This window comes from Enterococcus faecium (assembly GCF_029023785.1).
GTDB classification, from domain to species: Bacteria; Bacillota; Bacilli; order Lactobacillales; family Enterococcaceae; genus Enterococcus_B; species Enterococcus_B faecium.
Genome location: NZ_CP118955.1, coordinates 432,501 through 893,873, shown reverse-complemented (window position 1 = coordinate 893,873; position 461,373 = coordinate 432,501). Strand labels below are relative to the sequence as shown.

At 38.2% G+C, this 461,373-nt stretch carries 422 protein-coding genes, 4 tRNA genes, 14 pseudogenes, 3 riboswitches and 5 other annotated features (1 of these 448 cut by a window edge); of the genes and pseudogenes, 90 read left to right on the top strand and 350 right to left on the bottom strand.

Annotated elements, in window-relative coordinates; genetic code table 11:
- The first annotated feature begins 118 nt into the window (after positions 1 to 118).
- Complete coding sequence (locus PYW34_RS04225; RefSeq protein WP_000222572.1) at positions 119 to 1,072, top strand: IS30 family transposase; 954 nt, start codon at positions 119 to 121, stop codon at positions 1,070 to 1,072.
- Between the two features lie 116 nt (positions 1,073 to 1,188).
- Here the strand turns inward: PYW34_RS04225 and rplS are convergent, their stop codons facing one another.
- The 6 genes from rplS to rpsP form a co-directional block, all read right to left on the bottom strand.
- On the bottom strand, positions 1,189 to 1,536 hold the full coding sequence (rplS, locus tag PYW34_RS04220; protein WP_002286913.1) for a 50S ribosomal protein L19: 348 nt from the start codon (positions 1,534 to 1,536) through the stop codon (positions 1,189 to 1,191).
- A 135-nt stretch (positions 1,537 to 1,671) separates the two neighbouring features.
- Positions 1,672 to 2,433 (bottom strand): tRNA (guanosine(37)-N1)-methyltransferase TrmD, encoded by a 762-nt coding sequence (gene trmD / locus PYW34_RS04215; RefSeq protein ID WP_002293717.1) that lies wholly within the window; start codon positions 2,431 to 2,433, stop codon positions 1,672 to 1,674.
- A complete protein-coding gene (rimM, locus tag PYW34_RS04210) occupies positions 2,423 to 2,944 on the bottom strand; it encodes a ribosome maturation factor RimM (RefSeq protein ID WP_002293716.1) in 522 nt (173 codons plus the stop codon). Before rimM ends, trmD begins: the two co-directional genes overlap by 11 nt.
- Before the next feature lie 169 nt (positions 2,945 to 3,113).
- Positions 3,114 to 3,905 (bottom strand): hypothetical protein, encoded by a 792-nt coding sequence (locus PYW34_RS04205; protein WP_002325027.1) that lies wholly within the window; start codon positions 3,903 to 3,905, stop codon positions 3,114 to 3,116.
- A 123-nt stretch (positions 3,906 to 4,028) separates the two neighbouring features.
- Positions 4,029 to 4,280 carry a KH domain-containing protein gene (locus tag PYW34_RS04200; protein WP_002290277.1) on the bottom strand — a complete coding sequence of 84 codons (252 nt, stop codon included), beginning with the start codon at positions 4,278 to 4,280 and terminating at the stop codon, positions 4,029 to 4,031.
- A gap of 11 nt (positions 4,281 to 4,291) precedes the next feature.
- Positions 4,292 to 4,567, bottom strand: a complete 276-nt coding sequence (gene rpsP / locus PYW34_RS04195) for a 30S ribosomal protein S16 (RefSeq protein ID WP_002290274.1) — start codon at positions 4,565 to 4,567, stop codon at positions 4,292 to 4,294.
- Between the two features lie 252 nt (positions 4,568 to 4,819).
- On the opposite strand from rpsP, the gene PYW34_RS04190 reads away from it, so the two are divergent.
- A complete protein-coding gene (locus PYW34_RS04190) occupies positions 4,820 to 5,374 on the top strand; it encodes an NADPH-dependent FMN reductase (protein WP_002293714.1) in 555 nt (184 codons plus the stop codon).
- A gap of 78 nt (positions 5,375 to 5,452) precedes the next feature.
- Here the strand turns inward: PYW34_RS04190 and PYW34_RS04185 are convergent, their stop codons facing one another.
- The 5 genes from PYW34_RS04185 to PYW34_RS04165 all read right to left on the bottom strand — a co-directional run bounded on the left by PYW34_RS04185 (position 5,453) and on the right by PYW34_RS04165 (position 8,907).
- Positions 5,453 to 6,025, bottom strand: a complete 573-nt coding sequence (locus tag PYW34_RS04185) for a dihydrofolate reductase family protein (protein ID WP_002293712.1) — start codon at positions 6,023 to 6,025, stop codon at positions 5,453 to 5,455.
- The gene (locus tag PYW34_RS04180) at positions 5,977 to 6,555 is read right to left on the bottom strand and encodes a DNA-3-methyladenine glycosylase I (protein WP_002293710.1); all 579 of its coding nucleotides are present in this window, start codon (positions 6,553 to 6,555) and stop codon (positions 5,977 to 5,979) included. Before PYW34_RS04180 ends, PYW34_RS04185 begins: the two co-directional genes overlap by 49 nt.
- Before the next feature lie 111 nt (positions 6,556 to 6,666).
- Positions 6,667 to 8,085, bottom strand: a complete 1,419-nt coding sequence (gene ffh / locus PYW34_RS04175; protein WP_002293709.1) for a signal recognition particle protein — start codon at positions 8,083 to 8,085, stop codon at positions 6,667 to 6,669.
- Between the two features lie 20 nt (positions 8,086 to 8,105).
- Positions 8,106 to 8,444, bottom strand: a complete 339-nt coding sequence (locus tag PYW34_RS04170) for a putative DNA-binding protein (RefSeq protein ID WP_002293708.1) — start codon at positions 8,442 to 8,444, stop codon at positions 8,106 to 8,108.
- Positions 8,404 to 8,907: a DUF523 domain-containing protein gene (locus PYW34_RS04165; protein WP_002297194.1), complete on the bottom strand. Its 504-nt coding sequence runs from the start codon at positions 8,905 to 8,907 to the stop codon at positions 8,404 to 8,406. Before PYW34_RS04165 ends, PYW34_RS04170 begins: the two co-directional genes overlap by 41 nt.
- Before the next feature lie 130 nt (positions 8,908 to 9,037).
- On the opposite strand from PYW34_RS04165, the gene PYW34_RS04160 reads away from it, so the two are divergent.
- Together PYW34_RS04160 and PYW34_RS04155 are read left to right on the top strand one after the other, a co-directional pair.
- The gene (locus PYW34_RS04160; RefSeq protein WP_002293705.1) at positions 9,038 to 9,742 is read left to right on the top strand and encodes a response regulator transcription factor; all 705 of its coding nucleotides are present in this window, start codon (positions 9,038 to 9,040) and stop codon (positions 9,740 to 9,742) included.
- Positions 9,739 to 11,475: an ATP-binding protein gene (locus tag PYW34_RS04155; RefSeq protein ID WP_002293703.1), complete on the top strand. Its 1,737-nt coding sequence runs from the start codon at positions 9,739 to 9,741 to the stop codon at positions 11,473 to 11,475. Before PYW34_RS04160 ends, PYW34_RS04155 begins: the two co-directional genes overlap by 4 nt.
- A 102-nt stretch (positions 11,476 to 11,577) precedes the next feature.
- On the opposite strand, the gene PYW34_RS04150 is transcribed toward PYW34_RS04155, so the two are convergent.
- The 3 genes from PYW34_RS04150 to PYW34_RS04140 all read right to left on the bottom strand — a co-directional run bounded on the left by PYW34_RS04150 (position 11,578) and on the right by PYW34_RS04140 (position 15,946).
- Complete coding sequence (locus tag PYW34_RS04150) at positions 11,578 to 14,052, bottom strand: cation-translocating P-type ATPase (protein ID WP_002334500.1); 2,475 nt, start codon at positions 14,050 to 14,052, stop codon at positions 11,578 to 11,580.
- Between the two features lie 324 nt (positions 14,053 to 14,376).
- Entirely contained in the window at positions 14,377 to 15,267 is an 891-nt protein-coding gene (locus tag PYW34_RS04145; RefSeq protein WP_002289807.1) for a phosphate ABC transporter substrate-binding protein PstS family protein, read from the bottom strand.
- A 196-nt stretch (positions 15,268 to 15,463) separates the two neighbouring features.
- Positions 15,464 to 15,946, bottom strand: a complete 483-nt coding sequence (locus tag PYW34_RS04140) for a hypothetical protein (RefSeq protein ID WP_002293699.1) — start codon at positions 15,944 to 15,946, stop codon at positions 15,464 to 15,466.
- 207 nt (positions 15,947 to 16,153) lie between these two features.
- Between PYW34_RS04140 and PYW34_RS04135 the strand changes: the two genes are divergently transcribed.
- Positions 16,154 to 16,519, top strand: a complete 366-nt coding sequence (locus PYW34_RS04135) for a hypothetical protein (protein ID WP_002289810.1) — start codon at positions 16,154 to 16,156, stop codon at positions 16,517 to 16,519.
- 90 nt (positions 16,520 to 16,609) lie between these two features.
- Here PYW34_RS04135 and PYW34_RS04130 read toward each other — a convergent pair whose 3' ends face one another.
- The gene (locus tag PYW34_RS04130) at positions 16,610 to 16,927 is read right to left on the bottom strand and encodes an SdpI family protein (protein WP_002322761.1); all 318 of its coding nucleotides are present in this window, start codon (positions 16,925 to 16,927) and stop codon (positions 16,610 to 16,612) included.
- A gap of 95 nt (positions 16,928 to 17,022) precedes the next feature.
- Here PYW34_RS04130 and PYW34_RS13105 point away from each other — a divergent pair.
- Positions 17,023 to 17,118 (top strand): annotated as a pseudogene (locus PYW34_RS13105) (DUF5960 family protein); the annotation flags it as partial.
- Positions 17,119 to 17,656: 538 nt separating this feature from the next.
- Here the strand turns inward: PYW34_RS13105 and bsh are convergent.
- Positions 17,657 to 18,631, bottom strand: coding sequence for a choloylglycine hydrolase (bsh, locus tag PYW34_RS04125; protein ID WP_002334499.1), 975 nt, complete (start codon positions 18,629 to 18,631; stop codon positions 17,657 to 17,659).
- 162 nt (positions 18,632 to 18,793) lie between these two features.
- Here bsh and PYW34_RS04120 point away from each other — a divergent pair, with 162 nt between their 5' ends.
- On the top strand, positions 18,794 to 19,051 hold the full coding sequence (locus PYW34_RS04120) for a hypothetical protein (RefSeq protein ID WP_002295273.1): 258 nt from the start codon (positions 18,794 to 18,796) through the stop codon (positions 19,049 to 19,051).
- A gap of 231 nt (positions 19,052 to 19,282) precedes the next feature.
- Here the strand turns inward: PYW34_RS04120 and PYW34_RS04115 are convergent, their stop codons facing one another.
- The 3 genes and pseudogenes from PYW34_RS04115 to PYW34_RS04105 all read right to left on the bottom strand — a co-directional run.
- Positions 19,283 to 19,714 carry a DUF4231 domain-containing protein gene (locus PYW34_RS04115; RefSeq protein ID WP_002305693.1) on the bottom strand — a complete coding sequence of 144 codons (432 nt, stop codon included), beginning with the start codon at positions 19,712 to 19,714 and terminating at the stop codon, positions 19,283 to 19,285.
- Positions 19,715 to 20,059: 345 nt separating this feature from the next.
- Positions 20,060 to 21,222, bottom strand: a protein-coding gene (locus PYW34_RS04110) for an IS3 family transposase (RefSeq protein WP_086956687.1) whose coding sequence is annotated in 2 segments (ribosomal slippage) — positions 20,060 to 20,946 and positions 20,946 to 21,222 — 1,164 coding nt in all. Because the reading frame shifts where the segments join, the coding sequence is not laid out codon by codon here.
- Positions 21,223 to 21,333: 111 nt separating this feature from the next.
- Positions 21,334 to 22,038 (bottom strand): annotated as a pseudogene (locus tag PYW34_RS04105) (N-acetylmuramoyl-L-alanine amidase); the annotation flags it as partial.
- 72 nt (positions 22,039 to 22,110) lie between these two features.
- On the opposite strand from PYW34_RS04105, the pseudogene PYW34_RS04100 reads away from it, so the two are divergent.
- A pseudogene (locus PYW34_RS04100) lies at positions 22,111 to 22,287 on the top strand (recombinase); the annotation flags it as partial.
- Positions 22,288 to 22,462: 175 nt separating this feature from the next.
- Here PYW34_RS04100 and PYW34_RS04095 read toward each other — a convergent pair.
- From PYW34_RS04095 to PYW34_RS04085, 3 genes are all read right to left on the bottom strand, one after another.
- A complete protein-coding gene (locus tag PYW34_RS04095) occupies positions 22,463 to 23,032 on the bottom strand; it encodes a prevent-host-death protein (RefSeq protein ID WP_002294835.1) in 570 nt (189 codons plus the stop codon).
- Between the two features lie 73 nt (positions 23,033 to 23,105).
- Positions 23,106 to 23,429 carry a hypothetical protein gene (locus PYW34_RS04090; RefSeq protein ID WP_002294837.1) on the bottom strand — a complete coding sequence of 108 codons (324 nt, stop codon included), beginning with the start codon at positions 23,427 to 23,429 and terminating at the stop codon, positions 23,106 to 23,108.
- A 153-nt stretch (positions 23,430 to 23,582) separates the two neighbouring features.
- Positions 23,583 to 24,395, bottom strand: coding sequence for a hypothetical protein (locus PYW34_RS04085; RefSeq protein WP_002294839.1), 813 nt, complete (start codon positions 24,393 to 24,395; stop codon positions 23,583 to 23,585).
- A gap of 326 nt (positions 24,396 to 24,721) precedes the next feature.
- Here PYW34_RS04085 and PYW34_RS04080 point away from each other — a divergent pair, with 326 nt between their 5' ends.
- From PYW34_RS04080 to PYW34_RS04065, 4 genes and pseudogenes are all read left to right on the top strand, one after another.
- Positions 24,722 to 25,597: a MoxR family ATPase gene (locus PYW34_RS04080; RefSeq protein ID WP_346814485.1), complete on the top strand. Its 876-nt coding sequence runs from the start codon at positions 24,722 to 24,724 to the stop codon at positions 25,595 to 25,597.
- A 13-nt stretch (positions 25,598 to 25,610) separates the two neighbouring features.
- Positions 25,611 to 25,934 carry a hypothetical protein gene (locus tag PYW34_RS04075; protein WP_002294843.1) on the top strand — a complete coding sequence of 108 codons (324 nt, stop codon included), beginning with the start codon at positions 25,611 to 25,613 and terminating at the stop codon, positions 25,932 to 25,934.
- Positions 25,931 to 26,683, top strand: coding sequence for a DUF58 domain-containing protein (locus PYW34_RS04070; RefSeq protein WP_002334171.1), 753 nt, complete (start codon positions 25,931 to 25,933; stop codon positions 26,681 to 26,683). Before PYW34_RS04075 ends, PYW34_RS04070 begins: the two co-directional genes overlap by 4 nt.
- Positions 26,673 to 28,844, top strand: a pseudogene (locus PYW34_RS04065) (transglutaminase domain-containing protein). The gene PYW34_RS04070 and the pseudogene PYW34_RS04065 overlap by 11 nt, the downstream one beginning before the upstream one ends.
- 111 nt (positions 28,845 to 28,955) lie before the next feature.
- Here the strand turns inward: PYW34_RS04065 and copB are convergent.
- From copB to PYW34_RS03975, 18 genes are all read right to left on the bottom strand, one after another.
- Positions 28,956 to 31,127, bottom strand: a complete 2,172-nt coding sequence (gene copB, locus PYW34_RS04060) for a copper/silver-translocating P-type ATPase CopB (protein ID WP_002296533.1) — start codon at positions 31,125 to 31,127, stop codon at positions 28,956 to 28,958.
- Between the two features lie 19 nt (positions 31,128 to 31,146).
- Positions 31,147 to 33,333, bottom strand: a complete 2,187-nt coding sequence (locus tag PYW34_RS04055; protein ID WP_002330083.1) for a heavy metal translocating P-type ATPase — start codon at positions 33,331 to 33,333, stop codon at positions 31,147 to 31,149.
- On the bottom strand, positions 33,333 to 33,542 hold the full coding sequence (copZ, locus tag PYW34_RS04050) for a copper chaperone CopZ (protein WP_002289040.1): 210 nt from the start codon (positions 33,540 to 33,542) through the stop codon (positions 33,333 to 33,335). Before copZ ends, PYW34_RS04055 begins: the two co-directional genes overlap by 1 nt.
- A 12-nt stretch (positions 33,543 to 33,554) precedes the next feature.
- Complete coding sequence (locus tag PYW34_RS04045; RefSeq protein WP_002294855.1) at positions 33,555 to 33,995, bottom strand: CopY/TcrY family copper transport repressor; 441 nt, start codon at positions 33,993 to 33,995, stop codon at positions 33,555 to 33,557.
- Between the two features lie 73 nt (positions 33,996 to 34,068).
- Positions 34,069 to 34,608, bottom strand: a complete 540-nt coding sequence (locus PYW34_RS04040) for a transcriptional regulator (RefSeq protein ID WP_002289037.1) — start codon at positions 34,606 to 34,608, stop codon at positions 34,069 to 34,071.
- Between the two features lie 614 nt (positions 34,609 to 35,222).
- The gene (locus PYW34_RS04035; RefSeq protein WP_002288779.1) at positions 35,223 to 36,689 is read right to left on the bottom strand and encodes an APC family permease; all 1,467 of its coding nucleotides are present in this window, start codon (positions 36,687 to 36,689) and stop codon (positions 35,223 to 35,225) included.
- A gap of 310 nt (positions 36,690 to 36,999) precedes the next feature.
- Complete coding sequence (locus tag PYW34_RS04030) at positions 37,000 to 39,081, bottom strand: heavy metal translocating P-type ATPase (protein WP_002301949.1); 2,082 nt, start codon at positions 39,079 to 39,081, stop codon at positions 37,000 to 37,002.
- Between the two features lie 141 nt (positions 39,082 to 39,222).
- Positions 39,223 to 39,345, bottom strand: a complete 123-nt coding sequence (locus tag PYW34_RS04025; protein WP_002288777.1) for a hypothetical protein — start codon at positions 39,343 to 39,345, stop codon at positions 39,223 to 39,225.
- 260 nt (positions 39,346 to 39,605) lie between these two features.
- Complete coding sequence (locus tag PYW34_RS04020) at positions 39,606 to 39,965, bottom strand: YccF domain-containing protein (RefSeq protein WP_002288776.1); 360 nt, start codon at positions 39,963 to 39,965, stop codon at positions 39,606 to 39,608.
- A 29-nt stretch (positions 39,966 to 39,994) separates the two neighbouring features.
- Positions 39,995 to 40,336, bottom strand: coding sequence for a hypothetical protein (locus tag PYW34_RS04015; RefSeq protein WP_002319756.1), 342 nt, complete (start codon positions 40,334 to 40,336; stop codon positions 39,995 to 39,997).
- A complete protein-coding gene (locus PYW34_RS04010; RefSeq protein WP_002301946.1) occupies positions 40,333 to 41,007 on the bottom strand; it encodes an SGNH/GDSL hydrolase family protein in 675 nt (224 codons plus the stop codon). Before PYW34_RS04010 ends, PYW34_RS04015 begins: the two co-directional genes overlap by 4 nt.
- Positions 41,008 to 42,058: 1,051 nt before the next feature.
- The gene (gene asnS / locus PYW34_RS04005; protein WP_002288767.1) at positions 42,059 to 43,357 is read right to left on the bottom strand and encodes an asparagine--tRNA ligase; all 1,299 of its coding nucleotides are present in this window, start codon (positions 43,355 to 43,357) and stop codon (positions 42,059 to 42,061) included.
- 39 nt (positions 43,358 to 43,396) lie between these two features.
- On the bottom strand, positions 43,397 to 44,587 hold the full coding sequence (locus PYW34_RS04000; protein WP_002296294.1) for a pyridoxal phosphate-dependent aminotransferase: 1,191 nt from the start codon (positions 44,585 to 44,587) through the stop codon (positions 43,397 to 43,399).
- 20 nt (positions 44,588 to 44,607) lie between these two features.
- Complete coding sequence (locus PYW34_RS03995) at positions 44,608 to 45,135, bottom strand: DUF5590 domain-containing protein (protein ID WP_016631404.1); 528 nt, start codon at positions 45,133 to 45,135, stop codon at positions 44,608 to 44,610.
- Between the two features lie 46 nt (positions 45,136 to 45,181).
- Positions 45,182 to 47,971 carry a helicase C-terminal domain-containing protein gene (locus PYW34_RS03990; protein WP_002333094.1) on the bottom strand — a complete coding sequence of 930 codons (2,790 nt, stop codon included), beginning with the start codon at positions 47,969 to 47,971 and terminating at the stop codon, positions 45,182 to 45,184.
- A 146-nt stretch (positions 47,972 to 48,117) separates the two neighbouring features.
- Positions 48,118 to 48,318 carry a cold-shock protein gene (locus PYW34_RS03985; protein ID WP_002288762.1) on the bottom strand — a complete coding sequence of 67 codons (201 nt, stop codon included), beginning with the start codon at positions 48,316 to 48,318 and terminating at the stop codon, positions 48,118 to 48,120.
- Between the two features lie 451 nt (positions 48,319 to 48,769).
- Positions 48,770 to 49,090 (bottom strand): hypothetical protein, encoded by a 321-nt coding sequence (locus PYW34_RS03980; RefSeq protein WP_002323868.1) that lies wholly within the window; start codon positions 49,088 to 49,090, stop codon positions 48,770 to 48,772.
- A gap of 502 nt (positions 49,091 to 49,592) precedes the next feature.
- Positions 49,593 to 50,711: a hypothetical protein gene (locus PYW34_RS03975; RefSeq protein WP_002294874.1), complete on the bottom strand. Its 1,119-nt coding sequence runs from the start codon at positions 50,709 to 50,711 to the stop codon at positions 49,593 to 49,595.
- A gap of 232 nt (positions 50,712 to 50,943) precedes the next feature.
- Between PYW34_RS03975 and PYW34_RS03970 the strand changes: the two genes are divergently transcribed.
- The 3 genes from PYW34_RS03970 to PYW34_RS03960 all read left to right on the top strand — a co-directional run bounded on the left by PYW34_RS03970 (position 50,944) and on the right by PYW34_RS03960 (position 53,807).
- On the top strand, positions 50,944 to 51,066 hold the full coding sequence (locus tag PYW34_RS03970; RefSeq protein WP_002296297.1) for a hypothetical protein: 123 nt from the start codon (positions 50,944 to 50,946) through the stop codon (positions 51,064 to 51,066).
- A 115-nt stretch (positions 51,067 to 51,181) separates the two neighbouring features.
- Positions 51,182 to 52,489: a serine hydrolase gene (locus PYW34_RS03965; RefSeq protein WP_002302201.1), complete on the top strand. Its 1,308-nt coding sequence runs from the start codon at positions 51,182 to 51,184 to the stop codon at positions 52,487 to 52,489.
- A 118-nt stretch (positions 52,490 to 52,607) separates the two neighbouring features.
- Positions 52,608 to 53,807: a YdcF family protein gene (locus tag PYW34_RS03960; RefSeq protein ID WP_002302199.1), complete on the top strand. Its 1,200-nt coding sequence runs from the start codon at positions 52,608 to 52,610 to the stop codon at positions 53,805 to 53,807.
- Positions 53,808 to 53,833: 26 nt separating this feature from the next.
- On the opposite strand, the gene PYW34_RS03955 is transcribed toward PYW34_RS03960, so the two are convergent.
- The 4 genes from PYW34_RS03955 to PYW34_RS03940 all read right to left on the bottom strand — a co-directional run bounded on the left by PYW34_RS03955 (position 53,834) and on the right by PYW34_RS03940 (position 57,710).
- Positions 53,834 to 55,102, bottom strand: coding sequence for a voltage-gated chloride channel family protein (locus tag PYW34_RS03955; protein WP_002334498.1), 1,269 nt, complete (start codon positions 55,100 to 55,102; stop codon positions 53,834 to 53,836).
- A 54-nt stretch (positions 55,103 to 55,156) separates the two neighbouring features.
- A riboswitch (Fluoride riboswitch) is annotated at positions 55,157 to 55,223 on the bottom strand.
- A 41-nt stretch (positions 55,224 to 55,264) separates the two neighbouring features.
- Positions 55,265 to 55,912 carry a FusB/FusC family EF-G-binding protein gene (locus tag PYW34_RS03950; protein WP_002334497.1) on the bottom strand — a complete coding sequence of 216 codons (648 nt, stop codon included), beginning with the start codon at positions 55,910 to 55,912 and terminating at the stop codon, positions 55,265 to 55,267.
- A 407-nt stretch (positions 55,913 to 56,319) separates the two neighbouring features.
- Positions 56,320 to 56,823, bottom strand: a complete 504-nt coding sequence (locus tag PYW34_RS03945; protein ID WP_002289559.1) for an HD domain-containing protein — start codon at positions 56,821 to 56,823, stop codon at positions 56,320 to 56,322.
- Positions 56,824 to 56,945: 122 nt separating this feature from the next.
- Complete coding sequence (locus PYW34_RS03940) at positions 56,946 to 57,710, bottom strand: TrmH family RNA methyltransferase (RefSeq protein ID WP_002334496.1); 765 nt, start codon at positions 57,708 to 57,710, stop codon at positions 56,946 to 56,948.
- Positions 57,711 to 57,817: 107 nt separating this feature from the next.
- Here PYW34_RS03940 and PYW34_RS03935 point away from each other — a divergent pair, with 107 nt between their 5' ends.
- Both PYW34_RS03935 and yidC read left to right on the top strand, forming a co-directional pair.
- Positions 57,818 to 58,093 (top strand): acylphosphatase, encoded by a 276-nt coding sequence (locus PYW34_RS03935; protein WP_002289551.1) that lies wholly within the window; start codon positions 57,818 to 57,820, stop codon positions 58,091 to 58,093.
- Positions 58,094 to 58,531: 438 nt separating this feature from the next.
- Entirely contained in the window at positions 58,532 to 59,482 is a 951-nt protein-coding gene (gene yidC / locus PYW34_RS03930; RefSeq protein WP_002306243.1) for a membrane protein insertase YidC, read from the top strand.
- Positions 59,483 to 59,660: 178 nt separating this feature from the next.
- Here the strand turns inward: yidC and lacD are convergent, their stop codons facing one another.
- Genes lacD through pfkB form a run of 4 tightly spaced genes read right to left on the bottom strand, consistent with a single transcriptional unit; the run spans position 59,661 to position 63,482 of the window.
- Positions 59,661 to 60,635 (bottom strand): tagatose-bisphosphate aldolase, encoded by a 975-nt coding sequence (gene lacD / locus PYW34_RS03925; RefSeq protein ID WP_002334495.1) that lies wholly within the window; start codon positions 60,633 to 60,635, stop codon positions 59,661 to 59,663.
- Positions 60,632 to 61,090, bottom strand: a complete 459-nt coding sequence (locus PYW34_RS03920; protein WP_002330075.1) for a fructose PTS transporter subunit IIA — start codon at positions 61,088 to 61,090, stop codon at positions 60,632 to 60,634. The genes lacD and PYW34_RS03920 overlap by 4 nt, the downstream gene beginning before the upstream one ends.
- Positions 61,087 to 62,550, bottom strand: coding sequence for a PTS fructose transporter subunit IIC (locus tag PYW34_RS03915; protein WP_002334494.1), 1,464 nt, complete (start codon positions 62,548 to 62,550; stop codon positions 61,087 to 61,089). The genes PYW34_RS03920 and PYW34_RS03915 overlap by 4 nt, the downstream gene beginning before the upstream one ends.
- On the bottom strand, positions 62,532 to 63,482 hold the full coding sequence (gene pfkB / locus PYW34_RS03910) for a 1-phosphofructokinase (RefSeq protein ID WP_002334493.1): 951 nt from the start codon (positions 63,480 to 63,482) through the stop codon (positions 62,532 to 62,534). Before pfkB ends, PYW34_RS03915 begins: the two co-directional genes overlap by 19 nt.
- Positions 63,483 to 63,624: 142 nt before the next feature.
- Between pfkB and PYW34_RS03905 the strand changes: the two genes are divergently transcribed.
- Positions 63,625 to 64,296, top strand: coding sequence for a MurR/RpiR family transcriptional regulator (locus PYW34_RS03905; RefSeq protein ID WP_002334492.1), 672 nt, complete (start codon positions 63,625 to 63,627; stop codon positions 64,294 to 64,296).
- A gap of 304 nt (positions 64,297 to 64,600) precedes the next feature.
- Here PYW34_RS03905 and PYW34_RS03900 read toward each other — a convergent pair whose 3' ends face one another.
- From PYW34_RS03900 to PYW34_RS03790, 23 genes are all read right to left on the bottom strand, one after another.
- The gene (locus PYW34_RS03900; protein ID WP_002311303.1) at positions 64,601 to 66,013 is read right to left on the bottom strand and encodes an oligosaccharide flippase family protein; all 1,413 of its coding nucleotides are present in this window, start codon (positions 66,011 to 66,013) and stop codon (positions 64,601 to 64,603) included.
- Between the two features lie 2 nt (positions 66,014 to 66,015).
- Entirely contained in the window at positions 66,016 to 67,182 is a 1,167-nt protein-coding gene (locus PYW34_RS03895) for a nucleotide sugar dehydrogenase (protein ID WP_002311302.1), read from the bottom strand.
- Position 67,183: 1 nt separating this feature from the next.
- Complete coding sequence (locus PYW34_RS03890) at positions 67,184 to 68,050, bottom strand: glycosyltransferase family 2 protein (protein WP_002334491.1); 867 nt, start codon at positions 68,048 to 68,050, stop codon at positions 67,184 to 67,186.
- Position 68,051: 1 nt separating this feature from the next.
- Positions 68,052 to 68,939: a glycosyltransferase family A protein gene (locus PYW34_RS03885; protein WP_002334490.1), complete on the bottom strand. Its 888-nt coding sequence runs from the start codon at positions 68,937 to 68,939 to the stop codon at positions 68,052 to 68,054.
- Positions 68,936 to 70,078 (bottom strand): hypothetical protein, encoded by a 1,143-nt coding sequence (locus PYW34_RS03880; protein ID WP_002334489.1) that lies wholly within the window; start codon positions 70,076 to 70,078, stop codon positions 68,936 to 68,938. Before PYW34_RS03880 ends, PYW34_RS03885 begins: the two co-directional genes overlap by 4 nt.
- A gap of 1 nt (position 70,079) precedes the next feature.
- Entirely contained in the window at positions 70,080 to 70,832 is a 753-nt protein-coding gene (locus tag PYW34_RS03875; RefSeq protein WP_002334488.1) for a glycosyltransferase family 32 protein, read from the bottom strand.
- Positions 70,833 to 70,859: 27 nt separating this feature from the next.
- Positions 70,860 to 71,351, bottom strand: a complete 492-nt coding sequence (pssE, locus tag PYW34_RS03870; RefSeq protein WP_002334487.1) for a PssE/Cps14G family polysaccharide biosynthesis glycosyltransferase — start codon at positions 71,349 to 71,351, stop codon at positions 70,860 to 70,862.
- On the bottom strand, positions 71,351 to 71,800 hold the full coding sequence (gene pssD, locus PYW34_RS03865; RefSeq protein ID WP_002311295.1) for a PssD/Cps14F family polysaccharide biosynthesis glycosyltransferase: 450 nt from the start codon (positions 71,798 to 71,800) through the stop codon (positions 71,351 to 71,353). The genes pssE and pssD overlap by 1 nt, the downstream gene beginning before the upstream one ends.
- Positions 71,801 to 71,813: 13 nt before the next feature.
- Positions 71,814 to 72,503 carry a sugar transferase gene (locus PYW34_RS03860; RefSeq protein WP_025478009.1) on the bottom strand — a complete coding sequence of 230 codons (690 nt, stop codon included), beginning with the start codon at positions 72,501 to 72,503 and terminating at the stop codon, positions 71,814 to 71,816.
- Between the two features lie 63 nt (positions 72,504 to 72,566).
- Positions 72,567 to 73,331 carry a tyrosine-protein phosphatase gene (locus PYW34_RS03855; RefSeq protein ID WP_002334485.1) on the bottom strand — a complete coding sequence of 255 codons (765 nt, stop codon included), beginning with the start codon at positions 73,329 to 73,331 and terminating at the stop codon, positions 72,567 to 72,569.
- A gap of 38 nt (positions 73,332 to 73,369) precedes the next feature.
- On the bottom strand, positions 73,370 to 74,068 hold the full coding sequence (locus PYW34_RS03850) for a CpsD/CapB family tyrosine-protein kinase (RefSeq protein ID WP_002334484.1): 699 nt from the start codon (positions 74,066 to 74,068) through the stop codon (positions 73,370 to 73,372).
- An 11-nt stretch (positions 74,069 to 74,079) separates the two neighbouring features.
- Positions 74,080 to 74,859: a YveK family protein gene (locus PYW34_RS03845; protein WP_002334483.1), complete on the bottom strand. Its 780-nt coding sequence runs from the start codon at positions 74,857 to 74,859 to the stop codon at positions 74,080 to 74,082.
- Positions 74,860 to 74,874: 15 nt separating this feature from the next.
- Positions 74,875 to 75,819, bottom strand: coding sequence for an LCP family protein (locus PYW34_RS03840; RefSeq protein ID WP_002334482.1), 945 nt, complete (start codon positions 75,817 to 75,819; stop codon positions 74,875 to 74,877).
- 36 nt (positions 75,820 to 75,855) lie between these two features.
- A complete protein-coding gene (locus PYW34_RS03835; RefSeq protein ID WP_002334481.1) occupies positions 75,856 to 76,632 on the bottom strand; it encodes a hypothetical protein in 777 nt (258 codons plus the stop codon).
- Between the two features lie 141 nt (positions 76,633 to 76,773).
- Entirely contained in the window at positions 76,774 to 77,952 is a 1,179-nt protein-coding gene (locus tag PYW34_RS03830; protein WP_002334480.1) for an IS256-like element ISEfm2 family transposase, read from the bottom strand.
- A 402-nt stretch (positions 77,953 to 78,354) separates the two neighbouring features.
- Positions 78,355 to 80,430: a glycine--tRNA ligase subunit beta gene (gene glyS, locus PYW34_RS03825; RefSeq protein WP_002301247.1), complete on the bottom strand. Its 2,076-nt coding sequence runs from the start codon at positions 80,428 to 80,430 to the stop codon at positions 78,355 to 78,357.
- A 1-nt stretch (position 80,431) separates the two neighbouring features.
- Positions 80,432 to 81,349: a glycine--tRNA ligase subunit alpha gene (glyQ, locus tag PYW34_RS03820; RefSeq protein ID WP_002291706.1), complete on the bottom strand. Its 918-nt coding sequence runs from the start codon at positions 81,347 to 81,349 to the stop codon at positions 80,432 to 80,434.
- 383 nt (positions 81,350 to 81,732) lie between these two features.
- Positions 81,733 to 82,545, bottom strand: coding sequence for a DNA repair protein RecO (gene recO, locus PYW34_RS03815; protein WP_002301248.1), 813 nt, complete (start codon positions 82,543 to 82,545; stop codon positions 81,733 to 81,735).
- Between the two features lie 142 nt (positions 82,546 to 82,687).
- Complete coding sequence (gene era / locus PYW34_RS03810) at positions 82,688 to 83,587, bottom strand: GTPase Era (protein WP_002288753.1); 900 nt, start codon at positions 83,585 to 83,587, stop codon at positions 82,688 to 82,690.
- 14 nt (positions 83,588 to 83,601) lie between these two features.
- On the bottom strand, positions 83,602 to 83,997 hold the full coding sequence (locus PYW34_RS03805; RefSeq protein WP_002301250.1) for a diacylglycerol kinase family protein: 396 nt from the start codon (positions 83,995 to 83,997) through the stop codon (positions 83,602 to 83,604).
- Positions 83,981 to 84,457 (bottom strand): rRNA maturation RNase YbeY, encoded by a 477-nt coding sequence (gene ybeY / locus PYW34_RS03800; protein WP_002288749.1) that lies wholly within the window; start codon positions 84,455 to 84,457, stop codon positions 83,981 to 83,983. The genes PYW34_RS03805 and ybeY overlap by 17 nt, the downstream gene beginning before the upstream one ends.
- A gap of 16 nt (positions 84,458 to 84,473) precedes the next feature.
- Positions 84,474 to 86,666 carry an HD family phosphohydrolase gene (locus tag PYW34_RS03795; protein ID WP_002327770.1) on the bottom strand — a complete coding sequence of 731 codons (2,193 nt, stop codon included), beginning with the start codon at positions 86,664 to 86,666 and terminating at the stop codon, positions 84,474 to 84,476.
- A 23-nt stretch (positions 86,667 to 86,689) separates the two neighbouring features.
- Complete coding sequence (locus PYW34_RS03790; RefSeq protein ID WP_002334479.1) at positions 86,690 to 87,661, bottom strand: PhoH family protein; 972 nt, start codon at positions 87,659 to 87,661, stop codon at positions 86,690 to 86,692.
- Between the two features lie 705 nt (positions 87,662 to 88,366).
- Between PYW34_RS03790 and brnQ the strand changes: the two genes are divergently transcribed.
- Positions 88,367 to 89,746 (top strand): branched-chain amino acid transport system II carrier protein, encoded by a 1,380-nt coding sequence (gene brnQ / locus PYW34_RS03785; protein WP_002288744.1) that lies wholly within the window; start codon positions 88,367 to 88,369, stop codon positions 89,744 to 89,746.
- Positions 89,747 to 89,899: 153 nt separating this feature from the next.
- Here brnQ and PYW34_RS03780 read toward each other — a convergent pair whose 3' ends face one another.
- The 3 genes from PYW34_RS03780 to PYW34_RS03770 form a co-directional block, all read right to left on the bottom strand.
- A complete protein-coding gene (locus tag PYW34_RS03780) occupies positions 89,900 to 90,346 on the bottom strand; it encodes a GatB/YqeY domain-containing protein (RefSeq protein WP_002334478.1) in 447 nt (148 codons plus the stop codon).
- 26 nt (positions 90,347 to 90,372) lie between these two features.
- Entirely contained in the window at positions 90,373 to 90,549 is a 177-nt protein-coding gene (rpsU, locus tag PYW34_RS03775) for a 30S ribosomal protein S21 (protein WP_002287321.1), read from the bottom strand.
- 161 nt (positions 90,550 to 90,710) lie between these two features.
- Positions 90,711 to 91,139, bottom strand: a complete 429-nt coding sequence (locus tag PYW34_RS03770) for a Fur family transcriptional regulator (protein WP_002287322.1) — start codon at positions 91,137 to 91,139, stop codon at positions 90,711 to 90,713.
- Between the two features lie 91 nt (positions 91,140 to 91,230).
- Between PYW34_RS03770 and PYW34_RS03765 the strand changes: the two genes are divergently transcribed.
- On the top strand, positions 91,231 to 92,091 hold the full coding sequence (locus PYW34_RS03765) for a pyruvate, water dikinase regulatory protein (protein WP_002330063.1): 861 nt from the start codon (positions 91,231 to 91,233) through the stop codon (positions 92,089 to 92,091).
- Positions 92,092 to 92,182: 91 nt separating this feature from the next.
- Here PYW34_RS03765 and PYW34_RS03760 read toward each other — a convergent pair whose 3' ends face one another.
- From PYW34_RS03760 to PYW34_RS03740, 5 genes are all read right to left on the bottom strand, one after another.
- Complete coding sequence (locus tag PYW34_RS03760) at positions 92,183 to 92,533, bottom strand: ArsR/SmtB family transcription factor (protein ID WP_002321425.1); 351 nt, start codon at positions 92,531 to 92,533, stop codon at positions 92,183 to 92,185.
- 14 nt (positions 92,534 to 92,547) lie between these two features.
- Complete coding sequence (locus tag PYW34_RS03755) at positions 92,548 to 94,275, bottom strand: phospho-sugar mutase (RefSeq protein ID WP_002327355.1); 1,728 nt, start codon at positions 94,273 to 94,275, stop codon at positions 92,548 to 92,550.
- Between the two features lie 213 nt (positions 94,276 to 94,488).
- Complete coding sequence (trxB, locus tag PYW34_RS03750) at positions 94,489 to 95,415, bottom strand: thioredoxin-disulfide reductase (protein ID WP_002334477.1); 927 nt, start codon at positions 95,413 to 95,415, stop codon at positions 94,489 to 94,491.
- Between the two features lie 144 nt (positions 95,416 to 95,559).
- The gene (locus tag PYW34_RS03745) at positions 95,560 to 96,993 is read right to left on the bottom strand and encodes a 6-phospho-beta-glucosidase (protein ID WP_002334476.1); all 1,434 of its coding nucleotides are present in this window, start codon (positions 96,991 to 96,993) and stop codon (positions 95,560 to 95,562) included.
- Positions 96,993 to 98,396 carry a 6-phospho-beta-glucosidase gene (locus PYW34_RS03740; RefSeq protein WP_002333124.1) on the bottom strand — a complete coding sequence of 468 codons (1,404 nt, stop codon included), beginning with the start codon at positions 98,394 to 98,396 and terminating at the stop codon, positions 96,993 to 96,995. Before PYW34_RS03740 ends, PYW34_RS03745 begins: the two co-directional genes overlap by 1 nt.
- Before the next feature lie 230 nt (positions 98,397 to 98,626).
- Between PYW34_RS03740 and PYW34_RS03735 the strand changes: the two genes are divergently transcribed.
- Entirely contained in the window at positions 98,627 to 99,529 is a 903-nt protein-coding gene (locus tag PYW34_RS03735; protein ID WP_002289172.1) for a MurR/RpiR family transcriptional regulator, read from the top strand.
- 39 nt (positions 99,530 to 99,568) lie between these two features.
- Here the strand turns inward: PYW34_RS03735 and PYW34_RS03730 are convergent, their stop codons facing one another.
- The 5 genes from PYW34_RS03730 to PYW34_RS03710 form a co-directional block, all read right to left on the bottom strand.
- Positions 99,569 to 101,449, bottom strand: a complete 1,881-nt coding sequence (locus tag PYW34_RS03730; protein WP_002334475.1) for a beta-glucoside-specific PTS transporter subunit IIABC — start codon at positions 101,447 to 101,449, stop codon at positions 99,569 to 99,571.
- Positions 101,450 to 101,544: 95 nt separating this feature from the next.
- On the bottom strand, positions 101,545 to 102,396 hold the full coding sequence (gene licT, locus PYW34_RS03725) for a BglG family transcription antiterminator LicT (protein WP_002327764.1): 852 nt from the start codon (positions 102,394 to 102,396) through the stop codon (positions 101,545 to 101,547).
- 325 nt (positions 102,397 to 102,721) lie between these two features.
- Positions 102,722 to 104,506, bottom strand: coding sequence for an ABC transporter ATP-binding protein (locus PYW34_RS03720; RefSeq protein WP_002332932.1), 1,785 nt, complete (start codon positions 104,504 to 104,506; stop codon positions 102,722 to 102,724).
- Positions 104,506 to 106,257, bottom strand: a complete 1,752-nt coding sequence (locus PYW34_RS03715; protein WP_002332931.1) for an ABC transporter ATP-binding protein — start codon at positions 106,255 to 106,257, stop codon at positions 104,506 to 104,508. Before PYW34_RS03715 ends, PYW34_RS03720 begins: the two co-directional genes overlap by 1 nt.
- Before the next feature lie 140 nt (positions 106,258 to 106,397).
- Positions 106,398 to 106,622: a YneF family protein gene (locus tag PYW34_RS03710; RefSeq protein WP_002294955.1), complete on the bottom strand. Its 225-nt coding sequence runs from the start codon at positions 106,620 to 106,622 to the stop codon at positions 106,398 to 106,400.
- A gap of 250 nt (positions 106,623 to 106,872) precedes the next feature.
- On the opposite strand from PYW34_RS03710, the gene PYW34_RS03705 reads away from it, so the two are divergent.
- Positions 106,873 to 108,459 carry an Nramp family divalent metal transporter gene (locus tag PYW34_RS03705; RefSeq protein WP_002294957.1) on the top strand — a complete coding sequence of 529 codons (1,587 nt, stop codon included), beginning with the start codon at positions 106,873 to 106,875 and terminating at the stop codon, positions 108,457 to 108,459.
- Positions 108,460 to 108,524: 65 nt separating this feature from the next.
- Here the strand turns inward: PYW34_RS03705 and PYW34_RS03700 are convergent, their stop codons facing one another.
- Entirely contained in the window at positions 108,525 to 110,300 is a 1,776-nt protein-coding gene (locus tag PYW34_RS03700) for a hypothetical protein (protein ID WP_002332930.1), read from the bottom strand.
- 212 nt (positions 110,301 to 110,512) lie between these two features.
- The gene (locus tag PYW34_RS03695) at positions 110,513 to 111,415 is read right to left on the bottom strand and encodes a deoxyribonuclease IV (RefSeq protein WP_002289444.1); all 903 of its coding nucleotides are present in this window, start codon (positions 111,413 to 111,415) and stop codon (positions 110,513 to 110,515) included.
- A gap of 278 nt (positions 111,416 to 111,693) precedes the next feature.
- On the opposite strand from PYW34_RS03695, the gene PYW34_RS03690 reads away from it, so the two are divergent.
- Positions 111,694 to 114,039: a transglycosylase domain-containing protein gene (locus tag PYW34_RS03690; protein ID WP_002289443.1), complete on the top strand. Its 2,346-nt coding sequence runs from the start codon at positions 111,694 to 111,696 to the stop codon at positions 114,037 to 114,039.
- A gap of 335 nt (positions 114,040 to 114,374) precedes the next feature.
- Here PYW34_RS03690 and ccpA read toward each other — a convergent pair whose 3' ends face one another.
- Positions 114,375 to 115,376 carry a catabolite control protein A gene (ccpA, locus tag PYW34_RS03685; RefSeq protein WP_002291653.1) on the bottom strand — a complete coding sequence of 334 codons (1,002 nt, stop codon included), beginning with the start codon at positions 115,374 to 115,376 and terminating at the stop codon, positions 114,375 to 114,377.
- A 209-nt stretch (positions 115,377 to 115,585) separates the two neighbouring features.
- Here ccpA and PYW34_RS03680 point away from each other — a divergent pair, with 209 nt between their 5' ends.
- On the top strand, positions 115,586 to 116,692 hold the full coding sequence (locus PYW34_RS03680) for an aminopeptidase P family protein (RefSeq protein ID WP_002296134.1): 1,107 nt from the start codon (positions 115,586 to 115,588) through the stop codon (positions 116,690 to 116,692).
- A 58-nt stretch (positions 116,693 to 116,750) separates the two neighbouring features.
- Here PYW34_RS03680 and PYW34_RS03675 read toward each other — a convergent pair whose 3' ends face one another.
- From PYW34_RS03675 to PYW34_RS03540, 28 genes and pseudogenes are all read right to left on the bottom strand, one after another.
- On the bottom strand, positions 116,751 to 117,353 hold the full coding sequence (locus PYW34_RS03675) for a YtxH domain-containing protein (protein WP_002294968.1): 603 nt from the start codon (positions 117,351 to 117,353) through the stop codon (positions 116,751 to 116,753).
- A gap of 2 nt (positions 117,354 to 117,355) precedes the next feature.
- Entirely contained in the window at positions 117,356 to 117,796 is a 441-nt protein-coding gene (locus PYW34_RS03670; RefSeq protein WP_002317874.1) for a DUF948 domain-containing protein, read from the bottom strand.
- 124 nt (positions 117,797 to 117,920) lie between these two features.
- Positions 117,921 to 118,859 carry a UTP--glucose-1-phosphate uridylyltransferase GalU gene (galU, locus tag PYW34_RS03665; RefSeq protein ID WP_002289574.1) on the bottom strand — a complete coding sequence of 313 codons (939 nt, stop codon included), beginning with the start codon at positions 118,857 to 118,859 and terminating at the stop codon, positions 117,921 to 117,923.
- A gap of 14 nt (positions 118,860 to 118,873) precedes the next feature.
- Complete coding sequence (locus PYW34_RS03660; RefSeq protein WP_002294970.1) at positions 118,874 to 119,899, bottom strand: NAD(P)H-dependent glycerol-3-phosphate dehydrogenase; 1,026 nt, start codon at positions 119,897 to 119,899, stop codon at positions 118,874 to 118,876.
- A gap of 43 nt (positions 119,900 to 119,942) precedes the next feature.
- Positions 119,943 to 120,773, bottom strand: coding sequence for a prolipoprotein diacylglyceryl transferase (gene lgt / locus PYW34_RS03655; protein WP_002334474.1), 831 nt, complete (start codon positions 120,771 to 120,773; stop codon positions 119,943 to 119,945).
- A 14-nt stretch (positions 120,774 to 120,787) separates the two neighbouring features.
- Positions 120,788 to 121,726 carry an HPr(Ser) kinase/phosphatase gene (gene hprK / locus PYW34_RS03650; RefSeq protein WP_002289568.1) on the bottom strand — a complete coding sequence of 313 codons (939 nt, stop codon included), beginning with the start codon at positions 121,724 to 121,726 and terminating at the stop codon, positions 120,788 to 120,790.
- A 166-nt stretch (positions 121,727 to 121,892) separates the two neighbouring features.
- Positions 121,893 to 122,243 carry a phage holin family protein gene (locus PYW34_RS03645; RefSeq protein ID WP_002289566.1) on the bottom strand — a complete coding sequence of 117 codons (351 nt, stop codon included), beginning with the start codon at positions 122,241 to 122,243 and terminating at the stop codon, positions 121,893 to 121,895.
- Positions 122,243 to 122,563: a PspC domain-containing protein gene (locus PYW34_RS03640; RefSeq protein ID WP_002294972.1), complete on the bottom strand. Its 321-nt coding sequence runs from the start codon at positions 122,561 to 122,563 to the stop codon at positions 122,243 to 122,245. Before PYW34_RS03640 ends, PYW34_RS03645 begins: the two co-directional genes overlap by 1 nt.
- 296 nt (positions 122,564 to 122,859) lie before the next feature.
- On the bottom strand, positions 122,860 to 124,428 hold the full coding sequence (gene liaX / locus PYW34_RS03635; RefSeq protein WP_002330768.1) for a daptomycin-sensing surface protein LiaX: 1,569 nt from the start codon (positions 124,426 to 124,428) through the stop codon (positions 122,860 to 122,862).
- Between the two features lie 99 nt (positions 124,429 to 124,527).
- Positions 124,528 to 125,294: pseudogene (locus PYW34_RS03630) on the bottom strand (YibE/F family protein).
- Positions 125,291 to 125,983 (bottom strand): YibE/F family protein, encoded by a 693-nt coding sequence (locus PYW34_RS03625; RefSeq protein ID WP_002334471.1) that lies wholly within the window; start codon positions 125,981 to 125,983, stop codon positions 125,291 to 125,293. Before PYW34_RS03625 ends, PYW34_RS03630 begins: the two are co-directional and overlap by 4 nt.
- Entirely contained in the window at positions 125,944 to 126,321 is a 378-nt protein-coding gene (locus PYW34_RS03620; RefSeq protein WP_002334470.1) for a hypothetical protein, read from the bottom strand. The genes PYW34_RS03625 and PYW34_RS03620 overlap by 40 nt, the downstream gene beginning before the upstream one ends.
- 222 nt (positions 126,322 to 126,543) lie before the next feature.
- The gene (gene phoU, locus PYW34_RS03615) at positions 126,544 to 127,221 is read right to left on the bottom strand and encodes a phosphate signaling complex protein PhoU (protein WP_002289490.1); all 678 of its coding nucleotides are present in this window, start codon (positions 127,219 to 127,221) and stop codon (positions 126,544 to 126,546) included.
- A 12-nt stretch (positions 127,222 to 127,233) separates the two neighbouring features.
- Entirely contained in the window at positions 127,234 to 127,992 is a 759-nt protein-coding gene (gene pstB, locus PYW34_RS03610) for a phosphate ABC transporter ATP-binding protein PstB (protein ID WP_002317877.1), read from the bottom strand.
- A gap of 15 nt (positions 127,993 to 128,007) precedes the next feature.
- Positions 128,008 to 128,814, bottom strand: a complete 807-nt coding sequence (pstB, locus tag PYW34_RS03605; protein ID WP_002289486.1) for a phosphate ABC transporter ATP-binding protein PstB — start codon at positions 128,812 to 128,814, stop codon at positions 128,008 to 128,010.
- A 14-nt stretch (positions 128,815 to 128,828) separates the two neighbouring features.
- Positions 128,829 to 129,713: a phosphate ABC transporter permease PstA gene (pstA, locus tag PYW34_RS03600; protein ID WP_002296590.1), complete on the bottom strand. Its 885-nt coding sequence runs from the start codon at positions 129,711 to 129,713 to the stop codon at positions 128,829 to 128,831.
- The gene (gene pstC / locus PYW34_RS03595; RefSeq protein ID WP_002292761.1) at positions 129,713 to 130,633 is read right to left on the bottom strand and encodes a phosphate ABC transporter permease subunit PstC; all 921 of its coding nucleotides are present in this window, start codon (positions 130,631 to 130,633) and stop codon (positions 129,713 to 129,715) included. Before pstC ends, pstA begins: the two co-directional genes overlap by 1 nt.
- Positions 130,634 to 130,747: 114 nt before the next feature.
- A complete protein-coding gene (locus PYW34_RS03590) occupies positions 130,748 to 131,605 on the bottom strand; it encodes a phosphate ABC transporter substrate-binding protein PstS (protein WP_002292763.1) in 858 nt (285 codons plus the stop codon).
- A 336-nt stretch (positions 131,606 to 131,941) separates the two neighbouring features.
- Positions 131,942 to 133,390 carry a cardiolipin synthase gene (cls, locus tag PYW34_RS03585; protein ID WP_002300487.1) on the bottom strand — a complete coding sequence of 483 codons (1,449 nt, stop codon included), beginning with the start codon at positions 133,388 to 133,390 and terminating at the stop codon, positions 131,942 to 131,944.
- Positions 133,391 to 133,541: 151 nt separating this feature from the next.
- Positions 133,542 to 134,426, bottom strand: coding sequence for a permease-like cell division protein FtsX (ftsX, locus tag PYW34_RS03580; RefSeq protein WP_002294981.1), 885 nt, complete (start codon positions 134,424 to 134,426; stop codon positions 133,542 to 133,544).
- Positions 134,419 to 135,105, bottom strand: a complete 687-nt coding sequence (gene ftsE / locus PYW34_RS03575; RefSeq protein ID WP_002292768.1) for a cell division ATP-binding protein FtsE — start codon at positions 135,103 to 135,105, stop codon at positions 134,419 to 134,421. The genes ftsX and ftsE overlap by 8 nt, the downstream gene beginning before the upstream one ends.
- A 104-nt stretch (positions 135,106 to 135,209) precedes the next feature.
- Positions 135,210 to 136,311 (bottom strand): peptide chain release factor 2 gene (prfB, locus tag PYW34_RS03570; RefSeq protein WP_096948712.1). Its coding sequence is split into 2 segments (ribosomal slippage): positions 135,210 to 136,238 and positions 136,240 to 136,311, totalling 1,101 coding nucleotides; the frame shifts between segments, so codons are not numbered across the junction.
- A gap of 125 nt (positions 136,312 to 136,436) precedes the next feature.
- Positions 136,437 to 138,971, bottom strand: a complete 2,535-nt coding sequence (secA, locus tag PYW34_RS03565; protein WP_002289770.1) for a preprotein translocase subunit SecA — start codon at positions 138,969 to 138,971, stop codon at positions 136,437 to 136,439.
- 221 nt (positions 138,972 to 139,192) lie between these two features.
- The gene (gene hpf / locus PYW34_RS03560) at positions 139,193 to 139,744 is read right to left on the bottom strand and encodes a ribosome hibernation-promoting factor, HPF/YfiA family (protein ID WP_002294985.1); all 552 of its coding nucleotides are present in this window, start codon (positions 139,742 to 139,744) and stop codon (positions 139,193 to 139,195) included.
- A gap of 127 nt (positions 139,745 to 139,871) precedes the next feature.
- Positions 139,872 to 140,591, bottom strand: a complete 720-nt coding sequence (locus tag PYW34_RS03555) for a ComF family protein (protein WP_002334469.1) — start codon at positions 140,589 to 140,591, stop codon at positions 139,872 to 139,874.
- Positions 140,588 to 141,901: a DEAD/DEAH box helicase family protein gene (locus PYW34_RS03550; protein ID WP_002334468.1), complete on the bottom strand. Its 1,314-nt coding sequence runs from the start codon at positions 141,899 to 141,901 to the stop codon at positions 140,588 to 140,590. Before PYW34_RS03550 ends, PYW34_RS03555 begins: the two co-directional genes overlap by 4 nt.
- Positions 141,902 to 141,981: 80 nt before the next feature.
- Positions 141,982 to 142,302 (bottom strand): PTS sugar transporter subunit IIB, encoded by a 321-nt coding sequence (locus PYW34_RS03545; RefSeq protein ID WP_002292778.1) that lies wholly within the window; start codon positions 142,300 to 142,302, stop codon positions 141,982 to 141,984.
- A gap of 107 nt (positions 142,303 to 142,409) precedes the next feature.
- The gene (locus tag PYW34_RS03540; protein WP_002294988.1) at positions 142,410 to 142,697 is read right to left on the bottom strand and encodes a DUF7662 domain-containing protein; all 288 of its coding nucleotides are present in this window, start codon (positions 142,695 to 142,697) and stop codon (positions 142,410 to 142,412) included.
- Between the two features lie 126 nt (positions 142,698 to 142,823).
- Between PYW34_RS03540 and PYW34_RS03535 the strand changes: the two genes are divergently transcribed.
- Positions 142,824 to 143,468 carry a YigZ family protein gene (locus tag PYW34_RS03535; RefSeq protein WP_002303217.1) on the top strand — a complete coding sequence of 215 codons (645 nt, stop codon included), beginning with the start codon at positions 142,824 to 142,826 and terminating at the stop codon, positions 143,466 to 143,468.
- A gap of 58 nt (positions 143,469 to 143,526) precedes the next feature.
- Here PYW34_RS03535 and PYW34_RS03530 read toward each other — a convergent pair whose 3' ends face one another.
- The 25 genes from PYW34_RS03530 to PYW34_RS03410 all read right to left on the bottom strand — a co-directional run bounded on the left by PYW34_RS03530 (position 143,527) and on the right by PYW34_RS03410 (position 161,772).
- The gene (locus tag PYW34_RS03530) at positions 143,527 to 144,234 is read right to left on the bottom strand and encodes a GntR family transcriptional regulator (RefSeq protein ID WP_002292782.1); all 708 of its coding nucleotides are present in this window, start codon (positions 144,232 to 144,234) and stop codon (positions 143,527 to 143,529) included.
- Between the two features lie 219 nt (positions 144,235 to 144,453).
- Positions 144,454 to 144,624: a hypothetical protein gene (locus tag PYW34_RS03525; RefSeq protein ID WP_002294990.1), complete on the bottom strand. Its 171-nt coding sequence runs from the start codon at positions 144,622 to 144,624 to the stop codon at positions 144,454 to 144,456.
- Between the two features lie 124 nt (positions 144,625 to 144,748).
- Positions 144,749 to 144,820 (bottom strand) — tRNA-Gln (locus PYW34_RS03520).
- Positions 144,821 to 144,826: 6 nt separating this feature from the next.
- Positions 144,827 to 144,907: transfer RNA gene (locus PYW34_RS03515), tRNA-Tyr, on the bottom strand.
- An 87-nt stretch (positions 144,908 to 144,994) separates the two neighbouring features.
- Positions 144,995 to 145,231 (bottom strand): DUF2969 domain-containing protein, encoded by a 237-nt coding sequence (locus tag PYW34_RS03510; protein WP_002316425.1) that lies wholly within the window; start codon positions 145,229 to 145,231, stop codon positions 144,995 to 144,997.
- Between the two features lie 113 nt (positions 145,232 to 145,344).
- On the bottom strand, positions 145,345 to 146,229 hold the full coding sequence (locus tag PYW34_RS03505; protein WP_002302918.1) for an ROK family protein: 885 nt from the start codon (positions 146,227 to 146,229) through the stop codon (positions 145,345 to 145,347).
- A gap of 84 nt (positions 146,230 to 146,313) precedes the next feature.
- Complete coding sequence (locus PYW34_RS03500; RefSeq protein ID WP_002317882.1) at positions 146,314 to 146,781, bottom strand: GNAT family N-acetyltransferase; 468 nt, start codon at positions 146,779 to 146,781, stop codon at positions 146,314 to 146,316.
- Positions 146,782 to 146,844: 63 nt separating this feature from the next.
- On the bottom strand, positions 146,845 to 147,141 hold the full coding sequence (gene yidD, locus PYW34_RS03495; protein WP_002289000.1) for a membrane protein insertion efficiency factor YidD: 297 nt from the start codon (positions 147,139 to 147,141) through the stop codon (positions 146,845 to 146,847).
- Positions 147,142 to 147,275: 134 nt separating this feature from the next.
- Positions 147,276 to 147,452, bottom strand: coding sequence for a DNA-directed RNA polymerase subunit beta (locus PYW34_RS03490; protein WP_002292789.1), 177 nt, complete (start codon positions 147,450 to 147,452; stop codon positions 147,276 to 147,278).
- Positions 147,453 to 147,464: 12 nt separating this feature from the next.
- Positions 147,465 to 148,766, bottom strand: coding sequence for a UDP-N-acetylglucosamine 1-carboxyvinyltransferase (gene murA / locus PYW34_RS03485; RefSeq protein WP_002289003.1), 1,302 nt, complete (start codon positions 148,764 to 148,766; stop codon positions 147,465 to 147,467).
- Between the two features lie 96 nt (positions 148,767 to 148,862).
- A complete protein-coding gene (locus PYW34_RS03480) occupies positions 148,863 to 149,093 on the bottom strand; it encodes a DUF1146 family protein (protein ID WP_002289004.1) in 231 nt (76 codons plus the stop codon).
- Between the two features lie 468 nt (positions 149,094 to 149,561).
- Positions 149,562 to 149,984 carry a F0F1 ATP synthase subunit epsilon gene (locus PYW34_RS03475; RefSeq protein ID WP_002289005.1) on the bottom strand — a complete coding sequence of 141 codons (423 nt, stop codon included), beginning with the start codon at positions 149,982 to 149,984 and terminating at the stop codon, positions 149,562 to 149,564.
- 13 nt (positions 149,985 to 149,997) lie between these two features.
- Complete coding sequence (atpD, locus tag PYW34_RS03470; RefSeq protein ID WP_002289006.1) at positions 149,998 to 151,404, bottom strand: F0F1 ATP synthase subunit beta; 1,407 nt, start codon at positions 151,402 to 151,404, stop codon at positions 149,998 to 150,000.
- Positions 151,405 to 151,426: 22 nt separating this feature from the next.
- Positions 151,427 to 152,329: a F0F1 ATP synthase subunit gamma gene (locus tag PYW34_RS03465; protein WP_002317883.1), complete on the bottom strand. Its 903-nt coding sequence runs from the start codon at positions 152,327 to 152,329 to the stop codon at positions 151,427 to 151,429.
- Positions 152,330 to 152,342: 13 nt separating this feature from the next.
- Positions 152,343 to 153,899, bottom strand: coding sequence for a F0F1 ATP synthase subunit alpha (gene atpA, locus PYW34_RS03460; protein ID WP_002317884.1), 1,557 nt, complete (start codon positions 153,897 to 153,899; stop codon positions 152,343 to 152,345).
- A gap of 22 nt (positions 153,900 to 153,921) precedes the next feature.
- Positions 153,922 to 154,464 (bottom strand): F0F1 ATP synthase subunit delta, encoded by a 543-nt coding sequence (locus tag PYW34_RS03455; RefSeq protein WP_002292794.1) that lies wholly within the window; start codon positions 154,462 to 154,464, stop codon positions 153,922 to 153,924.
- On the bottom strand, positions 154,451 to 154,975 hold the full coding sequence (atpF, locus tag PYW34_RS03450; RefSeq protein ID WP_002292796.1) for a F0F1 ATP synthase subunit B: 525 nt from the start codon (positions 154,973 to 154,975) through the stop codon (positions 154,451 to 154,453). Before atpF ends, PYW34_RS03455 begins: the two co-directional genes overlap by 14 nt.
- Positions 154,976 to 155,065: 90 nt before the next feature.
- Complete coding sequence (gene atpE / locus PYW34_RS03445) at positions 155,066 to 155,281, bottom strand: ATP synthase F0 subunit C (RefSeq protein WP_002292797.1); 216 nt, start codon at positions 155,279 to 155,281, stop codon at positions 155,066 to 155,068.
- 52 nt (positions 155,282 to 155,333) lie between these two features.
- Positions 155,334 to 156,053: a F0F1 ATP synthase subunit A gene (atpB, locus tag PYW34_RS03440; protein ID WP_002300474.1), complete on the bottom strand. Its 720-nt coding sequence runs from the start codon at positions 156,051 to 156,053 to the stop codon at positions 155,334 to 155,336.
- Positions 156,054 to 156,354: 301 nt separating this feature from the next.
- Positions 156,355 to 156,819 (bottom strand): SsrA-binding protein SmpB, encoded by a 465-nt coding sequence (smpB, locus tag PYW34_RS03435; protein ID WP_002292799.1) that lies wholly within the window; start codon positions 156,817 to 156,819, stop codon positions 156,355 to 156,357.
- 21 nt (positions 156,820 to 156,840) lie between these two features.
- Entirely contained in the window at positions 156,841 to 159,198 is a 2,358-nt protein-coding gene (gene rnr / locus PYW34_RS03430; RefSeq protein WP_002334467.1) for a ribonuclease R, read from the bottom strand.
- A gap of 2 nt (positions 159,199 to 159,200) precedes the next feature.
- Positions 159,201 to 159,956 (bottom strand): alpha/beta hydrolase, encoded by a 756-nt coding sequence (locus PYW34_RS03425; protein ID WP_002300470.1) that lies wholly within the window; start codon positions 159,954 to 159,956, stop codon positions 159,201 to 159,203.
- Positions 159,957 to 160,058: 102 nt separating this feature from the next.
- Entirely contained in the window at positions 160,059 to 160,295 is a 237-nt protein-coding gene (gene secG, locus PYW34_RS03420; RefSeq protein WP_002292802.1) for a preprotein translocase subunit SecG, read from the bottom strand.
- Between the two features lie 117 nt (positions 160,296 to 160,412).
- Positions 160,413 to 160,691, bottom strand: a complete 279-nt coding sequence (locus tag PYW34_RS03415) for a GNAT family N-acetyltransferase (RefSeq protein ID WP_002300467.1) — start codon at positions 160,689 to 160,691, stop codon at positions 160,413 to 160,415.
- Positions 160,692 to 160,803: 112 nt separating this feature from the next.
- On the bottom strand, positions 160,804 to 161,772 hold the full coding sequence (locus PYW34_RS03410; RefSeq protein WP_002334466.1) for an alpha/beta hydrolase: 969 nt from the start codon (positions 161,770 to 161,772) through the stop codon (positions 160,804 to 160,806).
- A 214-nt stretch (positions 161,773 to 161,986) separates the two neighbouring features.
- A riboswitch (PreQ1 riboswitch) is annotated at positions 161,987 to 162,031 on the top strand.
- 23 nt (positions 162,032 to 162,054) lie between these two features.
- Between PYW34_RS03410 and PYW34_RS03405 the strand changes: the two genes are divergently transcribed.
- Positions 162,055 to 163,029 carry a nucleoside hydrolase gene (locus PYW34_RS03405; protein ID WP_002300464.1) on the top strand — a complete coding sequence of 325 codons (975 nt, stop codon included), beginning with the start codon at positions 162,055 to 162,057 and terminating at the stop codon, positions 163,027 to 163,029.
- Positions 163,030 to 163,033: 4 nt separating this feature from the next.
- Positions 163,034 to 163,609, top strand: a complete 576-nt coding sequence (locus tag PYW34_RS03400; protein WP_002334465.1) for an ECF transporter S component — start codon at positions 163,034 to 163,036, stop codon at positions 163,607 to 163,609.
- Between the two features lie 66 nt (positions 163,610 to 163,675).
- On the opposite strand, the gene PYW34_RS03395 is transcribed toward PYW34_RS03400, so the two are convergent.
- From PYW34_RS03395 to rpoN, 7 genes are all read right to left on the bottom strand, one after another.
- The gene (locus PYW34_RS03395; RefSeq protein ID WP_002334464.1) at positions 163,676 to 164,815 is read right to left on the bottom strand and encodes an ArgE/DapE family deacylase; all 1,140 of its coding nucleotides are present in this window, start codon (positions 164,813 to 164,815) and stop codon (positions 163,676 to 163,678) included.
- 398 nt (positions 164,816 to 165,213) lie between these two features.
- A complete protein-coding gene (gene eno, locus PYW34_RS03390; RefSeq protein ID WP_002334463.1) occupies positions 165,214 to 166,512 on the bottom strand; it encodes a phosphopyruvate hydratase in 1,299 nt (432 codons plus the stop codon).
- Between the two features lie 115 nt (positions 166,513 to 166,627).
- Entirely contained in the window at positions 166,628 to 167,383 is a 756-nt protein-coding gene (gene tpiA / locus PYW34_RS03385) for a triose-phosphate isomerase (RefSeq protein ID WP_002292815.1), read from the bottom strand.
- A gap of 103 nt (positions 167,384 to 167,486) precedes the next feature.
- On the bottom strand, positions 167,487 to 168,677 hold the full coding sequence (locus PYW34_RS03380; RefSeq protein ID WP_002295135.1) for a phosphoglycerate kinase: 1,191 nt from the start codon (positions 168,675 to 168,677) through the stop codon (positions 167,487 to 167,489).
- Positions 168,678 to 168,786: 109 nt separating this feature from the next.
- Positions 168,787 to 169,788 carry a type I glyceraldehyde-3-phosphate dehydrogenase gene (gene gap / locus PYW34_RS03375; RefSeq protein ID WP_002292818.1) on the bottom strand — a complete coding sequence of 334 codons (1,002 nt, stop codon included), beginning with the start codon at positions 169,786 to 169,788 and terminating at the stop codon, positions 168,787 to 168,789.
- A gap of 40 nt (positions 169,789 to 169,828) precedes the next feature.
- A complete protein-coding gene (locus tag PYW34_RS03370) occupies positions 169,829 to 170,920 on the bottom strand; it encodes a sugar-binding transcriptional regulator (RefSeq protein ID WP_002321448.1) in 1,092 nt (363 codons plus the stop codon).
- A gap of 148 nt (positions 170,921 to 171,068) precedes the next feature.
- Complete coding sequence (gene rpoN / locus PYW34_RS03365; protein ID WP_002295132.1) at positions 171,069 to 172,403, bottom strand: RNA polymerase factor sigma-54; 1,335 nt, start codon at positions 172,401 to 172,403, stop codon at positions 171,069 to 171,071.
- Between the two features lie 59 nt (positions 172,404 to 172,462).
- Here rpoN and PYW34_RS03360 point away from each other — a divergent pair.
- Positions 172,463 to 172,534: transfer RNA gene (locus PYW34_RS03360), tRNA-Arg, on the top strand.
- Between the two features lie 191 nt (positions 172,535 to 172,725).
- Here the strand turns inward: PYW34_RS03360 and PYW34_RS03355 are convergent.
- The 5 genes from PYW34_RS03355 to PYW34_RS03335 form a co-directional block, all read right to left on the bottom strand.
- The gene (locus PYW34_RS03355) at positions 172,726 to 173,610 is read right to left on the bottom strand and encodes a polysaccharide deacetylase family protein (protein WP_002334462.1); all 885 of its coding nucleotides are present in this window, start codon (positions 173,608 to 173,610) and stop codon (positions 172,726 to 172,728) included.
- Positions 173,611 to 173,696: 86 nt separating this feature from the next.
- A complete protein-coding gene (locus PYW34_RS03350; protein ID WP_002304565.1) occupies positions 173,697 to 174,596 on the bottom strand; it encodes an RsiV family protein in 900 nt (299 codons plus the stop codon).
- A 16-nt stretch (positions 174,597 to 174,612) separates the two neighbouring features.
- Positions 174,613 to 175,119 (bottom strand): RNA polymerase sigma factor, encoded by a 507-nt coding sequence (locus tag PYW34_RS03345; RefSeq protein WP_002295126.1) that lies wholly within the window; start codon positions 175,117 to 175,119, stop codon positions 174,613 to 174,615.
- Positions 175,120 to 175,307: 188 nt separating this feature from the next.
- Complete coding sequence (gene rpoE, locus PYW34_RS03340) at positions 175,308 to 175,928, bottom strand: DNA-directed RNA polymerase subunit delta (RefSeq protein ID WP_002304561.1); 621 nt, start codon at positions 175,926 to 175,928, stop codon at positions 175,308 to 175,310.
- Between the two features lie 75 nt (positions 175,929 to 176,003).
- Positions 176,004 to 176,441: a DUF1934 domain-containing protein gene (locus PYW34_RS03335; RefSeq protein ID WP_002334461.1), complete on the bottom strand. Its 438-nt coding sequence runs from the start codon at positions 176,439 to 176,441 to the stop codon at positions 176,004 to 176,006.
- 162 nt (positions 176,442 to 176,603) lie between these two features.
- On the opposite strand from PYW34_RS03335, the gene PYW34_RS03330 reads away from it, so the two are divergent.
- Genes PYW34_RS03330 through yidA form a run of 3 tightly spaced genes read left to right on the top strand, consistent with a single transcriptional unit; the run spans position 176,604 to position 179,613 of the window.
- A complete protein-coding gene (locus PYW34_RS03330) occupies positions 176,604 to 177,434 on the top strand; it encodes a lipoate--protein ligase family protein (protein ID WP_002295123.1) in 831 nt (276 codons plus the stop codon).
- The gene (locus PYW34_RS03325) at positions 177,418 to 178,785 is read left to right on the top strand and encodes an HD domain-containing protein (protein WP_002295121.1); all 1,368 of its coding nucleotides are present in this window, start codon (positions 177,418 to 177,420) and stop codon (positions 178,783 to 178,785) included. The genes PYW34_RS03330 and PYW34_RS03325 overlap by 17 nt, the downstream gene beginning before the upstream one ends.
- Before the next feature lie 18 nt (positions 178,786 to 178,803).
- Positions 178,804 to 179,613, top strand: a complete 810-nt coding sequence (gene yidA, locus PYW34_RS03320) for a sugar-phosphatase (protein WP_002295119.1) — start codon at positions 178,804 to 178,806, stop codon at positions 179,611 to 179,613.
- 42 nt (positions 179,614 to 179,655) lie between these two features.
- On the opposite strand, the gene PYW34_RS03315 is transcribed toward yidA, so the two are convergent.
- Positions 179,656 to 180,099, bottom strand: coding sequence for an NUDIX domain-containing protein (locus tag PYW34_RS03315; RefSeq protein WP_002312217.1), 444 nt, complete (start codon positions 180,097 to 180,099; stop codon positions 179,656 to 179,658).
- 133 nt (positions 180,100 to 180,232) lie between these two features.
- Here PYW34_RS03315 and PYW34_RS03310 point away from each other — a divergent pair, with 133 nt between their 5' ends.
- On the top strand, positions 180,233 to 180,604 hold the full coding sequence (locus PYW34_RS03310; RefSeq protein ID WP_002327753.1) for a VOC family protein: 372 nt from the start codon (positions 180,233 to 180,235) through the stop codon (positions 180,602 to 180,604).
- A 168-nt stretch (positions 180,605 to 180,772) separates the two neighbouring features.
- Here PYW34_RS03310 and PYW34_RS03305 read toward each other — a convergent pair whose 3' ends face one another.
- Positions 180,773 to 181,555 (bottom strand): PhzF family phenazine biosynthesis protein, encoded by a 783-nt coding sequence (locus PYW34_RS03305; RefSeq protein ID WP_002334460.1) that lies wholly within the window; start codon positions 181,553 to 181,555, stop codon positions 180,773 to 180,775.
- Positions 181,552 to 182,523, bottom strand: a complete 972-nt coding sequence (locus PYW34_RS03300; RefSeq protein ID WP_002334459.1) for an ornithine cyclodeaminase family protein — start codon at positions 182,521 to 182,523, stop codon at positions 181,552 to 181,554. Before PYW34_RS03300 ends, PYW34_RS03305 begins: the two co-directional genes overlap by 4 nt.
- A 91-nt stretch (positions 182,524 to 182,614) precedes the next feature.
- Here PYW34_RS03300 and PYW34_RS03295 point away from each other — a divergent pair, with 91 nt between their 5' ends.
- Positions 182,615 to 184,009, top strand: a complete 1,395-nt coding sequence (locus tag PYW34_RS03295; protein ID WP_002304550.1) for a PLP-dependent aminotransferase family protein — start codon at positions 182,615 to 182,617, stop codon at positions 184,007 to 184,009.
- A gap of 191 nt (positions 184,010 to 184,200) precedes the next feature.
- Here PYW34_RS03295 and PYW34_RS03290 read toward each other — a convergent pair whose 3' ends face one another.
- The 10 genes from PYW34_RS03290 to PYW34_RS03245 are packed head-to-tail and all read right to left on the bottom strand — an operon-like array spanning position 184,201 to position 194,118.
- A complete protein-coding gene (locus tag PYW34_RS03290) occupies positions 184,201 to 185,556 on the bottom strand; it encodes a TrkH family potassium uptake protein (protein ID WP_002334458.1) in 1,356 nt (451 codons plus the stop codon).
- 29 nt (positions 185,557 to 185,585) lie between these two features.
- A complete protein-coding gene (locus PYW34_RS03285; protein ID WP_002295103.1) occupies positions 185,586 to 186,221 on the bottom strand; it encodes a V-type ATP synthase subunit D in 636 nt (211 codons plus the stop codon).
- 6 nt (positions 186,222 to 186,227) lie between these two features.
- The gene (locus tag PYW34_RS03280; protein ID WP_002292842.1) at positions 186,228 to 187,604 is read right to left on the bottom strand and encodes a V-type ATP synthase subunit B; all 1,377 of its coding nucleotides are present in this window, start codon (positions 187,602 to 187,604) and stop codon (positions 186,228 to 186,230) included.
- The gene (locus PYW34_RS03275; protein ID WP_002295101.1) at positions 187,597 to 189,378 is read right to left on the bottom strand and encodes a V-type ATP synthase subunit A; all 1,782 of its coding nucleotides are present in this window, start codon (positions 189,376 to 189,378) and stop codon (positions 187,597 to 187,599) included. Before PYW34_RS03275 ends, PYW34_RS03280 begins: the two co-directional genes overlap by 8 nt.
- A 21-nt stretch (positions 189,379 to 189,399) precedes the next feature.
- Complete coding sequence (locus PYW34_RS03270) at positions 189,400 to 189,711, bottom strand: V-type ATP synthase subunit F (protein ID WP_002292844.1); 312 nt, start codon at positions 189,709 to 189,711, stop codon at positions 189,400 to 189,402.
- Entirely contained in the window at positions 189,701 to 190,687 is a 987-nt protein-coding gene (locus PYW34_RS03265) for a V-type ATPase subunit (RefSeq protein WP_002306177.1), read from the bottom strand. Before PYW34_RS03265 ends, PYW34_RS03270 begins: the two co-directional genes overlap by 11 nt.
- 14 nt (positions 190,688 to 190,701) lie before the next feature.
- Entirely contained in the window at positions 190,702 to 191,286 is a 585-nt protein-coding gene (locus PYW34_RS03260) for a V-type ATP synthase subunit E (RefSeq protein ID WP_002334457.1), read from the bottom strand.
- Positions 191,287 to 191,306: 20 nt separating this feature from the next.
- The gene (locus tag PYW34_RS03255) at positions 191,307 to 191,777 is read right to left on the bottom strand and encodes a V-type ATP synthase subunit K (RefSeq protein WP_002292848.1); all 471 of its coding nucleotides are present in this window, start codon (positions 191,775 to 191,777) and stop codon (positions 191,307 to 191,309) included.
- Positions 191,778 to 191,795: 18 nt separating this feature from the next.
- Positions 191,796 to 193,799, bottom strand: a complete 2,004-nt coding sequence (locus tag PYW34_RS03250; RefSeq protein WP_002318568.1) for a V-type ATP synthase subunit I — start codon at positions 193,797 to 193,799, stop codon at positions 191,796 to 191,798.
- Positions 193,786 to 194,118, bottom strand: a complete 333-nt coding sequence (locus tag PYW34_RS03245) for a hypothetical protein (RefSeq protein WP_016925813.1) — start codon at positions 194,116 to 194,118, stop codon at positions 193,786 to 193,788. Before PYW34_RS03245 ends, PYW34_RS03250 begins: the two co-directional genes overlap by 14 nt.
- Positions 194,119 to 194,217: 99 nt before the next feature.
- Positions 194,218 to 194,265, bottom strand: a sequence feature (sodium ion sensor (DUF1646 type); this cis-regulatory element may regulate processes involved in with the transportation of sodium ions).
- Positions 194,266 to 194,454: 189 nt separating this feature from the next.
- Between PYW34_RS03245 and PYW34_RS03240 the strand changes: the two genes are divergently transcribed.
- The gene (locus tag PYW34_RS03240) at positions 194,455 to 195,174 is read left to right on the top strand and encodes a gamma-glutamyl-gamma-aminobutyrate hydrolase family protein (RefSeq protein WP_002318569.1); all 720 of its coding nucleotides are present in this window, start codon (positions 194,455 to 194,457) and stop codon (positions 195,172 to 195,174) included.
- Between the two features lie 326 nt (positions 195,175 to 195,500).
- On the opposite strand, the gene PYW34_RS03235 is transcribed toward PYW34_RS03240, so the two are convergent.
- The 8 genes from PYW34_RS03235 to zapA all read right to left on the bottom strand — a co-directional run bounded on the left by PYW34_RS03235 (position 195,501) and on the right by zapA (position 205,738).
- Complete coding sequence (locus PYW34_RS03235) at positions 195,501 to 197,399, bottom strand: fructose-bisphosphatase class III (RefSeq protein WP_002334455.1); 1,899 nt, start codon at positions 197,397 to 197,399, stop codon at positions 195,501 to 195,503.
- Between the two features lie 160 nt (positions 197,400 to 197,559).
- Positions 197,560 to 198,822: an ABC transporter permease gene (locus PYW34_RS03230; protein WP_002296456.1), complete on the bottom strand. Its 1,263-nt coding sequence runs from the start codon at positions 198,820 to 198,822 to the stop codon at positions 197,560 to 197,562.
- Complete coding sequence (locus PYW34_RS03225) at positions 198,815 to 199,714, bottom strand: ABC transporter ATP-binding protein (RefSeq protein ID WP_002295091.1); 900 nt, start codon at positions 199,712 to 199,714, stop codon at positions 198,815 to 198,817. Before PYW34_RS03225 ends, PYW34_RS03230 begins: the two co-directional genes overlap by 8 nt.
- A 144-nt stretch (positions 199,715 to 199,858) precedes the next feature.
- Positions 199,859 to 201,637 (bottom strand): excinuclease ABC subunit UvrC, encoded by a 1,779-nt coding sequence (gene uvrC, locus PYW34_RS03220; RefSeq protein WP_002334114.1) that lies wholly within the window; start codon positions 201,635 to 201,637, stop codon positions 199,859 to 199,861.
- A 181-nt stretch (positions 201,638 to 201,818) separates the two neighbouring features.
- Entirely contained in the window at positions 201,819 to 202,133 is a 315-nt protein-coding gene (trxA, locus tag PYW34_RS03215) for a thioredoxin (RefSeq protein WP_002290803.1), read from the bottom strand.
- 86 nt (positions 202,134 to 202,219) lie between these two features.
- Positions 202,220 to 204,580, bottom strand: a complete 2,361-nt coding sequence (locus PYW34_RS03210) for an endonuclease MutS2 (RefSeq protein ID WP_002296458.1) — start codon at positions 204,578 to 204,580, stop codon at positions 202,220 to 202,222.
- Positions 204,581 to 204,694: 114 nt separating this feature from the next.
- Positions 204,695 to 205,243, bottom strand: a complete 549-nt coding sequence (locus tag PYW34_RS03205; RefSeq protein WP_002295088.1) for a CvpA family protein — start codon at positions 205,241 to 205,243, stop codon at positions 204,695 to 204,697.
- Between the two features lie 57 nt (positions 205,244 to 205,300).
- Positions 205,301 to 205,738 carry a cell division protein ZapA gene (gene zapA / locus PYW34_RS03200; RefSeq protein ID WP_002295087.1) on the bottom strand — a complete coding sequence of 146 codons (438 nt, stop codon included), beginning with the start codon at positions 205,736 to 205,738 and terminating at the stop codon, positions 205,301 to 205,303.
- A gap of 201 nt (positions 205,739 to 205,939) precedes the next feature.
- Between zapA and rnhC the strand changes: the two genes are divergently transcribed.
- Entirely contained in the window at positions 205,940 to 206,857 is a 918-nt protein-coding gene (gene rnhC / locus PYW34_RS03195; RefSeq protein ID WP_002334112.1) for a ribonuclease HIII, read from the top strand.
- 132 nt (positions 206,858 to 206,989) lie between these two features.
- Here rnhC and PYW34_RS03190 read toward each other — a convergent pair whose 3' ends face one another.
- From PYW34_RS03190 to PYW34_RS03135, 12 genes and pseudogenes are all read right to left on the bottom strand, one after another.
- On the bottom strand, positions 206,990 to 207,901 hold the full coding sequence (locus PYW34_RS03190; RefSeq protein WP_002295084.1) for an N-acetylmuramoyl-L-alanine amidase family protein: 912 nt from the start codon (positions 207,899 to 207,901) through the stop codon (positions 206,990 to 206,992).
- Between the two features lie 400 nt (positions 207,902 to 208,301).
- Complete coding sequence (locus PYW34_RS03185) at positions 208,302 to 208,880, bottom strand: TetR/AcrR family transcriptional regulator (RefSeq protein ID WP_002334454.1); 579 nt, start codon at positions 208,878 to 208,880, stop codon at positions 208,302 to 208,304.
- A 19-nt stretch (positions 208,881 to 208,899) separates the two neighbouring features.
- Positions 208,900 to 209,568: an ABC transporter ATP-binding protein gene (locus tag PYW34_RS03180; RefSeq protein ID WP_002295078.1), complete on the bottom strand. Its 669-nt coding sequence runs from the start codon at positions 209,566 to 209,568 to the stop codon at positions 208,900 to 208,902.
- 14 nt (positions 209,569 to 209,582) lie between these two features.
- The gene (locus PYW34_RS03175; RefSeq protein ID WP_002334111.1) at positions 209,583 to 210,653 is read right to left on the bottom strand and encodes an ABC transporter permease; all 1,071 of its coding nucleotides are present in this window, start codon (positions 210,651 to 210,653) and stop codon (positions 209,583 to 209,585) included.
- Between the two features lie 170 nt (positions 210,654 to 210,823).
- Entirely contained in the window at positions 210,824 to 212,188 is a 1,365-nt protein-coding gene (locus PYW34_RS03170) for an NAD(P)/FAD-dependent oxidoreductase (RefSeq protein ID WP_002323810.1), read from the bottom strand.
- Positions 212,185 to 213,744 (bottom strand): helix-turn-helix domain-containing protein, encoded by a 1,560-nt coding sequence (locus PYW34_RS03165; RefSeq protein ID WP_016925810.1) that lies wholly within the window; start codon positions 213,742 to 213,744, stop codon positions 212,185 to 212,187. Before PYW34_RS03165 ends, PYW34_RS03170 begins: the two co-directional genes overlap by 4 nt.
- Positions 213,745 to 213,799: 55 nt before the next feature.
- Positions 213,800 to 216,280, bottom strand: a pseudogene (locus PYW34_RS03160) (hypothetical protein).
- Complete coding sequence (locus tag PYW34_RS03155) at positions 216,264 to 216,599, bottom strand: hypothetical protein (protein WP_002334107.1); 336 nt, start codon at positions 216,597 to 216,599, stop codon at positions 216,264 to 216,266. Before PYW34_RS03155 ends, PYW34_RS03160 begins: the two are co-directional and overlap by 17 nt.
- Before the next feature lie 13 nt (positions 216,600 to 216,612).
- Positions 216,613 to 217,629: a DUF916 and DUF3324 domain-containing protein gene (locus PYW34_RS03150; RefSeq protein ID WP_025478008.1), complete on the bottom strand. Its 1,017-nt coding sequence runs from the start codon at positions 217,627 to 217,629 to the stop codon at positions 216,613 to 216,615.
- A 107-nt stretch (positions 217,630 to 217,736) separates the two neighbouring features.
- The gene (locus PYW34_RS03145) at positions 217,737 to 218,417 is read right to left on the bottom strand and encodes a WxL domain-containing protein (protein ID WP_002334105.1); all 681 of its coding nucleotides are present in this window, start codon (positions 218,415 to 218,417) and stop codon (positions 217,737 to 217,739) included.
- Between the two features lie 284 nt (positions 218,418 to 218,701).
- Positions 218,702 to 219,805: an alpha-hydroxy-acid oxidizing protein gene (locus tag PYW34_RS03140; RefSeq protein WP_002334452.1), complete on the bottom strand. Its 1,104-nt coding sequence runs from the start codon at positions 219,803 to 219,805 to the stop codon at positions 218,702 to 218,704.
- Between the two features lie 382 nt (positions 219,806 to 220,187).
- Positions 220,188 to 220,647: pseudogene (locus PYW34_RS03135) on the bottom strand (DUF4809 family protein).
- Between the two features lie 329 nt (positions 220,648 to 220,976).
- Between PYW34_RS03135 and PYW34_RS03130 the strand changes: the two are divergent.
- Both PYW34_RS03130 and PYW34_RS03125 read left to right on the top strand, forming a co-directional pair.
- Positions 220,977 to 222,617, top strand: a complete 1,641-nt coding sequence (locus PYW34_RS03130) for a malolactic enzyme (RefSeq protein WP_002334102.1) — start codon at positions 220,977 to 220,979, stop codon at positions 222,615 to 222,617.
- Positions 222,618 to 222,770: 153 nt separating this feature from the next.
- Positions 222,771 to 224,093, top strand: a complete 1,323-nt coding sequence (locus PYW34_RS03125; RefSeq protein ID WP_002301062.1) for a 2-hydroxycarboxylate transporter family protein — start codon at positions 222,771 to 222,773, stop codon at positions 224,091 to 224,093.
- 67 nt (positions 224,094 to 224,160) lie between these two features.
- Here the strand turns inward: PYW34_RS03125 and PYW34_RS03120 are convergent, their stop codons facing one another.
- From PYW34_RS03120 to PYW34_RS03090, 7 genes are all read right to left on the bottom strand, one after another.
- Complete coding sequence (locus tag PYW34_RS03120; protein ID WP_002306155.1) at positions 224,161 to 224,595, bottom strand: GNAT family N-acetyltransferase; 435 nt, start codon at positions 224,593 to 224,595, stop codon at positions 224,161 to 224,163.
- 64 nt (positions 224,596 to 224,659) lie between these two features.
- Positions 224,660 to 225,496: a sulfite exporter TauE/SafE family protein gene (locus PYW34_RS03115; RefSeq protein ID WP_002325086.1), complete on the bottom strand. Its 837-nt coding sequence runs from the start codon at positions 225,494 to 225,496 to the stop codon at positions 224,660 to 224,662.
- Positions 225,497 to 226,196: 700 nt separating this feature from the next.
- Positions 226,197 to 226,502, bottom strand: a complete 306-nt coding sequence (locus tag PYW34_RS03110; protein ID WP_002290887.1) for a DUF1292 domain-containing protein — start codon at positions 226,500 to 226,502, stop codon at positions 226,197 to 226,199.
- A gap of 24 nt (positions 226,503 to 226,526) precedes the next feature.
- Complete coding sequence (ruvX, locus tag PYW34_RS03105; protein WP_002296503.1) at positions 226,527 to 226,958, bottom strand: Holliday junction resolvase RuvX; 432 nt, start codon at positions 226,956 to 226,958, stop codon at positions 226,527 to 226,529.
- Positions 226,955 to 227,221, bottom strand: a complete 267-nt coding sequence (locus PYW34_RS03100) for an IreB family regulatory phosphoprotein (protein ID WP_002290885.1) — start codon at positions 227,219 to 227,221, stop codon at positions 226,955 to 226,957. Before PYW34_RS03100 ends, ruvX begins: the two co-directional genes overlap by 4 nt.
- Positions 227,222 to 227,475: 254 nt before the next feature.
- Positions 227,476 to 228,201, bottom strand: a complete 726-nt coding sequence (locus PYW34_RS03095) for a DNA/RNA non-specific endonuclease (RefSeq protein WP_002334451.1) — start codon at positions 228,199 to 228,201, stop codon at positions 227,476 to 227,478.
- Between the two features lie 360 nt (positions 228,202 to 228,561).
- Positions 228,562 to 228,632, bottom strand: a tRNA-Gly gene (locus PYW34_RS03090).
- Between the two features lie 116 nt (positions 228,633 to 228,748).
- Here PYW34_RS03090 and PYW34_RS03085 point away from each other — a divergent pair.
- Both PYW34_RS03085 and PYW34_RS03080 read left to right on the top strand, forming a co-directional pair.
- Positions 228,749 to 229,501 carry a threonine/serine exporter family protein gene (locus tag PYW34_RS03085; protein WP_002289867.1) on the top strand — a complete coding sequence of 251 codons (753 nt, stop codon included), beginning with the start codon at positions 228,749 to 228,751 and terminating at the stop codon, positions 229,499 to 229,501.
- A 15-nt stretch (positions 229,502 to 229,516) separates the two neighbouring features.
- Positions 229,517 to 229,996 carry a threonine/serine exporter family protein gene (locus tag PYW34_RS03080; protein ID WP_002289868.1) on the top strand — a complete coding sequence of 160 codons (480 nt, stop codon included), beginning with the start codon at positions 229,517 to 229,519 and terminating at the stop codon, positions 229,994 to 229,996.
- Positions 229,997 to 230,246: 250 nt separating this feature from the next.
- Here PYW34_RS03080 and PYW34_RS03075 read toward each other — a convergent pair whose 3' ends face one another.
- From PYW34_RS03075 to PYW34_RS03055, 5 genes are all read right to left on the bottom strand, one after another.
- Positions 230,247 to 231,827: a hypothetical protein gene (locus PYW34_RS03075; protein ID WP_002323596.1), complete on the bottom strand. Its 1,581-nt coding sequence runs from the start codon at positions 231,825 to 231,827 to the stop codon at positions 230,247 to 230,249.
- Complete coding sequence (locus PYW34_RS03070; protein ID WP_002287741.1) at positions 231,820 to 232,563, bottom strand: ABC transporter ATP-binding protein; 744 nt, start codon at positions 232,561 to 232,563, stop codon at positions 231,820 to 231,822. Before PYW34_RS03070 ends, PYW34_RS03075 begins: the two co-directional genes overlap by 8 nt.
- A gap of 175 nt (positions 232,564 to 232,738) precedes the next feature.
- Positions 232,739 to 233,515 carry a LytR/AlgR family response regulator transcription factor gene (locus tag PYW34_RS03065; protein WP_002325087.1) on the bottom strand — a complete coding sequence of 259 codons (777 nt, stop codon included), beginning with the start codon at positions 233,513 to 233,515 and terminating at the stop codon, positions 232,739 to 232,741.
- Between the two features lie 247 nt (positions 233,516 to 233,762).
- Positions 233,763 to 234,599, bottom strand: coding sequence for a TIGR03943 family putative permease subunit (locus PYW34_RS03060; protein ID WP_002287743.1), 837 nt, complete (start codon positions 234,597 to 234,599; stop codon positions 233,763 to 233,765).
- Between the two features lie 10 nt (positions 234,600 to 234,609).
- Positions 234,610 to 235,539: a permease gene (locus PYW34_RS03055; protein ID WP_002287744.1), complete on the bottom strand. Its 930-nt coding sequence runs from the start codon at positions 235,537 to 235,539 to the stop codon at positions 234,610 to 234,612.
- A 192-nt stretch (positions 235,540 to 235,731) separates the two neighbouring features.
- Here PYW34_RS03055 and PYW34_RS03050 point away from each other — a divergent pair, with 192 nt between their 5' ends.
- Positions 235,732 to 236,085 (top strand): thioredoxin family protein, encoded by a 354-nt coding sequence (locus PYW34_RS03050; RefSeq protein WP_002323593.1) that lies wholly within the window; start codon positions 235,732 to 235,734, stop codon positions 236,083 to 236,085.
- Between the two features lie 73 nt (positions 236,086 to 236,158).
- On the opposite strand, the gene PYW34_RS03045 is transcribed toward PYW34_RS03050, so the two are convergent.
- Positions 236,159 to 236,815: a redox-sensing transcriptional repressor Rex gene (locus PYW34_RS03045; RefSeq protein WP_002287746.1), complete on the bottom strand. Its 657-nt coding sequence runs from the start codon at positions 236,813 to 236,815 to the stop codon at positions 236,159 to 236,161.
- 225 nt (positions 236,816 to 237,040) lie between these two features.
- Here PYW34_RS03045 and PYW34_RS03040 point away from each other — a divergent pair, with 225 nt between their 5' ends.
- Together PYW34_RS03040 and PYW34_RS03035 are read left to right on the top strand one after the other, a co-directional pair.
- Positions 237,041 to 238,975, top strand: coding sequence for an ABC-F family ATP-binding cassette domain-containing protein (locus tag PYW34_RS03040; protein ID WP_002323592.1), 1,935 nt, complete (start codon positions 237,041 to 237,043; stop codon positions 238,973 to 238,975).
- A 193-nt stretch (positions 238,976 to 239,168) separates the two neighbouring features.
- Positions 239,169 to 240,782 (top strand): FAD-dependent oxidoreductase, encoded by a 1,614-nt coding sequence (locus PYW34_RS03035; protein ID WP_002323591.1) that lies wholly within the window; start codon positions 239,169 to 239,171, stop codon positions 240,780 to 240,782.
- Between the two features lie 650 nt (positions 240,783 to 241,432).
- On the opposite strand, the gene PYW34_RS03030 is transcribed toward PYW34_RS03035, so the two are convergent.
- The 6 genes from PYW34_RS03030 to PYW34_RS03005 form a co-directional block, all read right to left on the bottom strand.
- Positions 241,433 to 242,563 carry a 5-methyltetrahydropteroyltriglutamate--homocysteine S-methyltransferase gene (locus PYW34_RS03030; RefSeq protein ID WP_002295032.1) on the bottom strand — a complete coding sequence of 377 codons (1,131 nt, stop codon included), beginning with the start codon at positions 242,561 to 242,563 and terminating at the stop codon, positions 241,433 to 241,435.
- A gap of 60 nt (positions 242,564 to 242,623) precedes the next feature.
- Positions 242,624 to 242,851: a binding site (T-box leader), on the bottom strand.
- 271 nt (positions 242,852 to 243,122) lie between these two features.
- Positions 243,123 to 244,196, bottom strand: coding sequence for an ABC transporter substrate-binding protein (locus tag PYW34_RS03025; RefSeq protein WP_002293464.1), 1,074 nt, complete (start codon positions 244,194 to 244,196; stop codon positions 243,123 to 243,125).
- A complete protein-coding gene (locus PYW34_RS03020; protein WP_002287036.1) occupies positions 244,193 to 245,020 on the bottom strand; it encodes an ABC transporter permease in 828 nt (275 codons plus the stop codon). The genes PYW34_RS03025 and PYW34_RS03020 overlap by 4 nt, the downstream gene beginning before the upstream one ends.
- Complete coding sequence (locus tag PYW34_RS03015; RefSeq protein WP_002287038.1) at positions 245,021 to 245,827, bottom strand: ABC transporter permease; 807 nt, start codon at positions 245,825 to 245,827, stop codon at positions 245,021 to 245,023.
- Between the two features lie 11 nt (positions 245,828 to 245,838).
- Positions 245,839 to 246,924, bottom strand: coding sequence for an ABC transporter ATP-binding protein (locus PYW34_RS03010; RefSeq protein ID WP_002287039.1), 1,086 nt, complete (start codon positions 246,922 to 246,924; stop codon positions 245,839 to 245,841).
- Positions 246,925 to 246,940: 16 nt separating this feature from the next.
- Positions 246,941 to 247,483 (bottom strand): helix-turn-helix domain-containing protein, encoded by a 543-nt coding sequence (locus tag PYW34_RS03005; RefSeq protein WP_002287040.1) that lies wholly within the window; start codon positions 247,481 to 247,483, stop codon positions 246,941 to 246,943.
- A gap of 257 nt (positions 247,484 to 247,740) precedes the next feature.
- On the opposite strand from PYW34_RS03005, the gene PYW34_RS03000 reads away from it, so the two are divergent.
- The 6 genes from PYW34_RS03000 to PYW34_RS02975 all read left to right on the top strand — a co-directional run bounded on the left by PYW34_RS03000 (position 247,741) and on the right by PYW34_RS02975 (position 252,380).
- Entirely contained in the window at positions 247,741 to 248,730 is a 990-nt protein-coding gene (locus tag PYW34_RS03000) for an oxidoreductase (RefSeq protein WP_002323323.1), read from the top strand.
- Positions 248,727 to 249,464, top strand: a complete 738-nt coding sequence (locus PYW34_RS02995; RefSeq protein WP_002293460.1) for a phosphopantothenate--cysteine ligase — start codon at positions 248,727 to 248,729, stop codon at positions 249,462 to 249,464. Before PYW34_RS03000 ends, PYW34_RS02995 begins: the two co-directional genes overlap by 4 nt.
- On the top strand, positions 249,461 to 250,012 hold the full coding sequence (coaC, locus tag PYW34_RS02990) for a phosphopantothenoylcysteine decarboxylase (RefSeq protein WP_002323324.1): 552 nt from the start codon (positions 249,461 to 249,463) through the stop codon (positions 250,010 to 250,012). The genes PYW34_RS02995 and coaC overlap by 4 nt, the downstream gene beginning before the upstream one ends.
- A gap of 15 nt (positions 250,013 to 250,027) precedes the next feature.
- Positions 250,028 to 250,660, top strand: coding sequence for an ECF transporter S component (locus PYW34_RS02985; protein ID WP_002287046.1), 633 nt, complete (start codon positions 250,028 to 250,030; stop codon positions 250,658 to 250,660).
- Positions 250,661 to 250,744: 84 nt separating this feature from the next.
- The gene (locus PYW34_RS02980) at positions 250,745 to 251,392 is read left to right on the top strand and encodes an NAD(P)-binding oxidoreductase (RefSeq protein ID WP_002323325.1); all 648 of its coding nucleotides are present in this window, start codon (positions 250,745 to 250,747) and stop codon (positions 251,390 to 251,392) included.
- A gap of 4 nt (positions 251,393 to 251,396) precedes the next feature.
- Positions 251,397 to 252,380 (top strand): NAD(P)H-quinone oxidoreductase, encoded by a 984-nt coding sequence (locus tag PYW34_RS02975; RefSeq protein ID WP_002323326.1) that lies wholly within the window; start codon positions 251,397 to 251,399, stop codon positions 252,378 to 252,380.
- 459 nt (positions 252,381 to 252,839) lie between these two features.
- Here the strand turns inward: PYW34_RS02975 and PYW34_RS02970 are convergent, their stop codons facing one another.
- A complete protein-coding gene (locus PYW34_RS02970; RefSeq protein ID WP_002287050.1) occupies positions 252,840 to 254,354 on the bottom strand; it encodes a flavocytochrome c in 1,515 nt (504 codons plus the stop codon).
- Between the two features lie 137 nt (positions 254,355 to 254,491).
- Here PYW34_RS02970 and PYW34_RS02965 point away from each other — a divergent pair, with 137 nt between their 5' ends.
- On the top strand, positions 254,492 to 255,298 hold the full coding sequence (locus PYW34_RS02965; protein ID WP_002323382.1) for a hypothetical protein: 807 nt from the start codon (positions 254,492 to 254,494) through the stop codon (positions 255,296 to 255,298).
- A gap of 174 nt (positions 255,299 to 255,472) precedes the next feature.
- On the opposite strand, the gene PYW34_RS02960 is transcribed toward PYW34_RS02965, so the two are convergent.
- The 5 genes from PYW34_RS02960 to PYW34_RS02940 all read right to left on the bottom strand — a co-directional run bounded on the left by PYW34_RS02960 (position 255,473) and on the right by PYW34_RS02940 (position 262,156).
- On the bottom strand, positions 255,473 to 256,042 hold the full coding sequence (locus PYW34_RS02960; RefSeq protein ID WP_002287055.1) for a GNAT family N-acetyltransferase: 570 nt from the start codon (positions 256,040 to 256,042) through the stop codon (positions 255,473 to 255,475).
- Between the two features lie 82 nt (positions 256,043 to 256,124).
- Positions 256,125 to 258,185, bottom strand: a complete 2,061-nt coding sequence (locus PYW34_RS02955) for a bacterial Ig-like domain-containing protein (protein ID WP_002334100.1) — start codon at positions 258,183 to 258,185, stop codon at positions 256,125 to 256,127.
- A gap of 266 nt (positions 258,186 to 258,451) precedes the next feature.
- Positions 258,452 to 259,930 (bottom strand): helix-turn-helix domain-containing protein, encoded by a 1,479-nt coding sequence (locus PYW34_RS02950; protein ID WP_002323384.1) that lies wholly within the window; start codon positions 259,928 to 259,930, stop codon positions 258,452 to 258,454.
- A gap of 297 nt (positions 259,931 to 260,227) precedes the next feature.
- Entirely contained in the window at positions 260,228 to 261,163 is a 936-nt protein-coding gene (gene murB / locus PYW34_RS02945) for a UDP-N-acetylmuramate dehydrogenase (RefSeq protein WP_002291437.1), read from the bottom strand.
- 72 nt (positions 261,164 to 261,235) lie between these two features.
- On the bottom strand, positions 261,236 to 262,156 hold the full coding sequence (locus tag PYW34_RS02940) for a Gfo/Idh/MocA family protein (protein ID WP_002323385.1): 921 nt from the start codon (positions 262,154 to 262,156) through the stop codon (positions 261,236 to 261,238).
- Between the two features lie 112 nt (positions 262,157 to 262,268).
- On the opposite strand from PYW34_RS02940, the gene PYW34_RS02935 reads away from it, so the two are divergent.
- Both PYW34_RS02935 and PYW34_RS02930 read left to right on the top strand, forming a co-directional pair.
- On the top strand, positions 262,269 to 263,021 hold the full coding sequence (locus tag PYW34_RS02935) for an exodeoxyribonuclease III (protein WP_002293820.1): 753 nt from the start codon (positions 262,269 to 262,271) through the stop codon (positions 263,019 to 263,021).
- A gap of 984 nt (positions 263,022 to 264,005) precedes the next feature.
- The gene (locus tag PYW34_RS02930) at positions 264,006 to 264,539 is read left to right on the top strand and encodes a 3'-5' exonuclease (RefSeq protein ID WP_002291442.1); all 534 of its coding nucleotides are present in this window, start codon (positions 264,006 to 264,008) and stop codon (positions 264,537 to 264,539) included.
- Positions 264,540 to 265,027: 488 nt separating this feature from the next.
- Here the strand turns inward: PYW34_RS02930 and PYW34_RS02925 are convergent, their stop codons facing one another.
- The 4 genes from PYW34_RS02925 to PYW34_RS02910 all read right to left on the bottom strand — a co-directional run bounded on the left by PYW34_RS02925 (position 265,028) and on the right by PYW34_RS02910 (position 267,954).
- Complete coding sequence (locus PYW34_RS02925) at positions 265,028 to 265,552, bottom strand: GNAT family N-acetyltransferase (protein WP_002287063.1); 525 nt, start codon at positions 265,550 to 265,552, stop codon at positions 265,028 to 265,030.
- The gene (gene tsaE / locus PYW34_RS02920) at positions 265,545 to 266,018 is read right to left on the bottom strand and encodes a tRNA (adenosine(37)-N6)-threonylcarbamoyltransferase complex ATPase subunit type 1 TsaE (protein ID WP_002287066.1); all 474 of its coding nucleotides are present in this window, start codon (positions 266,016 to 266,018) and stop codon (positions 265,545 to 265,547) included. The genes PYW34_RS02925 and tsaE overlap by 8 nt, the downstream gene beginning before the upstream one ends.
- A gap of 122 nt (positions 266,019 to 266,140) precedes the next feature.
- Positions 266,141 to 267,121: a phosphate acetyltransferase gene (gene pta, locus PYW34_RS02915; RefSeq protein ID WP_002291445.1), complete on the bottom strand. Its 981-nt coding sequence runs from the start codon at positions 267,119 to 267,121 to the stop codon at positions 266,141 to 266,143.
- A gap of 152 nt (positions 267,122 to 267,273) precedes the next feature.
- A complete protein-coding gene (locus PYW34_RS02910; protein WP_002287070.1) occupies positions 267,274 to 267,954 on the bottom strand; it encodes a uracil-DNA glycosylase in 681 nt (226 codons plus the stop codon).
- Between the two features lie 125 nt (positions 267,955 to 268,079).
- Here PYW34_RS02910 and PYW34_RS02905 point away from each other — a divergent pair, with 125 nt between their 5' ends.
- Both PYW34_RS02905 and PYW34_RS02900 read left to right on the top strand, forming a co-directional pair.
- Positions 268,080 to 268,949, top strand: a complete 870-nt coding sequence (locus PYW34_RS02905; protein WP_002287072.1) for a Cof-type HAD-IIB family hydrolase — start codon at positions 268,080 to 268,082, stop codon at positions 268,947 to 268,949.
- A gap of 25 nt (positions 268,950 to 268,974) precedes the next feature.
- A complete protein-coding gene (locus PYW34_RS02900; RefSeq protein ID WP_002287073.1) occupies positions 268,975 to 269,490 on the top strand; it encodes an LURP-one-related/scramblase family protein in 516 nt (171 codons plus the stop codon).
- Positions 269,491 to 269,536: 46 nt separating this feature from the next.
- Here the strand turns inward: PYW34_RS02900 and PYW34_RS02895 are convergent, their stop codons facing one another.
- From PYW34_RS02895 to PYW34_RS02880, 4 genes are all read right to left on the bottom strand, one after another.
- The gene (locus PYW34_RS02895; RefSeq protein ID WP_002293816.1) at positions 269,537 to 270,100 is read right to left on the bottom strand and encodes a GNAT family N-acetyltransferase; all 564 of its coding nucleotides are present in this window, start codon (positions 270,098 to 270,100) and stop codon (positions 269,537 to 269,539) included.
- 54 nt (positions 270,101 to 270,154) lie between these two features.
- On the bottom strand, positions 270,155 to 270,334 hold the full coding sequence (locus PYW34_RS02890; protein WP_002291570.1) for a hypothetical protein: 180 nt from the start codon (positions 270,332 to 270,334) through the stop codon (positions 270,155 to 270,157).
- A gap of 76 nt (positions 270,335 to 270,410) precedes the next feature.
- Positions 270,411 to 270,920 (bottom strand): hypothetical protein, encoded by a 510-nt coding sequence (locus PYW34_RS02885; RefSeq protein WP_002287075.1) that lies wholly within the window; start codon positions 270,918 to 270,920, stop codon positions 270,411 to 270,413.
- Positions 270,921 to 271,015: 95 nt separating this feature from the next.
- Positions 271,016 to 271,396 (bottom strand): VOC family protein, encoded by a 381-nt coding sequence (locus tag PYW34_RS02880; RefSeq protein WP_002287076.1) that lies wholly within the window; start codon positions 271,394 to 271,396, stop codon positions 271,016 to 271,018.
- 329 nt (positions 271,397 to 271,725) lie between these two features.
- On the opposite strand from PYW34_RS02880, the gene pnuC reads away from it, so the two are divergent.
- On the top strand, positions 271,726 to 272,475 hold the full coding sequence (gene pnuC, locus PYW34_RS02875; protein WP_002287078.1) for a nicotinamide riboside transporter PnuC: 750 nt from the start codon (positions 271,726 to 271,728) through the stop codon (positions 272,473 to 272,475).
- Positions 272,476 to 272,658: 183 nt separating this feature from the next.
- Here the strand turns inward: pnuC and PYW34_RS02870 are convergent, their stop codons facing one another.
- From PYW34_RS02870 to PYW34_RS02855, 4 genes are all read right to left on the bottom strand, one after another.
- Positions 272,659 to 273,936 (bottom strand): hypothetical protein, encoded by a 1,278-nt coding sequence (locus PYW34_RS02870; protein WP_002287080.1) that lies wholly within the window; start codon positions 273,934 to 273,936, stop codon positions 272,659 to 272,661.
- A gap of 78 nt (positions 273,937 to 274,014) precedes the next feature.
- A complete protein-coding gene (gene pcp, locus PYW34_RS02865) occupies positions 274,015 to 274,659 on the bottom strand; it encodes a pyroglutamyl-peptidase I (RefSeq protein WP_002287081.1) in 645 nt (214 codons plus the stop codon).
- 198 nt (positions 274,660 to 274,857) lie between these two features.
- Complete coding sequence (locus PYW34_RS02860; protein WP_002287082.1) at positions 274,858 to 275,802, bottom strand: DUF979 domain-containing protein; 945 nt, start codon at positions 275,800 to 275,802, stop codon at positions 274,858 to 274,860.
- 1 nt (position 275,803) lies between these two features.
- Positions 275,804 to 276,490: a DUF969 domain-containing protein gene (locus PYW34_RS02855; RefSeq protein WP_002287083.1), complete on the bottom strand. Its 687-nt coding sequence runs from the start codon at positions 276,488 to 276,490 to the stop codon at positions 275,804 to 275,806.
- 473 nt (positions 276,491 to 276,963) lie between these two features.
- On the opposite strand from PYW34_RS02855, the gene PYW34_RS02850 reads away from it, so the two are divergent.
- The 3 genes from PYW34_RS02850 (at position 276,964) to PYW34_RS02840 (ending at position 279,113) form a co-directional block, all read left to right on the top strand.
- Positions 276,964 to 277,284, top strand: coding sequence for a DMT family transporter (locus tag PYW34_RS02850; protein WP_002287086.1), 321 nt, complete (start codon positions 276,964 to 276,966; stop codon positions 277,282 to 277,284).
- A gap of 153 nt (positions 277,285 to 277,437) precedes the next feature.
- Complete coding sequence (locus PYW34_RS02845) at positions 277,438 to 278,343, top strand: ABC transporter ATP-binding protein (RefSeq protein WP_002287087.1); 906 nt, start codon at positions 277,438 to 277,440, stop codon at positions 278,341 to 278,343.
- The gene (locus tag PYW34_RS02840; protein ID WP_002287088.1) at positions 278,340 to 279,113 is read left to right on the top strand and encodes an ABC transporter permease subunit; all 774 of its coding nucleotides are present in this window, start codon (positions 278,340 to 278,342) and stop codon (positions 279,111 to 279,113) included. The genes PYW34_RS02845 and PYW34_RS02840 overlap by 4 nt, the downstream gene beginning before the upstream one ends.
- Positions 279,114 to 279,293: 180 nt before the next feature.
- Here the strand turns inward: PYW34_RS02840 and PYW34_RS02835 are convergent, their stop codons facing one another.
- Positions 279,294 to 280,718, bottom strand: a complete 1,425-nt coding sequence (locus tag PYW34_RS02835; protein WP_002328510.1) for a basic amino acid/polyamine antiporter — start codon at positions 280,716 to 280,718, stop codon at positions 279,294 to 279,296.
- A 210-nt stretch (positions 280,719 to 280,928) separates the two neighbouring features.
- Here PYW34_RS02835 and nrdI point away from each other — a divergent pair, with 210 nt between their 5' ends.
- On the top strand, positions 280,929 to 281,375 hold the full coding sequence (gene nrdI / locus PYW34_RS02830) for a class Ib ribonucleoside-diphosphate reductase assembly flavoprotein NrdI (RefSeq protein ID WP_002287091.1): 447 nt from the start codon (positions 280,929 to 280,931) through the stop codon (positions 281,373 to 281,375).
- A gap of 64 nt (positions 281,376 to 281,439) precedes the next feature.
- On the opposite strand, the gene PYW34_RS02825 is transcribed toward nrdI, so the two are convergent.
- From PYW34_RS02825 to PYW34_RS02800, 6 genes are all read right to left on the bottom strand, one after another.
- A complete protein-coding gene (locus PYW34_RS02825; RefSeq protein WP_002321137.1) occupies positions 281,440 to 283,422 on the bottom strand; it encodes a glucose PTS transporter subunit IIA in 1,983 nt (660 codons plus the stop codon).
- A 13-nt stretch (positions 283,423 to 283,435) separates the two neighbouring features.
- Positions 283,436 to 284,332, bottom strand: coding sequence for an N-acetylmuramic acid 6-phosphate etherase (gene murQ / locus PYW34_RS02820; RefSeq protein ID WP_002334450.1), 897 nt, complete (start codon positions 284,330 to 284,332; stop codon positions 283,436 to 283,438).
- A gap of 2 nt (positions 284,333 to 284,334) precedes the next feature.
- Positions 284,335 to 285,396, bottom strand: a complete 1,062-nt coding sequence (locus PYW34_RS02815) for a DUF871 domain-containing protein (protein WP_002321136.1) — start codon at positions 285,394 to 285,396, stop codon at positions 284,335 to 284,337.
- 210 nt (positions 285,397 to 285,606) lie between these two features.
- On the bottom strand, positions 285,607 to 286,134 hold the full coding sequence (locus PYW34_RS02810; protein WP_002296174.1) for a histidine phosphatase family protein: 528 nt from the start codon (positions 286,132 to 286,134) through the stop codon (positions 285,607 to 285,609).
- 66 nt (positions 286,135 to 286,200) lie between these two features.
- The gene (gene eat(A) / locus PYW34_RS02805; RefSeq protein ID WP_002296175.1) at positions 286,201 to 287,703 is read right to left on the bottom strand and encodes an ABC-F type ribosomal protection-like protein Eat(A); all 1,503 of its coding nucleotides are present in this window, start codon (positions 287,701 to 287,703) and stop codon (positions 286,201 to 286,203) included.
- Between the two features lie 257 nt (positions 287,704 to 287,960).
- Positions 287,961 to 289,082, bottom strand: coding sequence for a glycerate kinase (locus PYW34_RS02800; RefSeq protein ID WP_002289891.1), 1,122 nt, complete (start codon positions 289,080 to 289,082; stop codon positions 287,961 to 287,963).
- 125 nt (positions 289,083 to 289,207) lie between these two features.
- On the opposite strand from PYW34_RS02800, the gene PYW34_RS02795 reads away from it, so the two are divergent.
- Complete coding sequence (locus PYW34_RS02795) at positions 289,208 to 290,149, top strand: 2-dehydropantoate 2-reductase (RefSeq protein ID WP_002296177.1); 942 nt, start codon at positions 289,208 to 289,210, stop codon at positions 290,147 to 290,149.
- A 149-nt stretch (positions 290,150 to 290,298) separates the two neighbouring features.
- Here PYW34_RS02795 and PYW34_RS02790 read toward each other — a convergent pair whose 3' ends face one another.
- Entirely contained in the window at positions 290,299 to 291,195 is an 897-nt protein-coding gene (locus PYW34_RS02790) for a hypothetical protein (RefSeq protein WP_002290034.1), read from the bottom strand.
- 268 nt (positions 291,196 to 291,463) lie between these two features.
- Between PYW34_RS02790 and PYW34_RS02785 the strand changes: the two genes are divergently transcribed.
- Together PYW34_RS02785 and PYW34_RS02780 are read left to right on the top strand one after the other, a co-directional pair.
- Positions 291,464 to 292,804 (top strand): amino acid permease, encoded by a 1,341-nt coding sequence (locus PYW34_RS02785; RefSeq protein ID WP_002296179.1) that lies wholly within the window; start codon positions 291,464 to 291,466, stop codon positions 292,802 to 292,804.
- Positions 292,805 to 293,021: 217 nt separating this feature from the next.
- On the top strand, positions 293,022 to 293,465 hold the full coding sequence (locus PYW34_RS02780; protein WP_002296181.1) for a DUF305 domain-containing protein: 444 nt from the start codon (positions 293,022 to 293,024) through the stop codon (positions 293,463 to 293,465).
- Positions 293,466 to 293,968: 503 nt separating this feature from the next.
- Here PYW34_RS02780 and nhaC read toward each other — a convergent pair.
- The 7 genes from nhaC to mgtA form a co-directional block, all read right to left on the bottom strand.
- On the bottom strand, positions 293,969 to 295,387 hold the full coding sequence (nhaC, locus tag PYW34_RS02775) for a Na+/H+ antiporter NhaC (RefSeq protein ID WP_002296182.1): 1,419 nt from the start codon (positions 295,385 to 295,387) through the stop codon (positions 293,969 to 293,971).
- 402 nt (positions 295,388 to 295,789) lie between these two features.
- Positions 295,790 to 297,013: a M20 family metallopeptidase gene (locus tag PYW34_RS02770; protein WP_002293788.1), complete on the bottom strand. Its 1,224-nt coding sequence runs from the start codon at positions 297,011 to 297,013 to the stop codon at positions 295,790 to 295,792.
- 30 nt (positions 297,014 to 297,043) lie between these two features.
- Positions 297,044 to 297,883: a MetQ/NlpA family ABC transporter substrate-binding protein gene (locus PYW34_RS02765; RefSeq protein ID WP_002334098.1), complete on the bottom strand. Its 840-nt coding sequence runs from the start codon at positions 297,881 to 297,883 to the stop codon at positions 297,044 to 297,046.
- A 16-nt stretch (positions 297,884 to 297,899) separates the two neighbouring features.
- Complete coding sequence (locus PYW34_RS02760; protein WP_002293786.1) at positions 297,900 to 298,580, bottom strand: methionine ABC transporter permease; 681 nt, start codon at positions 298,578 to 298,580, stop codon at positions 297,900 to 297,902.
- Between the two features lies 1 nt (position 298,581).
- Complete coding sequence (locus tag PYW34_RS02755) at positions 298,582 to 299,655, bottom strand: methionine ABC transporter ATP-binding protein (protein WP_002293784.1); 1,074 nt, start codon at positions 299,653 to 299,655, stop codon at positions 298,582 to 298,584.
- 55 nt (positions 299,656 to 299,710) lie between these two features.
- Positions 299,711 to 299,949: a binding site (T-box leader), on the bottom strand.
- Between the two features lie 42 nt (positions 299,950 to 299,991).
- Positions 299,992 to 300,225: a binding site (T-box leader), on the bottom strand.
- 76 nt (positions 300,226 to 300,301) lie between these two features.
- The gene (locus PYW34_RS02750) at positions 300,302 to 300,973 is read right to left on the bottom strand and encodes an HAD family hydrolase (RefSeq protein WP_002293780.1); all 672 of its coding nucleotides are present in this window, start codon (positions 300,971 to 300,973) and stop codon (positions 300,302 to 300,304) included.
- Positions 300,974 to 301,059: 86 nt separating this feature from the next.
- Positions 301,060 to 303,708, bottom strand: a complete 2,649-nt coding sequence (gene mgtA / locus PYW34_RS02745; RefSeq protein ID WP_002296188.1) for a magnesium-translocating P-type ATPase — start codon at positions 303,706 to 303,708, stop codon at positions 301,060 to 301,062.
- 341 nt (positions 303,709 to 304,049) lie between these two features.
- A riboswitch (M-box (ykoK) riboswitch) is annotated at positions 304,050 to 304,224 on the bottom strand.
- A 172-nt stretch (positions 304,225 to 304,396) separates the two neighbouring features.
- Between mgtA and ndk the strand changes: the two genes are divergently transcribed.
- A complete protein-coding gene (ndk, locus tag PYW34_RS02740; RefSeq protein WP_002293327.1) occupies positions 304,397 to 304,834 on the top strand; it encodes a nucleoside-diphosphate kinase in 438 nt (145 codons plus the stop codon).
- Between the two features lie 39 nt (positions 304,835 to 304,873).
- On the opposite strand, the gene PYW34_RS02735 is transcribed toward ndk, so the two are convergent.
- The 5 genes from PYW34_RS02735 to PYW34_RS02715 form a co-directional block, all read right to left on the bottom strand.
- Entirely contained in the window at positions 304,874 to 305,722 is an 849-nt protein-coding gene (locus PYW34_RS02735; RefSeq protein ID WP_002334097.1) for an Rgg/GadR/MutR family transcriptional regulator, read from the bottom strand.
- 159 nt (positions 305,723 to 305,881) lie between these two features.
- The gene (locus PYW34_RS02730) at positions 305,882 to 307,975 is read right to left on the bottom strand and encodes an LTA synthase family protein (RefSeq protein ID WP_002293776.1); all 2,094 of its coding nucleotides are present in this window, start codon (positions 307,973 to 307,975) and stop codon (positions 305,882 to 305,884) included.
- Positions 307,976 to 308,723: 748 nt separating this feature from the next.
- Positions 308,724 to 309,347 carry a hypothetical protein gene (locus PYW34_RS02725; RefSeq protein WP_002293828.1) on the bottom strand — a complete coding sequence of 208 codons (624 nt, stop codon included), beginning with the start codon at positions 309,345 to 309,347 and terminating at the stop codon, positions 308,724 to 308,726.
- Positions 309,348 to 309,505: 158 nt separating this feature from the next.
- A complete protein-coding gene (locus PYW34_RS02720; RefSeq protein WP_002293829.1) occupies positions 309,506 to 310,903 on the bottom strand; it encodes a glycoside hydrolase family 1 protein in 1,398 nt (465 codons plus the stop codon).
- A 31-nt stretch (positions 310,904 to 310,934) separates the two neighbouring features.
- A complete protein-coding gene (locus PYW34_RS02715; protein ID WP_002293830.1) occupies positions 310,935 to 311,906 on the bottom strand; it encodes a LacI family DNA-binding transcriptional regulator in 972 nt (323 codons plus the stop codon).
- Between the two features lie 373 nt (positions 311,907 to 312,279).
- On the opposite strand from PYW34_RS02715, the gene PYW34_RS02710 reads away from it, so the two are divergent.
- The gene (locus tag PYW34_RS02710) at positions 312,280 to 312,705 is read left to right on the top strand and encodes a hypothetical protein (RefSeq protein ID WP_002293832.1); all 426 of its coding nucleotides are present in this window, start codon (positions 312,280 to 312,282) and stop codon (positions 312,703 to 312,705) included.
- Positions 312,706 to 313,192: 487 nt separating this feature from the next.
- On the opposite strand, the gene PYW34_RS02705 is transcribed toward PYW34_RS02710, so the two are convergent.
- The 3 genes from PYW34_RS02705 to PYW34_RS02695 are packed head-to-tail and all read right to left on the bottom strand — an operon-like array spanning position 313,193 to position 314,925.
- Entirely contained in the window at positions 313,193 to 313,894 is a 702-nt protein-coding gene (locus tag PYW34_RS02705; protein ID WP_002293834.1) for a deoxynucleoside kinase, read from the bottom strand.
- 15 nt (positions 313,895 to 313,909) lie between these two features.
- Positions 313,910 to 314,350 (bottom strand): nucleoside 2-deoxyribosyltransferase, encoded by a 441-nt coding sequence (locus PYW34_RS02700; protein WP_002293607.1) that lies wholly within the window; start codon positions 314,348 to 314,350, stop codon positions 313,910 to 313,912.
- Entirely contained in the window at positions 314,350 to 314,925 is a 576-nt protein-coding gene (locus tag PYW34_RS02695) for a TIGR00730 family Rossman fold protein (protein ID WP_002293608.1), read from the bottom strand. The genes PYW34_RS02700 and PYW34_RS02695 overlap by 1 nt, the downstream gene beginning before the upstream one ends.
- A gap of 240 nt (positions 314,926 to 315,165) precedes the next feature.
- On the opposite strand from PYW34_RS02695, the gene PYW34_RS13040 reads away from it, so the two are divergent.
- Positions 315,166 to 315,375 carry a phenylalanyl-tRNA synthetase subunit beta gene (locus tag PYW34_RS13040; protein WP_002296192.1) on the top strand — a complete coding sequence of 70 codons (210 nt, stop codon included), beginning with the start codon at positions 315,166 to 315,168 and terminating at the stop codon, positions 315,373 to 315,375.
- Positions 315,376 to 315,772: 397 nt separating this feature from the next.
- Here PYW34_RS13040 and PYW34_RS02690 read toward each other — a convergent pair.
- From PYW34_RS02690 to PYW34_RS02650, 9 genes and pseudogenes are all read right to left on the bottom strand, one after another.
- A pseudogene (locus PYW34_RS02690) lies at positions 315,773 to 316,249 on the bottom strand (PTS fructose transporter subunit IIC); the annotation flags it as partial.
- A gap of 161 nt (positions 316,250 to 316,410) precedes the next feature.
- On the bottom strand, positions 316,411 to 317,112 hold the full coding sequence (locus PYW34_RS02685) for a GntR family transcriptional regulator (protein ID WP_002293839.1): 702 nt from the start codon (positions 317,110 to 317,112) through the stop codon (positions 316,411 to 316,413).
- Positions 317,113 to 317,219: 107 nt separating this feature from the next.
- Positions 317,220 to 318,663: pseudogene (locus tag PYW34_RS02680) on the bottom strand (glycoside hydrolase family 1 protein).
- A 13-nt stretch (positions 318,664 to 318,676) separates the two neighbouring features.
- The gene (locus tag PYW34_RS02675) at positions 318,677 to 320,542 is read right to left on the bottom strand and encodes a beta-glucoside-specific PTS transporter subunit IIABC (protein WP_002296194.1); all 1,866 of its coding nucleotides are present in this window, start codon (positions 320,540 to 320,542) and stop codon (positions 318,677 to 318,679) included.
- Positions 320,543 to 320,662: 120 nt separating this feature from the next.
- On the bottom strand, positions 320,663 to 321,514 hold the full coding sequence (gene licT / locus PYW34_RS02670; protein ID WP_002291144.1) for a BglG family transcription antiterminator LicT: 852 nt from the start codon (positions 321,512 to 321,514) through the stop codon (positions 320,663 to 320,665).
- A gap of 309 nt (positions 321,515 to 321,823) precedes the next feature.
- On the bottom strand, positions 321,824 to 322,537 hold the full coding sequence (locus PYW34_RS02665; RefSeq protein WP_002293843.1) for a class A sortase: 714 nt from the start codon (positions 322,535 to 322,537) through the stop codon (positions 321,824 to 321,826).
- Positions 322,538 to 322,604: 67 nt separating this feature from the next.
- Positions 322,605 to 322,931 (bottom strand): nucleotide pyrophosphohydrolase, encoded by a 327-nt coding sequence (locus PYW34_RS02660; protein WP_002293844.1) that lies wholly within the window; start codon positions 322,929 to 322,931, stop codon positions 322,605 to 322,607.
- 122 nt (positions 322,932 to 323,053) lie between these two features.
- Positions 323,054 to 323,281 (bottom strand): winged helix-turn-helix transcriptional regulator, encoded by a 228-nt coding sequence (locus PYW34_RS02655; protein ID WP_002293846.1) that lies wholly within the window; start codon positions 323,279 to 323,281, stop codon positions 323,054 to 323,056.
- Positions 323,282 to 323,602: 321 nt separating this feature from the next.
- Positions 323,603 to 324,856 carry a GHKL domain-containing protein gene (locus PYW34_RS02650; RefSeq protein WP_002296197.1) on the bottom strand — a complete coding sequence of 418 codons (1,254 nt, stop codon included), beginning with the start codon at positions 324,854 to 324,856 and terminating at the stop codon, positions 323,603 to 323,605.
- Positions 324,857 to 324,916: 60 nt separating this feature from the next.
- Between PYW34_RS02650 and PYW34_RS02645 the strand changes: the two genes are divergently transcribed.
- A complete protein-coding gene (locus PYW34_RS02645) occupies positions 324,917 to 325,657 on the top strand; it encodes a LytR/AlgR family response regulator transcription factor (protein ID WP_002288561.1) in 741 nt (246 codons plus the stop codon).
- A gap of 85 nt (positions 325,658 to 325,742) precedes the next feature.
- On the opposite strand, the gene PYW34_RS02640 is transcribed toward PYW34_RS02645, so the two are convergent.
- From PYW34_RS02640 to PYW34_RS02605, 8 genes and pseudogenes are all read right to left on the bottom strand, one after another.
- Entirely contained in the window at positions 325,743 to 326,501 is a 759-nt protein-coding gene (locus PYW34_RS02640) for a WxL domain-containing protein (RefSeq protein WP_002333158.1), read from the bottom strand.
- Positions 326,498 to 327,526 carry a DUF916 and DUF3324 domain-containing protein gene (locus tag PYW34_RS02635; RefSeq protein WP_002327385.1) on the bottom strand — a complete coding sequence of 343 codons (1,029 nt, stop codon included), beginning with the start codon at positions 327,524 to 327,526 and terminating at the stop codon, positions 326,498 to 326,500. Before PYW34_RS02635 ends, PYW34_RS02640 begins: the two co-directional genes overlap by 4 nt.
- Before the next feature lie 19 nt (positions 327,527 to 327,545).
- Entirely contained in the window at positions 327,546 to 330,716 is a 3,171-nt protein-coding gene (locus tag PYW34_RS02630) for an Ig-like domain-containing protein (protein WP_002333159.1), read from the bottom strand.
- A 221-nt stretch (positions 330,717 to 330,937) separates the two neighbouring features.
- Positions 330,938 to 331,822 carry a diacylglycerol/lipid kinase family protein gene (locus PYW34_RS02625; protein ID WP_002333160.1) on the bottom strand — a complete coding sequence of 295 codons (885 nt, stop codon included), beginning with the start codon at positions 331,820 to 331,822 and terminating at the stop codon, positions 330,938 to 330,940.
- Between the two features lie 94 nt (positions 331,823 to 331,916).
- A complete protein-coding gene (locus tag PYW34_RS02620) occupies positions 331,917 to 332,354 on the bottom strand; it encodes a hypothetical protein (protein WP_002321308.1) in 438 nt (145 codons plus the stop codon).
- Between the two features lie 216 nt (positions 332,355 to 332,570).
- Positions 332,571 to 333,482 carry a peptidylprolyl isomerase gene (locus PYW34_RS02615; protein ID WP_002288548.1) on the bottom strand — a complete coding sequence of 304 codons (912 nt, stop codon included), beginning with the start codon at positions 333,480 to 333,482 and terminating at the stop codon, positions 332,571 to 332,573.
- Between the two features lie 375 nt (positions 333,483 to 333,857).
- Positions 333,858 to 334,496: an ABC transporter ATP-binding protein gene (locus PYW34_RS02610; RefSeq protein WP_002333161.1), complete on the bottom strand. Its 639-nt coding sequence runs from the start codon at positions 334,494 to 334,496 to the stop codon at positions 333,858 to 333,860.
- A 3-nt stretch (positions 334,497 to 334,499) separates the two neighbouring features.
- Positions 334,500 to 336,481, bottom strand: a pseudogene (locus tag PYW34_RS02605) (DUF1430 domain-containing protein).
- 178 nt (positions 336,482 to 336,659) lie between these two features.
- On the opposite strand from PYW34_RS02605, the gene PYW34_RS02600 reads away from it, so the two are divergent.
- Positions 336,660 to 337,325, top strand: coding sequence for a helix-turn-helix domain-containing protein (locus PYW34_RS02600; protein WP_002333165.1), 666 nt, complete (start codon positions 336,660 to 336,662; stop codon positions 337,323 to 337,325).
- Between the two features lie 2,366 nt (positions 337,326 to 339,691).
- Here PYW34_RS02600 and PYW34_RS02595 read toward each other — a convergent pair.
- The 4 genes from PYW34_RS02595 to PYW34_RS02580 form a co-directional block, all read right to left on the bottom strand.
- The gene (locus PYW34_RS02595) at positions 339,692 to 340,522 is read right to left on the bottom strand and encodes a class C sortase (protein ID WP_002333168.1); all 831 of its coding nucleotides are present in this window, start codon (positions 340,520 to 340,522) and stop codon (positions 339,692 to 339,694) included.
- Between the two features lie 91 nt (positions 340,523 to 340,613).
- A complete protein-coding gene (locus PYW34_RS02590; protein ID WP_002333012.1) occupies positions 340,614 to 342,491 on the bottom strand; it encodes a SpaH/EbpB family LPXTG-anchored major pilin in 1,878 nt (625 codons plus the stop codon).
- Complete coding sequence (locus tag PYW34_RS02585) at positions 342,488 to 343,909, bottom strand: SpaH/EbpB family LPXTG-anchored major pilin (protein ID WP_002334449.1); 1,422 nt, start codon at positions 343,907 to 343,909, stop codon at positions 342,488 to 342,490. The genes PYW34_RS02590 and PYW34_RS02585 overlap by 4 nt, the downstream gene beginning before the upstream one ends.
- A gap of 2 nt (positions 343,910 to 343,911) precedes the next feature.
- The gene (locus PYW34_RS02580; RefSeq protein WP_002334448.1) at positions 343,912 to 347,364 is read right to left on the bottom strand and encodes a SpaA isopeptide-forming pilin-related protein; all 3,453 of its coding nucleotides are present in this window, start codon (positions 347,362 to 347,364) and stop codon (positions 343,912 to 343,914) included.
- A 354-nt stretch (positions 347,365 to 347,718) separates the two neighbouring features.
- Here PYW34_RS02580 and PYW34_RS02575 point away from each other — a divergent pair, with 354 nt between their 5' ends.
- Positions 347,719 to 349,215: a helix-turn-helix domain-containing protein gene (locus PYW34_RS02575; protein ID WP_002325101.1), complete on the top strand. Its 1,497-nt coding sequence runs from the start codon at positions 347,719 to 347,721 to the stop codon at positions 349,213 to 349,215.
- Between the two features lie 609 nt (positions 349,216 to 349,824).
- On the opposite strand, the gene PYW34_RS02570 is transcribed toward PYW34_RS02575, so the two are convergent.
- The 3 genes from PYW34_RS02570 to PYW34_RS02560 form a co-directional block, all read right to left on the bottom strand.
- The gene (locus PYW34_RS02570; protein WP_224446531.1) at positions 349,825 to 350,133 is read right to left on the bottom strand and encodes a DNA methyltransferase; all 309 of its coding nucleotides are present in this window, start codon (positions 350,131 to 350,133) and stop codon (positions 349,825 to 349,827) included.
- 760 nt (positions 350,134 to 350,893) lie between these two features.
- Positions 350,894 to 351,172, bottom strand: coding sequence for a hypothetical protein (locus PYW34_RS02565; RefSeq protein ID WP_002333412.1), 279 nt, complete (start codon positions 351,170 to 351,172; stop codon positions 350,894 to 350,896).
- 75 nt (positions 351,173 to 351,247) lie between these two features.
- Positions 351,248 to 351,493, bottom strand: coding sequence for a helix-turn-helix domain-containing protein (locus PYW34_RS02560; protein WP_002313380.1), 246 nt, complete (start codon positions 351,491 to 351,493; stop codon positions 351,248 to 351,250).
- A gap of 104 nt (positions 351,494 to 351,597) precedes the next feature.
- On the opposite strand from PYW34_RS02560, the gene PYW34_RS02555 reads away from it, so the two are divergent.
- Together PYW34_RS02555 and PYW34_RS02550 are read left to right on the top strand one after the other, a co-directional pair.
- Complete coding sequence (locus PYW34_RS02555) at positions 351,598 to 352,038, top strand: hypothetical protein (protein WP_002325103.1); 441 nt, start codon at positions 351,598 to 351,600, stop codon at positions 352,036 to 352,038.
- A 507-nt stretch (positions 352,039 to 352,545) separates the two neighbouring features.
- Positions 352,546 to 352,827 (top strand): annotated as a pseudogene (locus PYW34_RS02550) (tyrosine-type recombinase/integrase); the annotation flags it as partial.
- A gap of 85 nt (positions 352,828 to 352,912) precedes the next feature.
- Here PYW34_RS02550 and sufB read toward each other — a convergent pair.
- The 12 genes from sufB to PYW34_RS02490 all read right to left on the bottom strand — a co-directional run bounded on the left by sufB (position 352,913) and on the right by PYW34_RS02490 (position 364,172).
- Complete coding sequence (gene sufB, locus PYW34_RS02545) at positions 352,913 to 354,304, bottom strand: Fe-S cluster assembly protein SufB (protein ID WP_002287686.1); 1,392 nt, start codon at positions 354,302 to 354,304, stop codon at positions 352,913 to 352,915.
- A 4-nt stretch (positions 354,305 to 354,308) separates the two neighbouring features.
- On the bottom strand, positions 354,309 to 354,779 hold the full coding sequence (gene sufU / locus PYW34_RS02540; RefSeq protein WP_002287684.1) for a Fe-S cluster assembly sulfur transfer protein SufU: 471 nt from the start codon (positions 354,777 to 354,779) through the stop codon (positions 354,309 to 354,311).
- Positions 354,766 to 356,001: a cysteine desulfurase gene (locus PYW34_RS02535; RefSeq protein WP_002330031.1), complete on the bottom strand. Its 1,236-nt coding sequence runs from the start codon at positions 355,999 to 356,001 to the stop codon at positions 354,766 to 354,768. The genes sufU and PYW34_RS02535 overlap by 14 nt, the downstream gene beginning before the upstream one ends.
- On the bottom strand, positions 355,998 to 357,284 hold the full coding sequence (sufD, locus tag PYW34_RS02530) for a Fe-S cluster assembly protein SufD (protein ID WP_002287681.1): 1,287 nt from the start codon (positions 357,282 to 357,284) through the stop codon (positions 355,998 to 356,000). The genes PYW34_RS02535 and sufD overlap by 4 nt, the downstream gene beginning before the upstream one ends.
- A 12-nt stretch (positions 357,285 to 357,296) precedes the next feature.
- Entirely contained in the window at positions 357,297 to 358,070 is a 774-nt protein-coding gene (sufC, locus tag PYW34_RS02525; RefSeq protein ID WP_002287679.1) for a Fe-S cluster assembly ATPase SufC, read from the bottom strand.
- A 196-nt stretch (positions 358,071 to 358,266) separates the two neighbouring features.
- Positions 358,267 to 359,115, bottom strand: coding sequence for a MetQ/NlpA family ABC transporter substrate-binding protein (locus PYW34_RS02520; RefSeq protein ID WP_002287678.1), 849 nt, complete (start codon positions 359,113 to 359,115; stop codon positions 358,267 to 358,269).
- A gap of 23 nt (positions 359,116 to 359,138) precedes the next feature.
- Positions 359,139 to 359,825: a methionine ABC transporter permease gene (locus PYW34_RS02515; protein WP_002287674.1), complete on the bottom strand. Its 687-nt coding sequence runs from the start codon at positions 359,823 to 359,825 to the stop codon at positions 359,139 to 359,141.
- The gene (locus tag PYW34_RS02510; RefSeq protein WP_002304234.1) at positions 359,818 to 360,852 is read right to left on the bottom strand and encodes a methionine ABC transporter ATP-binding protein; all 1,035 of its coding nucleotides are present in this window, start codon (positions 360,850 to 360,852) and stop codon (positions 359,818 to 359,820) included. The genes PYW34_RS02515 and PYW34_RS02510 overlap by 8 nt, the downstream gene beginning before the upstream one ends.
- Positions 360,853 to 360,914: 62 nt before the next feature.
- Positions 360,915 to 361,171: a binding site (T-box leader), on the bottom strand.
- Positions 361,172 to 361,246: 75 nt separating this feature from the next.
- Positions 361,247 to 361,585 carry a glycine cleavage system protein H gene (locus PYW34_RS02505; RefSeq protein ID WP_002291179.1) on the bottom strand — a complete coding sequence of 113 codons (339 nt, stop codon included), beginning with the start codon at positions 361,583 to 361,585 and terminating at the stop codon, positions 361,247 to 361,249.
- A 1-nt stretch (position 361,586) separates the two neighbouring features.
- Positions 361,587 to 361,943, bottom strand: a complete 357-nt coding sequence (locus PYW34_RS02500) for an arsenate reductase family protein (protein ID WP_002295166.1) — start codon at positions 361,941 to 361,943, stop codon at positions 361,587 to 361,589.
- A gap of 5 nt (positions 361,944 to 361,948) precedes the next feature.
- On the bottom strand, positions 361,949 to 363,136 hold the full coding sequence (locus tag PYW34_RS02495; RefSeq protein ID WP_002291183.1) for an FtsW/RodA/SpoVE family cell cycle protein: 1,188 nt from the start codon (positions 363,134 to 363,136) through the stop codon (positions 361,949 to 361,951).
- A 190-nt stretch (positions 363,137 to 363,326) separates the two neighbouring features.
- Positions 363,327 to 364,172: a LysR family transcriptional regulator gene (locus PYW34_RS02490; RefSeq protein ID WP_002291186.1), complete on the bottom strand. Its 846-nt coding sequence runs from the start codon at positions 364,170 to 364,172 to the stop codon at positions 363,327 to 363,329.
- Positions 364,173 to 364,405: 233 nt separating this feature from the next.
- Between PYW34_RS02490 and PYW34_RS02485 the strand changes: the two genes are divergently transcribed.
- Together PYW34_RS02485 and PYW34_RS02480 are read left to right on the top strand one after the other, a co-directional pair.
- Positions 364,406 to 365,371, top strand: coding sequence for a TDT family transporter (locus PYW34_RS02485; protein ID WP_002291188.1), 966 nt, complete (start codon positions 364,406 to 364,408; stop codon positions 365,369 to 365,371).
- A gap of 498 nt (positions 365,372 to 365,869) precedes the next feature.
- Complete coding sequence (locus PYW34_RS02480; protein WP_002289776.1) at positions 365,870 to 366,913, top strand: YeiH family protein; 1,044 nt, start codon at positions 365,870 to 365,872, stop codon at positions 366,911 to 366,913.
- Between the two features lie 61 nt (positions 366,914 to 366,974).
- Here PYW34_RS02480 and PYW34_RS02475 read toward each other — a convergent pair whose 3' ends face one another.
- Positions 366,975 to 367,439, bottom strand: coding sequence for a methylated-DNA--[protein]-cysteine S-methyltransferase (locus tag PYW34_RS02475; protein WP_002289775.1), 465 nt, complete (start codon positions 367,437 to 367,439; stop codon positions 366,975 to 366,977).
- Between the two features lie 245 nt (positions 367,440 to 367,684).
- Between PYW34_RS02475 and PYW34_RS02470 the strand changes: the two genes are divergently transcribed.
- The gene (locus PYW34_RS02470) at positions 367,685 to 368,632 is read left to right on the top strand and encodes a glycosyltransferase family 2 protein (protein WP_002289773.1); all 948 of its coding nucleotides are present in this window, start codon (positions 367,685 to 367,687) and stop codon (positions 368,630 to 368,632) included.
- Positions 368,633 to 368,842: 210 nt separating this feature from the next.
- Here the strand turns inward: PYW34_RS02470 and PYW34_RS02465 are convergent, their stop codons facing one another.
- The 3 genes from PYW34_RS02465 to PYW34_RS02455 all read right to left on the bottom strand — a co-directional run bounded on the left by PYW34_RS02465 (position 368,843) and on the right by PYW34_RS02455 (position 371,914).
- The gene (locus PYW34_RS02465; protein WP_033584975.1) at positions 368,843 to 370,915 is read right to left on the bottom strand and encodes a DNA topoisomerase III; all 2,073 of its coding nucleotides are present in this window, start codon (positions 370,913 to 370,915) and stop codon (positions 368,843 to 368,845) included.
- Positions 370,848 to 371,225 carry a DUF1033 family protein gene (locus tag PYW34_RS02460; protein ID WP_002286704.1) on the bottom strand — a complete coding sequence of 126 codons (378 nt, stop codon included), beginning with the start codon at positions 371,223 to 371,225 and terminating at the stop codon, positions 370,848 to 370,850. Before PYW34_RS02460 ends, PYW34_RS02465 begins: the two co-directional genes overlap by 68 nt.
- Before the next feature lie 128 nt (positions 371,226 to 371,353).
- Positions 371,354 to 371,914 carry a TetR/AcrR family transcriptional regulator gene (locus tag PYW34_RS02455; RefSeq protein ID WP_002323745.1) on the bottom strand — a complete coding sequence of 187 codons (561 nt, stop codon included), beginning with the start codon at positions 371,912 to 371,914 and terminating at the stop codon, positions 371,354 to 371,356.
- Positions 371,915 to 372,063: 149 nt separating this feature from the next.
- Between PYW34_RS02455 and PYW34_RS02450 the strand changes: the two genes are divergently transcribed.
- Complete coding sequence (locus PYW34_RS02450) at positions 372,064 to 373,356, top strand: multidrug efflux MFS transporter (RefSeq protein ID WP_002333413.1); 1,293 nt, start codon at positions 372,064 to 372,066, stop codon at positions 373,354 to 373,356.
- A gap of 59 nt (positions 373,357 to 373,415) precedes the next feature.
- Here PYW34_RS02450 and PYW34_RS02445 read toward each other — a convergent pair whose 3' ends face one another.
- The 3 genes from PYW34_RS02445 to mnmA all read right to left on the bottom strand — a co-directional run bounded on the left by PYW34_RS02445 (position 373,416) and on the right by mnmA (position 377,336).
- A complete protein-coding gene (locus PYW34_RS02445) occupies positions 373,416 to 374,534 on the bottom strand; it encodes an aminotransferase (protein WP_002295162.1) in 1,119 nt (372 codons plus the stop codon).
- 13 nt (positions 374,535 to 374,547) lie between these two features.
- Positions 374,548 to 375,969 carry an arginine-ornithine antiporter gene (arcD, locus tag PYW34_RS02440; protein ID WP_002286721.1) on the bottom strand — a complete coding sequence of 474 codons (1,422 nt, stop codon included), beginning with the start codon at positions 375,967 to 375,969 and terminating at the stop codon, positions 374,548 to 374,550.
- A 245-nt stretch (positions 375,970 to 376,214) separates the two neighbouring features.
- Positions 376,215 to 377,336, bottom strand: a complete 1,122-nt coding sequence (gene mnmA / locus PYW34_RS02435; RefSeq protein WP_002286726.1) for a tRNA 2-thiouridine(34) synthase MnmA — start codon at positions 377,334 to 377,336, stop codon at positions 376,215 to 376,217.
- Positions 377,337 to 377,739: 403 nt separating this feature from the next.
- Here mnmA and PYW34_RS02430 point away from each other — a divergent pair, with 403 nt between their 5' ends.
- The gene (locus PYW34_RS02430) at positions 377,740 to 378,339 is read left to right on the top strand and encodes a metallophosphoesterase (protein ID WP_002286728.1); all 600 of its coding nucleotides are present in this window, start codon (positions 377,740 to 377,742) and stop codon (positions 378,337 to 378,339) included.
- A gap of 137 nt (positions 378,340 to 378,476) precedes the next feature.
- Here the strand turns inward: PYW34_RS02430 and efmA are convergent, their stop codons facing one another.
- The 5 genes from efmA to PYW34_RS02405 form a co-directional block, all read right to left on the bottom strand.
- Complete coding sequence (efmA, locus tag PYW34_RS02425) at positions 378,477 to 379,763, bottom strand: multidrug efflux MFS transporter EfmA (RefSeq protein ID WP_002291207.1); 1,287 nt, start codon at positions 379,761 to 379,763, stop codon at positions 378,477 to 378,479.
- Positions 379,764 to 380,033: 270 nt separating this feature from the next.
- Positions 380,034 to 380,378: a DUF1831 domain-containing protein gene (locus tag PYW34_RS02420; protein ID WP_002333414.1), complete on the bottom strand. Its 345-nt coding sequence runs from the start codon at positions 380,376 to 380,378 to the stop codon at positions 380,034 to 380,036.
- A 136-nt stretch (positions 380,379 to 380,514) separates the two neighbouring features.
- Positions 380,515 to 381,660 (bottom strand): cysteine desulfurase family protein, encoded by a 1,146-nt coding sequence (locus PYW34_RS02415; protein WP_002295158.1) that lies wholly within the window; start codon positions 381,658 to 381,660, stop codon positions 380,515 to 380,517.
- 179 nt (positions 381,661 to 381,839) lie between these two features.
- Positions 381,840 to 382,814 carry a ribose-phosphate diphosphokinase gene (locus PYW34_RS02410; RefSeq protein WP_002286741.1) on the bottom strand — a complete coding sequence of 325 codons (975 nt, stop codon included), beginning with the start codon at positions 382,812 to 382,814 and terminating at the stop codon, positions 381,840 to 381,842.
- A 79-nt stretch (positions 382,815 to 382,893) separates the two neighbouring features.
- Positions 382,894 to 383,769, bottom strand: a complete 876-nt coding sequence (locus PYW34_RS02405; RefSeq protein WP_002286745.1) for a dihydrolipoamide dehydrogenase — start codon at positions 383,767 to 383,769, stop codon at positions 382,894 to 382,896.
- 129 nt (positions 383,770 to 383,898) lie between these two features.
- Here PYW34_RS02405 and PYW34_RS02400 point away from each other — a divergent pair, with 129 nt between their 5' ends.
- Positions 383,899 to 385,806 carry a M13 family metallopeptidase gene (locus tag PYW34_RS02400; RefSeq protein ID WP_002286747.1) on the top strand — a complete coding sequence of 636 codons (1,908 nt, stop codon included), beginning with the start codon at positions 383,899 to 383,901 and terminating at the stop codon, positions 385,804 to 385,806.
- 540 nt (positions 385,807 to 386,346) lie between these two features.
- Here the strand turns inward: PYW34_RS02400 and PYW34_RS02395 are convergent.
- The 5 genes from PYW34_RS02395 to PYW34_RS02375 all read right to left on the bottom strand — a co-directional run bounded on the left by PYW34_RS02395 (position 386,347) and on the right by PYW34_RS02375 (position 392,024).
- Positions 386,347 to 389,625 carry a right-handed parallel beta-helix repeat-containing protein gene (locus tag PYW34_RS02395; RefSeq protein ID WP_002334447.1) on the bottom strand — a complete coding sequence of 1,093 codons (3,279 nt, stop codon included), beginning with the start codon at positions 389,623 to 389,625 and terminating at the stop codon, positions 386,347 to 386,349.
- 270 nt (positions 389,626 to 389,895) lie between these two features.
- Entirely contained in the window at positions 389,896 to 390,441 is a 546-nt protein-coding gene (locus PYW34_RS02390) for a cysteine hydrolase family protein (RefSeq protein ID WP_002291217.1), read from the bottom strand.
- Positions 390,442 to 390,452: 11 nt separating this feature from the next.
- Positions 390,453 to 391,145, bottom strand: coding sequence for a 5'-methylthioadenosine/adenosylhomocysteine nucleosidase (locus PYW34_RS02385; RefSeq protein ID WP_002291218.1), 693 nt, complete (start codon positions 391,143 to 391,145; stop codon positions 390,453 to 390,455).
- Between the two features lie 18 nt (positions 391,146 to 391,163).
- Positions 391,164 to 391,448, bottom strand: coding sequence for a cell wall synthase accessory phosphoprotein MacP (gene macP, locus PYW34_RS02380; RefSeq protein ID WP_002286760.1), 285 nt, complete (start codon positions 391,446 to 391,448; stop codon positions 391,164 to 391,166).
- A 12-nt stretch (positions 391,449 to 391,460) separates the two neighbouring features.
- Positions 391,461 to 392,024, bottom strand: coding sequence for an NUDIX hydrolase (locus PYW34_RS02375; protein WP_002325125.1), 564 nt, complete (start codon positions 392,022 to 392,024; stop codon positions 391,461 to 391,463).
- Between the two features lie 227 nt (positions 392,025 to 392,251).
- Between PYW34_RS02375 and PYW34_RS02370 the strand changes: the two genes are divergently transcribed.
- Together PYW34_RS02370 and PYW34_RS02365 are read left to right on the top strand one after the other, a co-directional pair.
- Positions 392,252 to 392,914 (top strand): 5-bromo-4-chloroindolyl phosphate hydrolysis family protein, encoded by a 663-nt coding sequence (locus PYW34_RS02370; RefSeq protein ID WP_002286764.1) that lies wholly within the window; start codon positions 392,252 to 392,254, stop codon positions 392,912 to 392,914.
- A gap of 123 nt (positions 392,915 to 393,037) precedes the next feature.
- The gene (locus PYW34_RS02365; protein ID WP_002286766.1) at positions 393,038 to 394,234 is read left to right on the top strand and encodes a toxic anion resistance protein; all 1,197 of its coding nucleotides are present in this window, start codon (positions 393,038 to 393,040) and stop codon (positions 394,232 to 394,234) included.
- A gap of 100 nt (positions 394,235 to 394,334) precedes the next feature.
- On the opposite strand, the gene PYW34_RS02360 is transcribed toward PYW34_RS02365, so the two are convergent.
- The 13 genes from PYW34_RS02360 to PYW34_RS02300 all read right to left on the bottom strand — a co-directional run bounded on the left by PYW34_RS02360 (position 394,335) and on the right by PYW34_RS02300 (position 411,651).
- Positions 394,335 to 395,711 carry an amino acid permease gene (locus tag PYW34_RS02360; RefSeq protein WP_002286768.1) on the bottom strand — a complete coding sequence of 459 codons (1,377 nt, stop codon included), beginning with the start codon at positions 395,709 to 395,711 and terminating at the stop codon, positions 394,335 to 394,337.
- A 36-nt stretch (positions 395,712 to 395,747) separates the two neighbouring features.
- Positions 395,748 to 396,614, bottom strand: coding sequence for a GRP family sugar transporter (locus PYW34_RS02355; protein WP_002286769.1), 867 nt, complete (start codon positions 396,612 to 396,614; stop codon positions 395,748 to 395,750).
- Between the two features lie 88 nt (positions 396,615 to 396,702).
- Positions 396,703 to 397,728, bottom strand: a complete 1,026-nt coding sequence (gene sapS / locus PYW34_RS02350; RefSeq protein ID WP_002286770.1) for a two-component system sensor histidine kinase SapS — start codon at positions 397,726 to 397,728, stop codon at positions 396,703 to 396,705.
- 17 nt (positions 397,729 to 397,745) lie between these two features.
- Positions 397,746 to 398,420, bottom strand: coding sequence for a two-component system response regulator SapR (gene sapR, locus PYW34_RS02345; protein ID WP_002286771.1), 675 nt, complete (start codon positions 398,418 to 398,420; stop codon positions 397,746 to 397,748).
- 183 nt (positions 398,421 to 398,603) lie between these two features.
- Positions 398,604 to 399,497, bottom strand: a complete 894-nt coding sequence (locus PYW34_RS02340; protein ID WP_002286772.1) for a class C sortase — start codon at positions 399,495 to 399,497, stop codon at positions 398,604 to 398,606.
- Positions 399,498 to 399,570: 73 nt separating this feature from the next.
- Entirely contained in the window at positions 399,571 to 401,268 is a 1,698-nt protein-coding gene (locus tag PYW34_RS02335; protein ID WP_002334446.1) for a SpaH/EbpB family LPXTG-anchored major pilin, read from the bottom strand.
- Positions 401,261 to 402,574: a pilin N-terminal domain-containing protein gene (locus PYW34_RS02330; RefSeq protein WP_002333416.1), complete on the bottom strand. Its 1,314-nt coding sequence runs from the start codon at positions 402,572 to 402,574 to the stop codon at positions 401,261 to 401,263. The genes PYW34_RS02335 and PYW34_RS02330 overlap by 8 nt, the downstream gene beginning before the upstream one ends.
- A complete protein-coding gene (locus PYW34_RS02325) occupies positions 402,574 to 407,082 on the bottom strand; it encodes a VWA domain-containing protein (RefSeq protein ID WP_002334445.1) in 4,509 nt (1,502 codons plus the stop codon). Before PYW34_RS02325 ends, PYW34_RS02330 begins: the two co-directional genes overlap by 1 nt.
- Positions 407,083 to 407,379: 297 nt before the next feature.
- Positions 407,380 to 407,898, bottom strand: a complete 519-nt coding sequence (locus PYW34_RS02320) for a phosphatase PAP2 family protein (protein ID WP_002286782.1) — start codon at positions 407,896 to 407,898, stop codon at positions 407,380 to 407,382.
- Position 407,899: 1 nt separating this feature from the next.
- Positions 407,900 to 408,517 (bottom strand): YesL family protein, encoded by a 618-nt coding sequence (locus PYW34_RS02315; protein WP_002286784.1) that lies wholly within the window; start codon positions 408,515 to 408,517, stop codon positions 407,900 to 407,902.
- Positions 408,514 to 409,368, bottom strand: a complete 855-nt coding sequence (locus PYW34_RS02310; RefSeq protein ID WP_002286786.1) for a carbohydrate ABC transporter permease — start codon at positions 409,366 to 409,368, stop codon at positions 408,514 to 408,516. The genes PYW34_RS02315 and PYW34_RS02310 overlap by 4 nt, the downstream gene beginning before the upstream one ends.
- The gene (locus PYW34_RS02305) at positions 409,365 to 410,276 is read right to left on the bottom strand and encodes a carbohydrate ABC transporter permease (protein ID WP_002286787.1); all 912 of its coding nucleotides are present in this window, start codon (positions 410,274 to 410,276) and stop codon (positions 409,365 to 409,367) included. Before PYW34_RS02305 ends, PYW34_RS02310 begins: the two co-directional genes overlap by 4 nt.
- A gap of 40 nt (positions 410,277 to 410,316) precedes the next feature.
- Positions 410,317 to 411,651 (bottom strand): ABC transporter substrate-binding protein, encoded by a 1,335-nt coding sequence (locus PYW34_RS02300; protein WP_002333419.1) that lies wholly within the window; start codon positions 411,649 to 411,651, stop codon positions 410,317 to 410,319.
- Positions 411,652 to 411,858: 207 nt separating this feature from the next.
- On the opposite strand from PYW34_RS02300, the gene PYW34_RS02295 reads away from it, so the two are divergent.
- The gene (locus PYW34_RS02295) at positions 411,859 to 412,689 is read left to right on the top strand and encodes a manganese catalase family protein (protein WP_002286789.1); all 831 of its coding nucleotides are present in this window, start codon (positions 411,859 to 411,861) and stop codon (positions 412,687 to 412,689) included.
- A gap of 243 nt (positions 412,690 to 412,932) precedes the next feature.
- Here PYW34_RS02295 and PYW34_RS02290 read toward each other — a convergent pair.
- The 5 genes and pseudogenes from PYW34_RS02290 to mazE all read right to left on the bottom strand — a co-directional run bounded on the left by PYW34_RS02290 (position 412,933) and on the right by mazE (position 415,678).
- Positions 412,933 to 413,182, bottom strand: a pseudogene (locus PYW34_RS02290) (transposase).
- 190 nt (positions 413,183 to 413,372) lie between these two features.
- Positions 413,373 to 413,567: a hypothetical protein gene (locus PYW34_RS02285; protein WP_002295146.1), complete on the bottom strand. Its 195-nt coding sequence runs from the start codon at positions 413,565 to 413,567 to the stop codon at positions 413,373 to 413,375.
- Positions 413,568 to 414,071: 504 nt separating this feature from the next.
- Positions 414,072 to 414,257 (bottom strand): hypothetical protein, encoded by a 186-nt coding sequence (locus PYW34_RS02280; protein ID WP_002304207.1) that lies wholly within the window; start codon positions 414,255 to 414,257, stop codon positions 414,072 to 414,074.
- A gap of 849 nt (positions 414,258 to 415,106) precedes the next feature.
- Positions 415,107 to 415,448 (bottom strand): type II toxin-antitoxin system PemK/MazF family toxin, encoded by a 342-nt coding sequence (locus PYW34_RS02275; protein ID WP_002286801.1) that lies wholly within the window; start codon positions 415,446 to 415,448, stop codon positions 415,107 to 415,109.
- Complete coding sequence (gene mazE, locus PYW34_RS02270; protein WP_002323011.1) at positions 415,448 to 415,678, bottom strand: type II toxin-antitoxin system PemI/MazE family antitoxin; 231 nt, start codon at positions 415,676 to 415,678, stop codon at positions 415,448 to 415,450. Before mazE ends, PYW34_RS02275 begins: the two co-directional genes overlap by 1 nt.
- A gap of 286 nt (positions 415,679 to 415,964) precedes the next feature.
- On the opposite strand from mazE, the gene PYW34_RS02265 reads away from it, so the two are divergent.
- Positions 415,965 to 416,303: a hypothetical protein gene (locus PYW34_RS02265; RefSeq protein WP_002286804.1), complete on the top strand. Its 339-nt coding sequence runs from the start codon at positions 415,965 to 415,967 to the stop codon at positions 416,301 to 416,303.
- 204 nt (positions 416,304 to 416,507) lie between these two features.
- Here PYW34_RS02265 and PYW34_RS02260 read toward each other — a convergent pair whose 3' ends face one another.
- The 9 genes from PYW34_RS02260 to PYW34_RS02220 all read right to left on the bottom strand — a co-directional run bounded on the left by PYW34_RS02260 (position 416,508) and on the right by PYW34_RS02220 (position 424,068).
- Positions 416,508 to 417,083 carry an SOS response-associated peptidase gene (locus tag PYW34_RS02260; RefSeq protein WP_002293673.1) on the bottom strand — a complete coding sequence of 192 codons (576 nt, stop codon included), beginning with the start codon at positions 417,081 to 417,083 and terminating at the stop codon, positions 416,508 to 416,510.
- Positions 417,084 to 417,691: 608 nt separating this feature from the next.
- Positions 417,692 to 418,273, bottom strand: a complete 582-nt coding sequence (locus PYW34_RS02255; protein ID WP_002286813.1) for a TetR/AcrR family transcriptional regulator — start codon at positions 418,271 to 418,273, stop codon at positions 417,692 to 417,694.
- A gap of 182 nt (positions 418,274 to 418,455) precedes the next feature.
- Positions 418,456 to 419,082, bottom strand: a complete 627-nt coding sequence (locus tag PYW34_RS02250; protein ID WP_002333420.1) for a cysteine hydrolase — start codon at positions 419,080 to 419,082, stop codon at positions 418,456 to 418,458.
- Positions 419,083 to 419,103: 21 nt separating this feature from the next.
- Complete coding sequence (locus PYW34_RS02245; RefSeq protein WP_002286818.1) at positions 419,104 to 420,435, bottom strand: FAD-containing oxidoreductase; 1,332 nt, start codon at positions 420,433 to 420,435, stop codon at positions 419,104 to 419,106.
- Positions 420,436 to 420,589: 154 nt separating this feature from the next.
- Positions 420,590 to 420,991 carry an organic hydroperoxide resistance protein gene (locus PYW34_RS02240; protein ID WP_002286825.1) on the bottom strand — a complete coding sequence of 134 codons (402 nt, stop codon included), beginning with the start codon at positions 420,989 to 420,991 and terminating at the stop codon, positions 420,590 to 420,592.
- Between the two features lie 85 nt (positions 420,992 to 421,076).
- The gene (locus PYW34_RS02235; protein ID WP_002293677.1) at positions 421,077 to 421,283 is read right to left on the bottom strand and encodes a hypothetical protein; all 207 of its coding nucleotides are present in this window, start codon (positions 421,281 to 421,283) and stop codon (positions 421,077 to 421,079) included.
- Positions 421,284 to 421,377: 94 nt separating this feature from the next.
- Positions 421,378 to 422,880 (bottom strand): phosphomannomutase/phosphoglucomutase, encoded by a 1,503-nt coding sequence (locus tag PYW34_RS02230; RefSeq protein WP_002286827.1) that lies wholly within the window; start codon positions 422,878 to 422,880, stop codon positions 421,378 to 421,380.
- A gap of 17 nt (positions 422,881 to 422,897) precedes the next feature.
- Entirely contained in the window at positions 422,898 to 423,353 is a 456-nt protein-coding gene (argR, locus tag PYW34_RS02225) for an arginine repressor (RefSeq protein ID WP_002286829.1), read from the bottom strand.
- A gap of 97 nt (positions 423,354 to 423,450) precedes the next feature.
- Positions 423,451 to 424,068, bottom strand: coding sequence for a GyrI-like domain-containing protein (locus PYW34_RS02220; protein WP_002293679.1), 618 nt, complete (start codon positions 424,066 to 424,068; stop codon positions 423,451 to 423,453).
- Positions 424,069 to 424,288: 220 nt separating this feature from the next.
- Here PYW34_RS02220 and PYW34_RS02215 point away from each other — a divergent pair, with 220 nt between their 5' ends.
- Complete coding sequence (locus tag PYW34_RS02215) at positions 424,289 to 425,662, top strand: MFS transporter (protein WP_002293681.1); 1,374 nt, start codon at positions 424,289 to 424,291, stop codon at positions 425,660 to 425,662.
- Positions 425,663 to 425,736: 74 nt separating this feature from the next.
- Positions 425,737 to 426,849: an NAD(P)/FAD-dependent oxidoreductase gene (locus PYW34_RS02210; protein WP_002293683.1), complete on the top strand. Its 1,113-nt coding sequence runs from the start codon at positions 425,737 to 425,739 to the stop codon at positions 426,847 to 426,849.
- A gap of 71 nt (positions 426,850 to 426,920) precedes the next feature.
- Here the strand turns inward: PYW34_RS02210 and PYW34_RS02205 are convergent, their stop codons facing one another.
- The 7 genes from PYW34_RS02205 to PYW34_RS02175 all read right to left on the bottom strand — a co-directional run bounded on the left by PYW34_RS02205 (position 426,921) and on the right by PYW34_RS02175 (position 434,314).
- Positions 426,921 to 428,558 (bottom strand): phosphoenolpyruvate carboxykinase (ATP), encoded by a 1,638-nt coding sequence (locus PYW34_RS02205; protein ID WP_002333421.1) that lies wholly within the window; start codon positions 428,556 to 428,558, stop codon positions 426,921 to 426,923.
- Positions 428,559 to 428,725: 167 nt separating this feature from the next.
- Positions 428,726 to 429,334, bottom strand: a complete 609-nt coding sequence (locus PYW34_RS02200; RefSeq protein WP_002286836.1) for a LysM peptidoglycan-binding domain-containing protein — start codon at positions 429,332 to 429,334, stop codon at positions 428,726 to 428,728.
- Between the two features lie 383 nt (positions 429,335 to 429,717).
- A complete protein-coding gene (gene queG / locus PYW34_RS02195; RefSeq protein WP_002293684.1) occupies positions 429,718 to 430,869 on the bottom strand; it encodes a tRNA epoxyqueuosine(34) reductase QueG in 1,152 nt (383 codons plus the stop codon).
- An 18-nt stretch (positions 430,870 to 430,887) separates the two neighbouring features.
- Positions 430,888 to 431,640, bottom strand: a complete 753-nt coding sequence (locus PYW34_RS02190) for a hypothetical protein (protein ID WP_002286840.1) — start codon at positions 431,638 to 431,640, stop codon at positions 430,888 to 430,890.
- 140 nt (positions 431,641 to 431,780) lie between these two features.
- Positions 431,781 to 432,731 carry a metal ABC transporter substrate-binding protein gene (locus PYW34_RS02185; protein ID WP_002286843.1) on the bottom strand — a complete coding sequence of 317 codons (951 nt, stop codon included), beginning with the start codon at positions 432,729 to 432,731 and terminating at the stop codon, positions 431,781 to 431,783.
- Positions 432,732 to 433,571: a metal ABC transporter permease gene (locus PYW34_RS02180; protein ID WP_002286845.1), complete on the bottom strand. Its 840-nt coding sequence runs from the start codon at positions 433,569 to 433,571 to the stop codon at positions 432,732 to 432,734.
- Complete coding sequence (locus PYW34_RS02175; RefSeq protein ID WP_002293686.1) at positions 433,568 to 434,314, bottom strand: metal ABC transporter ATP-binding protein; 747 nt, start codon at positions 434,312 to 434,314, stop codon at positions 433,568 to 433,570. The genes PYW34_RS02180 and PYW34_RS02175 overlap by 4 nt, the downstream gene beginning before the upstream one ends.
- A gap of 237 nt (positions 434,315 to 434,551) precedes the next feature.
- On the opposite strand from PYW34_RS02175, the gene PYW34_RS02170 reads away from it, so the two are divergent.
- Positions 434,552 to 435,922: an amino acid permease gene (locus PYW34_RS02170; protein ID WP_002333422.1), complete on the top strand. Its 1,371-nt coding sequence runs from the start codon at positions 434,552 to 434,554 to the stop codon at positions 435,920 to 435,922.
- Positions 435,923 to 435,976: 54 nt separating this feature from the next.
- Here the strand turns inward: PYW34_RS02170 and PYW34_RS02165 are convergent, their stop codons facing one another.
- From PYW34_RS02165 to PYW34_RS02150, 4 genes are all read right to left on the bottom strand, one after another.
- A complete protein-coding gene (locus PYW34_RS02165; RefSeq protein ID WP_002286848.1) occupies positions 435,977 to 436,873 on the bottom strand; it encodes a LysM peptidoglycan-binding domain-containing protein in 897 nt (298 codons plus the stop codon).
- A 113-nt stretch (positions 436,874 to 436,986) separates the two neighbouring features.
- Positions 436,987 to 437,157 (bottom strand): hypothetical protein, encoded by a 171-nt coding sequence (locus PYW34_RS02160; protein WP_002286849.1) that lies wholly within the window; start codon positions 437,155 to 437,157, stop codon positions 436,987 to 436,989.
- A complete protein-coding gene (locus PYW34_RS02155; RefSeq protein WP_002286851.1) occupies positions 437,154 to 437,831 on the bottom strand; it encodes an NAD(P)H-dependent oxidoreductase in 678 nt (225 codons plus the stop codon). Before PYW34_RS02155 ends, PYW34_RS02160 begins: the two co-directional genes overlap by 4 nt.
- 90 nt (positions 437,832 to 437,921) lie before the next feature.
- Complete coding sequence (locus PYW34_RS02150; RefSeq protein ID WP_002286852.1) at positions 437,922 to 438,827, bottom strand: AraC family transcriptional regulator; 906 nt, start codon at positions 438,825 to 438,827, stop codon at positions 437,922 to 437,924.
- 174 nt (positions 438,828 to 439,001) lie between these two features.
- On the opposite strand from PYW34_RS02150, the gene PYW34_RS02145 reads away from it, so the two are divergent.
- The 5 genes from PYW34_RS02145 to PYW34_RS02125 all read left to right on the top strand — a co-directional run bounded on the left by PYW34_RS02145 (position 439,002) and on the right by PYW34_RS02125 (position 444,593).
- Positions 439,002 to 440,456 (top strand): glycoside-pentoside-hexuronide (GPH):cation symporter, encoded by a 1,455-nt coding sequence (locus tag PYW34_RS02145; RefSeq protein ID WP_002293689.1) that lies wholly within the window; start codon positions 439,002 to 439,004, stop codon positions 440,454 to 440,456.
- A gap of 15 nt (positions 440,457 to 440,471) precedes the next feature.
- Positions 440,472 to 441,503 carry an aldose epimerase family protein gene (locus tag PYW34_RS02140; RefSeq protein ID WP_002293690.1) on the top strand — a complete coding sequence of 344 codons (1,032 nt, stop codon included), beginning with the start codon at positions 440,472 to 440,474 and terminating at the stop codon, positions 441,501 to 441,503.
- A gap of 6 nt (positions 441,504 to 441,509) precedes the next feature.
- Positions 441,510 to 442,697: a galactokinase gene (locus PYW34_RS02135; RefSeq protein ID WP_002286858.1), complete on the top strand. Its 1,188-nt coding sequence runs from the start codon at positions 441,510 to 441,512 to the stop codon at positions 442,695 to 442,697.
- Positions 442,698 to 442,852: 155 nt separating this feature from the next.
- Positions 442,853 to 444,235 (top strand): Y-family DNA polymerase, encoded by a 1,383-nt coding sequence (locus PYW34_RS02130; protein ID WP_002286860.1) that lies wholly within the window; start codon positions 442,853 to 442,855, stop codon positions 444,233 to 444,235.
- Positions 444,207 to 444,593 (top strand): hypothetical protein, encoded by a 387-nt coding sequence (locus PYW34_RS02125; RefSeq protein WP_002293692.1) that lies wholly within the window; start codon positions 444,207 to 444,209, stop codon positions 444,591 to 444,593. Before PYW34_RS02130 ends, PYW34_RS02125 begins: the two co-directional genes overlap by 29 nt.
- 199 nt (positions 444,594 to 444,792) lie before the next feature.
- On the opposite strand, the pseudogene PYW34_RS02120 reads toward PYW34_RS02125, so the two are convergent.
- The 14 genes and pseudogenes from PYW34_RS02120 to efp form a co-directional block, all read right to left on the bottom strand.
- Positions 444,793 to 445,462 (bottom strand): annotated as a pseudogene (locus tag PYW34_RS02120) (DUF421 domain-containing protein).
- 188 nt (positions 445,463 to 445,650) lie between these two features.
- Positions 445,651 to 446,448 (bottom strand): annotated as a pseudogene (locus PYW34_RS02115) (IS3 family transposase); the annotation flags it as partial.
- A gap of 280 nt (positions 446,449 to 446,728) precedes the next feature.
- Positions 446,729 to 448,108 carry an FAD-dependent oxidoreductase gene (locus tag PYW34_RS02110; protein ID WP_002286868.1) on the bottom strand — a complete coding sequence of 460 codons (1,380 nt, stop codon included), beginning with the start codon at positions 448,106 to 448,108 and terminating at the stop codon, positions 446,729 to 446,731.
- 174 nt (positions 448,109 to 448,282) lie between these two features.
- Positions 448,283 to 449,452, bottom strand: a complete 1,170-nt coding sequence (locus tag PYW34_RS02105; protein ID WP_002286869.1) for a pyridoxal phosphate-dependent aminotransferase — start codon at positions 449,450 to 449,452, stop codon at positions 448,283 to 448,285.
- On the bottom strand, positions 449,427 to 450,578 hold the full coding sequence (locus PYW34_RS02100) for a M20 family metallopeptidase (protein WP_002294351.1): 1,152 nt from the start codon (positions 450,576 to 450,578) through the stop codon (positions 449,427 to 449,429). The genes PYW34_RS02105 and PYW34_RS02100 overlap by 26 nt, the downstream gene beginning before the upstream one ends.
- Positions 450,538 to 451,887 (bottom strand): aspartate kinase, encoded by a 1,350-nt coding sequence (locus PYW34_RS02095; RefSeq protein WP_002304192.1) that lies wholly within the window; start codon positions 451,885 to 451,887, stop codon positions 450,538 to 450,540. The genes PYW34_RS02100 and PYW34_RS02095 overlap by 41 nt, the downstream gene beginning before the upstream one ends.
- 8 nt (positions 451,888 to 451,895) lie before the next feature.
- Positions 451,896 to 452,897 (bottom strand): aspartate-semialdehyde dehydrogenase, encoded by a 1,002-nt coding sequence (locus PYW34_RS02090; RefSeq protein ID WP_002286873.1) that lies wholly within the window; start codon positions 452,895 to 452,897, stop codon positions 451,896 to 451,898.
- Positions 452,898 to 452,912: 15 nt separating this feature from the next.
- On the bottom strand, positions 452,913 to 453,608 hold the full coding sequence (gene dapD, locus PYW34_RS02085) for a 2,3,4,5-tetrahydropyridine-2,6-dicarboxylate N-acetyltransferase (protein WP_002286875.1): 696 nt from the start codon (positions 453,606 to 453,608) through the stop codon (positions 452,913 to 452,915).
- A 5-nt stretch (positions 453,609 to 453,613) separates the two neighbouring features.
- On the bottom strand, positions 453,614 to 454,330 hold the full coding sequence (dapB, locus tag PYW34_RS02080; RefSeq protein ID WP_002286877.1) for a 4-hydroxy-tetrahydrodipicolinate reductase: 717 nt from the start codon (positions 454,328 to 454,330) through the stop codon (positions 453,614 to 453,616).
- Positions 454,327 to 455,208, bottom strand: coding sequence for a 4-hydroxy-tetrahydrodipicolinate synthase (dapA, locus tag PYW34_RS02075; RefSeq protein ID WP_002286879.1), 882 nt, complete (start codon positions 455,206 to 455,208; stop codon positions 454,327 to 454,329). The genes dapB and dapA overlap by 4 nt, the downstream gene beginning before the upstream one ends.
- A gap of 2 nt (positions 455,209 to 455,210) precedes the next feature.
- Positions 455,211 to 456,011 carry a diaminopimelate epimerase gene (gene dapF / locus PYW34_RS02070; RefSeq protein WP_002294349.1) on the bottom strand — a complete coding sequence of 267 codons (801 nt, stop codon included), beginning with the start codon at positions 456,009 to 456,011 and terminating at the stop codon, positions 455,211 to 455,213.
- On the bottom strand, positions 455,998 to 457,257 hold the full coding sequence (gene lysA, locus PYW34_RS02065) for a diaminopimelate decarboxylase (protein ID WP_002286883.1): 1,260 nt from the start codon (positions 457,255 to 457,257) through the stop codon (positions 455,998 to 456,000). The genes dapF and lysA overlap by 14 nt, the downstream gene beginning before the upstream one ends.
- A 214-nt stretch (positions 457,258 to 457,471) precedes the next feature.
- Entirely contained in the window at positions 457,472 to 457,642 is a 171-nt protein-coding gene (locus PYW34_RS02060) for a hypothetical protein (protein WP_002294348.1), read from the bottom strand.
- Between the two features lie 100 nt (positions 457,643 to 457,742).
- Entirely contained in the window at positions 457,743 to 458,306 is a 564-nt protein-coding gene (efp, locus tag PYW34_RS02055; RefSeq protein WP_002289434.1) for an elongation factor P, read from the bottom strand.
- Between the two features lie 427 nt (positions 458,307 to 458,733).
- Here efp and PYW34_RS02050 point away from each other — a divergent pair, with 427 nt between their 5' ends.
- From PYW34_RS02050 to PYW34_RS02040, 3 genes are all read left to right on the top strand, one after another.
- Positions 458,734 to 459,651 (top strand): PLP-dependent cysteine synthase family protein, encoded by a 918-nt coding sequence (locus PYW34_RS02050; RefSeq protein ID WP_002289436.1) that lies wholly within the window; start codon positions 458,734 to 458,736, stop codon positions 459,649 to 459,651.
- Positions 459,652 to 459,663: 12 nt separating this feature from the next.
- Complete coding sequence (locus PYW34_RS02045) at positions 459,664 to 460,809, top strand: cystathionine gamma-synthase (RefSeq protein ID WP_002289438.1); 1,146 nt, start codon at positions 459,664 to 459,666, stop codon at positions 460,807 to 460,809.
- Positions 460,810 to 460,979: 170 nt separating this feature from the next.
- Positions 460,980 to 461,373, top strand: the 5' portion of a protein-coding gene (locus tag PYW34_RS02040) for an S-ribosylhomocysteine lyase (protein WP_002289439.1). It continues 65 nt past the right edge of the window; only the first 394 of its 459 coding nucleotides appear in the window; it begins with the start codon at positions 460,980 to 460,982; its stop codon lies beyond the right edge, outside the window.

Genomic DNA, 461,373 nt, shown 5'->3' with positions numbered 1-461,373 from the left:
CACCTACAATTAAATTTAATATCGCCGTTTGTATAATTAAGCGAGACAAATAAAAAAGCCATTTATGTTACACTCAAATTGTAATACCCGCTAAAGCATACAAGGAGAGTGAACATAAATGACTTATACCCATCTTACACCAAACGAGCTTGTAATGATAGAAGCATATTTTCATCAAGAAACTCCGGTTGCTATCGTTGCGAAGCAGCTTAAACGTGGACGCCAAACAATTTACAATGTCTATAACTTTCTCAAATGTGGTGGAACAGCACTTGAATACTTTGAACAATACAAAGAAAATAAGCGACGTTGTGGGAGAACCGAAATCATTTTTCCTGCTGAGGAAAAAGAATACATTGAAAAAAGATCAACTGAAGGTTGGACCCCAGACGTCATTATTGGCCGTGCAGAGCGAACCTTCTCTTGTTCAGTAAGTACCCTCTATCGCCGGTTTAAGACGGGAGAATTCAATGTTTTACATTTACCGATGCAAGGAAAACGAAAACCAAATGGTTATAAGGAAAAACGTGGAAAACAGGCATTCAAAAGAAATATTTCTGAACGTAAAAAAGATTATGTCGTTTTCGAAGAAGAATTTGGACATTTAGAGGGTGATACGATTGTCGGCATCCACCATAAAAGTGCCGTCATCACACTCGTTGAGCGACTTTCAAAAGCCATTATCGCCTTGAAACCAGAAGGCCGTAAGGCAGTTGATATTGAAAATTCGATTAATGAATGGCTTCAATCCGTACCCAAAAATCTTTTCAAATCAATTACCTTTGATTGTGGAAAAGAATTCTCTAATTGGAAAAGTATTAGTAATACGAATGATATTGATATTTATTTCGCAGACCCAGGAACGCCTTCCCAACGGGGATTAAATGAACATTCAAACGGACTCCTCCGAAAAGATGGACTACCAAAAGAAATGGAATTCAACCAAGTCAATCAAGGATTCATCTCATCCGTTGCGTCTAAAAGAAACCATATCCCTAGAAAATCACTAAATTACCAAACACCATTAGAAGTTTTTTTGAGTTACGTAAATGGAAAGTTTTGTCTCGCTTAATTTGACAAATAATATAATCAAAAATGTACCAAATCGAAATCGTTAATATAAAAAAACAGATAACAAAAAAAGAACCCTTGAATACCAAGGGTTATTTCTCAGTCTGATAACGATGATTAACGACGGATTTCTTTGATGCGAGCAGCTTTTCCGTGTAATGCACGTAGGTAGTACAATTTTGCACGACGTACTTTACCGTAGCGAACTACTTCGATTTTTGCAACACGTGGTGTATGCAATGGGAATGTACGTTCAACGCCCACTCCGTTAGAAACTTTACGTACTGTATAAGTTTCGCTGATTCCAGCACCGCGGCGTTTGATAACAACACCTTCAAATAACTGGATACGTTCACGAGTACCTTCAACAACTTTTGCGTGAACACGCACAGTGTCACCAGGGCGGAACGCTGGGATGTCAGAACGTAATTGTTCTTTTGTTAATTCTTCGATTAATGGATTCATGGTTTTCTTCTCCTTATTCCAAATATTCTTATGAGCTTTTCTCACAGCGGAATATCGTAATAGTTAAGTGCTTTTGCACTCACCATAAAATACTAACATATTATCAACCTACTGTAAAGAATATTTTAGAAAAAGTCACTTGGCTTCATCTGCTGTTTTTTCTTGTTCTTCTTTCTTGATTTCTTCTAAAAATTTCGTCATTTGAGGTGTCCATTCAAGTGTTTCCAAAAGATCAGGCCGACGTTGATAGGTCCTTCTTAGTGATTCTTTTAATTGCCATTCTTCAATCAATTTATGATTTCCATTTGTCAATACTTCTGGTACTTTCATCCCTTTATATTCTGCCGGGCGAGTATATTGGGGATGTTCCAATAAACCGGTTGAATAAGAATCCGTTTGAGCTGAAGTCTGATTCCCTAACACATCTGGCAAAAGCCGAACTGTTGCATCGATCATGACCATCGCACCTAATTCTCCCCCAGTAAGGACATAATCTCCTAAGGAAACTTCATCTGTCACTAATGTGCGGATACGTTCATCATATCCCTCATAATGACCACAAATGAATACTAAGTGTTCTTCTTGTGAAAATTCTTCTGCCATTTTCTGATCGAATCGTTTACCAGCTGGGTCAAGAAGAATTACTCTTTTTTTGACATCCGGTGCAGCTTTTTCAATGGCTTGGATGTTATCATAGATGGGCTGGACTTTGAGCAGCATACCTGCTCCACCGCCGTATGGATAATCATCTACTGTCTGATGTTTGTTATCTGAATAATCGCGGAAGTTAGAGATATTGATATCTAATAATCCTTTATCTACAGCCTTACCGATGATGGATTCCCCCATAGGACCTTCAAACATTCTTGGAAATAAAGTCAATACATCAATCTTCATCGTCAATCAGTCCTTCTGGAATTTCTACACGGACCACTCCAGCTTCTAAATCGACTTCTTTGACGACAGAAGCGATATATGGAAGCAATATATCAGCTTTTTTCGGACGTTGAACGACCCAAACATCATTGGCACCTGGTGACAAGATTTCTTTTACTTTACCTAACTCAGTTCCATCTTCTAATACATGCAGACCGATGATCTCATGGTAATAGAATTCATTTTCAGCTAGATCTACAGAGTTGTCTTTTGACACTTTTAATATGCCATCCCGATATTTTTCCACATCATTGATAGAAGGATGTCCTTCAAAACTCAATAAGTCAAAATTTTTATGTTTGCGATGACTTTTGACTGTTAATTCCACAGGTGCTTTTCCGTCTTGGAATAGTGTTAACACCGTTCCTTTTTTGTAACGTTCTTCTGGGAAATCCGTTGTTGAGATAACACGGACTTCGCCTTTGATACCTTGTGTGTTTACGATTTTTCCTACATTCAAGTATTCAGTCAACTTATATCCCCATTTCTTTTTTGTCTGTTTTATTTTAGCATGTGTGAAGAGGCAATTCTAGTTTTCTTTTAAGGTATTAAGCCAAAATTATGCAAAAATGCGGCGTGCTATTTTTGATTACTTCCTGTGACTTGGAGTTAAATGATGGGCTCAGATCAGCGCGCTGATTTCACAACCTCTTCATAGAAACTGCCATCTTCAACGCAGACATAGGATCTTGATGAGTGATCGTATAGGCATTTTTCGGTTCTTGCCAGCTTACTTCTACGGCTCGATTCGTCGTATCACCCATATCAACAGTAATTTTACCAAATTGTTCAGGTGCTGGTAGACTGTTTTCTTCCAAATAAGCTACGATTTCTTTAGCTAATAGTAAGGGATCTTGGCCTTCTATATTATTCCCACGGATTCGAATACGCCAGTTTCCTTCTTGCCATTCAAGAAAACTTGAATCTGCTGCACCTTGCTGATACCCTGTGATTCGAGAACCTAAGTCCACTTGCTGACCATTTGTGTCGATCTCAAAGGGCTGCAAAACTTGGATTGTTTCTTGACTAGAAGCAAACCCATATTGATATAGATAGGTTGCAATAGGCGTTTCTTGATTCAATTCGTCAGCATTCAACCCGAGGGGACGATCTGTTCTGTAATATAAAATAGAATAACCTTGCTTTGTATGTGTCGCTGCGATATTGAGATAGCCTGAAGAGACTGGTACATCTAGAGGCATGGGAACATTTGGCTGTTGTTCTTTCAACTGGTCTAAAGCAGTCTTTTTCTCATTATTTGAGGTAGCCATTGTTTGTTCAGTGGTGGTAGCCGTTTTGGTACTACTTTTTTCTGGACTGGTAACAGTTTCAGATATACTGCTTGATAGATGTGTATTGTCTGATTCTTGAGTAACCGAACTACAAGCGCTTAACAATAGAGCAAATGGAATAAATAACATTTTCTTTCTCATTGGCTGTTCACTCCCTCCTCCTATAAGGATACGCTTTCTTGCTTGTTTTGCCAAATAATCATTTCTTCAATTAATAAAAAAACAAAAAAGCTGCACTCGAAAATTCGAGTACAGCACGTTTATTTACTTTTCCTTATCATCGATGATATTCAAACGCACTTTTTTCGGTGCATTGATCCGAACACCGTAAACGATTGTGCGGATTGCTTTAGCAACACGCCCTTGTTTTCCAATGATACGGCCAATATCTTCAGGAGCCACTGTTAGATTGTACTCGTAAAAGTCTTTCGACTCTACGACGTCTAACTTGACTTGATCAGGATAAGTGACTAGCGGACGAACGATTGTTAAGACTAAGTCGCTTAAATCTTTCATATCCGGTCACCTTATTTCTTTGAGAATTTAGCTTCGTGGTGTTTTTGCATAACGCCTTCTTTTGAAAGGATGTTACGTACAGTGTCAGAAGGTTGTGCACCTTTTGATAACCAGTCAAGAACTAAGTCTTCTTTTAAAACTACTTCTGCAGGGTCTTTCAAAGGATTGTAAGTACCTACAGTTTCGATGAAACGTCCATCACGAGGAGAACGTGAATCAGCTACGACGATACGGTAAAACGGACTCTTTTTAGAACCCATACGTTTTAAACGGATTTTAACTGCCATTATTTATTTCCACCTCCATTGTTTTATTCACAAGATGTAGTGTAACAGTTTTTTTTTACCCTGTAAAGCTTTTTTTCTTTACAGCTTGATTAAATTCGATTTTTTTTAGGAAATAGAAGATTTTAGACTTCTTTTTTGTTAAAAATAAGTAATCTATCTTCTATGTAGCTTTTGTCAGTAAGTGTTTTTATTTGCTCCAGTTACTTATTTTTTGTAAGATTGTTATAGATAGTTTGAAGGAGGAAAAATCGTATGACAAAAAAAATTGGATTTTTTATTGGTAGTTTAAGAAAAGATTCTTACAACAAAAAAGTAGCAGAAGCTTTTGCGAAATTGCTTCCTGAAGGGTACGAAAGTGTATTTGTAAAAATCGATGATCTGCCATTTTACAATGAGGATCTTGAAACTCCAGAACAGGCTCCTGCTGAATGGACTCGTTTTCGTGAGGAAGTGAGGGGACTAGACGGTGTCGTTTTCGTTACTCCTGAATACAACCGTTCTGTGCCAGCAGTATTGAAAAATGCTTTAGATGTAGGCTCAAGACCTTATGGACACAGTGTTTGGGATCATAAACCAGGTTTAGTCGTTACTGCATCACCAGGTGGGATCGGCGGCTTTGGCGCAAACCACCATCTACGACAATCACTTGTCTTTTTGAATGTGCCAACCTTGCAGCAACCGGAAGCATATATCGGAAACGTTGCGAATCTAATTGATGAAAATGGTAATATCGTTGAAGGAACATTAAGTTTCTTCCAAACGATTTTAGATGCGTATCTAGATTTTTCTAACAAATTAACAGAGTAAAAAGCATAACGGTAATAAAAAAGGCAACTATGTACAGGACATTTCTGCATATAGTTGCCTTTTTTATTTTATTTACTTCTACTTTCGTACATAATGCAATTCGATAAATTCACCGAATCGTGTCGTGTCTAGCATTTCAAAACGCGCTTCATATGTTCCTTTTTGGAATAAAGGAATCCCGTCCCCTAATAATACAGGGGTAATCTGGATATACCATTCATCAATCATTTGATGTTCCAATAGCGGTTTGATCAATCGACCGCCACCCACAACCCAGATATCTTTTCCTTCTGTCATTTGTAGATTTTTTAGAAAAGCAACAGGATCTTCGTTTACGACCTCAGCATCTGGCAATTGTAATTGTGCGTGGGTGGAAAAAACGAAATTCTTTTTCTCTGGATAAATTGCTTCGGTCTCCAAATATTTTTTTGCTTCCTGATAAGTTTTTCTGCCCATGATGGTCGTATCGATTGTTTCATAAAAAGCTTCATAAGTGGTTTGCTTACCTGTTGGAGTGTCAAAAAGCCATTGAAGATCATCCGTTTTCGTTGCCAAATAGCCATCTAAACTTATAGCACCATAAAATATGATTTTCGCATGCTTTATTCGCCCTTTCTGCCGATACGTACGACCTCTTCTTTGCGGAAACAACTGTCAAGGTGATCATTGATGATCCCGACAGCTTCTAAAAAAGCATAGATTGTTGTGCTTCCGATAAATTTAAATCCTCTTTTCTTTAGATCTTTTGCTAATTCATCTGAAAGAGGACTTGTTGTTGGGACTTCTTCTTGTGAATGATAAGAAGAATCAACGATTTTTCCATTAGAAAACGACCAAAGATACTCTGAAAAACTGCCGATTTCTTCTTGAATTTTCAAGACTGCTTTGGCGTTTTGGACGGCTGCTTCGATTTTTCTTCGGTTACGAATAATTCCTTTGTTTTCCATTAGTTCACTGATTTTTGTTTCTCCATAATTTGCGACTTTTTTAATATCGAATCGATCATATGCTTCATCGAATGCTTCACTTTTATTTAAAATCGTCTGCCAGCTCAATCCGGCTTGATTAATATCAAGCATCAATTTTCGGAACAGCTTTTGGTCATCATATTCAGGAACACCCCAGACAGTATCATGATATTGCCGCATACTTTCTGTTTGTTCACTCCACGGACATCTCATCTGTGCCACCTCTTCGTTTAGAGTAATTGTATTAGTAAAGAATAAAAATTGCTGATAGAAAAGCTCCGGCAGTAGACATTTTCAGTCTGTACCGAAGCTGTTTTTTTCATCTTATTTCCGTTTTTTCTTTTTCTTCTTATTTTTCTTGATCATTCGATTCATCGCCATTTTGCCTAGTTTTCCTTTGACGCCTGAACCAAACATTTGGTCCATACCTGGGATATTCATATCCCCTTTGGACATTTGCTGCATCATTTTTCTTGATTCCTTGAATTGTTTGATCATTCGATTCACTTCAACAACACTGTTTCCAGAACCGGCAGCAATTCGGCGACGACGGCTTGGGTTCAACAGATCAGGATTTGCTCTTTCTGCTGGCGTCATAGAATAAACCATCGCTTTTTTGCGTTCAACATCTTTTGGATCTACCTTGACGTTTTCGATTCCAGGGACTTGATTCATTCCTGGGATCATTTTGATTAGATCTTCCAGTGGGCCCATACCCATCACTTGATCAAGCTGTTCAATAAAGTCATTGAAATCGAATGAATTTTCCCGCATTTTCTGTGCAAGTTCTTCCGCTTTTTTCTCGTCATAGTCTTGCTGCGCTTTTTCAATCAATGTCAGCATATCCCCCATACCAAGGATACGGCTAGCCATACGATCTGGGTGGAATACTTCTAAGTCAGTCAATTTTTCACCAGAACCGATGAATTTGATTGGTGCGCCTGTCACTGAGCGGATCGATAGTGCTGCCCCGCCTCGAGTATCCCCATCAAGTTTAGTGATGACGACCCCTGTAATACCTAATTGCTGGTTGAAGCTATCAGCTACGTTGACGGCATCTTGACCAGTCATGGCATCGACAACAAGCAAAATCTCATTTGGTTGCGTCAATTCTTTGATTTGTTTCAACTCATCCATCAATGTTTCATCGATATGCAGACGTCCTGCCGTATCGATCAATACATAGTCGTTTTTCTTTTCTTTTGCTAACTCCATCCCTTGACGGACGATCTCTACCGGGCTGACTTCAGTTCCCATATCAAATACAGGAACGTCTAGCTGTTGACCTAATACTTTCAATTGGTCGATCGCAGCTGGTCGATATACGTCCCCTGCGATTAGGAGCGGACGAGCATTTTCATTTTTCTTTAAATAATTGGCTAATTTACCAGTAAAGGTCGTTTTACCTGCCCCTTGAAGACCAGCCATCATGATAACAGTTGGTATTTTTGGTGATTTATTTAACTCTGCTGTTTCAGAACCAAGTGTGATCGTCAATTCTTCATCAACGATTTTTACGATTTGTTGTGCAGGTGATAAACTTTCCAGCACTTCTGCCCCTACAGCACGTTCGCGTACGCGCTTAGTAAAATCTTTGACTACTTGCAAGTTAACATCGGCTTCTAGTAAGGCAAGGCGGATTTCCCGCATCATTTCTTTTACGTCAGCTTCTGATACTTTTCCTTTTTTTCTTATTTTTCCCATCGCCTGCTGGAGACGTTCAGTTAAGCTTTCAAATGCCATATTTTCTTCATTCCTTTTATTTATTCTTCGATTGCTTGAATTTGCTGTACATATTCAAGTAGTTTTTTATCTTCCGGGTACTTATCTGTAATATATGCAGTCATATTTTCCAATACCTGTTCTCGAACAATATAATTAGAAAAAAGATGGAGTTTTTTTTCATAATCCTCCAAGATCTTGCTTGTCCGCTTGATATTGTCATATACTGCTTGTCGGCTTACTTCGTATTCTTCCGCGATCTCACCTAATGAAAAATCATCTGCATAATATAATTCCATGTAGTTCATTTGTTTTTCTGTCAATAAGGTCGAATAAAATTCAAAGAGCGCGTTCATTCGATTGGTCTTTTCGATTTCCATTCTGCTCACCTCTAGTTTTCAGCCATTCTTCATCAGAGAGCACAGTCATTTTTTGCTGAATAAAATAAGCAGTAGCCACTCCGGCACCATTTTTTTTTATTCCGGAAAAACTCCCGTCATAAATCGAATGGGTTCCGCATGAAGGGCTTTTTTCCTTCATGATGACTAGATCAATGTGTTTTTCCTGCAATTTTTGATAGGCTTTGATCGCGCCATTTTTGTACGCTTCCGTTACATCTTCGCCGCTTGTCGTCCATACTTTTGCTTGATCTTTCCACACATCGAATCCATTTCCACCAATGATTTCAGCGGGATCTCTAGGAATTGGTAATCCGCCGATCACTTCTGGACAGACCATGACAGCTTCTCCAGTTTCAACTAGTTCCATCAATTCTGGTACTTCTTTTTTCTGTCCATCATAGCGACAGGCCAGACCGCCTAAACATGCACTGATTCCAATCATTGACTGTTCTTCCTTTCTATTCAGCAAAGTGCCTTCCTATTATACCATTTATTTCTTTTGTAAAATAGCCCTTTGTACTGATTCTATGCTAAAATATAAACAGAATGAAACCTATTTAAAGGAGATTTGAATGAAAAAAATACTAGTTGTTGATGATGAACCTTCTATTGTAACGCTCTTGACGTTCAATTTGGAAAAAGAAGGCTACAAGGTAACCAGTGCCACAGATGGAGGCGAAGGATTAGAATTAGCATTAGAACAATCATTTGATTTCATCATTTTAGATGTGATGCTTCCAACGATGGATGGCATGGAGATCACTCAGCGGCTGCGTCAAGAAAAAAATGAAACACCGATTTTGATGCTGACGGCTAAAGATGACCAAGTGGATCGGATCATTGGCCTAGAAATAGGTGCTGACGACTATTTGACCAAACCATTTAGTCCTCGCGAAGTATTAGCCCGTATGAAAGCAATATTCAGACGGATTGAACCTCGTAAGCAATCAAAAGATGAAGCTGAGCCTGAATATCTATCGATTGGACAAATCACTGCTGATTTGACCAATTATCAAGTGACCGTAGACGACCATCTGATTGAACTAACACCGAAAGAATTTGAATTACTTGTTTATTTCATGAAACGAAAAGACCGTGTGATCGACCGAGACACATTGCTAGACCGCATTTGGAATTTTGACTTCGCAGGACAAAGCCGAATCGTAGATGTACACGTTAGTCATTTGCGAGAAAAAATCGAGCGAGATCCAAAACATCCAAAGTACTTGGTGACTATTAGAGGATTTGGCTATAAGTTTCAGGAACCAAAACGATGAAATGGAAAAAAATTTATGAACGTCTCTTCTTTCTTATTCTTTTAGTTAGTTTGTTTTTTGGTGGCTGGCAATTGATTTCCAATTATTTTCAACAGCAGATCGTGGAACAGCAAGAAAGCTACCTGACAAAAAAAGCACAACTGCTGATCCGGCAATTAGATGTCGAAAACCTCCAAGCAGCGCAAAACAAAACTGCTTTGGAAGAATTCGTCCATCAGTCGAACGAACGGATTACTTTAATGGATGCTACTGGAAAGATCTTATTTGACACAAACAATGAAACATTGAATGAACAGCGAAACTCCCGTCCCGAAATCAAAGCCGTATTGAATGGTGGGAACCTAGGTAGCGCTTTGCGCAAAAGTACTACTTTGAATGGGGATCTTTTATATGTCGCATTACCAGTCAAAAAAAGTGGCCAGTTAGAAGCCATTTTACGTATCGCAGAACCGACAAGCGGTTTTTTACCGAGAACTGAGAGTTTTCGCCGTTGGGTCTTTTTCTTCTTTCTGTCTTTCTTCCTTGTTCTTGCAGGAATGATCTATTATCTGATCTATCAAAAAAACCAGCCATTGAAAACCGTGCTGCCCGTACTAAAAAAAATGGTGCAAAATCCTAATCAGGCGGAAGTAATCATGCAAACACCCGATCAATGGGAAGAATTGTATCAGACGATCAATGCGTTGAGCGAACAAATGAGTAAGATGTATCGGGCGTATACTACCACAGAAGAGCAATTATATACGTTACTGAACGAACTGATGATTGGCGTATTCCTGATTGATGATGCTGATTCTCGTTTACTACTGCTTAATCCAAAGATGCAGCTACATTTAAACGTGGTAAGCTATCAACCTGAACAGCGGTACACAGAAGTCATTCAAGAGCCAAAACTCATTCAGCTGATTCATCAAGTGACTCCTGAGCATCCGCTGATCCATCAGGAGATCACCCTTACAGAAGGTCGGCAGACATTAGACTTGAGTTTGCGCTACTTTACTAATTCAGAAGGTACCGGACAGATTCTAGGGGTGGCGTATGACTTAACGAAAGTGCGACGTTTAGAAAAGCTACAAAAGGATTTCGTTGGCAACGTCTCTCACGAATTAAAAACTCCTGTGACTTCACTGATTGGTTTTACCGAGACTTTACTGGATGGTGCAAAAGATGACCCGCAAACTCTGACTTCTTTTCTTGAGATCATGCAAAAAGATGCGATCCGGTTAGATAAACTGATTCGGGAAATCATCCAGCTGTCAAAAGATGGCGAGAATTCTTACGAGATCCAGACAATTTATACAGAACCTTATTTCCAGCAAATCGTTCAAAATTATCAGCCAATCATCGAAAAGAAACGGTTGACGATTCGATTGATTGGAAAGAACGAACCATTTACTACTAAAACAGATATCCTTTATCCAATTATCAAAAATCTGATTGAAAATGCTGTCCAATATTCAAAAAGCGACAGCGAGATTATTATCCGCTATCAGGCAACAGATGATCTATCGTTTTCTGTCCAAGACTTTGGTATAGGTATCGACATTGAGGATCAGGAACGGATCTTTGAGCGTTTTTACCGCGTAGACAAGGCGCGAAGCCGGCATTCAGGCGGGACCGGATTAGGGTTAGCGATTGTAAAAGACTACGTGCAACTCCTTCATGGTACGATTACTGTAGACAGTCATCTTGGAACAGGTTCGACTTTCACCGTTACCATTCCGAAAATGTAAAAAAGAGCAACTGCTCGTGCGTTTTAAAGTTGGATGACTCATCCTGCTTCGAAAGATACACGAGTGGTTGTTCTTTTTTACTCTTTTTTGAGATACTTTTCGTCAATTTTCTCGTTTAAATATCGATAGAAATTTTTTAACTACGCGACTAAACGGCTTTTGCTCTTTTTCATTTTTACGTTCAAACAAATATTCTACCAATGTGGTCAAATGCCTAAAAATCGAATCTGCCGAGAAAAATAGAATGCTCAACAGCAAAAGTGATACAGCTGAGATACCGGTGATTGAAAACAGCTTATGCAAAAAGATGACCGAAAAAAAGTTACCGCTAGCACAGAAAAGAATGATCTGACTTCTGAATTTATTCAGCGGTGAACAGATTTTATAGAGAACGAGGAACCCTACTGCAATCAAAAGCATGGTAGATGCTGTAGAAACATCTGTTTTATTTAGATTCAAAGTCACCCCGCAGATCACCAACGCACCGACTACGATCATATCTGTTAGTCCACCTGGCACAGCTTTTTCCATCACATTCATGATGAATTTCCCTCTGATTCGCTTTTTGTTTTCTTCTAGAGCAAGCAAGAAAGATGGAAGTCCGATAGTAAACAAACTAATCAATGTGATTTGTGATGGTTCTAAAGGATAGGTCAGAGCAAAGATCACTGAAAACAGTGAGAGCAAAAAGGAGAAAATATTCTTCACTAAAAACAAGCTGGCTGATCGCTCAATATTGTTCACAACGCGCCGTCCTTCTGCAACAACTTCTGGCATGCGTGAAAAGTCAGAATCAAGTAAGACCACTTGTGAGGCCTGCATGGCGGCTTCATTTCCGGAAGCCATCGCTATACTGCAGTCTGCTTCTTTCATGGCTAGAATATCATTCACGCCATCACCTGTCATAGCTACTGTATTGTTACGACGCTTTAGCAATTGAACGAAGATTTTCTTTTGTTCTGGCTTGACGCGTCCAAAAACTGTATATTTTTCGACAGCTGCTTCATATTCTTCTTCTGATAATTTAGATGCATCAACGTACTGATCAGCATGTGAAATCCCTGCTTGGACAGCTACATTGGATACGGTGAGCGGATTATCTCCAGAAATCACTTTGATGGCTACTTGCTGTTTTTTGAAGTAATCAAATGTGGCTCTTGCTTCTTTTCTGATAGGATTAGCAATCAGAATATAGCCTAATGGTGTGACTGCTTCTGTCAATACTGGTTCTTCAAGAATCCCATCGTACACACCAAAGACCAACACGCGATAGCCTTTTTCAGCGAAAGAAACAAACTCTTCCGCATATTCCGGCAATTGATCGCGCAAAACCATTTCGGGCGCTCCTAAAACATACACCTTGTCTGCCAACGCTACACTGCTGAATTTTTGGACAGAAGAAAAAGGAATAACATGGTGATAGGATTGATCAGTGGTTTTTGTAAAATATGCTTTAAAAGCTTCCATTGTTGCATTGTCTCCTGCCATCGCTTTTGCATAGTCAGCAATGCATGCTTCCAATTGATCTGACTGACTGATTATTTCTTGTTTTTTAGAGACGATCACTTTTTGAACAGACATTTTATTTTCTGTGATCGTTCCTGTTTTATCTACACAAAGGACATTTACCCTTGCCAATGTCTCAATGCTTTTCATATTGTGTAAAAGAACTCTTTGCTTTGCTAGTTTAGTCGCACTTAATGCTAATGCAATCGTCGTCAGCAAGTACAGTCCTTCAGGTATCATACCGATCAATGCTGCTTCCATTGCAACGACACTTTCTTTGATCGTGTTTCCATTAAAAAAGTAACTTTGAGAAAAAAGCAGGATACCGATAGGAATAATGATGATCCCAATCCATTTGATCAATTGATTAAGAGAAGCAATCATCTCCGACTGTTCTCCTTCTCCCATTGTCTTGGCTTTGACTGTCAGCTGGGAAATATACGAATCTGCTCCAACTTTGTCTAATCGGGCGTAAGCTTTTCCGGAAACAATGAAACTGCCGGACATTAATGGATCGCCTATTTCTTTGGTTATTTCATCTGCTTCGCCTGTCAATAAAGCCTCATTAACTTGCAGTTTCCCTTCCACGACCTCTGCATCTGCTGGAATTTGATGTCCAGTCTCTAAAATAACAATGTCATCTATTACAAGGTCTTCTATATCTATTGTTTGTTCTATCCCGTCTCGTATGACATTGACTTTTGCTGTATTTAAAACATTTAGTTCGTCCAAGATCTTTTTGGATCGAATTTCCTGAAAAATGGCGATTCCTGTATTGGCTATGATAACTGGTAAAAAAGTCAAGTTCTTATAGGATTCTACTAAACAAAGCAAAATGGCTAAGATAAGAAAGATCAAATTGAAATACGTAAATATGTTTTCCAATACGATTTGCTGATTTGTTTTGAATGTGGGATCGACTGAATTATTTGCTGCACCTTTTTCTATTCGTTCCTTGACTTGATCTGCCGTTAATCCTTCTTTATACGATGGAAAAAGACGGATGACTTTATCTGATGATCTTTGTGTTACTTTCTTTTTTTTACTTCGATTTATCCATTTATTCTTCATGTGGCTACCTCGATTGATTTCGTTTTCTGGATATTTCCAAACTTCTCCTATCCAGTATAGAACAGATATGGAAAGTGTTCCTCACATTAAGCTTGCAAACACCTTTCATTCCTGTCATATAGCAAAAAAAAGCTACGACAGTTCTATGTCGTAGCTCTTTTTTTCGAATAAACGGTGTTCAATCAGCTGACCCTCGGTATTAGCTCAAAAAACGGCAAAATATGAGGAACTATTTTTCACAATTAAAGGAAAAATGTATATGTGGGGAAACATAGTTGATTTTTCCTTAATAGTAACGACTACCGTGGCATGTTTATCTGCTAGTTATTTGATATTTCCTTCGTGATCACGTTCTACTTCCATCATTGTGATTGGTAAATAGCCCAATTCTTTGACAGGTCCTTCTTGGATTTCTTCTGTCATCATGTAGTCTAAGAATTTTTGGACTTCAGGGGAAGGTTTTCCGTTCGTGTACATATGTTCATATGACCAGATTCCCCAGCTGTTATCTGCTACATTCTCTTCTTTTGGTTCTACACCGTCGATACTTAGTGCTTGTGTGGAATCATCGAGATATGAGAAAGCTAAATAGCTGATTGCTCCTGGTGTTTGACTTACCAGCTGCCGAACTGTTCCTGATGAATCTTGTTCTTGGGACTGCACAGGGGTAGCACCATCCAGTCCCCATTTTTCGAATGTCGCGCGGGTACCGCTGCCGTTTGCACGGTTCACGACGTTGATTTTTTGATCTTTCCCGCCAACTTCCTTCCAGTTAGTGATTTTTCCTGTAAAGATATCAATCAATTCCTGTTTGGTGATATCTTTGACATCTGTATCTTTATTGACGATTGGTGCCATCCCGACCACTGCTACTTTATGATCCACTAATTTTGAAGCATCAACTCCGTCTCTTTCTTCTGCAAATACATCAGAGTTTCCGATAGTAACTGCTCCAGCTTCGACTTGGCTCAAACCAGTTCCGCTTCCTCCTCCTTGTACAGAGATTTGATAATTTGGATTTTCTTGTACAAAGCTTTCTTGTGCTGCATCGACTAACGGCTGTAATGCTGTCGAACCTACCGCAACGATTTTTACTTGTTCATTTGAGTCACTTGAATTATTTTGTGTGGCAGAGCCATCTGTATTTCCTGATCCTGAGCCGCATCCGGCTAAAAGAATTCCCATCATACCTAGAGTAAACAATACTTTTTTCATTTTATTGCTCCTTTCTTATTTACAACTAAAGTTTATCAGTCGACTGTAAATCCCTCGTATGGTTGCTGTAAAAATATAGTTAAGTTATGTAAAAATCATGTAAACGTTTTTCGCATTCTTTACATAATAATAAAAAAAGCATATGAGAAACATGCATTTTACGCAGCTCATATGCTTTTTTACTGATGATCCACCATCAATAGTTATTTTTTATAGATACAGATCGTTCACTTTTTATCCTGATTTCTGTCCAGAAGTAAAAAAATGTTGCAAGAATAAATGAGGCAATTACTAAATAGAACCATGGTTTGATCGTCAAGAAATACATGGAGGAATAAGCTGAATCCTTCAATCCACTCTCGCTCAAACCATTAGGGCCGATAATCAAGCGAGGCAGCAAAGAAAACATAGATGTAAATACTAATAAGCAAGAAAAGTAAAGCAGCTGCCAATTGTAGTGATTGATCAGAGATTTTGGTAATAAGAGACCTACACTTATCACTAAATAGAAAACAGTCAAAGCTGGAAAATTCCTAGAAACCACTAATCCGCTTCCTTGGATCAGGCCTAATATCTCCGCACCTTGTACAACAGCATTTACCCATGTAAAAGGTAGCAAAACGATAGGAAAAAACCAAAAAAATAAATAAAGCCGATCGATTACTGCTTTTCTTCTCATTAACGTTCCCCCAAACTACTTTTTCTCTCATCATACTATACAATTTTCTATCTAAAAAAATTAGGGGGAAAAACTTTTTTTTTAGAGATAATGGCATGAGAGTTTATTCATTTAATCTAGAAATAATGAAAAAGTAATTGATTATTGCAGGATTCAATTTACAATAAAACTAACAAAATAATAACACTTGTTAGGTGGTGATGAAAGATGATAAAAACTTGCTGGAAAAACCTTCCGTTGCTTTTATCTTTTGTTCCTTATGTGCATTTCGCCTTACTGCTTGATTTTCGTTATCATTCCGTAAGCGGGTTCATCACATTGATATTTTTATCTCTTTTTGCTGGATATTATTTTCAAAGGAACAGGCGTATTATATCTTTATTCATTGCCAATATTATATCTACTGTCACTTCCTATTTATTTTGCGCCAATTTTACTGAATGGCGTTACTTCTATCATCCTTTAAAACCGACCCAGCTGATCTTGCTTCTTGCAGGTATTTACTTAGTTCCACAAATCCTTGGGTCGTTATGGGCGGTAGCCTTATCTTATAAAAAAGCTCGGCATCCATAAAAACAAACCATATATGTACAAAGAGAAGCTACTTTCTTCTTTTTATACATATATGTTTTTCTTATATCACCAAAACTATCACTAGTTTTTCTATTTTTTACTTCTTTTCTTCTCTCCAAACACTAAAAACAGTTGTGTAATAATTGCAGCAATAATGATTCCAATAATAGATATTGAATTTGAGGTGGAAACATCTATAATATTCAAAGAATAAAGTGTTGAAGAAAGTAAACTAATTAAAACAATTCCTCCATAAAAAATAGTTTGTGAGTATACCCAATTTTTTTTAGAAGACAGACTTCGTTTAGTTCTAAAACCTATACTTGCATTTCTACTCCTATCAAAAATCCATATATTCAGAAGTAATAATATCGCTACTATTAAGATAAAATTACTATAAAAAAGCAAAATATTACCTCCTAATTAAATATTAAATACCGAAAAAATTATGTTTAGATAATACCATAGTTAAGTTTTTCCTTGTGATGTTTTTCGTAAAAAGATATTTTAGCAGCATTATCGTTACAGTGCATAGTTACCATCGGCGTTATGACTATATAAAGTATACTTTCGTTGATCCAGAAAGGTATATAGATTAAAATAAGTTACCTAAAAAGGACAAATACAAATTTTATTATCTTATTCACAGTAAGAAGATAATTTTAAGATTGCGAAATACGATACTATTTGTAATCTATAATATCAGTCCTATAAAATAAACATCTAATTAATTACTCTAAATCCTAATTATAAGCCTTTTTTCTCACTTTTTTTCAAAAATATGGTATGCTTCTTAGTGAATTCAAATATAAAAGAGTTTAAAGCGTAATACACTTATGGGGAAGTGGTTTGGGGTGCGCTTTAAACTCTTCTTTATTATTATCTCACAGCAGGCTTAAAAGGTCTATGGATTAAGTTATGTAAAAAAGTGCCTCTTTAAACGTCCTAAAATCCAAACAAGGATAGCATAATATACACTATCGTTGATCCAGAAAACAGGTAAATAAATTTTGCAAAAGCAATAAGTTAAAAACATTACAAAAAAGACAAGGATATCACATCAAGAAAAAATGTTTTGAAAATATCTTTGCCTTTTTGTATTATATCTATATTAAATAATCAATCACAACACATTAACTAATTTATATATTTAATTTGTTGTTTTTCTATAATTGGATAACTAATTAACTTATGACTATCTAAGTCTTCTTTATTCATATCAATTGCAGTAATTTGACTGTCTTCATATGTTCGATAATAATAGATTCCTTTGTCAACATTGCAACAAGAAGAATAAATTGTATATTCATATTTTCCATCACCAACATCACACAAACCTTTTTGTTGTTCTACTGAACCTAAGATATGGAAAAATTGACTAATACTTTCTGACTCTGAATCTCCAGATACAGAATTCAGCTTCGTAAAAGTCGCTTTAACAAAACGAGATACTGAGGATAAATCTCCAGGCAAGCCTATCCCTCCCATACCGCGGCTATAGGCATTCAAACTTATTTGATTTGAAAAATTATTTTTAGGAGTTTCACTCGATAAGACACGATAATTGTTTAAATTAAATAATTGATAGTCAAATGAAGGATTATTGGTAAGAACGCCCACAGGGTTATCATATATATGAAGTCCATCTTTCATACTTTCAATGACAATTGATTTTTCTTTATCAGCTAATAGCCAATGTAAAGGGGATAAAGGAAGTTCGTCACTATAATTTATATTTGCTAAATTGATATTTTTTAACAATTTTTTAGCTTCTCCTACTGTTGAGCATTGTCCTAAAATCCAAGGAATAAATTCAAAAGGAGATACATTGTCTTTCTCTTCTTGTATTTCTTTATAATCAGCATACCCAGAAAAATTTAGTCCAGCCATACTCAATCCTTTTTCATTTGTCGCATCGTAATAAAGAGGGTAGTCAGCTATACCAGCGGCAATACCAATCATTGCATAATGAGTATCCAAATCATTTACCTTTCGAAAATTCAACTTATAATTTCTTGGAGTAATAGTGACTACTTCATTGTAAGATATTTCATAATCAAAATTCCTTCCAAAATAATGATCACTTGTTACATAAGTAATAGACGTACACATAGTTTATTCCTCCTAAATATTTTTCTGTCCACGTTCATATTACTCCAAAGTTTTCCTCATTCCAAAAGAAAAGCACAGAATACACAAAGAAGCGTTTTTATTTGTATAAACTATATCAAAGTTCTATACTTAAATTATCAAATAAAAAGGACGTGAAGATAAATGTCAAATTTAGAAAACAAAGAAGAAAAAGTTGTAAACAAAATTGTTTCTGTTGTCAATAAACTGGATAAAGAGTTAGACGAACTTGATACGTTATCTGAAAATCCAGAAAAAAAACATAACCTAAAAAAATGGTTAGTTGAACGAAAGGCTATTCATGAAATTAAAAAAGTTCTTCATGAAGCTGATAAATATGAAAAATATGATGAAAAAGAACTTGATAAAGAATTTAAAGAAATCAATGACTTATTACTATAATTGATTTATACGACTCATTTTTGAGTCGTCAGACTGCAAACAACACTCTAAATTTAGGAGTTTGTCTACAGTCTGAATAAATTTTAAATTTATTGTCCATAATGTTATTATGAATTTATAGCATTAAGAAAAGAGATAAGACTTTACATTTTTTTAGGAATGTAAAGTCTTATCTCTTTTCTTAATTGTACAATTAGTATTATCTGCACTACTTTCTAATTAAATAAATTTTTAGTTATTAACTTGATTAAAATCAGAGATAATATCATTTAATTCAGTTTGAAGGGTTGTAACGATTAAATGGAAATTTTCTTCATCTGTTTTATTATATGGGGATGTTTTCGTTATATATAACAACTTTTCTTTTTCAATTTTCATTAATAACTCTGTCGAAGTCTGTACTTTATCTTGATAATTAAATGCAGACATCCCACTTTGTATAATTGTAATTATTGCTGAAGCAATTGAAACAATCAATAGTAAAGACCTGTGTTCGGAAGCCTGATCAATTAATATTGGGATACTAGCTGATAAGACTATTTTTATAATATTTCCGATACCAATTACTCTATTATAAAATCGAATTTCTTTTTTTAATCTATCGATTGTAGAATCAATAGATTCGATAAACGCTTTTTGATCCATCATTTTCTCTCCAATCATTTTATTAAAATCATTAACAAAAATATTATAATAGGATTTAAGTAAGTTCTAACTAATCACATATAAAAATAAAAAAACATTTGTATTTTATCAAAGTTTTATTATACTTGTCAATTTGTGTACATCCTAAAATATAAGCTATTTGTTTACTTCTGTAGAATATATACTTTGTTGTTAGATAAGTTGCACATGTTTATAGAATCTAAATAATAAATTTTGGAATGGCAACAGTTTTTTTGACAAATTTTATAAGGTGCAGAACTTCTTTCCGTATGCTATTCCGATTGTCCTTGACAATGAGCCTCCTCGGATGTGACGATCTTCGGCAGGAGCTAACAGTTAAAGTTAGACTGCCTCGCTAGCGTTAGCACATCCGAGCTCATTATCAAGGATTCGCTGCGCCAATCTCTGGTTACGGTAACCAACCGGTGTCTCGTAGCCAAGTGTACCGTGCAACCGAAGGTGGTTCCACCAATTGACATAGTCAAATAACTCCAAATCCAATTGTTGTAAGGTTTCAAATGTGTATTGATAGACAAATTCTACCTTCAACGACTTATAAGTTGATTCAGCTACGGCATTATCAAAAGGACAGCCTTTATGACTCAATGATCGATTGATGTCAAAAGTTGTTAATAATTCATCAATAGCTTGGTTATCAAACTCTTTTCCACGATCAGTATGAAAAATCTCAACCTCTGTCAGAGGTTGTTTGATACGGCTAAATGCTTTTTTTACTAGAACGGCATCTTTATGTTCTCCACAAGAATAGCCGAGAATTTCTCGATTGAACAGATCCAAAATGAAACAGACATAATTCCATTTTTTCCCGACTCGTACATAAGTCAAGTCTGTTACGATCGCTTCTAATGGGTTGTCTCTTAAGAATTTACGATTCAATACGTTTGTCGTTTTGGCTTCATTGCAAGTAGAATGATGTACTTTAAAATAAGCAACAGTATAGCTCGATTTTAATCCTCTATTTTTCATGATTCTACTAATTTTTCGTCGGCTGATCTGAATGCCTCGTTTTGATAAGGCTTTTTTTATTTTTCTTGAGCCGTAGGCCTTTCGGCTGCGGATAAATTCTTCAGCGACTACTTCTTCAAGTTCTGATTCGTCTTTCTTTGGTTTTGATTGATAATAATAGGACTGACGTGATAGACCTAATATTCTGCACATCGCTGATATAGGGTAAAGATGCTTATTCGCATCGATTACTTGTCTCTTCGTCCGAATATCAGCGCTGCTTGCTTTAAAATATCATTTTCCATTTCTAATTGCTGGTTTCTTTTACGTAGTTCTAACAATTCTTTTTGTTCAGGCGTAAGATTATCTTTTTCTTTGAATGAACCACTCGTTTTAGATTGCTTTACCCATTTGTCAAATGCTGAAGCCGTTAGTTCATATTCTCGAATGATTTCTACACGTGGCTTTCCAGCTAAGTAAAGATTGACGATTTGTTGCTTGAATTCTTGTGAAAAAGTTCTTCGTGTTCTCTTAGACATAAAAATTCCTCCTGGTATGTTTTCTTCTAGTCTACACACCTTAATTTTTCTGTCTAGTTAATTGTAGCCTATCCATTTTTATGTACCGCCCCTCAAAGAGGGGGGGATTTTTTATCGTTGTGGAATATTTAAATACCAACGCTTGTCATGAAAATCTTGTGCTCCACCCTTAGTATTTCCTTCTGGATCGTTTGTCGCACGCATCATGACGTATACTTTCTTATTAGGGAAATCACGCATATTGAAAGATACATGATAGCCAACATTTCCTAAAGTATTATAAGCTTGATTTACGTCTGGTCTATAAATCCCATCAGCTCTTACTCTAGCTAGTTCTTTTCCAGTATTGTAGTCCATAATGAAAATATACTCGTATTTATAATTAGCAATGTGCCATCCAGCTACATGCAAGTTTGCGTTTTCGATTTCTCCGAACTGATCAATGTGGGCGTAATTTGTTCCATCTGTCAGCGTAGAATTTGCAGCACCTGCTCGAGTTGGATCAATTACTGGTTTATCCTCCGAAGTAGTTGGATTATCATCCGTAAAACCATGAGCCAAATCATAGGCTAGTTTTTCTTTACTTACACCCATTTCAGAAAGATAACCGTAAGGATCTGTATGATCGCCCCAAATATTTTGTGTTACCCATAAATGCGATTTGATTCCTGGTTGGTTATAAGGAGTGTCTAATGTTAATGGAATACCATATTTCATTGCTGAATCTCTTGCCAATTCAACGTATACTTTATAGTTCTTTTCAAAAGTTTCTTTATCATGTGTGTGTTGTAACTCGATTTGCACAGGACTTTTGGCTCACGAGGTTGTCCTACTCTACATCTTGCTGATAGATATGCTGAAAGGAAAACACCAACATTATGTTTTGCTTTTTCAGCTAGAACGAGACAAGCAGGAATACCTTTAGAAGATATCAAAGATTTTTTAGGTCATAAAGATGTTTCCACTACACAAGTCTATGCCCATATTTCTCCCGAAGTGAAAAAAAGATCAATGAATCAACTAGAAAACTATATAGAAGAGCAAATAAAAAAGCACTCAAATTGAGTGCTTTTTTAAGCTCACTATCACTAAAACTATCACTAATTTTATTTATAAGCGAACATGTTTCTATCACTGATTTTTTAAATCTAGCGAAAAACCCTTATCTTAAAGGCGTTCGTTCAATTCTTTGGCAAGGTCTTCAAAGCCTGGCTTGCCTAGAAGTGCGAACATGGTTTTCTTATAGCTCATGTAGAAAAATTTTCTTGATGATGATTTTATCCATCAATTGAGATTGACTGTTTTGCTCTCCTATGATTTCAGCTATGATTGTCCGATTTTGCGGTTTTCTTCTTAACTGGTAGTTGATTTTCCCAGTTTCCATCAACTCGCTAAGCATATCCACGACTCCGCCAAATCCGGTCTTTTTCGTAATAAAACCTAGTGCTACCATTCGTTCATCTAGATTTTTTGCTGTAATCGTCACACCAGTAATGAGCGAGTGCTGTAATGTTTGGGCCAGCTCTTCCATCCCTTCAGCATTGGATACGACGGAAGCTGTTTTGTTAATAGGTTCTTCGTTTATTTCTTTTGGTTCTTTCCTCTCCACTTTCACTGTTTGACGAAGGACATCTAGTTCTTGCAAGAGCGTTTCGTATTGTTCTTGGGTCAGCATCACGCCAGCTACTTTTTCACGATTAAATATATATACGCCAGTTCCCGCGTCTCTCGCTTGAGCAAATACATCCATCGGCGATCGTTTCACTTCTGTGATCGAAGATGTGGGAACTTCTAATTTCTTTAATTCCAATGGATTTCCTCCTTTACTAATCGCTTTTTATTATAGCACAGACTGACTTGTTTTGATCTTTTTTCCAAAGGTTTTATCGGTTTTTGCCTAACCAGTAATTGATATCGGTAAGAAGTCTTTCGATACCAAATGAAGGATGGTACAGATACGTTTTTTGATCTTCGTTATGGTCTAGTGGAAAAAAATGATCGGTGATCACTAGATCTGCATACCGAGGCGGCTTATTTCGAGTACATACATGTATAGAGATCCGTTTTCGATGTCTTAGCGTTTTGTTCAGTACCCCAGCAAGTCTTCTTGCTTCTTGGTGTTCATAGCGAAAAAAAAAGACGATTTTCACTTCAGGAGGGTGGACATCTAAATACCCTCGTTCCTGGAGTGTTTTCAGTAAAAGCATCCCCCACTCTACTGCGGGGTGTGCAAGTGCTTGTTGGATCGCTAGCCGAAATTGATATAGTTTATCTTTGGAATTGGGAAATTTTTCTAATGTTTCCTGATAATAACGAACTTCTTCTATCAGCCGGTCATGGATACCAATTACGTAACGAAGTCATTCTTGGTAAAGTACTTTTGTCAGCTTTGATTTGCTTTCGCTCTCAAATTCGCTATTCAGCCAAAACAGCGAATCAAGCTTTTCAGTCACAATCGTCAATTTCCGATAGTCTTGTGTCTCTTCTATCCGTTTCCACCGCTTTTCAGTAATCTGGTTACAGCTCAAGCGCAAAATTGCTAGATAATTTTTTTCTTTTATTGGCAAAATCTGCTCCTCTCTAAATAGCAATTCAGGAAACAATTCAAAGAATAGTGTTCGACTGTCTCCTAAAATCTCGATTTCTGCCGGATCCTTTCTTTGCTTCAATAATTGGATGAACATCTCAGAAAAGGACTGCTCTCCATCATCTGCAAAAAAATGCGGAAAATCTTTCAAAAAGCAAAACAGCAGATATCTTACTTTTCTTTCTGAACCAAAGATCTGTGCTTTTTTATAAGAAAAAGAAAGGTGGTACTCGCCAAACCACTTTCTCAATCGCTCTTGCGTAGAACGATCGTACTTCTGCTCGTAAGGTTCATTCAATAGCAGATTTTTCAGTAAACAAAACGGGGGTGATTGGATCAGAAAAACAAACAAGAGATAAGGTTCGCTATATCCTTGATCATAAACTAACTGAACGGTTTTCTTATGAAGAATCAGCTGAATGGGACAGTCGCTTTCCGCCAAACGTTTCAGATGCCGATCCACTGTTTTAACATCGATTTTCAGTTCTTCAGCTAAATCAGCTTTTCGCCAGATCAAATCTTTCATTAGATTGATTAGTGAAAATAAATTCTGTGCATTTTTTGATAATAGTTTTTGCCATCTCATCGATCATTTCTCACCTGATTTCTAAACATATTGTTTGATCAAAATGGGTTCACTCCTAAAAAGATAAAAAACTCCCTTTCTATTTATTTAAATACGCAAATCTTCCTCATTATTTTTTATTTTACTCAATTTAATCGTATTCTCATTTCAAAACGAATGTACTTTAAAAAAACATAATAAGATCACTTTGCTTGTAGGATGTATTCCCTTCCATTACAATGAAATAAATAGTGATTTTATGAGAAGGTGATGTGAAAATGGAAGAAAAAATAGAAGAATCCAAACAAAAAATCGATCAGTTGATATAAGAATTAGAAAAAGCGGTCATCGGCAAACGTTCAACTATCCAATTGATGATCGTGGCCCTATTAGCAGGTGGTCATGTCTTATTCGAAGATATTCCCGGTGTAGGTAAAACGTTACTGGTCAAAGCACTAGCAAAAGCTGTACAGGGAACCTTCAGCAGAGTCCAATGTACTCCTGATCTGCTGCCTAGTGATATTCTTGGTTTTTCCGTATACAATTCACAATCAAAAGAGTTTGAATTTCGTCCGAGACCGATCTTTACCACGATCTTGTTGGCAGATGAGATCAATCGTACGACTCCTCGTACTCAGTCAGCACTTTTAGAAGCAATGGCCGAGAATCATGCAACGATCGACAACAATACATACCCTCTAGACAATCATTTTTTTGTCTTAGCTACGCAAAATCCAATCGAGTACGAAGGAACATATCCTTTGCCGGAAGCACAGCTCGATCGTTTTTTATTCCGACTACAAATCGGTTATCCTTCTTTTGATGACGAACTTTTGCTACTTTTGGATAAATTCGAAAAAGTGTTGGATAACTTAAATGAAGTATTGAACAGTTATGAAATAGAAGAAATAAAAACAAATGTGGCGAATGTCTTTGTCAGTCCCGAAGTGGCATCTTATGCCTTGCAGTTAGTGTCAGCAACAAGAAGTCATGCTGCCATCCAGCTTGGCATCAGTCCACGAGGAAGCCTTTCCTTTATTCAGGCAGCAAAAGCTTATGCTTTAATCCATGGGAGAAATTACGTCACGCCCAAAGATTTGCAGGATTTAGTTCCTTACGTGTTTTCCCATCGCCTGATTTTTTACGATCGTTCATTGAAGGAAGACGAAAAGAAACAAATCATTCATACTCTTGTTGCACAAATTCCTATTCCTGTGAGGTAGATTGAGGTAGACAATGGAAAAAATCAAAGATTATTTCATTAATTTTGTGTTATTTCTGGTATATTTCATCATTGTGCTTTTTGCTCTTGTATTCAACAATTCTTTAGGCTGGTTCTTGTTGGCCTTTTTTACTCTTTATGTATCATGGAGCTTGATTTCATTAAGCAGCTTTCTAAAGAAACTTTCGGTTACTTGTACATTGCAGCCACTCGTTTATCGCAAAAAAAGTATGCAGGTTATTTTTTCCATAGCAAAAAAGAGAACTTTTTCTTTACTTCTCCCTCGTTTACAAATCGGCTTCCCAGCAATCTTTGCAGAAAAAAACAAGAGATTTTGATTCTTACAAATAAACCGCAAGAAGTCCAATTGCTTTGGCAGCCAAAAGAAAGAGGATGCCATGAAACATTAACTGTCATTTTTACAGCCTATGATAGTCTAGGACTTTTCAGAAAAAGTGCAAAAAGAGAGATCTCTTTTCCTGTGACTGTTCTGCCTGCTTTTTGTAAGATTCAAGCAGAAAAATTACAGAGAGTTCTGGAAAAAAAACAGCAGCTGAACGCGTACCAAAGAGGTCTTGATTTTCGGGAACATCGCGCTTATCGTCCAGGTGATTCTTTCAACCGAATCGATTGGAAATTGTCTGCTCATACTCAAGAGTGGTTATACCGTGAATACGATTATCAAGAAGAAGAATGTTCTCCTCTTTTTTGCTTTTGGGGTTCGCCCAGTCCAAAATTTGAACCTCTGCTAGACTTGTATTTTTCTTTATGGCATTTGAAAAAAGAAAAGCAGCCGGAACTTCTGATATTAGGCAACCGCGCCTTTCATGGCAAAGACCCCGGTCATACCTATTTTGCTTCTTTGGAAGCTGGCGATGAGAAAGCTTTTTTCACACACTTGAAAAAATATGCAAAAAAACAAATCGTCCTCTTTGTTCCTGAGAATTCTCCTGAAGTCTCAGAAGCTATTGAAACATTGTCAAAAGATCGAACGGTTTATCTTGTTTATTTCGTAGAAAAACAACTCATGGTCCAAGAAAAAGACAAGATATGTTCATTGCCAGGAGGTGAATGGATTGACGATTAAACGGGAAAAATGGCTGCGTGGCGTTTACTCCTTTGTGATACTAAGTGTAGGTGCTCCGATATTTGTAGTAGCTAATCAATTGCAAAACAGCTACCTTCTTATCCTAACTATTGGTGTCCTATGCCTTATTGTCTGCTGTATTCCTAAAAAATGGGTACGTTTGCTGCTTTCTTTGCCAGTAATGATAGGTTGTTTGTTTTTATATTTTCCTTCGAAGACATTTTCCATATTATGGATCTTACAGTTTTTTTCGTCAGTTACAGAGGAATTCTTCCATCTATCCCAAGGTAAACTTTATTATTTGCCAGAAAAGACAGCTTTTTTTCTCATAATGTTGCTGATCTATTTATTTATTACATTGACCGTGGATTACGACTATTGGTACGCACCCTTTCTTTCTTTGATGGCTTACTTCATGATGCTTACCGTTTTTCGGAAAAAAGATTTACTGTACGAAATGATTGCGGTAGTAACTGTTTTGTTCGTGTATCTGGCAGCAAGGCAATTTTTCTCCATCCGGTTGTTGTCGGGAAACACTCGATTCCAGTCATTGACTACAGTTCTGCTTATTTGTTTCTTAACTTTTAGCGCTATCTTGCCTTTATATCTTCCGAAAGTACACCAATCTCTCGAGGAAACGAGTGAACCGATCCGAGAATATCTTAATGATGAAGGGCTTTATGACACACTCCATGAGTATCAATTAACCGGAAGTGCAAGAACAGGCTTCAGTGAGAATGATGAACAGCTTGGTGGACCTTTATATGATAATGGCGAAGTTGTTTTTACAGCGAACCAAGAAGGAAATGGCTATTGGAAGATCGAAAATAAAAATCATTACACCGGTTCTGGATGGATAGAAGATCAGGACGCACCCATCCAACCAATCCAAGAATTCCCTGTTGACATCACGAGCTACCAAACCGTTATAGAAGACAAAGAAAACATTACATTGACCCTAAAAAAACAAGTTTTCTTACCTTATCCTTATGGAAATACTACCTTGACTGATTTTTCATTAGCTAGTGGACAAACGCTTTACTATTTGCCTGAAAGCCAGCGATTCATTCCTGTCCCGAATGAATCGACACGTTCTGCAACTTTACAAACAGAAAGGTTAGTTTTTACGAGAGAAGAATTAAAAATCAGTCAGTTAAAAGCTGATGATTTAGAAAATCAGCAGACAAATCTTCAATTGCCAAAAAGTTTGCCTAAACGTATTGAGGACTTGGCGGTCGAATTGACCAAAAATGAAGCAACTTTAATTCGTAAAGTCGAAGCTGTCTAACAGTATTTAAAAACAAGCGGAAATTTCCGCTATTCCAAAACGGATACCGGGCATACTCCAAAAGAACACGATTATGTGGATTATTTCCTCTTTGATTCAAAAGTCGGCTATTGTGACAACTTTTCAACTTCTATGGTCGTCCTTCTTCGAACACTTGGTATCCCAGCTCGCTGGACAAAAGGTTTTACAAATGGGCTCAGAACAGGCACAGATAATCAAGGGAATGAGGAATACAGCATTCTCAATAGTCATGCTCATTCTTGGCCAGAGGTATACTTTCCTGGATTTGGCTGGCTTCCATTTGAACCAACCCCTTCATTTGCCAATCCAATGGGTTCACAACCAGTTGCTGAAACAACCGAAACCGTCCAGCCTGCTATCGAACAACCAAATGAAAGCGAAAATATGGCAGAAACTATTTCCAGTGAGAGATCTGAGGTCATTCCATCAGAAGAAACAACACTCACACCAGCTTATAAAATCGTCTTATTCAGCCTTGGAGTGTGTTTATCCGTCTTGTTGTTCTTTCTATTGTTATTCAGAAAATCTCTGCGCTGGACAAGTTATCTTATCTATCTTCATTTTTTTGCTTCTACTAATACGATTGCATATCAAAAACTTCTTAACCCTTTGGAAACATTGGTACCGCGCAAACCCGCAGAATCTTTGCAGGAATATAGCCTGCGAATAGAACAAGAATTCAAGCTAGATCTGCGTTTCATTCGATTAACTACTCAATATGAAGCAGAAATATATGGACGACAAGCAGATCCGGTAAAATTCGATAAAAAAACCTATTTAGAAATAACGCATATAATAAGAAAAATGGTATACAAAAAAATTCTGACAAAAGGGAGCCGCTTCAAAAAATAAGATAAAATTTCTGGAGAATCTACTTCTGGAATGCCGAGAACCAGCTGATTGAGTATCGATTACTCGAAAAAAAGGTTGTGACACGTTTTTTGTCACAACCTTTTTTCATTATTATCTGATTTTCAATGTCAAAGCATTTAGAGCTACAACTACCGTACTTAACGACATCAAGACAGCACCAACTGCTGGACTTAATATGATACCAATTGGCGCAAGAATTCCGGCTGCTAGCGGAATTGCAAGAATATTGTAACCTGCCCCCCACCAGAGGTTCTGGATCATTTTCTTTCGCGTTTGCTTGGCTAGATCAAGAAAATGCAAAATATCTTTTGGATCGCTGTTTGTCAATACGACATCCGCAGAATCGATTGCGATATCTGTCCCTGCACCGATTGCCATCCCGATTGAAGCACGGGCTAAACTTGGCGCATCATTGATCCCATCACCCACCATGATTACTTTTTTCCCTTGGTCAAGGTATTTCTGGACAACAGCTTCTTTATCATCTGGTAATAAACCGCCATAATATTCTTCGATCCCTAAATAATCTGCTACTGCTTGGGCAGCGTTTTTATTGTCACCAGTAAGCATGACAGGAGTGATTTTTCTTTCTTTCAATGTTCGGATAAATTCTTTTGCTTCTGTTTTTACTACGTCACCTAAAGCAACGATTGCAGCTAGATGATTTTCTAAAATCAGGAAGCTGATGGTATTTCCTTGTTCTTGGTAAGGTTTCAATAATGCTTGTTCTACGTTTAATCCGAGACGCTCAACTTCTTTTTCATTAACTATTTTCACTTGTTGTTTTTTGACTGTTGCCTCTAGCCCGACTCCTGAAAGATTTTTTAGGTTTTCAGCTTGATAAGGCTTGATTTCATGTTCTTTCAAATAATTCATAATGCCAACAGCCAATGGATGATTGGCATTCGCTTCCAAGGCTCCTAGATATTGAAGGATTTCATTTTTATTGAACGCATCATCAAGTACTTCGACACCCGTTACAGTAAATTTTCCTTCTGTTAGTGTTCCTGTTTTGTCCAGCATGATCACATCTAGATCATTGGCTTGCTCCAGTGCATTGCGGTTTTTCAAAAGTAATCCGTTTTTAGCTGCTATTGATGTGGAACGAGCAACAACTAATGGGATAGCTAAACCTAGAGCATGAGGACAGGCGATGATAAAGACTGTTACCATACGTTCTAATGCATTAGGAAGATCTGTCAAGAACAACCAGGCGATGAATGCCAGGATACCCACAATTAATGCGACATAAAACAGCCATTTTGCCACTTTGTCAGATAATGACTCTAGCTTGGATTTTTCTCCTTGTGCTTTTCGCACCATTTCCATAACCTTCGCTAGATAACCATTTTCACCAGTTCCAGTTACTTCGATTTCGATCGTTCCATCCCCATTGATAGAACCGCCAATCACTTTGTCATTGGCTTGTTTTTTGATTCCTCTTGATTCGCCAGTCACAGCTGATTCGTCAACAATTGTTTCACCTTTCAAGATTACACCATCTGTTGGCATTTTATCACCAGACCGGACGATCAAACGATCACCTTCGTTTACTTCTTTCAATGAAACTGTCTCTTCTTTTCCATCTTTCGTCAAGCGTTTCACTGATTCTGGCAGTAATTCTGCTAGTTTTTGTAAAGCATTGCTGGCATTCGACACAGCATTCATTTCAATCCAGTGACCTAGTAGCATAATAACGATCAAAGTAGCCAATTCCCAGAAGAAATCCATGACGTGTGTATGTGGATTGAGCAGATTTGCGATAAACGAATAGACACTATAAATATATGCAACTGTAATCCCCATCGCGATCAGTGTCATCATAGCAGGACTTTTTTGTTTCAATTCCATCTTAGCTCCACTTAAAAATGGCTGACCGCCATAGATAAATAGTATAGTTGCTAAGATCAATACGAGCCAATCAGAACCAGGAAACGTTACTTGAAATGGAAATTCCATTCCCATCATTGGTGAAAAAAGAATGATTGGGATAGCTAGGATAAGCGATAGCCAAAATTTTTGTTTGAAATTCCCCATGTGCATGGAATGATCCATGCCGCCGTGTTCGTGATCCATGTGCATCGAATGGTCCATTTGTTTGCTGTTTGCTATATCTCCATGGTTATGTCCCATGTGCATGGAATGATCCATCTGACTATGGTCATGTTTCATCTCCATCTGTTTTTCATGAGATTCTGTACTTTCTTTGTTTACTACTTCTTTTTTATGCTCATGTTTTTTCTCCATATCGTTCCCATTCATTTTTACTCCATCCCTTCTCTTACTTTTTCATGTGTCGATTTAAGCTCAGGGAGTTCAACAATACACTGACGGAACTAAACGCCATCGCTCCTCCTGCAATGATTGGATTCAAAAAGCCTAGTGCGGCAAAAGGAATACCAATCGTATTATAGACAAAAGCCCAGAAAAGATTTTGTTTGATTTTTCTCAATGTCAACCTAGACAACTCGATTGTTTGTGCAATGGATGCCAAACTGCTATTCATCAGCGTCACATCGGCTGTTTCCATCGCAATGTCCGTTCCACTTCCCATTGCCATACCGACATCAGCTAATGCTAAGGCCGGTGCATCATTGATTCCATCGCCTGCCATACCGACTTTTTTGCCATCTTTCTGAAGTTTTTCTACGTAGGCTGCTTTATCCTCTGGAAGTACTTCAGCAAAGATATGCTTTGGATCAATACCAACTTGTTTACCAATCGTTTCGGCTGCCAGTTTGTTGTCTCCTGTCAGCATAAAAACATCTAATCCTTTATTCTGGAGCTGCTTGATTGCTTGTTTGACTTCTAGTTTGATTTGATCAGCCACGGCAATCAACCCGATCACTTGCTTTTCATCAGCTAAAAACATGACTGTTTTTCCCTGCTGTTCTAATTCTAACGCGTGTTCTTGGTATTCATCAAATGATAGGTTCAATTCAATTAATCGTTTACGTGTACCCGCAAAATAGCGTACTCCGTTAATCGTACCGCTGATTCCAGCACCTGGGTGGGCTGTAAAATCAATCATATCGTATGTTGCTGCTTCTTGCAGTTTTCCGTATTCCACGATTGCTTTACCTAGTGGATGTTCAGAAGCTTGTTCTAAAGTATAAAAAATAGATAGGACTTCTTTAGAACCGACTAGATCTGTAACTTTGGGCTTTCCTTCTGTAATCGTTCCAGTTTTATCCAAAACAATGCTGTCTAAGTGAGCAGCTGCTTCTAATGCTTCTCCGCCTTTAATTAAAATTCCATTTCGTGCACCAACACCCGTTCCTACCATAATAGCTGTTGGAGTCGCTAAACCTAATGCACATGGACACGCAATGACTAATACAGAGACACTATGGATCAATGCGAGTTGCCAATCACCAGTGATCAAACCTGTAGCTATGAGCGTGATAAACGCGATGACTAATACGATCGGAACAAAAATCCCTGAGATCCGATCTGCGATTTTTTGGATTGGGGCTTTGCTCCCTTGAGCATCTTCCACCATTTGAATGATTTGCGCTAATACTGTCTGCTTGCCGACTTGTGTAACTTCCATGTGAAGTAGACCATTCGTATTGATTGTCCCGCCAAAGAGCGTGTCATCCGGATTCTTTTCTACAGGAAGATTTTCACCAGTAAGCATACTTTCATCTATCGCACTGCTTCCTGAAATAATTCGACCATCTGCTGGAATCTGCTCACCAGGACGGATGACTAGTTGATCACCAACGACTACTTCTTCAATCGCTAACGTTTCTTCTTTCCCGTTTCTTATCACTTGGGCGGTTTTTGTTTGAAGAGACATCAATTGTTTGATTGCATTACCTGTTTTCGTTTTTGCTGTATGTTCCAAATATTTGCCGAGCAAAATCAGCGTGATGATCATACTGCTGCTTTCAAAATAAAGATCTTGGGGGTGTCCACGGAAAAATCCGTTGTAAATGCTCAATGCAAAGGCAGCCGATGTTCCAATTGCTACCAATACATCCATATTTGGTGCTTTCGTCTTGATTGCATGGTACGCACCTTTATAAAAACGAGCACCGACATAAAATTGGACAGGAGCAGACAGCACTAACTGGACGATTGGAAAATGAAAAAAGTGAACAATCGCCGCATGGCTTCCTAACATCATAGCAATCATTGACAACATCAACGGCAAAGTCAAAACCGTACTCAATATAAGATCGAATAGCATTTTTTTCAAATACGCTTGCTTTTCTTCTGCAATTTTTTGTTTGTGGGCTTCATCGTACAAAATTGCACCATAGCCGATGTTTTCTACGCTTTGGATTAATTTTTCAGTGGTCGTCCCTTCATATTTGACACTTGCTTTTTCAGTGGCCAAGTTGACTGTGGCATTGACCACACCAGGTTGTCCGTTCAGCTCTTTTTCGATCCTAGCAGAACAATTTGCACAAGTCATACCTGTAATGACGAACGTATCCATTTTGGTTTCTGCTGTTGCCATCAAATCACCTCTGCTTTATAACCCAATCCATTGATTGCTTGACAAATCTTTTCGGATTGAACTTTTGTTTCATCAAACTTGACCGTACCGTTTGCTTTTTTCAAATTTACTTTCACTTTTTGCACGCCGTCAAGTGCGCTTACTGTTTCTTCTACTCTTGCTGCACAATGATTGCAGCTCATACCTTCGATTGAAAATTGTTGTTTCATTTTTTCTTCCTCCTATTGATGTTGTTTACATTCACATTGACCTGGGATACAGTTACATTCGATCGTATCTACTGGTTGCTTTTGTTCCAGTTGTTTCAAAATCTCATTGATATCTTCTTGAGTCAAAGTGGCTTCTTCTACTAGATCCGCAATCGTCTCTCCAATCCTTTTTGCACAGATATGGGAAAAAAGATTTTCCGTCGCACTGCGAACTGTTTCCATCTCCGAGACAGCTGGATGATAAATGAATTTTTTTCCTTCTTGTTCTGTCCAGATCACTTCTTTTTTTACCAAACGACCCAGCAAAGTTTTGATCGTTGCTGGTTTCCAATCCATCGAATCAGCTAAGATCTGCGTGATTTCTTGGGCTGTCGTCTGTCCAAGTGTCCAAATAACACGCATGATCTCCCACTCTGAATCACTGATCTTTACTGGCGTTTTGACTTTTTCCATTTATTTCACACCTTTCGTTTACAAATGTAATCATTATCTTATGAATACAGATTACACTTGTAAACAAAAACTGTCAATTATTTTTGCTCTCTATTTTCAATTTAGTTAAAAATTCTTGTTTCTCTCGTCTTGTTTTAAGGATGATCAGTTTATTTCTTGCATTAGCTACTTGGATCAGCTGCTGTATTTTCGGTTCATTGTTTTCTTCAAAATGCCAGATAAAAGATAAAAATTCTAAGTATTCCCTGTTTAGTTTCTCCGAAAATGATTCAGGCATATCTGGCCGAGATTTTTTGTTTATCTTTCTTTTTAGAGAACGCCAAACTACTCGGTAGATGGCGAGATAACGCGGCACTTTAAGCCAAATGATCTTATCTGCTTCTTTAATCCTTTCCTCTAATGTAGAAGTATAATTTCCTTCAACGATCCATGACGGATTAGATACCATAAACAATTGCTGTTCTTGCAAAAACCACTTTTTTGCCTGAATACTGTAGTCTGTTGTATGCCATAAAAGGTCTAGCGGCAGTAGCGGAAAGTCGGTGATTTCTTTGATCTTCCTTGCGAGGGTCGATTTTCCCGACCCACTTTGTCCAATCACGATGATCTTCATTCTTCTCCCTCACTTCTCTTTGGAATTTGGTTCGATCATACCACTTATAACGCCGCAAAAAAACAAGGGACTGTGACAAAAGTCGTGTCAAAGTCCCTTGTTTCGAATAAATGGTGTTCAATCAGCTGACCTTCAGCATTAGCTCAAAAAGCGGCAAAATATGAGGAGCTATTTTTCCGTTTGTTTCTCTAATACTCAGGTCAAATCGCTGATTTTACAACCTCTTCCTTAAACGGTGTTCTCCTGCCAACACCTCGGTCACAAGTCACAATAGTCAACAAACATGAGAAGTTGTTTTTTGAAATTGCTCCTTGTGACTCGGAGTTAAACGGCAGGCTCACTACCTCTTTCTTAAACGGTGTTCCAAAGCTTGCATCTGCGGTAATAAGCCCAGCCAAACGAAAAATATGAGGGGCTATTTTTGTTTGGCTGTTCTTATTACTTGATGCAGGACAGCTTTTTCACAACCTCTGATTCACGGTGTTCCAGAAGTAGCTTCTTCGAAAAACAAGCCGAAACTTCACAAAAATTTGAGAAGCAATTTTCGTAAATTCCTTCTTATTTCTTGAAGCTGACCACTTCTGTCACAACCTCTTGTAACAAGTATTTCTATTTTAAGGCTGAACCACTGTTTCTGGTTCAGTGATTTCTTTGTTTTTGTCTCGACGAGCAATTGCTGGCAAGATCATACCTAATAAGATCAAGACGATTGGTGTGATGATATTCGTAAATAATTGGAACCACCATGCTTTAGGATCAGCAGTATAATCTACTTTTGGCACCATTCCTAGGATACATGCAAACGCAGTGAAGGCAAAGCACCAAGCACCAAAGATAAAACCGATTTTTGGATTTTTAACAAATTTATATTCAGAATTGAATTTCTTATAAGCTTTATTCAACATCATATATGCCAAGAACACCCATAGGTAACGCATTGGCATGACAACTGAGTTCAAGTTCGTCAACCATTTTACTAATTCATTCATATCTTTGATACCAAAAATCGGCAACAAAATAATGATTCCTACTAGTATACCTGTCAGAAGATAACCATTCACCAATGTACCTTTACGATTACGTTTACGTAGCCAGTTTGGTACAAATTCTGGATCCGCATCTGCTAACAAGATTTTTAGTGGTGCATCAATTGAAAAGGCTAATGCGGAGATTTGTCCAATCATGTTTGTCAATGCGTAAATGATCATCAATGAGTTACCGATACCATAGTAATTACCTAAAATTTGAAAAGCACTGTATGCCCCATTTGCCATCAAGTCTTTAGGAATATTATCACTAGCAAACAGCATACCCATTGCGACTGAGCCTAATACAGCACAAATCCCTACCATTGCTGCTAAGAAGATCATCCCTTTAGGAAATTCCTTTGCAGGATTTCTTGTAGAGTTGACATAAGGGGATATTTTTTCCGCCCCTCCAACTGCAAATACTAGCATCGAAACGGTTGTGAAATAACTGAAATCAAATGTTGGAATATATGTTTTCACTTGATTCATATGTGGTGTGGCAAATTCCATCGTTGGATTGATGAACGGTGCCGTTACAGCTAAAAGAATAAATAAGATCGACATGACGAACATCGCTGTTCCGGCCAGTCCGCCAATCACTTTCAAAGTAGAAAGTCCTTTTGTTGATAAATATAAAAAGGCAAGAAATATAATAAGTGAAATAACTGCTACCATTTGTACTGACATCGTATTTACGATATTTCCATTTCCTTGGACTGCCCAACCACCAGCAATCAGAATTGCTTGAGGCTTTTGTGCCAAATAAGGAATATGGACGACCCAGTAAGTCCAAGCGGCATAGTATGCCAGTCGTTTATTAGATGTCGTATTTTCGACCCATGAACTGACGCCTCCTTTACTATCCTTGAAGGCTGATCCTAATTGTCCAACGATCAATGCGTATGGAATAAAATAAATGGCCAAAATCAATAGCCAAGAGGTGACAACTGATACTCCTTGCTGAGCATAGTTATTAACTACATTCCCCATGCCCCAAACCATGTTAAATGCAATTAACGCAACAGTAAACCAGCGTAATTGTTTGTTGTTCATTCGTTCTCTCCTTTATGATAAAAATTTGTTATCCAGATGTAATCATATTCAATTTTTAACAAACTTACAAGACAGTGTTATTTTATGTGTGTATTCTTTTATTTAATACACATCGTTTTTTCATATTTTTTCCATCAAAAAAATAAGTTATTTTCTTTTATTTCATTGACCTTATTGAATTTCAAGCTATTTTGAATTTTCTGCAAAATTAAAAACATTAGTTATTTTATAATCCTATCTATTTTCTTTACATTTTTCATTAAGAAAAGGATATAAAAAAAAGAGGACGTTCATTCGTCCTCTTCATTGATCAACGTTTATTTTTTACATGCAAGCTTCGCATGGCATTCAAAACAGCTAATACTGTCACCCCAACATCTGCAAATACTGCATCTCCCATTGATGCAAAACCAAAAGCACCTAAGGCAAGTACCAAAATTTTTATCCCAATAGCAAAGACAATGTTTTGTTTGACGATTTTCAATGTTTTCTTTGCTAAATGGATTGCTTCTGCAATCTTCGATGGTTGATCATTCATGATGACTACATCTGCTGCTTCAATTGCAGCATCGCTTCCCAATCCACCCATTGCGATTCCTACATCTGCTCTTGCTAGCACCGGTGCATCGTTGATTCCATCTCCGACAAATGCGGTCTTTTTATTGTTTCTTTGTAAGATTTCCTCTAACCGCTGCACTTTATCTTCAGGAAGCAATTCGCTATATATCTTGTCCACGCCTACTTGCTTCCCGATATGATCAGCAATTTTTTTCGAGTCGCCCGTCAACATGACTGTGTTCTTCACACCAGCCTGTTTTAATTGAACCAATGCGTCTACGGCATCTTCTTTCAAGGTATCTGCAATAACAAGATAACCACTGTAACTTTGATCGATCGCTAGATAAAGCAATGTACCGATTTCTTGACTTAAAGGAAAAGAGATTTCAAATCTTTCCATCAATTTGTGATTACCTGCTAATACTTGTTTGCCATCAACTTCAGCTAAGATCCCTTCACCTGCAAATTCCTGGATATTAGTTGTTGGTAAAAGCGGACCTGCGTAGCCTTCTAAAACAGATTGAGCAATCGGATGTGTAGAAAACTGTTCTGCACTCGCAATATATTGCATGAATTTCTTTGGATCGATTTTTGTATCGATCGTCTGGATCGAAAAGTCACCTTTCGTTAATGTGCCGGTTTTATCGAATACCACTGTCTCGGTTTGCGCAAGCAACTCCAAGTAATTTGAACCTTTTACTAATACACCGATTTTACTTGCGCCTCCGATACCGCCAAAGAAACTAAGTGGCACGGAAATCACTAATGCACATGGACATGAGATCACTAAAAATGTCAATGCTCGATAGATCCATTCAGAAAACGCCGCTCCAGAAACAACAAGTGGAGGTAAAACAGCTAATAAAACGGCCAATCCTACAACGACTGGTGTGTAATAGCGCGCGAATTTAGTAATGAAATTTTCAGCTGGTGCTTTTTTACTGCTGGCATTTTCTACTAATTCTAATAATTTGCTGATAGTAGAATTTTCATAAGATTTTTCTACTTGAACTAAAAATGGTTTATTTTTATTGATAAATCCGCTTAATACTGTTTCACCAACATATACAGATTTAGGGACTGATTCTCCTGTAAGTGCTGACGTATCGACTAATGATTCTCCTTCGATGATCGTTCCATCTAACGGTACACGTTCACCAGGCTTCACAAGTACAAACTGACCGATCTGCACGTCTTCAGGGTTCACGGTCATCAATCCTTCCGTCGTCTGCACGTGAGCTGTTTCTGGACGGATCGCCATCAATTCGCGAATCGATTTTCTTGAATGACTGACTGCCAATCCTTGGAAATACTCGCCGATTTGATAAAATAGCATCACTGCTACGGCTTCTGGATATTCACCGATCAACATAGCGCCAATCGTAGCAACAGACATAAGAAAATTCTCATCAAAGATTTTTCCTTTGACGATATTCATCACTGCCTTCTTCACTACATCATATCCTATCAGCAGATAAATCAATAAATACCCTATCAAGCGAATTGGTTCATTAAAATCAAATAATAGCAATAAAGCGATACCTGCAAGGGAAAATAAAATCCGGAACAGCGTATTTCTCTCTTTTTCATTTCCATGTTCAGATACTTTTTCCTTATCTATTTCTGTTACTTTGACATCTGGTTCTAATTCCTTCACTACTTTTTTTGTTTCTTGTTCAATCGTAGCCAAATGATCTTCCTCTGCGTCAATCGTTAGTTTTCCAGAAGTGAAGTTTACCGTTGCTTCCTTGACTCCATTGATCTTCTGAACTCCTTTTTCGATTTTCATTGCACAGTTCGCACAATCTAAACCTTCTAATCTGTAACTTTTCATTTTAATGACCTCCTCGCCTCAACATATGAATATCTCTTCATAACTAATTATAAATGAATGGTTATTCATATGTCAAGGTATCCGAAAGAAAAAATGAAAAACATCTGCATCGGAAAATTTCTTCCATACAGATGTTTTGGCTTATTCTTTCTTTTTCTCTTCGATCATTGCCCCTGCTCTTATCCAACCCGCACTTGCCTTCTTGATCTTGACAGGATAGCAACTAAGTTTGAAGCCTGTTGCTGGCAATTTGTCTAAATTCATTAATTTTTCGATAGGACAATATCTTTTTTCAATCCCTGCAAAATGTCCTTCCCAGATATTCGAAGCTCCACTACGCTTTCAAAAATATAGAAAGAGTTCTTTAATGAAAATTATTTCAACTTTCCATAAACAGTAATCCCATATAAATAAAAGACGTAAAAGTCACATGGGAGAACTTATACAGGAAAACACATAGAGTCAGGTGAAATACATGTATCCCACCTGACTCTATGCGTTTTCTAACCTTTATTATTCTCTTTTTATACAATTTCTGCACCGAATGGCATCAACGCCAATCGAGCAAGTTTGAAAGATTGCTTGGCAAAAGGTATCCCTATGATCGTGATACATAGAAGGATGCCGCTGACGACATGTGCGAGAGCAATTGGTAGGCCTGAAACGATCAGCCAGATGATATTAACGATCAATGACATGCCAGACTGGTGATAAATTACTTCTTTGCCAAAAGGCGCAAAAGAAAGGGAGGCGATCTTAAAACATTGCATACCGATTGGGATACCTATGATCGTGATACACCAAAGTATCCCCGCTGCTAACCAGCTAAGACCACCGATTAGTCCGCCGAATATAAACCAGATGACATTTCCTAAACAACTCATTGTATTTCTCCTTCTATTACTGTTTTTGATTAAAACTGGGCAAAAATTGATTTTATTCTTCTTTTTTTAGCTTCCAGCATCAAGTATTCTGCAAATTTTTTTTGGATTTCTTCCGTATTTTCTTTTGTTACTAATGTGTGTTGGATTAGTTTTCCTGATGGTCGCTGATCCACCCGTTCTTCTGACTGTTGCACGTCCGCTTGCGCAAATCCGATAATCCGTTTTTCTTTTGTTACAGCAACGAGCAATAGTTTATTCTTATCATTTAGGTCAGCTGCCGTTTTTGCTTTTACGAATGATTCTGGATGATCAGTAATCAGCTGATTGATTTGAGGTAAATCTTCTTTTACTGCCCACCGTATTTCCATCATTTCTCACTTTTCTTTCGCTCATTTTTATCTCCACTAAAAAAATCGACTGCGGCAATTGCATCTATCCAGCTTTGTGCAATGATCTCATGTCCGCCAATCGTTGGGTGGACCCCATCTTCTCTTGTATATTTCGAAAAACCATAAGCAATCCCTAAAGCATTGAATATGCCATCTAAAGGAACCAGCAATGCGCCATATTCCTTAGCAAGTTTACGAACAATTTGGATTTTAGGGTCTAAGTCTTTACGCCAGCCATGACGGTCGTCGGTTATAGGAAGTACAAACGGCTCCATCAAGATGATGTTGCAGATTTCCGCTGTTTGAAGTTCATTTAGTAATTTTCGATAAACGGATTCAAATTGCTGCGCAGATTTCTCAGTTCCGAATATAGCCTGATCGCTAGTATTATGCCAGGTATCATTGATTCCGATCAAAATCGATACATAGTCAGGTTGTAAAGCTAAACAATCTTCTTGCCAGCGTACTTGCAGATCTGCAATTTTGTCTCCTCCTATCCCACGGTTCATGCATTCAAATTCCATCGTTGGATATTGGGAGATTAGTTTTCCGGCAATCAAAAGTGGATAACCTTTACCTAGATCAGTTGCTTCTGCTCGGTCTCTTCCTGCGTCTGTAATGCTGTCACCGATAAATAATATACGTTTTTTCATTTGTCAAAAACTCCTTTTTGAATAAAACGATGATTTTCTTCCTTATATTATCCCATAAGCCCTATCAAGACGAAAGAGAAAATATATGTATAAAAAATGACACCAGCCTAGTCCCTTCAATCAATTGAATGAACGCTCATCAAGTGTCTAGTTTTTTATACTTTTTTTCTTAACGTGCCGGATTCCCCTTGATTCCTTCGTTGTTTGGTCCAGAGAAATCGATCACACCTAAGCTTCCGTCAATCAGACCACTGATGACGCCATCAGAACATATATTTATAGGCTCATCTAAGACTTCCAGTAAATGTTCTTTTACTAATATCTCTTCTAGATTGCTTGGGATAGATTGGTCATAACTTTATCTGGTCCGATGATTTCAAGGATGAATTAAACTTACATATGGATCATTGCATGCTGAAAATACGGACCTACTCCATCTTCGAATGTTACTATTAGTTTGTTTTCAGGTACTAGATGCTGCTTTATTTCAACAGCAGAAGCATCATCAAATCAGATTTCCATTTGAATAACCTTCTTTGTATATGTTTGATTGATTGCGATTTCGTTATAGAACCTTGTGAATCAAATAGCAATTTCTTTTGCTTTCTTCTCTTGTCTGCTGGAAACTTCCTTTATCCCGTATTTTAAAAAAAGAACTGCGAGAGTTCGCAGTTCTTTTTTTTAAATAAACGTTGCTCTCCGGCCAACTCCTCGGTCACAAGTCACAATAGTCATCAAACATGAAAAACTGTTTTTTGAAATTACTCCTTGTGACTCGGAGCTGAACGGCAGGCGCACAACCTCTTGATATAAACGGTGTTCAATCAGCTGACCCTCGATATTAGCTAAAAAAACGGTAAAATATGAGAAGCTATTTTTCCGTTTTGTTTCTCTAATACTCAGGTCAAGGCACTGATTTCACAACCTCTTCCTTAAACGGTGTTCAAAAGCCAGTTTCTCGGTATTAAGCCAAATTTATGCAAAAATGTGGAAAGCCATTTCCACAAAATTTTTCTTAATACTCGAAACTAAACAGCTTTTTCATCACCTCTTATGGATAAATTCGGTTCAACAAACGTGGGAATGGAATAGCTTCACGTACATGGTCGATACCAGCAATCCAAGTGACTGTTCGTTCAAGGCCTAGACCAAAACCAGAGTGCGGAACAGAACCGTATTTACGTAGATCAAGATACCATGAATATTCTTTTTCATCCAAACCGTGATTACGGATTTGTTCTAGCAAGAAATCATAGTCTGTTGCCCGTTCGCTTCCGCCAATAATTTCACCGTAACCTTCTGGTGCGATCATATCTGCACAAATTACCACGTCTTCTCTTGTTGGATGTGGTTTCATGTAGAATGGCTTGATGGCTTTTGGATAGTTTAGGATAAAGACAGGCTGTTCGAATGAATTCGCAATGAACGTTTCATGAGGTGAACCAAAGTCTTCGCCCCATTCGATGTCATCAAATCCATTTTTCTTCAGTAATTCGATTGCATCATCGTAAGTAATACGAGGGAATGGCAATTTTGTATAAGTTTTTAAGACTTCTTTGTCTCGTCCTAGTACATCTAATGCATATTCGCAATGATCTAAAACATTTTGTACTAAGAATGCTACATATTGTTCCTGTACTTCTAAACTTTCTTCTTGATGAGTGAAAGCCATTTCTGGTTCGATCATCCAGAATTCGATCAAATGACGTCGTGTTTTTGATTTTTCAGCACGGAAAGTCGGACCGAATGAAAAGACTTTTCCGAAAGCCATAGCAGCAGCTTCCATGTATAATTGGCCACTTTGAGATAAATAAGCTTTTTGATCAAAGTAATTTGTTTCGAATAGATCCGTAGTGCCTTCTGGTGCAGAACCAGTCAAGATCGGCGGATCGATTTTGACAAAATGATGTTGATTAAAGAATTCATACGTTGCACGAATGATTTCATTTCTGATCTGCATAATCGCATGTTGTCTTGAAGAACGCAGCCATAAATGACGATGATCCATCAAGAAATCTGTTCCGTGTTCTTTTGGTGTGATCGGATAATCGTGGCTCTCGCTTACCACTTCCACATTTGTAATTCCGATTTCATAACCAAATTTTGAACGACTGTCTTCACGGATTTCTCCAGTTACTAACACGGATGTTTCTTGGTGTAGATTTTTAGCTGTTTGGAAAACTTCTTCCGACACTTCGCTTTTTACAACTACACCTTGGAAAAAGGCTGTTCCGTCTCTTAATTGTAAAAATGCGATTTTTCCGCTTGATCGCTTATTTGCGACCCAAGCGCCGATTGTTACTGTTTCTCCCACATGGTTTTTCGAATCGATGATTTGAATTTGTTCCACGTATGACTCTCCTTTTATATTCCTTGAATTTCTTCAGGATTAATTTTGACTTTTACTCTCAATAAATTGCTTGATTCTGCGTACCGCTTCTTCTAACGTAGCGCGATCAGTGGCATAACTCATGCGGACATTTTCTGGTGCCCCAAAGCCTTCGCCAGTCACAAGCGCTACCCCTGTTTCTTCTAAAAGATCTTCTACCCATTGTGTGACATTTTCATACTTACACATGCGTAGCGTTTCTTTTACATTAGGAAAAAGATAGAAAGCTCCTTGCGGCTTTTCAAGAGAAACACCCGGCAGTTCTGCCACAAGCGGATATAACGTATTCAGGCGTTCTTCAAAGGCGTTCCGCATTTCTTCTACTGTATCTTGCTCACCTTTCAATGCTTCAACAGCTGCATATTGACTGACTGCTGTCGGATTGCTAGTTGATTGGGAAGCAACAGCGATCATTCCATTGATGATCACAGGATTTCCCACCGCATAACCAATGCGCCAGCCTGTCATCGCATATGTTTTAGACACGCCGTTGATGATGATGGTCTGATTTTTGATTGCTTCTGAAATCGTTGCAATTGGAGTAAACTCATTGCCATTATAAACTAAACGGCCATAAATATCATCAGCAACTATCAAAATATCATTTTTTACTGCCCATTCACCGATTGCCTGCAGTTCATTCTTGCTATAAATCATTCCAGTCGGATTCGATGGAGAATTGATGATTACGGCTTTTGTTTTTTCTGAACGTGCTTGTTCTAGCTGTTCAACAGTAACTTTCCAGCTATTGGATTCTTCCCCTTTCACAAAGACAGGAAGTCCTTCTGCCAGTTTTACTTGCTCACCGTAACTGACCCAGTAAGGCACAGGAATGATGACTTCATCTTGCGGGTCAAGGATCGTTTGGAAAAGGGTATACAAAGCAAATTTCGCTCCGTCTGTTACGACTGTTTGTGAAGGTTCATAGACAAGTCCATAGTTTTTCTTCAGATAATCAACGATTGCCTGTCGAAGCTCTGGGATTCCTGCTGTTGGTGTATAATAGCTAGCTTTCCCATTGCGGATTGCTTCGATTGCTGCTTCTTGGATGTTTTCTGGTGTCGCAAAATCCGGTTCTCCCACAGTCAAACTCAGCACATCTCTGCCTTTTGCTTTTAATGCCTTGGCCTTTGCCGCAGCTGCCAAAGTGACAGACGGTTCTAATCGTTTTGTTCTTTTTGATAACTCCATCCCATTCATTCCTTTACCTTTTAAATTCCCTTGATTGTCTTGACTTCATCTCCAGATTCATAGCCAATCAGGTAATAATTCAGTTTCCCATTTGTTTCTTTTCCTACTACTTCCCACACAGGCTGATCATCATACATCCCTAAAGCAGCTTTTTCGATTTGGATTTCAGGATGGGCCGCAGCAATTGTCTGTTTTGCTTCATTTTCAGTCAGTCCCTTTGTTTGATCCAATACTTTTACTTTTTCACCAGATTTAGGAATGATAACGGCGATTTCTTTTCCTTTATCATTTGTACCTGTCAGTGAAAAGTATGTCTTCTTTCGAGTAAACCAATAAAAATGATCGGCTTCCTCAAGATTTGCATATTTCTTTGCGATTTCTACTGCTTCTTTCTTCGCCTGCACCGCCGGACGACTGGAACGCAAGTAAAAAATCGAGCTGATCACGATGACCGCTAATAAAAATACGATCAAGCCAAGTAACACGCGATTAATCGTTTTTTCCTTTGTCTGTTTTTTCTTCAAGGGTCGTCGCTCCTTTATCTTCATTCCTTTTCATTATAGCAGATTTTAATTATGAAAAAAGACAGCTCCTCTAACTTCCTTCTTCATTTTTCTTTAAGAATTCATGGATATCCTGATAGATTTCCTCCATAGCTAGCTCTTTGATCGGTACTTTTTTCGGTAATGCATGGATGATCCGTGCACCATATTTTGCAGTAACTAGTCTTCGATCCAAAATAAGCAATACGCCACGATCTGTCTCCGTCCTTATCAAGCGTCCTAATGCTTGGCGTAACTTCAAAGTTGCTTTAGGTACGGATTCCTGGTAAAAAGGATTGATCCCTTCTGATTCTAAATAAGCGTTCCTAGCTTTGACCATCGGGCGAAGCGGATTATCGAAGGGTAAACGTGTGACTACAACGATCTGCAAAGCATCTCCAGGCAAATCTACACCTTCCCAAAAACTGTCAGCGCCAAACAATACGCTTTTTTCTGACAAAATGAAGCGTTTCAAAAGCTTCTCCCGGCTTCCGCCAAACCCTTGAGCTAGTATTTCTCGTCCTTTTTCTAGCATAGACAGATGCATTTTCTGATAGACCTTCTGCAAAACATCATGAGAAGTGAATAACACAAGTATTGGCCGATCTTCTTGTTCGATCAGACCTGTAAGTGCTGTCTCTAAATAATCGATATATGCTTGATTGCTGACTTGATGGACGGCAGGTGCCTCTTTTGGCACATAGATCCTTGCCTGTTTCTCATAATCATAAGGAGAGGCAATCACTTTAAGAGGTGCTGCTTCAATGCCAAGCCTCTTAGAGAGATAGTGTCGATTAGGGCCGATCTTCAGCGTTCCTCCAATATAAAGAATACGATCATATCGAGGATACCAAACAGTCGACGGCAACATAGCCGCTTGAAAATCATGGAGATGAAAAATCATCTGCTGCGCTGTGTTCCCAGGAACGAACCAATGGATCAAATGATCTCGCCAGTCTTCCAGCCATTGATCCATCAGCAAGTACTGCTTGTCTAATTGATCAAATAGGCTATATAAACTTGCTAAATCGATCCGCATCTGGTTTGTCCAGCTTTCTTGGATAATCTCAAAAGTCAGACGCATTTGTGACTGTAGCTGCTGGATCTCCTGATAAAAAAGCTGCAGGTGATCAATGGCTGTCCCAGATTCCAGTGGCAGCTGATCCAACATCTCTTTTGTCATCATGACTTCTTCTGGATACTGTCCGTTGGGTTGCTTGCCGCTCACTAAACTCATTAATCCTTCTGCCATACAAATCTGTGCTTCGCATAGCGCAGAAAGTTCTTCTCGATAAATCGATAACCAGCGTAAGGCTTCATGTTCTTTCGGTAAATAGCTTTGTATTCGGTCAAACAGCTGATTTGGTTCTTCTAATTGCTGGATTTGTTTATGGAAATAGTTAATACTTAATCGTTTGTCATTTACTTTTTCAGCGATTTCCGGCAAATGATGTACTTCATCGATCAACAAAAATGGACTAGCTGGAAGCAATGGTTCTTTTCGCTGTGTTTCTTGTACTAAAAACGCATGATTGACAATCAAAAAATTACTTTGCCTGATTTTCTTTTGCAAGAAACGAACAAAGTCTTGTTCGTAAAATGACTGATTTCTTGCTAAAAATCCAATACCTCTGTGCGCGATATCTGCAAAGAATGAATGGTTCAAATTTGTTAAATGTAATTCATCCAAATCACCGGTCTTCGTTTGCGTCAGCCAAACTAAGACCGCCATTTGATACAAAGCATATTGTTTTTGTTCTGGCGGTTCCACAAGTGTTCCTTTAAATCGTTGCAGGTCGATATAGTGGCGATAGCTTTTGATAATTACAGGTTGTATGGGCTGATCTAGCAATTGATTCAGCAATGGAATGTCTTTTTCTATGATCTGCTGCTGCAAAACTAGCGAAACGGTACTGATGACAGCGGGTTTTTCAGGTGTAGCCAAATAACTCAATGGTAGCAGATAACCGATTGTTTTACCCATTCCTGTAGCTGCTTCGATCATCAAATCTTTTGATTCATCTTTTGTGAAATGGTCGTAGACCGCATTCATCAGTCTGTTCTGTTCTTTTCGATACATCAGTGTTTTACCAAACATTTTTTCTTTTGCTTGTTTTTTTCTTGGATATGTCCGCTCGCCATAATGGACGGATGTGAATAGTTCCACTTCTTTTTTCTGTAAAGCTAGCCCATCGACGATTTCTAACGAGGGATCAAGTGGCTCTGGTTTTTCTTTCATTTCTTCAATCACATGATAAATGAAACGACTCGTATCCATACCTGTGTGTCTACTTAATCGCGCAATCTGCTCTAACGTGATGATTGGCAATTTTCTCATCCGTTCTTCGATCAGCAAAAGAAGTTGACCTGTCACTTCGGCATCACTATCTGCCTGATGAGGATTCTCATGAATAAATCCAAGGCTTTCTGACAAATCAGCTAAGCGAAAGCTTGGTTCCGTCGGCAAGAAAATTTGTGCAAGTTCTACTGTATCGATGCCTGGTATCTTCAAACTAGGAAGTCCGCATCGCATGAGTTCATGGTTCAAAAAATTATAATCAAAATAAATATTATGCGCGACAAATATGGTGTCTGCCAAAAGATTGTAAATCGTTTGGGCGACATCTTCGAAATAAGGCGCTTTTTGGACGCGTTGATTCGTGATCCCTGTTAAATGCTGGATTTGTTTTGAAATCTTCCGCCCTGGATGAATATCGATCGAAAAACGTGAAGTGATCCGACCTGATTCAATCATGACGCAGCCAAATTGGATGATCCGATCTTCTTTTGGATTCGTCCCAGTCGTTTCGATATCAACGACTGCATAAGTTCTTGGTTTCAAAATATCTTCCTCTTCTCCTGCCTCTAATGTTCTTTTGAAATTATACTACAAAGTGCAGAAAAATACTCTCATCGCTTTTTAAAGAAAATAGACAAAAACGCCCAGACACGCAAATGTCTGGGCGTTTATTTTTTAGTATAGGTTAATTAAGCTTTAGTAACGTTTGTTGCTTGAGGTCCGCGTTGGCCTTCTTCAACATCGAAAGTTACTGCTTGGCCTTCTTCTAAAGTTTTGAATCCGTCGCCTTGGATAGCTGAGAAATGAACGAATACATCGTTTCCGTTTTCTGCAGTGATGAATCCAAATCCTTTTTCTGAGTTAAACCATTTTACTGTACCTGTTTCCATAATAAAAATCCTCCTTGTGTATCAACACATATTTTGCAATTACTTGAATGGTGTATATCTGGAAGATGTTTATTTGAAACAAGCTACCACAGATTACCGAACAAAAACTACTCCTCTAGTATATCATACCGTTTACAAAAAAGCTAGAGTTTTTCGACTTTTTTTATTAAAAAAAGTTTTCTCAGCGATTACATAAAGCGAAAAACCGAACTTTTTTTAAAATAAACGACATATTGTTCAGTTGGTGTTTTTTTGCTCTGATGTTCTTTTTTAAACTAAAAAAATTATTCTTTCTGACTACTTATCGGTTCTGTTTCAACGGTCGAGGCTGGGGAAGATTCTTTAGTAGGTCTGATGTTCTCATGGTATTTCTGATAGCCTATGACAGTTACCAGAAGAACAAGGCAAACCAATACGATCAACGAGATTAGTTTTTCTTTTTTGCTCATATCTATACCTCATAAATAACAGGATGATGTCCATCATATTTCTGAGTATGAGTAAAAGCAAAAGCTGCAGCTGTAGAATGTAAGAAATGCCAGCAACTTTCATAATCACAGGTCGGACAGTACCAAAAGTAACCAAATCTTGGCTGCAAAGACCGTTCTTCTGTTTCAGGAATCGCAGAATCAAGATCTGTTGTCTGTACATAAACATTTTTGTACAGACGTGTGCCTGTAATAGGAGACCGCTGTGTTTCTTCAGCAAAAACTGGCTGACTTGTTAAACTTAGGGATAGAAACAGCAAACACCATAACAGTCTTTTTTTCATAAAGACCTCCTTATCGATAAGTTTTTCCCAATTAAAATCATATCTCAAGAACGCCCGTTATTCACATTTTGTTCATAAATGATGTTTTTTGTATCATAATCGTCAAAAAGAGGTCGTGACCACGTCACAACCTCTTTTTTAAACGGTGTTCCAGAAGTAGCTTCTTCGGAAATAAGCCGAAATTTCACAAAAATTTGAGAAATAATTTTTGTCAATCTCTTCTTATTTCTTGAAGCTGACCACTTCTGTCACAACCTCTTCCTTAAACGGTGTTCAAAAGCTTGCATCTGCGGTAATAAGCCCACCAAACAAAAAATATGAAGAGCTATTTTTGCTTGCTGTTCTTATTACTTGATGCAGAACAGCTTTTTCACAACCTCTCATACACGGTGTTTAATCAGCTGACCTTCGGTATTAGCTCAACAAACGGCAAAATATGTGAAACTATTTTTCCGTTTGTTTCTCTAATACTCAGGTCAAAACACTGATTTCACAACCTCTTTTAATAACGAAGAATCGCTGTCAGACTCTTTTCATCTGGCGCATCTTTTTGATCCAAAATAAACACTTTCCCGCCATTAATGATCACATCATCTGCTAATGCATTCAACACTTGACGCCGATCATATTCTGTTTCAGGATCTTCACCGAAACCATCAGCTAAGTTTGACGTAGCGATAAATAGATGCGACACTTTTCCTTCTTTCGCAGCTGGAACGATATCAACTAACTGATCGATGAATTTCTTATCTAAGAGTTTATTGTATTCTTTTGATTCTTGAGCTGCGAGTTCACTTGACAGCTTCTTCGCCCCTTCTTCGATATCTCTAAAGGATAGCTGCGCAGGAGAAGCAGAAATCGCAACGTCTGCACAATAATAGGGATTTTTAGCAATTTTTTTGAACATCGTCTGATTTTCTGGTAGAGCGAATAAATAAATCGGCCATTGTTCTGGATTTTCGAAAGAATCCTTCAAGTACGTATCAACTGCTTGGTAATAGTTGACCCAATCGATCTCTACTTCTTCATCTTTTGGATTTACGCCATGGAAAGTTACTCCATCTCGGGCTCCGCCTCCTCCATTAGAAGAGAAGTTCAAACCGCCACCTGTCAGTTCAGATCCCAATGCAGTAACGACATCAACCGGTGCCCCTTCTGGTAGAGATACTTCTTTTACTTGTTTGTTGCTGACTTCATACAATTTCATGGAGTCGCGGTTCAATCCCAATAAATAATAAGAATAGTTGAACTGCCCATTTTTGATAATAGCCAGTAAATAAGGAAGATCACTTACATAGTATTGATCGTCTACCGGGATACTCAAACGATGGATATAGGTTTGGTCAGCAGTTATAATGACCGCTACACTCGTAGTTGCACTACGCCAAAACGAAGGATCTCCTAACAAATTTTCAATTTTTTCTTGGAACGGGGACCAGTCATGTTCGGAATATTTTTTCTCAAAACGTTTCTTTGCTTCTTTCGCAAAATTTTTGAATTTGATCTGATCTTTTTCCACATCTTGATGGGCGACATGCGTATTCAGCATGATCGTGACGAATGGTCCTTTAGCGCCTTCTGAAGTCAATTGTGACAATAATTCTTTATCCTTTTTTGCCATAAACGTACCCCTCCTAAAAAAATCATTCCTTTGTTTCTATCTAAAGTCTACCACAACACTATTTTTCCATACAATAAAACGTATCTAAAAAAATAAAACGGTTTCTACGGTTTTAAATTTAGCTATTTTTTTAAGTTATCTTCATAATTTCCTCAATTATTTAGCCCCAGTCTTCAACTATTCTTCATGAAATGCTGATAAACTAAGAAAAAGAATAAAAGAGGTGGATCTTATGCATTTGATTATGATTTTCAGTTTATTAAGTATTATCAGTTTATTTGCTTTCAGCGCTTCCCGCTTATTAGATGCGGAAACACAGCCTATTCCTGTAAAAGTACGTAAAAACGACCGCTAACCTTCCATAACGTGCGTTCTTATCCTAAAGTTTTTTCAGAAACATTGAAACTCTCTCCCCTCTCTGATAAAATTTTAATTTGTAGCGAAACAAATTAATTACAAGGAGATCGGATATGTCCATAAAAAAAACACGTCTAGTCCTATTATTGGCTAGTCTCATTCTTTGCCTTGCTTCTTTTCTACCAGCTGTTGCTGTGCAAGCTGAAGATACGTTCAAAGTAAATGCAAAAGCAGCTTTTGCTGTAGATGCGCAAAGCGGTAAGATTCTTTATGATCAAGATGGAGAAAAAACCATGGGGATCGCTTCAATCACAAAAATCATCGGTCTTTACATCGTTCTTGATCAAGTAAAAGAAGGAAAACTGTCATGGGATGATAAAGTTTCGATTTCAGATTATGCAGAAAATTTGAGTATCACCCCAGATTTATCGAATGTTCCTTTGCATAAAGAAAACACCTACACTGTCAAAGAATTATTCGACTCTGCAATCATCCAGTCAGCCAATGCTTCAATGGTGGCCTTGGCAGAAAAAATCTCTGGCAGCGAAGCTAAATTCACTGAACGAATGAAAGAACAATTGAAAGATTGGGGAATCAAAGATGCAACAATCGTTAATGCATCAGGACTGAATAACTCTTATCTTGGCGAAAACCGACCAGAAGGCACTGGAGAAAACGACGAAAATCAAATGTCTGCTCAAGATGTGGCCATCGTTGCCCGCCATTTGATCTTGGATTTCCCAGAAATACTGGATGTATCAAGTACTACGACCCAAATGTTTGGCGAAAATACGCAATCACCAGTGGAAATGGTCAACTGGAACTGGATGCTCCCAGGATTCGTTAATTACAAGGAAGGCGTGGACGGATTAAAAACTGGTACGACTGAGCTTGCAGGTGCTTGTTTCGTTGGTACGATCACTAAAAACGATCAACGGATCATCACTGTCGTATTGAATGCGGACGGCCATGCGGAAAACCCGAGTGCCCGCTTCAATGAAACAGACCGTTTGATGGACTACTGCTATGACAATTGGTCAGAAAAAGAGCTCGGAAAAGCTAACGCAAGTATTCCTAGCCTAAAAACCATTGATGTAAAAGACGGAAAAGAATCAACAGTTCCTGTTGTGCTTAAAAGCCCTGTAAAAGTATGGGTACGAAACGATATGGATACTGGCAAATTAACGATCACACCAACACTTGACAAGAAGCAAGTCACTGACAACGAGATCCAAGCACCTATGGATAAAGGTACAAAAATCGGTACCGCTACGATCACCTTGGCAGACGATAAATTAGGTTATTTAGAAGACAACAATGCGCCATCAACAGAGATCATTACGGATAAAACAGTGGAAAAAGCGAATATGTTCGTGATTGGCTGGCGACGCGTCGCAGAATTTTTCGGCAACTTGTTTTAATTGAACAATAAGAAAAGCATCTTTCCATCGGAAAGATGTTTTTTTGCTTTTTCTAGTTTAAATAACAGCTTTTTTCATCTATTTTCGTTATACTGTATAAGAAAAAGGAGTTGAATTTATGAATCTAACCAGAGATCTGATCTTTTTAGTTCTCTATCTTATTGGGGTATTCTCTATCGTTTATTGGCGAAAACAGAAGAAGGATCCTTCCTTGTTCTTTTACGGCAGTACGTGGACATTTACGGTAATCTTAACTTATTTTGTCGTGTTGGAAATTTTTTATTCGACCTTTTATTTTTTGATTCCATTGTTGTTCTTTAGTATCTTTGCTTTTTCTTATTTCACAGAAAAACGAAGGCTGCTGAATGGTCTTTTATTCAATGTTTTCCTCATCAGTTTCGGCATCTACTTGTTTGTCTTGCTGTATGAAACGCAAAATATTTTCCTTGGCGGACTGATCGCCTTGATCACGATTCCATTGCTACTTGTCCTTTTATTTGGTATTTATGGATTGATTGTTTTTCTTTTTTGGAACGGGGTCACAGTTTTACGTAGAGAATCGCATTCATTAGCTAATCTTTTAACGTTGATACTAGCCATTTTTCTTACACTGTTTCTTGTTTTTGACTTTTTCTTGTTAAAATATTTGCCGCAATGGATAAATGCTTTGTTTTTCTGCGTTCCCCTGATCTTGATCTATCTATTTATCGTATTCTACAACTTTTTGACTGTCTCATTCTTGTATCAGTTCAACCGACCTCGATACAATCAAGACTTCATCGTTGTGTTAGGCGCTGGGTTGATCAATGGAGAAACAGTGTCTCCTCTTCTAGCCAAGCGAATCAATAAGGCAATTGCTTTTTATCGGGCTCAAAGCCGTGCTACATTAAATCCGCCCATCTTATTGATGTCTGGCGGGCAAGGAGCAGACGAAAAAGTACCAGAGGCCATTGCGATGAAACAATATGCCATGGAACAAGGAATCCCTGAAAGAGACATTCTTGTCGAAACCAATTCGACAACCACTTTGGAGAACATGCTCTATTCAAAGGAAATCATGGATCAGCAAATGAAAGGGCCATACCGCGCGATCTTTAGTTCCAACAATTACCACATTTTTAGAGCCGGTCTTTATGCGCGGCAAGCCAAATTGAAAGCAAATGGTATTGGTGCAAAAACAGCTTTCTACTACTTGCCTAATGCGTTTTTAAGAGAATACATCGCCATCTTGATGATGAACAAAAAAAGACATATGATCATTTGCGGATTGCTTTTCGCAGGCTCCGCATTCTTATCGCTGATTACTTTACTTTTCTAAAAAAACAAGGTGTGACAAAACATATGTCACACCTTGTTTTTTTCTTTCATTCTCTTAACTATTGGCAAAAAGAGTATCCCTTTTTTGACCGCTACTTGCTGAGCAGAATAAATACCGCTGTTGCCTGAACACATAAAGCTGATCAAGCAGATCATAAAGAAGTATACTGCCGCTTGTGAACCGAACAATTCGATCCCCATCACAAAGCAGGCAATCGGTGTATTTGTCGCACCAGAAAATACTCCGATAAAGCCCAATCCTGCGAGAAAAGGAACAGAAACATGGAGCAAAGGCGCTAGTGCTGCACCAAGCGTTGCACCAATTTCAAACAATGGTGTCACTTCTCCCCCTTGATATCCCGCGCCTAAAGACAAAACTGTGAAGAATAACTTCCCAATAAAATCATAGACATGTGTCTGTCCATTAAATGATTCTTGAAGTAACGGAAGACTCAAACCGAGATAACGTTGTGTTTGCAAAATCAATGCTGCTGCCACAACTACAGCTCCACCTATCGTATTTCGCCAAACAGGATGAGGAATCCATTGTGCATATCGCGCTTTTAAAAAGACGATCGAACGGCTGAATACCCAACCAATCAAACCAAAAGCAATCCCAGCAACAAAAACTTTGAAGAACAGCAACATACTCCATTCAGGAATCACACCCATTTGGTAATGTAGATGAGAAACACCATAGCTTTCTGTCATGAAATTTGCAAACAGTGCAGCAAAGAAGCTAGGGAAGATCGCTTCTGTTCGGACTTTCCCGATTGCCAACACTTCTAATCCAAATAATGTTCCAGCTAAAGGTGTGCCAAATACAGAACTAAAACCCGCACTGATTCCACTGATAATCAAGATTTCCCGTTCTGATTTATCCAATCGGAACAAACGTGATATATTATCTGCTAACGCTCCCCCCATTTGGACTGCTGTTCCTTCACGGCCAACAGATCCCCCAAATAAATGGGTAGTTATGGTTCCAAACAGTGTAAGTGGAATAAGTCGCAACGGGATTTTTTCTTCTCCACCATTTCCTTGATCGATCACTAAGTTGTTTCCACGACTAGAAAGACCGCCGTGATACGCATAGAGATAAGCAAAAAGCGCACCACTAACTGGTAGTAGATAAAGGAGCCAAGGATGTGATAGTCGGATATCTGTCACAACTGTCAAGCTATTTAAGAAAAAAGCAGATAAGCTCCCCATGAATATACCGAGAATCGCTGTGATCACCAGCCACTTCAGCATGTACACTAAAATGCGTACTGGACTCGGTAATTGTTTTTCCATAAAAAATTCCTCCTCAATAAAAAAACGCCTACTAAAGAAAGGGGCTGTCCCCAGACTTTAGTAGGCGTCATTAGCTATCTTTCGTTAGCATTTAAAGGCGAACACCATCACCTATTCACTTCCATTAAAAGATAGCATATTTTTCTGTAAAAAACAATAAAATTATCGTTCTTTCTTTACACGTTCAGCAAATTCATAGAAAGGAGCCAATTTCGTTAACTGTTGATTACATTGGTCACTATCATGACAAATATAATTCCCCTTTTTCGTATACGTGCCATCAGAACCTGCTTTCGTTGTAGAAAGAAAAAGCGAAACATTCGATGTTTTCTGACAGATTGCACAGATTCCCTTATTTATCGTTGGTGATAAAGTACCGCTAATCCCTTTTAATTTTTCATCTTCGTAATAGACCATGAATTTTTTCTGCGTACCTGGATCATTCCAGCCGATGTACGTATGTTCTTGCAAGTCGATTTCATTCCAAGCTGGTTGTTTGAGTTTTTTCACTTTTCGGAATAATTTCTCGATTTGTGGTTTGCTAGGCTGCATAAACGGCTGGACGATTTGCTTCAGCTCCTCCAATGCTCTTTCTGCTTGCGCTTTTGTCAGTTTTACGTCTAAAACTGTCGTTAAAAATGTATCGATTTCTGGCAGTTCGTGTTCTAATATGTCTCGAATCTTTTCAGCTGCTAGTGCCTGAACTGTTTGTACCGTTTTTGGATCATTGACAGATGAGTACGCATTTAATAACTGTTCTACTTCTCTTTTTATAAAAAAATATTGGTATGGTTTTATTGTTTGTTCCATGATTTTAAAGTCCTTTCTTCTAACCAAAGTGCATACTTTGTAGAAAAAAGTGATCTTCTGCAAAGTATGTGTTACCTGAAGATCCCGGACTCTTTTAAATAAGATACGTTTTGCATCTTATCATCACCCCCTTTAATGCTTATTATTCTATGTACATGATTCATTCGATAAATAAAAGTAAACCGTATCTTGAACAGATAGTCAACTGCAAACAGAAAAAAGGACTGTGACAAAAGTCGTGTCAAAGTCCCTTGTTTCGAATGAATGGTGTTCAAAAGCTGGCATCTGCGGTAATAAGCCGAAACTTCACAAAAATTTGAGAAGCAATTTTCGTAAATTCCTTCTTATTTCTTGAAGCTGACCACTTCTGTCACAACCTCAATATGGTCTATTATTGGTTTTACCTATTAAATCGAGGATTCTTTCCCAAAGTAACGTTGCCATCTCTTACGCATACTTGCAGACATGGGCTGAGCCGCTTCTTTGACTGCGCAGTATTTGTCCACGAATGTCACGATATATCCTTCTTTGTACTTAGGCGGTGCGATCGTTGCACCCCACATGTGCTTCAAAATGATATCTCGCTCAAGATCCGACAAATCGGTGATTTTTTCTGCATTCTTTACAGCAATTCTTGGATGGATATACGCATGTGTCCCCTCGTCAAATTTCGTCGTACGCCAATCATAGTAGAACAGATCATGCAAAAGTCCAGCACGCGCTGTTGCTTTAGCATTGCCACCCCATTTTTTTGCGAGCAGATAACTATAGTAAGAAACACTGATGGAATGCTCCAAACGAGTGGAATGAACATGCTGTGTGTAATTCGCTAATTTTTTCACTGCTTCTGTTTCTAAAAGATCTTGTACATAAGACATATATTCTTCGTCTTCACGCCATTTTTCTGTCATAATTATCGATCTGCCACCTTTTTGAATTTCATTTTCTTCTGAAATTGATCTAAGTATACCACCAGTGTTCGGATTATTCTAGTCGCTCTAGATAAAATAGCTAAAGCTTAATAGTTCCTTAATCATAAAGAAAAATGATAAAGAACGATCCCTGCTGCGACTCCGACATTCAATGATTCCGCATTTCCTTTCATTGGGATATATACGTTCTGATCAGTCAAAGACAAGATTTCCTGACTTACTCCCTGACCTTCGTTTCCCATGATTATAGCGAAATCCTCTGTTTTTTCTACTTTGTCTAATGCATGTGCTTCTTCATTTAATTCTGTACCGTACACCGTAAACCCTTTGCCTTTCATTACAGGGATCACTTCTGCCAAATCTTTTTGTAACACAGGCAAATGATAATTGCTTCCCTGCATGCTTCGCAGCACCTTTGTACTATAAATATCTGCCGTTCCTTTACCTAATAAAACACCAGCCATACCAAACGCATCTGCCGTACGGATCATCGTTCCCACATTTCCAGGATCCTGTACATTATCTAGTAAAAGCCAGCCTCCTGAAAAATCTGGCGTATCTTTAGATGTTAACATCATCACTGCTAAGATCCCTTGCGGTGTAGGTAGATCTGACATAGCGGTCATGACCTCATCTGAAACTAGAAAAGTAGAAATCTCTTTGTTTACAGCCAGCCAGTCTCCCCATTCTTTCATACCTCTCTGTGTCACAAAAAGTTCTTTTATTTCTGCATCAGACGACGCAGCTTCTTCAATCAGATGGAACCCTTCCAAAAGATATTCTGCCTTTTCTTCTCTGTATTTCTTTTTATGTAGTTTTTTTAATTCTTTGATTCTTGGATTTTTTGCTGATTGGATCTCTTTCACATTCCTTCACCTCACCTGATTATATCATGGAATAGGTGCTTGAGCTTGTTTCATCCTAAAAAAATCGGTATCATTGATTTATAAAACAGGAAAGAAAGGTGACGAACATGCGCAAAGTTAAAATGAATGTCCAAGGACGTGTCCAGGGCGTGGGATTTCGCTATATGACCAAGATGGTTGCTGATCAGTTAGGCGTGACCGGAACGGTAAAAAACGAAGACGACGGCTCAGTCACAATCGAAGCAATCGGAAATGACGACATCATCCAAAAATTTATCGAAGAAGTCAAGAAGTCTCCGAGCCCAAGTGGACGAGTGCAGTATGTGGATGTCCAAGAAGATCCGATGATTGAGGAACGAAAGAAATTTGATGTGGTGGGATAAGGTTGTGAAAAGGTCGCTGAGTTTTGAGTATTAAGGAAAATTTTGTGAAAATGGCTTTCCACATTTTTGCATAAATTTGACTTAATACCAAGAAATTGACTTTTGAGCACCGTCGATCAGGTTGTTTTTGAGGCGCTTTGCCTCAAGTATTAAAGATAGGTAGTAAAAAAGCTGATCTATAACTTGCAATGAATTTGCTTAACCCATATTTTCCAGACAGAACAAAAAAGTTTTTAGTTTTTTAAATAAGAAAGAAACACTTGGAATTACTCTTTTCTTTCCAAGTATTTCTTTCTTGATTTTTTGTCTTTTTTTCAAAATTTTTCGCTACGAAAAAGAAAGAATATTTATATGAAATTTCTATGAAGTTGATTGAATTCCATGCGCTTTTTTAGTATAGTTAAGTTTGTGTAAAAATTATAGAAGAGGAAGTATTCTATGAATAAATGGAAAAACTGGTTATTGGGATCCGGACTTGTCAGTATCCTGCTCTTTTTATCTGGCTGTGTGCGGATGGATTCAAACGGAAACCCTGACACTTCAGGAATCGTTTATCGAGTACTCGTCCATCCTATGGGCCAAGCGATTACATATCTAGTTGAGAATTTCAATTGGTCTTACGGCTGGGCAGTTATTGCAATGACTGTGATCGTTCGTATCATCATCTTGCCACTAGGTATCAGTCAATCGAAAAAAACAATGATCCAATCTGAAAAAATGCAAGCGTTAAAACCACAAGTTGAAGCAGCACAACAAAAGCTAAAAGCTGCAACAACACGTGAAGAACAAATGGCAGCACAAGCAGAAATGCAGCAAGTATATCGCGAAAACGGATTGAGTATGACCGGCGGAATCGGCTGTCTGCCTCTATTGATCCAAATGCCGATCTTCTCTGCCTTGTATTTTACGGCTCGCTACACAGAAGGTATCCGTGAATCATCTTTTTACGGCATCGATCTAGGCTCACCAAGTATGGTGCTTGTTGCCATTGCAGGGGTCGCTTATCTGCTTCAAGGATATATTTCAACAATCGGTATTCCTGAAGAACAGAAAAAGACGATGCGTACGATGCTGATCGTCTCTCCTGCTATGATCGTCTTCATGTCGATCAGTGCGCCAGCCGGCGTTACACTTTACTGGGTAGTCGGTGGTGTGTTCAGCTGTCTGCAAACATTCATCACAAACGTTATGATGAAACCACGTTTGAAAGCACAAGTGGCAGAAGAGTTGAAACAAAACCCGCCAAAACAAGTCGTCACTCCAAGAAAAGACGTGACAGAATCAGCAAAGCCAGCTGACAACAAACAAGCAACAAAACAAATCAAACAACCAAAAAACAGTACAAATAACAAAGGCCGCAACGCAGGAAAGCAGCAGAAGCGGAAGTAGATAGTAAATAAGAGTGTAATAAAAATTCATTAACAGTTTTAGCAATTAAAAATATCGACCAAGATTTTTGAAAAAGAAATCTGGTCGATATTTTTATTTAAGTGAATGTATAATTTGAATCATCGATTGATCGCTATCTAATTGCAGCAGCATCTTTTTATGAAGAAACAACTTTTTCTTATCTATCAACGTAGACAGGTGTTGCTGTTTCTTTTAATAGTGTACTTAATTCCTTAATATTTTGTTTTCCTTCTTCTAACATCCAACTACTCGCTTTTTCTTCGCCTTCGGTAACAAAAGGTGCCACTCCCTTCGCCCATGTTGCTCGCCCACATAAGACACCATTGAATGTCGAACCTGATTGTTTTGCAAAACGTAATGTATCTTGAAATAGCGTAGCATTGACTCCCGCACTAAAAAAAATAAACGGTTGTTCAGTCACTTTCGATTGTTCATAGAAATACGCGGATGCCTCTGCTTGACTATAACAAGTCTCTTGCCCATATCCTTCCACAAATCTCATATTCACTGGCACTTCTACTTTCAATACATCCACTTGATAACGTTCTTTTGAAAATTCTCGCATGGCTTCAATAACTTTATGTGGTTTTACTTTTGCATAGGCAAGAGAAGACGGACCGCCAATAGTTGCATCATAAGAAAGGATCTCTAAAAAGAAAGGTATGCCTTCTGCTTCGCATTCTGAACCAATCCGTTCTATAACTATTTGTTTTTGCACATTAATCTCTGCTGGTTCATCAACGTCATAGTACAATAAAAATTTACAAGCATCCGCACCAGCTTCTTTTAACCTTTTCACCGACCAAATATTCAATAAATCAGGTAATCTTCCCGGCATTTTCGTATCATAGCCGGTTTTTTCATAAGCTAGCAGCAAGCCACATTCTTTCTCTCGAAGCGCTGCTGCAGGCAGGCCGTATTCTGGATCAAGTAAAATAGCTGAGGCATAGGGAGTCAGGTATTGAGAAACCATCTGTTTAAATTGGATGATGTCTTCTGATGTAGCTTCTTTATATTGGTTGATCATTTTCTTCAAAGCACCACGCTGGTCGATTGCTAACGCGCTAATAATTCCAGCTTCATCCGTCAATCGCTTCAAACGTTCCTGCTTTTCTATACTCATCTTCTTCATAGATCTTCACCTATTTCTTTAGTTAATATTGTGGCTATTTCTGTTTTTGATTTTGCTTTTCTCAACTGTTCTGTAACCTCTTTTCGCATCAATGATCGTGCAACAAGAGACAATAATTTCAAATGAGTCGTTCCTGCTTCTGAATCTGGAATAAATAACGCAAAAATAAAATCAACTGACTGTCTATCTAAACTGTTCCATTCAATTCCTTTGTTCAGTGTGACGATAATCATACTAGGTTCGTTGATTGTTTGAGACTTCGCATGAGGGATAGCAAAACCTGACATTATTCCTGTAGTACCTTCTTTTTCTCTTTCTAGAAGTTTTTGATATACTTCTTTTTCGTCATGAGCGATTCCTAAACAGAATGTTTGCTTTGCTAAAAACTTAAATGCTTCTTCTTGACTATCTAATGGCTGTTGTAAAAAAATGTTCTCTTCATGAATGATTGTCATGATAAGCCTCCTGCTCTTCCTTCTTCGATAACTGTACGATTTGCTGCTTTATTATCCATCTTCTTGTCTTCATCAGTTACTCTTTTCTTTTGGATTAATCCTAGTATCACTCCACCAACGATCGAACCAATAAGAATCGCTGTAACCCATTGGATTTTTCCCGTCACTACAGGTAACACTAAAAAACCACCATGTGGTGCTGGAACTTGGACGCCAAACAAATAAATTAAGACAGCAGCAATTGATGAGCCTAACATCATCGTGGGTAACACTCGGATCGGGTCTTTCGCAGCAAACGGAATAGCTCCTTCCGTAATATGAGTTGATCCTAAAATAAAATTAACCAAACCTGCATTACGATCATTGGTATCAAAATATTTACCAAACAATAAAGTAGCAAAACCAGTAATCAACGGTGGTGCAATACAAGCTGCTGACACACCAGCCATAAAAGTCGTGTTTCCTTGTGCCAAAAGAGCTGTTCCTGTTACATATGCCGCCTTATTAACCGGTCCTCCCATATCAAACGCACACATGCAGCCAACAATCACGCCAAGAACAAGTGGATTCGAATGTTCAAATCCAGCTAAAAAGCTCATCATTCCTTCATTTATAGCCTTCATTGGACCTGCCAGCAAAGACATCACGATGCCAATAAATGCTACACCAATAACTGGATATAAGAAGATTGCCTTCAAGCCATCTAGTTGTTTAGGTAAAATTGTCAGTAGCTTTTGCAAAAATAAGATAAAATAACCTGCTAAGAACCCAGCTAAAATGCCTCCTAAAAATCCAGTACCGCCATTCATGGACACGAGTCCACCAACAAATCCAACGACTAACCCTGGACGTTTCGCGATCCCTTCTGCAATATAAGCTGCTAAAACTGGAACCATCATTCCCATTGCTGCATCGCCAACTACTTTTACCATTGCCGCTGTAGCATTGTATTGTGCATGATCTGGATCAAAAGAATAGATTCCCCAAACGGCAAATGAAATAGCAATCAATACTCCGCCAGCTACCACGAAAGGCAACATATGAGAGACACCATTCATCAAATTTTTATAGATGCTACGACCAAAATTAGCACCACTCATCACTTCTGGTTCTAAAGTATCAACAGCTTCCTTATCTGCTAAGACAGTACCTTTTCCTGCCAATGCCTCGTCAATCAGCCGTTGTGCATCCTTGATTCCTGTACTGACAGAAACATCAATGACTCGTTTTCCCGCAAATCTTTCTGAATGGACATCTTTGTCTGCGGCAATAATGACAGCATCAGCCTGTTTGATTTCTTCAGCCGTTAATTCATTTTCGATCCCAATTTGTCCATGGGTCTCTACTTTGATCGTGATGCCTTTTTTCCTAGCTGCTTGTTCTAATGCCTCTTGCGCCATGTAGGTATGCGCAATTCCTGTCGGACAACCGGTTGCTGCAATTAGTTGATATTTTCCCATCTTTCGAACCTCTCTTCCCTGATTTTGATTTGTTTACTTAATCCCTCCACATCTAAAAAATCTGTTAATCCTTTGCGAAAAGCGGTTGAGCTGCCTGCTGCTATGCTTTTACGTAACGTTTCATCAAGCGGTCGTCGATTCATGTATCCTGATAAAAAAGCGCCTAACATGGTATCACCTGCACATGCTGTATTGACAACTTTTCCTTTGGGCGAGTTTCCTCGAAACACCCTGTCTTTCGTAAAAAGAATTGCTCCTTTCTCACCGAGGGATAACAAAACATTTTCTGCACCTAACTCTACTAGTCGTTGTCCATAAACAAAGTAATCTTCATCTGTAACCATTTTTCGTCCGAACCAAGAAGAAAGTTCTTCCTCGTTCGGTTTCAGCAAAAACGGTCGATAGGGTAAACAATCCATGACTTCTTGATCACTACTATCAATAATCAAATGAATCCCCTTTTCCTGACAAATCCGACTGATTTCTATTAAAACCTTTGGAGACAGCCCTCTTGGTAAACTCCCAGAAACACAAAGATAATCTTCTGCTTGTAATGCTCTTATTTGATTTAAAAAATTATGGACAGCTGTCTGCGGTATTTCAGGTCCTTGATTCACTAATTTGTATTCTTCTTTCGTTTGATTGACTTGTGTAAATACATTGATACGCGTCATAACAGGCACTTCAATAAACTCTGTTTGGATTTGTTTCTGCTGTAAATAGTCTTCTATATACTTTCCTGTGAACCCAGCAGAAAAACCTAATGCCGTACTTGGGAAATCTAGCATCTTTAATACTAGTGACACATTCACTCCTTTTCCGTTTGCCTGAATGTCATCCTCTTTTGTGCGGTTTACCATAAAAGGATGCATCTCATCTGTTTCAATAAATAGATCAATTGCCAAATTCATCGTGCATGTGTAGATAGACATAACCAATGACCTCCTTGACTCTATTATGAAATACGCGAAAGTGAAAATGTTTTCTTAATCGTCCCAACACAAAGAAAACCTTTACATTCATAAACTCGTCGTGCTATTTTTTAACTAACTTTTGGTGAAAGAAGGAAAGAATATGGATCACAAATTAAGTGAAACAGCAAATGTCTCAACAGCCACCATTGTGCGGACAATGAAAAAGAAAGGCTATGAAGGGTTTACTTCGTTTAAGCATCATCTAAAAGAAGGAGAAAACAAGAACATCAATTTTTCTTTCTTAGATAAAGTAGACAAAGGTATCCGCCGAGCCATTCTAAAAAATGAACAAGAAGTGGTACGTACGATCAATATGTTGGAAATCGGAAATATTGAGGATGCGATACAAAGAATCAAATTTGCTGACCGGGTTTTTGTCTTTGCCCGAGGATTTTCAGAAATGATTGGCCAAGAAATGCTGGTAAAACTTCAATTAACAGGAAAAAATTGTCAAATGCATACTGATCCAGAAATTATCAAAAGCATCAGTCAGAAACTGACTAAGAAAGACAGCGTTATTTTTGTTTCTTTGAACGGCGAGACAAAAGAACTCATCACCGCCGCAAAGAATTGCTATGATGCAGAGATTGGTTCGATTCTAGTTACAGCCAATCATTCCTCTACACTGAAAGACTATTGCGAGATCAATCTCGTAGGTTTCAAATCAGAAGGTTCTTATTTCCCTGATTATGAAGTACGGTCGCGTTTGCCTCTCCAGATCATCGCGAGAATCTTGCTTGACGCCTATGTATTGCGTATGGGGGAGAATTGAGGGTATTTGATTTACAATTGATAACAATTGCTAGAAAAACTGTAAAAAATGCCTTACGTATCTCGCTACTATAATTTATTAGTTTCATTTCCCATTTTAGATAAAAGCTATCGTGTACTTTAGCATGGCTAAAAATACTACAAAATAAATAAACAAAAGGAAATAATAAAAAAATCTGGAACAGAAGCTTGTGCTTTCTGTTCCAGATTAGGGATGATGAAAATTCACATTTTTCAATTCTTATAAGCTATTTAAATCACTTTTTTATTGAACAAAGTTCTAATTATCAACTTACTTGTAAAAACTATTTTTTCCTTAATAAATCAAGGAACGGATTTGCCTTAAATAGAGTAGTAATGGTTAAATAAATAGGCAAAGCAATAGCAAACTGTATCAAATTAGTCAAAATACTACTTGATAAATTACTTGTTAAAGAACGTGTTACTATGCACATAAGTATTCCGCCTAGCAAAAAGATTCCAATTTTACGATATTCAAATTTAAAATCTGTACTCTTTAAGAAAGATCTTGTCCTTACAAAAGTTACAAAGCATTCTGCTAAAATATTCGAAAAAACTACACCAAAAAAACCAATAGTTGGTAACAATATTAAATTGGCTACGATATTGATGATGGCCCCAACAATTACTGATTTGTTATATTCCTTGACGTGCCCTATCGGCATTAAATATTGTCTGGAAATTGACATACCTAACGGAATAATTATTATTAGAGCTGAAAAATAAGGAATAACATTATTAATGTATATAAATTTTTCTCCAAAAAACCACGGCACTAATTTGTCATAAACAGTTAGCATGCCAAACATAATAGGTATTGAAAAGTATAATTGTAAATGTATAGTTTTCTCCATCATTCGAACGATTCTAGTCACATTTTCTTTTGCAAAAAAGCCAGTCATATGAGGTAATAACACTAAGTCTAACGTAGTAATAATGGTTATAAAAACGGTATTCAATTGTAATGAGTTAGTGAAATATCCAACCGCCATGCTGCCCATAGTAAATCCTAAAAGCGTTTTATTCAAATTTGTATACAACATAATAGCTATTTGCGGTATAAAATATTCAAATGATCCCTTTAAGTGATTAAAGCTATTTCTTATACTTACTTTTACAAAATGAATATACTTAGGAATAAACAGCCAAACACTTATTTGCGAACATACTAAACCTAACGCTTGAATAAGTGTATATTTTAATGCATCTCCTTCATTTTTAATCAAGAAAACAATTAAAACAAACGTAACAATTTGTACCAATAAATTAGAAATACTAGTTTTTTTAAAATCTTCAATCCCCATAAAAAACCACGAAACATCAAAAAATACGGCTATAATCGTCAAGGATTGTATCAATAAATAAATTTTATTCTCTAAGAAGAAAGTTAAAGCAAAATAAAACATAAGAACAAAAATAGTTGTCATTGCTTTAAACATCAGTATTTCCCAAAATACTTTTGATAATTCTTCTTTATTTCTGTTAAGTATTAAAGTAATTTCTCTATTTCCATAAATTGCGACACCTAATCCAGCAACTAAAACAAAATATTGAGCAATTGAAAAAGTATAATTATAAATACCGATTCCACTTGGCCCTAGCGCATTCGATACTATTGGAATAGTAATTATAGGGATAATGATTTTAGTAATTTGAAACAAGCTCTGATAAAAAAAATTTCTAGCTAAATTTTTCATGGTTAATCCCGTCTAAAAATATCTCTCGTATAAACTTTTTCTTTTACTTCAGCTAAAGCTGGCTCCATACGATTTGATACAATCACATCTGACATATTCTTGAATTCGTCAAAATCTTTGATCACCCGTGAATGATAGAATGCTTCTTTATCTAGTGTTGGTTCATAAACTACGACTTCGATCCCTTTTGCTTTGATACGTTTCATTACACCTTGGATAGATGAATACCGAAAGTTGTCAGAATTTGCCTTCATTGTTAAACGATAGATTCCTACAGTTTTAGGTTTTTTCGCTAAAATTTGGTCTGCAATAAAATCTTTTCTTGTCGTATTTGCGTCTACAATTGCACTGATGATATTGCTTGGAACATTTTCATAGTTTGCTCTTAGCTGCTTTGTATCTTTAGGTAAACAATATCCTCCGTAACCAAATGAGGGATTATTGTAGTGAGAGCCAATTCGAGGATCTAACCCTACACCCTCAATGATTTGTTTTGTGTTCAATCCTCGAGACTCGGCATAAGTATCTAACTCATTAAAATATGCTACGCGTAAAGCAAGATAAGTGTTTGAAAACAATTTGATTGCTTCAGCTTCAGTAGGATGTGTCAAAAGAACTGGCACATCTTTATCTAAAGCGTTCCGTTCAAACATATCCGCTATTTCTTGCCCTCTATCAGAACACTCTCCTACAACAATTCGAGAAGGATACAAGTTATCATACAATGCCTTCCCTTCTCTTAAAAACTCTGGAGAAAAAACAATATTCTCTGTTTTAAATTTTGCTTTTAATTCTAATGTATATCCCACAGGAACAGTTGACTTAATAATAAAAGTTGCATCTGGTCGAATGATCAGGGCTTTTTCAATAACATCTTCAACTGTGGAAGTATTAAAGTAATTTTTCTTTTCGTCGTAATCTGTCGGTGTAGCGATGATCAAGTAATCACCAAAAAGTACAGCTTCCTCGAAATCTTTAGTAAATTCCACATTTAAATCATCCCGTTCGAGAAACTCGTGAACTTCTTTATCCTCTAAAGGTGATTGTCTGTTTCTTAGCATATCAATCTTTTCCTCAACGATATCATATGCTTTAACATTTTCGTGCTGGCCAAGTAATAAAGCGTTAGCTAAGCCAACGTAGCCGAGTCCAAAAAGTGCGATACGCATCTTACTTCATTCCTCCTCTAATAAAATCTTTCTTAATTAATTCATATCCCTTAAAAGGATTGTTTCTTACTATATTGAAAAGGTTTTGGCTAGCAGAAACGTATTTTTTCATTTTAATTTTATACTTAAATATTCTGTAATTGAAATTTAATTCGATCTCTTTTTGCTCCTGAATCGAGAATCTATCTTTTATTGATTTATATTTGTTAAAAAGATTGATTTCACCAATAAGTGTTTTTCCGCTTGTACTTATTCTAGTAAATTCGTGTTCAAAATAAACTGATAGAAACTCTTCTATACAAATAATCTCATTACCATTTTCAAGTAATTTACATGTTAGTATAGAATCTTGTTTTGCTGGTGTATTGTCAAATCCTCCGACCTCTATTAATGCTTTTCGAAGAATTATCCATTGTGATGTAGCAGCAATTGATCCTACCTTAAAAAGTTCAAATAGGGCATTTCCATTATATACATATTTCCATTCTTGGCCTAAATTTGATTTGACAAAAGAATAAGCCATTACTCCTTTTTTTTCTTCAAGAACTGAAATCATTTTTTTTAATTTTTCAGGCAAAAAAATATCATCATCATCTAAAAAGGCGATATATTTACCTTGTGCTTCTTTAATGCCAATGTTTCTTGCTTCAGCTCCTCCAAGGTTTTTTTCGTTATATATAAAGCGTATTTTGCTGTTTTGGATTTTATTTTCTAAATTTCTATTATTAATTCTATAAACATTTTCTCCTACATTATCATCAATGATTAAGATTTCATAATCAGTAAAATTTTGTTTGAAAACACTATTGATTGCTCTCTCCAAGAAATCATTACGTTGAAAAGTAGGTATTACTACGCTAACCATCATACTATTTTTTCCTCTCAAAACGTATCTTTTTAAACATAAAAAAAATTGGAACATAAAACCACTGTTTTATACTTTTTCCTTTAATATATTTTTTGAAACTTTTTTCATTTAACCATTCTAGACTATTTATATTCATAGATACTTTGATTAATTCTTTGGTTTTCTTTAATCCTTTTACATGTTTCTGTATATATTTTTTTCTCATTTTTAGGGAATACAGTGTACTTAAAGGATTTTCTTCCCAAATTCTAAATAAATTCTTTGTCCAACCATCCTCTAGATAACGATATCCATATACTTGATCTTTAAACGGCAAAAATTTACCATAGTCTGCTAAATAATAATATAGGCTTTCTTCGCTCATAAATTTTTCATCTTTAAATTTTGGAAATTGAAATTTTTTAATATATTTATTGTTTATAACAATGCAAGTTTCAATATTTAATCCAAACTTAAACTTGATATCAGGAATATTCATAGGGATTTTTTTTTCAATCCATGGAGAGATATAAATAGAATCTAAATTTTTCTTCGGAAAAATTAATCCTATCATATCATTTTCTATTTCTTGAATTCTCATTTCAAATATTTCTATTGATTTTTCAAATAAAATGTCATCACTATCAACTACAACATGCCATTCAGTTTTCATGTTTTTTATAGCTGTATTATAAGCTACATGTTTGCCACTATTTTCTTGGTAAATGTACCGTATTTTAAATGGTAATTGTTGTTTTTCTAATAATAAAAAAAACTCCTTAGTCTTATCAGTTGAACCGTCATCGACTATAAGCCATTCAAAGCCTTTGCTTGTTTGATTTAATAATGATTCGTATAACTTTTTTATTTCTTTTTTTCTATTATAAGTAGGAGTAAATATTGTTATCATAAATGCCCTCTCAATAACTTAATATTATTAGCTTTACGGCTTAATAAAAATAAAGGAAATAGATTAAGCCTAAAATCTATAGGATAAAGTTCACTAAAACTAATACATACTATGGATAAAAATATCAAAACTAATATAGTATCATCATACTTTATCGCCTCTTTAATACAAAAATATAACGTAAAAGAAAAAGTTATCAATGAGATAAAACCGTATTCCATCATCATTCTTCCAAAAGCATTATCTAAAATAATATGATTTTTTGATACATAAAAAACGGATTCTTTGGCTATTTGATTATCTAAACCTAAATATTGTCCTAAATACGTGAATCCATGTAATGCATGTGTCTTATATAAATAACCTAAGCGTCCACTAAATAACAAATCAAGTTTATCATTTGCTATGTGTATTGAAAAATAAATTGTTGCTCCTACTATAAATGATAAAACTACAGCATAAAAAAACAATAAATAATCAGATAATACGTATTTATTTATAAATGCATATATTAATATGAATATAAGCATTATTATTAAAGAGGTTCTACTATTTAAAATTGCTTGAGATAAAAAGATAAAAAGACAATTTATGATTAGTAATGTAAAATTTTTTTTTCTAAATAAGTACCAAGAGCAAAAGAATAAAATAGTAAGTATACTACCCAAATTATTAACGTGATTGAAGCCTAAAGCATATCGTAAAACAGAGCTTTCTTCTCTTATCATTATAAGATTTGGAATTATACCAATTAATGATGAAACTATAACTGCTGAAGTAGTAAAAGTAGCTGTATAGAAAAAGATTTTCACCAGACGATTAAAATAACAAAGACTAGAGCTCAAAACTAATATAATATTATATAAAAATAATGCCGATTTAGTAAAATAAAAAGAGGCTATTCCAAAAAATATTATAAGCAAAGCTAAAAATATATACTTCTTTTTTAAATTAAATAGAGACATTAATAGTAAACAGCTAAAACATACTCTCTGAATATTATTTATATTGAATTGTAAATTGGGAAATATAACGGAATATGTGCTCATACTTAAAATTAAACTAAAAACTATTATTACATAAAACACCATAAAAATTTTTTCACTTAAATCACTAATTATAGAATATCTATTTGTCATCTCAAAATCCCTTTAATATCTTTTTTATTTTTTCATAACTTCCAATACCAAAAGAACTATCAATTATTTTTCTTATTTTAATCTTTATAGGAATAGTTTTTTTTCTAATATTTTTAATGATATTTCCACCTTGATACCACGATGCAGAATAATGGTGTATAGAAATAGTATTACATGTAAGATTTGTAATACCTTTTTCAATGTCATAGGGACAAAAATATTCTGTTGAAAAAATTATCGTATCCTTGATAATTTGTATATTATCATCATTAGATAACCCGTGTTTCTTTAAAATATTAGTCGTTATATCCACACAAGTTGTAAGATTCATTCTACCCTTATAAAAAAAATGATTATGTTCATAATATTTCATGTTTTCATATAAGAAATTGTTGCCTTTGACAGCACCAAAACCTAATCCAGTATTGACTCTACCCGGTAACTCCATCCCCAAATAACAAGAATGATGTAAAAGATCATCTAATGGTCTAATCAATTCTACATCTGTATCTAAATATATGCCACCATTATTATAAATAATATCCAATCGAGCGTAATCAGAAACAAAAGCATATTTTTTTGCTTTGTAAGCCTCAGCCATATAATCAATTTTGAATACATCATAATTTTCTTCATTCCACTCAATAATCTCATAATCAGGACAAAACAACTTCCATGATTCTATACATTTTTTTACTTCGTTTGGAAGTGGATTTTTTCCAAACCAGCAATAATGAATCTTCTTAGGTATCATACTTTAAAATTCCTCCTTCTCTAAAAATTATTTGATATCCAAACTATTTACAATGCTTTCTAGTTTTTCACAAAACTTTAAATTATTACTATTTATCTTAATTTCTATATCATTTTTAGAATTATTTAATAAATTTAAAAGTTCATTAATCTCTTTAAGTACATAAATATCATAGCCTTTTTTTTTAACTGCTTCAGCAAACTCTAATTGATGATCATTTACATGTTCACTAAACCGTTTTTGTCTAGGAACAACTATAGGTTTTTTCCCCTTTTTTAAAACATTCATAAATGTAGAGGGGCCACCATGAGTGATTACTAAACGAGCTCTATCAATATATTCTTCCATCTGTTCATAAGATAAAAATTGTTGGAAATCACAAGTTTTAGGTATATAGTTGCAAAATCCAGTTTGCATGAAGATTTCTTCTGAAATCAATCTGCTTTCTTTTAATCTATCAATTTCTTTTATTAGACGATCAAATTGCTGTTCATGTGTTCCCACAGTCACAAATATCATTAAAATATACCTCCGAGATTAATTGCTTTTGGATACACTTTTTTCATCTCATCCCACTGTACAATAAATTTATCTGTCACAGGATATACTAATTTTCCAGTCAGGGTTGGCGCATCAATTCTATCAAAAACCTCAATGTAAATAGTTTTTGCTCCGATTAATTTACCTAAATAGAAAAACGGAACTGCTACAGCTGCACCGGAAGATATGATTAAATCTGGTTTTTCTTTTAATAGTATTCTAATAGCGAGAAAAGAATTACGGATTAAGTTTATTATATTACGATTTGTTGGATAATAGCATGGAAAAAATCGTTCATCTTTCAACATACTTCTCGAATCCTCTTTATCAAATGTTACCCAAAATCTTTCTTCTTTTTCCCAGAAATTTTTTAATAAATATAGATGAGTCAAATGTCCTCCACTTGAACCTACTAAACAAATTTTCAATAACTTACACTCCTTAATATGCCCCATTTGGTTTTATAACGATCCAAATTGTCTTGATAATTAGTTTAAAATCATTCAATAGGCTTCGATTAGTTATATATTCTAAATCTAAATCAACCATTTCATGAAAACTAACATCATTTCTACCACTAACTTGCCACAAACCTGAACATCCAGGTTTTACATACAAGCGTTGAAGATCATATCTCGTGTACTCAGCTACTTCCCTTTCCAAAGGTGGACGTGGGCCAATTAGACTCATATCTCCTTTTAAAACATTCCATAGCTGTGGCAATTCATCAATACTTTTAGCACGGATAATTTTACCTATTTGGGTAACACGTGGATCTTCTTTCATCTTGAACATTGCGCCTTCTATTTCATTTTGATCAAGTAACTCTTCCAATTTTTCTTCAGCATCTAAACACATAGAACGGAATTTATGCATTTTGAATGTTTTTCCATTTTTACCAACACGTGTATGGCTAAAAAATATTGGACTTCCTGGCTCTTCTTTTCTGATTCGATAAGCTACATAAAACATCAAAGGAGAAGCTAAAATCAAACCAATAATGCTTCCTATAATATCAATCATTCTTTTAAAAAATAAATAGATACATCGTTTTTCTACTTTTTCTTTATCCAACAAAACTTGATTAGGATGTACTTCACTAATACGAGATAATAAATCTTCACTTTCCATACTTTCAGTCCCTTTCACTATCCTCACTCTCTCCTCATTTCCTTTTTATCTACGAATAAAGAACTAAAATAAACCAAACTTCTTCTTTTTTACCTCTTCATAGATTGAATAACTGATTTCATCCCCATTGATCAGATCCTTTGCGACTTGTTTCATCTGTACTACTTTTTCCTTACCAAAGTCCTTGGCAATCTGTTCATAGCACTCTTTTAAGTAAAAGGTGCGCTTAGAGACCCCATGGGCATCAGAAGCAGCCATCTGCACAAGATTATGTTTGACCATCGTTTTGGCTGTTTTCTGGATATCTTTGCCAAATACACCAACATAACTTGGCGCAGTAAGTTGGGCCAAACATCCCATATCTAGGAACGGAATCAAATGATTCGGGTCCTCGCGAAAATGCGCATTACGTTCTGGATGGACGATCACTGGTGTCTTTCCTAGTTCTAACAACTCAAAAAAAAGCCGTTCCGCATATAACGGCACTTCCAGTGTCGGAAATTCGATCAGAAGATATGTATCATCTAAATCTGTAAATAAAATTTCATCTCGATGGATGTCTTCGATGAGCGTTCCGGTAATACGTACTTCTTGTCCTTCCAATAACGTCAAAGGCAATTGTCTTTTCTCTAATTCTGCTTGTAACGAAGCGACTAGAGAAATGACTTGTGATTTTTCATTGCTGTATTTTCCATTATTATGGTGTGGTGTGCATAAAATATGCGTGATGCCTTGCTGAATCGCTTTTTCAGCCATTGCAATACTTGCTTCTAAGTTTTCTGCCCCGTCATCGATTCCTGGTAGGATATGGCAATGTAGATCGATCATTTCCCTTGTCTCCTCTCTTCTTATTCCTTAATTTTTCCTTAATTTCCGTAGTAATAACCAGCATCTTTGCTATGTTCTGCTCCGTTGTATACAACACCTAAGACTCGTGCTTGTACCATCTCCAGCAGTTCTTTTGCTTTAGTCAAGGATTCTTTACGTGACATATTTTCACGTACGACCAATAAAGTGCCATCTGTTTTTGAAGACATGATCTGTGCATCTGTTACGGCTACTACTGGTGGCATATCGAATATCACCACGTCAAATATCTGTCTTGCTTCGGCTAGAATCTGATCCATTCTTGGCGAGCTTAACAATTCTGATGGGTTGGGTGGCTTAGGCCCACTAGGCAAAATCGACAAGTTCTCGACTGGCGTTCGTTGGATCACATCTGCTACACTTCCTGATGAACTAAGTGCTGTACTTAATCCACTAGCATTGCTCAACTGGAATGTTTTATAGACGACGGGTTTACGTAAATCTGCATCGACTAATAGAACCCGTTGACCGGATTTAGCAAAAACGACTGCAATGTTTGCTGCAGTGGTGGATTTTCCTTCTCCAGGACCTGATGAAGTCACGACAATCGTTTTGATTTGCTGACCAGCTGTGGAGGCAAATTGGATATTCGTCCGGATCGTACGATATTGTTCGGCGATTGGTGAAGATGGGTTTGTTAATGTGATCAAACTGACTGCATGAGTTTGTGCTGCTTTTTGTTTCTGTGTTCGTGCCATTTTTCTTCCTCCTAGACTCTTGAGCGGCTTCTGCGTGATGGGGCTGTTTTACCGTTTGTAGCTTTTGGTCGTGCAGGAGCTGATCCTTTTTTACGGATACCAGCGTTCAATTCTTTCGCTGACATTTCTGGAACTGTTCCTAAGATTGGAAATCCTAATGTATCCGTCACATATTTTTCATCTTTCACTGTCCGATCGAGTAATTCGAATAAGAATGCCAGACCTACGCCTACCATCATTCCTAATACTAAGCCAATCACTAGATTCAATTTATTATTTGGCGAAACAGGTGTCGTATTGGCAACTGCACCTGAAATAATCGAGATTTTATCGACATTCATCACGTCTTTTGCGTTCTCTTGGAAAACTTGTGAAGTTGTGTTAGCGATCTGTTGAGCAGTCACTGCATTCGTGCTTATTGCCTGGATCGAGAACATTTGTGAATTTTGTGACTGATTGACTGAGATGGCCTCTTTGATTTGTTCAGCAGTCATTTTCACATTGTCTTCTGTTTCTAAACGATCTTTGACTTCATTTAGCACTAAATCACTGACGATCATATCTTTATACGTATTGATCATTTGCAGGTTCGTATTGACATCATTGACATTTGCTGTGTCTGATTGTGGCAGTGTCACGATCAATTGTGCTTGTGAACTGTATTTTGGTGTCAAGATGAAAAATGTTACGATTCCTGAGATGGCCAAGCCAGCAAACATTGAGATGATGATTGTTACCAAGTGTTTGCGTAATGTTTCAAAAATTTCTTTCAAGTTGATTGTCTCTTCCATTTTTTCTCCACTTTCCTATTTATTCTCTAGATTCATTTGATCTTTTAATTCTTTTTTCACACGATCAAGTTCTTGATCGCTGACTTTTTGATAGGAGATATTATCTTGCATGAAGCCTTCTCCTTGCAGCTGATCTTGCTTGATCGTACCAAATGCCTCCCGATAATCTAAAGCGATTTTTTTCATTTCATCAAAGCTCATGTCTGTTTTCATATTCGACTCTAGAGCATTCAAAACGGATTGATAGTTGCTGACACCATTTAGACTCAATACTTTTTTTGCTACGCCTTCTACGATCTTTCTTTGGCGCCCTTGTCTACCGTAATCACCATTTGGGTCTTCATAACGCATACGAGAATAAGATAATGCCTGAACCCCGTTCAATGTAATTTTACCGATTGGAAAGTCATAGCCATCTTGTGAGAAAGTGAGGTCATTATTGACTTCGATACCACCAATTGCATCAACGAGTTCCTTTAGCCCTTTCATATTGATAGAGACATAGTGATCGATTGGGATGTCTACATATTTTTGTACGGTATCCATCGCCATGGCAGCTCCGCCGAATGCGTAAGCGTGGTTGATCTTGTCTTTTGTGTCACGACCTACGATGTCGACATACGTATCTCGAGGAATGCTGACGATCGTTGTCTGTTTGTCTTCAGGACTGACTGTGGCAACCATCATCGTATCTGATCTTCCTTGATCGACCCGACCTAAATCTCCAGTATCAATCCCCATCAATAGAACAGAGAAAGATTCTTGTTTGTTCAGATCAACTGGTTTCGTTCGTTCTCCTTGGGTTCGTTCCACTGACTCGTAAGTTTTCTCAATAGAATGTGAGAGATCCAGATATAATTTTGCTCCTACTCCTACAATTGCTAATACTAATACGATAAGAACTGCTAAAATAATCAGAAATATTTTTTTCCCTCTTGATTTTCTTCTTCGTCTTGCCATAGTTTCCTCCGTTTGCTAGCTTTGCTTTAATTGTTACTAACTTATATTGCTATAGCCCATTTGCTGAGCAACAGTTTGTGCTTTTGTTGCGTATGCTGCGCGTATTTTTTCATTCCGGATCTGCTCTATTTGACTGAGCACCGTCAAATATTGATCGTAAGTAGCGGTGGCAGTCACTTGACCATCCTTCAACATCGTATCGAATAACTGATCTAGTTGCGAGACTTGCGCGATCTGAGTATCAGCGAATCCTAGATATTGCATAACAACCGTTTTCCAAGGACTATCTTTAAAAAAGCTCATATTTTCACGTACACGAGCGACATCTGCACTTGTCACCTTTTCTTTGATGACGACATCGTCTACAGCTTGCTGCCAGTTTGATACATTTTTAGTAAATAAATCGTTGACAGCTGTCTGGATCTTCAGTTTTGATTCTGCACTATCTAACTGTGTCACGATTGCTTTCTTCTCATCTTGGATTGCAACAGCTTCTTTAGGCAATTCTGATTCTTTGATGTCGTAATCATCTGCTGAAAGTTTGACAGAGGATAGCTTATTTGACAAACTTGTGATTGTTTCTTCTGTTATTTCAGGGTTTAGAAAATTTTTTTCTTTTGTACTATACAGCTTGTCTACTTCTTTTGATAAAGAAGTCAAGGTGTCTTTTTGATTGGTGATGGCAGATTCTGCATAATTGATCCGTTGCTGATGTTGCCGCTGATTATTGATATGGTAACCAAACAAACAGATCGCAATAGCACCTGCACCTACCGCCACAACAGTCAATGATTTGACGAATGGCTTTTCCATAGATTCACTCCTAAGTATTGATGATAGATAAATTAAGATATAATTCACTTACATAAAAATGACAGCTTTTTATTTTAAAAAACATAATTGGGAGCGTCAATAATTTTGTGTAAATAACTCGTCCTTCTGCAAAATAATGGGTTACTCAGTAAACATTGAAGCTAATGTATCCGTCACTTGTTGGAAGCCTTTATGGCTTCTATTTAAGAATTTTTGATTGTATGTATCAAAGATGGATACTAGGAAACGCTCTAGTGATTCTTCATTTTGAAACTGATCTTTTCTGCGGCTGTATTTCTTGATTTGTTTATTGAAAGATTCGATTAAATTAGTTGAGTAAATGCTTCGGCGGATACCAGGCGGAAACTCATAAAAAGTCAATAAATCTTGATTTTTTATCAGTGACTGCGTCACTTTAGGATAAGTTTTCTGCCACTTCTCAATCATACTCCCTAAAAAGGTATTTGCCTCTTTCTTTGAGCTAGCTTGATAAACAGCCTTAAAATCATCACAGATTTCTTTTCGATCTTTGACACGTACTTTATGAGCAATATTACGGGAAACGTGAACACAGCAATGTTGGTATTTAGCTTTAGGATAAATCTGGTGAATCGTATCTTTCATGCCTTTTAAGCCATCGGTAATAAACAGTAAGACATCATGAACCCCTCTGGAGTAAATGTCCTGTAACAACTCATTCCAAACGTAGGTCGATTCAGTCGGAGCAATCGCATAACTTAGTACTTCTTTAGTGCCGTCTTCTCGTATACCAATGGCAATATAGATTGCTTCTTTGGAGACGGTTTGCCGTTTTAAAGGAATATAAGTAGCATCCATGAAAATAGCGACATACTTATCATTTAGAGTTCTAACTTTAAATGCATTTACTTCTTCAGTCAGCACTTTAGTCATGTTGGACATGGTTTGGGGCGTGTAGTGATGCCCATACATTTTCTCAATCAAGTCTGCGATTTCCGACATGGTAATACCTTTTCGGAAGAGGTGAATGACGGTCTCCTCTAAGGTATCATTCGTCCGTCTATAAGCAGGAACAGTCTGTTGCTTGAACTCGCCGTTGCGGTCGCGCGGAATCTGGAGATGAAGTTCCCCGTACTCGGTCTTGACCGTACGGTCATAGGAGCCGTTACGAGAATTACCCGTGTTAAAACCAATACGATCGTACTTTTCGTAATCGAGGAAAGCCGTTAACTCCGTTTTGAGAAGCGTATTGACAGCTTTTTCCAAATGGACACGGAATAATTCATTCAAATCGCCTTTGTTCGCTAGAGTCTTTAGAATTTCTGTAGTAAAATCGTTCATATGGAAGTCCTCTTTTCTGTGAATGTGTTGTGGTAACTCTATTCTACAGAAGGGACTTCCTTTTTTCTATTTACACAAAATATTTTACACTCTCACATAATTAAACTAATATATTCACAGAAATATTTGTAAACAAGTTTTCCCTATATAATCATACCACAAACTGTTTTCTTGACTAGGGCAATTTACGATTTAAAAGTAAATAAAACATTAATAAGATAACAATTAATCGATTTCATTTTTATTTCCTTAATTTTCATAGGTGTTTTTAAAAGTTACACAAAAAATAAAATAACAAAAAAATTAACATTGAATTAATAATAGTTATTTATATTTATAACAAATAAACCAGAGAAATAGCCTATTTTGTGCCTGTTCTCTGGTTTATTTACATATTAGAAATTATTTTGTGATGATTTGATCTAAACTTGCTAGTGACAAAGCCATGGCAGCAATTTGACTTAATTGCGTTAATCGGTTCTTACGTACTGCTGGTTCTTCTGCCATGACCATCGTCTGATCAAAATAATTTTCGATCAGTGGGCGAAGGCTTACAAGCTGATCATAATTTTCGTTGATCGTTTGGTCAGCAAAGCTTGTTTTCATTGCCTCTACTGCTTTGTGCAGTTCTTTCTCCGCTTCGTTTTCGAACAGTTCAGGGTCTACTTCTGATTGTTTTTCAAGCTCCGCTTTTTTCGCTAAGTTCACGACACGTGTCAAAGCTTCCATCGATGGTTTGAAGTCTTCATCTGCAAGATGCTGCTTGAACAATTGTGCTGCTGCAAATACTTTTGTCAGATCTTTTTGTTCTGCATTCAAAACAGCTTCGATGACATCATGACGGATATTCTTCGTTGTCAATAATTGGCGCAGACGGCCTTTGATAAAGTCGATCACCTGTTGTTGTCCCGCTGACAAGCCAATGCCAAAACGATCCGTATCTTTACTGATAACTTCACTAATCGTTTCTTGCAGAACAGACAAAGGAAAGGCCCATTTTTTCGATTCGATGATTCGAACGACACCATATGCTTGACGGCGCAAAGCATATGGATCGTTTGAGCCACTTGGGATCATCCCAACTGCAAAGAAAGAAAAGATACTATCTAATTTATCAGCAATCGCTAAAACAGAACCTACTGTAGTCTCAGGTAAATCTCCTTCACTGGATATAGGCATGTAATGTTCACGGATCGCTGTTGCTACGGCTGGTTTCTCGCCTTTAAGCAGAGCATATTTTTCTCCCATGATCCCTTGTAGTTCAGGGAATTCTCCTACCATGTTGGTTACTAGATCAAATTTATAGATTTCAGCAGCGCGTTGCAGATCCATCAATTCTTCCTCAGATAGTCCTACTTGTTCGCCTATGATGCGAGCGATGACTTGTACCCGTTGCATTTTCTCATAGATGCTACCGATTTTTTCATGGAAAGTAACAGTTTTTAATTTTTCAACGTATTGGTCGATTGAAGCTTTCTTGTCTTCATTATAAAAGAATTCCGCATCTTCTAAACGAGCAGTCAATACTTTTTGATTGCCTCGTACCACATTTTCCAATTTTACCCGATCGCCATTACGAGCAGAAATAAAATGAGGAAGCAACATACCTTGATCGTTCCGTACTTCGAAATAACGTTGATGTTCTTTCATAGAAGTGACTAGTACTTCTTCAGGAACAGATAGATATTTTTCTTCGAAGTCGCCAGAAAAGACAGTTGGATATTCGACTAGATTGTTGACTTCTTCTAGTAAATCTTCATCTAGATCAATGATCCAGTGATTTTTTTCTGCTAATTCGTTTGCTTGTGTGATGATCATTTCTTTTCTTTTTTGCGGTGAAGCAATAACAAATTGTTCATTTAATTTTTCTTCGTATTCTTTTGCATGCGTAAATGTCACATCTTCGCCTAAGAAACGATGACCTCTTGAAGCTCTGTCTGTTTTGACATCCAAGATCTCAAACGGGATTATTTCGTCATCTAACAATGCCACGATCCAGTGAATAGGGCGAATATATTCAAAATCGTATTCTGCCCAGTGCATCGTTACTGGGAAAGTGAGGCTTTTAATGACATCTGCTAAACCTGTCAATACTTCTTTTGCTTCTTTGCCGTGAGTGTATTTCGTTACATAGACATATTCCACGCCTTTTAATTCTCTAAAAGTGATAGCATCTGTCGTCAGACCTTGTCCGCGGACAAATCCTTCAGCTGCTTTCGTCCAGTTTCCATCTGCGTCCAAAGCAATTTTTTTGGCTGGTCCTTTGACTTCTTCTTCGCTGTCTGCTTGACGTTCTGGAATGTTTGTTACTTTGATTGCTAAGCGGCGCGGTGTAGAAAACGTTTCGATCGTATCATAAGTCAATTGGTTTTCATCTAAAAATTTTGCTGTTTTTTCTTCTAATTGTTTCATGCTTGGTGTGACTACATGAGCAGGCATTTCTTCCAGCCCGATTTCAAGTAATAAGTCTTTTGCCATCTTATTCAGCCTCCTTCACGTTTTCTGGATTTGCTGTGTTTTTATTCAATAAAGGGAATCCTAATTTTTCGCGTTCTGCCACAAAGATTTTGGCTACAGCACGAGCCATGTTGCGGATACGGGAAAGATAACCTGCTCGTTCTGTTACAGATACTGCACCGCGAGCATCTAATAAATTGAATGTATGGCTGCATTTCAAAATATAATCATACGCTGGATGAACAAGATTTTCATCGATACAGCGTTTAGCTTCTTTTTCAAAACGGTCAAAATTGCTTAGTAGTAAGTCTTGGTCGCTTACTTCAAAAGAATATTTGGAATGTTCATATTCTGGTTGTTTGAAGATCTCGCCATATTTCACGCCATCAGCCCATTCCAGATCATAGACACTTTCAACTTCTTGGATATAAGAAGCAAGACGTTCTAGTCCATAAGTGATCTCAGAAGTAACTGGTTTACAAGGTAGTCCTCCGACTTGCTGGAAGTACGTGAATTGTGTGATCTCCATCCCATCAAGCCATACTTCCCAACCCACACCGGCACACCCCATCGATGGGTTCTCCCAGTTGTCTTCAACAAAACGAATATCGTGTTCTAATGGATCAATTCCTAAAAGGCGCAAGCTTTCTAAATAAAGCTCTTGGATATTTTCAGGTGAAGGTTTCATTACGACTTGAAATTGATGATGCTGATACAAACGGTTTGGATTTTCTCCATAACGCCCGTCAGCTGGTCGGCGGGATGGCTCTACATAAGCAGCATTCCATGGTTCCGGTCCGATTGCCCGTAAGAATGTATATGGGCTCATCGTACCTGCTCCTTTTTCTGTATCATAAGCTTGCATCAGCATGCAGCCGTTTGATGACCAAAATTTTTGTAATGTTAAAATCATATCTTGGACGGTCAATTTTTTACTCATCTGTTTTGCCCCTTTCAATTTTTAAGCGTTGCTGTCAATAAGAATACAGGAAAGAAAACGACAAAAAGTCCCTATGTCTGATTACAGACATAGGGACGAATAATTTCGCGGTTCCACCCTACTTCCGAATAAAGATTCGGCAGCTTCATTTATCGTACTCGCAAGTGCCTCTTCAAAAATCGTTTGGGTCCGGCTTCCACTCTCCCGAACTCGCTAAACCACGTGTTTTTTACTGATCTTGGTCAATGTACGTATTCATTTTGCAGTTTTCTTGTTTGTATAATAGATCCTCTCAGTGAACGATCTATTTAATCTACGGTTAATAATAGACGGAAGTCCCTGTATTTGTCAAATAGTTTTGATTTTTTTGTTGTATCTTTCATTTATTCTTCTTTTTCAGGTATCTCTTTTTCAGGCATATTTTTCTCTGGCGTCTTTAATACGTGTGCCCAAGACTTCATTTGATCAATGAACTTTTTGCTTTTTAGATGAATACCGACATATTCATCATACAACTGGTCAATGAGGTCACGGATTGCCTGCTTCGTTTCTTCTTTCAAGTGGATTCCACTGATCTTATCATAAGAAATAGCCGAAAACATTCGAACGAAATAAACAGCGCGAGGATCTGCATGATAACGGTGTTCGTCCATTGGCCAGTGTTTCTCGCATATCACACCGCCATATTTGGAAGAATAGTCAAATTTTCCTTTTGTTTCCCCGCATACGACACAGTGCGTCCAAATTGGCGCGATTCCGAAGCGTTGCAGTATTTGCACTTCAAAGATATTCGTGATGATTTCTGCATCATCTCCTTGGTCCATCCGCTGCAGAGCTTGTTGCGTAAATTGGAATAAATGCGGGTCATATTGATGATCTTCGATTGCTGCATCTACTAGATTTAGCAAATACGTACCATAACCGCTCAAAAAGATATCTTCTTGGATGTTCCGAAACGCATGGACGTCTTTGACACTGCTTAAAAACGACAAACCTTCACTTCGAAAATTACCGATATAGACTGCTTCGGTAAAGGGGAGCAAAGCCGGAGCTAATGGCTGATTTTGCCGATGGATTCCTTTGATATAAAACATCATTTTGCCAGAAGATTCCGTAAATATTTTGACTAATTTATCTTTTTCTTTGTAATTACGGCTAGATAAAATCAAGCCTTTCGATTCTGCAAGCTGGCTCATATTCTCCCTCCTAAAAAATAAATCTGGAAAAGCAGATTCTGCCGATCCAGATTATTTATGTTTCGATCTTCCGCTGTTTTTCTCAACGTACGGATTTTTATCCAGTTTATTTCTATACCTAACCTATAAGAAGTCCAGAATATCAGTACTCGTCTTTTCGGTAGCCGAAGTCTTGCAGATAGACTTTTTTGTCTCGCCAGTCTTTTTGGACTTTGACCCAAAGTTCTAGAAATACTTTGTCTCCTAAAAGATTTTCGATATCCTTTCTTGCTTTCGTTCCTACTTGCTTCAGCATTTTTCCGCCTTTGCCGATAATGATTCCTTTTTGGCTATCTCTTTCGACGATGATCGTGGCCTGGATATGGATTTTATCATTCTCGTTTCGCTTCATCGAATCAACAACGACTGCGACAGAATGAGGCACTTCGTCTCGTGTTAAAAACAAGACTTTCTCACGGATCAATTCAGAAACGATGAAGTATTCAGGATGATCAGTCACTTGATCATCTGGAAAATATTGTGGGCCCTCTGGCATTTCACTGACTAATACATCCATTAAGCGTTCGACATTGTTTCCTTCTGTAGCAGAGATCGGAATCACTTGTGCAAAAGGCATCTGCGTCGAATAATCTTCGATGATTCCCAGCAACTCGTCTGGATGGATCTTATCGATTTTATTGATAATCAGATAAACAGGAGAATGCACGTTTTTTAGACGTTCAATAATAAAATCGTCTCCCCGGCCACGTTTTTGATCAGCACTGATCATAAATAAGACTGCATCCACTTCTTTCAACGCACTGTAAGCTGCTTCTACCATAAAATCTCCTAGACGATGCTTTGGTTTATGGATTCCTGGTGTATCGATAAAAATCAGCTGAGCTTCTGGTGTAGTATATACTCCTTGGATTTTATTTCTAGTTGTCTGTGCCTTGTCACTCATAATGGCAATTTTTTGACCCACGATTCGGTTCAATAATGTGGATTTTCCTACATTCGGGCGGCCGACGATTGCGACAAACCCTGATTTATGTTCTGGCATATACGTTCTCCTTTTTAATTAAACAACAAATGATATATTTTAGGGACAAATAAAATCAACCCAATGATGACAGCAAAACAAGCGGTCACTAAAACTGCTCCAGCTGCCATATCTTTGATTTTTTTTCCAATCGGATGAAAATGAAAATCCGTAAACATGTCCACTACATTTTCAAAAACAGTATTGATGATCTCTACTATCCAAACGAGAAAAACAGCTAAAAGCAGCCATAACCACTCTATCCGATCAAGCTGGAAAATCACGCCCATAAATAAAGCAAGGATACCGAACGCAACATGTTTCCTCATATTGCGTTCTTCCTCAAAAACGGTTTTGACTCCTTGGACAGCAAATTCCACAGACATCAGGAAATGTTTGTTTTTCTCTACGTTTTTATCTTTTGAGTCCATAGGCATCCAAGATCTCTTTCTGTAAACCAAACATTTCTTTCTCATCTTCTGGTGTCATATGGTCATACCCGTTGATATGCAAGAATCCATGTACCGCTAAAAAGCCAAGTTCCCGATCATATGAATGGCCGTAAGCTTCTGCTTGTTCAGCAGCACGTTCAATAGAGATCATGATGTCTCCTAGTACACGAGGTAATGGATTCTCTCCATCTTCAAAAATCACTGGGATTTCGTCTTCGCCTTCTTCTTCCAGAGCAAAACTGATGACGTCTGTCGGTGCATCTTTTCCACGGTAATCACGATTGATTACTTGGATTGCCGCATTGTCCATGAAAGTAACAGACATTTCTGTTTCCTCTGGCAGCTTTAAATAAGATGCTGCAAATTGCAGCAAGTCATCGATTTCTTTCATTTTCTCTTCTGAGACTTGGTTTGTTTCATCCATAAAGGTAATATCCATTATACATCGCTTCTTTCTATTCTTCTTGTTCTTCCTTTATCTTCTCAACTTCTGTTTTCATTTTAGGATATTTGATCCGAGAATGGAAGGTGCTACTTAAACCGCTGATTAATGATTTTTCCACTTTTCGGATTTCTTTCAAGGTCAGTCCACTATCGTCTAATTGACCATCGGAAATACGCTCTTCGATAAGATTATGGACAAAACTTTCGATTTTTTCGCTCGTCGGATGATCCATTGCCCGTACTGCAGCCTCACAACTGTCAGCAATATTGACGATCCCTGCTTCACGACTTTGCGGTTTTGGTCCAGGATAACGGAATTGCTCTTCTGTTACTTCCGGATTGCGTTCTTTCGCTTTGATGTAGAAATAACGCATTAGCGTGGTTCCATGATGCTGTTTGCAAATATCGATCACCATTTGCGGCATATTATAATCTTCCAATATTTTGGCTCCATCTGTCACATGTCCAAAGATAATATGTTTACTGTCTTCTGGCAATAAGAAATTGTGCGGGTTTTCCGCTCCTGAAGGCAAGTTTTCAACGAAAAAGCTAGCATGTTTGATCTTGCCGATATCATGATAATAGCAAGCTACTCGAGTTAGCAAAGAACGTCCGCCGATTTCTGCTACAGCGTTAGCACTTAGATTAGCTACCATCATACTATGATGATAAGTACCTGGCGCTTCTTCCAGCAACTGTTTCAATAAAGGATGATTTGGATTGCTGAGTTCATTTAATACAATTACACTGTCATCATTGACCATCAATTCAATATATGGGTGTAGACCGATCGTCAGCAAGAATGAGAAGAGTGCACCAGTGAACCCGCAGACGAGCATTAACCAAGTCGTTGCATCACCAAAGCTCATTCCTTGATAGACGATCAAAATGACATCCATCATCACAGGAAAAATAATGACCCACATGGCAGCAGATAATCCTTGTTCTGAGATCCGTTTGCGTCTGACAATCGTTGCCATGAGCCCAGAGAAAACATAAGACATCAAGATAATCGTTAGAAAGTTCGTGCCAATCGAATCATAAAAAATGAAAAGTGCGGATACTGCTTGGAAAATACCAGCCATGATCCCTGCTCTTCGATTCAAGAAAAAGCTTAAAACAAGTGGTGCAAAAGCAGCGGGATAAAACAGCGGGATATAAGTAGCTTGTTCCGTTTGGAATAATTGGAAAAATTTCATCAGCACTATGCTGACTGACATAGCTGTCACATAGAAAAGCACGTATTTTGTTCTTTCTCCTGCATTTTGGAATTGAAGTGAATTATAAATCAGTACGCCGATTTGAAGCAAAACAGCTAAAACCATGGCAATTAGCGGAAAAATCGAAGTTGTTTGATTAGTCAGTCCTAGTAATTCCAATTTTTTCATAGCTGAAGCATCGATTTGATTACCTTCACGAACAATGATTTCTCCTTGGAAGATCATCACTGGCTGTACAGCTTCTCGTGCGGATTGTTTCAATTCTTCTGTCTTTTTCTCATTCAATACGTCATTCACTACGATACCTTGATCCACTAAGTAGCGAATCATTTGTTGTTGTGCTGGTGTGACATTCAAATATTGGATTTGCTCTTCTGCTTCTTGTTTAAAAGCTTCCAATTCACTTTCACGAACTTGTTTGCTCATCTGTTCGTCAATGAGCTTCAGACTCTCATCCCTCACAGTATGAATCTCAGTTTCAGTCATTTCAAATATCGTCGAATAAAAATTGTTCGGTAGTTTTTGATAAAACACAACATTTTCTGCATTCACATTTTCAAAATTTTTCTTCAGCGCGGCGATCCGCTCTTCTGTAGTAGGCTTTGGGATATTTTCATCTTCCTTTGCCTTATCAATCTTTTCGTCATAAGATTTGTTGATGGCATCATTCGTCTTATCGATCAATTCAAATAGTTGCTTGATCCGATTGTTCTGGTCATCTGCAAGATCTTTTTGGTAAGTGTATTCTGGAGTGACTGCTTCTGCTGCCAGTTTTCTTTTTTGTTCGGTTTCTTCCGTGTTCTCGATCGTTTTGTTCGCACGGATACTTTCTTCTGCTACTTGGCCTTCTCTGAAATCATTGACCTTTTGTTTGACACTACTAAATGTAACGCCGCAGATAATGATAAAAAACAAGAACAGCAGGAAAGGCAATGCTGCCTTTCCAAGTTTTTCTTGTAGTTTCTGCAGTGTTTTATTCAACATGTGCTTATCCTCCTAAGCAAAGCTTATTCTTGATGGAGATCTGCCTTTTCATAAGCTTTGATGATTTCGGCAACTACAGGGTGCCGAACAACGTCACTTGCTTCAAAATTAACAAAATCGATTTTCTTGATTTGCTTTAATGTTCGTTCTGCATGAACAAGACCACTTGTCGTCCCTCGAGGCAAGTCTATCTGACTTGTATCCCCATTGACAATCATTTTTGATTGATAACCGAGACGGGTCAAGAACATTTTCATCTGAGCGACTGTCGTGTTTTGTGCTTCGTCCAAGATAACGAATGCATCATCCAATGTTCGCCCCCGCATGTAAGCTAAAGGTGCGATTTCGATTACGCCTCGTTCCATCAATCGGTTCGTATGATCCAATCCAAAAATTTGGTATAAAGCATCATAAACAGGCCGCAGATAAGGATCCACTTTTTCTTTTAGATCCCCGGGAAGAAAGCCTAGATTTTCACCTGCTTCCACAGCAGGCCGCGTCAAAATGATTTTTTGCACTTCACCTTTTTTCAAGGCAGCGATTGCTAATACTACTGCAAGAAAAGTTTTTCCTGTCCCGGCTGGTCCTACGCCAAATACGATATCATGTTTGGCTACCGATTCGACATATTTCTTTTGGCCGCTGTTTTTTACCCGTATAGGTTTTCCATTACGGTCTTTGACGATCTCTTCCTCATACATCTCAACAAAATAATCTAATGTACCTTTTTGCCCCATTTTCAATGCCGTCACAACATCGGGCGTACTTACGTGGATTCCTCGTTTGATCAATTCCTGTAATGTCCGAATGACTGAGGCAGCCAAGAAAATCTGGGATTGCTCACCAATGATCTGAATGATTTCTCCACGTGTATGGATGGTTGTTTCCGTTGTTTCCTCAATCAGTTTTATATGCTTGTCGTGTGCACCTAAAAGCATGCTGACATCATCAGCAGCCGTCAATCTAATCTCTAAAGAACTAGACTCTTCCGTCAAAAATAGACATCCCCTTTTTTTCGATTAATTCTTTCCTATTTTACCATACTCAGAAGAAACTATATAGCAAATAAGAAAAGGTTCTAAAAGAGTTGCTTAACCATAAGTACCAAGAAACGTTAAAAAACTAGCCGCTTCCATTCTCTAAAGGTCTCGTTTGAATAAAAAAAGCTGATCATGTAAGCTATGCATAAGATAGAGGACAAGTATTCCGTCTAACTTAGCAAGTATTCTCTGGGTATTTTTCTTGTTTCAAAAAAAGAAAACAAAATATTTGAAATATTCTTGCATTTCAAAAAAAACAGGTGTATTATAACGTCAACAAATAAATATACAGCAAAGCGTCGAGGAAAACAGTAGGCTATTCAGTGATTTATTCCCAGTGAGTCATGTAAGTGAGAAATGACAATAAATCGAATAGACGAACATCATTTCCGAGTCAATGTCGAAAACGTAGATCATTGTGGCTGCCTCCATTATCAGGCTAGCGGATAACTTTATCGAAAAGCGTCCGTGAATGAAGAAGCTTTTTTAAGCGAAAAAAGGTGGTACCGTTCTAGAATCTAGAGCCCTTTTCCCAAGTGGAAAAGGGCTTTTTTTATATTTTAAGGTGGTGGTTTTCATGGAATCTGATATTAGTGGTATTTCTAGTTTCTGCAACGTTTATTTTGTTACTCAAAATGATAATTATTGGAGGAAAAATTTATGGAAGAAACAAAAACTTATTCATGGAAGCAATTATTGATGGTCAGTTCACTTATCTTCGGGATGTTCTTCGGGTCAGGTAATCTGATCTTTCCTGTACACTTAGGTCAAATGGCTGGATCAAACTGGATCAGCGCTGGTGTAGGATTTGCCATCTCAGGCGCTCTTTTCCCATTATTAGCTATCTTAGCTGTAGTAGTGACAAAAAGTGATGGTCTGTATGACTTAGCTAAACCTGTCGGAAAATGGTATGCTGCCTTGTTCTTGATCCTTGTTCATTTAACGATCGGACCATTCTTTGGTACACCGCGGACAGCAGCAACTGCTTTTGAAATGGCTGCTAAACCCTTTTTGCCTGAAAAATATGATTCATTAGGTATGTTTTTATTCTCTGCTCTTTTCTTTTTACTTGCTTATTTCCTTACTGTACATCCAACACGTTTGGTCAAATATGTCGGAAAGTATTTAAACTCCTTGTTTCTTGCATTATTAGCTATCATTTTTGTCGTTTCTTTATTCCAACCCATGGGGAATCTAAACCAATCTGCTGCAGATTCTTATCAGACGAACGCTTTGACAAATGGCGTTTTAGAAGGATACAACACGGTTGATGCAGTAGCTTTACTTGCTTTAAGTGTCACTTTTGTCCATGCAGTTCGTGATCTTGGTTTTAAAGATAAAAAAGTCACAGAATTAACAGCAAAAGCTGGTAGCCTGAGCGTTGCGTTAGAAGTCATGATTTATTTTGGTCTGGTCCTTCTCGGTGCGATGAGTTTGAATAAGATGTCTTTATCAGAAAATGGCGGAACTGCACTTTCTCAGATCACTAATTTTTATTTAGGTAACTTCGGTGCTAGCTTCTTAGGGGTAATGGTCACATTAGGTGTCTTCACTACTGCTATGGGACTCGTTGTTTCTTTTGCACAAGATTTCCATAAACTGTTCCCTAAAGTCAGTTATATGACATGGCTGCGGTTAACGACTTTTGTCTCTTTTGTCGTTGCGAATGCCGGATTGGATAATATCATCCAATGGTCTTTACCAGTATTGATGCTTTTGTATCCATTGTCACTTGCGTTAATCTTACTTTCCTTAACAGCAAAATTCTTCCAAAAGAGTCCATTTGTCTATCAAGTAACGATGTTCTTTTCTGCCGTTCCAGCCGTATTGGATATGTTGGCAAATTCGCCTGCATTAGTGAGTCAGCAAACTGTCGTAGCAAGCTTACTAGGATTTTATCATCATTATGTTCCTTTTGCTGCATTAGGTCTTGGCTGGGTCGTCCCAACGTTGCTTGGTTACGCTGGCAGCTTGCTCTTTTATTATGTATATCGCGTATCAGGATATAAACAAGAAGCAAGTGAGTTACCAGAAGAATAACCAAATCAAACACAATTTAACATAAGAGATATTAAACAGGAAAAAAACAGCTAGAAGAAAGAATAAGATTCTTTCTTCTAGCTGTTTTTTAGTTCTTTTTTTACGAACACAAAAAACTGCGGATAATCACTGTCCGCAGTTTAAATGATAAAATTAAGATTGTAATAGTTCTTTCACAATCGCATTCACTTGGTTTCCATCTGCTTTTCCTTTGACTTTAGGCATAATTGCACCCATAACTTTGCCAAATTCTTTCATTGATGAAGCACCAGTTTGAGTGATTGCTTCTTGAACAAGTTGTCGAATTTCTTCGTTGGAAAGTTGTTCCGGCATATATTTTTCGACTATTACAATTTCACTTTTTACTTTTTCAGCTAAATCGTCACGTCCTGCTTCTTCAAACTCATGCAAAGAATCACGTCGCTGTTTCATTTCACGAGACAACACCGTTAGTTCTTCTTCTTCTGTCAAGTCGTGACCTTCTTTAATCTGCTCGTTTTGTATAGATGACTTGATCATTCGGATGACTTGTAAAGATTCCTTATCTTTCGCTTTCATCGCTGCTTTCATGTCATCGTTTAATCTACTTAGTAGTGACACACTACCAACTCCAATTCATCACAGAACTAGAATTTTTTGCGTTTTCTAGCTGCTTCAGATTTTTTCTTGCGTCTTACACTTGGTTTTTCGTAGAATTCACGTTTACGAGATTCTTGTAAAGTACCCGCTTTTGACACGGAACGTTTGAAGCGACGAAGAGCATCGTCAAGTGATTCGTTTTTGCGAACGACTGTTTTTGACATGTTAATTCCCTCCCTCCGAGCTTAAAAAGTAACCGTAATTGTTATTGAAATATATCTCAAAAAACAAGACTGTCCTGTAAATATTATATCTAATGCTGTTTTGACCGTCAAGGAAATCTTGCTTTTTTTTTAAATTATCAAATGTTATTTTATTTAAATCCTTATTGACAATTTTCACATCTTCCGAAAATCTCGAATCTATGCCCTTCGATCGTGCATCCACCTAGCTGTTCTTCGAAATAATTCATCGGACACATATGGATTTCTTTCGTTGTTCCGCACACTGTACAGATAAAATGATGGTGATGGCCGATTTCCCCCTGACAGCAATGAAAACGAAACTTCATTTCTCCATTTAAATCGGTTTCTTCCAGTAAATCGATCTCTGCAAAATCATGGAGATTCCGGTAAATCGTATCATAACTTACCCCTTTGAATTCCTGATTCATATAGTCAAAAACTTCTTTAGCAGATACGTAGCGGTTACGCTTCACTAAATAAGTTAACAATGCTTCTCTTTTTTTAGTATATTTAAAACCGTTATTTTTCAATGTTTCTAATGATTGTTCGATCAATGTCTGTTTTTTCATGACTTATTCCTCCAAATCAAAATGATTACGAAGTACGCATTCTAGAGTATGGTATAATAAACATAAAAAAAATGCAAGTGAGGTTTTATCCATGACTTCCGATTCTACAGAAATCGTTACTTTTTTTGTCATCTCCGACTCTGCTGGAGAAACTGCGACAAAACTAGCGCAAGCTACTATGGCTCAGTATCCTACCGTTGAGTTCAACCTATTCCGCAGAACGTTCGTGACAGATGAAAAAACATTAAGGCAGGCATTGCAAGATGCATTAGAAGAAAAAGCACTTGTCCTGCATACATTAATCAATCAAGAACTGATCGAGATAACACGTTCTTTTTGTGAAGAACATCAATTATTTAGTTTTGATGTGATGACGCCACCGATATCAGAAATTGAACGTTTAACTGGTATCAAGCCAATTCGGCAACCTGGTGCCCTCCATTTATTGAATGAGAACTATTTCAAACGGATCAAAGCAATGGAATTTGCTGTAAAATACGATGATGGGAAAGATCCTCGTGGTTTTTTAGAAGCAGATGTCGTTTTGCTAGGCGTATCCCGAACTTCCAAAACGCCTTTGAGCTTGTTTTTAGCTAACAAAAATTTAAAAGTTGCCAATTTACCTTTGATCCCACAAGCACATATTCCCAAACAGCTTTGGGAGATCGATCCTAAAAAAATCGTGGGACTAACGAATAACCCAGATATTTTAAATAATATCCGTAAAGAACGGATGCGCTCTTACGGATTAAACCCTGATACTGCTTATTCCGATATCGAAAAAATTAGAGCTGAACTCGATTTTGCGAATGATCTTTATGAAAAACTAGGATGTGTAGTGATCAATGTAGCATCTTTATCTATTGAAGAAACGGCTTCGCTTATTTTGAATGCTTTAGACCTAGAAGATCATAGTTATTATGGAACTGAAACAACAGAAAAAAGCGATTGATCATTTTTGTCTTTTTCTTAAAAAACACTGGAGTGTGACAACGAAGAAATTTCGTTGTCACACTCCAGTGTTTATCTATTTGCACCTATCGTTATTGATGTTCCACATGTTTGAGTGTCTGGTTCAAAATATCCAGTACATGAGAATCATCAAGACTATACAAAATCGCTTTTCCCTCGCGATGAGACTTGACGACATGATTTTCTCTTAATAAACGTAGTTGATGCGATACAGCAGACTGCTCCATTTCCACTGCTTGGGTGATTGCTGTCACATTTTGTTCCCCGTCTTTCAGATATAGCAGAATTTTAAGACGAGTGGGATCACTCAACATTTTGAATAATTGACTGACTTTCTCTACTTTTGATTTTTGCGTGTCTGGCAATCCATTCACCTCCAACTTGAAAAAAGACTGACTTCTAAAGTTTACCACTTTTTCCATCAGTCTCAAGTTTTTTATTCTTCTGTCATCTTTTTGATAATCGCTTCATAAGAGGCTACTTTTTCGGCTGCGTCTTCTGTAGAGCTTCCTTTTACACCAATATAAAACTTGATTTTCGGCTCAGTTCCTGAAGGGCGGATAGCAATCCAGCCATTTTCTTCCAATGTATATTTCAATACGTCGGATGGCGGTGTTGTGAGTTTTTCTACGTTTCCTTCACGGTCTGTTCTCGTCAATTCTTTAAAGTCTTCTGTTTGAATAACTTTTGCTCCGGCAAATTCTGTCGGTGCTTCTTTACGGAATTTTTCCATCAAAGCAGAGATTTTCGCAGAACCTTCTTGTCCGCTCATTGTCACAGAAATCGTTTTTTCTGCGAAATAGCCATAGGTTTCAAAAATCGTTTGCAAGCCGTCATACAACGTTTTGCCTTGTTTTTTATAGTAAGCTGCTACTTCTGCTAATAAAAGCAATGCTTGGATCGCGTCTTTATCGCGAACAAAAGGTTTAACTAAATAACCATAACTTTCTTCGAATCCAAACATAAAAGTATGTGAATGGTTTTCTTCGAATTGTTGGATTTTTTCAGCAATGAATTTAAACCCTGTCAACACATTGAACATGGTAGCACCGTAGTGTTCCGCAATTGCTGTAGGCAATTCGCTGGAAACGATTGATTTCAATACCGCTGCGTTTTCTGGTAAAGTGCCTCTTGATTGATGTGCTTCCAAAATATATTGAGCAAACAATGCTCCGATTTGGTTCCCAGTCAATACTTCATAAGAACCATCTGGCAAACGAACCGCTGCGCCTAAACGGTCTGCATCAGGATCTGTTGCAATCAGCAAGTCAGCTCCTTCTTTTTCTCCAAGTCGTATAGCATATTCAAAAGCTGAATGTTCTTCTGGATTTGGCGATTTGACCGTAGTGAAATCTGGATCTGCCACAGCTTGTTCGGGAACTAGTACGAATTGTTCGAATCCAGCTTGTTTCAACGCACGTTCGCCCAACATTTTCCCTGTTCCATGAAGTGGCGTGTACACAAGTTTCAAATCTTTCCCCATTGTTTCAACCAATTCACGATCAATCGTCACTGCTTTGATTTCTTCTAGATAAGCAGCGTCCACTTCTTCTCCGATGATCGTGATCAACCCGCTATGTTTAGCTTCTTCGTCAGATAATACTTCGACTTTTAGCGGATTGCTGACTTCACGGACATATTTCGTCAATGCATCTGCGTCTGCAGGAGGCATTTGTCCGCCATCTTCTCCGTAGACTTTATATCCATTGTAAGCCGCTGGGTTGTGAGATGCGGTTACCATGATTCCCGCAAACGTCTTCAAATGACGAACTGCAAAAGAAAGCTCTGGTGTTGGACGCAGACTTTCGAATACATAAGACGGGATATTGTGATGTGCCAGTGTTTTGGCTGCTTCCATTGCAAATTCTGGTGACTGATGGCGTGAGTCATAAGCGATAGCGACACCTCGGCGTTTTGTTTCTTCACCTTGTGTATCCATGAAACGTGCTAGTCCTTCTGTTGCTTGTCTTACCGTATAGATGTTCATTCGATTGATCCCAGGTCCTAAGATTCCCCGCATGCCTGCAGTACCGAATTCCAACGGTGCATAAAAAGCATCTTCAAGTTTTTCAGGATCTTCACCCAGATCATTTAATTGTTTTTTTAAGTTTTCTTCTAAATTTTCTTCATGTACCCATTGTTCATACACTTGTTCCCAAGACATGAAAATAACACCTCTTTCTGAAATATGGTTCTTAATAAGTATAGCATTCACTTATTAGATATGAAAGTATGAGGACCAAAAAACGCTTAAATCAAGAAAGGATTCTTTTATCAAGCATGATTGCAAGTATTCACATAAATCGGATTCAGTGGATTTCACGCGAAAAAAAAGAGTAAAAGAACAATTGAAACCGTTCTTTTACTCTTTTTAAACTTATGCTGTTGTTTCTTCTAAAGACTCCAAGTATTTATACACTTGTTGTCCAGCAATACCGCCGTCACCAACAGCTGTAGTGATTTGTCGCAAATCTTTTTCACGAACATCTCCGATGGCAAAAACGCCTGGCATATTCGTTTTCATTTCGTTGTCTGTTGGAATCCAGCCAGCTTCGTTCGTCAAACCTGCTTCTCTAAAAGGTGCAGTTAATGGATCCAGTCCAACATAGATGAATACTCCGTCTGCTGCTAAATCAAATTCATTGCCGGTTTTGACATTACGTGCTTTCACACCTGTCACTACCATTTCGTTTCCAACGATTTCGTCAACGACTGTATCCCACATAAAGGAAATTTTTTCATTTGCAAATGCACGGTCTTGGATGATCTTTTGTGCACGTAATTCATCTCTACGGTGGACGATCACTACTTCAGAAGCAAATTGTGTCAAATAGATGGCTTCTTCTACTGCTGAGTCCCCACCCCCGATGACTACTAGACGTTTGTTACGGAAAAACGCACCATCGCAGACTGCACAGTAAGAAACGCCTCGTCCAGCAAATTCTTCCTCGCCAGGTACGCCTAATTTACGGTGGATACAGCCTGTTGCGATAATGACTGTTTTTCCTTCGTAACTTTTATCTTCACAGATGGCTTCTTTATGGCTGCCGTGATCCTTGATATCTTGAACGATTCCATAAGCATTTTCTGTCCCAAATCTTGAGACACTTTCATACATCTTATAAGCTAGATCGGGGCCCATGATCGAATCGAATCCAGGATAATTTTCGATTTCTGCCGTATTGTTCATTTGGCCGCCAGGGGCACCTTGTTCGATCATCAATACGGATAAGTTTGAACGTGAAGCATATAAAGCAGCAGTCATCCCAGCAGGACCTGCGCCAATAACGATTACATCATACATATGTAGATTCTCCTTTACTTAATCAAGTAAGCATACTTTACAGCCAATGCGAAAAAAAGTCTATTGTTCTGCTTGCGTTTCTCGAATAGCTTTATTATACTCGAAAAATCCGCTGAAAAACAATAGACTTTTATAAATCATTGATCAATCGTTCGAAAGATTTTCTCCATTTGAATCAATTACTTTTTTATACCAGTTGAATGATTTTTTCTTTGAACGGGCTAATGTGCCATTTCCTTGGTTATCACGATCGACATAAATGAATCCGTACCTTTTCTTCATCTCACCGGTACCAGCTGATACTAAATCAATACATCCCCAAGTCGTATAGCCTAATAGATCGACTCCGTCTAGTTCTACTGCATCCTTCATCGCCTGGATATGCGCTGCCAGGTAATCGATTCGGTAATCATCTTCCACATAACCATTTTCATCTGGCGTATCGACTGCACCTAAGCCGTTTTCTACAATAAATAATGGTTTTTGATAACGATCATAAATATCATTCATCGTTATTCTCAAGCCTAATGGATCAATTTGCCACCCCCATTCACTTGCTTGCAGATATGGATTTTTGACAGAAGCAAAGATATTTCCTGCAGTCTGTTCCAAGAGTTCGTTGTCGGTAGTCGAAACTCGGGAAGAATAATAAGAAAAGGAGATAAAATCAACAGTATGTTCTTTCAGCAATGCGGCATCCCCTGGTTCCATTTCGATATGAATGCCATTTCGTTCCATTTCTTTCAATGCATAAGCTGGGTATTCTCCTCGTGACTGAACATCAATGAAGAAATAATTTTCTCGATCTGATTTTCTAGAAGCCCAAACATCTTCAGGATTGCAAGTGTATGGATAATATGCTCCTGCTGCCAGCATACAGCCTACTTTGTTCTCCGGATCTACTTCATGAGCAATCTTCGTTGCGATGGCACTTGCAACCAACTCATGATGTGCCGCTTGATATTTGATTTGTTCTTCATTTTCTCCTTTTTCAAAATACAGCCCTGCGCCCATGAATGGTGCATGAAGGATCATATTGATCTCATTGAATGTCAGCCAATATTTGACAAGTCCTTTATAGCGATTGAAGATGACTCGACACAGATTTTCATAAAAACCAACGAGTTCTCTGGAACGCCACGCACCATATTCTTTGATCAAATGCATTGGACAATCAAAATGCGTAATCGTCACAAGTGGCTCAATTCCGTGCTTTTGGCATTCTTTAAAGACATCCTCATAAAATTTCAAGCCAGCTTCATTCGGCTCTTTCTCATCCCCCATTGGAAAAATACGACTCCAGGCGATGGACATTCGATAAGTCTTGAACCCCATTTCTGCAAACAAAGCAATATCTTCTTTATAACGATGATACATATCGATTGCAATTTTTGCTGGATAAAAATGGTCCTCATCAAATTCAAACATTTTTTTCTTTCCGGTGATAACAGGAAAACGGTCTTTTCCGATTGGCACAACATCTACGTTTGCTAGTCCGCGTCCACCTTCATCATAACCGCCCTCACATTGATTGGCTGCTGTAGCACCGCCCCATAAAAAATCTTTTCTGAATCCCATTATACTTCCTCCATTATATGTGTATTACTTGATAATTCTCTTGCCAGTTCATCTTGAACTTCGATTCCTTCTTCTTTTAATCGGCCGATTGTTTCCTTGAATTGCGGTAAATACTGCTGGTGTGCAATAAACAACTCATCCATGATCCGTTTTGCTGTCTTTCCTGATCGTATAAGTGGATTGATCGTAAACGCCTGTAAGGCTGTCCCATAATCACCAGTCACAGCTGCTTCGATCGTCAGCAATTCCATATTCTTCATTACCTGCAACCAGCCTCTTTCAGCAGCAGGAAGAGAACCAAACGCTACATTTCTCGCTCCTTGTGCGCCAACATAGGCAGTGACTTCTACAACACAATCTGCCGACAGGTCAGGAACAGCTCCATCATTCTTTGTAGATACAACGATCTGTGTTTCTTTATTTCCATAGATTGAAGTAATCGTTTCACAGGCAGCGTCTGAATAATAAGCGCCACCTCGTTTTTGCAATTGTTCAGGTTTATGGTCTAATTCTGGATCTTTGTATAATTCAAACAGCTCTGCTTCTGTTTCTTTCACTTGCTGCGCTCTTGTACCAATCGTTTGATATTCTTCTAAAGCATGTTCCAGCATTTCTTCTTCACGATAGTAATAGCGGTGGTAGCCACAAGGGATCATGTTCATTTGTTTTAATTGTTCTTTGAAAAACGGGATATCAAAGATATTTTTCGGCAATCCATTGTCTTCATCGTATAAACGATCAATCAATTCTGCCGTGCGGTCATTTCCTTTATTATCTGCTACTTTGTGCCAATGGAAATGATTTAGACCGGCAAACTTGTAGATCAGCTCTTCTTTTTTCTTGCCAAGCATTGCTGGTTCTGTCATCATCGCCATTACTGGCACATTGCATAATCCAATCACTTTATCCCATTTGCCATATCTGATAACTGCTTCTGTCACCATCCCACTTGGGTTCGCGAAATTGATCAGCCAAGCATTTGGACATAAACGCTTCATGTCTTCAACGATTGCCAAGACCACTGGCACGGTACGAAAAGCTTTGAATATCCCGCCAGCACCATTTGTTTCTTGTCCGATCATCCCGTAATAACTAGGGATCCGCTCGTCTTTGATTCGTGCATCTAATTGACCGACACGAAACTGAGTCGTAACAAAATCCGCATCTTTCAATGCTTCTTCCCGATCCAGAGTTGCATAGATCTTGACTTCATACGGAGAAGCATCCCACATACGCTGAGACATCTGACTAACGATCTCAAGCTTTTCTTTTCCTTCTTCTACATCTACGAGCCAGATTTCTCGTATCGGTAATTCCTCATATCTTTTGATAAATCCTTCCATCAACTCGGGGGTGTAACTGCTGCCTCCACCAATCGTAGCGATTTTGATTCCTTTTGCCATGTTCTCACTCCTTTACTTTTTTACACTTTAATTATCTTTTTTGTAAACAAAACAAACAATAGAAATCCGTTTCTTTCCAGTAACATTTACAAAAGTTACTGTTTTCTAGTGGATTTTTGTAAATATCTTGTCAAAAAATGTCTATTTTAAGTTATATAGTATAAATCCGTTTACAAATCATTTTCAAAAAAGTTATAATTTACGTAAAAAAATAAGAAGAAGGTATCTACATGTTATTACGTGAAAAAATCAAAGAAATCTCCTTTTCTCCTTCAGAAAATGAAGTGATCCAGTTTCTCTTAAGCGATTCTCCAGCACTTGGCGAAATGACCATCCAAGAGATCGCTGAGCGATGTTATGTCCACCCGTCCACACTCATCCGTGTAGCAAAAAAAATGGGGTTTGATGGCTGGGTCAGTTTTCGTAATGCTTTTTTAGCTGAAACAGCCTATCTTGAAGGGAATTTTCAAGACGTAGATGCGAATCTTCCTTTTTCCACCACAGACGGTATTATGACGATCGCAAATAAAATGGCTTCTTTAGAACAGATGACGATTCAAGATACACTTTCTCTCATTCATCATGACCAACTGCAAAAAGCTAAGTATTTACTGCTCCAGGCAAAAAAAATCGTGATCTTCGCCAGTAACTCGAATACTTTGATTTCTCAAGATTTCATGCTGAAAATGAAGCGCATCAAAATGGATGTCACAATTGTCACCACTTTTGGTGAATCATTCTATGAAGCGTACAATTGCACGAGCGATATGTGCGGGATCCTGATTTCTTATACGGGTGAAAATAAAGTGATTCTTCGTACCGCAGAAATATTGAAACAAAATCATGTTCCAATTTTAGCTTTGACCAGTATCGGTGATTCAACGCTATCTGCAATGAGTACAGCCGCTTTGCGACTTACGACACGCGAGCGACTGTATTCAAAAATTGGTAATTTTACGATCAATACATCAATTTGTTATCTTCTAGACGTGTTATATAGTTGTGTTTTTGCAGAAAATTATCAACAGAATTTAGTCCATCTAATTTCTGTCGGTCAAAAATTCGATAAACGCCCTATCAGCTCAGCCATCATGAAAGAGCCTTTCAATTTTGAAAATAAAGAAGTGGAATAAAAAGAATAGCCAAGCCTAGTCCATTCTTCACCTAACCGTTCAGGTCAGTGCGGTGATAAGTGCATCGTCTGGCCCGACCGTCTCCCCTTGGTTTTCCAAAATATCCAAATAATCCGTGTAATTGGTGACGATCACAGGTGTTTCTAAACTGTATCCTTCCTTTTCGATTTTCTTTTTGTCGAAGCGTAGCAACAGGTCGCCTTGTTTCACTCTTTCTCCTTGCTGCACTAAGCTTTCAAAATATTTCCCTTCCAACTGCACAGTATCCAATCCGACATGAATCAGCAATTCCAGCCCTGTTTCAGAAACCATTCCGATTGCATGTTTCGTCGGGAACAGGGTCATAACTGTTCCGTCAAAAGGGGCACGTACTTCTCCTTTTTCAGGGTAGATTAAGATTCCTCGACCTAGTGTTCCTTGTGCAAAAGCTGCATCCTTCGCTGCATTTAGTGGAGCGATTTGTCCTTGTATCGGTGTTTTTACAATTTCTTTACCTGATTTTTTCTGTATAGCATCTGTTTCACCTGCTTCATCCTTCCAAAAGAAAAAAGTCAGCGAAAACCCGATTACCGAAGCAATAGCAATGCCGATAAACGCTTGAAACATACCACTGGCGTCTGTTTCCGTGATGTAGTTTACCACCCCAAAAATCCCTAATCCGCCCATTGTGTAGCTGATTGTTCCAGATGCCATCAAATAGATTCCTGAAACAGCACCACCAATCATCGAGTAAATAAATGGCTTCTTCTTCGGTAAGGTGATTCCATAAATAGCCGGTTCTGTTACGCCGAAGATTCCTGAAATCACAGCTGGCATGCAAAGCGCCTTCATTTTTTGATCCTTGAACTTGAAATACATCGCCAATACCACTGCTGTCTGTGCAAAACTCGCGCCATAAACGCCTACTAACATCTGACTCCACCCATTTTGCGCTAGCTGCATAATCGCAAGAGGGATAATACTCCAATGAAGTCCGAAAATCACCAGTACTTGCCAAAGAAACCCTAGAACTGCACCATACACAGCTGGAGAAAAGTCCATCAATGCTTGGAATCCCGTGCTTAATAGATCTGTCAGTATACTGACAATCGGACCGATAATCAAAAAGCCAGCAGGAAGTGCGATTAATAACACAGAAAAAGAAACCAAAAAGGTCTGGACGACTGCAGGAATCCATTTCTTGGCAATTTTTTGGACTTGTCCGGCAAATGCGATAATGAAGATAACAGGTACGACGCTACTAGTATAACTGCTGCCCACCCATGGGATACCCAAAAATGTTTCATAAGCCGGAAGACCCAGCAAGCTATAAGGCGCAGGACTGCCATCAGGGAAACCACTTTGTAGTGCTGCTCCTTGTACAGTCGGATAACAAAGTGCTGCACCAATCACGAGCCCCACCATCGGATTCAGATGAAATTTTTTCGCTGCTGTGTACCCTAAGATCACTGGCATGAAATAAAAAATTGCATCCCCTATCCCATTCAGCATGATGTACGTACCCGATCCTTCAGTATAAAATTTGAGAAACAAGAACAAAGCATTTAATCCTTTGACCATTCCCGCTGCAGCCAAAGCACCTAAAAAAGGCTGGAAACAGCCACTTAATATGTCGATTAATCGATTGAACAGATTACTACTTGAAGAAACCTCTTCTTCTGCTTCATCGGAAATCCCGGCTACTGTCAGTACTTCTGCATAGACATCTGGCACATGATTCCCGATTACAACTTGATATTGCCCGCCGCTTTTCATGATGGTGACTATCCCTTCCATCTTTTTCAAAACATCATCCTTTGCTTTATTTTCCTCCTTTAGTTTGAAACGAAGTCGCGTCACACAGTGTGTCAAGCTACGGATATTTTCTTTTCCTCCGATATTCTTTACGATGTTTTCTGCTAATTCCTGGTATTTTCCCATTTCTATTCCCTCCAATTAATTAGTGGAAGGTTTAGCCAACTGAATGTCACTACCCTTATTTCATACGTTCTTGTTAATTTGTCCTCCTTTTTTATTTATTTACAACGATTCTCATGCACTAAACGCGCAGTATGGATCGTTAAATACATTTTTTCATCCGTGGACATCTGGTAGTCGAAAGCCCCGGTTAAAAAGTCTGCTATTTTCTCAACGCAACCAAACGTATCCTTATATTTTTTTTGAATAACTTGGAACAATTCCTCAGAAACTTCTCCATCTTCTGATTTCGCTCCATCTAGGACACGTGTCAGAAAAAAACGCAGGTGTGTGACGAATCGAAAAAAGTGGACTGAATCTTCATCAAATGTAATCTTATAGTAATAGCGGACGATATTTAAAATATCCTGTATTGTTGTGGTAAACAGGTAGGTATTGTCTTGCTGGCTTTGAATGCCTTGTGCATTGACTAAATGCAATGCGATAAATCCGGCTTCGTCTTCTGATAACTTGATGTGGTATTTATCCGAGATTTTCTTCACTGTTTTTTTCCCAATGGCATACTCTTTAGGAAACAGTTGTTTGATATCATACAGCAATACATTTGGCACAAAGATCCCCATTTTTTGACGTTCGATAGCTGTATACAAGTGATCCGTCAATGAAATATACACAGAATCATTTAAATGGACTTGCAGAGCCTCTTTTGTATATTCAATGATTTCACAAGAAATTTCTAAGTACTCAAGAGGAATCGCTTGTGCCAATTCTTGGAACTGTTGTGAAAGTCCGTCATTTGTCAACTGAAATTTTTTGTCGATGCATGAGTCAAGAATCGGGTCACCCACCTTCTTTTTGAATGCCAATCCTTTTCCCATCACAATCATTTCCCGATCTCTTTCATCCCTTGTTATTACGACGTTGTTATTCAGTACTTTCTCAATCAGCATGTTTTGCTCCTTTCCATGATATATAGGGCTGTATCCAAAACAAAAAGAAAAACCCAAAAAGCCGTCCATGAAACCATGGGAGACTCATCAGGTTTAGCTTGCATCAGGCAATCACTATCCAAGTTGTATCGTTTTCTTTATATTATCGAAAGCAAACGATTTTGTCAACGCTTTCTTAGGGGCTATTAGGCACTTCTGACTAGCTGACGTCGTCTTTTTTAAATCTGGTAACTACGACACTAACTCTCACAGATGAAAAATATGGGAAGCTATGTTTTATTTTCACTCTAGTGCTTAGGTCAAAATGCTACTGTCACAACATCTTTTATATACCACTACTTTGCAGTTTGTACATATCTGCATACAAACCATTTTGCGCTAGAAGTGTTTCATGATTCCCGCGTTCTACTATATGACCTTTGTCTAAAACTAAAATCAATTCTGCATCTCGAATCGTTGACAGCCGATGGGCAATCGCAATCGTTGTCCGTCCTTGTCGCATTTTCGCCAATCCTTCTTGGATCAATCCTTCTGTTTCAGTATCGATATTTGCTGTTGCTTCATCCAATACTAGAATTTTAGGATCAGTCACGATTGTTCGCGCAAAAGTGATCAGCTGTCGTTGTCCACTAGAATAGCTGGCACCATGTTCGATCACTTTTGAGTGATATCCTTTTGGTAATTCATCGATGAATTTGTTTGCTTGAACAAACTCAGCCGCATGGCGTATCTGTTCGTCTGTGATAGCTGGATTCATCATCCGAATATTTCCTGCGATATCCCCATAAAACAAGAAAGCATCTTGCAAGACCAGCCCCATTTTCTTACGTAACTCTTCCATTGGATATTCTCGAATGTCATGATCATCAATCAATATCTGACCTTCATAAAATTCGTAAAACCGCATCAACACATTGATGATCGAGCTTTTCCCACTTCCGGTGTGTCCCACTAATGCAACGGTTTCTCCCGGATTAGCAACAAAAGAGATATTGTTTAATACATTGTGCTCTCCATCATAAGAAAAGCTTACATTGCGAAACTCAATCTTACCTGAAGTAATCATTTGATCTGCTCCAGGGTTTTGTTGTGGTGCATATTCTTCCGTATCCATAATCTTCAAGATACGACTACCAGCAACCATCCCATCTGTGAAGATGCTCAAAAAGTCCATCATTTGAGACATTGGATTAAAAAATCCCTGGACATAAGTCGTAAATGCATAGATCAGTCCAACTTCTACGGGAGAATGCAACGCATCGATCCCAAATAAAGTCAACGCCAACGCAATCGCCAATGCATATAGAAAATTGATGATCGGACTTAACAGAATCGAATTCGTTTTGATCATCGCATAGCGCGTGTCTAAATACTCATTGTTCACTTGTTCAAATTCTTTAGCTAAACGAGCTTCTTGGCGAAACTGCTGGATAATACGCATGCCGGAAATCGATTCATTCAATTTTGTATTCAGCTGACTTAATTTTTCCCGCATATTTCGGTAAATACGAGAACTAAATTTCTGGTAATACCAGATGACAATTCCTAAAATCGGCAAGAACACCAAAGTCCACAAGGCAATTTCTCCATTGATTTGAAACATGGCAATGAATGAAGAAACGACTGCAAAGATCCCAGTCAATACCATCAAAAAGACGTACCAAAATTCAAATAGCGTTTCTGTGTCATTCGTCACTCGAGAAACGGTTGATCCTGCCGGTGTCTGATCAAAATAACGCATACCTAGTGTATGCAGCTTTTCAAATAATTTTACCCTAATATACTGATAGGTCTTCAATGAAGCCATGGAATACAAATACCATTGGAAAAACCAAATGATACTTTTTACTAGGACTCCAAATAAGTACATACCAGCAAAAAACAAAATAACTTGTGTCGTAGCCGACTGTTTAGCCAGATGATCATCCATAAAAGTTTGGATGATCCTTGGCAATAGGACATTGATCACAGACAGAGCAAACGCAAATAAGATAGCAACGATGAACGTTGTTCTAAAAGGTTTGGCGAACTTCATCAGTCGTTTGATGATCTTTTTCTGTTCTTTAAGTGGAATCGATTTTGTCCATTCCGATTGATAATTTTCATCCATCAGGCCTCGCCTCCTTCTATCTTCGCTTCTAATTGCTGTTTCTCCCACATTTGTTCATACCAGCCGCCTAGTGCAAGCAGCTCATGATGGGTTCCTCGTTCAATGATTTTCCCTTGATCGACAACAATGATTTCTTTTGCATGCATCACGCTACTTAAACGGTGAGCTGCAATGATAGTTGTTTTCTCTTTTCTTATTTCTTTTAAATTATGCAAGATAGCTTCTTCTGTTTTGGCATCTACTGCAGAAAGTGCATCATCTAATATTAATAATTCAGGATTTTTGATCAATGCTCGAGCAATCGAAATCCTTTGTTTCTGTCCGCCAGATAAAGAGACTCCACGTTCTCCAACTAAGGTATCATAACCTTTTGGTAATTCCTTGATTTCATTGTTGATAAATGCTAAAGAAGCCGCATGCTCTACTTCTTCTTCTGAAAGTTTTGGATTAGAAAAACGGATATTATCTCGAATGGTCATCGAAAACAAGAAGTGATCCTGAGGCACATAGCCGATTGATCCTAATAAAGCATTCAATGAATATTCTTTGATCGAACGTCCGCCAAATTGGATTTTCCCTTGATAATCATCGTATTCACGCATCAGTAATTTGATGATCGTTGTTTTTCCCGCACCAGTTTTCCCAACAATACCTAATGTTTCTCCTTCTTGGATTGCAAACTTGATTTGTTCTAATGCTGGTGATTCTTCTTTCGGATAATTAAAAGAGGAAATAGCTACATTCAGCTCGCCTTTTGCCGGGGTCTGCACTGCACCCAGTTGTTCCACGATATGCGTTTTTTCATGCAAAAGTTCATTGACGCGATCATAAGAAGCATTTCCTCTTTCCAATACGTTGAACAATCGACCAATCGCAAACATCGGCCAAACAAGCATACCGATATAACTAATAAATGAGACCATCTGCCCGATCGAGATCGTGCCTTCCAAGACATACTTTCCACCTAAAATAATTGTTGCAACATAAGACAGACCGATAATCAAGGTAATGAATGGATCAAATAAGGAGTCTAGAAAATTGACTCGTTTGTTTTTAATAATTGCATCTTCAATCTTTTCTTCAAAATCCGCTAGATCTTCTTTTTCTTGTCCAAATGTTTTAATGACTTTGATCCCAGTGATACTTTCTTGTGTCTTATCATTGATACTAGAAAAAGCTTCTTGCGAATCACGAAAAGCATCATGGAGTTTCGACCCCAGCACTCGTGAAGTGACGGCCAGCAAAGGCAGAGGAATCAGCGCAATCAGTGTTAAGCGCCAATCAATAAACAAAATCATCGCAATGATCGTTGTTCCGCCCGTAATCACTGAATCTGCAAAGGTCAAGATACCAGCTCCTGCTACATTCTGGATCGCATTCAAATCATTCGTTGCATGAGCCATCAAATCCCCAGTCCGATATTTTTGGTAAAAGAGATTGTCCATTTTTGTAAAATGTTTGAATAACTGCTGCCGAAGTTCTTTCTCCAACCGAGCTGCACTTCCCCAAATATTCGTCCGCCAGATATAACGAAAAAGATATTGTAAGAAAGCAGCGATAATCAATAGGAAGATCCACCCGAAAATGATCTTTACTGATAAATTTTTATCGGCAATCTCATCAATGATGATCCCAATCACTTTTGGAGGAACTAACTGTACCAAGGCCACTGCGAATAGCGAGAAAACCCCAATTAAATAATGTTTCTTTTCCTGACGAAAAAACCAGCCTAACTTTCTAAAAATCGACATTTTACTCCTCCTTTGTCTTTATCAAGAGCCTAGGATTGTCTGTGCTTGTCTTTTTGCTGAATAATCTGAATAGTCTAACAAATTACAAAATAAAAAACGGACTGAAAAAATCAGCCCGTAAAAAGTCGTTGGGTCAGAACCTATTTTTTCCCTTGGTTCTTCATTTGCTGCATCATCTGGCGAATTTTCTTCTCAGATGGTTTTTGTCCCATTGACATCATCATTGATCGCAACATGTCCTCATTAACGGGAGGATTTTTTTCTAAATAGTCTTTCATATATTTACGCGCTAGGAAAAAGCCACCTACTGCGCCGATTAGCAAAGCAATAATAGCAATAAGTACGACAATACCTGTTGATAACATATAAATCTCTCCTTTCTATTTCCGAATTGCTCTCAATGACTTATTTTACTAAAGTTTATTGAAAAAAGAAAGGCGTATTCTTTAGTTTCATGCAAAAAATAGTGGTTTTTTTAGAGGAGAACAAAATTTCTTTCGTCATCTAGCAAGACGAGCCACAAAAAAAAATTAGGCATACCGAATATTTTTCTTTAATTTTTTCTTTTTGAGGTGTAGAATGTAATCGTAGATAAATAGGAAAGGTGGTTTTTTCTTGAATAATCAATCCAATAAACAATTTCATAAGCATCGACTTATTGAACATACAAATGGTTTATCTTTAGCTGAAGTAAATGGAACAGTTGATGTACCAAAGGGGAAAAGTTTTTTTAAAACACTTCTTGCTTACTCTGGACCAGGTGCATTAGTAGCAGTTGGTTATATGGATCCAGGTAACTGGTCCACTTCGATCACTGGTGGACAAAATTTCCAATATTTATTGATGTCAGTTATTTTGATGTCTAGTCTGATTGCTATGCTTTTACAGTATATGGCAGCAAAATTAGGAATCGTAACCCAAATGGATTTGGCCCAAGCAATCCGAGCACGGACAAGTAAGACATTGGGTGTCATTTTATGGATCTTGACTGAATTAGCCATTATGGCAACAGACATCGCAGAAGTCATTGGTGCAGCAATCGCCCTCTACCTGCTCTTTGATATTCCATTAGTGATTGCCGTCTTTATTACTGTATTAGATGTTTTCGTTCTCTTACTACTGACAAAAGTCGGGTTTCGTAAGATCGAAGCACTGGTTGTCTGCTTAATTTTCGTCATTTTATTCGTTTTTGTCTATCAAGTTGGCTTGTCTAACCCAGATTGGCACAGTTTATTTGCTGGCTTTATCCCTAACAGCCATACATTCTCCGACTCACCTGTCATTGGTGGCGAAACTCCGCTGACTGGAGCTTTAGGGATTATTGGTGCAACAGTCATGCCGCATAACTTATATCTTCATTCAGCAGTTTCACAAACTCGGAAGATCGATCACCAAGACGAAGAAGATGTAGCACAAGCTGTACGTTTTTCTACTTGGGACTCTAATATCCAATTGTCGATGGCTTTTCTAGTCAATGCGCTGCTATTGATTATGGGTGTCGCTGTCTTCAAAACCGGTTCTGTTCAAGATCCTTCCTTTTTTGGTCTGTATGAAGCTTTATCTGATCCATCAGCTATGAGCAATGGTATCTTGATTGCTGTAGCAAAATCTGGTATCTTGTCCACTTTATTTGCTGTAGCACTTCTTGCTTCTGGCCAGAACTCTACTATTACTGGTACGTTGACCGGTCAAGTCATCATGGAAGGATTCATCCATATGCGTATCCCGATTTGGCTAAGAAGACTGGTCACACGATTGCTTTCTGTGATTCCTGTATTGATTTGTGTTTTGTTTACAAGTACAAAAGGAACGATCGAAGAACATACCGCTTTGAATAACTTAATGAATGAATCCCAGGTGTTCTTGGCTTTTGCGTTGCCGTTTTCGATGATCCCTTTACTGATGATGACCAACAGCCAAGCGGAGATGGGTAGCCGATTTAAAAATTCATTCATCGTAAAACTTCTTGGCTGGTTCTCTGTGATTAGTCTAACTTACTTGAACTTACGAGGATTACCAGGACAGATCGAAAGTTTCTTCGGCGAGCAAGCCACTTCCGCTCAACTAGCATTGGCTGATCACATCGCTTATGTAATCATTGTTCTTGTCCTTCTCCTGTTGGCATGGACGATTGGTGATTTATATAAAGGAAACAAAAAATATGAACAGCGTTTGCAGGAAACGGTAGAAGAAATCGAATAAAAACTGATTTTTCCACACAAAGACCCTTGATAGTTAGGTTAAAAATCTAGCTACCAAGGGTCTTTTTATTTAGAAGATAAAGCTTTTTTCAGATTTAATTTACTGAAAACTAGCATGCTTGTTACTACGATGAATTGCGTTAACGGCACGCCTGCGCCAGTGTAGACACTTAAAAAATAATCCTTTTTTTCTGGCGCATAAGAACAAAACCACGAGACACCGAAAAGAAAAACCAATTGTGTCAGTATTAATCCGGTGACCACAATCAAAGAGGAACTATAATAGGCACGATCAGCTTTTGCAAATACGGTTCCTAGTATCATAAGTAATATCCCTGCTATTGAAGCAATCAGCACGGGAATAGCCAGAACTTGGTAAATTTTTATGATGACATTCGCGACTTTTGCTGATTTTGTTAATTGGAAATTAGGTGTTCTCGGTTCATTACTATCGATCCAATTCTCCATTAGCGGAAGGTTTAATAATTCTTGAGCCTGTTTGACTTGTTCTTGCGTTCCGAAACTATAATTTCCTCCTTGATGGAAATCTTTATATCGCCATGCATAAGCGTATCCTGATTGAAGGAAATCGAATACGATTGGCAGATCACTCATCGTCTTTCCATCTCCTGATCCCATCAGATAGAACTCTTTTTTCTTTTTGATGGTTCCCTTGTGATAGGCTTCTTCTAATTCTTGGTTGACTTTTTTCCAAAAATCATTGGTTTCTTTTGCATTGTTTTGGTAATAACCAGATTCGCTTACCACATCTCGCAATGCCCAAAAGATGATATCTCCGGGTAATTCTTTTACTTTTCCACCTTGAGTCCACGCGTGAGTCGTATATAATTCGTCAATACGGGTAGAAACAGTATGGAATGTAGGAGATGCGGCTAATGCTTTATTTAGTGCAGCATGTGAGACCCATATCTCACTGTTTTCTTTATTCAAGTTCGTTTCATCATCTATTCGGATCAGTTGTTTCATCAAACATCCAAATTCTCCACTGGAACGGTCATTGATGGTTGCAATACCGTATGTTGTCTCATTTTTATATTCGATCCACTGATAGACGATGGAAAAGCCAACTATAGGAAGTAAAAACAATGAAAGTTTCAGCCATTCCCGTTTCGAGAGAAGAAAGAGTCGTTTTTTTAACTTCTCTACTTCTTTGAAAGAAAAGTCTTGCCCTAGCAAGATCTGGACGAAACTGATACCCAAAGCTACTACAGTAAAAGGAAGAAGCCAGATAGAATCTTCGCGAATGAACCAAAAGAAAGGAAAAGCGACAGAAAGCCCTAAAAACCATGGCAGCAATTTTCTGCTAGAACCGTATTTGCGGTAATAAATAGCTAGTAAACAAGCGATAATGATCTCAACAGCCGGAATCACGAGGGCATTACGATACGTTCGAGTGGAATATTCATGTGTAAAACTAATCGGAGAAAACAAAAAATAAAAATAGAAACTTAAAAGAAGATACTTGTTCTTCACGATCGGTTTAAACGCGAGTGCAACCAATATACTGGCAAAAATACTGAACATGCCGAACAAAACTGCATAAGAAAGATGCAGTTTATGTGCAAGTACTAAAAATAAGCTGTAGGAGATTCCTTTGGAAAGTGTTGTAGTCGTATACTCCCCTAGCCATTTACCGTCCAAAATATTTTGAGCATAGCGAATCAGCAGCTGGTCATCATAGGTTGCCGACATGTCTGTTCCATAGATTGCTTTACTATATAAATACAAACGAATAATTGTAAATAATAGGGCTATGCCAAGAATAAAGTATGTATGTTTCTTTTTTAGTTGGTTGATCAAGGGTTTTAAAGTGTTCAGCATCTTTTCGTCCTTCCAATCACGTTTTGCCACTTGCTTGTGAAACTTTTCGTTTTTTTACTTTTCTACCAGTATACCCTGTTTGTCTAAATTTAAAAAGAGGGGGGAGAAGATGCATGATGAAAAAGACTGCAAAAAGCACTCCTTTGTTTCTTAAACAAAAAAGGACAAGGCAATGTGCCTGGTCCTTTTTTGCTGCTGTCAGATAGAAAATCTTAGAGTATCACTTCTTCTGCTAATAACTCAGGAAACACTTCTGGATCGAATATTTGTGCTTTGAACATGGCGATTTCTTTTCCATATGGTGCGTAAGCTTTCTTTTTATCTTTGCCGACATAGGGAGTTTCCAAGATTTTCGAAATATTGTCAAACATTGGATCATGGACGATCTTATTCAGCGTGTCGAATCCGATTGTTCCAAAACCAATATTGGCGTGCCGGTCTTTATGCGAACCTTGCGGATTTTTAGAATCATTGATATGGAGTACTTTAAGCCGATCTAACCCGATGATCTTATCAAACTCTTCCATTACACCTGAAAAGTCTTCTTTAATATTATAACCGGCATCATTCGTATGACAGGTGTCAAAAGTAACGGATAATTTTTCATTCAATTTTACTCCATCGATGATTTGCGCTAATTCCTCAAATGTTCGACCGATTTCCGTACCTTTACCTGCCATTGTCTCCAAAGCGATTTGTGCCGTCTGTTCTTTTGTCAAAACTTCATTCAAGCCTTCAATAATTCTAGCAATTCCGGCTTCTGTTCCTGCCCCTACATGAGCACCTGGGTGAAGTGTAATTTGAGTAGCGCCTAAAGCTTCCGCACGAACAATCTCTTCTCTCAGAAATTGGACGGCAAAAGGAAACATTTCTGGTTTGATCGTATTCCCCAAATTAATGATATAAGGGGCATGAACGACGATATTTGTTAGACCGTTTTCTGCCATGTACGCTTTTCCGGCATCAATATTCATCTCTTCGATGGCTTTTCTTCTAGTGTTTTGAGGGGCGCCTGTATAGATCATAAAAGTCGAAGATCCATAACTGGCTGCTTCTTCTGCTGCTCCTAACAGCATTTTCTTTCCGCTCATGCTGACGTGTGAGCCTAATAACATGGATGGATTCCTCCTTGAAAGGCAATTGTTACTAACAATTCCTATATATTGGTAAGATGATATACAAAGAAAATGATTGATTTTTCTTTGCCCTGTTCTCCATAGTAACTGAAATTTTCTCTAAAGAAAAGCTTAAGAACTCTTTTATAAAAAAGATCATTTTCTCACGTTTTAACTCCTTTAAAAAAGAAATTCCTGCCAAAAACAGCCTTGTCTGTTTTTTTGTTCTATTATTTGCTATAATTAGCGAAATAAAACCATTAGTTGAGGTGACCCTTTTGCCACGCAAAAATACTCGAAAAAAACAGAATAGAAGAAAAAAAGAAAAATGGTTTGTTCCTAAGATTATTTTTAGAGTTTTTCAATCATTGACTGTTTTTATTACTGTTCTTCTTTTGATGTTCGCAGCTCTAGGTATTGGAATAGGCGCTGGCTATTTTGCCTATCTCGTCGAAGACACACAATTGCCGACTAAAAAAGCACTGCAGACAGAACTAGGAAACATTACAGAAACGTCAAAGATTGTTTATGCAGATAATACAGAGATATCAAAAATCCAGACAGATCTGATGCGCACGACTATTTCATCTGATAAAATTTCACCTTTATTGAAAACTGCAATTATCAGCACAGAGGATGAATACTTCGATAAACACCAAGGTTACGTTCCTAAAGCTGTTTTACGAGCATTAGTATCTGAAGCTACTGGTATTGGCTCTTCTGGTGGATCAACTTTGACACAGCAATTAGTCAAACAGCAGATCCTTACAGATGAAACAACATTCAAACGTAAAGCAAATGAGATCATTCTTTCTGCACAAGTAGAAAAATACTTTTCAAAAGATGAGATCATTGCTACGTATTTGAATGTCTCACCATTTGGTCGTAATAATAAGGGACAAAACATTGCTGGAGTCCAGGAAGCTGCAAGAGGAATCTTTGGTGTAGATGCAAAAGATGTGACGCTGCCGCAAGCTGCTTATATCGCTGGATTACCCCAAAGCCCGATCACGTATAGTCCATACACGAACACAGGTGCGCTAAAAGAAGATCTTTCTGCCGGCCTTGCCAGAAAAGATTTTGTTTTATTCAGTATGTATCGTGAAGGCCAAATTACGAAAGAACAATACGAAGAAGCAAAAGCCTATGACCTTACAAAAGACTTTCTACCACAACAAATCGCAGAACAGACTGACAGAGAATTCTTGTATTATACTGTGATGAATGAAGCAACAAGAATCATTGCACAACAATTGGCTGAAAAAGACAACGCTGATATGTCTGATTCATCGGTCAGTGACGCTTATTATCAAAAGGCACAGCAAACGATCCAAAATAAAGGATATACAATCCATTCGACAATCGATAAAGATGTCTATGCTGCATTGCAAAATGGCGTAGAAAATTATGGATACATGTTAGATGATGGTGCTGGCAGTCAAGTAGAAACCGGAAATGTATTGATGGATAACAGAACTGGCCGCATCTACGGATTCGTTGGCGGACGGAATTACAGTCAGAATCAAAATAACCATGCCTTCGATACAGAACGTCAAGCTGGCTCATCAATCAAACCAGTTCTTGTTTATGGACCTGCAATCGACATGGGGCTTATCGGATCAGAATCCCGTGTATCAGATTATGCAACAACTTGGCAAGAAGGAGAAAATGCTGGCGAGAAAATCGTCAATGCTACTAACGAAGGATCGAACACCTTCCAAACCGTCCGTGAGTCACTAGAATGGTCCAACAATATCCCGGCTTATCACTTATATCAAGATGTGTTGAATTCCGGTGGATCGAAACAATATGCTTACGAGCACTACTTGGCAAAGATGAACTACCCGGCAAATGACAATTGGGGCGTTGAATCTGCTCCTTTAGGTACAGTAGATGTCACGACGCTTCAACAGACCAATGGATTTCAGGCTTTAGCAAACGGCGGCGTCTATGAAGAAGGCTATATCATCGATTCCATCACAGATAACGCAGGAAATGTAATTTATAAACACGAAAGCAACTCTGTCCGGATCTATTCGGAAGCAACGGCATCGATCATGAATGACATGATGCGCAGTGTGATCAATGCAAAAATCACTACACCATTCAAAGATGCCATCTCAAGCTTAAACGGAAATCTAGGAAAAGCAGATTGGGTCGGAAAAACTGGTTCTACCAATGAATACCGAGATTCATGGCTAATTGTCTCTACTCCGTCTATTACCATCAGTAGCTGGGCAGGGCACGATGACAATACCGGAATGGACAGCAAAGCAAGGATACGTTCGGCTAATTATCTTGCCAATCTGATCAATCAAGCTTACCAAGCAAAACCTGACATTTTTGGCACTGATGAGAAATTCGAATTATCATCTGATGTGATGAAGAAAAAAGTATCTGGATTTACTGGTCAAACACCTGGAAAAGTTACTGTCAATAAAAAATCCATCCAAACACCAGGAAAAACAGTTGAATCGCTATGGGCGAAAAATGGACCGAAGAAAAGCGCCTTTAAATTTGGCGTTGGCGGTACCGATGAAAACTATACAGATTACTGGAACACCGCTTCAGCTTATGCAAGAGCGAATCAAGCAACCAAAGAATCAGATGAGAAAGATGATTGATTTAATAGAATACACAGTAATAAGGGATTGTGACAATAGTATTGTCACAGTCCCTTATTTTTTTGATGGTGGTGAACATAATGCAGCATCTATACACGGATTGTTTTATATACGATAAATGTAATTTCAACCACTTTCTCTCTTTTTTAAGACAAAAAAAAGGATTATAACAAAATTTTGTCATAGCCCCTTTTCCCGAATAAACGGTGTTCTCCTGCCAACTCCGAATCACGAGTCACAATATTCATCAAACATGAAATGCTGTTTTTTGAAATTGCTCCTTGTAACGCAGAGTTAAACGGCAGGCTCACAACCTCTGAATGGTTGTCCTTTTATTATTTTGTAGATCCTTTTTCTTCGATTCCATAAGGCAAGATAATCGTTTTTTCTTCGACTTCTTCTTTATTCATCATTTTCGTCAATAGGCGCATAGATACCGCCCCTAAATCGTATAATGGTTGTGTGATACTTGTTAAACGAGGACGAGCTACTTCTGTCAGTAGTGAATTGTTACTTGTGATGATTTCGAATTCTTCCGGTACTTTCACGCCACGGTCTAATAAACCATCCAAAATACCGATGGCTAATTCATCATCTGAAACATAGACAGCTGTTGCACCGCTATTATGGATCCGATCGACTAGAGATAGACCATCTTTGAAGTTGTATTGTGCTTCAAAGATCAATCCTTCGCTATATGGTAGGTTATTTTCGCTTAATGCTTCTTTATAGCCTTTCAGACGATTTTGTCCATTGATAGGATCGATCAACGCACCACTGACAAAAGCAATTTTTTTATTGCCGCTTTTTGCCAATTTGTTTACTGCATCTTTTGTTGCTGATACATAATCAATGTTTACGCTACCTACTTGTTCATCTGGATCAATAGAGCCAGCTAATACAACAGGAGTTTTTGAACGTGAAAATTCTCCACGGATTTCGTCTGTGATATGGTGACCCATGAAGATCACGCCGTCCACTTGCTTAGCCAGTAAGTTATTCAATACATTGACTTCTTTTTGGTCGTTACCATCTGAATTTGCTAAGATAATATTGTATTTGTACATTGTTGCCACATCATCGATACCACGTGCTAAAGAAGCAAAGAACATATTGCTGACATCAGGGATGATTACCCCAACTGTTGTTGTTTTCTTACTTGCCAAGCCACGCGCAACTGCGTTTGGACGATAATCCAAGCGATCGATAACTTCCAAGACTTTTTTTCTTGTTGCTGGTTTGACGTTTGGATTGCCATTTACGACACGTGAAACAGTAGCCATCGAAACATTTGCCTCTCTCGCTACATCATAGATAGTGATTGTTTGCTTTTCCATTTGTGTTCTCCTATTCATATTTTATATGTTTTCTGAAAATACGTCTTACATTTCTAAAATAGAATATCAAATAATCTCAAGAATTGCAACCGTTTTATCTCTGTTTTCATGAAAATTTTTACTTTTTTCAGTTTTTAGAACGTTGGTCTTTTAATAAATCAGTGGTACAATTATTGAATACAAAATTAATTTAGAAAGTAGGTTGCCAAATGAATAACGTAAAAATCAATGAACTACGTCAATGGATGGCACAACACCAAGTCGAATTGGCTTATATCAGCGACCCTGGCCACATCGCTTACTTTTCCGGATACGAAAGTGATCCTCATGAGCGTGTACTAGCTCTTTTTATCCCTCTTGAACAAGATCCTTTCCTTTTCACTCCTGCTTTGGAAGTTGAAGATGCTCAAAACAGTAGTTGGGCGTATGATGTCCGTGGCTATTTAGACAGCGAAAACCCTTGGGAGATCATCGGAAAAGAACTTCGTGCTCGCTATGGTCAGCCTGGCAATGTAGGGATTGAAAAGAACGCCTTGACTGTCGAGCGCTTCGATGCTATCTCTGATATCTTGACGGGAACGGATTCTTACACTGATCTAACTTCCATCATCCAACGTCTACAACTGATCAAAACTCTAGAGGAAAAAGACAAACTGATCGAAGCTGGTAAATGGGCCGATGTTGCATTTGAGATTGGCTTTAAAGCAGTGAAAGAAGGCGTGACTGAACAAGCGATCATTGCAGAAATCGAATACCAATTGAAAAAACAAGGTGTTTCACAAATGTCTTTCGACACATTAGTCCTTGCAGGAGCAAATGCTGCAAGCCCTCATGGTACACCAGGAAACACGAAGATTTCACCGAATGAACTTGTGTTATTCGATCTTGGCGTTGTTTGGAATGGCTATTGCAGTGATGCTACTCGTACAATTGCTTATCAAAAACCAACCGACTTCCAAGAAAAAATATACAACATCACTCTTGAAGCACAGCTTGCCGCACAAGAAGCCGTCCGTCCAGGTGTGACAGCAGGTGAACTTGATCAAATCGCACGAAACGTGATCAACAGCTATGGCTACGGCGAATATTTCAATCACCGTTTAGGTCACGGGATCGGAACAACCGTCCACGAATTCCCTTCCCTTGTAGAAGGAAATGACTTAGTAATCGAAGAAGGGATGTGCTTCTCTCTTGAACCAGGAATCTATATTCCTGAAAAAGTAGGGGTACGTATCGAAGACTGTGTATATGTGACAAGCGATGGCTGTGTGCCATTCACGACTACACCAAAAGAATTACTTGTTTTAGAAAAATAAGAGTAAAAAAGGTGAGAGCTAGTCCGCTCCCACCTTTTTATTCTATAAATTTGTGATTTTAGTGATTTGTAGATGAATCTGTCATTGTATCTTTTATTTCTTTTTTAGCTTCTTTCGCATCTTCTTTTGCCATTTTCATCATTTCTTTTGTGTCATCTGCAACTGGTTTTGCTTCTGACATTCCTTCATTGACAGTATCTCCTGCTTTACCAGCAGCGTCTTTTACATCAATCATGATATCTTCTGAAGTATCTTTAGCAATACTTCCTAATTCATCTGCAGGTTTTTTCATATCTTCTGCCGTTTTTTTGAAACGATTAGATAAGTCAGCTGATTGTTCTTTAAGATTTAACAAGATATCGTCAGATTCACTTCCTGCTTCATCTGCTGATTCACTTACTTTTTGTTTGACACTACCTGCTAGATCACCTGCTTGTTGAGAAAGATCTTGCGCTTTTTCTTTTGCAATACCTGTTAACTCAGTCGATTTTTCTTTCGCCATATCTGTGTAATCTGAAGCCATATCCATCAAATCATCCGCTTGGGCAGCTAATTCATCCCGAAGTTCTTTACCAGATTTTGGTGCTAACAATAACGCGGCGATTGCTGCGGCTGTTCCTCCGACTACTGCACCTAATAAAAATCCACCTTTTTTAGCCATTTTTATTTTCCTCCTGTCGTTTCAGTATGTTTTTTGTTTTTAAAAAATTTCATCGCTGTCCCACCGACTTTTCCGGCAACCGTCGCTTTAGCTGTCGCTTTACCGATTCCGCCGACTTTCGTCGCGATGTTTTTACTAGAATGATTAAGTTCTGATACACTTTCACTTAAATCAGCAACTGCTGTGAACAATGGATCGATCGTTGCGACTTTTCCATTGATATCCAAGAGCAGTTCATTACTTTTGACCAGCAAGCCTTCTACTTGTCTAGACAAAAGATCTACGTCTTTTGTGACGATTTCGATCGTCGTATTTGCTTCTGCTACAGTCTGATCTACTTTTTCTAAAGTTTTAGAAACTTGCAACAACACACGAACGATAAAAACGACAAGTATCGCAAAGGCGATTGCTGCAATCAATCCTGCAATTTCTCCTCCTGACATGATCAAACTCCCTTCTTGTCTCTCTTTTCTATAAGGATAGCATTTTCGTGTTTTTTAAACAAATAAAAACGAGCTTCAACTACTTTTTATTCAATTAGCAGCTGAAGCTCGTTAGAAAAAAGGGTTATTTTTTCTTTTCTTCTTTGATTTCTGTTATTCCTTTTGGATTATGATCGATCTTGCTTCCTTCTGCTTCTAATGTTTTACCTAAAGACAGGATATACTCACGTAAAGGTGCACCTACTTCTGGATGTGTTAGACCATATTCAATACTTGTTTTCATAAAACCAAATTTGTCACCGACATCGTAACGTTTACCTGTGAATTTACGGGCAAATACGCGTTGTGTTTTATTCAATGTATCGATTGCGTCAGTTAGTTGGATTTCATTTCCGGCTCCTGGTTGTTGCTCGGACAATACATCAAAAATTTCTGGAGTCAATAAGTAACGTCCAATAATAGCTAAATCACTTGGTGCTTTGCTTGGATCTGGTTTTTCAACAAAGTTTTTGACATTGTATAACCCATCTTCCAATACTTCTCCTGGATTGATAATTCCGTATTTTGAAGTTTCATCATGAGGAACTTGCATAACGGCGATCGTAGAAGCATGAGTACGTTCGTAATCATCGATTAATTGCTGTGTCAATGGTACTTCATCTTCCATGATATCATCGCCTAGCATAACGACAAACGGTTCATTTCCAATAAAGGCTCTTGCTTGAAGAACGGCATGTCCTAAACCCTTTGGATGAGATTGACGGATGAAATGCAAGTTGACATCTGTCGTTTCTTCTACTAATTTCAATAATTCGGTCTTTCCTTTTTCACTTAGGTTTGTTTCTAATTCAATATTTGAATCAAAGTGATCTTCGATTGGTCGTTTAGCTTTTCCTGTAACGATCAAGATGTCTTCGATTCCTGATTTCAACGCTTCTTCAACGATGAACTGGATTGTTGGTTTATCAACAATTGGCAACATTTCCTTTGCCATAGCTTTTGTTGCTGGTAAAAATCTTGTTCCTAATCCTGCTGCTGGAATAACTGCTTTTTTGACTTTCATATACATTCGCTCCTTCAAAAAATTGTTAATGAGAATTCATTTTCTTTTTTCCCATCACGTAACATGATTTCTTTTGCGGCTGTTTTGATTTCTTTTTGTTCATACAGCACTTCATAGATTGTTTGAGTGATGGGCATTTCGATTTCCATTATTTGGGCTAGTTCCATCGCTGCTTGGGTAGTATTCACACCTTCAACGACCATTCCCATATTGGCTAGCACCTCTTCTAGGGGCTGCCCTTGTCCTAACAAGTTGCCTGCGCGCCAGTTCCTAGAATGAACACTTGTGCAAGTAACGACTAGATCGCCTACTCCGCTTAATCCGATAAAGGTCAGCGGGTTGGCACCCATTGCTACACCTAAACGGCTGATCTCAGCTAATCCGCGCGTCATGATTGCTGCCTTTGCATTATCGCCAAACCCTAAGCCGTGAATAGCGCCAGCACCAATAGCAATAATATTTTTCAAAGCTGCCCCCATCTCTACACCGATCACATCAGGATTGGTATAGATCCGAAAATAATTATTCATGAACAGCTCTTGTACATATTTTGCTGCTTTTGCATCTGTACTTGCAGCTGTGATCGTAGTGATGTCATGTTTCGCTACTTCTTCTGCATGGCTTGGTCCAGAAAGAACAACAACAGCTTTTCTTTTTTCTGCTGGGATTTCCTCTAACAAGATGTCAGAGATCCTTTTATGTGTTCCCTGTTCTAATCCTTTACTTGCATGGATGATCACTGGCTTTGTATTCAATTTAGGCACTAGTTCTTTTGCAACAGAACGTATTGCTTTCGTTGGAATGACGAATAGCACCGCATCTGCGTCTTTTACTGCATCTTCCATATTGGTGAATGCTTGGATGGAATCGGGTAGATAATGATCTGGTAAATAACGTTGATTCGTGTGTTGGGTGTTGATTTCTTCTACTTGTGAAGCACGATGTCCCCAAATCCGAACGTCATGTCCGTTTTCGGCGAGGACTTGTGCCAAAGCAGTACCCCAAGAGCCTGGTCCTAAAACCGCTACTCTATAATTCATTTTACCACTCCTGAAATTTTTTTCATTTTTAACGCTCTAAAAATCAGATAATTTGTTGATTTTTTCCTAATGAGCGGTCATAATCCGGTAAATTTCCTTTTTTTCTGCGCCAAATAAATAGAATCAATGTACCGACAAATAACACAGCAGATAATAATTGAGAAATACGGATCACACCTAAAAAGTAAAGACTGTCTGTACGTAATCCTTCAATAAAGAAACGCCCGAAACTATACCACATTAGATAACATACAAGGACTTCGCCTTTTTTCAAAAGGTGTGGTTTCTTTCGTAAAAACAAAAGCAAAATAAATCCAATCAAACTCCAAAGTGATTCATAAAGAAATGTTGGTTGACGATAGATCCCTTCGATATACATATTATCAATGATGAATTGCGGTAAATGCAGACTTTCTAAGAAGCTTCGCGTCGTGTCTGGTCCATATGCTTCGTGGTTCATGAAATTTCCCCAACGACCGATTGCCTGTGCTAATAATACACTTGGTGCAGCGATATCTAAAAAAGTCCACAAAGAAATAAAATGATATTTAGTAAAAAAATACAGCGTGATCGCGCCTGCAATCAGTCCGCCATAAATAGCTAAGCCTCCTGAACGGATATTGAATATTTGGATTGGATCAGCTATATACTGGGGAAGATCAAATAAAACATAATATAAGCGAGCGCCAATAATGGAGATAGGCAATCCCCACAACATAAAATCTGTCACATCATCTGCTTTTAATCCTACCCGAACAGCCTCTCTGCTGCTAAGCCACATGGCGATAATGATACCTGATACGATGATCAATGCATACCAGTAGATAGGAATCCCTACAAGCTCAAAAGCAACTCGATTGATTTGTGCTAACATATTGTCACTCCTTGCTAGTCGTTGCCTGAGTTTTCTTCAATCAAGCGACTTAATCTTTCTTCAAATGTTTTCGTTGCGTCAAAGCCCATTGTACGTGCACGGAAATTCATCGCGGCTACTTCAATGATGATTGCAACGTTTCGTCCTGTTTTGACAGGGATTTTTATTTGTGGAATGCCCACTTCCGCGATTTCAACGGTCGTGTCTTCAGAGCCCAGACGGTCGTATTTCTTATCTTTTGCCCATGCTTCCAGATAAACAGCCAACTGGACTTGCATAGAGCCACGTACCGCACTCGCACCAAAAAGATTCATTACATCAATGATCCCGATTCCTCGGATTTCAATTAGATGTTCCAGGATTTTAGGCGGTTCTCCGATCACCGTTAATTCATCTTGCTGATAAACATCTACTCGATCGTCTGCGATCAATCGATGACCGCGTTTGATCAACTCCAACGCTGTTTCACTTTTTCCTATCCCACTGTCACCTTGAATCAGTACACCTAATCCGTAAACATCCACTAAAACACCGTGGACACTTGTTCGAGGGGCAAGGCGACCATCTAAATAACTGGATAATTCTCCTAATAAACGAGAAGTTGAGATGGGAGAACGCAGTACAGCTATCCCATTTTCATTTGCTGCCTGGATCATTTCTTCTGGAGCCGGTAATCCTCTTGAAATAATAAATGCGGGCATATCTTCACTACATAATCTTCTCATGATGATCAAACGCTCTTCTGGGATCATCCGTTCCGCAAAACTGATTTCTTTACTGCCAAATAGCTGTAAACGATTATGGGAATAATAATTAAAATAACCAGTCAACTCTAGTCCTGGGCGTGAGATGTCCCCAGTTACGATGACACGGTCTAAGCTTTTCTCGTCGCCTGTCACGATTTCCAAAGATAATTTTTTCACTAATTGGCTAACTTTTACAACTTCTGACATTCATGCTACCTCATTTCTATTAGAGTGTTCTCTATCATTTTATCATTGTCTAGCCAAAAGTACTACCAATTAAAAAAAACGTTTTTATTTAATTACCAATGTAATAGAAAACGCATTCCTGATTCTAAATAAAAAAACTGCGCCGATAGTTCGGCACAGCTTTCTTTTATTTTCTACTGTTATGTTCGCTGACAATTACATTGACAAGCGACATCAAGATAGCTACTAACAACGCTGCACCGAATGAAGAAAAACTAAAATGTTCTGCTCCCACAAAAAAGGAGGTCATTTTAAGAATCGCTGCATTGATAACAAACGTAAACAATCCCAATGTGACTAATGTAAAGGGCAGGGACAGTATCGTCAAAATCGGTTTGACAAACATATTCAACACAGACAATACGAAGCTGGCAAGAACGGCCGTCCAAATACTGCTCACATGGACCATCGCAGGAAAAAGAACAGCCAATGATATGAATGTTAACGTATTAACTAAAATACGTTGAAAGTACGACATTAAAAGTCACTCCATTCGTCATCATCGATTTTTTCCGCTTCTTTGCGTTTTTTTGTTTGTTCACGAGTTTGTTCACGATAATTGTTTTTTTCATAATATGCATTGTTATGTCCATAGTTTGTTCGTGCAGAACGCGCAGATGGGATAATCAAAGCTAATAAAATGTATAAAATGATTGGACTTCCAAAAGCAACTAAGCTCAGGAATACATAAAGCACACGGATAACAGTCGGATCAATCCCGATGTATTCTCCTATTCCTGCTAAAGTCCCTGTCAAAACAACATTTTTATTGGATTTTGTCAACTTTTTTTTCATCATGTCTCACCTCTGTTCTACTATTTTAAATGAAGAAAATCGTTGTGACAACCTTCTTCTTAATCGGTGTCTTTCTGCAAAATTCTCGGTCACAAATTACCATATTCATAAAACGTGACGAGCTTTTTCTGAAATTATTCCTTGTGACTCGGCGATAATTGGCAGGTTCATAATCTCTTGGTAAACGGTGTTCAAGAGATAGCCTATCGGCAATAAGGCACAATTTTGTAAAATAGGGGAAGCTATTTTACAAAATCGCTTCTTATTGCTCAAGGCTGAACATCTCTTTCACAACCTCTTTATTTATCTGTATCTTTTAAATAGATACTTCCTGTTGTCGTTGAAAGTTGCACTTGCGTGATTTCACCATCTGAAACACGACGGAATTGCAACATTTGGTTTGTCCGTTCTTTTTTCTCACGAACTACTTCGTAATTGGACAGACGGCTGTTGATACTTCCAAGACTTGTTTTAGCATGTCCTTCCAAACCGATGCCATCTGGTAAAGCGACTTTGACATTTCCGTTCACTGAACTTGCTTCTACTTTTTTCAAATTATCTTCTTTAATCGTAAGACGTACATCACCATTTACCAAAGACACAGAAAGGTTTTCTGCTGTCGCACCAAATGTCACTGTACCATTTACTGTTTCGATAATAGAATCTAAGATGTTCCCGTTTCGAATATCGATATTGCCGTTTACACCTTCTACTTCCAGCATCGTTGCAGTTAATTGGTCCACGATGATGTTACCATTCGTAGATTTTGTATAAATATCTTTAGCTTCCAATGTTTCAATCATGATGTTGCCATTTAGAAGTTTAATAGCTGCGTGGTCGTATACTCGTTTAGGTAAGTAGAAAACAAGGTCTGCACGCACACGTTTATTTGGAATTTGGAAGGAGATATGATCTTCATTAACCTCAATCTGGCTCCGTTCAGAGAATGCTTCAAATGGTTCAGCACCCATTTTTCCGTAAAGTTTGATCTTAGCTTCAACTTTCACATCGTTGCTGTCCCACGTTTTTAACGTCACGTTTCCGTTTGCTGCCTTGATATCAAGGATACTTGCTGCAGGAGCTTCATAGTAAAATTCATGCTCAAATTTCGTTGTCGCAATCCCAGGGACACGTAAGCTGACATCTTTCCATTCCATGTTGTCATTCACTGTTTCTGAAACAGTTTGGAATGTTTTCTTCAAGAATTTGCCTAACTGTGATCCAGCTTCTGACATTTTTTCGCCTACTTGATTCAGTGTATCTGTTGCTTGATCTTTCCAATCATCTGGCAATTCAAACTTATCAGTAAACGTTTCTTTTTTCTCAGACCATTGATTCTTACGGATATCTTTTAATTCTGCTTCTAATTTCAATTGTTCTTCTAACAGTGTATCGCCACTAGCTTCTAATTCTTTGATTTCTGCTTCTAACGTCTGACGCTGTGCTAATTCTTCTTCTGTCAACTCGCCTAATTCTTCTTTTGTATTCAGCTGCATCAATGCTTCCTGTTTCTCATTGCGTGCTGCCTTATTGTCAGCGAATTGAGCATTTACTTCATCTAGACGCGCCGAAGTTTTATTCGCTTCAGTTGCTAGTTCATCTAAGATCTTTTCTAAGTTTTCTTGATCTTGTCTTTCTCTTTCCTTTGGATCAACTGGCTCAGAAATTTCTTCTTCGCCGTTTTCAAGTTTATCGATCAATTGACTTGCCTGATCTTTTTCTTTATGACTAGCAGTTACCTTGTCTGCTTCTTTTTTTATTTGCTTTTCGTCTTTTTCAGTTGCCATGCTTTCTAATAAATCTAAGCCTTCTTCAGTCGAAAGGATTCCTTTTTTCACTAAATCTAAAATACGTTCTCTTTCTTTCATGGAAATTGCCTCCTTAAGCAAAATTGTTTGCAAGCTTTTCCTTACATCCATATTATGCACTGATTCAGTAAAAATGTCATAGGACTTAAGTTGTAACTTTTACTCCATCTTGAGTTGTTCTTTCTTTTTTGTAAAGAGATATGCTGTAGTCACGCAGGTTAAAGGAAGAACAAGTAGTGCAGACAATGTGGTAAGAATAGCCATCGTATATTCTAGAACAAATGATTTTTCATTGATCACTTGCTGAAAAGGAATGTCTAAATCAATAAACCAGAGGATCAACGCTAAAGAACTTCCCATGAATGCAAAAAGAAGTGTCATTACTGTTGACGCCAATATTTTTTTAGCAATAGCGAAACTAGAATGGCGCAATTGGTAAAAAGATAATTGCGGATTTGCCTGATATACTTCGAATGTCCCACTAGAAATTGCTACACTAGCATCTAAAACAGCACCACTAAGACTAATCAGAAGCAACGATCTCGTAAGTAATCTAAAATCAATCGCTAAAGTCTTATCTAAGCCAGATAATTCTTCTAGTTCTACGATGTAAAACCTTGGATCGCTAAAAAATCAGTGATAGGAAGCAATAGTAGGAAACAAAATAAAAAGATCAGTATACTCACAAAAGCTGCACGCATTTTTAGATTATAACCGTTGATAAAAAATAAGATAACCACAGCAATCAATAAAAATCCTATGACCGACAATGCCAGTATCGGCCACTTCTGATGATAACCGAATAACAACAGGAAAAAGATCCCTAAATTGATGAATAAGCCTAAAAGAATATACATACCTTGCGTACCGCCAATAAGTAGCACGCTGATTGCTAAAATCCCAACAAGTATAATAAGTACATTCATCGTTTCAGCCTCCTTACAGTCAGAAAAAAGAGGACCGAGATAGGGATCGATAATACTATTCCTAAGCTGCCAGCAATGACGCGTAAAAATTCCAATGATAAATGCTGTTCTATCGTTTCTTTGAACGACCATTGATTTCCTAAATATAAAAGAAGCGATGGAACTGACCCACTGATATAGACGAACAAAAGGATATTGGTCATCGAGCCAATCACATCTCGACCCACTTGCCTTCCTGAAAGCCATAACTGTTTCGCTGTTATTTCTGGTTGTCGCTTAGTCAATTCTTCTAATGTCGCAATGACTGTGATAACGGTATCGAGTGTTCCTCCAGCTGTTCCAATCAGTACGCTAGAAAGAAAAACAGAACGATACGGTCGTGTCAGATAATTCAGTTCCTCATAGCGCAGTCCTTGGTCTTTCCAATGATTCATTGTCAAAAGACAAATAAAAAATGCTAAAAAAACACTCGTAACTGCAGCTGAAATTTTGATTATACTGCTTCTATTCCATCCATCTAAAGCCAATATGCTAATAATCATCCCTATAACGACGAACAGGATAGATATATTTAATAGAGAAATCCCTTCTGTTTTAGTAAAGATGAGCAACAAAAGTAAAAGTAAAACGATATTGATGATGAGACTTCCTAAAGCAAATAGACCCTGTTTTCCGCCAATAAGCAACATAGCGCCAATGAAGATACTTGTGAAGAAGAAAAGCCAGCCATCATTTTTTTTGCTACTAGCTGCCATTCATCTCCATGCATTTGGACTAGATACATTTGTCTCGCTTTTATATTTGCTGTTTCTATTTGATTTTTTTGATAAGGAACCGATAAATAAATCGATTCTCCTTTTTGATCCGTGTTCATCAGTTTTCCTGTAATCAATTGATGATCCTCTTTTATTCGTACTTTTTCGATCTCGATGACAGGTACTTCATATAAAGCGGCTTGATGCTGAATAACCCATGAAGTAAGCACACAAATAAAAAATATAGTGATGATGCTAATTTTTTTTTGCATTCTTTATCCTTTCTATGAAATGATGAAAAGGGTTTGTGACATGTTTTGTCACAAACCCTTTCCCGAATAAACGGTGTTCAAAAGCTTGCATCTGCGGTAATAAGTCCAGCCAAACGAAAAATATGAGGAGCTATTTTTTGTTTGACTGTTCTTATTACTTGATGTAGAACAGCTTTTTCACAACCTCTTTTCATAAACAAACGGCATAATCACAGCTTCAGTTTAGAAAATCTCATTGTGGTTCGTATTTAACTCAGTGATTTTCCCTGTAGCCAAGTAGACGATCCATTCACAGATGTTTGTCACATAGTCTCCGATCCGTTCTAGATAACTGGCAACATTCAAGTAGTCTGTTCCACTGATGACTGTCTCAGGATTTTCCTGCATATTTTTGATTGTTGCATTATAGATTCGATTGAAATAGTCATTGACTCTTTGATCCATATTGGCGATCGTACGTGCGTCTTTTTCGTCTGTTTTGACATAAGCTACTAGGACGTTGTCCACCATTTTTTTCACATAATCGGACATATCGGAGATCTCTTTTTCGATTTCCGGTATTCTCGTCTGCCCTTTTACGCGAATCGTGGATTTAGCAACAGACACCGCATGATCGGCCATACGTTCTAAATCCGAGCTAGCTTTCATGACCGTAATGATCATACGCAAATCAGTTGTAACTGGCTGTTGCAATGCGATCATTTCAAAACTTTTCTTCTCCAAGCGTGTTTCCATGTTATTGATATTTATATCGTTTTCGATAACTTCTTGGGCTAAGATTTTATCGTGTTTGATGTATGCACGAACTGACTTGTGCACGGCGCTGCTCACCATCATCCCCATTTCGTAGAACTGATTATGGAGATTCAGCAATTCTTCTTCAAATTGTGTACGTAGCATTCCGTTTCCTCCTTATCCAAATCGACCTGAAATATAATCTTCTGTCTCTTGTTTTTCTGGATTCATGAATATCTTCTTCGTATCGTTGTATTCGATCAAGTGACCATCTAAAAAGAATGCCGTCTTATCTGAAATACGTGAAGCTTGAGACATATTATGGGTCACGATGATCATCGTATACCGCTCTCTTAATTCTAACAGCATACTTTCGATTTTCCCAGTAGAAACAGGATCAAGCGCACTTGTTGGTTCATCCAATAAGATGATTTCCGGATTAACTGCCAAAACACGTGCGATACATACACGCTGCTGCTGCCCACCGGATAAAGATAAAGCACTTTTATGCAATTTGTCTTTCACATCATCCCAAACAGACGCTGCCTTCAGGCTTTCTTCAACTACTTGATCAAGGACTTTTTTATCTTTTTCCCCTTTTAATTTCAATCCATAGATGACATTTTCATAGATAGAAAAAGGAAATGGGTTTGGCTGCTGGAATACCATGCCGATTTCTTTTCTTAGTTCAACAACATCTGTTTTTGGACCATAGATGTCTTTGTCTTTATATAAAACACTTCCGGTGATCGTTACATTCGGAATCAGGTCATTCATCCGGTTCAAAGAACGCAGATAAGTGGATTTCCCGCAACCAGAAGGACCGATCATCGCAGTGATTTCCCCTTGATTGAAACTTAGATTGATCCCTTTTAGTGCTTCTTTCTTTCCATAATACAGATGAAGATCTTTAGATGAAATAATTTCTTTTGTCATGTTGAGGCCTCCGTCTTAACCAAAATGACCGGACACATAATCTTCGGTTGCCTGAATTTTTGGTCTGGTAAATATCTTGTTAGTTTTGTCATATTCCATTACTTTTCCTAGATAGAAAAAGGCAGTATAGTCGCTGATACGAGCTGCTTGTTGCATGTTATGCGTCACGATGATGATCGTATAGTCTTCTTTCAAGTTTACAAGTGTTTCTTCAACCGTTCCTGTCGAAATAGGGTCCAAAGCACTTGCCGGCTCGTCTAGCAGCAAGATATCAGGTTTCATCGCGATCGCACGAGCAATACATAAACGTTGCTGTTGCCCGCCAGATAAAGCCAAGGCACTTTTGTCCAAGCTGTCTTTTACTTGGTCCCACAAGGCAGCTTGTTTCAAGCTTGTTTCAACGATTTCATCTAATTTCTTTTTGTTTTTTTCGCCGTGCTGTTTCAAAGCAAATGTAATATTGTCATAAATCGACTTGCTGAACGGATTAGGACGTTGAAAAACCATGCCAATCCGTTTGCGCATCTCATAAACATCCACTTGAGGCGCATTAATATCTACGCCTTGATACATGATTTTCCCAGTGATTTTCGTATTAGCGATCCCATCATTCATTCGATTCAACGAACGAAGATACGTAGATTTTCCGCAGCCGGAAGGACCAATCAGTGCAGTGATCTTATTTTTTTCAAATTCCAGATCCACTCCTTTGATTGCTTCATTGTCGCCATACCAGACATGTAGATCATCCGTATATAGTGCTACTTCTTTCTCTTTTGGCATGGTGATGACATTTGTTTCATTCCAGTTATATTTTTTCATTTTGCTTCTTCTCCTTAGGCTGAAGTCATTTTTCGGTATAATCGTTTGCCAATCGCACGAGCGCCGAAGTTGAACAGTAAAACAGCAATGATCAACACGGCAGAAGCGCCAGCCGAAACAGAAACACCATCAGGCATCGTGCCTTCTGTATTGATCTTCCAAATATGGACAGCTAATGTTTCAGCTTGACGGAAAATGCTGATCGGGCTTGAAACACTTAATGGATTCCAGTTCGTAAAATCTAACGCAGGTGCACTTTGTCCAGCCGTATAGATCAATGCAGCTGCTTCACCAAAAATTCTTCCAGAACTTAGGATCACACCAGTCAAAATCCCTGGTGTCGCTTCTGGAACCACCACTTTTATCACTGTTTCCCAGCGTGACAAACCTAAGGCCAATCCTGCTTCTCGTTGTGTGTAATGGACCGCTTGTAAAGACTCCTCAACTGTTCTAGTCAAAAGAGGCAAGTTGAATACAGTCAAAGCCAATGCACCAGAAATAATCGAGAAACCATACTGGAATTGAATAACGAAAACCAAGAAACCGAATAAACCGACAACGACAGAAGGCAACGAGCTCAAGATTTCAATCGACGTGCGAATCACATCTGTTAGCCAGTTTTTTCCAGCATATTCTGAAAGATAGATACCCGCACCTAAAGAAATAGGAAAACTGATGATCATCGTGATCAAAAGCAAATAAATCGAGTTAAATAGCTGGATCCCGATTCCACCGCCTTCTTGGTAGGCTTTGGAAGGTTCGGTCAAGAAGGACCATGAAATATGCGGTATTCCCCGAACTAAGATATAAAGTAGTAAAGCTGCTAAAATCAATACGATGATCCCCGAAACTATATATAAAACACCTGTAGCAATTTTATCTGAGCGTTTTGCGTTCATTATTTCAGCTCTCCTTTCTTCCCAATCATACGGATCACGATATTAAAGAATAATGACATCAATAGCAAGATCAGCGCTAATGACCATAACACATTATTTTCAACTGTTCCCATGATTGTATTTCCGATTCCCATTGTTAAGATGGACGTCAATGTAGAAGCAGGAGTAGTAAGTCCTGTTGGCATCAATGCTGCATTACCGATGACCATTTGGATAGCTAAGGCTTCACCAAACGCACGAGCCATACCAAAAACGACTGCTGTTAAAATCCCGGGCACGGCTGCTCGTAGCACGACTTTGTAGATTGTTTGCCATCTTGTGGCACCAAGCGCTAATGAAGCTTCCCGATAGTGCCGTGGCACTGCCTTTAATGCATCAACAGTCATCGTTGTGACAGTCGGCAAGATCATAACGAACAACACAAATGTACCAGCTAAGATACCAAACCCTGTCCCGCCAAAAATACTTCTGACAAAAGGCACGATAACTGATAAACCGATAAAACCATAAACGACAGAAGGAATACCTACAAGCAGCTCGATGACCGGCTGTAAGATCTTCGTTCCGTTTTTAGGAGAGATCTCCGTCATGAATACTGCTGCACCAATGGCAAATGGCGTGGCAACGATAGCAGATAAAAAGGTCACAATAAACGAACCTGTGATCATAGGCAATGCCCCTACCATTGGTTTCCCATTTGCTCCGATTTGGCTTGGATTCCAATCTGTACCAAACAGAAAATCAAATACATTGATCTTATCAGTAAAAAAGGTGGCCAATCCTTTACTAGCTACAAAATAAAAAATAGATAATACAACCAACACGATCAGCGCGATACATAAAAAACTGATGAATTTTCCACGCTGTTCCATTTTTGAACGTTTTGATTTTGTTAATAATACTTTTTTCACATCTTCCACAGATGACTCCCCCTTAATCAGGTTTAACATACTCACTCAGTGTACAAATTGAACATCAATTTGGTTTTAATAACATGTAAAAGTTTAGCTAAGTTTGTAAATTTTGTGTAAAGATTACTCTTTAACGATATTTCCTTGCCAATCACGTTCGACTTTCATATGAGAAACAGGGATATAACCTAGTTCTCCAACGATGTTATCTTGTACTTCATCAGATAAGATATAGTCTAAAAATTCTTTTGTCAGTTTTTTTGGATGATCTCTTGTGTACATATGCTCATATGCCCAAATCGTCCATTTGTTCGTTGTCACATTTTCATCTGTCGGTTCTACACCGTTAACATTCAACGTATCTACATCATCGGAAACATAAGAAAAAGCAACATAGCTGATTGCACCGGGTGTGTCGGCAACGATCTGGCGCACCATTCCGCTTGAATCTTGTTCTTGTGCCTGAACAGCTGTTTCTCCGTCCAATACCCATTTTTCAAACGTGCTACGGGTTCCGCTTCCTGAAGCGCGGTTCAATATAACTACTGGCTGATCTTTTCCACCGACTTCACTCCAGTTTTTGATCTCGCCTGTAAATAGTTTTTTCAGGTTTTCCATACTGATGTCTTTTACGCCAATATCCTTGTTCACAATAGGAGTGATCCCAACAACTGCTACTCGATGATCGACTAATGCTGAGGCATCGATCCCCGATTTTTCTTCCGCAAACAAATCAGAGTTTCCGATGTCGACTGCTCCTGACTGTACTTGAGACAAACCAGTTCCGCTTCCGCCCCCTTGTACATTGATGAATTTTCCAGGATTTTCTGTCTGGTAAGTTTCAGCAACTGTTTCTACTAAAGGCTGTAAAGCAGAAGAGCCAACAGCCGTAATGGATTCTCCTCGATCAATCCACTTTGAACAGCCTGATAAAAGAATGGCTAATCCTATTATTGGTAAGAATAATTTAAGTTTTTTCATTAGAAATCTCCTTTAATCCTAAAGTATGTTTATTTTATCATTTTCATTACTTGATGAAAACGAATCAAAATCATTAAATAACAAAATAAATTCTCATAATTGTAAAAAAAACTATCTCATTAAAAGTTTCTATGCTATACTGGCTTTGAAATGTGTCTCTTTTAATAGCATATATTAGCTTATTTCTTGCTTTCCCCAAAAAACAAGAGATACCCCAAAGTTAATTTCGCTCATGCGAGACGCTTTCTCCATTTCTGACGTACTCTCAGAAATGGCCCCGTTAGAAAAGGACACGAGATCTCCATCTGTTGATGGTTCTCATGTCCTTTTTATGTTTTAAAGGAGCGGCGAAATCAATCTTGCTAATCCTTCTTTCATCTTGATGATTATTCCTCGGTTTTCATACATTTCTTTTGTGAGATGCGTAGAAATTTTCGAGTCTTCAAAAAAAGCTTTTCTTACACGTGAAGCCATTCGTTCATCATAAACCAGTGTATTGACCTCAAAGTCCAAGCGAAATGAACGAACATCGATATTTGCTGAGCCAACTGAAACAATGCCACCATCGATAATCATCGTCTTTGCATGAATAAATCCATTCTCATATGTTTCGATCCTTGCTCCATACTCGATCAGCTCTGCAGCGAAAGAATACGTTGCCCAGTAAACGAGAAGATGATCTGGTTTGTTAGGTATTTGGATATGAACTTTTACGCCTGAAAGAAGAGCCAACTTCAGTGCTTCATGAATCGATCCATCCGGTATGTAATAAGGCGTTTGGATCAATATCTCCCGTTTGGCTAACGAAATCATTTTCAAATAAGTCATTTTGATTTGTTCATGTTCGGTATCTGGTCCGCTTGTCACGATTTGAACAGCTATATCACCAGTAGTGTGAATGGACGGAAAAAATTTGGGAGAATAGCCTACTTCTTTTGTATGCTGAGAATTCCAGTCCATCAAAAAACGGTTTTGCAAGGTATACACCGCTTCTCCGTAAATACGCAAATGATTGTCTCGCCAATAACCAAATTTCTTTACCAATCCTAGATATTCATTTCCAACATTGAACCCACCTGTATATCCGATTTTCCCATCAATAACTACGATTTTACGATGATTGCGATAATTGATCCGAGGATTAATATACGGAACAAATAGAGGAAAGAAAAATGCGACTTCTCCGCCTGCTTTTTTCAAATTCTGAAAAAAGCTGGAAGAAACTTGTGTGGAACCCCATGCATCAAGAAGGACTCTGACTTTTACCCCTCGTCTTGCCGCCTCTGTCAATGCATCTCGAACTTCTTCACCTAATGCATCACTGCGATAAATATAATACTGGAAGTGGATATGGTCTTCTGCCTGCTTGATATCTTCAATCAGCGCATCGAATTTTTCACGACCATCTGTAAATAAAGTGATTTCATTTTTAGTCGTATAGAGCGTACTTTCAAATACCGTGAGCATATAGATCAATTGTTTCACATCTACTTGTCCAGTAGGCGGATGAGGATAAAGCCCTCGCATCAATGCCTGTTTGTCTTCTTCAATTTCCAGGTTCTTACCGATTTTCCCTTGGATCTTCAAATCAAAGATTTTCTCTTTGGAAATCCCTCTTCCTAAAAAAATATATAAAATAAATCCTACAACTGGAATGAACATCAAAACGAGCAGCCATGCCCATGTTTGAGCAGTTTCCTTTCTTTCTCGAAAAACGATGATAAAGGAAAGCAAAATATTCATAATCAAAAGGATCGTAAAAAAATTGTCAACGATAATTTTCACGGCTTCACCTCTTCTTCTACCAACTTAAGAATACCCAAGTTGTTTTTTAAAGTAAAGGGAAAAAAGCCGCTTCCTTCTATTCTCCTAGCCAATAAAAAAAGAAAGCTGGAACGAAACTGTCCAACTTTCTCATTTTATTTATATTGTGGTATTAGAATTTCAAGAAACGTCTCATAGAAATGATCGAGCCAAGTGAACCAATGATCACACCAATGCCGACCATTAAAAGATTGATTTTCCAAACGATATTTTGTGGATGAATCAATGAATAATGGGAACGTAATAATGATGGATTGATCAATTGGAAAAACCATGCATAACCAAATGTGATGATCAAAATCGGAAGAATCGCACCGATCAGACCGATCCAGCCACCTTCAAGGAAAAACGGCCAGCGAATATATCCATTTTTTGCACCGACTAAACGCATGATTTGAATTTCACGCTGTCTAGACAAAATCGTGATCCGAATCGTGTTCGAAATGAGAAACATCGCTACGAACAGCAGCAATGCCGCTGCAACTAATCCCCATGTCCGAACTGCACCAGCGATTTGGAAAATCCGATCTGAGGAAGCTCCACCGTAATCAGAACGAGAAACATTCTTCAAATCTGCTGCTTCTTCTGCTACTTGTTTTGTATAAGAAGGATCAGTAGCACTTACTACATACACATCATATAACGGGTTATTGTCACCTTCAAACAATTTCCAGGAATCACCCATTTCGTTTTGGATTTTTTTCAATTCCTGTTCTTTGCTTGAAAATTCAACTTTTTTAACATGATCTAAGTCATTCAATTCTTTTTCTAGCTTTTTCATCTCTTCGTCTTTTGTACCGATATCTACGAATACAGATACATCAACGTTTCCTTCTATATCCTGAGCTAATTTAGTTGCATTCATGATAACTGCCATGAATACACCGACTAAAGTCAACGTGATCGTTACCGCACTGACTGAAGCAACTGTCATCCAGCCGTTACGTTTCAAACTCTTGATACTTTCTAATAAATGGCGGAAAAAGGTTCTAATCATCGTATCCATATTCCCCTTCCGCTTGATCTCGAATAATGCGGCCGTTTTCGATAGCAATTACTCGGTGCCGAATCGTATTTACGATCGTACTGTTATGTGTAGCCATCACGACAGTAGTTCCTTGGGCATTGATCCGATCTAATAATTTCATGATTTCCCATGAGTTTTCTGGATCCAGATTTCCTGTCGGTTCATCCGCGATAAGTACTTTAGGCGTATTCACGATTGCCCGAGCAATAGAGACACGTTGCTGTTCCCCACCGGATAATTCGCTAGGAAAGACTCGAACTTTGTGTTTCAAACCAACAAGGTCCAGCACTTCCATTACTCGTTTTTTGATATCTCGAGGTTTTCTGCCGATAACTTGCATAGCGTACGCAACATTTTCATATACTGTTTTTCTTGGTAATAATTTATAGTCTTGGAACACCACGCCGATTTCTCTGCGTAGATAAGGAACTTCGCGGTTTTTGATTGCTATTAGATCATGACCTGCGACGTTCAAAGTTCCTTTTGAAGCTTTTTCTTCTCGATACATCAATTTGATGAATGTAGATTTACCGGCTCCAGACGGACCAACCACATAGACAAACTCTCCTTGTTCGATGACAATCGAGAGATTGCGGATAGCGGTCGTACCATTTGAGTACTTCTTCATTACATCCTTCATTTCAATCATGGCGTTCTCTCCATATCTTTTTCAGTCTTTAGCTATTATAGCATGGCAATGTTTCAACATGCTTGCAAAATCTTACAATTTTATTTCAATTTAACAATGGGTTCTTATTGTAGATGCATTTTTAAATAGCCGTCAATAAATAAATCAAGGTCACCGTCCATAACTGCTTGGACATTTCCTGTCTCTACGTTTGTCCGATGGTCTTTTACCATAGAATAGGGATGGAAAACATAAGAACGGATCTGTGAACCCCAGCCGATTTCTTTTTGTTCTCCTCGAAGTGCAGCTGCTTCTTGTTCTTTCTTTTCCACTTCTAATTGATAAAGCTTAGCTTTTAACATCCCCATCGCTTGCTCACGGTTTTTCAATTGTGAGCGTTGTGCCTGACTAGCTACTACTGTTCCTGTAGGCAAGTGAGTGATCCGTACAGCAGATTCTGTTTTATTGATGTGCTGACCACCTGCACCACTTGCTCGGTACGTATCGATTTTCAAATCATCTGGATTGATTTCTATATCGATCGTTTCATCAAGCTCTGGCATCACATCTACCGAACAAAAAGAAGTATGACGTCGTTTCGCTGAGTCAAAAGGCGAAATCCGTACAAGGCGATGAACACCTTTTTCTGATTTTAGATAACCAAAAGCGTTATGTCCTTTAATCAGCAGGGTCACACTCTTGATCCCTGCTTCATCACCTGCTTGATAATCTAGTGTTTCTACTTGATAGCCATGCTGCTCTGCCCAACGTGTATACATACGTAAAAGCATGCTGCCCCAGTCTTGGGACTCCGTTCCGCCAGCCCCTGGATGCAATTCGACGATCGCATTGTTTCGATCATAAGGTCCGTCTAACAGCATAGATAATTCATACGTCTTCATTTTTTCATCTAATGCATTGATACGTGTTTCTGCTTCTTCTTGCATTGCTGCATCAGGTTCTTCTTGCAGCATCTCCACCATCAATTCGATTTCTTCTAGTTCTTCGGCAAGAGAATGGAATTGGTCATAGGTTTCTTTATTAGCGTTATTTTCGCTGATCACTTTTTGTGCGGCTTCGCTGTCATCCCAAAAACCAGGTTCAGCCATTTTTGCTTCTGCTTCCGCGATGTCTTCTTCCAGCTGATCTAAGTCAAAGAGACCTCCTGAAACTTGTGACCTTTTCCTGCATTTCTGTCAGGAGATTTCGAATTTCGGATATTTCCATGTTTTTTCCTTCTTTCACTATACTTTTTTCATTATATCTAGTCTAACAGAATCAGCAAATAACAGAAAGAAGGTGAGACGAATTCTTAAAAAAAGAATTTGTCTCACCAATCCTGCTGTCAGAAATTAGTTTGCATTTTTTCCATGACAGTTCTTATATTTTTTCCCGCTTCCACAAGGACAAGGATCATTTCTTCCGACCTTATTCACATGGATTGGCTGTTTTTTCGCGCTAGTATTACTATTTTCTTTGGCATCTCCGTCTTCTGAGTGAGAAGCTGTTCCTTGAGAAACCTGTTCACGCTGTACGTTTTGACGGATCTCAGCTTTCATAAAGATTCGAGTGACTTCATACTCGATGGCGCCTACCATATCTTCAAACATCTTATAGCCTTCTGTTTGATATTCGACTAATGGATTGTTCTGTCCATAAGCACGTAAGCCGATTGACTGACGTAATTGATCCATTGCATCAATATGGTCTGTCCATTTAGAGTCCACAACACGCAAGATCACGACTTTTTCAAATTCCAACAGTTGCTCTGGACCATTTAGTTGAGCCGCTTTGGTATTAAATACTTCTTGTGCTCGTTCGTTTAGATACTCTTTGATCTCCTGAGCTGTTTTTCCTTCGATATCTGCAAGAGTAATGCTATCTTCATGGACAAGAGTACTGCCGGCAAAATCGATGATACTTTCCAAATTCCAATTTTCTTTCTCTAATTGTGTATGCGCATCTACTACACGACTGATTGTCCGTTTGACCATGTTCATTAGTGGCTTGGATAAGCTTTTTTCTTCCATGATTACTTCTTGTCGCTGTTTATAGATTACTTCACGTTGTTCACGCATCACATCATCGTATTGTAAGACGTTTTTACGTGTGTCATAGTTATTTCCTTCTACACGTTTTTGTGCAGATTCTACTTGTTTCGTCAGCATCTTGCTTTGGATAACAGCATCTTCCTCACCGATCTTCATCCGATCTAAGAAAGCTTTGATTCGTTCTGAACCGAATCGTTTCATCAAATCATCTTCCAATGACAAGTAGAACTGTGACATACCAGGGTCTCCTTGACGTCCTGCACGTCCTCGAAGCTGGTTATCGATACGACGAGATTCATGTCGTTCTGTCCCGATAACTGCTAGACCACCAAGTTCTCTTACCCCAAGTCCTAACTTGATATCTGTTCCCCGACCAGCCATGTTGGTAGCAATCGTCACAGCACCTTTTTGACCAGCATTCATGATGATCTCTGCTTCTTTAAAGTGATTTTTCGCATTCAGCACTTCATGAGGAATACGTTCTTGATTCAGCATATCTGATAATAACTCAGATGTTTCAACCGCAACAGTTCCGACTAACACAGGTTGACCTTTGCGGTAGCGATCTTTGATATCTTGCACGACAGCGTGGAACTTGCTTTGTAATGTTGGGTAAAGCAAATCTGGACGATCATCACGGATAACCGGACGATTTGTCGGAATTTGGTATACTTGGATGTTATAAATTTCTCTGAATTCTTCTTCTTCTGTTTTAGCTGTACCAGTCATTCCCGCAAGTTTCTTGTACATACGGAAATAGTTCTGGAAAGTGATCGTCGCCATGGTTTTCGTTTCGTCTTCGATCTCTACGCCTTCTTTAGCTTCGATTGCTTGGTGAAGTCCATCTGAATAACGGCGTCCATCCATGATCCGACCAGTGAACTGGTCAACAATCAGTACTTTTCCGTCTTGGACAACATAATCGATATCTAAAAGCATGATATAGTTGGCTCTCAATGCTTGATCCAAGTGATGGGTCAATGCAGTATTTTCAATGTCGTATAAGTTATCCAAACCGAATGTTTCTTCTGCTTTTTCGATCCCTGCTTCGGTTAAACTGATTGTTTTTGATTGTACATCGATTTTATAATCTTCTTCTTCTTTCAAACGTTTCACGAAGTTGTCTGCTCTTGTATATAAAGCTGTGGATTTTTCTGCTTGCCCTGAAATGATCAGCGGCGTTCTCGCTTCATCAATCAAGATTGAGTCAACTTCATCGACAATGGCATAATTCAGCGGACGTTGTACCATTTGATGGCGGTAAACGACCATATTGTCTCTCAAGTAGTCAAATCCTAATTCATTATTCGTACTATAAGTGATATCACAATTATAAGCCTCGCGTTTTTCATCCGAAGATTTTGAGTTGATATTCAACCCCACTGTTAATCCTAAGAAATTATAAAGTTCGCCCATTTCCGTCGAGTCACGGGTTGCTAAATATTCATTGACGGTAACTACGTGTACCCCTTCGCCAGTCAGAGCATTTAGATATACTGGCATCGTTGCGGTCAAGGTTTTACCTTCACCAGTACGCATTTCAGGGATATTTCCATCGTGAAGCACGATTCCACCCATCAATTGTACGTGGTATGGATATAAACCTAATACACGTTTTGCTGCTTCTCGGACGACTGCAAAAGCTTCCGGAAGTAATTGATCTAATGTTTCTCCTTTTTGGTATCTGCCCTTGAATTCAGCAGTTTTTGCCTGTAATTGTTCATCAGTTAATGCTGCCATTTGGTCAGCGTATGCTTCAACTTTTTTTGCAATGCTATCTAAACGTTTTAGTTCTTTCTTATCGTTTTCGATAAGTGAACGAATCAAATTGGCCATGCGTTGTGTAATCTCCTTTTCCTTCTGTGTATTATCCAGACTATGTAGACTTTACTTTTCATTTTATCATTAGTTATAGATAATTGAAATATCTTAAGCGTATTAAAGTAAGAACTTCATAATTTATTCATATTTCATCTAAAAGAGGAGGAAACTCAAAAAAACTTGCGGCAGCTGTCAGTAGCTGCTGCAAGTTTTCGTTGTTATTTAAGTAAGGCTGATCAGTCTGTTTCAATCAGTCCGTATTTTCCATCTTTACGGCGGTAAACGATACTTGTACCATTTGTTTCTGCATCTTCAAAAATAAAGAAGTTATGTCCCAGCATGTTCATTTGTAAGACTGCTTCTTCACTATCCATTGGTTTCAATGAAAGGCGTTTCGTACGTACGATATCTAATTCAGAATCATTTTCGTTTTCGTCCTCTTCATTGAATAAAGCAGCAGCATCTGCAGTATTCATGCCCGTTTCACGGGATTTACGATTAATTTTTGTTTTGAATTTGCGGATTTGGCGTTCCAATTTATCAACAACCAAATCGATACTTGCGTATAAATCTGGAGAAGTTTCTTCGGCACGTAATACAAGATAAGGTAATGGGATCGTTACTTCCACTTTTGCTGTTTTTTCTGTATAAACTTTTAAGTTCACATGCGCCGTTGCATCGGGTGCGTCACTGAAATAGCGTTCTAGTTTGCCTACTTTTTTCTCAACGTAGTCGCGAATCGCTTCAGTTACTTCGATATTTTCGCCGCGTACATTATATCTAAACATAAAAATTACCCCTTTCGTCTACCACAATCAAGAAGGAGAAGGACCACTCTTTCCCTCTTCTTAATTCTATTATATCGAACTCTAGGTTATTTGCAAATTAAATCGCTATCAAATTTCCACATCTAATTCATCTCGCCAAAGAAATGGTTCGGATGATTTTCGGCTGTGCGACCTGCAAACAATCTGCTGCGTGGAAAAGAGTCTGTCCTGTTGTATAGACATCATCAATAATCAATATTTTTTTATTTTGTATCTTAGAAAAGGTGACTGCAAGTTCAAAAGGTTGAGGCATCTCCAATCTTTCCTTTCGCGTGTTTTTTGCTTGAGCCAGCAGATGCTTCTCTCTTTTGAGTAGCATCTGAAAAGGAATTCTTGCTGCTTTCAACATCTCGCTTACTTGATTGAATCCTCTTTCTGTTCGCCTTTTTTCAGATAAAGGTATTGGACAATAGATGTATGTCGGGTATTCTTTTTTTATCTGCGTCCATCTATATGCAAAGGTGCCTGCTAGTCGGATATCTCCCATAAACTTGTATTGATTGAGCCAGGCCTTCATATTTTCATCGTACACAAAAAAGGCACGGTGCTGAAAATCATAGGTCGGATATTTCTTCTTCCATTCTTGACAGTCACTGCAGTAAACGGGAATAGACTTTACTTTCTTTTTCGTACTCTCTAGATTGAAATGGATTGGTTTTTGACAGCCAGAACAGCCTCTTGTTTCCAATAAATGAAATTGTGCGCGACAAACTGAACAAGTCTGAGGTAATCTGTATTTCGAAACACCAATAATCTCGCTGAATGTTAAATTTTGGAAGATATCTTTACTGCAGCAACTGCACCTCACAGCATCTTCTTCCCTTCTTCATTCATTTCTTTGATTTCCTGACAAACTTTTCGAATAGCTGCAGTTTTTTCTTCATAGAAAAAGTATACTTGACTGTTCGTATAAGGCCCTTTACGATCGGCTCTTCCTGCGATTTGTACCAAAGAAGATTTAGTAAAAACCGGATGATCCGCTCCTAAAACGATAACGGATATTCTTTCAAATGTGACTCCACGTTCAAGGATCATCGTGGTTAACAGTATGTCATATTTTGCTTCTCGCATTTTCTGGACTTTTTCCGCCCGCTGATTGTCTCTTGAAGAAACATCTGTGATCTCATATCTCGGAAGAGCCTCTTGAAGTGTGGCTTTCAAACGATGCATCATCGTGATACTTGGACAAAATAAAAGGATATGGTTTTCTTTAATTAATTGATGAATGATCCGCACCAAAGATTTTATCTTCTTCTTGTTCTTGCATTTTTGTCGCCAATTATTCATGAAAACCAAGACGGGTTCAGGAAGCAAACGCCGATGAAAGCGTAAAGCAAGTTTGTGGATGTCAAACGTCTGCTTGATTTCCTTTAGTAACTTTTTATCAGGTGTGGCACTTAAGTAGATGAATCGTCCGTCTGGTTTAATCGCTGTTTGCACAGCATGAGCTAATCCTGCATCCCCGTTATAAGGAAACGCATCGATCTCATCGATCACTATTAAATCAAAGGACCGATAAAAACGGTATAGCTGATGAATCGTACAGATAACAAAAGAAGTAAAGGTATAAGCCGTTGCTGTATTCCCATGGAGCAACGTGATTTTTTCTTCTGGAAAAACATAACGATAGCGTAAAAACAATTCATTACAAACATCGACTCGCGGTGTACAAATCGCTACTCTTCCTCCAGCTTTTAAAGTTTCCACTAAAATAGGATAAAGCATCTCTGTTTTCCCTGCACCTGTTACAGCCCAAATAAGATGATGTCTTTTTTCTGAATGGCAAAGTATTCTCTTTGAGATTTCCGTTTGTTTTTCAGTAAGCTGTCCTGTCCAAAAAAAGACGACTTCTCGAGGTTTTGCTTCAGGCTGATCAAACAAATATAAATCTTGTTGAGTGTCGCATCGCCCTAAATATAGACAATGTGTACAAAAATAACCGTAATCTGCAAGCTGTCCATCAATGACGGACGTCCTCATTCCACAGCGATGACAAAGAATCCAGTTGCCCAAACGTTCCACTGCTGCGATCTTCTCATAATTTGGTAAATTTACCTCCTCACAGTCTATTGCTTCAATATCTCTCGTCAGAAGCCTTCTACCCCAAAAATGATTCATATTCTTCGCCCTAAAAAAATATACGAAAAAACAAGCGATCTATTTTTTGGATCGCTTGTTCGATAGTTATACTGTTCTATTTATTCACCTATGAGCGTGATTGCTTGATCTAACACTTTTTCGCCATTCATCATACCATAATCAGCCATATTGATGACATCTAAAGGAATGCCTTTTGGTTCCAGACGTTTCTCAAAATCAGCTTTCATAAAGCGAACTTGTGGGCCTAATAACAACACATCCACGTCTTTATTTGCAAGATTGTTATCTGCGTCAGAAGCGGACACAGCGAAAATATCCGAGTCGATTCCTTTTGCTTCAGCAGCTTTTTGCATTTTTGTTACTAGTAAACTTGTGCTCATACCAGCCGAACATACAAGCATAATTGTTTTTTTAGCCATACTTTTCTCTCCTTTTTAAAACAAACTATGCAAACGTTTTCTTCGCGTCTGTTACTCTATTATATAAAAAGAAAGAAATTTGTCAACGTTTTCTAAACGCGGTTTATTTAATCAAATAGCCAACTAGATTTCACTAATTTATTGAACACGACATATTCTTTGTCCAAATTGATGACAACTACTTCATAGCCTGCATTTATCCAGCCATAGGCACCTTTTTCAGGGTGTTTATAATCATTTGCCCACCAATCTGTACTTTCCCTTGCTGTTTTGGGAAGCCCGTTACTGGGAAACAGCAGTTCGTCAAATTGGGTAAAGGTCAACGTTACTTGAGAGCCGCCATTGTTCTTCAAATAATGCGTAATTGCATCGTACTTTTTCATTCGTTCCTGCATCCCCAGATCCACCTGCCTTTGTCTTTATTATCGCATACTACAGCAATTGCGCAACCGTTACAGTGTTGAAACAACCTAGAACTTTATTTATACTGAATAAAGAAAATGAAAAAAAGAGGTGACAAGATGATCGAGCGCTATCGTACAATAAAAGAAAATGGACAAAGTGAGATTGAGATCAAAAAATCACGCTTTATCTGTTCTCTTAGACGAATAGAATCAGAGGACCAAGCAAAAAGTTTCATTCAAGAAATAAAAAAAGAACATTGGAAAGCGAACCATAACTGCAGCGCCTTCATCATTGGAGAAAAAAATGAAATCCAGCGAAGCAGCGATGATGGAGAACCAAGTGGAACGGCGGGCGTACCGATGTTGGAAGTCCTCAAAAAAAATCAACTGATCAATGTAGCTGCAGTAGTCACTCGATATTTTGGAGGAACGAAACTCGGCACAGGCGGATTAATACGAGCATACACTCATGCGGTCTCTCAAGCATTGTCTGACATTGGAATCGTAGAAGGTACCTTGCAACAGGAGATCTCTGTGATGATCACGTATCCGCAACTAGGAAAATTACAGAATTATCTTGAACTCCAACATTTTTTTATAAAAGAAATCCAATATACTGATCAAGTTAGCGTCATCTGTGCTGTAGATGAAAAAAGTGCTGACCACTTTAAAGAATCCATCATTGAGCTGCTGAACGGACAAGTCCAATTTGAAGAGGGTTCTGTTTCTTATCACGAGCAACTGATAACTGATCATATATAAAAACAGGTGATTCTGATTCTCTTTTATTTCTAATAAGGAATCAGGGATCACCTGTTTTTTATTTTTCCAAATAAAACTCAAAACGATTTCCTACGTATTGCGTACGCACATACTCAAACGGCGTACCGTCTTCAAAATAAGAAATCTGGCGCAAACGAAGAACTGCATCTCCTCGTTTTACCTCTAAATAGTCAGCAATTTTCTCAGAAGCCAACACAGCAGTAATCGTTTGATTCGCTGGACCGATCTTTTTCCCGCCTTTTTCTTCTAGCGTGCGATACAACGATTCAGTAATCTCTGCTTTGCTGTAGCCATCGATCAGCTTTTGTGGAACACTGGCAACTTCAAAACAAATAGGGACATCATCTGCGAAACGAATACGTTCCATTCGCAAGATCGTGTCATCTTTACTCAAGTTTAGTTTTTCCATTTCACTTGAGCTTGGCGAAGTCAAGAAATAAGAGATTGTCCGACTAGACGGTACTCGATTTTGTGATTCCATAATTTCTGTAAAACTTGTTGCACCAGACATTTTTTCTTGTACTTTTTCTCGCGCAACATACGTACCCGAACCGATCTTTCTTTCTAAGATTCCTTCATCTGCCAAGTTTTGAATTGCTTGTCTCAACGTCATACGGCTGACATTGAATTTCACTGCTAATTCTCTTTCTGAAGGAAGACGGTCTCCGACTTTCCATATACCTTGTTCGATTTCATTTTTTAATTGGTCATGAATCTGTATATATACAGGTAATTGATTCGACATAACGTACACCCGTCCTTTCGTTTCTTCTATTATAACTGGTATATACCTGATTCACAACTGAAAAAGATAAAGGTTTCTATCCATCAACAGAGGATTTAGACACACATCGTTCTCCCTACTCCTATTGTCAGAAACAATTTTTTAGATATGTTCAACCTAGAAAATAACAAAAGACCCTAAAATCGATGAAAATGCCGACTTATGGATCTTTTGTTATTATTAGCGGTTTTTAGCCATCCATTTTTTTGTATGATTCGTTGGGCGTTTTGATTTTACCTGGACCGCTTTTCCGCCTTTTTTCGGAATATTCACTTCAATATTGTATTTTTCTGATTTGACCAAATCATATAACTTTTCAGCTGCTTCGTCTACTTTTTCTTTCCATTTCATGTGGATCCCTCCAATTCTTGTAGTTAACTTAACTCTATCTTAATTCAGCAGAATCTTCAAGGAACAAGGTAGCAAAGCAAAAAAAAGAGCTCTCGAACTAACGAGAGCTTACGATTGTGGTATACTGGGGTAGCTGGATTCGAACCAACGCATGAGGGAGTCAAAGTCCCTTGCCTTACCGCTTGGCTATACCCCAATGAAATGGAGGAGAGTGGATTCGAACCACTGAACCCTAAGGAACGGATTTACAGTCCGTCGCGTTTAGCCACTTCGCTACTCCTCCGAAAGGTTTGTATCAACCTGACTTAGTTATAATACCTAATTTTCCAGATTTTTGCAACCCTTTATTGAAAGTTTTTTTGATATTTTTTTATTCGTGCAGATTCCAGTGTCGAATCACTGTTTCTATCGCATTTTCAAGACTTTTTTCTTTTCCAAAATCTTCTTCACCAAAGAAAATTTCATATTCTTTTGGCCCATAGGCTAAGATCTCACCAATCATTTTTTTCCCTATAAATAACTGAGTGACTTCATAATTCTTACCTTTGATATCTTTTTTCACTTCTTCTATACGCACTTCAATATCTTTATTTTTTTTTGACATCATTTTCACCTCTCAGATATTTTATCATACTGCAGCAAATAAAACATTCCTTAGGTAAAAATCTCCTATTCATTTCATTCTCTTCTTTTATGCAAGCTGCACCTTCTCTAAAGCTCTTAATTCTCTCCTTGACGTACAGCGAGATAGTTTGCTGCTGCACCTACAAGATTAGCATCGTTTCTGTACTCACATAATAAAATCTGCGGTTCGAAATCATGCAGATCGAATTGTTCTGTCAGCTTCTTCATTCGGCTTTTGATCTCATCAATGAGCCCTTCTTTTGCAGAAACCCCGCCGCCTAATACGATCACTTCTGGATCAAACGAAAATTGAATACTGAATAATCCCTTTGTAAGATACGTATAAAAACTCTCAACTTCTTCTTTTGCTATTGCATCTCCAGTTTCTGCTAATTCAAAGACATCTTTTCCGGTATAAGCATTTTTATCGAGACCTTTGCGTTCACAATAACGCCAAGCCATCTGTACCGCTGTACCAAGTTTACTGAATGTCTTATCGCCATCTAAGAACATCAACCCAAATTCTCCACCGTAAAGATGTGCCCCTTTATTTATTTGTCCTTTCGTGAACAACGCCCCGCCAATCCCAGTTCCTGCCACAACAAAAGCAACATCTTGATAATCACGGGCAGCACCTTCATAAAATTCAGCCATTCCGGCACAGTTGGCGTCATTTTCAATCGTTACTGGGAGTTGAAACAGAGTTTCCAAATCTCGGAAAATATTAAATCCATGAATATAAGGAATCGCACTGATTCCCTCAATCACCTGTTTCTCATTATTCACTACTCCAGGAGAGCTGATTCCAATTCCTTCGACTTCAAAAGAAACGAGTATTTTTTTATAAACTTGAAATAATTGCGTTTTCATTTCTTCCCAAGATTCAGGCGTTGCAAATTGTCCCTTACCTTTAATCTCTTTGCCATCCCAACAACCATATTTGACAGCCGATCCACCAAAATCAAAAACTAATATTCCCATAAAAATATTCTCCTTTTTGTTTGCTAAAGCTATTGTAATGTATCTATTTAGCATTTGAAAGCATTTTCTCGAATTGAAAGTTTATTAGTTAAAGCTATTTTTAGGTAAGTGAATTGCTAAAATCACTTGATCCCTTAATTGATCTCCATTTTCAAAAATGGGCTCAGAGTAATGATGGATAAAATAGTCTTTGACTCGACCAATCTCCACATAGCCCATTTTTTGATAGAGGTGTAACGCAGCGCTACTAGTAGTGCCAGTACGTATAATGATCCGAGTTTGGTTTGAAGCTAGCTGTGAAAGCTTCTGAAAAGCTGTCTCAAGTAATTTTCCGCCAATCCCCTTTCCTTGATACGTTGGGGTTACTGCTACATTGACGATTTCGTATTCTTTTTCCCTTGCCACATAGATCAGTACACCTATTGTTTTTTCTTTTTCTTTCCATATCCAGCCACTCCCTCTGGAAACATATACTTGAACTTTTTCTTTATCAGGATCTGCATCTAATAACAAGGACCATGGTAAATCTTTCTTGTTTAGTTCTTCGATCATTTTTTGTCCCCCATATAAGTAGTTGCGGAGTTGTTACTTTGACAATAAATTTCCTCTTTTTCTTTATCGCTCAGTGCTACCCGTATTTTTCACAACCTTTTTATAATCTGGTTCTTTTTTATCTTTCTTATTTCGCGTTAATCGGAATGTCAATGGTACATAATCGATACCGCCTTTGACAAAAGGATGACAGCGTAAGATCCGTGCAGTCCCCATTACCGTCCCTTTTAGCGCACCATGGGTTTGAATTGCTTTTATCATATAATTGGAACAGGTTGGGTAATAACGGCAGCTAGGTGGAAATGCAGGCGAAATAAAGCGCTGATATCCTCTAACTAAATAAATCAATATCTTCTTCATCAATTAGATTCCTTCTTTTCTTTTACTAAAAAAAGGGATCGCGACTAACGTCAACGTTCCCTTCTGTTTTCTTTTATCATGTTCTGCTTCATGGCTCACTTCATATCGACTAGAACCACTGTGATTCTTATTTATCAATGAAAAAAGTCTCGAATATGAATCCACAAACTTGGCTGGAATACTTTAAATGGATTGCCGCCACCGATGACACCATATCCGATCATCGTTCCGGCCACAAAAAGAAGGATAAGCAATAAGATCACCACTAAAATCTTTATCAAAGTTAATAAGATATATCGTTGGTTACTCATTCAGCCACTTCCTTAAGCAATCGTTTGTGCTGTTTTTTCAGCAGAAGTTTGATCCATGTCTACACGTTCGACGTCTGCACCTAATTGCTGTAGTTTGATATGGAAATTATAATATCCACGGTCTAGATAATTCAAGTTACGCACACGTGTGATTCCATTTGCTTTCAAGCCAGCTAAAACTAATGCTGCTGCTGCCCGCAAGTCTGTTGCATATACTTCTGCACCTTGCAATTCATGGTTTCCATCCATGATTGCTACATTTCCGTCGATTTTGACATGAGCGTTCATACGGCGCATCTCTTCTAAATGTTGGAAACGATTTTCAAACACTGTTTCAGTCACCACACTTGTACCTTCTGCAACTAATTGGATAGCTGTCATTTGAGCTTGCATATCTGTAGGGAAACCAGGATGAGGCATCGTTTTTACATCTGTAGGTAAGATATGTTTTGGTCCGATGACACGGACTCCGCCTTCTTCTTCAATGATTTCTGCACCCATTTCGATCAATTTAGAAATCAATGGGCGGTTATGTTCAGAGATAGCATCTGCAATCAGCACATTGCCTTGTGTCATTGCAGCAGCAACCATAAAGGTACCTGCTTCGATACGATCTTGTACGATTGAGTGGTTGACTGCATGTAAATGATCCACGCCTTCAATACGCATTGTTTCAGTACCAGCTCCATAGACTTGAGCGCCCATTTTATTCAAAATGTTTGCTAAATCAACGATTTCTGGTTCGCGAGCTACGTTTTCAATGATGGTTGTTCCTTTTGCTTTTACGGCAGCCATCATGATATTTTGAGTAGCACCTACACTAGGGAAATCTAAATAAATCGTGTTACCGATCAATTCATCCGCAATTGCTTCGATATAGCCGTTTTTTTGAATAATTTTTGCTCCTAAAGCTTGAAATCCTTTTAAATGCAAATCGATTGGTCGTTTACCAATCGCACATCCACCAGGCATAGCTACTTTTGCATGTCCATTTCTGGCAAGTAGCGGACCCATCACAACGATTGAAGCACGCATTTGACTAACATACTCATAAGGCGCTTCGATTTCTAATTGTCTTGAAGCGTCGATTGTTACTTGATTCTTTTGTTCATCAAAATCTACATCTACGTTTAAGTGACGAATCACTTGATTCATAGTGAAGACATCAGAAAGAATCGGAACGTTGTCTAATGTCGTAATACCTTCTTCTGCTAACAAACTAGCAGCTAAAATAGGCAAAACAGCATTTTTAGCTCCTTCAATTCTTACTGTTCCATTTAATTGATTGCCACCTCTTACGATGATCTCTTCCATGTTGTTCCCTCCAAAAAATTCCAATGAGCATACACTTACTCAAAATCTTTTCTATTATAACATCCTTGCTTTTAAAATAGTACCTTTTTTTAAAATTTACAGGCTAACGAAAAGATTTCGGCATAAAGCGATAACTTCTAAGAAAAAATTACTTGCAGTGTACCCTAAAAAAATTGAAAAAAGTACGATTGCCATTCTAATTTGCGTATTATGCATTGGTCTGAAAAAAGTTTCAATGCGTAACGAACGTAAAGACCAGAAGGCTAAGTAGATAAACGCCAAATGACTCACAATTCGAAGCACCGCATCAATTCCGTATACTTGCATAATGACGTCCTTTCTAACGATTGTTTTATAATAACTAATAAAATGATAATACCATAAAATGTATAAAAGGAAAAACAAGTATACTTAAAAATATAGGAATCCCCTTACATTTTTTAGGAAATAAATGCTAAAAATATGCAAAAAAAGGGACTGAGACAAAAGTCTTGTCGCAGTCCCTTTTTCCAAATAAACGGTGTTCAATCATCTGACCCTCGGTATTAGCTCAAAAAACGGCAAAATATGAGGAACTATTTTCCATTTGTTTCTCTAATACTCAGGACAAAACGCTGATTTCACAACCTCTGATATACGGTGTTCCAGAAGTAGCTTCTTCGAAAAATAAGCTGAGATTTCACAAAAATTTGAGAAGCAATTTTCGTAAATTCCTTCTTATGTCTTGAAGCTGACCACTTCTGTCATAACCTCTTTTTACTGTTCTTAAACACGGATAAACATCCGCATCTCATTTTATGAGTGCTTAGATACTTTGATACGATTGATTGCTCGGTGCAACGCAACAGTTGCCCGTTTCAATTCGTTCGTATCTTGTTTTGCTTTTGCTTCTTCGATTTGGCGTTCTGCGCGTTGTTTTGCACGTTCCGCACGAGATACATCGATATCACGTTCACGTTCCGCACTATCAGCAACGATTGAAACAACATTATCACGAACTTCCATGATTCCGCCATTAACAGCGATCCAATCGACGTGGGTATCTGAATCTGTTCGTTTTACACGAACTTCATCAATCGTCAATGGAACGATGATTGGTGCATGTTTAGGCAAAATCCCAAGCTCACCAGCTGTCGTACGTGCAACGACGATAGCTGCATGGTGATCATAGACCAAACCGGCAGGAGTTACCACATTTACTGTTAAATATTGATCCATGGGGCACCCCTTTCTAGTAGCCTAGTGTTTTCGCTTTTTCTACGACGTCTTCGATTCGGCCAACACTTCGGAAAGCTTCTTCAGGAAGATCATCGTATTTGCCTTCCAAGATTTCGCGGAATCCTTTCACTGTTTCTTCTACAGGGACATATGAACCTGGAAGACCAGTAAATTGTTCAGCCACGTTAAAGTTTTGTGACAAGAAGAATTGGACTCTGCGGGCACGAGAAACTAACACTTTTTCTTGATCGGATAATTCATCCATACCTAAGATAGCAATGATATCTTGTAATTCACGATATCGTTGCAATACGTGTTGGACTTCTGTTGCTACTTTATAATGTTCTTCTCCCACGATTTCAGGTGCTAAAGCACTTGAAGAAGAAGCCAATGGATCTACCGCTGGATAAATCCCTTGTTCTGTTAATTTACGTTCCAAGTTGGTTGTCGCATCCAAATGGGCGAATGCTGTTGCCGGCGCCGGGTCAGTGTAGTCATCGGCTGGCACATAGATTGCTTGGATCGATGTGATCGAACCTTTTTTCGTAGATGTGATACGTTCTTGCAATTGACCCATTTCTGTTGCCAATGTTGGTTGATAACCAACCGCAGAAGGCATCCGTCCTAACAAGGCTGATACTTCAGATCCAGCTTGAGTGAAACGGAAAATGTTGTCGATAAACAACAGTACATCTTGACCTTCTACATCACGGAAATATTCCGCAATCGTCAAACCAGTCAAAGCAACACGCATACGTGCACCTGGTGGTTCGTTCATTTGTCCGAACACCATGGCTGTTTTTTCGATAACTCCTGAATCTTTCATTTCATAATACAAGTCATTACCTTCACGAGTACGTTCACCTACACCGGTAAATACAGAAATACCACCATGTTCTTGGGCGATATTATGGATCAGTTCTTGGATCAGTACGGTTTTACCAACACCGGCACCACCGAATAGTCCGACTTTCCCACCTTTTAAATATGGGGCAAGCAAATCGATAACTTTGATCCCTGTTTCCAAAATTTCTGTACTTGTACTTAATTCGTCAAAGGCTGGTGCTTTTTTATGAATTTCGCTTCTTTCCGCATCTTCTGGGAAAGGTGTTTCTAAATCGATCGTATCTCCTAGTACGTTGAATACGCGACCTAATGTTTCTTTACCTACAGGAACAGAGATTGCTTTGCCTGTATCAATGACTTCCATTCCTCTTTGTAAACCATCTGTTGATTCCATCGCAATGGTCCGGATCACTCCGTCCCCTAATTCTAACGCTGCTTCAAGAACAACTTTTGATTTATTTTCGTCATTTTTATAAACAACTAATGCGTTGTTGATATCTGGTAAGGATTGGTCTAAAGAAAATTCCACGTCGACAACGGGACCGATTACTTGAACAATCTTGCCTGAACTCATCTTTTTTCCTCCAATCTCAATACTATTCTAGTGCCGAAGCTCCGGCAACAATTTCGGTAATTTCTTGGGTAATAGCCCCTTGTCTTGCACGGTTATAAGAAACCGTCAGCTCATCAATGATATTAGCAGCATTATCAGTTGCTGTTTTCATTGCTGTCATACCAGCAGCATGTTCTGCTGTTTTGGCGTCAACGATCGCACCGTAGATCAAACTTTCAGCATACTGAGGCAATAACTGAGACAAGATTTCTTCTTTTGAAGGTTCAAAAATATATTCTTGTTCGAAAGTAGTTGCTTCTTCTGGATCTAAGTCTGAGATTGGCAGCATTTTTTCTACACGAAACTGACTAGTTAGCGAATTGATATGATGGTTATAACATACGTATAATTCATCGAATACTTCGTTTTGGAACATAGTTGTTGCCATATTTACGATTTTGCGGACTTCATCAAAGCTTGGCTGATCAGATAGATTGCGCAGCTCATATGCTAGATTGATACCGCGTGCTTTAAAGAAGTCTGCACCAGTTCCGCCAATTGCGATCATCACGTAATCATCGGGTGATTGGTGGTCTTCTTCTAAAATAGACATCGTTTGTTTCAATATCGAGCTGTTATATCCACCGACTAAACCGCCATCTGCAGTGATGACGATATAACCAGTTTTCTTAACAGGACGGCTGAGCAGCATGCTGTTGTAATTGATATCCCCTCTAGGATTTTCTGAGGCAATATCATTTAACTGAGTAGCAGTCAAATGCGTAACGATTTCTCTTACTTTTGTTGCATAAACCTGAAACTTCTGTGAAGAAGCTTCAGATTTTGTCAACTTAGAAGCAGACACCATCTGCATTGCCCGCGTGATTTGGCTCGTTTTTTTCGTTGAAGCGATACGTGTCTTGATTTCATTTAATGAAGCACCCATTCATCTCACCTCACTATGCATTTTGAATGGATTTCAATTTATCTTCTGTAGAGGAATTACTTCCTTTTGTAGCTAAGAACATGTCTTTATATTCCTGAATCGCACTGTTCAACGCTTCTTCTTCTGGAAGATCTTTTGTTGTACGGATTGTTTCAAAGATATCTGAATGATTGGTATCCAGATATTCGAATAATTCATGTTCGAAGTCTAAAATACTGTCTACAGGGATACTATCTAAGAATCCATGTGTCAAAGCATACAAAATCACTACTTGTTTTTCAACAGCTAGCGGTGCATGCAATTTTTGTTTCAAGATTTCTACTGTACGGCGTCCACGATTTAGTTTTGCTTGTGTTGCTGCATCCAAGTCAGAACCGAATTGTGTAAATGCTTCTAATTCACGGTAACTTGCTAAGTCTAGGCGTAAAGTCCCAGCAACTTTTTTCATTGCTTTGATTTGCGCAGAACCCCCTACACGAGATACAGATAGTCCGGCATCAACCGCTGGACGAGTACCTGCGTAGAACAAGTCGCTTTCTAAGAAGATTTGTCCATCAGTGATCGAAATAACGTTTGTTGGGATATAAGCAGAGATATCTCCAGCTTGTGTTTCAACAAATGGTAAGGCAGTCATTGAACCGCCACCTAAATCATCACTTAATTTTGCTGCACGTTCCAATAAGCGTGAGTGTAAGTAGAAAACATCCCCTGGATAAGCTTCACGACCTGGTGGACGGCGAAGTAGCAAGGAAAGTTCACGATAAGCAACAGCTTGTTTTGAAAGATCATCAAAAATGATCAAGACATGTTTACCGTTGTACATGAACTCTTCACCCATTGCAGTACCAGCATATGGTGCGATATAAAGCAACGGCGCTGGTTGAGACGCACCGGCATTCACAACGATTGTGTAATCCATTGCGCCATATTTTTTCAATGTTTCAACTTGTGTACGAACTGTAGAATCTTTTTGTCCGATTGCTACATAGATACAGATCATATCTTGACCTTTTTGGTTGATGATCGTATCGATCGCAATAGAAGTTTTCCCTGTTTTACGGTCACCGATGACTAATTCACGTTGTCCGCGTCCGATTGGCACAAGGGCGTCGATCGCTTTTAGCCCTGTTTGCATTGGTTCGTTAACAGATTTACGTTGCATAACACCTGGTGCCATTGCTTCTACTGGACGAGCTTTGTCAGTAACGATTTCACCTAGTCCGTCGATTGGCTGACCTAGCGGATTAACTACCCGTCCGATCAAGGCCTCTCCAACTGGAACTTCCATGATCTTTCCTGTTCGTTTTACTTTATCTCCTTCACGAATGGACTCGAAATCGCCAAGGATAATGATACCTACATCATTTGATTCTAAGTTTTGCGCCATTCCGTATGAGCCATTTGAAAATTCAAGCAACTCACCACTCATCGCGTTTTCTAAACCATGTGCACGAGCGATCCCGTCACCTACATAAGTTACGGTACCGATTTCTTCGACTGAAAGCACGTTTTGATAATTTTCAATTTGTTCTTTAATCAAGGCACTAATTTCTTCTGCTTTGATGGCCATTCGATTCACCTACCTCTTTGTACTATCTGTTTAATTGATTACGCATTTTTTCTAATTGCGTGCGAATGCTTCCGTCGATTACTCGATGGTTGGCTTCAACAATCGCGCCACCAATAATAGAAGAATCAACGATTTGTTTTAATTCAACTGATTGATAGTCCATTGTTTTTGCAACATTCTTTTCTAATTGTATTCGTTGTTCGTCTGAAAGTGGGACTGCTGTTGTGACACTTCCCAATAGTAACCCTTGATGTTCATCATATCGACGTTCATATTCTTCAATCATGAACAAAAGGTCATCCATTCGGTTATACTCATAAACAACTTCTAAAAAGTTTTTAACGATTCCATCATAACCGCTGACAAGCTTGTCCATGATTTCTCGTTTTTCATGAGGTTCTAGACGAACATCACTTAACATATTCCCTAATCCAGGTACTTGTTCATAGATTTGACGTAAACTTACGAGATCTTGATAGATTTCTTCTGCTTGATTTGAATCGATCGCCAGTTCAAATAAAGCTTTCCCGTAACGTCTTCCTACTGTATATTTATCTAGTTTCATTTGAAGAACCTAGACCTTCAATGTATTGATTGATTAATGATTCATGCATTTCTGGAGATAATTCTTTGTTCAAGATTTTTTCCGCGATTTGAAGAGAGAGTTCTGCAACGTCGTCTTTTACAGAGTTCAGCGCTGAATCACGTTCTACAGTGATATCAGCTTGGGCTTTGCTTTTTAGACGAGCTGCTTCTTCTTGAGCATCCTTCAAAATATTTTGGCGGCTTAATTCTCCACTTTCTTTCGCATTTTTGATGATATCAGCTGCATCAGAACGAGAGGCTAACAATTGTTGTTCGCGTTCTTGTTCCATTTTCGCTGAGTTGATGCGAGATTGTTCTGCAGAATCTAAATCATTGGCGATCTTGTCTTCACGTTTTTTCAAAATATCGCTGATTGGTCCCCAAGCAAAGTGCTTCAAGAGAGCCAGTAGTATCAAAAATGAGCCGCTGACAACGATGATATTACCTAACATCGCATTGCCAACTTCTGCAATTGCCAATTGATTCAGCATAGGCGAGCCTTCCTTTCTTTGGAGTATTTCTAGTTTCCATGTAAAAAAGCAGTAACAAACGATGTTGTTTCTGCCTTAATACTGATTCAATTAAACGGCAAAAACTAGAATCAAGGCGATAACTACCCCTAAGATAGGAACAGCTTCAACTAGAGCTACCCCGATAAACATTGTTGTACGGAATTGACCAGACATTTCAGGTTGGCGAGCCATTGATTCGATTGTTTTAGAGATAACTTGACCGTTACCATAACCGGCTCCGATTGCTGCTCCCATGATTGCGATTGCTGCTGCGATATAATTCATAATTGTTTTCCTCCTAAAATAGATAAATAGTAGTTTGTTTTTTAACCGAGTATTATTCTTCTACTTCAATCTTATGGCTCATATAAACCATTGACAAAGTGACAAAGACAAATGCTTGGATGCTCCCAATAAACAAGGAGAACGCGATCCAGACCATCTCTAATGGAATTGCTAATGGTAATGAGAACCAGCCTAAGCTTGTCATCATTTTTGCAATCAAGGTTAGCAAAACTTCCCCCGCATAAATATTCCCATAAAGACGTAAAGCAAGTGTTAATAAGTTTGTAAATTCTTCAATCAGTTTCATCGGAAACATAAAACTATAGGGTTTCAAGAACGAATTTACGAAATATCCTTTGAAGCCTAACTTTTTCACCCCGAATAAGTGAGTAAGTAAGATCATTATAAATGCCAAAGTTAAAGTAACAAACGGGTCTGCTGTCGGGCTTTTCCAAAGTGTTGTTTCGTTAGGTAAGACGATTTTTGTTACTAAACCGATGTTGTTTGCAACAAAAACAAATAAAAACAATGTAAATGCCAACAAATGGAAATTGCTCAATTCTTTTCTAGGCAGATTATCTGTTACGATTCCTCGACTAAAATCAATGACCCATTCTATCGCATTTTGTTTGCCTGTTGGTTTCAACTTAAGATTTCTTGTAAAAAAGTAAGCTAAGAAGAAAACAATCAAACAGGTCAGTAACACCATTATACAAACTGTACCATCAAACCAAATTGGTCCAATGTGGAACGTTAGCGAGCGTTCATCCAATCCATTTCACCTCTTTTCCCCGAAATTCACATAAAATCAATTCATGTGCGTATCTGGTTTTTTCCAATCGGTTTCTAACCACACGGTATCATACCACCATGAAACGGAAAATTCAAAACATTTTCATGAAAATTAGACACTTTTTTATTTCAGTCAAAAACGAAGCGAATTTTTCCCCATGCACGGTGCTCCTGATCTAAGAAAAAACCTGTGATAATCATGTTTTGTCAGATTAAATGCTAACAAATTTTATCATTAAGTAAAAGCAAAAGCACCGAATATGCGAAAAAGGATAATGAAATTATCTAGAGAAATTTTTTAAAGTTCGATCAATTTGTCGATCGATATCTTTTCGTTTCAAATCTTCCCGTTTATCATACGATTTTTTCCCTTTTGCCAGACCAATCAATACCTTGGCATAGCCGTTACGAATATAGACTTTTAAAGGAACAACAGTGATTCCCGTGTTTTTCAATTCGTTTTCAAGACGAACGATTTGTTTCTTGTGCAATAATAGTTTTCTCGTGCGCAACGGATCATGATTAAAAATATTTCCTTGTTCATAAGGACTGATATGAACATTATGCAAGAAAGCTTCCCCGTTGCGGACGCGAATAAATCCATCTTTCAGATTGATCCGGCTGTTTCGTATCGACTTGATCTCCGTTCCTTGCAAGACCATCCCTGCTTCCATCGTGTCGATGATCGAATAATCATGGCGAGCTTTCTTGTTTTGTGCAATTAGTTTTCCCTCGCCTTTTGGCATAGCTGTTTCCTCCAACTCATTTTATTTTTTCTTTTTCTTCTTTTTGACACCTTTGTAAAATGGCTTTTTCCCTTTTTTCTTACCGAACGTTTGCTTACTATCACTATATCGTTTGTTCTTCTTGCCATTTTTTTCTGAGCGTTTGCCTGCTTGTTTTCCTTCTCGTTTTCCAGATTTTCCATTGCGTGCTTTTGGACGTTCCAACGCAGTGACCTCTTCTGCGGAAACGAGTTCAAAATCCACTGCTCGTTCATCTGGATCAGCTTTGACTACTTTTACGCGCACTTTTTGTCCGATTTTAAAAGTCAGTCCAGTTCTTTCACCTACAAGCGCTAAATGATTTTCAATAAAATGGAAGTAGTCTTGTTTCAATTCATTGATATGGATCAATCCTTCTACTGTATTCGGTAGTTCGATAAACAGTCCGAATTTCACAACAGAGCTGATGATCCCGTCGAATTCTTCTCCCACTTTGTCCATCATGAATTCTGCTTTCTTCATCGCATCTACTTCACGTTCTGTTTCTACTGCGCGACGCTCCATCTTAGAACTATGATCCGCGATTTCAGGAAGTTCCTCAGCCCATAAACTTTGATTGCTTTCACTTTTATCTTGGCTATAAGAACGGATCAGCCGATGGACGATCAGATCGGGATAGCGTCGAATAGGAGATGTAAAATGTGTGTAGTAATCTGCTGCTAAGCCATAATGCCCAAAATTGTCTTCTGAATAGCGTGCTTGTTGCATACTTCTTAGCAACATAGTATTGATAACTGCAGCTTCTGGTTTATCTTCTACTCCTTCGATCACATGCTGTAAATCTTTCGGTGTGATCGTTCCTTTCGTTCCTCGTACCAGAATGCCCAAAGCTGAAGCAAAATCAAAGAAGCGCTGCATTTTTTCTTCTTTTGGCTGTTCATGGATTCGATAAATAAACGGAAGATTTAATTTATTATAATGTTCAGCTACCGTTTCGTTGGCAGCAAGCATAAAGGATTCGATCAAGCGTTCACCTATCCCTCTGCTTCTTAGCTGGATATCATTTGGGTGTCCTTCAGCATCAACAAGGATCTTCGCTTCACGATCCTCAAAAGAAATCGCTCCACGTTTGATTCGCATCATTTCAAGGATTCGATGCAATTCACCCATTTCTTGGAACATAGGCACGAGCTGAGCATAACGTTGCATCGTTTCTTCATCTTGATCTTCTAAGATTTGATTGACAGCTGTGTAGGTCATCCGTTCTGTTGTTTGGATCACACTTGGAAAAATCTCATGAGAGACAACTTGTCCATTTGGATCGATCTCCATTTCACAACTCATGGTGAGTCGTGGAACATGGGGATTCAATGAACAGATACCATTGGATAAACGTTGTGGGATCATCGGAATCACTCGATCGGTCAAATAGACACTTGTTCCTCTTTCGTATGCTTCTCTGTCCAGTTGACTGCCTTGCGTCACATAGTAAGATACATCTGCAATGTGTACTCCAAGAAAATAATTACCATTTTCTAATTTTTTGACCGTCACTGCATCATCTAGATCTTTTGCATCTTCTCCATCAATCGTAACGATGAGCTGATCTCTTAAATCTCTGCGTCCAACAATATCCTTTTCGCTGATCTGGTCTGGAACTTCATCTGCCTCAGATAACACATCATCAGGAAATTTTGTAGGAATACCGTTAGCCACGACAATCGAGAGGATATCCATGCCAGGGTCATTCTTATGACCAATCACTTGCTTGATTATCCCTTCTAAACTAGTTGCATACCCTTTTTCAGGGTAATGGGTCAGTTCGATCAATACAATACTTCCGTCAACTGGACGAACTCCCTCTGCCGCTGCATACACTTTGAATTGGTTAAGCTTTCTATCTTTCGGGATGACCACACCATAAAGATCCGTTTCCTGTATCTCTTCGTCTGAATAAGCAACAAATTCTCCGGCTAACTGAGTAGTCGCTCGGTCTCGAATCTCCACTACTTTTCCCTCTGCTCCGCGATCCATATCTGTATTTGCTCGCTTCATGATATCAATTGCTACGGTATCCCCATCCATTGCAAAGCCAGTCGCTTCTTTCGGGATATAGATATCATCTTCTTCGGGATCAATCGTTACAAATCCAAATCCTCGTTCATTTGCCCGAAATGTCCCTTCGACCAAGATCGGTTTTAAAGGAAGTTTGACTTTTCCTTTTTTATTGAAAACGATACTCTGTTCTCTTTCCATTTGAGCAATCGTTTGTACTAGTAATTTAAAATCATCGCTTTTTTGAAAGCCTAGACCTTCAGCGATTTCTTCCATAGAAAAACTACGTTTGCGACTGCTTTCCATGAAAAAGAGAATTTTCTCTTTTATTGTTTCTTTTGTCATATTTATTCCTCATTCCAAGGTAATTTTTCTAAAAATTCCAACACGTCTTTTTCTAATTCGCGTCTTGCTGTGCCAACTGTAATCACATGACCGCTTTCAGGATACCATTGAAGTGTCACTCGTTGGCGGCTCAATTTGCGTGCCGTTTCAAATACACCATTTGGGTCGATCATTTCATCTTTCCCAGCTTGAGCTAAAAATATTGGCTGTTGGATATCTGATAGTCTACTTTCTGCGATTGCTGCTTGGTCTTGTATATCCATTAATTGATGTTCAGCTAACGAGCGGTAAGACACAGCTTTTTCATTGATTTCTTTTTCTGATTTGCCTGCTATCTTCAGCACTTGACGTACATATTTTTCAAAATTTTCAGGCACGTTTGTTTCTACAGGAGACAGGGGCGAACAGAAAAAACCGCCGCCAATTACTGATTCTTCTTCTAGTGCCCGTACAGCAAAGATGCCACCCATCGATAATCCCAATACGGCAATATCAGAAAACTGTTCAGACTGTAAAAAATGGATAGCTTTTTTAGTATCTGCCCACCAGCTTTCTGCTTTTTCTTGCAAGATATCATATGGCTCCATCGTTCCATGTCCTTTAAATAGCGGCGCATAGACTGTATAATCTGCTTTTTCTAAAAACCGTGCGAGCATCCGGACATCATTTGGACTTCCTGAGTACGCATGAAGCAGCAAAACTGCTCGTTTTCCATGTTTTGCATAAAGGGGTTTTGGTAATTGTTTCACTCGTTTCACCTCTTTCGCCTCATTTTACCATAGTTTCTTTCATAACTTCTTCTTAAGCGTTCTCTTTGCAATAAAAAAAGCCGCCCGCCGTTGTGCGAGAGGCTTATTCGACTACTTCGAAGATAAAAATGCTAGGACAAATAATAAGATCATCCAGACAGCTCCCATGACTGCAGTTGATCGCTGCATGACAGCTTCAAAGCCGCGAGCTTTTTGTTTGCCGAATAGTTGATCCGCACCGCCGGTAAATGCACTCGCTGCACTATTTTGCTTGCTTGGCTGCATCATAATCGCAATGACCATAACAATCGATAAAACGATCACGATTCCCAAAATTAAATTATACATATAGCAGCCTCCTTCCCAAAAGATATCGTCTCTTTAACTTTATCATAGATAAAACTCCGTGACAACTCTATATAAATGGAAAAACAGCTGAAAGTGCAAATCTTTCAGCTGTTATTATTATGATTGGCGTAAGACGTCATGATACTCTGGTTTCTTCTCAAACTCTTTTTTTGCGTAAGGGCATAAAGGGATAATCTTTTTCCCCTCTCGTCTTGCTAGTTCTACTCCAGTATACACTAGCTTTTCAGCTAATTTTTGACCACGATATGCTGGATCGACAAATGTATGGTCAATGATCATGATGTCTGGCCCCGCATCCGACCATGTCATTTCTCCGATTTCTTGTTGCTCATCATTGAATAAAGCAAGACGATTTTTTTCCTCTTTGATTTCCATATGCCGCACTCCTCAAATAACTGATATTTTTTTATTCCTACCTTATTTTAACAGTCTCATGGTCTATAAACAATTATTTATCCTCGTGTTGCTTACAAAAAGGAAGAGAAAATCAATCCATCGTTATTCTTTGTTCAATAAATGAAAAAATCACTGTCCAATAGGTTTTCGGATCTTTCATCGATGCTTCCAAATGTTCTGCTTCTGGAACAAGCAGTAATGCTTTATCCCCTGCCGTAGCGTTTTGAATCGTGTATGCTGCTTCTGTAGGAACAAAATGATCTCTTTCACCATGGATGACTAACAAAGGCAAATGGTTACTACCAAGCTGTCTTGTAGCTGATGCTTGCTTTAAAGAATAACCTGCGTATTTCTGAGCATAGTGATTCGCATATCTCATGATCATTTTTTTAGGAAAGACCGTGATTTTACTTAACATATACCGAAATTCCGCATAAACAGAAACATATCCGCTGTCTAAGATAAATCCTTTGACTGCAGATGGAAGCTTTTCACCACTTGCCATCATAATCGTAGAAGCGCCCATCGAACCGCCGTGCAAAATAATGGATGCATCTGGTTGTTCATCTAAGATGAGTTGGATCCATGCAATTAAATCTAGCCGGTCTAGCCATCCCATTCCGATGATTTCTCCTTCACTTTCTCCATGCGCACGTAAATCGGGTATAAGAACGTTGAATCCTTTCTCTGCATATCTTTTACCTATATGAGACATATCTCTTTTCCCTGTACTTCGATAATCATGTACACAAATGACCCATTTATTCTGCTGAGTTGGTTGGAGTAACATCTGTCCAGCTAGTTTCAACCCGTCATAACTTTTGATCGTTTTTGGTATTCCTTGTTCCCAGAAGCTTTCACACTCTTCTTCTAATTTTTGTCGCTTTTTTTCTACTGACGTGACTGCAGCAGGATCCATCAAGCGGTGCCCAGTTTCTTCATACCAGTCATAGCCTCTCTGTACCCCCGCTCTTACTAATTTCTTTGCATAAAAATAAGAAAGAAAATGGTAACTGATTCCTATAAATATCAGAATAAGAATGAAATAAAAAATAACCATCGTACACCCGCCGCTTTCTGCCAAACTATAATCTATTTATTATACAATATACCGATCAATAGGATTCTTTTTCTTCGGCACACGTAAATTCCATTTCTTTTTCATTGTATCATTTACTTAAAGTTCTTCTCAATAGATTTACTTGTAAGAGAGCATTTACATTCACAATAAAAGCCAGTATACTAATTTCGTGCATTATAAACAAGACACTCGTCTTGGACTGGTTCGGAAACTTCCCAGAATAAAAAACTAAGTATCTCTAAAGAAAGGAGATTGGAAATAATGCGTAAAGTAATTATTGATTGCGATCCAGGGATCGACGACACTTTAGCTTTATCACTAGCTGTCAAATCCCCTGATATCGAAGTAGTTGCTATTACCGTCGTTTGCGGGAATGTCCCTGTAGATATCGGTACGCAGAATGTGCTGAAATGTTTGGAGCGCTGTGATCGTTTAGATATCCCTGTTTATCAAGGAATGGAAAAACCTTTGAAGCAACCTTTCATTAGTGCGCAAGACACTCATGGGTTGGATGGATTAGGGGACACAAATTTCCCGATGGTCTTAGCCAAACAGGCAGAATCGCTCCATGCAGTTGATTTTCTGACTGATTATTTCAAAGAAAAAACAGATACATCAGTCATTGCTTTGGGGCCTTTGACCAATATCGCTTCTGCTTTGAAAAACAGCCCATCTGTTGGGAAACATATGGATCGTTTTGTCTCAATGGGCGGAACTTACAAAAGCCATGGTAACTGTTCACCAGTTGCTGAATACAATTACTGGTGTGATCCTGAAGCAGCTTCTTATGTATTCGAAAAGCTCAAACAACCGATAGAAATGGTTGGGTTAGATGTGACAAGAGAAATCGTCTTGACACCGACTATCCTTGAATATTGCTGCCAAATGAATCCTGAAGAGGGAGAGTATCTAAAAGCGATCACTCGTTTTTATTTTGACTTTCACTGGAAACAAGAAAGAATCTTAGGATGTGTCATCAATGATCCATTAGCTGTTGCTTATTTTATCGATGAGTCCATCTGTGAAGGCTTTAAAAGCTTCACTGCTGTAGAAACTCAAGGAATAAGTCGCGGACAAACATTGGTTGATCGTTATGAATTTTGGCAGAAATCTGCTAACAGTAAAATTATGACAAAAGTAGATACTCGTCTTTTTTTCCAAAAGTTTTTAACCGTTCTTTTAAATGCACAAGAAGAAACGATTATGAAAGATTTGGAAAGGTTAAAGATGGGCTAACAAAATGAATAAAAACAAGATGGCAACTCGCGTACTTACAATGATGGCTTTGTGTATTGGGATCAATTATGTTGGAGGAACGATTGCTTTATGGCTTCGTTTGCCAGTCTATCTAGACTCTATTGGAACGATTTTTGCTGGCGCGTTACTTGGTCCCATACCAGGAATGCTGACAGGATTGTCCAGCGGTATTTTAAGTGGAGTGACTACAGATATTTTTTCTCTGTATTATTCGCCAATCCAAATTCTCACAGGCTTGCTTGCTGGATTGATTTTGCCAAGATATCTCGGCAAAGATAAAAACAGCTTGAAACTGTTATTACTCGCTTTGATTTTGTCGGTACCTGGAACGATCGTTTCTTCGATCATTACCGTTCAGTTATTTGGCGGGATCACCTCCTCAGGATCCAGTATGATCGTTCAGCTATTACATGGGTTAGGTTTAAGTCAGACAACAAGTGTGATCTTGGTACAGGCGGGTACAGACTACCTTGATCGCTTTTTGTCTATCGTCGTTGTTTCATTAGTCATCACTATGTTGCCACAACGCTTGATATATTCAAAAAGAAAAATAGGCTGAATAAACAGAGCTGGATTAGCAAAATAATGCTAATCTGGCTCTGTTTTTTCATTTATTAAAAAAATCTTACGCTAAGTAGGATAAAATAATTCCTTGATATTTTTCGATCATATCCAAATAATTATCGATTTCAACATACTCATCTACTTGATGAGGCAAAGTAACGACACCAGGCCCAAAGACGACAAAGTCGAAGGAATGGTTAGCTTTCGTAAATTCGGCTGCATCCGTTGTTGCTGCCGCTCCAACTAAAGGTAATGGCTGGCTGAATTGTTGCTGAATGCAATGAATCAAAGGAGAATCTGGATCAGCTTTGACAGGTATTTTGTTGTAATCGATCATCAATTCCAAATGATAGTCTGTCTCTTGATTCAATTCATTGACGATTGATTGCAGCAATGCAATGATTTTATCATTTGGGTATTCTGGAATCGATCGAATGTTCCCTTGGAGCTGCGCATGGCTTGGGATGCTGTTGACTTGATTCCCGCCACTGATCAATGTAACATTATGGATTGTTTTTCCTAGGACAGGATTCTCGATTGTTTCAGCGAGGTGATTCATTTCAGCATTTGCTTTCGTAATGAATTCATTTAGGTGATTGATTGCATTATAACCTTGGTCTGGCATAGAGCTATGCGCTTCTTTTCCGTGCGAGGTGACTGTATAGTTGATTGATCCCATGTGCGTATACATCAAACTGTAATTGGTTGGCTCTCCGATGATCAAGGCATCTAAGTCATCTACATAGCCTGCTTTCGTGAGCTGTTCCCCACCTAGTTCACCCACTTCTTCTCCGACAGTGGCTAATAATTTGACTGTTCCGTTAAATGGTTTTCCTGACTCTTTCAGTTCGATCATGGCAATCACCATTGCTGCCAAGCCATTCTTCATATCTGTAGCACCACGTCCGTACAAACGGTTCCCATGGATTTCTGCTGCAAAGGGTGCATAGGTCCAAGACGATTCATCACCAGCCGCCACGACATCCATATGCCCAGATAGGCCTAACACTTTTCCTGATTGGCCCTTTTGGTAACGAGCAATCAAATTATCTCTACCATCTCTGTAAGAAACAATCTCTCCTGTTATGTCATGCTTTGCCAAAAGCTTATTCAAATAGGCTGCTACTTCACCTTCGTTTCCATTCACTGATTTAATTCGGATAATCTCTTGTAAAATCGCGATTTTTTCTTCTTTTTTCATCTAATCCTCTCCCTTGCCATTTCTTTTTATTGTATTTGAGTGTGCTCGAATTTTCAAATAGGAGCAACCAAAGTAAAAATGAAGAAAGAGAGCCACTTTATGAAAAATATGCTGCTACTTCCCTCCTATTTTATTTATACGAGAGGACTTGCCCATAGATTCCTATTCTACTGTTCTATCCTTAAAAGCTCTTATATGATGCTAGTTATTGTTAGCTTTCCTTTTTCAAGGATGATCTTTTCTTGTACCATTCTTTGTAAACATCATATACAGAAGCTAGTTGCAAAAAAACTCTCTACCTGCTGATATTTCAGCAAGTAGAGAGTTCGATTACTTAACTAAGTGATCATACTCGACTATCTTTCAATAGTCGATCATGTATCTTCATTAGAAAAGAATTATTTGTTTTTTAAGTTGTAGAAAGATTTCAAACCTTTGTATTCTGCAACTTCACCAAGTTGGTCTTCGATACGTAGTAATTGGTTGTATTTAGCAATACGGTCAGTACGTGATAGAGAACCAGTTTTGATTTGGCCAGCGTTTGTTGCAACAGCGATATCAGAGATTGTTGAATCTTCTGTTTCACCAGAACGGTGAGATACAACTGCTGTGTAGCCAGCTTCTTTAGCCATTTCGATAGCTTCGAAAGTTTCTGTTAATGTACCGATTTGGTTCACTTTGATAAGGATTGAGTTAGCAATTCCTTTTTCGATACCTTCAGATAATTTTTGAGTGTTTGTTACGAACAAGTCGTCACCAACTAATTGAACTTTGTCGCCTAATACGTCAGTTAATTTCTTGAATCCGTCCCAGTCGTTTTCGTCTAATCCATCTTCGATTGAGATGATTGGATATTTAGAAACTAATTCTTCGTAGAATTTGATCATTTCGTCAGTTGTTTTTTCGCCTTCGCCTGAGTCAGCTAGTACGTAAACACCTTTTTCTTTGTCGTAGAATTCTGAAGAAGCAGCATCCATAGCAAGAACAACGTCTTTACCAGGTACATAGCCAGCTTTTTCGATTGCTTCGATGATTACTTCAAAACCTTCTTCGTTTGAACCAAGGTTTGGAGCAAATCCACCTTCGTCACCAACAGAAGTTGCTAATCCGCGAGCTTTCAAGATTGAAGCTAATGCGTGGAATACTTCAGCACCCATACGTAGAGCTTCTTTGAATGTTGGAGCGCCAACAGGCATGATCATGAATTCTTGGAAGTCGATTGAGTTATCAGCATGTGATCCGCCGTTGATGATGTTCATCATTGGTGTTGGCAATACTTTTGTGTTGAATCCGCCTAGGTAGTGGTATAAAGGTACTTCTAGGTAGTCAGCAGCTGCACGTGCAACAGCGATAGAAACACCTAAAATAGCGTTCGCACCTAATTTACCTTTGTTAGGAGTTCCGTCTAAAGCGATCATAGCTTTGTCGATAGCCATTTGGTCACGAACATCGTAGCCAATGATTGCTTCAGCAATGATGTTATTTACGTTGTCGACAGCTTTAGTTACACCTTTACCGCCATAACGAGCTTTGTCTCCGTCACGTAATTCAACTGCTTCGTATTCACCAGTTGAAGCACCTGAAGGAACCATTCCGCGGCCAAAAGCTCCGCTTTCTGTGTATACTTCTACTTCGATTGTTGGGTTACCACGTGAGTCTAAGACCTCGCGAGCGTAAACATCAGTAATAATTGACATGTTTTGTCTCTCCTTTGAGTTTGTTTTTTCCTAAGGGATTTCCCTCATATACGATTTTAGTTAATTTTGCTCATTAGTGCAAACATTTCTTGCATTTTTCGCAAATTTTCAACAATTATTTTACAGCGTCTAACAATGACAAGAATGAATCTGCTTGCAAGCTTGCGCCACCGACTAAAGCACCGTCAACATTTTCTTTTGCCATGTATTCAGCAATATTTTCTGGTTTTACAGAACCGCCGTATTGGATACGAACTGCTTCTGATACTTCTTTTCCATAAAGTTTTTCAACTGTTTGACGTACAACTCCACAAATTTCGTCAGCGATTTGTGCGTCAGCTGATTTACCAGTACCGATTGCCCAGATTGGTTCATAAGCAATAACCATGTTTGACACTTGTTCAGCTGAAAGATCAGCTAAACCAGCTGTAATTTGTCCTTCGATCCATTCAGCAGTTTTGCCTGCTTCATAGGTTTCTAAAGATTCGCCGCAGCATAGGATTGGTGTCATACCATTTGCAAAGATAGCTTTTGCTTTTTTATTGATGTCTTCGTCTGTTTCATGGAAATATTCACGACGTTCTGAATGTCCGATGATCACATAATGAACACCTAGATCAGCAAGAGCTGCTGGTGAAGTTTCACCAGTGAACGCACCTGAGTTTTCCCAGTAGCAGTTTTGTGCTGAGATTTTTAGTTCTGTACCTTCAGCTGATGTCATTAATTCTTGTAAGAATAATGCAGGAGATCCGATGACTGAATCAACTTTATCATTTGAAGGGATTTTGTTTTTTACTGCTTCAGCAAATTCTTTTGCTTCTGATGCAGTTTTGTTCATTTTCCAGTTACCTGCGATAATAGGTTTACGCATTGAGGAACACACTCCTTAATTTATTGAAAAATGGCTAGGGAGTCATGAAAACTCCCTTCACCTTTTGATCGATTACTCGTCAGAATTGAGCAAACTTGGTCGTTTATTTATCGTTGATTGCTGCTAGTCCTGGTAATTCTTTACCTTCAAGCAATTCCAAGCTTGCGCCACCACCTGTTGAGATGTGTGTGAATTTGTCAGCAAATCCTAATTGTTCTGCTGCTGCAGCTGAGTCTCCGCCACCGATGATTGTTGTTGCGCCTTCTAAGTTAGCGATTGCTTCACAAACACCGATCGTACCTTTAGCAAAGTTACTCATTTCAAATACACCCATAGGTCCGTTCCAAACAACTGTTTTTGCACCTTGTAATGTATCAGCAAATAATTTTACTGATGCTGGGCCGATGTCTAAAGCCATCAAACCATCAGGAATGTCTCCTTCGATTACTTGTGTTTCAACATCATTTGAAAATTCTGGTGCACAGACATTGTCGATTGGCAAGACAAGTTTGTCGCCTGCTTTTTCGATTAATTCTTTTGCTAGTTCTACTTTATCAGCTTCTACTAGAGAGTTACCGATCTTGATTCCTTTTGCTTCGTAGAATGTGTAAGTCATTCCGCCACCGATTAAGATTTTATCTGCTTTAGGAATCAAGTTTTCGATTACGCCGATTTTATCAGAAACTTTTGCGCCACCAAGGATTGCAATCATTGGGCGTTTTGGTTCTTCTACTGCTTCACCGATGAACTTGATTTCTTTTTCCATCAAGAATCCAGCAACTGTTGGGATACCAGTTGAAGCGATACCTACGTTAGAAGCATGTGCACGGTGAGCTGTACCGAAAGCATCGTTAACAAATACATCGCCTAATGAAGCCCAGTATTTACCTAGTTCTGTATCATTTTTGCTTTCTTTTTTACCGTCAATATCTTCAAAACGTGTATTTTCGAATACGACAACGTCGCCGTCATTCATGTTGCGGATTGCTTCTTCTAATTGTTCTCCGCGAGTTTCAGGTACGAATGTTACTTCTTTACCTAATAATTCGCCTAGACGTTTTGCAACTGGAGCTAAAGATTTTCCTTCTTTATCTTCTTCTGTTTTTACACGTCCAAGGTGAGAGAAAAGGATTGCTTTTCCGCCTTGTTCTAGAACGTAGTTGATTGTTGGCAATGCTGCTTTGATACGAGTGTCGTCAGTGATCACGCCGTCTTTCAAAGGAACGTTGAAGTCAACACGGACAAGAACTTTTTTGTCTTTTAAATCGATATCTTTCACTGTTTTCTTAGCCATTTTATTTCCTCCTGAATAAACTTATTATCAAAAAAAGCGGAAGAAGCGCGATTGCTTCCCCGCTTTTAAATGTACATGTCTATAATTTACACTTGTACGTTTGTCTATCTTATAAGTTAGCGAAGTATTCTAAAGTACGTACTAATTGTGCAGTGTATGACATTTCGTTGTCGTACCAAGCAACAGTTTTAACTAATTGTTTGTCGCCAACTGTCATTACTTTAGTTTGTGTAGCATCAAATAATGAACCGTAAGTCATACCAACGATATCTGAAGAAACGATTTCGTCTGTGTTGTATCCGTAAGATTCGTTTGAAGCTTCTTTCATTGCTGCATTGATTTCGTCAACAGTTACTTCTTTTTCAAGAACTGTTACTAATTCTGTTAATGAACCTGTTGGTACAGGAACACGTTGAGCAGCTCCGTCTAATTTACCGTTCAATTCAGGAATTACTAAACCGATAGCTTTAGCAGCACCTGTTGAGTTAGGAACGATGTTTGCAGCAGCAGCGCGTGCACGGCGGAAGTCACCTTTAGGATGAGGTCCGTCTAGAGTCATTTGGTCACCTGTGTAAGCGTGGATAGTTGTCATTAATCCTTCAACAACACCAAATTTGTCGTTCAATGTTTTAGCCATAGGAGCTAAACAGTTAGTAGTACATGAAGCACCTGAGATAACTGTTTCTTTACCAGTTAATGTTTCGTGGTTTGTGTTATAAACGATTGTTGGAACATCGTTTCCGCCAGGAGCAGAGATAACAACGCGTTTAGCACCAGCTGTTAAATGTTTTTCAGCTGCTGATTTAGAAGTGAAGAAACCAGTACATTCTAGAACGATATCTACGCCTAGTTCGCCCCATGGTAATTCTTCTGGGTTGCGGTTAGCTAATACTTTAACTTCTTTTCCGTTTACGTTGAATGAACCTTCATGAACTTCAACTGTTCCGTTGAAACGTCCTTGAGTTGTGTCGTATTTTAACAAGTGTGCCAACATTTTAGCATCTGTCAAGTCGTTGATTGCTACTACTTCGATTCCATCTACATCTTGGATACGACGGAATGCTAGACGTCCAATACGTCCAAAACCATTAATACCTACTTTAACTGTCATTTAAGATTTCCTCCTTATGAAAATCAAAAAAATATTTATTTTAAAGGGTTACCCCTTTTAAAATCTCATTTGCAGCAGCTTCATCAGTGATGAGCCACGTTTGTTTTGGTGCATTTTTCATATAAGCTCGAATTGCTTTAGCTTTTGATTTTCCGCCCGCGATTGCCATGATGATCGGGACTTTTTCCAAATCTTGCAATTCTATGCCGATTCTAGGGACCTTATAAACGACTTCACCTTTTTCATTGAAAAAGTAGCCAAAAGATTCCGCAACAGCATTTGCTTGTTTCAGCATGACTAATTCTTTTTCAGTCATCTTACGACGTGCTGCCATGTGTAATGCACGCCCAATACTATGAATAACACAATTCGCTTCACTAATCAAGTTTAAGACTTCTTGGATAGATGGCTCATTGAGTAAAGAATTGTAAGTTGCCAGACTTAATTGTTCCGGAACATAAAGTGCGCGGTGGTTACCGTTTGCTTTAGCAGCCATTCTTGCACTGACAGAATTTGCCTGTACAGTTATCGCTTCACCAATCCCGCCTCTTGCAGGGACAAACAGGTTATGCCGTTTCTTATTTTCCAGATTAGACAATTGTTCGGCTACCACAGCCATAGTAGTTCCTCCCATCACAGCGATGATATTCTCGCCTTCTGGAAGTAGTCGGTCTAAGGCTTCGCTCAGCGCTTCGCCGAATGCATCAGCCACTTTGGTCTGCTCTTCGCTGTTTCCTGAAACAACGATACAGCGTTGGTTACCAAAATATTCTGCCAACTGTTGTTCGGTTTGATGCGTACCTAAAAGCTGATCCATGAAGTTTTCAAGGCTTTGATAAACTTCTTCGCCCTTAGTTGTCAGCGTCATACCGCTTTTTGAGGTGTCGATCAAATTCAGATTTTTCAAAAGGTCTGTTTCTGTTCGTAAGACTCGTTCTGTGATCCCCATACTTTCCGATAAACTTCGACGCCCAATCGGCTGCATCCAATAGATATTTCGTAAAATTTTATAGCGTTCTTGCAACACTTCGATAATATCTGGTGCAACAGATTCAATCATTTTTATTTCATCCAGCATAGCGATCTCCTTAGTTGGACACTTTACGTCCAATGTAGACTTAAAACGACCCATATACGATAAAAAAAGAAATTAACTATTCGAATTTCACATCAATAAAGGGAAATCTCAACCTCACGACTGTAAGTCTAACAGTTTTGCTCTCGTTTTTCAACTAAAAAGACTAGAAAAAGTGAAATACTTTTTCTAGTCTTTTGACTGATTAGTTATCATAACGTTTTCTTTTTGATGAACTCGGGATTCCTAATAAATCACGATATTTTGCTACTGTTCGTCTTGAGATCGCTATCTCATCTTTTTTCAGCAATTCAACCAATTTCTGGTCCGACAACGGCTTGTTTTTGTCTTCTTGATCGACTAATTCCTGCAGCTTTTTCTTCGCTGTATCTGCTGAAAGGTCTTCTGTCTGTTCTGTACTATTCGTAGGAATTCGTGTAGTGAAAAATTTTTTTAATTCAAATACACCGAAATCTGTTTCCAAATATTTCCCGTTGACTGCACGACTGACCGTGGATTCATGCACATCTATCTCAGTTGCAACTTCCTTTAACGTAAGAGGCTTGATTGGACGTTCCTTGTCGATAAAGAAAGCTTTTTGCCGGGAAACAATGACTTGAGCAACCCGCAAAATTGTATCCCCACGTTGGAGGATCGTTTTCTTCAACCATTCGAATTCCTGTTTCCGTTCTTTTAAATAATTTTCAGTTTCTTTATCTGCTTGTTGTGACATTTGTTTGAAGTAACTCTCTTGAAAGCGTATATTTGGCTGATTTTTTCGGTTTGAGATAACTTGTACATTTTTATCGTCGTCCACTAATACCCGGACATCAGGAATAATGTACAATTCGCTGCTACGGTCGAAAATCCGGCCAGGGCTTGGACTCAACGTTTGTAAATAGTCGAATATCTGCTGAACAGCATGTAGATCAACAGAAAAACGTTGTGCGATTTCTTTCCATTTTCGCTCCACCAGTTCCTCAAAACATTCTTCCAACACGATATAAGCTAATTCCGGCGCATAATCATCTCGTTCTGTTTGAAGCATGAGACATTCTTGCAAACTACGTGCACCTACTCCAGCTGGTTCTAATTGCTGAATCAGAGTCAACGCATCGAGCATTTGGATAGGCGTAGCTCCAATCTCTTTTCCGGCTTCTTCTAAACTAATCGTCAAAAATCCGTTCAAATCGATGTATTCTACAAGATAAAGAACGATTTTCCTCAAAAAAGTATCTCGGTAATTCAAATGGACTTGTTCGATCAATGAATCAAATAAAGACCCTTTTGTATCAGGAATCTGATTTAGGTAATTTGTCTCTTCTCCTTCATAAGAAGATGAAGAAGCTTTTATGTAATCTGGCTGCCATTCCGGCTCAACAACTTCCACCAATGGATTTTCCATTGCTTGATTCTCAACGAATGCCAACAGCTCCTCACTGTTATATTGTAAAACTTGGATGGACTGTTGCAACTGTTGCGTCATGGCTAGTTTCTGTGTCTGCTGCTGTTTTTGTGAAAAATTTTGCTCAAATTTCATTTTTTTGTCCAATCCCCTTGTAATTTTTTATCTGTTTAGTTACAATTATCCCAGTACTTGCGTCCTTAGTGTAGTGGATATCACGTAAGATTCCGGTTCTTGAGACGGGGGTTCGATTCCCTCAGGACGCGTTCTACTGCTATTTTAGCATAATTTACGAATAGTTGCTTCTTTATTTTTAAGTGAAAACTGTCCGCCAAAGAGAATTGGTGGACAGTTTTTTGTTGTATCTGTATAGATATTGTTAAGTCTTTGCAAGTAAGGTAGTTATGTGTTCAACTACTTATTAAAATGTGTTATTTATTAAAGATACTTGTCTCACTTACTGAACTGGCCGATGATCGTTTCTGCCATAATAGTTCTCGACAGCCGTTGGATGCCCTAATAAATCGCCAACTGTCGTGATGCGATAGCCTTGCTCTTTCAGATAATCGATCACTTGAGGAACGGAACGAATCGTTTCAGGATAGATATCATGGAATAAAATAATTGCCCCATCGTATACTGTTGCTTGGATCTTCTGCAAAATCAAATCAGGATTTCTTGTCTTCCAATCTTCTGAATCAACAGACCATTCGATGATCGGTCGCTGGATGATCGTTGCCCCTACATTCGTGACAGAACCATAGGGCGAACGAACAAAAGCGGGGGTTTTGCCAGTGACTTTTTTGATCTCAGTGTCTGCTTTCGTCACTTCCTCCGTCATCGACTGGGCAGAAAGAATGGCCAGATTCTGATGATCGTATGTGTGATTGCCAATCTCGTGCCCTGCTTCAGCTGTCTGCTTCACGATTTCAGGATGCTGCGCCGTATTTTCTCCTAAGACGAAAAAAGTGACATGCACGTTTTTTTCTTTTAAGATTCGCAGAAGCTGCGGCGTTGTGGTCGCTCCTGGTCCATCATCAAAGCTGATTGCGACGCTTTTGACAGTCGGGTCTTGGATTGCTTCTGTACTGTCTTGTGTTGATTGTGATGACTGACTTTGTACCTTTTCCGCTGATTCTTGAATGGCTTCTTTGACGTTAGCTGTTTCAGTTGATTGGCTTTTAATGGTTGATTGTTCTGATTGTTTGAAAGATTGTGACGAATGCTCCGAAGAGTGTGTTTGTCCTTTTACTTCGGTGATCAAGGAGGCCACCGAAGTAATTTCGAAAAACAAAAGCACGGATAAAGCAATAATACTGATAACTAAATAATTTCTTTTCACTATATCTCTTCTTTCTCTTTTTCTCTTCTTATTATTTACTTGTACTTACTTGAAAATTGAAACTGCTAGTCGCAACTACTTCTCGTCTAATGATCCAAATAATCTTCCGATGCCAAAATCGTTTTTGTCACGGACTTAGGAATGACAAATTCTGGTGTACCCATATAACCAGGAGCAATTTCGTATTGAGAAAAAGTCAAAACTAATTGATGCTCTTTGTTCAAATAAAAACTTCGTGTAGGCGTAACAAGTGTTGGTTTTTCTATCGTCCCTTCTTGAATATCTTGCTCAGTCCAATAGTACTTAGATGGATCTTCCTTGACTTGTTCGGCCATCTGCCGTTTGACTTCTTTTGTCAAAACAGATAGATAGGTGTCATCTTTGAATAAAAGTGGAAGTGAGAGCTGGACACTGTTTTTCTTGTCGATTGTGTCGTATCTTTTTTCAACATGGCTATCTGCTGCTGTTTGGGTGATCTGCCTTTCAATCACGAGAAACCGGTTATCGTCTACGATTTTCTGATAATCTCCCAAAACTTGGTAATGATCCGTTTCAAAATTTCCATATTCTTTTTCAGCTTTTTCAAAATCTGCTTGTCCTTCGCGAAAGTATTTTTGATTTAATCCATGAATTGTTTTATTTTCTTTCTCATTTTGTGTATTGATCTTCGGTACCTGAATATCGATTTTTTCAGATCGATCAGTAAAGCGTTCGCCTAAGATCAATTCAATGACTGATCCTAAGATGGGTAAATCTTCTGCAAAGCTTCGAACTTGACTATTAAAAAGAAGGCTACTTGTTGTAATCATTACGATAGCCAAAGATACTCCGAACCCTTGGAGACGTCTCTTTCTCCGCCTTGCTTTTATAAATGATTGCTCTTCGATAATAAAACGCTGGCGGATCTCCTCTTTAAGCCCTTTGGGAATTGCTTGTTCTTTATAAGTTTTCTTTAGTTTTTTTAAATTTTCTTTTTGGGAATACATGGCACTCTTCTCTCCTTCATTCTAGGATTTGACGTAAAGCATTCAATGAGCGGTACATTTTCGTTTTAACTGTGTTTTCATTCATATCCAAGATAGTTGCAATTTCTTTCAAACGAAATCCTTCAAAAAAGTAGAGGATCAGAATCTCTTTTTCCGGACTGTCTATTTTATCTAAAATCATATGGAGCTCTGCAACGGAAGTTTCTAAAGGTAACTGTTGGGGGATATCTTGAATTTCAAATAAGTCCACAGGCGTCCTTTTTTGTCTGCGCCAACTATCTAATGCCGTGCGGATCAATATCCGATAAAACCATGCACTAAAATGCTCGATCTCTTTTTCTTTTTCAAAATAGTTCAGGGCTTTATGAAAACTATCTTGCATCACATCTAAGGCCTCTTCTTTATCATGTACGTAATTCATCGTGATACGGAACATTTTTTGATAATCAGTTTCGATGAGTCCATTCAGCAGGTGACGGTATTTTTCGATCTGCCGTTTTTTCTTATATCCAGTAAAAATCATTCTCCACTCCTTTCTGCCTCACTTAATATGACGTACAAGGTGCGCTAAAAGTTTCAATTTTTTTATTTTTTATGTATTTACTTGGGATTTTTATATACAAAAAAGAAGGTGTGACAAAAATCGTGTCACACCTCCTTATTCTGATAGGCTGATCGTCTCTGTCACAACCTCTCGTAAGAAAATAATGTTTATTCTTTTTCAGAGTCAGAAAATTCTTCCTCTTCATAATCTTCATCATCATCGTCTTCGTCTATGATACTTAAATCTTCTTCAATATTTCCTGGCAAGTCTTCTTCATCATCTGTCGGGTCATCTGCTCCGATTTCTTGCAAGTCAGAATTATAAGCAGCGATTTCTTCATCTTCATCATCATCGTCATCAAACAGATCATCGTCATCTTCTTCTGTCAGATCTGTATCTTCTGGGTCATCGTCATTGTAATCGATCGCGTCTTCATCATCATTGATAAAGGCGTTGACTTTCTTGCGTTTACGGCGACGTGGAGTATCTTCATCCTCTTCGTCCATTCCATGGTTTACTTCTTCATCGATCGAATCGATAGCATACCATGAACGCAAGCCCCAACGATTATCCCCTAATGAGATAAAGCTGCCGTCAATATTCAAGTCAGTATAAAATTGTGCGAGTGAATCACGAATTTCACTGTCTGATTTCTCAAGATAGTTTTGGATCTGGTTAGCTAAATCAGAAAAATCCATGACATCGCCACGTTGTTCTAAGATCGCGTGTGCTACTTCGATCATTGATAATTCGCTTTTGTTTGCACCTTCAAATACACTAATTTCCAATCAGGACACGTCCTTTCACAGTCTACTCCTTATCATACAAAATCAGACACAAAAAATCAAACTTTTCTTTTATATTTACGCTGTAAAATCCAAGGTCAAATAATATTCGCCGATTTTTTCCGGTCCCATGAACAGATCATAATCGATTCGAACCTTCCCTGCTGTGGGACGGTCTTTCAAACTAACATGCAGTTCTTTCGTAAAAGTAGCAATCTGGATCATACCGTATGGTGTTCGATAGGATGTTTCTAACCGTTCTTTATAGCCAAATTTCAAACGCATCCGCATTTCTCCTGCACGGATCAGCTGTACATAACCATCTGGAACTAATTTGATCGTTACAGGAATCTCATCGCCCGTCTCCTCCTGAATATCTTTATAACGTATGTACAGCGTATCGCCAATTGTCACCATTTGCCCTTTCAAATCAAAATAAAAATCTTGCACTTCCCCTTGCTGTTTTACTTTTGTACGCAATTTGATTGAAATCGGTGTTCCTTGTGATAATTCCATTATTCATTCTCCTTTACTTCTCATAGCTACATTGTTCCTAGTTTCTTTTGTTTTGTCAACCAACTTGTCCATTTTTACAGAAAACCTTTTTTCCAAAACAACTCTTTGATTTTAGAGTATAATATTGTAGAAAATATGAATTTATACAAAGGAGCCGGTTGAATGAACCCTGCGATTCGACTAGATCAGCACATTTATCAAAAAAACGACTTTTCCCCTTTTGCATTAACAGATATATTAACGGAATATTCTAAAGAACACCAGCAAATCTTTTTACATTTCTGGCAATATGACTGCACAGTCATCTTAGGTATGAAGGATGTTCGAACTCCTTTTCTAAGTGACGGGATCCAAACACTGAAAGATGCAGGTTACGCTCCAGTGATCAGAAATTCAGGTGGATTAGGGATCGTATCAGATGAAGGAATTTTAAATATTTCTTTGATTTTCCCCCAAAGTGACACAAAAAAAATAACCATAGATGACGCTTACGAGCAAATGCTCCTATTGACTAAATACGCTTTTCCAAAGGCACCGATACAAGCATTCGAAATCACCCATTCTTATTGTCCTGGAACTTATGATTTAAGCATCCATGGCAAAAAATTTGCCGGTATCGCTCAGCGTCGGATCAAAAATGGGATTTCTGTTATGATGTACTTAAGTGTCAACGGTAATCAGGAAAAACGCGGGCAAGTCATGAAGCGATTTTATCAATCTGCTTTAAAAGAAGACTTTGGTACAAATGGCTATCCTGCAGTGGATCCTGCTACAATGGCAACACTTGAAGAACTGCTTGACCAACCCCTTTTTGTAAAAGAAGTCAAAGAAGCATTTGCAAAAGCTTTTGAAAAGCTGTATTCTGCAAGTGATTTACAGGATTCTACCGACTGGCTAAAAAAAGAAATCCAGCTGGAGCAATGGAACAACCAAATCCAGAGAATGGAACAACGTAATAACATAAAGGAGCTACATTATGACAACCCCTTATAAATATCAAATGCTGCCTATGGAAAAAGTTTTTCGTGATCCAGTCCATAACTATATCCATGTCCAGCATCAAGTAATCTTAGATTTGATCAATTCGAAAGAAGTCCAACGTTTACGACGCATTAAACAATTAGGCACTTCTTCTTTCACTTTTCACGGAGCAGAACATAGCCGTTTTACCCATTCATTAGGCGTTTATGAGATTTCAAGACGAATCTGCGATATCTTTTCTCGAAATTTTTCAAAAGAAAAAATAGGCAACGGAGGCTGGGATGATCAGGAACGGCTGGTGACTTTATGTGCGGCACTGTTGCATGATGTCGGTCATGGTCCTTACTCTCATACATTTGAACATATCTTCCATACGAATCATGAAGCCATCACTGTAGAGATCATCACTTCTCCAGAAACAGAAGTGTATCAGATTCTTAACCGAGTAGAAGAAGGTTTTCCTGAAAAGGTAGCTAGTGTGATCCAAAAAACTTACCCCAACCCACAAGTTGTCCAAATGATTTCTAGTCAGATCGATGCAGATCGAATGGACTATTTGCTTCGGGATGCTTATTTCACTGGAACAGAATATGGAACATTTGATCTTACCCGAATATTACGTGTGATTCGTCCTTATGAAGGCGGGATCGCTTTTTCCATGAGTGGCATGCATGCAGTGGAAGATTATATCGTTAGCCGATATCAAATGTATGTGCAAGTGTACTTCCATCCTGTTTCCCGTGGTATGGAAGTGATTTTGGAGCATCTGCTTCATCGCGCACACGAGTTGTATCAAGAAGATGCCAGCAGTTTTGAACTCCATTCTCAATTACTTCTGCCATTTCTTGACGGAAGCTTTACTTTAGAAGAATACCTCAAACTTGATGATGGGGTCTTGGGCACTTACTTTACTCAATGGTCTGAATCTGCTGATCCTATTTTAAATGATTTAGCTAAACGTTTTTTGAATCGTAAACCACTGAAATCTGCTACTTTTTCTGGCAACCGGGATTCAAAATTAGTCCAAGAACTCACTTTGTTAGTAGAAAAGGTTGGCTATAACCCTGTTTATTACACTGCTGTGAATTCTAGCTACGATCTGCCTTATGATTTTTATCGCCCAGAACAAGGCAGACATCGCACACAAATCGAGATTTTGCGAAATGACGGAACTTTGATAGAATTATCACAGGTTAGTCAGCTTGTTGCTGCATTAGCGGGACAAGAACAAGGAGATGAGCGATTTTTCTTTCCAAAAGAAATGGTTGATCCGTCCTTGCGTGATCATTATGATTTATTTGACGAAACTTATCAAGAATTTGCCAGCCATATCCGTAATGGCGCATTGATTGAAATAAATTAAAATATATTGGAGGAAATTATGTCTATCAAACTAGTCGCTATCGACATCGATGGTACTTTATTAAATGAGAAAAGAGAAGTAACAAAAGAAGTAAAAGAAGCGATTGCCGCTGCTGTTGCAAAAGGTGTTTCGATCGTTTTATGCACTGGCCGTCCCTTACCAGGTGTCCAGGAACAGTTAAACGAGTTGAACCTTTTTCAAGATAATGATTACGTTATTACTTATAACGGGGCACTCGTACAACAAACGAAATCAGGTAAAATCATCGCCCGTCACGGACTGACTCATGAAGATTTCCTAGAGATCGAAGTGATGGCACGCCGTGTCGGCAGTCATCTCCATTCGATCGATGACAAAGCGATCTACACGCCTAATCGAGATATCAGCGCTTATACGATCCACGAAGCAAGTTTAGTCAAGATGCCGCTAAAATATCGAACACCTGAAGAAATGACACCAGACATGAACATCGTCAAAATGATGATGATCGACGAACCAGAAATTTTAGATGCAGCAATTGCGCGTTTACCGCAAACTTTCCGTGATAAATACACAACGGTCAAAAGTGCGCCCTATTACTTCGAAGTACTAAATAAAGAAGCAAGTAAAGGTGCGGCAGTTGCGAATCTCGCACAGCACCTTGGTATTGATCAAGATGAAATCATGGCTATCGGAGATAACGAGAACGACTTATCCATGATTGAATATGCTGGTCTAGGAGTAGCAATGGGAAATGCCGTTTCTCTTGTCAAAGAAGCAGCAAATGTCATCACTTCATCAAACGACGAGCACGGTGTAGCTGAAGCAATCAAAAAATATGTACTGTAATAAATAAAAAAACTGAGAGAAAGCTGATCTACTCGCTTTCTTTCAGTTTTTATTTTTTTCGATCCATCTCTCGACTGCCCATCGGTGGCTACCACGTTTCAATTTCACAAGCGCTTCTTGAGGGCTCACCCACCAAATTTTATTGGTCTTTTCAGTTGGTTCTCCTATACGCTTCCAAGAATCAGCAACAAAGAAATATCCTGGATTATAATAATAAGTTGCACGATAATTCGAGTAAAAATACTCATCAGCTTCTCCCAGATAAGAAGAAATTTCTGCCACAATTCCCATTTCTTCTATCAGCTCACGGACAATCGCTTCTTCTTTCGTCTCTTCTCCTTCGATTTCCCCACCAGGAAGGAAAAAAGCACCATTTGGAGCCTCGATCACCGCAATCCGCTTGTCTCTTTCTATGACAATATATGCTGCATAACGGGTTTGATAATTAGCAGATTGCTTTTTTTCACCAAAAATTGGTTTATCCATGAATTGTTTCCACCTTAACAGTATTATTTTCTATCCATTTTACATGAGAAATTTCTCATGAACAAGCACAAATCAACTATTTCCTTACTTCTTTTTGTTATGATTGAGTAAAAGAAAAAGGAGAGATGAATTTATGAAAATGGCTCACACATGTGTTCGGGTGAAAGATCTTGAAGCATCAATCGAATTTTATCAAAAGGCATTTGGTTTTGAAGAAAGCCGCCGCCGTGATTTTCCAGAAAACAAATTTACACTTGTTTATTTGACACTTCCTGGAGATGACTATGAATTAGAGTTGACTTACAACTATGATCATGGTGCGTATGATCTAGGAGACGGCTATGGTCATATCGCTATTGCAGCTGATGATTTAGAAAAATTACACGAGCAACATAAAGCTGCAGGTCTTGAGATTACTGACTTAAAAGGATTACCTGGCACTACGCCTTCTTACTACTTTGTCATTGACCCTGATGGTTATAAAATCGAAGTCATCCGAGGATAGTTAGTATGGGGCATTTTACTCTTGATTGAATAAAAAACAAACACTAATAATTAAAAAAAGACGCAAACTTTTCATTAAATTGAAAAAGTTTGCGTCTTTTTTTAACAACCATTGTAGCTATAAGGCTGCCACTCTCCACCAATTTATTTTTAACTCATTTGAAAGAAATCAAATAAACGAGGTACCTTTAGAAAACAAAACTGCTTTTCCTCCTATTATCACACGATCTTCTTTTAATTCACATTCTAGATCCCCGCCCCTTGATGACATTTGATAAGCTGACAATTTTGTTTTATTCATTCTTTCTGCCCAATAAGGAATAAGATTAGAATGTGCTGATCCACATACTGGATCTTCATTGATTGTTAATTTTGGAAAGAAGGTTCTAGAAACAAAGTCTTTTTGCACACTTTCTGCTGTCACGATGACTCCTATTCCTAATTCAAAATTTTTGATAGCTGTAAAATCTGGCTGCAATTTAGCCACCGTTTTTTCATCTTCTAATACGAAAAATAAATCACGTGCTAAGTAGGCTTCTTTAATCTTAGCCCCAATTGCTTCTTCATATTCAGTCAATATCGGCACTTTTTTCGGCATAATACTAGGAAAATCCATGTAATAATAATCTTTAATTCTTGTCACAAATAGATTACCGCTTTGAGTAGAAAATTTAATCGTTTCATCAGGTATTTTGTAATAGTTAAATAAAACAAATGCTGTTGCTAATGTCGCGTGACCACAAAGATCGATTTCTCGATCTGGCGTAAACCATCTAAGCTCAAATTCTTGGTTTTTCTTCACTGTAAATGCTGTTTCAGATAAATTGTTTTCAATGGCAATTTTTTGCATCGTACTTTCTGGCAGCCATTCTTCTAGCACATAAACCGCTGCTGGATTTCCTTTGAACACCTCATCTGCAAATGCATCAACTACGTAATAATCTAAGTTCATTTTAAAGCCCCTTTCTCTAATTTGTTATAAATATATTCTGCACAACAAAGATCTTCAATAGCTAGACCAACTGCGTCGAAAATCGTCGTCCTCGATTCTCCTTTATAAAATGTTTTTTTCTCAGAAACTAATTCGCCTAATGTACCAACAATACAAGATTCCTCTAAATCTCCTTCTGCCATGGCTATAAGCAGGTCCCCGCTTTCTGTTAAGGCAGCTGAGTAATCATCTACATAGATTTGAGAAGTTTCCATCAACGATGTACTTATCTCTCTTGTATCAGGAGTAAATGTGCCCACAGCATTGATATGTGCGTCTTCCCTTACCCACTCTTTTTGAAGAAATGCCTCTTTACTAGAGGTCAACGTACAAATGATTTCCGCTGGACGTACTGCATCTTCTACTGATATTGCATTTATAAACGTTATTTTAGGATACTGTTTTTTAGCTTTAGCGATAAAAGTATTTCGTCTTTCTTCTAAAATATCGTAAACAAACACTGTAGTGATGGGACGAATGGTAGAAATCGCAGTCAAATGCGACAATGCTTGTTGACCAGCTCCAATTAAAGCAAGTGTTTCTGCATGCGGATTTGCTAAGTAATCTGTTGCCAGCGCAGATACAGCAGCTGTTCGAATCCAGGTGACTGCATTTGCGTTTATCAATGCTTTGGGTAGTCCGTTTTGAGCATCAAACAAGAAAATCTCTCCTAAATGAGAAGGTAAATGATACTGATGATTATCCGGAAAAGCGGTAATGACTTTTGTTCCAAAATATCTGTTCTCCCCCAAATAAGCAGGCATCATCGCAAACATATTTTTGTCTTTTCCGTCAGGTAAAATTTCCACCAATCGAGGATTTTGGCTGATTTTACCACTTTCATAATCAAAAAAACATTTTTTCATTACTTGAATCGCTTCTTCAAAACTAAAAGAAGCTACTACTTCCTCAAAATTAATAATTTTCATAGACAATTCCCTCCTCACAAAAGATTAACTTCTAAAATCAATACAATCAATGGTAAAATTGTATGGTATACAATTTTAAGGAGTGGAGAAAATGCCTATTAATTCTTATGACAATTACCCGTTAACTTGGCGACCAGACAAACAAAAATTGAAGCGTCCTTATTATCGATCGTTGATTCAACAATTAGAACAAGATATTTTAAAGAATAAATTACAGAAAAACACTCAGTTACCCTCCCAAAGAGAGCTAGCTGATTATTTAGATTTAAATTTTACTACCGTTGGCAAGGCTTATAAATATGGAATTGAGAAAGGTTTGCTGTATACGAATATTGGAAGTGGCACATTTATTTCTCCCAATGTCTTTGAGTCCATCACCATCTCTACCAATGAAGTAACCGAACATATCATTGATTTTGGTCTGGTTAGTTCTTTTGAAGAATGTAATAAATTCGTTGTCCCGTTTATTCAATCAACTAGTAATAACCCAAATCTTGTTGGTTTGCTTAATTACCAAGATCCCAAAGGCACAAATTTTCAATTGACTACTGCAGCAAATTGGTTAAAAACTCAAGGAGTCATTCCGTCCTTAGAATCTCTATCTATTGTTTCCGGTGTTCAAAATGGATTGGCTATCACACTTTCTGCACTTTTCTCTCCAGGTGATAGAATAGCAACAGACCGATATACATACGCTAATTTCATTGAATTGGCTCAGTTATATCATTTAGAGATCGTTCCAATTGATTTTGACGAGCAAGGAATGCGACCTGATATATTGATTCAGGAATGTAGAAAAAAGAAGATTCATGGTGTCTTTCTTATGCCTTCTTGTAATAATCCTATAGGGTTTCAAATCTCTCACAAAAGACGAGAGCAATTAGCCGAAGTGATTGAAAAAGAAGGTCTATGGGTTATTGAAGATGATATCCATTCATTTTTAACAACTTACTATCAACATACGATCATTCCTCCTTTCCAAAAATTATTACCTAACCAAACAATCTACTTAGCTGGAATGACAAAATTTATTTGTTCTGGATTGCGAGTTGCTTATCTTGTAGTTCCAGTACATGTCCAAAACAAGATAGAACAAGCAATTTTTAATATAAATGTGAAAACTTCTGGATTAGATGTGGAAGTCATCACTCAAATCCTCCATTCAAATGAAGCAAATAGGATCTTAGAAACTAAATTAAGTCTTACGAAAAGAGCCAATCAGCTTTTTGATTCTCTTTTCAAAGTAGAAAAACCAACGAATCGTGTCCCTTACTATCGAATTCTTCCAGTTGATCCTGAGATTGATCCTAAGATAATTGAGAATGACTTTCTTGCTAACGGTATCCGACTTTATCATTCCAGACGCTTTACTACACGTGCGCAACCAGATGCATTCGTTCGAATTTCCCTATCCTCTAATAACCTTGAAATTTTAGCTTCTGGACTAAGTATCGTAAAAGAAAAAATAAAAAAATATGAATTATAACCTATTGATAAATAAAGGAATCAAATCTTATTGATTCCTTTCAATAAAAAAGAGGCACTACCCGAGGTTCAACAACGGGTAGTGCCTCAAAAAATAAACGAACATTTTGCACTTAAAGTATCCAAGAAGCAAGAAAAATTATTTTATTTTCTTATTTTACTAAATCACTAGGTTTCTGTCAGAAGATGAAATTATCCAATCATGACACTTTCTTCTGGATATTTGTATTTTGATTGTGTTCTTTGTGCTTTTGTCATCAGAGAGAAGACCACAGTCAATACACCAACTCGTCCAATGTACATAAGCGCTATAATGATCAATTTCCCTATTGCAGTCAAGTCTGGCGTCAATCCCATCGTAAGACCTACTGTACCAAACGCAGAGAAGACCTCAAAAGCAATATATTCGATGCCAGAAGTTTTAGGTATCGTTTCAGTCACCGATAAAATCATGATGGCGACTACACACAACGTCAACGTAACAAAAAATAAAGTAAGTGCCCGCAACACTGCGCCTTGTCGGATGGTACGGCCAAATGCTTCCGCTCTCGTACGTCCTTTAAGCATCGAACGCATCTGGATCAGCAACACACCTAACGTAGTTGTTTTCAATCCGCCGGCCGTCGACCCAGATGTTCCGCCGATGTACATCAAAAACATCGTTAAAATCAGACCTGCATGGCTCATATGGAGGTAATCAACTGAATAATATCCAGCCGTTCTAGGTGTCACACTCATAAAAAAGGTGTTTGCCAATCGTTGAAACATATTCCCTTCCACTAGCGTTTCCCCATTGCGCTCTGTGAAAAAGAACACAACGAATCCGCCTAATAAAAGGGTACCTGTAACGGTTAATGCGATTTTTGAATGAATCGTTATCTTCTTTTTCTGATGATATTCCAGTAAATCACGCCATACGATGAAGCCTAACCCACCAGAAATGATCAAAGCAGATACCACCATGATCAAATAAACATTTTGCTGGTGATTGGCTAAACTGTCTCCTAACAAATCAAACCCTGCATTACAAAAACTAGAGATTGCATGGAACAAACTGTACCAGATACCTTTCAACCAGCCAAATTCAGGCACCAATACAAAAGATAAAGCAACCGTACCAATCAGTTGGATCACAAAGGCCAATTTCAGGATGTAAAGCATGAGCTTCATCACACCTGATACTTCTTCTAGATTCAGCGCTTCTTTTAATATAATACGTGTGCTGAGACTGACTTTCTTCTTTATCAATGCAAAGCATAGAATCGGAACCATCATAAAACCAAGACCGCCGATCTCAATCAAAAGCATGATCAAAAATTGACCAGCACTGTTCCAATGCTCTGCTGTATTCAATGTTGTCAATCCCGTCACACAGACAGCAGAAGTTGCAGTGAAAAGCGCATCGATAAAATTTGTCCCATGCCCACTATTACTAAAAAATGGTAGGGTAAGTAGGCCGCCGCCAACTAAAATCAGGAGAAAAAATCCTAATGCGAGAAGCTGAACAGCCGGCAAGCGTTTCTTTATTTGTTTGCTTTGTTTAATCATCGTTTTCCTCTTTTAAAAAAGGATACCACTTAGTCAGTGGTACCCATATTTTTTACTTTGATCAACCTTGTTACTTCTGCGCGCTCGTTTTCTTCCAGCTTCATACGAATATAATAGATCGTTTCTTCTAATTGAGGGATCGTCATATATTCTAATGCATTGACTCGCCGACGTGTCTTTTCGATTTCACTCGCCATCAGTTGACAAGTTTTTTCGATTTCTGTCAGTTCCAAAAGTTTTGGAAGCAGGGTAGTAAACCGATCGATTGACCGATCCAGTTCGGCACTGGAATTCAAATACCCGTATTCCAAAGGTGTGTCTGTCAGCTGTTCATCATATTCAAAATTCATCACAGGTACTTTTACACTCATGATATTTTTGTCTACGATAGACAAATCAACGTTTTCCGCCGGCAAAACAAATAATTCTTCGATGAAAGGCTCCGTGATCGAAGCATTTGCCAATACAAAATCAGACATTGCTTCTGTCATAGACTCTTCCATTTCTTGACGCAGCTGGTTGTTCTTTCGAATCAACAGGATGAATTGACGCATCAGTTCATCTTGCTTATCTTTTAATAATTTATGCCCTCTTGTGGCAGTTGTCAACTGTTTTTTCAATCGAGTCAATTCCATGCGGGTCGGATTCACATTCAATCGTGCCATCAGAACTCACTTCCCTTCTGGCAGATATTTGTCCAGCATGTCGTCTTTGATTCGTTTTAATTCGGTTCTTGGCAACATCGATAGCAGTTCCCACCCTAGATCAAGTGTTTCAGTAATCGAACGGTTCGTGTAGAATCCTTGATTGACATATTCTTTTTCAAACCGCTCAGCAAACTTCGCATAGATCTTGTCTACATCAGATAAAGCAGATTCACCTAAAACTACGGCTAATTCTTTTGCCTGTTTTCCTTGTGCATAGGCTGCAAAAAGCTGATTCATCGTAGCTGCATGGTCTTCTCTTGTCTTTCCGGGTCCAGTTCCCTTATCTTTTAACCGCGAAAGAGACGGGAGTACATCAATTGGTGGCTGAATCCCACTCTTGTAAAGCTCTCTAGTCAAGATGATCTGTCCTTCTGTAATATAACCAGTCAAGTCAGGGATTGGATGAGTTTTATCGTCTTCTGGCATTGTTAGAATCGGAATTTGAGTAACCGATCCTTTTAGTCCGCGGATTCTTCCTGCTCGTTCGAATAAAGTAGCTAAGTTCGTGTAAAGATACCCAGGATATCCTCTTCTTCCTGGAACTTCTCGCCGTGCTGCAGAAATCTCTCGCAATGCCTCTGCATAGTTGGTCATGTCTGTCATGATAACCAAAACATGCATTCCCTTTTCATAAGCAAGATATTCTGCAGCAGTCAAAGCCATACGAGGAGTAGCGATACGTTCGATTGCAGGGTCGTTTGCTAAATTCATAAACATGACAGAACGGTCGATTGCGCCCGTTTGACGAAAATCTTCCATGAAAAATTCTGCTTCTTCAAAAGTGATTCCAATAGCAGCAAAGACTACGGCGAAATCATCTGATGAATCGAGTACCGTTGCTTGTCGCGCGATCTGAGCAGCTAATTCTTTATGAGGAAGACCAGAGCCAGAAAATACTGGTAATTTTTGCCCACGAACTAATGTATTCAAATGATCGATTGCAGAGATACCTGTTTGGATAAACTCATCTGGATAATCCCGAGCTACTGGATTGATTACTTCTCCGTTAATATCCAAATGCTTTTCAGGCAGGATCTCTGGTCCGTTATCTTTCGGTCGTCCCAAACCATCGAATACTCGACCGATCATGTCTTCCGATACACCTAGTTCTAAAGGATGGCCTAAAAATCGTACAGAAGAGTCACGTAAATTGATACCACTTGTTCCTTCGAATATTTGGACCATTGCTTTATCTTCTTGGACTTCCAATACTTGTCCACGACGAATCTCGCCATTTTGCATACGGACTTCGATTAATTCTTCATATTTGACACCAGCAACTTTTTCAACCGCCATCAATGGACCGACGACTTCACCGATCGTACGATATTCTTTAATCATTGCTCATGCCTCCTTCTGAAACGATCGTTTGCATCGTTTGCTTGATTTCACCAATAATTTGATCTAGTTTTTCTAATTCTGTTTCCGGGATATATTTGCTTCGTCCGATCCTTTCACGAATCGATACGGTACCGTCCATGATCTCACTTAAATAAGCACCTAACGACAACGCACGGCGTCCTTCTTCACCAAAGGTCAAGATCATCTTCAACATTTTGAATTGTTTCTCTCTTGAAGTGAATGTATCGACATCATCAAAAGCATTTTGCTGCAAATAATCTTCACGAATGGATTTTGCCACTTCTAATGTCAGACGGTCATTATCTGAAAGGGAATCAATCCCTACCAAACGCACGATTTCATTCAGCTGCTGTTCTTCCTGCAAAATACGCATGCCCTCGGTGACCATGGATGCCCAGTCAGCTTGAAGGATATGATCCATATACTTCCCTACTTCTGTTGAATAAAGAGAATAGCTTTGTATCCAATCGATCGAAGGAAAATGTCTTTTTTGGGCTAAACTGGAATCAAGACCCCAGAATACTTTTACGACCCGCAATGTATTTTGTGTGACTGGTTCCGAAATATCCCCTCCAGACGGCGATACAGCACTGATTGCGGTTATACTTCCTTCGCGACCTTCTGATCCTAATGCAATGACTCTTCCAGATCGTTCATAGTATTCCGCAAGCCGTGAACCAAGATAAGCTGGATAACCTTCATCACCAGGCATTTCTTCCAAACGTCCGCTCATCTCACGAAGTGCTTCTGCCCATCGTGAAGTGGAGTCTGCCATGATAGCAACGTCATAACCCATGTCACGGAAATATTCCGCAATTGTGATTCCCGTATAGATAGAAGCTTCTCGAGCTGCTACTGGCATGTTTGATGTATTAGCAATCAATACCGTACGTTCCATCAACGATTCTCCTGTATTAGGGTCAATCAATTCAGGGAATTCATTTAAAACATCCGTCATCTCATTTCCACGCTCGCCACATCCCACATAGACAACCATGTCCACATCGGCCCATTTTGCAATTTGATGCTGAACGACTGTTTTCCCTGCACCAAAAGGACCAGGTACAGCTGCTGCTCCTCCTTTTGTCACTGGGAAGAATGTATCAATCACTCGCTGTCCAGTGATCATGGGTGCATCCGGGTTTAATTTTTCTTTGATTGGCCGACTACGTCTTACTGGCCATTTTTGAAGCATCGTCAAATTTTTGTCACCATTTTCGGTTTCAATGACACATACTGTTTCATCAATAGTGAATGAACCTTTTTCGATTGTTTTGATCGTACCTTTTATCCCATTTGGCACCATGATTTTATGTTTTATAACTTTTGTTTCTTCTACGATCCCGATAACATCTCCAGCACTCACCGTTTCTCCGGCTTCTACTGTTGGTTCGAACCACCATTTTTTCTCATGGTCCAATGCGGGCAATTGAACTCCGCGCCCTAAGAAATTACTTTGTGTGATTTCCATAAAGGTATCTAATGGCCGTTGGATTCCGTCAAACATTTGTGAAATGATCCCTGGTCCTAATTCAACAGATAAAGCTTCACCAGTAGAGCGAACCGGTTCGCCTGGACCAATTCCAGAAGTCTCTTCATATACTTGAATAGACGCCACATCGCCACGCATCTCGATAATTTCTCCGATAACTCCTAGATCTCCCACTAGACACATGTCTTGGATACTGGCATCAGACATGTTCTCAGCCATTACAAGAGGTCCGGAGACTTTTATGATTTTTCCAATTTGCAAAATTTCTATCTCCTTTTCATACTATAAGATATTTTGACCTACTGCTTTTTCTACGTTTTTTTGAATTTCTTCCAGCCCTATCCCTAATGATCCTTGATGATTGGGAATCAATACGATAGCAGGTATCATTTGTTCCTTGTAACGTTCGATCGTTTCTGGGCTCAATGCTGCACATTGCTCTGTGACATAAATCACGCCATACTCATTCTTTGCCATTTCTTCAATTGCCTGACGAACGGTTTGCTTGGTTGTACCATAACGAACATCAAAGCCAAACAATTTGAATGGCAAAACAGAATCTTTGTCGCCAACTACACCGATCTTATGCGTCATAGACTTGTCTCACCCGCTTTCTGATTGTTTCTGATTCGAAATGGCTTCTTTTGCCGATAACCAGTAAACGAAGGTTTTTGCTTTCTACCTCTTTTGCGTTCAAAAAGGCTAGTAGTGGCAGTGGTCCGAAAGCCTGGGTTTGTGCTTCTTGATACAATGAACTTAGATAATCATCTTTCAACTGTTCAAGCTTTACGAGATCAAGATTTCCCTCACGGATGACAGGGCGCAGAAAATCAGCATAATCTGTCTCTAATAGAAAATTCGTGTAATCTTCCATATCTTTATCTACAAAGTTCAAAAATACTTCTTTTTCGATACTTCCCGAGCTGGAAAGTACCGTCGTCATGAACCCATATGTTCTTTTCTGCAATATTCCTCGAGCCATCGTTGTGATATTGGTCAAGTCAATAAAAGCAATGACTTCTGTCAGCAATTCTTGATATCCTAGCTTATCGGCAAGCCGTCGCTGCTCTGTCAAAAACTGTCGATCATAAATCACGTCAATTCCCTGAAGAATGGTAGACTCTTCAAAATAATCACGTACTTCTCGTATACTGTCCATAATGCTTTCAGGGAGTTCATTTGAAACTTGCGTATGAATGGCATCCTTCAAGGTTTCTAATGAATAAAATCCATCGTCGATATACAAATGGTCCAGATTTTGATTTGTCATCTCGGCTTTTGTCAAAACCTTCAGATTATGGAAAGTATAGCGCATCGTATAGATCCAAACGATTTCAGGCTCCGGTGCTGATTCCTTTAACCAGCGAAATAGACGGCTCTGCTCCTTTAAAAGATTCTGTTCGAAGTCATATTCATATCCGTCATAAATATATGGACTGTAAATCGTGGATTTCAATATTTCACCAAGTGCTTCGACAGAATTTGTTTGAATCATCCGTTCAAATGTCTCATTGGACAAAAGTTCAAGCTCTCTTCCGCGAATCAAGGGATTTAGTTCGTGGTATTCCATACACTGATCCCTCCTTATTCGAATAATTGATTGGCAATCTCAAAACTCATCGTTCCTTGGATATCTTGTACAAGGCTGCTGAAAAGAAAATTATACTGAACTCCTTGATCGTTTATCAGAAAACCCGCTTGATCAGCAATAGTTTCATCACTTAAAACCATCATAAAGGGAAGTTCATTGTTCCATTCATCCAACAACGTCTGAGAAAGATAGGCTGCTGATTTTTCTCCAGCAATGAATGCTACTTTTCCTGTCAAAGGTAATGAATACAATGCATTTTTGATAAACTGGATTTGTTCAGATTCATCCCAATTTTCCATTTCAGTTACCGCATCTGCAAACAATCGTCTTAAAAATTCCTGCTTCGCATTCAAATTTTCTTGTCGTACTTCTACTTGCTGGCGATTCCTTAGCTGACGGTATTTTTTTTCGAGTAATTCGATTTGTTTTTCTTTTTGTTTTTGATGTTCTGTTTCAACTTGCGTACGTTTTTGTTCAAAGTTTTGATCGATCTTCATTCGCTCTTCTTGTTCTAACGCCGCTCTTTCCTGCTCTGCTGCTTCGTTCATCTGAGAGATGATTTTTTCAATGGCGTTCATCTGCTTTTCCTCCTTTATGCTTAGGCATTCAACACTAATAGGAAGGAAATAACGAAACCTAAAATCGCGTATGTTTCAACCATCGCAGCAAAAATGATTCCTTTTGTAGCATGTTCAGGTTTTTTCGCTAAAATTTGAATACCTGCCGCTGCGACTTTTCCTTGGGCAATACCTGAAAACAAGCCTGTAAAAGCAATCGGCAGAGAAGCACCTAGAAAGTTCAGTCCTTGTACAACTGACATATCATTTCCTAAGTTGATAAAAATCAAAAAGGCAATAACAAATCCATACAAACCTTGCGTACCTGGAAGCAATTGCAGAATCAGAGCCTGCCCGAATTTTTCGGGTTGACTTGTTGTCAATGCTGCTGCTGCCTCACCTGTCATTCCAACACCTTTAGCTGAACCGATCCCTGAAAAAATCGTCGCTGTTGCCATCGCTAATACCGCAAATACCATTCCACCATTTTGACTAATTAAGTAATCCATCATTGTATAAAAATCCTCCAATTATTTATTGTTTTTTTTCTTGTGATTGATGTTGACGTATTTTTCCGCCGTTTTCAGCGGATCAAAGGCACGTCCGCCTCCTGTATAAAACTTCCCAAAAAATTCGACATACTGCAATCGTGCGCCATGGACATAGGCACTTAGCAGTGTCAAAAACATATTCAGTGCGTGTAAAGCGATGATCAAAAGGATCCCTACACTGAATCGAGCAGCTGGCGGCATGAAAGCAACTAGCATATTGAATGCCGCTCCAATACTTCCGCCTGAAATACCCAATGCCATCAAACGTGTATAACTGACTAAATCACCGATATAGCCGGTCAGTCCGTAAAGATTATACGCACCTTTGGCAGCACCTTTGACTTTAGACGGCGTTTGGATAATCGGAACGATCAAGATACATAAGGCAGCAATGATCGATAGCCCAGCGCCAAGGTAAACAAATGCTGTATTTTTTATCAACATGGCACCAACCAACGCAATAACGATCCCAATTAGGATCCCTTGCCAGGCAAATCCATCACTGACAGCACTCAAGTAATCTTTTCTCCTGATATTTTCCTTTGCTGCCACAAATAATCCAACCAAAATCTGTATCAGACCGAAAATCACGGATAAAATCAAAATCGTATTGACGTCATCCGTCGTAGATAGGATTGGGAAAGGCAAGCGGATGCCAAACAGTTCTTTTGGTAATGCCTGTCCGAAAAATGAACTGTAGATCAATCCCCAGATGATCGATGGTATCGAGAGAATCTCAAAGAATTTTACGAAACGTTTCATCCCGCGTGGTAGAACAAGTAGTTTTTGAGCTAGTATTGTCCCAATGAGCATCAGCAATCCGTAACCAACATCTGCGACCATCATCCCGAAGAAGACAAGATAAAATGGTGTCATCCAAGGTGTTGGATCTACTTCTTCATATTTTGGCAGACTGTACATTTCAGTCAGCAATTCAAAAGGTTCGACAAGCGGATGGTTTTTCAATTTAGTAGGGACTTCCTGCTGAATCTCTTCTGAGTTTGGTGTTTCGAAACTGACGTATATATCTTCTTCTGATACGGTTTCGTTTAACACATGCAGCAAATTCTGTTTTTCTTCTGCATCTACCCAACCTTGCAAAACGATCAGATAAGTCGCATGGATAAACCGTTCTTTTATTTTTTCTCGTTCTGCAACGGCAAGTGTGACTTCTTCTACCCATTCAAATTCTTGGATATAGCCACTGCACTGACCTAACGCTGTCGTTATCTTCTTTTGCTGCTCGTGAACAATGGATAATTGCTGCTTGGTCTCTTGCAGTTTTTCTTTAGGATTTTGTTCATAAGGATACGTTTCTTTATTGAACCCGTATTTCCCAGCAATTTCTTCTATAACAGCAACTGATTTTTTTAAAGCAACATACGAAAGATAAACTTGTTTTGGCGTATAATCTATTTCTTCCATATAAACGTCATCAAGCTTACTCAGTTCTTCCTTGAAACTTTCAAAATTTGCTGCACTCACAGTCCCCATCTCAAAAATGGTCGTCTTACTTGCATACATACTTGGAGCAATATCCAGCTGTTGCCAATGAAGAAGCCATTCTTCCTCTTCTTCTAAACGATCACGTTCTTCAGTTAGTTGTTCCCACTTTTCTTTTAAATCAAGGACTTCTTTCAATTTATTTATGAAATTTTCTTCGGAATAATTGGCTTCCAAATCTTGTAAGGAAAGTTCTTGACGTTTTAAATGGAGTTTCTTTTGACGGCTATCGCCGTGGTGTTGTATGAATTGGATAGCTTCTTGGATATCTTTCAACCGATTACCTAAAGCGCTTAATTTTGCTTCTTTATCAATAATCGTGGTATCTGGAAAATACTTCTCCACCCACTGGTTGTTTGTTCTATTTTGATACAGATCCCGGATTTCAACGTTTTGGATTCCTTGTACTGCTTGTAAAATCCTCTCCTGATTTCTTTTATCTGAAATGAGGGTCACTTTTTCCATCTTAGTGACGGCCATAAGTTTCTTTCACCCTTTCAATGATCGCACCGATCGCTTGACTCTGATGCTTTTGATATTGATCTTTCAAAGTTGCTTGCACCTTGTCTGCTTCTGCTTTCAATTTCATTTTTTCTTTTTCTAATTCTTGTATTTCGAATTGTTCTCTTTCTTCCACCAACTGTTTTAGTTGTTGTCGATAGTTTGTTTGGATCGTTTCCAATTCCTGCTCTTTTTCTGTTGCATAGATCTTCAGCTGCTGCCGCAGTGTTTGAGCACGCTTTTCATTTTCTTCTTCTGCTTTTCGGATTTGTTCCAAAGCTTCTAACACTTGCTTCACTTCCTTTCGATTTAAAAAAGAGGTACATGCTTTCTTTTTTCATTGAAAGTATGTACCTCTAAAGATAACTTAGTATAGGCAGGCCCCTTCAATAAAATGTCCTTCTCACCCCTTGAAGAACTAGATCCTTGAAGCTTACGCCCAACCTTTTTATTTCTGCTTAATTTTTATTATAACAAATTAAGCAATATTTTCAACTATCGTCATGAATTTCACACGAAATTTCTCTTTACAGATAGTAACACAGCAAGAACAGATAAGTATAGGGGCAAGTCTTACATAGTTTAATTTTTTTATAATCCTTGTTACAATAGGTCTACTTTAGGGGGAATACAAATGAAACCAATCATCGGCATTGCCGGAAATCAACTGATTCGAGCAACAGATACTTTCCAAGGAAATCAAGTGAGCTATACACCGCAAGGATTCGTGGATGCAGTTTTAGATGCTCAAGGATTGCCTCTTATTCTGCCAGTCATGTCTCCAGATTCAGCTTCTCAACTGATTGGACAAATCGACAAACTCATTCTTGCAGGCGGTCAGGATGTTAGTCCGCAACTTTACATGGAAGACCCTCATCCAAAACTAACGGAAACAAATATTCAACGAGACCAATTTGAACAGGCACTGATCTTGGAAGCATTGAAACAAAGAAAACCAATTTTTGCAGTCTGCCGGGGACTCCAACTATTGAATGTCGTTTTGGAAGGTACACTTTATCAAGATCTTTCATTATATCCAAAGTGGTCAGTAAAACATGAACAACAGCCCACTGCCCCGCAATTTACGACTCACGAAGTCAAGATTGTTTCAGACAGTTTGTTAAGCAACCTTCTCCCCGATCCATATTTTGTGAATTCTTACCATCATCAGGCAGTCAAAGATCTTTCACCTTTATTAAAAGCCATCGCTTTTTCTAACGATGGACTCGTTGAAGCGGTTCAAAGCAAAGATGATATGCATAAAATCCTCGGTGTCCAATGGCATCCGGAACTTACCCACCGTGTACATCCATCTGAACAGCGCTTATTCGATTTCTTTGTGAATGAATTTTAATAGACTTTCTAAGGGGTTGTGAAAAAGCTGTTTAGTTTCGAGTATTAAGAAAAATTTTGTGAAAATGGCTTTCCACATTTTTGCATAAATTTGGCTTAATACCGAGAAACTGGCTTTTGAACACCGTTTATCGAGAGGTTGTGAAATCAGTGCCTTGACCTGAGTATTAGAGAAACAAAACGGAAAAATAGCTTCTCATATTTTACCGTTTTTTGAGCTAATATCGAGGGTCAGCTGATTGAACACCGTTTATCCGGAAAAAGAGACTGCGACACGACTTTTGTCTCAGTCTCCAGTCTATGGAACAATGTTCACTGGAATTCTTCTCAATCGTCCTTTCGATAGTCCAACAGCCTTTTGAGCTGGGTAATCTGCTGCTGCAGTTCCATACCTTTTGTTGTATCACGATTGAGTTTGCGTGGTAGTTGCTGTTCGATTACTTTTTTCACATTTGTTTGGTCGGATTTTTTTGCAAATTGTTGTTCAATAGGCAAAAACGGATAATGTGTCACGATTTGGAAACCATAAGAATTGCATAATAGTGAATAACCGGCAATTCCTGTCGTTTTTTGATAAGCTTTGGATAAACCTCCGTCAATGACAAATACTTTTCCATTTGCTTTGATCGGTGACTCCCCTTTTTTTACTTTTACTGGCGTGTGCCCATTAATAATTGCTGACCCTTCTTCTTTTGTGTCGAATTCTGCTAAAATTTTTTCACTGAACCACTCTTCATCTCGCAAGTGATAATAAGGATTGCTTTTCTCGATGTGTGTATGAGGCTCTGTGAGAAAATAACGTTCAAAAGTCGCCATTTTACTCTTACCGAATAAAGGCGAAAATGGCCCACTCCACGCATACCAAATCAAATCGGTTGCTAAATCTTCTTTTGCAGTCAGATCTTTTGCGCTTTCAGTTATCTGTTTTTCAAAAAAGCCCAGCAGTTCTTTTCCGCGATAAGATTCGTCTAATTCAAATGCTAAGAGCTGTCCCTTCTCGTCTACAGGTATACAGCCATGAAACAGCACATGCTGATTGTTCGTGAGATACATTCCCCCTTTTTCGATCAAAAACGTCATATGTTTTTGCATTCTCAAAGAGTGCTGGAATGAATACATCAAACTATCAATCACTTTTTGTTCCTCTTCCAAGATTTTTTTTGGATCATCTGGCTGGATCGTTTGAAAACAAGTTCCTTTCAACTCATAGAGCTGACCTTCTAAATCAACCGTTGATGCTTCATAGTCGATTTTTTCCAGCAATTTACGATCGTCCATTTTAAATTCAGGTCGACGATCCAATAACTGATGTTCTGATTTGAATTGAAGGATAGAAAGTGCCTGATGGATCTTTTCTAATTCTTCTTGCTCTCTTTCGGATAGATCTTTACTGTTTTTAGGCGCAAATACTGGATTCTTCTGATAAGTTTGATGAGCAAAAGAAAACAATGGACGTAAATTCAACCCATATTCTTTCTCTAATTCAAATAAATAATTATAGCGTGCTGCAATCCGTAAAAGTGTCAGTAAACATGCCTCAGAGCCGCAATACGCACCAATCCACAAAATATCATGATTTCCCCATTGGATATCTACAGAAGAAAAATCCATGATTCGATCCATCACTTTTGCTGCTTGAGTTCCTCGGTCAAAAATATCTCCAACGATATGCAAATGATCGATGACAGATTTTTGGATCGTCTGTGCAAGTTTCGTTAAAAATTTTTCTTCTTCCTTCATCAAAACAAGTTGTTCAATGATTTTTTTTACATAGTCTTTTTTTCCATTGATACGGTCATCGATATACAAGAGTTCCTCAATGATATAGCTATATTCTTTCGGCAATCCTTTTCGAACTTTTGACCGGGTATATTTGACTGTCGTAAACCGTAAAAGATCGATCAAATGATGGATCAGCTGCGATTTATCTTGTTCTTTGTACCAATCAGTCGTTAATGCATATTCTGGATAAGCCGTAAAAATAGTGAATTGGCTGATATCCGTTTCCGTCATTTGTTCAGAAAAAAGGTCTTTGATCTTTTCTTTAAGATTTCCTGAACCGATACGCAGAATATGATCAAAAGCAGGAAATTCGCCATGTATATCACTCAAAAATAACTCTGTTCCTTTTGGAAGCTGCAAAATTGCTTCGAGATTGATGATTTCCGTGATGACATCTTCCGTTGAGGGGAATTTTTCTGAAAGTAAATCTAAATAACGGTCCATTAAAACGCCTCCAAAAATTGGTATACTCAATATTATAAAGTTGTTATACACTATTTTCAATGAATATATATCCAATATAGTAAAATAAATAAAATAGGTCTATACAAAAAGAAGCTGGGAACAATAGATGTCCAGCTTCCTTCTGTATTTTAGGATTGTTTTATGCTTTTTTTCGTTCATTCCTCATAATTGAAATCGATTGTTTTAATGAACTCCATAATCCGCCTTCGCTATAAACGAGTACATTCGATTTGTACATGTTTGCAGACAAGATCATCAATAAGAATGTTACGGCTACAAGTACCAACAAGGAAATCAATGCTCCACCCATACCGACTGTCTCATTTGCTAAGCGAACCGGCATAATATATGAAGATAAGAATGGAATATACGAAGTGATCCGAATAACGATATTGTTTGGATCTGAAGCTCCTAGTATCAATCCAAGCATGTATCCGCCTAGAGATAGATAAGTCACTGGCAAAATTGCTTTTGCTGTATCTTCTGCTTTGTTGACCAAAGAGCCACATAAAGCTGCTAAAACAGAAAAAATCAAAATGCCAAAGATCATGAATAGAAGAGAATACCACAAGAATGGTCCAATCAAGTTATCCAATGAGATACCGTCTAATATATTTTTGACCATTTCCATATCTTTGAATTGACTGTATCCTATACCAAAAATAATACCGTATAATGCCATTTGCGTTAATGCAACAAGTAAAACACCTGTTAATTTTCCGTAAAAATGCTTTTGTGCAGTCGTACTGGACAGGATCACTTCCATGATCCGCGTGCCTTTTTCAGAAGCGATCTCTTGTGCAATGATCTGCGCATACGTCAAAATAATAATGAACAAGACAATCGTTGCTACATAACTTACGACATATTGGACTGTCGAGTTATCTTCTCCGACTGTCATTTTTCCTTTTGAATCAAAATTGACTTTTTGTCGAGTCAAACTTGCTTGTTGGCTCAAGCTAGCTACTTCTTCTGGTGAAATGCCTAATTGACTCGCTCGAAGCATCGATTGCAAGCCAGTCAGTTGTTGTTGTATCAGTAGTTGTGTACTTTGTCCTAATGAATTTTCGCTATAAAGCATCCCATTTATCTTATCATTCTCAGTTGAGACTACTAAATACGCATCGATTTTTTCTTCCGAAAGCTCTTTTTGTGCTTTTTCTTCAGAATCAACTGCTTTGAACTCAAAATCATCTGTTTTGACTTGGCTCATTTGCTGACTGATTTGCTCATTATCAGCCAATACGCCGATTTTATTGACATCACTATTTTGTTGAGCAAAGTTTCCTGCTACATAAATGATACCCAGCATGATAAAAGGGACTAATATCATGATCAAGAAAGAAATCGACTTAACATTTTTTAAATAGACATCTTTGGTAATAATCCAAAACTTACGCATCGATTTCACCTGCTTTCAATTTGAAAATCTCTTCCAAAGTTGGCGGTTGTTGGTTGAACATAGGAATGTAGCCGAATTGAGTCGCACGAGTAAAGATTTCTTTCCCAGCTTCAGGATCTTCTAAGGTAATCTCTAACGTATTGTCTTCATGAAGGATCACTTTTTTCACGCCTTCGATTTCTTCTACTTCCTGTTGGCTTAAACCAGATTCCAAGAATAACTTCGTACGGCCAAATGATTCACGAATCTCATGTACTTTTCCATTCAAAACCATTTTTCCGTTTCGCAACATGATCAAATGATCGCAGATTTTTTCTACATTATCCATATTGTGGCTAGAAAAAATGACACATGAACCATGTTTTTTCAATTCCAATATTCCATCTTTTAGCAATTCAGCATTTACCGGATCTAACCCGCTGAATGGCTCATCCAAAATGATCAATTTAGGTTCATGGATTAACGTGGCGATTAGCTGGACTTTTTGCTGATTTCCTTTAGACAAAGATTTTACTTTATCCGTCTTTTTCCCTTTTACCTGAAATTTTTCCATCCAAAAATCGATTTTTGGTTCAATCTCTTTTCTTGATTTCCCTCTAAGTTCTGCAAAATAAAGCAGTTGGTCTTGAATCGTTACTTTCGGATAAAGTCCCCGTTCCTCCGGAAGATAACCGATGACATCATAATCTTTCTCCCCAAGATGATGGCCATTCCATAACACTTCTCCTTGGTCTTGTGTCAAAAAATCCAAGATCAAACGAAAAGTCGTTGTCTTCCCAGCCCCGTTTTGGCCAATTAGCCCCATGATTTTTCCATCGGGGATTTGGAAAGAGACATGATCGACAGCTGTGTAGTTCCCAAAAGTTTTAACAAGATCCTTGACTTCTAACATTTCTTCACTCCTTCTTCAAGAAATCACATATATCCTTAGACACCAGACGTAAGCGATTTATTATTTACCAACAAAACGTAAACGCTCTTTTTGTTGTACATAAAATGATAGGACACTTTACTTTCTTTGTAAAGTGCCCTTTCCTCATTCCTGATGTAATTTATCAAATACGTTTTGTGCGACATTTTTCGGCAGTCCGATTTCTTGTAATTCTTCTGTCGTGGCTGCTGTGATATTTTTCAACGATTTGAACTCTTTAAGCAGCATTTTTTTTCTTTTTGGTCCTAACCCTTCAATTTCATCTAATCGGGAAGCAAAACTGTTTTTACTGCGTAGCTGCCGATGGAAAGTGATTGCGAATCGATGGACTTCATCTTGGATTCGCTGGAGTAAGAAAAACTCTGGTGAATTTCGCTCAAGCGGTACTACAGCCAAATCTGTACCGAATAGCAACTCATTTGTTTTATGTTTATCGTTTTTTGCCATGCCAGCAATAGGAATATCGATTCCTAATTGATTTTCTAAGACATCTTTTGCCACATCTACTTGTCCTTTTCCTCCATCGATCAAGATCAAATCAGGTAAAGGCAACCCTTCGCGAATCACTCGTGAATATCTGCGATAGATGACTTCTCTCATTGATGCATAATCATCCGGTCCGTTGACTGTTTTTATTTTATATTTCCGATATTCTTTTCTTGCCGGTTTTCCATCAATGAATACGACCATCGCAGCCACAGGATTCGTCCCCATGATATTAGAGTTATCAAAAGACTCGATACGTATTGGGGTCGGGATATTCATCGCGTTTCCTAAACGTTCAACTGCTCCGATCGTCCGTTCCTGTTTTCTGGCAATCAGATCAAACCGTTCATTCAAAGCAACTGAGGCATTCTTATTCGCCAATTCAACTAATTTTTTCTTTTCTCCTCGTTTTGGTTGCAGCACTTTCGTAGCTAACAAAGCTTCTACACTTGGCTTGTCGATCGTATCAGGAATCAAGACTTCTTTAGGAATGAAATGCTCATTTTCCTGATAAAACTGACCGATGTAAGTCAAGAAATCTTCTTCTGCTTCGTTATAGAAAGGAAACATTGAAACATCTCGTTCAATTAGCTTTCCTTGTCTTACGAAAAACACTTGGACACACATCCATCCTTTGTCAATCGCATAACCAAATACATCTCGATCCAGTAAATCAGTATTTGTCATTTTTTGGCGAGTCATGATTGTCTCAATGGCACGGATCTGGTCTCGGTACTCTGCAGCTTTTTCAAACTCCATATTTTCAGCAGCTTTTTCCATTTTCTGATGGATCTCTGACTCGATTTTTTCGTGTCCTCCGTTTAAAAAGTTTTTCACTTCATCAACGATTTTCGTATAGACTTTCGGATCTACGTCGAAATAATAAGGACACAGACATTGTCCCAAATGATAGTAAAGACAAGGCTCCTTCGTCTGACTAGGTTTGCATTTTCTTAGAGGAAATAATCGATCGAGGATCTTCTTTGTCTCATTCGCCGCACCGACATCAGGATATGGTCCAAAATACAGTGCTTTGTCTTTTAGTACCTTACGAGTAATCACCAAACGGGGATATTTTTCATTCGTTATCTTAAGGAAAGGATAGGTTTTATCATCCTTTAACATAATGTTGTATTTAGGATCATTTTTCTTTATCAGATTGATCTCTAAGAGCAATGCTTCGATATTCGATTCTGTAACGATGTATTCAAAGTCTTCGATTTCACTAACAAGCCGTTCCGTTTTCGTATTATGGCTGCCAGTAAAATATGAGCGGACACGATTTTTTAATATTTTGGCTTTGCCGACATAAATGATCGTTCCATTTTTATCTTTCATCAAGTAACAGCCGGGCTGATCAGGAAGTAAAGCTAATTTGTTTTTGATTCGTTCGTTCATCTGGTACTCCCCTTCATATTCAATTAAAGTTATTATAGCATGTCTGTCAAAAAAACAATCCAGCCTGACAACGTAATTATACTCAAAAAATATTAATTTGAATAACCTTAACTCAACCGCAAAAAAACCGAGGACGGAACTGGATTCAGTTCCACCCTCAGCTTATTTTTGCTGTAAGTTTTTATAAATATTGATCGATCATTTGACGTAGTTGTTCTTTTGAATGAACACCAACAGCTTTTTCTACTACTTGACCATCTTTTTTCAACATTAATGTTGGAATGCTCATGATACCGAATTGTTGAGGAGTTTCTGGATTTTCATCCACATCCATTTTAGCAATTCTGAATTCTTCTTCATCATATTCTTGTTCCAACTGATCCAAAATCGGTGCTTGCATACGACATGGACCACACCAAGTTGCCCAAAAATCAATCAATACAAGTCCTTTATCTGTTTCTTCATTAAATGTCTTATCTGTAATTACTTGTGACATATCAAAGACCTCCATTTTTAAAATCTATGACTAGTATAGCATTTCTATACTTGGATAGCGAACCATCTGCTTACCTTTAGTAAGTTTTACTTAAATTTAACAATTGTCGCACCATTTCCGCCTTGGTTTGCCGGTGCAAACTCAAAGCTTTTGACGCTCCGATGGTTTTTAAGATAATCAGTAATTCCCTTGCGAAGTGCGCCTGTTCCTTTTCCGTGGACAATAGTCACTTGAGGATAACCAGCTAGAATGGCAGAATCCAAATATTGATCTACCTCACTTAGCGCTTCTTCGTATCGTTTTCCTCGAAGGTCCAATTGATTCGGCACGTGACTACTAGATTCAGATCGTACAGCATGGATAACTCGTTGTGTCGGCTCTTTTTGAGGAGCAACAGGCGTCAGCTCGTCTTCGGACACATTCATTTTTAATATACCGATTTCTACTTGCCACTGATTCCCGTTTTTACGTAAAAGCGTCCCTCTTTGGCCGTAAGTCGTAACCAACACTTCGTCTCCCGGTTTCAACGTTTTTTGTTCTTTCGCCTTCTTCAATACTTTATTTTTCTTCAAAGTTTCTTCTTGATGTAGATTTGCTAATTGGGTCTTTGCATCGATCAACTGATGCTCTTTCACATTTCCTTGCCCAATCTGCTGTTGCATTTTACGAATATCAGCAATGATTTTTTCTGCTTTTTCTTCCGCCTCTGACACGACTTCATTTGCTTTTTTCTTTGCTTTTTCCATTTCTTTTTCACGTTCTTCAAAGAAATAGCTGTAAGCTTCTTTCAAATCATCGTGAAGTTCTTGTGCCTCAGAAACAAAATGACGCATTTCCAGATATTCGGTCTCTGCCATTTTCCGGCGATTCTCTAAATCTGTGATCATTTCGTTTAAATCTTGGCTCTCATCATTCATCAACTGCTTCGCTTCATCAATAACTTCTGTATCAAGACCTAATCGGCTAGAGATTTCAAACGCATTGCTTCGTCCAGGAACGCCAATCAGCAAACGATACGTTGGACTTAATGTATCCACATCAAACTCCATGCTGGCATTAATCGTATTTGCCCGATTATATCCATAAACTTTCAATTCAGGATAATGCGTTGTTGCCATCACATAAGCAGACTTTTTACCAAGATCATCTAAGATTGCGATTGCTAGAGCAGCACCTTCTTGCGGATCTGTTCCTGCACCGAGCTCGTCAAATAATACCAGACTTTTTTCATTGACTTTTGATAAAATATCTACAGTGTTCGTCATATGAGAAGAAAAGGTCGATAGACTTTGCTCAATCGACTGTTCGTCTCCTATATCCGCAAATACTTCCTCAAAAATACCGATTTGACTTTCTTCACCTGCAGGAATCGGTAATCCTGCTTGCCCCATCAGTTGTAACAGACCTAAAGTCTTCAACGTGATCGTTTTCCCACCTGTGTTAGGTCCTGTAATGACGATGGCTTGATAGTCTTTTCCGATTGTGATGTCATTAGAAACTACTTTTTCCTGATCGATCAGTGGATGTCTTGCTTGTTTCAAGACGACATGATTGTCTTCACTGATTCCCGGCACGATAGCTTTTACTTCTTTACCAAATCGTGCTTTTGCATTCATCAGATCCATTTTACCAATCACATAAGCATTGTGGATGATTTCTTGACGATGGGGAACAAGTTCAGCAGAAAGTTCACTTAAAATACGTTGAATCTCATTTCGTTCAGCGATTTGGTATTGACGCAAACGATTATTCAAATCCACCACTTGTTTTGGTTCAATAAATAAAGTCTGTCCTGAAGCACTTTGATCGTGGACTACACCGCCAAATACACCGCGGTATTCTTGTTTGACTGGGATAACGTAGCGGTCATTTCGCATGGTGATGATCGCATCACTTAAATACTTTGCATTTTTCCCACGGACGATCCCATCTAACTGTTCACGAACAGCTTGTTCACTTCGCCGAATGTTCTGTCTTATGCTCTTTAACTCAGGAGAAGCGTCATCAGTCACGCGTCCGTCTTCATCGATTGCTTCCTTTAAACGGCGGCTCAAAACAGGGATCGTGACTAACTGATCTGCCCACATATACAAACGTGCAAATTCGATTTCACTGTCAGAAAGATCATCAATGAAACGATTTAATTCGCTTGTCGTAGACAATACTCTGGAAACTTGTGCAAGCTCCACTCCATTCAAGTCTGCTCCGATCTCGATCCGTTTCATATGGGGACGGATATTTTCAAGTTTAGGTATAGGGATCCCGCCTCGCAGACGTTGCACTTTCAATCCATCCTCAGTTTCTTGAAGCCAGTTTGTGATCGTTTGTTTCTCACTCACTGGTACCAATTCTGCCAGTTCTTCTTTTCCTTGTGCAGTCACTACAAATTGTCTGACCATCTGTTTGACTTTTTCAAATTCCAATGTTTCAAGGATTCGGTTATTCATTTTATCACCTTATCTTTCACTATGAAAAAAGAGCTGTGCCGGACATACGCTACGCAGCCTTCTTAAATAAACTACTCTGTACAAAAAACGAAATATTTTCCAGCACTATTTTCCTTAATTCAAAATATTCGTTACCCAAAGCTCATACATCTTGTTGGTAAGAAATGGCGTTCTCTCAACGATAAAACGAGCGAAACTATGCTCGCCGAATTGATTTTGGACCACATCTAATGGAACAAAGGCAAGTAACTGCAAAATCAAAAATATAGTAACGTAAGCCATGATTAGTGACAGGATGCCTCCTGCAATCCAGTCTACCTGTCTCAAGATCGGCACATACGTCAACCCATGGACAAAAACCCCCACAAATCGGGTAAGCAGCCAGCCAATTAGCAAAATAATCAGAAAAGCAGTTCCTGCATAAAAAGCTTCATCTAGGTGAAAGGCAAATACCTGATCAAAAAATGCTAACTTTGATGTTGGGGTGACAGCTGGGTATGGAATGTATAATTCCAAATGACTTGCTAATGGTTTGTAAAAATGCTGGGCAGCAATAAATGACAATACATATCCAATCGCGAATATGATTTGCAAAGCAAACCCGCGACGTGCTCCAGAAAAAAACGCAATTAGCAATAAAAATAAAATCAGCAAACTCAGCATGCTACGTTCCTTTCTCTTCTAACTTTTTTAAATTTTTCTTATTTTGATAAAAGGATCTTAATTAGAAGATTTTTGTTTAATTTGTCCTTTTCGTTTCTCGTTTAAAATCTGTTGTGCTTCCACATGATTTTTAATGGTATGATCTGCTTGACCATTTTCTTTCAATACTTCCCGAGCTTCGTTCTCGATTGCTTCAATGCGTTTCACACGATTTTCAAGCTCTGTAAATTTGATCATTTTTTTCTTTAATTCTGCTGTTTCTTCTTCCAGCTCCAAGATTCTTTCTTGTTTCTTCAATTGATCCGAAAGCGCATTGACAGCCATCAAGATTGCTGCTTGTTCATTATCCATTTGTGGTGATAATTGTTTCAATTCTGCTAACTGTTCATTGATCAGCTTCGTTACGATATCCATATGATGCTTGGTTTCCCGTCCGATAATAGTATATGTTTGGTTGGCAATCACTGCTTTGTAGCGTGTTTTTTCGTGCGCCATACGAATCATTTCCTCCTATTTGATGAAAGTTTTATTTAGTGTACCATGAAGTTGGTTCTTTCACCGTTCTCCACAAATATTTTTCACATACTTAACTATTATATGATAAACTTTAAAAAAATGCTATGTCTCGCAATCTCTTAGAAAACGAAAAGTCGTGAGTTGCGGTATAGTTTTATGTATAAAAACGAGGAGAATTTTATGAGCAACGTCATTATCAAAGCAACAAACGACCAACTTAGTCAAATGAAAGCATACTATCGCTCTTATTTGTTAAATAAACAGATTCCTTATACTAGCTTTGCTGCAAAAAAAGACGGGACGACCATTACTGCTTATACATCCGGAAAAGTGATGTTTCAAGGTACGAATGCAGCAATAGAAGCTGATAAATGGGGGAAGGCACAGGATAAACAAGCCAAGCCAGCAAAAACAGCCTCTTCTTTGCCAAAAAATATCAGTCAATTATCCGTTTTAGGTAGTGATGAGGTCGGAAATGGCAGCTATTTCGGTCCGCTAACAGTATGTGCTGCTTATGTGAAACGTGATCAGCTTGCAGAATTACGTAAACTTGGTGTTAGAGATTCAAAAGAGTTAAAAGATAGCCAAATCATCCAGCTTGCTGACATCTTAAAAAAAACCATCCCCTATAAACTGCTTGTCTTATCTCCAGAAAAATACAATGAGATCCAACCAAAATACAATGCCGTTCGGATGAAAGTCGCTTTGCACAATCAAGCGATCCATTTGCTGCTAAAAAAAATCGAGCCAGAAAAACCAGAAGCGATTTTGATCGATCAGTTTACGCCAGAAGCAAATTTTAAAAAATATGCGCGTTTAGAAAAAAATCAATTACAAGAAAAACTGTACTTCGTTACTAAAGGAGAACAATATCATTTAGCTGTTGCTGCTGCTTCTATCATCAGTCGTGCCAGCTTTTTGGAAGAGTTACACAAAGCATCAGCTGAAGCTGGAATCACCCTTCCATCAGGAGCTGGAACGAAATCTGACCAAGTAGCGGCAAAACTATTGGAGAAAGGCGGCATGCCTATGCTTGAAAAATATGCCAAACTTCATTTTGCCAATACAGAAAAAGCTTTGAAGCTACTAAAAAAATAATGGAACTGTGACAAAAGTCATGTCACAGTCCCTTGTTCCGAATAAACGGTGTTCAAAAGCTTGCATCTGCGATAATAAGCCCGGCCAAACGAAAAATATGAAGAGCTATTTTTGTTTGGCTGGGCTTATTTATTACTGAAAATAAGTGGTCAATGCTTGTGTCAAACTTGCAGCAATCTGCTGCTGATAACTGTCTGTTACTAATTCCTTTAAATCACTATCATTATTCATATAACCCATCTCGATTAAAATAGAAGGTTGAAGATTTTCTCGAAGAACTTGATAGTTCCCAGTGGAGATTCCTCTTGAATCCAGAGGCAGATCAGTGAAGGAGTCAGCAATTGTCTGTGCTAATGTTTCCTCTTGTCCATAGTAATAATATGTCGTGATTCCAGTTGCTTCATTCGCATATTCCGTAGAGTCTGCGTGTAAACTGATAAAGACATCTGCCTTTTTTTCTTCACTGTAGTCGCATATATCTCCAAGCTGTACTAATTCATCTGTAGTATGGGTCAAATAAACCGTTGCTCCAGCATCCTCTAGCGCCTTTTTTACTTTTATGGCTGTACTTAATGTTATATCTTTTTCTTCTGTTTGTTCATCATTGCTTAATGCCCCAGTATCATTTCCGCCATGCCCAGGATCTAATACAATCACTGCATCAGATAGCTCTTCCGGTTTTGTTTGTATATTCTTTGTGACTTTGGTTCCATCTTCGAGGGCTAAATATCCAGTATAGCCATCATTTGTCTTGATTTGATAAGCATTTTTTGTTTCAGAAAGAAACTCCGCCAGCTCTCCGCCGTTTATAGTTGCAAGTGGGGTAGTTAGCGAGTCATCTGTATATAGTGTACGGTCATTTTTTCCGATTTTGATTAATGTCTCTTGTTCTGTATCATCAAATGATTCCTTTGTCTTTGTAACCGTACTGTTCGTACTGCTGACCGTTTGTCCAACTATCTTTTTTTGACCAAAAACATCTATTTGAAAACAGATAATAATGATAATGATTGCAAATACAAAAGCTCCAATTATTTTTTTCATTCTTGACTCTCACCTCGTAGATCCAGACTAAGGGCCAAAACTTAAAATCAGCTTAAGTAAGCAAAAAAGGGGCTGTAAAAGATATAACCGTAGAAAATAACATTACTGCTAAAATGATTTTTTTCATTTTTGGCATATCCTGAAATCTCCTTTTGACTATTCGTGGTGATTCATCTACCCAATAAATAGTTTCCTTCATTCTACAAACAATTAATTTCTACGTTATTAAATTAAAACACTTCCTGGAACACCGACATAATAAATAAAAATATACCCTGATAATCATGAGAGAATAACAAATTTGTATTTATGAAAAACTACCTATATAAAGAAGCAAGATATAACGATCTTCGTCATATCTTGCTTCTTCACCTAACTATTTTCTCCCTATATAACAGCTTTACGCTTCTCCTAATACACCATTCAAATATAAATCGATCAATTGCGCCACATTTAGCGGTTCTTCCACAGGTCTTTTCGACCGAGTGATGTAAGATGCTAACACTAAGAAAAAATGCCTTGCTGCGATTTCTTTTGAAATCCCATTTCTTAGCACAGATTGGTTTGCTGAAAAGATTTCTTCAAAAGGTTCACGATAATTTTTCTTCCATAGAAAGAAAAGATGATCTCTTGTTTCCTTTGAAAGATTGCTTTCAAGATCGTGAAGCATCAGAAACAAATCGACCAGATGTGTCTCAATCAAAAACTGCGCCATTTTTGTCAAGGTTACTTGAAATCCCGTTTCGCTTGTTTGAACGATTTCTCTCAAAGCTTTTCCAACATCTTTTAAGTGGTTTTCTAAAACTGCCGTATATAGTTTTTCTTTATCACCGAAATAATGATAGAGATTGGGCTGGGTGATCCCAACTTTTTGTGCGATTTCTCTTGTTGAAGTGCCGAGATATCCCTTGGACATAAACAAGTCAGTCGCTTCTTTCAAAATTTTTTGCTGTGTATCTTTGTTGTATCGATGGACCATTTTTCCACCTGCTTTTTGGTTATTCTTTTTCTTTCAATACACCATCTTCCATCATAAATATTCTATCGCATTTGTCAATCAGCCGTGTATCGTGAGTAACCATGATCGTTGCTTTATTTTTGTCTTTTGATTCTTTTGCCAAGATATCGACTACTTCTCGTGCCTTTTCTGAATCCAAACTAGCAGTTGGTTCATCTGCTAGAATAATGGACGGATCATTGTACAATGCACGAGCGATTGCGACCCTTTGCCGTTCTCCACCAGATAGTTCTTCTGGATACTTGTTGATCAACTTATCCACGCCAAGCTGCTCAAATAATTCGTTTGCTTCTTTTTGACGATGTTCATGTTTAATCTTATCTACTAATAATAACTGCTTTTTTACTGTCAGAAAAGGAACCAGATTGGAAGCTTGCAAAATAAAGCCAATTTCTTTAAAACGTAGTTTAACGCGTTCGCTTTCTTTTTGATTACTGAATTCTTGATCATTGATAAATACAGAGCCACTGCTAGGCGTCTGCAATCCGCCTGCCAAAGTCAAAAAAGTACTTTTACCTGAACCAGAAGGACCGATGATTGCAACAAATTCCCCTTTATCGATACTCATGGTTGTTTCTTTCAATGCTTTAACTACTTGGTCGCCATCTTGGAAACTTTTTTCTACTTCTTTAAATTCTATTGCTTTCATGTTCTTCCTCCTTCTTATCCAATTGCCTTCAACGGATCGATTTTTACGATTGTCCGAACAGAAAATAGTGCGCCTAACACAGCTACTACTAACATCAACAAGCTAATGACGCCAAAAAACAGCCAATTGCTTTGGAATGGAACCGCATCAGGTAGAACAAGGGATGTTCCCACTGTTCCTAATAGACCAAGAAGAATACCAACAAATGATAAAATGAATGTTTGTGCCACTACAGAACGCGCAATAAATCCTCCTGTGATCCCTTGTGCTTTCATTACACCAAAGATATTAATCTTTTGCATCGTCAGTACATAAATGAAAATCCCGATCACAATAGCCGCAATAACGATCAAAAATCCGATCATAAATCCAAAAGTCAATACTTGCGCATTATATCCAGGTAATTCATTGATGAATTTAGAAATTTTGATCTGTTCTAAATCTTCAGGTAAATTACTGATTTTACCTCTGACAACTATTGCGTTAATCCGTGCATTTTCACTTGTATCTTCTTTTTCGAAGCGGATTTCTTGGTAAGCATTGATGGTTGTATAGAGAACTGGTGAGACATTGAATTTGGCATGATCCGTAAAGCCAGTTAGTTTAAACGTCTTGTCACTACCAGATAACTTAACTGTATCTCCTATGGCTAGACCATATTCTTCTTTCAAACTAATATCGCCTACTGCCTCATCATCGTTATCAAAAGCTTTTCCTTCAACAAGATTGGGCATGATGAATTGATTTTTATCGATACCGAAGAAGCTAACATTGATTTTTCCTTCTTCTGTACTGTCTTTACTAGTCACGACTCCAGGTGTTTGGGCAAGATACGCCACTTTCCCACCTTCGACTTCTTCTACTATCTTCTTAGTAATCATGGACATCCCTAGATTTGAATTTGCATCTTTCGAAAGCACAATCGAATCTGCCTCCCACTTGTCGACTGCTGTTCGATTATCTTGAGCTAAGCCATAAGCTAACCCAGTCAAAAAAAATACCAGGTAGGCGATCAAAAACATCACCCCTGCAACTAACGCATAACGTAACTTTGAATGCATAATTTCATTTAATGCTAAAAACATTTAACTCCTCCTCCTGAAATAATCATTTTATACAACAATTTTATCACTTGATAAATTTTTGGCGAATATTATGCTCAAAAAATTCTTCCGCTATTTCATTATATGAATTTTTTATTCTCGATTGATTAATATTTATTATATCCCCACACAATAAAAGACCGTGATATTTCTCACAGTCTTTTATCTACTCTATTGCTATTTGCTCTCTTAGCTAGTACTTTAAAAGCTAACTCATTGAGGTAGTGAAAACGAGAGGTGTATTCAGACAGAAATCCAAAATCCTCAACTGCTAGCTGTGGAATCGTAGTTTTGTGTTTCACGATATCCGCAAGCAGGTTCAAATCTGATAATAAGAATTCTTGGCTTATCAGCTGTCCGCCAATTATTTCTAATGTATCCGGATGGTAGATCAGCTTTGCATTTACTGTTTTGTTTTCTTCGTCGTATTGTGGAAATAGATCAAATTCTCCTGAACACGAACCGGTATTTTGTTCCAAGAATGGCGCTTCATCTTCTGTCAGCCCTACAGTTCCTAAAAAGTAGTCTATAATGACTGCTGCTGTTATCTTTTGTCTGAGGTCGTAAGCGGTTGGCTGACCACTCAAAGTTAGCGCTACTGCTCTTGCCATATGTACAGCTCGAGTAACTAAAGGTAAAAAGAGATGCCGTTTATTTTTGTCAAAACTGACTGGGACGATATCTCCAATCGCATAGATGTCCGGATCACTTGTCTGCAGATATTCATTGACTATCACAGTCTCATCCTCATACAAAGCCACTTTTTCTTTTAACAATGTCGTATTAGGACGAGTTTGGGCAGAAAAAATGACCATATCTGCCTTTATTGTTTGAGACAGAAGTTGTACGGATACTACTTTCTCTTCTGATTTTTTCCAATCGATCAAGAATTCATTTGGATAAAAATTTATTTGCTTAGTTTGCAGCTGATTTTGAAAACTGTTGATCATATCCTTATCGAAATATCTTGATAAAACATTCGGCATATAATCAACTAGATGAATAATGTATCCTTTATTTCTCAAAGCATCTGCTAATTCCAATCCAATGTAACCAGCACCGAAGATCACTACTTCTTTTGCTTCTTTTAAAGCGGCAAGTACTTGCTTAGATTGCACTAGATTTTTATAGGTGTAGACATTTTCAGCTTCAATTTGTTTATACAAGGTGACAGGAGAGGAACCTGTCGCTACGATTAATTTATCATAGGTTATGGTCTCGTTTTTTCCTTCTTTGGATGCGAGGATGAGCTGATGTTTGTCTGGATCAAGTTCAGTTACTCTCCATTCGGTGATCAGTTTTGCCCCACTTTCTTGAAGAGTCCGCATGTTATGGGCAACTTCAGCTAAACTACGTATCTTTCCTTTTAAATAAAGGTTGATTCCATTTGAAACATAGCCTAGTCCATCTTTATGATCTTCATCGATCAGTAAAACTTCTGCTTTCGGTTGAAGTTTTCTTAGATTTAGGGCAGCTGTGATGCCTGCATGGGAAGCACCAATGATCACGATTTTCATGTTTTATTCATCCTTAAATTCAATTTTTCTAAATAACATTCTTTTAAAAATTGGTTCAAATAGGGGAAATCATAATTATATTCGTTGCTAGTGAATACAAAAACTTTAGCGGACTTCTGTGACGGGTACTCTTTCAATTGGCTAGTCAAAATGATATCATACTGCTTTTCTTTCTCGTATTCGACTAAATCATATTTGATCGTATTCAGCAATTGTTCCTGGATGATTTCTTTCACGATATCCGCCATTAGCCTTTCATAAGGAAGATCATAAGCAATTTGCAGACGTAATTCTAACTGCTTGATCAGCGTCCGTAAAATAGATGCATAGCGAGCAAATAATTCAAAGCGGGCATTTTCCTCGTCTACTTCAGTAAAATCAACAATAGCAAATGTTTGTCTGACCAATCTTTCACATAAAACCAGGAATTGTTTATCTTCTACTTCAGTTAACCGCTGTTTTAATCCTTCTTGGCCAAAAATATTCATCCATCCTCTAAAATAGGCAAAATGAGCGTGATTTTGCATCACTGTCAACGCAATCTTTTGCGAAATCTCTTCTGGAAAAACATAAAAAGAGAAATATTCTTCTATCGATTGTTTAAACGTTCGATTCAATTGAGCTACTACGTCGTCTTTGTATTTTTCGCTTATCAAAAACTCCTGGACATGCGAGTTATGTGTATCTAATGTAAAGTTACTGATCATGAAAAGATAAAAAACCAACGTTTCATTTTGATTCCAAGGAAAGGCATATTGAAAGAAGTAACGGGTCAAAAATGTATGGAGGTCCAATAAAAATTGTGTCGTTTGAAACAATCCAACAGGAAGATTGCTATAATCTGGTTTGGATTTTTTCGTACAGCGCATTCGCTTCTTCATAATGGAAAGCCATATTTCAAATTTCAATCGTCCTTCTTCTGTAATAGCAAAACTAAACTCTTTTTGCAGCAGATCTAAAAAAGTGTTTCCTGATAAATCACTGTATTCTTTTTTGTTTTCAAGATAGGGACGTCCAAACCAAAATAATTGGAAATAAAAATAACGAATTTGACTTTCTGGACCGGTCAGCCGCCCGCTTTTTATTTTCAGATGAAACTCATTTAAAGAATCATTTAATTCCTTCACTCTGCGAGACAAAGTAGCCGAACTGATATTAAGTTCCATGACAAGTTTCTGCCGATCAAATGAGCCATTTTCCAACAGATAAAGAAGTATCTGATATTTTGTAGAATAGCGCAAGTAACAATGATAATAAACATCGACTGCTGCTATATTTCCATGTCTGATTAATAAAATATTCCCTTCTTGGATAACAATTTCCAATTGTTTGATATTTTCCAAGTTAGCTTGTAAATAAAACAGATCTTCTTTCAAGGTAGCCCGATCAACTGATAAGCGGGTAAGTACGTTATTAACGGAAACCTCTCCTTTTTCCTCTAATAAAAGTTGGAAAAGTTTGATTTGCCGTTGTTCATTTTTTTCAAGCAAACTGAAAAGTTCCAAGTCCACTCCTCCAAGCATTTCTGATTTTAACAGCAGAAGTTTCCTTCTCATCCTTGAAAAAGAGGATCTGTGACAGTTATCACAGATCCATACAAATTCTAATCACTTAGCTGGTTGGCCCAGCTGTCAGTTCCCATGTGACCATGCCTTGATACGTTGCGCCAGGTTGAGCATTCGTACTGCTATTTACCTCTAAGAGTAAACCATCGGTATCGGGAAAGTCAACGAGAACCTCTCCTTTAGCTGTTCCATCACTCTCATAAATCAACGTGTTTTGACCTTGCTGAATCAATTGCTTTGATCCAGAATGATTGAAGTATAATTTTGTTCCGCTTAATTCTTGACCTTGATCATTCTTAAATAAAGAAGTCAATGTACCTGTCAGTTGCCAAGGAGACGTGCTTGGAAGCCGAGTATCCCGCACATCAAAAGAAAAATCGCCTTTTGCTTCATAATAACTTGTCTTCAACGGTTTGGGGAGATCGTTACCAAATGTAAAATCATCTGGTACATTAACTAATGTTAATTCTTGTTTGGGGACAAGAATTGTTTTAGCAGATGTTTGGACAACTGGGTTAGGAAGCTTAGCACCATCTGCTAATGTAATATTGCTGGAAAGTACAGCTGCCTTTGTCAGTATGCTGACGGATTGTACAGAAGTATCTACAGTATTTAATTGATAGTTGTAAGTAAGATGAATGGTATCTCCTATTTTGCTCAATAGATCTGCTGGGACAGAAACTCCTTGTTGAATGCCGGTATCTGCGATAGTTGTACCATTTAATTTTAAGGAACCATTGATATAAGTAGTATTTTCAGGAAGTGAGATCGTGATTTTTTTGTCGGTTATCGCATCCCCAGATTTTGTTAACGTGAATGTCACATTTTCTTGAATCGTATCTCCTGATAGAGCAGACAGGGGATCTCCTGTCTCAGGTTGTCTGCTAAGGTTTTTTAGCTGACTATCTGCACTCACAGATGGAAAATTAGCCACTGTTATTTGAGGAAGAGTGGTGATTCCAGCTTGTTCAGACTGCCATTTGTACGCAAAAGACGGATACATGTTAGTAAGTACATCGTCCACCAAGCGATAATCAAAATAATATTGCCCTGAAGCCAATGCAGGTAGTGTAGAAGTAGCTGTATTTACACCCCCGTTATTTGATTGGATCGTTTGGAAAAGTTGATCTGTCCATCCTGTCGCTAATTTTTGGGTTCCTTTCGAATAAAGCCTGTAATGGATCGAACCCTTTTTTAGTTCAGTTGCTGACCAATTGGCCGTGACTTGGTACGATGCAGAAGAAAGGAGCTTTCCCCACTAACTATCGGCTGTTAAGTTTGTTGGTAAAACCGTTCCGTCTAGCTTGTACTGCTCCAATACCTTTAAAGCAACAGGAGAAAGCAATCCGCCTTGCGCATCTTTCCCACTGTACACGATATTGGCTGTCTGATTCAATCCACTTGTGCTTGCTGGAGTATGAGTCAGTATTGCTCCTTGTGTAACGTTTTTTCCTGTAAAATAGTTGACTACGCGATCAAAGCGACTAAATGGCAACTGATCAAAACGTCCTTCAGTCAGCCCCATCGTCAATGTCCGACTATTGGTAGAGCCTGGAAGGTTCTGGTTATTTCCATCCACGTATTCTGTGGTATCAGCAAATGTATTATATTTTCCTGTTGAATCACTTGGTGAGATGTAACTATTCCACGTATTTATCTCTGCACTTGCAGAAAATGCATATGCTCCTGGATTCAAGTTTCCGCCAGTTAATTTAGGATAAAATCTACCTGCAGCTGGAGCTAAAATCGAATTGAACATACGATCTTGGATAATATTATTCGAATCATAAAAATCAACAGAAAAAACGGCCTTTTTAGACATAGAAGGTTGTAATTTACCCTTGGTCAAAATTTTGTTTGGACTCGTATCATATTTATCTCCGTTTTCTGTCATCTTCGCGACATTAGCTGTAACATCAAATTGAAGCGGGATATCATCCACGTTGAATTCGCCTCGCGTAATAATAGCAATAATATCTGCCAATAGAGTATTTGTATCCCACGACCCCATCCCAAAACGCAAGGTATGGCTTCCTGCTGATAATAAACTTCCGCTAGTAACCTTGATGGGGGCACCGGCAATATACAAGTAGGCGTTGTTCCAGTCAATTGCTTTTAATACATCACTGCTTGATACATGTTCCGGCAAATTGATGATCGCCACAAATGCAAATCCTTGTGCAGTGATATTCACCAAATCAAGTACATTTGTTAGTTTCACATGGCTTTCCCAATGAAAACGGACCGTGCCACCTTTCCAAGGATCATTTGAACCATCGTTCAAATAAGTAGCAGTCAATTTAGGCAATTGGTTAGCCCCAGTTAGTTGGACAAGCTTCCCGCCATTGACTGCACTACGTCCACCATTTGGAGGTACGATATTTTCATACGTGTATGGATCATAAGAAATGGCAGGAGGCGTTGCTCCAACAGCTTCTGCCGAAGGTGAAAAGGTAAATATACTTAAAACAAAAAACGAAGTAAAAAAGAAGGAGCAAAAAAATGAAAATTTATTTTGTAGCAACATGTTCATCCTCCTTTTCCTTTCTTCTCCATAACAACAACCACGCAAGAAGCCATAATTCTATACCAATGATCAAATAAAGAAAACGGATCTTTTGTTCATTCGTCTCCGGGAATACGCCATGTTGATTAGATTCTTTATAAATCGGTAGCTGTGTCTGCTGTTTTGATGCGCCATTGACTGAACCACTTGGATGCGGAACTGGACTTAGATCATAAAATGTAATCATACCTGAACTTTTGGTATCTGCTTGGACTGGCTCTTGCCAGCTGAAGAACAGCAAACTTGCAATAATCCCTCCCAATAAGATCGATGTTTTCAACGAAATCACCTCATCATGTTGTTTCTCCTTTTTTCTTTTTCTTGTGGACCCACAAAAACAGCAAAATCAACCATAACACTAGAACTGCAGCAACCAATCCTGCATAAAGCCATGGGAAAGATTGTTCTTGTACTGCAAAAACGGAATTTTCATTTACTTTTTGTGCTTTTTCTTTTTTGATCGTAAAGTTTTGTGTAAATCGCCATTCATTACTGTCGCCTGATTTTGCTATGATTTCTGCGCGGTAATCGCCGGCTTTTGCTTTATCACCAGCTAAATCAAGATTCAAGTGAAAATTCGAATTTGGTGCAACTAAAAATGCATTAGACGTATTTTCAATATAAAGCTGATTTTCATAAAAGATCTTGCTCGTAAATATCAAATTGCTGATAATCCTAGGCTGAGGATTTTGGAAACGAAGCTGAACAGTTGGCTTTGCGTTGACCTCGTCCAAATCTCCTGATAAAAGTTTCAGATCCGGTTCTATCGTCTCTTGACTTTCTTGTAAAACGACTGCGAGATTATAAGCAATACGATTTTTGATTTGTGCTCCTTCTGTAGCATTTTCTGTTTCAGCTTCTTCTTTAGGTGAAACATGAATACCCGCTAATACACGTCCCTTAAAGCTTTTTGCTGGGATTTTCACTTCTATAGGTACAGTTGTTTCTGCATGTGCTGATACATTGATTTCCTTTTTCGCAATGAGCAAAACGTCACGGACATCAAACGGCAATGTCTCATCTAACGTTGGTTTTTTTTGACTATAATCGATCGTTCCACCATCACTCGTTACCGCCGGATTGACAGAGACCTCAAATGTTCGTTCTTCATCTGAAGAATTGCTGATAATTACTTCTAGTGTCTGATTTTGTTCCGGTGCCACTAATAAATCAAAATAACCGATTGCTTTATCTATTTGGTTCTCTGGAAATACCGGTTTGATTCCAAAGTCTCCTGCTGAATCCTTTGCTTGGCTGATTGACGGAAAAATGAAAAATAGACTTAAAATAGAAAAAAACGAAACAAACAGTCATTTACTTTGATTCATTGTCCACCACATCCTTTCAACAACAACTGCGGTAAAAAATCCTTCACCTATAGTATTTTCACCGCAGTTTGTTGAATTTATTTCATACTCTATGCTACTGGGCCAGCCACGAGGTTCCAAGTCAAATCAGCCGTGAATGTTCCAGCTGCTGCTTTCGGCACTTTCAGTGTGATATTTGCTGGATCATAAACAGAAAGCCATGTTCCCAGACCTTGGTCTTTTGCTGCTGTAAATATTGGTGTCGCTGCACTTGCTTTACTCAACCCAGTTACAGTTTGACTAGTTGGTCCAGTGGATTCGTTATCTGACGTACTTTTAACAATGGATGTTCCAAAATCTAATTCAGCGCCTTGCAAAACTTGTGAACCGTTTACAAAATCTGAAACCGAAACTGTCACGTTCCACCCTTGTGCTTGGCCATCTGCACCTACACCTCGACGATCTGATACTTGGAGATAAGGTGTATCGTTTTTTGAAGCGTCTACTTGATACGTTTTTGTTCCGCTTTCAATCTCGTGTGTACCAAATGGCAATTCGGGAACTACATCCAGTGTTAAAGGACCTGTCTGGCCAGTTGCTGGATTTTCCGGATCTGCTGGCTCTACTGGTTTTGAAGGATCAGTAGGGTTAAGAGGCTCAACGGTATTTGTTGGTTCAGTAAAGGTAATATCTCCTTTTGAAGTCGCTTGACCCTCAGCAAAAGCTGGTGTTGCCAAGCCACCTAGAAGAAGTGTTGAAAGTAATAATGTCCCAATCATGTTCTTTTTCATAATAAATCACTCCTTTTTCTTAGTGACCTAAGTATAGTAGAGACAGTATGCAAAAAATCCTCATGAATTCATCCGCTTACTTGAAATTATGACCCTTTTTGTATAAAAGAGAAAAAAACAATAAAATCGTTTACATGAATATTCTTCCTTTTTTATTAAGTATGAAAAAATATTTCAATTTTATTTTTTCGTTTCAAATTATTCTATTAGTGACATCCTTGAACTATAAAAATAGGAGTACGGCATCATCTGCCGCACTCCTATTTTTTTTCGTCATTTATTTCTTAAATAAAACGATTCTCACGCAATTTTATTTTTTTGATATCTTCTACTGTTTGTGTTCCAGCTAATTGCATGACCATTTCCAATTCTGTTTTAAAGAAATCAAACACTTGATGGACTCCTGTACTTCCTCCTAAAGACAATCCATAAATAACGGGTCTGCCAATAGCAACAAGATCGGCACCTGATGCGATTGCTTTGAAAACATGTTGTCCACGTCGTACACCGCTGTCAAACACGATTGGTACACGTTTATCTACTGCTTCTGCCACATATTGCAACGAATCAAACGCAGCAGGCCCCCCATCTAATTGACGGCCACCATGGTTAGATACCCAAATTCCACCAGCACCAGATTCTAATGATCGATAGACATCTTCTTCTGATTGAACACCTTTCACGTAGACTGGCAAATCAGAATGAGCAGCGATAAATTCTACATCTTTTGGACTAAGTTTTTGTTTGGAAGATTTATATACAGCATCCATCGTTTGGCCTACTCCTGATTGATAAGCCTGAACGATCGGCATTGGCAGCGGGAAGGTAAACCCATTTCTGCGGTCTGTTTCACGGTTTCCGCCAACTGTTGCATCCGCTGTCAATACGATTGCTTTTGCTCCATTACGCTTGGCCACTTCAAGAATATCCAAATTGATTCCATTATCTTTGCTCATATAAAATTGAAACCATTGCGGTGCTTTCTCCCCGCCTGCTTCTCTTATCTCTTCTAAAGTACAAGAAGCGTAAGAACTTGCTGTATAGATCGTCCCAAAATCTGCTACACCTTTTGCAGAAGCTTTCTCCGCCTTCACATGAGCTAATCCATGAGCAGCAACTGGTGCCATGATGATTGGTGTAGTCAGCATTTCTTCGTCAAAATGTGTAGTTGTATCGGGTAATTCTACATCTCTTAATACATGAGGAATAATCAAACGATGATTGAATGCCCGTTCATTTTCTTGATAAGTAAATAAGTCGCCAGCACCACTGCTGATGTAACCATAACCACCAGCTGGAATCACTTGTGAAGCCGCGATTTCTAAATCTTCCATATTGATAAAATCTACTATTCCTTCATTTGTACCTGCTTGATATGTTTTTTCCATCTAAATGCCTTCTTTCTATAAAAATTGAATGACGAACAATATGATAGCGTTTACACTTTTTATATTACTCTTCGACATTGATACAGGCAAATAATCTGTTTACATTTCAGCCATTCCAGATGTCACTACTCTGGAAGAAATGATTGTAATAAAAATAGATAAAAAACCGATGGGACTCTGACAAAATTCGTGTCAAAGTCCCTTTTTTTGAATAAACGGTGTTCAAAAGCCATTTTCTCGGTATTAAGCCCAACCAAACGAAAAATAGGAGGAGCTATTTTTGTTTGGCTGTTCTTATTACTTGATGCAGGGCAGCTTTTTCACGACCTCTGATTCACGGTGTTTCTTTTTCATCAACATTTTTACGAAATACTGTGGAAGACTATTGAAATAAGTGTGGATTGTTTCTTTGTGTTTCAATCGTTTCTTGCCATTCTTCATTTAATTTTGGATTACCGTTTTCTTCCTTGAACTCATAAGGTCCTAATTCAAAAAGCCCAGACAGTATTTGATTCACGATTTCATATAGTTCAGTGTGATCAGACACATGATTCTTGAAGATCATCTCATTATCACCACGTTTGAACCTCACATTCGGGCTCTCATGATGAACCTCTATGCATTTTTCTCCTTTTTTTAACTGACGGACTTCTGAAAACATCTCATAAATATCTTCTCCAGTAAAACCTTCAGCAAGCGCCAGACTGTCCACAAGACCGCCTACTGTCAGTTCAGAGATTATTGCTTGATTGGAATGTATAGCTTGTCGCTTCTACTACGCCACATGCATTGCAACCGCCTTCTGATAGTTCGCTTTTTCTAATCAATTGAACTTCTTTCATTTTCTCTTCCTCCTCTTAATTTTCTACTTATGTATTTTTATCACCTGACATAGGTGACTCCTATCAACGCTATCATGTGCTTTTTTCCTCAGAAATCCTATTTATCCATTCCATCTATCCCTTATTCTTCTACTTTTCTTTCTCTAGCATATAAGAGATACGCATAGTATTCAAGCAAGGATTGTCGATATAAAAAGAACAAATACTGCTATTTTGATTTCTTTTGGCTATATTACATATAAATAAAATTTATCATACCTGCTCTTTTTGACTATATCATCATCTGACTTCTATACTTCGTTTGTATTAAAACTTAGGAGGAATCATTCATGCTTACAGGGTTAAACTTATTAAATAATCCTTTTCTAAATAAAGGAACAGCTTTTACAAAAGAAGAACGGGCAAAATATGGAATCACTGGTATGCTTCCAAGTACTGTCCAGACACTGGAACAACAATCTGTTCAAGCTTATGGTCAATACTTAAGCAAACAAACAGATTTGGAAAAACGTATCTTCTTAATGAATCTATTCAATACGAATCGGACATTGTTTTATAAATTGATGGGCGAACATTTAGTTGAATTCATGCCTGTCGTTTATGATCCTGTCGTCGCGGATTCAATCGAACAATACAACGAAATTTTCTTGAAACCGCAAGATGCTGCATTTCTTTCAATCAACGAACCAGAAAACATCAAAGCAAGTTTGAAGAACGCGGCAGATGGACGAGACATTCGTTTGATTGTTGTGACTGATGCAGAAGGAATCTTAGGTATGGGCGACTGGGGTGTGAACGGTGTTGACATCGCTATCGGCAAATTGATGGTCTATACTGCTGCTGCTGGTATTAATCCAGCACAAGTTTTGCCTGTATCGATCGACGCTGGTACTAATAATGAAGAATTATTGAATAATCCCTTATACTTAGGCAATCGTCATGCTCGTGTAGAAGGCGAAACTTACTATGAATTCATCGATCAATTCGTTCAATCAGCTACCGAATTATTCCCAGAATTGTTATTGCATTGGGAAGATTTTGGACGAGGAAATGCTGCAGCGATCTTAGAAAAATACGAAGATCAAATCACTACTTTCAACGACGATATCCAAGGTACAGGAATTGTTGTCCTAGCAGGTGTATTAGGCGGATTGAATATATCCGGTGAACAATTGAAAGACCAAATAATTTTGACATTTGGTGCTGGTACTGCTGGTGTGGGTATCGCAAACATCCTTTTAGATGAAATGATCCGTCAAGGTGTACCTGAAGAAGAAGCACGCCAACATTTCTATCAAGTAGATAAACAAGGTTTATTGTTTGAAGATACAGAAGGATTGACTCCTGGTCAAATCCCATTCGCTCGCAAACGCTCAGAATTCATTAATGCTGATGAATTGACAAACTTAGAAGCAGTTGTAAAAGCGATTCATCCGACAATCATGATTGGTACTTCTACCCAACCTGGAGCATTCACTGAAGAAATCGTGAAAGAAATGGCTGCTCATACACCACGTCCGATCATCATGCCTTTGTCTAATCCAACAAAATTGGCAGAAGCAAAAGCAAAAGATTTAATAGAATGGACGGACGGAAAAGCATTAGTTGGAACAGGTATCCCTGCTGCTGATGTTGAATATAATGGTGTAACTTACCAAATCGGTCAAGCAAATAATGCTTTGATGTACCCAGGTTTAGGACTTGGTTTGATTGCTTCAACAGCTACACGAGTAAATGCTGAAATCATTTCTCAAGCTAGTCGAGCATTAGGCGGAATCGTTGATGTAACAAAACCAGGAGCAGCTATCTTGCCTCCAGTAGCAAAAATCACTGAATTTTCTCAAACGATTGCTGAAACTGTCGCAAAATCAGTTGTCGCACAAAACTTGAATCGTGAAGAAATCACGGATATCAAAGAAGCAGTTGAATCTGCTAAATGGGTTCCTGAATATAAATCTTTAGAAGATTAAGATCGTTATAGTAAAAGAACATACAGAAACTTTGTATGACGTCTAAAAAGAAAAAAGCGACTGCGGCAAAACAGCGGCCAGCCAACTCCTGCTCTTTTGCCGCTTTTCTTTGGCTTTTTTCATATGATACAGAATAAGAAAGGATCTGTAAAAATGGCACAAAAAACAACAACTGCAACTGCAGTTGAGGAAAAGAAAAAAGAAGGTTTTTGGTCCACAAAAATCACCGGCGTAAGTTTGCCACTTTATTTGATCATGGTCCTTGTCCTGATCATTGCAATGGCTTTAGGGAAATTACCGACGAATATGATTGGACCAATCGCAGTTTTGGTTATTTTCGGTAATTTATTTCATTTTATCGGGACAAAAATCCCTATCGTCAAAAGTTATTTGGGTGGTGGTTCCGTTTTTGCGATCTTCGCTTCTGCTGCGATTGCTACATTTGGGATCTTACCTGAATATGTAGTGAAATCCACAGAAAACTTTGTCAGCAATATGGGCTTTTTGGACTTTTATATTGCTGCCTTGATTACTGGTAGCATCCTTGGTATGAACCGTAATCTATTGATGAAAGCTTCTGTTCGTTTTATTCCCGTTGCACTTATTTCAATGGTCGTCTCCTTTTTTGCCGTAGGACTCGTGGGCATGCTTATCGGAAATGGTTTTGCAAATTCCGTTTTATACATCTCATTACCTGCGATGGCTGGTGGTGTTGGAGCCGGAGCCGTTCCTTTATCAACGATTTATGCAAATGTTTTAGGTACGGATGCTTCTTCTATCATTTCCCGCCTGATTCCTGCTACAGCAATGACAAATGTCTTAGCTATCATCGGTGCAGCATTAGTTGCTCGTGCTGGACAATCAATGCCAAAATTCAACGGCAATGGTAAATTAATGGAAAAAGGCGATCTTGGCGATGGAAAACCTCGAACTGTGAAACCTTCCATTCCACAGTTAGGTGTTGGTTTGATGGTATCATTGACTTTCTTCATCTTAGGACAAATTGGTAACTATTTTGTTCCTAAAGTCCATGCATACGCATTTATGATTATTATCGTTGTCATCTGTAAAATCGCCAACCTATTACCAGAATATTATGAAGATGCAGCTATCATGTTCAATAACTTGATTGTCAAAAACTTGACAGCAGCTGTTCTTGCCGGTATCGGTATTGCGTTGCTGAATCTGAATGTATTAGCTTCTGCTTTGACATGGCAATTTGTTGTCTTATGTCTGACAAGTGTTATCGCGATTTCAGTTGTTTCAGGATTTGTCGGTCGTTTGTTTGGTTTATATCCAATTGAATCAACTATTACTGCTGGCTTATGCAACAACTCGATGGGCGGAACAGGAAATGTAGCCGTCTTATCTGCAGCTAATCGGATGGAACTTATTGCTTTTGCTCAAATGGGCAATCGACTTGGTGGTGCCATCGTTTTGATCATCTCTGGTTTCTTGATGCAATTACTTTCTTAGTCAAAAAAACAAAAATACCTGATCATCAAGTATCCGCTTGATGATCGGGTATTTTTTTGATAAAGATTTACAGGATTTTCAAAAATCTTTTTTGCATTTTATCGGAATGATAACCGATGTGTTCATAAAATTGGTGTGCTTCTACTCTGTATTCTGCAGAATTAAGCCTTATTGCCGTTATTCCTCGTTTTTTCGCTTCTTCTTCTACGCCAGTCATCAAAGCCTTTCCGATGCCTCTTTTTTCAGCATATTTAGACACAGCAAGTGCCATAATATTGAACATTGGATCGCTAAAAATCGATTCATAGGACTCCGCTTGTACATAGCCAGCTGCTTTTTTAGAAGTAGGATCTTCATAAACCAAGAAAAAATTTTTCTCTGGCTCCTTCAGCAGTTTCTTCATTTGTCTCACCGTAACGGTTAATGGTATATCATACCCTAATTGATCCGCATTGATTTCACGTAGTGCTTCTGCATCTTCTAAACGCATTTCCCGTAACATCCAAATCACCAGCCAATTTCTGATTTTTTAAAATGAATTTTTTTATCATAGTATACTTTTTTTTTCATTTAGAACAATATGTTTCAGTGATTTTGACTTGCGTTAGTCTAGATTCTCCTAATGTTTGTAAGATGACAAAGGCATTGTAACAATTGACCAAAAGAACCACGAGGACAATTACTTGAAAAATAAAGGTCACTTTTTTTGGAGACAAAATCCTGCTAAATTTTGCTCCCCACAAACCTCCAATAACAGCAGCGGGGATAATATAAAACAACATAGATAAATCAAAGCGCATAAAGCCACTTGTTAAAGCAATCGTTACCAATTTAGCCAGTTGAGAAAAGAAAATCGTAGATAGAGAATACAGCGTTGCTTCTTTTATTGGCAAAGCAAACATCAGCATCAGTAATGAAACATTGATGGGTCCACCACCGATACCTAAAAAGCTAGCTAAAAAGCCCAAGATCCCCCCACATATAAGATACCAAATCCATGACGTTAGATGAAATTTTGGCTGATGATGCTTGGTGTAGAAGAACGCAAAAACCAAGGTCAATACCGTCAAGAAAATTTGGATCAGCTGCACATGCTTTTCATTTTCAAACAACCGTAAAAAAACTTCGAATACAATGTTACCGGCTATTCCTCCAACTACAGCTCCACCAGATACCCAACCGACAATCTGCCAATTCAGCGATTTCCCACTTGATACTTGTCGCACTGTCGAAACAATAGACATCGTGAATACCGCAACCGTTGAGTAAAAAGAAATACCTGCAATAGAATGGGCACCGATAAGATCAAGAATCGGTTTGATCAACACGCCTCCGCCCATGCCGGAAATAGCGCCAACTGTATTTGCCAGAACGATCACCACAAAATAAATCAGACCAATCATATCATCTTGTATATCCTTTCTCTTATTTATATCTTTTAGCGATTTTTACTCTTTGCTTATATTATACAGTAAAAGAAACGAACGAGGCTTCGAAAGCTTTTCTACTTTTTAAGGAAATGTAGTACTAAACGAAAAGAGGTTGTGAAAAAGCTGTCCTGCATCAAGTAATAAGAACAGCCAAACAAAAATAGCTCCTCCTATTTTTCGTTTGGTTGAACTTATTACCGCAGATGCAAGCTTTTGAACACCGTTTAAGAAAGAGGTCGTGAGCCTGCCGTTCAGCTCCGAGTCACAAGGAACAATTTCAAAAAACAGCTTCTCATGTTTGTTGAATATTGTGACTTGTGACCGAGGAGTTGGCAGGAGAACACCGTTTAAGGAAGAGGTCGTGAGCCTGCCGTTCAGCTTTGAGTCACAAGGAACAATTTCAAAAAACAGCTTCTCATGTTTGTTGAATATTGTGACTTGTGACCGAGGAGTTGGCAGGAGAACACCGTTTAAGGAAGAGACTGTGAAGTCAACGTTTTGACCTGATTATTAGAGAAACAAATGGCAAAATAGTTCTTCATATTTCGCCGTTTTTCGAGCGAATGCCGAGGGGCAGCTGATTGAACATCGTTTATTTGGAAAAAGGGATTGTGACAAGACGTTTGTCACAATCCCTTTTTTTATATCTTATTAATTAATTCATTCTTTTGTTCTATTCTTCTTCTTCCGCCATGAATGTATTGAATACTTCTTCAATCATGTCCCATTCTGCGTCTGTTTCGATTTGTTCTAACTCGCCTTCTGTTCCATCTTCGTTTTCGATGTATGCATAAGCTTGTAATTCTACATCTTCATCTTCTGAAACACCAGCAGGATATAAAAGAACATAGTTACGTCCAAATTCTTCTTGTCCGTCAACTGTTAGTAGGATTTCATATAATGTTTCATTTCCTTGGTCATCCACCAATGTGATGTGTTCGTGTCCTTCATGGTCGTGGGAATGGTTATGTTCTGTCATAAGATTACCTCTTTTCTTTTATTATTAAAATAATTGCTTACCTGAGCCGTCTAAATAATTTTGTAAGATCATCACAGCTGCTAATTTATCGATGACTTTTTTTCGTTTGGCTCTTGAAGTATTTGCCTGCTCTACTAGCATACGTTCTGCCTGAACAGTGGTTAATCGTTCATCTTGATAATCAACTGGCAAGGAGAATAGTTCTTTGATCTTTTCTCCGTATGACATGGAAGCCTCTGCCCTTGGTCCGATGGAATTGTTCATATTTTTAGGTAATCCAACTACAAACCGGTCTACTTCATATTGTGCTACTAATTCCTTCAACCGATCAAAGCCAAACTCTTCTTCTGCTTCATTGATCCGAATGATCTCTACTCCTTGAGCTGTCCAGCCAAAGGGGTCACTGATAGCAACACCTACTGTCTTAGAACCGACATCCAAGCCCATTACTCTCATAAATTCACTCCATGATTTGAGAGGTAGTCCTTGACAATTACTTCCATGATCTCATCGCGTTCGTGACGGCGAATCAAATTTCGAGCATCACGATAACGAGGAATGTAGGCCGGGTCTCCAGAAAGCAAGTAGCCGACAATCTGATTGATTGGATTGTAGCCTTTTTCTTCCAAAGCCCGATAAACAATCGCTAATGTTTCGCTCACTTCTTTTTTGCGACTATCGTCAAAACCAAAACGTACGGTTTCATCTGTAAAACCCATGATTCTACACCTCTTTCCCGCAAGGTAATTCCAGCTTACCTTCTACAACCTTATTTTACTCGAAGAAAGGGAAAACTACAAACAAATATTCCAAACTTCCGAATAAATTAAGAAACACTATTTGTATGTTTTTTTCCTTTTTTCTGTAGTTTTATCAAAAGTACTCTTTTCATAAAGTATACGCTATATTTCTTTGAATGTATGTTTTTACACAATTTTTTCATAATATTCATAAAAAATTCGAATAGCTGCTACTAATTTTTTGTTTTTGTTGCTTGTCCTGTCTCATAATTGATCGTGTAGCCATCTTGAACATTGTAGATAAAGACATTGAATTCAATTTTTTTGTCTTCAATGCTTTCTGCTTCCAATTGCACTCCCCTGGCTACCAGTTCATCCCCCTCAAAATGAGGAGTGACACGGTAGCGTACATGATGATTTGTTTCTTTGATATATGCCGCAATATCATTTTCGTGAGCAAGCATGTATGGAGCATTCAACGAACGTGTCCCTGTCATCAAGTTTTTAATGTTGTTATTTTGACCAGTCAGCTGGAAACCAATTAAATGGCTGCGATTATATAACCATTGCCCGTCACTTAATTTCTTTTGTTTCCAACCTGTCGGGTCAATATACAAAGGCTCTCTCTTTTCAGTAGGGAACAAATCTTTTCCAAGCATAGCATTGGCTTGTCCTACTCTGTTCAATTTATCAATATTTGAATAGCTTTCCCATGTCTCTTTGGAAAGGCTAAGATCCTCTTTTGTAAATTCCGGCTGATTCCCATTGATTTCTATTTCTTGATGTTTTCCATCATATTCTGGCACATCCGCTACTTGAGAAGCTTGTGGTGTGGAATCAAAAATAGTTGTAATCTGCTGAAAGATATCTGAATCTTTTTGTGTGGTGGAAACACCGAATGCCCCTGCAATCACAGCAGCGACGATCCCCACGATCGCCTTGGTTGTTTTTTTGCTCATTTCTTTACTCCTTTACTAACAGCTCCCTAAATCTTAACATATGTTCCCCTATAAATAAATACTAGAAAGAAATAGAAACAGCAAAAAATAAAACCTGTTTTAAGATGGCTTAAAAATACAAAAAAGAGACGGATTCCTCGTCTCTAATCAGTCACCACTCTATCTGTAAGGTATTTATTATTATTCAAAAATTTTCTTCATACTCAAGACAATACACTGATTTCAAAACCGCTTGGTAAACGGTGCGCAAAAGCTTGCATCTGCGGTAATAAGTCCATCCAAGTTAAAAACATAAGAAGTTGTTTTTGCTTGGCTGTTCTTATTACTTGTTGCAGAGCAGCTTTTTCACAACCTATTTTAAGCGGGTGACGGGAATCGAACCCGCGACATCAGCTTGGGAAGCTGGGATTTTACCACTAAACTACACCCGCAATACAAAAACAGTATACGCCTCTTTTATTCCTTCCTCAAGTTTTTTTATTCTTTACGCTTCTGGTATGTTTTGTAGTAAAATAAAACTAATCAATCAATTATTGGAGAAGATGCTATGACGGGAAAAGAATTAGATCTGTTGCTGGACACTTGTTTACTCGCTGGGAAAATCATGATGGAAAGCAATGCGGAGATGTATCGGGTAGAAGATACGATGAGTCGAATTGCTTTAGCTTCTGGAAATTTCCGTTTGGTCAGCTATGTCACTCAAACCGGTCTCTTTATTGGTCTTGATCGTACCTCGACCATCCGAATGGAACAAATTACCAACCGTTCGATTAATTTAGAAAAAGTAGTAAAAGTAAATGATCTTTCACGTAAATATGTTGCTTCAGAGCTAACATTAGAAGAACTTTACTGCGAACTGCAAGCAATCGACCGAGACCGTTCTTTCTTTCCTGTCTGGTTGCAAATCGTTAGCGCGGCAGTGATCAGTGGAACAATTATGGTGTTATTTGGCGGAAAGATGACCGATTTACCTGTAACTTTAGTCATTGGAGGATTGGGATACGCAGCTTATCTATATAGTTTGAAATTTTTTAGAATCAAATTTTTATCGGAATTTTTATCTTCTTTATTGATTGGCATAGCCGCTATCTACAGCGTACGTTTTGGCTTAGGAAGCAATCAGGATCTAATCATTATCGGATGTGTGATGCCTTTAGTTCCTGGAGTTCAAATTACGAACGCTATCCGTGATTTGCTAGCTGGACATTATGTCTCAGGAGTTTCTCGCGGAACAGAAGCGATGATGACCGCTACGATGATCGGTTTTGCGATTGCTTTTATTTTCCAGCTTTTTTATTAGGAAAGGAACACAAGTATGGGGACGATATTTATTCAGTTTTCTTTTAGTTTTTTAGCGACTGCGGCATTTGCCGTTATTACAAATGTACCTAGGCGTTCATTGATTTGTTGTGGTCTTTCTGGTGCTTTTGGCTGGATGATCTACTGGATCTGTGTTCAAATAGGCGGATCTGCTGCTTTTGGTTCATTGCTTGGTTCTTTAGGAGTAGCATTCATCAGCGATCTTTTCTCTAAACGTTTGAAAATGCCCGTAACGATTTTCAATATTCCCGGGATGGTTCCTCTAGTCCCTGGTGGTTTAGCTTATCAAGCGGTTCGGAATCTCGTTACTGAATCCTATCGAGAAGCGGCTCATTATGCGGTCCAAGCAATTATGATTGCTGGAGCAATCGCTTTAGGTCTTGTATTATCAGAAGTCTTTAACCATAACATCCGTAATTTCAAAGTAAAGCGTGACGCAATCATGATGAAACGAAAAAAACGGCTTTTTAAATAAACGAAGTGTAACAAAGAAAAGGTTGTGAAAGAGACGTTCAGCCTTGAGCGATGACAAAATATCTCACAAACATTGCGACAAGTAACCGCAGGAGCAATAAGAAGTAATTATGAGTATTAAAAAAAGTTTTGTAAAAATAGCTTCTCACATTTTTACATAAAATTGACTTAATACTGAGAAACTGACTTTTGAACACCCTCTATCTGTAAAAAAGGGGCTGCGACATGATTTTTGTCACGGCCCCTCTTCTTTATTCAAATTTTTTCCAAAACGTTCGTTGATAATAAACGATCCATAGAGCGGAAAGTATTAGAACTAAACCGATCACAGGAATATTCACTAACCAAAATGGATAAAACAAAGCCAACATTCCGTATAAGACGATAAGAATAATACTGATGATCAATGAACCCATCATAGTTGCGACTAAACCCAAACTTCCTGAACCTCTGTTAAATAATTGGTTAATATTGGTCCAGTTCAGCAGCAGCAACCGATAATCTCTAGCGAAATAACGTAGTGACAATAAGTAGCAACCGAATAAAGAACCAAATAGCAAGCTAGGGATAAAAAACAAAGGCAGCTGAAAAGACAGTCCGCTTAATAATGCGATCCCACCAGTTAAAAAACTCTGCAATATCCATCCGAATCTGAACTTTTCTTTTAAATATTGGTTCATAGAGATTGGCAAAGAACGGATAAACAGAAAATTTTCTTGATCCAAAGAAATAAGATTACTGATAAAAGAAGTCTGATTAACTGTTAAGAAAGCCAATGCGATCCCTACCAGGAAAACAACACCGATTAACTTATTATCTAAATCAGTTAATTTTATTTCGCCTCCTAGGGCAAAAGCAAGAATAAAAATGATTGGAGTTAACAAGGAAGAAGAAAGAACTTGCATAATCAAATTAGGTTCTTTTACTAATTGAGCATTGTAACTAAATAAAAGCTGATGCACATTTTGGTTCTTTTTATGGGTTCTTTTTATTTTGAACTCACTGTTTGAATCAGTCAGTTGCTCTGTAAGCTTTGGTACTATCAGCTGTTTTACAGCAAGGAAAAATCCCAGAGCCGTGATAGCTAGTATTCCCCAACCCAATAAACCTTGTTGAGAAAGTGGCTGACTGGCAGCATCATAGAATGGCAATAATATCGAAATCGGATGCCGATCTGTTAACTCATTTTCAATAGTCCCCGTTTGATGATTCATCCACATGATTCCAGCAAATGCGATCAGCATCGAGCTGCCAAGCAAGATACTAGAAACTGTTTTTCTATGTTTTTTAAACACTGCTGTTCGAGCCAAACCAAAAACAATCAAACTAGCCAGACAAAAAAGAATAATCAAAAATAGAGAAAACAAAAGGATTGAGATAATGATAGTAAGCAAAATCCCTAGATCAGCTCGCCATCCGGTTAAAATAAACATGACTAGAAGCGGAAAAACAAAAGGGATGATGGTCAAAGCAACTACCAAAATCTTTGCTGAAAAAACCTGTCCTTGTCCAAAAGGCAGAGGCAAAAATACTTGCAGGTCATTTCCTTCAAAAAAGATATTATAAATGACTGATATACTTTGAGTTAAACCTAACATACCAAAAAGTGCCACGTAATAAGTAAAGAAACCTGGCAATTTAACAAAGTTCATAGCAAACATAGCAAATCCGTAAATCAGTAAAAAAATCAGCCCTGAAAAAAGATTTTGAGACAAAAGATAGATAGTTAATCGCTTTCCCTTTTTTCCTTTCTCTCTTGCTTTATTCGTGAGCTGTGGATTAACATATAAAAGATTAACTCGAATTAATTCTAATAATTGTCGCTTATACATACGGTCCATCTCCTGTCGCTTGCCTTCCAGCCATTTTCAAATAAATCTTTTCTAGCGTTTCATCAGGTGAGCCATTCAATAATTCACTAACTGCCCCCTGATAAATCAATTCACCTTTCTTCAAAATAGCCAGTTTATCGCATAACTGTTGTGCGGTATCCAATACATGTGTAGAAAAAATGACTGTTTTTCCTTTTGCGGCATGAGCCTTCATCATTTCTTTCAAATCAAATGCTGCTTGAGGATCAAGTCCTTGCAAAGGTTCATCCAATACCCAAATATCTGGATCTGGCAGCAACGTGCCGATCAAAATCGTTTTTTGACGCATTCCATGTGAAAAACTTGCGATTGTTTCATTTTGATGACTATACATATCAAAAAGCGCTGTCAATTCTGCTAAACGCTTTTCTTTTTTTTGTGTGTCTAATTCATAGGCAGCTGAAATCAAGTCCCAATATTCTCCAGCCGTCAATTGTAAAAAAATATCTGGGGAATCAGGCACATAACCGATTTTTTGTTTGATACTCAAGCGATTTTCCGTCAATTTCATTCCATCTACTAAAATCGTTCCCGATGATGGTTCAATAATACTAACTAAACTTTTAATCGTAGTTGATTTTCCGGCACCATTATGTCCTAAAAATCCAAAAATTTCCCCTTGTCTTATCGAGAGAGACAAGTCTTTTAATGCTTGTTTTTTCCCGTAACTTTTACTTACATTGATGAATTCAATCATTTCTGTACTCCTTTTGTTTGTTATTACTTTTTATTGTACCCTTCGTTATTGGTGGAGTAAATGTCAAAAAGAGTGCATAACAAAAAAGGATAGAAACGACTAGGCTGCTACTTGGGTTGTTCTCTTCTACAGGAAAACACTCTTCTAACAGGTAAGATATGAGTCTTTGTTTTCTTTAAAATGATTCATTTTCTATCTTTTCTTGCATAAAATTCTTTAATTTATCAATACTTCTCTTTCCCATCTCTAGTTGTTCTCCATTTGCAAATGTTACTATTTCGTTTACTCTGCTAATAGATGTGATGTTTTCAGTATTAATGATATAAGCTTTTAAATCTTTACATAAATACTCATATTCGAGTGATTTTTTATATTTTTTAATTGTGCCGTTTACGAGAATCTCTTCATCTTTCAATACTAGGCCTATTTTATTTTTATAACCTGGCATGCTCATTAGATAAAGGATTTCATCGTAATGGACATAGTGATCGCTATTACCATAACGGACAGTTGTCCACCTTTTTTTCGTAGCATGTTGAACAGGATAGTTTTCTTTTTCTTTCAATAAGTAACTTTGGATGCTTTTTTTATTTTTTTCATAAGTGAATTCTTTTATCAAATAACCACTAGGCGTAATCTTTCGATTAATAACAGTTATTGCTTTATTCGGATGAGACGTTAGATAAACAATTTTACACTTTTCATTCTTTTCTCTAAGCATTTCGCCTAGTTCGATACCGCTATAATAGGCGTTCAAATCGATGTCTAGGAAAAAAATATCTGAGGAATAGATTTCATTATTTTTAATGAATTCAACAAATTGTATAACGTTCAATCCCTGAACGATCTCAAATTTCCAAGGACTTAATAAAATTCTGGATTCTTCCAAAATTTCTACTAGCATTTTTTCAAAAACCAAACTATCATCCAAAATAAATATACGCGTTACCATAAAAAGTACCTCCACTCGATATTTTACTATCAAAATCATTTCATACAACTTTTCAACATACATGTTAGGAATAAATTGTAATTCTCTTCACAATCTTTTCCAACACCTTTGAAACCGATATCAAATACTTTCAGGATGCTGCTTCTAAAATAAATATCAAACAAATGAATACATCATGCAAAAAAAGCCAGACAACCGACGTCCTTGCGTGTCAGCTGTCTGAGCTATGTTTATTTATTTTGTTCTTTTAAAAAGAACGATACACATACTGATTTTTCGGAGCAGAGACTTTCTCAGCGTTTGTAACAACTACAGATGGGATTTCACGCTTGAATGGTTGATAATAGTCTGATTGGATGGTTCCTTCTATTTTATACCATTCATCATTTTTAACCGTTACTCCTTCCGGCATATGCGTCAACAAACCAAAGACTCCTGAATCTGCCACACAATGGATAATGCCGAATCGGAACAAGAAGATATCTGTATTGCTATCGTTCGGTGTTTGGTAAACAAATCCTTCATAGCTGATTTTTTTGCCAATGAATTCGCTAGGGTAATTATAAATTAGCTCCATAACTTCTAAATAGTTTTCATCTGTGATCTTGATAGTTTGCTTATCCCCATACTTTTCTTTCAACTCATTCATTTGGTCTAAGTAGTCTGATTTGTTGAAATAAATACTGGTATCCGGCTTTAAGTATTGTGTCTGCATCTCCGGATCCCCTACTGATTCTTTACTTACTGGGAAATTAAATCCTTTGGCTTCTACGATCGTAGTGTCGAGACTAACTGTTGGAAACAACGTCCCCACGATTACTGGCAAAGCTAGCAGTACATAAGCGATTCCACGTTGATAAGGTTTTGACAACCCATGGTCATGATCGTGCTCGTGTGCCTTTTCCTCTGCTTTTCCGTTTTTGACCCACAAATACAGCTGAACTAAAGCCAAAAGAGCAGATAAAATCATTGAAAGAATAGCTAAGTAGCGATAATGGACATTGATATATTGATCGAGTTTGCCAGAAACTTGCAAGTACATCATCAATTCGAAATACCCAGATAAAATCAAAAACCGCAGCATATTTTTCCTCCTAAATAAATAATGTGAATCCAATAACGCTAAGGGCAATCAGTCCGATCAGCGATAAAATAAAGCGTCCTGTAAAATATCGTTTCATCATCAGTAGATTTTTGATATCGACCATTGGGCCAAAGACCAAAAAGGCAGCTACAGGTGCTGTGCCGAACAGACTTAACAAAGAAGATCCTATAAACGCATCTGCTTCTGAGCAAAGAGACATCGTAAAGGCCAATAACAGCATGATGATAATGGCTAAAATCTTTGTTGAGCCGAGCGTTAGCATAATTCTAGTTGGTAAATAAGTCTGCATCGCAGCTGCGATTAATCCGCCAATGATCAAATAACGACCTGTATCAAAAAATTCGTCGATTGAATGTGTCAACACATGCCCAGTTTGATGGATCAGCTGATTTTTTGGTTCATTCTTCTCACTTTGTTCTTCTTCATGGACATGATGATGGTGATTTTCTGCTACTTTAGACGTGATTTTTTCTTTCAATACAGCGTCTTTTTGAAAATAGGCAAGCCAGACACCAATCACAAGGGCAACAAAAAAGCTGCCTATCACCCGCCAGCTTGCCATCTGCCAAGAATTGCCAAATGCGATAAAAGTGGAAAAAATCACGATTGGATTGATGATCGGAGCAGTCAGCATAAAAGCAAACGCTGTGTGAACTGGTACGCCTTTTTTAACAAATTGATGAACGATCGGTACGATGCCGCATTCACATGAAGGAAAGAAAAATCCTAAGATCGAACCAGTAAAAATAGAGAATATACGATTTTCAGGAAGCCATCTCTTCACACGTTCTGGGGTCAAAAATACTTGTAAGGCGCCTGAGATAAGACAGCCTAATAATACGAAAGGTAATGCTTCAATAACGATCGATAAGAAAATCGTACTCATCTGCAAAACCGAATTTGGAATAAAAGAAAACATGAGTTTCCTCCTTTTTATTTCTAGTTCATTCGCTTTGCAAATATACGCTTTTATTCAAAAAAAAACAAGTTGCTCTGTAAATTTTTACACAACTCTTATTTTTTACCAAAGCACTTCAATTGACTTTTTCTGTTATTCCCATTAAATTAAGGTCTCATACATATCACTTCTATCACAAAAGGGAGAATAAAAATGAAACAAACCACTAACTTGACTGAAGTTCAAGACATACTGCAACAATCATCCGTTGTCGTCGTTTATCTTTCGATGCCTAATTGCAGTGTTTGTCACGCTGTTCGTCCACGACTAGAAGAACTGCTCACACATTATGATATTCCGGCACTTCATTTGGATGCATTTGAAACACCAGAAGTAGCTAGTAAATTTGAAGTGCTGACTGCGCCAGTTGTCCTGATTTTTCATCAAGGAAAAGAAGTCTTTCGGCAAGCACGGTTCATCGACTTTAAAAAAATCCGTTATCTACTAGATGAACTGACAGCAGAAGATGATTCCCTTTCTTATGAAGAAATCTTCCGAACAAAATAATCGTTGTCCAAACAGAAAAAAGCGATTGAACAAGTGAAAGTTTTGCCTTCATTTGTTCAATCGCTTTTTATTTTTATTCTGCTGTATTTTCGGAATGCGCATTTGCGTCAGAATGCAAGAAATAGATCAAGGTTTGCAATTCATTCGTCAAATCAACATTTTGGATCAATACATCTGACGGAGCATTCAATCGAGCAGCGGTAAAGTTCAAGATTCCTTTGATTCCTGCTTCCGTTAACTGATTGACTACTTCTTGTGCTCTTTCAGCGGGTATCGTTAAAATTGCTACTTCGATTTGTTGGATCTTGATTTGTTCTGACATATCTTCCATTGGATAAACGGGGATACCGTCTACGATGCGCCCAACGATTTCCTCATTCACATCAAAAGCACAACTGATACGTATGCTATTACTTTGATGGAATTTGTATTTTAGTAAAGCACTTCCCAAGTTCCCTACACCGATCAGCGCAACATTTGTCAATTGATCGTCGTTTAATGTCTTTGCAAAAAAGTGCATAAGATCTTCTACATCATAACCATACCCACGTTTTCCTAATTCGCCAAAATAAGAAAAATCTCGACGGATCGTTGCACTATCTACTTGAACGGCTTCACTTAATTCAGTTGAAGACACTTTTTTCTTTCCAGCATTATTTAAAATCCTTAAATAGCGATAATACAAAGGCAGTCTTTTAGCTGTCGCCTTTGGAATAATATGATCTTTCACGAAATGACCTCCACGTATTGTCTAATTACATCTTTGATTTCTCCATCATAGCAGTATTTATAGGAAAAAATCAATTCCATTGCTCAGATATTGTGAAATTTTATTCTTTATTCATTTATTTATCATTTCTGCAAATCTCGCAGTATAATGGAATTTATGGTAGACTACTAATTGAAAAATAGTTTTTTATTTGAGGAGAATTCACAAAGTAGAAAAGAGGATTCCATGATATTATTACAAGCCAATCAGATTGCTCGCCATTTTGGTGCAGAAGTCTTATTTGAAAACATACATTTAGAAATCAGTACAGGCGCTCGTGTCGCTTTAGTTGGTAGAAATGGCGCTGGAAAATCGACTTTATTGAAGATCATTGCTGGAATTGAAGCACCTGATGAAGGAAAGATCGCTAAAAATAAAACAGCGACTCTCGGATACCTCGCTCAGGACACAGGACTTGATTCCAATGAAACAGTTTGGAACGAGATGCTGAAAGCTTTTGAACAAGTTAGACAAATGGAAGAGCGGATGCGCGAGCTAGAGATTTTCATTAGCGAAGGTACGCCAGACACACCTGCATATACTTCTTATTTAAAAGAATACGACCGGCTGCAACACGATTTTTCAGATCGAAACGGCTATGGTTATGAAAATGAAATTCGTTCCGTATTGCATGGGTTTAAATTCGATTCTTCATTTTATGATCAGAAAATCGATACTTTATCAGGCGGACAGCGCACTCGTTTAGCTTTAGCTCGCATGCTTTTGCAACACCCTGACATTTTGATTCTAGATGAACCAACGAACCATTTAGATATCGAGACGCTTTCCTGGCTTGAGAATTATCTGCAAAGCTATACTGGTGCATTATTGATTGTTTCCCATGACCGTTATTTTTTAGATAAAGTAGTCAATGAAGTCTATGAATTAAGCAGAAGAAAAATGCGCCATTACAAAGGTAACTATTCGAAATATCTAGATTTGAAAGCAGAACAGCTAGCAAGTGAATGGAAGGCTTATGAAAAGCAGCAAACAGAAATCCATAAATTAGAAGACTTCGTTGCTCGGAACCTTGTTCGCGCCTCTACCACAAAACGAGCGCAAAGCCGCAGAAAGACATTAGAAAAAATGGACCGGCTGGATCGTCCTCAAGGGGATGAAAAACAAGCAAACTTTCTATTCAGTATAGAAAAGCCTTCTGGAAATGTAGTCTTGCAAATCGAAGATGCCGCTATCGGATATGATAATGTCACCTTATCTGAACCAATCAATCTAGATATCCGTCGTCAAGAAGCGATTGCTCTAGTAGGTCCGAATGGTATCGGGAAATCGACATTGCTGAAATCAATCATTCACCAGATCCCTTTTATCCGTGGAAAAGAAACGCTAGGGACAAATGTCACCATCGGCTATTACGATCAAGGTCAAGCTGATCTGCATACAAACAAGACGATCCTAGCAGAATTGTGGGATGAGCATCCTACCACTCCAGAAAAAGAGATTCGAAGTGCTTTAGGTGCTTTCTTATTTTCTGGCGAAGATGTAGAAAAACCAATCCCTCTGCTAAGTGGCGGTGAAAAAGCACGGGTTGCTTTAGCCAAGTTAGCGATGAACAAAGAAAACTTTTTGATTTTGGATGAACCAACAAACCATTTAGATATTGACAACAAAGAAGTATTAGAAAATGCATTGATCGATTATGACGGCACACTGCTTTTTGTTTCCCATGACCGATATTTCATCAATCGGATCGCGACAAAAGTCGTCGAACTCTCTGAAAATGGCAGCAAAGTCTATCTAGGAGACTATGATTATTATTTAGAGAAAAAGCAGGAAGAAGAAGAAATCGCCGAATTGTTGGCACAAGATGAGCCAGAATCTGCTCCTGCTCCCACGAACAAATCTGATTATTACCAAAGCAAAGAACAGCAAAAGCTTATCCGTAGCCTTCAACGAAAAATTACTCAGGTTGAAGAAGAAATGGCGCGGATCGATGAATGGATCGATCAGTTGGAACAAGAAATGGTCGCGCCAGAAAACCTGGAAGATCACGTAAAACTCAATGAGCTGAACCAAGATTTAGAAGCTGCTAGACAAGATCAAGAAACAAAATTGACGGAATGGGAAGAACTAAGCTTGGAATTAGAAGAATACGAGAATTAAAAGCCAATGGAAAGAGGTTGTGACAGCACTGTTGTCATAGCCTCTTTCTTTTTTATGCAGAAACATAGCGAAACCTTTCTCTTTTTCTTACTATTTTTCTCTACTGACAAAATAAACAATAATTTTCCGGCACAATTATTTGCTGTTTTTTACCATAACATAGTACGATCAACGTAGAAAAGGAGATGTTTTTATGAAAGTTGTTGTCATTGGCGGTGTAGCTGGCGGTCCTTCATTTGCCACTCGTTTCCGTCGATTGAATGAAGCGCACGAAATCATTATCTATGAACGCGGAGAAAATATTTCTTATGCAAGTTGTGCTTTGCCTTATTATTTAGGAGGTGTGATCACTGACCGTGACTCGCTGATCGAACGTACACCAGAAATATTGAAAACAAAAAACAACATCGATGTCTTTACTAAACACGAAGTAACAGCAATCGATCCTTCTACTAAGCGATTAACAGTTAAAGACCTATCCACAAATGAAGAAACAAAAACAGATTACGATAAGTTGATCATCTCTTCTGGTGCTAGACCAGATTATCCGGATATTCCCGGAGTTTTTGAAGCAGAAAACGGCTTTGTCCTCCGTAGTGTGACGGATGCGGATCGAATCAAATCGTTCCTTGAAGAAAAAAATCCACAACATGTCGTCATTCTTGGTGCAGGTGTTATGGGTCTGGAATTAGCTGAGAATTTCAAGCATCGCGGCTTAGACGTGACTTTAATCGATCAATTGCCACAAGTCGCTTTCCCTTATGATCCAGAAATTGCTGATTTAGTTTATGACAAATTGCTGAAAGAAGGATTAGCCGTTCATTTAGAAACAAGAGTTACTGAGATCCGTGATAAAGGTCGAGAAATAGTATTATCAGATGGCTCCGTCCTTTCTGCTGATATGCTAATTTTTGCTGTTGGTGTTTCTCCGAATAATGAAGTGGTGAAAGCAACCGGCATACAATTATCAGATACAGGCCAGATCATTGTTGATGACCAGTTACAAACCAATCTGCCGGACATCTATGCGATTGGCGATATTATCGAAACGACTAGTGTAGTGACTGGTCAGCCGATCCAAAGTATGCTTTCCAGTGCGGCCAATCGTCAAGGACATATGTTGGCAGATATTTTAAATGGTACGCCTATGCGCTATCGCGGATATATTGGTGCAGGTGTCGCAAAAATCTTTGATCATACAGCAAGTTATGCGGGAATGACAGAACATGCATTAAAAGCATCAGGCATAACAAATTATAAAACTGTTTTTATCACTCCTTTTGACCATGCCTATTTCTATCCAGAAGCTACAAGATTAAATCTAAAGCTGATTTTTGATGCAGATAGCGGTCGTATTTTAGGTGGACAAGCATTTGGAGAAAAAGGTGTCGATAAACGGATGGGAGAACTTTCTGTAGCGATCACCGGAAACTTGACAGTCTTTGATTTGCCTGATTTGGAGTTGCCTTACTCTCCACCGTATTCTACTACCCGTGACCCGTTGAATATAGCTGGTTATGTCGCAATCAATCAAATGACGAATATCGTAGAAACGATCAAAGCAAGTGATATACCCGAAAACGATTTGAAAGAAGCGTTCTTTTTAGATATACGTGAACCTAATAAAGCACCTTCTGGCAGTATCTCGGCAACAAAAAATATTCCAATGAATGAGTTACGAGATCGAATCAATGAAATCCCAAAAGATAAAAAAGTTTACATTACTTTCAGAAGAGGATTGAATACTTATACTTCTGCCCGAATCTTGGCAGGTTTGGGTATCAAAGCGATTTTGATTGAAGAATAAAAAAACGACCGCGGTGGGTAGCCGCGGTCTAGGAGTTATTTTTACTTGAGGAGTAAAAATGAAAAAGTATATAGGGTTGTTGGTTGGTATGTATATAGAATAGAAGATAAATGTGAAGAAATTGTGCATTATTTCTTCACATTTATTAGGTTATAGTTTAAGAAAGTTTAAACATTGCGCAATTTAATTATTTTAGCTGTTTCTTTTCATAAAAAAACATGTTGTGACTCTGAGACAAATCATAGTCCATAGTGATGTCTCTAGAGTAACTACGCCTAATATTACGAGGCATAATATTAATTCATCAGCACTAGTACCTAAACTAGCATCCCTTTCGAATATTTTTTCTTATATAATAAAGTTTGCTTTCACTCCTCTAATCTCACCAAATCGACTGGCTTGCGTTGTGTGATACTAGGAACTGATTTGTTTAGAACGACTTTTCTATTGTAATCATATTTTTCGCCATCCTCGTTGTCTTCTAATCCTTCAATGAATGATCCCTAATGTGTGTATTAAGTAATTTAATTTTTTTGTTCCTATTTATTTAACAAATAAATAATATAAAAGGTAAATAAAAAAGAGTGGATTTCTCCACTCCATGAAAAGCCGACTTTTTGGGACGCTTTTTTTTGCCAAGCCTCACATTTTTATAGCCAAACTTCTTTTGCGACTTGCTGCAATAATTGGATTTTCTTCCATTGTTCTTCTTCTGTTAAATGGTTTCCTTCTTCTGTTGAAGCAAACCCACATTGAGGACTGATACTTAGATTTTCCAATGGTACAAATTGTTGTGCTTCTTTTATTCGTTCTTTTATTTTCTCCGTATCTTCCAAATCTGGAAACTTAGAAGTAACTAATCCTAAAACAACTTTACTTTCTTTGTTACTCCAATGTCTTAAAGGAGTAAAATCTCCTGCTCGGTCAGAATCGTATTCCAAAAAGAAACCATCATAATTTGTTGAAAACAACTCTTCTGCAATGGGTTCATATCCACCGGAAAACAGCCAAGAAGAAGCGTGATTCCCGCGGCAGATATGTGTTGTGATCGTCAAATCTTCTGGTTTGTCTTCCAGTGCATTATTGATAATCTCTGTACAAATATGGGCCATTTCTTTCGGATCAATTCCTTTTTGAAGAAGTGCTTCTCTTTTAGTTTGATCAGCTAGAAACGCCCAATTTGTATCATCGAATTGCAGGTAACGGCAACCTTTTTCATAAAAAGCATGAATCGCTGCTTTGTAAGTAGAGGACAAGTCCTCATAAAAATCAGCTAGATCAGGATAAATCTCCTTGATTTTTGAAGAACCATCATTAGATAGAATCTCTTGTCGTAAAATCATCGTGGGACTAGGGATCGTTGCTTTTGCAACAAAAGTATCATCTGTTTCCACTACTTCTTTCAGAAAAGCAAAATCTTTTAAAAATGGGTGATTTGGATTGAAAGATAATTTATCTACTACCCGAATATTATAAGCTGGAGCTGCTTTTCCGTGGAATGTTTGATTATATCCAGTTTCTGGAACATAGCCTTCGATACCATTTAGTTCTTCTAAAAAATCAAGATGCCAAAATCCACGCCGAAATTCACCATCTGTAATTCCTTTGATGCCGACTGCTTTTTGGTCTTCCACTAATTTTTTTATTTCCTGGTCTTCGATTGCACGAAGTTCTTCTTTTGAAAGTAAGCCTTCTTGAACTTTTTTTCTTGCTTCTTTGATCGATTGCGGGCGTAAGAAACTTCCGACATGATCTACTGTAAATGGTCTATTTTTGCTCATTTCACTCACTCTTTTCTTTGTTTTTTTGTAAAAAAAAATCCTTTTACTAGCAAATACTAGTAAAAGGACGATTATACTCGTGGTACCACCTTTTTTCAGAAAAAACATTCTTTCTCTCAGCCTGACAATAAAATCAGTGGTCTTGGTAACGAAAGACTGTTCGTTTTTGCCTACCTTTCGACAAAAAATCCTCTAAGGCCATTTTCGACAGTCAACTTCTAGCTTTTTACACCAACCAAAGCCTCTCTTGAACCATTTTCTGTCTACTTTCCTTCTCATCGGATACTATTAGAATAAAATTAGAATAGCATGTTTGAAAGAAAAGTCAATAGGGAATAAGAACAAACAAAAACTAATTTGTTATTCTTAGTAATTGGTTTGTGGAATACAATAAAGCTTTTCTAATATGATAATTGTTCAGTCGTCCTTTCATCTTAGATCACTTCCTTAAAATGATCATACCCGTTTCAACCACATAAAAAAGGACTTAATTTTGAAAAATTTCCCATCAAAACTAAGTCCTTTTTATTATAGTTATACAAATTTGCTTATTTTCTCGCTATTTCCGATACATCTTGAATTCTAAGAATAGGTCATTATAGATGCCTAGGTATTTCGATCCTAGATCTTCGTAGACTTCAAGATGGGAGATCGTGTCATCAGATGGATAGAATTGTTCGTCCGACGAAATGTCTTTTGGCAATAACGCTTTTGCTTTTTCATTTGGTGTAGAATAACCAATATACTCTGCATTTTGTGCCGCATTTTCCGGTTCTAGCATAAAGTTGATGAAATCATAGGCACCTTCTTTATTTTTCACGGTTTTTGGCATAACGATATTATCAAACCAAAGATTGGAACCTTCTGGTGGGATTACGTAATGTAAATGTTCATTTTCCCACATCATATCGGCAGCTTCGCCAGAAAATGTCACTGCCACGGAGGCTTCTTCATTGATCATATACATTTTGATCTCATCTGCCACGATTGCTTTGACATTTGGCGTTAAATGATTCAATTTATTTGCTGCTTCTGTCAGCTGTGCCATATTCTTACTATTCAAAGAATAGCCTAAACTATTCAAAGAAAGCCCCATAACTTCTCGTGCACCGTCAATCAGCATCAAACTGTCTTTTAATTCCGGCTTCCACAAATCATCCCAATGCTTAATTTGATCTGCATCAAAGAATTTATCGTTATATACGATCCCTAAAGTTCCCCAAAAATATGGAATCGAATACTGATTATCTGGATCAAAATCCAAGTCTAAAAATCGTGGATCAATATTATTTAATCCTTTGATCTTCGAATGATCTAATGGAAGTACTAGTTTTTCTTTGATCATTTTTTGGATCATATATTCACTTGGTATAGCGATGTCGTAGTTTGTCCCACCTTGCTGGATTTTTGTGAACATCGCTTCATTAGAATCAAATGTTTCATAATTCACTTTGTATCCATATTCTTTTTCAAATTTCGTGATCAGACTAGGATCGATATAATCTCCCCAGTTATAGATGGTAAGTACCTTTGCTCCACTCATGCCACTTGTTTTTTCAAGTTGACGAACACCAAGCAGCAGCACCGCAATAATGATGAGAATACCTAAAAACAGAGATTGTAATTTTTTCATCGCAGCCGTGCCACCCCCTCGCGTACTCTTCTGTTTTTCTTCAGCCGTTTTGGACGGTTTTCTTTACTAATGAAGTAGTATCCAATGACCAATATCATGGAGAACAAGAAAACTAACGCACTTAGCGCATTGATTTCTAAACTGATTCCTTGTCTTGCACGAGAATAAATCTCTACTGAGAGCGTCGTAAAGCCATTTCCTGTGACGAAAAACGTAACCGCAAAATCATCAAGAGAATAAGTAAATGCCATAAAATATCCAGCTATGATTCCTGGAGAAAGATAAGGCAAAATGATATTTTTGACTACTTGGAAATTATTAGCACCAAGGTCTCTAGCCGCATCGACCATTGAATCGTTCATTTCCTGCAATTTTGGCAAGACCATCAAGACGACGATTGGAATGCTGAAAGCAATATGGGAAAGCAATACACTCTGAAAACCTAATCCGAATCCTAGTAGTGTAAAGAAAATCAAGAAACTAGCACCGATAATAACATCAGGAGAGACTAATAAGATGTTATTCATGCTCAACAACGCTGTCCGTGCACGTCGTTTCTTCGTGTAATAGATTCCCATAGCCCCAAATGTCCCGATGATCGTGGCGATCAATGCAGATAAGAAAGCCAGCATGAACGTATTCAATACGATAATGATCAAACGAGTATCTTCAAAAACAGCTTCATAATTTTCCCAAGTAAACCCTGTAAAGCTGTTCATCGTTCCTCCTTCATTGAAGGAATAAAAAATCAGATAGAAGATCGGTGCATATAAGAATAAAAAAACAATCCCTAAATAAAGATACGACCATTTAAATTTTTTCATTTATGAGCGACCTCCTTTTTTCTTCTCGCCTGTCAGGAGCATCACGATGAACATAGCAATGATTAAAATCACACCGATTGTAGAACCCATCCCCCAGTTTTGTGTAACCAAGAAATGCTGTTCGATAGCCGTTCCTAAAGTGATCACCCGATTTCCGCCAATCAGACGAGTCAGCATGAATAAAGAAAGAGAAGGAATAAATACTGCTTGGACGCCGCTTTTCACACCATTTAATGATAACGGAAAAATCACTCGTCGGAAGGTCTCAAAGCTATTCGCGCCTAAATCTCTGCTGGCACTGATCAAAGAAGGATTCATCTCTTCCAATGCATTGAAAATTGGCATAATCATAAATGGAATCTCGATATACGTTGCCACGAACAGAAAACTGAAGTCTGTGAATAATATCTGTTTCGGCCCGATCCCGATAAAATCAAAGAAATGATTCACGCTGCCGTGCACACTGAAAATTCCAATAAATGCGTAAGCTTTAAGCAGCAGATTCACCCATGTAGGCAAAATAATCAGCATCAGCCATAATTGCTTGTGCTTCAGTTTTGTTAAAAAATAAGCAGTCGGGTAACTGATGATCAGCGTGAAAAACGTGATCAAAAATGCATACCATACAGAATTGATCGTCATAGAAAGCGATGTCCCCGACGTAAAATAAGATAGATAATTATTCAGCGTGAATTGCCCATTCATATCAAAAAAAGATTGATAAATGATCATTAATACAGGCGCGATCACGAATAAACCGAGCCACAAAATATAAGGGACGGAATAGATCCTGCGCATTGTTTTCATTCTTGTCCCCCCTATTCTTCGTAGCTGTCAAGACGTGCATCGAATTCTTCTTCAGACTCGTTGAAACGCATGACATGGATATCTTCTGGCTCAAAGGCCAATCCTACTTTGCTTCCTTCTTTAGCTTTTTTCGTTGAATGGACCATCCATTCATTTTGCTGTTCATCATAACAGATGATTTCATAATGGACACCACGAAACAGCTGAGTATCAACCGTTACGACTAGTTTTCCTTTATCTGGTGTCGTGATCGTCAAATCCTCTGGGCGTAAAACAACTTCAACTGGTTCATTTAGACGCATCCCGCCATCGACACATTCAAATTGCTTACCAACAAACTCAACTAGATTATCTTCGATCATTACACCGTCCACGATATTGCTCTCCCCAACAAAATCAGCAACGAAATGATTGATTGGCTCATCATAAATATCTACAGGTGTACCACTTTGGACGATTTTCCCTTTATTCATGACAAAAATCTCATCACTCATTGCCAACGCTTCTTCTTGGTCATGAGTAACAAAAATAAACGTGATTCCTAATCGTTGTTGCAGATCCCGCAGTTCATACTGCATATCTGTACGTAGTTTCAAATCAAGCGCCGATAACGGTTCATCTAGTAGCAATACTTTCGGTTCATTTACAATTGCTCGTGCAATCGCTACACGCTGTCTTTGACCACCAGACATTTCACTGATCTCCCGTTTTTCGTATCCAGGAAGCTGGACCATACGCAAAGCATCTTTTACCTTCTTTTCGATATCTGATTTGGACATTTTCTTGATCTTCAATCCAAAAGCAACGTTATCAAAAACATTCATATGAGGAAAAAGTGCATAATCTTGGAAGACGGTATTTACTTGTCGCTTATTAGCTGGCAAATCATTCAACCGTTTCCCTTCAAAATAGATGTCCCCTTCTGTAGCTTCGGTGAATCCAGCTATAATACGTAGGATCGTTGTTTTACCACAGCCGGAAGGACCAAGCAGTGTATAAAATTTTCCTTGTTCGATCTCAAAACTTACTTTTTTTAATACTGTTTCATCATCATAGCGTTTCACTACTTGATCAAATGAAATGATTGGTTTCCCCACGTTTTTACCCCCTATATTACAAATATGATTGCGTTGCAACAATCAATACTTTTGTTCGTTTTTTGAGATGATTCCTTAATTGATGTTGTTTTGTCGCTTGATAATAGATCGACTGTCCTGCTTTTGCCACATAGACCGTCTCTCCTAAGCTTAACTCTAATTCCCCTTCTAATACAAAAATAAACGTTTCAGATAATGAAGGTTCAAACGTCTTATATTCTCCTGCACCTTCAAAAGTCAGCAAGACAGGCTCCATTTCTTTTTCATTCGAATCAGCCACGAGCCATTCCAATTCATACCCGTTTTCTTCATCAAAATAAACCGTATGATCTTCTTTTGAATAAACCACTTGCAGATTCGCTGCTTCTTGATGAAAAAATTCTTCTGGAGTCACACCTAAGACTTCAAGAATAGAAAAGAATGTTTCCATTGATGGTGAACTTAAATCTCGTTCCAACTGGGAAATATACCCTTTTGACAAATCTGTGCGTTCGCCTAGTTCTTCTTGTGTCAAATTCTTTTGGATGCGCAAATTTCTTAACTTCTCACCAATTTCCATAATTTCCTCCGAATCGAAGTTTTCTAATAGTAAACTTCCTGTTTACTACCACTCGTATTAGTATACGAAATTTATTGAAAAAGGCAACCCTTTGTAAAATTTTTTTTGCTGAATATTTCTTTATCTTTTGGAATAAATTCTAGTTGTTTGATTCTTTATTTTTCACCTAATTTTTGTCTAAATTTACGGAAGAACAAGAATAAAAGAGTAGGCTTTATGGTATGATAAAAGAAAATTTTAAAAGGAGTGTCTCACGAATGAACGCTTTTCGATCTTTTCAGGTAATAAAGGAACCTGTTTTCCATACAGCAATCAGTGATCTGCCATTTACTGAATTGGCTGAAAATGAAGTCTTGGTAAAAATTGCCTATTCTGATGTCAATTATAAAGATGCATTGGCAATGAGCGAATCTGGTCAGGTGATACGAACATATCCGATGACTCCAGGGATTGATTTATCCGGAACTGTCGTCCAAAGTAACAATCCACGTTTTTCAAAAGAAGATCTTGTACTTGCTACTGGTTTTGGGCTTGGTGTCACCTATCCAGGCGGTTACAGCCAATACCAAAAAGTACCAGGAGACTGGTTAGTCCCTCTACCGAAAAATATGACACTGCGTCAAGCGATGATTTTTGGTACAGCAGGGTTTACTGCTATGTTGTGTGTGAACGCTTTAATCCGTCAAGGTATGACCTCCGATAAAAAAGTTGTCGTTACTGGTGCTTCTGGCGGTGTAGGCAGTACAGCGATAGCCCTGTTACATAAACTAGGATTCCAGTCAATCATTGCCTTTTCCAGAAAAGAAGAGTCTGTCACATGGCTAAAAAGTCTAGGTGCTTCTCAAGTCGTACGACCTGATGAATTTCTGCCAGAGACAACAAAAGCTTTAGGAAAACAGCAAATCGACTATGTCATCGACACAGTAGGTGGCGAGCAGCTAAGTAGTCTTCTTCCATTGATCTCTTATAACGGTGCAGTAGCTTTATGTGGCAATGCTGGGGGAATCAAACTAAACGCGACTGTCTTGCCTTTTATTCTGCGAAACATCCAGTTGATTGGAATTGATTCTGTCAATGTACCAATAGATCAACGTCTTTCTTTATGGCAACAGATGGCGGATTTGCAGATTGCAGATGAACTGGTCGTCCAAGAGATTACTCTGGATCAATTGCCTGAAACAGCATCTAAACTACTTGCTGGAACACACCAAGGAAGAACACTAGTAAATGTAGGTGACCATAAATGAAGATTCTAATCACAGCTGGAGGAACGACTGAAAAAATCGATCAAGTACGTGCTATTACAAATCATTCGACAGGACGATTAGGGCAAGCATTAGCTGATTATTTAGCTGCCAATCCGGATACCACAATCGATTACGTGACTACGAAACAAGCACTGAAACCGAAAAGACACTCCAATATAACGATTTATACGATCGAATCTGCACTGGACTTATTTTTACAATTAGAAGCACTAACGAAAAAAGAACACTACGACGCGATTATCCACAGTATGGCAGTCAGTGATTTTACTCCTGCTTTTAGTTTTTCAGAAGAACAGCTGGCAAAAAACCTACCCACTTCTTCAACGCAAGAAGAACTGGACAATTGGTTTGCGGAAAATGAACAGACAGATACCACTGTTTCAAAGATCTCTTCTGACACCGAGCATCTTGTGCTCGTTTTGAAGAAAACACCAAAAATCATTTCTTATCTACGTGAATGGCAGCCAAAAGCAAAAATCATTGGTTTCAAACTATTAGTAGATGTACCAAAGGAATCTCTTCTGGCAGTCGCAAAAAATAGTCTGATAAATAACAAAACTGATTTTATTTTCGCAAATGATTTGACGGAAATCCATGGCGAGACACACCACGGCTATCTCTTATCTAAAGATGGAACAGTGGAAGAAGCTCAAAGTAAATCTGAGATTGCTGCATTGATTACTGAGAAAATTAGACTGGAGGAATCAAAATGAAAAAGATCTTACTAGGCGTTACTGGAAGTATTTCTGCTTACAAAAGCGCTGATCTTACAAGTCAATTCGTCAAATTAGGTGCCCAGATAGATGTGATTATGTCTAAAAGCAGCACACATTTTATCACGCCATTAACCTTGCAATCTCTGTCGAAGCGCGCAGTCCATACAGACGTCATGCAAGAATCAAATCCGCAGGTAATCAATCATATCGAACTAGCAAAACAAGCTGACTTGTTTCTCATCGCGCCTGCTACAGCAAACATTATCGGCAAGCTAGCAAATGGCATTGCAGACGATCTTCTTTCAACAGTCGCAATGGCGCTTCCAGTGGGAACACCAAAATTGATTGCCCCTGCCATGAACACGAATATGTATCAAAACCCGATCACTCAGCGTAATCTGGAAACATTGAGATCTGTCGGCTATCAGGAAATTGAACCAAGAGAATCTCTTTTAGCTTGTGGAGATTTTGGAAAAGGTGCCTTAGCTGATATTCAGACGATCATCGAACAGGTCATGCTGACTCTTAATGAAAGAAATGCTTAGAAAAAAGGAGTACTTATGAAAAATACAAAAAACTTTACATTAACTGCGATGTTTTTAGCTATTTTGATTTTATTAGCTGTTACGCCTTTAGGTTTTATCCCTATCGGTCCAATCAATGCAACAACCATGCATATTCCTGTAATCATTGCTTCGATCGTTTTAGGACCAAGACTAGGTGCTTTTCTTGGCGGTACATTTGGACTGATCAGCATGATCCGTAGCACAGTTATCCAAACACCTTTGTCTTTTGTCTTTTCTCCGTTTATCCCAGTCATCGGAACAGAACATGGAAGCTGGAAAGCCTTGCTGATCGCGTTTATTCCTCGTATCTTGATTGGGGTGGTTCCTTATTTCGTTTATAAAGGTCTGCGCAAACTAATGAAACAAAAAGCAGATTCCGTTTCTTTATTCTTAGCTGGACTTTCCGGTTCATTGACCAATACGATTTTAGTGATGAATATGATCTACTTTTTATTCCAGCAAGATTATGCCAAAGTCATCGGAACAAATTTAAATGCTGTTTATTCAGCTATTCTAGCGGTTATTTTTACAAGTGGTATACCTGAAGGAATCGTCGCAGGTCTTGCGACTGCAGCAGTATGCAATGTCTTGTTAAGATACTTCAAGCACCCTTCTCTTACTAACTGATAGTCATCGTAGCCGATCTCTGATTTTTTTCTCTTTTGGTGTTACTATTGAATGGAAAGATTTGACGTCGAAAGGATGATCCAAATGAAAATTTTTGTTGTAGGTGCAAACGGACAAATTGGCCGACACCTGATAAAAGATTTAGCTCCAAGTTCCCATGAAATTTTTGCAGGGGTGAGAGATGTCGCTTCCCAAACATTAGTAAAAAAAGAGAATGTTTCGTATGTCTCTTTTGATTTAACTTGGTCCGTGGAAAAAATGACCGAAGCATTCAAAGGCATCGATGTATTAATTTTTGCTGCCGGCTCTCAAGGAAAGAATCTTCTGCAAGTAGACTTGGATGGCGCAATCAAAACAGTGATCGCAGCTGAAAATGCGCATGTCTCTCGCTATCTGATGGTCAGTGCTGTTTATGCAGATGAACCAGCAAAATGGCCTGAGTCCATGACAGATTATTATATTACTAAACATTATGCAGATGAATGGCTGAAACGAACTAACTTAGATTTTGTCATTCTTCAACCAGTCACATTGACTAACGATGAAGAAGTTACTTCCATTCAATTAACTAAGCCTAATGAGAAGGCATCAAAAACGATCACTCGCTCTACAGTTGCTGCTGTACTTGCCGCTCTAGTGGAAGAAACGGATATTTCTCGTACGACTCTAGTACTTTCTGAAGGTAGCAAAGAGTTGAATACAGCATTCCAAGAATGGGCAAAGGAGGGATAGATCCATGCGTGCCATTTCAATCAAGCATCCTGGTTCTGTAGATGTATTAGAACAAATTGAAGTGCCTGTTCCTAAACCAAAACAAGGCGAATTACTGATCAAAGTCCATACAGCAGCTGTCAATCGAACAGATATTATGAAAAGAGAATCAGTCTCTTTGAAACCTCCCTACCCTATTTTGGGAGTCGAAGTAGCTGGAGAGGTAGTTGAGAATAAAAGTGATATCTCCACTTTTACTCCTGGGACAAAAGTATACGGATTAGTCAATCTAGGTGGTTATGCCGAATATGCTGTGATGCCTGCCGATCGTGCAATCCTTCTCCCTGATACGCTAGACTATGTTTCTGCTGCTGGAATCTCAGAAGTTTTTTTGACTGCTTATCAAACACTTTACTGGCTTGGAAAATTACAAGAAGGCGAAACTGTCTTGATCCATGCAGGAGCAAGTGGTGTGGGAACAGCAGCGATCCAATTAGCTAGACAGCTTTCTCACGCGAAAATCATCGTTACTGCAGGATCAGAAGAAAAACTCGCCTTTTGTAAAGAACTTGGTGCAGATGAATTGATCAACTATAAAAAACAAGACTTTCAAGAAGAGGTACGAAAAATCACTGAAGGTCGGGGAATCGATGTTATTTTGGATTTCATCGGCGCTTCTTACTGGGAAAAGAATTTAGCTTCTATAGCCGTTGATGGACGTTGGGTCTTGATTGGTATGCTAGGTGGGACCATCGTGCCTGAGATAGACCTTGGTGTATTGATTGGGAAACGTGTCCAACTGCTTGGTACATTATTGACACCTAGAAGTGATCAGTATAAAGCAGAGCTCGCACAAACTTTTATGCAAAAAGCTGGGCCTTTTCTAGAAAATGGCAAGATTCGGCCAATCATTGACCGTACATTCCAATTCAGCGCAGTCAAACAAGCGCATGAATATATGGAAGCAAACAAAAACATCGGAAAAATCATTTTGAAGATAACTGAATAAAATCATGCTGATCAAAAAAGAGGCTGGGACAGAAGCGTTTAACTCCAAGAAATAAGAAGAAATTCACGAAAATTGCTTTTCAAATTTTTGTGAATTCCAGCTAATTTCCAAAGGAGTTGCTTCTGCTTCCGCCGTTTATACGTGTTTAGAGCGTGGGACAAAAGTAAAGAACACTTTTGTCTCACGCTCTTTTTCCGAACAAATGGTGTTCAAAAGCTTGCATCTGCGGTAATAAGTCCAACCAAGTTAAAAACATAAGAAGCTGTTTTTACTTGGCTGTTCTTATTACTTGATGCAGGGCAGCTTTTTCACAACCTCTTCACTAAACAGTGTTCAATCAGCTGACCCTCGGTATTAGCTCAAAAAACGGCAAAATATGAGGAACTATTTTGCCGTTTGTTTCTCTAATACTCAGGTCAAAACGCTGATTTCACAACCTCTTTTTATTTACGTTCTATTTCATTCATTTTCCGAAGCAAATCGAGCTGCTTGTATGCCCGCTTGTCGCCCAAAAATAATGATCTCCGCAACTGAATTTCCACCGATCCGGTTGTTTCCATGTAAGCCACCTGTGACTTCACCAGCAGCATATAACCCCCTAATTGGCTGGTTTTCTTTATCTAATACTTCAGTGTTCGTATTGATTTTCACACCGCCCATCGTGTAATGGATTCCTGGTGCGATTTTGATCGCATAATAATTCGGAGACGATAAGTCATGTTCCATGGCTGTGGCACGGTTGAATTGAGCATCTTTTTTCTCCGCAACATCCGTATTCCATCCATCAACTGTTTTTGCTAGTGTTTCTTTTGGTAAATCGATTTTTTCTGCTAATTCTTCCATTGTCTTTCCAGTTGTGACATATCCTTTTTGGTCATAAAATTCAATAGCTGTGGCACGATCACGCACGCCTTGGTCAAAAATCAAATAAGCTGATTTTTCAGGCAATGCTGTAATTGCTGCAGATACTTTATCCCTTGTATCCATTTCATTGACAAATCTTTTCCCCTCTTGATCGACCAAGATTGCTCCTTCTCCGCGAACAACCTCACCAATCAAGACCCCCTCATCCTGCTGCACAGTTGGATGAATTTGTATTTTATCCATATCAACGGTTTGTCCACCTAATTTTTCAATCATGGTGATACCATCTCCAGTTGATCCTTCTTGATTTGTCGTAATATAATCAGCTAAATCGGGACGATATTTTTCAATAAATTCTTTGCTGGCACCAAAACCGCCTGTGGTAACTACGATTGCTTTTCCGGTGACCTCTTTTGGTTCTTCTCCTTGAACATGTACAGTCACTTCATTGACCGTTTCCCCATTTTTCTTAATGTCTGTCACATCTGCGTTGACAAAAATAGGGATTTCCCGCTCATGGACGTTATTCAATAACCCCTCCACTAAGTATCCACCAATAGCCGAGCCATCAGACGGACGATGTGTCCTCTTTTCACTCATCCCTCCAGTGATCGTTAAGTTGTCCAGTTTGATACCGTTTTGATCTAGCCAATCGACCGCATCAGCAGAGTGATCGACAAAGTATCGAAGCATTTCTTTATCATTCGTTCCTCCACCACCTTTTAGCGTTTCTTCATAGAAGGCATCATTCGAGTCTTTGATTCCTTCTTCTTTTTGAAATTTTGTTTCTGAAGCATTCATACCGCTTGATGATTTAGATGTGTTTCCTCCGGCAACAGGCATCTTTTCCAAAATTACTGGATTCAACCCAGCATCTTTTGCTTCGATAGCTGCTGCCATCCCTGCACCACCAGCTCCAATAATCACGACATCATAAGATTCTTTCATTTCTTTTGGATCTGTATATACTTGTTCAGAAGCGCCTGATGATACTTCGGCAGATTCCTTCGTACTAGAACTTGTCTGCGCTGTATTTTTCTGATCTGCGCCGCATGCGCTCATAGCAAGAAGTGCAACGGCTGTTAATAAACCAGCAACTAATTTTTTCATTTGTATCCCCCTTTTCTCCTTATACTATATTAAGTGATTTTTTTCACAATATCAACTCTGTTTTTCTTTAAGTCATATAGCTTTGGTAAACACACGCTTCTTAGTATAATTAAGGATATACATGAAGGAGTTATTTTATGAATCATTTGAAAACCTTTTTTACGAACAGTACAAAAACTGCTGGCAGAATCACAAATGGAATCTATATTTTATTACGTATCATCGTTGTTATTATGTTGGCTGATCAGATTTGGAACCAACATTGGGGAAATACGATGCTTTTATTATTGACACTGATTTTGTTTGAAATTCCTTATTTCCTAGAAAAGATATTAAAGATACAGATTCCAAATATGCTAGAAATCATTTTGTTATCTTTTATTTTTAGTTCAACAGTTTTAGGAGAGTTAAGTGATTTTTATGGCTATTTTTCAATGTGGGATACTTTTCTACATGCATTCAGCGGATTTTTAGCTGGGGGTGTCGGCTTTTCCCTTGTTTATTTGCTCAATAAAAATACAAAAACCATGAACTTGACTCCTTTATTACTAGCAGTTGTTTCCTTCTGTTTTTCGATGACAGTTGGTGTTATGTGGGAGTTTGTGGAATTTTCAGCAGATAAATTACTGCAATTCGATATGCAAAAAGATACGATCATCCAGCAAATCAATAGTGTGGAGTTAAGTAAAGACGGAAACACTGTCTATCATGTTCCAGATATCACTCGGACAATCATTGAAAGTCAAAATGCAGATGGTAAAACAGATAAAACAATCATCCAAAATGGTTACTTAGACGTGGGAATCATGGATACTATGAAGGATTTATTTGTTAATTTTATTGGAGCAGTTGTTTTCAGTGTATTTGGTTACCTCTATAGTCGAAACGATTACCAAAAATTTACGTTCATCAAGAATTTTATTCCTAAAAAAATCAAACGATAAAACATGCTAAAAAACAAGAGAAGGGGCAGTGACAATACTTTTGTCACTGCCCCTTCTTTTTTGAATGTATGGCATGCCATTAGTTATCCGATAGTATTAACTCAAAAAAGTAAGATATGAGGAATGACTATTTCGTTTTTTATCCCAATACTGAGGACTTATTTCACCATTTCGTTATTTATCTAATTTACTTAAAACCTGCATAACTTTTTCATAATCTGGATTAGGTGTGCCGTCTAGATTTTCAGCAATAAAAGTAAAACCCATTTTTTTATAAAGAGCAATCGCCTGATGGCTCCATGTCTGTGTGTGAAGATAGATTGGTCCGTCCGTATGGAGGGTAGGAAATTCTTGCAAGACTCTGGCAGTCAATGCTTTTGCGAGCCCTTTTCCTTGGTAATCTGGTTTCACTGCTAACCAATGAAAAACAGGATACACTTGCTCTCTTGATTTTTTTCGCCAAGCGGTACAGGTTGCTACTTTTTCTCCTTTTTTTGTCTCTACAAAAAACATCCTTCTTTCAAGTTCTTCAGGATAAGGAGCAAAGTTTTGTTGAAAATACTCAAGTGCTTCATCTGTCGTTTGAAATTCCCCAACGGAAGTCTCAATCTCCGCCCAAGCAGATTCATCTTCTTTTTGATAAAATCGAAATTCAAAACCTTCCGCTAAAGGCGTGATTGGAACATTTTGTTGAAGTGGTCTTGTCATCCAGATTTCTGCGTAAGGTAACGTTTTATCTAACATTTTTCTATCCCTCCTCGTCTCCATTATGCCAAATAACATATGACTCAGCTACTTATTTGACTATAACAGATAGAGATATAAATCAGAACCAGTCATCTGCGCCAAATTCATTTCGATTAGCGTATACCCATGTTCCTGCCATACCTCGCATGAAATCTCCTAAAGCAGAAGAAGGAATACCTCCACCAGGTGCGGGTGTTCCCGGACTAGGAAGTGGTACTTGCGGCTGCAGATGCTCATCGGTGGAATCAATAGTTGACAAGCGTTTTTTCTTCGTTTCCTTCTGGTCATCTGATTCATTCTGATCTGCCGACTGTTTAGCAACAAATTCTTTTTCTGATTGTTGTTTTATTTTAGGCTCTAAAATTTCATTTTCCAATCCAGAAACTTGTGGGGCCAAATGAGCTTCTTGCCTTATCGTTTTATTAGATTCTGAGATTTTTCTAGATATTCTTGCTGGCTGTAAATTTCTTGTTTGCTTTGCTTCCCCTGTTGGAGAAACTGCATGAGCCATTTGTTGTTTTTTTTCTGACAAGTTTTCTTCTTGTTTTTTTTGTTCTTTTTGTCTTATCTGTTTTTTTAATGGTAAAACGTGTAAAAGCGACTGAGCATGGAGTTCTTGGAGTGAATACGGGTCATGATAACTATACATAATCGTAAAATCACCTGTTTGTTTGGTCAAATAACCATCCTCCAATGGTACTTCATTGATTGTAACCGATACATCCTTTAACGGTACGGGTTTATCTAAGGAATTTGTTGCTGATTGGATCAACTCTTCTTTGTTTATTTTTTCGTTTGGATGAACAATAAGATCATGGCCTTCTAATGAACGATTGTCTGGTATATAAACATAAGTAAAGGTAATTTCCCCTCCTGATTGCTTCCTGTTATTCATCAGTTCTGAGTGAAGTACTTCAAGGATCTCCGACCAGTGACTTTTTCTGTCTAATCCGTTTGCTTGCATCCAATCAGAAATAGAAGTGACTTTTCCGTCTTGTTCATAAGTCGATAAATCTATATTTGGCACTCGATCAGAAAATTCAGCAGGTAGGCGCAAATCAGGAATACGATTTACACTACTCATATGTGTTTCTGCTTGAAGTTCTTTATTTGTTTGACTATCTATAAAATGAGTGATGACAGTCGATGAAGCAGCAGATGCTTCTACATAAACTACAGCTGTTGTTTCTGCCACATTTGATGTTTTCGAGTCTATATAAGTTAATACAACGGGATATTCTCCCGGAGTTGTAGTATCTACTGTCCCGTTCATTTTGATTTCTTCTTTATTTCCTGAAGTTCCATCGCTTTTTGTTACATATTCAACAAGATCTTTAGGGGCGTAACTCTCTCCTGTTCTTAAGTGAAGATCTTTTCCTTTGATAGCTGTTTGATCAGCACGAACATGGATCACAGCAGATGCAGTCATTGTTTTTAAAGCAATTGGATCAAAATAGGACAAGGAAATAGTAGATGTTCCTGTATTAGTCGTATCCACGATATTCCCATTGTTTGAAATTACTTTGGACATATCTCCTTGTGTTCCATCTGCGTTCTTCAGCCTTTCTACCAGATCAGATATCGAAACTTTTGTCCCTGCCAGAACATCGATTTTCTTTCCTTCAAACTGTGAATAATCTTTTTCATATACATAAGAAACTTGTGCGCTTCCACCGTTCTTTATATCTGTCAAAGCATGATTCAAAATATCAGTGATCTGTTTTAACTGATCACCTTTTGTAGGATCAGTCATATCGGAAAAGATAGAAAGCGGCACACTGCTTCCGGTTTCCGATGTCCATAATGTTTTGTTAGGAATTAACCAGTAGTGGTTTATCGTTGGAGGATAACTGACTTTATTATAGGAAGTCAATGCAGGAAGTAGCTGTTTTCCATTTGCATCAGTGAAAGTATGAGTAATAGTGATAGGGGAATCAGTGGTCTCAGAAACAGAGGTACGTACGACCTTGATGGTTTGTGCCGTTGCCTGAACGGGTACATGCATATAGACACCTACAGATAAACTGATCAGCATCGTGCGCATCATAAACTTAACGTAGTGTTTTTCAGAACACGACCGTTCCTTATCTAAACGACAAGCGTGTTTATTTAGTTGTTTTGAACGTCTTTTTGAACACATTTATTCTTAGTCCTCCCTACTCTTGTCTAAACATGAAGTAGTAATTTTCATAAGATGATTTCATTATATAAATAAAATCAAAAGAAGATGGACTATTAGGAGAGTATTTTTTTTGATTTTTTATTGTTTCAAGAAAATCGGAATAATAACTTATGTAATTTTTAATTTTGTTAAGTAATATATCTAGTTATATCTAGTTACCTTTTCTTTGAAAAAAACATAAATCAGCTAATAAATATGTGAGACAAAGCTGCCATCCATAAATACTAGCTGATTTTTTCAGTTAAATGTCTATTTTTTTCTCTGATGATGATATTTCCAAAATATTCCCAGTCATCTGGAGTCGGTGGATTTTTCCAAATTATCTGTTCTTTATTAAATTTTTCAAGTAAACAATCAGATAAATAAATATTCGTACGAGAAGTGATTCGACTCTCAATCACAATATTGTAATTTTTAAATCCTTTCACTTGAGAAATAATGTAATCGGTATAAGCAGATCCTTGCGAAAAATCAATACAGACATGAATCGGTGCTTCAAAATATGATACCGGACAAATACCGACCAATAAAAAGAGATAATCATAAAATAAGCGAATCATGAAACGTTCATCTTTTCCCAAGAAATAGCGTTTATTCTCTTGTATGACCTTTTGGATTGCTGTACTGAATATTGGATACGTCTCGAAGAAAAACTGTAGCTGCTTTTTAGACGTAAAGCTAGTCATCTCAAAGTCGAATATCCAATTTTTTCGATTGACATGCATCATACCCATACGAAGTTCTTTTCGTATATATAGTCTTTCTTCTTCAGAGATTTCAATCGAAAATGGTAATTGATCAATCAATTCCACTGACATTTTTTGACTAATCATGTGGATATCATGAAAATGAGCTTCCGCAAGTCCAAATGCGCCATCTAATTCAAATTCTTCTTCCGTGATCAAAAACAACATGATATAAGAAATCTCATCAATGATCTGCTCTTTAGGGATATGAAAAAAAGAAATATGTGATAAATCCTTGATGATCTTCATTCCTTCTGAGCTCTTAAAGTATTCATCTGAAAAGAAACGTTTTCCGATTGGTTGATTCCCATAGGCCCTCAACAAACTAATAGTGGTTAGCAAATTGAATTTGATTCGTTTTGTTGCAGACAGTTTTAAATTGAACAGATATTCAAAATATTGCACGATACTCTTTGCTTCATTCATGACGCTTTCTCTAAATGGCATAGAAAAACCATTAAAGACCCCGAAATATACCCCAAATAATACGTTCCGTATGTTTATTTCTTCCCCAACTAATATGTTTTTCTTTAACTTTATTTGATGCTGTTCAAGAAAAGAGACTAATTCTCTTCTTTTTACATAGGCTCTTGATATGCTTAAAAAATGATTCTCTGCAAATTTTTCGATCGTTACTTTTGAATCCACGATCTCCGTTAACAGTCGAGCAATTTTTGATCGTTGAAAGTAGATTCTTCTTAAATTTTTGATATCCGTCAAATTCAGACGTTCGACATGGATCTCTGCTTCTTCTGAAATTTGGATCTCTGGCTTTGTTTTGAATTCAGTAAATTCTTTATTTAATTCTATGATATAATTTCTTGTTTTAAATTTAGACAAACCTAATGTTTCATATAACTTAGGTAGCACTACATAATTCTTTTTCTCAAATTCTAAATATCTAGCTAGCAGCAGTTTTTCTCTATCTTCCTCTTCTATAAGGTAATCCAACTTCATATCCTACACCTCAAAAAATGCCTCATACCAATTACTTGATATGCAGATGAAAGTTCATCTTTTCACCTATACTGATTTTATGATGGATTATGCTTGTTTTTTCATCAGTTATTCTCATTTTTTATCTTTTTTTTGAGAATATTGCAAAAAATGGAAAAATTTATGAGGAAATATTCTATATTTTTTGTTTTATTGTGTTAAAATGTACAAGATTTGCGCCATTTGCGTAAACAACCACAAAAAAGAGCAGGGCGGCCACCGTCCTGCTCTTTTACTTATTTTAAGTTCCATTACTTATTAATTGGCTAAACTTCTGCTTGTTTCTGATATTGCTTGTTTTTCTCCAATGATCCGCACTTCTGTTTCTAAAGACACATCAAATTTTTCTTTGATTACTTCTTGGATGTGCGCAATCAATTCAATATAATCTGTCGCTGTCGCATGATCAATATTGACGATGAATCCAGCATGTTTTTCAGAGACTTGTGCACCGCCCCATTTCAGGCCTTGCAATCCTGCTTGTTGGATCAGCTGACCTGTATAGTGTCCTACTGGGCGCTTAAAGACACTTCCGCATGAAGGGTATTCTAATGGCTGTTTTGATTGACGCAATTCGGTCAACTCATCCATTCTTGCTTTGATTGCTTCATAATCCCCTGTTTGCAAACTGAATCGAGCTTCCAATACGATAGCACGTAATTCTTGGACTTTACTGTGACGATAAGAAAATACCATTTCGTCTTTTGTCAAAGTTTTCAATGTTCCATCTTCAAGCAAAAGATCCACTTCAGCAAAAACATCTTTGATCTCTCCGCCATACGCACCTGCATTCATATAAACCGCTCCACCGACACTTCCCGGGATGCCGCAAGCAAATTCAAATCCAGTCAATGATTCTGCCAAAGCTGCATAAGTCGTATCAATCAGTGAGGCACCTGCTTCCGCAATGACCATCGTTCCTTTGACATGAATCTGTTTCATTTCAGTCAGCATGATGACTACACCGCGAATCCCGCCATCTTGAACGATCAGATTGCTTGCATTTCCTAATACCATCCAAGGTATATCATGGATTCGGCAATAATCGATGATTTGCTTTACTTCGTCTTGCTTTTTCGGGAATGCAAGGACATCAGCTGGTCCGCCTGTTTTCGTAAACGTATAGTTCATCAATGGTTCATCAAACAATAAAGTAATCGTGGCTAAGCTTTCAACTATTTCTTCTTTATTCACTGAGGATTTTCCTTTCTTTTCTCAAACGTCCTCATTATTCTATCACGCTTAATACAATCTTGCCAGTCTTGTTCAAAGTTGATGACGGTAGTGATCTTTAAGCACTTCCTCACATAATTCATGACTTCTTACAACTTCTTTTTGTTTAAGCATTTCTGTTTCCGATTTACCTAAACGGATCTGAGAAAAGAAGGCCTCTACCATTGGCTCAAACCCGCGTTTGACTAGCGTGTTTGTCCAGTCGCCAAATTCTTTCACTTTTTTTCCATCAGCATCTTGAATGACAAGCTGGGTCAGATCGTTTACTTCATAAGTACCATTTTTACTTGTTACTTGATATTTTTCTATATTAGCGCCACTTGCTAAATCCATCGTTAAAATAGCCGTTTGATTTTGTGTTTCTAATTGTAAAATGGCATATTCCAAAAATTCTTTTGTTTCTCTTATCTGGTATTTTGTTCTCAAAATGGGTTCATCCAATAAATACACCGCTGTATCAATAAGATGTAAAAACAAATCATAAAGGACGAATTCTGTCGTTTCTTTTGCCGCTATTCGATTTTTTTGCAGGTGGATCAACCGCTTATCTGGGATACATTTCAATTCTTCTACCATAGGAGCAAAGCGCCGGTTGAAACCGATCATCAAAATTTTTTGGTTCTTATCAGCTAATTCTTGCAATTCACGAACTTCATTTAGATGGACACTAAGTGGTTTGTCAATATAAACATGGATACCATTTTCTAGACATTTTTTGGCTAATTCATAATGTACTTTTGTTGCTGCGTGGATCATACATGCTTCGATTTTTTCTTCTAAAAGCTCATCGATCGTTTCATATAGATGTTGGAACCCGTACTCTTTTTGAATTCTTTCTTTTGTTTCTTTATTTCTTGTTGCAAAATAAAAATCAAGTGTTCCTTGTTTTTTCGCATAAGTTGGTAAATATGCTTTTTCTGCGATATTCCCTACACCGATTACACCAATCTTCATCGACTTTCCTCCTGGATCATTTAGTTACTTTCATCTTACACCATTTTTTACTAAAATGAGGTACAATAGTATCGCAAAGGTAAGGAAATTAATTCGAAGGAGTGTGCTTTTATTGAAATTTATCTCTTGGAACGTAAACGGGCTTCGTGCCATCGTAAATAAAAATTTTTTAGAAGTTTTTCATGAGTTAGACGCCGATTTTTTCTGTCTGCAGGAAACGAAACTCCAAGCAGGACAAATTGATTTAGATCTTCCAGGTTATTATCAATATTGGAATTACGCAGAACGAAAAGGCTATTCCGGCACAGCGATTTTTGCTAAAAAACCAGCATTGAATGCCACTTACGGAATGGGTATCGATATCCATGATACAGAAGGCCGTCTGATTACTTTGGAATATTCCGATTTCTTTCTTGTAACCTGTTACACGCCAAATTCTCAAAGCGAATTAAAACGTTTAGATTACCGATTAGAATGGGAAGAAGCCTTTTATAATTATTTGGAAAATCTAAAAAAACAAAAACCAGTCATCGTGTGTGGGGATCTAAATGTCGCTCATCAAAAGATTGATTTGAAAAACTGGAAAACGAATCAAAAAAATGCTGGATTCACTCCAGAAGAAAGAGCGGCTCTTTCTCGACTGTTGGATAACGGGTTTATCGATACATTCCGTTATTTTTATCCAACCCAGGAAGGTGTCTACTCTTGGTGGAACTACCGATTCAATTCAAGAAAAAACAATGCTGGTTGGCGGATCGATTACTTTTTGACGAGCAAAGATTTAGAGCCAAGACTAGCTGATGCAAAGATCCATACGGACATTATGGGCAGTGATCATTGTCCAGTAGAATTAGATTTGAAATAAAGAGGATGTGAAAAAGTCGTTTAGTTTCGAGTATTAAGAAAAATTTTGTGAAAATGGCTTTCCACATTTTGCATAAATTTGGCTTAATACCGAGAAACTGGCTTTTGAACACCGTTTATCGAGAGGTTGTGAAAAAGCTGTCCTGCATCAAGTAATAAGAACAGCCAAACAAAAATAGCTCTTCATATTTTTCGTTTGATTGGGCTTATTGCCGCAGATGCAAGCTTTTGAACACCGTTTATTAAGAGGTTGTGAAATCAGCGTTCTGACCTGAGTATTAGAGAAACAAATGGAAAAATAGTTCCTCATATTTTGCCATTTTTTGAGCTAATACCGAGGGCCAGCTGATTGAACACCGTTTAGTGGAGAGGTTGTGAAATCAGCGTTTTGACCTGAGTATTAGAGAAACAAACGGAAAAATAGTTCCTCATATTTTGTCGTTTTTTGAGCTAATACCGAGGGTCAGCTGATTGAACACCGTTTAGTGGAGAGGTTGTGAAATCAACGTTCTGACCTGAGTATTAGAGAAACAAACGGAAAAATAGTTCCTCATATTTTGCCATTTTTTGAGCTAATACCGAGGGTCAGCTGATTGAACACCGTTTAGTGGAGAGGTTGTAAAATCAGCGTTCTGACCTGAGTATTAGAGAAACAAATGGAAAAAATAGTTCCTCATATTTTGCCATTTTTTGAGCTAATACCGAGGGTCAGCTGATTGAACACCGTTTAGTGGAGAGGTTGTGAAAAAGTCGCCTACTTTCGAGTCGTAAGAAATTTTTTTGAAAATGGTTCCTCACAACTTTGCATAAATTTGGCTTAATACCGAGAATTCATGATCCCTATCTAACTCCAAATCACAAGGAATAAGTTCAAAAACTAGCTTTTTTCAACAAATATTACATAAAAAATTCTATGTTTTTTGTTAAATTTATTTGCTTTTTTCAAAAGTATGTTACAGTAATTTCCCAAGGAGGTTTTACAGAAATGAATTTTGTTGCCATGGATTTTGAAACTGCCAATCATCAGCCTTATAGTGCTTGTTCTCTTGCGCTAGTCATGGTAAAAAACAGCCAGATCGTTGATGAATTCTATACATTGATACAGCCTGAGACTCCTTTTTTCTGGCGAAATGTCCAAATTCACGGAATCCATCAAGAAGACGTACGCAATGCGCCGAAATTCCCAGAAGTCTGGCAAACTATCCAACCATATTTTCAAAAAAATCGTTTAGTCGTTGCACATAATGCTGCTTTTGATACAAAGGTCTTAGCGGGATGCTTAGATTATTATCATCTTGAACAGCCTAATTATCTTTCTTTATGTACAGTGAAAAGTAGCCGTCGCTTGTTTCCTGAATTTCCAAATCATCGATTGAACACTGTGTGCGAAAATTTGAACATCCAATTAGATCATCACCATGATGCATTGGAAGATAGTCGTGCATGTGCGGAAATCCTGCTTTATCAAGAAAAAAAATTCGGGACAGATCCATTGAAAAAACTTGTGACTATAAAGTAAAAGAATACTTATGAAACACACAAAGAGGTCGTGAGCCTGCCGTTTCACTCCGAGTCACAAGGAGCAATTTCAAAAAATAGCTCCTCATGTTTATTAAATATTGTGACTGGTAACCGAGGAGCTGGCAGGAGAACACCGTATAAGGAAGAGGTTGTGAAAAAGCTGTTCTGCATCAAGTAATAAGAACAGCCAAACAAAAATAGCTTCTGATATTTTTCATTTGGTTGGACTTATTACCGCAGATGCAAGCTTTTGAACACCGTTTACCAAGAGGTTGTGAAATCAGCGTTTTGATCTGAGTATTAGAGAAACAAACGGCAAAATAGTTCCTCATATTTTGCTGTTTTTTGAGCTAATACCGAAGGTTAGCTGATTGAACACCGTTTATTCAGAAAAAGGGACTGTGACACGTATTTTGTCATAGTCCCTTCGTGTGTTTTTCTGCCTTCTCAAAAGGATGACAGTTTCTCACTCTTTTCCTATTTCTTCTATTCAATCAAATAACTCATTTTATATACATCTAAAAATTCGCCTAGATCTGTTCTTGCCCCTCTAGGCATGACCGCTTCGATTTGGAAGCCCATTTTTCGGTAAAGGTGTACGGCTCTTTCATTACGAACTTGAACGTCAAGCTCCAATCGAAAAAGTACACCCATTTCCTTCGCCCAACTGATGATTTCTTCTAGCATAAGAGTGCCTAGTCCCATTCCCCAATATTCCTGCAGAATACTGATACCGACTTCTCCCACGTGAGACAAACGAAATTGACTGTCTGCCTTGACAGATGCTGTTCCAATAATCGTCCCTTCATAGATTGCAAGCAGCAATAAATTATTATTGCTTTCGTATATATAATCCAACTCTTCTTCTAAGGTTTCTGGTGGTAACAGGAGTTCTGCTTCATCCAAAACTAAAAATTCTGTCTCCTTATTGACTTGTCCCATCATCAAAAGAATGTCTTTTGCATCTCCTGGCACTGCTTCCCGCAAGATGATCCCAACTTCTTCACTCATGATTTTCAGCCCATTTTTCTAGAATTCGCTGTTTGAAGGTTTCACTTTGCTCCCCGTATGAGATTAGTTTCACATACCGTTTTTCTAAATCTGTATCACTTTTTTCTAAAATCAGTTCCAAATAATCCTCCGGCAGTGCTTCTTCTAATAGATTTCCCCATTCGACAACGGAAAGCCCATCACCTTCAAAATATTCATCTAACCCTAAATCTGCTCCGCTAGCTGCTACCCGATAAATATCCATATGATACAACGGAATCCGACCTTGACTATATTCTCTAATAATCGTGTATGTCGGACTTTTGATCATTTGCGTTATCCCTAATCCTTGGGCAATTCCTTTCGTCAACGTTGTTTTACCCGCACCTAGATCACCAGTCAATATCAGATTGTCACCTGGCATTGCGGAATGACCAATTGCCTCTGCGAATTGTTCTGTCATTGTTAATCCTGATAGTTCGATCATTTTTCATCTTCTCCCGCTCTTCTTTCTTTTTGCCAGTATATCGCGTAATGAAGTTTTTTTAAAGAAAAAATGAACTAGTCAAGAACAGCAGCTGCTGTTTTTGGCTAGTTCGCGTGTATTTGTTAATCAATCAATGTTTGTGCTGCTGTGATAATCGATAATTTATATACATCTTCTTCATTTGCTCCACGAGACAAATCAGAAACCGGTTTGTTCAAGCCTTGTAGAATTGGTCCGATTGCTTCAAAGTTACCGAAACGCTGAGCAATTTTATAGCCGATATTTCCTGACTGCAATTCTGGAAATACAAAGACTGTTGCTTGACCAGCTACTTCTGAATCTGGCGCTTTCAGTTGTGCAACTGAAGGAACATAAGAAGCATCAAATTGCAATTCGCCGTCGATCATGTATTGTGGCGCTAGTTTTTTAGCGATTTTAGTTGCTTCAACTACTTTGTCTACTTCTGGCGATTTCGCTGAGCCTTTTGTCGAGAAGCTCATCATTGCTACTTTTGGTTCGATATCGAACAATTCTGCTGTTTTTGCAGAATCTACGGCGATTTCAGCCAATTCTTGCGCAGTTGGATTCACGTTGATCGCACAATCCGAAAAGACATATTTTTCTTGATCTCTTCCACGTACCATGATCATCGCTCCGCTTGTCCGACTGATGCCAGGCTTTGTTTTGATGATCTGAAGTGCTGGGCGAACAGTGTCGCCAGTCGAATGGATCGCTCCAGAGACCATTCCGTCTGCAATCCCCATATACGTAAGCATCGTACCAAAGTAATTCACATCTTTTAAAATCTTTTCTGCTTGTTCTTTGGATGCCTTTCCATTTCTGCGTTCAACAAAAGCATCCACCATTTCATCCCACTTATCGTAATTATCAGGGCTGATGATCGTAAAGCTAGATGTTTTGATTCCTCTGGCATGCGCTGCATTTCTTATTTCTTCTTCGTTCCCTACTAAAATGGGTTCCACAAGTTCTTCTGCTTTCAACCGGGCAGCTGCGCCTAAAATACGAGCATCAGTAGCTTCCGGGAAAACGATTTTGATCCCACGGCGAACAATCTTAAATCTTAAACTATCAAACAATTCCACAAGATGACCTCCAGACGTTTTTATATGTATTATCATACACTATTCCAGAAAAAAAGAACAGTTTATTTTATCTGTATCAGTCAAAAATGCTGGAAAAATTAAGTTTTTCACATACATAGCGAACTGCGCTATAACAGGAAAGCGCTGTTTTATTACACTGTTTCAGGCAGTTGCCAATCAATCGGTTCTTCTCCTAACGCAAGGAGCGCATCATTCGTTTTCGAGAAGGGTTTGGAACCAAAAAAGCCACGACTTGCAGATAACGGACTGGGATGTGGAGATGTTATGATGATATGGCGACTCTTATCGATCATTTTGATTTTTTCTTGTGCCGGTTTTCCCCACAAGATAAACACGATTGGTTTTTCCCGTTCATTTAATTTTTCAATGATCGTGTCTGTTAATCTTTCCCAACCTTTCCCGCGATGAGAATACGCTTGCCCTTCCCGAACGGTAAGAACGGTGTTGAGTAAAAGGACTCCCTGTTTAGCCCATGACACTAGATTTCCATGTTGAACAGGTGCGATTCCAAGATCATCATAAAGCTCTTTATAGATATTTCTTAACGATGGCGGGATCTTTACGCCAGGTTGCACAGAAAAAGATAAGCCATGAGCTTGATTTTCTCCATGATAAGGATCTTGTCCTAAAATCACCACTTTAACTTCTTCATAAGGAGTCAATTCCAATGCTTCATAGATATGATACATATCTGGATGGATCTTTTGGGACGCATATTCTTTTTTTAAAAATTCTCTTAGATGCAGATAATAATCTTTTGAAAATTCTGAGGACAAAACTTCTTGCCAACTGTTATGAATGATTTCTTTCAAAAACTCCACCTCCTAATAAAAAGAATAACTCACATTTTCTTCAATCACAAGGGACAATCTTCACCCTCAGCACTTGATTAATATGGTAAACTAGGAACAAGAAGCAGAAAGGAACGATAATCATTATGATCAAATTAATTGCATCAGATATGGACGGCACATTATTAGATGCCCATATGAGTGTTTCTCCTGAAAATGCCGAGGCGATACGTTTTGCAAATGATGCCGGTGTTGAGTTCATGGTCGCTACTGGTCGAAACTATCAAGAAGCTCGCGCAGCTTTAGATGAGGTAGGAATCGATTGTGCGATGATCACTTTGAACGGGGCACAGGTATTTGATAAAGAAGGAAATTCATTGTTTACCGTGTCGATTCCAAATAATCAAGCAATCTCTGTTTTAGATATTCTAGATGCTAACGGTATTTACTATGAAGTAGCAACCAACGATGGTCTTTATTCTGAAAATCAAGCGAAACGAATTGAAAGTTTTGCTTCCATGGTGGCTACCCATTTACCTCACCTTACGTATAAAATGGCGATTGCCATGGCCTCAGCTAAGCTGGAGTTATTGCACATCACATACGTGGACAGTATTCGTGCTATTTTGGAAGAAAAGAATCTGGAAGTTTTAAAAATTATTTGTTTTCATACAGAAGGGCCAGCTGTATTAGGTCCAGTTGGAAAGCAGATTTCTCTTTTAGGCGATCTAGCCGTTACTTCCTCTGGTCAAAACAATATCGAAGTGAACCATAAAAACGCTCAAAAAGGAATTGCTGTTGCCCATGTCGCTCACGAGCGTGGGATTTCTTTAGAAGAAGTCATGACGATTGGCGATAACTTCAATGATGTCAGCATGCTGCAAGTAGCAGGAGTCAGTTTCGCAATGGGAAATGCAGAAATCGAAGTAAAAGATTATGCCAAATATACAACGGACACAAACCTTGAATCTGGCGTAGGAAAAGCCATATTGCGCGCGATTGCAGAAGACTTGTAGTTTTATCTAGAAAAGAGGGATATAGATGTCAGAATTTTTCATTCAGGAAAAGCAGCTTGGACGTGCAACTCGGACAATTGTCAAAAACGAAAAAGGACATTCCCTGTTTTTGATGGTTGGTCGCTGGGGAACAAAGGGCGATGCATTGTCTCTTTATGCCATGAATGGCGATCTCGTTGCTCACATCAAGCAGATAAGCCTGACATTCGGTACGCGTTTTGAGCTGTATAAAGAGTTCGAAAAGGTGGGAACCATGCAGAAAATATTCAATTGGCCCGGTGACTTTTATTATATTCGTAGACTTCACTGGACAGTCCAAGGTGATATCTATAATCATCAATATCAAATCCATCATTTCAATCAGCAAATCATGAAAATGGATAAAGCAACACTTTTTTCAGGAGATTACTATGTATTGGATGTCTCAAATGATGAAGATGCTCCAGTTTGTATTTGTATTGCTGCGGTTTTAGATTACTGGCTCTACCGTAAAGACAAAAGTCGCGATAAGCCTGTTTCTTACCGACTTAACTTAAGTTAAAAAGATGTACCTGAAATGCGGAAATACGCATTTCAGGTACATCTTTTTAGATATTCTTTTGCATATGATCATAAAGATGACCACTGATCATCCGCTGACCGACAACTTTGAAGTCATGGCGTTCGTATAATTTTTTAGCCTTTGGATTTTTTTCATCCACACTTAGACCGATGACGGAGCGATTAGCTTTCTTCGCCAATTTAGGTAATGCTTCTAATAATCGCGAACCGATGCCTTGTCCTCTAAAATCTTCTGATACACTGATAGAGTCCAAATACCATTCGTTGGGAAACGTTTCTTTATCAATGAACAAACGTGTAGACGCATCTAGCTGATATTTCTCTAAGATAGGTACCAGTGGCTGATCGATGATTGATTCTTCTTCATCTGTATAACCGTAAGCAACTCCTGCAACTTTACCGTCTATTTCTTCTACGATACCTCGTGAATAACTGTAACGATAATTTGGATCAGTGATTGCTTCTTCTAAAATCTCTAAAGTCTTTTGTTCCCCTGTCTGCTTCAAAAATGGCAGTTCCATATCTTTTAGAATCACTAAGATCAATGGGGCGATTTCTGGAGCATCTTCTTTTCTCGCAAAACGAATCATAGTTTCCTCTCCTTTTCTCCATTCTAACATGCAGAAAAAGAAATCGCAAAATCGTTATTTTAAAAAATCTTCAATCTTTTCAGTAATGAAATAACCATGAGTAACGATTCTTGCCGCTTCAGTTCGGCAATAAGGGCAGACGACTGGCATTTCTTTATCATTATGTTCGACTACATTATTGACTTCTTCGTATGCAAATTTTTTTCCGCAATTAGGGCATTTCATTTTTTCCATGTTATCTCAACTTCCTTTCATCTTTACTCTCTTAGCTTACTCTTATATTGTAAAAAAGAGAAGCAATATCCTTCTTCTATGCAGATATCCATACCTGACGGTCCTGTTCTCCATCTATTAATCGGACTTTATAATAAGGACGTTCATCTTTGACTAGAAGTGTCCACTCTTTCACTTTTGCTTTTTTCCCGTAGTAGCTGACTGCTTCCTTCATCGCTGCTTGCGGTTGTTTGAATTCTTCCGTTTTTTCTATATCAAAAAGATGTTCTGCGGCCTTTTCCGTGTCATTTCGTACGGTTGTTTTCCCAGTGGATGGATTGACTGCTATGACTTGTCCTTCACAAAAAAACTGGTATTCATATGTTGCATTCGTAGGATTCTCCAAATCTTTTTCAACTGCAAAATGAATAGCAGATATGTTATGTTCTTTTGTTTCGTTTTTTACGATTGCTGCTGCTTTTTTCAATGAGATCCGATATTCCTGGTCACTAATATCATCCATGTGAAAAGCGGCATTGAGCAGTCCCGTCATACCGGTAATCCCTATTACGATGAGGGCAGCAACACCAAACATCATTTTTTTCATTCTTCATTCTCCTGTTTCTTTTTTTTAAAGAATATCAAGAAATGAACGAATGAAAAATCGAATGAAACGAAAAAAAAGTGACAATTTTGTTATCTTTATTCGTGCAGTTCTAATGGCAATCCGTCTGGATCAAAGAAAAACGTCATTTTTTTTCCTGTAAAGGTATCTTCTCTAATCGGTTCTGATTCGATCCCTAAGGACTGCAATTCTGCAATTGTTTCTTCAATATCGTCTACTTTGAAAGCAAGATGACGCAAGCCACAAGCTTCTGGATAGTTTGGTCGTTGTGGCGCATTAGCAATTCCAAAAATCTCCAATTCAGCACTTCCTAGTTTCAGATCTAATTTATAGTCATCTCGTTCTTTGCGGTAATTTTCTCTGATTACTTCAAATCCTAATTTATTAACATAAAAATCACGTGATTTCTGATAATCTGAAACAATGATGGCTATATGATGGATCGTTGTAAGGTTCATATGAGCACTCCTATTCTTCGTTTAAGCTCGGATCTATATTAATCTCCAGTTCCATTGTAAATGTGTCAGATTGAAAAAAATAGCTGTTTTTCCTTTTTATAAGAAAAAAGGAAAAAAAAACAGAAAGTAGGTCCTCCAAGACACTCTTCCTGTTCCCAATATAATAAATGAAAGTAAGAAATTATATTTTCAAGAAAACAAACAGAAAATTATCATAACACAAATTATTTATAATTGAAAGACTAGTTTTTTTTCAAGAAAAGCATACAATAGATTGTGTTAGTAAATACAGAACACACTACATTTAGTGTCTTAAGGAGTCCTCATACATGAAGTCATATTTTCAGTTTTTAGCTCATCAGCTAAAAGGCTGGCCGCAACAAAATTATTATCTTTTCTTTTTCAGTCTTGGCTGCCAGGTCATGACTCTTGTCAATAGTCCCATCACTTGGCTGTCCGTTATTACATTTATCGGTACCACGCTTGGTGTATTGTGTATTTTATCCATCAATGCGGCAAAATCAGTCAACGGTATTTTAGGTATTTTGTCTGCGATTTGTTTTATTATCGTTGGGTTTTCAGCAAAGAACTATTTAAGTATCGGTGAACAGATTGCTTATATGATCACATTGGATATCCCCGTATTGTTAAGTAAAGAATGGAATCATAATATGGCTTCAAAAATCCGAAAATTCACTGGAAAAAGCTGGTTTATCGCAATCATCAGTACTTTCCTTGTCTATCTTGTTTCAGGATTCCTGATTGGTCGTTATACAGATGATCCTCGGCCGTGGGTAGATGCCATTGCTTTTTCTATTAGCTTGACTGCTGGTATCATCAGTTTCTTGCGTTACAACAACCAATATTACTGGTGGTTAGCTTCAGGGCTTGCTCAAATGGTCCTTTGGTATATTTCATTTACGCATGGATCTGCAAGTTTGGCGATGTTCGTGAACAGCTCTGTTTACTTGCTGAATGATGTCCTTGCATTTACCGTTTCACCTTGGTATAACCAAAAAGAACGTGAACGTATGCAAAAAATGGAAGAAGAATACTACAACGCACAACAACACGCATAAAAAAACTGAGCGTGGGACAAAAGTAAAGAACACTTTTGTCTCACGCTCTAAACACGTATAAACGGCGGAATCAGAAGCAACTCCTTCGGAAATAAGCTGAAATTCACAAAAATTTGAAAAGCAATTTTCGTGAATTTCTTCTTATTTCTTGGAGTTAAACTCTTCTGTCCCAGCCTCTATTTTTTATAGTAATTCCTTCAGATACTTTCTTGCCTCATCATTGAAACGCAGTGATTCTTCTAACTTCTGATAATATTCCAACGCTTGTTTCTGAGCTTCAGTAAAACGATAATGTTTTCCTTTCCATTTGTCGATTGTCTCTTGCACATTTCCAGATTGGATATCTTTCACTACTAGTTGCCATTTTTCTTTTGAGACTGTACGGTCTTTCTTATCAGCAGATTGTATAGCTTCTCGTTCTTTACGCAATACTTTTAAAAAACCATTTCTGACTATCCGAGGAATGCTGTCGAAGAACCCTTCTGTAAAACCATAGCGACAATATTGCTTCCAAATAAATAGATAGATTTTTGGTTGGATGAATCGTTGGTTTTTCGCAAAATATTCCATCTGAGCAGTGACTTCTGGTGTTCGTTGACGTTTTGTCTTTCTCAACACGGAAATAAATGTTTCAAAATAAGCATTAGGATGTACTGGCACTTCTTCATATACGATGGATTGCCAATCTTTACGTAAAAATGCGCGATAGTTGATCAAGAATTCTTCTACATCCTTTACTAATTCTTCTGCAAAGTCGTCAAATAGTTCTTTTTTTATCTGTCGCTTTTTTGACTGCCCATTGATGTGTTCACTTATTTTCTTGATTTCATTTTCCAATGCTTGATAATCCGCTATGTAAATCGGCATTTCTACTTGGCGAAATTCTGCGAGCCGCTGAGCTAATTTTATATCCGGTAAATATGGCTGTTTCATCCGACGATTTTGGTACAAGACAAAACAGTATTTTTGCCATAGTCCTTCAGGAAAATCGATATTCTTCTGCTTAAGCCATAATAATTCGTCTAAGGCCAGATCAACTTTTGTCATTCCCTGATGGATCGAAGCTGCCACTGTCGGAGAGACATGCAGGTGATCGGCAAAGTGGTTGATGCCTAGTTTTAGGATCTTTCCGGTTTTTGGCGATTTAACGATGTATTGCACTTTTAATTCTCTACCACACTCACAATACAATTTTTGCTGGCTTCGTTTTGTTCGAAAAAACGGATTGATCTTGAAGTCAGAAAACACCCAATCTGTTGCAGCTAAATAATGTTCTTCCATAAAACGAGAGCTGATTAGATATCGGCGGTGCTTATCGACTAGTTCCCGCTGTTTTTTCGTTAATTTTGCATAGATCTCCCAACGTTGACTGCTTGTGTATTGTTTAGAAATTTTGATGGGATAGCTTTTGCTGATTTCTTTTGGAAACCATTCTTCAAAGACGGATTGCCATTCTTCCACGGCTGTTTCTTTCCTTTCTAATTACAAAAAGCTGGCTACTAACATAACGTTAGCAACCAGCCAGTGTTTCTTGCTAAATTAGTGAGTTGTTCCGGCATTTCCGGAAATATCTTCTTTATTTTCTACTGCTGCTTCAACTGCATAAGTCAAAGAAGAAGCAATGTCTTCTAAAGACATAGAAGGCGTACCCACTGGACGATCGATCACTTGATCGGGTGAGAATGGCACGTGGATGAACCCACCTCGAATTGCCGGGAATTGTGTTTCGATCAAATGAAGCAAACGATACATGATATCATTGCAGACAAATGTTCCTGCTGTATAAGAGATGTACGCTGGTAGACCATGATCTTGTACATTTTTTGTCATTGCTTTGATTGGCAATGAGGTAAAGTAAGCGGCTGGACCGTTTTCTTCTAAAGCCGTATCGAATGGCTGATTTCCTTCATTATCAGGGATTCTTGCTTCTGCTAGATTGATTGCGACACGTTCGAACGAGACTGCTGACCGCCCACCTGCTTGTCCGACACAGATCACGACATCTGGTTGGTGCTGTTGGATGGCTTCTTTGACTACTTGACTGCTTTTTTCGAATACGGTCGGTACTTCCACTTTGATGATTTCAGCACCGCTGATTTCATCTGGCATTTTTTTTACTGCTTCATAGGCTGGATTCACTTTGTCCCCACCAAATGGATCAAAACCTGTTACTAGTACTTTCATCTGTTGTTCCTCCGTCCGATTGATTTAACATATGGTTATCTTTTATCATACCATTTTCCTTGAACAGCGTAAATAAAGGAAACAATAGTTTAAATAACATAACAGATCAAACTTAATATATTCTTATAAAAAAATAGTGTTCCACTACAATGTTAGAAGAGGTTGCGACAATTATTCTGTCACAACCCCTCTCTTCTATTATTTAAATAGAATCATATAAGCAATTTGGAAAACTAGCATAAATAACGCAATAAACAACTGGTTTTTGATCACTCCGTATTTGTCTTTCATCTCCAGCATCGCTACAGGCACGATATTGAAGTTAGCAGCCATCGGTGTCAGCAGGGTCCCACAAAAACCGCAAGTCAATGCAACCATTCCTATTAACGCTGGATTCGCTCCATGACTAAATACGAATGGTGCACCGATCCCAACCGTCATCACGGTGATGGCCGCAAATGCATTCCCCATGATTACCGTAAATATCACCATGCCAAGAGCGTAAATGATGATGCCGATGTTCACATTTCCTTCTGGAACGATCGTACCTACTGCATTGGAAATCACTGTCCCAACTCCAGCGCTTGTAAATACCGCACCTAGAGAAGCTAAAAGCATTGGCAACATGCTTAACGGCCCTACTGTGCCCAGCATATCTGCTGCATCATCTAAAAATGTACTTGGTCGATTATCTCGAGAAAAGAACATCAAGATTAGCATGGCTGCAAAAACACCGACGCCCACGCCGACTAAAGCACCTAAATTGGTAAATAGAGCAAACAAGATCGCAAAGACACCGATACTCAAAGCTGGAATAAAAATTTTCATTCCTAGTTTGTCTGACATTTTTTCCATATATTCTTTTGATGGAAGCCGGCTTTCTCCTTTGCTGACTTTCTTAGCAATTGCTGGTATGGTCATCGCAAAGATCAAGCCACCGTTCACGATTGCCGGAAGCCATCTTCCTCCTGCAATAACTACCCCTAAGACCGTCCAGAAAAAGGCTGACCCATAACGATGAGGATTGGTTTTATCTGTTAAATTTCTTACTCCAGTGTAAATCAATACGAGTCCCATCACGATATAAAGGATCTCCAGTAATTTATCGCCTAATAAAATATCAGGATTTGTAAAAAAGTCCATCTTATTGCCCCTTTCCTGGATAATATTTCTTCGCTAATTTCTTTTCTTTAAGATAGAAGTAGACACTTGCCACAACTAAAGCCGTGATAGCCACTGGAACTTCCACTAAAGCAAGCTGTCCCAATGTTACGTCATATCCTAGATCTTTCAGTGTTGATTGGACTAGCAACGCCCCTGCTCCTCCGATGAATAGTACTTGGCCAAAGAACCAGCAGACATTTTCCATAGCTGAAGCCATACCTTTTAGTTCTTCTTCATGCTTAGGATGGACTTCTAACCCTTTTGATTCGATGGTCCCCAATGCCATCGGTAAAATGATTGGACGAACAAATCCAGCAACTCCACCAAAACTCACGTTAAAAGCCGCAAAGATCATTCGAAAGATCCCATAAATATCTACAATCATACCAGCAGATACTTTCTTGAATCGCTTGATCAAGGAAGCCGCTGATTCTTTCAGACCATTTCTTTCAAGCGTTCCTGTTGCCAACATAATGATGATAAAAATCGCCATCCCGCGATTGTTTACAAAACTTGTACCTAAAAGTTCTAACATTCCTTGAATGCCAAGACCGCCAGTCAAAGCTGTAACAACTAAAGCAACCATTACGATCAATATCGAGTCTAATTTAAATGCAAACCCGAGAATAACAATCAAGACGCCTAAAAGGCTAAGATAATTTTCCATATATTTTCCTCCATAAAATGACAATATTTTTTTAATTATAAAGCAAAACACATAAAAAATATAGTTGTTTTCTCACGAAATAGACACTATTTTTAAATATTTTTCGTTATTTTTTTATCACAAAAATTATCTTACTTATTGTAAGGTAAAGCTTTTTTTAATTTATTGCCCGATAATATATAGAAATAAGGTCTAGTTACTGTTTTTTTTAAATGATTAATAAATAACAACTTCTTTCTATGAAATTGCAAAGCATTCATCTTCTTTTCCGCTAACGATATATCCGTCAGTGCTTGGTACACTTTACTAAAAAGTATGAGATTGCCGATATCTGGATAGGTGTGCTATACTACAGAAAAAGATATACGATCTGCCACCGGGTAGGATAAAGAGGATGATCATTCCATTAGGTCTTTGAAGGGATGATTTTCCTCTTTTTGTGTATTTTTTTATAGTTAAGGAGGAATGTAAGTATGGCATGGATGGAATTAATCATAGCAGGAATTTTGGAAGTATTCTGGTCAACGATGATGAAATGGAGTGATGGTTTTTCTAAAATCAATTATTCTTTTTACACAGTGATTGGCATGATTGCTAGTTTTTACTTTTTGTCAAAGGCAATCAAAAGTTTGCCGATGAGTCTCTCTTATCCTATCTGGACAGGGATTGGCGCAGTTGGTTCGGTCATAATTGGTGTGGTCTTGTTTCATGATAAGCTGAATCTTTCCACTTGGTTCTTTGTGGGGATGCTACTCATCAGTATCATTGGCATCAAGATTACTAGCGGCCACTAGACACTTGGAATAAGTACTGATCAGAAAAAATAAGCCTTTTTATTTAATATTCAATTTTTTTATGAAAAAATAAGAAATAAGTCCAATGACCTAGCGACTTCTCCACTCATCAGGTGTATGCTTGTACTATCTATAGAAAAGGAGTGAATATTTTTGAAAAGTCTTTCGGTCCAAGAATTATCCAAGAACTTTGGTCACAAACAAGCCCTCAGCGATGTCAGTTTTAGCTTATCCCCTGGCAAAATCGTTGGATTAGTAGGTCCTAATGGCGCTGGAAAAACAACGATCATGAAAGCTATTTTAGGACTGATCCATTACTCAGATGGAACAATCTGTATTGGTGAAAATGAGATTTCTCCCTCTAGTCATAAAGGGTTGGAACAAGTAGGAGCATTGATCGAATACCCGGGTATCTATCCATTCTTAACAGGCTATGATCATCTGAAGTTATTCTCTGAAACCAACGATGTATCTGCTATCGACACTATCGTGAATCAGCTCAAGATGGAAAAGTACATTCACAAAAAAGCGAAATCCTACTCGTTGGGAATGAAACAAAAATTGGGAATTGCTCTTGCCTTACTGAACCATCCGTCTATCGTTATTTTAGATGAGCCGATGAACGGTTTGGATCCACAAGCAACAAGAGATGTGCGAAAAATCATTACCGACTTGGCTACTCAGGGCACCTCTTTCTTGATCTCCAGTCACTTACTCAGCGAGCTTGAAAAAATGGTCGATGAGCTGATCCTGATCAATCAAGGAAAGATCATCAAACAATGTACAATGGCTGAATTGAACCAAACAGCGCAAGATTTCATCGTTATCTCTACAACAAATGATCTAGCTGCTCGAACGATCTTGACAGAAGCTGGATATACTTTGGAAGATCCTGATAAAATCAAGCTTTTAAAAGAAAACGAAGAATTATTAGGAACCGTGATCCAGCTATTGTCTGCACAAAATATCCATGTGACAGACGTCCAGCATCTGACGAATGATTTGGAATCTTCTCTATTGGAAATTCTGGATTCAGTAAAGGGGGAAGAAGAAAAATGACATTGCTTGTAAAACAAGAATTATTTAAATTGATCAAGAAAAAGTCAACTGCTGTTTTATCTGTTCTATTAGTTGTTTTGCTCATAGGAACAGCACTTCTAGCCAAAAAATACACGACGATCATTGATCCAGTTGAAATGACTGCTCAGCTTTTTAGTGCCACATCTTGGATTGTCTTTATCATGATTGCAGCTGCAAGCACGATCATTTCGATGGAAGCACAATATGGTACATTGAAAAATCTCCTTTATCGAAAGTATTCTCGAGGAGAAATATTAGTAAGCAAATGGATCACATTAGTTATTTATTCTGTTTATTTATACCTTTTAGCTATTATTGTCACTGTGTTGATGAAACTGATTCTTTTCCCTTCGATTTCCTTCACGGAGAAGGTTTCTACTGGTCAAACACTGATCCAAAGCTTGTTCACTTATACTTTGGGTAGTTATATCGGTTTATGGCTGATTTTAAGTTTAGTGTTGATGATTGCTTGCTTTATCAATAGTTCCGGTGCATCCATCTCAGCAGGAATCGTCTTTTATTTTGCTTCGTCAATCATATCTGGTATCCTTATTGCACTCATCCAAAAATGGGAGTGGATCAAATGGAATCCGATCAGTATGTTGAATCTGCAAAACCAAATTGGAAACGAAGAGATCATGAAGCAATTGACTCATCTTTCTACTAATCAAATGCTATTCGGTAATTTAGCTTACATCGTTTTGTTCTTAGCATTAGGATATCTCGTATTTAAGCGAAAAAATGTATGATGACTCATCAAAAAAGAGGCTGTGAAAGAGACGTTCAGCCTTATTGCCGATTGGCTGTCTCTTAAACACCGTTTATTCTGAAAAAGGAGCTGTGACAACATTTGTGTCACAGCTCCTTTCCTAGTATGTTTTTGAATAAACGACAGGCTCACAACCTCTCTTTATACTTCTTTTATACTTCTATACGTGAAGCATCCCAGTGGCAAATAAAACCATTGCAATCACTCCGACCATCGTCACACCTATAAGTAAAATCTTATCTAAGTGGATATGTCGTACAGGCTCGTTTTGCTCCTTACGTGCTTTGAGGTAAAAATAAATGCCTGGCAAGAAAAGAACAAGAACAAGCATTACTTCATTAAAGGCTACGACTAGCATAGCCCATACTTGAAAGGCACTTGCTAAAAGCCCTACTAAAAATTGGACCCATTCTTTCCGCTGATAAGAAAGTTTCATTTGGTACAATCCTAAGAAAAGCCACGTGAAGAAAATAGCTGCTGTACCAAGTGTGTAAGCAAAGTTATAAGCACTGTCAGTGAATAATAATGAAAGTAAAAAGACATTCGTACATAACGTCGTCAATACGATAGCATAAGTTGGTGCCCCATTTTTGTTGAGTTTTCCCCATGCTTTAGGCAAAAGTCCGTCTTCAGCCATGTTTCCCATTGTTTCAATCGGTAAGATCGTCCATGAGAGCCAAACACCAACTAAAGAAATGATCAAACCGCCGTTGATCACGACTGCTCCCCATTTACCAACCATCATTTCAAACACATAGCCCATAGCAGGCTGCGCCTTGATCGTTTGCAGCTGATTCATCGTCATTGTCCCATATGGAAGCATGGAAACCAAGACGTAAATAATAATCAAGCCGAATATCCCTAGAATCGTTGCTTTCCCAACATCTGATTGTTTTTTTGCTCGTGAACCTACGACAGAGGCTCCTTCAATACCAACAAATACCCAAAGCATCACCATGATGCAACTCAATACTTGACTGGAAAACGGGATCGGCTGTCCATTCGCATTCAATATAATGTCGCTAGAAAAGTTATCAATGAATTGTTGGATCGAAAACGTGCTGATAGCTACTACAATAAATAAAAATAATGGCACTAATTTACAGAATGTGACGATAGCATTGACGAAACTAGCATTTTCGACTCCCCGATTCACTAGCCATGCATATCCCCATAAAAAGACTGTACTCATCACGATCGATGCCAGATTTTGCCCACCTTCAAATACTGGGAAGAAATATCCTAATGCGCTCATCAACAATGTTGCAAAAGCTACGTTGCCTAACCAGCATGTGAGCCAGTAACCCCAACCGCTGATAAAACCAGCGAAACGGCCAAAACCTTCTTCTGCGTAACTAAAGATCCCGCCTTTTAAATCTGGACGTTTTTTATTGATATTATTGATCGACAAGGAGAGCATCAACATTGCTGTTCCTACGAGTACCCAACTGAAAATAGCTGGGCCGCCAGCCGATCCGGAGATGTCCGTCATAATACCAAATACGCCACCTCCAATCGCTGAACCAATTACTAAGGCAGCAAGTGGAATTAAACCAATTCCTTTTTTCTGTTGCTCTGTATCCATGTAAGCATCCTCCAAAATAAAACCGCTTTTATCAAAAAGTATAACAAACCTTTTTTATTTTTACTTAATTAATAAAAACTTTAATAGAAATATAATTCTACCGGCTTTTTTCTCATTATACAAGCAAAGCGCCTAGTCCCTTTCCAAATTACACCACCAAAAAACTTAAAAAAGATGCTATACTAAAAGGAAAGAATTGGAGGATGATCCATGAACATTTTATATATATCGATTTCAGGAAATACGCGTGCCTTTGCCAAACATCTAGCAGAATATGCTGAAAAAATGCATGCAGAAGATCCTGTCAATCCTGAAGTTACTTTAAAAGAAATCCATGAAAATAGTGATTTTACGAAAGAAACAGAACCATTTTTTACTTTCGTTCCTACTTATTTAGACGGCGGAAATGGTTTAGATAACGGTGATACAGAAATCTTGACCGAAACGATGCGTGAATATCTGGAACATGAAGACAATCATAAACTTTGTCTTGGTGTAGTCGGTAGCGGAAATAAAAACTTCAATAATCAGTATTGTCTAACAGCCAAACAATATGCACAAACATTTGGCTTTCCTTTCTTGGCAGATTATGAATTACGGGGAACACCATCTGATGTGACACGAATTTATCAGATTTTAGCAGAAAACAATAAATAATAAAAAAGAAGAAGCTGAAAAATAGATTTCAGTTTCTTCTTTCGTTTCTATTGTTTCTATCATATTAAGCTTTGACATCCATCACAGGTGCTTTTGCTTTTGCTTTACCTGTTTTTTCCAAGACAAAGTTTTTTACACGATCCATATTGGTTACCAAGACGATCATGGATGTTTCTTTGCCTGCTGCTTTGATCGCTTCTAAGTCAGCTTCTGCTACAAGCGTATCAGGTGTCACTTGCTGCCCTTCTGTTACTTTCACATCAAATGGCGTACCGCCTAAGTCAACTGTGTTGATTCCCATATGAAGCAAGATTTCTAAACCATTTGGCGTTGTGATCCCAATAGCGTGTTTCGTTGGGAAGACAGAGCTGACTACCCCAGTAACTGGAGAATAGATATGTCCGTTTTCTGGTTCTACAAAGTAGCCTTCACCCATCATCTTTTGTGCAAAAACTGGATCACTTGCTTTATCTAAAGAAACAACTGTTCCGTCAGCAACTGATGAGAGGATAGTCACACTTTCAGCTGAAGTTTGAGGTACTACTTTTTCAGGCACTTCATTTACTGTGGCTGTTTCAGTCGCTAATTCTTCTTTTTCTAAACGGTCTTTAGGAATACCGAAGAAGAATGTAGCAACGAAGCCACCAGCATAAGCTGCCAATAATCCAAGGATGTAGCCTAACCATTTACCGTCAGAGATCAATGGGATCAAAGCGGCTCCTGAAGGTCCAATAGCGATAGCCCCGACATTTCCGATCATTCCGATCACTGCCCCGCCGATACCTCCACCGATACAAGCAGTAATAAATGGGCGTCCTAGAGGTAATGTTACTCCGTAAATCAATGGTTCGCCGATTCCTAGGATCCCGACTGGTAAAGCTCCTTTGATCATTTCTGTTAATTCTTTATCTTTTTTGCAGCGAATCCATAATGCCAATGCTGCACCCACTTGTCCTGCACCAGCCATCGCAAGAATTGGAAGCAATAGCGTACGACCAGTTTCATCAATCATTTGCACATGGATTGGAGTCAAAATTTGATGCAGTCCGAACATAACCATCGGCAAGAATAATGTGCCTAGAACGAAGCCGGCAAATGCTCCACCAACGCCAAGTACCCAGTTGATCCCACCGACCATGCCATCAGAAATGAAACCTGCTAAAGGCATGATGAAGAAAATTTCAATCAGACCGATGGCAATCAATGAAAGAGTTGGTGTAACGATGATATCTACCGCATCAGGTACTACTTTATGCAGTTTTTTCTCAACGATTGACAATAGCCAAACAGCGAAGATGACACCTAGGATCCCACCTTGTCCAGCTGCAAGAGCTTCACCAGTAAATAAGTTTTTCAGTGGTGCTTCCGGATTCATCCCTGTCAGCATCACAACGGCCCCGATAACTCCACCAAGAGTTGGTGTTGCACCAAAAACTTGTGCAGCATTGATACCTGTATAGATAACTAGGTAGCTAAACATCCCGTTTTTCAAGATGTTCATCACATCGATATATTGTTGCCATGTTGCTGCATCAAGTGTTCCGGCTGTGACTAAGTTTGCTAAAACTGCGGCAATCCCTGCCACGATCCCAGTACCGACAAATGCAGGAATCATTGGCACAAAGATATTAGAAATGTCTTTTAATACCGATTTGATTTTAGATGGTTTTTGTTTCGATTTTTGTGCCGCTTTCATTTCTTGTGCCCGTTCGTTTACACGGTCTTTTCCAGATGCTGATGAATTTGCTGTAGCTGCACTTACAGAAGAAAGTTTTTCTCCTAATTTCACGCCTGCCAAATCAACCATTTGCTGTGCTACTTTGTTCACTTTCCCAGGTCCGATGATGACTTGAAGCTGTTCATCTTCTACTACACCAAGCACTCCTGGAATCGCTTTTAATTCAGAGACATTTACAAGATCATCATTGATGATCTTCATACGCACACGAGTCATGCAGTGGACAATGCTTTCTACATTGCCCATGCCGCCTGCCCCTTTATAAATTTGTTTTGCCAGTTCTTCCAAAGTCAGTTCGTTTTTTGCCATGGTCTTTTCCCCCTCATAAGGTCCCTTTTACAAATCCGTTTGCTTCAGCTAATTTTGCTTGAGCTTCCTCTTTATCACTATTTGTCAAAATCATGACGATAGCCAGCTTAACATTTTGATCTGCTTCTTCAAAGTACTTTTCAGCTGTTTCGTAATCAGCTTCTGTCGCTTGCATGATGATTCGTTTTGAGCGTTCGATTAGTTTTTCATTTGTTGGTTTGACATCGACCATCAAGTTATTGAATACTTTACCTATACCAATCATACTGATAGTAGAAATCATATTCAAGATAAGTTTTTGTGCTGTTCCTGACTTCAATCGAGTAGAGCCTGTCAAAAATTCTGGACCTGCATCGACTTCGATTGGGAAATCCGCGTGTTTACTGATTTCGGCTTGTTTATTGCAAGAAATCGTTCCTGTGACAGCACCGATCGATTTTGCGTAATCTAATCCACCGATCACATATGGTGTACGACCGCTAGCTGCGATACCAATAACTATATCATTTTTTGTCAAATTCAGCTTGATTAGATCTTCTTGCCCTAGCTCATAAGAATCTTCGGCCCCTTCGACAGCTACAGTCATTGCTTCTTCTACACCAGCAATTAGACCTATGACCATTTCCGGTTCTACACCGAATGTCGGTACGCATTCAGCAGCATCTAACACACCTAGTCTTCCACTTGTTCCGGCTCCCATATAAATCAGACGTCCACCTTTTTTAAAGGACTCAATCGTGTTAGCAATCACTGGTTCGATACTTGTCAGTTCTTTTTCAACCGCAGCGGCCACTTTCTGATCTTCTTTGTTCATTAGTTGAACGGCTTGAGAAATACTCATCTCATCTAATCCAAAAGTTTCTTGGTTTCTGCGTTCCGTTGTTAGGTTCTCTAAATTGATTTTGCTCATTTTTATCTTCCTTCTTTTCTTATAAATTGATAGTTCATACCAGCTTTGATTTGGTTGATCAATGGTAGCTCTTCTTTGATAACTTTAGCTACTACATTCACTTTTTCATCCGCTGGCAAATCATATTTGGTTAATTGGATCTCACCCATATAGCGCAAATACTTTTCGTTATCTAAAGTAATAGACCCTTTCATACGCGTAGCTGTATTTCTTGCTGGGATAGGCGGAATCTCTCGAAAACGTGCATCTGCGCTTCGTATGACATCTCTTGCATCGTCTTGCCGATTCGTATGCTTCCCTAATATATATTCGTAAAATTCTTCATCTACAGGTTCCGTATGGAGCAAGACTGTCTGTTCTTTTTGGAAAGAAGCAAATTGCTCCTGAACGTTTTCTGACAGACCTGCATCTCCGATGTAAACAATATCCGTGTTACTTGCTAATAGATCTAGAGCGCCTGCAAGAGGATGGATCCCTCGATGTTCTTCCAAAGTTGGCAATCCTTGATATAGTGGGCCTCTCAACTCTGTATCTCCTGGTACAAAACCTTGGACAAGGAGACCTTGAATTTTGAGCCATTGATTTTTTTTCTGATACCATTCTTTGTCCAGCCCTGTTTCGGGACGTGGATAATAATTATGCCAAGCTTCAATCTGTGAGAAATCAGCTTCTGCTTCTTTCAATTCATCGATATCTTTAGGCGTGATCGTGCTAGCATTCAAACTGATTTTCAATTGATGTGACCAGTCGGCAATCTGCTGATTGGAAATATGATAATCCATTCTTAAACCTGTTACACCAATTGCTTTCAAAGGCGTTAGATCTTCTAATGAAAAACCCGCTCGTTCCAATGCCTCTCCTGAAATATCGACCATCAATTCTAGTTTATTCTTTTTCGCTTCGCTTCCTAGTTCGATCAATCGCTTTTGATATGCCGAAACATCATCTTCTGGTATATGCATGGAAGTGAAAATACCGACAAAGCCATTGGATGCCATTTGGCGGATATACTGTTTCTTCTCTTCTGACAAAGAATCGTTCATAAATATTGAAAAGCCAAACATATTATCCCTCTTTTTCTGTATCCGTCTTCATTTCTATGACTAGAGTATATATCTAAAGAAACAAAATTTCAATACTTTTATTAAAATAATTAAATTTCATTTCTAAAGGTTGAGTTTATATTATCAAAAGAATTGTCATAACCTAAAAAAGACACTGCTAAGCAAAAGCAGTGCCTTGAAATATTTTATTTAAATAACACAAAAACATAATTACTCATAAGAAACCAATTCTGTATTATCTACCATGAATGTAAAGAACCCCTCATTAGGCATCGGATGAAAATAAGCATTGATCACTCTTATCAAGGCATTATGGCAAACTAACAGATAGACATTTTCTTCGTCTTCGATGCATTCTTTCAATAAAGGAACGATCCGTGCATACACATCTAAGACTGACTCCCCATTTGGGAATCGTACAGCGAACGCTAAACGTGCTTTTTGAAAGTTCTCATCTTTGCTTGGCAGTCCATCATAATCCCCAAAATCCATTTCTACCAATCGTTCATCAACGGTCAGCGGCAAGCTGAGACGATCAGCAACTGCTTGTGCTGTATCTCTTGCTCGTTGAAGAGGGGAATGGATGATTTTCGTGATTGGAACAGGCAAATCTACTACCTTTTCTGCTAGTTTCTGTGCCTGCATCTGTCCTTTTTCAGTCAGCGGCACATCTGCCCGTCCGCAAACTAATCCTTGTGCGTTCCAAGTTGTTTCTCCGTGTCTCGTTACATAAAGCATGTGATTCTCTCCTTCGTTGGCAAAGTTCCCCTTAACCATACCTTGTTGTTCTTGAGATTACAAGGGTTAGATTCTCTCAAGAGAAATAATCTCAGTAGATACTTTATCCAGGAAGGTTTGATCATGTTCCACTAGTAACATGGCAGGTTTCACGTTCAAGATCAGTTGTTCTAATTGTTCTTGATTGAAGACATCCAAATAATTCAATGGTTCATCCCATGTATATAGTTCAGCTGGCTGTGATAAAGATTTAGCCAATTCCACTTTTTTCCGTTGGCCCATACTCATCTGCTCGATCTTGTTATGAAAAACATCTCTTTCCATCCCAAGCTTTCGGAGGTTGTTCAAAAATGCTTGGTAGTCTACTTGGTTTTTCTCTGCAAATTCCGCCAACGTTCCTCGATTGTCTTCATAATTTTGGCTTGCATAACTAATGCTCAGATGTTTTGGCTGGTATTTTTCTCCTATAACCTTGCCGTTGAATGCCCCCAGAAGATAATGGATAATGGATGACTTTCCTGCACCGTTAGGACCTGAAATCGCCACCCGCTGATGAGGCTCGATTGTAAAATGAATTGGCTCGAATAACAGATTTTCATACCCTAATTGAAGATCTTCTACGCTTAAAAGTCGCTTATGGTGAGACGCTTGGCTATTCATCGTCAAAGAATCGATATATTCGATATCTTTTAATAGTTTTTCTTTCTCGCTGATCTGGGTCTCCATCCGATTCACGATTGCTTTGGATCGTTTCATCGTCCGTGCAGCATCAGCACCCACTGCTCCTTTATTCACTCGTCTAGATTCAGTATCGATGAATCCGACTTGTTTCTTTGTTTTATCTCCTTCTCGGGAACGAGACCATTCGGCTTTTTCAGCTGCTGTTTTCTTTAGCCTACTGACTTCTTTTTTCAATTTTTCATTTTGAGCCATTTCAAATTCATCACGAAGTTTTTTCTGTTCTTCATAGATAGAGAAATTCCCTTGATAAAGTTCCAGTTGACTTTTTTCGATTGCTAAAACATGGTCCACTACTTCATCGATAAATCCCCGGTCATGGCTGACCACGATGAAGCCTTGTTTTTTCTTTTTCAAATAAGCCGCTACTTGTTTTCTACCAGAGATATCCAAATGATTCGTTGGTTCATCGATTAACGGGAAATGAGTGTCATCCACAAATAAAAGTGCCAGTAGGACTTTTGTCTTCTCTCCCCCCGATAGTGTGCTGAATTCTCTCCATAAGATTTCAGGATCTGTTTGCATCAATTGGAGCTCTCTTTCGATTTCCCATATCTCAAAATCCGTAATATCATTTAACACGTAATAGGTTAAACGTTCTTTATCTTTTGTCTGTTGCGGGAAATAGGCAAATTCTTGCTGATGGATTACTTGCCCTTGATAAGGTAGTTTGTTTTGTAGAATATTCAGTAAAGTTGTCTTTCCTCGACCGTTTCGTCCGATAAGTCCTAGTTTCCATTGTGTGTCAAAATTTAGATTTGCTTGTTCAAATAATAATGTGCCTTGGCTGTCGTAGCCGAATGTCAGATTTTTTATTTCGATTTTAGACATTTTCCATCACCTCGTAAAAAAAGACCAGTCCTATTTTCAGAACTGGCTAAAGAGGATGCAAGGGTTGGATACACACAAAAAGACCCATACATCGAAAAAACCAAGCCAATCCCGAAAATCTGCACACTGCTTCCTTGTCTCCACAAGGTACAGTCTGAATGCAGCTTTCATCAATCGACTTAATTTTTCAATGCACGGATCCCTCACTTTGTCCTATATTTGAAATTACGATAGCATAAAGAAAATGATTTTGTCAACTACTTCGGGAGGATGGTGAAAAATCTGCTAAGTGTCTGTCCTAAGATTTTTGTTTTTTCTAATGTTTGCCTGTGTTCCATTGCTTCTTCTAAACCTATTGGACCCAAATGAATACTTAAGACAATTGGGAGAAAATCAGAAAGTCCTTCTAGCTCTTGGTCTCTACTTCCGCAAATAGCGATTATTGGTTTTCGATATTTTTTTGCAAGCACTGCTACACCGTATGGAACTTTTCCGTGGATCGTTTGCTGATCGATCCGCCCTTCTCCTGTAATGATGACATCTGCTTGTTCGATCTTTTTTTCCAATCCAGTGATTTGGCTGACTAAATCGAAACCAGAAACCATCTTCGCTCCCAACAAAAAAAGGGCTCCACCAATACCGCCTGCTGCTCCACTTCCTGGAATATCATCTAAATCCACCTCCCAGAAATCTTTTATTTGCTGAGCAATCTTTCCTGCTTGTTTATCTAAGAAAGCTAGCGTCGTATCTATTCCTCCTTTTTGTCTTCCAAATTGCCAAGCAGCTCCTTGTTGACCTGTATATGGATTGGTAACATCTGCAGCGATAATCAATTTTACTTTAGAAACAAGAACGTTTCTTCGATCAAAATGAAGTTTTTTAGTAGATAATAAAGGATTTCCTTCTGTGTACCCTTCTAAAGAAGCACCCAAGGATTGGAGTAATCCTAGACCACCATCGCTACACCCGCTTCCTCCTAAAGTGACAATAATTTGTTCTACTTCTTGAAGCAGTGCATCTTTAATAAGTTCTCCTAAGGCATAACTGGAAGCAAGTCGGATAGTTTGATCCGTTGGTTTATCAAGTAGATCTAACCCCAATGCTTGTGCAGATTCGATGACTGCGGTGTTTTTTCCTTGCCAAGTTGTCAATAAATAGCTGATTTTTCGCTGACGGAATAAGAGATCCATCCCATCAATGGTACGCCATGTTCCCCTGAGCGCGTAATAGATTGCTTCTGCAGTATTTTCTCCGCCATCTGCAATCGGCACATTGATTTTTCTTCCTTTACGATCTTCCCAGCCATTTAGAACTGCCTGATTTAGTTCAAATGAAGAAGCACTTCCTTTAAATGAATCAATTGCCGCCAAAATATCCATCTGTATCCCTCACTTTCTTCTTAAGTAAGACACTTTTTTTCATTTTTTTCAAACAAAACAATGCTATTTTCTTCCATTTTTCTATATACTAAAAGGGAACTCATTGAATAAAGGAGAGAAAAAACATGAAAATCGCAATAGCTGGGGCCGGAGCAATGGGCAGCCGAATCGGATTGATGCTACATCAAAGCGGAAATGAGGTCCTCTTGATCGATCGTTGGCCTGCTCACATTGAAGCCATTCGTACAAATGGGTTGATTGCTGACTTTAACGGTAAAGAAGTGGTCGCAAAACTGCCAATCTATTCACCAGAAGAAATCATCGAAAGCAACGAACACGTGGACTTGATCGTAGCATTAACAAAAGCCAATCAATTAGATGATATGTTTTGTTCGATCCAATCCATTATTACTGACAATACTTATGTTTTGTGTTTACTAAATGGATTAGGTCATGAAGATGTACTGGAAAAATATGTGCCAAAGAAAAATATCTTATTTGGGATCACGATGTGGACAGCTGGTCTAGCTGGTCCCGGAAAAGTCACATTGTTAGGTGATGGAGAAATCGAACTAGAGAACTTGGAACCAGAAGGCGAAGCATTTACAAAAAAAGTTGTAGAAGTCTTTCAAGAAGCAAATTTAAATCCGATCTATAGCCATAACGTTCGTTATTCCATTTGGCGAAAAGCTTGTGTAAATGGAACATTGAATGGTTTATGCACGATTTTGGATTGTAATATTGCTGAACTAGGCGCGCAAAAAGCGGCAGAGAGCATGGTTCGAACAATCGTATCTGAATTTGCTTCTATCGCAGCAAAAGAAGGAATCATACTAGATCAAGAAGAAGTGTACCAACATATTGCTTCTACTTATGATCCTGACAACATCGGGTTGCATTACCCATCTATGTACCAAGACCTGATCAAAAACCATCGTTTGACTGAAATCGACTACATCAATGGTGCCATTTGGCGAAAAGGACAAAAATATGATATTGCTACACCATATTGTGCCTTTTTGACCCAATTAGTCCATGCAAAAGAAGGAATCCTTGGCGCAGAATAAAAGGCTCTCTGATGAGAATCAGCTGAATCAGCAGCTGGTTCTCTTTTTTTAAGCCCAATAAAAGATCAAAAAGAAAACACAACTCTCATGATGCCATAAGAATTGTGCTTGTTTGTTTCAGTACATAATCTCTTCAAAATGTAGGTTTTTTATTTGTTTTCAACAGAGGAGAGGTCATATTCGTATTGCTCATAAATAGTGGAATCGTTAGTGATAAATCGTTTTGCCCAATTTTCTGCATCATAAAATTCCAATAGCTCTGATAGGATTGGCTTAAATGGTGTATGCAGAAATTCCGGTAATTCATCTAAATCACGTTCTCGAAGCAAAAAAATATTTTCAGGACGATAAAAATGATAATGAGCAATCGCTTGATTATCCGTCACTAGTTTCTTTTGAAAATACATGGATTCAAATGTCCGCAAAGTCACTCCTTGCTGACCCTCCCGCAACAGTTCCAGAATCCCGCGCGATTCCCCTGTTTTTTTCAGGTACTCTTCATAAGTAAGATATCCAGGTTGTTCATTCCCTCGATGTGGAAGAATGAAATAGTTGGTCGTAACATCTCTTTTTATAAATTCCTGCTTATAGCTTTCTGCTCGTTCTTTTCTCCCATTATTCGTTGCACCAAAAAATAGATCCGTCTTTGGTTCGCTAGAAGAAAAATTCATATGTTTCGAATAAAATGAACTATTATGTTTCAGCCCAAGTTCTTTTGCTTCCAAAAAATCAAAATGATAAATCTCATCGATTGCCGGTTCATCTTGTGCCTGCTTCAGCATCGCCTCGTGTTCTGCTTTGAAGTGATTCCAAAAAAATAACACAATTTTTGCATTGGTAAATGGGCGCACGCGTCGAGCCATCTCCATATCAAATCCATAATCTAAAAAAACGATCAGCTGATAATTTGCCAACTGTTGTCTAGCTGATTTAATGAATTCCGACTGTAGTAAATCTTTTCCGGACCAAACATCTAAAGAGCGGATGGAAGGCAAAAAATAAAGTGATTTATTTTTTGCAACTAGCAGTACGTCATTTTTGTTCATCTTTTCCGCCTCACTTTCTCTGTCACTTTTTCCTATGATAGCCTGTTTAAATAGTAAAAAGCCAGTAAAACGTTTCCTATATTTGTATGAAAATTTAACATTTGTATGAAAATATGATGAAATAAATCATTCTTCTATTAAAATTCGCCTAAAAGTTTTCTGAATAGTTGTAATTGTCTGAAAATTTGTTATCATTAGTCATTGTTAAATATTGCTATTTATTCTTAATATAAATTTTGATTGTGAATTTAAAAGAAAGAGGTCATTTATGGAAGATAAAAAATTGAAAAAACAACTTAGCTCCAGACATATCACCATGTTAGCTTTAGGTGGAGCAATCGGTGCAGGTCTATTTAAAGGAAGTGGCGAAGCGATTGGGATCGCCGGCCCTTCTGTATTGATTGCTTTTTTGATTGGTGGGCTGATTTTATATATCGTGATGAAAGGTCTGGGAAAAATCGTTTTAAGCGGTGGCGACACGCATCACGGATTATCTGGTTTGATACGCCCTTATCTAGGTGCTCATTCTGCTGATTTTACTGATTGGGTCTACTGGTCTATGTGGATTATCAATATCATCGCTGAAGCTGTTGCAGCTGCTTCCTTTTTGCAGTTGTGGTTCCCGCACATTCCAGCCTGGGTATTTGTTTTTATGTTGGCTGTTTTAACTACGATCATCAATCTTTATTCGGTACGGTTATTCGCAGAAACAGAATATTGGCTGGCTTTTGCTAAAATCAGTGTCATTATCTTACTGATCATTTTTGCTACTTATCTTGTCGGTCAGCAAATGTTGGGCACAGGCGTTTTCCCTACCCTTCAGCAATTGACTGACCATGGTGGGTTTACTCCTCATGGTATGAAGGGAATCATCAGTTCTTTGCTTGTAGTTATCTATTCTTACGGCGGTTCTGAACTGATTGCTATCACGGTAAGCGAAGCAGATGATCCTAAACGTGCGATTCCTAAAGCAATCAAAGGTGTCATGGGAAGAATCATTTCCTTTTACATCATTCCTTTGTTTTTGCTTTTGATTCTTTTTCCTTGGAATACTTTAGCAGGCACGAATGTCAGTCCTTTTGTGATGGTATTTGAAAAAATGAATATCCCATTTGCAGCGGATATCGTCAATTTTGTGATTGTCCTTGCTTTGTTCTCATCTATCAATTCGGGTGTGTATGCATCTTCAAGAATTTTGTTCTTCCGTTTGAAGGATCGAAAAGGTTCCTCTAGAAAACTAGCTGTTTTAAACAAGCATCAAGTACCGCAACGTGCTGTTTTATTTTGTACCAGTGTTCTTTATCTTGGTGTAGCTCTTTCTTATTTTGTCGGTGACAAATTATTTGGCTATCTGGCAGGTTCCCTTTCGTATACAGTATTATTGATCTGGATCATTATCAGTGCGGCATCCTTTGTACTGGCACTAAGAAAAGGAACATTATGGGATAAAGGAATCAGCTTTTTTGCATTAGCTGTCTTAGGATTGATTTTCCTTGGTATCCTGTTCACGAACTCCATTGGGGTAACTGTATTGACTGGCCTGCTTTACCTGTTCATTTATTTCAGTTATCAAAAAAAGAATGATGCGTTCGTATTGACGAATGAATGAAATCGATAGAAAATTTTATTTTATTTATGTGGAATAGATGGAGCTATTGAAGAAAGGAGTTGTGACAAAAGTCTTGTTGCAACTCCTTTTTCCGAATAAACAGTCTCATGACCTCTTGGTAAACGGTATTCAAAAACCCTCTGTGCAAAATAATTGATTGTTCTCCATGCTCATGACATGATAGAAGAAAGGAATGAAAAAAAGGAGTTTGTTTTAAATGAAAAAGTATTGGAAGTTTTTGTTGATGATCGGTGTTTCAACGGTAGTTATGTTTGGTATGATGTACTTGAATGTCTATGCGCTCGATCATATCTTCTTCAGTCGTACACGAGTATTCATGGCGTTGATGATGGGTGCAGTCATGGCAGTCATCATGCTGTTGTTCATGTGGAAAATGTATGAAAACAAAAAGATAAATGTTATGATCTTAGCCGCTAGTCTTCTTGTTTTTGCCGGTTCCTTGTTTATGGTACGAAGCCAAACTACTGTCAACGACACAGCTTGGATGAAGGCCATGATTCCTCATCATTCTATCGCTATCCTGGCAAGTAAACGAGCTGATTTAAAAGATCCTGAAGTAAAAAAATTAGCGGAAGAAATCATTCAGGCACAAGAAGAAGAGATCGACAAAATGAAAAAAATGATCAAAGAAATGGAATGACCATTATCCGTCCAAATAAAAAAAGAGAATGTTCCAGAAGTTATCAGCTTCAAGAAATAAGAAGAAGCTACTTCTGGAACGCCGTGAATAAGGGGTTGTGAAAAAGCTGCCCTGCATCAAGTAATAAGAACAGCCAAACAAAAATAGCTTCTCCTATTTTTCGTTTGGTTAGGCTTATTACCGCAGATGCAAGCTTTTGAACACCGTTTATTAAGAGGTTGTAAAATCAGCGTTCTGACCTGAGTATTAGAGAGACAAATGGAAAAATAGTTCCTCATATTTTGCCATTTTTTGAGCTAATACCGAGGGTCAGCTGATTGAACACCGTTTATCGAGAGGTTGTGAAAAAGTCGCTTAGTTTCGCGTATTAAGAAAAATTTTGTGAAATGGCTTTCCACATTTTTGTATAAATTTGGCTTAATACCGAGAAACTGGCTTTTGAATACCGTTTATTCGTAAAAGGGATTGTGACAAAAGTCTTGTCACAATCCCTTTTTATGTTTTTATTGTTCTAATTGCGCTGTCTTGCTTACTGCTTCTTGCGGTTTCACAAATTTTTTTGAGATTCCCCAACCTGTGAAGGCACTGACCATCGAAAACACAGGAGAAAGCAAACTGAAAAATACGAATGGCAAGTAAGTGAGTGTAGGAATACCAAATGTACTTGCTACGAAACTTCCGGCAATTCCCCAAGGCACTAAGTAGTTGATTACTGTTCCACCATCTTCTAGCGTTCTACCTAATACAGTTGGATCAAATCCTGCTTTTTCATAAGTTTCTTTAAATGCATTACCAGGCAGAATAACAGATAGGAATTGTTCACCAATAAAAATATTTACTCCGATACTTGTCATCAATGTTGTAAAAATCAAATTTGGTGTGTTCGTCATCTTTCTTGATACTCGTTCCATCACGGTTGAGATCAAGCCAAATTCGATCAACAATCCACCTAATGACAAAGTTAGAATAATCAATGACACAGTAGGCATCATACTTTCGATTCCTCCGCGGCTAAGCAGTGAATCGATTTGTTGGTTTCCAGTATTTGAAACAAACCCTGATTCGATGACCCCAGCCAACTTCGTTAAGGAAGTTTGTGGGTTTTGAATAAAAATCATTCCTACTGCTACAGCGATATTCAACAAAATCGTTAAAATTGCCGGCACCTTTTTCCATGCACACAGTAACATTAAAAATAAAGGAATCAGTGACCAGATTGAAATAGTAAAGTTTGCTTCTAGAACATCAGTCACTTCACGAATAGATGAAAGACTTGCGGCTTTACTTGTGTGTCCTAAAATCATGAATAAAAAGAAAGAAACAACAAATGCCGGGACAGTTGACCACATCATATGCTTGATGTGTTTGAACAAATCGGCATCAACAATAGCTGCTGCTAGATTTGTTGATTCGGATAATGGAGACATCTTATCTCCAAAAACGGCACCTGAAACAATAGCTCCAACAACCAGCGCTGGATTTAAGCCTAGTGTTGTCCCAATACCGAAAAATGCAATCCCAATCGTTGACATAACAGTAAAGGCACTCCCTACAGCGCTACCTACGATTGCACACACAACAAATACAGAAGGGACAAACCACTGGACACTGATCAATTTGAACCCAATGACCATTAGAGTTGGAATGATCCCTGCTTGTATCCATACAGCAATCAATGAACCGACTAAAATAAAAATAAAGATTGGGATGATTCCTGGTTTGATGCCATTGATGATTCCTTCGTGCAGCCAATCTGTCGGGTATCTTTTTATCACTGCATACAACATGACCATTCCGATCGCTGCTAAGATCGTGATATTAGGTGAGACCTTTAATCCGACAACGCCAATCGCAATGCCTAAAACAATAACCATTAATACAAGTGTTGCTTCTAAAAAACTTGGTGTTCCTTTTTTTCCCATGATAATCTCTCCTTTTTTAGTTGTTCTTATGTTCTAAAAAAGTTAAGATATCGGATTACTCCGCCGCAATTCATCCGCGATTCCTCCTTTATAAAAATAAAAAGACCTGTTTTAAACTAAGGACGAATGACTCCGCGGTACCACCTTAATTAAAAACAGATCTGTTTTTCACTTTCAAACTTTTATTCAAATGTATGGACTTTCCATGTAATTCGTCAATTAGGCTTGATCGGTTCACAGCGACCACCGACTTTCTGAACAAAACACCTAACCGCTACTGCGTGAAAAGTTGACTTGTACGAAGTTTACCTTCCATAAGATCATTTGTCAATGAAAAAGAAAATATTTTTTCATTTTTCTGAAAATTATTTTTATAACTTTCACACACAAGTTTATTTTTTACTAGAAAGTAGCACCCTCTTGTTTTTTTCTTGCTACTATTTCTTGATGTTCTTGCTTGATTCTTTCTAATAGCTTTGGCTCTTTCAACAGATCAAGAGCTGTATTGGCGAGTAGTTCTGCTGCAATCGCAATAGAAGCAAGGCCTTTGTCACTTTTAGCAGCAGCTTTGAATTCTTCTGTGTGTCCGGCAATATATGTCTCAGAGATTGCTACCGTAGGCTGGATTGTTGGTATGACTTGGCTGACATTTCCTACATCAGAAGAACCGAGACTTGTTCTTTGTTCCGTTTCTATTTCTTCATCTGGAACACCTGCTTCTTTTGCATGCTGGAAGAATAAGTCATCAAAAGAAGGAGTAACGATGACATCATCAACTGCATTTTGGAACAATCCAAACTCAAAAGTCGTGCCCGTACTTATCGCAGCACCTCGTACGATATTTTCCACTTTTTCATATACTTTATCTAATGTTTGCCGATTTCCTGCACGTAAATAGAAACGTCCAGCAGCGTAATCTGGAATGACGTTGGCAGCTACTCCTCCGTCTGTAATGATCCCATGGATATTGACATCTTTTGGCAATTGCAAGCGTAGAGCGTTGATTCCATTAAACACTTGGATCAATGCTTCCAAAGCATTTACTCCTTTTTCAGGTGCTGCTGCTGCATGGGAAGCGACACCGTAAAATTTGATGTCGACTGGATCATTCGCTAAAGATTCTGTCGTTTTCCCATAACGAAAAGCTGGATGGACGCATAACGCTACATCGACATCCTCAAAAAAACCTTCTCGAACAAAGCTGCCTTTAGCTGATCCGTTCTCGCCCCCTTCTTCCCCTGGGGTGCCATATACACGGATTTCTCCACCAGTTTCATCAATGAATTGCTTCACTATGCTGGCGGCTAATACGGAGTAAGTACCAAACAAATTATGCCCGCATGCATGACCAATACCTGGTAAAGCATCGAATTCTGCCAAAAAGGCAATTGTGGGACCGGGTTTATTGGAAATATAACGTGCATCAAAGGCTGTTCGGTGTCCAGCTACTTCTTTTTCTACCCAAAACCTTTCTTTTTCTAATTGTTTAATCAACGCTGCTGAGGAATAAAACTCATAGTTACTTACTTCAGGATGTTCGTGGATATCTAGAGCAAGTGCTTGATATTCTGGTAAACGATATTGGATTAGATCCTTCAATTGGTTTGTTGAGATTGTTGTTGTCATAAAAAATTCCTCCTATGCTAGTCATTTTTCTTATTTTCTCCCGAATGTTTCCCATGCAGGCACGCTTGATCCTTTTGATGTTTTCTCGATTACTTTGACTGTGTCTTCTGTTTGATAAGCGTCTACTATTTTTTGATACGTTTTATTGTTTTCATCTTCTTTTCTTGCAACGATGATATTCACATAAGGACGTGCATGGTCATCCACTGGTTCTAAGAAGATGGCATCAGAAGCAGGATTAAATCCAGCATCTACAGCTACACCGCTATTGATCACTGAAATGTCTACATCTGACAAAGCACGTGCTGTTTGGGAAGCATCTAATTCAGAAATGTCTAGATTTTTTCTATTCTCGGTAATATCAGAAACAGTGGGCGCTTGTCCTTTTGCCTTATCCACTTTGATCAATCCAGCAGTTTGCAATAACAGAAGAGCTCTGCCGCCATTTGTAACATCATTAGGGATTGCTACTTTTGCTCCGTCTTTGATATCAGCTACATCCTTCAAAGTGTTAGAATAAATTCCCAGCGGTGCATTGACAGTATTTCCGATCGATACTAAATCAGTTCCGTGTTCTTTATTGTAATTGTCTAAAAAAAATTGATGTTGGAAAGAATTCAAATCAATCGATCCATCTGCTAAAGCCACATTTGGTTGATTGTAATCTGTAAATTTCACGTATTCCAAATTAATGTTCTCCTTTTTCAAACGGTCTTTCACGTTGTCCCATACATCTGTATCTTCTCCAATAATCCCTAGTTTTACGATAGTTTCTTTTTTGTCAGTTGTATCTGCTTTTCCTTGGCTACACCCTGTCAACCAAATAATTGCTACAAATGTAATGACTACAAAACGAATAATTTTTTTCATTTTTTCTCCTCCACTTTCAATGTGTAATTTTTTTAATCAGTTGATTACTGATAAATTGACTTAAAAAAACTAAGATTAGAATCAATAATGTAGCCACAATCGTTACATCTGTTTGGAATCGATTATACCCTCTCGATATAGCAAGATTCCCTAATCCGCCTGCACCTACTGCTCCAGCCATGGTAGTCAGTCCGATCACGTTGATGATAGTCAACGCCGAGACCCGAATGATACCAGGCAAACCTTCTAACAAATACACACGTAAAATGATACCGATTGGACTGGTTCCCATCGCTTCTGCCGCTTCGATCACCCCAGGATCAACTTCTAGCAGTGCGTTCTCGATTTGACGAGCAAAAAACGGAACAACTCCAAAAATCAATGGCACTAAAGCTGCTTTCGCACCAATCGTCGTTCCAACTAAGAAACGAGTAGTCAATGCTAAAAGAGAAAGCAAGATAATGAAAGGGATGGAACGAATGATATTGATCAGCTTATCAAGTATTTCAAATAGCAGACGGTTAGCTAGTAATCCATTAGGGCGTGTCACTACTAACGTCACACCTAAGATGATTCCAATCATCCCGCCAATGAATGCTGTCCAAAAAGACATATATAGTGTTTGCTTCGTCGCTTCGACAAATTCATCCGGAATCAAATAAACATTGGGCAAATATGTTTTAAAGAAATCAGTCATTTTATCTTCCTCCTTCGATCACTTTGATACGACTATCTAATTCGTTTTTTTGTAAAATATTTATTTTTACACCAGATTTGATCAAATAATCCAATGCTTTTTTCCGCTGTTTGGTTTCTCCAGCTAAAGTAACGATCAAACTCCCTAACGGCGTTTCTTGTAATAACTCTACATTGCCATATAAAATATTCGCTGTTACTTGATATTTGCTGTACAGATGAGCGATTAGAGGTTCGTTCGTCTGATTTCCAATATAACTTAATTCCACCAGCCATTTATTGGCGATCTGATCGGCAAAAGCAGAATGGGCAATGATCGTTTCTAATGCTTGGTCAAGATGAGTAGCTGTTCGAATAAAATCTTTGGTCAATTCTTCTTCAGGATTGCTGAAGATCTGGATGCTGCTACCTTTTTCAACGATTCTTCCATCTTCCATAACCGCTACCTTGTTGCAGATTTCTTTGACAACTTGCATCTCATGAGTGATCAGGACGATTGTTAAACCTAACTGGCGATTCAATTTTTTTAACAATGCAAGGATCTGAAGGGTCGTTTTCGGATCAAGTGCACTGGTTGCTTCATCACATAATAATACCTTAGGTTCATTCGCCAAAGCTCGTGCGATTGCTACTCGTTGTTTTTGTCCCCCCGACAGTTGTTTAGGATAAGCAGATGCTTTTTCTTCCAAACCGACAAGTTCCAGTAGTTCATTCACTTTTTGACGACGTTCCTGTTTCGATTTTCCAGAATACTTTAAAGAAAAATCAACGTTGTCAAAAATAGTTCGGCTTTCCATTAGATTGAAATGCTGAAAGATCATACCGATGGCCTTTCTTTCTTTTCGCAATTCTTTGGGAGAGAGCTGACTCAAATTCGTCTGATTGACAATGACTTCTCCTGCTGTTGGTTTCTGCAGCAAATTCATCACACGAACTAACGTACTTTTCCCTGCACCTGAGTAACCGACGATTCCATAAACATCGCCTTTTTCAATCGTTAAATCTACAGAATCTACTGCCTGTATCTCTTTTTCTTTTTGTTTGAAACATACAGAAACATCTCGCAATTCAATCATTAAAATTCCTCCTTATCTAAAAAAAGCGTCCTCAAGAAAATGAAAATGTCATTTTCTTGAGGACGCTTTTTTGCGTGTTACCACCTCATGTTCAAGCTGTGTTCACACACAACTCCTCTTCAAGTACGATCATACTCTAGCAAGATATCGGTCGCAGCCGTCATCGCCTTACATCTATGCTCGGGATGAATTGCTCGATGGCCATTTTCCAATAGTCGTTCCTTGCTTCTTCTCAGCTACCGAAGCTCTCTGTCAAAGGTTCTTCTATCGTACTTACCATTTCAATGCAAATAATATTCAAAAAAAAAGTCCTTTTACTAACATAAACTATGTCAGTAAAAGGACGACGTATCGCGGTACCACCTTTTTTCGGAAGTTTCCTTCCCTCAAGCCCAACATCTCAAAAAGAGAGATTGGCGTTCGTTTTAACGGTCGAACAGTTCCGAATTTGCCTACTTATCGACAAATTATTCTCCAAGGCCATTTTCAGCTTTTCTTACTTGACTCTTCTCACCAGCCAGAGCCTCTCTGCAAAGTTTCCAAACTTACTTTCCTTTTCAACGAAATCGATATTTTGTTGTTGGGATTAATCTACATGAGGAAAACTGAAAAGTCAAGTACGAAATTCAAATTATTTTTTCTATATTTATTTTTCTGTTTTTTTATTTAACATTTCAATAACAGTTCGAAGATCTTTTCCTTCCGCAAGAAGTTTCAATTTTTCCTTTTCTTCGACGGTATAATTTCGGACAAAACTGGAATCAGGTATCAAAACAACGCCTAATCCTGCTCGTGAAGCAGCTGTTGCTCCTACTAAAGAATCTTCCACTGCAAAGGCTGAACTAGCTTCTAATCCTGTTCGTTCCAAAGCTGTCAGATAAGGAATCGGTGAAGGCTTGTTCTCCGACACTTCGTCTCCGAATGTAAACGTGTCAAAGTAATCAGCTAATTTAAAGTGATCCAAGATATCTGTTGCTCTTTTCGTAACAGTGGTCGTAGCAATGCCTAGTTTCATATGACGTTCTTTTAAGTCTGCCAATATTTCTTTTGCATATGGTTTTAAGTGGATGGCTCCGCTTGTCAGCTGTTGATAAAAATATTCTTCACGCTTCGCTCGGACTTCCTGTACTTTTTCAGGGCTACCTGCTGCTTTCACTAAAATATCAAAACTTTGTTTCCAGTTTTTTCCGCCCCAAGCGTCAACGATTTCTTTTGGGATATGGATATCAAATTGCTGAAATCCCCAAAGCCAGCCATCACGATACGTTTTTTCTGTGTCAACTAACAAACCATCTAAATCAAATATTGCACCTTTCATCTATACATTAATCCTTTCCAAAACAATACACATAGTTTAGCACGACTGGTCCAAAAAGAACAGAAGCAAAGAACCAGCCTTCTCGTTTATAAGAGTTCTTGGAATCGACGGATATAGATTTTCTTCACAGCTGTCACAAGCGCCAGATAAGCGATGACTGTAGCAAATAACCATAACCAGTAATTGCCAGGAAGTGGCATCAAGCCTAATTCAGCACCAAAACTTGTAAAAGGAAGGACAGAACCGACAATAATTCCTAATGTAGTGATAACAAACATGGCAAATGTTGCGTTGCTTTGGATAAATGGTACTTTCGGTGTACGCAGTGCATGGAGCACTAAGGTTTGTGTCCATAGTGATTCGACAAACCATCCTGCATGGAATAATGCGATGAAAATCACTCGCTGTGAACTATCCAATGTATGGAAACTTCCGCCCACTACAGCAGGACAAATAACAAAATACATCAACAAGTAAGTAGTAATATCAAATATCGAACTTGTTGGACCAAAGTAAACCATGAATTCCCCAATACTAGATGCATTCCATTTTTTTGGCTCGTCCAAATATTCTTTATCCATCCGATCCCATGGCAAGGAAATGCAGGAAACATCATAGATCAGATTCAAAAACAAAAGTTGTAAAGGCAGCATTGGTAAAAATGGCAGGAACGTACTTGCAATCAGCACGGAAAACATATTGCCAAAATTAGAACTTGCTGTAGCCTTGATATATTTCATGATATTCCCAAAAGTTTCTCGTCCAGAAAGAAGGCCTCTTTCCAAAATCGTCAAATCTTTTTCTAAAAGGATCACGTCTGCAGATTCTTTCGCAATATCCACAGCTGTATCTACAGAAATACCGATATCAGCCACTTTCATTGCAGGAGCGTCATTGATACCATCTCCTAAAAATCCGACAGTATGACCATTTTTACGTAAAGCTGTCGTCAAACGTGCTTTTTGCTGAGGATTCAATTTTACGAATACTTCATGGTCTTCAGCTACTTGTGCTAATTCATGATCACTCATTTCCGAGATTTTCTCACCGGTAACCAATTCATTGATCTCTAGACCTACTTGACGGCACACTGAACGTGTAACTAATTCGTTGTCCCCAGTCAGAACTTTTACAGCTACACCATGTTCTTTCAGAGCTTTCAACGCTTGTTTCGTTGTTTCTTTTGGTGGATCAAGGAAAGCAAGATAACCAATCAAAACCATGTCTGACTCATCTTTGACTGAAAATTCTCCAACGACGCTTGGATTGGTCTTTTGTGCGACACCAATCACTCGTAAGCCATCTTCATTAAGTGACTGTACTTTTGCAAGTACGGCTTCTTTTCGTTCTTTTGTTAATGGTGTAACAGTACCGCCAAGATCAATAAATTTAGAAATGTTCAGCATTTCTTCAATCGCGCCTTTTGTGATCATTTGTGTTTTACCAGCTGGATCAGCAACCACAACACTCATACGACGACGTTCAAAATCAAAAGGAATTTCATCCACTTTTTGATAATTGATCTTATCTGTATCTAAAGTTTCTGTTGCTTCATCAATGATAGCCACATCTAACAAATTTTTCAGCCCTGTTTGATAGTAGCTATTTAGATACGCATGGCGCAAAACACGATCATCTTCATTTCCTTCACAATCCATATGATATTCAAGAATGATTTTATCTTGTGTCAATGTCCCCGTTTTATCCGTACATAACACATCGATTGCACCAAAGTTCTGGATGGCATTCAAATTTTTGATCACTGTTCCTTTTTTGGCCATCACACTTGCTCCTTTGACCAAATTCGTCGTAACGATCATTGGAAGCATTTCAGGTGTTAGACCAACTGCTACAGATAGTCCAAAAAGAAAAGCTTCTAGCCAATCCCCTTTTGTAAGCCCATTGATGACGATAACTGCTGGAGCCATCAATGACATAAATTTGATCAGTAGCATGGATGTTTTATGGATGCCTAATTCAAAGCTTGATTGAATTGGTTTTTCAGATAGCGTTTCTGCTACATGACCAAATAGTGTTTCATTTCCAACAGAAACAATGATTCCTTCCGCACTTCCACTGATGACATTACTTCCCATAAAGACAAGATTTTCGTAACTTGTTTCGCTTTGCTGATCGTCTTCACATACTTTCGCATGCTTTTCTACTGGATAGCTTTCCCCTGTCAATGCTGCTTGGGAAATGAATAAATCCTTTGCGGACAATAAACGCATATCCGCTGGTATCATATCCCCTGCTGAAAGCCGAACAAGATCTCCACAGACGATTTCTTCCATAGGAATCTCTGTGTACTTTCCATTACGTTTTACAGCTGCCGTTACTTTCACAAGTGATTTCAGTTTTTCAGCCGCTTGATTGGAACGTACGGACTGAATCAACGTCATTGTCCCGCTGACGATAACCATAGTGAAGATAATGGCTACACCGAAAAGATCTTTATCTCCAGGAGCTGCTAATACATATTCCGTGATGAATGAAATAATTCCTAATGCGATCAACACTAATGTAAATGGCGTGATGTATGCTTTCAATATTTCTACAATGAATGGTGTTTTTTTGCCATATGAAATCGCATTTTCACCGTAATTTTCTCTTGAACGTTCGATTTGTTCTTCTGTCAATCCATTTGCTGATGCATGGAATAGTTCAAATAATTCTTGTTTCGTTTTTCCAGCAAAAGCTGCATAGATTTTTTGTGTATCTTTCTTTTTTTCCATCTCAATCTCTCCTTTGTGTCCAAAAGACAGCTGTTCTCGCTGCTTTTGGTCTTTAGCTATTCATCGGATCGATAGAGAAAAAACTGAAAGGGGCTGAGAACAGATAGATAATAGCCCTGGCCTTTCCTCTAGATCCTTGTTTTTCGAATGACTGTCATCCATTTGTTCTCATCTCCTTTACTAAGTAATTTTAATTCATGACTTCCAATCATTTTTCGAATAGTTATTTTTCCAATTAGACCACCTCCTTTTTATTTTTCACCGATGGGGATTTGCGGCAACAAAAAAACCTCTCGCCAAATACTCAGCGAAAGGTTTGAAAAAGCATATTAAAAAAAGCTTCTCAGATCTCATCGTTGAGTTTTGACACTGTACAACGTAAAAAGCAGATACCTGCTTTTAGCTACCTTATGAAAAGCCTTATCTCGACAATTCCTGTTCTACCCATTGGCGTCTCTCGACGTTTTTGGGCAGTAGCCTATGTTTGTATAGGAGCCTCACCTAACAAATCTTATTCGGTTTTCCTTCGTTAATATAACAACTAAAAAAGAGGATGTCAAATCAATTTTCCATGTTTTTCATACTTTTTTTAAAATACACACGTTATATTCCTGTCTCACGCGGTTTTATTTGTCTCATTTTCCACCTCCCGCTATAATAGAAATATAGTAGGAAATGAGGTGCTGTTATGGAAAGAACACTTGTTATTATCAAGCCAGACGGCGTGAGACGCCATTTAGTCGGAAGCATCATCCAACGTTTTGAAGCAAAGGGACTGGCCATTGCTGAAATGAAGTTTGAAACTATGACTCCTGAATTAGCAAAAGAACATTATCAGCACTTGACTGAGCGCAGTTTTTTTGATGAACTGATCGATTACATGACTTCCGGTCCTGTCGTTTATCTTGTGCTGGTCGGCGAGGAAGTGATCGATATCGTCCGTAAGATGGTTGGAGCAACAAAAGCTGCCGATGCTGTTCCAGGTACGATCCGAGGAGACTACGCGCTGCCGGGGACTGAAAACATCATTCACGCTTCTGATTCCCGTGATGCTGCGGTAAAAGAGATCGCCCGCTTTTTCCCGCCATTCGATATAAACAAACCGTCTGAAAAAGCGGCGAAGTGATACAAATTCTAAACTGCTGGCCATTGCTGAACCCAGCAACTAGACCAGCAGTTTTTTCTCTAAGGACCTCCGTTGATTCTTTCCTAACATATATTCGAGCACTGTGAAGAATTCTTGGTAGTCTTTCGTCTTTTCTTCCCCTAAAGCAGCAGAAATCAATCTTTGATAATAATCTGCCATCAATGTTTCATAGATCACTGTACTTCTTTCTTTATGTGCTAAGCTCCGTTTCATATCTTCATTCACACTACGTGCCTTTTTCAACCGACCATTTTCTATATAAAACGAAGTCAGGTTCATTAAAAAAGTAAAGAGATACTGCTCATGATTGTTCAACTGTGCTAATCGTCGCATTCTTTTTTTGATTTTCAAATAATTGTTCTCAATGAACCGATCACTGAATATCCAAGGAAAATCAGCTAGAATAGATAGTTCAAATTGACCATAGTCTGGTATCTGCATCAAGTATTCTTCAATGATTCGGCATTCATAACGTAAAAATTCAAATTCTGTCTCAGATACTTCTGTTTTTTCGACCATGTGAAGATTCAAAACCAAATAATACAGATCTTCTGTTTTCTTAAAATGCCTACGGTTATTGCTGATCTCTTTATAAGGATCAAAGCTGTCTTCTTGTACCCGATCTAGCATTCGTCTTTTTTTCTTTAACTTTATTGGTTCATCCAGCTGGTTTCGCATCCATTCATATTCTGCAAGTGTCATGTTCATTCGCTCTAAAAATGATCTCAATGTTACAAATGACATTTTTTTCACTGAATTTGTCTCAATCCCGACTAGAGAAGTCTTAGAACAGATTCCTTCCGCTAATTGGGACTGTGTCAACTTCTTGTTGACTCGAAGTTTCTTGATCAATTCACCATCATACATAATAGTTCTCCTTTTTAATTTAAATTTTTCCACATTCAATAAATAGATACGTTAAAAAGGAAAAATACACGAAAAAAATAAAAAAATGTTTTTTTCATAAAAAATACCAACCTTCAAGCATTAGAATGTTGTCTAACTACTGAAGGTTGGTTTGATTGTTTATTGATTATTTTTTTGCTGTTCAACGTCTGTTCTTGTTACTGGATATAAGTTGGTTGTTGTTTTATTACCATTTTTTGAAAAGACACTTGTCGAATGTTCGCCTTTTTGCTTTTCGATTGCTTCATTACGTTCCGCTTCATTTTTATAGTCATATTTTTTCGGATCAATCGTCTCAAATCCGTTTGGCACATAAAACCGCAAGAGATTTTCCTGATTCAGCTTATCTGAAAGACTTAACGCAGTCTTGACTTTTTCCTGATCTTTGGAGATTTCCTCATCGATTCCTGCTGCTTTCGTATCGATGATTTCTCCTGTCTGATTATTGTAAGCTTTTCCTCCTAGGACGGTGTATTTGGGTGTCACAAAGTTCCCATTTCGAAAAGCAACTACTTGATCATGCTGAGAAGATAATAAGTCTGTACCAAAATGAAGATAATCTTTATCATCGATTCCCAATAGATGTAGTAATGTCGGCAAAACATCGATTTCTCCACCGTATTCATGATTGACTGTCCCTTTAGTATAACCAGGCATATGGATCATCAATGGCACTCGTTGCATCTGTGCGTTGTCAAATTCATCCCATGTATCTGGATCTTTACCAAGAGCGCTTGCTAAATCTTTATTATCTGTATTCGAGATCCCAAAATGATCCCCGTAAATCACAAAGATTGAATTTTGGTAAATACCAGATTTTTTCAAATACGTAAAAAATTGTTCCAATGATTGATCCAGATAATGTGCCGTTCGAACATAATTATCTACTGTGCTATTGCCAGTATTCAAAGATGGAAAGTCGAAATTCTTGTCATCCGTATAATAAGGCGTGTGGTTGGTTACGGAAAGAAATTTCGTGTAAAACGGCTGTTGTAGATGCTCAAGATATTGGGCAGATTCTCTGAATAAATCTTTATCTAATATCCCATAACCTAACGTTTCGTCGGATTCATCAAAATAAGATCGATCAAAGAAATTGTCATAACCTAAGTTTTTATATACATGATCTCTATTCCAAAAACTAGCTACATTCCCATGGAAAACAGCGCTTGTATAGCCTTGCTTTTGTCCAAGGATCGCTGGTGCGGCTTGAAAGACATTGTCTGACCCAAGTTCTGTGAATAATGAGCCTTGAGGTAAACCAAATGTGCCAGTTTCCAACATATTTTCAGCATCACTTGTCTTTCCCTGTCCTACTTCATGAAAGAAATTGTCAAAGCTGATCGTTGCTTGATTCTGGAAAATACTATTTAAAAACGGTGTGACTTCTTGTCCGTCTACCTTCATATTAATCAAAAACTGCTGGAAACTTTCTAAATGGAGAACGATCACATTTTTCCCTTTAGCGATCCCAAATGTTTCGGGATTTGGCTCTGCATAATGTTTCTTTGTATAATCTAAAACTTCATCAATCCCATTACTGCTTGCATGCGCGCGAACACTGCTAGTCATTCCTGTTTTGATTCCGTCATAAATAGTATACGCATCGATTCCTAGATATTTGACAATATATGAACGGTCAAATGTTCGCTGCAGCAATTGTGGACGGTTGGCTTCGCTCAGCGCTAGATTTCCTGAAAAAATAAGCCCTGAAAGACAGGTAACAGCGATAGCCATCGGTTTGCCGACAGGGTTGCTTTTGATAGGTATTTTCTTGACCTTCAACCAAACCAGTAGCCCAATGAACACAGCGATATCCAGCCAGTAGATGACATCATGGGGCTTCATCAAAGAAAAGGAGCTTCCTGACAATCCTTGCGACACTTTCGAAAAGCCTAATACAGATTTGACTGTAATGAAATCTGTGAATTCCCGATAAAAAATAATATTCAAGTACAACAAAAGCGTATTTAAAATATCAATGATCAAAAGAATAGCTAACGCTGGCTTTGGCTTTTTAATATACAAAGAAAGGCCAAAAAACAATAAGGTAGTCGCAATTGGGTTGATCCACAAGATAAAGTACTGGATCGTACCTTCCACACCTAATGAAAAATCTGCATAGTAGGCAATGATCGTCTTCAGCCAGAAAAAGAAAACAGCTGTCAAAACGATTGCTAAACGATTTTGGCACAATTTTTTAAGTTGTGTCACGTATATCACTTCTCTCTATTCACATTTTTTCTTATTTTGCTCCTGAAAAATGAAAATTTCCTAAAAAAGTTGTTATCTTAAGATTTTTTTATTCTTTCTAAAGATTATTCCGTCCACTTTTCACAGCATAAAACCGCTGCGATGTAAGCGATTAAACTAATGAAGAGATAAAAGTCTTGTGGTGACCGCTTCACTCCACGGTATTCAAAAGCCAGTTTCTCGGTATTCGTACAAAAAAAGAGGCTGTGACAAAATTCTTGTCGCAGCTCCTTATTTCTTGATGCAGGACAGCTTTTTCACAACTTCTTCCTTAAACGGTGTTCTCCTGCCAACTCCTCGGCCACAAGTCACAATATTTATAAAACATGAGAAGCTGTTTTTTGAAATTGTTCCTTGTGGCTCAGAGTTAAACGGCAGGCTCAAGACCTCTTGATACACGGTGTTCAATCAGCTGACCCTCGGTATTAGATTATGTCAGGACGCTAATTTTACAACCTCTTGGTAAACGGTGTTCAAAAGCTTGCATCTGCGGTAATAAGCCCAACCAAACGAAAAATATAAGGAGCTATTTTTTGAAATTGCTCCTTGTGGCTCAGAGTTAAACGGCAGGCTCAAGACCTCTTGATACACGGTGTTCAATCAGCTGACCTTCGGTATTAGCTCAAAAAACGGCAAAATATGAGGAACTATTTTGCCGTTTGTTTCTCTAATACTCAGGTCAAAACGCTGATTTCACAACCTCTGTTTTTCATTGTCCATAGGATTGATATTGTCCTTGTGATGACTCATTCGTAATAATTGAGGCTTGATTTTCTTCACTTCCCGTTATCGTTTGTCCACTGCCAGAATCTGAAGGACTTGTTCCTGTCGACTCGTTTTTTTGAGAAGAGACAGTTGTTTTCTTGACTTGTTCATTTGTCTTTTTCCATTCCGCTAAACGATCGGCGACCACTTTTTTGTCTACTTTTTCAGAATAAGCGGTGATCACTTTTCCATTTTTCAAACGGGCTACTTTGTCGCCATCATGAGTCAAAAGCAAAACGGTCAAATGCTTGTCTTTAAATTGATATTGTCTGAGAGAAATCGCACTAAGTACGTCATCGATATTAATAAATTGATTTTCTTCTTTTCCTTTTGGCAAATAAATGTCCAATTCGCCTTTTTCGTAATTGGCAGTTATTTTATACTCCGCCCACCAATAAGTTGAGAATTCTTTTTTGAAATTATCTACTGATTCTTTGCTTGCTACGATTTTTTCTGTTTCTTTCTGAGCAAGATCTGCTGTCATTTTTCCTGAAAATGCTGCGGATAAAATAAGCAGTAAGAAAAAACCGAATAACCAAAAGAGAAGAAACGGTCTTTTTTTCCTCATGCTTTCCTCCACTCCTATTTAATTTTGACTATTCTATTATATACAAAAAATGAAATAGAAAGACAAAAAAGTTGAAAAAGATCGTAAATAATTGAACTTCTTTTTCACAAAATGGTAAGAATGGAGAATTTCACGCATTTGCTCTCAACTATTCTTTCTTAAGCCTCAAATCCGTTTTTATCTGATACGTCTTTGAACCAATGACCCGATTTTTTGATTGTTCTTTTTCCATCTTGTGCTAAGTCTACTGAAATAAAGCCATATCGATTCTTATATGCATTGGTCCACGACCAGTTATCCATACATGTCCACATATGATAGCCTAAACAATTGGCACCTTCTTGAATGGCTTGATGGACATATTTCAGATGAGATTGGACAAATTCGATCCGATAATCATCGTGGATCATGCCATCTTCTTTGATAAATCGTGCTTCGTTTTCTACACCCATACCGTTTTCAGAAATAAAGCAGTCGATATTTCCATAATGATCTCGTACATTGATCAAAATATCATAGATTCCTTGTTCATAGATCTCCCATCCGCGATAAGGATTCATTTTACGACCAGGCATTTCATAATTGTCGAAATAATCCTCAGGCATTGGACCGTTTTTAGTATCGATTGGTGTTTCTTTTGCTTTTACCCGGCGTGGCTGGTAATAATTGATACCTAAAAGATCTACTGTATTTTCTTTGATAACCGTCAAATCCTCTGCATGGATCACAGGCATGAGATCAAGTTCTTTTACTATCTCAATCAATTCACTTGGAAACTCGCCTTTTACAGCTGGATCAAGGAATGAACGATTGAAGAACGCATCTGCTATTTGCGCTGCTTTAACATCTTCAGGGTTTGATTCGTCTCTTGGATAGCTTGGTGTCAGATTCAAGATGATACCAATAACACCACCTTGCTCCATTTCATGGTAAGATTTGATGGCTAACGCTGAAGCCAACGCTTCATGATAGCCAACTTGGATCGCTTTTTTCATATCTGACTCTTCTGGATAATGCCATCGATATAAATAACCTGCTTCGACTGGAACGATTGGTTCATTATGAGTAAACCATTTTTTTACTTTCGAACCAAACAATTCAAAACAACTTTTGGCATATTTTTCATAGGCTTCAACCGTTTCTCGGTTCAACCATCCGCCTTTTTCTTGCAGATACATCGGCATATCGAAATGATACAGATTCACAAAGGGTTCGATACCGTTTTCAATCAACTCATCAAAATAACGATGATAGAAACGAACGGCTTCTTCGTTGATTGTTCCAGATTCATCAGGTATCAAACGGCTCCATTGGATAGATGTTCGAAATGAATTATGCCCAGTCTGTTTCATCAACTGTACATCCTCTTGATACTTCGTATAAACTTGCGAGGTTTTTTCAGGTCCTACTTGATCAAAGAACTTTTGCGGTTCTTTTTTGTACCAATAATCAAAAATGTTCTCTCCTTTTCCATCGCCTGAAATCCTTCCTTCTGTTTGTGGGCCACTTGCTGCAGAACCCCACCAAAAATTTGCTGGAAATTGATATTTTTTCATCAAAGCACCTCTTTTTCTTTTTTAGTTCGTTTTAGTTGATTCCATGTATGATATTTTCCATCACAATCACTTTTTCATTTTCTTCCTCTTCTTTTTTGATTCGTTTTAACAGCTGTTCTGCTGCTCGTTCCCCGATTTTATCTGTTGGTGGCGTGATCGTGATTTTCGGAAGGATACTCAGATCGTTTTTATCTAAATAATCATAGTGACTGAACGCAATATCCTTCCCGATTCTGACACCTTCTTGATTGAAACATTCGATGGCACCAATCGACATATTGTAATTGCTGACAAAAATAGCAGTTGCCCCTTTTTCTAATAATGCTTTTGCCCCGTAATAGCCGCTTTTTCTAGAATAGTCTCCTGTAAAGACCTCTAATTGGATCGATGGATCATTTTGGACCGCTTCTTTGGCTCCTGCTAAACGTTCTCTTGCTACGTAGTCTGTTTGAGTGGCAGCAATAAATCCGATTTTTTTATGTCCTTGTTCACCATGATGAGCGATCACTTTTGCTACACTTTCTCGATCATTCACTAATATTGTATCAATACCTGCTGGTCCTTCTGGACAATTCAATGCGATAACTGGAATACTCATTTTTGTGAGCATTTCAAATCCAGACCACTCTTCTTCGGATAAGAAGACAATCAGCCCATCGATCACATGCTTCATCAGGTATTCAATTTTTTGTTCAATTTTTTCTGGCTGATCGGCAAACCCGCTTAATAATAAGCTATACCCATTTTCTTCAGCTACTCTTTCGATCCCTGAGACAACTTCCGACCCAAAACGGCTGGAAATCCCGTTTATCAAAAGTCCAATAGAGAAGCTTCGATTATTCTTCAACCCTTTAGCAATGATGTTTTCTTTATAGTCCAACGCTGAAATCGCTTCTGCTATTTTTTTCATGTTCTTTTCCTTCAGTTGCTGACCATTCAAGTAACGGGAAACTGTTCCCACTGAAACACCAGCCATCTTAGCCACATCACGGATCGATGCCATACATTCTCACTCCTGCCAGTTACATTTGATTTCTCTTTCTTGTTGTTCGATTATGATGACCGCATTCTTTGCATAGTGTTGCTTGTCATCAATATCCATATAACTAAAGTCTTCAGTAGAGCAACTTCCTCTCACTATTAATTATACTTAAACAAGTATTTGAACCGGTTCATTTTTAATATAGCATTTTTTTAAAAGATTGCAACACTTTTTTAAAACGCTTTCTGAAAGTGGCGGATTTTTTGCCTTTTTAAAATTTTATTCTAAAATTTACTCTATTTGTGGGTGTTTTGTGCGTTTTTCTCTTCCATCCGTTTGAAGTTTTACATTCCAATGGTATAATTTCTTTATCCTATCAAATGGGGGAAGTATTTTGAAGAAATTAATCGTACTATTTATTTTGTCTGCGGGACTTTTGACATTGACTGGCTGTGATTTGTTTGGCGGCTCTGACCAATCCTCGGACGAAACAACCGATTCTTCTGTCTTAAAAGCGGAAAAAGCAGATATCACCAACAGTGTATATACGCTAAAAGTACGTAAAGATATGGATTTATCCGCGGGACAGTTGACATTTACAGATAAAAAAATGGAATGGACACGCACGTATCAGACACAAGGAACTGATTCTTCTGAATCATCTGAAGAAAAAACAGTGCTGACAGATATCAAGATCACTACCAAAGATGACGAATATATTATTTCAGGAAAAGAAAATAAAAAAGAAACAACAGTCATATTTACAAAAATCGGTAATTACCGTTTGAAGGATGAGGATGGCAACATCTACAGTCTATAGTGCCGTCTGTTGGATCTTCTTTTGTTTCTCCCCTTCTTTTCTGCTATAGTAAAGAAGCAAGATGATTGTAAAGGAGACGAAATGGATGATCGATAGTCCTGATTATTGTACATGTAATAACAACAAAAATATCCATACAGAATTTAATGACCAAGGAAGCTTGAGCATATGCGACAACTGTCACAAACTAGTCAAAGATTCATTTAAAACATTTGAATCTTATCCTGTTCAAAATTATGTAAAAAGTAGAAGAAGATAAACAAATCCAAGCAAAACTCACTATGGCTGATTTTTATGAACTTCAAACTCAGCTTCTTCCTTTGATCAAGCTTCATCAGTAAAACAAACAGTGGATCATTTCAGTTTACAAATCAAAGAGTAAAGATTTATTTATTTCAAATATTTGAATATAAAATAACCAAACGATAGAAAGGCTTATTCTACATCACGTAGTAATTTTTCTTTCCCGTCGTTTGGTTTTTTATTTTTAGCCTAATTCTTGACCTTTTGCATGCTGGTTATCCGTAAAATATTTTCCAGCAGGCTTTCCTTCCAATTCAGCTAATTTTTCTTGGATCTGACGGATCACCTTTTTTGCATCTTCTGGATTTTCTACAAAATCGAATTTATCCCCATCCACTTGTATTTTAGGACATACATCAAAATCTTCATACCATTGATTATAGCGGGTGTTCAACGTTTCATAATAGGTATATAACGTCTCATCGCTTTCTAGCTGTTCATAGTCACGCCCACGTTTTTTGATACGTTCTAGCATCGTGTCCAAAGAAACTTTGATATGGACCATCAAATCAGGCCGTTTTTTTGGAGCAACATCATCTAACTCGTTTAGCATCGTATCTAATAAGCTATCGTACTGCTGTACTTCGATATCCGTTACCCGACCTAAATCAGCGTTTAGATGGAACAACAGGCTATCTTCATAGATGGATCGGTCTAGCACATTGTCATCGTTCACTAAAGCATTTTTCATTGCTAAAAATCGCTTGTTCAAAAAGAAGATTTGCAATAAAAAAGCGTACTGCTCAGGATTTGAATAAAAGAGCGGCAATACTTCGTTATCTTCGACATTTTCATAAAATGGTTTAGAATCAATCTCTTTTGCAAGCATATCCGTCAAACTGCTCTTACCTGCACCAATCGTTCCTGAAATCAAAATCACTGACATACAACCCTTCCTCTTCTATAAGTACTCGCCTACGTAAGTTTCAACAGGCAATGTTTCAAAATCATATTCACGTACAGCTTGGTCTGATTTTAAATACGTATGGAGACTTTGTGTAATCATCAAGTTCGTAGGTACCGTCTCTTCTTGTACAATGATCATCGGTTTTTTCAACATAGTTGCCACACCTAATTCGTAAGCCGTTCCTGGATCGATTGTTTGATGCTCAAAGTCAAGGATAGCAACAACAAATTCTGCATTTGTCAGTTCTTCCATATCTTTTTCGTATACTTCCTGCGCCCATCCAGCGCTGAATAGTTCATAATTGCTTTCTTGGTGATGACGTGGAGAGTAGAAACTTGTGACTGTTTTGTTTTCCTCCAACGCTTTTTCGATACGACTTACTCGATCGATTTGCTCCTCTGAAAAAAATGGTCCTGCTAAATATATTTGACTCATTATTTTGCCTCCTTCAATAATAACTGATTTTTAATAGATACTGCTCGTAATTCATTGACCAGTTCCAATGGATTGTTGGAAAAGATTACTTGATCCAACCATTTTTTATCCATAAAATCCTCTTTTGCAAAAGTTTCTAATAATTGTTGCAAGCCGCTGTAATAACCGCCAATATTCAATATTCCGATTGGCTTGTCGGGCGTCAGACCGATTGCTATCCAAGAAAGAAGTTGTGAGAATTCCTCCAATGTACCTAGACCTCCAGGGAAAACGAGGACAGCATCTCCCTTTTCAAATAATAATACCTTTCTTTCATCGATCGTTTCTGTAGGAATAAATGTAGTAACATCTTTTCCAGGCAATTCAGTTTCAAAAAGCCCATTCGGATAGATACCTGTGACTTTTCCGTTATTTTCCAGTACTGTTTTACTAATCACTCCCATAATCCCGGAGTATGAACCACCGTAAACCAGTTCGATTTCTTCTTGTGCCATGTATTTTCCTAACGTTTGCGCAATAAATTTGTAACTTTCTTTATTACCAAAACGGGAACCGCAAAAAACAGTAAGTTTCATAAAAAAACACTCCCTAACTCAAAAGTCTATCTTCATTCTACACGTGTTTTTTTAAAATAAAAGACTAGATTTTGTAGTTTTTTAGTGGTATATAGGATAGACACCACTATATATAGTATTTAGAAAAAAATCATTTTTCAGCTATTTTATAGATAAAACAAAAATAAATAACGTGTTTTCATCGATATGAAATGACTTACTTATAGAAGATACTGGGATTTCGTCCTATATGCCAATAACGTGTATTATTTTAAACAACAAATACTTGTTTCTTTTATTAACGAAAAAATCATTTTGTTCTCGTGTTATGTTTCACTGATAAATGATGTTTCTCTAAATAAAAAAGCCGACGAACTAAACGATCAAAATTTGATCATTTTTGTTCATCAGCTTCTCCTAAAAATCTTTTTGTTAACGATAAATAGCTGGATTTGTAAAAATATCACTTGAATCGTCACTGCTGGAAGAAAATTCAGTGATAACCGCACCTGTTGCGCCTGCCTGGAACTAGTGTTTGATATTGGGCTCGAACGTGTACTGATCTCTAGCATGAAGAATAATTTCTTTTTTTACTGTATAATAACTTTCTTTCCTTTTTGGAATAGTACAGGAAAGTTTTTTTGTTTCCTTTCCTTCGACATAAGGTATACCAGACCCTTTCGACAACGAAAGGTTCTCATTTTTCCTTCATCGTCATTTCAAGGAGGGTGCCGATGCTCTGGACAGTTTCGATCGCTCCTAAACCAAAATCTGTATATTCGATTCTTTCTAACTCTGATTCTTTCATACCATTCCTGCCTCAAGGTACATCTATTGTACTTTTTTCTTGTAATCCATTCTGCCTCTCCTAACTAATTGTCAAATCATCCCAAGATATGTCTTCTTCCTCTTTTTCTTCTTGGATGATTTCTGCATTCGGATCTACTGGTTTTTTCAATAATAAAATGGTTATTCCTGTGACAAAAGAACCAGCTAACAATGCACCAATGAATGCCCATGGTCTGGTCATCGTAGCGACTGCAAACATTCCCGATGCCGGAATACGGCTATCTGCGCCCCAAAACATGCTTAATCCGCCACCTACTGCCCCACCGACTCCCGTTGCTATGACATTGCGTGCCAAGTCGTTCAATACGATAGGGAAACATCCCTCTGTGATCTGACAGATCCCCATAGGAAAAGCGGTCTTCAATGTATCGATTTCTTGACGATTGAGTATATTTTTACGAATGATTTTCCCTAAGAAATAAGCGATCGTCAAGCCGAATGGGGTTACCATCGAAGCTAAAATCAATACAGTGATTGGTTCATAGATTCCTTCTGAAAATCGTGCCACACCCCCTTATCCAGAATAAATGGTAATCCAGAAACAGCCGTGTATCTGCGGTAATAAGCCTAACCAAACGAAAAATATGAGAAGCTATTTTTGTTTGGCTGTTCTTATTACTTGATGCAGGGCAGCTTTTTCACAACCTCTTTTTTTATTTATGTTTCATAATCAATATGGTAAGGATGCAGCTCCGTATGGTAGACCGCCTCCGAATATTCAATCATTTCCCCAATTTGCGTAGACGATTTCCGTATCCGTTTGATGCCGATCTGTGCGTCTGTTTTCAGAATTCCTTGTTCTTCTTCTGTTAAAAATACTGCCGAGAAATCATCAGAAAATGAGTCAATAGTATATCCTTTTTTCGTCAGCAAACGATACAAAGATTCTTTGCCAAATTCTTCTCTGCTGAATTGCATCATTTCTTGTGGAAGATAATGAACAAAATAAATATAAGGCTGATTGTTCAAATAATATAAGCGCTTAAAACAAACAGCTTGCTCACCGAAAAAGGAAAACAAAGGATCTTCCTTCTTTATATGGACCAATTGCAAATCCAGCGTTTCTTTCCGGACTTCATATCGGGAGTTCTCCAAGATTTGCGTAAAGCTTGCCGCTTTGGATAATCGATTGTAAGGACGATTGCTTAGAACCGTCGTCCCACGACCACTTTTCTTTGCGACATATTCATCTGATGCCAGCAGTTCGATTGCCTTTCGGACAGTGATTTTGCTGACTTGAAACAGTTCTTCTAATTCACTTTCTGTCGGCAACATCGAACCGACTGGATATTTTCCTGAGAAAATATCTTCTTTAATTTTATCTGCGACTTCCAAGTATAGTACACGTGTCCTTTTCATAACGTCACCCTTTGCTTTACTATTACTAAAAGAATAGCACATAAAAAATAAAAAAAGAACACAAATCACATGTGAGAAGTGTGTTCTTTTTCATTCAGCTGCTTTAATTACAAGTTTACGCCATTTGAGGCAATTACTTCTTTATACCAATCAAAAGATTTTTTCTTTGATCGATTCAGTGTCCCATTTCCTTCATCGTCTAGATCCACATAGATAAAGCCGTAACGTTTACTCATTTCTCCTGTTGATGCACTGACAAGATCGATACATCCCCAAGGCGTATAGCCCATCAAATCTACACCGTCTGCTACTGCATTAGCCATCGCTTCGATATGACGACGTAAATAATCGATCCGATAATCATCAATAATCGTGCCATCCTCTTCCATATGATCAATGGATCCAAGACCGTTTTCAACAATGAATAATGGTTTCTGGTAACGATTGTATAATTCATTCAATGCGATTCTCAGCCCTTCTGGATCGATCTGCCAGCCCCATTCACTTGCCTCAAGAAACGGATTTTTTACTCCTCCCAGCAAGTTCCCTTCTGAAGTTGCTGCTTGTGGATCAGTCTCATTGATTGCCGTAGACATATAATAACTAAATCCGATGTAGTCCACTGGATATTCTTTTAGCAACTGGAAGTCTTTTTCCGTTTGCTCTAATTTTTCCGGATCGACTCCATATTTTTTATGGGTACGCGCTGTGTATGCAGGGTATTCTCCACGTACTTGGACATCCGTGCAGAAAAAATTGAATTCTTGGTTTTGGATCATTGTTGCTGCCTGATTGACTGGATTGGCATCGATGCTGTAAGTTGTTGCATAGATAATCATGCAGCCGATTTGGATATCCGAACGCAATTCGTGGCCGATTTTTACGGCTTTGCTACTTGCAACGAATTGATTATGCCATGCTTGGAAAATATTTTGGTACTCTCCTGCTCCATTGCTTTTTACTAATCCTTGACTTAAAGCTGGAAAGTGAAAGGCCGAATTGATTTCATTGAAAGTCATCCAATATTTGACTTTACTGCTGTATCTCTCTAATACTGTCTGAGCAAATCGTTCATAGAAGTCGATCAGTTTTCGATTTTTCCAGCCACCGTATTCTTTTGCCAAATGAAGAGGCATTTCGTAATGAGAAATCGTGATCACAGGTTCAATATCATATTTTAAGCACTCATCAATCAGCTGATCATAAAATTCTAATCCCGCTTCGTTAGGAGTACCTTCGTCTCCATTTGGAAAAATTCGTGTCCAGGCAATCGAAAAACGATAACATTTGAATCCCATTTCCGCAAACAAGGCAAGATCTTCTTTGAAACGATCGTAATGATCGATTCCTCGATGATTCGGGTAAATATATTTTTCTTGATCAATCGTCCAGTCAAATTCTTCACTGCCGATAATCGCAAAGCGCTGCTTACCTCCAGGCATAGCATCTGCAACGGATAGTCCTTTTCCGTCTCGATCATAAGCCCCTTCTAATTGATTTGGCAGCAGTTGCTCCACCCCATAAAAATTTTTCTGAAAAACGTGATTGCATCCTGATTTCCTCCTTATTTTACAATTGCCAGAACATCTTCGTTTGCAATAATCTCTTTTTGGTCTAATTCAAGTATATCGGCAAATGCATCAGTATTCGTAATGACAACTGGAGTGATTACGCTATAGCCAGCTGCTCTAATTGCTTCGATGTCAAAACGAATCAATAAATCTCCTGCTTTGACGAGATCCCCTTGTTTGACTAAGATCTCAAAGCCATTCCCATTTAATTCTACTGTATCCATCCCGATATGAATCAAAATCTCCGCTCCGTCAGTCGTTGTGATCCCTACAGCATGTCCAGTTGGAAAAATAGTCGTGATCTCTCCGTCTGCAGGTGCAACTAGTTCTCCTACTTCTGGATCAATAGCGATACCTTTTCCCATCACGCCAGAAGAAAAAACTTGGTCTGGTACTTCACTCAATGGCAGTACTTTACCCGTTAAAGGACTTTTTAAGGTATGCCGTGCTGAAGTAATCGGTTCTCCTGCATTCGCATGTTTGTTTTCTAATTGATTGTCTTGTGTTTGTTCGTCAAATCCTAAAATCAATGTACCTACGAATGCAAGAACAAAAGCAATTCCTGTAGCTATTACTGCTACTGTCACATTTGACTCTACACCATCCACCGTATTAATGAAAGTCGGAATCGTCAATAAGCTGACTAAACTGCTGGAGAAAGCTTTTACTCCGGAAAATCCGATAATAGCTCCACCAATACCTCCAGAAATACAAGCGGCAATGAATGGTTTCTTCAAAGGTAATGTCACACCATACACAGTTGGTTCAGTGATTCCAAATAACGAAGTCACTGTAGAAGAAATCCCTAATGCTCGAAGTTTCGTATCTTTTGTTCGCAATGCTACAGCTAAAGCAGCCCCACCTTGTGCCAAGATGGCTGGAAGAAGCATTGGCATCAATACATCAAACCCATATTGTTCGATATTCAAAAACATGATCGGTACGAATCCCCAATGCATGCCGAACATCACGAATACTTGCCATAAACTTCCCATGATTAGACCTGCTACGATTGGACTAAATCCATAAATCGAGTTGAAGAGACCGCCTAAAGCATTACCGGCAACCGTCCCGATTGGTCCTAAAGCAAGAAATGTTAATGGAACCATCACTACTAAAACGACAAGCGGAACTAAAATCATTTGCAGAAATTGCGGAATCACTTTTTTTACGAATGGCTCTAATTTACTTTGAACCCATACGGCTAGAATGATTGGTATGACAGAAGAAGTATAACCAGATGGTGAAAGAATCACTGGGATCCCAAAGAAACTGATAGCTTCTCCCGCACCAGCAACTGCTGTGATAGCTGGATACACAAGTGCCATAGCAATTGCTACTGCTAAAAACTGGTTGGCTTTGAACTTTTTAGCTGCTGTAAAAGCAAGCATGACAGGTAAGAAGGTAAAGACACCATCTGCTGCAGCAAACAATATTTGATAAGTACCGCTATCAGCTGTCAGCCAGCCCATCACCGTTGCCAATGATAAGAATCCTTTCAATACCCCGGCGGCTGCCATCGCCCCTAGAAAAGGTGTAAATATACTAGAGATAATATCGATCAGACGATTCAAAATATTTTTGGACTCTTCTTTTCCATCCTCCGAAACTGCAAGACCTTCCTCATCCACGATCGATTGATAAACATCTGCTACATTACTGCCAATCACTACTTGATACTGACCGCCACTTTGTACGACTTGGATCACGTCCGGGTCTTCTTTTAACTTTTGCGTATCTGCTAAAGATTCATCTTTTAATCTGAATCGCAACCGCGTAGCACAATGTACTAAACTTTTGACATTCTTTTGTCCTCCTACCGCTTCCCATACACGACGACCAACTGCTTGATTATCCATTGTTTTTTCCTTCTTTCTTTTTTATTTAAAAAATAAAAACCCAGATTGAAAAAAACAGTCACAAACATTCGTGAACCTATTTTTTCAATCCAGGTTTTGCCTGCCATACAGTAACAATCCTTATGATTGGATGCTTTTTTTCTCACTTACTACTCTTTGAATATGAATCGTTAAATAAATCTGCTCTGCGATCCCCATTTCCTGTTTTTGCGTTTGTCGAAGATACTCATTGATCCGTTCGACACAATGAAACGCTTTTGGATACTTTCCTTGAACTAATGCGTAGAGAAATTCATCTTGCTCGTCAGATCCTTCCCCTTTGAGATAACGCTGGGCAAAAAACTGCAGATGAGTAATGATACGCTGATAATTCAAAGATTCTTCATCGAACACGATGCCGAAGAATTTACTGATGATACTCAGTATATCTCTTACCATTGTGGTAGCGGTCATCGTCACTTGCATGTCTTCGTTTCCTTGTTGGCTATTCACAAAATGAAAGGCAATAAAACCGGCTTCATCCTCAGAAAGTTCCACACCCGTCTTTTGTTTCACGAACAAAAGAGCCTCTTTCGCTGCTTGATATTCTTTCGGATAAAATTTTTTTGTTTCAAATAATAATGGATTAGGCAGTTGGATATTTTCTTTTGCTCGTGTGATCGCATAATGAAGATGATCGGTCAATGTCAGATAAATATTAGGCGAAAATTCAACTTTTAGTTTATCTTCAGCCAGTTCGACTACTTGTTTGACCCATTCGATCTCCTCTGCCGGAATATCAGCCATCAGCTGCTGGAATTGGTTTTTAGCAAAAGAATCTCTTAAAACAAATTCTTTTTGGACCGCTTCTGGCGAAATCTCGTCCCCAATCTTTTTTTGAAAAGCTAGTCCTTTTCCCATACAAACGACTTCTTCCCCGAATCCATTTTTCGAAATGACGACATTGTTATTCAAAATTTTATCAATTTTCATTTTGCTTCGCCCTCTCAAGAAAAATAAAAAAACCTAGAATTCGCCTACTGTTTCTTAGCTGAATTCTGGTTTTGCCTGCCGTACAGTAACAATCCATTTCTTATTCAAAATCATCATACCATCGAATTTTTATTTATGCAAGCCTTTTCATATAAAAAATAAAAAAACTGGAACACAAGTCTATCTAGAAAACAACCAAATCAGAGATGCACCTCTTTGCGTTTCTCTTTTTTTCAGCAAATTGGTTTTTCCTTATCGATTCATATCCTTTGGCTGTTTTTAATCTGTAACGACTTATGTCCCAGTATCCTAAAATGTTTTTGTCTCTAGATTGAAAGCAGATCTCATATCATCTGTCGCATCTTTTATCGATGTAACACTTTCCAGTTCTCCTTGTACAACTAGTCGCGTGACGGCGTCCATGTCGCCACAAGTAATTAGTGTGACAATTTCTTTTCCCTCGACTTCATTCAGTAATTGGGTATCTGTAGGAGCAACTTTTTCTTTAAAAAATGTTTTGTATGTATACACATTTTCTAAATCTGTCAAATAGATCTTGGCACCCATCTCTAAATTTTCTAGCGGTGTAAACAGCAATTCAGGGTTCGTTGCACGATGGCTTGCTAAGGCATAATTTCCTTTTCCCATTTCTTGATCTGGAGATAATGTTCCTGCTCCGTAAAGTAGTGACGTATTATCCAAGCCTTTGAAAACCGGTAAATTGATTGAAACTGAAGGGACTGCGATACTAGCAATCACTGGTAGATCTGTTCCTCTCATTTGCGACCTCATGACCCCTTCTGTCGTCATTGGTTCTACCGCATCAAAGTCAAAACTGACATCTTTATCGTTATTCTTTTTCAGATCTTCTTTTGTTACATTCGCTATAGCATATTTATCTCCTGTCTCTCTGACAAGATAATCCTTGATCTGTTCATTGAAAATCAAAGCTAGTCCTACTAATAACAAGAGGAACAAGAGGATATTGACTAGCCATCTTTTTGCTTTTCCTTTTTTTTTCATTTTCTCTCCCTCCAGACTCATTTTACTGTTTTTCTTTTGCTCTTTCCAACAGCCGAATGACACATTTCTACAACTCTGTGTATTTTTTTCGTACACCTGCGCTTTTTTCTACAGGATATTTCAAATTATTTTTGATCAATTTTTCTTCAATGATCTCATCTAGATCCAGGTGAAGGTTGTCTGCCATCATGTATGAATAGATCAATACATCTGCCAGTTCTTCTTTGATTCGTTCTAATTGTGTTTCTTTTACTTCTTCCGGCGTTTTCCATTGAAAAAGTTCTAACAATTCAGATGCTTCCAAAGAAATAGAGATAGCCAAATCTTTTTCGTTATGAAATTGTCGCCAATTACGTTCATCTCTAAACTGGTTGACTTTTTCCATACTATTCATTTGCTTGCCTTCTTCCAATCACTTCTTACTTGATTAATCATACCATTTTTTTACATAAAAAATAGATGATGCTTTTAAAAAAACTCCTGTTTTCTTTTATTTAAAATAAATGTCATAGAAAATCAATAATTTAGGTAGCCACCATGTGTATGCAGTAGCGTGTCTTCTTCCCTTGAGGCTTTTTGTTTTTCGATACGTTCTTCTTCCCAAACAGACAACGCTACTAGAATCTCTCTTAATGATTTTCCTTCTTCGGTGAGCGAGTACTCTACTTTAGGCGGGACTTGGTTATAGGCTTTTCGATGGATACTTTCATCTTGTTCTAACTCTCTTAACTGCTGGGTCAGCATTTTTTTTGTGATCGTAGGGATTTGCTTGCTTCTCCACGCCTAAAATAAGCGATATTGCTCTTCCCTTTATCTGGTGTAAGCAAAGCAGTTAGCATTTTGACGATCGTGGGTTCCGCTTTTCACTTCTTATCTACTTAGTATCATGAAGTATACTTTCGTACTAATACTAAGTAGCGGAAGTGTCAACTACTTTGTTTAACTACATAGCAAAAGAAACAGAAGGGTGACAACGGTCATCACGCTTCTGTTTCTTTTGAATATGCTGTGTTGTTGTCTCTATCTCCGTGTAGACTTTCCTCAAACTTATCCTTTGACAGTAAGTCAGTAGGCTGATTTGCTCTTTCTAGATGCCAGATACATTTCTACAAAAAAATAGTGATTCTGTTTTGAAAATTCGATTTTTAGTTCTGCATTTTCGTAAACATCCAACATTTTTTTCGCACTGTATAGACCTAACCCGCCATTTTTTTTAGAGGTTTTTCCTCTTTTGACCATCTCCGATAGCGTCAAATTCGTTGGATTTGCCTTGTTCGCTATACTAAAACGTGATCCCTCTTTTTCTTCCAGCAGATTGATCGTAATCGGACTCTGATCGGCTACACGATGATCGAATGCGTTAGAAATAAAAATAGATAAACAGCGAATAAAAACAACCAGATCAATCGGGATTGTTTTCACTTCGACAGGAATAACTACTTGGATCGGGATTTTCTCCGATTCTGCTTTTTCTAGAAATTTTAAAAAGACACCCCTGACAGCTGGGGATACAATATTTGTTAGCTGTTGTATTTGCGGTTTTTCAAAAATAGCTGCAGAATGATCTTCTAATATTTCTAAAAATTCCAACGTTTCTTTTTTATTTTCCTGAAGAGTAATTTTTAATGAAAACAGTAGACTTTTATAATCATGTTTGAATTCCTCTAGATGATGGTAATATTCTTCATTTATTTGATACAGTTGAAGCGATTCCTGATGTTGTCTTTCTTTTACTTGGAAACTGATCAACATAATGGAAAAAAACAAAGAAAAAAAACTGATGACTATCGACAAAAGAGATAGAAGCAGATAATTAGATGAGCGGAAGTGAACACTTCCCAATACCAAGTAAATCACGCCCCAGCTTAATAAAATACAAATACCTCCAAAATAGTGTTCAGTTGGATAAGTAAAAAGCAAGTTGAGAAATCTCGTCTGTTTGTCTATACTTTTTACTAATAGATAGAAAATAAATGCGATAAGTAGTGCAAAAAAACTTGCTGTTCCAAGATGTCTCTTTCCTAAATAATCCATCAGATCAAAAACCAGAAAAAAGCTGAGTCCAGTGATAGCAAAAAAAAGATTACTGATCAAACAGCTGATAAACAGGTTTTTCGTAGTAAAATAAAAAAGAAACATCAATAATAAGCCAACTAGGTAAGGAAAGCTCACTTTAGGGATAGGAAGTAAAAGTGTCACCACCATCAAAGCTATACAACCAAAGCTGTTTTTTACTAGCAGTTGTTTCGAAAAGAATAAATAGATACCTAAATCTAAAATCAAAGTAAAGGTCAAATAAAGTGTCACTGTTGCGACCATCTTATTCCTCCATTGTTTTGTTTCAAAATGTACACATATTTTTTTAATAGGAGCCTGCATATGAAAAAGTATTTTATCATAGAAGATAACCAGTTTCACAGCGAATGGATCATCAGAGAATTGGTCAATCATCATATCGAGAATATCGTGCAGCTCACTTCTATCTCTCAAATCAATCAGTTGATCCAGTTGGGCACTATTGATAATCACGATGTTTTCTTTATCGATATCGACTTGAAGCAATCACTCACAGGTATTGATGTCGCCGAACAAATACGTAAAAAAAATGCACATAGTAATATTGTTTTTTTCACCGCTTATACGAATTTTGCAGTAGAGATCATCAATCGGAAAATCCTTCCGATTGGATATATCAGAAAAGACAGGAATTTATCTGAACAAATTCGTCAAGTGCTAGAACAGATCAATTGGAAAGAACAGCAGATCGTAAATGTCGATAAAATCTTTATTGATCAAAAAGGTGGAAGTCTCGTCCTGTATCCTCGGGAAATTTTATATATTGAAAGTATCAAAGGTTTGAAAAACCAAGTTATGGTCAAAACAACTACAGAAGATAAATTAGTGAATACTTCTTTAAAACAATTGAAGACAGAGTTAGAAAAGTATGCTTACTTTTTACTTTTAAAATCTTACTGTATCAACTTATCGCAATTGCAGAAAATTGATTCTGCTCATTATGTGTTAGAATTTTTCAACGGTGACTCCTTACTCGTTGGTCGAAAGATCTTTGAAAAGACAAAGGAACGTTTCCATGACTTCCAAAAAACTGCTTCGAGTTGATGAATAAGAGCTGAGACGTAAGCATAGCAGATTTCAGGGAGTGGGCCTTGAATCGGCTCCACTCCCTGAAATCGTTGATATGATTTTACGCTTCCTCTTCTGTAGGAGCATCTGTTAACGACCATGTGAATGTTGAAACGTAGTTGTCTACAGCATAATTGGATACAGGAACAAATAATTCCACTGATTGTCTCCCTTGTTCCACATTCTCTCCTAATGAATAAATCCATGTGCCAATCCCTTCATTTGCTCCTGCAGTTACTAGATCTACTGCCTGATCTGCTGGGATTTCGATTCCTTCAGCGCCAGTTCCAGAAACGGTAGATGGCATTCCACTGCTATTAGTTGCGCTATTTCGAATCACGGCGTTTTTGAATTTCACCTTTGAACCAGTTAGTTTATTCGTATCAGATGTTGTACCAATAAATTCTGTTCGTTTGACTGATAATTTCCAACCGGCATAATTTCCGCTTTTATCCGTTACTTGTACGAAATTCTGTACTTGTGTTTGTGCTCCAGTACTGTCCGTTCCGCTTTGTAATGCAGCATATACTGTTTTTGCTGTACCTAACTTGATTGTTCCAAAATCAAGATCTGGAGCTTGGTCAATCGTCAGTAATCCGGATGTTCCCTTATTTGGTTCGTCAGGTGTAAACGGCGTATCGGGATCATTTGGATCAACAGGAGGAACTGGAACAACGTCTTCAGGATTTGCAGCATCTGGTTTGGTCACAGAAATCGTTCCTTCTGTAGTGGCTGAGCTCTTATTCTCAGCAAAAACACTTTGTGTACATAATAATAGACTTCCAGCTAGAACGGTACTTAATGCAATTGTTTTTTTCATTTCTTTTTCCTTCTTTCTTTTAAAATAAATAATCCAGCAAATAAGCCAATAAGAATGACTCCAACAAGTATCAGCCATCGCCAGTCAAATGTTTCTGGCTGATTTTTTAAATCAATATCCTTTTCATTCAATTGGTCCGCTGCATCATCAGTTATTTCAAAATCGGTATGGAGATTCCAGCGTTTTTCTTTCCAAGCACCCTTCACAACCGCTTGATAATGTCCCGGAGCTAATTTTTTTCCTTCTAATGGGACAAGTAAATCAAAATTTGTATTGGGTGCTACATCTATTTTTTCTTTTTTTATTGAAAGGTAAGGCTCTTTTGTTTCTTTTTTGTAGATTTCAACCGATGTAGTCAAGCCGAACATATAAGAAGCATTTGGATTTTGAAGATTCGCCTTAATCACATTTCTTCCATCGCTTTGATCCGCATAAGCTTTTTTTAATTTCAAATCTGGGGAAGACTCTTTTTCGCTATTTCGAATCAAGATTGCTTTCACTTGAGAAAACTGATTGACGACACCAACTGTACTTTTGTTAGAAACGTTCTCTTTTTTTTCTTGAAACGTGATCCCTCCTGCGACCACACCAGCCAGCTCTTTTTCTGGCGCTTTCAGTGAAAGTGTCTCAGTGACCGCACTTTGAGGAGGAACAGTTATTTCTCCCACTGTTTTTGCTAAGTTTTTCATATCATAACTTAATGTTTCATCTAATTTACTTTTTGATTCTCCATATTCGATCACACCGTTTGAATTCGTCGTAGCGGAGTGGATCAATGTCTCAATTGTTACTGATTTATCTGTTCGGTTAAAGACCGTGTAGGGGATTTCCTGTGTTTTCCCAGGCTCCATTCTTACATTTATATATGTTTTGTTCTTATCAATCTGATTAGCCGGTAATTCAAAATCTACCGCAAAATTGAATTCGGAGGCATGGACAGGTGTCTGCCAAAGGATGAATCCAAGGAGAAGGATCATAAGTAAAGAGCAGTTGTTTCGATGACTTTTATTCCATATTCGATTCATCAATCATCCTCCTTGATCTTTATTCTGTCGGCGCATCTGCTAATGTCCATGTTATCTCTGCTGAGTAATTACCAGCTATCTGATTTTCTTTGGTTAAGACAAGTTTAAACGTCCGACCGTTATTTAAATATTCTGAATAATCTGCTTGCACATTCGTTGAATTTTGTCCTCTGACAATTTCCAGTTCTTCTTCATTCACTAATTGATACTCCTCTCCTTTCTTGAAATATAGGACATCCTGCATAGAAAATCCTGCATCATTTGTGAAAGGCTGAGATAATTTTATCGTTAAGATCCACGGATTTTTCGTTTCTCGCTGATCATAAATCCATAATTTTTCCTGTATATCCATTTGGCCAAATGCTTCTTGTGTCAAACCAGTTGCTTTGATCTGACCAAAATCGAGTTTGGAAGGGGCAAGAAATGAGAGACCACCTTCTACTACGATCTTCGTAGCAGGTGCAAAAGGCGGGGCATCATGATAAACAACTGGCGTATCACTTGGATTGTGATTCCCAATTTCATCGTTGGTACTTGGCTTGTTCTGCACACCCTTAGCAGTAGCTTCTCCTGCTTGGTCGTTTAATACAATTTCTAATACATCTCCTGCAAAAAGTTGATTTTCTGGGATAGAAAGAACAAATTCCCCTGTATCATCAATAGTTGTTTCTGACAAAACAGCTTGATTTTTTTTCAATGAAACCAAGGCTCCTGCTTCACCTGTACCTGTGATCGTGCGAGAAGCTGCATTGATTAACGTGGTACTTAAATTAGCAGGTTCAGGAGGAATCACATCGACTGTCGTTTTGGCAGAGTCCAGTTCTGTCACTTCTTGGCCACCTCTTACTTTTTTAGCAGCAACTACTTGCACTTGATCCCCCGTTGTTAGTCTTTCTTTGTTGGGTACTTGAACTTCAAACAAACCGCCTTGTTCGCCTTCTCCCCACGGATTATATCCTGCCCCTTTATTTTCATCTGTTTGTCCTTGTGTGAGAGTAGTAATTTCTACAGGTGATTTCGTCGTATCTGCATAAGTAATACGTAAAGTCACTTCTACTTCGCCTGTCCAAGCATCTCTTGGCTTTGCCTCGACACCTTCGGGAACAACGACATGCCCATAGATTTTTTTATCTGCATTCGTTGGTACTCTTAAGGATTCAATCATCGGAAGCTGGTTATTGGCACTGATTCGATTATAATTTTTCATTCCGGCACCTGTCTGAGCAAATTCATTTGTTAAACCTGCACTAGGGCTTGATACAAAATTACCTAAGTCGGTTCCATTGATCGATAAGTCTGTCATATCAGAAAAATAATCCGGATCTTTTTCAAAGTTATCGAACGTTGCTCCTGCCTTTCGCCATAAAGCAATTTCTGAATGAGCGATCTTCAAAGAAGAATCGCCATTTCCTTGAAATACCCAGCCACCTATGCCATTAGTCTCGCTTCCGATCCGTTTGTTTTGGAAATCGAAATAGGTAGGAGATTCTAAGTCTACATTCAACACATCCCCACTGATGATGCCAGTCTTATCTTCCCCAGTTTTCCCGACCATGACTAAATAAGTTTTTTCGCCAGCCATAAAGTTCAAATCAATATCTCCAGTTGTATCTACGGTAGCTCCGGAATCTGCGCGTATATCGATATTTGATTTTTCTCCAGTAACCGTAAAATCAGCTGACCCTGGACTTTCTAGAAAACCAGAAGCGTCATAAAATTGGATCGCTTGGTTTCCTTGATTGAGTCTGTTCACATAAGATTTGCCATCCCCTGCATTTCTTACCTTCAATGAGCCTCCATTAGTTACTGTTAGTTTTTGCGTACCGTTCTCAAAACGAACTGCGCTAGAACGACCACTTTGCTTATCAATATCGATGACTGATCCGGCTCCTTCTACGATAAAAGAAAGTCCTTTCCTTACAAAACGCATCCCATTGTTTCCAGGTTGGTCGCCATCTCCAGCCATTTTGACCGAGATTTGTCCACCACTTGATACATGGATTTGACTAGAATCTCCTTGCAGGCGAAATCCGCCAGTAGTCGCTGTATTGATTGTGATTTTCCCATCATTCGACACAGCGACTCTTGATCCTGAGCCTCTCATTTGGATAATTCCGCGATTGTTGTCGTTGGTAATATTGATCTTTGTATTTACCGAAAATTCACTTCCTGAGCCACTAACTTCAAATGTGACATTCCCGGGTAGCGTATCGACAGCCTCTCCTTCATCGCTGACGCCATCTGCCCGATCATAGTCAAGAGAGACCTTTGAACCACTCAAGATATGGAGTCCTGGTGCTGTTTTTCCACTGCCCGTCTCATCACCTGAATCTAGAAAACCATAGAATTTTCCTAGATATGGTCCACAAAGCTGACTACCATTGATTACATTTAGCTGATAGCTTCTACAAAAATAAGCTTTACCCGGAGCGGCATTCATCCCTTCTTTCACTGGTTGGACATCCAATACACCGGAAACACCATCTAATGTGACAGTTGCACGAGGGGCGTAAATCAGGCCTAATTTAGAACCATCATATAAGTCAAGTGTCCCGGTAAATTTTATTTCTCCCGTAAAATGATATCTGCTTCCCCAAAAATCGGACATATAAGCAATGATAATGGCATTTCCATCGATATTTGGTATCAACCCACCTGGATGAGCTGCCGTTCCTTTAAAATTCTGAAACTCGATCGACTGAGGTGTCTCATTGATATAGATGTGATGTTTGCCGAAATTATGAGCAAGTCCGCCAAAATCGATAACGATATCTCGCTTGATCTCCAATTCCCTGTCTAAAGTCAAAGGCTGAGTTAAACGAATCTTAGCTACTGATTCGTCTGCGAGAAGCTGCGTCAGTTCTTCTGTTGTGGCAGCTTCGCTGTACCCATCCGCTGAAACAACTCTAACCTGTACCTCTTCACTGCTATCAGACGTTTGTTCAGCTACTTCTGAGGTCTCACTTGTCTTATTTTCTTCTTGCCTTGTATTAGAAGTAGGCGCCTCACTTTGGGATTCTGTAGTTTCAGAAGTAATTGATTCTTCTGAAAAAGTAGTCTTGTCAAAACTTTGATTCTCTGATTGCGTTGATTCGCTTGTTTTCTCTACATCGGCAAAAACGGATGTCACCATCAAGAGAGGGAAGACAAACAAAATCGACGCAATCAGCTTTTTTACATATTGATTCATTCTCCACCATCCTCTCTGACGTTTTGACAATTTTATTTTAACGTTTTAATTTATTTGTAATTGTACTTTCATATTTAAAATATGTATGTTTATGGAAAATTTTTCTGTTAGGTGAAAATTTCTTTTTTGTACAAAAAAAGGCTGTGACAAAAGTCTTGTCACAGTCCCTTATCCCGAACAAGCGGTGTTCTCCTGACAACTCTTCGGCCACAACCTCCATTTTAACAATAAACCTGTAAATGTGAGGGTAACACTTTGATTATCACAGGTAATTTATCCCCTTCATCCCCATCAACATTCGTCGTCAATTCTTCCTCATCAGCTAATGACACAACTAATTGCTCACAAGTAAGATAGGCTAGATTTTTCGTAGATTCATCTACTCCTTTTAATAGGTCTGGCAATGTTTTAAGCGTATCGATCAAAGAAGAATCTTTTAAATAAACCAAATGGAGCTTACCATCATCCACTTTTGCATTTGGAAGTAATGTTTCAAAACCGCCGACTGAGTTAGTTAGTCCTATCAGCAAGGTACTGCTCTCAATTTCTTCCTTCTTTCCATCAACTTCTACGTGAAACGAGTAGGATTGTGTGGAAGCTAACTGTTTGATTCCTGACATGAAATAAGCTAGTTTTCCAAATTTCGTCTTCTTCTCCGCATCTACATCATTGATTGCTTCAGGGATAGAGCCAATTGCGACGACATTCATAAAATAGTCGTCATTTATTTTTCCAATATCCAATGGCTTGACTGATTCAATCGAAAAATGATTGATCGCTTCCTCAGGTTCTAGCGGTATCCCTAATGCTCGAGCCAAGTCATTCACCGTACCCAATGGGAAAAATCCGAAATTTGGCCGATGTTCTTGTTCAGCGATTCCACTGATTCCTTCGTTGACTGTTCCATCTCCGCCCATGACAAACACACTATGATACCCTTCCGTAGCCGCTTCGCGAGTAAAGTTTTTTGCATCCCCTGCTTTTTTTGTATGCAAGACGACCACTTCATCAAACACCGATTTCAATTTTGCTATCGCTAATTGCTCAAATTCCTTTGCTTGTTCACCGCCTGAACTGGGGTTTACCACTAATAAAACTTTTTTCATCACTTTCTTTCCCTTCTCATTGATTTCTTTAATATAACGATAGCATAAAGAAAAAAATTAGGCTGTGATGAAGTACTGTTCATGAAACATTCATTTATTTTTTGACAAGATAAAACACCCATACTATAAAACTGAGGAAAATTAAAACAATGATATAGGAAATAAAAGAAAATGATAGGCATTGTATACCTAATAAAGTAAAAATCTTAGGTGGCAGATAAAAACACAAAAATAGCAAGAGAATGTAATAGCGTTTCTTCCACTTTTTGTTATCAGACCTTATAGCGATCAGAGGAATACCAAATGCATAACTGAAAAACTCTTGATGTACTGTTAATATGTCACGACCTTGAATAATAAATGCGACAATCCCCGCTATAATTAGTGTGCCTAACACCAAAACGGAAAATTGATGAATATATTTTATATACAAATGATCCATTGTACTTCCTGCCTTTTTATTTGTGAGAAAAACAAATCCGTATACGTGAATAACTTCTAGAAATAAAAGAAATTTGCAAAACCACTCCATTTATCTACTTCTACGTGCATTTTTTAATATCGTTTTCTTTATTTAAGATTATACAGAAAAATATCTAGGGTGGCTGGATTCTAAGTAAAAAAAATTTTTAAAATAAAAAGAACTAAATCAAGTAGTAATTAAACTACTGTTGATTTAGTTCTAATAAAAAGATTTAGATGAACAGTTTTATTGATTTAAATAGTTCATATTTTTTATTTATACCGCTTATTTACTACTTGCTGTACTAGAATCTGAAGTGAATGTACTCAAAACATTTTCAAAGTCTTTGTCTTTGATTTTTACATTAGCGTCTTTCAATACTTCGCCAATTACTTTATTCTGGAAGGTACTGTCACTTAATTTTGTGTCTGTTGCAATTTCTTTCAATTCTTTTTTGTATTTATCCATGTCGTTGCCTTTGTTTTGGTTTTTCACCATTTTAACCACATAATATTCCGTAGTATAAGTTGAAGCATTGGTAGAAGTGATCACATCAGAAACTTGACCATCTTTCAACTTAAAGGCTGCTTCTTTGACTTCTGCCGGAACCGTTGTAGTAGTGGAATCAAATTTCACTTTTCCGCCATCTTCTTTTGTCGTAGTATCAGTTGACTTGTCTTTGGCTAATTTAGAGAAATCGTCTCCCTTATCAGCAGCTTTCTTCACATCTTTTGCATCATCTTCACTTGCTACTTGGATAATTTGAGCTTCCACTTCTGGATGGAAAGATTCCCAAGCCGTTTTTAAATCTTCATCGGTCAATTTGATATGTTTCTTTAGACCTTCTTGAAAGGCTAGACTTTGTTTGATACTGTCTTTGAATGTTTGTTCTGTGTAACCTGCAGATTTCAATTGTGAATCAAATGAATCACCCAATTGTTTCTTTGTTTGATCATATTGGGAATCGATTTCTTTGGTTGATACGTCATCTCCATATTTATCTTCAAATACTTGATAAACGATCAACTGTTGCACAGCGGAATCTGCTCCTTGCATTTTTTTCAAGCTATCCATTACTTCTTGTTCGCTGATTGTACCGCCTTTATAACTAACGGCTGTTTTTTCACCGGCATTCGTACAGCCTGACAATAAGCCAGTGCCTAGTACGATGGCAAGTGCTAAAAATCTTTTTTTCATTTATCAATTCTCCTACTTTTCGTTTTTTGCGAATTGCTAAAAACAAAGGTGTTCAAGATGAAAATCATCAAGAACACCTTTACTAATCTGCTCGATACGTCCTGAATAGATATAAGGCTACACAATCCAGAAAGTTCGCTCAGCAGAATAAATGTCAAGTAGCACATCACACCTTAATATACTACTTCTTTTGTTACCGCTTTTCAAGTCTATCTTGCGTTCCGTATTTAACGTAACTAATTCTTAGAACAAATGTTATCGATTTTGTTTTTCTTCTTCCGCTGCTGGGATATTCAAATCAGACACTTTTATGTTCGATTTTCCAGACATTTTTTTGTTGTTTTTATTGAAAAAAATTGATTTTTCATTTGTTTTCTAAAGCATGATCTTCTTGTTTCCTATTTTGGTCAGATATGGATCATGCATGACCACGATAACTAACGTACCTTGGGAAGCCTGTTGCGATAAGATTTCAACGACTTGCTCCTTATTTCGTTTATCTAATGATCCAGTTGGTTCATCGGCTAAAATGATTTTGCTATTCTTCAATAAGACTCTCGCACAGGCGATTCTTTGCTTCTCACCACCAGATAATGTATAAACAGGCGTACTTAGCTTCTTGTCTATATTTACTTTTTTCAATGCTTCATACTTTACTATTCGTTTATCCGAAGCATTTAAATTCGAAAACTTCAAGCCAATGTCTAAATTAAAATTGATCGTTTCATATTCAATCAATCCGAAGTCTTGAAAAAGAAAAGAGAGGGCATTTCTTTTTATCAAGCGCTTCTCTCTTCCAGTTAAATGTTTTGTTTCTTGATTAAATAAATAAAATTGCCCTGAACTGAATTGATCATTCAATCCTAATATATTCAATAAAGTACTTTTCCCTGCTCCGCTCTCTCCAACTACAGTCACAAAATCCCCAGCATCCGCAGTAAAATGGTCCAAATGAAGAATGGTTTTGTTTCGAATGATTTTTTTTGCACTTTTTATCGCTATCAACGGTTCCAACTGTTAACCTCCATTCATCAACAATAACTGACTTTTCTTTTCTGTAGACAAAATAAAAATAACTGAAAGAATAAAATCAATGAAACTAAAGAAAAAAATATTAAAAAGATACTCAGGCTCTCTTTCTATAAGGAAAAGGAAGATTACACTTGTCATTCCCCATTTGATGAGGTTCATTATGAAGAAATCTTTATATGTTTCGAAGAGCGAATAACCACTTAAACGAAAGATAGAGATTTTCCGGCAATTGTAGACAAAATATATGCGTAACATGACGTAGCTCAATAAGAAAAAAGAAAAGAAAGTGAGGAAACATACCTGTATCAAATAATGAAATGACCTGCTTAATACCTTGACAGCTGCCTCTTCTGTTTGAGTATACGGAAATGATAACTGCAAGTTATCACGTAACTGGCTTTCCTCAATCAATTCAAATAGCATTTCTTTCGACAAAGAGCCTATCTTGATCTTTAACGGCGGATAGATTTCTCCACTGAGAATATTCCTTTCCCAATAAGTACTGTTTTTCAATGTCAGTACTTCCACAAGCGGGTAATGTTCAATCCATGAGATAGAAGGAATAAATGTATAAATGGGTTGATTGTTTTTTATAAATAGAAATTTTGGTTCTTTTTCACTGATTTCTTGATAATATTCCGTTATTTTTTCTAGATTATTTTTTAAACCTGTATGTCTATATCGTTCAGGAATCAATATAACAGGGTGCGCTTCTTCTTCGGTTACTTGGATCAAGTTTCCATGGTCATCAGCCAAAGGAAATTTCTTAAGATAATTCGGATTTATTTTTATCCCTCTGCCGAACTGTTCGTTTTCTTCATTCAAGTAATCTGATACATTGACTAATATACTTCCGTTTTTATTCAAAGTTTCATATAATTCCTGATCTGCTGCTGATGCAAAACGATTGGAATAAATAAAATCCACATGGTTTTTCCCGATGGTTACTGGATAAAACACATGATAGTCTTCACCAGCAATTTCTTTTGGCGGTTAATGGGAAACAGCTAACTGTGAAGAAGAAAAAACGATAGTTGCTAATTCGACATTGGCAACGGTCAAAAGAAGAGAAAATAACAACCAAAATGTAAAAAGAATGTATTGGATATAGTTGAACGCTTCTCTTAATGAAACGATTTTTTCAACTAATAGAAGAGAAATCAGAGAGATACCATATATTCCGCTGAACAAGAAAACGTACATCTGGAACAAATAAAGAAATTGCTCCTTATAATACATAAAAATAAAACCACCAATGATTCCTGCAATTATGAATGTAATAATGATTTTCTTTTTCCCCAATAAACACCACAATACTTGATGTAATGAAAAGCCATTATTCAACAATAAACTGATTTCTTTATTCATCAATAAGAAAAAGGATGATAACAAAAGGAATAAAAGAATCAATCCAATAGTTAAATACACTCGATAATTATATACGTCTGTACTTGAAATAACCGAATACGAATAGCTATTTTCAAAGTCTTCAAAAATATTAGTGGCATAATCAGTGTGAAATGCTTGATTGAATCGTTCCACAAATAGTGAAATGAACCGTTCATAGGCTTCTTTTTCTCTCGTCATCAAGAAAAATTCACCTTCAAAATCTTTTATTTTGATCGATTCTTCAATGGACGTTACGCGAAAGGAGGTATTAGAATAGGTACCTTCTCGTGAGAAGATTTGACATCCCCTTGATAATACAATGTCATTTCAAGCTTTGGCTGTATCTTGAAGTTCCAAGATGTATCTACTTCATTGGATTCATTTACTGTTTTTTTCATATAAGAAAGCTCAGTTTCTGATGAGACATTTTCAAATACCATGATTAGCTGCTCATATTCTTCTTGCCCAATAAAATGTTGTGGCAATCGAATCGGAGTATAAGTATCTGTTTGATGGAAAAATTCATTTGTCCGATAGAGTACCTGTTTATTTATACTAACCAAGGCAAAACCACTCATGATACCGGTCACTATGATTGTGAGTAAAACTGTGAACTTTTTTTGATTATCACCACTCTCCCTTACTTAAATGATTCTTTGATAAAATCATACCGTTTTTCATCAAAAAAACGTATCTATCAAGTGTATAGGTCATGTAGAATAAATCTATATACTGTAGAATCGAAAGGAGAAGAAGATGAACATCGGAGAAAAAATACGAACTTACCGCAGAAATTGTAAGCTTACGCAAAAAGAATTAGGCGAAAAAATTGGTGTTTCCGATAAAACGATTTCTAGTTGGGAAAATTCTCGTACAATGCCAGACCTTGAAATGCTGTCACTTTTACATCAGACTTTAGGTCTGCCGATTGATTTTCCTTCTATTGAATCAGCTACCGAATCAATAGAACCAACATTGCCAGACGAACCTCTTGTTATCAAGAAATCTTATTCATCAAAACAACCCTTCTCACTCAAAAAGACACTATCTTTCTTTCTGCTCGTCTTTTGTTTGGTCTATCTTTTTCTTATCAATTATCAATACAAAAATGAAACGATTGATCGATTCAATCCTTTTTTGAAACCACAAATCGGCTATACCACACTCCCTGTAGGATACGTGGACAATTCCATCGAACATTGGGTATGTAATGATATCTTTGGCCATGGTACATGGCTGTCTTTTCACGCTGGAGAGGTAGAAAAAGAGAAAAACCATGCTGTAATCAAACACAAAGGAAAACACGTCATGAACGTTCGCCTGCTCACTTGGGAAGCCATTCCCTCAGATTACCAAGAACTTCTCAGCAAAGACTATGACGATGCCTTAAAAAGAAGCCCTCAGGAGCCAGATAGGCATTAAGTAGGAGATGAACGTAGAGATAGAAAAAATCAATGCACATGATCTTATCCAAAAAACAGGGGTACAAATTAATTGAAAAAGCCTTGAGATGAAAGTTCCTAAATAAAAAAGTTCAGAATGATAGGTATTTCTGGCTTATAGTATAATATTTACGCCACAGCCTCCCAATGATTCTTTTTGGAATCATAATCAAGGATGGACATTCACAAAAATATTTTGCTCATTCGATCCGAATAGATTAACGACCAATCTAGTAAGTAATATAGATTGGTACGTAGTCAAGCTGCACATAATTTAGATCAATTTTAGTTCTTTTTTATATTTCTATGATCTGCTCATTTACTTTTATATGATGGCTTACAGTAACATAAATAAATATGATAATCGCTGGTAGTTTATCCAAGAGTACTCAATAAAATACAAAATGGATTGTTCAAGCGCCTATCATAATGATAAAATGAAACAAATAAACGATACAAGGAGGAAGAGACTTTGAGTAATGGCAAAAAAATTTTTTCATTGTAAAAATTGTTCAGTTGTTAATCTATGGGATTTCGGTAGCATGGGCATTTTTTATAGAGGAATCACACCAAACTGGCCATTTTATCTCTTGTTAGTGGGAATATTAGTAGGAAATTTTGCCCCTCTTCACTATCGTACCAACTTTTTTTCAACTGATTCTGGCCTTTTTCTTAAAACAAAGACGCGAAAATTAGAAAACATTATTGAAATGACAATTACCTGTATAATCATTTTCTTAGTTATATTCCTAAACGTCTTCTAATAAGAATCTCTTAAAATTAGCTTGTTACAGTTAGTTACCTAGTTTATATAACACAGTTATCTTATCTTCCTTATCAACATCTTTTGCCAACCCTTTGTCTTAAATTCGAAACATATAAGCAGAGCTACGAACACCAAGACTGTTTCGGCTCTGTTTTTTGCATCAAATTCACTCTTATATAGCTGATAATCTTGGCTCTTTAAAAGAAATTATTTTCGCTTCATTTTATTATAAAAAGGCTAGGAACCTGATAACATCAAGGTTCCTAGACTTTATTTAAGTATTACCCCACAGACCCTTCCAATGACTCTTTTGGGAATCAGAGTAAAGGAATAAGCTTTGTATAGATATTTCATTTAACAAATTACTATAGACTGACAGTATATAGCAGCAGATATTATCATCGGGAACGTAGCCAATATCGTAACCAAAACAGCAGATAGAGAAGTTATTTGAGGATTCAAGTTATTCTGTTTCAGCTATGAAGTTAAGTTCATTTACTATAATTGAAGATAATTGATTTTTTTCTAAATGATTCACGTATTTTTTTAAGCTCTTTAGTAATTGTTGATTAAGGGTTATTGTATCTCTTTATTACAACTTAAGATATTTCTTACCTATCTGATTAGTTTCATATCTTTTTGAATTTCTTCCATATCAATAATCTTATGTTTATTTACGACTCAAAGATAAAGTTATGGATAGTTGATCGATTAAGTACAATAGATATTTGCAAGAATTATCTAAATCTGAAAATAAAGTTGATTTTATCATCAAGATATTATAAAAAGAAGAAACGGTGACATAAGTCGCTAAAAAAGAAGCATGTGTAACTCTTCAGATCAATTCTCCCTATATTTAGTCGTCCAAGAGAATATGATTTAAGCGCAATGGGATTGACAAAAATAGATACTGGAAACATTGAAGATAAATATAAAAAATAAGGAGCACTCGAAAAAATAAGCCATTTTCGAGTGCTCCTTATTTTTTATAGAGTGTAACTAACTTATGTCACACCTCCAATTTATTCGTATTTCTTAGCGCTCAATTACTTACATAGATAGTTAAAAACATCAGCGCTACTTCCAACAACTAAGATTAGTGATTCAGTTAAATTAATATTTTGATAGAGATTAGATAAGACAACGATGATTGAACATCACATTGTAAATGATCATTGAAACTTTCGACACCTTATTTATTTTTTGTTAACGTCAAAGATTTGTAAACACTCCCAATTATTGATAGTATTCAAATGACACTAAGCAAGATCAAATCAGTCGTTTTCCATGTACTATTAAGAGACAAAAATGTGTATACGTACCAGTGATCAAGAGATAGATAGATCGAACAATGATCGAATACTTGGAAAACTTTCTTTACCTTTATAAAAATTAGACTATGAAATAATGTAGAAGAAAAGCAAATTTAATAACGCTGCGATTCCATGTGTAACTGTATTTAATACTTAATTGATGAATTCGTGCTTTCGTCTAAATTCTATCTCCATCTTATTACACTCCGTTTCATTCGTGAGATTCCACTATACACAAAAGATATTCTGTTTACGTAAACTATATACTTACTTTTTTAAAAATTTTATTAGGATCACTAAAAATAGCAACAAGAGCACACCGATCAAACCGCTTACAAGTAAAAATGCAGTACACTTTGCCTGTTTCACTTTTTCTAAGGATTCCTTTATTTCTTCTGGTTCAACAACGATTCTGTGTCCACGCACCAGTAAACGGTGACTGTTGATCATATACGGAGTACAAGTAACCAGTGTGACTAGATCTTGATCTTCTTGGATTTGCAGCGCTTCTGTTTCTGTGGGTTCTACGGTTTTGATTTGATCGACTTGATACGCAAGATACTGTCCGTTAATTTCAATATAAAAGTGATCTTTTATTTTTAATTGAGGTAAATTTGTAAACAATTTTGCTTGCGACAAGCCTCTATGGCTAGAAAGTACCGCATGTGTCGATTTGCCTCCAATAGGGTATGAGGTTCCCTCGAGCAGACAAGCTCCTTTTTCCAATAGTTTCATCGTTGTTTGATCAAAAATCGGTAAGTTGACATTGATTTTGGGGATCGTCAAAATACCGATCGTATGTTTCTCAAAATAGGTTCTATCCTTTTTCACAGGTTCTTTTTTCTTAGTAAAGGGATCTGCACCTGGATTTCCACCTTCTTTTGCTAATTGCTGGTTTTTCTTTGTCATGTTTTCTTGGATTTTAGCCATGACTTCTTCATTTTCTTTGACCGCTTGTTGCTGATAATGAGAGATGATCTGCTGATCCAGATAATTATTCAGCGCGTCGCTAACAAATGGATAAGCTAGTATCCCTATTCCTGAGAGAAGCAAGAAAAGCATCAGCAGATCTAGAAGTTTTCTTTTCTTTGGTTTCATTCGTGTTCTCCTTGTGATGACTGTTTGATAATAAAAGAAAAAGGAGCATTTGCGTAATCCGCTGCTCCTTTTTCCAATTCTTGCAAAAAGACTAAATCTGACTGTGCTTGCGTCTAGCAAAGTACAGTCCAGCAATCAGTAGAAGGACTACTCCTGCACCGATATACACATAGATTCCCTTACCGCCTGTTGAAGGAAGTGTACCTTTGTGTTTATTTGGTATTTTTTCAGGAGAAATCAACTGTCCTGCTGTTACATAAGATTGTTCATCGATAGTAAATGCTACACGGTTTGTTAATGGAACATATTTTTCTGGCGCTTTCGTTTCTTCCAGATAGTACGTGCCATATTTTAGACCTGTCACATCGATTAAACCGTTACTTGTGGTTGTAAAAACCGTTGCTGATTCTTTCGCCGATACCCAGCTGACGGCTTTTGTGGATGGGTCGATCGATAAATATTTCGCTGTGTCACTATCTTGATCACGAACGACGAATTCTGCTCCAGCAAGTGTTTGATCTGATGTAACGTCACCATCTACTTTAACAAATCGTTTGCCCCCAGTAACGACATCGACTGACGGTGGTGTTTGATCATTTGTATGCCCGTTATCGACATTTGCTTGGTTAGAAAATCCTTTGGTTGGATCTGCTTTTTCGTTCAAATGCATATAGTAAACGAATTTCAATGTACCGCCAGGAGTTAATGAAGGAATATAATTCGGATCAACTGAAACCGTGAATCCGTTTGTTTGCTCAGTGACAGAATAATTTACTGGGTCGATTTCTTTATTTCCATCATATAAGGCATAAGCATACGTTCCTGAAGAATCATTATCAAATGTCAAAGCAGCGTCATGAGTATCGATAAGTTTGAATGTTGTGTACTTGTTTTGCGTCCCTTCTTTATCAGCGATACCTAATGGGATATTGACAGAAATCTCATATTGAATTTTTTCACCGATTGCGACATCTTTTCCATTCAATTGAGGTGTTGTTTTATCAACTTTAGACGTATCATTTTTGATGGTCTTTTCTACTGGTGTTTGGCTATTTGCCAGGATCTCAAAAGGCGTGATTGTTTGCTTTTCAATCATTTCCGCATTATTAGGAGCTTTTACTTCTTCTAAATTATATTTTCCAACTTCTAAATGATTAACGATCAACTGGCCTTTTTCAATCGTTGCCTCGGCAAAGTCATTGTTGCCGATGTCATAAGAATGACCAGTAATGAAATGTTTGGCTTTGGTTTGATCAGTTGTCCAAGTGTACAATCCATCTGTGACACTTTGGATGTATTTTTTGACGCTTGGTGTTCCTTCTTCTTTAGAAATAATAAATTCTGCTCCATTTAGTGCTTCGTTTTCGGCAGTACCGATTTTTGTAACTTTCAACGTTCCATCATTACCGACTGTATTTTTAGGGTAGAGATGGATAGTATCTAGTTCTTCTGTCCCGTATTTATAAGAGCCATCTGCTTGTTTGATCATCTCATATACAGGGAAAGCTAAAACCATGTTTGCGGCAGCTGACACTCCGTCTTTTGGTTCTTCTTTGATCGTGTAGACTGCATCTTTCCCATTTTGTTTTTTAGGTAAAGATAAAGTGACATTTCCATCAGCATCTGTCGTTCCTGAAGCAACTGGTGTACCAGGAGTCAAAGACTGGACTGCTTGTTTTGCTGCATCCACGGACGCTCCTTTATCTCGTTGCGCATAAAATTCTTGAGTGACGTTATAAACTGAAAATGAAATATCGGCTAATCCTTGGTATTGATCGAATTCGCTCATTTCTTTCCCGCTGTTTTGGATTAAAGGATCGGGTAAATCAGTCATTTTCTTTTTATGAAGGATGACTTGAGCTGCTGTCTCCTCTGCAAACACTTTTTTTGCGCCGAAGCTGTTTGTGAGTAATGGTAAAATAAGGAAAAGTACTCCTAACATAACGTTTATTTTTTTATGATTTTTCATTTTTTCACTCCTGTTCTTTTTTTGATAAACAACCAGATTGCAAAGCTTGCGAATACCATACCAACAACGCCTAAAAGTGTATTTTTCGTTTCGTTTGTTTTTGGAAGAAATGGACGGCTATTTTCTTTTTTATTGACTACTTTCAATATACTGTCCGCCTCTTTATCCTCAGAAAGAAAAGTTGAAATGGTAAACGGAATTTCTGTTTCACTTAAAATATAACCAGAAGGTGCTTCGATCTCTTTTAATCGATAACTTCCTGTTTTCAACCCGGAAATTGAAAAAGCGCCATTTTTATCGGAAATCAGGTGAAGCGCATCTGATTCGTTCTTTGTCCACTTGTATCCGTTGGCTGTTTGCTGGAGGTAATTTCCTGCTTTGTTTTTAATAAGGAATACTGCGCCAGCTAATCGTTTATCTGGTTTATTTGTCTCGATTTTGACAAATTGCTTACTCCCTGTATATACAGAAACTTTCTTTGTACTGATACCAAAACCAAAATCCAGTGTTCCGTTGTTGTTGATTTCCTTGTTCGCCTGTGCTGTACTGCTTAGCTGCATCTGATAAGAAATGGTCAGTTTTTTTCCAGCATATTTTTCCAACGAAGGGATCGAAAATAAAACATCAAATCCGTGAGGTTTCTTGTGTATGACAAAGCCTTCTGTCAGCTTTTCTCCATTCGATGAAATCGTTAAACTATTAGGTAAAAACGTTAATGCTTCATCCGCACTATCTGACAATTCGAACTTTTGATAGTCAAGGATATTTACAGGAATTGTCGTATGCAAGGAATAAGTGATTTTTTCACCAATCGTAAAATCATTTCTAGGCTCTTCTAATACCTTCTCAAAAGGTGGATCAGGGTAGTCGTTTTCTTCATTTTTAGGATACAAATGGATAGTTGAAAGTTTTTGATTGTTTTGTCCATATACAGGAAGAACAACTACCATATTCTCTGCCTTTTCTTTGACGACTTCTGGTGCTTTGGATTCAATGAAAAGATACGCTTTATCTCTTTTTTCTTGATCTTTAGCGGCCAGAGAAAAAGAAGCGATACCATCTTCGTTGTTAAGAGTTGTAGTTGTTGCTTCTGCGGTAAACATACCGGAAGACGCACCGTTTTTTGCGATCTCTGTTTGTGCTTCTTCTACCGTTTTGCCCTTTTCCCGTAGATGGTAAAAAGAATCTGTGACATCATAAACTTGGAATGTGACACCATTTAATCCTCGATACGTTTGTAATAACGCTTTTTCTTGTCCGTCATTTGGATGATTTTTCGGCAGTTGCCCGTTTGGGAAAAGCAATTTGTGTAAAGTAATCTGAACCATTTCTGTTTCTGTTTCTGTTGCTGCCTGAGTAAAAGCTGGTTTAAATAGTAACAAGAAGAGACACATACTAAGCCAACCAAGTTTTTTCATATTTAGCTGCCCCCTCTTTCTTTTTTCAAAAAAAGATACCAAATAGAAAACGCACAACCAATCATCCCTACTAGATAGATTCCTAAACGGCCAATTCCTCCCGTTTCAGGTAATGGTACTTTTGCCTGATTCGTGATGTCTAAAGAAATCTGGTTGTTTTTGGCTCCTGGTGACAGAACAGATTCATGATCTTGTCCATCCACTTGAATTGACCCATCTTCGTGTATAACTATAGTAACTGGCTCTTTTAGACCTTGGTATCCTTCTGGTGTAAAAGTTTCGGTCAGCGTATAAGTTCCAGGTTTTAAATTTTCGAATAGAAAGGTATCTGTTTCTTGTCCATCTTTTGGCAATTCTAAGTCCATTTCTGGTCCCTGCAGTCTGAATTTTGCTCCTTTTAATGTCTGTCCGTTGTCTTCTTTTTTGTGTACCGTTAGATCAAACGCTTTTAGTCGATTTTGATGAGTGAGCGTCCATACATTATTTGTCATCTCGGTATTTTTTCCCGTGTAAATGATTTTTCCATATTTATCGATTTGGAATTCATAATTTCCCGGCGAAGTATCATATCCAGCAGGACCAGCTGTTTCAACGACTCGATATTTACCAGGTGTGAGTGAATCAAAACTGGCAAGACCTTTTTCATTCGTTGTTTGGCTGTCAATTGGCTGATAAGTACCATTTGCTTCTTTTTTCTGTAGGGAAAATGCTGCTCCTTTAAGATTTATCTCTTTGTCCGTCCCTTGCATCGCATACTTACGTACTGCTATAGGAATTTCAACAAAAGGATTTTCAATGGTCAACTGGATCGTATCATCGGAAGTAGTGACTGTTTTTCCATCAATGGTTACCGTACCCTCAGAAGCAATCTTGATTTCCCAAGTAGTCTTCTTGCTTAATTCATGACCTTCTGGAGCTTTTGTTTCTGTCAGTGTATAAGTCATTTCTTTTTGCAATTTGACATTTTCCGGAAGAGAATAGGTCCCATCACCATTATCAGTTAGTAAAGTATCAATAGAATCTCCTGTTAATTTGAAAACAGCGCCAACGAGATCCTTTTCTCCTGTAGAGGAATTTTTCGTTATTTTTAAGTCTAACGGTGTGAATTGTTTAGTATTCTTCCATGTCAGTGCATCTATTTGTTGAGAATCATATCCTGGTACAGGTAGTTCTTTGATTGTTTGGTAACTGAATGCTTGACCTTGATTATTATATTGAGGCAGTGATAGTATCTCTTGATAACTTTCTCCACTATTTGCAGAGAGTTTGTCGACGTCTGCACGTTCCCACGAATTTGTAGTATCTTTAGCTGGTTTAGTGATGCGGATATATCCGTTTTTCCAAGCTGCAGCATTTGTCGTATGTTCCCGTTGAATCTCAAAAGTAACTTGATCTGGACGATCAGCTAGATTGTTGTCAAATTCTTCCCATAACTTTTTGATGTGAAGACTGACTCCGGGAGCTTTAGCAGATGGTATACCGAATTCAGCTAATTCATTGGTATCAATGTTTGGCTGGAAAGTTGTCCTGCCGTTCATTTGATACCAGAAATTTGGATGGAAGTCCTCATTTTCTGTTTGGATTCTCACTTGGTAATGGATTTGGATTTCTTGGTCTTTTCCTAAATAGATCTGATTGCTCTTGATGGTATTTCCTTCTATGGAAATAGATGGAGTGACCGTTGTAGGACTTGTCCCCACACTCTTGACTGAAAGTGTACCAGGCTGATAAATGAATGGTTCTGCGATTGGATCATTTATTTGTCCATTGCTTACAGTTGCTGAGATCTGTACAGCTTTTTTGGCTAGGTATTCAGAGATATCTGTTGCATGATCAGCTGATTCATAGTAAAGATCGCCTTTTTCATCTGATGAAACCATTTGTCGCATACGAGACTCTACTTCTGCTTTTGAGAGACCAGCTGCCGGATCGCTTTGAAGTTGGATGCCAAGACCATGTATTTCGATTCCTCGTTCTTTGAGTGCCATCGCTTCTCCGATGGTTGCGATAAACGTACTGTCGATTCTTCTGGATAGATTGTTTTGGTCAGGTGCATCATAGATTCTTGAGATTAGAGAAGTATTTCCCGGCCGATCTTGCGTATTAGAAAACTGAGTTCCGTAATAATTGCTGCTTGATTGTGCGTGTACCCGCTGTACTTTATAGGAAAATGTTGGTACACCATCCGTCAGCAAAACGATCACTTTTTTATGTCCATTTGGAACGGATAGCATGTTTCCTGCATCTCTTAGTGCTTTTTGTGTAAAAGTACCACCATTTGTCCATGAAGGTGTAATGGATTTTACTTGATTTTTCACTGAATCAAATGAACCCATCTGTACTGCACCGTTACTGTAGCTATATCCTTCGATTGAGTAGCCGACATATCCCATATTGATTTTGTCTGTGATACCGCTATCTGCTAAAGTATCGACAAAACGATCGACACCAATCTTTACTTCACCGATCCGATTATTGTCGTTCATACTTCCAGACCAGTCTACGACCAATACGAGATCAAGAGGAGTGATATTTTTTTGAGTATTTCCTCGAACATTCAGATACAAGTCAAACAATCCAGGAGTCGCTGTTTCTTTGGCAAATTTTCGGATGGCATAATCGGCATCCTCTTTTTCCCCACCATATTCAATATAAGAATTGTTGCGATTGGTTGGATTGCCATCCCACCCATTCAGCCCGTCCCATTGCTGTTGTCCTTGGCGATTGCCCTGATGATTACGCACATATTGACTATTATCCGGTTGCCACATTGCCTTAGGGTATGTTCCTTGCTCATCTGTGGTATATTCTGGTTCAATCGTAGCTAACCCCTTAGGTTTCAACTGTGCATTAAATAATTGTGGTTGTTCAAACGGACGATATTCGTCTTTATCTAACGATGAATCATCCGATATCTCATGATTTTCATAAGAAGTTGATGTTTCAGACGTTTTTTCATTTGTTTGTGCAGTTTCCTGATTCTTATTATCTATAGAAAATGAAAAGGAAACAGGTTCGGATAAAAGTAACTGACCCGTTTTTTCTTCTATCTGAATATTGAGTTGAAATTCTTTGCTCGTACTCGGCAACTCAATGGTCCATTCTTTTTCTTCAATAGTTTGAGAAAAATAACCTGCTAGCCATTTTCGTTGTTGTTCATCTGTGTATTCTTGATATTCCTGAGAAACATAAGAGGAAAGCAGATTCGTTTCAGGTGCATCTTTTGAATGTAGCTGGAATAAAAATCGGGTTTCTTGCGTTTGCGCATTTAATCGATACAAGATCGTTAGCTGATGATCTATTTTCCTAATACTTACTTTGCCGTATTCATTGTTTAATACTTCTATGGTTGATTCTTCATTGGCTGCCACAGTCTCCCCTTTTTGGATATGGAAATAGGTGACGAAAAATAGAGAAAATAGACAGAAAACGATAAAATAATTTCGCTTCTTCATTTATGGATACCTCCTTAGAAAAAATTTAATATTCAATTAGATAATATAAAAAAAAGAAAAAATTCACTAATCTTTCTAATTCTCTTCTCTTTTGGCTCTAACTATTCAATCAGTGTTATTTTAAAGGAAATTAAACTTGAGATAGATTAATAAATATATCTAATAATTAGTTATTGAAAATAGGTTATTTATTCTTTTCTCTCACAAAATATACTCATTAAGTGGTAATTTTGAGATAAATTTAAAAAAAATATTTCTAAATCCTGTATAGTTTTTTTAGAAAATCGAGACAAGTATTTACAAGAAAAAATAAATACGGTATTAATAATAAAAACATAAAAAGAAGGTGAAGAATTGATTGAAAAAATTTTATTAGATGACCATGCGAGAATGAAATTAAGCGTGTATGGAAAGGTGATGACCTTACGGCCGGGGGAATATAGTTTAGATCATGTACGAGAAAACTTAGATTTCTATTTCAGTGCGACTCGTTTCAAAAAAATCCTATGTGATATACAAGATGATTTAGGACAATTTACTGATATTAAACTGTTACATAATAAAAATAAGTTATCCATTCCTGAACAACTTGTTCAATATATCCAATACCAACATTACCTATCAACAGAAAGTGTTCCTTATAAATTATTGATCAGTCTTCTGACCGAACAAGATGAAAATCTTGCAGCTTTTTGCAATCGCCAATTTATCAGCCGCTCAACGTGTTTTCGGCAAACAAAAAAATTGGCTGAATATTTGAAGGAATACAATATCAACTTGAATTTATCGAATCTTACCTTATCTGGTTCTGAAATGCTGATTCGCATCATCTTTTTCAATTTCTTTTGGTTTGTTTCATTAGGGGAAAGCCTGGATAGCATTCCTTACAGCCAAGAAGTTCGTGCATTGATTTATAAGCACGAAGGATCGCAACACAAGAATAAGTTTGATTTAGGAAAAAAACAATCCAGCCTCCATTGCCTGATTTGTTTGCTGAGGATCGAAAATAATCATTTTACGGATATCTATAGATTATCAAGAGATTCCTTTATTCCAAGCGAAACAAACATTGACTTTTTTTACGACTTCTTCAAAATTGCGAATCTTCGTTTAGATATCTTAGAGGTAAACTCTTTGTTTTACTTATTCTATTACTGGCCGCTTCTTACCTCTAATCAAGACATTCGTGTGCCGATCGTTCATCATTCGTATGAACAACCGAGCAATGAGGTCAAAGATATCTTAGAGGAATTTCAGAAGCATTGTCAGACATTTATTGGTACACTCCAGTTTGAAAAAGAGCCAGCTTTGCTTTTGAATCTCTATCTATCAATTGGTAATTTTAGCATGTTCAAGCAAAAAATTCCTTTGACCACACTATTTATCTCTTCTTATATTAAAGATAAATACCCACTTTTACGTATCTTGACAATCAAAATCGAAGGTTTTTGGAAAAAAATCGCACAACGAAAAAACTATACATGGCTGAAATCATGCGTAAGTGAATTAGCCTTTCTACAAACCAGTTTACTTTATCCGTATTATTCAGAAATCGATGAAAACTATAAATTGAAAGTTGGGTTTGTTAACGTCTCTGAACATCTGATTTCCGAAGAAATCTTGAATTTAGGAAAGAAAATCCCCTTTGTAGATATCGAGCTACTCACACTTCCCATCACTGAAGAATATGACTTTTTCATCTTTGGTTCACCTCTACTGATTCCTGCTGGTCTTGATTCTTCTAAGTATACAGTCCTTGATTTTTGTCATTACAGCGATTTTGAAACTGATCTGTATCAACGTCTTTTAGAAGTTCATCATCTCAAATTACAAAATTTGTTCTCTAATTAGCTGATTTATGTAAAAAAGTGGCTATGACATAAGTTCCTAAAAAGAGCTGAACCCTTATCTATCAAGGGTTCAGCCATCGTTTCTTTATTCAGATTTTTCTTCAGCTATGAAGTTAAGTTCATTGACGATAATTGAAGCTAGGTGCTTTTTGAATAGGATTAATCACTTTGCTAATAATAAATTTTAATGATTAGTTTTCAATCGTATTCAAGTTACGTGGTGTGTTTTTGGTAAAAAGCTACTTATCAATTAGTTTCAAAGGTTCTACATTAGCAAAATTATCAATTTTTGTAATTTAACTAGTAAAACGATATTCCCAAGCTTTTTCTTTACGCTTATTATTAACAGAATATCTAAGCATATACTTATATTTTTAGCGAAATTCTTTATAAATCTCAATAAATTTCATCTGGATTGTCATAAGTAATAATCCCTAATGCTATGCTTATCTTTATCAATAAATTCAAATAAAGATTTTTTTACATTGATTAAAATATGGAGGCTCAAAAAAATGAACATTTTCTCTTTTGGATAATTAAATGAAATACCATCTGTATAAGATTCAACATCCATATTAGTTAATTGAATCTTTTAGTAAAGAAATATCCCTTATTTTTTTATTAAAGATTGCTTATTAAAGCAACAACCTACCTTGTACTTACTTTCTTGTTTTGTCCCCTCTACCTGTCCACCGCTAGTAATACCACTTACGTTCGTTATATTTAGGAAGAAGGTCGCAAACCCTTCCTCTAAAGAAAAAGGATGATTAAACTCTTTTTTACAAATTTCTTTCTGTCTTGGCCATTCTTCAATGTTTACAATGGTTTTGTTAATCAGATTGATAAATTTGTTGGGATAATTTAATATTGAATACCATAAAGAACGCATAGATTTATCTAAATTATTAATTGCAGTCATTTTCATATTCTTTTGAATTAATAGCTGAATGGGCCACCCCGGCTCCCTCTGCAAAATGCTCGATATCTCGATATAAATTTCATATTCTCCAATACTCTTGTCTATTGTTTTTTTCAAATTTATACAATTGACTTTTTCCTGCCAGATACCTCAAAAGGGAGTTGGTTGTTGGCAAAAAATACACCTCCTGAAATATTTATTTTTTGCAGTATTAAATCTTCATCAACTTTTTGTCCTTACATACATATCTGCATATATATCCAGCTTTAATCTGTCATCACTTGAATTTTATCAAAAGTATTCGTTAAATAGTTTATTTATAGTTTTTAATATCTCTTTGGATAAAAACTTTTTTAATCATCGTTGGAGAGTATTGGGTCATTATCACCTGAATACCCTAGTCTTAAAAAAATTGGGTTAAGACATAAAAAAATTCAATTTGTGCAGCTGGAAAAAGACCTGCGTCTACTTCATCAATTAGCAAGATTCCTCCTTCAATTTCTTAAACGATAACAAGACTCTTACAATTGTCCAACATTATCTTCACCTACAGATATTGATTGAAAGTTATATTCAGAAGTATGTGGTTGCTAAAGAGTTTACCGCCCCACTAATAGTATCAATTGCTGCGACAAATTATATCCAGTAAGCTCTAACTTCAAGCCTTTATTTTCTTCAACATATACATCAGTAGCAAAATCATAATCACGAGAAACAATTAGAGTTAAGCAATTTACATTAAGATAAATTATCATTGGATTCATTGCATTTCTAGCTCTCTTAACACTGGACTATTTTTGCTATAATCTTTTGATAAATTTAACTTTAGATTTTTCTTTTCTACTCCATCATATAGTTCAATACCAACATCCAGTGAACTAGGTAAATCATAGTTTTCTAAGAATCTAAAGTGTTCTGAAAATACAAATTCATATGCTTTATCCAACAACGTTTTGTATACTTTCAAATGATTTGGTTTAATTGGATTCTCAGTATAACCTGTTGAGAATATAGTATACCCTATCGTTACATATCCCATTCATTATTATACCAGTATTTCTTTGTGATACATAAGGGTGTAAAAATAGCTTCTTATACTAAAGACTACAAGTAGTTATTGAAGCAAGTCTTCATAAGACACCTGTAGAACATCCCTAATAGCTCTCAATTGATCCAACTTAATGTGTTGGCGGCCGCTTTCAATCTTAACCAATGTTTCCCTAGTTATAGCGATTTTTCTAAGCTGTAGGTCTCTAACTAGCTCGGTTTGACCGATTCCTTTTTCTACTCGGAATCGTCTAATATTGCTACCGATTACATTTTCTCTATCAATAATTTTTTCCTCTTTCAAGAATAGCACACCTTTTGGACTAAAATTAGTCCTTTTTCTTATTAATGTTAAAGATTTGGTATGCTACAATGGGACTAGTATTAGTCCATATTCAATTTTAAGGAGGAATTTTTTTGAAGAAATTTGCAATCATTTTAACCTGCGTTTTACTCATCGGAACTATAAGCGGGTGTACCACTTCTGACACAAGTTCTACAAGTACGGAAACTAGTACAACAACCTCAGAAAAGAATTACCCAATACATTTTTTTCCGGTTCCAAATGGATTTGAAGCTTATTACCATGATAAAAAACTAGATGTCCCTTTATCAGAAACTGAATCTATTGAAAAGATTTTGCCGATTGAAATTGAAAGAAATCAAGACGATATAAAACTAAAAGCTGATCTTCCCTTACTGAACAGCACTCAAATTGATAGACATGAAAATATCAAAGTTAATATTGAAAAAGGAGCGTTAGCACAACTTTATACTGAAAAAGTTGAACAATTTTTTGAGGCTGGTGTCAATAAAGACTTTTCAAAAATAAGCGATTATTCGGATAACTTTTTTTAATGAAACACAATATGAAATCACAAACTCAACTTTTATGGCTGAAGATATGTACAATATGACGTTAAAAAAAATAAAAGCTTACGACCATCCATTAAATCTGACACTAAATTATGGATTACCCTCTTTTGTATTAGCAGGTTAAGTTGATTATGAATATTCACCAGATTATTTGGAGACACCTCTTCAACACGAGAACAATGATATTAATTTTAAATTCGTCTAAGAGTCAAAAAATAAAACATGGTTAGTTGATCAATTAAGCGCTATAAACACTAGCTTTCATGAATTACCTAATCCTGAAAGAGAAGTTGATATGGTCATTAAAATCTCCTAATAAAAGAAGCGTTGAAAGAATGAGCTCTTATTCAACGCTTCTTTTATTGATTCAATTTGCATTATTATTTGAACGAGTAATCTGATTTCTAAGCAGTTGTAAAACTCCTTGTGGCGGATAATAGAATGAGCATAACGATTCGACATTGATATAATATATATTAACAAAAATAGTTTTTATTCACTGCAAACTAAGACAAGATCCACTATACTCAAGTAGTAACCGATTGGTTAAATTGGATTTACAAAAAGACACCGATGGAGCCTCAAATTACTCCATATGGATTTAGGCATACCCACTGTAGCTTATTGTTTGAAAGTGGTGCTTCGATAAAAGAAGTACAAGAACGATTAAGTCACAAAGATATTAAAACTACCATGAATATCTATGCTCATGTCACACCACAATCTGTTAAGAAAACTGGTGACCGATTCGCAAAATTTATGAGCGAATAATTCTAAACGTAGCCAATCATTAAAATCCAAATAAAAAAATGCTCGAAACGCTTTAATATCAACGTTTCGAGCAATGAAATAGATATTACCCCACAGACCCTTCCATCTCATAACTGATCAATCGATTGAGTTCGACTGCATATTCCATTGGAAGTTCTTTGGTGAATGGTTCAACAAAGCCCATGACGATCATTTCAGTTGCTTCAGATTCGGTCAGGCCTCGGCTCATCAGATAGTAGAGTTGTTCTTCTGAGATTTTTGAGACTTTGGCTTCGTGTTCTAAAGAGACTTGGCTGTTGTGGATCTCATTGAATGGGATCGTATCGGATTTCGACCATTCGTCCATGATGATCGTGTCACATTCGATATGAGAGATCGAACCCGCACTGTTTTTGGCAAAGGTTACTTGTCCTCGATAGTTTACTTCTCCGCCGTCTTTTGAAATTGATTTAGAGACGATAGAGCTAGATGTATTTGGTGCATTGTGGATCATTTTTGCACCCGTATCTTGGATTTGGTTTGCTCCTGCAAAGGCGATGGAGAGCATGGTGCCTCGTGCACCTTTTCCATCTAAGTAAACACTTGGGTATTTCATCGTTGTTTTTGCACCTAGGTTTCCGTCGATCCATTCAACGGTTGCGCCTTCGTATGCTTTTGCTCGTTTGGTTACTAAGTTGTACACATTGTCTGACCAGTTTTGGATCGTTGTGTAACGGCAATACGCATCTTTTCTTGTAAAGATTTCTACGATGGCGGCATGCAGGCTGTTACTTGAATAAGTAGGTGCCGTACAACCTTCGACATAGTGGATGCTTGCTCCTTCGTCAACAATGATCAGCGTACGTTCGAATTGCCCCGTGTTTTCCGCATTGATCCGGAAGTACGTTTGTAATGGAACATCGACTTTGACGCCTTTTGGCACGTAAATAAAGGTCCCACCTGACCATACGGCTGAATTCAGCGCTGCTAATTTGTTGTCGGTTGGCGGTACAAGTTTTGAAAAGTACTCTTTGAATAATTCAGGGTATTCTTTCAAAGCAGAGTCAGTGTCAGTAAAGACGATTCCTAACTTTTCGAATTCATCTTTCATATTATGGTACACGACTTCTGATTCATATTGTGCGGAAGCACCGGCTAGATAAGCTCGTTCAGCTTCTGGTATACCAATCTTTTCAAATGTATCTTTGATTTTTTCTGGTACGTCTTCCCAGTCACGAGCGGGTTTGTCACTTGGTTTTTGGTAATATTTGATGGCATCGAAATCGATGTCTGAAAGGTCGGGGCCCCATGTTTGCATTGGCATTTTGTTAAATGTTTCTAGAGATTTCAGACGGAATTCAAGCATCCATTCTGGTTCGCCTTTGATTCTTGACATCTCACGGATCACTTCTTCTGTCAAGCCTTCTCCTGTACTGAAAACCGGTTCGACATCATCGTGAAACCCGAATTTATATTCTTCTAATTCTGGTACGCCCATGTTCTCACTCCTCTTCCTTGTGGTAATGATGGAAAGCTGCGGTACCATCGTTTTCCATTGCTTTTCCTAGTGCTTTCCAGGCAAGTGTCGCACATTTGATCCGAGCGGGAAATTTAGCTACACCACCAAGCATAGCAGCATCGCCTAATTGGTCGGGATCTTTGACTTCTTTTCCTTGGACAAGCTGTAGAAAGTCTACAGTTAAATGTTCTGCTTCTTCTATTGATTTTCCGATGACGGCGTCTGTCATCATCGAGGCACTTGCCGTACTGATGGAGCAGCCACTGCCGTCAAAGGCGATATTTTTGATGATTCCGTCTTTTACATCGACTTGCAATTCGATCACATCTCCACATGTGGGGTTGTTCAATTCGATCTTGCTTGTCGAGTCAGTCAAGCTTCCACGATGATGCGGATGGGAAGAATGATCCAAGATCACTTGACGGTATAAATTGTCTAATTTAGATAGTCCCATGTTGGAAAAACTCCTTTGTTGCCATGATTGCTTCAACTAAACGGTCGGCGTCTTGCGTTGTGTTGTAGAAATAAAAGCTCGCGCGAGCAGTCGCTGATACTTCAAGGTACTTCAATAGCGGTTGCGCACAATGATGACCTGCTCTGACGGCTACCCCTTCCATGTCTAAAGCTGTCGCGACATCATGGGGATGTAACCCATCCAAATTGAATGCAACGACTCCTGTCCGAAAATTCGGGTCTTGTGGACCATAAACAGTCAATCCATCAATTGCTTGTAATTTTGGCAACACATAAGCGGCTAGTTCTTCTTCATATCGATGGATATTGTCCATACCGAGTTTTTGCAAATAATCGATTGCATGGCCTAATGCGATAGCGCCGGCGATATTTGGTGTCCCTGCTTCGAATTTCCAAGGTAGTTCTTTCCATGTACTGTCGTATAATTCGACAAAATCGATCATTTCGCCACCAAATTCAACAGGTTCCATTTCTTCTAACCATTTTCGTTTACCATATAAAACACCAATACCTGTTGGTCCGCACATTTTGTGTCCGCTGAAAGCAAAGAAATCACAGTCTAGTGCTTGGACATCAATGGCCATGTGCGGGGCAGATTGAGCACCATCTACTACGATGACCCCGCCGTTTTCATGGACAAGTTCAGCTAATTCTTGAACAGGATTGATGACACCTAAGACATTGGATACATGAGCAATGGAGACGATTTTGGTTTTGTCCGTAATCTTTTTCGCTGCATCCTCCATATCCAGGAAGCCTTCTTCTGTTAGTTCGATATATTTCAAGACAGCACCTGTTCGTTTTGCCAACTGCTGCCACGGGATAACATTAGAATGATGTTCCATGTAAGAGAGCACTATCTCGTCTCCTGCTTTGATATAGCGGTCGCCGAAGCTTCTGGCTACCCAATTCAAGCTTGTCGTCGTACCACGAGTAAACAGCACTTCTGCTGTTTCTTTTGCATGGATGAACGCCCGTACTTTTTCTCTTGCTTGTTCATAATCATGGGTCGCGCGTTCTGCTAACGTATGGACACCGCGATGAACATTGGCGTTATCGTGTTCGTAATAGTACGCTAATGCCTGGAGTACTTGTTTTGGCTTTTGGGTCGTCGCTGCATTATCCAGATAAACTAAAGGTTCATCATTGACGTCTTGAAATAAGATAGGAAAATCATTGCGTAGCTTTTTAGCATCGATCATCCATTCAACTTCCCTTCGATTACTTCGACTAATTCTTTCCGAACTTGTTCTACAGGGATTGCTGTTAAGACAGAACCGAGGAATCCTCGAATCACTAAGCGCTCTGCTTCTTCTTTATGCAATCCTCTACTCATCAGATAGTACATTTCTTCTGGATCAACTCGTCCTACACTGGCAGCATGTCCAGCAGTTACTTCGTTTTCATCGATCAAAAGAATAGGATTCGCATCACCACGTGCTTTATCAGAAAGCATCAAGACACGACTTTCTTGTTGGGCATCTGCACCTTTTGCCCCTTTCAAGATGTGGCCGATACCATTAAAGGTCAATGTTCCTTTTTCTCGGATCACTCCGTGTTGCAAAATATGCCCGATCGTATGAGGGGCTTTATTGGTTACTCGTGTATCGATTCCTTGGATTTGTCTGCCCGAGCTGATTGCCACGATTTTGACTTCTGCGTGTGCACCTTCTCCTGCTAAATCTGAGTCAAAGTCAGCGATCACATGACCGTCATTCATGACACCAATTGCCCAGTCGACAGAAGCATCTCGTAAAATGTGCCCACGGCGATTCATATAAGAAGTAATATTTTCTCCTAATTGATCTACGGCTGAATATTTGATTTTTGAACCAGCTTTAGCGATGACTTCCACGATGATATTACCTGATGATTTTGCTACTTGTTCTTTGGTTGTCTGGAAACGTTCCAGATAAGAAAATTCACTATGTTCATCTGCCACGATCAACACATGCTTGAAGAAGTGCTCATCGGATGCGCCATCTTGAATGAATAAGGACTCGAGTGGTTCATCGATCACGACATTTTTAGGCACATACAGGAAAATACCGCTGTTCATAAAAGCTACATGGAGTGCAGTCAATTGGTCTTCGTTCATGTTTACTGCTTTTTTCATATAATATTCTTGGACTAGTTCTGGATATTCGATCATTGCAGTGAACAAGTCGGTAAAAATGACTCCTTTTTCTGCTAATTCCACAGGCAGTTGTTCAAAAATCGTCCATGAACCTTGTTGGACAAGCACAGGATTGTCTTTCATTGCATCAAATGCCGGAATCGTGCCTGTTTCACTGATGGTTTGTGTTTCTTTCACATCAAATAACGACCAGCGATGGAATTTCACCCGATCGATATGCGGCAATGGCAGTTCATCTGCTTTCGCTAGTGCGTCTTGACGGAAGGTTCTCATCCAATCAGGTTCGCCTTTACTTAAAGAAAAATCATTTACCGCGTCAAGATAATCGAGCCAGTTTTTTTCTTTCATTCTTGCTCCCCCTTACGCTTCTTCTTCTTTATAGTCGATTCCTAATTCTTTACTGATACCAGCGTAGCCTTCTGCTTCCAGACGTTTAGCTAGGTCAGCATTCCCTGTCATGACTACTCGGCCTTCCATCATGATGTGAACGACATCAGGTGTGATATAGTTCAATAATCGTTGATAGTGGGTGATGATCAATGCACCGAAATTGTCTCCGCGCATTTCATTTACTCCTTTAGCAACGACTTTCAAAGCATCGATATCCAGACCTGAATCGATTTCGTCTAAAATTGCAAATGTAGGTTCTAACATCAACAATTGCAGGATCTCATTCCGTTTCTTTTCTCCGCCAGAAAAACCTTCGTTCAGATAACGTTCAGCCATTTCTTCTGGCATATTTAGTAAAGCCATTTTTTCATCTAACTTTTTCAAAAATGCCATAACAGAAATTTTGTCGTTTTCATCACGTTTCGCATTGATCGCTGCACGCATGAATTCCGCATTCGTGATACCTGGTATCTCACTTGGATATTGCATAGCTAAAAATAAGCCAAGTCGCGCACGTTCATCTACTTCCAAGTCTAAAACATTTTTCCCGTCAAACAAAATTTCGCCTTCTGTTACTTCATAGTTTGGATTGCCCATGATAGCGGCAGATAAGGTAGATTTTCCTGTGCCGTTAGGTCCCATGATGGCATGGATTTCTCCGGTTTTCATTGTTAGGTTTACGCCTTTAAGGATTTCTTTTTCCTCGATCGACACATGTAGATTTTTTATTTCTAAGACAGACATGCATTATACCCCCAAATTCTCTTTCGTTCTCACTCATTTTAGACTAATTGAGAATGAAGCGCAATGACCTTCCTTACTAAAATCAAATATCTTTTATTTATTATTAAACAATTTTGATTTCTAAATTAGAATAGGTATAAAAAAGATGAGAAATAAGCCATTACAGACTTATTTCTCATCTTTTTTGTTCCATACCTTATTTTGCATCAGCCTTTACTGGTTTAACAGAGCCGCCCCATTTGTCTGTGATCCATTCTTGGACTTCTTTGCGGTGAAGCACTTCAATCAGTTTTTTGATTTTGTCACTGTCTTCATCACCTTTACGAGTCGCAATAATATTCACGTAAGGAGAGTTGTCCTTTTCAAGCAATACGGCATCTTCTAATGGATTCAACCCTGCGCCGTAAGCGAAGTTTGCGTTGATTGCAACTAGGTCACCTTCATCATTTTGGTACGTAGAAGCTAAAAGTGATGGGTCGATCGTATGGTTGAACTTCAAGTTCTTAGGGTTTTCTTCAATATCATCGAATGTTGCTGTTTCCAGATCTACTCCATCTTTGACTTTGACTAAGCCAGCATCTTGTAGAATTGTGATGATGCGTCCCCAGTCTGATTCAGAATTTGAAGTAATGATTGTTGCACCATCTTTTAATTCGGAAACATCTTTGACTTTTTTAGAGTACAAGCCCATTGGTTCGATGTGGACAGCACCGGCATTGACAAAGTCATATCCTTTTTCTTTGATTTCTTTGTTCAAATAAGGAATATGCTGGAAGTAATTGGCATCAATGTCGCCTTCTTCCAAAGATTGGTTCGGTAATACATAGTCATCGAATTTGACGATTTCAAGATCGATTCCTTCATCTTTCAATAATGGTTTCACATGTTCCAAAATCTCTGCGTGCGGTGTCGGTGAAGCGCCGACTTTCAATGTCGTGTCGTCTGCTTTATTTGCTGAATCTTTGCTGTCGCTGTTGTTACCGCATGCTGCTAATCCTACAGTCAGCAAAAGCGCTGCTGCAAATCCAAAAATTTTCTTTTTCATATCCTACATCCCCCTATATCCTATTATCTTTTGTCTGTTTTCTTAGTTAAGAAATCACCGATTCCTTGAACGATAAATACGATTAGTAAAATAATTAAAGTCGCAACGAATGTCACTGTTAGATTACCACGCTGGTAGCCTTCCTGCCAAGCAAGACCTCCAAGTCCACCTGCGCCGATCGCGCCGGCCATCGCAGTAAATCCGATCATCGAGATCGTTGTAACTGTTAATCCAGAAATCAATGCGGGAATACTTTCAGGTATCAAGACCTTCCAGATGATTTCCCAGTAACTTGCTCCCATTGCATCTGCTGCTTCCAGTACACCAGGGCTGACTTCACGAAAAGCAATCTCTACTAGACGGGCATAAAATGGTGCTGCGGATAAAACAAGAGCTGGAATGGCTGCTTGCGCACCTAGCATAGTGCCTACGATTGCTTTAGTAAATGGAATGATCAAAACCATCAGGATCATAAATGGCGTTGACCGGAAAATATTACTGATGATCGATACGATTCCATAAATGATTCGAGCATACGGTTTGTTTTTGCGTCCAATAGAGTAAAGGATCAATCCCAAAACTAATCCGATGATCGTCACTAAGACCATTGAGATTAATGTCATATATAGTGTATCAAGGATAGCCTGATTCATCGTTTCCGGGTTGATTTGTTTAAAATCTAGATATGTTTCTGAAAAGCTTTTATCCACGATGGATCACCTCAATTCCTACTCCTTGTTCTTTGATGAACACTTCTGCTTGATCTAATTCTTTGGTTTCACCAGTCATCAAGACAGTCAATGAACCAAAGGAACCTTCTTTCACTTGTTTGATCTTTCCATACACAACGTTGACATCGATGTTATAGCGTCGAATCGCTTGGGAAATGACTGGCTCGTTGGCATTTCTTTCGCTAAAGGTCAAAGTTGCCAAACGGCCGCTTGGATTTTCTTTGATGAGTTCAGCTAATAGTTCTGTCGAATCAGCTTCTGGTTCGATGTCTTGTTGTACAAAGCGTTTGGTTACTTCTTTTTTCGGTTGTCTGAAGACAGTCAATACGTCTCCTTCTTCTACGACTTTCCCCAACTCCATCACAGCGACTTTGTTGCAGATTTTGCGGATCACATTCATTTCATGTGTGATCAAGACGATGGTCAAATTCAATTTCTTATTGATCGCTAACAATAAGTCTAATACTTCTTCTGTTGTTTGCGGGTCCAATGCGCTAGTAGCCTCATCACAAAGCAGGATCTCAGGATCATTTGCCAATGCTCGTGCGATACCGACGCGTTGTTTCTGTCCGCCGGAAAGTTGTGAAGGATATGCTTGTCCGCGTCCTTCTAACCCGACTAAACGCAACAGTTCTTCTGCCCGTTCTTTACGTTTGCTCTTTGGTACGCCAGCTAATTCCAGCGGCAGCTGGATATTTTCAAGTACAGTTCTTGACCATAACAGGTTGAAATGCTGGAAGATCATACCGATTTTCTTTCGGAATGTACGTAATTCTTTGTTTTTTAATTTTGTAATATCTTGATCGTTTACGATCACTTCGCCGCTCGTGGGAAGCTCAAGTCCATTCAGGAGACGGACTAATGTACTTTTTCCTGCGCCAGAATAGCCGACGATTCCATAAATATCCCCTTTTTCAACGTTTAGTGAAACGTCATTGACGGCTTGGATGTTTCCGTTTTTCCCATTGAATGTCTTTTTGACATTCGTTAGTTGGATTAATGACATGCCATTCACATCTTTCTCTTATGATTTTTCAAACAAAAAAGCCTTCGCCCTCTTGCCTTAAGCAAAAGGACGAAAGCTTGAACTTCCGTGTTACCACCTTGATTTACCGTTACTTCGCAATAACAGCCTCTTCCAGTACTTGGACTTAGCTTCTTTCCGTATACTGTCGCGCTGTAACGGGCACTCCCGTAGTAAGTTTGCTTACGCTCGCTTACTCTGCTCTAAGACCATCTTCCATCTCATTTTCGTTACCCATTTTCAGCAAACAGGGCTCTCTTCAAACGTCCGTGACATGTACTCTTCTTTTCAAAGCTTTCTCGTTTCATATAGGATTGCTTATGATTATAGCAACTGGAAGAATCAGTGTCAACTTTTTTCAAGTGATTTTCTGATTTTATAATTCGTCAAATTCTTTTGGATCAACATCTTTGAAACTTAAGATCCACGCATTCATTTCATCTGAATCATTCAAGATATTGATATCTTCACCGATTTTATCATTAACAGAAGAAACTGTACCCGTTAGCGGGCTGGCAAATTCATTGACCGCTTTTTCCGCTTCAACTTCGATCAGAGGTTCATCTTTTTTTAGCGATTGTCCTGCTTTTGGCAGATTGGCAAACGTGATGTCTCCAAGTTCTTCTTGCGCTTCATTTGTCAAACCAACACAGTATTCTTTTCCATTAAATAAGATCCAAAGGTTGTCCTTTTTCTTCAAATGCTTGCCTGCCATTTTATATCAGTTCTCCTTCATAAATTTTTTCATTGAATCCAATTGCAACAAGCTGGTCCTCTCGTAAGATCAGTGGTCGCTTGATCAGCATACCATCTGTCGATAAGACTTGGCTCGCTTTTGAAGCCGTAAACTCGCCTACTTGATCTTTCAGTCCAAGTTCCCGATATTTCATCCCGCTTGTGTTGAACAGGCGACGGATTGGTACTTGACTCGTTTCTAGCCAAGTCTCAATCGTTGAGGCCTTCGGTACTTCTTTGATCATATCAACGGTTTGATAACTAACGCCATGCTGGTCTAACCACGCTTTGGCTTTTTTGCATGTTGAACATTTCGGGTACCAGTAAAAGGTGTACAATTTTCTTACCTCCTTGAAGATCTTGCAGGTGCTTCATTTTGGTATCTCATCGATAATATCAACCCGATACCGATCATGTTCCCTAAAATCGAGGATCCTCCCTGACTAATGAAAGGCAATGGGATCCCTGTTAAAGGAAGTAATCCGATATTTGCTCCAATATTCTCAAAGACATGGAACAGCAGCATCATGATCAAACCGCTTGCGATATAGGCGTAAAATTCATTATTCGTATCGAAACACACCCGAATCATACGATAGATTAAAATAAAATACAAGAAAATGACGAATGCACCACCGATAAAGCCGAAGTTTTCACCGATAACGGTAAAAATCATATCGGACTCACGAACAGGCACATAGATATTGCTTACGTTGAATCCTTTACCAAACAAGCCACCGGTACCAATTGCCAAAAGTCCTTGGGCCGGCTGATAACTCATTCCTGACGTATCATGGAAAGGGTCCAGCCATGAATCAATACGTGCAAACTGATAAGATTTGAATCCAACTTTATAAAGCAAGTCTCTTCCGCCTTCAGTCGTAACCAAGAAGATCGTTCCTGCTCCAACGACTACTGCCAAGATTACTACAGGTGCGATGATGCGCCAAGAGATTCCAGACATCAGGAAAATCCCGCCAAAGATCGCAAGAAAGACAAGCATCGTTCCAAAGTCATCTTGGGCCATGATCAATGCTAAAACCGGTATTGTCACGATCAAGAGCTTCCCAATCAGCCAAAAGTCCGATTTCATCGTCCGTTCTTTTACTTGCGTATTATGTTTAGTTACGATCAGTGCCATCATCAAGATGTACGCAATCTTCATCAACTCTGCTGGCTGGAAAGTAAACGCACCGAATCGAAACCAGTTTTTAGACCCTGTTGAAGCAGCTAAATTCTGATCATAGAATTTGAGCAAGAGTCCCATTACCACTAACCCCAAACCATAAAGGTAAGGAGTCAGTTTCCAGATCCATTTGGAATTCAAATGCATGATGACAACGATTGCTGCCGCTCCAACTAAATACCAGACAACTTGCATCCCTACGCCTTTCAAGACTGCTGGATTGTTCGGATCATGGCTAAGTGCTACATATAATGAGAGCAGACCAATCAAACATAACAGAAAGACTGGTAAAATCACGCCATAATCAATACGATTATCGTTCGAAGCTTTTAATTTTTTTTCCATGTTTCATCCCTTTTCTTAAAAACCATACTGCTGATTATTATAGCGGTCCAGTTAGATAATGGAAAGTCTTTCCATAGACATTTGGGAAAAATTAACTTTCCGTTTGTGCAGTTGCTTGAGCAAATGCAGTACAAAAGCCTACTGCTTATCTTTAGTGTATCATAGAACTTTTTTTGATACATGCAATTATCTACCAGCTGAGATTCTCCTCGCTGTGAGAAGTTTCTGTGCTTTCATTGTATCGAAGGATCTCTTCGGCAATCTCTAGCAGCTGATCAGAAACCAGATTGGTTCGTTGGATGAAATAAAAATATCGATGGAAATTCAACGGAGTCATTGGCACATTTTCTGGAACAGAGCGCTTAGACAAAATCGAGCGACCGATTCCTTCCTTCAGCAACGCAACAATTACATCGTTACTTTTCACGATCATCTTCTTATCTTGGATATTCATCTCTTCAAAATAACGCTGCGTGTAATGAAAAACACCAGAGTTTGCTTCTCTTACAAGCCACAATTTGCTTTTTGGGTCCCCAGCGATGACTAGCTGGTCTTCCATCAAAGAGTATCTTTGTACGCCGGAAGTCTCTAATGGCTTTTCGATAAAACCAAAATCGGATTCATGTTTCGCTACTTGTTCTAATGATTCATGAGAATTCGCGATTTCGATCTCAAAATGCACTTTAGGAAACCTTTTGATCAGATGTTTCATCAACTGAGGCAAAAGATAGACAGCAAAGGTGTGGGAAGCAACGATCCGACATACTTCTTCTTCATTTTGTTCATTGAGCAATTTTTGCTGAGTTTCTTCCCATTCTTCTAACAAAACCAGTGTCCGTTCATATAATAAGTCGGCTTGCTTAGTTGGAAGCATCTCTTTTCTTCCGTTACGTTGAAAAAGATCGATATTCAATTCCCGCTCCAACTGTTTGATTTGATTCGAGACTGCTGGTTGAGATAAAAACAGTACTTCTGCTGCTCTGGAAAAATTTCTTGTTTCATATACTGCTCGAAAAGTCGTTAATAACTTAAACATGGCACCACTTCCATAACTTTTTATGATAATTACTATAAAAACTATTTGATTTAAATATACAAAAAACCATCTATAATAGAAATGTACAACAAAACAGTTGCTGATCCAACTAGTAACTTAGATGAAGACAATCAGCTGTCTGCTTGCTCGTAATCATACATTCCTATTCATTTTACAATGTATTCGTTCATCTTGGTACTAAAATCTATTAAATAAAAAGGAGAATATTATATATGAAGAACTTTTTGAAAATTATTCCGATCCCGATCTGCGGGTTGATCCTTGGGTTAGCTTCCCTTGGAAATCTGTTTAAAGACTATCACCATGTTGCTTTAGGCAATCTAACTGGCGGTATCTCTATGATTCTTATGATATTCATTTTTGTTAAATTGTTTATCTTATTCGAACACACGAAACAAACGTTGCATGATCCAATCATCGCCTCCGTTTCACCAACTTTTACGATGTCACTCATGGTTATTTGTACTTATTTTGTTTCATATGAAAGTATTGCACCAATTGTCAAATTCATTTGGCTGTGCGCTGTTATCTTCCAAGTGATCCTTGTCTTTTATTTCAATTATCACCATGTTATCAAAGCTGATCTTTCAATTGAAGCAATTTATCCAAGCTGGTTTATCATTTACGTTGGATTTGGGGTCATCACTGTAACTGCCGGGAACTTCTTCCCACTTATTGGAAAAATTTTCTTTTGGATTTCATTGATCTGCTATGCGTTTTTATTGCCGATCATCATCAAACGTGTCTTTTTCGTAAGAAATATGGCTCATCCGACACGTCCGCTGATTACGATCGTTGCAGCACCTGGTTCTCTTTGCCTAACAGGTTATCTTAAAAACTTTGCTGAACCTAATTTTTATCTTGTCGTAGCATTGTTCGCTTTATCTCAAGTATTGTATTTCGTTGTGCTGTCTATGCTTCCACGTTTGTTCAAGCTTCGTTTTTATCCAAGCTATGCAGCCTTTACATTCCCGCTTGTTATCTCTGCAACAGCTATATTTACTACTGTTCATTACTTCAACAGTTTAGGTATCTATAGTAGCGTATTGGATTTCTTAAAAGTTGCGGAATGTCTGTTTGCAAGTGTAGTTGTCTTCTACGTTCTTGCTCATTACGTACGTTTCTTAATTAAAGAACATAGCAAACATGGAAAATTTGTTTCTAAAAAAATCGCTTAATAATCGATTCAATAGGTTGTGAAAAAGCTGTTCTGCATCAAGTAATAAGAACGGCCAAACAAAAACAGCTGTTCATGTTTTTGTACTGGTTGGGCTTATTACCGCAGATGCAAGCTTTTGAACACCGTTTACCAAGAGGTCGTAAAAGAAGTGGTCAGCTTCAAGAAATAAGAAGGAATTTACGAAAATTGCTTCTCAAATTTTTGTGAAATTTCGGCTTATTTCCGTAGAAGCTACTTCTGGAACACCGTTTACCAAGAGGTCGTGAAAAAGCCACTTAGTTTCGAGTATTAAGAAAAATTTTGTGAAAATGGCTTTCCACATTTTTGCATAAATTTGGCTTAATACCGAGAAACTGGCTTTTGAACACCGTTTATTCGAAACAAGAGGTCGTACAAGACTTTTGTCACGACCTCTTGTTCTTTTGTCAAAATACTGGTTTAGTGCTACTATGTTCGAGTATGCTTTTAGTATTTATTGACGAAAGGAACCGATCAAATGAAATCATTGTCACATCCAATAAAATCTGTAAAGGATTCAGCGGTCCGCGAAATCTTACCCGGTTTACTGCTTTCTTTTGCCATCGCTGCCTTCAGCAGGCTTCTTGCTATTTATCTGCCACAGTTAGGTGGAGCGACTATTGCTATTTTATTGGGTATTTTATTAGGAAATACTTTTTTTAAACAGCCTGTTCTAGCAATCGGCACAAAATTTGCTGAAAGCAAACTATTAGAATTCTCTGTTTTTTTACTAGGTGCAACTGTCACAGCTCAAACGATTGCTCAAATTGGTGTAAAAGGAATTGTTTTTGTGTTACTGCAAATGTCAGTCACTATCATCGGTGCTTACTTGATTGGTAAAAAACTGCAATTCAGCGATACTTCTTCTTTGATGATGGCTGGAGGAAACGCTGTTTGTGGTTCTTCTGCTATTGCTTCAATCGCCCCTTCCATCCATGCGAAAGAGGAAGAAAAAGGACAGATCATCACACTAGTCAATCTACTGGGTACTGTGATGATGTTGACTCTCCCTTTTCTTGGATTACAGTTGTTTGGTGGAAATCTCATTGAAAAAAGTGCACTTTTGGGTGGTACACTCCAATCTGTTGGTCAAGTAGTCGCTGGGGCAAGCTTACTTGACAATTCTGTTGTCGAATTCGCCATGCTATTTAAGATTCTACGTATTATGATGCTCGTTGTTGTTGTCTATCTGTTTGAAAAATTCATGCACAAGAAACAACCAGCTCTGTTTGAAACGCCAACTGATACGCAGAAAAAACGAAAATTACCGCTTCCTTGGTATGTATTAGGGTTTGTGATCTTTTGTTTGGTCAACAGCTTGTTTTCTTTACCTGTAGTTATTGACCAATCGGCACATTTTATCAGCAGCTGGTTTGAGATCACTGCTTTAGCGGCAATTGGTCTGCGTTTAGACTTTGCAAAATTCATGAAAGAAGGTACACGCTTCTTATCTTATGGATTAGCTGTCGGGCTTCTCCAAACAGTGATGGCTTTACTATTTATTTGGCTGATCAAAGTTTAGAATGAACATGAAAAAACAGTTGTGATTCTCGCATGGAACAATGTCCGAATCACAACTGTTTTTAATTTTGCAGATATCCTTCTAACAACAACAATTGGCGTTTGATTTCAACCCCATCTATTGCGTTTCCCATATATCCTGTCAGTTTTCCATTTTGCCCGATCACTCGATGACAAGGAATAACGATTGGCAATGGATTGGTTCGATTTGCCTGCCCAATCGCTCGCACAGCTTTCGGACTATCAACAGCAACGGCTACTTCTTTATACGTTCGGATTTCTCCATAAGGAATGGTCGACAAAGCTTTCCAGACATTTTGCTGAAAAGGCGTACCTCTCTTTATAGATAAAGGAACATCAAATTCTTTTCTTTTTCCCGCAAAATATTCTTCAAACTGTTCTTGTGTGCGCGTTAAAATTCGCTGATTCGCTGATTCGCTTTCTGAAATTGGCTGAAAAGATACAGCAGTCAATCCGGATTCATCTGCATCTAACCATAAAAAGCCGATAGGTGTGTGTATTTTCATTTTGTTTGCTCCTAGTCAATAGACTGGAACTTCCTCCTTTTTCTCTATCCAAAACTACTTGCCAACTAATAAAAATTGTTCTTAAAAGTTTGATAAACCGAGGAAACATGGTAAACTAAATACGTTAGTTTACAAAAAGAATACCTGTTCTTTTACGTAAAATCAAATTTTAAAGGTGTTATTTAAGGTTTATTAAATTTTGAATGTAAACCATATATAAACATACGATTGAAAGGATAGAAACGATGAAAGTATCAATTGTTGTCCCATGTTTTAATGAAGAAAAAACTGTTCCTCTTTTTTTTGATGAGGTTGAAAAATTCAAAGGTGCCCATGAGTTCGAATATTTGTTTATTGACGACGGATCAAAAGACGGTACGTTAGCAGCAATCAAGAAGCTAGCCTCAGCTTATCCTTATGTCCGCTTTGTCTCATTTTCCAGAAATTTTGGGAAAGAAGCGGCTCTGTACGCTGGATTGCAAGCTTCTACAGGAGATTTAGTGACCGTGATGGATGTTGATCTGCAAGATCCGCCCGAACTGCTTCCTGAGATGATCAACCGGATCACTACTTCTGATATCGATTGTGTCGGCACCCGGCGTTCGACTCGTGAAGGCGAGCCTGCGATACGCAGTTTCTTTGCGAAAAAATTCTACCAGTTGATCAATAAAATCAGCGATACAGAAATGGTCGATGGCGCTCGTGATTTCCGCTTGATGACTCGTCAAATGGTGGATGCCGTCCTAGAATTAACAGAATACAACCGATTTTCAAAAGGATTATTTAGCTGGGTCGGATTTAAAACAGAATATATTTCTTATGAAAACCGCGAACGTGTGGCTGGCGAAACATCTTGGTCCTTCTGGAAATTATTCAACTACTCGATTGATGGTATCGTGAACTTCTCGGATGCACCGTTAACGATTGCTTCATTTATCGGCGCTTTGTCTTGTGTCGGTTCTGGTATTGCAATTTTGTTCATTATTTTGCGGGCATTGTTGTTTGGTGATCCTACATCAGGATGGCCTTCCATGGTCTCGATCTTCCTGTTCATTGGTGGAATCCAATTGTTATGTCTTGGAATCATCGGGAAATATATTGGGAAAATCTTCTTAGAAACGAAACAGCGTCCTGTTTATATCATAAGAGAAACAGAAAAAGTGAAGCCAAATGAATTGAAGCCTCACCAATAATATACGTCAAATGAAGTAAACATTTTTTTAAATGAAAAAGGACTGTGACAAAAGTCTTGTCACAGTCCTTTTTTCCGAATAAATGGTGTTCCAGAAGTAGCTTCTTCGGAAATAAGCCGAAATTTCACAAAAATTTGAGAAGCAATTTTCGTAAATTCCTTCTTATTTCTTGAAGCTGACCACTTCTATCACAACCTCTTTCATATCTTATTACTTCTTCATTGCTGCTTTTAGTGCTGCTGCTAATGGGCTTTCTTCTGGTTCTTCTGCTTGTGCATATTTTTTCAGCAAGCGTCGTTCTTCATGTTTGGTCATTTTCTTCTTCTGCTCTTTTTTATCAAGCAATTTTTCTGTCGTTCCATCGTATTTACAACGGAAATAAGCACCGTTTTTACCTTCGATGATTTCCATTTTCCGGTGACATTGCGGGCATCGATGATTAGAGACTTTTGGATCTTTTCTTCTGCGGTAGTTGCAATCTGAATTGGTGCAGACATAGATTTTGCCGTCACGTGTGTTTTTCTCGCGCAGATTGGCCCCACATTCTGGGCATTTCTTTTGGGTAATCGAGAAATCTTGATATTCTTGTTTGCTTGATTTGATCTCATTCACCAAGCGTTTTGTTTCTTTTTCGATTCCATTCAAGAAGGTTCCTGCTTGTTTCTTTCCTGCAGCAATAGCTTCAAGGTCTTTTTCCCAGCTTTCTGTCAAATCTGGTGTTACTAAAGAGGGATTTACCAATACTAATAATTGCTTACCTTTAGGAGATACTTGCAGTCCTTGAGGGGTACGTTCCATCAGTTCAGATTTGATTAGTTTCTCGATAATCTCTGCACGCGTAGCTGGGGTTCCCAGACTGTATTTTTCCATTTGACCAAGCAAGCTTGCTTCTGACAATGGTTTAGGCGGTGCAGATAGTTCTTTTTTGATGGCGAAATCGGGATTGATTCTCATTCCTTTTTCCCATTTGACTGTTTCCGTCTCAGTTTCAGTTTCGCCTTTCCATCCTGCTTGGACGACACGATTTTGCCGAAAAATGAATCGTTCTTTACCAAATTCAACCGTAACTTTTGTTTGGCTGACTTTATGGGGTTGAGCAAACAGTCCTAAAAAACGAGAGACAATCATTTGATAGATTTTTTGCTCTTCATTACTTAATTTTTCATAACGTGCTCTGTTTTCAGTTGGCAAAAGTGCATGGTGATCGGTCACTTTACTGTCTTGGAATACTTTTGTCTGTTGGACGATGGCTCCGTTTTTCAAATACTGCTTGACCTCAGGAGCAAAGTCGCTGACTGCTTGCAATCGTTCTTTCATCGTACTTTTCATGTCATTTGTCAGATATTTGCTGTCTGTACGCGGATAAGTAACGATCTTATGGGTCTCATACAAACTTTGTACAAGACTTAATGTTTTCTTTGCAGAATAGCCATAGCGTTGATTGGCTTCTCTTTGGATCTCTGTTAAATCATAAGGCAATGGCGCAGATTCCGTTTTTAATTTTTCTTGGACTTCTGTGACAGTTCCTTTGCTTGTACTGATCAATTGAACAAGTTTTTGTGCTTCTTCTTGTGTTTTTAAAGCAAATTGATTTTTTTGAAGCATTTTGGCTTGTTCTTTTCCAGCTTGCAACGTGATCGTGAAATACGTTTGTGGACGGAACTGCTCGATTTTCTTTTCTTGGTCTCTCACTAATGCTAGTGTCGGTGTCTGCACACGGCCTGCTGATAAATTATCCGCGTACTTCACAGTTAAGGCTCTGGTCACATTCAATCCTACCAGCCAGTCCGCTTTTGCCCGGGCAAGAGCAGATTCATACAATGCATCATATTCTTTCGCAGGTCTTAGTTGCTTGAATCCAGTTTTGATTGCTTTATCTGTTTGAGAAGAGATCCATAACCGCTTCACTGGTTTATTGAAATGCACATACTCTAAGATCCAGCGAGCAACAAGTTCCCCTTCTCTTCCGGCATCTGTCGCAATGACTGCTTCTGAGACATCTTTTCGCTGAGCCAGCTGCTTGATTGCTTTTAATTGATGTCCTGTTTTAGGAAGTGGTTTGATTCCTAGTTTTTTAGGGATCATTGGCAACGTGTCCATTTGCCAGCTCTGCCATTCCTTATTCAGATCTTCCGGCATTTTCAATCCTAATAAATGACCAAGGGCCCAAGTAACGATCACCTTGGGTCCTTCATAATAATTTTTGTGCTTTTGATTAGCACCAAGCACCTTGCTTAGGTCTTTCGCAACGCTTGGTTTTTCCGCTAGAATTAGTTGTTTCATAAAATTCCTTTCTGCTTTCTACTGTGATGGGCTGATGATTTTTCAACAACGCAAGTCCCTTGTATTGCTGTAAATCATCGTCACACTCTTCACACCAGCGCTCATCTCCGTCATTCCAAAAGGCGCTGAGAAAGTTACTTTTTGCATTGATATATTCATAATTTTGATGGATTTCGTTCCATTGTTTTTCGTACGCTTGTCGTGCTTCTTCGAAAGACTCGAATGTTTCTTCTTCTTCAATATCTTCTTCCCAGTCTTCAAAAAACCACCAAGGCTCATTGTCCCCGAACATGGTAATTACTTGATACATACTCGTGCTCCTTCTTTCAGCTTTTCTAGACTCATCTTAGTCACTTTTCAAGAAAGTTGCAAGAATTTTCTCTTATAAAAGGGTCATTTAATGAACATCTTAAAATTGTTACAAATGAATCTGATTGTTTAAGGCAAAGTAGCGATAAAGTCATTGATCATCCAAAAATAGCTGTCTTCTGGATCGATTGTTGGTTCTTTTGTAAAGTATCCTAAAAAACGTAAGGAAAGATAACCGTGGATCATACTACGAAGTTCCCTGCTTCGATGAACTTTTTCTTCTTTCGTTAATTGAAAAGCCTCAAATATCTGCAAAATGATCTGATTCGTTTCATGGATTCCATCTAATAAAACAGCTTCATTGGTATGCGGTACACTGATCAGTAACTCATACACTGCTTGATTTGAAAAAGCAAAGGATCGATAAGTTTCTGCATAGATCTGCAGTGCTTCCTGACCACTTTTTCCCACAAGAGCCCGTCGCAGCTGGTCATTAAGTTCCTGCAGAAGTTTCGCTGTTAGCGCTGTTTTGACATCACGAATATTTTTGAAATGGTTATACAGCGAGGGAGCCTTGATATCCAAGCGTTTGGCTAAATGCTGAAAGGTTATTTGCTGAACATCCATCTCTTCTGCTAGTTCTCGAAAGCAGTCGATGATTTTCTCTTGAGACAGATTTCTTTTTTTCATTTCCATGTTTCCTCTCATAAAATAAATCCTTCACTCTTTCAGTTTACCACGAAAAAGAAAGAGAAAAAAGAGACTTTCATTGATAAACTACATATTGTAGTTTATAATAAAGAGCTGTAGATGAAAATTTTCAGAAAGAAGGAGTCTAATTGGCTGCAAGAATAAAGGAAAAATTATTTAGGAAAAGAGAAACTTGGGAACAAAACTTGTTTGTCTTATGGTTTGGAACATTTATGGCTGGTATCGGATTTAGTTTAGTCATGCCTTTTATGTCACTTTACATAGATACGTTAGGTAATTATAGTACGTCACAATTGAACTTTTGGAGCGGATTGACTTTTTCATCTACTTTCTTGGTGACTACGCTTATCTCTCCTTGGTGGGGAAAATTAGCCGACCAAAAAGGAAGAAAATTGATGCTGTTGCGTGCTTCATTAGGAATGGCAATCGTCATTTCTTTGATGGGTTGCGTGACTAGTGTGTATCAATTAGTCGCATTGCGTCTGCTTCAAGGGATTTTTTCTGGTTATATCAGTAATGCCACTGCCCTTGTCGCAACTGGGACGCCAAAAGAAAAAAGTGGTCAAGTTCTTGGAACCTTAGCAACTGGTTCTGTTACAGGAACATTACTTGGACCGCTTCTTGGCGGGATCTCTGCTTCAGCGTTTGGCTATCGCCCTACCTTTTTCATTACAGGGATCATCTTATTTTTCGTCTTCTTGTTGAGTCTGTTTTTCGTCCATGAAAAATTTGTCCCAGTGAAAAAAGAAAACATGGTTTCTGCCAAACAGATTTTCAAAGACTTGAAATATCCACACGTCGTCATCGGTATGTTCGTCACAACGATGATCATCCAAGCATCCAACAATTCCATTAGTCCAATCATCAGTCTGTACATTCGCCAATTGCTGCATGGACATGGGAATGTTACGTTGATCAGCGGAATCATTGCTTCGATACCTGGGATTGCCACTTTGATAGCCGCTCCAAGATTTGGTCGCTTAGGTGACAAGATTGGGAGTGAAAGAATACTTGCGATTGGTTTGGGTTTTGCGATTCTGGTTTATATCCCAATGGCATTCGTCACGAATGTTTGGCAATTAGCTGCCTTACGTTTTTTGATTGGTATCTCTGATGCTTGTCTGCTCCCTGCTGTCCAAGCATTGATCACAAAATATTCGCCTCATCAAGCTGCTGGACGGATCTTCAGTTATAACCAATCTTTCCAAGCAACTGGTAACGTAGTAGGGCCTATGATCGGCTCCAGTGTTTCCAGTGCATTTGGTTATCGTGGCGTCTTTCTTTCGACTTCTCTTCTTGTTTTGGTCAACTTCTTGCTTGTACGACACAATACACAAGAGATCCATCAGCAAGAAACTGCAGAAGAAAAAGCTTCAGGAGTCTCCATAGCTTCAGGGTACTCTCCTTCTCATAGACAATAAGCGTAAATGAAAAACACTGCTTGAACAGTTGTCACAGACTGTCCTTGCAGTGTTTTTGTTTAGGCCTGTTTTTTCAAGAACTCAGATAAGAGGAATAATCCCTTTTCCAAGGTTTCTTTTTTACAACAGTAACCTAGTCGGGCATGCTTCGGTAAATCAAAGGCACTTCCTGGTACTAATAGTACTCCTGTTTCTTCTAATAAATTGATACAAAATGTCTGGTCATCTTCTTCGATGGCTAATTTAATGAAAGAAGTAGAGACGTAATTGGGAGCGACAAGTTCAACTTTCGGTTCATTGGCTACCCATTGTTTTAAAATCACAAGGTTCTCTGTAATGATCTTTTTGTTTCGCGCCAATATTTTTTCTTTATTCTTCAATGCATGTACAGCAAGATCATCTGACAGGACTCCGCCGCAAATCATCGTGTAGTCTCGATACTTTCGAAAAACTTCTGCCAACTCAGGTCCAGTAGCTGTCCAGCCAATACGAATACCTGGAATGGAGTAGGTTTTGGATAGGGAATTGGTTGCTATACCTTTTTCATAGACATCTACGATCGACAAGAATTCACCTTTATCCGTTAAAGGCGCATATACTTCATCTATCAATACATATGCATCTACTGTACGAGCAATTTCTGCGATTTTTTCTAAAGTTTTCCGATCTAGCAATGTGCCTGTAGGATTGTTTGCACTATTCAAACAGATGATTTTTGTTTCAGGTTTGACTAAGGCTTCTAGCTGTTCTAAATCAAACTGCCAATCTTCTTCTTCCTTCAAATGAACAAAGTCAACAGCGGCACCTAAAGATTTGGGGATGTCATATAATTGCTGATAAGTAGGAAGCATCGAAACAACATGGTCTCCTGCTTCCACTAACGCGTATAGAGCTAAAAGATTAGCACCAGTCGCTCCATTCGTTTGTAAGATGTTTTCCGGATCGACGGTTTGATAAAGAGAAGCGACTTCTTGTTTGAAAACATCTGATCCTTCGATCCAGCCATAGTCCAATGGTTCGTTTTTGCGTTTTTCGAAAAATTCACTTACGCTAGTCCCATCTAAGCCAACGAGTTCGTCTAATGTCAATGCTTCGATCGAGCTTTGTGCAATATCATATACCGCTTTCTTTTCCCATTTATTTAGCCATTCTTCTACACCGAAATTTGCGATTTTCATGTTTCTTTCCCCCTTATATCTTGATCCAGCCTACAGCAAGCAACCCGATTGAAAGCAGTGCGGCCACACAAATCAGCCCAATCATTACTTTTTCTTTTCCCGTAATTTGATGTTTGGTTTCACGACAAGCGATCCAGTAGAAGCAAAAACCAGGAAGATAGGCAATACTACATAAAAGGACATAAGAAAATCCTGCTAAAATGATGCCCATCAATTCAAAAACTACAGCAATCCCACCGATCACTACTTGTTTTTTGATTCCTTCTTTTAAAGAAAACTGGACTTGATAGATCCCGACAAGTAGATAACAAATCAAAATTGCCGCTGTACATAAAGAATAGGCAAATTGATAGGCATAATCAGTAACTAAGAAAGTCAATAAGAATAGATTAGTCAAGATTGCAGTAACAACTAACGAATAAGTTGGGGCATTTTTTTTATTCGTTTTTCCCCAACCTTTCGGCAACAGACCGTCTCGAGCCATCAACATCGTTGTTTCTGCTGGGAGCATCGTCCAAGACAACCAAGAACCAATGATCGAAATAATCAAGCCGATATTGATCAGCGCTGCTCCCCAATTTCCCACGATTCCTTTTAAAATATTTGCCATAGCAGGTTGTGAAATAGTTGCTAACTCTTCTTGAGATAAGACGCCGTATGGCAAGATCGAAGCAAGGATATAGATAAACAATAAACAAAGCAGACCAATGATCGATGCTTGCTGGGCTTCTGAACGTTTCTTCGCGCGGTTGGCTAAAACACTTGCGCCTTCGATCCCTACAAAGACCCACATCATAACCATCAAACAACCTTTAATCTGCAACCAGATCGTTCCTTGCTGCCCTGTTCCATTCACTAGATTATCAGATACGTTACCCCAAAAATCAGCAGTGAATATATTCACTTTAAATGCGATAAATACAAATATTAAAAATAGGAATAATGGCACTAATTTACAGATCGTCACGATTGTATTGATGACGCTCGCTCCTTCAACTCCATTGTTTACTAATAAAGTCAGACCCCAAATAAAAATACTTGCAAATAAAATAGAAGGAACATTTTGTCCACCTTTGAATATCGGGAAAAATTCTCCCATGGCGCTCATCAGCATCGTTGCAAAAGCAACATTTCCCAGCCACGCAGACAACCAGTAACCCCAACCACTGATGAAGCCACCTAATTTACCAAATGAAGCTTCCGCGTAACCGAAAATACCACCATCTAGATCTGGACGTTTTTCTCCTAAATGATTCAGCGATAATACCAAAGCTAAAATACCAATCCCAACGATTATCCATGAAAGGATCGCTGGCCCTGGAGCTGCAGAACTAGCCAGATCACTTGTGATCCCAAACACACCGCTTCCGATTGACGAACTGACAACCAGAGCAACCAGTCCCCATTTGCTAATACCCGTCGATTTCTTTTCCATTTCCATCACCCTCACTTATAAAATTGAACAAATCACTTGCAAAAGATTCCCTTCTATTTTGCAACTGCTCTTGCTTAACAAAAAGCAACTTTATTCATATTATTGGATATTATGAACTTTTTACACAAGTATTTCAAGTATAAAATGAATAAAAATTAATTTTATTGCAAAAAAACAGCTATGCTATCCAAAAGAAAAGGTGTTTCTTTTGTTAGCCATAGCTGTTTTGATTCATTTAATATCGCTTAAACGTATTGTAAAACTTTTGTTTCTTGATATGCGTGGTCGATCAAACCACCACCCAGACATTCCATTCCATCATAAAATACAACTGCTTGTCCAGGAGTGATTGCACGTACAGGTTCGTCGAATACGACTTCTGCACGATTATCATCCAATAAGCGAACTGTCACAGGAACGTCTTGCTGACGATAACGGAATTTCGCTGTACACTTGAATTCTTTTGGCATTGGTTCATTCGTCGTAAAGTGGATTTCACTTGCATCCAAGCTTGTGGCATACAATGCAGGATGATGGAACCCTTGCCCCACATATAATGTGTTTGTCGCTAGATCTTTTCCTACAACAAACCAGGGTTCTTGCGAATCTCCTCCGCCACCGATCCCTAGTCCTTGACGTTGACCAATCGTATAATACATCAAGCCAGCATGTTGTCCTTTGACTTCACCATCAAGAGTGACCATATTTCCTTTTTTTGCTGGCAGATAGTTGCTCAAAAATTGTTTGAAGTTCTTTTCACCAATAAAGCAGATTCCCGTTGAATCTTTTTTCTTAGCAGTCGCAAGGCCTGCGCGTTCAGCAATTGCCCGTACTTCTGATTTTTCCATGCCGCCTAGAGGGAACATCGTTTTTGAAAGCTGTTCTTGTGATAATTGGCTAAGGAAGTAAGTTTGATCTTTATTATTGTCTACTCCACGAAGCATGTGGACCACGCCGTTTTCATCGCGAGTGACTTGCGCATAATGTCCAGTAGCTACATAATCGGCGCCAAGATCCATTGCATAATCCAAGAATGCTTTGAATTTGATTTCTTTGTTGCACATCACGTCTGGGTTAGGTGTACGTCCTGCGCGGTATTCGGCTAGGAAATATTCAAATACACGATCCCAATATTCTTTTTCAAAATTCACAGAGTAATAAGGAATCCCGATTTGAGCAGCTACTTTCGCTACATCCTTATAATCTTCCGTGGCCGTGCATACACCGTTTTCGTCCGTGTCATCCCAATTTTTCATGAATATTCCGATCACGTCGTATCCTTGTTCCTTTAACAAAAGTGCTGTTACAGATGAGTCGACACCGCCGCTCATCCCTACGACAACGCGTGTTTTGCTGTTGTCTGTCATGATATCACCATCATTTCAATTAGATTCTGAAACATCTACGAGTTGAAGGTCGCAACTTTTCAGTATTTTACATTATACGTCATATTTCTGAAAATTTCATCCCTTAATTATCAAGTCGTAAAAATACTGTTCTACTGGACCTATTCAGTACACAAACATGATAGTCAACCAAAAAATCACTCATCTTTTGAGCATTCGATATAAAAAATTGGCATACTCATAAAAAGGGCCAGCCTTTCGGCAATAAGGAATAATTTTATAAATTGTGAAAAACTATTTTTCAAAATTGCTTCTTATCGCTTAAAGCTGCACGTCTCATTTACAACCTTTTCTTTTTAGATGTTATGAGTTGCTCAGATAAGTGATTTTGTTTACTCTAAGAAAAAAGGGAGGCAAAAGATACATGAATTACTTTATCAGTGATATGCACTTTTTCCATGAACGCTTATTAGGAAAAAACGACTTTGCTCCGCGGCTCTTTGCAAATGTGGATGAAATGAACCAACAGTTGATCACTAGCTGGAATGCAGTAATAAAAGAAACCGACCATGTTTATCATCTAGGCGACCTTGCTATGCATCCGCAATATGAAAAAGCAAATGCAGAAATTTTGGAACTGGTCACTCAACTGCAAGGAACAATCCACTTGATCAAAGGGAACCATGACAGTCGCGCTTTTTTCCGTTATTTAGAAAAAAATGATCCTAGGCTTACTGACGGAAGTCCCAAATTTTATTTTTATGATGTAGGTGCCATCGTTAAATTCGACCATCAACAATATTACTTGACTCATTATCCGATGTTGCTCGGGCCTAACGACACTATCCGCAATCTTCATGGACATATCCATCATTACAGCGTACCTATCGAGAACGATGTCAATGTAGGCGTAGACGCACCGGAAAGAGAACTCTTAAAGGAAAAACTACCATTTGGCACTCCGTTATCTGAGCAACAAATCAAAGAAATCTATGAAGCAAAGAGGAAGTACGATAGGTCGTGAAAAAACTGCCCTATATCAAGTATTAAACAAATAAAGATAATTACTCATATTTTTCATTTGAGTAGGCTTATTGCCACAGGAACATTAGGATCAGAAATGGAGTTGTAACAAGACTTCTGTCACAACTCCATTCCATACTATTCGTCTTTTTGCTCATGGTGTTCTTTTACCAGTTTTTTCTGTAATTCTTTATCATAATTTCGGGCAGCTGACGTTAAAAATAAAACGATTCCGCATAATAAAATCCCGATTCCGGAAAACAAGAACATTTTTTCTACCCCTAAACGATCAGCTAATGGTCCTGCAAATAATAATCCAATTGGACCTGCCAGGTTCATCAAAGAGTTGAAGTTCCCTAAGACACGACCTAAAACATTCGATTCATAACTCTGCTGGATCATTGCCATCAGCAGTGTATTGAAATATGGCGTTGCACAACCTGCTCCTGCATTCAAGATAAGAAAGTACAAGAACCCTTGACTATCGTTTGGAACCAATCCGCTTGCACCGATCGTCAGGCCCATAATGATGTAGGCTATAATAATAGGTTTCATTCGGTCTTTCCATGTTCCTATAAAACTGATCAGTGCACCGCCTAAGAGCATTCCGACTGCGTAGACTACTTCCACTGCTCCCGCCTGTCCAACGGAACCACCAAAGTAATCTAGCGTCATCAATGGATACAGACTGATTGCTGGCATGAACAACAGCATCACAAATGCACCATTGATCGTTATGTACCATAACCCTTTATTATCCATCAATTGCTGCAGCCCAAATTTTGCATCTTTAAAAATAGTAAGCGGAACTTCCAATATTTCAGGAGAAACTTTTGGGATCTTCACAAAAATCAATAAGCCGACACCAAAAACTGCCCCCAATACATCTAATAAAATAAGGTAATTGACAGGAACGACTGAAAACAAAGCCGCACCTAGAGCTGGCGCAATGATGAAATTCGCTGATTGGACCATTCCTAACTGTCCATTCGTCCTTGTTATGTGAGAAGATGGAACGATTGTCGGCATAATCGACTGGATCGTTGGCATTTGGAATGTTTGTGCGACCGAACGCATAAACAAAGACACAAAAACTAGCCAAATCGGGAAGGATTCTGAAATCGTTCCGACTACTGCTAAAATAAGCGCGAAAATCGCTACAATAATATCCGTGACAATCAAAAGAGCTTTTTTATCCCAGCGATCCACTAGCGGTCCTACAAATGGGCTTAGTAAAACCATGGGAATCATTCCTAGTAAAGTAGCAAAACTCAAAATTGTCGCCGAACCGGTTTCTCTTGTCAAATACCAGATGATCGCATATTGGACGACCATACTAGTGATTCCTGACAAAAACTGTCCCGATAAAAAGAACAAATAATTTCTCTTCCAATTCGTTAAAACGACCGACTGTTCATTTTCCATAAACATCCCTCTTTTCTTTTTCATTTTGTATAGCGTTTGCACAACAATCATTATACGGGATTCTTTTTTCAAAAAATACCTTTTTCCCTAAATAACAATCGTTTCAATTTAAATTTCTTTACTTAGAAACAATAAATCAGCAAAATATTAAAAATAACAACATGTGTTAAATTTAAAAATAAAAAAGACAACTAATTTGCGTCGTCCTTACAAAGTTAGTCATCTAACAATAGGCCGTTTCAAAACTAGTTGTCTTTTTATATCCACAGATCATTCGACTTTTTCGAATAACCCACGGCTAATCATCCCATCCATCAGAAAATAAAATTTATCTTGGCTCATTTTCTGTTTTGGATCTTTGAAAATATTGACTGCTTTCAATCCATTTGCTGTAGTGATCGACATTTTCAATGTTTGAATATCTTTTGATACAGTGATTTTTAATTTGAATCCTTCTTTGCTTTGCGGCGTGGCATCTAATGGTCGGATCAATTGATAATTGCCTCCGTTTGTTTCTGTAAATCCATTATCGCGCAATGTATATCTTTTTGCATCAGGATGCAAACGATAGCTAATTGGTGCGCCCAGTATCGTTGCTGTTGTTTCAAATGCCATGATTTTCACCTCGATAAAATTAGTTTCTCTTTATTATAAAAGTTTATCCTGATTTTTACTAGGTTTTTCAGTTAAGTTCCCTAAAAAATGAAGGCGTTCTCTCAGACATCTGTTCATATAAGAATGACTTCACTAGTTATTTTTTGACAGCACGAACTAATTGATCAAGGAAATACTGGATGTCGTCTTCGGTATTTCCCAAACCAAAGCTGATACGGATGGATTCTTTTAGTATCGGTGTATCTTCTCCATACATTGCTTCCAATACGTGTGAAGGCTCGATATTTCCTGCTGTACAAGCTGAACCAGTAGAAATAGCGACCCCATTAAGATCAAGCTTCATCAGTAGCAAATCATTTGCTTCGCCAATTAAGCGAAGATTCAACACATGAGGGAGTTTATTCGTTAAATCACCATTTACTTGATAAGGGATTTCGTTTGCTTCTAATGTATCAAGAATCAATTGCTGGAATCCTTTATATTTGTTGTTACGTGCTTCACGTTCTTCAGGTGACAGCAGTTCAACTGCTTTTGCCATACCCCAGATCCCTGCTAAATTTTCTGTACCTGCACGCCGCTTTTCTTCCTGCTCCCCGCCTAAAAGCAATGCAGGGATATTTACTCCGTCTCGTTTATATAAGAAACCGACGCCTTTTGGCCCATTGATTTTATGAGCAGAGATACTTAATAAATCGATTCCTAATTCTTCTGGATGGATCGTTTGGTTTCCGTACGCTTGTACCGCATCTGTATGGAAATAAGCTGGATGATCTGCTAAAAGTTCACCGATTTCTTTGATTGGCATCAAATTTCCGATTTCATTGTTCCCGTACATCACAGAGACCAAGATCGTATCTTCTCGTAACGCTTTTTTGACCTCTTCGATCGACAGATTCCCTTTTTCATCTACAGGCAGATATGTAACGTCAAACCCCTTTGTCTCTAAATATTTCATGGTATTAAGAACAGCAGGATGTTCGATAGCTGTAGTGATTAGATGTCTGCCTTCTTTTTGACGCGAGAACGCTGTTTCTAAGATAGCTGTATTATCCCCTTCTGTTCCCCCACTGTTAAAGATGATCTCGTGAGGTTTTGCTTGCAGACTGTCTGCAATGATTTGTCTTGCTGTTTCCAATTTTTCATGCGCGTGGCGACCAAATCCATGTATGCTTGAAGGATTTCCAAACGTGTCTTGCATGATTGCCGTCATCGCTTCAATTACTTGTGGATGCATGGGGGTAGTTGCCGCATGATCCAGATAAATAGTTTTCACTTCATTCATCCCTTCCAAATTATTGCTAGGCACATTCTAGCATAAAATAGCGAACAAACCAAAGAAGAGCTCATTTTTGTCTAGAGGACGTTTCATGGGCATAGAAAAAAGGAGCTGTGACAAAAGTCTTGTCGCAGCTCCTTGAAGCTGCTCACTTCTGTCACAACTTCTTTCCCTCTTTTTTTTGTTTATTCGAATTCTTTTTCTTCCAGACGGAATAACGGACTCATCGGTGTATTTTCATGGATGCGTTTGACCGCTTCACCCATTAATTCTGAACATGTAACGATTGTTAAGTTTTCTGGATGACGATTTTCTTCTGTGAAAACAGAATCAGTGATACAAATATCTTTGATTGGTGCATTGTCTAAAATACTTTTCGCATGATCGGACAATAATCCATGTGACGCACAGGCATATACTTCTTTTGCGCCGTTTTCTTTTAATACATTTGCTGCTCGTGCAAGCGTTGCTCCTGTGTTCAAGATATCATCTACCATGATACATGTCTTTCCTTGAACATCACCGATCACATAACCACCCTCAGTTGAAGCATCATCTGCATGATCTACGATGGCTAATGTGCTGTTCAAATATTCTGAAAGACTACGTGCACGCTGAACACCGCTGTTTTTTGGCGAAACAACTACGATGTCATCTCCCGTCAGACCTAATTGACGGTAATAATGAGCAAACAACGGCATCGTAAATAAATTATCTACAGGAATATCAAAGAATCCTTGTACTTGAACCGTGTGCAGATCTAAAGTCAGTACTCGAGTTGCCCCTGCTTCTTCGATCAAGTTAGCGATCAATTTCGCAGTGATCGGTTCATGAGGTTTCGCCGTGCGGTCTTGCCTAGCATACCCATAGTAAGGCAATACGACATTGATCGTTTTCGCACTTGCTCGCTTCATTGCATCGATCATGATCAGTAGTTCCATATAGTAGTCATTGACAGGTGCATTCGTTGATTGAACGATATACACATGATCCCCTCGAATACTTTCTTCGATATTGATGGAAATCTCGCCATCACTAAATTGCTTCACGACGCTTTTACCTAATTCTGTTCCGAACACTTTCGCGATTTTTTCAGCTAATGGACGGTTGCCATTCAAACTAAAAATCTTCAACGTGTCATCCTGATACTTATTACTCATGTAGTCCTCCCCAAAACTTCTCTATTCTTCGATAGTTTAACATATTTTTCCAAGATTTTCTGTTAATTTCAGCAAATTCTTAAGGAAGTGAAACTGTTCCGTTACTCCAACTGGCAGGAATGACTTTATGATAATCGCCCCAGTTGTCGTGTACTTTGTAATAACGTTCTCCTGTTTCAGTTTCAAAATAAGCGTACGCTGTCACCCAATGATTGCCATATGTACTGCCAAGTACTTTCAAAATACCAATCATCACAGGTTTGCCTTCACGTATACGTTTTGTAGCTCGCTGCCATGAACCTAGAAGAGTTGCTCGTGCACGCTCATGATTGCCATTCTTCTTTAAAAAACTAGAAATCCCTGTACTAACCTGAAAAGGAATCGTAGGAAGTCCTAGTGGTTGGATCTGGCTACGCAATGCCTTCGTCAAAACCAACGAATCAGCCGTATTTTTCTTGCGAATCTCATTTGGAAGCATCCACCCCTTACGATAGTCTTGATAATAGGCAAGGAGAACTGCTGCCGCGTAAGTACCACAAAGATAGCCTGAGGGGGTAGCCCATTTCTTATACCTCAAAAAACGTTCTTCTGGCAATCCCACCCAGCAATTTGCGAGTTCCTTTCCTGACCTTTTTTCTTCGATCAAAACGGGAATATCTTCTTTTCTGTTGATCCATCTAGATAACTCGATTGGCTCTTCATTGATCAGCTTCCATTTTTTACAAGAAAGACCCTCTTGATAAGTATATTTTGCTGGAGAATATTCTACCGGATGTCCTGATTGATCGATAATCACATAACTTTGATCTTCAAAAACCAGAGCTAAAAAAAGCAATTTACTTTTTCTTGACTGCAGCTGCTGAGTGCTGGCTAATTTTTTAATTTTTTTATCTACTTTGAAATATAAAGGTTTATCCACTACTTGATTCAGTTGGGATCGCCTCCTTTTTTTCATTATAAGTGAAGGATTGAAAAAAACAAATCAGTTTGATTGTTCGAATTTTCAATTTTTTATGTTCTATTTGTTAATTCCTTCATTTTGTAAGATAATGGGCACACGAAACAAAAAAGGAGCGATCGATGAATGAACAAAGAACGATTGAAACAAGATTTCTATGAAGCAGTCAATGAAGAATGGCAAAAAACAGCAAAAATCCCTGCAGATAAACCAGCTACAGGCGGTTTCCAAGATTTAGTTGACGGGATCGACCAACTTTTGATGGGAGAAACAGACGATCTGCTTGCCCATCCAGAAAAAGTGTCTTCAGAAAAAATGAAACATTTCCTTGCATATTATCAACTGGCAAACGATTATGACCGAAGAAATGAGTTGCATGCTCAACCGCTTCAACCTATAATCGAAAAAGTTGAATCATTGCAGTCTTTCGACGAATTGAATAAGCAATTTCCAGAATGGCTGTTGGATACATTACCATTGCCATTTAATCTGGATGTAGATGCAGATATGAAGAATGCGCAAACGAACGCCTTCTTTGCTTATCCGCCTTCTTTATTCCTTCCAGATAAGACGTATTATGCATCAGACCATCCCAACGGTGCACAACTAATAGGCGTTTTCTTTGATATGGCTGTTCAGTTATTAGAGCTTGCCGGCAAAGAAAAAAGTCAGGCAGAAGCAATCACGGAACAAGCAGTGCAATTTGATAAATTGATTGCTCCTCATGTAAAAAGTGCAGAAGAAAACGCAGATTACAGCAAAATGTATAATCCGCAATCTTTTGATACATTTATTAAATACACAGATAAACTGGACTTGAAAAAACTTGTCACGGGTTTGATTGGGACAACTCCAGATAAAGTGATCGTAACTGATCCAGTGTACTTCGATCATTTGAATGACATCCTGACAGAAGCTCATTTTCCGTTATTCAAAAGCTGGATGATCATTAAAACAGTACGTTCTCTTAGTGGTTATCTATCAGAAGAATTCCGCCAAGTCAGCGGAATCTATTCTCGCGTATTGTCTGGAACAGACGAAGCAATGCCTCAGAAAAAAGCAGCGTATTACCTTGCCTCTGGACAATTCGATCAAGTAGTTGGCGATTACTACGGAAAAAAATATTTTGGCGAAGCTGCTAAAAAAGACGTAGAACAAATGGTGAAAAAAATGATCGCCGTTTATAAAAAACGTCTAGAAGAAAATGACTGGCTTGGGGATGCAACAAAAGAAAAAGCCGTCATAAAATTAAATAACTTAGGTATCCAAGTAGGCTACCCCGATAAGATCCCAGCATTATTCGACCAGTTCAAAACAGTACCTGCAGATCAGGGTGGTACTTTGCTTTCAAATACTCTTGTTTTCAGCAAACTCACATTAAAAGATCGTTTCAGCAAATGGAACAAACCAGTGGATCGTTCAGAATGGGAAATGAGTGCTGACACGGTCAATGCTTATTATCATCCATTTCGGAATGTGATCGTCTTTCCGGCAGCGATCCTTCAAGCACCATTTTACAGTCTAGAACAATCAAGCTCTGCTAATTATGGTGGAATCGGAGCTGTTATCGCTCATGAGATTTCCCATGCATTTGATAATAACGGCGCTTTATTTGACGAATATGGCAACTTGAACAACTGGTGGACAGAAGAAGATCTTACACAATTTCAAAACAAAGCACAAGCAATGATCGAAGAATTCGATGGTCTGCCTTTTGCTGACGGAAAAGTAAACGGAAAATTAACCGTTTCGGAAAATATTGCTGATGCAGGCGGTCTAAGCTGTGCATTGGAAGCAGCAAAAACGGAATCAGATCTTTCTATCGAGGAATTCTTTGTCAATTGGGCAACGATTTGGCGTACAAAAGCAAAAAAAGAATACCAACAACTTTTACTGCAAATCGATGTCCATGCCCCTGCTAAACTCCGAGCAAACGTGCAACCAAAAAACCTTGACGAATTCTATGAAACATTTGGTATCACGGAACAAGACGCTATGTATCTAGCGCCAGAAAAAAGAGTGCGAATCTGGTAAGAGGTTGTGCCAGAAGTGGTCAGCTTCAAGAAATAAGAAGGAATTTGGGAAAATCGCTTCTCAAATTTTTGTGACATTTCGGCTTATTTTTCGAAGAAGTTACTTCTGGAATACCATGTATTAGAGGTTGTGAAAAAGCTGCTTAGTTTCAAGTAGTAAGAAAAATTTTGTGAAAATGGCTTTCCACATTTTTGCATAAATTTGACTTACTACCGAGAAACTGGCTTTTGAACACCGTTTATCGAGAGGTTGTGAAATCAGCGTCCTGACCTGAGTATTAGAGAAAAAAACGGAAAAATAGTTCCTCATATTTTGCCGTTTGTTGAGCTAATACCGAGGGTCAGCTGATTGAACACCGTTTAGTGGAGAGATTGTGAAAAAGCTGTCCTGCATCAAGTAATAAGAACAGCCAATCAAAAGCAGCAAGGAGAACCTCATCTATAAAAAGATAGAGGGAAGTGAGACATCTATTGGTCTCATTTCCTTCTATTTTTACTTTCCTCAGTCAATTGTTTTACATCATAAAAGGAGAAATTCCACTTATTTTTTTCGCTGTTTCATGACATAAACAACTACACCGATTAACAAAATTCCTCCAGCTAATGCTAGCAACGGGTTATTAAATTCTCCCGTTTTTGGGAGTCCTTGAGTGCCATTTTTTTCACTTTCTTTTGCTGTCCTATCCGGATGAGAAGGTTTTCCATTTGGTTTTCCATTTGGTGATTCATTTCCTGGATTTTCTCTTTCTGGTTTGTCATTTCCCGGGGGCACATCGGCAGTTTCTCGCACAGTGATCGCTTTTTGCTGGGTAACAGATTCTGTATGAGCAGACCATTTTTCCCCATCAAATATTTCCGAACGATAAGTGACTTCTAGCGTATATTCTCCTTTTGAAGGTGCTGAAAAAATAGCGGTATGATTAGAAAATTGAGCACTTGACTGTGTTTCAACGATTTGGATCTTTTCTGGGAAATAACGCATATCTTCAAAGACAGGCGTTCCTTGATTTGGTGTGAAAGTTGACACAAAAACTGTAAAAGGCTTCAGTTCAATGATATTTCCTTCTGCATTCTCCGCCACACCATTTGCTTCTTGTATAATAATCGGATTATTTTGTTCATTTGGTTTTGTCTGATTTGGTTCTTGTACGATTGCATACTCTGGATATTCCGAAGACGGTGAGGTTTCTCCGTCAAAAATAGCACCTACAGATAATGGAAGACCATCCACTCTTTCCTTTTCTGTTTGACGATTCCCCGGTTTAATCTGCATCAGTCCATGAACATGGATACTTCCATTTTCATAGCGCGTAACAGGCTGCTGACCTTCTTTCGAACATGTATTTAGAGACTCGATCCAATCTTTTGATATGGTATGTCCAAGAGTATTTTCTGATTGTTTCTCTCGTTCATTCCAATAGTAGTTCAACGAGTGGTAGATTTGATCTTCGTTTTGATTCAATGGGCGGATCTGCTCTCTCATCTCAAGATTCTCTGTTCGGAAAGATAAGATACCAGAAGCATGGTAGTCTGTGTTTCCTGCTGAAGAGGTATAAAGAGCCACATTATATGAACCGTTATTAAAACTTGTACTGCTATTGACGATAATATCTGTTCCGCTATTGGAATCGATTCCTTTCGCAAGATTTTCGAAAGACAAACTATTGATCAATTCATGAGGGCCCGTTAAAGAAGAACCGCCCATTTTGAATCCATTACCGTTACCTTCTCCCTCAATTCCTGGTACCCAGCCGTTTCGATAAGCAACTGAGTTTTTGATGATTACTTTTCCGATCGAACCTGTTTCATTTTTAGCAAAAAGGTCCCAACCGTCATCTGCATTATGATACGCGATACAACCGTCAAATACATTTCCTTCTCCTATTGTCAGTTTGGCCGCAAATCCATCGGCATCTTCAAATCCTGGATCGGCATTTTCAAAAGATGTACAGTTCTTGACTAAGTTATGCGCGGGCCATGCTTCGAAAGGATCATTTGAGCTACCGCTGATTTGGATTCCTGTATTTCCATTCCGATAAGCATGAATCTCTTCGATCAAATTATGATTTCCAGAAATCTGTAATCCTTTTTGCATAGCTGCACTATTTGTAATGTCAAACCCTCGTAAACCCCAGTAGTGACTGAACAGTGTCATCCCATTTCCAGTTCCTTTAAAATCAAGTACAGGACGCTTGTTTTCTGGATTTTTCTCTGCAATCAACTGAATCGGGTTTTCTCTTGTCCCGTTAACGCCTTTTGGAATCGTCAATCCTCTTTCGAAGGAATAAGTTCCAGGCGCCATGACGATTGTCTGCCCAGCATATGCGTATCTCAATGCTTGTGTCAGAGATAATGGATTTTGTCTGCTTCCGTTTCCTGCATCTGACCCTTCTGGTGTTACATAAACTGTCGAATATTTAGGTTTACGGTAGTCCACTGTATGAAGAATCTCTTTTGTTTCATAACTAGTCATCTCTACGTATTCTTCTGGCGGATAGTTTTTATCTGGCGTAAAACTGAAAGTAAATTCGTTCGTTCCTTCCATCAGTTTTGTCTGATAATCAAATTCCCGATTCGCAGTGATAGCCAAGTTTTTTGCGTTCTTAAGCACCTCTCCTGTTGCTTTATTTTTAATTGTCAATAATCCGTCAGCATTTGCTCTAAAGGACATAGTATGATCTTGGTTTCCTGAATGATTACTAGAGGTCACAGTGTAAATCGGATCAATCAAGCGAGTAGGTCTTTCTTGCCCAGGAGGATCTGTCGCAGGATCTGAGTAAGCAACTTCGATTCCTTCTACCTTGATCGTCATATTCCTTGCTGCAGCAAATCCTGCATAAATAACCGATTCATCTGAAGCGTATAATTTTTCCCAGTCATACATGATGTCAGAAGCCATTTCTTCTCCTGTTTCAGGATCGTAATAATATGCCTCTAAACCAGTATTCGTTTTTTTCATCTCTACGTCCAGTTTAGTAATCGAGTTCGTGGCCGGAAACAGATTCCCATGACCGTTTCCGAATATATTATAAGAACCTGTTTCTTTTTCCAAGAACCCTGCTGAAGTCTCTAAAGGTGTTGTTTCCACTGAGACACTCCCAGGAGCTGGCGCAGCTTGCGGATCTTCAGATGATATTCCTGTGATTGCCCGTGTCCCCAATCCAAGTCGCATCGTATATTTGCTGCCGCTCGTGTTGACCACTTCTTGTCTATCCGAGTCCCAGACATATTCGATCCGACTGCCTAGTATGGCAAATGAATTTGAATAAAATGCCTGCCCAAACAAATGATTTTTTGGTACTGCGTCTCTTACCATTAAAGCAAATCCTTCTTGGGCATTCGTATAGGTCCAAGATTCTATTTCGATCGTCGCCCGCATCCTAAAGTTGATGTCTTTGGGGATTGCTTGATAATAATAGGTCATTCCATCTGATCCGCTTGACTGGAATTTTCCGCCGTTATTCGTGGAAGAGAGCCGCACGCCGTCTTCTAATGGTTCAATGGCATACCTACTAGCACTTGTGCTTTCTCCGAAAACAGCCCCTTTCCACTCTTCATTTGCTTCTTCAGATTGCTTTTTTGTCTTTTCATTTTCTGATTCTTTCATCATAGGATCATTTCCTTCTTCCGTATCCATATCTTCACTAGTTCTTGGTACTTCCTCCATTGTTGACATCCCTTCAATGTTCACGTGTGCATTTTCTTCGTTCACAGACTGTTGTTCGTTAGCAGCAACTTCAACGACAGAAATTAAAACCGGGGTACTGAGCATAAGGAGATTCATCATTAGCGCACTGTATTTTATACGTTTTTTTAACAAGTGTATTCCTCCCGTAACAAATTAGAAAGCGTTTACTTAAAGTATTACCTAATTTATTTTTACTGTCAATAAAAAACAAAATTATAATAAGTGTATTTTATAAAAAGAAAAAATATAACTTAAGTTGTTGATAATAAAGAGATTTATTAACGTAAAAAGAATAAGTTTTTTTAAAATAACGTATAAAAAAGAGCATAAAACAAAGTTGTTTGTTTTATGCTCTTCTTTTATTATTTTGTGCTTTTTATTTTATCAAATCACTTTGTTTTTTTATAAAATTTCTGCGCCTAGTGTGGACTCAAAATGTCTCAATGCCCATTCATGTCCAACGGGATCGAAACTTGCCACGGCATCTTTGAAAATATGGAGTTTGTATCCTAGATTATACGCATCGACTGCTGTATGCAACACACAGATATCTGTACATACGCCGGTCAAATAAATATCTGTGATCTGGCGTTCTCGCAAACGGATGTCTAGATCTGTTCCACTAAAAGCGGAATAATGCCGTTTGTCTATCCAATAAACATTTTCCTCTTGCTCATAGTCTTGGTATAAACTTTTTAAAGAGCCGTACAATTCCCGTCCACCCGTTCCTATCACATTATGCGGAGGAAATAAGCGGTTCTCCGGATGAAAGGAATCTTTTGGATCATGCGCATCAATGGCAAAAACGACAAAATCCTTTTGATCAATAAACTTCTTTGTATGAGCAGTCAGCTTTTTTTCAATTACTTGTCCTGCTGTCCCAGTAGTCAGCTTTCCATCCTCTGCAACAAAATCATATGTGTAGTCAATCGAGATCAATGCGTTCATCTTAGTCCTCCTTATACGAGATGTTTGACAAATTCGATCACCATTTCTGCTGATCGTTTGCCTGCGTCTTCGATAAATTCGTCAAAGCTTTGTGTCGCCGAGTGATCTGCTGTGTCGCTCATTGCACGTACGATCAAAAATGGGATATTGAACTGACGAGCTGTTTGTCCAACAGCGGCTCCTTCCATTTCGCAAGCTAATGCTTCAGGGAAATTCGTTAAGATTTCTTTGATTTTATCTGGCGAGTCGACAAATGTATCACCTGTAACGATCAATCCTTCTTTTGCGTTCAAATTCGTTGCTTTTGCTGCTTTAACCATTTCACTGCGCAAATATGTGCTTGCTTCATAATATAGAGGCATTCCTGGTAATTGTCCTGGTTTGTAGCCAAATCCTGTTGCATCTGCATCAAAATAAGCTACTTTGTCTGATATAACGATGTCACCTACTTGTAAGCCTTCACCGATTCCGCCAGCTGAACCTGTATTGATCACCATGTTCACGCCGTATTGTTGGATCAACAGACTTGTGGTAATAGATGCTAAGACTTTTCCTATACCGGAACGTACGACGATCACTTCGTGGTTACCTAATGAACCTGAAATAAATAAAGCGCCTGCGCGTTCCCATGATAATGGTTCGCTTAGGTTCTCTCTCAAAATTTTTACTTCTTCTTCCATTGCGCCGATAATACCGATTTTCATCTTTTTAATTCCTTCTTTCTATATAAATGCGATTGCTAAAAAAACCACACATAACATTAGGATAACAATAATAAGAGATTTCATCAAAAAAGAGTTCCATTTGGTCGTCTTTTCCCGTTCGCTGATCCTTGTTTTCGTGATTGGTTTATTCTTTTTGCTTTCTTTACGATAAAAGCTGGCAATCTTTTTTTCTTCTTGCTGATAAGCTGTTTCTGCTTTTCGCTGTTTTTTTAATGACTCGCTTGCTTGTGCTTGTTGTCGCTTGCGAAGTTCGCTTCGCGTAATAAGCGGTCCTTTGGCCATAAGCCGATCCCTCTACTTTCCTTTGGTCAATAGTTCCCAGTATTGAATCGCATAAATCGTCTTTGCATCACAAATCAACTGATCTTTCATCGCTTGTTGCGCCTCTTCAAGAGTTAGATGATACAACTCCAGTACTTCGTCTTCATCTTGTGCTAAAGGATTCTCGACCTTCTCTACCCCTTGTGCATGATAAATATGAAGGACTTCATTTGCAAAACCTGGTGAAAGATACATCGAAGTAAGATGGCTCAGCGACTTCGCACGATAGCCAGTTTCTTCTTCTAATTCTCTAGCTGCTGTCATTTCGGGATTTTGTCCTTCTCCTGGATCGATTTTTCCAGCTGGAATCTCCAAAATCACTTTTTCTAAAGGTTTTCGAAATTGTTTGACAAGAAGCAGACGATCTTGTTCGTCAAAAGCAATGATCCCGACACCGCCAGGATGAAATACCAGTTCTCTCTTCGAAGTTCCTCCATCTGGCAAACGAACTTCGTCTACAGCAACATCAATAATTTTTCCGCTATAGATTTCTTTGCGACTGATTGTTTTTTCTTCAAATTGCTCATTGTTCAGCATATCTTCTCCTGCTTTCTTTGTAATCATAACTGCTTTTTTTTCATTTTTCAATTTTTCTCAAAAACTCCTTATTAGTTTACCATAGATAAACCTTAGATTTTCTCTAAATATAGAAAATCCTTCTTTAGTCCGATACTCTTTCTAGTAGTCCGTATGCTAAAATAAGTATGTAATCGAATAACGAAAAGAATTCAATACTCAACGATAAATGACATGGAGGGTTTATTATGATAAAACGAAATTGGCCGTGGCTTCTAGCATTGGTCTTGCTATTTCTCTTTGTCCGAAACAATAGTTTTTCTTTTGTTCTAGGACTTTTATTGATAGGTGTAGTTTTAGTTTTGTGGGGACTCTTTGGTTCGCGCAGGAAAAAGGGAAAACAAGAAGAAATTCCTGCACTGACTGACGAACTTGAAACTCACTATGAAAAAAGCGGTATGACAGCGAATGAAATTTCATTTTTTCGACAAACAATGAATCAAACAAAAAATGAGATCAATCAATTGCAAATGAATATGCAGCAGACAGCCAAACTTAAAGCAATCGATCTCCGCCATGATCCAGTCAAAGCAGCGAAAGCTTTATTCAAAGAATTGGTGAAAGAACCAAACCGACTGCATGAAGCAAGTCAGTTTCTTTATACGCATCTGCCGAATCTAGTTGATTTGACAAATAAGTATAATGAGATCAATGACCATGAGATCAAAAACAAACAGACCTATGAAAAACTAGAAGAAAGCGCGCAGATCATCGACCAGCTGTCAGCTTTAATCGCACAAGATTATCAAAAATTCGTTGCTGAGGATCTAGATGATATCGACGTAGAGATATCTGTTGCGAAACAGAGCTTAAAGCGTGATAATAAATATGAACCAGAACAAAAGGATTAACTCTTTTGTTCATAAAAGAAGACTCGGAACATTCAGATGATGTCTGGCTGTTTCGAGTACTTTTTCTAAAGTAGAGACATTCATGTAAGAATCGAGAACAGATTCAACAAGGAGGAATTTTTTATGGATCATAAACCGACTGAAACAAAAGATGTTACACCAGTTAACGATACACTTGAAGATTTATTGAACAACCCGTTTTCAACTCCAACAGATACGCTGACCACTTCACAACAAGCGGAGATTGATCAGCTCCAAGAGCAACAGACAGCTGCTCGTTTAATTGACAAACTACCGGCGGAACGCCAAGAACAAGCTAAACAGCTAGCAGCAAAAATCGATGCTAATGATGCACAGTCTGTCATCAGCTACGGATCGGCTGCCCAAGCAAAATTAAGTGAATTCTCACAATCGATGTTGAATCATGTGCAAGCACAAGATATTGGTCCTGTAGGAGATTCCTTAACTGAACTGATGTATCGTCTCCAAGAAGCCAATCCTGACGAACTGCGTGCCGGAGAAGGGAACATCTTCCAGCGTGTCTTCGGGAAGGTCAAACAATCGATCTATGAAGTGACAGCAAAATATCAAAAGATTGGTGCACAAATTGACAAGATTTCAGTGAAATTAGATAAAGAAAAAGACGGTCTGCTAAAAGATAATCTGATGTTAGAACAGCTTTACCAGAAAAACAAAGACTACTTTGATGCACTGAATATTTATATCGCTGCTGGAGAATTGAAAATGGAAGAACTTCAAACAACGATCATTCCAGAAGCGATGAAAAGAGCAGAAGAAACTGGCGATCAGATGGATGTTCAGATTGCCAATGATTACACGCAATTCCTAGATCGTCTGGATAAACGTACGCATGATCTTCGCTTAGCTAGACAGATCACGATCCAGCAAGCACCACAAATCCGTTTGATCCAAAACACAAATCAGGCCTTGGCTGAAAAGATCCAAGCATCTATCGCTACAGCCATTCCGCTGTGGAAAAACCAAGTCGTGATCGCATTGACCTTGCTTCGTCAAAAAGATGCAGTAACTGCTCAACGCCAAGTCTCTGAAACAACAAACGACTTATTGAAGAAAAATTCAGAAATGCTGAAAATCTCAGCCATCGAAACAGCGAAAGAAAATGAACGTGGAATCGTGGATATCGAGACCCTTCAAACCACTCAAAATGATTTGATCGAAACAATCCAAGAGACATTGCGTATCCAAAAAGAAGGAAAAGAAAAACGTCGTCATGCAGAAGTAGAGCTTGGACACATGGAAGAAGATCTGAAACAAAAACTGTTGGATTTAACCCAATAGATCACCTTTCGCTTGTTACTAAAACAAACGCCCAACAACAGTTTATTACAACTGTTGATGGGCGTTTTTCTTATCTTTCTTCTAACTTCTCCATTGGAGTCTATTTCTCATTCATCTTGCTGTGTCCATAGCCATAGCCAAAATAAATGATCAGTCCAATAACCATTACGATACCGAACACGATCCATGTCACAGTTTGCAGACGAAGCATCAATACAATACAAGTCAAGATGGAGACGATTGGCAATAGCGGAACGAATGGCACTTTGAATTCTCCAGCTTTTGGTTTGCCAAACATTTTTCTCAACTTCAGTAAGCCTAGACTAACAAGCATCAAATAGGCGAGCGCCATGATATTCGTTAGTTCCGCTAATACATTCAATGGGAAAAATCCGGCAAAGAATACAGCTGCCACACCAGCGGCATAAGTCGCTTTTTTCGGTGTACGATGCTTTTGATCGATTTCTGTCATAAACTTAGGAAGTAAGCCATCCTTGCTGACAGCAAACAGTAAACGAGCAAGTGAATACATCATCGAGATCGTTACCGTCAGTAGCGTTAAAATTGCCCCTACAGCGATCACCGCGCCCACTGTTCCATGTCCTACATACCTCATTGCAAAAGCCACTGGGTCATTGACTCCTAGTTCAGTATACGGAACGATTCCTGTCAAGATCAGCGTCACGATGATGTAAAGGACAGTAGCAATCAGTATCGAACCAATGATTCCTCTTGGCACATCTTTTTGCGGGTTTTTGACTTCCTCGGCTGCCATTGCAACGGCATCAAATCCCAAGAAAGCAAAAAACACAAGAGCTGCACCATCTAGCACACCGGAAAAACCAAAAGGCATGAATGGCTGCCAGTTATCAGGTTTAACGAAAAATATTCCTACAATGATAAACAACGCGATGATACCAAATTTGACATATACCATGGCATTATTCAAACGTAATGCTTTCTTGGCTTCAAGCGACACGATGTAAGTGACGAATATCACTACGAGCACCGCAATCAAGTCAATGTATGTACCATTTTCCGGATTGTACCCGCCAGTTAATGCTTGTGGAAGTTCGGCCCCTAAACTTTTCAAAAAACCTTGCATATAGCCAGACCATCCGGAAGCAACAGAGGAAACCGCTAGTAAAAATTCCCCGATCAACAACCACCCTGTCAGCCAGGCAGCAAATTCACCAAATACAACATACAGATAGGCATATGGCCCACCAATCACTGGCACTCGCGAAGCAAATTCTGCGAAACTTAGTCCAGACAAAATGACAACGATTGCAGCTAAGACAAATGAAAGTGACAGTGCTGGACCAGCATTTTGATTGGCCGCAACCCCTGTCACCACAAATATTCCCGTACCGATGATCGCACCAATTCCAAGCATGATCAAATCAGACGTTTTTAGTTCTTTTTTCATCTCACTCGTATGATTGAGATTGATCTCTTTCTTACGAAACAAATCCATTGAAGTTCCTCCCCATTTTAGGTTGGAAAACAGCGATTAAACTGTTTTCATATACCCTAAAAGGATACCACCTAAAATGACTAAAAGGCAACCAACAATAACATAAATGAGCTCTTTTTTCGTTTTTCTTTCGCCAAGGATGAAAATCCCACCTAAAGTAGAGATAATGATCCCCATTTGTGAAAGTGAGAAGCCAACAGCTAAACCAAGTGATTTGACTGTTAGAAGCATGCAGATGTTTCCTAAGCCCCATAATAATCCACAGATCATGTTTTTCCACACAAACTGATCGACTTTAACTTTACGGAAAGCAAAGAAGCTTGCGCCTAAGATCATTCCGATACTTTGAGGTAAGATAATTGACATCGCATCCAAATTCGCCCAGTTGACGATGATGGTATATACACCATAACCAATCGTAGAGAAGATCAATGCTCTAAAACCCTTACCAAAATCAAGCATTTTATTATCTGTATCTATTTTTCCTTCGTCATCTTGTCGGGCAGTCAAATACGCACCGCTTACAAGAAGAGCTAAAGCAATAATACCGTATACATAATCTTTCGTTTGTGTCCATTCATGGAAGAAAACGGCTCCCGCAATCGTATTCAAAATTAATTGAAAACCAGTAGACAATGGTAGCCCTACAGAAACACCCATGTACTTCATTCCATGGAACTGTCCATTTTGTCCAACACTCCAAGCTAAGCCGGATAAAAATCCGATCAAGAAAATCCAAGGGGTGATTACAGGACTAACAACGAAAAAGACAACTAAAGAAAACAGAAATGCACCGATCGTCATTCCTAGTGTTTGTTGATTGGCATCGCCACCAATTTTACCACTTACTAAACCAATACTACCCCATGCCAACATAGGGACTAATGCTATTAAAATTTCCATAACCAATCTCCTTTTATTTCACATGATAAGAAACTTATCAGCGAAAACGTTAACAACACAAGCACTTTTTTTCGTTTCTAACGATTTTCTAACGTTTTTCATTATAAAAATTTAAGATTGGGAAAAATAAAGTCATTGTTGTCCCTTTTCCTTCAGTTGATTCAGCCGTCAAATGGATACCTAATTTTTCGGCCAGATTTTTTGCTAAATAAAGTCCTAATCCTGTTGAATGTGTTTTGCTAAGTCGACCATTTCTCCCAGTAAATCCCTTATCAAAGATCCGTTTCAAGTCTTCCGCTGGGATACCGATCCCTGAATCTTTAACTGAAAGGCTGACTCCTTGCGCTTCCTTTTCTATGCTCACAATGATGTTTCCGTGATCCGGCGTATATTTGATGGCATTACTAAGCAATTGGTTGAAGATAAAAGCGATCCATTTAGCATCGGTCAAAACAGTATGATCCTCACCAACGATCTCGTAGCGAATATTTTTTTGGATAAAATAATTTGCCTGACTGCGTATCACAGGCTGAATGATTCCTTTTAGTCCATATTCTTGGATGAGGTAGTCCCGCGAGAAACTGTCGAGTCTTGCATAATACAAAACTTGTTCTACGTATTCATCGATTTTTGATAATTCATTTTCTAGTAATGTATACTTTTGATCGTCAATATCGAACTCGATCGAACGAACTAGCAATTTAGAAGCGGAAAGTGGCACTTTGATTTCATGGACCCATGAGTCAATATAATCTTTTTGGTCTTGTTGATTACTGATTGCTGATTGCATTACTTCTTGGTGTTCACGGATCAGCTGATTGATATATTCTTCTACCAGTTTTTCTTCTTCTGTCCTCCCACCACTCAAATAATTTTGCAAAGGGGAAGTTTTTTGTATGTCGGCTAATTTTCCCCACCATCTTCTCTTGCTCAAGTAACCACCCAGCAGATAAAAAATCAGAAAGACGCCCTCAATCAAAGCTAAATAAGCAATTGTGCTCAAATCAACTTTGATGTTTGGCGCCAGCCACATCACAAAGATCGTCAATGCAATAAAAAACAGCCATCCCAAGATCAATGTCCACTGATCTTTCAAATATTTAAAAAAATTCATCTTAACCGCTCATCCTTTCAGGGAACGATATATCCCTGTCCTACTTTTGTTTCGATATATCCTTGGATACCTGCCTGTTCGATTTTTCGGCGTAACCGATTGATGTTGACTGTCAATGTATTGTCATCTACAAATCGTTCGTCATCCCACAGTGCTCGCAGCAATTTTTCCCGACTTAAGATCTTTCCATTGTGCTTCATCAAAATAAATAATAGACGATATTCATTTTTGCTCAAATCAATGATCTCTCCGTTGATTTCCATACTTCCGTTGTCAACATTCAACGTAATGCCATTGTGGCTCATCATTTCACTAGATAATTCTGTGTAGTTGTAAGAACGGCGAAGTAATGCATTGATTTTTGCAATCAGTACATCGATTTGGAAATGTTTTGTCACAAAATCATCTGCCCCCATGTTCATAGCCATGATCATATCCATATTCGTATTCCTGCTGGAGATAAAAATGATCGGTACTTTCGATACTTCACGTATTTTTTGACACCAATAATAGCCATCCAAAACGGGAAGATTAATATCTAGTAATACAAGCTGTGGTTCTTCTCTTTCAAAGTCTGAGAACACTTGATTGAAATCGGTCGTTCCAAAGGTTTCAAATTGCCATTTCTCAAGTTCCTCCATGATCAATTGTCGAATGATCTCTTCGTCTTCGACTACCATGATTTTTGCCATAAAAAATCCCTCCATCTTTCTTCTTGCTACTACAATATCAAAGAAGCCCTTGTGAAACAAGTTGGCTTACCTGGAAAATGTCATTTTAGCAAACGTTAAAAAAAACTGGAAATATGCGATTTAATCGCGTTTGTCTCTTCCAAGCAGCTTAAATTTATTATGTTATTCTTAATAATTGGTCTATTATCTGTTATTTTTCTTTCGTTGTTTTTGTCTTTTAAATTTTCGATAACACCAATAACCGAAAAGCGTTAGCACTAGCAATATACCTAGAAGGAGTATAAGTAATCGATAAAGATGGTATTTTTTTGTCTGTTCTATCTTTGAAGAGACTTCTTCTGTAAAGGGAACTCGTCTTCCTGTCACTAGTAATCGGTGAGTGTTCACGGTGTAAGGTGTACAAGTGATAAGTGTGACTAGATCCTGCTTTTCTCTAATTGCTAATGTATTTGTTTTTGTTGGAAGGACAACAATTTTCTCAACGACTTCATAAGCGAGCATCCGACCATACACTTCAAGATAGAATCGGTCATCTTGCTCCATTTCTTCAAGATCCGTAAAGAGTTTTTTCTCAGCAATACCGCTATGGGCGGTAATCACGGAATGTGTACTCTCTCCTCCAGTTGGAAAAGAGGTGCCTTGCAGGACTGTCGCTCCTCTATCTAACAAAAGATCATTCGTTTCATCAAATAAAGGCAAGCTAACATTGATTTTCGGAATATAGATGGCTCCGATCATATGTTGTTCGTAATATTCTTTTCCTGGATTTTGGACATTTCTAACCGCTTGCTCAAAAGGATCTTTGACTTGTCCCATTCCTGGGATTACTGATGTATGAGCAAGCGTCTGATTTTTCTTTTCATGCACTGCTAATTGTTGCTCATGTTTTTCTTCTTTATCGCGTTCAAGCTGCTTTTGATAATTCTCGATCCTTCTTTGATCCAAATAATTGCTGAGAGCATCTGCTAAAAATGGATATGTAAAAACTGCAGCTCCGGCAAGAAACATCACTGCCATAAATAATTGTAATAAAAGACTGATTTGGGTTTGAGGTCTATTACCTATTTTCTTTTTCATTTTCTTCACCTTCTTATTTAAAAAAACTGCAGCAACCTTTATAAAACCGATTGCTGCAGCTTATTTTTGTTGCTTATACTTCAGACTTCATTTTAGATTTACGGTACCAGCTGTACGCTCCAATCATCAAACTTATTCCGATTAGTAAGAATGCCAAGAGCCCGTTCCCACCAGTAGCAGGAAGTGACCCGCGTTTCATATTCGGTACTCTTTCTGGCCCTGGATTTTCTACTCCTACGATCTGAATTTCTTCATTATAGCTTCCATAAGAGATGATAAATTCAGTAAAGGCTGCCTCACCTGTTGGAAGTACATAACCTTCTGGCGCCATGGTCTCTTTCATTTGATAGGTTCCATAATCTAACCCTTGAACCTCAAAGTATCCATTTCCATCTGCGACAAATTCTGTTGCTTGTCCGCTTGTTGCCCACTCAATTCTATCTGCTCCTGATTCATAAACAGCTAAAGGCGACTCCCCTTTATAAAATATTGCGTATTCAGAACGGTCTTCATTCCACAATTCGAATCTTGCATCTTTAAGCAATTCACTGCTTGATGCATCATATTTTTCAAACTTTCTTCCACCTGTTGTGACTTTCTCTGGCGGCTCTACTCCTTCTTCATAATCAAATTCATCATTTCGTCCGATTTCAATAACCGCTGTGTTGTTATGGAAATCATCCGCTTCTAGTTCTGTGGAAACCTTCAAATTATACGTGATCGTTAAATCTCCTCCACGTGCATCTGCTAATCTACCTAAAGTATCTACTTTGGCTACTCCATTTTCTTCTGTCAAAATCGTCACGACAAACCCGTTGCTTACTACTTCTACTATATAATCTTGTCCTTTTGTTAAAATCGTCTCGCCGGCTCGCACTTCTATTTCCTGATCATAATAAGTTAGACCAACTGTAGGCGTATCTGTGATTTTGTAATTTTTGATAACAGCGCTTCCGTTTTCAAGGACAGAATCGATGAAATAAGGAATAGGTGCTGTGATCGTGTAAGAAGCCGTTTTTCCTCTTTCTAGATCAATATAAGAAATCGTTTCTTGTTCTCCAGCTTCATTAATAATCGTTACTTGTCTAAGGTCGCTTTCCTCTACATTCATCTGTTTATCTGCTTCTCTGATTTCGTTTTTCGGATACAAATGCACATCTGTATTGTATGTGTCTTTCCATGTAGAACCATCCCACACGCCATCCACCATATCAGGCATCATCACTGGCATCATAACAACCATTGGAGACGCGATTCTGGAAATATGAGCTGGCGAATAAGTTTCTAAGAAAAGATAGACTTTATCTCTAGAAGAAGGTGCTTCTTCCGTCACTTGGACGGTAGAGAATACCGCTTCTCCAGCTTCATTCGTTGTTTGTTTGTCAATACTTGTCAGTCGATATTTTAAAAACCAACTTTCTGTGTGCCGTTTTTGAATCCATTCAATCGCTTCGGCAGAATTAAGACCGTCTTCTCGTTCCGGTGTTAAAGGATTATCTCGAATCAAATCGTAATATACTTCCGTTACGTCAAACAAATCAAAATCGACTCCTGGAATATTTTCTTCACCAAAATCCGTAGAAACCAATCCGCTATTCGGTCGTTCTTCCGGAACAGATGAGAAACCTTTTTTGTGTAATGTAATCGTCACTTCACTTGGTTTTTGTGCGACTTCTTTGGCTTTGACTAGTTTTCCGTTCCCGAAAATCCCTATTCCCGCAGTAACGAGTAACAGTACACTCATTCCCGTGACAATCATTTTTTTATTCATTTTTTTCTCCCCGTTCTTTTTTTATTAATAAAACAGCACCTAACAATAAAAGAATTCCTAGTAAAGAAATCAACGTTCTTGCTTCATTCGTTTGCGGGAATACGGACCATTTTCCTGATTGACCTGGATTGCTTGGACCACTCGGCTCTTTCGGTTTGTCCGTTGTTTCTTTTACGGTCTCGTTATAAACACGTGGTGTTGCGGATTCATAGGCAGAGACTGGAACTTTCCCGGATTCTAATTCATCCATCTCCTGTCCGTTAACTACTACATATTGTGGTTGGCCTTTTGCATCCACCCAAAATTCAGGGATGATGACCTCGATTCTCTTACTTGCTTCATCCATCTCGTAACCTTCCACACCTTTTAATTCTTCAAAATAATAGGTGCCAGAAGGCAAGAAACGTTGTCCTGTCGTAACAAGGCCCTCTTTATCCGAAATGAATTTGCTTACATTTTTGTCATTCAAAGGATCATTGTCTGCTGGTTTGATCCATTGATTTTTCAAGTCATTAGCAGGAGCCATATCTAAATAATATTTCCCCCCTTCTATCATCTGATATAGAGCAAAAACAGCACCTTCTAATGGTTTTCCTTTTTCAGTTGTTCCTCTTTGACGTCCATACTTGAAGAAGTATGGATCTCTTAGATAACCGACATTTTTAGGATAGATATGAATCTCTTGCAGTTCCTCGCTTGATTCTGTCGGGTGATAAATTGGCAAAATAGCAGCAATTGGGATAGCTGTCTGATCGATATCAACATCCAATCCAACTTCTGGATCAATCGATTCTTCGAAAATCAAATAAACTGCATCCCGATCTTGGTTTTTCTTAGGTGCTTTGATACGTGCAATCCCGTCTCCTAATCCGCCAACCGTATCTTTCCCAGTTGTTACCGAAGTCCCTATTTGGACAAGCCTTTCTTCTGTGATTAGCTGACGGATATTGTTTCTGTTCGTTTCAGCGATTTGCTGGACGAATTCTTTAGGAGTCATGTTTTCAGCAGCTTTTTTTTCATGATAATAATCGGTCATGTCGTAAATGGCAAATGTCGCTCCATTTAGTGGCACCGTCTGTGAAATGATATCTGCTGTTTCCCCTGCTTCCTCAGAGATAGCCAAGCCATCATTTTCATGGTATTCAAATTGATCGTTATAATCGATATCTCGAATCATCCGTTTATGCAACACGAATTCCACGACATCTTCCCCTGATTCTTCTGCCGACATCGCCTGTGGAAGAAGGACTGCTGCAAGCGGTAGTAAAACAAGTAATTGAAGCATCAAACACAACAGCTTTTTCATTACCTTGCTCCCTCCTTTTTAGATTGTCTGACAAACAAACCATAGGCTGCTCCTGCAAGCGCCATGAAGAATGCAGCAAGCAGGATATAGAATAATCGTCCGGATCCTCCTGTAGCAGGCAACGGATTTTCAGGATCGTTCCCGACACTAAGCTGTAATCTGATTCGATTTGTCTCCAAAAGTTCATATTCTAACTCTTGCTGTAGATCAGGCGTCTCTGCTTCTTCGTTTGGATAATACGAAATCTCAACTTTTAGTGTACCCGCTTCTTTTCCTGGAACTACCCGATCATTTTCTATGTCAGGTTCTTCTCGATAACTAATTTCTAAAATAAAGTAACCTGGAAGTTTTCTATAGCTGTCAGGTGACTTCACTTCCTTGATCCGATAGACCCCTTCCAACAAGTCTGAAGCATTGAATAGGGAAGAATCGTTTGGATCTGGTGCCAAGCCTCCCTCGATGATTTCATACTCTCCTGCACTATTTTGTTTCTCAATTGAAAATTCTGCGCCTTCAAGACGTCGGCTATTCATACTGTCAATTTTCAAAAGTTCCAAATCGATTGGCGCTAGTTCATCTTCTAAGGTTACTTGTAGTACACCATCGATGATTTCATAGCCTTCCGGCAAGGGAGCAGTTTCGTCTTCGATGACCGTATCTTCAATGATAAACTTACCTTCTTCATTCAGTGCAAACTGGAACACTTGATCAGATAGCCGATACCCATTTGGTGCGACAGATTCCGAGACCTCATATTCACCAATAGACAGATGCAGAGGTTGGTCGTAATTTAAATCGACATACTTTTCTACTCCTACGGCACGAGAATAGAAGTATCCGATCCCAGGCAAACGTTTCGATTCTTCTGGTTCTAACGGATTACCAGTGTATGCTCGATACAGCGGGAAGGAAGAATCCCCCACTTTCCTGATATCGAAACCTGCACCATCTAATGTATGGCCTTCATGGTCTAATTTTCTAACTCGGATCTCCCGATAATCAAACGTATTGTAAGCAGTGAATGCTACCCATAAACGATCCTCTTCATCTGTTGTATACGTGAGATATTGCCAATTTTCTTCACCTGTTTGCTTGAGTTGGATAGTCCCTATAGCATTATCGTAAAGTCGCAAGATCCATGTGTCATTTTCATCAGGTTCTTTGAAACCTTCTGGGTTCTGGCTCTCAATGATTTTGTATTCTGCATAGTTGGTAGTTTCTTCACTATCCTTATAAACAAATGAATCTGGCTCTCCGATTGGATGAATAACTTTCTCACCATCCACGATTACATATTTCCCGTCTTCATCTACTGAATAGAACGTGAGTCTCCCTTTCTCTTCCTCTACTTCGTTCACACCAGAAAGCCCTTTCGCTACTGGATATCCGATTTCCAGTCCGTTACCATCTGTTTCATAAAGTTCAAACTCTGCGCCATTGATTGGCATATTACTGCCTTCAATTAGTTTATTGATATTCATGTGGATTGGCTTGAATTCATTTCGCATTTCCAGTTTGACATACAACTCATCATACTCTGTGCCTTCTATGTTAGGCTCTTGTACAACAGAAAGCTTGTGATATTCTCCTTCATAATAGGAATTCGGATCTTTACCTTCCGGTCCGCCGACTCTCGAACCAGATGTATATTCATCTACAAGCTCGTAGTGACCTAACATCTCATCTTCGTTGGCTGCATATTTTTTGATTTGGAATTGATACGTCTCATATACTAACTGATAACGTGGTGGTCCAGCGATCTCTCTGATCCAAAATATGTCGCTGACTGCTCCAGTTTCATCTCCTAAAATCGGCATCTTCGTTTCAAAGATCGCTATTCCGTCCGTGGTAGTTTTACTTGTTTCGATTGGTTCGGCTTCCCCACTCTCTGGATTTTGGTCATATAATGCAAATTCGACTCCAGCCAACGGCTCGCCATTTTGACCCTTCTTGCTGACTTGGAAATTACGGCCTTTATGTTCGTAACGAATGGAAGAAGATGGGAAATACATCCGTCCAGTAGTGATATCATTCTCATAATCCTCCAGGTTCTGAATATAGGCCATATTGTTCACTGTGTAAAAATTTCCGTCTTGAGCTCCCGCATCAAGTTTTACTTGGTACTTGATCCTGACCATTTCCCCTTCACCTAAAGAAATCGGAGAAAATTTATAAGCTTGGTTTTCCCGTCCGACATACGTTGTCGGAGTCGCCACTACTTCTGGTGGGGCTTGTCCATGACGTTCTTCATCCCATATTTCTGGCTCTTGGTACTTCATGCCGTTTTCTCCTGGATCTAGATGGTAAAACTGAATATCTGCCGATCTGCCAGCTCCAAATGGTGAGACATTAAAACCAGTTTCATCATAAAGTGTGGCTTGCTGGATCGTTCTCTTGAAGGTAGAAGAGATATCCTCCAAGGCTGTAACAATGTCATTCTTGTTGTTCGCATTGTAATATCGCGGTGTTACGCCATCTTCTTCTAAATCAGCAATATTTTTCAATACATTTCGTCCAATAGCATCTAGTCGTTGTCTCCCGCTAACGTTTCCATCGATTCCTAAACCAATGGAGAAGATACTTGGCGGGTTCTCTTGATACTTGTTTTTCAGCCAATGATGATAAGCAACTGTGTTGATCGCAGATGACTTTTCTTGCGAAGTAGGACTGCCATTCGTATTGTTATTAGAAGAACCATCACCAACCCAGTGAGTCGCTTTATTATCTCCTTCTTTTACCTCTCCATAACGATAGTGTACATTTACTTCATCTTCTGGACGGTTAAAGTCAGATGCATAGGTAACTGGATGAGTAAACCCTGCATTAGAAGTATTCCCAGAAAACTCCTCAAAATTTCTGAACAAAACGTCATTATCTTCAGCAATCTTATCTTCCATCACAGTCCAGTTGCTCCAAGCTCCATTAGTGCTCGTACGATAACTTGACTGAATCGGTGCATAACTGAAGGTCGGTGTCCCATCTCCCACAACGATTAGGATTTTTTCTGGATTTCTATTTTCTCCGCCATTGTCTTTATACAATGTTTCATAGCCATTTTTAAGCCCTAGTGTAAGCGGAGTTCCTCCGATTGGTGTACGATTTAATGCTGTATTCTCACTTCCCGTCAAACGATTGATATCATTTGTCAATGGAAAGATGTCCGAACTGATTTGCTCATGGTTATTGATAGCTGTACTATTATGGTAAAAATTCACCATACCGATTCGAATATCCAGACTCGGGTCAGAGAGCAGATCTTTACTCATTTCGTTTACTGCCTCAATCAACGCAGCATTTTTAGTTTGACTATTGGTCCCAGCGGTTAATTCACTCATACTCGCTGACTTATCTAGAACAAAAACGATATCGATTGGACTGATTTCCTTTTTCTCGCCCCCGATGACATCTAGATAGACATTGTAAAGGGTTGTTGCATCTTCAGGATGTAGATCAGATGCTGTGCTGCTTGGCAGAACAGGTTCTACCCATTTTTTGATGTACGCCCCGTTATAATCCAAGTAACTGTTTTCAAAATTCCGTTCATTTCCCCAAAGCTGAACGGTTTGAGCTGGAACGTTTCTATCTTCTTCGCCTGCAGTTGATCCATTATTAGTAGCATAGTCGTAATTTCGCCAGTTCGCTCCCCCGTTTGTATAATCACTATCATCGATCAAGTTCTCTCCGTCATATGGCGAGCCTTTGTCTCCTTGATAGCGTTCATTGCTTTGTGTCCAATTTCCTAACACTTTTGTATAGTCATTCGTTGTAAATTTCGGGTAGCGATGCTGTTCGTTTTCAACTTCTCCGCTAGGATAGATATATTCATAGGGGTCTTGCGTAGCTGTTGGCCCAAGACGCTCCAAAATACCGTTGAATAACTGGCGTTGAATGCGCTGGAGTGCTTGACCGCTGGGTACGATTGGTTCGTCCAGCTTTTCCATCTCATTTTCTTCGCTACGTTGAATTTCAGCGGAATCTTCTGTATCAGTTTCATTTTCTTGTAATTCTTGGTTATCTATTCTTTCATCAACCACCACTTGAAGAGGTAGTTCCCCTTCGTTCACATCGGGGATCTTTTCTGTTTCAAAAATCAATGTGCCGGTTTCTGCTTCTTTTGAATAAACTTTTCCGACATACCATTCTTGACCATCGATCGTCTCGACTTTTAGGTCTTCTCCATCTTCATCATAGGAGGATAGACCTGTTCCACGAACGTTTTTTACGGTACCAATCCCGGCGGCTGCCGCATCGATTGCTAAACGTATTCTACCTTCATTGGCACTTTCCTTTTTTTCAAAAGCCAGATGCCATTCAAGGGTTTCTTCTTTTTCAATATACTTCCCTTCAATTTTTGCATAGTCCTCATCTAAGAATACCTCATCCTCCTTTGTTTCTGTTGACTCAGCAGCTACATCCAGGGTCGTCATATGATAGACTGACTGGAAATATGGTCCAAATAGCAAACTGACAGTTACTAACTGCAAAAGCTTCAATTTTAACCCTTTCACATCCTTATACTCCTTTCAAAAATATTTGTCTTCTTTCACAACAATCAACAAAACAATGCCCATCTAATTATAATTTAATTTAATTTTAATTTTAAATCAAATGATATCCTTTTTAGTTAAAAAACACCAATTATACAACATTTATTATTAAAATTAAATTATAAAATTTTATAACGTTCTCATTTAACAAAACTTAAGTTATTAAGACAAATGAATAAACAACTACGCTTTCCTCGAAACAAAAAAATAAAGCACAAATGCGCATTTACGCACTCATGCTTTATTCGTACAATTAATTCAGATAACGGCAGCGCATAGGATGCCAATAACACTTCCTAAAATAGCTCCTCCTAAAATGTCAGTAGGATAATGTAAAAGTAAAAAAATCCTCGAATAAGCGATCAAACAAGCAAATAAAAAGGCTAATATTCCTGCAACTGGACTTAATTCGAACAACGCAGCTACTGATAAAAAGGCTAGCGCTGTATGTCCTGAAGGAAAAGAAGAAGTCTTCGGTTTACTTGTGTAAAGGACAAGCCGACGATTTTTTTCATAAGGTCTTTTCCGTCTTGTCGTTTTTTTGATAAAAAGCAAACCAACAAAAAAATAGATCAAACTGCCGATAAGAATGGCTAGACCATATTCTCTAGTATCAGGTATCAAGACTAAAACAGCAGCAAGGAGTAACCAAATAAAACCACCATTAGAGATATTACTGATAAATTTCAAAAAATTGATTTTTCGACTATCCGTTTTCCGTTGCTTGGCGAACTTGTTGATAATACTATCATCGATTTTAGCAATCAAACGCAACATGTTATTCCTCCTTTTTAAGAACCTTTTCTTGCGTACGATGGATAAAAAGCAGGACTTGAAAATAAAACAAGAAACTGAAACCTAATAAAGCAAAATAGATTGGTCCTGCAAACCAGAATGCGACAAGAAGGATCAACGTGCCTGCCAAATAGAAAAGCGCGCTTTTGAAATCATTAAAAAACAAGAAAAATGCAGTAATCCAAGAAGCTTCTTTTTGTTCCAGTTGAAGCAAGATTTTGTAACTAAAGAGAAGCGCGCTTAATAGAAGCAAAAACAACGTAGTATACATCAATGTATAGCCAATTCCCCCACCCCAATAGCGGAAAATCTGATAATCGATCAATAGAAGAAGAAAATAAACACTTGCTAAACTATCTTGCTTTCCATAAAGAGAGAAGTTCTCACGAAACTTTTTCCAGAATAGTGAACCGAGCTTTTTCTCTTCATTTTTTTTGTAATGATAAATCATATACAGAACTGTTCGACTTGCAGTTCCTAATGTGAAAACAGGCAAGACGCACAGGAACCATAGTAGCTGTAAATGGATAAGACGTGGAATCCATTCAATGATTTCTAAGAAATAATCATTGGCTTTTTTACCAATCGATCGATTCATCATCCTTTTGAACCTCCTGTCAAATCCATCCCTTCAATGAAATAACGTTGTGCAAAAAAGAACAGCAAAATCGTCGGGATCAAGACAAGTGTTGCTCCTGCCATCAGATAATTCCATTGTGTCGTTGCTTGGTTCTGAAAAACTTGCAAGCCAATCTGTAACGTGTATTTTTCTTGATCTTGGATATATAACAGAGGACCTAAGAAATCATTCCAAGCTGCGTTGAAGGAATTGATCGCAATGGTAATCAAGGCAGGTTTCGTCAATGGAAGCATCAAATGACTCCAAATATACAAATGATTCGCTCCGTCGATTTCAGCAGCTTCGATCAATTCATTATTGATCGATAAGTAAAATTGACGCATCAGAAATATATTGAACGCATTGCCGAAGAACGATGGAACGATCAGGGGCAAATAAGTACCTACCCAGCCGATCTTGGAGAATAATACATATTGAGGGATCATCGTTACAAACCCCGGGATCATCATCGTAGAAAGAACCAAAGCAAACATCAGCTTTTTCCCAGGAAAATCAAGCTTCGCAAATCCATAAGCAATAAAAGAATTTGAAAGGACATTACCGATCACTACTAGCACAGTGATGAATAATGTATTTCTTGCATAGCGCCAAAAAGGAAAGGCGGCAATCGTATCCAGATAGTTTTCCCATACGATTTTTTCTGGGAAAAAGGTCGGAGGATAACGAACGATTTCTTCCATTGGTTTCAATGAAGTAAACACCATCCAAAGCAATGGAATGATCAAAATGATTCCTATTACTGTCATGAGGACATAACTTAGTATTTTTTTTGTTTGCCGATTCACACTGGTCTTTTTGAAATAATCCATCATTTGCCGTCACCTCCAGAATAATAGACCCACTTAGGTGCAAGCTTCAAATTGACAAACGTCAGAACCAACACGATCAGAAACAGGATCATTGACATAGCCATCGCATAACCCATATCAAAAGCTACGAACGCCTTGTTCCACATATGCAGATTATAAAAAAGCAAAGAATTTGCAGGTCCGCCTGTTCCATTTTTCGTCATGACATAAGCTTCTTGAAAAATTTGGAAAGAACCGATCGTAGAGGTGATCACATCGTAAAAAATAATAGGAGTGATTAATGGCAAAGTAATACTTTTGAACTTTCCCCAAACGCCTGCTCCATCGATTTCTGCTGATTCATATAAAGATCTAGGAACATTTTGTAATGTAGCTAAGTAAAGTAGCATTGCTCCTCCAGAACTCCATATTTTCATCAAAATCAACGCAGGTTTCGTCCATTGTGGATCAAACAGCCAAGCTGGTCCAGGGATATGGAACCAGCCCAGAAATGTGTTGATCAATCCTGCAGATGGAGAAAGCAGCTGCATCCATAAGATGTAGACTGCTACTCCTGATAAGACTGCCGGTAAATAGAAAGCTGTACGGAATACACTGATTCCTTTGATTTTTTGATTGAGTACTGTGGCTAAAAACACACTGAAAATCGTCGTCAGCGGTACATTGAAGATGACGAAATAAACGGTGTTGTATAACGATTTCCAAAATAAATCATCGTGAACGAACATTCTTTTGAAATTTGCTAGACCAATGAAATTCATCTTGGATGTCAAATTATAATCGGTGAAACTACCAATAACTGAAAAAAGCATAGGCCCTAGCATAAATACCAAGAACCCGATAATAAAAGGCGAGATAAATAAATAGGCCCATCTTGCTTCTTTTTTCTTTCGGATAGATAAACGCTTCAAATTTTCTTGCCTCCTCTGTACCTAGACAGTCAAAAATGGATTATTGATTTTGCTTGACTAAGTTTTCTACTGCTTTTTGTGCATCTGCCAATCCTTCTTTTGGTGATTTTGTTCCTAAAAGAATCTGGTCAATCTGTTCATTCACTAATGTCGTGTAATCCGGAGCATCTAAAGGAACTGGTGTGATCACCGTATTTTTAAAGTTTTCGTCCGCCATTTGATAGATCATTTTTCCTTTATCCGTTAGGTTGTCATTATTCACTAAATTCTCATTGGCTGTCTTGCTCGCCATGATATCAAAACTTTTTTCGCCGAATTTTTCTTGTACTTCTGGAGAAGAAAGATATTTGATGAATTCATAAGAGGCCTCAGGATCTTTTGCTCCGTATGGTACTTCCAAGACGAATCCGCCACCCCACGACCAATGGCCTGAACCTTCTTCTTTTTCTGGGAGCTGCATCACGCCAAAATCAAAATCATCCGGTGCATTTTCCATCAAACTAGAGTAATAATTGATATTTTGGGCACGCATGGCTACTAATCCGGAAATAAATGGATCAGATACACCAGACCCAAATTCGGCTTCTAATTTATTGATCGTATTTTTCCCATAATAATCTTGCCAGTCTTGGATCCACTCCAAGGCTTCCACTTTATTTTTAGTATCAATCTTGACTTTTTCATCTTTGTCAAACCAACTAGTCCCGTTATCTGCGTTTAGCGCCCATACATCAGCCCCTAAATTCCATAATGGATAAAAACCGATGCGTGTAAATTCTTTTCCTTCTTTTTTATCTAGTTTACGTGCTGTTTCTTCTAATTCATCCCAAGTTGTCGGTAGATCTTGTTCACTGATTCCAGCTTCTTTAAATAACTTTTTATTATAAAAAATGACTTGTGTATATGTATTGAATGGGATCGCATAAGGATCACCTTCATATTCTACTGTATCCCAAAGCTGCGGATAAAAATCCTTAGAAGTGTCTTTTTCTACATATTTGGAGAGATTAGTTGCTTGCTGTGCTTCTGCTCTTTGGGCAACGGAATTTATGTCCTGTACAATAACATCGGGTGCATTTCCAGCTGTTATTGCAGATAAAGATTTAGTCCAGATGTCACCCCATGGCTGATACTTATAATTTACATGGATCTCGTTTTGTGATTGATTGAAATCCTCAATGATTTCTTCGATAGCTTCTTTTCGTGCACCGGATCCCCAAAAGGACCAGAAATCAATATTTTTTCTTCCATCACTTGTTTTTTCAGAAGAATTTGCTGCACTTGAACTGGCATCGCTTGCATTACTTGATCCGCATCCTCCTAATAAAAACAATGCTGAACTTGCCAGCAACCCTGTAAACAATAATTTTTTCATATTTTACCTCCAAATTTTAATGTAACCGATGTCGGTTTTAATATAACGATATCATTTTGTTCTGAAAATAACAATTTATAAGGTATGATTCTAAAAAAATTATTAATGATACCAATACTTTATATAATTCGCAAGCGTTTTCTTTGAATTTTTTAATCTTTCGTAGCAGAATGAGAATGTATTAAAAATAGATTAGGAGGAATTTTGATGTTTAGACACCAGAAAGAATTGCAGTTTGAAGCAAAACCAGATCGTCCGAATCCATTAATCGCGAAATATCTGCAGGAGCTGATCGGCGGCCAATATGGCGAGATGAGTGTAGCTATGCAGTACCTGTTCCAAGGCTGGAGCTGCCGAGGAGAAGAAAAATATAAAGATATGCTGATGGACATTGCAACAGAAGAAATCGGCCACGTGGAAATGTTGGCGACAATGGTTGCTCGTTTATTAGAGGGTGCGCCTGTTGAAGATCAAGAAGCAGCGATGCAAAAAGATCCAACAATCGGTGCCATTATCTCTGGAATGAATCCACAGCACGCGATCGTAGCTGGCTTAGGACCTCGTCCTGCTGACAGCGTGGGCAATCCATGGAGCGGTGCCTATATCATTGCGAGTGGCAACTTGTTAGCAGACTTTAGAGCTAATTTAAATGCCGAATCACAAGGAAGACTTCAAGTAGCACGTATTTACGAAATGATCGATGATCGTGGCGTAAAAGATATGCTGTCTGTTCTCCTTGCAAGAGATAGCTATCATCAAAATCTATGGGAATGTGCAGTGAAAGAATTAGAAGAAAAAGAAGGTTCAATCTTAGTCCCAAGTACTTTCCCGCGTGACAAAGAACGAAAAGACATTGCTTATGACTTCTATAACTTCTCAGAGGGAGACCAAAGTAGTGAAGGTTCTTGGGCTAGTGGCAAAGCACTGGATGGCGAAGGCGAATATCAATGGTTGAAAGAACCTAAGATCGAAGGCGCTGCACCAAAATTAGAACCAGTAACACCAAAAATGTATGGGACACCTCCATTCAAGAAATAAATATCTACCCGTAGAAACACCCGTTTTTTGTTCCACACGCTTTGTGAGCAAAACTGACTAAAGTCATTAATCATAACCACCCTTCAAAAGGGTGGTTTTCTCTAGAGCTATAAGCTCAAATCACCGGCCAGCGCCTAAAGACGCTGGCTTTCATATTTTATGTTCAAGCCATATTGCCTTTGCCAGTTTTGCCCACCTCTTAAAAGGTTTATGTACTACTCCTTAGCCCTTAAAAGGATCGTCTTACTCTCGTACACTCAGCTTATCTAACGCACTATCATGTTTTTCTTGTTCTTGAATGTACTTTTTGATGGTCGCTTCATTTTGTCCTACTTTTGTCACATAGTATCCTTCCACCCAAAAGTGTCGATACCCAAATTTATATTTTAGATTTGCACAATCTCTTGATGATCTCCTGAATATTGGCTCGATATTGATTATAAATTATTTTTCTTCTATACTTTGGTGTGAATACAATGTGGTATTTACACATCTACTTTGTACGGGCTAAACTATTTCCCTTTATTGCTCCACCCGCATAGCAAGTGGTTTTGTATTTCAATCGCTCGGCGCGCTCAATTAGGTCTAAAGACAATAAATCTAAAAACCCGCTGCTTCACTGACAGAAACAACGGGTTTTCAGAAAAAAATGAAATGAAAAAGATCTCTTACGGCAATCTATTTTATTTTTTTGATTTTTTATAAATGGAAAATGCTTCAAGAAGTCCAAGAAATAAAGCCGTATAAAAACCAGAACCTATGAAATCTTTATTTATTAGATATTCAACAGAAATCCCGATAACACTAGCCAACAATATATTTATCAGAAGTGTAAAATAAGGATGCTTTTTATAGAATAGAACTAGTGTTGTTTTCATAGACTCTCCTTTCTTCATATTTCCAATTAATCACAAATTCACGGCATTACTAGAAAAATTAAAGGGGCGCAGAAGTGGAAAAATACTCTTCGACTTTCCCTACAAACCAGGCCATCTTGTGTTTAATAACTATACCAAATCTAAGGTACCTCTAAATCTAAATTCCATTTGTGGCGGTGACCTCCAATTTTTAACTCTTCTATCTCCCATCCAGTATACATAACCTTGATACTTCGACCACTTATATATCGAACACACAAATACCTATCCATTGCAGGAGTACTACCTAACTTAGTTGCTACTTGCATCTAAATAACAGCTGAAAAGATAGGACTTACTCTTAGTAAAGTATCTGAACTATTAATTTTTAAACTATCATTTTTATCCTCAACTACATGCACATCTGTTGCAACTTCACTTTCTGTCTCATCCAGATAAATGATTAAGGAATCGGGAATTGCAATATCTTCAGCTGACGCTGGAATAGTTGAGCTAAATTAGTCATCATATCTTTATTATAAAATAACCAACAGCAAAAAATACAATGAAAAACAAACTTGGAACTAATGTATCATTAATAAATGTTGAAAAATTCAGCAACTCATTACTGTATGATTTTAGCAGCCCAACCAACATATACCCTATAAAAGCTAATAAGATGGTTAGGAATCCTTTAGAATTTTTACTCATTCATAGACACTTCCTTAAATAACTTTTATTATAGAAGGTATTGTAAATAATAATATTGACAAAAAGTGACTCAAAATAAAAAAAACCTTACATTATACTGGAATGAACTGTATTGATAGTGTACCTAAAAGCTCTACTGACATAAGATCGTGTAATCGGTAAAGTAATTTTATTAATTATACGGGATGTAATCAATTAGAGAATAAACTAATCATAAAAGGTACTTTTACATTCATAATTGTCGCTTTGAGATTCTACTTTGGTTCACTATCTGACCCAATTGCACATTTTCGATCATTACAAGTATTGGTGTCGTTAGAACAACTAAATAAAAACTAGCGGTAGATTTTTCAGAATCTATGCTAATTTCTGTATGGATGTTCCAGTGATGGCAAATTTCTCTTTTCATTGTTTTTCTTGTCGCATGATATGCCTTTTTGTGTTATTCAGTTAAACTATAGAAATTCTTTCCTAGACAGATCTTGATCCCAAATTTTACGTTTTTGAGCATCGATATAGTTTAAAATGACATTACTCATATCTAAAGAGTTTAGATTTTTTAGGACTAAAACTGTCAGTTGTTCTTTTTCTTCTTTCTGTTAAAGTATTGTCGCGACTTTTCGTATACGTTAAGATATGTCGTGAAAAAACAAGTTTTGTGACACAAAAAAACGAATGACTTGAGGAAATCACCTCAATCATTCGTTTAAAATGCTATATATTCTTTAGTTTAAGATACGGAAATTAATGCCATCGACCACACTAGTAGAATGAACGACATTTACTTGGCCTTTTTTTAATTTCGTTATGTTTAGCATATAAAAATATTATAGAGTTTACTTACAATGCTTAAAACATATACTGTATAATCTGATCAATTTTAGCCATGTCTTGCAATGGTAAGTTTTCTATTTTTTTGAGTTTTCGTTCCTTAAAATCAAGAGATTTTAATTGTGTAATAATTACTTGTCCTTTTATATCTAGCTCTTCAGGTAATGAGTAACGTGTCGGTAAATTCTTTATAGTGGAAGTAATTGGACATATGACCGAAAACATTGTTTTACGGTTAAATTCATAACGAGAGACGACTAGTCCTGGTCGTCTTTTTTGAATTTCTTTTCCTACGGAGGGATCAAAATCAATCCATACAATATCACCTTTTTTAGGAATATAAATTCTTTCTTCTGACACTATAAAATTTCTCTCCCTTCAGGAGTTAAATCTTCCCATTCGTCTTTCTCATAATACTCGGCCTCTTCCCCACCACTAAATGGATCTTCAATTTTTGGAACTAACGTAATTGTTCCATCATCAGAATACACAACGATATATTCTTGGTTTTCTGAAGGTTTCTTTCCGTTATCAGAAGGTAAAGTTACCACTACAGAACTTCCTTGTAATCTAGATTTTGTAACAAGCATTATCATCACTCCCTTAATAAAAGTATACTATATAACACTAAGTAACGCAAAATTCCCCTTTGTAAACTATCTAGAAAATTGTTTTGTTTAAAGTATATCTTATTGGATATAAATAGAAATAAATTGTAGCCAGTTCATTTTTTCTTTAACTAAAAAAATAATCCAAGAAACATTGAACCTATGGATCCAAAAGCTACCCAAATACTATAGCTAACCCCCCGCTACCTTCAATTTTGCAGATAAAACGCTTTGGGAGAAAATTTCAAAGACAACAGGCCATCCTATCATGCCCGATTATAAACAAAAAGCTGGCTATTCCTTTTGCTCTGACAAATTTCAATTGGGAAAGTTCACGAAACTAGCAGGTGAAGAAGTTTCAACTGTTCGGATCAAAGAATGCCCGCTTCAAATAGAAACATTGGTTCAACGAATTTCAACTAGACAAGACTTTGCTATTGTAGAACGTGAGATCGTAGCTATTTTTGTAGAAGAAGGGATTTTACATGATCCAACTCATATCAATGTGGATAAATGGCAACCTCTTATCTATAAATTCAGAGAATATACAACTGCCAACCAGTCGTTAACTTTGAATTTTAGATTCCAAGAATTCAAAGAGTCATAATGATAAACATCGTTAGGTATAAATAAAAAAGACTCGCAGCACGAGTAAAAAACAAATAGAAGCTATACATTAGAAAGGTCGACTGTGACCCTATAGATGCAGTATATGCAGCTTATGAGCATTTCTTCTGTTCTCTTTGTTTTTGGGATCTGTGCTGAAGTCTTTTTCGTTTTTTGCCGCTCTTTCTTTGAAAAATCGATTATGTTATACCTTCTCCATTACTAATTCAGGCATCTGCTGAGTAATGATTTTTCGCGCAAAAGAAATATCTGTTACCCAAGGTTCGATTTGTTCTTCAGTCAAGACAAGCGGCATTCGGTCATGGATTGGTGCGACTGTGCGGTTAGGTTCAGTAGTCATTATGATTGATTCTGCCATTTTTTCATCCTGATGGCTACGATAAAAACCGCCAATATACACTATTTTTTCCTTATTTGAAAACATAAATTTGTCTTTTTCTTCATTCCACTCATAAAAGCCACTCATTGGGAAAACACAACGATTTTGCAAAAATGGTTGATGAAAGGTCTTTTTTTCTTCTACTGTCTCTGCACGGGCATTAATCATCAATTGTCCTTTTTTAAATCCGGTAAATCCCCACTTCATGATTTCCGGAGTGAGGATGTTTTCTTCCTCTTTTCTTAACGTCACAACAAGATTTGACGGAAAAACTTCTCCAGCTGCTAATTCTGCTGCCTGCTTCGGTTGTTTCGTCTGGGCTTCTCGATAATAATTCTGAAGGAGCTCTGACTCTAGATCAAAAAAATAACGACCACACATCCTAATCCCTCCCAATCTTTTTTTCTATCATACACTGCAACAAGAAGTTCGCACCAACAAAACGCTTTCAATTTTTGTAGAACTAAAAAAGTTGTGACAAGTGACAAACTCTCCAGTGAATGGTATTCTCCTGCCAACTCCTCGGTCACAAGTCACAATATTCAACAAACATGAGAAGCTGCTTTTTGAAATTGTTCCTTGTGACTCGGAGTGAAACGGCAGGCTTACGACCTCTGGGTAAACGGTGTTCAAAAGCTTGCATCTGCGGTAATAAGCCCAACCAAACGAAAAATATGAGCAGCTATTTTTATTTGGCTGTTCTTATTACTTGATGCAGGGCAGCTTTTTCACAACCTCTCCACTAAACGGTGTTCAATCAGCTAACCTTCGGTATTAGCTCAAAAAACGGCAAAATATGAGGAACTATTTTGCCGTTTGTTTCTCTAATACTCAGGTCAAAGCGCTGATTTCACAACCTCTAATACACGGTGTTCCAGAAGTAGCTTCTTCGAAAAATAAGCCGAAATTTCACAAAAATTTGAGAAGCAATTTTCGTAAATTCCTTCTTATTTCTTGAAGCTGACCACTTCTGTCACAACCTCTAATTATTAAAGAACCTTTTGCGAAGTTAACAATCTTTCTTTGATCAATTGAAAATTCTGCCTAAGTAGTGATAGATCCTGTGTGACTTTCAACAATAAGATACTTCCCTGGATTTCAGCAATCAACGCTTTGGCTTGACGGTCTGCTTCTTCATCGGACAGTTTTTCTTCAGAAAGTGCCAGGATATTTTGTTTCGTATACTTGACCCATTGATTGACTAATTCTAGTAGCAACAGACGGTATTCTTCATCCACTGTACTCAACTCAATAATCAAATTACCTACAGGACAGCCATGATAAGTGATCTGTGTCTCATGATCAGCGAAAATCCAGTCCAACATTTCTTCTAATGCTTCTTCTGGCTGTTTTCCAGCATTTAAGATGTCTTCGAACAATTCTGTCTGCCATACGTCCATATGCGCATGGATCACCGCTAGACAAACTTCTTTTTTTGAAGAAAAGTAATAATAAAATTGACCTTTTCCTGTATCAGAAGCTGCTAGAATATCTCGGATTGACGTTTCATGATAGCCTTTTTTATAAATAAGATCTTTGGTCGCTTCCAAGATCTTTTCCTTTGTTTTCAATGATATTCTCCTTTTTCATTTCTCATAGTCCTATATTATACAGTAAATTCATCATTTTTTCTTCTTAATCGTTTAAAAAAGACTGTGCCAAATTATCTGACACAGCCCTCACTATAAAACTGTTCTCATATAGCTAGATGTTCATTGATTCAAGAACTGCGAGGACAAAAGCAATTCCTATCTTATGATAGTTGCTCTAATACTTCCTCTGTTGTCATCACTTGATCTGCAATAAAGCCAAAGTTCGTCAACGCTGCATCCATTGCTTCTTGGCCAGGAGCACCAATTGCATCTGTCGCTACCACAACATTGAATCCACTCTCTATCAATTCACGCATATGGGAATCGCTACACAAGTTTCCGTTCATTCCACCAAGAATTACTGTGTCGATTCCATTTTTTCTCAATTGGAGCGCCAAATCATTGCTTTCTGGTCCAAAGATTTTATGAGGAGAGCTGATGATCGTATTTTCATCCAAATAAGGTTTCAATTCTTCGATAAAATCGGCTCCTGAACCTTCTTCCACTGATTCATATTGACTTTTTCTAGCAAACATCTGCTGCTCAAGCATCATATGTTCTCCTGCACCGCCAAATTGCCATTTATGGTCATGTGGGTAAAAATAATGAGGAGAAATAAAGAGTTTGTATCCTTTTTCTTTTGCTTGTTTTACCATTTCAATCATATTTTCGATCGTATTGTATTTTTCTAAGATATCTTTTGTCAAACCAAAGCCACCGCCTGCTGGTTTCAAGAACTCGACTTGCGGGTCAGTGAGAACTACTGCTGTATTTTTATTATTGAACATGGTGGATTCTCCATTCGTTATTTATTTTAATACATCATTTAGAGCTTCACTCATTGTCGGATGAGAATAGATTTGATCTCTCAATAACGTATAAGGAAGTTTTCCATTCATAGCTAGCGAAATCAAGTTGATGACTTCATGAGAATCTTCCGCATAGATACTTGCCCCTAGAATCAAGTCAGTTTCAGGGTCGACTAAAACTTTGAATACACCTTTAGGATCTTCTAATACTTGTGCTTTAGGGACACCGCTTGTCATATACTTGAATAATTTGTAATTGACGCCTTGTGCTTTGGCTTGTTTTTCTGTTAAACCTACATTGGATAAAGTCGGAGTGATAAATACACTGTAAGGCACAGCTTTCCGGTTATTCGTTGTTCGTTTATTCTCGCCCTTCAACTGATCCATAATGATTCGATAATCATCTAGAGAGATATAAGTGAACTGCAATCCGCCTTTGACGTCTCCAATCGCCCAAATGTTGTCTGCATCTGTACGAAGGTATTCATCCACAGCGATTGCTCCGCGATCTGTTAGTTTAACATCTGTATTTTCTAATCCAAGTGATGCTGTACTTGGTTTTCTTCCAGTTGCAGCCAAAACTTTTGACGCTTGGATTGTTACTTCTTGGCCATCTTCTGTAAAGGTGACGGCAGCTGTTGATTCTTGGTCTGCTACTTGATCTACAGATACACCTAGATGGAATTCGATTCCCGCATTTGTCATGTCTTCTAAAATCATTTGCGCGATATCTTCATCTTCACGTGGAAGAAATTCAGAATGGGCATCAAGAACGACAACTTTAGATCCGTATTCATTGAACATTGATGCAAATTCCAAGCCAATATATCCAGCCCCGATGATCACTAATTTTTCCGGTAATTGTTCCTGATCCATCGCTTGCGTAGAATCAATCAAGTAGCGACTTGTATTCAATCCTTTGATTGGTAAAATGATTGGTTCAGAACCAGTATTGATGAAAATCCGTTCGCCTTCAACAATCACTTTTTCACCATTATTCGTCACTTCGATTTGATGGTTAGAAAGAAAACGTGCTGTACCGTCCATCACTGTCCCAGTTGCCTCATCGCTGATCATATGATAATTTTTGGCGCGAAGCATGCCCGTCAATTTTTCTTTCCGAGCAACAGCCTCTGTAAAGTCGATTCCTCTTTCTCCATTGAAAATCAATGATTTAGAAGGAATACAGCCGATGTTGATACATGTTCCGCCATACATACGTGTTGACTTTTCAACGACTAAAACCGATTCACCTTTTGAAGCTAACGCCTTCGCTAAAGTCTTACCGCCCTTTCCAAAACCGATCACAATATTTTGATATTTTTCCATCATTTTTCCCTCGCTTCTTTTTTACCTACCGATTGGTACAAAAATATGATAACCGATAATTGTCTATTCTCCAAATCATCTGCTTTATTTGTCAAAAAAAACCAGACAAAAAGCGGTCCTTTCACGTTTTTAGTCTGGTTCGATTTCCTTTATTCTTCTAAACAATCGTTACTTCTACATCGATATTTCCTCTAGTTGCTTTGGAGTAAGGGCAGAATTCATGCGCATCTTCTGCAATTTTTTGGGCTTCTTCTTCGCTGATGCCATCGATATGCACTTCTAATACTACACCGATCTGATAGCCGCCATCATCTAAATTATAAAGAGAGACACGTGCTTTTACTGTGGACTCTGCTGTCATTCCTGCTTCTTTGATCATATGTTGTACCGCCCCATTGAAACAAGAAGCATAACCTGCTGCAAATAATTGTTCTGGATTTGTTCCTTCTGCATGGATTCCTGGAGGAGTGATTTTCATATGCATCGAGCCATTTGGTGCCTCGACTTCTCCATTGCGCCCGCCATGGTTGATCATTGCTGTTTCGTATGCTTTTTTCATTGTACTGCTCCTTTCGATTGACCATTTGCTACTTGGCTATAATTATAGTGTATGACAAGTAAGGCGCTTTCTACAAAAATTCTGCTTATTCGAATACCAGAATGCCGTCTTCTACTATTTTTCCAAAAAACAAAAAAATACTACTCGTGAACAACAGCGTCATATTTGTTCCAAAATAAATAGCAATCTTTTCTACATAATCTTTTATATGATTGATTTTAAGATACATATATACCAGAAAGTTGACCCCATAAACCAATACTGTTAAAAAAATAACCATATTCGTTACCATTTTTTCCTCCTTTTGCTGGTCTCCCTACCAGCACTCGATTTAACCATACCACTTTTTTTGCCGTCCAAGCAACTAGCCTTTCAAAAAGACTGGTTTATTCTGCTGTTAATGATTCAAGATCAGAAAAATGTCCGAATAATTTTGCTAATTTTACTAACGCCAACTTGTTCTTTCCGAATTCATCATTTTCTATCTGTAATACTAGTAACGGCTCATGTAAGCTTAAACGGATCAAAAACCAGCCGTTTCCGTATGGCTCTTCTAGATCATATCGAATACCTTCTTCATTTTCCGGGTCGAAATTCATCCCTTTTTCTTCTTCCAACAGTCGCTTCATTTCTTCTAATATCTTGTTTCCTTGTTCGCGTGGTTCATCGCTGAACAATTTTAATCGGATTTCTTGTACTTCTACGGGCTGTTTCAACTCTTTGATTTGTTCATCTAATGTGATACCTTTTCTTTTTAATTCTGGCAAAAGCATCAGGATCTTTGCGATGACATATGCACCATCATCCAGAAAATAGTTTTCCTTGAATGCAGCGTGTCCGCTTGTTTCGATGGCTAGCTGTGTATCTTTCCCAAGACGGTTAAGTTCTAATGCTTTATTGATTACATTTCGATAGCCGGAAATATAACGAACTTGGATGCCTCCTTTTTCTTCAATGAATCTTTGTAGATGAGAAGAAGTAGGGGAATTCGTCACGATTCTTGTTCCTGGATGCTCTTTTAATACGATTGTACTTAATACTGCGATCAAATTATTTCGATTGATCACTGTTCCAGAAGCACTGACAACTGCAGAACGATCCACATCTGTATCGAAAATGATCCCAAGATCTGCTTCATTTGCTAAAACAGCCTGCTTGATACTTTCCATCGCTTCTTTATTATCAGGATTTGGGATATGATTAGGAAATCGGCCATCTGGTTCCAAAAATTGGGAACCTGTTGAATCCGCACCTAAGCTATTCAATACTTTTTCAGCAAAGAATCCACCAGCACCATTTCCGGCATCAACAATGATTTTCCAACCATTTAGTGGTTTGCTTTCTAGTGTTCCAATCCCCTTTTTAATTTTTGTGACTAAATCTTGCGCATAAGGTGTCAAAAGGTCTGCTTTTTCTACGCTTCCAGTTTGTTCGCTTTTTATTTTTTGCTGCTGTGATAGGATAAAAGCAATATCTTCTTTTTCTGCTCCTCCTTCTGAGGTAAAGAATTTTATTCCATTATAATAATAGGGAAGATGGCTAGCAGTCAGCATAACCGCAGCATCGCACGAGAACTGTTCAAATTGAGTGGACATAAACATAGCAGGCGTAGTAGCTAATTCGAAATCGATGACATGTATCCCTTGTTCTTTCAGACTTTGGATCAACGCCTCTTTCAGTGCTGGTCCGCTTATCCTACTGTCATGACCAATCCCAATCGTCCATTTTTTATTTGGATCGGTTGATTTCTTCTTTTTCTTTATCCAGTTTGCTAGTCCCCAGCCGATCTTTTTTACCATGTCTGTCGTCAAGTTTACTTCATATCCTTCAACTGGTAATGCGATTCCTCGAATATCCGATCCATTTTGCAGCGCTTTCATATCTTTCATATAAAAGTCCTCCTCATTTATTCCCTCATTTTTTCCAGCTTTTCTGCAAATCGCTGTGCTTCTTCTTCTGAGCGGCAAATAATAATGAATGTATCTACACCGGCCATCGTTCCGACAACTTCAGGGTAAGCCACTTCATCTAGCCAATTCGTTACCACATCGGCACCATTTCGTTCAGTCAATACGATAACCATGAACTGAACAGACTGGATACGCAAAACCTCGCGTCTAATTGCTGTACGCAAACGTTCTTCATTTAAAGAAACAGATGGCTGGTTAAATAATGTATAGCGTACTATTTTGTTTTCATTTTGACTTTTTACTAACTTCATTTCTCGAATGTCTCGAGAAATCGTTGCTTGAGTCACATCGGCGCCTGCTTCATGCAGCCGCGCAAGCAGCTCTTCCTGTGTCCCAATAGGTTGTTCTGTAATGATCTGGCGGATCAGTGCTTGTCGCTGTTTCTTTTTCATATTAGACACCTCTCAATGTTGATTATAGCAAAAGATAAGTAATATTTCTTCATATTTTGGTATTTTTTACTTTTATTTTTTGTTTTCATTCAGGTTGCTAACCTTTTTCTATTTTAACACGCAAAATCGTCTTCATTTTTTCAGGTGCTGATTTTCTTGGATCGCTGATGTAAATCTCTTTGTGTTCTTTAGAAGCTCTTTCATAGCCTTCTTTTGCGATGAATGCTTCTAATTTCTCAAACGTTGCAGGTTCTTCGGCATAGGGCCCGACGTGTAAGATTTGGGCACAAAGACCTTCTTCCATCTTTTTGAATACTACTTGTTCTTTCAAGTCTTCCGGAAGTTTGCTAGAACGCTGAATGGCTTCTTGTGCTATCGCTTCTGTAACAAAGTCAGGCTGTCGGATCATCAATTGATAAGAAAAATGTTCTTTTTTCATCACTGGTTCATGCAAATACTTTTCTTGCAGTCCCCATTGTCCTTCCAGTGGATAGACAGTATACATCTGATAATCAGGAATCAGCCAATTTTTTTTAGGCGACATGCGTATTGCATAGCTGACTGCATATAGACAGGCTACTCTTCGTTTAAAGTCTTCCTGATTCGGGTCGCCGATCCCTCTGATGCTAAAGAATGGTTTTTTAGGAACCTCTAGTATTTGCGGGCTTTTTTTCATACTATAGCTCTTGTCTTTACGCCATTCAATTTTTTCCATTTTTCTTCCTCCGCGAAATTCCATTTAGTTATTTATTATCATACCTCTTTTTGAGTGACTTGGCTAATCGTGTTGACACTATTTTTCAGTTTGTGCTAGAATAAGTGAAGTAAATAAATCGTACAGATAACACGTTTCGGCGTGTCGAGAGAGAGGCGGTTTCTATTTTTATAATAGAAATCACTCTCTTTTTTTACGAAATTTTTTAGAGGTGATGTAAATGACAAAACAAAAACAGCTGCTTTTAGTACCTGCAGTAATTGCAACAGGGATGATGTCTTTTGCGGGCGTATTGATCGAGACGGCCATGAATGTAACTTTCCCAACTCTTATCAGACAGTTTGATTTAACGACTGCACAAGTCCAATGGGTAACAACGATTTATCTTTTGATGATTTCGATCATTGTTCCGCTGTCTACTTATTTGAATCGCAATTTTAGTCTCAAAAAACTCTTTTTAGCTTCAAATCTGCTTTTCTTGGCAGGTATAATGATCGATTTCTTCTCTCCTACCTTCATGGTCCTATTGTTTGGTCGATTGCTCCAAGGTGCAGCGACAGGTATCGCTCTTCCGTTGATGTTCCATATTATCTTGACATTTGCCCCCCTCAATCGACGAGGCGCGATGATGGGTGTCGGTACTTTGACAACGGCCATTGCTCCAGCAATTGGCCCCACTTATGGAGGCATTATGACTTCACATTTTACATGGAATCATATCTTCCTGTTTCTTGTGCCCGTTTTGATTCTTTCTTTGATTATCGGCTGGTTTGCTATTCCCGAGATGGCAGTACAAAAAAGTGGTTATTTGGATTGGATAAGCGTTTTAGGAATTTGTCTTTTGTTTAGTGGAAGTCTAACATTTTTGAGTACGTTGGGAACAGTTTCCAGCTGGATTGCTTTAATCATCGGCGGTATTGGCTGGTTCCTTTTTTACTATCGAAGTAAAAAAGTGGAGCATCCACTGATCCGACTGTCTATTCTTTCAAATAAAACATTCCGCTTGTTTTTGATTGGCTTCTTAGTTTATCAGTTTTTATTACTTGGTGTATCTTTTGTCTTGCCGAATTTCCTTCAGATCGTTCAAGGAAGTAGTCCTTTTGTCGCTGGATTAGCGATGCTTCCCGGCGCAGCGGTTGGTGCTTTGCTTTCTCCTTTTTCCGGGAAAATGCTGGATCAATATGGTCCGAAGAAGCCAATTTTTGCTGGGCTGATTCTTTCTTTGATTGGTTGGCTAGCATTATTCCTACTCATAGGACACGCTTCAGTGGGTGTATTGATTGCTTGTCATGTGTTTTATATGATCGGTATCGGATTATCTTACAGCAATATGATGACCACCGGAATGAATGCACTGAATGAAGAACTACAAGGAGACGGGAACGCAATGTTCAATACCTTGCAGCAGTTTTCTGGCGCTGTGGCTACTTCATTAGTAGCGGTCATTATCAATTACGTCCAGCATCATACTTCCCATAACTATGAAGTGTCTACTACATTAGGATCAAAAGCAGCATTAGGCGTCTTGTTGCTGTTGCTTCTCGTAAGCTTTGCTCGATTCGCCTATTATCTGTTCTTTGCTAAAAAAGCGTAGATTCCATATACGGCAGGTGTTGCATCTGCCGTTTTTTTGTGTGAAAATGGTTGTTTGTAAAAGGAGGCTTTTTTATGGAAAAAATTGCCATTATCGGTGGCGGGATCATTGGTATGACCCTAGCCAGTTACTTAGATACATCAAAATTCAATGTTGCTTTATTTGATGAAGGGACAGGACAGGCAACTAAAGCTAGCGCTGGGATTATCTCCCCTTGGTTGTCGAAACGCAGAAACAAACAATGGTATCGTCTGGCTAAAGACGGCGCTGCTTTTTTCCCTAAACTTATAAAAGATTTCCAACTTGATCAAACGATTTACGCACAATCAGGGACACTTTTGCTTCGACCTGAAAAAGATTTAGCTGAATTGGCTGTTCTTGCCGAGAAACGAAAAGAAGAAGCGCCAGAAATTGGAAACATCGAATGGCTTTCACCTGAACAGACATCTCAAGCACTTCCGTTATTGAAACCAGCAGTTTCACTGCGTATCAGTGGTGGTGGTCGTCTGGATGGAAAAGCATATTTAGAACATCTTGGTCAGCGTTTAGCACAAAAACAAATGGAGCAGATCCAGGCAAAAGTCACTTTGCATAAGAAGAGCGATTCTTGGCTCATCAAGGGACCGTTTGGAGAATACACAGCTGATCGTGTAATTTTGACACCTGGCCCGGCACTTAAGCCTTTATTACAAGAATTAGGCTATGCTGCAGATATACGTCCGCAAAAAGGGCAGCTCTTAGCATTTCAGACATCTTATAAGATGAGTCAAGACTGGCCTGTTGCTATGCTTGACGGAGAAGCTGATTTCATTCCTTTCATGGATGGAAAGATCCTTTTAGGTGCTACCCATGAAAACGATCAAGGCTGGGATTTGGCTCCTACTAGCGAAGCTTATAAGGGATTGACTAAGAGTACAGAACAGTTCTTGACTGATCCAGATCAGATAAAAAACTGGCCATACGAGTTCCGTGTAGGTACCCGTGCTTATACGTCAGATTTTTCCCCATTTTTTGGCGTACTGCCAGATGATCCAAGCTTACTGGCTGCTAGCGGTCTAGGCTCTTCTGGCTTGACCACAGGTCCTTATATCGGCTATCTATTAGCCAACTTCTTAAATACTGGTCATTGGTCTACGGAAGATTATCAAAAGGACATCTCCACCTATATTACGAAAAATCCATCATAGAAAAACAGCTTTTTCAAGTAAGGATCCCGAGCGATATTGCGCATGGATTACTTCTTGAAAAAGCTGTTATTTTAGTTCAATTTCTGAATCAAATTCTCCAAACTTTCTTTTGCTTCATCTAGCAAGAGATCTTTTCCTATCTGAGCTTCAATGAATCGTAAACGAATATCAAGTCGTTGTTTCACCAGATTTTTATAGGACGTATCCTCAAAAGAAACAGGAAAATCTGGTATAGGTAAATAGTGGATGTCTTCAAATGGACCAAACGACTTGAATTCTGCCGTTTGTTGCACGATTCTTTCAACGATTGACAATGTCGTTTCAGGTTTGATTTTTTTATCATCGAAATATCCAGTATTCAGGACATAGCAGGCTGTTTGCTGTTTCAAAAACAACTCTCGAAAAGCTTGATAGTCTTCCCTAAGAGGATAGACACGGAAAGGATTAGCAAATGGTTCAATGACTAGCTCATCTAGCTGTCTTTTTGTAGTGATATTTTCCGCGTCTGATCGTTTTGTTGCTAATGTTGCACCAAAAGACGCTGCTAAAACTGGGTCATTGATCTTGATAATTGGCGGAAGCGAATCATCTTTCATGATCCAAAAAACAGCATCGATCTTTTCGCTAAGATGATCGACTCGGTCGGGTGTCGCATAACGTGATTTGACTGTCCGCCCATTTCCGTTTCGTATATCTCCTGTTACTAGGACTTTTTCTCCTTTACTTGTACATGTCACGCCCACATTCTGACAAGTAAGGAAAGAAGAAATGGCCGGATCATCAGACGGATAGTCTTGTGTTTTATCAAAGTAAGAAGGTTCCAAGGCAGTAGCAAAACCATTTTTTCGAGAAATAACGAAAGCATCGTCATGCAAGATCGAAACAGAGTGACCTTCCGTATGTTTTGCTAAGGTAATCGTTGATTTTCCAGAACCGGACAACCCAAATACAGCCATCGTATAGGTCTGGTCATTACTAGCATATTGTTTCATCCCACCGTGGCAGGCAATAAAGCCATTGCGATTTCCCAATGCCCAAGCAAGCGTCAAAGTCGCTTTTTTTAATTCTCCAAAGTAACGTAATCCTAGCACAGCCGCTGTATTATGGAGAGCATCAAACAAAATGAGTCCATTTGGAAATGTTTCATGTGTCCATTCGGGATCACAAAAGATATAAAGATCTCCCTCATCAAAGGAAACAGACTTTTGATAAGTCTCTAAGATCTTCGAATTCGCTGGCTGAAAATTCAGCAAATAAGAATACAAATTGTTCTCAAATCCTTCTGGAATCAGCAAATGACTTTGCACAGAAAATTCTTCAGATAGGCCAACGATTACTTTTGTATGGTAAAACTGGCGCTTGCGACTTTGATACACAGCTTCTCTTAAAATTTTCTCGTATTTGCTTTGTTCCTTGTCTAAGTCCTCAAAGATCCGCCGAGCACTTGCTGTTCTTCCCACAATGCTTCCATCATTGAATACTAGTGTCCTAACATCAGCTGGTAAATCTAGTTCTTCAGCATGTGAGATTGTTAAATCTGTGATGATCGTTCCTGGACTCCCTTTTGCTAGTTGATAAGCTGTCTTCCTGTCAAAAACTTCATGAACATTATTACCGTAAAATGTCGTTTCTACAATCGATCGAATACTGGATAACAGTGGATTTCCACTTGTGATTTCGTTTAATTCGAGACTCTCTTTTGTACTCATGGCTCCTCCTCATTCCCTAAACAAAAAAACGTTTTCTTTATTATACATTATTCGAGTTTTTATTTGTACTGCTGCGCTGTGGGAAGCAAACGAGTTATTTTTCACACAAAAAAACCGAGAACTTGAATAAACAAGTTTCTCGGTTTCATCATTTTCCTTTTATCGGCTTAGTACCAGCCGTTTGCTAACCAGAATGTTTTAGCAGCATCCCATGAACCATAACGAGATGTTACATATTGTTCTGCTACACGTTCTTGATTGGCAGCTGAATAGTCGCCGTTTAAGTATGAAGCATCTAATTGATAACGGCCGATGTAACGTCCGTTAGTAGCTGTGTATGAACCGCCTGATTCTTTTTGTGCGATCCATTCTTTTGCAGAGCTTGAAGTTGGCGCTGTTGCAGCAGCTGGGGCAGCAGGAGCTACTTCAACTGTTTCAACAGGTGCAACGTATGTATGTTCTTGCGTTGCTGTTTCAGTTGTAGATGCTGTATTTTCTGTTGTTTTGTTTTCTGTTGTTGCTGAAGAATCATTTGAAGTTGGGATTGTTAATTGTTCACCAACATAAATGCGGTTGATGTTTGCGATCGAATTTTTTTCAGCAATTGCATCGATCATTGAGTTGTCTCCTGCAAATTTTTGTGAGATCTTAGATAATGAATCACCTGATTTTACTGTATAAACTTCATCAGCGTGAGCATTTGTAGTTCCTACAAACATTGCAGTAGCACCAGCAGCAAAAGTTGTACCTAAAACAATTTTCTTAAATGAATTCATATTAAACTCCTTTTTTTCTCCGTTTTTTATTCTTTCGACGCTATTAACTTTATCATTTAGAAATATTTCATAGGTAAAAGAAACATGACATTTAATGACAAAATAACGAATTATTTAATATTTGTAACATTTAAACAAATATTTTTTTGATACAAAACCATAAAAGCCTTGTTGTATAAGCAAAGTAATCGTTTTTCTATGTTTTTTTATTTTTGAATGAAAAACGCAGATTCTGTAACATTCACTGCAATAATCCATAAAAAAAAGCAAAAAAATTTTTGATTTTTATCAAATTCTCTTAAAAAAATGTAAAAAATACAAAAAAACCAGTAATTGTTACAACAATTACTGGACAAAAACTTTGAATAATGTTAACTATTTTTTTATTTTAACTTTCTCCGCAATAATTTCTGGGCATGTTCCAATTCGTTTATAACGACTTCTTCTGTTTCTTTAGCTAATATTTCATCTAATACATCAAGCCATTTTTCCGGTTCTTTTGTTCCTAGACGTCCAATAGCCCAAGCTGCTGTTCCTCTGATGACAGGGCGGACATCTGTTAAACATTCTGAAATCTCAGGCAATGCCGTTCGATCACCTAGATTAGCTAAAGCAATCAATGCGTTTCTCTGCAAAGGTTTCTTCCCACGCCATGAACCAGCTAAATGCCCAAATTGCTGTTTGAAGTCTTTATTAGACATCGAAAGCATTGGCTTTAATTTTGGATATACTTCGTCTACTTTTGGTTCCATCTCTTCATGAAAATGAAAATCTTTTCCTTGATTGTAAGGGCAGACTAACTGGCAGATATCACATCCATAAATGACATTTCGCATTTTTTTACGATATTCTTCCGGCATCATCCCTTTTGTCTGAGTTTGATAAGACAAACATCGCTGGGCATTCATTCTTCCGTCACCAAGCAATGCTTTTGTCGGACAAGCAGTCACGCAGCGCATACAGTCACCGCAACCAAATTCTCCTGGTTTATCAGGCTCAAATACAATATTAGTAACGATCTCACCAAGATAGACAAATGAACCGAACTCTTCAGTGATCAACAATCCGTTTCGTCCAATAAATCCTAAACCAGCTCGCTGTGCTACAGCGACATCGATCAGTTCTCCAGTATCTACTTGCGGAGCTAGACGCCATTCCTCTTCTTTTTGCCATTTTTCTGCTCTTGTTTGGATGAATTCGATCAATCGGTTCAAACGGTCTCTGAGTATATCATGGTAATCGATCCCCCAAGAAGCACGAGCAAACTGCCCGCGTTTTTCATCCCTAGGCACTTCTTCATGGATCCTAGTAGGATACGCAAGTGCAATGGAAATGATCGATTTCGGCTGATCAAATGTCATTTCTGGATAAAGACGCTCATCGATATTTGGATGTTCAAAGCCAGAAGTATGGCCAGCTGCTTTTTGTTCTTCCAACGATTCTTTTAATGAATCAAAAGGTTCCGCCGTGGTGAACCCGATTTTGTCAATTCCTAATCGTTTGCTTTCTTGTATGATTTCTTCTTTTAATGTCATGGTCTTCCTCGCTTGCTGTTAACGGCTGTATAACCCATAATATAGTTTTTCTTTTTTCAGCTGGACAAACTGGATCTGCTGATCGGCAATCTTCTTTTCTTCCATCCATTTTTTTCTTGCAGCAAATACTTCCCAATAATTTGTTGAAATTAATTTTCTTTTGTTATCTAATGCATTAAAAAAATTCAATGAAACTGGTTTTGTACTTAACAGTTCATGGAGCCTTACCTCTTCCCATGGCGAAAACTCAGACAGATCGCGGGAATACAATACTTCTTCATAGAGATTTTTTTGCTGTGTGTACGTGAATGTTTGCGGGATTTTCCCAGGCCTAGCAATTTCTACTAGACGATTATAAAACATATTCATTAATTTGCTGTTGGCAATAAATTGACTTTTATAATAGGCCGACTGGATCTTTTTGATTACTCCTTCTGCTTTGATGACTGAAAATAATGCAGGCCATGCTTTGACGGTTATTTCGTCGTTTTGTTTAACTAATACGCCAGGTGTGAAGCCGACTGGAGAAAGGAACACAAAATAACCGATACCGGTATTTTCATCTAAAGGCTGAAATTCATCAAACAACCATTTGCCTATGTACAGCTCTTCATCTGGTTCTGTTGTCTCATTTTGATTTGCTATGAATAATTTAGCTAATTCTGCTTCAAGAAATTGAAGGTCTTGATCCTTGTCGGTATTTTCCTGCTGGCTGATCAATCGAAAGACTTCTTCTTTAATCGTATATTTATCTTTACGTGTAAAATTCATAGCCACACCTTCCTTCCTTACTCTAACTATAACGGAATTTCTTCAAAAAAGGTATCTGTACGACGAAAAACAGCATAATTTTTTTTCATATCTCTTATAAAAAATGCAAGGTCTGCTCCTCAAGCTAGACCTTGCACTTTTCAGCTTTCTTTTGTTTGTGACAAACCTTCATGGATCGTTTCAATATTCCATTTCATCATCTGATAGTAAGAATCTCCTTGTTCTCCTTCTTTTGCTATGGAATCAGTGAACAGTTTATCATAGATTTTCAAACCCGTTTCTTTTGCTACCCGTTCCATGCTTCTTGAGTCTACACTGGTTTCCACGAATAAAACCGGTACTTCTTTTGCTCTTATCTGATCAATGATCGCTTTCATTTGATCAGGCGTACCTTGACTTTCTGTATTGATCTCCCATATATAAGCTGCTGGCAAATCATATGCTCGTGAAAAATACTTGAATGCCCCTTCACTTGTTACTAATAATTTTTTGTTCTCTTCGATAGAAGCAAAACTTTCCTTCGCTTGTGTATCTAATTCTTTTAGTTTTTCCACATATGCTTCTGCATTTTTTTTATAGAGTGTCGCATTTTCTGCATCTTTTTCAGAGAATATACGTGCGATTTCCTCCACATATTTTATTCCGTTAGATAGGTCTAGCCAAGCATGGGGATCTGCTTTTGTATGTTCTTCACCGCTAGTTAAATAAAGAGGTTCTACATTTTTGCTAACTGCAAAATAATCTTTTCCTTCTTCTTTTTTAGCCGTTTCCATCAAGTTATCGAACCAGCTGTTACCTGTTTCAAGATTCAAACCGTTGTATAAAATAACATCTGCATCACTTGCCTTTTTGATGTCTTCTGGTAGTACTTCATATTCATGCGGATCTGTTCCGACTGGTACGATACTGTGGATATCTATTTGATCTGTTCCGACCTCTTTTGCCATGTCCGCCAAGATCGAATTGGTAGCCACGACTGACAACTTTTCTTTACTTCCTTCATCCGCTTGGTCAGAAGCCTGCTTTCCGCAACCGGCTAATACCAAGAAACTAACTGCCAAGATTAAAAAGAGTGATTTTTTTGTTTTCATCTATCTGCTTCCTTTCTGAAATAAAATTCCTTTTGTTGGAGAAAATAAAAAAGCAAGGATAAAAAATGCGGTACATGCTAACACGATCGTAGCTCCTGATGGCCAATTGTAACTATAACTGAAAAACACACCGACAACTGCACTTAGCATACCGATTCCTGCAGCTGTAATGATCATTTTCAGTAAATGGTTCGTTAGCAAGTAAGCCGTGGCGGCTGGTGTGATCAACATGGCAATCACCAAGATTGTTCCTACTGTCTGTAAACTGACTACAGCCACTAATGTCAAAAAGAACATCAAAAGATAATGGATCAGCGATGTGTTCAGCCCATAAGCTTTTGCCATTGTCGGATCGAATGATGTGATCTTCAATTCTTTATAAAAGAAAAAGACAAATATCAAGACGATTCCACTAACGAGTGCTGTCAGCAACAAATCGCTTTCCCTAACAGCTAAGACATTCCCAAATAAAATATGATACAAATCTGTCGCACTCTGGGCATATGAAATCAAGATAATCCCTAATGCAAAAAAGGAGCTAAAGACAATTCCAATCGCTGTATCATTTTTCAATCGGCTCCGCTGAGTCACGAAACCAATCACTGCTGCTGTTAGCATCCCAAAAGCAGTGGCTCCAAAGATGTAACTAAAACCAAACATATAAGAAATGGCTACACCTGGAAGAACTGCGTGAGAGATAGCGTCTCCCATCAAAGACATCCCTCGTAAAATAATAAAAGAACCGATGACTCCAGAAGCAAGTCCTACAAGCATGGAAGTGACCAAAGCGTATTGCAGGAATTGATAATTCATTAATCCATCAATAAAGGATTGGATCATTTTTTCTCTCCTCCTTTTACTAAATGTCTGATGATCTCACCATAGGCCAATTGAAGGTTCTTCGATGTAAAGACTTCTTGTACTGGACCGGAAGCGATCAGCTGTTTATTTAAAAGAATAACCTCATCGAAATATTCTTCTACTTTATGAAGATCATGATGGACGATCAAAATCGTTTTTCCTGAATTCTTCAATTCCTGCAAGATGTCAAAGATCTTTCGTTCACTTAACGCATCAATCCCTACGAATGGTTCATCTAAAAAGATCCATTCTGCTCCTTGGGCTAGAGCTCTTGCAATAAAAACTCTCTGAAGCTGTCCACCCGATAGTTCGCTGATCTGTCTTTTGGCATATTCTTCCATCCCTACTTTTTTCAAAGCTTGTCTTGCACGTTCTTTTTCTTTTTTCCCAGGTCTTTGTCCAATTCGTAAAGATGGATATGTTCCTAAAAGTACAACGCCTAATACATCAATTGGAAAGGAAAGATCCAATTCACTTCGCTGTTCCACGTAGGCTATTTTTTTACGGACTGAGTTTACCGGCTGTCCAGAAAAGGTGACTTTACCAGTAGTAGCTGGTATCAACTCTAGCAAAGATTTCATAAATGTTGATTTTCCTGCACCGTTTGGTCCGATAATACCGGTAATTTTTTGTGGATTTATCGTCAAGTTGATAGTTTTCAAAACAGTTTTCCCTTGATAAGCGGCTGAAAGGTCTTGAATTACAATGGCCGTACGTTCCAAATCTTACACTCCTTTTTAGGTTTACCTAACTTTTTATTTAAATATAGTTTAACTAAAATGGAAAGCATTTTCAAGTAGAATGATGAAAAAGTTTTTTTCGAATTTTCCTCGCATTTTATGAAAATTTTCTGTAGAATCACATCAAGAGTTCAATAAGGCTAACCTAATAATGAAAAACATGTGTTGAAACGTTTGATTATTTTTTCTTGTTGACTCAACAACGAAAGGAGTTTTTGTATGGAAGAAAAAAAGTTAACTCGAAGTCTTAGTGCCCGTCATATCCAAATGATCGCACTAGGTGGAACGATCGGTGTCGGTCTGTTTATGGGTGCCTCCTCAACCATACGTTGGACAGGGCCCTCAGTGATGGGAGCCTATGCGATTGCAGGATTCTTTTTGTATTTGATTATGCGTGCTTTAGGCGAAATGCTTTACGTTGATCCTTCGACTGGTTCTTTTGCAAATTACGCGAGCGAGTACATCCATCCTGTGGCTGGCTACTTGACCGCTTGGAGTAATATTTTTCAATATATTGTCGTAGGAATAAGTGAAGTGATTGCTGTAGGATCTTATATGAATTATTGGTGGCCTGATTTGCCGGCAATTATTCCCGGAATCATTGTCGTCTTGTTTCTTATGCTGGCAAATCTTATTTCTGTCAAGGCGTTTGGCGAATTAGAATTTTGGTTTTCGATCATCAAAGTCATAACGATCATTTTGATGATCATTGCAGGTCTTGGGGTAATCTTATTTGGATTTGGTAATCATGGTCAGGCAGTAGGGATTTCAAATCTTTGGAAAAATGGTGGATTCTTCACTGGAGGCGTCAAAGGATTTTTCTTTGCATTATCGATCGTTGTTGCTTCCTATCAAGGAATCGAACTGATCGGAATGACTGCTGGTGAAGCAGAGAATCCTAAAAAGACGATCATTGAAGCTGTCCAGTCCACTATCGGTCGAATCTTGATTTTTTATATTGGTGCTATTTTTATCATTGTGAGTATCTATCCGTGGAATCAATTGAGTGAGATTGGTTCACCTTTTGTACAAACTTTTTCTAAAGTCGGCATTACATTTGCTGCAGGACTGATTAATTTTGTCGTGATTACAGCGGCATTATCAGGTTGCAATTCAGGGATTTTCAGCGCAAGTCGTATGGTCTATACACTTGCCATAAATGGAAAGATGTCTAAAAAATTTCTGAAACTATCTCGTCACGGTGCGCCTTTTTATCCTGTCGTAGCAATCTCAGGTGGAATCTTAATTGGTCTGATCTTAAATTATCTTCTACCAATGTTCATCAACCAGTCAGAAAATATTTTCGTTTTCGTATACAGCTCAAGTATTTTGCCTGGTATGGTTCCTTGGGTAGTGATTTTGATCAGCGAGATTCGCTTCAAAAAGAAGCACGCAGATAAAATGCATGATCATCCTTTTAAAATGCCACTATCTCCTTATACGAATTATGTGACACTTGCTTTTTTAGCTATCGTATTGATTTTCATGTTTATCAATCCTGAAACGAGAATCTCATTGATTATTGGACTCGTTTTCTTGCTTTACATGACGATCCATTACTTTGTACGCGAAAAAAGAACCGGAAAATAAAAAAAGAACGAAGCTTCACCTTAGTGGAAGCTTCGTTCTTTTTTATTGCTTTTATCAATTCAATTTTAGCGTCTCACCGGGAGTCAGGAAATAATTCTCCATGCTCATCCCATTCAGCGACAAGATCGTTTCTACTGGTACGCCAGTTCGTTCGGCTATTTGATTTGGACCTTCTCCTTCCAAAACTACGGTTGTCGCAGCCTGTGAAGTCGCGCTGTTGGTATTAGTTTCAGAGGAATCTGTTGTGTCTTGTGTTGTTCGAGCTTGCATTTCAGAAGCTTCTACCGACTCTGCTGTCTCAGAATCAGAAGATGTTGTGTCTTGTGTGCTTGTTGACTCTGCTTGAAGAGAGGCGCTAGTCTGCAAATAAATATCGGAAATCTTAGCGACATGATTCGTATAATTAGCCGATAATTGATTGATCAAAGTATCTAAGTCTACACCGTCTTTATTTTCTGCTGCCTGATACGCTGCACGTAATTTTCTGATCCCTTCGTCGGAGATTGCTTGAAGCTCACGTGCTTTTTGGTTAGCAACTGCTGATAAACCAGCTATTCCCTCTTGATTTCCCTGAATTTCTGTCTGGTATTCTTCAATCAATGCAGGCGTCTTTTCTTCGATCTTTTTCGAATAATCATTTACGATTGCTTGAAGTTGCTCTGGCAAACCATTTGCTGTTTTTTCTTCAGAAGTTTGTGTCTCTTTTGTTTTAGTTGATGACTCACTTGTTTGTTTCGTCTCTGTTTTCTTTGTCGTTGTTTCCGTTATGGTCGTACTTTTCGCTTCTGACGAATTTTTTCCATGAAAATATAGACCCGCAACTCCTCCTGCTATGATCAAAAACACGGCAACTGCTGCCCCAATCATGATCATCCGCTTACGAGCTGCCTGTTTTTGCTGTCTTCTTCGGGTCATCCGAACATTTTCTCCCCACTCATTTTCATCATACATTTTTTTCACCACCAATTTTTATGTATAATAGCGTTATCAAACGCTTCATATTCTTATTGTAGCAAATAATTGTCGCTGTGCACATTTTTATCTTTGTTATTTATAAGAAAATTTCACCAGTTGAGATGATTCCAAGATTGTCCGTCGATTTCTCCTTGCAGCTGCATTGTTCGTTCGTCTATCTCAGCCATCAGTTTCTTTATTTCATATAAGAGCGCACGGTCTTGATATTCTGATTTTTCGCTTAATTCATCTAATTGTTGGATCAGCCAATCATTTGTCATAATGAAGTTCCTTTCATTTCTTGCAGTGTAAAGGTCAAGTCTTCGATCTGCTCTTTTGCCTCAGTCAGTGCTTCTACGATATATGCTTGTTTTTCAGATTCTTCTTCCTGCATTTTCTGATTTTCCTGTACTCTTTGAATAAACCAGTCAATCCGCTGAGTCAGCGATGGTTTGCCTTCCAATGAGAGATACTGCTGATAAGCAATTAGCTTCTCCCAACGTTTTTCCTGGGATAAATACATAAATTGTGCTAAAACGAATGGCGGAAGATAGGTCATATGGAATTTATTTGCGATTCGCTGATACGGCCTCAAAAATTCGGAAATCGTATATTCTTCTTTTCCTCCAGCTTGGTATTCTTTTTCCGCCACACCTGTTGTCAATACGATTCCTAGTTCTTTCCCTTTTAATACATGTGCTGCTCGTTCCAAGACATTATCTTGCCAAATTTTTAAATGAGCAGGAGAACTATACCAGTAAAACGGAAACTGGAAAATGATCCGATCATGCTGGGCCAAGAGCTGTAGTTCAGTCTCTATATCTATTTTTCCGTCTGGATAACTTGATTCCAAATGATGCCAAGTAGCTGGTAAACCAGCAGAAGCTTCTTTGAAAAATTGCTGATTTAAAGATTCTTCGATCGTTGGATGGCTAATGATGATAAGTGTACGCATCCCTTTTCCTCCTTTTTAGTCTTCGCTTTACAGTGTAGCATAACCGCCACAAGTTTCTTTTGCCGATGCTTGTCATTTTAACCAGACTAATCAGGTTGTCCAAGAAACTGCGGTTTGTTTTTCCAACTGTTTTTTCAAGGTATCCAAAGCAATATTCTTAAAATTTTCGTTTTTCATACGTTTACGATAGTTCGTAGCCGTTTCTCCGGTACTCTTTTTGAACATTCGGCTAAATACGACTAGACTATTGAACCCTACTTGATAGGCAATACTTTCCACGGATTCATCCGTCAGAGAAAGAAGAAACGCCCCTCGATTGATCCGTACCCCGATCAAATATTCCTTGATACTGGTACCCATATGATTTTTGAATACTCGCGACAAATGGCTCCGATTGACCGCTAAATGCTGGGCGATTTCCTCAACAGACAATTTTTCAGCATAATGTGCCTCGATGTATTTGACTGTTTCAACAGCTAAAGAGGAATGAACCTTTTGTACACCACCGCTGACCTTTCCGCCATCTTTTAAAAGGACTGATAAAAAACGGTAGGTTAATGCTGTTAACTGTAATTCATTTTCCAAGGTTTCTTCCGTATCTTTCATGCATTCTAAAATAATGTCGATATATTTTTGTATGTCAGAAGAGACCATCGTGTATTGGTCTTCTCTGAAAAGCGACTGCCGAATGATTTCTTCTGCAGCACTCCCACCAAATGAAAGCCAGCAATACATCCACGGATCTTCTCCATCTGATAAGTAAAACGTCGAGTCTCCTGGACGAATCAAGAACAGATCACCTTTTTTCAATTGGAATTGTTGATTTTTCACATGATAAGATCCTTTGCCTTCCATCACGACATGCAGGATGTAATCATTGCGAATAGCAGGACCAAAAGAATGAAACGGCATCGTTTTAGAGAAACCACAAAAATCAAAATACAATTCTTTTTCTACTTGTTGATGTTCCTTTTTTAAAAAAATCGATTGCTCCACGTCTATCCCTCCTTACTCCTTTAGTATAATGCAACAAAAAGTTAAATAAAAGTCACAGAAATATATTAAAAAGGAAGCGATTTCTTGTTAAGTTTAAGTCATTAAAAGATCTTTGTTATTCGTTGTAACCGGTTTACTTAGTATTATATATTGAACAGGAGAGGAATACAGATTATGAAAAGCAAAATGATCCAACGTGTGTCCTACGCTTTAGGCGCTTTTGGACACGACACATTCTATGTTACATTAAGCACTTATTTTATGGTATTCGTGACAAGCCAGATGTTCGCAGGAACAGATAAGGCAACGAATGCAAAAATGATTGCTACAGTTACAAGCTTAGTTGTAGGTATCCGCTTAGTTGAAATTATTTTTGATCCTTTGATTGGTGGCATCATCGATAATACTCGTACAAAATACGGTAAATTCAAACCATGGTTAGTTATCGGCGGCGTTGTTAGTTCCGTACTCTTGGTAGCAATCTTTACCAATTTCTTTGGCTTAGCTACTCATAATACGACTTTATTTATCATATTATTTGCAATCGTTTTCATCTTATTGGATAGTTTTTATTCATTTAAGGATATCGCTTTTTGGTCAATGATTCCAGCTTTGAGTACGGAAACAAAGGAACGTGAAAAATTTGCTACGTTTGCTCGTTTCGGCTCTTCTCTAGGTGCAAATGGTACTACTCTAGTCGTTGTCCCTATCGTTACTTTCTTTACCTATCTTGTTACTCATAAACATATTGAAGGCGCTTCAGGCTGGTTCTGGTTCGGTGTGATTGCTGCTGTTATTTCAGGCGGTACTGCGATTATCACTGCCTTGGGCACAAAAGAAGTCGATACTGCGATCCGTCAGCAAAATGAAAAAGCTGGGATCAAAGATGTGTTCAAAGCAGTTGCTCAAAATGATCAGTTGATGTGGCTTGCCCTTGCTTATATCGCTTATGCGATTGCCAATGTAGCAACAACTGCCGTATTATTCTACTTCTTCAAATATGTACTTGGCCAACCAACTGAATTTTGGATCGTTGGTCTAGTTGCTGCCTTACTTGGTTTAGTAGCTGTTCCACTATTCCCAATGCTTACACGCGTCATCTCTCGTCGCTACGTTTACCTTGGAGGGATCGCAATGATGATTTCTTCTTACTTTTTCTTTACGATCGCAGGTTCAAGTTTGCCAATCGTTATCATCGGGCTAGTATTGTTCTACTTCCCTCAACAATTGATTTTCTTATCCGCTTTGATGACGATCACAGACTCTGTTGAATATGGTCAATGGAAAAATGGTATCCGTAACGAAGCTGTTACTCTATCAATTCGCCCTTTACTAGATAAAATCGCTGGTGCTTTGTCTAACGGGATCGTAGGGTTTGTCGCTATCGCTTCTGGGATGACTGGTAATGCTACTGCTGCTGATATCACTGCTCATGGCGTAACGACTTTCAAAGCTTATGCATTCTATGCTCCTGCTGCTTTGATGATTTTCTCCGCTATTATTTTTGCTTGGAAGATTACATTGACAGAGAAAAAACATGCACAAATCGTTGAGGAATTGGAAAACAAATTGGCTCCAGCTGATACAATGGAAGATGAACTTCACGATGCAGTAGTTCCTTCCCATTAAGAAAGGATCTTGAAAATGAAGATTACAGAAAAAGATTTTGGCCAAGGTTATCACTTGATAACCTTGGAGAACAAAAACAAGCTAGCACTTTCTATCTCTGATTTAGGTGCTAGAATCGTCAGTTTAAAATCAAATGATCGAGAATTAGTTTTGGGATTTGACACCGCTGAAGAATATATCGAAAAAGATCCGTATATCGGTGCTTCTATCGGTCGCACCGCAGGGAGAATCGAAAATGGCCGCTTTTCTCTCAATGGAAAAACTTACCAATTAGCCACAGATCCAAAAACTGGACATAATCTGCATGGTGGTGCTCCTGGATTTGAATTAAAAAAATGGTCTTATGTCATTTTGAATGGCGAAAATGAAGCTTCTGTCATTTTTACTACTACAAGTCCCGACGGAGAACATGGTTTTCCAGGTACAATGGATGTGGAAATCCGCTATACTTTGACAAAAGATAATATCTGGCGAGTGACCTCTCGCGGCACCAGTGACCAAGATACTTTATTCAATCCGACAAATCATGTTTACTTCAACTTGACGGGAGATGCTTCTCAGTCAATCGATCAACATGAGCTTTGGCTCAATAGCGAAGCTTATGCTCCTTTGCGAACAGATAGTATTCCTATAGGGGTAAAAGAAAATGCTGCAGGAAGTGCTTTCGATTTTCAAATACCTAAAAAATTAGCGTCCGTTTTTGCTAGTGATTTGGATCAAAAAAATCTTGTTGACGGAATCGATCATCCATTTTTCTTAAAAGAAACCGGCTTGGGTAAAGAAGCCGCTCGCTTGACTAGCCCCGATAAAAGAATCCAAGTAGGTATTGCTACAGATGCTTCTAGTGTGGTTATTTTCACTGCAAATTTCGGCACAGAAACACCAGAAATGCGCAACCGAAAACTGGCACATCACGGTGGCATCACATTTGAGACTCAAACAGCTCCAGGTGCAGAGCGCTTCTCAGCATTTGGTTCGATTCATTTAAAAGCCGGATCAGTATTTGAAACAGTGACAGAATTCAAAATCAAAACAAGAAAGGAATAACTCATCATGGAAATCAAAAGAAGCTTAAACACAAAATTTGCCGAAACATTCGGACCTAAAAAAACTACACAATACTTCTCACCAGGACGCATCAATTTGATTGGTGAACACACAGATTACAATGGAGGCCATGTCTTCCCCGCTTCCATCACTTATGGAACGCAAGGTGTAGCAGCACCTCGAGACGATAATAAAATATTAGTTTATTCCACAAACTTTGACGATATCGGTGTCATTAGTTTTACTTTAGATGAGCTAGAATATGATAAAAAAGCAAACTGGGCAAATTACGTAAAAGGAATGGTCCTTAAATTAAAAGAAGCTGGACACTCAATCGATCATGGGTTTGAGTTGTTAGTGGAAGGAACAATCCCTAATGGTGCAGGACTTTCCAGTAGCGCTTCATTAGAATTATTAGTAGGTGTTGTATTAGAAGATCTGTTTGATTTAAAAACAGATCGCTTGGAACTAGTCCAAACAGGTAAAAAAGTAGAAAATGAATTCATCGGTGTCAATTCAGGTATCATGGATCAGTTTGCCATCGGCTTCGGTGAGCTAGATCATGCAATCTTATTAGATACAAATACGCTGAAATACGAAATGGTTCCAGTGAAACTAGATGGTTATGCAATCGTCATCATGAATACGAATAAGCGGCGGGAATTGGCAGATTCAAAATACAATGAACGCCGTAGCGAATGCGAAGAAGCCTTGGCACGTTTGCAAAAAACTTTGCCTATCTCTTCTTTAGGAGACTTAGATGAAGAAGAATTTGAATCAACTATTGACCAAATCGGCGATGATACATTGATACGCAGAGCTCGCCATGCCGTTTCTGAAAATCAGCGGACTTTGAAGGCAAAAGCTGAATTAGAAGCTGGGAACTTAGAAGCATTTGGTCAACTGTTAAATGATTCTCACCACTCTCTTCGCTATGATTATGAAGTAACTGGGATCGAATTAGATACACTAGTAGATGCTGCTCAAAAACAAGAAGGTGTCTTAGGTGCACGAATGACAGGAGCTGGATTTGGTGGCTGTGCGATTGCTCTTGTCAAAGAAGAAAATATACCTGCCTTCAAAAACAATGTCTATGATGAATACATGAAAGTTGTCGGCTATGCTCCGGAATTTTATGTTGCACACATTGGAAATGGGACAACAAAGATCGATCCAGAAGCTGTTCATGTTTGATAAAAAAATCAACGATCTCAGCTAAAAACAAATAGATAAAAATAACCTCTCAGCAATTTCCAAATGTGAGCCTTTTGCTCGTATTTGAAAATTGCTGTTTTTTATTGACACGGAAAGAGAACGTGTGTTCTAATTGTGTTGAAGAGGTGATTGTTATGTGGGCGAATCAAAATCCGGTATTTGTTTATGAAAAAGAACCTTCAAGAGATATTTTATGTATTGACTGCAAATCTTTTTACGCCTCCGTAGAGTGCGTTGAAAAGGATCTTGATCCCCTTACAACTAAATTAGTAGTCATGTCCTATCCGTCCGATTCGACAGAAACACGGGGTAGCGGATTAATCTTGGCTTCCAGTCCTGCAGCAAAAAAAGCTTACGGCATCACCAATATCAGCCGTGCCAGAGATCTTCCCTTCCCCTATCCAAGTGATTTATATATTGTTGCCCCAAGGATGGCCTATTATATGGAAAAGAACAGAGAAATCAATTCTATCTATAAAAAATATGCAGACGAAGCGAACCATCATGTCTATTCCGTCGATGAAAGCTTCCTTGATGTAACAAATAGCATGGCACTCTTTGGTAAAACAAATGCGTACGACATGGCTAAACTGATCCATAAAGATGTGTTTGAGCAGACCGGAATCTACACGACTATAGGAATTGGCGATAACCCGCTACTTGCTAAACTAGCCTTAGACAATGGCTCAAAAGACGGAAAGCAAATGTTTGCTGAATGGCGTTATGAAGATGTACCAGAAAAGTTATGGAAAATCTCAGATATCACTGACTTTTGGGGAATCGGCAAACGAACAGCAAAACGTCTGAAACAAATGGGTATACATTCTGTTTATGATTTAGCTCACGCGGATTATTATCACTTGAAAAGCAAGCTAGGGGTCATCGGTACTCAGCTTTATGCCCATGCTTGGGGCATCGATCGAAGTTTTTTGGGACAAGAATATACACCAAAATCAAAAAGTATCGGAAATAGTCAAATCCTAGATAGAGATTATACAAGACGAGAAGAAATCGAGATCGTTATCAAAGAAATGGCCGACCAAGTCGGCACTCGCTTGAGACGATCTGCAGCAAAAACACAAGTAGTCAGCTTATGGGTAGGATACTCTTTAGGCTATCTTGATCCAAATGGCAAGACCGGGTTTCACCAGCAAATGAAAATCGAAGCGACAAATGCTAGCAGAGATCTAGCAGATGCTTTATTGACCATTTTCCACCAGCATTACCACTACCAGGATATTCGGCGTGTAGGCGTGAACTGTTCCGACCTCGTATACGCGACAGGTTTACAGCTTAACCTTTTTGAAGATCCTGAAAAGCAGATAAATGAAGCGAAAGTTGATTTTGTTGTCGATACGATTAGAAAAAAATACGGCTTTCAATCAATCATCCATGCGCATAGTCTCTTGCAAGGAGGACGCGCCATCGCACGTAGTTCTCTCGTTGGCGGGCATGCAGGTGGTATGAGTGGATTAGAAGGTGGAAAAGATGAGACGGACAGCAAAAAAATTCATTGACTATAACGAGTATCGAGATCGGCCATTTGGATTAAAATGGGGGACTGCTTTTGCGATGGAAGAACTAGTCAACGGTATCAAAAAAAATGAAGAAGAAGCACGCAAACAGCCTCTTCCTAAACAACAAATGACATTGCAAGAAATCGATAGTATACTGACAGAAGCCTTTTTATCTCGTAAAGCAGTAATCATTCAGCTCAATTTAAAAGATGAATTTGGAAGACTCTTGGATGAGGTCGAAGGGCACTTCATTGGTGAAGCCTATGAAGATTACTTTATGATTGACCATCAGCCGATATTGTGGGAAGACGTACGGTATATTGAGTTAAAGGAAACAAAAAAATGGTTTGTGACATGAGAGGTTGTGACAGAAGTGATCAACTTCAAAAAATAAGAAAGGATTTTTCGAAAATTGCTTCTTAAATTTTTGTGGAATTTTGGCTTATTTTTCGAAGAAGCAACTTCTGGAACAACGTATATTAGATATCAGAGGTTGTGAAAAAGTCGCTTAGTTTTGAGTAACAAGCCAAGGCGCTGATTTCACAACCTCTGTCTATCTATCCATCTATTCGGTAAGATTCATGCATGACGTCTTCTTTATTTAGTATGTAGAGCCCTTTTTCTTCTGACCATTCAACATAAATCAGCTGTTTTACATCTGCATAGCCTTCTTTCTTCAAGTTCTCCATAAGCCATGCTTCAGTCAATTGATTGGACTGAAGCACTTTATGCTGAATTTGCCCTTCATCTACAAGCAGGATCGATAAAGCTTTGTCTTCATCTGATTTTTTCAATACACTCATTTGACCGGCATTCTCTAGGATAACATGTTTGGCATTTTCAAGAGAAAAGCATTCTTGCTGTCTTAAGATTGCTCGCAACTGCTCCATCTCGATATGGTTATTTGTCAACTCTGTCATGTTGATGACGCCGTCTTTGATTAGAACAGATGGCTCGCCTTTGACCCAACGATTGACCTTTTCATTTTTTTGGACGATACGTTCGATACCATAAATCATTACTGCCCAAAGCGCAATGTCCATGTAGGACATGCCCTACATGGACATTGTCATCATAGGTTGATTCTTCTAAGATCCCACCTAAAACAAGCGTATAGACTAAATCAAACGGTGTGATTTCTGACATGGATTTCTTCCCAAGCAAACGTACCACTAATAATAAACCGATCAACCCGAACACCAGTTTCATTGTAATTGAAAAAATCATTTTTTCTCCCCCTAACTATCTGTTAATTAAATTATATATGCTTTCTCACGAACACGCATGGAATATACAAGGAAGAAATGTATCCTTTTACTAAAAAAAGGACTGTGACACTGTAGTGACCCCCAAAAGTTAGACTTTTTTGGAGTGGAGAAATCCACTCCTTTTTTTTATGCTCTAAAATGATATTTTTACACAACCGTTACGGTTGTTTTACGAAATTGGACGAGACTTTGCCAGTTTAATTTCTGTTTTATCCGTTCATTATTGTAGTAATAGATATAGCTATCGATGGCTGATTTTAATTCCTCGAAACAGTTATAAACTTTCCCGTGAAAAATCTCTTGTTTTAATAAGCCAAAAAAATTCTCCATAAGTGAATTATCTAAGCAGTTCCCTTTCCGAGACATGCTTTGAAAGATTTTGTACTCCTTCAATTTGTTTCTATAAGCTTTCATTTGATACGCCCAACCTTGATCTGAGTGAAACGTACGACGATAGGGACAATCGTTAGTGGTCTGGATAGCTTCCTCCAAACCTTCCATTACCGCTAATGCATTGGGCTTTTCAGAGATACGATAGGATAAAATCTCACTATTGAACATATCCATAAAAGGATCTAGATACAATTTCTTTTGACGGATAATGCCTTTGGCATCCACTTCATGGTATTTAAATTCAGTTGTATCCGTCGTGATTTTCTGATGGCAGATACTGGTGTAGAAACGACGATGGATCCGATTTTTGGCTACTGCTCCAACTTTTCCTCGATAAGAATTGTAGCGACGTGATTTACGCGTGTATGCCGTTACTTTTATTCCTAGCTTCTTGATCAAGCGCTGAACTTTCTTTTTATTGATAGAGAAACCGCGGTTTCTTAGTTCATTGGTCATCCGTAAACAGCCATAATCCTTGTGCTTCTCCCGAATTTTAAGCATTTCCGCTTCAATCTCTTGATCTGGATTTTTACGGTCCAATCGCCTTTGCCATCCAAATAATCATGAACGATCTTTAATTTAAGTTCAAAAGTATATTTAACCATAAAAAATACCGACCTCCAAAAGTTAGATTTTTTGGTCTAACTTTTGGGGGTCGGTACACAAATCGTGTCACAGTCCCTTTTTTGAAAATAAACGGTGTTCAAAAGCTTGCATCTGCGGTAATAAGTCCAGCCAAGTTAAAAACATAAGAAGCTGTTTTTACTTGGCTGTTCTTATTACTTGATGCAAGGCAGCTTTTTCACAACCTCTTTTCAAATATTTCGTTTTCTTATTCTACAAATGGTTCTTCTCCTAACGCTTGTTGAGCGGCTAGATTCAACATGCTCCATTGTCGGTCAAAGCCTGGCTGGAAGAAGAAGTCAGCTTCTGCTAGTTCTTCTAAAGTCAGTTTGTTTTGGATCGCTAGTGCCAATACATTTCCTTGACCTGTAACATCATAGGTAGATAATACTGCTCCTCCTAGCAATTGATGGGTCATTGGATCCGAGAATAATTGGATGGACACTTTTGGATTTCCTTGTTCTTCTGGTACATATTTTGGTCGTAACGTATCTTCATAATAAGACACTCGTACATCTACTCCTGCTTTTGCTGCTGTAAAGCTATTCAATCCGCTTGCTGCAAAATGATAGTCAAAGACACTTAATGCAGAGGAACCTACGACTCCGCCGAACGGTTTGTTTGGTACTTCTTCAAAAAGATGTTTTACTACATAACGTGCTTCTCTACGTGCAACAGTCGCTAAAGCGATCGGCATTTTTTTGCGTGCTGGGATAGAATAAGCAAGTGTAGCATCTCCTACTGCATACACATCTGGAAGATTCGTTTGCAAGTATTCATTTGTTTGGATCCAGCCACGTTCATCTAAGTCGACGATCCCTTTTAACCATTCTGTATTTGCCTTCACACCGGCAGCTTGAATGACTAGATCTGCTGGGATTTCTTTTTCACTTGTTTTGATTGCCTCAACTTTTCCGTTACCAGTAAAAGCTTCGATTTTTGCATTTGTCAAAACTTCAATACCGTTTTCATTTAGGTGTTGTTCTAAAATATCTGTCATCTCAGCATCTAAATAAGTGCCTAAAGGTCTATCGATCACATCAAGCAATACGACTTCTTTCCCAGCTTTTCGGCTTGCTTCTGCTGCTTCGATCCCAATGTAACCCGCACCTACGACAGCGATTTTTTTAATAGCCGGATCATTTAATTTTTCTTTGATTTTGGTTGCCCAATTGTATCCACGCATCAAGTAGACATTTTCTAGATCTGCTCCTGGTACTGGCAGATTGTTTGGTTTGACACCAGAACTCAAAATCAATTTGTCATAAGGATATTCTTTTGTTTCGTTATCTGATGCGCTAGTAACCGTTACTGTTTTTTTATCGGCATCGATCGTTTTTACTTCGTGATTATTTAAAATATGAACATTGGATTGCGGAAAGTTTTCTGGTCTGAAATTACGTACATCATTTACATCTGTTACCTTGTCTTCTAAATACAGCTCCATACCACATGACATGAAGGAAATATAGTCTCCTGCTTCAAATAGCGTGATATCTACATTTTCACCGTATCGTGTCAATAGTTCCAAGATCGATTGATGCCCTCCATGAGATGCACCTACAATGACAACTTTGATTTTTTCCATTGATGAAACCTCCTTGAATATTCTTTTAAAATCATTCTAAACAATTTAAACTTAACATTACATTAGTTATGAATCAAAAGAAACGCGTTCATTTGAACTAAATTTAAAAAACAATCGTCTCCTTGCAGAATATACCGCAAAATTAACGATTGTTTTTTTGATAAAATCTATGAATCACTGTTCTGTTAAAAAGTCTTTGATCCGTTTGCAGGCCTCATGTAATTTTTCCATGCTGCTAGCATAAGAAATCCGGATATAACCTTCTCCTTCTGGGCCAAATGCAATTCCTGGGATACACGCAACTTTTGCCTGTTCCGCTAATTCTACACAAAACTGCCAAGAGTCAGTTTGAATGGCAGCTGGGAGTTTGCAAAACAAGTAAAATGCACCGTTTGGCTGGGTCACTTCAAATCCTAAAGGCGCCAATTGCTGGACCAGATAGTCTCTTCGTGTTTGATATTGCTCTTTCATATTCTCGCTATCTTTCACCCCATTTATTAGCGCTTCAGCCGCAGCTTTTTGCGACATCGTTGTAGCGGCAGTCACCAGATATTGATGGACTTTAATTAGTTCGTCAATAAGGGCTTTTTGAGCAAAAATAAAGCCCACTCGCCAACCAGTCATCGCATGTGACTTGGATAACCCGCTTATCACGATTGTTTGTTCTGGAAGATAAGTAGCTATGGACATATGCGTTCCACTATAAGTCAATTCAGCATATACTTCATCACTTATAACAAATACCGGATATTTTTTTAAAACCTCAGCGATTGCTTTCAATTGTTTTGCAGACAATGTCGTCCCAGTAGGATTGTTAGGATAGTTTAAAATGACTGCTTTGACAGCTGATCCATATTGTTCAAATGCTCGTTCAAATTGTTCCGGCTGACAGACAAACCCTGTGTCAGAAGTATCTATCGGGATCAATTCAGCACCAGCTAGTTCCACTAATGGCTGATATCCTGAATAAGCAGGCGCTGGAATAAGAACCTTGTCTCCTTCTTCCAAAACAGATAACAACGCAGAGGCAATCGCTTCCGTTGCACCAACTGTCGTCAAAACTTCCGTTTGCGGATCATAAGTTAATCCATAACGCTGTTGCTGAAATATACAAGCCGCTTCCCGCAGTTCCTCTAATCCTCTCATTCCGGTATAGTGAGAAAAGTCTTCTTCAATCGCTGCTATTCCTGCTTGCTTGACATGTTCAGGAGTTGGAAAATCCGGTTCTCCCAGGGTGAGTTTGATCACATCTGGTATCGACGATATTTGCTGATCGAATTGTCGTATTTTTGATACTTCTATTCTAGAAAGCCTAGGACTAAATCGATTGGATAAATTCATCATTATTTACTCGCTCCTCTTTTGAACTGCTATCGATTTTTACAAGAAGATTTTCTGTAAAAAGAATCGTTTTGTACCATTCTACACCATTTTCTAAAACATCCATATCAAAATCGAACGTCGGATCATGTAAAGCAGGGGTATCACCGACACCTAAAAAGAAAAATACACATGGATATTGTTGCGTATATATGCCAAAATCTTCGGCTTGAAGAACTGGAGCATCTAATTCATGTAGTTTGTTTGAATCTAACAGTGCTGCATATAAGCCTCTATGGTTGATTACAGCTGGATAGCCGTCATTATAGCGAAAAGAAATAGTAGCTGTAGAGTGAAACTGTTCTGCTAAATGGTCTAATCCCCTCTTCAAATAATTTTGCATATCTGAACTGTAAGAACGGATACTTCCGGATACAATAACTTCTCCAGCTAAAACATTTCGGATCGTTCCACCTTGGATTTGGCCAAATTTCATTAGATGATTCCACTCTGCCGGTAATTGCCGGTCAAAATCATAAACATTCTTCAAAAATCGTACAGCTGCCTCCAGACTATCGATTCCTTTTTCACTAGAAGCAATATGTGCAGACTGGCCTTTAATGATAATGTCTGTTTCACTGCTTTGTGCCATCAAAGGTCCTGGTCGAGAGAAAACTTCTCCCTTAGCTAGTCCAGGCCATAGATGAAAGCCAAATATTGCTTGTACTTCATATTTATCCAACAATCCTGACTGAATAACGCTTTGTGCGCCACCGGAAATTTCTTCTGATGGCTGATAGATCAGTACTACATTATAAATAAGATCCTCAATGTGTTTAGTTATAAAGTCAGTCAACCCTAAAAGCATCGCCATATGTCCGTCATGACCACATGCATGCATATAACCTTCATGCTTAGAAGCAAAAGAGAGATTCGTTTCTTCTTTGACTGGCAGTGCATCGATATCTGTTCGAAAAGCAATCGTTTCTTCTTGCTGATTATCAAAATAAAGGAGTAGTCCTGTTTCGCCGATTTCATGGATAACGGCCCCGCTGTTTTTTACTTGTTCATATAAATATTTTTTTGTCTTGAATTCATGAAACCCGATTTCAGGAATTTGATGGAGTGCCATTCGATATTCTTTCAGCATCCGTATTCACCATCCCTTCATAGATACCCTTCACTACTGTTTCATATTGATTATTCGGTACACCGATGATCAGATTCAACTCCTGTGCTCCTTGTGATAAGATCGATGTGCGAATTTCTAATTTGTTCAATATCGATAACACTTTCCCAGATAATCCAATCAATTCTTTATGCGGACCCCCAACGACAGAGATCAAAGCTAAGTCTTCGATCACGACGATTTCTTCCACGCCAAGTGTTTCTTTTAATTCTTTCGTGATGAGAAATAACTTATCGGCAATCGCTTCTGCTGAGACGATCACTCCGATATTGTCGATCCCTGAAGGAATATGTTCGATTGATATCTCATGTTTAGCAAAAATGCTCATTGCTTTCCAGATAAACCCGATTTCATCGGACATATGACGTTTGAATAAAGTGATGGAAAGAAAATCCTTGCGTCCAGCTATTCCTGTCAGTCCATTTTCCTTTTCTATTTCGTGATTCGATATTTTTGTCCCTTGAGCGAAAGGATCATTGGTATTTTTTATTTGGATGGGGATATCAGCCTCTTGAACTGGGAAAACAGCTGCTTCATGAAGAACGTTAGCCCCCATATAAGCCATCTCTCTCAGTTCTCTAAAAGAGATTTCCTCGATGATTTTAGGATGATCGATGATTCGCGGATCAGCCATCATGATTCCTGAAACATCCGTCCAATTCTCATAACTTTCCGCTTGCAACATCTTCGCCAGTATCGCGCCGGTAATGTCGCTTCCCCCACGGCCCAATAATTTTTCTTTTCCTGCAGGGTTCGCCCCGTAAAACCCTGGAACAACCATTTTCGGATATCTTTTAAATGCTTTTGTGATTTCCTGTGCTGTTTTTTCCTGATCGATTTTCCCATCATAGTCAAAGAAAATCAGGTCTTTTGCGTCAATAAACTGGTAACCAAGATACTCAGCCATCAGTTGAGCAGTCAGATATTCACCTCTACTTACTAAATAATCTTCAGTTATCTTTTCGTCTTCCAGTTGTTTCTGTATGCGTGCTAGTTCATCTTCAATAGGTAACTGCAGGGCAAGAACATCTCTTACTTGAATGAAACGATCACAAATCCTTTTCCAAAGGGGTGTCCAATCAACATGATGCTGAAGGTAAGCATAAATCAAATAAAGTAAGTCTGTTACTTTGTCATCATCTGACGTACGTTTGCCTAAAGCAGAAACAACGATCACTTGGCGATTGGGATCTGAAAGAACAATTGTACGGACTTTTTTGAATTGCTCTTCATGAGACATCGATGTTCCGCCGAATTTCGCTACTTTCAGCGTATTACTCATCTTGCCACCTCCGCTATTTTCTGCATTAAAGCTGCAGCAATCTGTACGGCATTCGCAGCGGCTCCTTTGCGTATGTTATCGGCAGTCGTATAGAACAACAATCCGTTCTCTAAAGAAGTGTCTTTTCTGATCCTCCCAACATAAACCATATCTGTTCCTCTAGCAAGAATGCTCGTCGGATATTTATGTGCTGCTAGATCATCTTCTAATTGAATCCCTGGAAACTGGCTGAGACACTCTCTAATTTCTTCCGTCGTAAACTCTTTTTGCAGTTGAACTGCCACAGAGACTCCATGTCCATTTTCGATTGGCACACGTACGCAGGTTGCTGATACTGGCAAAGCAGGCTGATGCAGAATCTTACGGGTCTCATTTATCATTTTCTGTTCTTCTTTTGTATACCCATTTTCCAAAGGCTGATCGATTTCCGGAATCACCGTTTGGCTAATATTATAAGGATACAAAACTGGTTCCTCGTCATTTTGCGTACGATGAAGATCTTCAATGCCTTTTTGCCCGGAACCAGAAACTGCTTGATAGGTCGAATAATTGACTCGCTGGATACCAAAGGCTTCTTGTAAAGCTTTAAGCGGAAGTACCGCTTGAATGGTTGAACAATTTGGATTTGCAATCAGCCGATTCAATGTATAGTCTTCCAGATTGACCTCTGGAACGATTAATGGAATATCCGAATCTTCCCGCCATGCTGAGGAATTATCTATGACAAATAGTCCCTGACTTCGTGCGATTGGCGCAAACTCTTTGGATACAGAAGCACCTGCAGAAAATAGCGCTAAATCATATCCTTCAAATGAAGTTTCTGTCAATTCCTGTACAGTGTGTTTCTTTTTCTTGAATACACAAACTTTACCGGCTGAACGTTTTGAAGCTAATAATTTCAATCGTCCTACTGGAAAATCATATTCTTCTAACACTTTGAGCATCGTTTGGCCGACTAATCCGGTTGCCCCCACAATACAGGTATCTATTTCGCGCATTTTTCTCCATCTCCTCTATAATTCGCGTAACGCAGCAATCAATGCTGTATTTTCTTTTGTCTGATCATCACTTATTTTTAATACACGTGCAGGTATTCCACCGACAACAGTTTCTGCTGCCACATCTTCTAAAACCACTGCTCCTGCTGCCACGACTGCATCTTTTCCGATATGGACACCTTCAACAATCACTGCATTCGCACCTACCAGTACGCCGTCTTCTACGATAACCGGTTTGGCCGATGCTGGTTCGATCACACCTGCTAAGACAGCTCCTGCACCAATATGGCAGTTTTTGCCCACTGTCGCTCGTCCACCTAAGACAGCACCCATATCAATCATCGTGTTTTCACCGATTACTGCACCAATATTGATAATCGCTCCCATCATGATCACGGCATTGTTGCCGATTGACACTTGATCTCTGATAATAGCACCTGGTTCGATACGAGCATTAATTTTTTTAATATCTAGCAAAGGAACTGCGCTGTATCTTGCAGCAGTTTCGATTTCGATTTCAATGATTTTTTCTGATTCAGCTTCTAAAACCGGAGCAATCGTCTCATAGTCACCAAAAACAACGAAGCTGCTTCCTTCACCAAAAACTTTACTTTCTTTAAATTCGATTGGCTCGGTTACATTCAGATAGACTTTCACAGGCGTCTTTTTAGATGCCGTTTGAATGTAGCGGATGATTTCTTGAGCTTCCACGTTTTTTACACCCCTTTGTCCATTAATAAATCTTCTAATTTGTAATAACCTGGTGACTGATCTTTCAACCAGTCCGCTGCTTCTACTGCGCCTGCAGCAAAGATTCGATTAGAAAAAGATTCATGTTTGATCGTAAATATTTCATCAGTAGCAGCAAACAATACATCATGTTCACCAGGTAAAGAACCTGCACGAATACTGTGTACACCAATTTGGTTTTCTTCTCTTTTTTTCCCTTGCCAGTTGTATACGGGCTGCAGCTTTTGCACTTCTTGGATTGTTTGAAGCAGCATATTTGCAGTACCAGATGGTGCATCTTTTTTACGACTATGATGTTTTTCAATCAGTTCGATCTGCCAGCCTTGCAACATTGCAGCTGCTTGCTTGATTAGTTGATTCATCACCATGATGCCGAACGAAAAATTAGCACTATACATCACAGGTACATGTTTGGCATGTTCTTTTATTTCTTGGAACTGTGATTGTGTATAACCTGTCGTGCCAATGACTAACGGAAGTTGATATGATAAGCTATACGAAAGGATTTTCTCTAAATTATCTGGATGAGAAAAATCAATAAGCAGTTCTGGCAGTTCCGTAAAAGCAAGCGTAGTTGCTTCTTTAGGTGCCGTCCGTAAAAGAAGGACCGTATCTCCTCTTTCTTGTGCAACTTCTTCGACTCTATTTCCCATCTGTCCACTGCCAATCAGTCCGATTTTCATTTTTCAACCGTCCTTTCTTTTAACAAAAGCTGAGCTAATTGTTTCTTTTTCTCTTTTGAAAGAGAAACTAAAGGCAGGCGTAGAGGTCCGGAAGGTAAGTCTAATAATGACATGGCTGCTTTGACAGGAATAGGATTGGTCTCACTGAACAAGGCATGGATCAGTTCAAGTGCATTTAATTGCTTTTCTTTTGCTTGCTGCCATCTTCCGTCCTGCGTATCTTTTACTAATTCATGGACTATTTTAGGTTGGATATTCGCCCATACACTTATTACACCGCTTCCTCCTACACTCATTACTGGTAGGATCAAATCATCATTTCCACTGTAAAGGAAGAATTCTTCTCCAATCAACCGAGCGGCATCCATCACATAAGCCATATCTCCTGAGGCTTCTTTCAAACCAATGATATTAGGATGTTCTGCTAAATTTACTAATACATGGATTGGAATCGACATGCCTGTTCTAGAAGGAACATTATACAAAATAAGCGGAATCGGTGAGGCTTCTGCAATTGCTGTAAAATGAGCAGCTAGTCCTGCATCACTTGTTTTGTTGTAGTAAGGGGTGATGACCAAAAGTGCGTCTGCCCCCAAAGAAGCAAAATGCTTCGCTTTTTCAATCGTTTCTTTCGTATTATTCGTTCCAGCTCCTGCAATCACCGGCACACGGCCAGCCACTTTCTTTACTGTCAGTTGAAGGATCTGCTCCTCCTCAGATTGTGTGAGCGTAGAAGATTCTCCTGTTGTACCTAAAACTAATAATCCATCTGTTTGTTCATCTAAATGGAATTGGATCAATTTTTCCAAACCAGCATAATCTACTGATCCCTCTTCATTCATCGGCGTGATCAGCGCCACGATCGAACCTTTTATCATCTTCATTCCTCCAATATTCTTGTCCATTCATGAACTGCTGGGCCAGCCATTTGTATCGCATCCTCACCAGAGATCATCAAGTCTCCTTGTTCCAAGTGAACAACTACCTGATCTGCTGAAATTTTCCCAGTTTCCTTAGCAACCACATAAGAGGCACAGCAACCTGTACCGCAAGCAAGTGTCCAACCTACTCCTCTTTCATAGGTACGGACGATCAATTCTTGTTCATTGACTACTTCTACAAAGTTGACATTGGTTTTTTCTTTGAACAAAGGATGATGACAGATCAGTTCACCTCTTTTTCTCCAGACTTCCTCACGCGCATTTTCAACAAAAACAACGGTATGAATCGTTCCTAAAAATAAACTAGTGATCGTTACTTTTTCACCATTGATCTCTATTTCCTGGTTTTTTATTGGATAAGTTTGATTAGCTTTGATTTTTTCCGGAGAATCATCTGGCACTCCCATATCTACGCTGCAATAAAAAGGTGAGGGATCCAACACCGTAATTTTTCTTGTGCCTGCTAATGTCTCTACGTTGAATTCCTGTTCATTCATCATGTTCTGATCATTTACGTATCGAGCAAAACAGCGAATGCCATTTCCGCACATCGGCGCGCGGCTGCCATCTTTGTTGTAATAGATCATTTCCAACGGATCGATTTTTACGGCGATCAATCCGTCTGTATCATATTTTTCTTTTGTGCATAAAGAAGCGGCTAATTGACTATAATCTGTGTCTTCTGCGTAATCTAATAAGATAAAATCATTTCCGCAGCCATTATATTTATGAAGGATCATAGGAAACTTCCCCCCTTAGTAGATCAGAAAATGCTTGTCTGCGAACAATCAGTCTTGATTGGCCATTATTGACAAAAACAACTGCTGGTCGTGTCGCTCGATTGTAGTTGCTGCTCATCGAGTATCCATAAGCTCCCGTGGAATAAACAGCTAAAAGATCACCCGATTCTGCTTTCGGCAAATAAGCTTCTTTAATTACCACATCGCCTGATTCACACATTTTTCCTGCAATCGTCACTTTCTCTGTTTTTTCTTCCGACAGTTTTGCTGCTAAATCACAATCGTATTCTGCCTGATACAGAGCTGGACGGATATTATCTGTCATCCCGCCATCTACAAAGTAATATTTTTTATGTGGTGTCTTTTTGATGAAACCAATCGTGTATAGTGTTGTACCAGCTTCTCCAACAATACTTCTACCCGGTTCGATCAGTAATTGACGAATGGTCAGTTTTCGTTTTTCCAAAGCTTCTTCCGTATATTCAATCAGTTTTTTTAGTGCCTCTTCGACTGGGATCGGCTGATCATTTTGTGTATAACGAATCCCAAACCCTCCGCCAAGATTCAAGGAAAGAGGTTGGTCAAAATCGGTTAAGTAATTCGTCAATTTGTCGATTTCAGCTAACCAAGCAGTAACATCAAAAATTTGTGACCCGATATGAGCATGAAATCCTTCTAACTCTAGATAGCTGCTTTCTTTTATCAACTGAAGGGCTTGTTGGCACTCTTTACTTTCATAGCTCATGCCGAATTTTGAATCAATATGCGCAGTGACGATATATTCATGAGTATGTGCTTCTACTCCGACATTCAACCGAAGCATGATACAGATTTTTTTTAAATAGCGTTGGCTTAATTCTGCTAATAATTCAACTTCCATCAAATTATCGGCAACAATATGCAACAAATCATTTTCAAGTGCATAGATCAGTTCCTCTGGCGTCTTGTTGTTACCATGGAAGTAGATAGTATCTCTAGGAAAATCAGCTTGCAAAGCGGTATAGATTTCCCCACCACTGACAACATCTAGCCCGAATCCATATTCACGAACTAAATGCAGCATCTCAATCGTTTGGAATGCTTTAGAGGCGTAAAGCACTTTTGTATCAAAACGTTTCGATACAAAGCCTCGCTTGAATGACAGCATCGTTTGTCTCATCTTTTCTTCATCATACACATACAGAGGTGTCTTATACTTTTCTGCCAATGTGCTTGCTGTGACTCCGCCAATTATCAATTCTGTCATTTTTTCATTCCTCTTTTCACTTTTTTTCCGTTTTTATTGGAATTTCATTTGATAAAGATTTGAATTTTATTGGAATAATATTAAACAAAATTTTCTGAATTGTCTAGTATATTTCGAAATATTTTTTTAAAAATAAGAATAAAAATGGTTATAAAAACAAAATACCCGAACTATTAGAAGCTATTTATACATAAAAACATAAATTCAACACTATTTAGTGATGAAAAAATATTTTCGCTTCAATATAGTTCGGAATAGTTCGGATATTTTCAATTTTATGAATCATTTCAATTTCTTCATAAATAAGTGCAGTTTCTTCTTTCTCTAGCTTTTGCCATTCATCTTTCAAAATATAAATAAAATCAAATACTTTTTTATTTTTCAATTTGCTGATTCCACAAAAAACCTCTTGAAAGGCAGATCCGATGATCTGCCTTTCAAGAGGTCAAGCTCTGTTTTCAAATTCTTATCAATCCGTTAGCGAATTATTTTGACGCACGTTTTACATAAGAACCTTCTGCTGTATTGATTTCCAACAATTCATCTGTTTCGATGAAGTCAGGAACATTGACTACTAAGCCAGTTTCCATTGTCGCTGGCTTACCTGAACCAGTGACTGTTGCACCTTTGATGGAAGGTTGTGTTTCCACAACACGTAATACGACAGTTGTTGGTAATTGAACGCCGATGACTTCGCTACCGAAAAATTGGATTTTTACTTCCATGTTTTCTAGGATATATTTCATTTCTTCTTCTACTGTTTCTACAGGAATTTCATATTGCTCATATGTTTCCAAATCCATGAAGAAAGCTGTATCATCCATCGTGTACAAATATTGTACAGGTTTTGTGTCGATATGTGCTTTTTCAAATTTTTCTTCTGGTCTGAACGTTGTGTCGTATGTTGCACCTGAACGGACATCTTTCAGTTTCATACGCATAACTGTATTTCCTTTACCAGGTTTATGGTGGCTTGCATCCAGAACTTTAATCAGTTTGCCGTCTTGTACGAAAGTCATACCGGCTCTTAAATCACTTGCTGAGATCATTATTTTTGCTCCTTCTTTTCTTTATCATAATCAACTTTATTGTATCAGACAACCGGCCAGAAAACTAGAGTATTCTCTATCTTTTAAGGTCTCATGCCTATTTGTCAGAAAAATAAACACGGGTAAACGATGCTATCGAAATATTTTTTTCTTTCAAGCCTTTGACTTTTATTTTTTTTCATGCTATCGTTAATAAAAATTTTACTTGGAGGGATACACATGACAGTCAGCAACCAAAAACAATTGAATCGTTGCTGTTGTATGGTGCATAAAAGCAGCATACTATTTGTCATGTCTATTAATTGCCCTTCATAGAATGAGTACCAGGTAACTTATCTTTTTATCTACTCAATTTTTCTCTATGTCTTTCAAGGAGCTGATTTAATAGTCAGCTCCTTTTTTTATTATCTTTTTTTAGGAGGCCCACATGATTATCTCGACAATTACAGAAGCTATTGGTTCCACACCGCTTTATCGCTTTGACAATCAGCACTATTCTATGCCTAAAGGTTCTGCTATTTATGCAAAACTAGAATATTTAAATCCTGGAGGAAGTATCAAAGATAGATTGGGCAGTTATTTGATCAAAGAAGGATTTGCCCAAGGAAAAATCAATGAAAAAACGACGATCATCGAACCAACTGCCGGAAATACAGGAATTGGGATCGCTCTGGCCGCACTCACATACAAATTAAGAACGGTTTTTGTTGTTCCAGAGAAGTTTAGCTTAGAAAAACAACAATTGATGAAAGCATTGGGAGCAAAGATCATCCATTCTCCTAGTGAGCAAGGAATCATCGGTGCCATCAGCAAAAGTAAAAAACTTGCAGAGGAGATATCAAACAGCTATCTGCCTCTTCAATTTGAAAATAAAGATAATCCTGCTGCTTACTATCATACGTTAGGGCCAGAAATCTTTCATGAAATCAAAGAAAATATCCATAGTTTTGTAGCAGGAATTGGGAGTGGTGGAACCTTTGCTGGAACTTCTACCTTTTTGAAAGAAAAATATCCCGACATTCGAATAATCGGTGTAGAACCAGAGGGCTCTGTGTTAAATGGTGGTGATCCAGCCCCTCACGAAATTGAGGGTATCGGTGTAGAATTCATTCCGCCGTTTCTTTCTCCCCTTTCAATCAATCAGATCGAGACAATCTCTGATGTAGAAGGGTTTAACTATACTAGGCAGTTAGCACGAGAACAAGGACTATTAGTTGGAAGTTCGAGTGGTGCGGCTTTTGCAGCAGCATTAAGAGAAATTCGTCGTTTACCACCTGGTCATCGTGTCGTTACGATTTTTCCAGACGCAGCAGACCGCTATTTATCAAAAAACATTTACTTATAGGAGGAAAGAAACATGCACATTCAAACAAAATTGATCCACGGAGGCATCAGTGAAGATCCCACAACAGGAGCTGTCAGTGTACCTATTTATCAAACATCCACTTATCGGCAAGATGGCGTCGGCCAGCCTAAACAATATGAATATTCAAGATCTGGTAATCCTACTCGTTTTGCATTGGAAGAACTGATTGCTGATTTGGAAGGCGGTGTTCGAGGATTCGCTTTTTCTTCTGGTCTTTCTGGGATTCATGCCGTTTTTTCTCTTTTTCAAGCTGGCGATCATATCTTATTAGGAGATGATGTCTATGGAGGAACATTCCGTCTATTTGACAAAGTTCTTACTAAAAATGGTCTCGAGTACACGATCATAGATACGAGTAATCTTGATAAAATAGAACAATCCATCAAACCCAATACAAAAGCACTTTATCTTGAAACACCTAGCAATCCGCTTCTAAAGATTACTGATTTAGAAAAAAGTGCCACTCTGGCTCATCAACATGGATTGATAGTTATTGCTGACAATACATTTGCTACTCCTTATTTTCAAAGACCTTTAGATCTCGGTTCTGATATCGTTGTCCATAGCGGTACCAAATATCTAGGCGGACACAGCGATGTAGTAGCTGGTTTAGTGACTTCTAACCATAAAGATCTAGCCGATCAGATCGGATTTTACCAAAATGCTATCGGAGCCGTACTTGGTCCCCAAGATAGCTGGTTACTTCAGCGCGGAATCAAGACACTAAGTGTTCGTATGGAGGAACATCAAAAAAATGCTTTTGTGGTAGCTGATTTTCTATTTTCTCATCCAGCAGTAGAAAAGGTCTACTATCCAGGATTACCCGATCATGAACTCCATGGAGTTGCTAAGCAGCAGATGAGCGGCTTTAGCGGAATGATTTCTTTTACTTTAAAAAATGAAGAATCTGCTATTCCATTTGTTGAATCACTCCAACTATTTACTTTAGCAGAAAGTTTAGGTGGCGTAGAAAGTTTAGTGGAAATTCCTTCTGTCATGACTCATGCGTCTATTCCAAAAGAAAAACGAGAAGAGGCTGGCATAAAGGACGGCTTGATCCGTCTTTCTGTAGGAATTGAGTATGGTCAGGATCTCATAAACGATTTAGCTCAGGCATTTGACAGAATCAAGAACTAGAAGTCCCAATAAACGACTTAGCAGAAAAATCTAAAAAATATTTCAGATTGCTACACCTTGGAAACGATAAGTGTTAGAATCAAGTAGAAAGACGTTTTTGTAAATTTCACTAAATAATTCTTTAGTGAAAAGCATCAAAACGAATGAACAAACAGATAGGAGTCTTACAAATGAGAATGAATGTCGAAAGTTTTAATCTTGACCATACAAAAGTCAAAGCACCTTATGTACGTGTAGCTGATCGAAAAACGGGTGCGCATGGCGATGTCATCATTAAATACGACGTCCGCTTTAAACAACCAAATAAAGAACACATGGACATGCCAAGTCTACATTCACTTGAGCACTTGACTGCCGAACTAATCCGCAATCACGCAGATTACATCGTAGACTGGTCTCCAATGGGATGCCAAACAGGCTTTTACTTGACTGTATTGAATCATGAAAGCTACGAAGACATTTTAGATGTTCTTGAAGCAACAATGAAAGATGTTCTTGAAGCTACTGAAGTACCTGCAAGCAATGAAACACAATGTGGCTGGGCTGCCAGCCATACACTAGAAG

Coding starts and splice junctions, on each gene's coding strand:
- PYW34_RS04225 (WP_000222572.1), top strand. CDS start 119: ATGACTTATACCCATCTTACACCAAACGAGCTTGTAATGATAGAAGCA.
- rplS (WP_002286913.1), bottom strand. CDS start 1,536: ATGAATCCATTAATCGAAGAATTAACAAAAGAACAATTACGTTCTGAC.
- trmD (WP_002293717.1), bottom strand. CDS start 2,433: ATGAAGATTGATGTATTGACTTTATTTCCAAGAATGTTTGAAGGTCCT.
- PYW34_RS04205 (WP_002325027.1), bottom strand. CDS start 3,905: ATGAGAAAGAAAATGTTATTTATTCCATTTGCTCTATTGTTAAGCGCT.
- PYW34_RS04200 (WP_002290277.1), bottom strand. CDS start 4,280: ATGAAAGATTTAAGCGACTTAGTCTTAACAATCGTTCGTCCGCTAGTC.
- rpsP (WP_002290274.1), bottom strand. CDS start 4,567: ATGGCAGTTAAAATCCGTTTAAAACGTATGGGTTCTAAAAAGAGTCCG.
- PYW34_RS04190 (WP_002293714.1), top strand. CDS start 4,820: ATGACAAAAAAAATTGGATTTTTTATTGGTAGTTTAAGAAAAGATTCT.
- PYW34_RS04180 (WP_002293710.1), bottom strand. CDS start 6,555: ATGAGATGTCCGTGGAGTGAACAAACAGAAAGTATGCGGCAATATCAT.
- ffh (WP_002293709.1), bottom strand. CDS start 8,085: ATGGCATTTGAAAGCTTAACTGAACGTCTCCAGCAGGCGATGGGAAAA.
- PYW34_RS04170 (WP_002293708.1), bottom strand. CDS start 8,444: ATGGAAATCGAAAAGACCAATCGAATGAACGCGCTCTTTGAATTTTAT.
- PYW34_RS04165 (WP_002297194.1), bottom strand. CDS start 8,907: ATGATTGGAATCAGTGCATGTTTAGGCGGTCTGGCCTGTCGCTATGAT.
- PYW34_RS04160 (WP_002293705.1), top strand. CDS start 9,038: ATGAAAAAAATACTAGTTGTTGATGATGAACCTTCTATTGTAACGCTC.
- PYW34_RS04155 (WP_002293703.1), top strand. CDS start 9,739: ATGAAATGGAAAAAAATTTATGAACGTCTCTTCTTTCTTATTCTTTTA.
- PYW34_RS04150 (WP_002334500.1), bottom strand. CDS start 14,052: ATGAAGAATAAATGGATAAATCGAAGTAAAAAAAAGAAAGTAACACAA.
- PYW34_RS04145 (WP_002289807.1), bottom strand. CDS start 15,267: ATGAAAAAAGTATTGTTTACTCTAGGTATGATGGGAATTCTTTTAGCC.
- PYW34_RS04140 (WP_002293699.1), bottom strand. CDS start 15,946: ATGAGAAGAAAAGCAGTAATCGATCGGCTTTATTTATTTTTTTGGTTT.
- PYW34_RS04135 (WP_002289810.1), top strand. CDS start 16,154: ATGATAAAAACTTGCTGGAAAAACCTTCCGTTGCTTTTATCTTTTGTT.
- bsh (WP_002334499.1), bottom strand. CDS start 18,631: ATGTGTACGTCTATTACTTATGTAACAAGTGATCATTATTTTGGAAGG.
- PYW34_RS04120 (WP_002295273.1), top strand. CDS start 18,794: ATGTCAAATTTAGAAAACAAAGAAGAAAAAGTTGTAAACAAAATTGTT.
- PYW34_RS04115 (WP_002305693.1), bottom strand. CDS start 19,714: ATGATTGGAGAGAAAATGATGGATCAAAAAGCGTTTATCGAATCTATT.
- PYW34_RS04090 (WP_002294837.1), bottom strand. CDS start 23,429: ATGCTTTTACTGAAAACACTCCAGGAACGAGGGTATTTAGATGTCCAC.
- PYW34_RS04085 (WP_002294839.1), bottom strand. CDS start 24,395: ATGAGATGGCAAAAACTATTATCAAAAAATGCACAGAATTTATTTTCA.
- PYW34_RS04075 (WP_002294843.1), top strand. CDS start 25,611: ATGGAAAAAATCAAAGATTATTTCATTAATTTTGTGTTATTTCTGGTA.
- copB (WP_002296533.1), bottom strand. CDS start 31,127: ATGAATGGGAACGATATGGAGAAAAAACATGAGCATAAAAAAGAAGTA.
- PYW34_RS04055 (WP_002330083.1), bottom strand. CDS start 33,333: ATGGCAACAGCAGAAACCAAAATGGATACGTTCGTCATTACAGGTATG.
- copZ (WP_002289040.1), bottom strand. CDS start 33,542: ATGAAACAACAATTTTCAATCGAAGGTATGAGCTGCAATCATTGTGCA.
- PYW34_RS04045 (WP_002294855.1), bottom strand. CDS start 33,995: ATGGAAAAAGTCAAAACGCCAGTAAAGATCAGTGATTCAGAGTGGGAG.
- PYW34_RS04040 (WP_002289037.1), bottom strand. CDS start 34,608: ATGAAGATCATCGTGATTGGACAAAGTGGGTCGGGAAAATCGACCCTC.
- PYW34_RS04035 (WP_002288779.1), bottom strand. CDS start 36,689: ATGAACAACAAACAATTACGCTGGTTTACTGTTGCGTTAATTGCATTT.
- PYW34_RS04030 (WP_002301949.1), bottom strand. CDS start 39,081: ATGAAAAGTTACAGATTAGAAGGTTTAGATTGTGCGAACTGTGCAATG.
- PYW34_RS04025 (WP_002288777.1), bottom strand. CDS start 39,345: ATGAATTTAGACAAATTGCCAGCAACAGGCTTCAAACTTAGTTGCTAT.
- PYW34_RS04020 (WP_002288776.1), bottom strand. CDS start 39,965: ATGAGTTGTTTAGGAAATGTCATCTGGTTTATATTCGGCGGACTAATC.
- PYW34_RS04015 (WP_002319756.1), bottom strand. CDS start 40,336: ATGATGGAAATACGGTGGGCAGTAAAAGAAGATTTACCTCAAATCAAT.
- PYW34_RS04010 (WP_002301946.1), bottom strand. CDS start 41,007: ATGAAAAAACGTATATTATTTATCGGTGACAGCATTACAGACGCAGGA.
- PYW34_RS04000 (WP_002296294.1), bottom strand. CDS start 44,587: ATGGAGTTATCAAAAAGAACAAAACGATTAGAACCGTCTGTCACTTTG.
- PYW34_RS03995 (WP_016631404.1), bottom strand. CDS start 45,135: ATGAAGATAAAGGAGCGACGACCCTTGAAGAAAAAACAGACAAAGGAA.
- PYW34_RS03985 (WP_002288762.1), bottom strand. CDS start 48,318: ATGGAAACAGGTACAGTAAAATGGTTTAACTCAGAAAAAGGATTTGGA.
- PYW34_RS03980 (WP_002323868.1), bottom strand. CDS start 49,090: ATGAAAAAAAGACTGTTATGGTGTTTGCTGTTTCTATCCCTAAGTTTA.
- PYW34_RS03975 (WP_002294874.1), bottom strand. CDS start 50,711: ATGGCAAAAAAGGATAAAGAATTATTGTCACAATTGACTTCAGAAGGC.
- PYW34_RS03970 (WP_002296297.1), top strand. CDS start 50,944: ATGCATTTGATTATGATTTTCAGTTTATTAAGTATTATCAGTTTATTT.
- PYW34_RS03965 (WP_002302201.1), top strand. CDS start 51,182: ATGTCCATAAAAAAAACACGTCTAGTCCTATTATTGGCTAGTCTCATT.
- PYW34_RS03960 (WP_002302199.1), top strand. CDS start 52,608: ATGAATCTAACCAGAGATCTGATCTTTTTAGTTCTCTATCTTATTGGG.
- PYW34_RS03955 (WP_002334498.1), bottom strand. CDS start 55,102: ATGGAAAAACAATTACCGAGTCCAGTACGCATTTTAGTGTACATGCTG.
- PYW34_RS03950 (WP_002334497.1), bottom strand. CDS start 55,912: ATGGAACAAACAATAAAACCATACCAATATTTTTTTATAAAAAGAGAA.
- PYW34_RS03945 (WP_002289559.1), bottom strand. CDS start 56,823: ATGACAGAAAAATGGCGTGAAGACGAAGAATATATGTCTTATGTACAA.
- PYW34_RS03935 (WP_002289551.1), top strand. CDS start 57,818: ATGCGCAAAGTTAAAATGAATGTCCAAGGACGTGTCCAGGGCGTGGGA.
- yidC (WP_002306243.1), top strand. CDS start 58,532: ATGAATAAATGGAAAAACTGGTTATTGGGATCCGGACTTGTCAGTATC.
- lacD (WP_002334495.1), bottom strand. CDS start 60,635: ATGAAGAAGATGAGTATAGAAAAGCAGGAACGTTTGAAGCGATTGACG.
- PYW34_RS03920 (WP_002330075.1), bottom strand. CDS start 61,090: ATGACAATCATTCATGAAGAGAACATTTTTTTACAACAGCCATTAGAT.
- PYW34_RS03915 (WP_002334494.1), bottom strand. CDS start 62,550: ATGGGAAAATATCAACTAATTGCAGCAACCGGTTGTCCGACAGGAATT.
- pfkB (WP_002334493.1), bottom strand. CDS start 63,482: ATGTCTATCTACACATGCACGATGAATTTGGCAATTGATCTATTTATT.
- PYW34_RS03905 (WP_002334492.1), top strand. CDS start 63,625: ATGGATCACAAATTAAGTGAAACAGCAAATGTCTCAACAGCCACCATT.
- PYW34_RS03900 (WP_002311303.1), bottom strand. CDS start 66,013: ATGAAAAATTTAGCTAGAAATTTTTTTTATCAGAGCTTGTTTCAAATT.
- PYW34_RS03895 (WP_002311302.1), bottom strand. CDS start 67,182: ATGCGTATCGCACTTTTTGGACTCGGCTACGTTGGCTTAGCTAACGCT.
- PYW34_RS03890 (WP_002334491.1), bottom strand. CDS start 68,050: ATGATGGTTAGCGTAGTAATACCTACTTTTCAACGTAATGATTTCTTG.
- PYW34_RS03885 (WP_002334490.1), bottom strand. CDS start 68,939: ATGATAACAATATTTACTCCTACTTATAATAGAAAAAAAGAAATAAAA.
- PYW34_RS03880 (WP_002334489.1), bottom strand. CDS start 70,078: ATGACAAATAGATATTCTATAATTAGTGATTTAAGTGAAAAAATTTTT.
- PYW34_RS03875 (WP_002334488.1), bottom strand. CDS start 70,832: ATGATACCTAAGAAGATTCATTATTGCTGGTTTGGAAAAAATCCACTT.
- pssE (WP_002334487.1), bottom strand. CDS start 71,351: ATGATATTTGTGACTGTGGGAACACATGAACAGCAATTTGATCGTCTA.
- PYW34_RS03860 (WP_025478009.1), bottom strand. CDS start 72,503: ATGGAAAGTGAAGATTTATTATCTCGTATTAGTGAAGTACATCCTAAT.
- PYW34_RS03855 (WP_002334485.1), bottom strand. CDS start 73,331: ATGATCGATCTACATTGCCATATCCTACCAGGAATCGATGACGGGGCA.
- PYW34_RS03850 (WP_002334484.1), bottom strand. CDS start 74,068: ATGGCACGAACACAGAAACAAAAAGCAGCACAAACTCATGCAGTCAGT.
- PYW34_RS03845 (WP_002334483.1), bottom strand. CDS start 74,859: ATGGAAGAGACAATCAACTTGAAAGAAATTTTTGAAACATTACGCAAA.
- PYW34_RS03840 (WP_002334482.1), bottom strand. CDS start 75,819: ATGGCAAGACGAAGAAGAAAATCAAGAGGGAAAAAAATATTTCTGATT.
- PYW34_RS03835 (WP_002334481.1), bottom strand. CDS start 76,632: ATGGAAAAGCCATTCGTCAAATCATTGACTGTTGTGGCGGTAGGTGCA.
- PYW34_RS03830 (WP_002334480.1), bottom strand. CDS start 77,952: ATGAACGATTTTACTACAGAAATTCTAAAGACTCTAGCGAACAAAGGC.
- glyS (WP_002301247.1), bottom strand. CDS start 80,430: ATGGCAAAAGACTTATTACTTGAAATCGGGCTGGAAGAAATGCCTGCT.
- glyQ (WP_002291706.1), bottom strand. CDS start 81,349: ATGAGTAAAAAATTGACCGTCCAAGATATGATTTTAACATTACAAAAA.
- recO (WP_002301248.1), bottom strand. CDS start 82,545: ATGAGCCAGCTTGCAGAATCGAAAGGCTTGATTTTATCTAGCCGTAAT.
- era (WP_002288753.1), bottom strand. CDS start 83,587: ATGCCAGAACATAAATCAGGGTTTGTCGCAATCGTCGGCCGCCCGAAT.
- PYW34_RS03805 (WP_002301250.1), bottom strand. CDS start 83,997: ATGGACTCAAAAGATAAAAACGTAGAGAAAAACAAACATTTCCTGATG.
- ybeY (WP_002288749.1), bottom strand. CDS start 84,457: ATGGATATTACCTTTATGGATGAAACAAACCAAGTCTCAGAAGAGAAA.
- PYW34_RS03795 (WP_002327770.1), bottom strand. CDS start 86,666: ATGTTGAATAAAACACTGCAGAAACTACAAGAAAAACTTGGAAAGGCA.
- brnQ (WP_002288744.1), top strand. CDS start 88,367: ATGGAAGAAACAAAAACTTATTCATGGAAGCAATTATTGATGGTCAGT.
- rpsU (WP_002287321.1), bottom strand. CDS start 90,549: ATGTCAAAAACAGTCGTTCGCAAAAACGAATCACTTGACGATGCTCTT.
- PYW34_RS03770 (WP_002287322.1), bottom strand. CDS start 91,139: ATGAAAAAACAGACATTGATCGAACAATCATTAGAAACATTGAAAAAT.
- PYW34_RS03765 (WP_002330063.1), top strand. CDS start 91,231: ATGACTTCCGATTCTACAGAAATCGTTACTTTTTTTGTCATCTCCGAC.
- PYW34_RS03760 (WP_002321425.1), bottom strand. CDS start 92,533: ATGGAAAAAGTGGTAAACTTTAGAAGTCAGTCTTTTTTCAAGTTGGAG.
- PYW34_RS03755 (WP_002327355.1), bottom strand. CDS start 94,275: ATGTCTTGGGAACAAGTGTATGAACAATGGGTACATGAAGAAAATTTA.
- trxB (WP_002334477.1), bottom strand. CDS start 95,415: ATGTATGATGTAATCGTTATTGGCGCAGGTCCTGCTGGGATGACTGCT.
- PYW34_RS03745 (WP_002334476.1), bottom strand. CDS start 96,993: ATGGGATTCAGAAAAGATTTTTTATGGGGCGGTGCTACAGCAGCCAAT.
- PYW34_RS03740 (WP_002333124.1), bottom strand. CDS start 98,396: ATGGCAAAAGGAATCAAAATCGCTACGATTGGTGGAGGCAGCAGTTAC.
- PYW34_RS03735 (WP_002289172.1), top strand. CDS start 98,627: ATGTTATTACGTGAAAAAATCAAAGAAATCTCCTTTTCTCCTTCAGAA.
- PYW34_RS03730 (WP_002334475.1), bottom strand. CDS start 101,449: ATGGGAAAATACCAGGAATTAGCAGAAAACATCGTAAAGAATATCGGA.
- licT (WP_002327764.1), bottom strand. CDS start 102,396: ATGCTGATTGAGAAAGTACTGAATAACAACGTCGTAATAACAAGGGAT.
- PYW34_RS03720 (WP_002332932.1), bottom strand. CDS start 104,506: ATGGATGAAAATTATCAATCGGAATGGACAAAATCGATTCCACTTAAA.
- PYW34_RS03715 (WP_002332931.1), bottom strand. CDS start 106,257: ATGTCGATTTTTAGAAAGTTAGGCTGGTTTTTTCGTCAGGAAAAGAAA.
- PYW34_RS03710 (WP_002294955.1), bottom strand. CDS start 106,622: ATGTTATCAACAGGTATTGTCGTACTTATTGCTATTATTGCTTTGCTA.
- PYW34_RS03700 (WP_002332930.1), bottom strand. CDS start 110,300: ATGCTGAACACTTTAAAACCCTTGATCAACCAACTAAAAAAGAAACAT.
- PYW34_RS03695 (WP_002289444.1), bottom strand. CDS start 111,415: ATGTTATTAGGCTCACACGTCAGCATGAGCGGAAAGAAAATGCTGTTA.
- ccpA (WP_002291653.1), bottom strand. CDS start 115,376: ATGGAAAAGCAAACAATCACTATCTATGATGTAGCGAGAGAGGCAAAT.
- PYW34_RS03680 (WP_002296134.1), top strand. CDS start 115,586: ATGAATAACGTAAAAATCAATGAACTACGTCAATGGATGGCACAACAC.
- PYW34_RS03675 (WP_002294968.1), bottom strand. CDS start 117,353: ATGGCTAAAAAAGGTGGATTTTTATTAGGTGCAGTAGTCGGAGGAACA.
- PYW34_RS03670 (WP_002317874.1), bottom strand. CDS start 117,796: ATGTCAGGAGGAGAAATTGCAGGATTGATTGCAGCAATCGCCTTTGCG.
- galU (WP_002289574.1), bottom strand. CDS start 118,859: ATGAAAGTCAAAAAAGCAGTTATTCCAGCAGCAGGATTAGGAACAAGA.
- PYW34_RS03660 (WP_002294970.1), bottom strand. CDS start 119,899: ATGAATTATAGAGTAGCGGTTTTAGGACCAGGCTCTTGGGGTACTGCT.
- lgt (WP_002334474.1), bottom strand. CDS start 120,773: ATGTTAGCACAAATCAATCGAGTTGCTTTTGAGCTTGTAGGGATTCCT.
- hprK (WP_002289568.1), bottom strand. CDS start 121,726: ATGTCAGAAGTTGTAAAAGTTAGCCAATTAGTGAAAAAATTATCTTTG.
- PYW34_RS03645 (WP_002289566.1), bottom strand. CDS start 122,243: ATGTCGTACTTTCAACGTATTTTAGTTAATACGTTAACATTCATATCA.
- PYW34_RS03640 (WP_002294972.1), bottom strand. CDS start 122,563: ATGATGAAAAAAAAGTTGACAAAATCCAATAAAAATGTTGTTTTGACA.
- liaX (WP_002330768.1), bottom strand. CDS start 124,428: ATGAAAGAAAGAGAACGTATTTTAGATTTAGTGAAAAAAGGAATCCTT.
- PYW34_RS03625 (WP_002334471.1), bottom strand. CDS start 125,983: ATGTTGCTTATTGGCGGAAAACAGGGTCTATTTGCTTTAGGAAGTCTC.
- PYW34_RS03620 (WP_002334470.1), bottom strand. CDS start 126,321: ATGCAAAAAAAAATTAGCATCATCACTATATTTTTTATTTGTGTGCTT.
- phoU (WP_002289490.1), bottom strand. CDS start 127,221: ATGCTACGTACACAATTTGAAGAAGAATTGCTGAATCTCCATAATCAG.
- pstB (WP_002317877.1), bottom strand. CDS start 127,992: ATGACAAAAGAAATTATTTCATCTAAAGATCTTCATCTGTATTATGGA.
- pstB (WP_002289486.1), bottom strand. CDS start 128,814: ATGAAAAAATATAACTGGAATGAAACAAATGTCATCACCATGCCAAAA.
- pstA (WP_002296590.1), bottom strand. CDS start 129,713: ATGAACGCAAAACGCTCAGATAAAATTGCTACAGGTGTTTTATATATA.
- PYW34_RS03590 (WP_002292763.1), bottom strand. CDS start 131,605: ATGAAAAAACTTAAATTATTCTTACCAATAATAGGATTAGCCATTCTT.
- ftsX (WP_002294981.1), bottom strand. CDS start 134,426: ATGATTAGAACCTTTTTCCGCCATTTATTAGAAAGTATCAAGAGTTTG.
- ftsE (WP_002292768.1), bottom strand. CDS start 135,105: ATGATTGAAATGAAGGATGTAATGAAGAAGTACTCAAATGGTACGACC.
- secA (WP_002289770.1), bottom strand. CDS start 138,971: ATGGCCAATTTGATTCGTTCACTTATCGAAAACGATAAGAAAGAACTA.
- hpf (WP_002294985.1), bottom strand. CDS start 139,744: ATGTTTAGATATAATGTACGCGGCGAAAATATCGAAGTAACTGAAGCG.
- PYW34_RS03550 (WP_002334468.1), bottom strand. CDS start 141,901: ATGAATCATTTTTGGGGTAGAAGGCTTCTGACGAGAGATATTGAAGCA.
- PYW34_RS03545 (WP_002292778.1), bottom strand. CDS start 142,302: ATGGCTAAAAAAACAATTATGCTTGTATGTTCGGCTGGTATGAGCACA.
- PYW34_RS03540 (WP_002294988.1), bottom strand. CDS start 142,697: ATGCAGGAACGAATGAAAAAGTACGATGCAATTACGCATTATTTGAAG.
- PYW34_RS03535 (WP_002303217.1), top strand. CDS start 142,824: ATGATCGAGCGCTATCGTACAATAAAAGAAAATGGACAAAGTGAGATT.
- PYW34_RS03530 (WP_002292782.1), bottom strand. CDS start 144,234: ATGTCGAATCAATTACCTGTATATATACAGATTCATGACCAATTAAAA.
- PYW34_RS03525 (WP_002294990.1), bottom strand. CDS start 144,624: ATGAAATGGAAAGAAAAAGTAGACGAAGCAGCTGAAAAGTTATATGAT.
- PYW34_RS03510 (WP_002316425.1), bottom strand. CDS start 145,231: ATGATGTCAAAAAAAAATAAAGATATTGAAGTGCGTATAGAAGAAGTG.
- PYW34_RS03505 (WP_002302918.1), bottom strand. CDS start 146,229: ATGGGAATATTAGTTTTTGATTTTGGTGGATCGGCTGTCAAATATGGT.
- PYW34_RS03500 (WP_002317882.1), bottom strand. CDS start 146,781: ATGATCGAAGAACTAAACAAGAAAGATTTACCATGGTCCTTGTTATTA.
- yidD (WP_002289000.1), bottom strand. CDS start 147,141: ATGAAGAAGATATTGATTTATTTAGTTAGAGGATATCAGCGCTTTATT.
- PYW34_RS03490 (WP_002292789.1), bottom strand. CDS start 147,452: ATGAGTAACCAACGATATATCTTATTAACTTTGATAAAGATTTTAGTG.
- murA (WP_002289003.1), bottom strand. CDS start 148,766: ATGGAAGAGATCATCGTAAGAGGTGGCAATCAATTAAATGGAACAGTA.
- PYW34_RS03480 (WP_002289004.1), bottom strand. CDS start 149,093: ATGCAAGTATACGGAATTGATGCGGTGCTTCGAATTGTGAGTCATTTG.
- PYW34_RS03475 (WP_002289005.1), bottom strand. CDS start 149,984: ATGGATCAATATTTAACAGTAAATGTGGTAACTCCTGCCGGTTTGGTC.
- atpD (WP_002289006.1), bottom strand. CDS start 151,404: ATGAGTTCAGGCAAGATTGTTCAAGTAATCGGTCCCGTTGTCGACGTG.
- PYW34_RS03465 (WP_002317883.1), bottom strand. CDS start 152,329: ATGGGTGCTTCATTAAATGAAATCAAGACACGTATCGCTTCAACGAAA.
- atpA (WP_002317884.1), bottom strand. CDS start 153,899: ATGGCCATCAAAGCAGAAGAAATTAGTGCCTTGATTAAAGAACAAATT.
- PYW34_RS03455 (WP_002292794.1), bottom strand. CDS start 154,464: ATGAAACTAGATAAATATACAGTAGGAAGACGTTACGGGAAAGCTTTA.
- atpF (WP_002292796.1), bottom strand. CDS start 154,975: ATGCTGAATCAATTGGCAATTGCAGAAGTTGGCAATGCGATGTTAGGT.
- atpE (WP_002292797.1), bottom strand. CDS start 155,281: ATGAATTATATCGCAGCAGCAATCGCAATCATGGGAGCAGCAATCGGA.
- smpB (WP_002292799.1), bottom strand. CDS start 156,819: ATGCCAAAAGGCGAGGGAAAACTAATTGCACAAAACAAGAAAGCTCGC.
- rnr (WP_002334467.1), bottom strand. CDS start 159,198: ATGACAAAAGAAACAATAAAAGAGAAAATTCTCTTTTTCATGGAAAGC.
- secG (WP_002292802.1), bottom strand. CDS start 160,295: ATGTATAATTTAATTTTGGGAATCGTGATCGTTTTATCGATTGTTATG.
- PYW34_RS03415 (WP_002300467.1), bottom strand. CDS start 160,691: ATGGAAATCAAAGAGGAAAAAAATCGTCTTGCTTTATTCAATGATGAG.
- PYW34_RS03410 (WP_002334466.1), bottom strand. CDS start 161,772: ATGGTTATTTTTTATTTCATTCTTATTCTGATATTTATAGGAATCAGT.
- PYW34_RS03405 (WP_002300464.1), top strand. CDS start 162,055: ATGCGTAAAGTAATTATTGATTGCGATCCAGGGATCGACGACACTTTA.
- PYW34_RS03400 (WP_002334465.1), top strand. CDS start 163,034: ATGAATAAAAACAAGATGGCAACTCGCGTACTTACAATGATGGCTTTG.
- PYW34_RS03395 (WP_002334464.1), bottom strand. CDS start 164,815: ATGAAAAAAGAAGAAAAAATCGCGATTTTACAAGAGATTATCCGAATT.
- eno (WP_002334463.1), bottom strand. CDS start 166,512: ATGTCAATTATTACTGATGTTTACGCTCGCGAGGTCTTAGACTCACGT.
- tpiA (WP_002292815.1), bottom strand. CDS start 167,383: ATGCGTAAACCTATTATCGCAGGTAACTGGAAAATGAACAAAACTGCA.
- PYW34_RS03380 (WP_002295135.1), bottom strand. CDS start 168,677: ATGGCTAAGAAAACAGTGAAAGATATCGATTTAAAAGACAAAAAAGTT.
- gap (WP_002292818.1), bottom strand. CDS start 169,788: ATGACAGTTAAAGTAGGTATTAATGGTTTTGGACGTATTGGACGTCTA.
- PYW34_RS03370 (WP_002321448.1), bottom strand. CDS start 170,920: ATGGGTCGTTTTAAGTCTACATTGGACGTAAAGTGTCCAACTAAGGAG.
- rpoN (WP_002295132.1), bottom strand. CDS start 172,403: ATGAAATTTGAGCAAAATTTTTCACAAAAACAGCAGCAGACACAGAAA.
- PYW34_RS03350 (WP_002304565.1), bottom strand. CDS start 174,596: ATGTATTCCCAAAAAGAAAATTTAAAAAAACTAAAGAAAACTTATAAA.
- PYW34_RS03345 (WP_002295126.1), bottom strand. CDS start 175,119: ATGATTTTTACTGGATATAAGAAAAAACGGCAGATCGAAAAATACCGT.
- PYW34_RS03335 (WP_002334461.1), bottom strand. CDS start 176,441: ATGGAATTATCACAAGGAACACCGATTTCAATCAAATTGCGTACAAAA.
- PYW34_RS03330 (WP_002295123.1), top strand. CDS start 176,604: ATGAACCCTGCGATTCGACTAGATCAGCACATTTATCAAAAAAACGAC.
- PYW34_RS03325 (WP_002295121.1), top strand. CDS start 177,418: ATGACAACCCCTTATAAATATCAAATGCTGCCTATGGAAAAAGTTTTT.
- yidA (WP_002295119.1), top strand. CDS start 178,804: ATGTCTATCAAACTAGTCGCTATCGACATCGATGGTACTTTATTAAAT.
- PYW34_RS03315 (WP_002312217.1), bottom strand. CDS start 180,099: ATGGATAAACCAATTTTTGGTGAAAAAAAGCAATCTGCTAATTATCAA.
- PYW34_RS03310 (WP_002327753.1), top strand. CDS start 180,233: ATGAAAATGGCTCACACATGTGTTCGGGTGAAAGATCTTGAAGCATCA.
- PYW34_RS03305 (WP_002334460.1), bottom strand. CDS start 181,555: ATGAACTTAGATTATTACGTAGTTGATGCATTTGCAGATGAGGTGTTC.
- PYW34_RS03300 (WP_002334459.1), bottom strand. CDS start 182,523: ATGAAAATTATTAATTTTGAGGAAGTAGTAGCTTCTTTTAGTTTTGAA.
- PYW34_RS03295 (WP_002304550.1), top strand. CDS start 182,615: ATGCCTATTAATTCTTATGACAATTACCCGTTAACTTGGCGACCAGAC.
- PYW34_RS03290 (WP_002334458.1), bottom strand. CDS start 185,556: ATGATTAAACAAAGCAAACAAATAAAGAAACGCTTGCCGGCTGTTCAG.
- PYW34_RS03285 (WP_002295103.1), bottom strand. CDS start 186,221: ATGGCACGATTGAATGTGAATCCGACCCGCATGGAATTGACTCGATTG.
- PYW34_RS03280 (WP_002292842.1), bottom strand. CDS start 187,604: ATGATTAAAGAATATCGTACGATCGGTGAAGTCGTCGGTCCATTGATG.
- PYW34_RS03270 (WP_002292844.1), bottom strand. CDS start 189,711: ATGACGCATAAGATCGGTGTAGTTGGCGACAAAGATTCTGTTTTGCCA.
- PYW34_RS03265 (WP_002306177.1), bottom strand. CDS start 190,687: ATGGAATACCACGAACTAAATCCCTTGATTCGCGGAAGAGAGCTTGAA.
- PYW34_RS03260 (WP_002334457.1), bottom strand. CDS start 191,286: ATGAACGCCATTGAAAAAATCATCTCTCAGATGAACGAAGCAGCAGAG.
- PYW34_RS03255 (WP_002292848.1), bottom strand. CDS start 191,777: ATGATGGATTACTTAATTAGTCAAAATGGTGGAATGGTATTTGCGGTA.
- PYW34_RS03250 (WP_002318568.1), bottom strand. CDS start 193,799: ATGGCCGTCACTAAGATGGAAAAAGTGACCCTCATTTCAGATAAAAGA.
- PYW34_RS03240 (WP_002318569.1), top strand. CDS start 194,455: ATGAAACCAATCATCGGCATTGCCGGAAATCAACTGATTCGAGCAACA.
- PYW34_RS03235 (WP_002334455.1), bottom strand. CDS start 197,399: ATGGACCGTTATTTAGATTTACTTTCAGAAAAATTCCCCTCAACGGAA.
- PYW34_RS03230 (WP_002296456.1), bottom strand. CDS start 198,822: ATGCGTAAGTTTTGGATTATTACCAAAGATGTCTATTTAAAAAATGTT.
- PYW34_RS03225 (WP_002295091.1), bottom strand. CDS start 199,714: ATGTTAGAAGTCAAGGATCTTGTTAAAACTTTTGGGAACTACACAGCT.
- uvrC (WP_002334114.1), bottom strand. CDS start 201,637: ATGAACGAACGAATCAAAAACAAATTAGCTTTACTTCCTGATCAGCCC.
- trxA (WP_002290803.1), bottom strand. CDS start 202,133: ATGTCACAAGTAATTACAGATAAGACATTTAATGAAGAAACAGATAAA.
- PYW34_RS03210 (WP_002296458.1), bottom strand. CDS start 204,580: ATGAATAACCGAATCCTTGAAACATTGGAATTTGAAAAAGTCAAACAG.
- PYW34_RS03205 (WP_002295088.1), bottom strand. CDS start 205,243: ATGCTGAGTTTGCTGATTTTATTTTTATTGCTAATTGCGTTTTTTTCT.
- zapA (WP_002295087.1), bottom strand. CDS start 205,738: ATGGCGCACGAAAAAACACGCTACAAAGCAGTGATTGCCAACCAAACA.
- rnhC (WP_002334112.1), top strand. CDS start 205,940: ATGAGCAACGTCATTATCAAAGCAACAAACGACCAACTTAGTCAAATG.
- PYW34_RS03190 (WP_002295084.1), bottom strand. CDS start 207,901: ATGAAAAAAATAATTGGAGCTTTTGTATTTGCAATCATTATCATTATT.
- PYW34_RS03185 (WP_002334454.1), bottom strand. CDS start 208,880: ATGGTCCATCGATACAACAAAGATACACAGCAAAAAATTTTGAAAGAA.
- PYW34_RS03180 (WP_002295078.1), bottom strand. CDS start 209,568: ATGAAAGCAATAGAATTTAAAGAAGTAGAAAAAAGTTTCCAAGATGGC.
- PYW34_RS03175 (WP_002334111.1), bottom strand. CDS start 210,653: ATGTTTTTAGCATTAAATGAAATTATGCATTCAAAGTTACGTTATGCG.
- PYW34_RS03170 (WP_002323810.1), bottom strand. CDS start 212,188: ATGAAAATCGTGATCATTGGTGCTTCCCATGCAGGCATCACAGCTGCC.
- PYW34_RS03165 (WP_016925810.1), bottom strand. CDS start 213,744: ATGAGAAGGAAACTTCTGCTGTTAAAATCAGAAATGCTTGGAGGAGTG.
- PYW34_RS03145 (WP_002334105.1), bottom strand. CDS start 218,417: ATGAAAAAGAACATGATTGGGACATTATTACTTTCAACACTTCTTCTA.
- PYW34_RS03140 (WP_002334452.1), bottom strand. CDS start 219,805: ATGGAAAAAACATATCAAGCAGGTACAAATGAAGGAATAGTAGATTTT.
- PYW34_RS03130 (WP_002334102.1), top strand. CDS start 220,977: ATGCTTACAGGGTTAAACTTATTAAATAATCCTTTTCTAAATAAAGGA.
- PYW34_RS03125 (WP_002301062.1), top strand. CDS start 222,771: ATGGCACAAAAAACAACAACTGCAACTGCAGTTGAGGAAAAGAAAAAA.
- PYW34_RS03120 (WP_002306155.1), bottom strand. CDS start 224,595: ATGTTACGGGAAATGCGTTTAGAAGATGCAGAAGCACTACGTGAAATC.
- PYW34_RS03115 (WP_002325086.1), bottom strand. CDS start 225,496: ATGATTGGTCTGATTTATTTTGTGGTGATCGTTCTGGCAAATACAGTT.
- PYW34_RS03110 (WP_002290887.1), bottom strand. CDS start 226,502: ATGACAGAACATAACCATTCCCACGACCATGAAGGACACGAACACATC.
- ruvX (WP_002296503.1), bottom strand. CDS start 226,958: ATGAGAGTAATGGGCTTGGATGTCGGTTCTAAGACAGTAGGTGTTGCT.
- PYW34_RS03100 (WP_002290885.1), bottom strand. CDS start 227,221: ATGGGTTTTACAGATGAAACCGTACGTTTTGGTTTTGACGATAGTCGC.
- PYW34_RS03095 (WP_002334451.1), bottom strand. CDS start 228,201: ATGAGCAAAAAAACAACCAAGGCGATCGTGGGGATCGTCGCTGCTGTG.
- PYW34_RS03085 (WP_002289867.1), top strand. CDS start 228,749: ATGACGGGAAAAGAATTAGATCTGTTGCTGGACACTTGTTTACTCGCT.
- PYW34_RS03080 (WP_002289868.1), top strand. CDS start 229,517: ATGGGGACGATATTTATTCAGTTTTCTTTTAGTTTTTTAGCGACTGCG.
- PYW34_RS03075 (WP_002323596.1), bottom strand. CDS start 231,827: ATGTATAAGCGACAATTATTAGAATTAATTCGAGTTAATCTTTTATAT.
- PYW34_RS03070 (WP_002287741.1), bottom strand. CDS start 232,563: ATGATTGAATTCATCAATGTAAGTAAAAGTTACGGGAAAAAACAAGCA.
- PYW34_RS03065 (WP_002325087.1), bottom strand. CDS start 233,515: ATGGTAACGCGTATATTTATTTTGGATGATAGTTTGGTTTTTGAAAAA.
- PYW34_RS03060 (WP_002287743.1), bottom strand. CDS start 234,599: ATGCTGCGGTTTTTGATTTTATCTGGGTATTTCGAATTGATGATGTAC.
- PYW34_RS03055 (WP_002287744.1), bottom strand. CDS start 235,539: ATGTTTTCTTTTATTCCAAATTCGGTTTTGCAGATGAGTACGATTTTC.
- PYW34_RS03050 (WP_002323593.1), top strand. CDS start 235,732: ATGAAACAAACCACTAACTTGACTGAAGTTCAAGACATACTGCAACAA.
- PYW34_RS03040 (WP_002323592.1), top strand. CDS start 237,041: ATGATATTATTACAAGCCAATCAGATTGCTCGCCATTTTGGTGCAGAA.
- PYW34_RS03035 (WP_002323591.1), top strand. CDS start 239,169: ATGAAAGTTGTTGTCATTGGCGGTGTAGCTGGCGGTCCTTCATTTGCC.
- PYW34_RS03030 (WP_002295032.1), bottom strand. CDS start 242,563: ATGAGCAAAAATAGACCATTTACAGTAGATCATGTCGGAAGTTTCTTA.
- PYW34_RS03025 (WP_002293464.1), bottom strand. CDS start 244,196: ATGAAAAAATTACAATCTCTGTTTTTAGGTATTCTCATCATTATTGCG.
- PYW34_RS03020 (WP_002287036.1), bottom strand. CDS start 245,020: ATGAAAAAATTTAAATGGTCGTATCTTTATTTAGGGATTGTTTTTTTA.
- PYW34_RS03015 (WP_002287038.1), bottom strand. CDS start 245,827: ATGAAAACAATGCGCAGGATCTATTCCGTCCCTTATATTTTGTGGCTC.
- PYW34_RS03005 (WP_002287040.1), bottom strand. CDS start 247,483: ATGGAAATTGGTGAGAAGTTAAGAAATTTGCGCATCCAAAAGAATTTG.
- PYW34_RS03000 (WP_002323323.1), top strand. CDS start 247,741: ATGAACGCTTTTCGATCTTTTCAGGTAATAAAGGAACCTGTTTTCCAT.
- PYW34_RS02995 (WP_002293460.1), top strand. CDS start 248,727: ATGAAGATTCTAATCACAGCTGGAGGAACGACTGAAAAAATCGATCAA.
- coaC (WP_002323324.1), top strand. CDS start 249,461: ATGAAAAAGATCTTACTAGGCGTTACTGGAAGTATTTCTGCTTACAAA.
- PYW34_RS02985 (WP_002287046.1), top strand. CDS start 250,028: ATGAAAAATACAAAAAACTTTACATTAACTGCGATGTTTTTAGCTATT.
- PYW34_RS02980 (WP_002323325.1), top strand. CDS start 250,745: ATGAAAATTTTTGTTGTAGGTGCAAACGGACAAATTGGCCGACACCTG.
- PYW34_RS02975 (WP_002323326.1), top strand. CDS start 251,397: ATGCGTGCCATTTCAATCAAGCATCCTGGTTCTGTAGATGTATTAGAA.
- PYW34_RS02970 (WP_002287050.1), bottom strand. CDS start 254,354: ATGAAAAAATTAGTTGCTGGTTTATTAACAGCCGTTGCACTTCTTGCT.
- PYW34_RS02965 (WP_002323382.1), top strand. CDS start 254,492: ATGAATCATTTGAAAACCTTTTTTACGAACAGTACAAAAACTGCTGGC.
- PYW34_RS02960 (WP_002287055.1), bottom strand. CDS start 256,042: ATGTTAGATAAAACGTTACCTTACGCAGAAATCTGGATGACAAGACCA.
- PYW34_RS02955 (WP_002334100.1), bottom strand. CDS start 258,185: ATGTGTTCAAAAAGACGTTCAAAACAACTAAATAAACACGCTTGTCGT.
- PYW34_RS02950 (WP_002323384.1), bottom strand. CDS start 259,930: ATGAAGTTGGATTACCTTATAGAAGAGGAAGATAGAGAAAAACTGCTG.
- PYW34_RS02940 (WP_002323385.1), bottom strand. CDS start 262,156: ATGAAGATTGGTGTAATCGGTGTAGGGAATATCGCAGAAAAAGCATAT.
- PYW34_RS02930 (WP_002291442.1), top strand. CDS start 264,006: ATGAATTTTGTTGCCATGGATTTTGAAACTGCCAATCATCAGCCTTAT.
- PYW34_RS02925 (WP_002287063.1), bottom strand. CDS start 265,552: ATGAGTGAAGAAGTTGGGATCATCTTGCGGGAAGCAGTGCCAGGAGAT.
- tsaE (WP_002287066.1), bottom strand. CDS start 266,018: ATGATCGAACTATCAGGATTAACAATGACAGAACAATTCGCAGAGGCA.
- PYW34_RS02905 (WP_002287072.1), top strand. CDS start 268,080: ATGATCAAATTAATTGCATCAGATATGGACGGCACATTATTAGATGCC.
- PYW34_RS02900 (WP_002287073.1), top strand. CDS start 268,975: ATGTCAGAATTTTTCATTCAGGAAAAGCAGCTTGGACGTGCAACTCGG.
- PYW34_RS02895 (WP_002293816.1), bottom strand. CDS start 270,100: ATGATTCGTTTTGCGAGAAAAGAAGATGCTCCAGAAATCGCCCCATTG.
- PYW34_RS02890 (WP_002291570.1), bottom strand. CDS start 270,334: ATGGAAAAAATGAAATGCCCTAATTGCGGAAAAAAATTTGCATACGAA.
- PYW34_RS02885 (WP_002287075.1), bottom strand. CDS start 270,920: ATGAAAAAAATGATGTTTGGTGTTGCTGCCCTCATCGTAATAGGGATT.
- PYW34_RS02880 (WP_002287076.1), bottom strand. CDS start 271,396: ATGAACCTTACAACGATCCATCATATAGCCATCATTGTTTCAGATTAT.
- pnuC (WP_002287078.1), top strand. CDS start 271,726: ATGAAGTCATATTTTCAGTTTTTAGCTCATCAGCTAAAAGGCTGGCCG.
- pcp (WP_002287081.1), bottom strand. CDS start 274,659: ATGAAAGTACTAGTAACAGGTTTTGATCCATTTGGTGGGGACAAAGTG.
- PYW34_RS02860 (WP_002287082.1), bottom strand. CDS start 275,802: ATGGACTTTTTTACAAATCCTGATATTTTATTAGGCGATAAATTACTG.
- PYW34_RS02855 (WP_002287083.1), bottom strand. CDS start 276,490: ATGGAAAATTATCTTAGCCTTTTAGGCGTCTTGATTGTTATTCTCGGG.
- PYW34_RS02850 (WP_002287086.1), top strand. CDS start 276,964: ATGGCATGGATGGAATTAATCATAGCAGGAATTTTGGAAGTATTCTGG.
- PYW34_RS02840 (WP_002287088.1), top strand. CDS start 278,340: ATGACATTGCTTGTAAAACAAGAATTATTTAAATTGATCAAGAAAAAG.
- PYW34_RS02835 (WP_002328510.1), bottom strand. CDS start 280,718: ATGGATACAGAGCAACAGAAAAAAGGAATTGGTTTAATTCCACTTGCT.
- nrdI (WP_002287091.1), top strand. CDS start 280,929: ATGAACATTTTATATATATCGATTTCAGGAAATACGCGTGCCTTTGCC.
- PYW34_RS02825 (WP_002321137.1), bottom strand. CDS start 283,422: ATGGCAAAAAACGAACTGACTTTGGAAGAACTGGCAAAACAAATTTAT.
- murQ (WP_002334450.1), bottom strand. CDS start 284,332: ATGAGCAAAATCAATTTAGAGAACCTAACAACGGAACGCAGAAACCAA.
- PYW34_RS02815 (WP_002321136.1), bottom strand. CDS start 285,396: ATGTTTGGCTTTTCAATATTTATGAACGATTCTTTGTCAGAAGAGAAG.
- PYW34_RS02810 (WP_002296174.1), bottom strand. CDS start 286,134: ATGCTTTATGTAACGAGACACGGAGAAACAACTTGGAACGCACAAGGA.
- PYW34_RS02800 (WP_002289891.1), bottom strand. CDS start 289,082: ATGGATATTTTGGCGGCAATTGATTCATTTAAAGGAAGTGCTTCTTCA.
- PYW34_RS02795 (WP_002296177.1), top strand. CDS start 289,208: ATGAAAATCGCAATAGCTGGGGCCGGAGCAATGGGCAGCCGAATCGGA.
- PYW34_RS02790 (WP_002290034.1), bottom strand. CDS start 291,195: ATGAACAAAAATGACGTACTGCTAGTTGCAAAAAATAAATCACTTTAT.
- PYW34_RS02785 (WP_002296179.1), top strand. CDS start 291,464: ATGGAAGATAAAAAATTGAAAAAACAACTTAGCTCCAGACATATCACC.
- PYW34_RS02780 (WP_002296181.1), top strand. CDS start 293,022: ATGAAAAAGTATTGGAAGTTTTTGTTGATGATCGGTGTTTCAACGGTA.
- nhaC (WP_002296182.1), bottom strand. CDS start 295,387: ATGGGAAAAAAAGGAACACCAAGTTTTTTAGAAGCAACACTTGTATTA.
- PYW34_RS02770 (WP_002293788.1), bottom strand. CDS start 297,013: ATGACAACAACAATCTCAACAAACCAATTGAAGGATCTAATCCAATAT.
- PYW34_RS02765 (WP_002334098.1), bottom strand. CDS start 297,883: ATGAAAAAAATTATTCGTTTTGTAGTCATTACATTTGTAGCAATTATT.
- PYW34_RS02760 (WP_002293786.1), bottom strand. CDS start 298,580: ATGACTGATTTCTTTAAAACATATTTGCCCAATGTTTATTTGATTCCG.
- PYW34_RS02755 (WP_002293784.1), bottom strand. CDS start 299,655: ATGATTGAATTGCGAGATGTTTCTGTATGTTTCAAACAAAAAGAAAAA.
- PYW34_RS02750 (WP_002293780.1), bottom strand. CDS start 300,973: ATGAAAGGTGCAATATTTGATTTAGATGGTTTGTTAGTTGACACAGAA.
- mgtA (WP_002296188.1), bottom strand. CDS start 303,708: ATGGAAAAAAAGAAAGATACACAAAAAATCTATGCAGCTTTTGCTGGA.
- ndk (WP_002293327.1), top strand. CDS start 304,397: ATGGAAAGAACACTTGTTATTATCAAGCCAGACGGCGTGAGACGCCAT.
- PYW34_RS02735 (WP_002334097.1), bottom strand. CDS start 305,722: ATGTATGATGGTGAATTGATCAAGAAACTTCGAGTCAACAAGAAGTTG.
- PYW34_RS02725 (WP_002293828.1), bottom strand. CDS start 309,347: ATGAGGAAAAAAAGACCGTTTCTTCTCTTTTGGTTATTCGGTTTTTTC.
- PYW34_RS02720 (WP_002293829.1), bottom strand. CDS start 310,903: ATGAAAAAATATCAATTTCCAGCAAATTTTTGGTGGGGTTCTGCAGCA.
- PYW34_RS02715 (WP_002293830.1), bottom strand. CDS start 311,906: ATGGCATCGATCCGTGATGTGGCTAAGATGGCTGGTGTTTCAGTGGGA.
- PYW34_RS02705 (WP_002293834.1), bottom strand. CDS start 313,894: ATGTCAGTGATTTTGATTTCAGGAACGATTGGTGCAGGTAAGAGCAGT.
- PYW34_RS02700 (WP_002293607.1), bottom strand. CDS start 314,350: ATGAGTCAAATATATTTAGCAGGACCATTTTTTTCAGAGGAGCAAATC.
- PYW34_RS02695 (WP_002293608.1), bottom strand. CDS start 314,925: ATGAAACTTACTGTTTTTTGCGGTTCCCGTTTTGGTAATAAAGAAAGT.
- PYW34_RS02685 (WP_002293839.1), bottom strand. CDS start 317,112: ATGAAAAGGACACGTGTACTATACTTGGAAGTCGCAGATAAAATTAAA.
- PYW34_RS02675 (WP_002296194.1), bottom strand. CDS start 320,542: ATGGATAATCAAGCAGTTGGTCGTCGTGTATGGGAAGCGGTAGGAGGA.
- licT (WP_002291144.1), bottom strand. CDS start 321,514: ATGAAAATTGATAAAATTTTGAATAACAATGTCGTCATTTCGAAAAAT.
- PYW34_RS02665 (WP_002293843.1), bottom strand. CDS start 322,537: ATGAAAAAAAAAGGAAAAGCAAAAAGATGGCTAGTCAATATCCTCTTG.
- PYW34_RS02660 (WP_002293844.1), bottom strand. CDS start 322,931: ATGAATAGTATGGAAAAAGTCAACCAGTTTAGAGATGAACGTAATTGG.
- PYW34_RS02655 (WP_002293846.1), bottom strand. CDS start 323,281: ATGCTGACCCAGCAGTTAAGAGAGTTAGAACAAGATGAAAGTATCCAT.
- PYW34_RS02650 (WP_002296197.1), bottom strand. CDS start 324,856: ATGGTCGCAACAGTGACACTTTATTTGACCTTTACTTTGATTTTAGAT.
- PYW34_RS02645 (WP_002288561.1), top strand. CDS start 324,917: ATGAAAAAGTATTTTATCATAGAAGATAACCAGTTTCACAGCGAATGG.
- PYW34_RS02640 (WP_002333158.1), bottom strand. CDS start 326,501: ATGAAAAAAACAATTGCATTAAGTACCGTTCTAGCTGGAAGTCTATTA.
- PYW34_RS02635 (WP_002327385.1), bottom strand. CDS start 327,526: ATGAATCGAATATGGAATAAAAGTCATCGAAACAACTGCTCTTTACTT.
- PYW34_RS02630 (WP_002333159.1), bottom strand. CDS start 330,716: ATGAATCAATATGTAAAAAAGCTGATTGCGTCGATTTTGTTTGTCTTC.
- PYW34_RS02625 (WP_002333160.1), bottom strand. CDS start 331,822: ATGAAAAAAGTTTTATTAGTGGTAAACCCCAGTTCAGGCGGTGAACAA.
- PYW34_RS02620 (WP_002321308.1), bottom strand. CDS start 332,354: ATGGAGTGGTTTTGCAAATTTCTTTTATTTCTAGAAGTTATTCACGTA.
- PYW34_RS02615 (WP_002288548.1), bottom strand. CDS start 333,482: ATGAAAAAAAGATTTTTAGCACTTGCCATCGTACTAGGCACTGGCTTA.
- PYW34_RS02600 (WP_002333165.1), top strand. CDS start 336,660: ATGAACATCGGAGAAAAAATACGAACTTACCGCAGAAATTGTAAGCTT.
- PYW34_RS02595 (WP_002333168.1), bottom strand. CDS start 340,522: ATGAAACCAAAGAAAAGAAAACTTCTAGATCTGCTGATGCTTTTCTTG.
- PYW34_RS02590 (WP_002333012.1), bottom strand. CDS start 342,491: ATGAAAAATCATAAAAAAATAAACGTTATGTTAGGAGTACTTTTCCTT.
- PYW34_RS02585 (WP_002334449.1), bottom strand. CDS start 343,909: ATGAAAAAACTTGGTTGGCTTAGTATGTGTCTCTTCTTGTTACTATTT.
- PYW34_RS02580 (WP_002334448.1), bottom strand. CDS start 347,364: ATGAAGAAGCGAAATTATTTTATCGTTTTCTGTCTATTTTCTCTATTT.
- PYW34_RS02570 (WP_224446531.1), bottom strand. CDS start 350,133: ATGACTGCAATTAATAATTTAGATAAATCTATGCGTTCTTTATGGTAT.
- PYW34_RS02565 (WP_002333412.1), bottom strand. CDS start 351,172: ATGGGATATGTAACGATAGGGTATACTATATTCTCAACAGGTTATACT.
- sufB (WP_002287686.1), bottom strand. CDS start 354,304: ATGGGCGTACCAGAATTAGAAGAATATAAATTCGGGTTTCACGATGAT.
- sufU (WP_002287684.1), bottom strand. CDS start 354,779: ATGGGACTATCTAAATTAGACAATTTATACCGTCAAGTGATCTTGGAT.
- PYW34_RS02535 (WP_002330031.1), bottom strand. CDS start 356,001: ATGATCGATGCTAAAAAGCTACGCAATGATTTTCCTATCTTATTTCAA.
- sufD (WP_002287681.1), bottom strand. CDS start 357,284: ATGAAAGAAAAAAACTGGCTCGATTATCTTGACGCGGTAAATGATTTT.
- sufC (WP_002287679.1), bottom strand. CDS start 358,070: ATGTCTGTCTTAGAAATAAAAAATCTACATGTGTCGATCGAGGAAAAA.
- PYW34_RS02520 (WP_002287678.1), bottom strand. CDS start 359,115: ATGAAAAAGAAAATTTTTGGATTTGCAGCAGCGCTTTTGCTGACTGTA.
- PYW34_RS02510 (WP_002304234.1), bottom strand. CDS start 360,852: ATGTCATTAATCCAACTAACGAATGTCAAAAAGACATTCAATGGGAAA.
- PYW34_RS02505 (WP_002291179.1), bottom strand. CDS start 361,585: ATGGCAGGCAAGCATTTGAAGAAAAAGGACAACCTTTGGATCTTATTT.
- PYW34_RS02495 (WP_002291183.1), bottom strand. CDS start 363,136: ATGGAAAAAAAATTAAAAGCTTCGAACGATAATCGTATTGATTATGGC.
- PYW34_RS02490 (WP_002291186.1), bottom strand. CDS start 364,172: ATGTTTAAGTTATTAACGACTTTTCGAGCAGTATATGAAACAAGAAAT.
- PYW34_RS02485 (WP_002291188.1), top strand. CDS start 364,406: ATGAAGAACTTTTTGAAAATTATTCCGATCCCGATCTGCGGGTTGATC.
- PYW34_RS02480 (WP_002289776.1), top strand. CDS start 365,870: ATGAAATCATTGTCACATCCAATAAAATCTGTAAAGGATTCAGCGGTC.
- PYW34_RS02475 (WP_002289775.1), bottom strand. CDS start 367,439: ATGAAAATACACACACCTATCGGCTTTTTATGGTTAGATGCAGATGAA.
- PYW34_RS02470 (WP_002289773.1), top strand. CDS start 367,685: ATGAAAGTATCAATTGTTGTCCCATGTTTTAATGAAGAAAAAACTGTT.
- PYW34_RS02465 (WP_033584975.1), bottom strand. CDS start 370,915: ATGAAACAACTAATTCTAGCGGAAAAACCAAGCGTTGCGAAAGACCTA.
- PYW34_RS02460 (WP_002286704.1), bottom strand. CDS start 371,225: ATGTATCAAGTAATTACCATGTTCGGGGACAATGAGCCTTGGTGGTTT.
- PYW34_RS02455 (WP_002323745.1), bottom strand. CDS start 371,914: ATGAAAAAAAGAAATCTGTCTCAAGAGAAAATCATCGACTGCTTTCGA.
- PYW34_RS02445 (WP_002295162.1), bottom strand. CDS start 374,534: ATGAAAATCGCAAATTTCGGTGTAGAAGAATGGCTAAATAAATGGGAA.
- arcD (WP_002286721.1), bottom strand. CDS start 375,969: ATGGAAAAGAAATCGACGGGTATTAGCAAATGGGGACTGGTTGCTCTG.
- mnmA (WP_002286726.1), bottom strand. CDS start 377,336: ATGACAGACAACAGCAAAACACGCGTTGTCGTAGGGATGAGCGGCGGT.
- PYW34_RS02430 (WP_002286728.1), top strand. CDS start 377,740: ATGAATTACTTTATCAGTGATATGCACTTTTTCCATGAACGCTTATTA.
- efmA (WP_002291207.1), bottom strand. CDS start 379,763: ATGGAAAATGAACAGTCGGTCGTTTTAACGAATTGGAAGAGAAATTAT.
- PYW34_RS02420 (WP_002333414.1), bottom strand. CDS start 380,378: ATGGCATTTGAAACAACAGCAACGATACTGGGCGCACCAATTAGCTAT.
- PYW34_RS02415 (WP_002295158.1), bottom strand. CDS start 381,660: ATGAATGAAGTGAAAACTATTTATCTGGATCATGCGGCAACTACCCCC.
- PYW34_RS02410 (WP_002286741.1), bottom strand. CDS start 382,814: ATGAGTAATAAGTATCAGGATGACACGTTGAAGATTTTTAGTTTGAAT.
- PYW34_RS02405 (WP_002286745.1), bottom strand. CDS start 383,769: ATGAAAAAAAGGAGGCGATCCCAACTGAATCAAGTAGTGGATAAACCT.
- PYW34_RS02400 (WP_002286747.1), top strand. CDS start 383,899: ATGAACAAAGAACGATTGAAACAAGATTTCTATGAAGCAGTCAATGAA.
- PYW34_RS02390 (WP_002291217.1), bottom strand. CDS start 390,441: ATGAACGCATTGATCTCGATTGACTACACATATGATTTTGTTGCAGAG.
- PYW34_RS02385 (WP_002291218.1), bottom strand. CDS start 391,145: ATGAAAATCGGTATTATCGGCGCAATGGAAGAAGAAGTAAAAATTTTG.
- macP (WP_002286760.1), bottom strand. CDS start 391,448: ATGGCCAAAGGACCGCTTATTACGCGAAGCGAACTTCGCAAGCGACAA.
- PYW34_RS02375 (WP_002325125.1), bottom strand. CDS start 392,024: ATGCTGAACAATGAGCAATTTGAAGAAAAAACAATCAGTCGCAAAGAA.
- PYW34_RS02370 (WP_002286764.1), top strand. CDS start 392,252: ATGATAAAACGAAATTGGCCGTGGCTTCTAGCATTGGTCTTGCTATTT.
- PYW34_RS02365 (WP_002286766.1), top strand. CDS start 393,038: ATGGATCATAAACCGACTGAAACAAAAGATGTTACACCAGTTAACGAT.
- PYW34_RS02360 (WP_002286768.1), bottom strand. CDS start 395,711: ATGGATTTGTTTCGTAAGAAAGAGATCAATCTCAATCATACGAGTGAG.
- PYW34_RS02355 (WP_002286769.1), bottom strand. CDS start 396,614: ATGGAAATTTTAATAGCATTAGTCCCTATGTTGGCATGGGGTAGTATT.
- sapS (WP_002286770.1), bottom strand. CDS start 397,728: ATGAATTTTTTTAAATATTTGAAAGATCAGTGGACATTGATCTTGGGA.
- sapR (WP_002286771.1), bottom strand. CDS start 398,420: ATGGCAAAAATCATGGTAGTCGAAGACGAAGAGATCATTCGACAATTG.
- PYW34_RS02340 (WP_002286772.1), bottom strand. CDS start 399,497: ATGAAAAAGAAAATAGGTAATAGACCTCAAACCCAAATCAGTCTTTTA.
- PYW34_RS02335 (WP_002334446.1), bottom strand. CDS start 401,268: ATGAATAAAAAAATGATTGTCACGGGAATGAGTGTACTGTTACTCGTT.
- PYW34_RS02330 (WP_002333416.1), bottom strand. CDS start 402,574: ATGAAAAAGCTGTTGTGTTTGATGCTTCAATTACTTGTTTTACTACCG.
- PYW34_RS02320 (WP_002286782.1), bottom strand. CDS start 407,898: ATGTTGCGTTTGATTGCTAAAATCGATGATAGTATTATCAACAAGTTC.
- PYW34_RS02315 (WP_002286784.1), bottom strand. CDS start 408,517: ATGATGAATCGATCGATTGGTAAAAAAGCCAATGATTATTTCTTAGAA.
- PYW34_RS02310 (WP_002286786.1), bottom strand. CDS start 409,368: ATGATGGATTATTTCAAAAAGACCAGTGTGAATCGGCAAACAAAAAAA.
- PYW34_RS02300 (WP_002333419.1), bottom strand. CDS start 411,651: ATGAAAAAATTATTGTTTACAGGGTTGCTGGCAAGTTCAGCATTGTTT.
- PYW34_RS02295 (WP_002286789.1), top strand. CDS start 411,859: ATGTTTAGACACCAGAAAGAATTGCAGTTTGAAGCAAAACCAGATCGT.
- PYW34_RS02285 (WP_002295146.1), bottom strand. CDS start 413,567: ATGAAAACAACACTAGTTCTATTCTATAAAAAGCATCCTTATTTTACA.
- PYW34_RS02280 (WP_002304207.1), bottom strand. CDS start 414,257: ATGAGTAAAAATTCTAAAGGATTCCTAACCATCTTATTAGCTTTTATA.
- mazE (WP_002323011.1), bottom strand. CDS start 415,678: ATGCTTGTTACAAAATCTAGATTACAAGGAAGTTCTGTAGTGGTAACT.
- PYW34_RS02265 (WP_002286804.1), top strand. CDS start 415,965: ATGCCCGATTATAAACAAAAAGCTGGCTATTCCTTTTGCTCTGACAAA.
- PYW34_RS02260 (WP_002293673.1), bottom strand. CDS start 417,083: ATGTGTGGTCGTTATTTTTTTGATCTAGAGTCAGAGCTCCTTCAGAAT.
- PYW34_RS02250 (WP_002333420.1), bottom strand. CDS start 419,082: ATGTTCAATAATAAAAATACAGCAGTAGTTCTCACTGACCCGCAAGTC.
- PYW34_RS02245 (WP_002286818.1), bottom strand. CDS start 420,435: ATGATGGAAAAATATCAAAATATTGTGATCGGTTTTGGAAAGGGCGGT.
- PYW34_RS02240 (WP_002286825.1), bottom strand. CDS start 420,991: ATGAAAAAAGCATACGAAACAGCAATGATCAACCATGGCGGGCGCAAT.
- PYW34_RS02235 (WP_002293677.1), bottom strand. CDS start 421,283: ATGGTAACGAATATGGTTATTTTTTTAACAGTATTGGTTTATGGGGTC.
- PYW34_RS02230 (WP_002286827.1), bottom strand. CDS start 422,880: ATGAAAGATATGAAAGCGCTGCAAAATGGATCGGATATTCGAGGAATC.
- argR (WP_002286829.1), bottom strand. CDS start 423,353: ATGAAAAAGAAACAGCGACAAGCACTGATCCGCCAGATCATTACAGAA.
- PYW34_RS02220 (WP_002293679.1), bottom strand. CDS start 424,068: ATGGAAAAAATTGAATGGCGTAAAGACAAGAGCTATAGTATGAAAAAA.
- PYW34_RS02215 (WP_002293681.1), top strand. CDS start 424,289: ATGACAAAACAAAAACAGCTGCTTTTAGTACCTGCAGTAATTGCAACA.
- PYW34_RS02210 (WP_002293683.1), top strand. CDS start 425,737: ATGGAAAAAATTGCCATTATCGGTGGCGGGATCATTGGTATGACCCTA.
- PYW34_RS02205 (WP_002333421.1), bottom strand. CDS start 428,558: ATGAGTACAAAAGAGAGTCTCGAATTAAACGAAATCACAAGTGGAAAT.
- PYW34_RS02200 (WP_002286836.1), bottom strand. CDS start 429,334: ATGAATTCATTTAAGAAAATTGTTTTAGGTACAACTTTTGCTGCTGGT.
- queG (WP_002293684.1), bottom strand. CDS start 430,869: ATGACATTAAAAGAAGAAATCATACAAGAAAGCAAACGATTAGGAATT.
- PYW34_RS02190 (WP_002286840.1), bottom strand. CDS start 431,640: ATGAATTTTACACGTAAAGATAAATATACGATTAAAGAAGAAGTCTTT.
- PYW34_RS02185 (WP_002286843.1), bottom strand. CDS start 432,731: ATGAAAACAAAAAAATCACTCTTTTTAATCTTGGCAGTTAGTTTCTTG.
- PYW34_RS02180 (WP_002286845.1), bottom strand. CDS start 433,571: ATGATCCAATCCTTTATTGATGGATTAATGAATTATCAATTCCTGCAA.
- PYW34_RS02170 (WP_002333422.1), top strand. CDS start 434,552: ATGGAAGAAAAAAAGTTAACTCGAAGTCTTAGTGCCCGTCATATCCAA.
- PYW34_RS02165 (WP_002286848.1), bottom strand. CDS start 436,873: ATGTATGATGAAAATGAGTGGGGAGAAAATGTTCGGATGACCCGAAGA.
- PYW34_RS02160 (WP_002286849.1), bottom strand. CDS start 437,157: ATGACAAATGATTGGCTGATCCAACAATTAGATGAATTAAGCGAAAAA.
- PYW34_RS02155 (WP_002286851.1), bottom strand. CDS start 437,831: ATGCGTACACTTATCATCATTAGCCATCCAACGATCGAAGAATCTTTA.
- PYW34_RS02145 (WP_002293689.1), top strand. CDS start 439,002: ATGAAAAGCAAAATGATCCAACGTGTGTCCTACGCTTTAGGCGCTTTT.
- PYW34_RS02140 (WP_002293690.1), top strand. CDS start 440,472: ATGAAGATTACAGAAAAAGATTTTGGCCAAGGTTATCACTTGATAACC.
- PYW34_RS02135 (WP_002286858.1), top strand. CDS start 441,510: ATGGAAATCAAAAGAAGCTTAAACACAAAATTTGCCGAAACATTCGGA.
- PYW34_RS02130 (WP_002286860.1), top strand. CDS start 442,853: ATGTGGGCGAATCAAAATCCGGTATTTGTTTATGAAAAAGAACCTTCA.
- PYW34_RS02125 (WP_002293692.1), top strand. CDS start 444,207: ATGAGACGGACAGCAAAAAAATTCATTGACTATAACGAGTATCGAGAT.
- PYW34_RS02110 (WP_002286868.1), bottom strand. CDS start 448,108: ATGGAAAAAATCAAAGTTGTCATTGTAGGTGCATCTCATGGAGGGCAT.
- PYW34_RS02105 (WP_002286869.1), bottom strand. CDS start 449,452: ATGATGAATTTATCCAATCGATTTAGTCCTAGGCTTTCTAGAATAGAA.
- PYW34_RS02100 (WP_002294351.1), bottom strand. CDS start 450,578: ATGCTGAAAGAATATCGAATGGCACTCCATCAAATTCCTGAAATCGGG.
- PYW34_RS02090 (WP_002286873.1), bottom strand. CDS start 452,897: ATGCGCGAAATAGATACCTGTATTGTGGGGGCAACCGGATTAGTCGGC.
- dapB (WP_002286877.1), bottom strand. CDS start 454,330: ATGAAAATCGGACTGATTGGCAGTGGACAGATGGGAAATAGAGTCGAA.
- dapA (WP_002286879.1), bottom strand. CDS start 455,208: ATGATAAAAGGTTCGATCGTGGCGCTGATCACGCCGATGAATGAAGAG.
- dapF (WP_002294349.1), bottom strand. CDS start 456,011: ATGATCCTTCATAAATATAATGGCTGCGGAAATGATTTTATCTTATTA.
- lysA (WP_002286883.1), bottom strand. CDS start 457,257: ATGACAGAATTGATAATTGGCGGAGTCACAGCAAGCACATTGGCAGAA.
- efp (WP_002289434.1), bottom strand. CDS start 458,306: ATGATCTCAGCAAGTGATTTAAGAGCCGGTATGACTTTCGTACAAGAC.
- PYW34_RS02050 (WP_002289436.1), top strand. CDS start 458,734: ATGATTATCTCGACAATTACAGAAGCTATTGGTTCCACACCGCTTTAT.
- PYW34_RS02045 (WP_002289438.1), top strand. CDS start 459,664: ATGCACATTCAAACAAAATTGATCCACGGAGGCATCAGTGAAGATCCC.